Origin of the sequence: Nonlabens sp. SCSIO 43208, from assembly GCF_050703575.1 — a bacterium.
Taxonomy (GTDB): domain Bacteria; phylum Bacteroidota; class Bacteroidia; order Flavobacteriales; family Flavobacteriaceae; genus Nonlabens; species Nonlabens tegetincola.
Genome location: NZ_CP065365.1, coordinates 57672 through 519044, shown reverse-complemented (window position 1 = coordinate 519044; position 461373 = coordinate 57672). Strand labels below are relative to the sequence as shown.

448 protein-coding genes, 8 tRNA genes, 3 rRNA genes, 5 pseudogenes and 1 riboswitch (2 of these 465 running past the window's edge) are annotated in these 461373 nt (G+C 35.6%); of the genes and pseudogenes, 246 read left to right on the top strand and 218 right to left on the bottom strand.

Going from position 1 to position 461373, the window contains the following annotated elements; translation table 11 throughout:
• The 3 genes in view from I5168_RS02600 to I5168_RS02590 are tightly spaced (at most 28 nt apart) and all read right to left on the bottom strand, a layout consistent with a single transcriptional unit that may run on beyond the window.
• Positions 1-669, bottom strand: partial view of an efflux RND transporter periplasmic adaptor subunit gene (locus I5168_RS02600; RefSeq protein WP_105018561.1) — the 5' portion only. Its footprint begins 483 nt before the window's first position; only the first 669 of its 1152 coding nucleotides appear in the window; its start codon is at positions 667-669; the stop codon falls past the left edge of the window.
• A 28-nt stretch (positions 670-697) separates the two neighbouring features.
• Positions 698-2053 carry a TolC family protein gene (locus I5168_RS02595; protein WP_060523307.1) on the bottom strand — a complete coding sequence of 452 codons (1356 nt, stop codon included), beginning with the start codon at positions 2051-2053 and terminating at the stop codon, positions 698-700.
• A complete protein-coding gene (locus I5168_RS02590) occupies positions 2054-2671 on the bottom strand; it encodes a TetR/AcrR family transcriptional regulator (protein WP_431472350.1) in 618 nt (205 codons plus the stop codon). It abuts the gene before it with no gap.
• A 138-nt stretch (positions 2672-2809) separates the two neighbouring features.
• Here I5168_RS02590 and I5168_RS02585 point away from each other — a divergent pair, with 138 nt between their 5' ends.
• A complete protein-coding gene (locus I5168_RS02585; RefSeq protein WP_105018173.1) occupies positions 2810-3793 on the top strand; it encodes a polyprenyl synthetase family protein in 984 nt (327 codons plus the stop codon).
• Here I5168_RS02585 and I5168_RS02580 read toward each other — a convergent pair.
• The 4 genes from I5168_RS02580 to I5168_RS02565 all read right to left on the bottom strand — a co-directional run bounded on the left by I5168_RS02580 (position 3790) and on the right by I5168_RS02565 (position 8163).
• Entirely contained in the window at positions 3790-5418 is a 1629-nt protein-coding gene (locus I5168_RS02580) for an ATP-dependent DNA ligase (protein WP_105018174.1), read from the bottom strand. The two genes, I5168_RS02585 and I5168_RS02580, sit on opposite strands and share 4 nt — an antisense overlap.
• Positions 5415-6449 carry a ligase-associated DNA damage response exonuclease gene (locus I5168_RS02575; RefSeq protein ID WP_105018175.1) on the bottom strand — a complete coding sequence of 345 codons (1035 nt, stop codon included), beginning with the start codon at positions 6447-6449 and terminating at the stop codon, positions 5415-5417. The genes I5168_RS02580 and I5168_RS02575 overlap by 4 nt, the downstream gene beginning before the upstream one ends.
• A 36-nt stretch (positions 6450-6485) precedes the next feature.
• On the bottom strand, positions 6486-7028 hold the full coding sequence (locus I5168_RS02570; protein ID WP_105018176.1) for a hypothetical protein: 543 nt from the start codon (positions 7026-7028) through the stop codon (positions 6486-6488).
• Between the two features lie 79 nt (positions 7029-7107).
• On the bottom strand, positions 7108-8163 hold the full coding sequence (locus tag I5168_RS02565; RefSeq protein ID WP_431472349.1) for a hypothetical protein: 1056 nt from the start codon (positions 8161-8163) through the stop codon (positions 7108-7110).
• A gap of 288 nt (positions 8164-8451) precedes the next feature.
• On the opposite strand from I5168_RS02565, the gene I5168_RS02560 reads away from it, so the two are divergent.
• Both I5168_RS02560 and I5168_RS02555 read left to right on the top strand, forming a co-directional pair.
• Positions 8452-9405: an NAD-dependent epimerase/dehydratase family protein gene (locus I5168_RS02560; RefSeq protein WP_042276231.1), complete on the top strand. Its 954-nt coding sequence runs from the start codon at positions 8452-8454 to the stop codon at positions 9403-9405.
• A gap of 40 nt (positions 9406-9445) precedes the next feature.
• Entirely contained in the window at positions 9446-9874 is a 429-nt protein-coding gene (locus I5168_RS02555; protein ID WP_431472348.1) for a TerB family tellurite resistance protein, read from the top strand.
• 1 nt (position 9875) lies between these two features.
• On the opposite strand, the gene I5168_RS02550 is transcribed toward I5168_RS02555, so the two are convergent.
• From I5168_RS02550 to fbp, 5 genes are read right to left on the bottom strand one after another with little or no spacing between them, the layout of a single operon-like run.
• Positions 9876-11363, bottom strand: coding sequence for a hybrid sensor histidine kinase/response regulator (locus I5168_RS02550; RefSeq protein WP_431472347.1), 1488 nt, complete (start codon positions 11361-11363; stop codon positions 9876-9878).
• On the bottom strand, positions 11360-11842 hold the full coding sequence (locus I5168_RS02545) for a Rab family GTPase (protein WP_042276225.1): 483 nt from the start codon (positions 11840-11842) through the stop codon (positions 11360-11362). Before I5168_RS02545 ends, I5168_RS02550 begins: the two co-directional genes overlap by 4 nt.
• 1 nt (position 11843) lies before the next feature.
• A complete protein-coding gene (locus I5168_RS02540) occupies positions 11844-12668 on the bottom strand; it encodes a cell envelope biogenesis protein OmpA (RefSeq protein WP_085775610.1) in 825 nt (274 codons plus the stop codon).
• An 11-nt stretch (positions 12669-12679) separates the two neighbouring features.
• Positions 12680-13033, bottom strand: a complete 354-nt coding sequence (locus I5168_RS02535; RefSeq protein ID WP_042276221.1) for a hypothetical protein — start codon at positions 13031-13033, stop codon at positions 12680-12682.
• 43 nt (positions 13034-13076) lie between these two features.
• Positions 13077-14084: a class 1 fructose-bisphosphatase gene (fbp, locus tag I5168_RS02530; protein WP_085775611.1), complete on the bottom strand. Its 1008-nt coding sequence runs from the start codon at positions 14082-14084 to the stop codon at positions 13077-13079.
• Between the two features lie 108 nt (positions 14085-14192).
• Between fbp and I5168_RS02525 the strand changes: the two genes are divergently transcribed.
• The 3 genes from I5168_RS02525 to I5168_RS02515 are packed head-to-tail and all read left to right on the top strand — an operon-like array spanning position 14193 to position 17842.
• A complete protein-coding gene (locus I5168_RS02525; protein WP_431472346.1) occupies positions 14193-14669 on the top strand; it encodes an N-acetyltransferase family protein in 477 nt (158 codons plus the stop codon).
• Positions 14669-15952: an aspartate kinase gene (locus I5168_RS02520; protein WP_431472345.1), complete on the top strand. Its 1284-nt coding sequence runs from the start codon at positions 14669-14671 to the stop codon at positions 15950-15952. Before I5168_RS02525 ends, I5168_RS02520 begins: the two co-directional genes overlap by 1 nt.
• Positions 15953-16012: 60 nt before the next feature.
• Entirely contained in the window at positions 16013-17842 is a 1830-nt protein-coding gene (locus tag I5168_RS02515) for a GNAT family N-acyltransferase (RefSeq protein WP_060523295.1), read from the top strand.
• 52 nt (positions 17843-17894) lie between these two features.
• Here I5168_RS02515 and I5168_RS02510 read toward each other — a convergent pair whose 3' ends face one another.
• The 3 genes from I5168_RS02510 to I5168_RS02500 are packed head-to-tail and all read right to left on the bottom strand — an operon-like array spanning position 17895 to position 19673.
• Positions 17895-18311: a TM2 domain-containing protein gene (locus I5168_RS02510; RefSeq protein WP_431472344.1), complete on the bottom strand. Its 417-nt coding sequence runs from the start codon at positions 18309-18311 to the stop codon at positions 17895-17897.
• Positions 18312-18346: 35 nt separating this feature from the next.
• Entirely contained in the window at positions 18347-18742 is a 396-nt protein-coding gene (locus I5168_RS02505; protein WP_308736853.1) for a VOC family protein, read from the bottom strand.
• Positions 18735-19673 carry a 2-hydroxyacid dehydrogenase gene (locus I5168_RS02500; RefSeq protein WP_431472343.1) on the bottom strand — a complete coding sequence of 313 codons (939 nt, stop codon included), beginning with the start codon at positions 19671-19673 and terminating at the stop codon, positions 18735-18737. The genes I5168_RS02505 and I5168_RS02500 overlap by 8 nt, the downstream gene beginning before the upstream one ends.
• A 101-nt stretch (positions 19674-19774) precedes the next feature.
• On the opposite strand from I5168_RS02500, the gene I5168_RS02495 reads away from it, so the two are divergent.
• Positions 19775-20470, top strand: a complete 696-nt coding sequence (locus tag I5168_RS02495; RefSeq protein WP_042276208.1) for a zinc metallopeptidase — start codon at positions 19775-19777, stop codon at positions 20468-20470.
• A 65-nt stretch (positions 20471-20535) separates the two neighbouring features.
• Here the strand turns inward: I5168_RS02495 and tyrS are convergent, their stop codons facing one another.
• On the bottom strand, positions 20536-21834 hold the full coding sequence (gene tyrS, locus I5168_RS02490; protein ID WP_431472342.1) for a tyrosine--tRNA ligase: 1299 nt from the start codon (positions 21832-21834) through the stop codon (positions 20536-20538).
• Positions 21835-21918: 84 nt separating this feature from the next.
• On the opposite strand from tyrS, the gene I5168_RS02485 reads away from it, so the two are divergent.
• Positions 21919-22917, top strand: coding sequence for an NAD-dependent epimerase/dehydratase family protein (locus tag I5168_RS02485; RefSeq protein ID WP_431472341.1), 999 nt, complete (start codon positions 21919-21921; stop codon positions 22915-22917).
• Here the strand turns inward: I5168_RS02485 and I5168_RS02480 are convergent.
• The 3 genes from I5168_RS02480 to I5168_RS02470 are packed head-to-tail and all read right to left on the bottom strand — an operon-like array spanning position 22914 to position 25404.
• Positions 22914-23339 (bottom strand): DUF4296 domain-containing protein, encoded by a 426-nt coding sequence (locus I5168_RS02480; RefSeq protein ID WP_105018185.1) that lies wholly within the window; start codon positions 23337-23339, stop codon positions 22914-22916. The two genes, I5168_RS02485 and I5168_RS02480, sit on opposite strands and share 4 nt — an antisense overlap.
• Positions 23336-24676, bottom strand: a complete 1341-nt coding sequence (locus I5168_RS02475; RefSeq protein WP_167342942.1) for a dihydroorotase — start codon at positions 24674-24676, stop codon at positions 23336-23338. Before I5168_RS02475 ends, I5168_RS02480 begins: the two co-directional genes overlap by 4 nt.
• Positions 24673-25404, bottom strand: a complete 732-nt coding sequence (locus I5168_RS02470) for a polyprenol monophosphomannose synthase (RefSeq protein WP_431472340.1) — start codon at positions 25402-25404, stop codon at positions 24673-24675. Before I5168_RS02470 ends, I5168_RS02475 begins: the two co-directional genes overlap by 4 nt.
• Positions 25405-25485: 81 nt before the next feature.
• On the opposite strand from I5168_RS02470, the gene I5168_RS02465 reads away from it, so the two are divergent.
• The gene (locus I5168_RS02465; RefSeq protein WP_042276197.1) at positions 25486-26118 is read left to right on the top strand and encodes a DUF4271 domain-containing protein; all 633 of its coding nucleotides are present in this window, start codon (positions 25486-25488) and stop codon (positions 26116-26118) included.
• A 12-nt stretch (positions 26119-26130) separates the two neighbouring features.
• Entirely contained in the window at positions 26131-26874 is a 744-nt protein-coding gene (locus tag I5168_RS02460) for a uroporphyrinogen-III synthase (RefSeq protein WP_042277252.1), read from the top strand.
• A gap of 82 nt (positions 26875-26956) precedes the next feature.
• On the opposite strand, the gene pckA is transcribed toward I5168_RS02460, so the two are convergent.
• Both pckA and I5168_RS02450 read right to left on the bottom strand, forming a co-directional pair.
• Positions 26957-28552 carry a phosphoenolpyruvate carboxykinase (ATP) gene (gene pckA, locus I5168_RS02455; protein WP_410505428.1) on the bottom strand — a complete coding sequence of 532 codons (1596 nt, stop codon included), beginning with the start codon at positions 28550-28552 and terminating at the stop codon, positions 26957-26959.
• 88 nt (positions 28553-28640) lie between these two features.
• Complete coding sequence (locus I5168_RS02450) at positions 28641-29027, bottom strand: DUF423 domain-containing protein (protein WP_431472339.1); 387 nt, start codon at positions 29025-29027, stop codon at positions 28641-28643.
• Between the two features lie 53 nt (positions 29028-29080).
• Between I5168_RS02450 and I5168_RS02445 the strand changes: the two genes are divergently transcribed.
• Positions 29081-30445: a saccharopine dehydrogenase family protein gene (locus I5168_RS02445; RefSeq protein ID WP_431472338.1), complete on the top strand. Its 1365-nt coding sequence runs from the start codon at positions 29081-29083 to the stop codon at positions 30443-30445.
• On the opposite strand, the gene I5168_RS02440 is transcribed toward I5168_RS02445, so the two are convergent.
• Both I5168_RS02440 and I5168_RS02435 read right to left on the bottom strand, forming a co-directional pair.
• Positions 30442-31419 (bottom strand): acyl transferase, encoded by a 978-nt coding sequence (locus I5168_RS02440; RefSeq protein ID WP_431472337.1) that lies wholly within the window; start codon positions 31417-31419, stop codon positions 30442-30444. The two genes, I5168_RS02445 and I5168_RS02440, sit on opposite strands and share 4 nt — an antisense overlap.
• Positions 31420-31485: 66 nt before the next feature.
• Positions 31486-33204, bottom strand: coding sequence for a T9SS type A sorting domain-containing protein (locus tag I5168_RS02435; RefSeq protein WP_167342946.1), 1719 nt, complete (start codon positions 33202-33204; stop codon positions 31486-31488).
• A gap of 232 nt (positions 33205-33436) precedes the next feature.
• Here I5168_RS02435 and I5168_RS02430 point away from each other — a divergent pair, with 232 nt between their 5' ends.
• Positions 33437-34123: a response regulator transcription factor gene (locus I5168_RS02430; protein ID WP_042276185.1), complete on the top strand. Its 687-nt coding sequence runs from the start codon at positions 33437-33439 to the stop codon at positions 34121-34123.
• The gene (locus tag I5168_RS02425) at positions 34113-35207 is read left to right on the top strand and encodes a sensor histidine kinase (RefSeq protein WP_105018193.1); all 1095 of its coding nucleotides are present in this window, start codon (positions 34113-34115) and stop codon (positions 35205-35207) included. The genes I5168_RS02430 and I5168_RS02425 overlap by 11 nt, the downstream gene beginning before the upstream one ends.
• Here the strand turns inward: I5168_RS02425 and I5168_RS02420 are convergent.
• Entirely contained in the window at positions 35111-36220 is a 1110-nt protein-coding gene (locus tag I5168_RS02420) for a glycosyltransferase (RefSeq protein ID WP_167342948.1), read from the bottom strand. The two genes, I5168_RS02425 and I5168_RS02420, sit on opposite strands and share 97 nt — an antisense overlap.
• Before the next feature lie 70 nt (positions 36221-36290).
• On the opposite strand from I5168_RS02420, the gene trmB reads away from it, so the two are divergent.
• The 3 genes from trmB to I5168_RS02405 are packed head-to-tail and all read left to right on the top strand — an operon-like array spanning position 36291 to position 37916.
• A complete protein-coding gene (trmB, locus tag I5168_RS02415; RefSeq protein ID WP_105018195.1) occupies positions 36291-36959 on the top strand; it encodes a tRNA (guanosine(46)-N7)-methyltransferase TrmB in 669 nt (222 codons plus the stop codon).
• A complete protein-coding gene (locus I5168_RS02410) occupies positions 36959-37591 on the top strand; it encodes a LysE family transporter (RefSeq protein WP_060523280.1) in 633 nt (210 codons plus the stop codon). Before trmB ends, I5168_RS02410 begins: the two co-directional genes overlap by 1 nt.
• A complete protein-coding gene (locus I5168_RS02405; RefSeq protein WP_431472336.1) occupies positions 37578-37916 on the top strand; it encodes an MGMT family protein in 339 nt (112 codons plus the stop codon). Before I5168_RS02410 ends, I5168_RS02405 begins: the two co-directional genes overlap by 14 nt.
• 28 nt (positions 37917-37944) lie before the next feature.
• Here I5168_RS02405 and I5168_RS02400 read toward each other — a convergent pair whose 3' ends face one another.
• A complete protein-coding gene (locus tag I5168_RS02400; RefSeq protein ID WP_105018197.1) occupies positions 37945-38718 on the bottom strand; it encodes a THC0290_0291 family protein in 774 nt (257 codons plus the stop codon).
• A 242-nt stretch (positions 38719-38960) separates the two neighbouring features.
• Between I5168_RS02400 and gdhA the strand changes: the two genes are divergently transcribed.
• The 6 genes from gdhA (at position 38961) to I5168_RS02370 (ending at position 47430) form a co-directional block, all read left to right on the top strand.
• Positions 38961-40304 (top strand): NADP-specific glutamate dehydrogenase, encoded by a 1344-nt coding sequence (gene gdhA / locus I5168_RS02395; RefSeq protein ID WP_167342951.1) that lies wholly within the window; start codon positions 38961-38963, stop codon positions 40302-40304.
• A 153-nt stretch (positions 40305-40457) separates the two neighbouring features.
• Positions 40458-42743, top strand: a complete 2286-nt coding sequence (locus I5168_RS02390) for a T9SS type A sorting domain-containing protein (protein ID WP_431472335.1) — start codon at positions 40458-40460, stop codon at positions 42741-42743.
• 5 nt (positions 42744-42748) lie between these two features.
• Positions 42749-43471 carry a DNA repair protein RecO gene (recO, locus tag I5168_RS02385; RefSeq protein ID WP_431472334.1) on the top strand — a complete coding sequence of 241 codons (723 nt, stop codon included), beginning with the start codon at positions 42749-42751 and terminating at the stop codon, positions 43469-43471.
• Complete coding sequence (locus I5168_RS02380; protein ID WP_431472333.1) at positions 43468-45870, top strand: TonB-dependent receptor; 2403 nt, start codon at positions 43468-43470, stop codon at positions 45868-45870. Before recO ends, I5168_RS02380 begins: the two co-directional genes overlap by 4 nt.
• A gap of 3 nt (positions 45871-45873) precedes the next feature.
• Positions 45874-46509, top strand: a complete 636-nt coding sequence (gene pdeM, locus I5168_RS02375) for a ligase-associated DNA damage response endonuclease PdeM (RefSeq protein WP_431472332.1) — start codon at positions 45874-45876, stop codon at positions 46507-46509.
• 51 nt (positions 46510-46560) lie between these two features.
• The gene (locus tag I5168_RS02370) at positions 46561-47430 is read left to right on the top strand and encodes a hypothetical protein (RefSeq protein ID WP_431472331.1); all 870 of its coding nucleotides are present in this window, start codon (positions 46561-46563) and stop codon (positions 47428-47430) included.
• Positions 47431-47434: 4 nt separating this feature from the next.
• Here the strand turns inward: I5168_RS02370 and I5168_RS02365 are convergent, their stop codons facing one another.
• Entirely contained in the window at positions 47435-48772 is a 1338-nt protein-coding gene (locus I5168_RS02365) for a dihydrolipoyl dehydrogenase family protein (RefSeq protein ID WP_431472330.1), read from the bottom strand.
• Between the two features lie 104 nt (positions 48773-48876).
• Here I5168_RS02365 and mfd point away from each other — a divergent pair, with 104 nt between their 5' ends.
• Positions 48877-52221 carry a transcription-repair coupling factor gene (gene mfd / locus I5168_RS02360; protein ID WP_431472329.1) on the top strand — a complete coding sequence of 1115 codons (3345 nt, stop codon included), beginning with the start codon at positions 48877-48879 and terminating at the stop codon, positions 52219-52221.
• Between the two features lie 24 nt (positions 52222-52245).
• Here the strand turns inward: mfd and I5168_RS02355 are convergent, their stop codons facing one another.
• The 12 genes from I5168_RS02355 to uvrC all read right to left on the bottom strand — a co-directional run bounded on the left by I5168_RS02355 (position 52246) and on the right by uvrC (position 70510).
• A complete protein-coding gene (locus tag I5168_RS02355) occupies positions 52246-54300 on the bottom strand; it encodes a YCF48-related protein (RefSeq protein WP_431472328.1) in 2055 nt (684 codons plus the stop codon).
• A gap of 184 nt (positions 54301-54484) precedes the next feature.
• Complete coding sequence (locus I5168_RS02350) at positions 54485-54922, bottom strand: hypothetical protein (protein WP_042276145.1); 438 nt, start codon at positions 54920-54922, stop codon at positions 54485-54487.
• 90 nt (positions 54923-55012) lie between these two features.
• Positions 55013-58324 carry a TonB-dependent receptor gene (locus tag I5168_RS02345; protein ID WP_431472327.1) on the bottom strand — a complete coding sequence of 1104 codons (3312 nt, stop codon included), beginning with the start codon at positions 58322-58324 and terminating at the stop codon, positions 55013-55015.
• Between the two features lie 123 nt (positions 58325-58447).
• Positions 58448-60076 (bottom strand): glucose-6-phosphate isomerase, encoded by a 1629-nt coding sequence (gene pgi / locus I5168_RS02340; RefSeq protein ID WP_431472326.1) that lies wholly within the window; start codon positions 60074-60076, stop codon positions 58448-58450.
• Positions 60077-60090: 14 nt separating this feature from the next.
• A complete protein-coding gene (locus tag I5168_RS02335) occupies positions 60091-61335 on the bottom strand; it encodes a peptidoglycan DD-metalloendopeptidase family protein (RefSeq protein ID WP_431472325.1) in 1245 nt (414 codons plus the stop codon).
• A 3-nt stretch (positions 61336-61338) separates the two neighbouring features.
• Positions 61339-62337 carry a tryptophan 2,3-dioxygenase family protein gene (locus I5168_RS02330; RefSeq protein WP_060523266.1) on the bottom strand — a complete coding sequence of 333 codons (999 nt, stop codon included), beginning with the start codon at positions 62335-62337 and terminating at the stop codon, positions 61339-61341.
• A gap of 90 nt (positions 62338-62427) precedes the next feature.
• A complete protein-coding gene (locus tag I5168_RS02325) occupies positions 62428-63222 on the bottom strand; it encodes a DUF3108 domain-containing protein (RefSeq protein WP_431472324.1) in 795 nt (264 codons plus the stop codon).
• Positions 63223-63275: 53 nt separating this feature from the next.
• Complete coding sequence (gene hppD / locus I5168_RS02320) at positions 63276-64439, bottom strand: 4-hydroxyphenylpyruvate dioxygenase (protein ID WP_431472323.1); 1164 nt, start codon at positions 64437-64439, stop codon at positions 63276-63278.
• A 93-nt stretch (positions 64440-64532) separates the two neighbouring features.
• Positions 64533-65147, bottom strand: coding sequence for a CCC motif membrane protein (locus I5168_RS02315; RefSeq protein ID WP_431472322.1), 615 nt, complete (start codon positions 65145-65147; stop codon positions 64533-64535).
• 38 nt (positions 65148-65185) lie between these two features.
• On the bottom strand, positions 65186-66343 hold the full coding sequence (locus tag I5168_RS02310; protein ID WP_431472321.1) for a homogentisate 1,2-dioxygenase: 1158 nt from the start codon (positions 66341-66343) through the stop codon (positions 65186-65188).
• A gap of 95 nt (positions 66344-66438) precedes the next feature.
• Positions 66439-68721: a patatin-like phospholipase family protein gene (locus tag I5168_RS02305; RefSeq protein WP_431472320.1), complete on the bottom strand. Its 2283-nt coding sequence runs from the start codon at positions 68719-68721 to the stop codon at positions 66439-66441.
• Entirely contained in the window at positions 68711-70510 is a 1800-nt protein-coding gene (uvrC, locus tag I5168_RS02300) for an excinuclease ABC subunit UvrC (RefSeq protein WP_431472319.1), read from the bottom strand. Before uvrC ends, I5168_RS02305 begins: the two co-directional genes overlap by 11 nt.
• 395 nt (positions 70511-70905) lie before the next feature.
• On the opposite strand from uvrC, the gene trxA reads away from it, so the two are divergent.
• The 3 genes from trxA to I5168_RS02285 all read left to right on the top strand — a co-directional run bounded on the left by trxA (position 70906) and on the right by I5168_RS02285 (position 73375).
• Positions 70906-71205, top strand: coding sequence for a thioredoxin (gene trxA, locus I5168_RS02295; RefSeq protein ID WP_431472318.1), 300 nt, complete (start codon positions 70906-70908; stop codon positions 71203-71205).
• 60 nt (positions 71206-71265) lie between these two features.
• Complete coding sequence (locus I5168_RS02290) at positions 71266-72654, top strand: alpha/beta hydrolase family protein (protein ID WP_431472317.1); 1389 nt, start codon at positions 71266-71268, stop codon at positions 72652-72654.
• Between the two features lie 64 nt (positions 72655-72718).
• Positions 72719-73375 carry an O-methyltransferase gene (locus I5168_RS02285; RefSeq protein ID WP_431472316.1) on the top strand — a complete coding sequence of 219 codons (657 nt, stop codon included), beginning with the start codon at positions 72719-72721 and terminating at the stop codon, positions 73373-73375.
• Here the strand turns inward: I5168_RS02285 and I5168_RS02280 are convergent.
• The 7 genes from I5168_RS02280 to I5168_RS02250 all read right to left on the bottom strand — a co-directional run bounded on the left by I5168_RS02280 (position 73325) and on the right by I5168_RS02250 (position 79593).
• The gene (locus tag I5168_RS02280; RefSeq protein WP_431472315.1) at positions 73325-73906 is read right to left on the bottom strand and encodes a phosphatase PAP2 family protein; all 582 of its coding nucleotides are present in this window, start codon (positions 73904-73906) and stop codon (positions 73325-73327) included. The two genes, I5168_RS02285 and I5168_RS02280, sit on opposite strands and share 51 nt — an antisense overlap.
• Positions 73906-74181 (bottom strand): Sec-independent protein translocase subunit TatA/TatB, encoded by a 276-nt coding sequence (locus tag I5168_RS02275; protein WP_042276117.1) that lies wholly within the window; start codon positions 74179-74181, stop codon positions 73906-73908. The genes I5168_RS02280 and I5168_RS02275 overlap by 1 nt, the downstream gene beginning before the upstream one ends.
• 84 nt (positions 74182-74265) lie before the next feature.
• Positions 74266-75075 (bottom strand): hypothetical protein, encoded by an 810-nt coding sequence (locus tag I5168_RS02270; protein WP_431472314.1) that lies wholly within the window; start codon positions 75073-75075, stop codon positions 74266-74268.
• 116 nt (positions 75076-75191) lie between these two features.
• Complete coding sequence (locus I5168_RS02265; RefSeq protein WP_431472313.1) at positions 75192-77498, bottom strand: M1 family metallopeptidase; 2307 nt, start codon at positions 77496-77498, stop codon at positions 75192-75194.
• Positions 77499-77556: 58 nt separating this feature from the next.
• The gene (locus I5168_RS02260) at positions 77557-78075 is read right to left on the bottom strand and encodes a DUF6702 family protein (protein WP_431472312.1); all 519 of its coding nucleotides are present in this window, start codon (positions 78073-78075) and stop codon (positions 77557-77559) included.
• A gap of 50 nt (positions 78076-78125) precedes the next feature.
• Positions 78126-78671 carry a hypothetical protein gene (locus tag I5168_RS02255; protein ID WP_431472311.1) on the bottom strand — a complete coding sequence of 182 codons (546 nt, stop codon included), beginning with the start codon at positions 78669-78671 and terminating at the stop codon, positions 78126-78128.
• Position 78672: 1 nt separating this feature from the next.
• A complete protein-coding gene (locus I5168_RS02250; protein ID WP_431472310.1) occupies positions 78673-79593 on the bottom strand; it encodes a carboxypeptidase-like regulatory domain-containing protein in 921 nt (306 codons plus the stop codon).
• Between the two features lie 179 nt (positions 79594-79772).
• Here I5168_RS02250 and pepE point away from each other — a divergent pair, with 179 nt between their 5' ends.
• The 8 genes from pepE to I5168_RS02210 all read left to right on the top strand — a co-directional run bounded on the left by pepE (position 79773) and on the right by I5168_RS02210 (position 89693).
• The gene (pepE, locus tag I5168_RS02245) at positions 79773-80486 is read left to right on the top strand and encodes a dipeptidase PepE (RefSeq protein ID WP_431472309.1); all 714 of its coding nucleotides are present in this window, start codon (positions 79773-79775) and stop codon (positions 80484-80486) included.
• 11 nt (positions 80487-80497) lie between these two features.
• Positions 80498-80782 carry a GNAT family N-acetyltransferase gene (locus I5168_RS02240; protein ID WP_258150476.1) on the top strand — a complete coding sequence of 95 codons (285 nt, stop codon included), beginning with the start codon at positions 80498-80500 and terminating at the stop codon, positions 80780-80782.
• The gene (locus I5168_RS02235; RefSeq protein ID WP_431472308.1) at positions 80761-81321 is read left to right on the top strand and encodes a GNAT family N-acetyltransferase; all 561 of its coding nucleotides are present in this window, start codon (positions 80761-80763) and stop codon (positions 81319-81321) included. The genes I5168_RS02240 and I5168_RS02235 overlap by 22 nt, the downstream gene beginning before the upstream one ends.
• A 76-nt stretch (positions 81322-81397) precedes the next feature.
• A complete protein-coding gene (locus I5168_RS02230) occupies positions 81398-83572 on the top strand; it encodes a DUF5686 family protein (protein WP_431472307.1) in 2175 nt (724 codons plus the stop codon).
• Positions 83573-83650: 78 nt separating this feature from the next.
• Positions 83651-86038: an efflux RND transporter permease subunit gene (locus I5168_RS02225; protein WP_105018229.1), complete on the top strand. Its 2388-nt coding sequence runs from the start codon at positions 83651-83653 to the stop codon at positions 86036-86038.
• Between the two features lie 88 nt (positions 86039-86126).
• Positions 86127-87563 (top strand): asparagine--tRNA ligase, encoded by a 1437-nt coding sequence (gene asnS, locus I5168_RS02220; RefSeq protein ID WP_431472306.1) that lies wholly within the window; start codon positions 86127-86129, stop codon positions 87561-87563.
• A 79-nt stretch (positions 87564-87642) separates the two neighbouring features.
• Positions 87643-89097, top strand: coding sequence for an RNA polymerase factor sigma-54 (gene rpoN, locus I5168_RS02215; protein WP_042276098.1), 1455 nt, complete (start codon positions 87643-87645; stop codon positions 89095-89097).
• A complete protein-coding gene (locus I5168_RS02210) occupies positions 89097-89693 on the top strand; it encodes a hypothetical protein (protein ID WP_431472305.1) in 597 nt (198 codons plus the stop codon). Before rpoN ends, I5168_RS02210 begins: the two co-directional genes overlap by 1 nt.
• Before the next feature lie 6 nt (positions 89694-89699).
• Here I5168_RS02210 and I5168_RS02205 read toward each other — a convergent pair whose 3' ends face one another.
• From I5168_RS02205 to I5168_RS02175, 7 genes are all read right to left on the bottom strand, one after another.
• Positions 89700-90422, bottom strand: a complete 723-nt coding sequence (locus I5168_RS02205; RefSeq protein ID WP_431472304.1) for a porin family protein — start codon at positions 90420-90422, stop codon at positions 89700-89702.
• 134 nt (positions 90423-90556) lie between these two features.
• Positions 90557-91177: an ExbD/TolR family protein gene (locus I5168_RS02200; protein WP_105018564.1), complete on the bottom strand. Its 621-nt coding sequence runs from the start codon at positions 91175-91177 to the stop codon at positions 90557-90559.
• A gap of 195 nt (positions 91178-91372) precedes the next feature.
• On the bottom strand, positions 91373-91858 hold the full coding sequence (locus tag I5168_RS02195) for an ExbD/TolR family protein (RefSeq protein WP_042276095.1): 486 nt from the start codon (positions 91856-91858) through the stop codon (positions 91373-91375).
• Between the two features lie 2 nt (positions 91859-91860).
• A complete protein-coding gene (locus tag I5168_RS02190; RefSeq protein WP_042276092.1) occupies positions 91861-92493 on the bottom strand; it encodes an ExbD/TolR family protein in 633 nt (210 codons plus the stop codon).
• Between the two features lie 3 nt (positions 92494-92496).
• Entirely contained in the window at positions 92497-92970 is a 474-nt protein-coding gene (locus I5168_RS02185) for a hypothetical protein (protein WP_042276090.1), read from the bottom strand.
• A gap of 26 nt (positions 92971-92996) precedes the next feature.
• Positions 92997-93776: a MotA/TolQ/ExbB proton channel family protein gene (locus I5168_RS02180; protein ID WP_042277240.1), complete on the bottom strand. Its 780-nt coding sequence runs from the start codon at positions 93774-93776 to the stop codon at positions 92997-92999.
• A 207-nt stretch (positions 93777-93983) separates the two neighbouring features.
• A tRNA-Leu gene (locus tag I5168_RS02175) sits at positions 93984-94065 on the bottom strand.
• A 129-nt stretch (positions 94066-94194) separates the two neighbouring features.
• Here I5168_RS02175 and I5168_RS02170 point away from each other — a divergent pair.
• From I5168_RS02170 to I5168_RS02125, 10 genes are all read left to right on the top strand, one after another.
• Entirely contained in the window at positions 94195-95136 is a 942-nt protein-coding gene (locus I5168_RS02170; RefSeq protein ID WP_042277238.1) for a ribose-phosphate pyrophosphokinase, read from the top strand.
• Positions 95137-95156: 20 nt separating this feature from the next.
• Positions 95157-95789, top strand: coding sequence for a 50S ribosomal protein L25/general stress protein Ctc (locus I5168_RS02165; RefSeq protein ID WP_042276087.1), 633 nt, complete (start codon positions 95157-95159; stop codon positions 95787-95789).
• Between the two features lie 109 nt (positions 95790-95898).
• Positions 95899-96522, top strand: a complete 624-nt coding sequence (pth, locus tag I5168_RS02160) for an aminoacyl-tRNA hydrolase (RefSeq protein ID WP_042276086.1) — start codon at positions 95899-95901, stop codon at positions 96520-96522.
• 101 nt (positions 96523-96623) lie between these two features.
• Complete coding sequence (locus I5168_RS02155; protein ID WP_431472303.1) at positions 96624-97559, top strand: bifunctional riboflavin kinase/FAD synthetase; 936 nt, start codon at positions 96624-96626, stop codon at positions 97557-97559.
• Positions 97540-98877 carry an HTTM domain-containing protein gene (locus I5168_RS02150; protein ID WP_431472302.1) on the top strand — a complete coding sequence of 446 codons (1338 nt, stop codon included), beginning with the start codon at positions 97540-97542 and terminating at the stop codon, positions 98875-98877. The genes I5168_RS02155 and I5168_RS02150 overlap by 20 nt, the downstream gene beginning before the upstream one ends.
• A 62-nt stretch (positions 98878-98939) precedes the next feature.
• Complete coding sequence (gene serS, locus I5168_RS02145) at positions 98940-100211, top strand: serine--tRNA ligase (protein ID WP_042276081.1); 1272 nt, start codon at positions 98940-98942, stop codon at positions 100209-100211.
• 3 nt (positions 100212-100214) lie between these two features.
• Positions 100215-102011, top strand: a complete 1797-nt coding sequence (locus I5168_RS02140; RefSeq protein ID WP_431472301.1) for a tetratricopeptide repeat protein — start codon at positions 100215-100217, stop codon at positions 102009-102011.
• A 2-nt stretch (positions 102012-102013) separates the two neighbouring features.
• Positions 102014-102352: a DUF4286 family protein gene (locus I5168_RS02135; protein ID WP_042276080.1), complete on the top strand. Its 339-nt coding sequence runs from the start codon at positions 102014-102016 to the stop codon at positions 102350-102352.
• Between the two features lie 77 nt (positions 102353-102429).
• Positions 102430-102810: a DUF2237 family protein gene (locus I5168_RS02130; RefSeq protein ID WP_105018238.1), complete on the top strand. Its 381-nt coding sequence runs from the start codon at positions 102430-102432 to the stop codon at positions 102808-102810.
• Positions 102811-102912: 102 nt separating this feature from the next.
• Positions 102913-103755, top strand: coding sequence for a universal stress protein (locus I5168_RS02125; RefSeq protein ID WP_105018239.1), 843 nt, complete (start codon positions 102913-102915; stop codon positions 103753-103755).
• A 279-nt stretch (positions 103756-104034) separates the two neighbouring features.
• Here I5168_RS02125 and I5168_RS02120 read toward each other — a convergent pair.
• From I5168_RS02120 to I5168_RS02105, 4 genes are all read right to left on the bottom strand, one after another.
• Positions 104035-104122, bottom strand: a tRNA-Ser gene (locus I5168_RS02120).
• A gap of 53 nt (positions 104123-104175) precedes the next feature.
• The gene (locus tag I5168_RS02115) at positions 104176-105240 is read right to left on the bottom strand and encodes an asparaginase (protein WP_105018240.1); all 1065 of its coding nucleotides are present in this window, start codon (positions 105238-105240) and stop codon (positions 104176-104178) included.
• Complete coding sequence (locus tag I5168_RS02110) at positions 105240-106361, bottom strand: 1-acyl-sn-glycerol-3-phosphate acyltransferase (protein ID WP_431472300.1); 1122 nt, start codon at positions 106359-106361, stop codon at positions 105240-105242. Before I5168_RS02110 ends, I5168_RS02115 begins: the two co-directional genes overlap by 1 nt.
• A gap of 17 nt (positions 106362-106378) precedes the next feature.
• Positions 106379-107146, bottom strand: coding sequence for a TatD family hydrolase (locus I5168_RS02105; RefSeq protein ID WP_431472299.1), 768 nt, complete (start codon positions 107144-107146; stop codon positions 106379-106381).
• A 73-nt stretch (positions 107147-107219) separates the two neighbouring features.
• Between I5168_RS02105 and I5168_RS02100 the strand changes: the two genes are divergently transcribed.
• The gene (locus I5168_RS02100) at positions 107220-107657 is read left to right on the top strand and encodes a retropepsin-like aspartic protease (RefSeq protein ID WP_042276039.1); all 438 of its coding nucleotides are present in this window, start codon (positions 107220-107222) and stop codon (positions 107655-107657) included.
• A gap of 72 nt (positions 107658-107729) precedes the next feature.
• Here the strand turns inward: I5168_RS02100 and I5168_RS02095 are convergent, their stop codons facing one another.
• Positions 107730-108536: a DUF6252 family protein gene (locus tag I5168_RS02095; protein WP_105018243.1), complete on the bottom strand. Its 807-nt coding sequence runs from the start codon at positions 108534-108536 to the stop codon at positions 107730-107732.
• A gap of 141 nt (positions 108537-108677) precedes the next feature.
• Between I5168_RS02095 and I5168_RS02090 the strand changes: the two genes are divergently transcribed.
• The 8 genes and pseudogenes from I5168_RS02090 to I5168_RS02055 all read left to right on the top strand — a co-directional run bounded on the left by I5168_RS02090 (position 108678) and on the right by I5168_RS02055 (position 114801).
• A complete protein-coding gene (locus tag I5168_RS02090; RefSeq protein ID WP_431472298.1) occupies positions 108678-109184 on the top strand; it encodes a 30S ribosomal protein S16 in 507 nt (168 codons plus the stop codon).
• Between the two features lie 11 nt (positions 109185-109195).
• A complete protein-coding gene (gene rimM / locus I5168_RS02085) occupies positions 109196-109723 on the top strand; it encodes a ribosome maturation factor RimM (protein ID WP_167342990.1) in 528 nt (175 codons plus the stop codon).
• The gene (locus I5168_RS02080; protein WP_431472297.1) at positions 109723-110463 is read left to right on the top strand and encodes a tRNA1(Val) (adenine(37)-N6)-methyltransferase; all 741 of its coding nucleotides are present in this window, start codon (positions 109723-109725) and stop codon (positions 110461-110463) included. The genes rimM and I5168_RS02080 overlap by 1 nt, the downstream gene beginning before the upstream one ends.
• 111 nt (positions 110464-110574) lie before the next feature.
• A pseudogene (locus tag I5168_RS02075) lies at positions 110575-111761 on the top strand (acyl-CoA dehydrogenase family protein).
• A 72-nt stretch (positions 111762-111833) separates the two neighbouring features.
• Positions 111834-112611: pseudogene (locus I5168_RS02070) on the top strand (DUF3050 domain-containing protein).
• 213 nt (positions 112612-112824) lie between these two features.
• Positions 112825-113202 (top strand): hypothetical protein, encoded by a 378-nt coding sequence (locus I5168_RS02065; RefSeq protein ID WP_431472296.1) that lies wholly within the window; start codon positions 112825-112827, stop codon positions 113200-113202.
• 344 nt (positions 113203-113546) lie between these two features.
• On the top strand, positions 113547-114038 hold the full coding sequence (locus I5168_RS02060; protein ID WP_431472295.1) for a hypothetical protein: 492 nt from the start codon (positions 113547-113549) through the stop codon (positions 114036-114038).
• Between the two features lie 4 nt (positions 114039-114042).
• Positions 114043-114801 (top strand): hypothetical protein, encoded by a 759-nt coding sequence (locus tag I5168_RS02055; protein ID WP_042276025.1) that lies wholly within the window; start codon positions 114043-114045, stop codon positions 114799-114801.
• 77 nt (positions 114802-114878) lie between these two features.
• Here I5168_RS02055 and I5168_RS02050 read toward each other — a convergent pair whose 3' ends face one another.
• From I5168_RS02050 to pyrH, 4 genes are all read right to left on the bottom strand, one after another.
• Positions 114879-115154 (bottom strand): NifU family protein, encoded by a 276-nt coding sequence (locus I5168_RS02050; protein WP_042276023.1) that lies wholly within the window; start codon positions 115152-115154, stop codon positions 114879-114881.
• Entirely contained in the window at positions 115154-116302 is a 1149-nt protein-coding gene (locus I5168_RS02045) for an Mrp/NBP35 family ATP-binding protein (protein WP_042276021.1), read from the bottom strand. Before I5168_RS02045 ends, I5168_RS02050 begins: the two co-directional genes overlap by 1 nt.
• A gap of 157 nt (positions 116303-116459) precedes the next feature.
• Complete coding sequence (gene frr / locus I5168_RS02040; RefSeq protein WP_085774069.1) at positions 116460-117014, bottom strand: ribosome recycling factor; 555 nt, start codon at positions 117012-117014, stop codon at positions 116460-116462.
• A 46-nt stretch (positions 117015-117060) separates the two neighbouring features.
• Complete coding sequence (gene pyrH / locus I5168_RS02035) at positions 117061-117765, bottom strand: UMP kinase (RefSeq protein ID WP_042276018.1); 705 nt, start codon at positions 117763-117765, stop codon at positions 117061-117063.
• 140 nt (positions 117766-117905) lie between these two features.
• Between pyrH and I5168_RS02030 the strand changes: the two genes are divergently transcribed.
• Positions 117906-118472: a DUF3109 family protein gene (locus I5168_RS02030; RefSeq protein ID WP_042276016.1), complete on the top strand. Its 567-nt coding sequence runs from the start codon at positions 117906-117908 to the stop codon at positions 118470-118472.
• 167 nt (positions 118473-118639) lie between these two features.
• Positions 118640-119086, top strand: a complete 447-nt coding sequence (locus tag I5168_RS02025) for a ferritin-like domain-containing protein (protein WP_431472294.1) — start codon at positions 118640-118642, stop codon at positions 119084-119086.
• A gap of 78 nt (positions 119087-119164) precedes the next feature.
• On the opposite strand, the gene I5168_RS02020 is transcribed toward I5168_RS02025, so the two are convergent.
• A complete protein-coding gene (locus I5168_RS02020; RefSeq protein WP_105018248.1) occupies positions 119165-120310 on the bottom strand; it encodes a 5-(carboxyamino)imidazole ribonucleotide synthase in 1146 nt (381 codons plus the stop codon).
• A gap of 72 nt (positions 120311-120382) precedes the next feature.
• Between I5168_RS02020 and I5168_RS02015 the strand changes: the two genes are divergently transcribed.
• The 3 genes from I5168_RS02015 to I5168_RS02005 are packed head-to-tail and all read left to right on the top strand — an operon-like array spanning position 120383 to position 123286.
• Positions 120383-121483: an adenylate kinase gene (locus I5168_RS02015; RefSeq protein WP_105018249.1), complete on the top strand. Its 1101-nt coding sequence runs from the start codon at positions 120383-120385 to the stop codon at positions 121481-121483.
• Positions 121484-121541: 58 nt separating this feature from the next.
• A complete protein-coding gene (gene obgE / locus I5168_RS02010) occupies positions 121542-122558 on the top strand; it encodes a GTPase ObgE (RefSeq protein WP_431472293.1) in 1017 nt (338 codons plus the stop codon).
• A complete protein-coding gene (locus tag I5168_RS02005) occupies positions 122528-123286 on the top strand; it encodes a hypothetical protein (protein WP_431472292.1) in 759 nt (252 codons plus the stop codon). The genes obgE and I5168_RS02005 overlap by 31 nt, the downstream gene beginning before the upstream one ends.
• A 5-nt stretch (positions 123287-123291) precedes the next feature.
• Here I5168_RS02005 and I5168_RS02000 read toward each other — a convergent pair whose 3' ends face one another.
• Positions 123292-123735, bottom strand: coding sequence for a DUF1569 domain-containing protein (locus tag I5168_RS02000; RefSeq protein WP_431472291.1), 444 nt, complete (start codon positions 123733-123735; stop codon positions 123292-123294).
• A gap of 11 nt (positions 123736-123746) precedes the next feature.
• Positions 123747-125015 carry an exo-beta-N-acetylmuramidase NamZ family protein gene (locus I5168_RS01995; RefSeq protein WP_431472290.1) on the bottom strand — a complete coding sequence of 423 codons (1269 nt, stop codon included), beginning with the start codon at positions 125013-125015 and terminating at the stop codon, positions 123747-123749.
• Here I5168_RS01995 and I5168_RS01990 point away from each other — a divergent pair.
• Positions 124996-126231, top strand: coding sequence for an ABC transporter permease (locus I5168_RS01990; RefSeq protein WP_431472751.1), 1236 nt, complete (start codon positions 124996-124998; stop codon positions 126229-126231). The genes I5168_RS01995 and I5168_RS01990 overlap by 20 nt on opposite strands.
• Positions 126232-126250: 19 nt before the next feature.
• Complete coding sequence (locus tag I5168_RS01985; RefSeq protein ID WP_431472289.1) at positions 126251-127279, top strand: App1 family protein; 1029 nt, start codon at positions 126251-126253, stop codon at positions 127277-127279.
• A gap of 116 nt (positions 127280-127395) precedes the next feature.
• Here I5168_RS01985 and I5168_RS01980 read toward each other — a convergent pair.
• The 4 genes and pseudogenes from I5168_RS01980 to I5168_RS01965 form a co-directional block, all read right to left on the bottom strand.
• Positions 127396-128497 (bottom strand): annotated as a pseudogene (locus tag I5168_RS01980) (DUF4407 domain-containing protein).
• A gap of 109 nt (positions 128498-128606) precedes the next feature.
• Positions 128607-129701 (bottom strand): hypothetical protein, encoded by a 1095-nt coding sequence (locus I5168_RS01975; protein WP_431472288.1) that lies wholly within the window; start codon positions 129699-129701, stop codon positions 128607-128609.
• A complete protein-coding gene (locus tag I5168_RS01970) occupies positions 129682-130305 on the bottom strand; it encodes a M56 family metallopeptidase (protein ID WP_431472287.1) in 624 nt (207 codons plus the stop codon). The genes I5168_RS01975 and I5168_RS01970 overlap by 20 nt, the downstream gene beginning before the upstream one ends.
• Before the next feature lie 3 nt (positions 130306-130308).
• A pseudogene (locus I5168_RS01965) lies at positions 130309-130678 on the bottom strand (BlaI/MecI/CopY family transcriptional regulator).
• Positions 130679-131107: 429 nt separating this feature from the next.
• Between I5168_RS01965 and I5168_RS01960 the strand changes: the two are divergent.
• Together I5168_RS01960 and I5168_RS01955 are read left to right on the top strand one after the other, a co-directional pair.
• Entirely contained in the window at positions 131108-131581 is a 474-nt protein-coding gene (locus tag I5168_RS01960) for a hypothetical protein (protein ID WP_431472286.1), read from the top strand.
• 294 nt (positions 131582-131875) lie between these two features.
• Positions 131876-132529: a hypothetical protein gene (locus I5168_RS01955; protein ID WP_431472285.1), complete on the top strand. Its 654-nt coding sequence runs from the start codon at positions 131876-131878 to the stop codon at positions 132527-132529.
• Between the two features lie 91 nt (positions 132530-132620).
• Here the strand turns inward: I5168_RS01955 and I5168_RS01950 are convergent.
• Positions 132621-134010 (bottom strand): annotated as a pseudogene (locus tag I5168_RS01950) (dipeptidase).
• Positions 134011-134121: 111 nt separating this feature from the next.
• Between I5168_RS01950 and I5168_RS01945 the strand changes: the two are divergent.
• A tRNA-Leu gene (locus I5168_RS01945) sits at positions 134122-134203 on the top strand.
• Between the two features lie 279 nt (positions 134204-134482).
• Entirely contained in the window at positions 134483-135190 is a 708-nt protein-coding gene (gene folE, locus I5168_RS01940; protein ID WP_105018259.1) for a GTP cyclohydrolase I FolE, read from the top strand.
• A gap of 51 nt (positions 135191-135241) precedes the next feature.
• Here the strand turns inward: folE and I5168_RS01935 are convergent, their stop codons facing one another.
• Complete coding sequence (locus I5168_RS01935; RefSeq protein WP_431472284.1) at positions 135242-136327, bottom strand: heparan-alpha-glucosaminide N-acetyltransferase domain-containing protein; 1086 nt, start codon at positions 136325-136327, stop codon at positions 135242-135244.
• Positions 136328-136577: 250 nt separating this feature from the next.
• Positions 136578-136651 (bottom strand) — tRNA-Asp (locus tag I5168_RS01930).
• 170 nt (positions 136652-136821) lie between these two features.
• Here I5168_RS01930 and I5168_RS01925 point away from each other — a divergent pair.
• A complete protein-coding gene (locus tag I5168_RS01925) occupies positions 136822-137634 on the top strand; it encodes a Cof-type HAD-IIB family hydrolase (protein WP_431472283.1) in 813 nt (270 codons plus the stop codon).
• A 59-nt stretch (positions 137635-137693) separates the two neighbouring features.
• Here I5168_RS01925 and I5168_RS01920 read toward each other — a convergent pair whose 3' ends face one another.
• Positions 137694-138218: a hypothetical protein gene (locus I5168_RS01920; protein WP_042275986.1), complete on the bottom strand. Its 525-nt coding sequence runs from the start codon at positions 138216-138218 to the stop codon at positions 137694-137696.
• A gap of 41 nt (positions 138219-138259) precedes the next feature.
• Here I5168_RS01920 and I5168_RS01915 point away from each other — a divergent pair, with 41 nt between their 5' ends.
• Positions 138260-139390 carry a tetratricopeptide repeat protein gene (locus I5168_RS01915; RefSeq protein ID WP_431472282.1) on the top strand — a complete coding sequence of 377 codons (1131 nt, stop codon included), beginning with the start codon at positions 138260-138262 and terminating at the stop codon, positions 139388-139390.
• Between the two features lie 23 nt (positions 139391-139413).
• Positions 139414-139896, top strand: a complete 483-nt coding sequence (locus I5168_RS01910; protein WP_431472281.1) for a hypothetical protein — start codon at positions 139414-139416, stop codon at positions 139894-139896.
• Here the strand turns inward: I5168_RS01910 and I5168_RS01905 are convergent.
• Both I5168_RS01905 and I5168_RS01900 read right to left on the bottom strand, forming a co-directional pair.
• Positions 139877-141019, bottom strand: coding sequence for a glycosyltransferase (locus I5168_RS01905; RefSeq protein ID WP_431472280.1), 1143 nt, complete (start codon positions 141017-141019; stop codon positions 139877-139879). The two genes, I5168_RS01910 and I5168_RS01905, sit on opposite strands and share 20 nt — an antisense overlap.
• Positions 141016-141924 carry a lysylphosphatidylglycerol synthase domain-containing protein gene (locus I5168_RS01900; protein ID WP_042275974.1) on the bottom strand — a complete coding sequence of 303 codons (909 nt, stop codon included), beginning with the start codon at positions 141922-141924 and terminating at the stop codon, positions 141016-141018. The genes I5168_RS01905 and I5168_RS01900 overlap by 4 nt, the downstream gene beginning before the upstream one ends.
• Between I5168_RS01900 and ruvC the strand changes: the two genes are divergently transcribed.
• On the top strand, positions 141923-142492 hold the full coding sequence (ruvC, locus tag I5168_RS01895; RefSeq protein WP_060523217.1) for a crossover junction endodeoxyribonuclease RuvC: 570 nt from the start codon (positions 141923-141925) through the stop codon (positions 142490-142492). The genes I5168_RS01900 and ruvC overlap by 2 nt on opposite strands.
• Positions 142489-142971, top strand: a complete 483-nt coding sequence (locus I5168_RS01890; protein ID WP_431472279.1) for a rhodanese-like domain-containing protein — start codon at positions 142489-142491, stop codon at positions 142969-142971. The genes ruvC and I5168_RS01890 overlap by 4 nt, the downstream gene beginning before the upstream one ends.
• On the opposite strand, the gene I5168_RS01885 is transcribed toward I5168_RS01890, so the two are convergent.
• From I5168_RS01885 to I5168_RS01815, 15 genes are all read right to left on the bottom strand, one after another.
• Complete coding sequence (locus tag I5168_RS01885; protein WP_431472278.1) at positions 142968-143873, bottom strand: hypothetical protein; 906 nt, start codon at positions 143871-143873, stop codon at positions 142968-142970. The genes I5168_RS01890 and I5168_RS01885 overlap by 4 nt on opposite strands.
• 78 nt (positions 143874-143951) lie before the next feature.
• Positions 143952-144914, bottom strand: coding sequence for a translation elongation factor Ts (tsf, locus tag I5168_RS01880; RefSeq protein WP_105018269.1), 963 nt, complete (start codon positions 144912-144914; stop codon positions 143952-143954).
• Between the two features lie 20 nt (positions 144915-144934).
• Complete coding sequence (rpsB, locus tag I5168_RS01875; protein ID WP_042275960.1) at positions 144935-145696, bottom strand: 30S ribosomal protein S2; 762 nt, start codon at positions 145694-145696, stop codon at positions 144935-144937.
• Positions 145697-145877: 181 nt separating this feature from the next.
• A complete protein-coding gene (rpsI, locus tag I5168_RS01870; RefSeq protein ID WP_042275957.1) occupies positions 145878-146264 on the bottom strand; it encodes a 30S ribosomal protein S9 in 387 nt (128 codons plus the stop codon).
• Position 146265: 1 nt separating this feature from the next.
• Positions 146266-146721, bottom strand: a complete 456-nt coding sequence (gene rplM / locus I5168_RS01865; RefSeq protein WP_042275954.1) for a 50S ribosomal protein L13 — start codon at positions 146719-146721, stop codon at positions 146266-146268.
• A 213-nt stretch (positions 146722-146934) separates the two neighbouring features.
• Positions 146935-147216, bottom strand: coding sequence for a DUF427 domain-containing protein (locus I5168_RS01860; protein WP_172792945.1), 282 nt, complete (start codon positions 147214-147216; stop codon positions 146935-146937).
• Positions 147217-147219: 3 nt separating this feature from the next.
• Positions 147220-148182 (bottom strand): L-histidine N(alpha)-methyltransferase, encoded by a 963-nt coding sequence (locus I5168_RS01855; RefSeq protein ID WP_431472277.1) that lies wholly within the window; start codon positions 148180-148182, stop codon positions 147220-147222.
• Complete coding sequence (gene egtB, locus I5168_RS01850) at positions 148179-149336, bottom strand: ergothioneine biosynthesis protein EgtB (RefSeq protein WP_431472276.1); 1158 nt, start codon at positions 149334-149336, stop codon at positions 148179-148181. The genes I5168_RS01855 and egtB overlap by 4 nt, the downstream gene beginning before the upstream one ends.
• Before the next feature lie 81 nt (positions 149337-149417).
• Entirely contained in the window at positions 149418-150017 is a 600-nt protein-coding gene (locus I5168_RS01845) for a hypothetical protein (protein ID WP_431472275.1), read from the bottom strand.
• On the bottom strand, positions 150001-150825 hold the full coding sequence (locus I5168_RS01840) for a thymidylate synthase (protein WP_431472274.1): 825 nt from the start codon (positions 150823-150825) through the stop codon (positions 150001-150003). Before I5168_RS01840 ends, I5168_RS01845 begins: the two co-directional genes overlap by 17 nt.
• 102 nt (positions 150826-150927) lie before the next feature.
• Positions 150928-151329 (bottom strand): STAS/SEC14 domain-containing protein, encoded by a 402-nt coding sequence (locus tag I5168_RS01835; protein WP_085774096.1) that lies wholly within the window; start codon positions 151327-151329, stop codon positions 150928-150930.
• Between the two features lie 72 nt (positions 151330-151401).
• Positions 151402-152829, bottom strand: a complete 1428-nt coding sequence (locus I5168_RS01830) for a NupC/NupG family nucleoside CNT transporter (RefSeq protein WP_431472273.1) — start codon at positions 152827-152829, stop codon at positions 151402-151404.
• A gap of 12 nt (positions 152830-152841) precedes the next feature.
• Positions 152842-153453, bottom strand: a complete 612-nt coding sequence (locus I5168_RS01825; protein WP_042275936.1) for a bifunctional nuclease family protein — start codon at positions 153451-153453, stop codon at positions 152842-152844.
• 98 nt (positions 153454-153551) lie between these two features.
• The gene (locus I5168_RS01820; RefSeq protein ID WP_431472272.1) at positions 153552-154520 is read right to left on the bottom strand and encodes an electron transfer flavoprotein subunit alpha/FixB family protein; all 969 of its coding nucleotides are present in this window, start codon (positions 154518-154520) and stop codon (positions 153552-153554) included.
• Positions 154521-154592: 72 nt separating this feature from the next.
• Positions 154593-155339, bottom strand: a complete 747-nt coding sequence (locus tag I5168_RS01815) for an electron transfer flavoprotein subunit beta/FixA family protein (RefSeq protein WP_042275932.1) — start codon at positions 155337-155339, stop codon at positions 154593-154595.
• A gap of 259 nt (positions 155340-155598) precedes the next feature.
• Here I5168_RS01815 and I5168_RS01810 point away from each other — a divergent pair, with 259 nt between their 5' ends.
• Positions 155599-156579: a pyruvate dehydrogenase complex E1 component subunit beta gene (locus I5168_RS01810; RefSeq protein ID WP_105018277.1), complete on the top strand. Its 981-nt coding sequence runs from the start codon at positions 155599-155601 to the stop codon at positions 156577-156579.
• Positions 156580-156626: 47 nt separating this feature from the next.
• On the opposite strand, the gene I5168_RS01805 is transcribed toward I5168_RS01810, so the two are convergent.
• Positions 156627-157478, bottom strand: a complete 852-nt coding sequence (locus I5168_RS01805; protein ID WP_105018278.1) for a hypothetical protein — start codon at positions 157476-157478, stop codon at positions 156627-156629.
• 137 nt (positions 157479-157615) lie between these two features.
• Here I5168_RS01805 and I5168_RS01800 point away from each other — a divergent pair, with 137 nt between their 5' ends.
• Positions 157616-160129, top strand: a complete 2514-nt coding sequence (locus I5168_RS01800; RefSeq protein ID WP_431472271.1) for a DUF5686 family protein — start codon at positions 157616-157618, stop codon at positions 160127-160129.
• A gap of 126 nt (positions 160130-160255) precedes the next feature.
• On the opposite strand, the gene I5168_RS01795 is transcribed toward I5168_RS01800, so the two are convergent.
• Positions 160256-161098: a bacteriorhodopsin gene (locus tag I5168_RS01795; RefSeq protein ID WP_042277224.1), complete on the bottom strand. Its 843-nt coding sequence runs from the start codon at positions 161096-161098 to the stop codon at positions 160256-160258.
• A 229-nt stretch (positions 161099-161327) separates the two neighbouring features.
• Between I5168_RS01795 and I5168_RS01790 the strand changes: the two genes are divergently transcribed.
• Complete coding sequence (locus I5168_RS01790; protein WP_084692470.1) at positions 161328-163628, top strand: sodium-translocating pyrophosphatase; 2301 nt, start codon at positions 161328-161330, stop codon at positions 163626-163628.
• A 68-nt stretch (positions 163629-163696) separates the two neighbouring features.
• Here I5168_RS01790 and metK read toward each other — a convergent pair whose 3' ends face one another.
• On the bottom strand, positions 163697-164953 hold the full coding sequence (gene metK, locus I5168_RS01785; protein WP_431472270.1) for a methionine adenosyltransferase: 1257 nt from the start codon (positions 164951-164953) through the stop codon (positions 163697-163699).
• A gap of 377 nt (positions 164954-165330) precedes the next feature.
• Positions 165331-165437: riboswitch (SAM riboswitch) on the top strand.
• Positions 165438-165559: 122 nt separating this feature from the next.
• Here metK and I5168_RS01780 point away from each other — a divergent pair.
• From I5168_RS01780 to I5168_RS01755, 6 genes are all read left to right on the top strand, one after another.
• Positions 165560-166849, top strand: coding sequence for an O-acetylhomoserine aminocarboxypropyltransferase/cysteine synthase family protein (locus tag I5168_RS01780; protein WP_431472269.1), 1290 nt, complete (start codon positions 165560-165562; stop codon positions 166847-166849).
• Position 166850: 1 nt separating this feature from the next.
• A complete protein-coding gene (locus tag I5168_RS01775) occupies positions 166851-167834 on the top strand; it encodes an alpha/beta fold hydrolase (protein WP_431472268.1) in 984 nt (327 codons plus the stop codon).
• Between the two features lie 13 nt (positions 167835-167847).
• Positions 167848-168930 (top strand): aspartate kinase, encoded by a 1083-nt coding sequence (locus tag I5168_RS01770; protein WP_105018282.1) that lies wholly within the window; start codon positions 167848-167850, stop codon positions 168928-168930.
• Positions 168931-168970: 40 nt separating this feature from the next.
• A complete protein-coding gene (locus tag I5168_RS01765) occupies positions 168971-169381 on the top strand; it encodes an RrF2 family transcriptional regulator (RefSeq protein WP_105018283.1) in 411 nt (136 codons plus the stop codon).
• Between the two features lie 272 nt (positions 169382-169653).
• Complete coding sequence (locus tag I5168_RS01760; protein WP_167343299.1) at positions 169654-170724, top strand: NAD(P)/FAD-dependent oxidoreductase; 1071 nt, start codon at positions 169654-169656, stop codon at positions 170722-170724.
• 6 nt (positions 170725-170730) lie between these two features.
• A complete protein-coding gene (locus tag I5168_RS01755) occupies positions 170731-171054 on the top strand; it encodes a 2Fe-2S iron-sulfur cluster-binding protein (protein ID WP_042275921.1) in 324 nt (107 codons plus the stop codon).
• Between the two features lie 69 nt (positions 171055-171123).
• Here I5168_RS01755 and I5168_RS01750 read toward each other — a convergent pair whose 3' ends face one another.
• Genes I5168_RS01750 through I5168_RS01740 form a run of 3 tightly spaced genes read right to left on the bottom strand, consistent with a single transcriptional unit; the run spans position 171124 to position 173250 of the window.
• Positions 171124-171708: a DUF2911 domain-containing protein gene (locus I5168_RS01750; protein ID WP_042275919.1), complete on the bottom strand. Its 585-nt coding sequence runs from the start codon at positions 171706-171708 to the stop codon at positions 171124-171126.
• 51 nt (positions 171709-171759) lie between these two features.
• Positions 171760-172575, bottom strand: coding sequence for a tRNA pseudouridine synthase A (locus I5168_RS01745; protein ID WP_060523201.1), 816 nt, complete (start codon positions 172573-172575; stop codon positions 171760-171762).
• Positions 172576-172593: 18 nt separating this feature from the next.
• Entirely contained in the window at positions 172594-173250 is a 657-nt protein-coding gene (locus tag I5168_RS01740) for an HD domain-containing protein (protein ID WP_431472267.1), read from the bottom strand.
• A 102-nt stretch (positions 173251-173352) separates the two neighbouring features.
• Between I5168_RS01740 and I5168_RS01735 the strand changes: the two genes are divergently transcribed.
• The 4 genes from I5168_RS01735 to I5168_RS01720 are packed head-to-tail and all read left to right on the top strand — an operon-like array spanning position 173353 to position 175563.
• Complete coding sequence (locus I5168_RS01735; protein ID WP_167343028.1) at positions 173353-173859, top strand: GbsR/MarR family transcriptional regulator; 507 nt, start codon at positions 173353-173355, stop codon at positions 173857-173859.
• 50 nt (positions 173860-173909) lie between these two features.
• Complete coding sequence (locus tag I5168_RS01730) at positions 173910-174251, top strand: hypothetical protein (RefSeq protein ID WP_431472266.1); 342 nt, start codon at positions 173910-173912, stop codon at positions 174249-174251.
• 1 nt (position 174252) lies between these two features.
• The gene (locus I5168_RS01725; protein WP_060523197.1) at positions 174253-174660 is read left to right on the top strand and encodes a hypothetical protein; all 408 of its coding nucleotides are present in this window, start codon (positions 174253-174255) and stop codon (positions 174658-174660) included.
• Positions 174661-174672: 12 nt separating this feature from the next.
• Positions 174673-175563, top strand: coding sequence for a TIGR01777 family oxidoreductase (locus I5168_RS01720; RefSeq protein ID WP_431472265.1), 891 nt, complete (start codon positions 174673-174675; stop codon positions 175561-175563).
• Here I5168_RS01720 and I5168_RS01715 read toward each other — a convergent pair.
• Both I5168_RS01715 and I5168_RS01710 read right to left on the bottom strand, forming a co-directional pair.
• Positions 175560-177212: a M1 family metallopeptidase gene (locus I5168_RS01715; protein ID WP_431472264.1), complete on the bottom strand. Its 1653-nt coding sequence runs from the start codon at positions 177210-177212 to the stop codon at positions 175560-175562. The two genes, I5168_RS01720 and I5168_RS01715, sit on opposite strands and share 4 nt — an antisense overlap.
• A gap of 47 nt (positions 177213-177259) precedes the next feature.
• The gene (locus tag I5168_RS01710; RefSeq protein ID WP_431472263.1) at positions 177260-178264 is read right to left on the bottom strand and encodes a glycoside hydrolase family 113; all 1005 of its coding nucleotides are present in this window, start codon (positions 178262-178264) and stop codon (positions 177260-177262) included.
• 249 nt (positions 178265-178513) lie between these two features.
• On the opposite strand from I5168_RS01710, the gene I5168_RS01705 reads away from it, so the two are divergent.
• Together I5168_RS01705 and I5168_RS01700 are read left to right on the top strand one after the other, a co-directional pair.
• The gene (locus tag I5168_RS01705; RefSeq protein ID WP_431472262.1) at positions 178514-179806 is read left to right on the top strand and encodes an NAD(P)/FAD-dependent oxidoreductase; all 1293 of its coding nucleotides are present in this window, start codon (positions 178514-178516) and stop codon (positions 179804-179806) included.
• A 4-nt stretch (positions 179807-179810) separates the two neighbouring features.
• A complete protein-coding gene (locus I5168_RS01700; RefSeq protein WP_431472261.1) occupies positions 179811-181391 on the top strand; it encodes a 4Fe-4S binding protein in 1581 nt (526 codons plus the stop codon).
• An 82-nt stretch (positions 181392-181473) separates the two neighbouring features.
• On the opposite strand, the gene accD is transcribed toward I5168_RS01700, so the two are convergent.
• From accD to I5168_RS01685, 3 genes are all read right to left on the bottom strand, one after another.
• Positions 181474-182331, bottom strand: coding sequence for an acetyl-CoA carboxylase, carboxyltransferase subunit beta (accD, locus tag I5168_RS01695; protein ID WP_042275894.1), 858 nt, complete (start codon positions 182329-182331; stop codon positions 181474-181476).
• Positions 182332-182431: 100 nt separating this feature from the next.
• Positions 182432-183499 (bottom strand): class II fructose-bisphosphate aldolase, encoded by a 1068-nt coding sequence (gene fbaA / locus I5168_RS01690; RefSeq protein WP_431472260.1) that lies wholly within the window; start codon positions 183497-183499, stop codon positions 182432-182434.
• A gap of 103 nt (positions 183500-183602) precedes the next feature.
• Positions 183603-186161 (bottom strand): BamA/TamA family outer membrane protein, encoded by a 2559-nt coding sequence (locus I5168_RS01685; protein ID WP_431472259.1) that lies wholly within the window; start codon positions 186159-186161, stop codon positions 183603-183605.
• A 24-nt stretch (positions 186162-186185) separates the two neighbouring features.
• Between I5168_RS01685 and I5168_RS01680 the strand changes: the two genes are divergently transcribed.
• Positions 186186-186923: a TrmH family RNA methyltransferase gene (locus I5168_RS01680; protein ID WP_431472258.1), complete on the top strand. Its 738-nt coding sequence runs from the start codon at positions 186186-186188 to the stop codon at positions 186921-186923.
• On the opposite strand, the gene I5168_RS01675 is transcribed toward I5168_RS01680, so the two are convergent.
• Together I5168_RS01675 and ubiE are read right to left on the bottom strand one after the other, a co-directional pair.
• A complete protein-coding gene (locus tag I5168_RS01675) occupies positions 186910-187611 on the bottom strand; it encodes a porin family protein (protein ID WP_167343037.1) in 702 nt (233 codons plus the stop codon). The two genes, I5168_RS01680 and I5168_RS01675, sit on opposite strands and share 14 nt — an antisense overlap.
• Position 187612: 1 nt before the next feature.
• On the bottom strand, positions 187613-188347 hold the full coding sequence (gene ubiE, locus I5168_RS01670) for a bifunctional demethylmenaquinone methyltransferase/2-methoxy-6-polyprenyl-1,4-benzoquinol methylase UbiE (RefSeq protein WP_167343038.1): 735 nt from the start codon (positions 188345-188347) through the stop codon (positions 187613-187615).
• Positions 188348-188546: 199 nt separating this feature from the next.
• Here ubiE and trkA point away from each other — a divergent pair, with 199 nt between their 5' ends.
• Complete coding sequence (trkA, locus tag I5168_RS01665) at positions 188547-189896, top strand: Trk system potassium transporter TrkA (RefSeq protein WP_042275885.1); 1350 nt, start codon at positions 188547-188549, stop codon at positions 189894-189896.
• Positions 189896-191392: a TrkH family potassium uptake protein gene (locus I5168_RS01660; protein ID WP_105018297.1), complete on the top strand. Its 1497-nt coding sequence runs from the start codon at positions 189896-189898 to the stop codon at positions 191390-191392. The genes trkA and I5168_RS01660 overlap by 1 nt, the downstream gene beginning before the upstream one ends.
• Before the next feature lie 46 nt (positions 191393-191438).
• Here the strand turns inward: I5168_RS01660 and I5168_RS01655 are convergent, their stop codons facing one another.
• The gene (locus tag I5168_RS01655; RefSeq protein ID WP_431472257.1) at positions 191439-192626 is read right to left on the bottom strand and encodes a pyridoxal phosphate-dependent aminotransferase; all 1188 of its coding nucleotides are present in this window, start codon (positions 192624-192626) and stop codon (positions 191439-191441) included.
• Positions 192627-192721: 95 nt separating this feature from the next.
• Here I5168_RS01655 and rsmG point away from each other — a divergent pair, with 95 nt between their 5' ends.
• Positions 192722-193363 carry a 16S rRNA (guanine(527)-N(7))-methyltransferase RsmG gene (gene rsmG / locus I5168_RS01650; RefSeq protein ID WP_431472256.1) on the top strand — a complete coding sequence of 214 codons (642 nt, stop codon included), beginning with the start codon at positions 192722-192724 and terminating at the stop codon, positions 193361-193363.
• Positions 193364-193421: 58 nt separating this feature from the next.
• Here the strand turns inward: rsmG and I5168_RS01645 are convergent, their stop codons facing one another.
• Both I5168_RS01645 and I5168_RS01640 read right to left on the bottom strand, forming a co-directional pair.
• Positions 193422-195062: a DUF6029 family protein gene (locus I5168_RS01645; RefSeq protein WP_431472255.1), complete on the bottom strand. Its 1641-nt coding sequence runs from the start codon at positions 195060-195062 to the stop codon at positions 193422-193424.
• A gap of 21 nt (positions 195063-195083) precedes the next feature.
• Entirely contained in the window at positions 195084-195560 is a 477-nt protein-coding gene (locus I5168_RS01640) for a TlpA family protein disulfide reductase (protein WP_105018300.1), read from the bottom strand.
• A 163-nt stretch (positions 195561-195723) separates the two neighbouring features.
• On the opposite strand from I5168_RS01640, the gene I5168_RS01635 reads away from it, so the two are divergent.
• Positions 195724-196755 carry an Omp28-related outer membrane protein gene (locus tag I5168_RS01635; protein WP_105018301.1) on the top strand — a complete coding sequence of 344 codons (1032 nt, stop codon included), beginning with the start codon at positions 195724-195726 and terminating at the stop codon, positions 196753-196755.
• Positions 196756-196824: 69 nt separating this feature from the next.
• Here the strand turns inward: I5168_RS01635 and pruA are convergent, their stop codons facing one another.
• From pruA to I5168_RS01615, 4 genes are all read right to left on the bottom strand, one after another.
• Positions 196825-198453 carry an L-glutamate gamma-semialdehyde dehydrogenase gene (gene pruA / locus I5168_RS01630; RefSeq protein WP_167343043.1) on the bottom strand — a complete coding sequence of 543 codons (1629 nt, stop codon included), beginning with the start codon at positions 198451-198453 and terminating at the stop codon, positions 196825-196827.
• 144 nt (positions 198454-198597) lie between these two features.
• Positions 198598-198984: a Co2+/Mg2+ efflux protein ApaG gene (gene apaG, locus I5168_RS01625; protein WP_042275874.1), complete on the bottom strand. Its 387-nt coding sequence runs from the start codon at positions 198982-198984 to the stop codon at positions 198598-198600.
• On the bottom strand, positions 198981-200159 hold the full coding sequence (locus I5168_RS01620; protein WP_431472254.1) for a DUF3667 domain-containing protein: 1179 nt from the start codon (positions 200157-200159) through the stop codon (positions 198981-198983). The genes apaG and I5168_RS01620 overlap by 4 nt, the downstream gene beginning before the upstream one ends.
• Positions 200160-200182: 23 nt before the next feature.
• A complete protein-coding gene (locus tag I5168_RS01615; protein WP_431472253.1) occupies positions 200183-201442 on the bottom strand; it encodes a DUF5103 domain-containing protein in 1260 nt (419 codons plus the stop codon).
• Between the two features lie 182 nt (positions 201443-201624).
• Between I5168_RS01615 and I5168_RS01610 the strand changes: the two genes are divergently transcribed.
• The 6 genes from I5168_RS01610 to nqrF are packed head-to-tail and all read left to right on the top strand — an operon-like array spanning position 201625 to position 207572.
• Entirely contained in the window at positions 201625-202965 is a 1341-nt protein-coding gene (locus I5168_RS01610; protein WP_042275871.1) for a Na(+)-translocating NADH-quinone reductase subunit A, read from the top strand.
• 3 nt (positions 202966-202968) lie between these two features.
• A complete protein-coding gene (locus tag I5168_RS01605) occupies positions 202969-204144 on the top strand; it encodes an NADH:ubiquinone reductase (Na(+)-transporting) subunit B (protein WP_431472252.1) in 1176 nt (391 codons plus the stop codon).
• 2 nt (positions 204145-204146) lie between these two features.
• Positions 204147-204872: a Na(+)-translocating NADH-quinone reductase subunit C gene (locus I5168_RS01600; RefSeq protein ID WP_167343046.1), complete on the top strand. Its 726-nt coding sequence runs from the start codon at positions 204147-204149 to the stop codon at positions 204870-204872.
• A 53-nt stretch (positions 204873-204925) separates the two neighbouring features.
• Positions 204926-205621, top strand: coding sequence for an NADH:ubiquinone reductase (Na(+)-transporting) subunit D (locus I5168_RS01595; protein ID WP_431472251.1), 696 nt, complete (start codon positions 204926-204928; stop codon positions 205619-205621).
• Between the two features lie 20 nt (positions 205622-205641).
• Complete coding sequence (gene nqrE, locus I5168_RS01590; RefSeq protein WP_431472250.1) at positions 205642-206256, top strand: NADH:ubiquinone reductase (Na(+)-transporting) subunit E; 615 nt, start codon at positions 205642-205644, stop codon at positions 206254-206256.
• Between the two features lie 29 nt (positions 206257-206285).
• Complete coding sequence (gene nqrF, locus I5168_RS01585) at positions 206286-207572, top strand: NADH:ubiquinone reductase (Na(+)-transporting) subunit F (protein WP_105018569.1); 1287 nt, start codon at positions 206286-206288, stop codon at positions 207570-207572.
• Between the two features lie 78 nt (positions 207573-207650).
• On the opposite strand, the gene I5168_RS01580 is transcribed toward nqrF, so the two are convergent.
• The 4 genes from I5168_RS01580 to I5168_RS01565 are packed head-to-tail and all read right to left on the bottom strand — an operon-like array spanning position 207651 to position 211437.
• On the bottom strand, positions 207651-208064 hold the full coding sequence (locus I5168_RS01580) for a RidA family protein (RefSeq protein ID WP_431472249.1): 414 nt from the start codon (positions 208062-208064) through the stop codon (positions 207651-207653).
• A gap of 2 nt (positions 208065-208066) precedes the next feature.
• Entirely contained in the window at positions 208067-209464 is a 1398-nt protein-coding gene (locus I5168_RS01575; RefSeq protein ID WP_431472248.1) for an FAD-dependent oxidoreductase, read from the bottom strand.
• Between the two features lie 19 nt (positions 209465-209483).
• A complete protein-coding gene (gene kynU / locus I5168_RS01570) occupies positions 209484-210746 on the bottom strand; it encodes a kynureninase (RefSeq protein ID WP_431472247.1) in 1263 nt (420 codons plus the stop codon).
• Positions 210739-211437: a selenophosphate synthetase gene (locus I5168_RS01565; RefSeq protein ID WP_431472246.1), complete on the bottom strand. Its 699-nt coding sequence runs from the start codon at positions 211435-211437 to the stop codon at positions 210739-210741. Before I5168_RS01565 ends, kynU begins: the two co-directional genes overlap by 8 nt.
• A gap of 108 nt (positions 211438-211545) precedes the next feature.
• Between I5168_RS01565 and I5168_RS01560 the strand changes: the two genes are divergently transcribed.
• The 3 genes from I5168_RS01560 to I5168_RS01550 all read left to right on the top strand — a co-directional run bounded on the left by I5168_RS01560 (position 211546) and on the right by I5168_RS01550 (position 214842).
• Positions 211546-212829, top strand: a complete 1284-nt coding sequence (locus tag I5168_RS01560) for a multidrug effflux MFS transporter (RefSeq protein ID WP_105018313.1) — start codon at positions 211546-211548, stop codon at positions 212827-212829.
• Between the two features lie 117 nt (positions 212830-212946).
• A complete protein-coding gene (locus I5168_RS01555) occupies positions 212947-213897 on the top strand; it encodes an aspartyl protease family protein (RefSeq protein WP_431472245.1) in 951 nt (316 codons plus the stop codon).
• A 48-nt stretch (positions 213898-213945) separates the two neighbouring features.
• The gene (locus I5168_RS01550; protein ID WP_431472244.1) at positions 213946-214842 is read left to right on the top strand and encodes a hypothetical protein; all 897 of its coding nucleotides are present in this window, start codon (positions 213946-213948) and stop codon (positions 214840-214842) included.
• An 84-nt stretch (positions 214843-214926) separates the two neighbouring features.
• On the opposite strand, the gene I5168_RS01545 is transcribed toward I5168_RS01550, so the two are convergent.
• Positions 214927-215823: a hypothetical protein gene (locus I5168_RS01545; protein ID WP_431472243.1), complete on the bottom strand. Its 897-nt coding sequence runs from the start codon at positions 215821-215823 to the stop codon at positions 214927-214929.
• 123 nt (positions 215824-215946) lie between these two features.
• Between I5168_RS01545 and I5168_RS01540 the strand changes: the two genes are divergently transcribed.
• The 9 genes from I5168_RS01540 (at position 215947) to I5168_RS01500 (ending at position 227143) form a co-directional block, all read left to right on the top strand.
• On the top strand, positions 215947-216648 hold the full coding sequence (locus I5168_RS01540; protein WP_431472242.1) for a response regulator: 702 nt from the start codon (positions 215947-215949) through the stop codon (positions 216646-216648).
• The gene (locus I5168_RS01535; RefSeq protein WP_431472241.1) at positions 216648-218147 is read left to right on the top strand and encodes a sensor histidine kinase; all 1500 of its coding nucleotides are present in this window, start codon (positions 216648-216650) and stop codon (positions 218145-218147) included. Before I5168_RS01540 ends, I5168_RS01535 begins: the two co-directional genes overlap by 1 nt.
• A gap of 448 nt (positions 218148-218595) precedes the next feature.
• A 16S ribosomal RNA gene (locus I5168_RS01530) occupies positions 218596-220121 on the top strand.
• A gap of 116 nt (positions 220122-220237) precedes the next feature.
• Positions 220238-220311, top strand: a tRNA-Ile gene (locus tag I5168_RS01525).
• 133 nt (positions 220312-220444) lie between these two features.
• A tRNA-Ala gene (locus tag I5168_RS01520) sits at positions 220445-220518 on the top strand.
• Positions 220519-220658: 140 nt separating this feature from the next.
• A 23S ribosomal RNA gene (locus I5168_RS01515) occupies positions 220659-223472 on the top strand.
• Positions 223473-223552: 80 nt separating this feature from the next.
• Positions 223553-223660 (top strand): 5S ribosomal RNA (rrf, locus tag I5168_RS01510).
• Together the 16S, 23S and 5S rRNA genes with 2 tRNA genes alongside form the textbook arrangement of a ribosomal RNA operon.
• A 112-nt stretch (positions 223661-223772) precedes the next feature.
• A complete protein-coding gene (locus I5168_RS01505; protein WP_431472240.1) occupies positions 223773-226265 on the top strand; it encodes a zinc-dependent metalloprotease in 2493 nt (830 codons plus the stop codon).
• A 167-nt stretch (positions 226266-226432) separates the two neighbouring features.
• Entirely contained in the window at positions 226433-227143 is a 711-nt protein-coding gene (locus I5168_RS01500) for a hypothetical protein (RefSeq protein ID WP_431472239.1), read from the top strand.
• On the opposite strand, the gene I5168_RS01495 is transcribed toward I5168_RS01500, so the two are convergent.
• Complete coding sequence (locus tag I5168_RS01495) at positions 227129-227569, bottom strand: exosortase F system-associated membrane protein (protein ID WP_181072546.1); 441 nt, start codon at positions 227567-227569, stop codon at positions 227129-227131. The two genes, I5168_RS01500 and I5168_RS01495, sit on opposite strands and share 15 nt — an antisense overlap.
• On the bottom strand, positions 227553-228104 hold the full coding sequence (gene xrtF / locus I5168_RS01490; RefSeq protein WP_431472238.1) for an exosortase family protein XrtF: 552 nt from the start codon (positions 228102-228104) through the stop codon (positions 227553-227555). The genes I5168_RS01495 and xrtF overlap by 17 nt, the downstream gene beginning before the upstream one ends.
• Before the next feature lie 72 nt (positions 228105-228176).
• On the opposite strand from xrtF, the gene I5168_RS01485 reads away from it, so the two are divergent.
• Positions 228177-228632: a GAF domain-containing protein gene (locus tag I5168_RS01485; protein ID WP_060523166.1), complete on the top strand. Its 456-nt coding sequence runs from the start codon at positions 228177-228179 to the stop codon at positions 228630-228632.
• On the opposite strand, the gene galE is transcribed toward I5168_RS01485, so the two are convergent.
• Positions 228629-229645, bottom strand: coding sequence for a UDP-glucose 4-epimerase GalE (gene galE, locus I5168_RS01480; RefSeq protein ID WP_431472237.1), 1017 nt, complete (start codon positions 229643-229645; stop codon positions 228629-228631). The genes I5168_RS01485 and galE overlap by 4 nt on opposite strands.
• 99 nt (positions 229646-229744) lie before the next feature.
• Positions 229745-230887, bottom strand: coding sequence for an acyl-CoA dehydrogenase (locus I5168_RS01475; protein ID WP_060523164.1), 1143 nt, complete (start codon positions 230885-230887; stop codon positions 229745-229747).
• A 78-nt stretch (positions 230888-230965) separates the two neighbouring features.
• Between I5168_RS01475 and I5168_RS01470 the strand changes: the two genes are divergently transcribed.
• From I5168_RS01470 to I5168_RS01435, 8 genes are all read left to right on the top strand, one after another.
• Complete coding sequence (locus tag I5168_RS01470) at positions 230966-232018, top strand: anhydro-N-acetylmuramic acid kinase (protein ID WP_105018324.1); 1053 nt, start codon at positions 230966-230968, stop codon at positions 232016-232018.
• Positions 232019-232083: 65 nt separating this feature from the next.
• Positions 232084-233310: a Glu/Leu/Phe/Val dehydrogenase dimerization domain-containing protein gene (locus I5168_RS01465; protein ID WP_042280030.1), complete on the top strand. Its 1227-nt coding sequence runs from the start codon at positions 232084-232086 to the stop codon at positions 233308-233310.
• A 2-nt stretch (positions 233311-233312) separates the two neighbouring features.
• Entirely contained in the window at positions 233313-234800 is a 1488-nt protein-coding gene (nhaB, locus tag I5168_RS01460) for a sodium/proton antiporter NhaB (RefSeq protein WP_105018325.1), read from the top strand.
• An 89-nt stretch (positions 234801-234889) separates the two neighbouring features.
• Entirely contained in the window at positions 234890-235582 is a 693-nt protein-coding gene (locus I5168_RS01455) for a MotA/TolQ/ExbB proton channel family protein (RefSeq protein WP_105018570.1), read from the top strand.
• 2 nt (positions 235583-235584) lie between these two features.
• Positions 235585-235974: an ExbD/TolR family protein gene (locus tag I5168_RS01450; protein ID WP_105018326.1), complete on the top strand. Its 390-nt coding sequence runs from the start codon at positions 235585-235587 to the stop codon at positions 235972-235974.
• 3 nt (positions 235975-235977) lie between these two features.
• Positions 235978-236799, top strand: a complete 822-nt coding sequence (locus I5168_RS01445; protein WP_431472236.1) for a hypothetical protein — start codon at positions 235978-235980, stop codon at positions 236797-236799.
• Between the two features lie 43 nt (positions 236800-236842).
• Positions 236843-238015 (top strand): bifunctional folylpolyglutamate synthase/dihydrofolate synthase, encoded by a 1173-nt coding sequence (locus tag I5168_RS01440; RefSeq protein WP_431472235.1) that lies wholly within the window; start codon positions 236843-236845, stop codon positions 238013-238015.
• 61 nt (positions 238016-238076) lie between these two features.
• A tRNA-Val gene (locus tag I5168_RS01435) sits at positions 238077-238151 on the top strand.
• Between the two features lie 89 nt (positions 238152-238240).
• Here I5168_RS01435 and I5168_RS01430 read toward each other — a convergent pair.
• The 5 genes from I5168_RS01430 to I5168_RS01410 form a co-directional block, all read right to left on the bottom strand.
• Entirely contained in the window at positions 238241-238633 is a 393-nt protein-coding gene (locus tag I5168_RS01430) for a DUF4870 domain-containing protein (RefSeq protein ID WP_042279958.1), read from the bottom strand.
• Positions 238634-238696: 63 nt separating this feature from the next.
• Positions 238697-240145: a TolC family protein gene (locus I5168_RS01425; RefSeq protein ID WP_105018329.1), complete on the bottom strand. Its 1449-nt coding sequence runs from the start codon at positions 240143-240145 to the stop codon at positions 238697-238699.
• Positions 240146-240148: 3 nt separating this feature from the next.
• Entirely contained in the window at positions 240149-241504 is a 1356-nt protein-coding gene (locus tag I5168_RS01420; RefSeq protein ID WP_042280063.1) for an HlyD family secretion protein, read from the bottom strand.
• A complete protein-coding gene (locus I5168_RS01415; RefSeq protein ID WP_105018330.1) occupies positions 241497-243176 on the bottom strand; it encodes a peptidase domain-containing ABC transporter in 1680 nt (559 codons plus the stop codon). Before I5168_RS01415 ends, I5168_RS01420 begins: the two co-directional genes overlap by 8 nt.
• Positions 243177-243182: 6 nt before the next feature.
• Positions 243183-243857 carry a TetR/AcrR family transcriptional regulator gene (locus tag I5168_RS01410; protein WP_060523158.1) on the bottom strand — a complete coding sequence of 225 codons (675 nt, stop codon included), beginning with the start codon at positions 243855-243857 and terminating at the stop codon, positions 243183-243185.
• 250 nt (positions 243858-244107) lie between these two features.
• Between I5168_RS01410 and I5168_RS01405 the strand changes: the two genes are divergently transcribed.
• The 4 genes from I5168_RS01405 to I5168_RS01390 all read left to right on the top strand — a co-directional run bounded on the left by I5168_RS01405 (position 244108) and on the right by I5168_RS01390 (position 249793).
• Positions 244108-247350: a S41 family peptidase gene (locus I5168_RS01405; protein WP_431472234.1), complete on the top strand. Its 3243-nt coding sequence runs from the start codon at positions 244108-244110 to the stop codon at positions 247348-247350.
• Positions 247351-248361 carry a metal-dependent hydrolase gene (locus I5168_RS01400; RefSeq protein ID WP_431472233.1) on the top strand — a complete coding sequence of 337 codons (1011 nt, stop codon included), beginning with the start codon at positions 247351-247353 and terminating at the stop codon, positions 248359-248361.
• A gap of 11 nt (positions 248362-248372) precedes the next feature.
• The gene (locus I5168_RS01395; protein ID WP_431472232.1) at positions 248373-248840 is read left to right on the top strand and encodes a nuclear transport factor 2 family protein; all 468 of its coding nucleotides are present in this window, start codon (positions 248373-248375) and stop codon (positions 248838-248840) included.
• A gap of 125 nt (positions 248841-248965) precedes the next feature.
• On the top strand, positions 248966-249793 hold the full coding sequence (locus I5168_RS01390) for a helix-turn-helix domain-containing protein (RefSeq protein WP_431472231.1): 828 nt from the start codon (positions 248966-248968) through the stop codon (positions 249791-249793).
• 36 nt (positions 249794-249829) lie between these two features.
• Here I5168_RS01390 and I5168_RS01385 read toward each other — a convergent pair whose 3' ends face one another.
• Complete coding sequence (locus I5168_RS01385; RefSeq protein WP_431472230.1) at positions 249830-250762, bottom strand: mechanosensitive ion channel family protein; 933 nt, start codon at positions 250760-250762, stop codon at positions 249830-249832.
• Positions 250763-250916: 154 nt separating this feature from the next.
• On the opposite strand from I5168_RS01385, the gene I5168_RS01380 reads away from it, so the two are divergent.
• Complete coding sequence (locus tag I5168_RS01380; RefSeq protein ID WP_431472229.1) at positions 250917-251567, top strand: hypothetical protein; 651 nt, start codon at positions 250917-250919, stop codon at positions 251565-251567.
• Positions 251568-251582: 15 nt separating this feature from the next.
• Positions 251583-252470, top strand: a complete 888-nt coding sequence (gene era, locus I5168_RS01375) for a GTPase Era (RefSeq protein ID WP_431472228.1) — start codon at positions 251583-251585, stop codon at positions 252468-252470.
• Positions 252471-252472: 2 nt separating this feature from the next.
• Here the strand turns inward: era and I5168_RS01370 are convergent, their stop codons facing one another.
• Positions 252473-253243 carry an anti-sigma factor domain-containing protein gene (locus tag I5168_RS01370; RefSeq protein WP_431472227.1) on the bottom strand — a complete coding sequence of 257 codons (771 nt, stop codon included), beginning with the start codon at positions 253241-253243 and terminating at the stop codon, positions 252473-252475.
• On the bottom strand, positions 253244-253813 hold the full coding sequence (locus I5168_RS01365) for an RNA polymerase sigma factor (protein ID WP_240919358.1): 570 nt from the start codon (positions 253811-253813) through the stop codon (positions 253244-253246).
• Positions 253814-253916: 103 nt separating this feature from the next.
• Between I5168_RS01365 and I5168_RS01360 the strand changes: the two genes are divergently transcribed.
• From I5168_RS01360 to dnaG, 6 genes are all read left to right on the top strand, one after another.
• Complete coding sequence (locus tag I5168_RS01360) at positions 253917-254513, top strand: fasciclin domain-containing protein (protein ID WP_431472226.1); 597 nt, start codon at positions 253917-253919, stop codon at positions 254511-254513.
• A 179-nt stretch (positions 254514-254692) separates the two neighbouring features.
• A complete protein-coding gene (locus I5168_RS01355) occupies positions 254693-255253 on the top strand; it encodes an RNA polymerase sigma factor (protein WP_431472225.1) in 561 nt (186 codons plus the stop codon).
• Positions 255243-256019, top strand: a complete 777-nt coding sequence (locus I5168_RS01350) for a hypothetical protein (RefSeq protein ID WP_431472224.1) — start codon at positions 255243-255245, stop codon at positions 256017-256019. The genes I5168_RS01355 and I5168_RS01350 overlap by 11 nt, the downstream gene beginning before the upstream one ends.
• Positions 256020-256057: 38 nt before the next feature.
• Positions 256058-257143 (top strand): hypothetical protein, encoded by a 1086-nt coding sequence (locus I5168_RS01345; protein ID WP_431472223.1) that lies wholly within the window; start codon positions 256058-256060, stop codon positions 257141-257143.
• A gap of 124 nt (positions 257144-257267) precedes the next feature.
• Positions 257268-258035, top strand: a complete 768-nt coding sequence (locus I5168_RS01340) for a hypothetical protein (RefSeq protein ID WP_167343079.1) — start codon at positions 257268-257270, stop codon at positions 258033-258035.
• Positions 258036-258229: 194 nt separating this feature from the next.
• Positions 258230-260212: a DNA primase gene (gene dnaG, locus I5168_RS01335; RefSeq protein WP_431472222.1), complete on the top strand. Its 1983-nt coding sequence runs from the start codon at positions 258230-258232 to the stop codon at positions 260210-260212.
• Here the strand turns inward: dnaG and I5168_RS01330 are convergent.
• Positions 260209-260832: a response regulator gene (locus tag I5168_RS01330; protein ID WP_105018344.1), complete on the bottom strand. Its 624-nt coding sequence runs from the start codon at positions 260830-260832 to the stop codon at positions 260209-260211. The genes dnaG and I5168_RS01330 overlap by 4 nt on opposite strands.
• 101 nt (positions 260833-260933) lie before the next feature.
• Complete coding sequence (nadE, locus tag I5168_RS01325; RefSeq protein ID WP_431472221.1) at positions 260934-261725, bottom strand: NAD(+) synthase; 792 nt, start codon at positions 261723-261725, stop codon at positions 260934-260936.
• A 54-nt stretch (positions 261726-261779) separates the two neighbouring features.
• On the opposite strand from nadE, the gene I5168_RS01320 reads away from it, so the two are divergent.
• The 3 genes from I5168_RS01320 to I5168_RS01310 are packed head-to-tail and all read left to right on the top strand — an operon-like array spanning position 261780 to position 263345.
• The gene (locus I5168_RS01320; RefSeq protein ID WP_431472220.1) at positions 261780-262757 is read left to right on the top strand and encodes a gliding motility lipoprotein GldB; all 978 of its coding nucleotides are present in this window, start codon (positions 261780-261782) and stop codon (positions 262755-262757) included.
• 2 nt (positions 262758-262759) lie between these two features.
• Entirely contained in the window at positions 262760-263095 is a 336-nt protein-coding gene (gene gldC / locus I5168_RS01315) for a gliding motility protein GldC (protein ID WP_042279927.1), read from the top strand.
• 31 nt (positions 263096-263126) lie between these two features.
• Positions 263127-263345 carry a DUF3820 family protein gene (locus I5168_RS01310; RefSeq protein WP_431472219.1) on the top strand — a complete coding sequence of 73 codons (219 nt, stop codon included), beginning with the start codon at positions 263127-263129 and terminating at the stop codon, positions 263343-263345.
• 31 nt (positions 263346-263376) lie between these two features.
• Here the strand turns inward: I5168_RS01310 and yihA are convergent, their stop codons facing one another.
• The gene (gene yihA, locus I5168_RS01305; RefSeq protein ID WP_042279923.1) at positions 263377-263976 is read right to left on the bottom strand and encodes a ribosome biogenesis GTP-binding protein YihA/YsxC; all 600 of its coding nucleotides are present in this window, start codon (positions 263974-263976) and stop codon (positions 263377-263379) included.
• Between the two features lie 47 nt (positions 263977-264023).
• Positions 264024-264788, bottom strand: coding sequence for an alpha/beta fold hydrolase (locus I5168_RS01300; protein WP_042279921.1), 765 nt, complete (start codon positions 264786-264788; stop codon positions 264024-264026).
• 298 nt (positions 264789-265086) lie between these two features.
• On the opposite strand from I5168_RS01300, the gene mraZ reads away from it, so the two are divergent.
• From mraZ to I5168_RS01190, 22 genes are all read left to right on the top strand, one after another.
• Positions 265087-265554, top strand: a complete 468-nt coding sequence (mraZ, locus tag I5168_RS01295) for a division/cell wall cluster transcriptional repressor MraZ (protein ID WP_060524998.1) — start codon at positions 265087-265089, stop codon at positions 265552-265554.
• Positions 265532-266446 carry a 16S rRNA (cytosine(1402)-N(4))-methyltransferase RsmH gene (gene rsmH, locus I5168_RS01290; protein ID WP_105018347.1) on the top strand — a complete coding sequence of 305 codons (915 nt, stop codon included), beginning with the start codon at positions 265532-265534 and terminating at the stop codon, positions 266444-266446. Before mraZ ends, rsmH begins: the two co-directional genes overlap by 23 nt.
• A gap of 2 nt (positions 266447-266448) precedes the next feature.
• On the top strand, positions 266449-266781 hold the full coding sequence (locus I5168_RS01285; protein WP_042279917.1) for an FtsL-like putative cell division protein: 333 nt from the start codon (positions 266449-266451) through the stop codon (positions 266779-266781).
• Complete coding sequence (locus I5168_RS01280; protein WP_431472218.1) at positions 266765-268744, top strand: penicillin-binding protein; 1980 nt, start codon at positions 266765-266767, stop codon at positions 268742-268744. Before I5168_RS01285 ends, I5168_RS01280 begins: the two co-directional genes overlap by 17 nt.
• Positions 268741-270207, top strand: coding sequence for a UDP-N-acetylmuramoyl-L-alanyl-D-glutamate--2,6-diaminopimelate ligase (locus tag I5168_RS01275; protein ID WP_431472217.1), 1467 nt, complete (start codon positions 268741-268743; stop codon positions 270205-270207). Before I5168_RS01280 ends, I5168_RS01275 begins: the two co-directional genes overlap by 4 nt.
• A gap of 1 nt (position 270208) precedes the next feature.
• On the top strand, positions 270209-271441 hold the full coding sequence (gene mraY, locus I5168_RS01270; protein WP_042279912.1) for a phospho-N-acetylmuramoyl-pentapeptide-transferase: 1233 nt from the start codon (positions 270209-270211) through the stop codon (positions 271439-271441).
• On the top strand, positions 271441-272799 hold the full coding sequence (murD, locus tag I5168_RS01265) for a UDP-N-acetylmuramoyl-L-alanine--D-glutamate ligase (RefSeq protein WP_431472216.1): 1359 nt from the start codon (positions 271441-271443) through the stop codon (positions 272797-272799). The genes mraY and murD overlap by 1 nt, the downstream gene beginning before the upstream one ends.
• On the top strand, positions 272799-274004 hold the full coding sequence (locus I5168_RS01260) for an FtsW/RodA/SpoVE family cell cycle protein (protein ID WP_431472773.1): 1206 nt from the start codon (positions 272799-272801) through the stop codon (positions 274002-274004). The genes murD and I5168_RS01260 overlap by 1 nt, the downstream gene beginning before the upstream one ends.
• Positions 273991-275079, top strand: coding sequence for an undecaprenyldiphospho-muramoylpentapeptide beta-N-acetylglucosaminyltransferase (gene murG, locus I5168_RS01255; RefSeq protein ID WP_431472215.1), 1089 nt, complete (start codon positions 273991-273993; stop codon positions 275077-275079). The genes I5168_RS01260 and murG overlap by 14 nt, the downstream gene beginning before the upstream one ends.
• On the top strand, positions 275072-276424 hold the full coding sequence (gene murC, locus I5168_RS01250) for a UDP-N-acetylmuramate--L-alanine ligase (RefSeq protein ID WP_431472214.1): 1353 nt from the start codon (positions 275072-275074) through the stop codon (positions 276422-276424). The genes murG and murC overlap by 8 nt, the downstream gene beginning before the upstream one ends.
• Entirely contained in the window at positions 276412-277131 is a 720-nt protein-coding gene (locus I5168_RS01245; protein ID WP_431472213.1) for a cell division protein FtsQ/DivIB, read from the top strand. The genes murC and I5168_RS01245 overlap by 13 nt, the downstream gene beginning before the upstream one ends.
• Positions 277132-277144: 13 nt before the next feature.
• On the top strand, positions 277145-278500 hold the full coding sequence (ftsA, locus tag I5168_RS01240) for a cell division protein FtsA (protein ID WP_431472212.1): 1356 nt from the start codon (positions 277145-277147) through the stop codon (positions 278498-278500).
• Between the two features lie 31 nt (positions 278501-278531).
• Complete coding sequence (ftsZ, locus tag I5168_RS01235; protein ID WP_431472211.1) at positions 278532-280559, top strand: cell division protein FtsZ; 2028 nt, start codon at positions 278532-278534, stop codon at positions 280557-280559.
• Positions 280560-280686: 127 nt separating this feature from the next.
• Positions 280687-281133 carry a GatB/YqeY domain-containing protein gene (locus tag I5168_RS01230; protein WP_060523132.1) on the top strand — a complete coding sequence of 149 codons (447 nt, stop codon included), beginning with the start codon at positions 280687-280689 and terminating at the stop codon, positions 281131-281133.
• Between the two features lie 24 nt (positions 281134-281157).
• A tRNA-Arg gene (locus I5168_RS01225) sits at positions 281158-281231 on the top strand.
• A gap of 499 nt (positions 281232-281730) precedes the next feature.
• Positions 281731-282129, top strand: a complete 399-nt coding sequence (locus tag I5168_RS01220) for a DUF983 domain-containing protein (RefSeq protein ID WP_235784008.1) — start codon at positions 281731-281733, stop codon at positions 282127-282129.
• Complete coding sequence (locus I5168_RS01215) at positions 282113-282739, top strand: Crp/Fnr family transcriptional regulator (RefSeq protein WP_431472210.1); 627 nt, start codon at positions 282113-282115, stop codon at positions 282737-282739. Before I5168_RS01220 ends, I5168_RS01215 begins: the two co-directional genes overlap by 17 nt.
• Positions 282740-282837: 98 nt before the next feature.
• On the top strand, positions 282838-283638 hold the full coding sequence (locus I5168_RS01210; protein WP_431472209.1) for a sulfite exporter TauE/SafE family protein: 801 nt from the start codon (positions 282838-282840) through the stop codon (positions 283636-283638).
• Between the two features lie 130 nt (positions 283639-283768).
• Complete coding sequence (locus I5168_RS01205) at positions 283769-285181, top strand: MBL fold metallo-hydrolase (protein ID WP_431472208.1); 1413 nt, start codon at positions 283769-283771, stop codon at positions 285179-285181.
• 142 nt (positions 285182-285323) lie between these two features.
• Positions 285324-288266: a histidine kinase gene (locus I5168_RS01200; protein WP_431472207.1), complete on the top strand. Its 2943-nt coding sequence runs from the start codon at positions 285324-285326 to the stop codon at positions 288264-288266.
• Positions 288267-288271: 5 nt separating this feature from the next.
• A complete protein-coding gene (locus I5168_RS01195; RefSeq protein ID WP_431472206.1) occupies positions 288272-289027 on the top strand; it encodes a LytR/AlgR family response regulator transcription factor in 756 nt (251 codons plus the stop codon).
• Between the two features lie 99 nt (positions 289028-289126).
• Complete coding sequence (locus tag I5168_RS01190) at positions 289127-291658, top strand: T9SS type A sorting domain-containing protein (protein ID WP_431472205.1); 2532 nt, start codon at positions 289127-289129, stop codon at positions 291656-291658.
• Positions 291659-291771: 113 nt separating this feature from the next.
• Here I5168_RS01190 and I5168_RS01185 read toward each other — a convergent pair whose 3' ends face one another.
• Both I5168_RS01185 and I5168_RS01180 read right to left on the bottom strand, forming a co-directional pair.
• A complete protein-coding gene (locus I5168_RS01185) occupies positions 291772-292641 on the bottom strand; it encodes a DUF4437 domain-containing protein (RefSeq protein ID WP_431472204.1) in 870 nt (289 codons plus the stop codon).
• Positions 292638-293441, bottom strand: a complete 804-nt coding sequence (locus I5168_RS01180) for an SDR family NAD(P)-dependent oxidoreductase (protein ID WP_431472203.1) — start codon at positions 293439-293441, stop codon at positions 292638-292640. Before I5168_RS01180 ends, I5168_RS01185 begins: the two co-directional genes overlap by 4 nt.
• A gap of 90 nt (positions 293442-293531) precedes the next feature.
• Between I5168_RS01180 and I5168_RS01175 the strand changes: the two genes are divergently transcribed.
• Positions 293532-293885 (top strand): winged helix-turn-helix transcriptional regulator, encoded by a 354-nt coding sequence (locus I5168_RS01175; RefSeq protein ID WP_042279878.1) that lies wholly within the window; start codon positions 293532-293534, stop codon positions 293883-293885.
• A gap of 174 nt (positions 293886-294059) precedes the next feature.
• On the opposite strand, the gene I5168_RS01170 is transcribed toward I5168_RS01175, so the two are convergent.
• Together I5168_RS01170 and I5168_RS01165 are read right to left on the bottom strand one after the other, a co-directional pair.
• Complete coding sequence (locus I5168_RS01170) at positions 294060-294803, bottom strand: SDR family oxidoreductase (protein ID WP_167343118.1); 744 nt, start codon at positions 294801-294803, stop codon at positions 294060-294062.
• A 48-nt stretch (positions 294804-294851) separates the two neighbouring features.
• The gene (locus I5168_RS01165; RefSeq protein ID WP_105018365.1) at positions 294852-296315 is read right to left on the bottom strand and encodes an aldehyde dehydrogenase family protein; all 1464 of its coding nucleotides are present in this window, start codon (positions 296313-296315) and stop codon (positions 294852-294854) included.
• A 348-nt stretch (positions 296316-296663) separates the two neighbouring features.
• Between I5168_RS01165 and I5168_RS01160 the strand changes: the two genes are divergently transcribed.
• The 10 genes from I5168_RS01160 (at position 296664) to I5168_RS01115 (ending at position 304388) form a co-directional block, all read left to right on the top strand.
• Entirely contained in the window at positions 296664-296996 is a 333-nt protein-coding gene (locus I5168_RS01160; RefSeq protein WP_105018366.1) for an ArsR/SmtB family transcription factor, read from the top strand.
• 43 nt (positions 296997-297039) lie between these two features.
• Positions 297040-297507: a DUF6428 family protein gene (locus tag I5168_RS01155; RefSeq protein ID WP_167343119.1), complete on the top strand. Its 468-nt coding sequence runs from the start codon at positions 297040-297042 to the stop codon at positions 297505-297507.
• A gap of 16 nt (positions 297508-297523) precedes the next feature.
• Entirely contained in the window at positions 297524-298138 is a 615-nt protein-coding gene (locus I5168_RS01150) for a protein-tyrosine-phosphatase (protein WP_431472202.1), read from the top strand.
• A 58-nt stretch (positions 298139-298196) separates the two neighbouring features.
• The gene (gene arsB, locus I5168_RS01145) at positions 298197-299237 is read left to right on the top strand and encodes an ACR3 family arsenite efflux transporter (protein WP_431472201.1); all 1041 of its coding nucleotides are present in this window, start codon (positions 298197-298199) and stop codon (positions 299235-299237) included.
• A gap of 25 nt (positions 299238-299262) precedes the next feature.
• Positions 299263-299772, top strand: coding sequence for a DUF3124 domain-containing protein (locus tag I5168_RS01140; protein ID WP_431472200.1), 510 nt, complete (start codon positions 299263-299265; stop codon positions 299770-299772).
• Between the two features lie 16 nt (positions 299773-299788).
• Positions 299789-300196 carry a group III truncated hemoglobin gene (locus I5168_RS01135; protein ID WP_431472199.1) on the top strand — a complete coding sequence of 136 codons (408 nt, stop codon included), beginning with the start codon at positions 299789-299791 and terminating at the stop codon, positions 300194-300196.
• Positions 300197-300275: 79 nt separating this feature from the next.
• The gene (locus I5168_RS01130) at positions 300276-300848 is read left to right on the top strand and encodes a Crp/Fnr family transcriptional regulator (protein ID WP_105018372.1); all 573 of its coding nucleotides are present in this window, start codon (positions 300276-300278) and stop codon (positions 300846-300848) included.
• A 44-nt stretch (positions 300849-300892) separates the two neighbouring features.
• Entirely contained in the window at positions 300893-301495 is a 603-nt protein-coding gene (locus I5168_RS01125) for an NAD(P)H-dependent oxidoreductase (protein WP_042279860.1), read from the top strand.
• Positions 301492-303372, top strand: coding sequence for a monovalent cation:proton antiporter-2 (CPA2) family protein (locus tag I5168_RS01120; protein ID WP_431472198.1), 1881 nt, complete (start codon positions 301492-301494; stop codon positions 303370-303372). The genes I5168_RS01125 and I5168_RS01120 overlap by 4 nt, the downstream gene beginning before the upstream one ends.
• Before the next feature lie 263 nt (positions 303373-303635).
• Positions 303636-304388: a type 1 glutamine amidotransferase domain-containing protein gene (locus I5168_RS01115; protein ID WP_105018373.1), complete on the top strand. Its 753-nt coding sequence runs from the start codon at positions 303636-303638 to the stop codon at positions 304386-304388.
• Between the two features lie 169 nt (positions 304389-304557).
• Here the strand turns inward: I5168_RS01115 and I5168_RS01110 are convergent, their stop codons facing one another.
• The 3 genes from I5168_RS01110 to I5168_RS01100 all read right to left on the bottom strand — a co-directional run bounded on the left by I5168_RS01110 (position 304558) and on the right by I5168_RS01100 (position 307019).
• Positions 304558-305688, bottom strand: coding sequence for an MBL fold metallo-hydrolase (locus I5168_RS01110; protein WP_431472197.1), 1131 nt, complete (start codon positions 305686-305688; stop codon positions 304558-304560).
• A gap of 170 nt (positions 305689-305858) precedes the next feature.
• Positions 305859-306491 (bottom strand): transglutaminase-like domain-containing protein, encoded by a 633-nt coding sequence (locus I5168_RS01105; protein WP_431472196.1) that lies wholly within the window; start codon positions 306489-306491, stop codon positions 305859-305861.
• 9 nt (positions 306492-306500) lie between these two features.
• A complete protein-coding gene (locus I5168_RS01100) occupies positions 306501-307019 on the bottom strand; it encodes a redoxin domain-containing protein (protein WP_431472195.1) in 519 nt (172 codons plus the stop codon).
• Positions 307020-307172: 153 nt separating this feature from the next.
• On the opposite strand from I5168_RS01100, the gene I5168_RS01095 reads away from it, so the two are divergent.
• The 6 genes from I5168_RS01095 (at position 307173) to I5168_RS01070 (ending at position 311879) form a co-directional block, all read left to right on the top strand.
• Positions 307173-307331, top strand: a complete 159-nt coding sequence (locus I5168_RS01095) for a hypothetical protein (protein WP_181072550.1) — start codon at positions 307173-307175, stop codon at positions 307329-307331.
• A 78-nt stretch (positions 307332-307409) separates the two neighbouring features.
• Complete coding sequence (locus tag I5168_RS01090) at positions 307410-307976, top strand: YeeE/YedE family protein (RefSeq protein ID WP_431472194.1); 567 nt, start codon at positions 307410-307412, stop codon at positions 307974-307976.
• A gap of 1 nt (position 307977) precedes the next feature.
• Positions 307978-308394: a DUF6691 family protein gene (locus tag I5168_RS01085; RefSeq protein WP_431472193.1), complete on the top strand. Its 417-nt coding sequence runs from the start codon at positions 307978-307980 to the stop codon at positions 308392-308394.
• Between the two features lie 127 nt (positions 308395-308521).
• Entirely contained in the window at positions 308522-308911 is a 390-nt protein-coding gene (locus I5168_RS01080) for a hypothetical protein (RefSeq protein ID WP_431472192.1), read from the top strand.
• Positions 308912-309036: 125 nt separating this feature from the next.
• Entirely contained in the window at positions 309037-311403 is a 2367-nt protein-coding gene (locus I5168_RS01075; protein ID WP_431472191.1) for a TonB-dependent receptor, read from the top strand.
• A 2-nt stretch (positions 311404-311405) separates the two neighbouring features.
• Positions 311406-311879: a thioredoxin family protein gene (locus I5168_RS01070; RefSeq protein WP_431472190.1), complete on the top strand. Its 474-nt coding sequence runs from the start codon at positions 311406-311408 to the stop codon at positions 311877-311879.
• Positions 311880-311932: 53 nt separating this feature from the next.
• Here I5168_RS01070 and I5168_RS01065 read toward each other — a convergent pair whose 3' ends face one another.
• Both I5168_RS01065 and I5168_RS01060 read right to left on the bottom strand, forming a co-directional pair.
• Positions 311933-312754 (bottom strand): hypothetical protein, encoded by an 822-nt coding sequence (locus tag I5168_RS01065; RefSeq protein ID WP_431472189.1) that lies wholly within the window; start codon positions 312752-312754, stop codon positions 311933-311935.
• A 63-nt stretch (positions 312755-312817) separates the two neighbouring features.
• On the bottom strand, positions 312818-313384 hold the full coding sequence (locus tag I5168_RS01060) for a TetR/AcrR family transcriptional regulator (RefSeq protein ID WP_042279839.1): 567 nt from the start codon (positions 313382-313384) through the stop codon (positions 312818-312820).
• 95 nt (positions 313385-313479) lie between these two features.
• Between I5168_RS01060 and I5168_RS01055 the strand changes: the two genes are divergently transcribed.
• On the top strand, positions 313480-315156 hold the full coding sequence (locus tag I5168_RS01055; protein WP_431472188.1) for an aromatic amino acid hydroxylase: 1677 nt from the start codon (positions 313480-313482) through the stop codon (positions 315154-315156).
• Here the strand turns inward: I5168_RS01055 and I5168_RS01050 are convergent.
• Complete coding sequence (locus I5168_RS01050; protein WP_431472187.1) at positions 315153-315797, bottom strand: hypothetical protein; 645 nt, start codon at positions 315795-315797, stop codon at positions 315153-315155. The genes I5168_RS01055 and I5168_RS01050 overlap by 4 nt on opposite strands.
• A gap of 52 nt (positions 315798-315849) precedes the next feature.
• On the opposite strand from I5168_RS01050, the gene I5168_RS01045 reads away from it, so the two are divergent.
• Entirely contained in the window at positions 315850-316155 is a 306-nt protein-coding gene (locus tag I5168_RS01045; protein WP_105018384.1) for a rhodanese-like domain-containing protein, read from the top strand.
• 25 nt (positions 316156-316180) lie between these two features.
• Positions 316181-317014, top strand: coding sequence for a helix-turn-helix domain-containing protein (locus I5168_RS01040; protein ID WP_431472186.1), 834 nt, complete (start codon positions 316181-316183; stop codon positions 317012-317014).
• Here the strand turns inward: I5168_RS01040 and I5168_RS01035 are convergent.
• On the bottom strand, positions 317011-317478 hold the full coding sequence (locus I5168_RS01035; RefSeq protein ID WP_431472185.1) for a 2-dehydro-3-deoxyphosphooctonate aldolase: 468 nt from the start codon (positions 317476-317478) through the stop codon (positions 317011-317013). The genes I5168_RS01040 and I5168_RS01035 overlap by 4 nt on opposite strands.
• 107 nt (positions 317479-317585) lie before the next feature.
• Complete coding sequence (locus I5168_RS01030; RefSeq protein ID WP_085774190.1) at positions 317586-318134, bottom strand: carboxymuconolactone decarboxylase family protein; 549 nt, start codon at positions 318132-318134, stop codon at positions 317586-317588.
• 156 nt (positions 318135-318290) lie between these two features.
• On the opposite strand from I5168_RS01030, the gene I5168_RS01025 reads away from it, so the two are divergent.
• The 6 genes from I5168_RS01025 (at position 318291) to I5168_RS01000 (ending at position 326330) form a co-directional block, all read left to right on the top strand.
• Entirely contained in the window at positions 318291-321413 is a 3123-nt protein-coding gene (locus I5168_RS01025; RefSeq protein WP_431472184.1) for a VPS10 domain-containing protein, read from the top strand.
• A gap of 409 nt (positions 321414-321822) precedes the next feature.
• Complete coding sequence (locus I5168_RS01020; RefSeq protein WP_431472183.1) at positions 321823-323283, top strand: arginine decarboxylase; 1461 nt, start codon at positions 321823-321825, stop codon at positions 323281-323283.
• A gap of 14 nt (positions 323284-323297) precedes the next feature.
• Positions 323298-324239: an agmatinase gene (gene speB / locus I5168_RS01015; RefSeq protein ID WP_105018389.1), complete on the top strand. Its 942-nt coding sequence runs from the start codon at positions 323298-323300 to the stop codon at positions 324237-324239.
• Positions 324229-325206 (top strand): deoxyhypusine synthase family protein, encoded by a 978-nt coding sequence (locus I5168_RS01010; protein WP_042279825.1) that lies wholly within the window; start codon positions 324229-324231, stop codon positions 325204-325206. Before speB ends, I5168_RS01010 begins: the two co-directional genes overlap by 11 nt.
• A 2-nt stretch (positions 325207-325208) precedes the next feature.
• Complete coding sequence (locus tag I5168_RS01005; RefSeq protein WP_042279823.1) at positions 325209-325547, top strand: hypothetical protein; 339 nt, start codon at positions 325209-325211, stop codon at positions 325545-325547.
• Positions 325548-325553: 6 nt separating this feature from the next.
• Positions 325554-326330 (top strand): RMD1 family protein, encoded by a 777-nt coding sequence (locus I5168_RS01000; RefSeq protein WP_431472182.1) that lies wholly within the window; start codon positions 325554-325556, stop codon positions 326328-326330.
• A gap of 179 nt (positions 326331-326509) precedes the next feature.
• On the opposite strand, the gene I5168_RS00995 is transcribed toward I5168_RS01000, so the two are convergent.
• The 6 genes from I5168_RS00995 to I5168_RS00970 form a co-directional block, all read right to left on the bottom strand.
• The gene (locus I5168_RS00995; protein WP_431472181.1) at positions 326510-328540 is read right to left on the bottom strand and encodes a TonB-dependent receptor family protein; all 2031 of its coding nucleotides are present in this window, start codon (positions 328538-328540) and stop codon (positions 326510-326512) included.
• Between the two features lie 50 nt (positions 328541-328590).
• A complete protein-coding gene (locus tag I5168_RS00990; protein ID WP_431472180.1) occupies positions 328591-329301 on the bottom strand; it encodes a heavy-metal-associated domain-containing protein in 711 nt (236 codons plus the stop codon).
• Positions 329301-330137: an NHL repeat-containing protein gene (locus I5168_RS00985; protein WP_338350804.1), complete on the bottom strand. Its 837-nt coding sequence runs from the start codon at positions 330135-330137 to the stop codon at positions 329301-329303. The genes I5168_RS00990 and I5168_RS00985 overlap by 1 nt, the downstream gene beginning before the upstream one ends.
• A complete protein-coding gene (locus I5168_RS00980) occupies positions 330137-330766 on the bottom strand; it encodes a heavy-metal-associated domain-containing protein (RefSeq protein WP_431472179.1) in 630 nt (209 codons plus the stop codon). Before I5168_RS00980 ends, I5168_RS00985 begins: the two co-directional genes overlap by 1 nt.
• Positions 330767-330775: 9 nt before the next feature.
• Entirely contained in the window at positions 330776-331540 is a 765-nt protein-coding gene (locus I5168_RS00975; RefSeq protein ID WP_060523092.1) for a hypothetical protein, read from the bottom strand.
• Positions 331541-331601: 61 nt separating this feature from the next.
• Positions 331602-331991 carry an HYC_CC_PP family protein gene (locus I5168_RS00970; RefSeq protein WP_431472178.1) on the bottom strand — a complete coding sequence of 130 codons (390 nt, stop codon included), beginning with the start codon at positions 331989-331991 and terminating at the stop codon, positions 331602-331604.
• A 104-nt stretch (positions 331992-332095) separates the two neighbouring features.
• Between I5168_RS00970 and I5168_RS00965 the strand changes: the two genes are divergently transcribed.
• The 4 genes from I5168_RS00965 to I5168_RS00950 all read left to right on the top strand — a co-directional run bounded on the left by I5168_RS00965 (position 332096) and on the right by I5168_RS00950 (position 336299).
• Positions 332096-332593, top strand: a complete 498-nt coding sequence (locus I5168_RS00965; protein WP_431472177.1) for a GTP-binding protein — start codon at positions 332096-332098, stop codon at positions 332591-332593.
• A gap of 73 nt (positions 332594-332666) precedes the next feature.
• Positions 332667-333059, top strand: a complete 393-nt coding sequence (locus I5168_RS00960; RefSeq protein WP_085774203.1) for a hypothetical protein — start codon at positions 332667-332669, stop codon at positions 333057-333059.
• Positions 333060-333665: 606 nt separating this feature from the next.
• Positions 333666-334319, top strand: a complete 654-nt coding sequence (locus I5168_RS00955; RefSeq protein ID WP_105018399.1) for a response regulator — start codon at positions 333666-333668, stop codon at positions 334317-334319.
• 3 nt (positions 334320-334322) lie between these two features.
• A complete protein-coding gene (locus tag I5168_RS00950) occupies positions 334323-336299 on the top strand; it encodes a tetratricopeptide repeat-containing sensor histidine kinase (protein WP_431472176.1) in 1977 nt (658 codons plus the stop codon).
• 366 nt (positions 336300-336665) lie between these two features.
• On the opposite strand, the gene I5168_RS00945 is transcribed toward I5168_RS00950, so the two are convergent.
• From I5168_RS00945 to I5168_RS00885, 13 genes are all read right to left on the bottom strand, one after another.
• A complete protein-coding gene (locus I5168_RS00945; protein ID WP_431472175.1) occupies positions 336666-337391 on the bottom strand; it encodes a DUF5131 family protein in 726 nt (241 codons plus the stop codon).
• Positions 337391-338506: a three-Cys-motif partner protein TcmP gene (gene tcmP, locus I5168_RS00940; RefSeq protein ID WP_431472174.1), complete on the bottom strand. Its 1116-nt coding sequence runs from the start codon at positions 338504-338506 to the stop codon at positions 337391-337393. Before tcmP ends, I5168_RS00945 begins: the two co-directional genes overlap by 1 nt.
• Before the next feature lie 271 nt (positions 338507-338777).
• Positions 338778-339272 carry a hypothetical protein gene (locus I5168_RS00935; RefSeq protein WP_431472173.1) on the bottom strand — a complete coding sequence of 165 codons (495 nt, stop codon included), beginning with the start codon at positions 339270-339272 and terminating at the stop codon, positions 338778-338780.
• A gap of 410 nt (positions 339273-339682) precedes the next feature.
• Positions 339683-340177 carry a hypothetical protein gene (locus I5168_RS00930; RefSeq protein ID WP_431472172.1) on the bottom strand — a complete coding sequence of 165 codons (495 nt, stop codon included), beginning with the start codon at positions 340175-340177 and terminating at the stop codon, positions 339683-339685.
• 512 nt (positions 340178-340689) lie between these two features.
• Positions 340690-341223, bottom strand: a complete 534-nt coding sequence (locus tag I5168_RS00925; RefSeq protein WP_431472171.1) for a hypothetical protein — start codon at positions 341221-341223, stop codon at positions 340690-340692.
• Between the two features lie 89 nt (positions 341224-341312).
• Positions 341313-341759 (bottom strand): DUF6389 family protein, encoded by a 447-nt coding sequence (locus I5168_RS00920; protein ID WP_105019094.1) that lies wholly within the window; start codon positions 341757-341759, stop codon positions 341313-341315.
• A 20-nt stretch (positions 341760-341779) separates the two neighbouring features.
• Entirely contained in the window at positions 341780-342151 is a 372-nt protein-coding gene (locus tag I5168_RS00915; RefSeq protein ID WP_431472170.1) for a hypothetical protein, read from the bottom strand.
• Between the two features lie 453 nt (positions 342152-342604).
• Entirely contained in the window at positions 342605-343021 is a 417-nt protein-coding gene (locus tag I5168_RS00910; protein WP_431472169.1) for a hypothetical protein, read from the bottom strand.
• Between the two features lie 127 nt (positions 343022-343148).
• Positions 343149-343505 carry a hypothetical protein gene (locus I5168_RS00905; RefSeq protein WP_431472168.1) on the bottom strand — a complete coding sequence of 119 codons (357 nt, stop codon included), beginning with the start codon at positions 343503-343505 and terminating at the stop codon, positions 343149-343151.
• A 168-nt stretch (positions 343506-343673) separates the two neighbouring features.
• Positions 343674-344444, bottom strand: coding sequence for a hypothetical protein (locus I5168_RS00900; RefSeq protein WP_431472167.1), 771 nt, complete (start codon positions 344442-344444; stop codon positions 343674-343676).
• 487 nt (positions 344445-344931) lie between these two features.
• Complete coding sequence (locus I5168_RS00895) at positions 344932-345633, bottom strand: DKNYY domain-containing protein (protein ID WP_431472166.1); 702 nt, start codon at positions 345631-345633, stop codon at positions 344932-344934.
• Between the two features lie 272 nt (positions 345634-345905).
• Positions 345906-346301, bottom strand: a complete 396-nt coding sequence (locus tag I5168_RS00890) for a hypothetical protein (protein WP_431472165.1) — start codon at positions 346299-346301, stop codon at positions 345906-345908.
• 125 nt (positions 346302-346426) lie between these two features.
• The gene (locus I5168_RS00885; protein ID WP_431472164.1) at positions 346427-347020 is read right to left on the bottom strand and encodes a hypothetical protein; all 594 of its coding nucleotides are present in this window, start codon (positions 347018-347020) and stop codon (positions 346427-346429) included.
• Positions 347021-347493: 473 nt separating this feature from the next.
• On the opposite strand from I5168_RS00885, the gene I5168_RS00880 reads away from it, so the two are divergent.
• The 6 genes from I5168_RS00880 to I5168_RS00855 all read left to right on the top strand — a co-directional run bounded on the left by I5168_RS00880 (position 347494) and on the right by I5168_RS00855 (position 355134).
• On the top strand, positions 347494-348885 hold the full coding sequence (locus I5168_RS00880) for a hypothetical protein (protein WP_431472163.1): 1392 nt from the start codon (positions 347494-347496) through the stop codon (positions 348883-348885).
• Positions 348886-348922: 37 nt separating this feature from the next.
• On the top strand, positions 348923-349933 hold the full coding sequence (locus I5168_RS00875; RefSeq protein WP_431472162.1) for a hypothetical protein: 1011 nt from the start codon (positions 348923-348925) through the stop codon (positions 349931-349933).
• A 33-nt stretch (positions 349934-349966) separates the two neighbouring features.
• Positions 349967-350932 carry a hypothetical protein gene (locus tag I5168_RS00870; RefSeq protein WP_431472161.1) on the top strand — a complete coding sequence of 322 codons (966 nt, stop codon included), beginning with the start codon at positions 349967-349969 and terminating at the stop codon, positions 350930-350932.
• 12 nt (positions 350933-350944) lie between these two features.
• A complete protein-coding gene (locus tag I5168_RS00865) occupies positions 350945-351952 on the top strand; it encodes a hypothetical protein (RefSeq protein WP_431472160.1) in 1008 nt (335 codons plus the stop codon).
• A 72-nt stretch (positions 351953-352024) separates the two neighbouring features.
• Positions 352025-353068 carry a hypothetical protein gene (locus I5168_RS00860; protein ID WP_431472159.1) on the top strand — a complete coding sequence of 348 codons (1044 nt, stop codon included), beginning with the start codon at positions 352025-352027 and terminating at the stop codon, positions 353066-353068.
• Between the two features lie 137 nt (positions 353069-353205).
• Positions 353206-355134 carry an MORN repeat-containing protein gene (locus tag I5168_RS00855; protein WP_431472158.1) on the top strand — a complete coding sequence of 643 codons (1929 nt, stop codon included), beginning with the start codon at positions 353206-353208 and terminating at the stop codon, positions 355132-355134.
• Positions 355135-355233: 99 nt separating this feature from the next.
• On the opposite strand, the gene hisIE is transcribed toward I5168_RS00855, so the two are convergent.
• The 28 genes from hisIE to I5168_RS00715 form a co-directional block, all read right to left on the bottom strand.
• A complete protein-coding gene (gene hisIE / locus I5168_RS00850) occupies positions 355234-355839 on the bottom strand; it encodes a bifunctional phosphoribosyl-AMP cyclohydrolase/phosphoribosyl-ATP diphosphatase HisIE (RefSeq protein WP_431472157.1) in 606 nt (201 codons plus the stop codon).
• A 10-nt stretch (positions 355840-355849) separates the two neighbouring features.
• Entirely contained in the window at positions 355850-356623 is a 774-nt protein-coding gene (gene hisF, locus I5168_RS00845) for an imidazole glycerol phosphate synthase subunit HisF (protein ID WP_105018576.1), read from the bottom strand.
• 45 nt (positions 356624-356668) lie between these two features.
• Entirely contained in the window at positions 356669-357412 is a 744-nt protein-coding gene (gene hisA, locus I5168_RS00840; protein WP_431472772.1) for a 1-(5-phosphoribosyl)-5-[(5-phosphoribosylamino)methylideneamino]imidazole-4-carboxamide isomerase, read from the bottom strand.
• Between the two features lie 42 nt (positions 357413-357454).
• Positions 357455-358054: an imidazole glycerol phosphate synthase subunit HisH gene (hisH, locus tag I5168_RS00835; protein WP_431472156.1), complete on the bottom strand. Its 600-nt coding sequence runs from the start codon at positions 358052-358054 to the stop codon at positions 357455-357457.
• A complete protein-coding gene (hisB, locus tag I5168_RS00830) occupies positions 358051-359163 on the bottom strand; it encodes a bifunctional histidinol-phosphatase/imidazoleglycerol-phosphate dehydratase HisB (RefSeq protein WP_431472155.1) in 1113 nt (370 codons plus the stop codon). Before hisB ends, hisH begins: the two co-directional genes overlap by 4 nt.
• 41 nt (positions 359164-359204) lie before the next feature.
• The gene (locus tag I5168_RS00825; protein ID WP_431472154.1) at positions 359205-360368 is read right to left on the bottom strand and encodes a pyridoxal phosphate-dependent aminotransferase; all 1164 of its coding nucleotides are present in this window, start codon (positions 360366-360368) and stop codon (positions 359205-359207) included.
• Between the two features lie 22 nt (positions 360369-360390).
• A complete protein-coding gene (gene hisD / locus I5168_RS00820) occupies positions 360391-361692 on the bottom strand; it encodes a histidinol dehydrogenase (protein WP_431472153.1) in 1302 nt (433 codons plus the stop codon).
• Complete coding sequence (gene hisG, locus I5168_RS00815; protein ID WP_258150485.1) at positions 361692-362588, bottom strand: ATP phosphoribosyltransferase; 897 nt, start codon at positions 362586-362588, stop codon at positions 361692-361694. Before hisG ends, hisD begins: the two co-directional genes overlap by 1 nt.
• A 250-nt stretch (positions 362589-362838) precedes the next feature.
• Positions 362839-364749, bottom strand: a complete 1911-nt coding sequence (gene acs, locus I5168_RS00810) for an acetate--CoA ligase (protein ID WP_431472152.1) — start codon at positions 364747-364749, stop codon at positions 362839-362841.
• Between the two features lie 24 nt (positions 364750-364773).
• A complete protein-coding gene (locus I5168_RS00805; RefSeq protein ID WP_042278803.1) occupies positions 364774-365139 on the bottom strand; it encodes a response regulator transcription factor in 366 nt (121 codons plus the stop codon).
• Complete coding sequence (locus tag I5168_RS00800) at positions 365136-367820, bottom strand: ATP-binding protein (protein WP_431472151.1); 2685 nt, start codon at positions 367818-367820, stop codon at positions 365136-365138. The genes I5168_RS00805 and I5168_RS00800 overlap by 4 nt, the downstream gene beginning before the upstream one ends.
• Positions 367813-368004, bottom strand: coding sequence for a hypothetical protein (locus I5168_RS00795; protein WP_431472150.1), 192 nt, complete (start codon positions 368002-368004; stop codon positions 367813-367815). Before I5168_RS00795 ends, I5168_RS00800 begins: the two co-directional genes overlap by 8 nt.
• A gap of 167 nt (positions 368005-368171) precedes the next feature.
• Positions 368172-369959, bottom strand: a complete 1788-nt coding sequence (locus I5168_RS00790; protein WP_105018428.1) for a sodium:solute symporter family protein — start codon at positions 369957-369959, stop codon at positions 368172-368174.
• Positions 369960-370070: 111 nt separating this feature from the next.
• Positions 370071-370334, bottom strand: a complete 264-nt coding sequence (locus I5168_RS00785) for a DUF4212 domain-containing protein (protein WP_085774239.1) — start codon at positions 370332-370334, stop codon at positions 370071-370073.
• Between the two features lie 17 nt (positions 370335-370351).
• The gene (locus tag I5168_RS00780; protein ID WP_431472149.1) at positions 370352-371602 is read right to left on the bottom strand and encodes a hypothetical protein; all 1251 of its coding nucleotides are present in this window, start codon (positions 371600-371602) and stop codon (positions 370352-370354) included.
• A gap of 114 nt (positions 371603-371716) precedes the next feature.
• Positions 371717-372130 carry an IS1/IS1595 family N-terminal zinc-binding domain-containing protein gene (locus I5168_RS00775; protein WP_042278811.1) on the bottom strand — a complete coding sequence of 138 codons (414 nt, stop codon included), beginning with the start codon at positions 372128-372130 and terminating at the stop codon, positions 371717-371719.
• A 162-nt stretch (positions 372131-372292) separates the two neighbouring features.
• Entirely contained in the window at positions 372293-373069 is a 777-nt protein-coding gene (gene trpA / locus I5168_RS00770) for a tryptophan synthase subunit alpha (RefSeq protein ID WP_431472148.1), read from the bottom strand.
• Position 373070: 1 nt separating this feature from the next.
• Complete coding sequence (gene trpB, locus I5168_RS00765) at positions 373071-374243, bottom strand: tryptophan synthase subunit beta (RefSeq protein WP_431472147.1); 1173 nt, start codon at positions 374241-374243, stop codon at positions 373071-373073.
• Positions 374236-374877 carry a phosphoribosylanthranilate isomerase gene (locus I5168_RS00760; RefSeq protein ID WP_431472146.1) on the bottom strand — a complete coding sequence of 214 codons (642 nt, stop codon included), beginning with the start codon at positions 374875-374877 and terminating at the stop codon, positions 374236-374238. Before I5168_RS00760 ends, trpB begins: the two co-directional genes overlap by 8 nt.
• Positions 374874-375677, bottom strand: a complete 804-nt coding sequence (gene trpC, locus I5168_RS00755; RefSeq protein ID WP_431472145.1) for an indole-3-glycerol phosphate synthase TrpC — start codon at positions 375675-375677, stop codon at positions 374874-374876. The genes I5168_RS00760 and trpC overlap by 4 nt, the downstream gene beginning before the upstream one ends.
• Positions 375678-375687: 10 nt before the next feature.
• Positions 375688-376686 carry an anthranilate phosphoribosyltransferase gene (gene trpD / locus I5168_RS00750; RefSeq protein ID WP_431472144.1) on the bottom strand — a complete coding sequence of 333 codons (999 nt, stop codon included), beginning with the start codon at positions 376684-376686 and terminating at the stop codon, positions 375688-375690.
• A complete protein-coding gene (locus tag I5168_RS00745) occupies positions 376687-377253 on the bottom strand; it encodes an anthranilate synthase component II (protein ID WP_105018435.1) in 567 nt (188 codons plus the stop codon).
• A 1-nt stretch (position 377254) separates the two neighbouring features.
• Positions 377255-377653, bottom strand: coding sequence for a hypothetical protein (locus tag I5168_RS00740; protein WP_157539221.1), 399 nt, complete (start codon positions 377651-377653; stop codon positions 377255-377257).
• Positions 377654-377720: 67 nt separating this feature from the next.
• On the bottom strand, positions 377721-379127 hold the full coding sequence (locus tag I5168_RS00735; RefSeq protein WP_431472143.1) for a chorismate-binding protein: 1407 nt from the start codon (positions 379125-379127) through the stop codon (positions 377721-377723).
• A gap of 174 nt (positions 379128-379301) precedes the next feature.
• A complete protein-coding gene (gene asnB, locus I5168_RS00730) occupies positions 379302-380963 on the bottom strand; it encodes an asparagine synthase B (RefSeq protein WP_042278823.1) in 1662 nt (553 codons plus the stop codon).
• Between the two features lie 201 nt (positions 380964-381164).
• Entirely contained in the window at positions 381165-381809 is a 645-nt protein-coding gene (msrA, locus tag I5168_RS00725; protein ID WP_431472142.1) for a peptide-methionine (S)-S-oxide reductase MsrA, read from the bottom strand.
• 149 nt (positions 381810-381958) lie between these two features.
• Entirely contained in the window at positions 381959-382741 is a 783-nt protein-coding gene (locus tag I5168_RS00720) for a zinc ribbon domain-containing protein (RefSeq protein WP_060523034.1), read from the bottom strand.
• A gap of 3 nt (positions 382742-382744) precedes the next feature.
• Positions 382745-383839 carry a Nif3-like dinuclear metal center hexameric protein gene (locus I5168_RS00715; protein ID WP_431472141.1) on the bottom strand — a complete coding sequence of 365 codons (1095 nt, stop codon included), beginning with the start codon at positions 383837-383839 and terminating at the stop codon, positions 382745-382747.
• A gap of 43 nt (positions 383840-383882) precedes the next feature.
• Between I5168_RS00715 and lpxK the strand changes: the two genes are divergently transcribed.
• Positions 383883-384866, top strand: coding sequence for a tetraacyldisaccharide 4'-kinase (gene lpxK, locus I5168_RS00710; RefSeq protein WP_431472140.1), 984 nt, complete (start codon positions 383883-383885; stop codon positions 384864-384866).
• Here the strand turns inward: lpxK and I5168_RS00705 are convergent.
• The 7 genes from I5168_RS00705 to I5168_RS00675 all read right to left on the bottom strand — a co-directional run bounded on the left by I5168_RS00705 (position 384846) and on the right by I5168_RS00675 (position 392770).
• The gene (locus I5168_RS00705) at positions 384846-387074 is read right to left on the bottom strand and encodes an ATP-binding protein (RefSeq protein ID WP_431472139.1); all 2229 of its coding nucleotides are present in this window, start codon (positions 387072-387074) and stop codon (positions 384846-384848) included. The genes lpxK and I5168_RS00705 overlap by 21 nt on opposite strands.
• Positions 387075-387224: 150 nt before the next feature.
• A complete protein-coding gene (gap, locus tag I5168_RS00700; protein WP_105018442.1) occupies positions 387225-388211 on the bottom strand; it encodes a type I glyceraldehyde-3-phosphate dehydrogenase in 987 nt (328 codons plus the stop codon).
• A 9-nt stretch (positions 388212-388220) separates the two neighbouring features.
• A complete protein-coding gene (gene lipA / locus I5168_RS00695; protein WP_042278834.1) occupies positions 388221-389096 on the bottom strand; it encodes a lipoyl synthase in 876 nt (291 codons plus the stop codon).
• A gap of 45 nt (positions 389097-389141) precedes the next feature.
• Positions 389142-390251, bottom strand: coding sequence for a glycosyltransferase (locus tag I5168_RS00690; RefSeq protein WP_338351055.1), 1110 nt, complete (start codon positions 390249-390251; stop codon positions 389142-389144).
• A gap of 11 nt (positions 390252-390262) precedes the next feature.
• Positions 390263-390466, bottom strand: a complete 204-nt coding sequence (locus I5168_RS00685; protein WP_431472138.1) for a membrane or secreted protein — start codon at positions 390464-390466, stop codon at positions 390263-390265.
• An 85-nt stretch (positions 390467-390551) separates the two neighbouring features.
• Positions 390552-391583: a UDP-N-acetylmuramate dehydrogenase gene (gene murB, locus I5168_RS00680; RefSeq protein WP_431472137.1), complete on the bottom strand. Its 1032-nt coding sequence runs from the start codon at positions 391581-391583 to the stop codon at positions 390552-390554.
• Positions 391580-392770: a pyridoxal phosphate-dependent aminotransferase gene (locus tag I5168_RS00675; RefSeq protein WP_060523027.1), complete on the bottom strand. Its 1191-nt coding sequence runs from the start codon at positions 392768-392770 to the stop codon at positions 391580-391582. Before I5168_RS00675 ends, murB begins: the two co-directional genes overlap by 4 nt.
• 80 nt (positions 392771-392850) lie before the next feature.
• Here I5168_RS00675 and I5168_RS00670 point away from each other — a divergent pair, with 80 nt between their 5' ends.
• On the top strand, positions 392851-394167 hold the full coding sequence (locus I5168_RS00670; RefSeq protein ID WP_167343196.1) for an aspartyl protease family protein: 1317 nt from the start codon (positions 392851-392853) through the stop codon (positions 394165-394167).
• Positions 394168-394179: 12 nt separating this feature from the next.
• Here I5168_RS00670 and I5168_RS00665 read toward each other — a convergent pair whose 3' ends face one another.
• Entirely contained in the window at positions 394180-394569 is a 390-nt protein-coding gene (locus I5168_RS00665) for a DUF1573 domain-containing protein (RefSeq protein WP_167343197.1), read from the bottom strand.
• Positions 394570-394685: 116 nt separating this feature from the next.
• Here I5168_RS00665 and I5168_RS00660 point away from each other — a divergent pair, with 116 nt between their 5' ends.
• Positions 394686-397316, top strand: a complete 2631-nt coding sequence (locus I5168_RS00660; RefSeq protein WP_431472136.1) for a valine--tRNA ligase — start codon at positions 394686-394688, stop codon at positions 397314-397316.
• A 229-nt stretch (positions 397317-397545) separates the two neighbouring features.
• Here I5168_RS00660 and I5168_RS00655 read toward each other — a convergent pair whose 3' ends face one another.
• From I5168_RS00655 to rsfS, 6 genes are all read right to left on the bottom strand, one after another.
• Entirely contained in the window at positions 397546-397851 is a 306-nt protein-coding gene (locus I5168_RS00655) for an acyl-CoA-binding protein (RefSeq protein WP_105018448.1), read from the bottom strand.
• The gene (locus I5168_RS00650) at positions 397820-398473 is read right to left on the bottom strand and encodes a phosphatidylserine decarboxylase family protein (protein WP_105018449.1); all 654 of its coding nucleotides are present in this window, start codon (positions 398471-398473) and stop codon (positions 397820-397822) included. Before I5168_RS00650 ends, I5168_RS00655 begins: the two co-directional genes overlap by 32 nt.
• Entirely contained in the window at positions 398463-399305 is an 843-nt protein-coding gene (locus tag I5168_RS00645) for a phosphatidate cytidylyltransferase (protein WP_105018450.1), read from the bottom strand. The genes I5168_RS00650 and I5168_RS00645 overlap by 11 nt, the downstream gene beginning before the upstream one ends.
• Entirely contained in the window at positions 399305-399922 is a 618-nt protein-coding gene (locus tag I5168_RS00640) for an LUD domain-containing protein (protein WP_105018451.1), read from the bottom strand. The genes I5168_RS00645 and I5168_RS00640 overlap by 1 nt, the downstream gene beginning before the upstream one ends.
• 61 nt (positions 399923-399983) lie before the next feature.
• Positions 399984-402002: an ATP-dependent zinc metalloprotease FtsH gene (gene ftsH, locus I5168_RS00635; RefSeq protein ID WP_060523023.1), complete on the bottom strand. Its 2019-nt coding sequence runs from the start codon at positions 402000-402002 to the stop codon at positions 399984-399986.
• A gap of 18 nt (positions 402003-402020) precedes the next feature.
• Positions 402021-402392 carry a ribosome silencing factor gene (gene rsfS / locus I5168_RS00630; protein ID WP_042278853.1) on the bottom strand — a complete coding sequence of 124 codons (372 nt, stop codon included), beginning with the start codon at positions 402390-402392 and terminating at the stop codon, positions 402021-402023.
• Positions 402393-402477: 85 nt separating this feature from the next.
• On the opposite strand from rsfS, the gene I5168_RS00625 reads away from it, so the two are divergent.
• The gene (locus I5168_RS00625) at positions 402478-403188 is read left to right on the top strand and encodes a biotin--[acetyl-CoA-carboxylase] ligase (protein WP_431472135.1); all 711 of its coding nucleotides are present in this window, start codon (positions 402478-402480) and stop codon (positions 403186-403188) included.
• Here I5168_RS00625 and I5168_RS00620 read toward each other — a convergent pair.
• Positions 403185-403571 (bottom strand): hypothetical protein, encoded by a 387-nt coding sequence (locus I5168_RS00620; protein ID WP_060523021.1) that lies wholly within the window; start codon positions 403569-403571, stop codon positions 403185-403187. The two genes, I5168_RS00625 and I5168_RS00620, sit on opposite strands and share 4 nt — an antisense overlap.
• A gap of 3 nt (positions 403572-403574) precedes the next feature.
• Positions 403575-404216 carry an orotate phosphoribosyltransferase gene (gene pyrE / locus I5168_RS00615; RefSeq protein ID WP_167343203.1) on the bottom strand — a complete coding sequence of 214 codons (642 nt, stop codon included), beginning with the start codon at positions 404214-404216 and terminating at the stop codon, positions 403575-403577.
• Here pyrE and I5168_RS00610 point away from each other — a divergent pair.
• The gene (locus I5168_RS00610) at positions 404215-404835 is read left to right on the top strand and encodes an NUDIX hydrolase (protein ID WP_317168776.1); all 621 of its coding nucleotides are present in this window, start codon (positions 404215-404217) and stop codon (positions 404833-404835) included. The genes pyrE and I5168_RS00610 overlap by 2 nt on opposite strands.
• On the opposite strand, the gene I5168_RS00605 is transcribed toward I5168_RS00610, so the two are convergent.
• Genes I5168_RS00605 through I5168_RS00590 form a run of 4 tightly spaced genes read right to left on the bottom strand, consistent with a single transcriptional unit; the run spans position 404832 to position 408820 of the window.
• On the bottom strand, positions 404832-405665 hold the full coding sequence (locus I5168_RS00605) for a hypothetical protein (RefSeq protein WP_431472134.1): 834 nt from the start codon (positions 405663-405665) through the stop codon (positions 404832-404834). The two genes, I5168_RS00610 and I5168_RS00605, sit on opposite strands and share 4 nt — an antisense overlap.
• The gene (locus I5168_RS00600) at positions 405662-407395 is read right to left on the bottom strand and encodes a M14 family metallopeptidase (RefSeq protein ID WP_431472133.1); all 1734 of its coding nucleotides are present in this window, start codon (positions 407393-407395) and stop codon (positions 405662-405664) included. Before I5168_RS00600 ends, I5168_RS00605 begins: the two co-directional genes overlap by 4 nt.
• Entirely contained in the window at positions 407392-407844 is a 453-nt protein-coding gene (gene coaD / locus I5168_RS00595; RefSeq protein WP_042278861.1) for a pantetheine-phosphate adenylyltransferase, read from the bottom strand. The genes I5168_RS00600 and coaD overlap by 4 nt, the downstream gene beginning before the upstream one ends.
• Before the next feature lie 4 nt (positions 407845-407848).
• On the bottom strand, positions 407849-408820 hold the full coding sequence (locus I5168_RS00590; protein ID WP_105018458.1) for a D-alanine--D-alanine ligase: 972 nt from the start codon (positions 408818-408820) through the stop codon (positions 407849-407851).
• 108 nt (positions 408821-408928) lie between these two features.
• On the opposite strand from I5168_RS00590, the gene I5168_RS00585 reads away from it, so the two are divergent.
• From I5168_RS00585 to I5168_RS00560, 6 genes are all read left to right on the top strand, one after another.
• Positions 408929-409507, top strand: a complete 579-nt coding sequence (locus I5168_RS00585) for a PASTA domain-containing protein (protein WP_060523017.1) — start codon at positions 408929-408931, stop codon at positions 409505-409507.
• A 5-nt stretch (positions 409508-409512) separates the two neighbouring features.
• Entirely contained in the window at positions 409513-410535 is a 1023-nt protein-coding gene (locus I5168_RS00580) for an RluA family pseudouridine synthase (RefSeq protein WP_431472132.1), read from the top strand.
• Positions 410536-410693: 158 nt separating this feature from the next.
• Positions 410694-411455, top strand: coding sequence for a peroxide stress protein YaaA (gene yaaA, locus I5168_RS00575; RefSeq protein ID WP_167343208.1), 762 nt, complete (start codon positions 410694-410696; stop codon positions 411453-411455).
• A 15-nt stretch (positions 411456-411470) separates the two neighbouring features.
• On the top strand, positions 411471-412169 hold the full coding sequence (gene radC / locus I5168_RS00570; RefSeq protein ID WP_431472131.1) for a RadC family protein: 699 nt from the start codon (positions 411471-411473) through the stop codon (positions 412167-412169).
• Positions 412166-413455, top strand: a complete 1290-nt coding sequence (locus I5168_RS00565) for a DUF7033 domain-containing protein (protein ID WP_431472130.1) — start codon at positions 412166-412168, stop codon at positions 413453-413455. Before radC ends, I5168_RS00565 begins: the two co-directional genes overlap by 4 nt.
• On the top strand, positions 413445-414140 hold the full coding sequence (locus tag I5168_RS00560; protein ID WP_167343211.1) for a YjjG family noncanonical pyrimidine nucleotidase: 696 nt from the start codon (positions 413445-413447) through the stop codon (positions 414138-414140). The genes I5168_RS00565 and I5168_RS00560 overlap by 11 nt, the downstream gene beginning before the upstream one ends.
• Here the strand turns inward: I5168_RS00560 and I5168_RS00555 are convergent.
• On the bottom strand, positions 414125-415411 hold the full coding sequence (locus I5168_RS00555; RefSeq protein WP_167343310.1) for a replication-associated recombination protein A: 1287 nt from the start codon (positions 415409-415411) through the stop codon (positions 414125-414127). The two genes, I5168_RS00560 and I5168_RS00555, sit on opposite strands and share 16 nt — an antisense overlap.
• Positions 415412-415471: 60 nt before the next feature.
• Between I5168_RS00555 and I5168_RS00550 the strand changes: the two genes are divergently transcribed.
• Positions 415472-416152 (top strand): rhomboid family intramembrane serine protease, encoded by a 681-nt coding sequence (locus tag I5168_RS00550; protein WP_431472129.1) that lies wholly within the window; start codon positions 415472-415474, stop codon positions 416150-416152.
• A 3-nt stretch (positions 416153-416155) separates the two neighbouring features.
• On the opposite strand, the gene rlmB is transcribed toward I5168_RS00550, so the two are convergent.
• The 5 genes from rlmB to I5168_RS00525 all read right to left on the bottom strand — a co-directional run bounded on the left by rlmB (position 416156) and on the right by I5168_RS00525 (position 424107).
• A complete protein-coding gene (gene rlmB / locus I5168_RS00545) occupies positions 416156-416890 on the bottom strand; it encodes a 23S rRNA (guanosine(2251)-2'-O)-methyltransferase RlmB (RefSeq protein ID WP_105018466.1) in 735 nt (244 codons plus the stop codon).
• Positions 416891-416979: 89 nt separating this feature from the next.
• Positions 416980-417795: a hypothetical protein gene (locus I5168_RS00540; protein WP_105018467.1), complete on the bottom strand. Its 816-nt coding sequence runs from the start codon at positions 417793-417795 to the stop codon at positions 416980-416982.
• Positions 417796-417813: 18 nt separating this feature from the next.
• Positions 417814-419319 (bottom strand): RagB/SusD family nutrient uptake outer membrane protein, encoded by a 1506-nt coding sequence (locus I5168_RS00535; protein ID WP_105018468.1) that lies wholly within the window; start codon positions 419317-419319, stop codon positions 417814-417816.
• A gap of 11 nt (positions 419320-419330) precedes the next feature.
• Positions 419331-422378 carry a SusC/RagA family TonB-linked outer membrane protein gene (locus tag I5168_RS00530; RefSeq protein ID WP_167343215.1) on the bottom strand — a complete coding sequence of 1016 codons (3048 nt, stop codon included), beginning with the start codon at positions 422376-422378 and terminating at the stop codon, positions 419331-419333.
• Positions 422379-422496: 118 nt separating this feature from the next.
• A complete protein-coding gene (locus I5168_RS00525; RefSeq protein ID WP_431472128.1) occupies positions 422497-424107 on the bottom strand; it encodes a BamA/TamA family outer membrane protein in 1611 nt (536 codons plus the stop codon).
• A 213-nt stretch (positions 424108-424320) separates the two neighbouring features.
• Between I5168_RS00525 and rpsL the strand changes: the two genes are divergently transcribed.
• From rpsL to ctlX, 38 genes are all read left to right on the top strand, one after another.
• Entirely contained in the window at positions 424321-424695 is a 375-nt protein-coding gene (gene rpsL, locus I5168_RS00520) for a 30S ribosomal protein S12 (RefSeq protein WP_015361172.1), read from the top strand.
• A gap of 27 nt (positions 424696-424722) precedes the next feature.
• The gene (rpsG, locus tag I5168_RS00515; RefSeq protein WP_042278884.1) at positions 424723-425199 is read left to right on the top strand and encodes a 30S ribosomal protein S7; all 477 of its coding nucleotides are present in this window, start codon (positions 424723-424725) and stop codon (positions 425197-425199) included.
• 3 nt (positions 425200-425202) lie between these two features.
• Complete coding sequence (gene fusA, locus I5168_RS00510; protein ID WP_042278886.1) at positions 425203-427329, top strand: elongation factor G; 2127 nt, start codon at positions 425203-425205, stop codon at positions 427327-427329.
• Positions 427330-427341: 12 nt separating this feature from the next.
• Positions 427342-427647 (top strand): 30S ribosomal protein S10, encoded by a 306-nt coding sequence (gene rpsJ, locus I5168_RS00505; RefSeq protein WP_008992279.1) that lies wholly within the window; start codon positions 427342-427344, stop codon positions 427645-427647.
• An 89-nt stretch (positions 427648-427736) separates the two neighbouring features.
• The gene (gene rplC, locus I5168_RS00500) at positions 427737-428354 is read left to right on the top strand and encodes a 50S ribosomal protein L3 (RefSeq protein ID WP_060523007.1); all 618 of its coding nucleotides are present in this window, start codon (positions 427737-427739) and stop codon (positions 428352-428354) included.
• On the top strand, positions 428354-428983 hold the full coding sequence (gene rplD, locus I5168_RS00495) for a 50S ribosomal protein L4 (RefSeq protein WP_042278891.1): 630 nt from the start codon (positions 428354-428356) through the stop codon (positions 428981-428983). The genes rplC and rplD overlap by 1 nt, the downstream gene beginning before the upstream one ends.
• Positions 428984-428985: 2 nt before the next feature.
• Positions 428986-429276, top strand: a complete 291-nt coding sequence (rplW, locus tag I5168_RS00490; protein WP_042278893.1) for a 50S ribosomal protein L23 — start codon at positions 428986-428988, stop codon at positions 429274-429276.
• Positions 429277-429288: 12 nt separating this feature from the next.
• Positions 429289-430113, top strand: a complete 825-nt coding sequence (gene rplB / locus I5168_RS00485) for a 50S ribosomal protein L2 (protein WP_042278895.1) — start codon at positions 429289-429291, stop codon at positions 430111-430113.
• Between the two features lie 3 nt (positions 430114-430116).
• Positions 430117-430395, top strand: a complete 279-nt coding sequence (rpsS, locus tag I5168_RS00480; protein ID WP_042278897.1) for a 30S ribosomal protein S19 — start codon at positions 430117-430119, stop codon at positions 430393-430395.
• An 8-nt stretch (positions 430396-430403) separates the two neighbouring features.
• The gene (rplV, locus tag I5168_RS00475) at positions 430404-430814 is read left to right on the top strand and encodes a 50S ribosomal protein L22 (protein WP_105018473.1); all 411 of its coding nucleotides are present in this window, start codon (positions 430404-430406) and stop codon (positions 430812-430814) included.
• An 8-nt stretch (positions 430815-430822) separates the two neighbouring features.
• On the top strand, positions 430823-431539 hold the full coding sequence (gene rpsC / locus I5168_RS00470) for a 30S ribosomal protein S3 (protein ID WP_042278900.1): 717 nt from the start codon (positions 430823-430825) through the stop codon (positions 431537-431539).
• 12 nt (positions 431540-431551) lie between these two features.
• Positions 431552-431971 (top strand): 50S ribosomal protein L16, encoded by a 420-nt coding sequence (gene rplP / locus I5168_RS00465; RefSeq protein WP_042278902.1) that lies wholly within the window; start codon positions 431552-431554, stop codon positions 431969-431971.
• Positions 431972-431977: 6 nt separating this feature from the next.
• Entirely contained in the window at positions 431978-432160 is a 183-nt protein-coding gene (rpmC, locus tag I5168_RS00460; RefSeq protein ID WP_042278904.1) for a 50S ribosomal protein L29, read from the top strand.
• Between the two features lie 5 nt (positions 432161-432165).
• Positions 432166-432423 (top strand): 30S ribosomal protein S17, encoded by a 258-nt coding sequence (rpsQ, locus tag I5168_RS00455; RefSeq protein ID WP_042278905.1) that lies wholly within the window; start codon positions 432166-432168, stop codon positions 432421-432423.
• The gene (rplN, locus tag I5168_RS00450) at positions 432423-432791 is read left to right on the top strand and encodes a 50S ribosomal protein L14 (RefSeq protein WP_042278906.1); all 369 of its coding nucleotides are present in this window, start codon (positions 432423-432425) and stop codon (positions 432789-432791) included. Before rpsQ ends, rplN begins: the two co-directional genes overlap by 1 nt.
• Positions 432792-432800: 9 nt before the next feature.
• Entirely contained in the window at positions 432801-433112 is a 312-nt protein-coding gene (rplX, locus tag I5168_RS00445; protein ID WP_105018474.1) for a 50S ribosomal protein L24, read from the top strand.
• A gap of 2 nt (positions 433113-433114) precedes the next feature.
• The gene (rplE, locus tag I5168_RS00440; protein ID WP_042278909.1) at positions 433115-433666 is read left to right on the top strand and encodes a 50S ribosomal protein L5; all 552 of its coding nucleotides are present in this window, start codon (positions 433115-433117) and stop codon (positions 433664-433666) included.
• Between the two features lies 1 nt (position 433667).
• Positions 433668-433937, top strand: coding sequence for a 30S ribosomal protein S14 (rpsN, locus tag I5168_RS00435; protein WP_042278911.1), 270 nt, complete (start codon positions 433668-433670; stop codon positions 433935-433937).
• Positions 433938-433957: 20 nt separating this feature from the next.
• Positions 433958-434356, top strand: a complete 399-nt coding sequence (gene rpsH / locus I5168_RS00430) for a 30S ribosomal protein S8 (protein WP_042278913.1) — start codon at positions 433958-433960, stop codon at positions 434354-434356.
• A gap of 9 nt (positions 434357-434365) precedes the next feature.
• The gene (gene rplF / locus I5168_RS00425) at positions 434366-434908 is read left to right on the top strand and encodes a 50S ribosomal protein L6 (RefSeq protein WP_042278915.1); all 543 of its coding nucleotides are present in this window, start codon (positions 434366-434368) and stop codon (positions 434906-434908) included.
• 12 nt (positions 434909-434920) lie between these two features.
• Positions 434921-435268: a 50S ribosomal protein L18 gene (gene rplR, locus I5168_RS00420; RefSeq protein ID WP_105018475.1), complete on the top strand. Its 348-nt coding sequence runs from the start codon at positions 434921-434923 to the stop codon at positions 435266-435268.
• A gap of 19 nt (positions 435269-435287) precedes the next feature.
• Positions 435288-435812 carry a 30S ribosomal protein S5 gene (rpsE, locus tag I5168_RS00415; RefSeq protein ID WP_042278919.1) on the top strand — a complete coding sequence of 175 codons (525 nt, stop codon included), beginning with the start codon at positions 435288-435290 and terminating at the stop codon, positions 435810-435812.
• 11 nt (positions 435813-435823) lie between these two features.
• The gene (gene rpmD / locus I5168_RS00410; RefSeq protein ID WP_042278921.1) at positions 435824-436003 is read left to right on the top strand and encodes a 50S ribosomal protein L30; all 180 of its coding nucleotides are present in this window, start codon (positions 435824-435826) and stop codon (positions 436001-436003) included.
• 10 nt (positions 436004-436013) lie between these two features.
• On the top strand, positions 436014-436466 hold the full coding sequence (gene rplO, locus I5168_RS00405; protein ID WP_431472127.1) for a 50S ribosomal protein L15: 453 nt from the start codon (positions 436014-436016) through the stop codon (positions 436464-436466).
• Between the two features lie 9 nt (positions 436467-436475).
• Positions 436476-437807 carry a preprotein translocase subunit SecY gene (gene secY, locus I5168_RS00400; RefSeq protein WP_060523006.1) on the top strand — a complete coding sequence of 444 codons (1332 nt, stop codon included), beginning with the start codon at positions 436476-436478 and terminating at the stop codon, positions 437805-437807.
• A complete protein-coding gene (gene infA, locus I5168_RS00395) occupies positions 437807-438022 on the top strand; it encodes a translation initiation factor IF-1 (RefSeq protein ID WP_011710675.1) in 216 nt (71 codons plus the stop codon). Before secY ends, infA begins: the two co-directional genes overlap by 1 nt.
• Positions 438023-438024: 2 nt before the next feature.
• The gene (gene ykgO, locus I5168_RS00390) at positions 438025-438141 is read left to right on the top strand and encodes a type B 50S ribosomal protein L36 (protein ID WP_042278928.1); all 117 of its coding nucleotides are present in this window, start codon (positions 438025-438027) and stop codon (positions 438139-438141) included.
• A gap of 3 nt (positions 438142-438144) precedes the next feature.
• On the top strand, positions 438145-438519 hold the full coding sequence (gene rpsM / locus I5168_RS00385; protein WP_042278930.1) for a 30S ribosomal protein S13: 375 nt from the start codon (positions 438145-438147) through the stop codon (positions 438517-438519).
• A gap of 12 nt (positions 438520-438531) precedes the next feature.
• On the top strand, positions 438532-438921 hold the full coding sequence (gene rpsK, locus I5168_RS00380; protein ID WP_042278932.1) for a 30S ribosomal protein S11: 390 nt from the start codon (positions 438532-438534) through the stop codon (positions 438919-438921).
• Positions 438922-438992: 71 nt separating this feature from the next.
• The gene (rpsD, locus tag I5168_RS00375; protein WP_042278934.1) at positions 438993-439598 is read left to right on the top strand and encodes a 30S ribosomal protein S4; all 606 of its coding nucleotides are present in this window, start codon (positions 438993-438995) and stop codon (positions 439596-439598) included.
• A 22-nt stretch (positions 439599-439620) separates the two neighbouring features.
• Positions 439621-440613 (top strand): DNA-directed RNA polymerase subunit alpha, encoded by a 993-nt coding sequence (locus tag I5168_RS00370; protein WP_060523005.1) that lies wholly within the window; start codon positions 439621-439623, stop codon positions 440611-440613.
• Between the two features lie 28 nt (positions 440614-440641).
• Positions 440642-441103 (top strand): 50S ribosomal protein L17, encoded by a 462-nt coding sequence (gene rplQ, locus I5168_RS00365; protein ID WP_431472126.1) that lies wholly within the window; start codon positions 440642-440644, stop codon positions 441101-441103.
• 87 nt (positions 441104-441190) lie between these two features.
• Positions 441191-442309 carry a glutamine-hydrolyzing carbamoyl-phosphate synthase small subunit gene (carA, locus tag I5168_RS00360; protein WP_431472125.1) on the top strand — a complete coding sequence of 373 codons (1119 nt, stop codon included), beginning with the start codon at positions 441191-441193 and terminating at the stop codon, positions 442307-442309.
• A complete protein-coding gene (gene eno / locus I5168_RS00355; protein ID WP_105018479.1) occupies positions 442306-443592 on the top strand; it encodes a phosphopyruvate hydratase in 1287 nt (428 codons plus the stop codon). Before carA ends, eno begins: the two co-directional genes overlap by 4 nt.
• A 177-nt stretch (positions 443593-443769) precedes the next feature.
• The gene (locus I5168_RS00350; RefSeq protein ID WP_431472124.1) at positions 443770-449013 is read left to right on the top strand and encodes a reprolysin-like metallopeptidase; all 5244 of its coding nucleotides are present in this window, start codon (positions 443770-443772) and stop codon (positions 449011-449013) included.
• 195 nt (positions 449014-449208) lie between these two features.
• A complete protein-coding gene (locus I5168_RS00345; RefSeq protein ID WP_431472123.1) occupies positions 449209-450495 on the top strand; it encodes a citrate synthase in 1287 nt (428 codons plus the stop codon).
• A 190-nt stretch (positions 450496-450685) separates the two neighbouring features.
• The gene (locus tag I5168_RS00340; RefSeq protein ID WP_338350276.1) at positions 450686-451606 is read left to right on the top strand and encodes a dimethylarginine dimethylaminohydrolase family protein; all 921 of its coding nucleotides are present in this window, start codon (positions 450686-450688) and stop codon (positions 451604-451606) included.
• 62 nt (positions 451607-451668) lie between these two features.
• Positions 451669-452595 carry a citrulline utilization hydrolase CtlX gene (gene ctlX, locus I5168_RS00335; RefSeq protein WP_431472122.1) on the top strand — a complete coding sequence of 309 codons (927 nt, stop codon included), beginning with the start codon at positions 451669-451671 and terminating at the stop codon, positions 452593-452595.
• A gap of 121 nt (positions 452596-452716) precedes the next feature.
• Here the strand turns inward: ctlX and I5168_RS00330 are convergent, their stop codons facing one another.
• Both I5168_RS00330 and I5168_RS00325 read right to left on the bottom strand, forming a co-directional pair.
• The gene (locus I5168_RS00330) at positions 452717-454144 is read right to left on the bottom strand and encodes an SDR family oxidoreductase (RefSeq protein ID WP_105018484.1); all 1428 of its coding nucleotides are present in this window, start codon (positions 454142-454144) and stop codon (positions 452717-452719) included.
• 78 nt (positions 454145-454222) lie between these two features.
• Positions 454223-454981 (bottom strand): SAM-dependent methyltransferase, encoded by a 759-nt coding sequence (locus I5168_RS00325; RefSeq protein ID WP_431472121.1) that lies wholly within the window; start codon positions 454979-454981, stop codon positions 454223-454225.
• Between the two features lie 44 nt (positions 454982-455025).
• Here I5168_RS00325 and I5168_RS00320 point away from each other — a divergent pair, with 44 nt between their 5' ends.
• The 7 genes from I5168_RS00320 to I5168_RS00290 all read left to right on the top strand — a co-directional run bounded on the left by I5168_RS00320 (position 455026) and on the right by I5168_RS00290 (position 460945).
• On the top strand, positions 455026-456177 hold the full coding sequence (locus I5168_RS00320) for a THUMP domain-containing class I SAM-dependent RNA methyltransferase (RefSeq protein ID WP_042278952.1): 1152 nt from the start codon (positions 455026-455028) through the stop codon (positions 456175-456177).
• Between the two features lie 72 nt (positions 456178-456249).
• Positions 456250-457344: a BT_3928 family protein gene (locus tag I5168_RS00315; RefSeq protein ID WP_431472120.1), complete on the top strand. Its 1095-nt coding sequence runs from the start codon at positions 456250-456252 to the stop codon at positions 457342-457344.
• A complete protein-coding gene (locus tag I5168_RS00310; RefSeq protein ID WP_431472119.1) occupies positions 457341-458417 on the top strand; it encodes an ABC transporter permease in 1077 nt (358 codons plus the stop codon). Before I5168_RS00315 ends, I5168_RS00310 begins: the two co-directional genes overlap by 4 nt.
• Before the next feature lie 25 nt (positions 458418-458442).
• The gene (gene tpiA, locus I5168_RS00305; RefSeq protein WP_431472118.1) at positions 458443-459195 is read left to right on the top strand and encodes a triose-phosphate isomerase; all 753 of its coding nucleotides are present in this window, start codon (positions 458443-458445) and stop codon (positions 459193-459195) included.
• Positions 459185-459769 carry a DUF1287 domain-containing protein gene (locus I5168_RS00300; RefSeq protein ID WP_431472117.1) on the top strand — a complete coding sequence of 195 codons (585 nt, stop codon included), beginning with the start codon at positions 459185-459187 and terminating at the stop codon, positions 459767-459769. The genes tpiA and I5168_RS00300 overlap by 11 nt, the downstream gene beginning before the upstream one ends.
• Positions 459759-460607 carry a 50S ribosomal protein L11 methyltransferase gene (prmA, locus tag I5168_RS00295; RefSeq protein WP_431472116.1) on the top strand — a complete coding sequence of 283 codons (849 nt, stop codon included), beginning with the start codon at positions 459759-459761 and terminating at the stop codon, positions 460605-460607. Before I5168_RS00300 ends, prmA begins: the two co-directional genes overlap by 11 nt.
• Positions 460608-460669: 62 nt before the next feature.
• The gene (locus I5168_RS00290; RefSeq protein ID WP_060524983.1) at positions 460670-460945 is read left to right on the top strand and encodes an ATP-dependent Clp protease adaptor ClpS; all 276 of its coding nucleotides are present in this window, start codon (positions 460670-460672) and stop codon (positions 460943-460945) included.
• Positions 460946-461022: 77 nt separating this feature from the next.
• On the opposite strand, the gene I5168_RS00285 is transcribed toward I5168_RS00290, so the two are convergent.
• Positions 461023-461373, bottom strand: partial view of a M24 family metallopeptidase gene (locus I5168_RS00285; RefSeq protein WP_431472115.1) — the 3' portion only. The gene runs 324 nt beyond the window's last position; 351 of the gene's 675 nt are visible here — the last part of the coding sequence; its start codon lies off the right edge, out of view; the stop codon is at positions 461023-461025.

Genomic DNA, 461373 nt, shown 5'->3' with positions numbered 1-461373 from the left:
ACTTACTAATCGGAATAGAGGCATTCCTGGACTCACCACATTTCCTTGTTCTGTAATGACGTCGTCAATAGTTCCTGAAAAAGGTGCTGTAACCACTGTTTTGGCAAGTTGTTGTTGCATTGCGTTTATTGAGCGCTCTTGAGCTTCATAATTAGCTTTTGATTGCAGATATTGAATCTCTGAACCTATGTTTTGTTCCCAAAGGCGTTTTTGACGCTCATAGGTAGTTTTAGCCAGTTGAGCTTGTACCTTCATTTGTTCTAGGTTTTGAGCGGCACCACCATCGTCAATACTAGCTAGTCGTTGACCTTTTGACACTCGCTGTCCTTCTTTTACATAAACTTGGGTAAGTAATCCAGCTGTCTCAGGCATTACAGTGATGTTCTGTTTAGTATCTACACTACCTTGCAGTTCTACATAATGATTAAATAGGGTGTCTTTTAACACCATAGTACTTACTTGTGCTTTAATTGCCTCGCCCTTACTCTTTTTTTCATAGGCTTCAATTTTAGCAATCGTTTTTTCTATAGTCTCTTTTTGTTTTTTCAATTCAGATTTTTTTGTTGCAAGAGCTTGTTTGTCTCCAGCAGCAATTAATTCTTCAGCGGTTTTTTCTCCACCACAAGAAATCAGAAATAAAGCAACTGCTATGGTTAAAATATGTTTCATGATAGGATAATTATTAGGATGGGTGTTTTTATTTAAATTTAGGTGTATTAAGTAGTGTTTCAATATTTACTTTTTCTTGAATAACACGGTACATGCTATTAAGGTATTCTGACTGAGTACTGTACAACTGTGTTTGTGCTTGTCTTAATTCAAAGCTAGTAGCAATACCTTCTTTGAACTTCACCGAGTTTTTATTCTCTATACGCTCAGCAAGGGATAAATTATCTTTTGTAGTTTGATATGTGTCAATTGCTAGTTGATAGTTGTTTACCGCTGTTTGATAATTGAGGTTTAATTCCTGCTCAGTTCGTTCAAGATCGGTAAGTGCTTGTTCCCACGCAATTTTTGTTCTGTCTTGAGCAGCTTTACGACCAAAGGAACTGAAAATAGGGACTTGAATGCTTACTCCAGCCACACTCTGTTGAAACCAAGGCTGATCGCTATTAAAGAACACGAATTCATCATCAAAAGTTTGAGTACCGTAGTTAACAAATCCTGAAACCGTAGGAAGTGATTTTGCTCGTTCTAGTTTCCATTCCAATCGACGCTGTTCAGAAAAATTTAATGCAATTTGATAATCGACGTTTTCTTCTAGAGTTAGGGAAGATTGTGTGATACTAGGATCTAAGTGTTGTTTTGTTAAGGACTCTAGGTCATCGGTCAGGCTTATTTGTTCAGATAAATCAATCCCTAAAGACAATTTAAGCATGTCCATTGCAATATCTGCTTGACGTCTAGCATTTGCTAGCTGATTCTCAATTTGTGCCAGTGTGATTTGTAGTTGTTCAACACTTTCTTCCTCGGTAAGGCCATTTTTAAAAATCTCTTGCGTTTCTTTTAAGTTACTATCTAGATTGTCTCTATTACGAGTTAGGATGGCAACGTTTTCTTGTGCCAGTAAAACACCACCATAGGCGTTTATAATACCTTTACGTACCTCTAGTTTAGTCTTGTTGTCTGCATTTTTTGAGTAATCCAAAAATGTTTTAGAAGCCTCGAGCGCCACAAGGTAACTTCCATCAAATATTAATTGTGATAAAGTGGCTGTTAAGTTCATAGATTGTTTTGGCGCAAACACAACCGGTACAAAAGTTCCTGGCTGTCCACCTACAACCTCACCAGGTAATGGAGTTACAGGTTGTTTTAATTGATTGGTGTAATCAACTGATCCGTTAATTTGTGGTAGTCCCGTAGCTGTGGTTTCCCATTTTTGCTTCAATGCTTTGGCAACCTCTCGTTGTGCATTAATTGCTTGGTAATTGTTTTCTAAACCATAGTCTATCGCTTCTTGTAGACTGAAGGTGTCTGGAACGGTTTGTTGTGAGTACGCTTTCGCGAAAGCGAGACCCATAAAAGCCATTATATATAGAACAGATTTATTCATTTAATCGTGATTAGAATTTATGATTTGGTTTAATATTTGTCTTCCTTTAGGAGTTAGGATTCCTCGTAAGTGGTATTCTAGATAATCGTCATATAAATCATTTACCGGAAATTCGTTTGTTGGAAATATGGAAATGTCTTTTATCCCTTGCATTCCAATAAAATAGATGCGAGCGATGAAGTCAGGATTTACATTATTTCTATACACTCCTAGTTTGATACCGTTATTCACATTTTTTTTAATACAAGAATCCATGTAGTGAAATTTGATATCGTGCACCGGTTTGTAAGCCTCAGGATAGTATCGCTGTAATTGATGAATTGAGCTAGTTTGATCTCCTTTCATTTCTTCCATTACAAAACGTTTTACAGCATACAGCTCCTCGATAGGTTTGTCTTTATATTGCTCTATAATATGATCCACACCATCACAAATAGTATTACACATATGAAGTGATGCGTGAGCTACAAGTTCTTGTTTGTTTTTAAAATGGGTATAAAGAGTTTTTTTACTCATACCCAATTTTGCTGCGATGTCATCCATAGTTACACTCTTAAAACCTAGTGTAAGGAACATCTCTAGCGATTTTTTAATAATTTGATCTTTCAATTGCGACATTTTCCTGCTTCTGTTTCAGCGTGCAAATATACCCATAGGAAACTTTGAAAACAAAAATAGTTTCCTAAGTTTTACATTTGTTTAACATGTAGGAAACATTTTTATCGACTACTTGCCGGTCTGTCTTATTTTTACAGCATGAAATCACTAGAACAGTTAAGAGAAGTTTTTCTAAAACATTTAAAATCAACCATAAATCATAACGAGCCTAAAGGATTGTACGATCCTGTTCACTACATTCTAGATTTAGGAGGAAAGCGATTAAGACCATTGCTCACCTTATTAAGTGCACAAATGTATGGTGAGAGTATTGAGAAGGCTCTTAATGCGGCACTGGCTGTTGAGGTGTTTCATAATTTTACCTTGTTACACGATGATATAATGGATCAGGCAGATTTAAGACGTGGTAATCCTACTGTTCATAAAAAATGGGATGAAAACACAGGTATTTTAAGTGGTGATGCCATGTTAATTATAGCTTATCAACTATTTGATGAGTACGATGCAGGTACTTTTAAGCAACTCACTACATTATTCTCTCAAACCGCACTAGAGGTTTGTGAAGGTCAACAATTTGATGTGGATTTTGAGAGTAGGGATGATGTTACGATTGCCGAATACATGAACATGATTAAGTTAAAAACATCAGTTCTAGTAGGATGTGCGTTACAAATGGGAGCTATTATCGCTGGCAAAAATGAAGAGGAACAACAAAAGGTTTACAACTATGGAATAAACCTAGGATTAGCTTTTCAATTAATGGATGATTATCTAGACGCATTTGGTGATCCAGCAACTTTTGGGAAAGAAGTTGGTGGTGATATACGTGAGAATAAAAAGACGTATCTATACTTAAAAAGTATAGAGAACCTAGAGCATACTCACGATTTAAAAACATGGTTTGCTGTTAATCATCTAGACATGACCATGGATGAGATCGATGATAAAAAAGAACAAGTTAAGGTTCATTTTGAAAAAAGTGGTGGAGCGCAAGCCACTCTAGAGGCTATAAAATCCTACACTGAAAAGGCTTTACAAGATATTAAAGGTCTTGATATTCCAGAACAAGCAAAAGAGGAACTCACCAATTTCAGTCTAAAACTTATGGGTAGAGTAAGTTAAATCAAATCTCCTTCTTTTGGGATAAGAGCTTTGAGGTCTTCGATCGTGTTTGCTTGGTCAATGGTTTTGTCATGTCGCCATCGTAAAATCCTAGGAAACCTTGTAGCTACACCCGATTTATGTCTTTTACTAGGAGCGATTCCTTCAAAAGCAATTTCAAAAACATGATGCGGCGTTACACTGCGCACTGGACCAAATCGTTCTAATGTGTTTTTCTTAATCCAAGCGTCTACCTTTCTAAACTCGGCATCCGTAAGGCCAGAGTAGGCCTTGGCAAAAGTGACTAATTCACCATTATCCCAAAGAGCAAAGGTGTAGTCTGTAAACAGGTTTGCACGCCTACCATGTCCTCGCATCGCATATGTGAGAACAGCGTCAATACTATAAGGGTCAGTTTTCCATTTCCACCAATCACCTTTTTTTCGGCCTACTTGATAAGGACTTTTTTTATGTTTAATCATAAGACCTTCACTTTTTCGCTTTCGCGAAAGCGCACGCTCTTCACCCATTTCATCCCAAGTTGAAAAGCTCATAGTTTCAGAAAGTAATAAAGGAAAATCAGAATCAGGTTCCTGTATACTAGCCTTTGTTCTAGTGTCTAAAACAAGTTGGTCTAAAAGGGCGCGACGTTCCTCAAATGGAAGATTTCTAATGTCTTTACCTTGCCATTCTAGTAGGTCATAGGCAACTATGACAACGGGAACATCTTGTAACAATTTTTTACCTATAGTTTTACGTCCAATCCTTGTTTGCAGGTCGTTAAAGTTTAGTATTTCTCCATTTTTATAAGGTAAAATCTCACCATCGATAACTGTCCCGTTGGGAATGTATTTTAGGAAGGATTGAAATTCGGGATATTTATCCGTCACTAATTCTTCACCTCGTGACCAAATAAAAATTTCGTTGCTACGTAAAATGGTTTGGGATCTTATTCCATCCCATTTATGCTCGGCACTCCATTGGGAAACATCTCCTAGGTCCTCAATATTACCTTCAATTGCATAAGCTAGATAGAAAGGATAAGGTTTTCCTCTTCTAGCTACTTCATTGTCCTCAAAAATCAATTCATTGTAGGTGGTATTTTCTCCTGTCCAACTGCCCATTAATTTATGAGCAAGAATATCCTTGTCAATATTTGTGGCATTTGAAAGAGCTCTTGTCATCAATTTTTGTGAGACTCCGATTCTAAAACCACCGGTCATTATCTTGTTAAAAACAAATCGTTCATAATAATTAAGGCCTAGCCAGTTTTCTTTTAAATAAGCTTTTTTTTCATCATCGGTTTTTTTTCTCAATTCGATTAGTTCTTCGATTACAGTAGATAAGCTTTTGTCAGTGCTATTGTTTGAACTAGGTAAAATGAGGGCGATGGTTTCGGCTAGGTCACCTACGATGTGGTAGGACTCTTCAAATAACCAGCTAGGGATACCGCTTATTTCTGTAGCCCATTCTCTTAACTGAGTTGTGTTTACCGGTCTTTTAGGTCTTCTGTGAGAAAGAATAGCAATAGTCCATAGTTTATCTTGCTCTGGAGCATTTTTAAAATATTCGGTGAGCGCTTGAACTTTAAGATTAGTCTTATTAGTTCCGTCTATGGTTCTTATGAGTTCGGCAAACTGTTTCATGTGTTACTCGTATTAGTGGATAAATCCTCTTGTTCATTAAGGTTTTCTCCTTCATACTGAGTGCGTTCTGAAATTGCGTTCAACCCTTTTTCTTCTCTTAAGTATCTAGCAAAAATCTCTTGATAACCGTGCGTTGTTATTACATTTTCACACCTAGTAGCTTCAATAGAGGATAGCAATCCATCCCAATCACAATGATCAGAAAGTACAAAACCTTTATCTATAGCTCTTCTTCTTCTCGCTCCTCTGAATGTCATCCATCCACTAGCACTTGCAGTTGCATACGGGACTAATTTTCTCATCCATGATGACCCATGAGCACTAGGTGGAGCAATGACAATATTTCCTATAAGTTCCTCTTTTTTTGTTTCTCTGGTAATTAGATTGAAATCAGGAAAGTTGATTAACTCTTTAAGAACTTCTGTCATTTTGAAAACAGCACCATGACAATAAATTTTCATTTGAGAAGTGTCTAGATGCTTAATGAGTCTTTGAGCTTTGCCTAAAGAATAAGCAAATAGAACTGATGTTTTACCTTCTTCGTTATTTTGAGAACACCAAATATTGATGTCATGCATAACATCTTTTTGATCACGCCATTTAAATGCTGGTAATCCAAAGGTGCATTCCGTTATAAAAGTGTTGCAACGAATGGGCTCATATGGCACGGAAATACCATCATTTTCTGTTTTATAATCACCAGTAAAAACCCATACTTCGCCTTTGTGTTCAACTCTTATTTGGGATGAGCCAGGAATATGGCCAGCAGGATGAAAGGAAAAGGTAACACCATTTATATTAAATGACTCGTCGTAATTAACACCACTTGCATTAATTTCTCCCAAGCGATGTTTGATAATCGGTAAGTTATCTAAATGAGTAATATACTTTTTATTTCCCCATCTTGAATGATCTGCATGACCATGTGTGATTAAAGCCTTGTCAACAGGTTTCCATGGGTCTAGATACACATTTGCCGCAGAGCAATATATGCCGCGTTCTGTAAATTTTAATAAAGGTTCCCTGCTCATGTTATTTTCATTTAAAGCCGGGCTGGTAGATGTTATTTATCCTGGTAGATTATTGTCAAGTGAATCTGTTCCCGGTTGTTTTGCTTGATTTATGATTTTCAAGTCTTCTAGCGTTTCTTGTTTTATTTTATCATAAATGTTTATTTTTTCATTTATGATTATGGTTAACATATCCCATGATTCAATTAGGTCAGCGTGTTTTTTAACTAGAATATTATCATCCACGTTGGAATAGTTTATATAACTATTGTAAATACCTGCACGAGTAATAACTAGTTTAATTCTGCTAACTACTTCCTGACTGTTTAACTCTTCTGGTATATCTTTTGAAAGGTCCTGGGCTGCATCATATAAATTTTGAGCTGCTACAGGTGTATGGTCTAGATTTTCTAATAGATTTTTAAATCTTTCATAATTAGACCAAGCGATAACTTCTTGTTGTGCTTTACCAATAAGTTGCATTTTACTTTGCGCAAAAGTCAAAGTGTTAGGGTCTGTTTTGGTAACTGCGACTGCTTGTTCTTCCTTTTTACAAGAAAATAGAACAAAAAATATTAGTAGTATAGGAAAGCCTTTCATTATTACAAAGATGCTAATATTGCTAGAATAAAAAAACCGCACAATAAAGTGCGGTTTTACATTGCTTCCCACTAATTAATTAGTCATTCATTTCTTCATTATACTCTTCACGAGCTTCTTTCAACCTTTGTGACATAGGTTCATCAGTGTCGTTCAATTCCTCTAGGTATTCTTCAATAGCATCTCTACGATTCTCGTCATACTTTTTACGAGCTTTCAACATTTCTTTGTTTAAGTCATAAAGAGCCTCATCGATTTCTTCTAAATTTTCAAGATTTTCATCTAAAGTAGATGTGGCTTTTTCATCTTGATATTCTTTCATTTCTTTTTGAACATCTTCTACAGCATCCATTACATCATCTACTTTTAAGTACTCAGGCATGTTGTTAAGCATAGAATTAAAATCCGTAACTAGTGTTTGAGCATAAGTAATTTTTTGGTCTTCTTGTGCATTCATCATATTCATACGGTCCGTTTTCACAGTCTCGTAATCATTAAAATCTACAATCGTTATTATACCTTCATCATCATAGTTTACATTACTCACAAAGTCTGCATAGTTTGCAAGTTCTTCATCCTCATAACCGTCAAATCTTAATCTGGCATCTACAATTTCATCATTTAAATCCTCTACAGCTTCTTGAATATCCTCGATGTGATCTTTAATTGTACTTTCTTTTGTTGATTCATCCTCAAGATCTGCAACTAATTTTTTCATTGCTTTCTCGACGTCATCAACTTCTTTCATGATAACATTAGTTTTCAAGTAAGCTGGCATTTCTTCTACAAAGGTTTGAAATGCTTGATATGCATTTTCACTATTCATTTCATCACGTACATTAGGTGATGTTGATAGGTTTTTTACCTGATTTTGTAATTCTCCATAGGCTGTAAAATTTGAAATATTCACGCTCCCATCGTCCATAACTTGGACATTTGTTTTCATGTCTTGGGCCATGCTTTCTGCCTCATTCTCTGTATAGCTTACGTATTCTCTTGATACATCTCCTATATCATTGTAAGCTTGTTGCATTTCATTACCAGCATCTTCTACTAGTTCTTCCGTGTTTTTCTTTTCATTATTACAAGCAACCATGGCAGCAGCTACTATTAAACTTATTCCAATCTTTTTCATAATATTATTTTTTGTTTGAAATAAAAGTACAGTCTCATCTCAATTATTTTATATAATGAAATAATAATGCATTTCGGTTTTTAATTAAATTGTGTTAATAGTTAACATAGTTTGTATTTCTGTTTGGTTATTATTAGATGTTTTGTTAAAAAATAGAGCTTTTTCTACTTCGCTTTCGCGAAAGCGGAATTAATTCTTACATAAGATTGATAATTTCTTATTTATTTACCTATTCGTTAAGTAATCTGATAAGCTGGTGCAATTATATTTGCGCAAACGTTATAATTCATGGCAACAAAGATTTTAGTAATAGGAGCCTGTGGTCAAATAGGTAGTGAGTTAACGGCAAAACTACGTGAACTGCACGGTGCTGAAGCGGTAATAGCAAGCGATATAAGAGAAGGAGATAAAGAAATGATGGAGGCAGGTCCTTTTGAAGTTCTTGATGCTACCGATGCTGATGCGGTAGAGGATATTTGTGCACATTATGAAGTAACAGATGTCTATTTAATGGCCGCAATGTTAAGTGCAACTGCCGAAAAATACCCTTCTAAAGCCTGGAATCTAAATATGGATAGTTTATTTAATGTCCTAGATCTAGGTAAAGAAGGTAAAATAGAGAAAATCTTTTGGCCTAGTAGTATAGCTGTTTTTGGACCTACTACACCAAAGGACAATACACCGCAAAAAACAGTAATGGAACCTAGTACTGTATATGGTATAAGTAAACAAACTGGGGAACGCTGGTGCGAATACTATCACAACAAATATGGTGTAGATGTTAGATCCATACGTTACCCAGGATTAATATCCTGGAAGACAATGCCTGGTGGAGGAACTACCGATTATGCCATTGAAATTTTTCATGATGCCATCAACAAAGGAGAATATACGTGCTTTTTAAAAGAAGATACTGCACTACCTATGATGTATATGGATGACGCTATCAAAGCGACAGTTGATATAATGCATGTGCCTGGTGATAAAATTAAGGACCGTTCAAGTTACAATTTGAGCGCAATGAGTTTTACTCCACAACAAATTGCTCAAGAAATTAAGAAACATATTTCAGAATTTGAAATAGCGTACGAACCTGATTTCAGACAATCCATTGCTGATAGCTGGCCAGCATCAATAAATGATAAAGAGGCGCGTGAAGATTGGGGCTGGGAACACCATTTTGATTTAGAAAATATGGTTAAGGAAATGATAGCTCATCTTCCTAAAAAATCTTATTTCTAGAGTTTAAGATATAAGTATATTTGTAGCCTAAATTTAATCTATGTCATTTTCAAGTTTATTTGAATCAGGAGAATCTACTAGAAATAAAAGCCATTTAGCTTCATTAGTAAATATTGCAATTACAAACGGTGTAATCTCTGATGAGGAATTAGTTATACTGGGACGTATTAAAACTAAATTGAGTATAGCAGATTCTGATTTTGAGGCTATTATAAAAAATCCGTCTAAATACCCAATTAATCCGCCTACTACAAATGAGGAGCGTATTCAATGGTTACACGATCTTTTTAAAGTTGTCTTTGCCGATCATAGTATGGACGAGGATGAGCACAGATTACTAAAAAGATATGCAACAGCCATAGGATACAATGATGCCGATGCTGAATATCTAGTAAAGCGCAGTATCGAAATTTTCTCAGGACATCTAGCTCTTGAAGATTATCGATACCTTTTAAATAAAGACAAGTAGTCTAAATAAATTTTTTGATCTTCAAGTTGCTGTATACGGATTCTAATAATTCGTCGTCAGTATATGGTTTTTGAACCACTTGTTTGAATCCAGATTTCTTAAATTCCGATATTCGCTTTTTGTCAGATTCTGTCGTAAGAGCGATTACCGGGATTTTTTTATTGTGATCATTTGCAAACTCTTTAATCATGTTAAGGAGTTCAATCGCGTCCACTTGAGATAGACTTGATGACATTAAAATAAGGTCATAGTCCTTGTTTTCAACTGCGTTTAATAAATCTCTAGGATCAGAAAATACTATTGTATTAAAGTTCTTTTCATTTACAAGAACTTTAATGGCTGTGTATTGTGTAATTCCGTTGTCCTCTGCAATAATAATTTTTGCTTTTTCAGAAAACATGGGCTTTGTTGGAGATTCAGTTGGAGCTGCTTTAGGAATATCAACATTCAAAGGAACTTTCACTCTCAAATTTGCTACTTGTACACTATTGCCTGATTCGTCTTTTTCGATATATAGACTTCCACTGTAAACATCTAGAAGTTCTTTGGCTATTGAGAATCCTAAACCTTTAATCTGAATGTCACTAGAGAGTTCAGGAAGATTATTAGACGCTACTGTTTCTGGAATAACACCTTCTCCAGAAATTTTAAATCGCAGACTTGCTTTACTAGCACGTCGTTGATTTTCTTTAACGGTTAAAACTATGTTTTCTCCATTATTAAAATAGATCGCGTTTTCTATAAGGTTTATCAATATTTGATCTAACCTACGCTTATCTATTTCAATGTATTCAGGTACTTGAGAACCTATTTTTAAGGAAAATGAAAATCCTAAATTAGATGCTTTGGTTGTGTATTTAAACTTAAAATTCTCAAGATATTCTATAAAATTGATTGTTTCTGGATTGAGCTCAATCTGATTTCTTTTAAGAAAAGACAACTCAATAATATCTTCAAGAATCTTCTTTAAGTTTTCACTTTGTTCATAGATAGCTTCTACAAGCTTATTTTGCTCTAGCGGCAAATCACTTTTCACTAGCATAGATGAGAACGCACTTATTAGTGTAAGCGGTGACTTCATCTCGTGAGAAAAGTTTGAAATAAATTTGTTTTTGAAGGAGGCAGCCTCCTCTAACATATCATTTTTAAGTTCTAGAACTTCATTGAATATGTAAGACTCATTTCTTTTTTGAGCAATTTCTTGTAGTCTAGAATAAAATACGCTGTTATCTACAAGCTGAATCGTTCTATTTGAAGCATTCTTACTGAAGCTTATGTCTAAGAGCTTGTCATGTATTTCAACACAGTTTAGTTTTTTTTCCTCTGATTCAAAGTACAAATCAACCTGTGTAAAAAAAGGATGGAATTGCTCTATGCTACTTCCTTCCTTTAGATTAAAAATAATATCGTTTGATGAAATTACTTGAAAGTTCTCATCAAGGACAATTATTTGAGAATTTTGGGGATTGATGTCTAGGTGCGGTGTCATGTAAGCATCATTTTTGTGATTCTTTCAAACATGCGCTGCACATTATTACCTTCTTTGGCACTTACCAATATATCTAAAAAATCAAATTCATCTTTCTTTTCGGCCATCATACCTTTAGGGATTAGGTCAGACTTATTTCCGACCTTTAAGATAGGGGTTTTTTGATATTTATTTTGAAGAAAGTTTAAATGTTCATCAACTTTACTAAAAGTTTTTGGTCTACTAATATCTGCTACATATATAAACCCATGAGTTCCAAGCAGGTATGCAGGTCTCACTTCTTCAATATCATCTGTTCCTTCTGTATCCCAAATGATAAGATTAACATCATTATCATTTAAATTAAGTTGTTTTTTCATGATATGGACACCTATAGTAACTTTATAGTCCTCAGAAAACTGATCTTCTACAAACCTTCTTATCAGGGATGTTTTACCAACTCCAAAACTTCCTACTATTACAATCTTTTTTGATACCATATTAATTTCCTAATTCAAATTGGGAATATTGCTTTATGAGAAATTGCTGTAATTCTTCTCTTTTTGAAATAAGTTTATTTTTATTAATGTTTTGACTGACCTTTAAATTATGGTCTTCTAATTTATTTTGCAAGTTTTCAGTAAATGTACCGCTTATCGCACTTGCTATGTAGTATTGGTGAAAACTATGTAGATGAATTTCATATAAATCATATTCTATAGACTGTAAATTACGGGTGGATGTTTTAAAAGCATCTTCTACAAATGCTTTAATTGCTGTTAACATACCACTAATCATATCTTCATCCAGGGTTGCTTTAATTTGATAACTTCCTAATAATATTCCGGAGCCTTTTTCAATTATAAAAACTTGTTCTAATTCTGCCTCGGCAAGATCGCTTATGATAAGTTCTTCTTCCTTGACACCTGTGAACATACTCTTTATTTTTCTTTTAATGGTTTGAACTGAAAATACGTCCTGAGTAGTTTGTTCTATACGCTCAGATAAAATTTTAATTTCTTGTGCGATATATTTTTTTATCATTTGCCCCATAATTGGGTATAGGGCTTCAACTACTTGATCTTTTGATTCGGCGATTTGAGTTTTTAAAGTCTCGGTAATAATTGGTCCTAATTCTTGAGGAATACGTTCGGTAAATTCTAGTAATTCGTCTTGTATTATTGGAGATACCTTTTCTGAAAGTTTAGCACGTTCACGCAAAGTTTCTTCCAGCTTACTGATTTTTACAGAAATGCTCTGTGCATATTCACGTTCGTCAGTAAGTAAGAGAGATTTTAGTAGTTCTAATTTCTCATCGGTATTCATCAAGGAACCTTTTACTGGGCTTTAATTTTCTCCCCAAGTTCTATTAATGAATCTCCAAGCATTTTTCGACTTGTTTTAGCATCATCTAGCTCGTCTAGTCGGTCTTCCATCTTGCTTTCAAGATCAGTAAGACGAATGTTTAAATCAGTTGACAAACTATCAATACTTTTTGATAGCTCTTCTCTAGCATCGTCGATTAAATCTTGAAGTTCCTGCTTTTTTTTCTGAAGATCTTTTTTAAGTAGTTCAAATTCAGAATCATATTGTTGTATATTTTCTCCAAAAATGAGGTTTTTTATAGCCTCTAATTTTGAATTACTATCAACAACAGCTTCATTAGGGGTGTTTTTTTCAGGTTGGGCCATCTCAATACATTTTCAAATAGCTAAAATACCATTTTTTATTAAATTATGGTATTCTTTGAATAAACTGCTCAGCCTTTTCAACCATGTTTTTGCTTCCGCAAATAAATGGTACCCTTTGATGAAGTTCTTCTGGTTTAAGATCTAAGATTCTTGTGTGGCCATCGCTGGCTTTTCCTCCAGCTTGTTCGGCAATAAATGCCATGGGATTGCACTCATAGAGAAGGCGTAGTTTTCCATTACTTGCCTTGCTGCTTTTAGGGTACATATAAATACCGCCTTTTATCATGTTACGATGAATATCACTTACAAGACTTCCTATATATCTACTAGTGTAAGGTCGATCTCCTTCTTCCTTTTGGCAGTATTTTATGTAATCTTTAATCCCTTGTGGAAAATGCACATAATTACCTTCATTGACACTGTAAATTCTTCCATCTTCTGGAAATTGCATGTTAGGGTGTGAAAGGTAATAGGTTCCCAGCGCTGGGTTTAGAGTAAATCCATTTACACCATGACCTGTAGTGTAAACTAGCATTGTAGATGTTCCGTATATAATGTATCCAGCTGCAACTTGTTGATTACCTGGTTGAAGAAAATCTTCCAGTTGTACTGGTGTTCCTGGTGGTGTTACTCTTCTGTAGATGGAAAAGATAGTTCCTACTGACACATTTACGTCGATGTTTGAACTACCATCAAGTGGATCCATAAGTACCACATATTTACTTGCGTGGTTACCATCGTTACCTTCAATAGTTATAAAGTCGTCATTTTCTTCACTTGCGATACCACAAACGATTTGCCTGTTAGTCAATGTCCTTATAAAAGTATCGTTTGCAAAAACATCTAATTTTTGTTGGTCTTCACCTTGGGTATTGATTTCACCTATACTACCAGTAATGTCTACCAGACCAGCCTTGTTAACCTCGTGGTTAACCATCTTTGCTGCTAGTCTTATCGAGTTGATAAGTCTACTTAATTCACCGCTACTATAAGGAAATGCAGCTTGATGTTCTATGATAAATTCTCCTAGGGATTGGTTTTTGGTAGCCATATTTTATATCGTTGCTGCAAATATCTTAATAAATGCAGGTAACTACAACGATGTAGTGCTAACTTTTTTGAATTATACTCTACTAGACTTTAATTTAGCAAAAAAACCATGATAAACATTCGACAGGCCACCCAACAAGATTTTTCTAGAGTTCTTGAATTAATTAATGAATTAGCCCTTTTTGAAAAGGAGCCCGATGCAGTTGAAATTTCAATAGAAGATTTAATTCAAAACGGGACAGGAAATAATCCTCTTTTTACTTGCTTTGTAGGTGAATATAAAGGTAATATTGAAGGAATGGCATTGTGCTACCCCAGATTTTCGACATGGAAAGGTGTTACCATTCATCTAGAAGATTTAATTGTTACTCAAAAAATGAGAGGAGTTGGTCTAGGAAAAGCCTTATATAACGAAGTTCTTAAACACGCGTTAAAAAAGGGTGTAAGGCGAGTAGAATGGGTAGTGCTGGATTGGAATACACACGCTATTGATTTTTACAAGAATACTGGAGCAACCGTATTTGACGAGTGGCGAGTTGTTCAAATGGATCACGGTTCTTTAACGGCTTATATTGACAAACAGTAATGAGGATATTCAAATTTGGTGGAGCATCGGTTAAAGATGCAAATGGTGTAAGAAATGTAGTTAACGTATTGCGTATTACTGGATTTCGTGATTTAGGAGTGGTAGTTTCAGCAATGGGTAAAACAACAAACGCTCTTGAAGAAATACTTGCACAATATCAAAAAAATGATAATTCTTATCTAAAATTGATTGATAAACTCTACGAGCAACATAATGAAGTTATTGTAGAGTTAGAAGAGGTTACAGATTTCATAAATGAGGATGAGGTATTACGCTTTCGCGAAAGCGGAATAAAAAATATACTTAAAGGAATTATTGAAGCTTTAAAGGGCGAGTTGTTACGTAATAAAACAAAGAACTACACTTTTTTATACGATCAAGTCGTAAGTCATGGAGAACTTATTTCAACTAAAATTGTTGCAGCTTTTTTAAACGCCTGTAACATTCCTGTGCAATGGGTGGATGCAAGAGAATTAATTAAAACTGATACTAAGTACCGGGATGCTGGAGTGCAATGGCAGGAAACAGAAAATGCTATTAAAAATATAAGTGGCTCCTCGTTCCTTACTCAAGGATTTATAGGAAGCGATGACAATGGTTTTACAACCACGCTAGGTAGAGAAGGAAGCGATTATACAGCTGCTATCCTTGCATATTGTCTGGATGCCGAAAGTGTCACTATATGGAAAGATGTTCCTGGTGTTCTAAACGCAGATCCTAGAGTGTTTCATGACACTGTTTTGCTAGAAAAAATCCCATACAATGAGGCAATTGAATTAGCATTTTATGGAGCGAGTGTCATCCATCCTAAAACTTTACAGCCTTTACAAAGAAAGAGTATACCACTACATGTGAAGTCCTTTTTAAATCCTAAAGAAAACGGGTCAACGATTACTCACTCAAATACCTTATTACCTGAAATTCCTTGCTATATCGTTCGTAAGAATTTGATTTTTTTAAGAGTTTCTTCTAGAGATTTTAGCTTTATAGGTGAAGGAAATATTTCGGAAATATTTCACGAGTTGAGCGAGGCTAAAATGCAGGTAGGTTTATTACAAAATTCGGCAATAAGTTTTTCAATTTGTGTTGAAGATAAATATAGTCTAATTAATGTTCTATTGTCTAGATTACAAGAACGTTACGACGTAAGTGTGGTAAAGAATGTTGCTTTACATACGATTAGACATTATAATGGTGAAAAAGTAGCTAGTATTGAAAATGAGCAGCAGGTATTACTAAAACAACGCACACAAGAAACCTTGCAGGTTGTCGTTAAACAATAGTGACTTAACATTTATAGTATATTTGTGAGTCAATCTATTAATTGACCAGGACTTTATTTTATGGGACTTGTAACTGCCAAAGAGGTCGCAAAAGCGATAAATATTGATAAATACGGTGCATTAGGTACTTTAGGCGGTTGGTCGTTGATGAAAATCTTGAGACTTTCTGCTTTAAATAGAAAGTATGATAAATTTAAACATCTGCAAGGTTCAGAATTTTTGAATGCCTTACTGGATGATTTACAAATTTCCTTTGAGATTCCAGAAGAGGATTTAAGACGTATACCAAAAACAGGACCGTTTATAACTATTTCCAATCATCCCTTGGGTGGAATTGACGGTATATTATTACTAAAATTACTTCTAGATAGAAGACCCGATTTTAAAATTGTTGCAAACTTTTTATTACATCGTATAGAGCCCTTAAAGCCCTATGTAATGCCTGTAAATCCTTTTGAAAATCATAAGGATGCAAAAAGCAGCACAGCAGGTTTTATGCAAGCCATCAGGCATTTAAAAGCAGATCAACCTCTAGGGATTTTTCCTGCTGGTGAGGTTTCAACTTATAGAGATGGTAAATTGGTGGTAGATAAAGAATGGGAAGAGGCGGCAATGAAACTCATACATCGTGCTCAAGTACCTGTTATTCCAATCTATTTTCATGCAAAGAACAGCAGGTTATTCTATAGACTTGCAAAGATTTCAGACACATTGCGTACGGCAAAGCTTCCTAGTGAATTATTAACTCAGAAAAAGAGAGTTATTAAAGTGCGAGTAGGAAACGCAATCCACGTAAAACATCAGCAAGAGTATACCGATCTAGGAGAGTTTACTGATTTTCTTAGAAAAAAGACATACATGCTTTCTAGAGCATACGATGAATCAGGTAAAAAGTTTACTGATTTACCTAAAAGCATAAAACTTCCTAAAGCTCCTGAGCGTATCGTAGGTCACGTTAAGCCTGAAGATATGGAAAAGGAAATCGAATACCTAAGAGAGAACGACAAGAGGTTATTGATCTCTAAAAACTATGAGGTATTTCTAGCTGAAAGTAAATCTATTCCAAAGATTTTACATGAAATTGGTAGGCTGCGTGAAATTACTTTTAGAAAAATAGGTGAAGGAACGAATAAATCTATTGATTTAGACAAATACGATTCCTATTATCATCAAATGTTTCTCTGGGACAAGGATGCAAAATGTATCGCTGGTGCTTATCGTATGGGAATGGGGCAACAGATCTACAAGAAATATGGTATCGAAGGTTTTTACTTAAATGAGCTCTTCAGGTTTGACAACGAGTTACATAAAATGATGAGCGAGAGTATAGAGATGGGACGAGCATTCATTACATCGGACTATCAACAAAAGCCTATGCCACTGTTTTTATTATGGAAAGGAATTGTGCATTGTACACTACGTTTCCCGTCGCACAAGTACCTAATTGGCGGAGTGAGTATTAGCAATAAATTCTCAAATTTTTCAAAATCATTAATGATTGAATTTATGAGAAGTAATTATTACGATCCTTATATCGCACAATATATAAAGCCTAAAAAAGAATTTAAAGTTAAGCTGGCCGATGCTGATAAGGATTTCATTTTTGACGAATCTCAGGCTGATTTAAATAAATTTGATAAGCTTATTGATGAGCTAGAGCCTAATGAATTAAGGTTGCCAGTACTCATTAAAAAATATGTAAAGCAAAATGCTAAGGTCGTAGCTTTTAATGTAGATCCTTTATTTAATGACGCTATTGACGGTCTTATGTATATACGAATTGCTGATTTGCCAGAAAGCACAGTTAAACCTGTGATGGAGGAATTTCAAGCAGAAATGGAGTCTAAATATTTTAAAAACGGAGATTCAAAATCTACCTATTCTGAATAAAAAAAACCGCCATCTTTAAAATGGCGGTTTTTTATTGAAATGATTCTATTTGTTAGAACCAAGGTTTTCTGCCTGCTTGATAAGTGTTGTAGAACTCTTCATCTGACTTGGTCAGGTAAATAATACCTTCTATTAAACCTACTGCATAAGTAGCTATAACTATGAATATACCAAAAAACAGACAGGTCGTAATCCATCCTATCACGGTAAGTCCAGCAAGAATGAACCCTTCTTTTTGATAACCTAGAATAAACTTGTGTACCCCAAAACTACCTAAGAAAATTCCTAGAAGTCCTGCAAGTAATTTTTTATTATCTCCATTGTTTACCGTGTCATTTAAGCCACGTTGAAAGTCTCGTGCACTTTCTTTTGCAGCATCAGCGGCTTCATTAAATGTTTCTTTTGTGCTGTCATAGGCATCCGATGCAGATTCTTTTGCCTTGTCAAAGGGGTTGTTTTCCTCGCTCATAATTATTGGTTATTAAGGTTGTTAATGTTACAATATTACTGTTTTTCAAATAATTCTTCTTGCTTAGGTTCCCACAATTCGACTTTCCTACCATCACAATCTATGATCCAAGCAAATTTACCGTAATCAAATTCCTGCATATCTCCTTCTTGTTGAATGCCAGAATTTTGTAAGTCTGCTAATAATTCTATAAGATTATCAACACGATAATTAATCATGAATTTTTGCTCTTTTGGGTAGTAAGTAGTATCTGCAGGAAAAGGACTCCACTGTTGACTAGCTTTGGGTTCTCTTTTTACTTCTTCTGACATAAAAAAAGTACATCCATATTGATCAGTATTTAATCCCAAATGTTTTTGATACCATTGTTTTGTTCTTTCAGGATCGTTACAAACAAAAAATATTCCTCCTAATCCAGTTACTTTAGCCATGATTCTTAATGATTTTATCGGCAATAACTTCTGCCAATTTATACTTTGATTCAATCGTCCATCCAGCCACGTGAGGACTCAATATCACATTTTTCATACTTATAAGCTCTTTAAACTCTTGTGGCATGGTATCATTTTCAAATAACGATGTAAAACTACTCTTTTCAAATTCTAGTACGTCTAATCCAGCTCCTAATATCTTTTTATTCCTCAAGGCCGTGACTAAATCCTTAGTGACAACCGCCTTTCCTCTTGCAGTGTTAATTAGATAGAACGCTTTCGCGAAAGCGTTAATAAAATCTTCATTCACCATTCCTATCGTTAGATCAGTTTGTGGTGTGTGCAATGAGAGAACATCTGCCTGTTGCTGTAATTCCTCAAGGGTTACCTGGCTGGCATTTTCATCTTGTAAACCTGACTTTAAATCATGAAAAATCACCTTGCAGTCAAACCCTTTAAGTTTTTTGGCAAATGCTTTACCCATATTCCCGTAACCTATTAATCCAATGGTTTTTCCATCTACCTCGATGCCGCGATTTTCTTCCCTTTGCCAAAGGCCGTTGCGCACCTCATGATCTGCTGTATGTAGTTTATTAAAAAGGGCAAGTAACATTCCTAGTGAGTGCTCGCCTACTGCATTGCGGTTGCCTTCAGGTGCGTTATAGCATACTATTCCCAACTTGCTTGCGGTTTCTAGATCTATATTTTCTAATCCAGCACCTATTCTTCCTATAAACTTTAGATTCTTGGCCTTCTTTAGAAAGGTTTGATCAATAGGGAATCTACTACGTACGATTAATCCATCGTACTGTTCAACTGTTTTTTCAACTTCTTCTTTTGAAGAGTTAAAATCACATTCATTTTGAAATCCAAAATCAGACAGCTTCTGAATCAAAATAGGGTGGTTCTCGTCTAGATGTAAAACCTTCATAGGGCAAATTATAGGGTAAAAATAATCATTTCATAATGGTGCGGTTCTTGTAATTAAGAATAAAAAACTACTTTTATTTAATAATTTAAAACATAAAAAGAATGGGTTTAATGGGGTACTACATTATCGGAGGATTGGTAATGCTGGTAAGTATGTATGTAAGTAATAAATTGAAATCTAAATTCAAGCACTATTCAAAAATTCATTTACGTAATGGAATGTCTGGGGCAGAAATAGCTCAAAAAATGCTAGACGATAATGGCATAACGGATGTAAAAATAATTTCTGTAAAAGGTCAATTAACAGATCACTACAATCCGGCGAATAAAACTGTTAATTTAAGTGACGTAGTGTACTCTCAACGTAACGCTGCTGCTGCTGCTGTTGCGGCTCATGAAGTAGGCCATGCGATACAACATGCTACAGCTTACTCGTGGTTAGGAATGAGGTCAAAACTAGTGCCTGTAGTAAGCATCGCATCACGATTTTCACAATGGGTTATTATCGGTGGGATCACACTTGCCGCGACTACTCAATTTGGAAATACTCTACTATTAATAGGTATTCTAATGTATGCTACAGGAACTTTATTTTCTTTTATCACCTTGCCAGTTGAGTATGATGCTAGTAATCGTGCTCTAGCTTGGTTAGAAGGTAACAATATGCTTACTAGAGAAGAACATGAAGGCGCCAAGGATGCCTTAAAATGGGCAGCACGTACCTATCTGGTTGCTGCTGTAGGTTCACTCGCCACACTTTTATACTTCTTGTCTATATATTTAGGAAGAAGAGATTAAAAATTCTCAAATAAAAAAAGCCTCTGATATTTCAGAGGCTTTTTTTGATTGGGTTAAAGAAGTTTTTATTTTAAAATAACTAGAAACTTATTACGCTTACCTCGCTGTAAAAGCATTAAGTCACCAGCAATAATATCGTCTTCATTTATAGCTCTTTCCTCGGTTATCTTATTTTTATTTATGGATAAACTATTTTCTTTAAGAGCTCTTCTTACTTCACTATTAGATTTTAGGAATCCAGTAGTCTCTGCAAAGAATTGAACTAGGTCTATCCCATTTTCAACCACTTTGCGATCTACTTCTACTTGTGGAACACCTTCAAAAATCTCGAGTAAAGTAGCTTTGTCAAATTTGTTCCATTGCTCTGGTGTCACCGTTTTACTAAATAGAATTTGTGAAGCTTCTACAGCTGTTTCATAAGCTTCTTTACCATGGACCATAACGGTTACTTCTTCAGCTAGGCGTTTTTGAAGAGATCTTCGGCCTGCATCCTGATTGTGTTCTTCGATTAATTGTTCACATGTTTCCTTGTCTAGAAAAGTGAAAATTTTAATCCAGTTTTCAGCATCGGCATCCGTAGCATTAAACCAGAATTGGTAAAATTGATAAACACTTGTTTTGTCTGCATCTAACCATATATTTCCCGATTCTGTTTTACCGAATTTCGTACCATCAGCCTTAGTAACTAAAGGAGTAGTAAGTGCATAAGCTTTTCCACCAGTCTTACGTCGTATTAACTCTGTACCGGTGGTGATATTTCCCCATTGGTCACTACCACCTATTTGCAGTTTACAACCCATTGTTTCATAGAGATGTAAGAAATCATATCCCTGAAACAGCTGGTAGGTAAATTCTGTAAAGCTCATGCCATCCACTTCACCCGTAAAGCGTTTTTTCACGCTATCCTTGGCCATCATGTAGTTTACAGTAATGTGTTTACCAATATCTCTAGCAAAATCGATCAGGCTAAATTCTTTCATCCAGTCGTAATTATTCACTAGAACAGCCCGAGTACTTTCATCACCAGATTCAAAATCAACAAATCTAGATATTACGTTTTTGACACCTTTTATATTTTTATCTAGAATCTCTTGGGTAAGTAAGTTACGCTCACTGCTTTTACCACTTGGATCTCCTATCATACCAGTGGCTCCACCTACAAGTGCAACCGGTCTGTGACCAGATCGTTGTAGGTGCATGAGTAAAATGATTTGTACTAGACTTCCTATGTGAAGAGAATCTGCAGTAGGGTCAAAGCCTATATAACCAGTAACAGTTTCCTTGTTAAGTAGTTCTTCAGTATCGGGCATGATATCATGTATCATTCCTCTCCATCTCAATTCATTTACAAAATCGTAGGACATAAGCTTGTGTTTTGACCTGCAAATATATGGGGTTTTGGCAGTTTTGTAGCACTGTGATCGTGATGTATTCATTACTTTTACAACATGATTCTTATCACAGGAGCAACTGGATTATTAGGAGGACATTTGTTATATCGCTTTCGCGAAAGCGCAACACAAATAATCGCCATTTTTAGAACAGAGAGTAGCAAGGATAAAGTACGCCGCATTTTTGAATCATACGACAAAGAAAGTGGACATCTTATTGAGAATTTTAATTGGGTAAAGGCTGATATTTTAGACGTGCCTAGTTTAAACCTTGTCTTTAACAATGTGAAACAAGTATATCACTGTGCAGCGGCTATTGAAGCAAATAATTTTGAAGAACTTGAAAAAATAAATGTCACTGGAACTGCTAATGTTATTAATACAGCATTGCACCACAAAGTAGAAAAATTTTGTCACGTAAGTAGTATAGCCGCTTTAGGAGATGCTCCAGCAGGAAAACCAACTAGCGAGGAAGACTTCTTTAATTTGGATGGAATTAATAGTGATTATGGCATTACAAAATATGGTGCCGAAATGGAGGCCTGGCGTGCTACTCAAGAAGGTATTAAGGTTATAATTGTCAATCCTGGAGTTATTCTAGGCGAAGGTGATTTTAATTCAGGATCGGGTAAGTTAATATCTAGAACAGCTGGCGGGAATAAATTTTATACTACGGGTAGTAGTGGTTTTATAGATGTACGTGATGTTGTGCATTACATGGTTAATCTAATGGAAAGTGATGTGGAAAATGAACGTTTTATCCTAGTGTCTAACAATCTTAATTACAAAACTGTTCTTGATCAAATAGCAGGTCATTTAAAGGTAAAAAAGCCTAATATCAAATTAAGCGCATGGTTTTTACAGTTTCTATCTATACTATCTCAGCCTATAGGCTGGTTAGGAGGTTCAAGTTTAACTAGTGCCACAATTAAGAGTCTCACTAGTGAAACGTATTATAGTAACGATAAAATAAAAGCTGTCTTCCCGAATTATGAGACCAAGCATTTTGATCAAACCCTACAAAGGGTTACAACTTTTTATAAGAATCTAAATTAATTTTCTTCTTTTAAATTATTGATACTATCCCTTTCTAATAGTGTGTTTAAGGGTGTTTTTAATTCACCTAATTTATTTTCACGTTGTTGACGTGCTGCAATGCTATCCTTGATGGTGTTTAATTTAGATTGAGTGAGCTCAATCATTTCCATATATTCATCAGGTCTTTGGTTGTAGTATTCCAAATTCTCTTTAAATACAAGACTGTCGATTTGATGTTTCTTATAAATATAGGCTGTAGGAAGAGTGCCCGTTTTCATAAAATTATCACGATTTGTTCCTATCGCACCTTCAATCAAATACAAGTCGGCAAAAACATCAGACATCTTCTCAATATCAAGAAAGGATTCTGGACGTTCCACTTTATTGATGTTAACACAACCTACAATTGTGATAAAGAGTATGAAAATTATTTTTTTCATCGATTGAAACTTAATTCTTGGGCATTTCTTTCTGCACTTACTTTAAAGTTGTGATAGGCTATGTGACCATTAACGATAGTATGTGAAATTCTACTTTTAAAGGTAACACCTTCAAAAGGAGACCATCCACAGCTCGCAAGAATGTTATCTTTGGTGACAGTCCATGGGTTATTGGTGTCTACAATAACTAGATCTGCTTTATATCCTTTTCTTATATAGCCACGTTTTTCGATGTCAAATAATCTCGCTGGATTGTGACACATTTTTTCAACCACTTTCTCAATAGAGATTTTTCCTTCATGTACAAATTGTAACATGGCTGGTAAAGCGTGTTGGACTAAAGGACCACCACTAGGGCAGTTTGTATAAGTGTTTGATTTTTCTTCAATAGTATGTGGCGCATGGTCTGTAGCTATTACGTCAATCCTATCATCCAATAGCGCTTCCCATAATTGATCTCTATCACTTTTTGTTTTTACCGCAGGATTCCATTTTATAAACGCTCCTTTTTCTTTGTAATCCTCGTCACTAAACCACAAGTGATGTATACAAACCTCGGCAGTGATTTGTTTTTGCTCTATAGGTAATTTATTATCAAAAAGCTCGGTTTCCTTACCGGTTGACAAATGAAAAACGTGAATTCTCCCACCAGTTTGTTTAGCAAGCTCAACGGCCTTTGAGCTACTTTTATAACAGGCTTCTGCACTGCGTATTTTTGGATGTTCGGTTATTGGAATTTCTTCACCATATGTATTTAGAGCCTCTTGTAAGTTTGCTTTTATGGTGTCTTCATCTTCACAGTGTAGCGATATTCTAAGCTTTACTTTAGAAAAAATTTCTTTAAGAACTTCCTCGTCATTCACCAGCATATTCCCTGTTGATGATCCTAAGAACAATTTAATACCAGGTACTCTATTAATGTCCACTTTGAGTATTTCATCAAGGTTGTTATTAGTACCACCAAACATAAAACCATAATTAGCATGACTAGTTGCTGCTGCAATAGCCATTTTATTTTCCCACTCTGGAATAGTGGTGGTTTGTGGTTTTGTATTAGGTTGTTCCATAAAGGTGGTTATACCACCAGCTACAGCAGCAGCACTTTCTGAAGCGATGTTACCTTTATGAGTAAGACCTGGTTCTCTAAAATGTACTTGATCATCAATTACACCTGGTAGAACATATTTTCCTTCGGCATCAATAATAATGGTGTTAGGATCTTTAGCACTTATTGATTCATCGATTTCAAGAATAGTATCACCTTCAATGAATATGTCTCCTTCAAAAACGGTTCCTTCATTGACAATTTTAGCATTCTTAATTAAAGTCTTTTTCATATTTCTAATTTCCCTAGTACACTCTTTATTTTCATAGCTATTACACCAATAATAGCCTCGCTTATTATTCCCTTCGACATTTTAGATTCACCTTTTGAGCGGTCAGTGAAAATGACTGGTATTTCAACAATTTTTGCTTTCAATAAGTAGGCTTTGAACTTAAGTTCAATTTGGAAAGCATAGCCCACAAATTTAATCTTATCTAAATTAATTTTCCTTAATAAAATTGATTTATAACATTTGAATCCTGCTGTCGTGTCATGGATATCCATACCAGTTATGAATCTCACATATTTTGATGCAAAATAAGATAGTAATATGCGACTCATAGGCCAGTTAACCACGTTGACACCTTTGACATAACGGCTACCAATGGCAAGGTCTGCGCCATGTGTAGCACATGCTTCATAAAGAATAGGAAGATCAGCTGGATTATGACTAAAATCAGCATCCATTTCAAATATAAAGTCATATTCTCTTTTTAAAGCCCATTTAAACCCATGGATATAGGCCGTTCCCAGACCAGCTTTATTTTTTCTAATTTCTAAATGCAGTCTATTGTCAAAGTTTTTCTGGATCTGTTTTACTTCATTTGCAGTGCCGTCTGGTGAATTATCGTCTACGACTAATAAATGAATGTCATCATTTAAAAGTAATACTGCATTACAAATGGATGAGATATTTTCAATCTCATTATAAGTAGGTATTATGACTAATGTCTTTTTCATATAGCAGGCGCAAAAATACTCAAATATTCTACCCTATTTTAAACGACTAGTTGAATAGCTTATTTTTGTGTTCACTTGCTTATGAGTCCACTCGCACAAAATTTTGATTGGTTTTTTATAGTACTTACTACATTACTCGTTTTTGTGGTGATTGCGCGTTACATGTCTAGTATTCAAATTACCGATTACTTATCTGTTTTTATAAATGACAAAATAATAAAAGTAACCTTGGACGAGCCTAAAACTTACAGGTGGATTCATGCAGCCTTAATCATTTGCTATTTTGTTGCTCTTACAACCATAGCCCAACTGGTTTGGGGTGATAACCACCTTATAAGTAAGGAATGGGTAATGAAACTGCTTTTAATCATCTTGTTTTATAGTTTTCAATACTTTGTGTCAAAAATTTGTTCTGTAATAACAAAGACAGAGGATGTTGTTTATTTAGGCTGGCACTATAGGTGGTTTATGAGAAACGGGTTTGCTATTGTTGCCATTTTATTTGCTATTGTAGCAGCGTTTAAAAGTTTGCAGCACGATACCCTTGTTATAGCGGGAATTACAGCTGTATTCATGGAAATACTTATCAGTATTTTAATTATAGTTAAGTTAAAGAAGGTGCTTTTAAACAATTGGTTTTATTTTATTTTGTACCTTTGCGCCCTTGAAATCGCACCCTACTTACTTTTGTATAAGTATGTTAAGGGTGGATAATTGAAATTGCATATGGACAACAAAGTGAAAACAATTCTGGTTTCACAGCCACAACCAAAGGCTGAAACCTCACCTTATCAAAATCTTGTAGATCGTACTAAGGTGAAGATTGATTTTCGCTCTTTCATTCACGTGGAAGGCGCGAGTGCTAAGGAGGTAAGAGAACAAAAAATTGATCTTTCTAAGTTTAGTGCTATCATCCTTACTAGTAGAAATGCCGTTGATCATTTTTTCCGCGTTGCTGAAGAAATGCGTTTTAAAATTCCAGACTCTCTAAAGTATTTTTGTCAGTCAGAGGCTGTAGCTTATTACTTGCAAAAATATGTAGTCTATAGAAAGCGTAAAATTTATGTAGGTAAAAGGACTTTTGCAGAGCTTACTCCTCTTATCAAAAAGCATAAAAACGAATCTTTTTTAGTTCCTAGTTCTGATAAATTAAAGGATGATGTACCTAGAGAGCTTGATTCGCTAGGAGTGAATTGGAAGAGTGCTGTTTTCTTTAGAACAGTAATTAGTGATCTTTCTGACCTTGCAGATGTAAAATACGACGTTCTAGTATTTTTTAGTCCAAGTGGTATAGAGAGTTTGTTCAAGAATTTCCCTGACTTTGTACAGGATAAAACTCGTATTGCTGTTTTTGGTAACACTACGATGAAAGCAGCGCAAGAAAAAGGTCTTCGAATAGATATTCAGGCACCTACTCCAGAATCGCCGTCTATGTCAATGGCGATCGAGAATTATATTAAAGGAAAATAAAAGGTAGAGTTTTCGCTTTCGCGAAAGCGAAACTTAATAAAAACAAAAAAGGCTTCTCATTGAGAAGCCTTTTTTAATTGTGTTATTCACTAATTACTGGTGGACCACCAGCAAGGATTTCTTCACTAGCATAACTTTCAAATTTTTTGAAGTTATTCATAAAGTAATCTCTTAATTTATGTGCGGTCTTATAATAACCTTCATCATTGTTCCATGATTTTCTCGGGCTTAAAACTTCGTCAGGCACGTTAGGGCATGTTCTAGGTTGCGCCACGCCAAACATAGAGTGTATGTGATAATTGTCTTTATTTGCCTCTTCTAAACTTCCGTCAAGGGCTGCGGTAATCATCGCTCTTGTATATTTAAGCTTCATTCTGTGGCCAACTCCATAAGGACCACCAGTCCATCCAGTGTTCACTAGCCAAACATTGGTGCCAGTTTCCTTCATTTTGGCGCTCAACATTTCAGCATACTTAGTTGGATGTAAAGGCATAAAAGGAGCTCCAAAACAAGCTGAGAAACTAGGTTGTGGTTCATTTACTCCAGCTTCAGTACCAGCTACCTTTGCAGTATATCCACTAATAAAGTGGTATGCAGCTTGTCCTGGCGTAAGTTTTGAAATTGGAGGTAACACACCAAAAGCATCTGCTGTAAGGAAGAATATATTTTTAGGATTCTTTCCCTTTGATGGTTGCTTGATGTTTTCAATATGATAAATAGGGTAGCTTACTCTGGTGTTTTGAGTAATACTAGTATCTGCAAAATTAACGGTGCCATCCTCATTGAAAATCACGTTTTCTAAAATAGCTCCTGGTTTAATCGCATTATAAATCTCAGGTTCACCCTTTGGGTCTAGGTTTATGACCTTGGCATAACAACCACCTTCAAAGTTAAAAACTTCATTGTTTGAGGTCCAACCGTGCTCATCGTCACCGATAAGCGCTCTATTAGGATCGGTCGATAAAGTAGTTTTTCCTGTTCCACTTAAACCAAAGAATATTGCTGTATTTCCATCCTTACCTACATTGGCACTACAGTGCATAGGTAATGTATTTTTGTCTACCGGAAGAATGAAGTTTAAGGCACTGAAGATACCTTTCTTGATTTCACCTGTATATCCTGTTCCTCCAATCAAAGCAATTTTTCTTGAAAAATTCAAAATTGCAAAATTGTGTTGTCTGGTATGATCAACCTCAGGATTAGCCATAAATCCTGGAGCGTTAATTACCGTCCATTCTGGATCAAAGTTGTCTAATTCGCTTTCATCAGGTCTTAAAAACATATTGTGAGCAAACATGTTAGACCATGGATATTCATTAATCACTCGTAAATTAAGTCTATAGTCATCATGTGCACATGCATAAGCATCTCTCACAAAAAGCTCTTTTCCATTTAGGTATGCTGTAACTTTTTCTAATAAAGCATCAAAATGATCCGGTTCAAAAGGAATATTGATGTCACCCCACCAAATTTTGTCAGATGTTACATCGTCTTTAACGATAAAACGATCCTTTGGGGATCGTCCTGTAAATTCACCTGTGTTTACGGCTAGGGTACCGTTTTTAGTTTCCTTACCATTGAAACGCTCTACGGAGATTTCTTGCAGATCTTTTGGTGCAAGTTGGTAATGTAATTGAGAATCTGTGATTCCCCATTTTTCTAGTGAGATAGTTCTCATAGCTAGTGTATTTGAACCCATGTTGTGTGGTTTGGGAGTTAAAATTTGATGCAAAAGTAACGCACTATAACGTTGTAGTACAACCTTTTTAACGTTTTAATTTTAAAAAATTGTACACGTTTACAGCCCATCCTATGATTAAAAGCAGCCCACCAATTGGTGTAATTGGTCCTAGCAACTTTAAGGTAATTCCCAGTATTTCCTGTAAACTAAGTAAGTAAATACTCAATGAGAAGAAAATGGTTCCTACCGTGAATAAATAATAAACTGTTTTTTTGTGAGTAGCGGTTGCTTGATCGATTAAACTCATAATTAATAAAGCAAATCCGTGGTAGATTTGGTATCTAACTCCTGTTTCAAAACTTGCCAATTGTTCTGGTGTAAGTGCTTCTTTTAAAGCATGCGCACCTAATGCTCCTAGTATCACTCCGATAAGGATAAATACACTTCCTGTGACTAAAAAATTCTTTCTCACAAAATTTTCTTTTGATTATTATCTATGTACTTTGGTCTAAAATTACAACTCATATGCGTCATATCTTAGTAATCGGAGCAGGAAAATCAACAGGTGTCCTATTAGATTATTTAAAAGAAAAATCTGAAACTCATCAATTGTTTATCACTGTAGGTGATAAGGATATAGACCAGGCATTGAGGTTGACTCACGGGCATAAAAACTGTGAGGCGATAGCGCTAGATGTTTTTAATGCCGCAGATAGAAAGACGCAAATTGAAAAGGCTGATATCGTTGTGTCTATGTTGCCAGCTAGATTTCATATTGAAGTGGCAAAGGATTGTTTGAAGCTCGAGAAAAATATGGTTACCGCAAGTTATGTGAGTGAAGAAATGCAAGAACTTCACGATGATGTGGTGAAAAAGGGACTTGTGTTCATGAATGAGATTGGTGTTGACCCAGGAATTGATCATATGAGCGCCATGCAGGTTATCGATAAAATCAAAAAACAAGGTGGAAAAATGTTGCTTTTTGAATCGTTTACTGGTGGATTAGTTGCGCCAGAACATGATGATAATTTATGGAATTACAAGTTCACGTGGAATCCTAGAAATGTGGTCACTGCTGGTCAAGGTGGTGCTGCAAAATTTATACAAGAAGGAACTTACAAATACATACCCTATAACCGACTTTTTAGGAGAACCGAGTTTCTTGATGTAGAAGATTATGGAAGGTTTGAAGCTTATGCAAACCGCAATAGCTTGCATTATCGTGAAATTTATGGCTTAGACGACGTTCTTACTCTATATCGTGGTACAATGAGAAGAGTAGGGTTTAGTAGGGCTTGGAATATGTTTGTCCAACTGGGAATGACCGATGATACTTACGTCATGGAAGGTTCTGAAAACATGTCTTATCGAGATTTTGTAAATAGCTTTTTACCGTATTCACCAACTGATAGCGTAGAGCTCAAAATGCGCAATGAGCTTAAAATTGATCAAGATGATATAATGTGGGATAAACTATTAGAGCTAGATCTTTTTAGTTCTACTAAAATGATAAGTCTAAAAAATGCAACTCCTGCACAAATTCTTCAATATATTTTACAGGATTCTTGGACCTTGGAGGAAGGTGAAAAGGACATGATAGTTATGTATCACAAATTTGGATATGAACTTGATGGTGAGCGCAAACAAATAGATAGTACCACGGTTTGTCTGGGTGAAGGTGACTATAAAACAGCAATGGCCAAAACAGTGGGATTACCAGTTGCAATTGCTACGTTAAAAATACTTGATAAAGAAATTACAAATCCAGGTGTGCAAATTCCAATTTGCAGTTCTGTTTACGAACCAATTTTAAAAGAATTAGAGTCTTATGATATTCGCTTTCGCGAAAGCGAAACAAAATACCTAGGTTATAATCCTATTCATCGTTAGGTAGTAGCCATAAGGTTACAGCCTCTAATATCGCTGTGGTCAAACCTACCAAGAACTTCAAAGGTACCGTCCTGGTAAACCTTTCCTAGATCTTGGGTAGCAATAAAACTACAAGAATAATAATTAGCAAGGTCGATAATGTTTAAGCCACCTGTCTTGCCGTAATCTTGACTACTCAACGGATCATTGAGTTGCCTGGCAGATACACGCATCCAATTTGGAGTTTTAAATAGCCTACCATCAGATGAATATGCTTGTGACAGTAATTCTGTCATTCCATACTCACTGTGAATTTGAGCCTTTGAGAAAGAGTTCTTTAGTATGTCATGAAGTTCAGACTTAATAATTTCCTTTCTCATGCCTTTCATTCCTCCAGTTTCAATGATTATTGTATTAGGCAAATCCATCGGGCACATTTCAGCGAGTTGTAAAAGAGCAAACGTAACACCAATTAATATTACTTTTTTATCCTTTAATTCTTGAAGGATTATAATGAGGTCTTCCATGTTTCTTAAATAGAAGCCGCTTTTCTCATGTTTACTTTGTTGGATCCATCTGTTAACCATGTGTACTAGAGACGAGCCAGTGCGATCTAGATAATGCGGTAAGAGGCCAAGAACTACATAATCTTCAATATTGCCATATACTTCTTTGAAAGATAGATCTAGACTACTGTGATAATCTTCTATCGAATGTACTAGATGTCTTGAGACTGTGCTGCCTGTTGTACCAGAACTTGTAAATGTTTGTTGTATTTGTTTTCCTGTAATTACCACATCATGAGTTTTGAAAAATTCAATAGGTAAAAACGGTATTTCCTCTATCTGGTGAACTTGTTTATTTCCTAAGAGGTAATTACAGTACCTTTTATAAACGGGATTGTTGTTGTACTGATAATTGAATTGATGAATACATTGTTCATTAAATTCCTTATGGTCTTTTATGGTAAAAGGATTTTTTCTTGTAGTATTCATATTAAAGGCAAAAATAAAAAAGCACTGCGTATCGCAGTGCTTTTTATTCTATAATGTGATCGTAGTTTACTTAACGATTAGTTTACGAGTTTGAGAAACTTCATCTTGAGAAATTCTTACGATATAAAGACCAGCATCAAGACTAGAAATGTTTAATTCTCTTGTAACATTCTGTACATTAATTATCTGTTGTCCTAATGTGCTGTATACAGTTACGTTAACTGGTTGTCCGTTTGAAGTATTGATAAATAATTTATCAGTACTGTTAGGATTAGGATAAATGTTGAAATCTACTGAGTCAATCGTATCGTTAGAAAGGATAGTGATATCAGTAAGATCTCTAGCTTGAATGTGGTAACCATTACTTCTTTGAGTAATAAAACCAATAAGGCTTGTAGGTTGTGTAGGGTATATTGATCCTATGTAATCTACATTGAAAAGAGCTCTATGAGAAAAACTGTCCATTCCAACAGAAATAGGTTGCTCGTCACCGTTTGAAAATGCTAGAGTACCATCTGCATTGTCAAAAGTAACATTATCAATTTGTACAATTTCAGATTCGTAGTCTTCTGGGTTTGCGTTTAATTGAGCAAGAGTAACTATTTCTGGAGCAACTGTGTTTCCTGTGCTCGTTGGAGCGCCAGTGTCTACAGTTGGAGTGAATTGAAGTAGTCCATTGAATTCACTAAGAGTACCTGTAACTCCTGTGATTCCATCACCTCTTACTAGAGCTGTTGTAATAATACCAGAATTATCATCAATTAAAACACCAGCAGTCGCGTCTTGTATCCATTTTTGGTTTCTAAAACCTTCAGTATGAGTAATTATTACTTCTCCGGCAACAGTAATAACATCAGAAGTAGGAAGGCTTATTGCTCTTAATGCAGCAAGGTCTTGAACTTGTTGAGCACCTGGAACTGTAAAGCTTACTGATTGAGAAACAGCAGGATTTAAAGGAGCACCTACATTATCTACTAGTTGAATTGTTACGGTATAAGTAGCAGGACTTAAACTTGTAAATGAAATATCTGTAGTGTCGAATTTATCAACAAAGCCGTTGTTGTCTAATTCATATTGAACATAACCATCACCACCAGCTGATGCTACGTTAAAATTGGTTACCACAAATGAAACATCTACATTGCTAGTTACTGTACTTCCATTTGCAGGAGCAGTAATACTCAATGTTGGGTTAGTATTTGCAGTAGTGGTATAAGACCCTACATTGATGATAGATTCAAAAGTTGTTGTACCACACTGATTATCTAGAGTGTTAGGGGCAGTAGTATTCCAGTTTGCTTGATTAAAAGTAGCATCTGGACCAGTGCCATCAACTCTTTTTGCATAAGAGTCTAGATATTCCCAAGTTTCTCCGGTACCATCAACCATAGTACCGTATGTGTCTACCACATTTGTACTTACAGTTTCAATAATACGAATAGCATCATCTCCATTGTTGTTTGCAGCACTGGCGCTAGCATAATCAGTTGCAGGAATATTTGGAAATTCCAAATTTAAGGTAGCCTCGGTACCTGAGTACACGTAGACAAATGAATCTGTTCTAGTTCCAAAAACGCTTAGGTCAAAAGGAGAACCGAAAGCACCACCATTTGCAGATTTTTCTAAAGTATACTGTGTGAAATCAACTGTTCCATCAGCATAGATCTCAATTAATTTAGGAGTACCACCTGAACAGGTACCGTCCATTATTGATGTAATAATAGGTTGTTGAGCAAAAGAAAAAGAAGCAGCAAATAAGGCTACTAAAAAGTAAATTTGTTTCATAATTGATATAAATTTTGTGCAAAGATACCACGATTAATTAAGGTATCTGTTTGATAATCTAGGATTTAATATTAAGATAACATTTGAAAGAAATTCTTTCCAAACTTCCTCATTTCAAGTCTGCTATAATAATTGTAATTTTCCACGTGGTTTAAATTAACCTAAACCTAACACAACCTTAAAACGCTTTTAAACCATTCGATATAATTTCGAACTTTACTTACAATTCAACATGAAAGACTTAAAAGAGAAGATTTTAATAGTAGATGATGAACCAGATATCCTAGAAATTGTTGGTTATAATCTTAAGAATGAAGGATATCAGGTTTACACAGCAGAGAACGGCGATGAAGGTGTTAAAAAAGCCAAGAAAAAGAAGCCGGATCTTATCATACTAGACGTTATGATGCCTATTATGGATGGGATTGAAGCTTGTGAAAAAATGAGAAAAATTCCTGAATTGGATAATTCTATCATTACCTTTTTCACTGCTCGAGGCGAGGACTTCTCTATGATAGCTGGATTTGATGCAGGTGCCGATGATTATATTACAAAACCCGTTAAACCTAGATTACTTATAAGTAAGGTAAAGTCATTACTTAGAAGAAAAATAAAGGAAGTTGAGTCTGATGAAAATGTGGTAAAACTTGGTGATTTAGTAATCGATAAAGATCAATACAAAATCTTTTACAAGAAGGAAGAAATGATTCTACCTAGAAAGGAGTTTGAATTATTGTCTTTGCTTACAAGTAATCCGGGTAAAGTGTTTAAAAGAGAAGAAATTCTTGATGTCGTTTGGGGAAATGAGGTTGTAGTTGGAGGACGCACTATAGATGTTCACATTAGGAAATTAAGAGAAAAACTAGGAGAGAAGAGCTTTAAAACCGTAAAAGGAGTAGGCTATAAATATGTCAAATAACAATCCAATTTCTCAAAATAGAAAGAGTTATAGGTTTGCTTTTAGATCATCTTTATTTATAAGCAGTATTGCAGCTATTCTTATTATTTTATACGAGATTCTCTTTCATCCAGAATTACCTCTTGTATTTTGTATTGTATTTCCATTTTTACTTTTTGTTATTTCTTTTTTGGTCGTTCAATACAGGGCCCAGCAATACATTTACAAGAGTATTCAAAAAATATATGATGAGATAAGTATTTTAGAATCCACTTCTCTTATCGAGCAACCGGTGACTACCGATATGAGGACCTTGAAAAATCAAGTTGAAAAATTTGCTCGTAAGAAAAAAATAGAAATCGAAACTTTAAAGGTGCGTGAGAATTATCGTAAAGAGTTTCTAGGTAATATCTCTCATGAGCTTAAAACTCCGTTATTTACTATTCAAGGCTATATTGACACCCTTTTGGATGGCGCTCATAAAGACAAGGTTATTAGGAAAAAATACCTGCAACGAGCTCAAAAAGGAGTAGAGCGTCTTACTTATATTATTAATGACATGGATATGATCACTCGACTAGAGGTAGGTGATATGTCGTTGGATAAAAAAGAATTTGATATTGTTGCCTTGATAAAACAAGTCTTTGATCAGTTCGAAATGAAGGCAGGTAAAAAAAATATTACGCTTGCACTAGATATGAATTACGATTCACCAATAATGGTAAGAGCCGATCAAGAACGTATTCAGCAAGTAATTGCTAATTTGATTGTAAACAGCATCAAGTATGGGAGAAACAATGGAACTACTGAGATTGCTATAGAAGATCTAGTAAATAACAAGGTGATTATTAGAGTGACTGATAATGGTGAAGGTATTGACAAGGAGTTTGTTCCTAGGTTATTTGAGCGCTTCTTTAGGGTTGACCGAACGGGTTCTCGTAAAGAAGGAGGCTCTGGTTTAGGACTTGCTATTGTTAAACATATTATCGACGCTCATCGAGAAAGCATCTACGTTGACAGTGAATTAGGAATCGGTTCTGAGTTTTCATTTACTCTAGAAAAAGCTTCGTCTAGGCTAGAAGATATTGAAGTAGTTGAAGAATAACTCTCAACTAGTCCTTTATATTCATCTACCATTTTAAGCATATTGATGTCAAACTCATCCTGATTGCAATAAGGAGCAAATCCAGCTTTTTGTAAATGTTCTGCGAGGTATTCTTGCTCAAATTGACCTGGTGTTGGGATGAAAAAAGCCTTCTTTTTTAATTTTTGTAAATCCATTACGGTGGTATAACCACTACGTGATAAAATTAATTTACTTCTGTCAAAGGCCTTCTGTAATCCCTGTGTATCTAGGTAGTTGCAATAAGTAATGTGTCCACTTTTAACAATAGTCTGTTCTTTTTCTACCTTACCAGAAATAAAAAGGACCTTACCATTAAACTTTTCACACTCTTTTTTTAAACGACGTTCTAGAATTGATTTCTGTGGTTCTGGCCCAGATAGTAAGACCATTAAGTCATAGGTGTGACTTTGAACGTTGTTTGGTACAAAACGAGATAGTGGACCCAAATAGATTTTCTTTAAATCACTATCCTCATTATAGCTTAATTTCCCACTTAAGTTAGGATAAGATTTAACATCAGGAATCCAGCATTGATCAAACTTCTTAATATAGTGTAAGTGCAGTTGTGTACTTAACCAAGTGGTTCCTCCAGATAAAACCTGCAATTGATGAGTGATAAATACAGTAGGAATTAGATTAGTATAAAGCCCTAATCTATTGTCTGAAATTATTCCGTCTAGTTTATACTTGATAATCAGGTGCTGCAATGCTTTATGTTCAGATCTTATAGCTTGCCATATTCTAGGAGAATCCTTGATCAATTTCAACTTAAGAGATCCTCGCTCGTTTTGATAGGATATCTCATAGGATGGCAACTCGATAAACGTTAAAGTTGGAAATTCCTTTTTCAGCAGGTTAAGTGCGTCGCCATCACTTGCTATAATTGGTCTGTCCCCATTATCAATAATCGCATTGATAATAGGTATACATCTAGTGGCATGACCTAATCCCCAATTAAGTGGAGCAACAAGTATGTTTTTGTAATTTCGCACGAATCAAAGATACCTAACAGTTGGAATCTGATATCTTTGTAGGCATTAAGTAACCTTTAAATTATTGTATTTGGGAAGTAAAAATAAGCTTAAGAGATTTAAAGAAAATGAGACCTTTGACAATGTAATTCAGCCTACTAGGGATGAAATGTTAAACAATTTTACTCTTAAAGGAAGGTGGAATGAACACTTCGGTAATGATAAACCCATAACTCTTGAATTAGGTTGTGGTAAAGGTGAATACACTCTTGCACTAGCAAGAAAATATCCAGATCGTAATTTTATTGGTATCGATATAAAAGGAGCTAGATTTTGGCGTGGTGCAAAGACTGCTCTGGAAGAAGGATTAGATAACGTAGCTTTTTTACGTACTCAAATTGAATTAGTAGATTGCGCTTTCGCGAAAGCGGAAATAGCAGAAATCTGGATTACATTTCCAGATCCTCAAATTAAATACAAACGAACTAAGCACCGCATGACAAATGATGCTTTTCTAGCCAAGTACAAGCATGTTTTACAGGAAGACGGTGTGATGCACTTGAAAACGGATTCAGAGTTTATGCATGGCTACACCATAGGATTGTTACATGGTCGTGGTGATGAAATTCTTTATGCTCATCATGATATTTACTCAAATACTGAGGCTCCTGAAGAGGTAGTATCTACACAAACCTTTTATGAAAAACAATACTTAGAAGTAGGAAAGCCTATTACTTATTTGAAATTTAAGATTAAGTAATGGATTCGTTTTGGCACTTTGTTTTTGGTTTTTCAGTTGGATTTATAGGTGTTATTCCACCAGGATTATTAAATCTGACTGCAGCAAAAATTAGTGTTAATCAAGGTCGTAGAGCTGCGGTTTTATTTTGTGTAGGAGCTTCACTAGTTGTTGTGGCCCAGGTCTATGTAGGTGTGTTTTTTTCAAAGCTTCTTACGGATAATCAACAAGTGCTAATTGCTCTAGAACGGTTTGCTATTATTGCATTCTTTGCTTTATCTATTTTCTTTTTTATTAAAGCTAGATTAGATACAGCTACTGAAGTAAAGGCAGTTGAAAAATCTGGCTATAAGTTATTAGGTCATGGTATTATTCTTTCTACACTTAATGTATTTCCTATTCCTTTTTATATAGGGTTTAGTTCTTTTTTGGCTGATAGAGATTTATTCAAATTTGAATCACCTACTGCTCATTTTTTCATATTTGGAGCTTGTCTAGGGACTTTTTTAATGTTGTTGGCCTATGTGAAGTATGTCAAGAAGTTCGGGTTTGATAGTGTGAATTTTGCGAGAAATATCAATTATTTGTTAAGTGGATTGACATTTTTGATAGCACTGGTTTCACTTATTAAAATGAGAGATGACATCTTCTAAAGACGATTTTTTTAATAAGGTGTACGATGTGGTAAGGCAAATACCAGTAGGTAGGGTTACTAGTTATGGTGCTATTGCTAGATTTTTAGGAGCGCCTCGCAGTAGTAGGGTAGTTGGATACGCAATGAATAGCAGTCACACACAAGATGATGTGCCAGCGCAACGAGTGGTGAATCGTAACGGTGTTCTTACAGGTAAACACCATTTTCCTGGTACAAACCTTATGCAACAATTATTAGAAAATGAAGGGCTAGATATTATTGATGATCAAGTCCAAAACCTTGATGCGGTGTTTTGGGATCCTAATATTGAATTAGAGCGTTAATCGTTTTTAGATTACAGGTTTTCTAAAATTATAGATACAAAATATATCCTACATTAAACCACCATATCCAATCATTGGCACGGTTGTTCTCGTTTAAAGGACTTAGACCGTCAACGTAGTTATCATTAACATAATAATGCCATTTTGAAGAGATTAATAAGTCACTTAATGGTCCAAGTTTATATCTCATTCCTATATCACCTACTAGCGCAATAGCACTACCTTGCGATGTATCTATACGATCTAAAAAAGTTGGATACGTTGTAATAGGATTGTTTAAGGGTCCTAGGGAACTTGTAGCTTCTGGTCTATAACTTACATAATGTGCGCCGAAACCTAAATATGGAGCCACCTTTGGGCTTCCAGATTGAAAATCTCTTATACTCCAAGGAAACCATTCTAAATGGGCTCCTATTTCAAACACTCTAGCTTTACCTTCCATTGAGCGCAATTGTAAACCAGCTATTGATGGTCTGTCAGCTAGCTCACTTAAATGGTTAAGAGTGGTAACGTGATAACTAGCCTCACTTCTTATTTTAAAATGATCATTCCAGTATGTGTCGCGACTATAACAATTACAGTCTGCTCGATATGCAAAATTTATGTAATGTACCAGTCCTACACCTATACCTACATTACCTGAGTTAGTGTCAAAATCATATCGTTCTCCATAATCACTTTGAAAAGCAACAGGTCCAGTTATAAAACCTAGTTCGTGAGAGAATCCCAATTGAGCATTTATACTTTGCAATGATGTTACAAATAGAAGAAGGACTAGAATTTTCTTAATACTTGGTGTCATGTAGGAAGACTTTGTAAAGCGTCAAATATATAAAAATATATACCACTTTATGAGTTAATTAGGCTTTCACAGCGCAAATATCAATCAAACATAACCTATCCCATAGACGAACTACAATCCTTATTACTTTTTATTATGCTCGCATACCTAAAAATAACCTAAAAATGCATTCACGTAAATGGACTATCCTATATTTGCATCGTTAACGAAAACGTTTTCTTAAACGTATTTATATATCAATAATGGAAAAAAAAGTTCAAGAATTTGTTGACCTTATAGAGAGTAAAAATCCTAATGAGCCAGAATTCATTCAAGCTGTGACTGAAGTTGCAGAGGCTGTAATCCCATTCATCGAAAAAAACCCAAAGTACCAAGTAGATAATTTACTTGAACGTATGGCAGAGCCAGAGCGTGTAACCATGTTTAGAGTGCCGTGGACCGATGACCAAGGTAATGTACATGTAAACCGTGGTTACCGTATTCAAATGAATAGTGCTATTGGACCATACAAAGGTGGATTAAGATTTCACCCATCAGTAAATCTTAGTATACTTAAGTTTCTTGCTTTTGAACAAGTATTTAAAAATAGCCTTACAACATTACCTATGGGTGGTGGTAAAGGTGGTTCTGATTTTAACCCAAAAGGAAAATCAGACCGTGAGGTAATGCGTTTTTGTCAAAGCTTTATGGTAGAACTACAACGCGTTATAGGAGCAGATACTGACGTGCCTGCTGGAGATATTGGAGTAGGAGCAAGAGAAATCGGTTACCTATTTGGATACTATAAGAAATTACGTAACGAGTTTACAGGTGTTCTTACTGGTAAAGGTTTGTCTTATGGTGGATCGCTTATGCGCCCAGAAGCTACAGGATACGGTAACGTATATTTTACTCAAAACATGCTAGCTACTCAAAATGATAAAATCGAAGGAAAAACTGTAGTGATTTCTGGTTCTGGAAATGTAGCACAGTTTGCTGCCGAGAAGATTCTAGAATTAGGTGGTAAGGTAGTAGCTATGTCAGATTCAGGTGGATATATTTACGATGAAGACGGTATAGATACAGAAAAGCTAGAATTCATTATGGACCTTAAAAATAACAAGAGAGGTCGTATAAAAGAATATACTGATAAGTACACAAATGCTACCTTCCATGAAGGAGATCGTCCATGGAGTGTTAAGTGTGATATCGCCTTACCATGTGCTACTCAAAACGAGTTAAACGGTGACGAGGCAAAAACACTTGTTGAGAATGGATGTAAAGCAGTAGGTGAAGGTGCAAACATGCCTTGTACTCCAGAAGCTATTGAAGTATTTCTTGATAATAAAATCCTTTTTTCACCAGGAAAAGCAAGTAACGCCGGTGGTGTTGCAACTTCAGGACTAGAAATGTCTCAAAATTCAATGAGATACAACTGGACTAAAGAAGAGGTAGACAACAAGCTGAAAGACATCATGAACAGTATTCACGAACAATGTGTTGAATACGGTAAAGATGAAAACGGTTTTGTAGACTATGTAAAAGGAGCAAACATCGCAGGTTTTGTAAAAGTTGCTGATGCAATGCTAGCACAAGGCGTGGTTTAATAACATCGCTTTTAGTGATTACGCTTTCGCGAAAGCGTTATTCAAATCATAAATTTTAAAACCCTTTACCAGCAATGGTTCAGGGTTTTTTTCTTATACCTATTTTTGTATAAATAAATACGCAAGGTTTAAAAATAGCGTTATCCTTTCTATATGAAATATTTCTTTTTTAGTTTACTGATTGTATTGTCTATTAGGCTTCAGGCTCAAAACTTCGAAAATTCATGGGAAGGTTTTTTCTCATTTAATGAAATTATAGATCTAGAACGTACTGATGAAGTCATCTATGCAGCTGCTTCCAATTCAATTTTTACGTACAATATAGCTTCAGGGGAAATCTCAACTATCACTACTATCAATGGTTTGAGTGGTGAACGAATTAGTCAAATATTTTATAGTGAGGATAAGGATGTGCTAGTGATCGCATTTGAAAATGGATTGTTACAGATTGTAGAGTCTACTGGAGATATCACTACCGAGGTAGCTATAAGAGACAAAGCAATAATCTCTCAAGAAAATAAAAGAGTCAATGAATTTCTTGAGCGAGGTGATTTGCTTTACATCGCGACAAACTTTGGTATTGCAATTTATAATCTTGAAGACCTAGAGTTTGATGACACATACTTTATAGGAGATAATGGAAGTCAAATACAGGTAAATTCTATAGCAGTATCAAATAACACGCTTTTTGCAGCTACACAGGATGGAGGATTTAGAATTGCCGATATCACAAATCCTTTTTTAATTGATTTTGCAAATTGGACCCAGACAAACGGTGATGTTTGGGTTGAGGTTTTTCCGTTTGATAGTGAAATTTACGCCGTGACTGAAGGTAGATTCATATTTAGATATAACGGATCTTCATTAGTATCTACAGGAATTAGAGTGCCTCAACCGGTTAAAGATGTCGATACTATAGATTCTACTATTTTATTTGTAGGGAATAATAGATCGTTTCTTTATGATACTAACTTGAATATAGTAAGTACTATTGATCTGGTAAATGGAGAATCTTTTAATTACAATGCAGGTGTGATTGATGCTTCTCAATTTTATTTAGGAACGCAAAATAACGGTATGTTGATTTTTGACCAATCAAATATTATAACTGCACAACAAGTTCTTGCTGATGGACCATCAAGAAATTCTGCTTTCTCGATAAGTGCTGTTCCTAATGAATTATGGGTAGCCTATGGCGACTATGATATTTTTTATAATCCGTTTCCACTAGAATCATTTGGTGTCTCTCACCTAGTGAATGAGTCTTGGATTAATCATGAATTTGACGATGTTTTAAACGCTCGTTCTATCGCAAGTATTACAATAAACCCGTCAAATACAAATCAAGTCTATTTGAATTCAATGATTGACGGCCTTATTGAATTTACAGATGATGTTGCGGTACAACAATTTACTGAGAGTAATACATCAATGACTCAAATTGGAGGAAACCCAAATAACGGTACAAGAATTCCTAGCAGTGTATTTGATAGTTCTGGTGATTTATGGGTTCTTAATTCTATTACCAATACTACTATTAATAGAAAATCTCCTACAGATAATTGGACTGCCGTTGATTTTTCGGTGCCTTATCCTGGAGAATTAGAATTAACCAGCGCTACAAAAATAGATGTGTCTAGTACAGGTAATTTGTTTTTTGGTACCACAGGAGCCGGATTATATGCTTATAATCCAACTGATGGAACCTTTGGGAATTTAAATGAGAATATTCAAGAAGGTAACTTGGTAAATAATTATGTAAGTGCTGTACGACTGGATCAAAATAATGCACTTTGGATAGGCTCAAATCTAGGTTTAAGAGTATTGTTTAATGCTAATAGTATTTTTGAAGATCAAGTGACTGATGCTAGACCAATAGTTATAGAGGATTCAAACAATATTCCTAGAGAGTTGTTAGATGGTGTGACCATTTTGGACATAGAAATAGATGGAAACAATAGAAAGTGGATAGCTACCGCAGGATCAGGTGCTTTCCTGTTTTCTCCTAGTGGGAGGGAAACAATTTTTCAATTTACAAAGGAAAACTCTCCATTACCTAGTGATGTGATTAATGATATTGCAATAGATGGTGCTACAGGTAAAGTATATTTTGCAACGAACAACGGTATTGTAGCTTTTCAAGGTGATCGTTCTAGTGAACCTAGAGAAAATTTAGAAAATGTTTTCGTTTTCCCTAATCCGGTTAGACCAGGATTCAATGGTAATGTCACTATTGATGGATTGACAGATCGTGCACGGGTAAAAATTACCGATGTAGAAGGTAATCTAGTATACGAGGAAGTTTCACAAGGTGGAAGCATTACCTGGGATCAACGCAATTTTGGTGGAGTAAAAGTTGCTAGTGGCGTTTATTTACTTCTCATTTCAACCGATGATAACATAGAAACGACGGTTGCTAAATTGATGATTATTAGATAACCAGTATGCTAGTAAACACTGCTGTACTCGTGCTTTCTACGGTCAAATATGGTGAAAGCGATATCATAGCAAAATTATTCACTCGTGAATTAGGAGTTCAATCCTATATGATAAAAGGAGTGCGCAAATCGCGCAAAGGCAAGTTGCGTATTTCATTCTTTCAACCACTTACACAATTAGAGATTCAAACCAATCATAAAGGAAAGGGTAATTTAGAGTATATTAAAGAAGCTCGAGTAAGAGTACCGTATTCAAATATTCACACTGATATTGTTAAAGGTAGTATTGCTTTGTTTTTCAGCGAGGTGCTCAGTCAGTTATTGATAAATGATCAACCAGATGAATCCCTCTTTGATTATTTAAACTACGCTTTTGAATTTTTGGACGTGACCGATCATGTCGCAAATTTTTCTATCAAAGTTCTTCTGGATACAAGTGTTATAATGGGATTTGGTATTGATCAGGCTTCAAACGATCAACCCTACCTTAATTTGCTTACTGGTGTTTTTGATGATAATGGATTACAACCTCATCACACTACTCAAAGTGAGGCAAGTCTCATAAAGCAATTTATGGGCATAAAATTTGATGAGCTAGGTACTATAAAAATGAATAGATCTAGTCGTAATTCCTTACTTAGTTTGGTGATCGACTATTTTCAAATACATTTGCAAGTCTTTAAAAAACCATCGTCCTTGGCGATATTAAAACAGCTGTTTGATTCTTGATTAGAATAATATTTTTACTAGTTTTTTTAAGTGCATTTAATGCTTTTTCTCAAACAGTTACTGTTGTTAATAGTGAGACCGGTGAACCTGCAGTAAACGTTGCCATCTATAATAAATCAAAGAAGTTAAGCACCTATACTAATATTGATGGTAAAGCTAGACTGGATAAATTTGATCTAGATGAAAATTTATATTTTCAAGCTATTTCTTACTTGACTATACGATTGACAAAAAATCAAATTATTGCAAATGATAATTTAGTAGGACTTACACCTAGATCAGAGACTATAGATCCTATTGTTATTTCTGCTTCAAAATTTGAACAGCGAGAGAGAGACATACCTCAAAAAATAATAGCTATTCCAGGTTTAAAAGTTCAAGAGTATCAACCACAAACCACAGCAGATTTTTTGGAGCAAACAGGACAAGTATTTGTGCAAAAATCTCAACAAGGTGGTGGTAGTCCTATGATACGAGGCTTTTCAACTAATAGATTATTAATTACTGTTGATGGAGTGCGCATGAACAATGCGATTTTTAGAGGAGGAAACCTTCAAAACATCATATCAATAGACCCATTAAGCATTGATCGCAGCGAGGTGATTCTAGGTCCAGGCAGCGTGGTGTATGGTAGTGATGCTATAGGTGGTGTAATGAATTTTTATACAGCACAACCTAAATTTGCTCAAGATTCTTCCATGGTAAGTGGTCGTGTAATGGGAAGATATTCGTCGGCAAATAATGAAAATACCGTTCATGCTAGGTTTAATTATCACGGTGATCAATGGGCCACTGCTACTAGTATAAGCTTAAATTATTTTGATGATCTACGCATGGGAGAACACGGTCCAGACGATTATTTAAGATTACAATATCAAACTAGAGCAAATCAGCAGGATGTAGTAGTTGATAATCCAGACTCCAGAGTACAAATTTCTAGTGGTTATGATCAAATCAATTTATTACAAAAAGTAAGTTATGAGCCTAGTTTAAAATGGCGATTAGATGCCAGTCTTATTTACACAGCTACTAGTGACTATTCTAGGTATGATGCATTGACACGCTTTCGCGAAAGCGGAGAACCCAGAAATGCGGCATGGTATTATGGGCCACAAAAATGGTTGCTCGCACATGGAGTTGCTACGCACAGAGGTAATGGGAAATGGTATGATAAATTGGTTATCAGCCAGTCCTTTCAAAAAGCTGAAGAAAGTCGTAATACTAGATCGTTCCAAAGTAATTCGTTATTCCGAAATAAAGAACAGGTAAATATTTGGAGCACCAGTGTAGATGCAGAGCGACGAGATAGAGAAAATAATGTTCTTTTCTATGGTGTCGAGTTTATTCACAACCGCGTAAATTCTAAGGGTAGTGAAGTTAATATAGAAACTAATGAGGTCCAGGCTGCGGCCTCTAGATATCCTGATGGTGCCTCATGGCGCTCACTCGCTGCGTATTTTAACTATCAATGGAGCATCAAAAAAAATCTAACATTGCAATCTGGATTGCGTTATAATCACATCTGGCTTAATGCAGATTTTGATCGAAGGTTTTTTGATTTCCCTTTTCAAAGCGCAACAGTTAACACAGGAGCACTTACCGGTGCAGCTGGATTAACATACTTACCTAATCCATCATGGGAACTCCGAGCAAATTTTAGTACGGCATTTAGAGCTCCAAACGTAGATGATGTTGGAAAAATATTTGACCCAGATCCGGGAACTCTTATTGTACCAAATCCTGACGTAGAATCTGAATACTCCTATAATACCGAACTGGGTGTAAAAAGAAAATGGAAAAACGTACAGTTCGAGATAGCAGGCTATCATACCTTCTTGAAAGACGCTTTGGTACCTAGACCTTTCTCTTTTAATGGTCAAGACCAAATTGATTATCAAGGGGAAACTAGAAACGTATTTGCTATCCAAAATGGGCAAGAGGCTAGTATTTGGGGAATCGAAGTTGCAGGTAAATGGAATTTAGAGAATAACTGGTCCATTAAAGGAACTTATACTCATGTAAATGGTGAGCAAACAGAAGAGGATGGTAGTAAAGAGAACGTGAGGCATGTTGCACCAGATTTTGGAAGACTTGAAATTGAGAAAACTGGCTCTAGATGGAATGCAGCTGCTTGGGTGATGTTCAATGGAGAGTTAGGATTTAACGATCTAGATCCTACACAACGCAATAGACCTTATTTGTACGCTCTAGATGAAGATGGTAATCCTTATTCACCTAGATGGTACACGTTTAATGTGCGAGGTAATTACCAGTTAAAGGACGATATAACGGCAACAGTAATTATTGAAAATATAACCGATCAACGTTATCGAACTTACTCTAGTGGTATTGCTGCTGCAGGTCGCAATTTGATTGTTGCACTTAGATTTGACTTTTAAGGATTGAGTACACGGGCTTCTATATATGGTCAGCGATTTGAATTAGATCCTACTGGAGCGGTTTATTGGGTAGAACAAGATGTGTTGCTAATTGCCGATGTCCATTTAGGTAAAAGTGCTCATTTTAGAAAAAACGGGATGGCAGTTCCTGCTACTGCCGATGATAAAGAATATGACAAGCTTACCAACCTTATTCATAAATACAAGGCGAGTAGGTTGTGGTTTTTAGGTGATTTATTTCACTCATATCAAAATGCTGAATGGCATTTTTTTGAACAATGGATGAGGTTTCAAACTGCTGATATAGCTCTTATTATGGGAAATCATGATGTGATTTCAAAAAAAGAATTCAACCGTATAGGATTAAAGACCTATGAGGCAATTAGAATGGATGCTGTTTTCTTAACACATCATCCAGAAATTAAACAAGGCTTTTTCAATATCGCTGGACATATTCACCCTAGTGTGAAATTACAAGGCACCGGAAAACAATCTATGAAATTACCTTGCTTTCATGTATGTGAGACGGGAATGATCCTGCCAGCATTTGGCGATTTCACTGGAACCTATACTATTCAGCCTAAAAAAGGAGATCGAGTATTTGTTGTTGCCGACAATGAAGTGATTGAAATGCGTTAAGCCTTTACAAAAGAAACTTCTTTATCGTTTTCTTGTTAGTACCTTAGTACTATGAGAAGAAAACTTTACGCAATACTCAATGCCATTATAGTAGTTGTTTTAATAGGCTGGAATGGATATGCAAATTCAGGTAATTTTAATGGAAAGAATGTAGGTGAGCTCAGTGCAGAATATAATAACCTGTTTACTCCTGCTAGTTATGCCTTTTCCATTTGGGGCCTTATTTTTTTATCCCTATTGATATTTTGCGCTTATGGTCTTTATTATGCTTTTAATGATAAACATAGAGATTTACTTAGGAGGTTATGTAGTTCTGATTTGATAAGCAACAATCAGAAAAAGTTTGAAAACCGAACTGACTTCATTCTAACCACCGCTCCATTTTTCTTTATAGCAAACGTCTTGTGTTCCTTATGGGTAGCATTTTGGCTAGAAGAAATGATTTTAGTATCCGTTCTCATAATGTTTGGACTATTAAGTAGTCTACTTATATGCATAAAACGTTTGGATCTTGAAATTTGGGATGCTCCTATTCACATTATTGCTTTTGTATGGTGGCCGCTATGTTTGTACGCGGGATGGATAAGTGTTGCAACTATTGCAAATGTGGCATCCTATCTTGTAAGTGTGACTGATTTTACTATTGATGAACAAATTACAATAACCATTGTAATGGTTGCTGTAGCAGTTGTTATCAATCTATTTATGATTGTAAAACGTAATATGCGCGAGTTTGCATTAGTTGGAGTATGGGCATTAATAGCTATTGCAGTTAGACACTTTGAAGAGGTGACATTGATTGCTTATACTTCTTTGCTAGGAGCAGTTGTTCTATTTATTGCGGCTGGAATTCATGGTTCTAGAAATAAAGAAACAAGTCCAATAATGAAGTACAAGGAATATAAATCTCTAAGAAAGTAATAAGTTAAAAACTGCGTATATCATTACCCCAACTTGGATACGTGAAAATGGTGTTTTTTAAATTTTCAAATGTCATTCCGGCATTCATGGCAACTGCAAACATGTTTATTTGTTCTGATGCCTCTGGACCTATAATATGAGCTCCTACAATCTCATTGTTACTTTTATCTAGTAATATTTTGTATGCATATTTAATTCCTTGTAAGCGTCTGTTATTAAACCAGGAGGAAGCATCGTTTTCAATAACCTCATAGTTTAGCCCGTTTTCATTAGCTTGTTTTTCTGTAAGGCCTATTCCAGCAATTGTAGGAATCATAAAAACAGCGCTAGGAATTGCTGGTACTTTTAATTCTTTATTATTCCCTAGTATGTTTTGACTTACAACTTGTGCTTCAATACCACTTAAAGGAGTTAAGGGTAGGGTTTTAATACTTACATCACCACAAGCGTAAAAGTTTTCTTGACTCTCACTTTGTAATTTAGAGTTTACGACGATACCATTACGGTTTGTCACTACACCAGTATTTTCCAATTGTAAATCGTCAATGGATGGCACTCTACCCGATGTGTTAAAAACCACATCGACCGTTTTTTGATGTTGAACACCATCTTGATGATAATAAACAATATGTTTATCATCTATCTTTTCAATAGAGCTGGCTTGAGAATTAAGTTGTATTGAAATTCCTAATTCTATACTTAACTGTTGAGCATGATGTACCGTATATTCTTCAAATGGATTTAGAATGCGTTCACTTCTTTGCAGTACGGTTACTTCGCACCCTAATCTGTGAAGAATGTGACTAAATTCCATTCCTATATATCCACCACCTATAAAAAGAACTTTCTTTGGAAGTTGCTTCATTGAAAAAAAGTCGCCACTGGACAACGTATATTCAGCACCAGGAATATCTAGAGGTCTAGTTTTCATTCCAGTTGCTATCACAAACTTTTTAGAGTATATCTTCTCTCCTTCAATATCTAGTGTATTTTTATCTACAAAAGAGGAATTACCGTGGTAACAATCTATCCCTGCTTCTTTAAATTTATTTTCGGTACGCTGCGGTATGTTGTCACGATAAGATTCAACTTGATTCAGCATTTGCTCCCAAGAAGCTGTAGCAGTTCTAGATATCCCATTTCCCTTTAAGTCACCGCTTAAATTTTGAGCTTCAATTGCTGCAAGAAGAATTTTTTTGGGATCACAGCCACGTTGGGCGCATGTTCCTCCATATTCTCTTATATCGATAACTCCTACTTTTTTTCCAGAGTTGGCACATTGAGTAGCTACTAACTGTCCTGCAGTTCCAGTTCCTATTACAAATACATCATATGTTTTCATAGTAAGCAAGTTAAACCTAGATACTGTTAAATGCTCTTAAACTCAATCCAAAGCTTTTCTAAAACTCAGGGAGCGACCTATCTTTGCGACTCAATACAAGGATTTTGAGTTATACTTCTATATTAGAGCGTTTTAAAAGCTTATCACAAACCAACGTTTTAAATGACCTAGTTCAAGATGCAAAGGGCTATCATACTATTAGTGGATTAAACGGTAGTAGTTATTCCATGTTGATAAAGGTTCTTTTTGATCAGGCAGAAAAACCGTTTTTACTTATATGTGATGATAAGGAACAAGCAGCGTATTTTTTAAATGATTTGGAACAAAGTATAGGAGAAGATCACGTGCTATTTTATCCAGGTAGTTATCGCAGGCCTTATCAAATTGAGAAGACTGACAACGCCAATGTATTGCTACGAGCTGAGGTCCTCAATAGGATAAACTCTAGAAAAAAACCAGCGGTAATCGTTACTTATCCAGATGCTTTGTTTGAAAAGGTTGTGACTCGGAAAGAACTTGAAAAAAACACCCTTAAAATTTCGGTTGGCGATCAAATCACCGTTGATTTTGCTAACGAAGTTTTATTCGAGTACGAGTTTAAAAGAGTTGATTTTGTGACTGAGCCAGGAGAATTTTCCCTGAGAGGAGGAATATTAGATGTGTTCTCTTTTAGTAACGACGAGCCCTATCGAATTGAGTTTTTTGGAAATGAAATCGATTCCATTCGAGTTTTTAATGTTGAAACCCAATTAAGTAAGGAACAGGTTAGAAAAATCTCAATTATTCCAAATGTTGAACACAAAAAACTTGAAGAAACTAGAGAGAGTTTCCTTAAATACCTGTCTAATAAGACCAGTATTTTTGCTTTTCACTTAGAACTACTCTACGGTCGATTAGACTCGCTTTTCGCGAAAGCGGAACAAGAATATAACAATTTGCAAGGCGAAATACGTCAATTAACTCCACAGGAAATTTTTGCAAATTCTGAGCTTATCAAAAAGCAGCTTAAAGAATATAATCATTTTGAATTTGTTGCCAATCAAGGAGAAATAGCATTTAAGACACAGCCACAACCATCTTTTAACAAGCAGTTTGAGTTATTGATTGAAAATCTTGAAACTAACAAAGCAGATGGTATCAAGAACTATATCTTTTGTGGTACCGCACAACAAGCAAAACGTTTTCATGACATTTTTGACGACATGAATGCTACCGTCGAGTATGAAACCGTAGTAGCTCCTTTATATCGTGGATTTATAAGTTATGATTTGCGTATTGCATGTTATACTGATCATCAAATATTTGAACGATATCATAAGTTTCATCTCAAAAATGGATACGCAAAAAAACAAGCGATTACCTTAAAGGAACTTAACTCGCTCGAGATTGGAGATTATGTTACTCATATAGATCATGGAATAGGGAAATTTGGTGGATTACAGAAGGTCGATCAAAATGGTAAACAACAAGAGGCCATTAAACTAATTTATGGTGAACGAGATATCTTGTATGTATCAATTCATTCCCTACATAAAATTACCCGATTTTCAAGTAAAGATGGTAAACCACCAAAAATTTACAAATTAGGTAGTCCAGCCTGGAAGAAACTGAAACAAAAAACTAAGAAAAAGGTAAAGGAAATTGCTTTTGATCTTATCAAACTGTACGCAAAACGTAAATCGAAAAAAGGATTTCAGTATGCGCCAGATGGTTATTTACAAAATGAACTCGAGGCTAGTTTTATCTATGAAGATACTCCGGATCAAAGTGCAGCCACCGCCGATGTAAAGGCCGACATGGAAAGCGATAAACCAATGGATAGATTGGTTTGTGGTGATGTAGGTTTTGGTAAGACAGAGGTAGCTATAAGAGCTGCCTTTAAAGCAGCGGTTAATGGAAAACAAGTCGCTGTTCTTGTGCCTACAACTATTCTAGCTTTTCAGCATGCTAAATCTTTTAAAGAACGATTGTCAGATTTACCTGTGAAGGTAGATTACTTAAACCGTTTCAGAACAGCAAAAGAACGTCGGGCGGTTCTTGATGGACTAGCCGATGGAAGTATCGATATAGTAATAGGAACCCATCAACTTGTAAATAAATCTGTTCGTTTTAAGGATCTCGGACTTTTGATTATTGATGAGGAGCAAAAATTTGGAGTTGCAATAAAGGATAAATTAAAAACCCTTAAAGAAAATATCGATACGCTCACGTTAACAGCGACACCTATTCCTAGAACACTTCAGTTTTCATTAATGGCCGCTCGTGATTTAAGTGTTATTAAAACACCACCGCCTAATAGACATCCTGTCGAAACAAAGGTGGTTCGTTTTAGTGAAGAGGTAATTCGTGATGCTGTGAGTTATGAAATATCAAGAGGCGGACAAGTGTTTTTTGTCCATAATCGAATCGAGAATATAAAGGAAGTAGCAGGAATGATTCAAAGATCAGTACCCGATGCAAAAATTGGTATAGGTCATGGTCAAATGGATGGTAAAAAATTAGAGGAACTCATGCTTTCATTTATGAACGGTGAGTTTGATGTACTCGTTTCAACAACCATAATTGAAAGTGGTCTGGATGTCCCAAATGCTAATACGATTTTTATAAATAACGCTAATAATTTTGGCTTGTCTGATCTACATCAAATGAGAGGTAGAGTAGGGCGTAGTAATAAAAAAGCCTTCTGTTACTTCATAACGCCACCCTATGAGGTTATGACTGATGACGCACGTAAACGTATTCAAGCAATTGAAACATTTTCTGATTTAGGAAGTGGTTTCAATATCGCTATGAAAGACCTTGAAATACGTGGAGCTGGAGACATTTTAGGTGGTGAACAAAGCGGTTTTATGAATGAAATTGGTTTTGATACCTATCAAAAAATCCTTGCCGAAGCTATTTCTGAATTAAAAGAAAATGAATTCAAGGATCTTTATATTGAGGATGAAGTAGATAAAAAACCTGTTACTGATGTCAATATAGATACTGATTTTGAATTATTGTTTCCAGATGATTATATCAACTCCATTACAGAAAGATTATCGCTTTATTCAAAATTGAATGAGGTTGAAAACGAGGATGAGTTACAAAATTATCGAAAAGAATTAGTAGATCGTTTTGGAGAATTACCAGATGAAGCAGAAGACTTACTTACAAGTATTCGTATAAAGTGGATTGCTGCTAATATGGGGCTTGAAAAAATTGTTATGAAAAACGGAAAGTTCGTAGGCTACTTTGTAAGTGATCAACAAAGTGATTTTTATCAATCACCAGCATTTGGAAAGGTGTTACAGGCAGTTCAATCTCATCCTAGACAATTTAAGATGAAGGAGAAACAAACAAGAGCTGGATTACGTTTATTACTCACTATACCAGATATTAAAACAGTTGATAAAGCATTTGAAGCTTTAAATAAAATATTACCATTGCCGGTCCATGAAAAAGCTTAATAAAAGCAGAAGCTTTAGCCCAAATTATTTCTTTATCAATTTGTGTATTTCAATTACCTGTTGATCGTTTAATAATCTGAAAAAATAAACGCCTTTTGCTAAGTCTTGAATGGATATGTTGTTCAATTGATCTGTACCAAGCTTGCAATTTTTCACAGGCTTACCTTGTAGGTTGTAGATTTCTAGTCTGTTTATAGTGTTATTTAAACACGCTATATTAATCTGGTCACTTGCGGGATTTGGGTAAAGTTTGATTTGAGATCGCGTGTTTGGTGCATTTTCATAGTTTAATAAACCGCTTATATCTAATGTGACAATGTCGCTATTGGATCCAAAACCATAAATCGTTTCTTCTGTGATAAAGTAATTTCCAGCACCATCCTCAATCGTATTCAGTAACAGTTGCCAGGTGGTACCTGAGTCTGTTGTGAGATATAAATCTCCAGTTGAGGTTGTAATTCCTATTCCGTAAGATGGAGTAAAGAATTTGAAGGTACCTATAAATCCTGGGAAATTATTGTACTGAAAGGTTTGTCCGCCATCATAAGAAACCTGTTGACCTATATAAAATGTGTTTGCATCAATCAATTGTATTCCTTCAAAATTCCCACCTGTGTAATTGATAGGATTCCAGGATGCACCACCATCAATTGTCTTAAAAGCTTGATTACTGGTATTAGTCGCAATACCTATCAAATCATCGAGGAAAACGATGTATTCAGTATTACCTGTAGTAGTGATATGGCTCCATCCAGAACCAGTTTGGTAACGATAAATTCCATCGCTTGCAAAGAAGTTACCACCTACCACAAAAAAGTCATCTCTAGATTTTAACCAAACGTCTTTTGCAATAAACTGTTGGGTAATATTAGGTCCCGTTATGTTAATCCAGGTGTCACCATGATCATCAGAATAACTTACTCGACTTATATTTCCACGTGTAGTAAGTGCTTCACCATTAGGCTTTAGGTGAACGGCATTATAGCCGCCAGAAACTGTCTTGCGGTCCCATGTTACGCCATAATCTGTAGTACGATACATAACATCCCTAAATACCGCACTACCATTATTACCTAGACCTACTACTAATCCTGTAGCATTATTACCAAATGAGGCTTGTTCTAGTGAGCTCGGTATAAAATCATTTAAAAGACTGTTCCATGTAGTTCCATCTATAGATTCTAGTGCAGCTCCTTCTAATCCAATATATAATTTAGTTGCGCTGGCATCAATGCTTAAAAGATCATCTCGTCCTATATCTTGTAGGCTCCATGAAAGGCCCTGATCATTTGAACTTAATATATTACCATCGTTGCCCACAACGTAATAGGTATTATTATGAAAAACCAGGTCATTAAGTCGCTCGTTAGTTCCTGATGTAGCTTGGTTCCAGGTTAATCCTGCATCGTTAGTATAAAAAATAAAACCGCCTGATGCGATAACTATCCCATTGAGAGAATCTCTAAAATCAATTTTAGTTATAGTCCAAAAATTTTGAATAGGTAATGCTATACTAGTCCATGTGGTACCGCCATCGTCGGTTCTATAGAATGTGATGTCGTCGCCCACTACAAATCCGGTATTACTATCAATAAAGTGAATGTCTCTTATTGCTTCAGTTGTTCCTACATTAAGAATAGTCCAATTACTACCACCATCGATAGTTTTGATAAGTTTACCATTACCACCAGCAACATAGCCTTCATTCTCATTGAGAAAATATAAAGTAGAAAATCCGCTGCTGGGTAGATTATAATTGATAGTACTTCTAAATTTATCATTTGATTTTATAACTCGATTTCTATTTACTATGTAAGCGAGATCATTACGCAGGACCTGTAGATCAAAACCTTGTCCATTACCTTCTAGTCTATAAGAATTACCATCGTTTTCACTTATATACATACGATTAAGAAGATTGACTTCATCAAACAAGAATATACTACCATCTGGCGATACTTCAACTTCCGTAATTTCAGAAATGTTTTTTATAGGAGTTCTAAATATCCAATCTGGTTGTTGAGCTCGAAATGTTGTTGTAGTCAATAAAACAATAAATGATAAAAGCGCTGTTCTCATAGCAACAAAGATATTACAAAGAGTCTATTCAAAGGGTTATTGTTTGAACTTAAGGTAATTAGATGATTGAGGTAGCGAGTGATTTTCAGTTTGATTATGATATTTAATTTTACGCTTTCGCGAAAGCGTAGAAACAAAAAAAGCCAGATCAAAAAGACCTGGCTTATATTATAGAGGTTATCTTCTAGGCTAACCATTGACTCCATGGAAGACGACTAAGAACAACAACAAACGCCAAGGTGTAAAATATACCTAGCATTTTGAACTTGCCACTGCTTATAACTTTTTTCTTGTGTTTTGAATAACCGATGGTTAAAAGTGTAACACCAATTATCATCATTAAAGGATGTTCTAGGGCTAGTAATCGTAGTCCACTGTTGCCCATCACTTCACTTGTGTTATTAAAAAGCATGCTGGAATATGGAGAAACTATCCAAAGAACAATCCCTAGAAGTAATTGAATATGAGTTACAATTAACCCTACTAATGCCAGACTGAAATCTTTATTTCCAAATTCTTTTTTTCCTAACCAACCGATTAGTGAATTGATCGTTGCGATACCTAATACTAAAAGTAATAGATAAGCCCAACCGGAATGTGCATGTTGAATAATATTGTACATAGATCTCTTAATTTGAAATCAAAAATAAGGCAAAAAAATAACCCTATCTCTCTAGATAGGGTTATTGTAAAACAATTTATTTAATAGTTCTTAGTTAAAGATGTATCTAAGTCCTATTTGAGCTTGCCATCTTGAAGAACGTATACCAGCATCATCAATTTGCTCAAATCCTTCTGCAAAATCAGGATCAAATGAGAATTCTGGGTCTGGTCCACCTCTTTCAGTTTCTACGATTTCAACTTCACCAAAGCTTCCTGTGATTCTCTTTTGAACACCCCAGTCTTTGTTTAAGAAGTTGAAGAAGTTGAAGATGTCTAATGAAGCTTGGAACGTGTGCTTTTTACCACCAAAGTCTAATTTAAAGTCTTGAAGAACTTTTAAGTCTACAATGTGGTTCCATGGTCCACGGTCACCATTACGCTCTGCATATTGTCCTCTTCTTTCTCTTAGGTAATCATTACCTTCAATGAACGCATCAAGAGCAGCCCATTGATCTGCAGCCGAAACACCATTTGCATCTACTAGGTTAATCTCGCTCTGGTTTCTAGGAATGTAGAATAAAGCATTATCACGAGAGTCGTCATTTAAAAGATCAGCTCCTTCATCATAGATGTAACTTAAAGTACCACCTTGTTGTCCGTTATAGAATAAACTTACTGTAGTAGCAAAGTTTTCACTCCATTCCATTTGGTAAGAAGCGTTTGCAGTAATTCTGTGACCTAATGCAAACTGTGAGTTTCCAATAGTTGCACGGTTTTTACCATTTACAGTAACTACGTTTCTCCATTGAGAACTGTTTTGTGAAGAAGTACCTTCAAAGATAGATTTACCTTGTCCGTATGTATAAGCGATCTGTCCAGAGAATCCATTGTCAAATGGCTTTGTTAATACGAATGATGCGTTGTATGACCAACCTTCATTTGTATTTGTTCCCAAGATAATACGAGAATACTCACTATCTATACGCTGACTGTCATTCCAAAGTGGACGAGTATCTGCACCGTTAAGGGTACCTACTGGTTCACCAATGTTTAAGTTTTGGTAAAGTACATTGTTGATTGTTTCATTGTAAAGGAAGTCTGCACTAGCAATTAATCCCCATACACCTAATTTTTGGTCAACACCTAGACTGTATTTTGCTACCTGAGGTAATTTAAAGTCTGGTGCAAATAAATCGATTTGTCCACCGATTGTACCACTACCTGGTGCTGGACCATTTCCAATAGGTTGATTAAATGGATCTGCTTCAAAGAATAATGTTCCTGAATCAAAGTCGTTCTCATTAACTCCACCTACAGAGATACCATTGTTGTTGTAAGCACCACCTGGCCATACTAATGGGATACGTGAAGTAAAGATTCCTAATCCACCACGTACTTGAGTTGTTTTGTCACCAAAAGCATCCCAGTTAAATCCTAAACGTGGAGAAACATGAATCTGGCTTTTTATTTTCTTACCAACTCTAGCACCTTGAAGATCTTTACCAGCAGCTTCTAATAAAGCAACTGTTCTTGTGTTGAAGTCATCGTTTGCAGTACCTTCTTCAAAGAATGGTACATCAACTCTTACACCGTACGATAATTTAAAGTCTTTAGTTAATTTCCACTCATCCTGAGCATAAAGACCCAACTGAGAGTAGTTGAATTTTGCAGCCGCTGCTGTCGCATCGTCTCCTGTTGTTCCTGCTGGATCTAGTAAAGAATAAGAGTAGTCGTAATCAGTAGGAGCAACGTCGTTTGAAGGATCATTGTCAAAATAAGATTCAAAATCAGATAAAGAATTAAATCTATACTGTCCAAAATTTTGACGAATGAATACATTACGTATATCATAAGATTCAAAGTTACCACCTAAAGTAATGTTGTGAGCACCAGCAGCAATTTGGAAGTTATTTGTGATAGTGAATACGTCTTGATCAAGAATGTTTCCTGTAGAGAAAGCCTCAGAACCAAATGTTATGCTACCAGCACCGTCATTGATTGTTACTCTAGGGAATGCACCACCTATTGGGTCCCGGTCATCTCTTACAGTAGTATAACTAGCAATTAAATTGTTAGATAATTTATTGTTGATTTGACTGTTCCATTCCAGAGTAGTGAAATTAGTTTCAGAAGGGAAGAAAATACCTGCGTTAGCAAAGTTAATAGAAGTAGCGCTACTTGTACTTGGTGAAGTAGACTCACCACGTACATAGTTGTGCTTAAGTACAAGAGTGTTCTTATCATTAACGTTGTAATCTAAACGAATAGTAAATCTATCAGTATCTAATGTTCTGTTCGTGTTTTCATAACCACCAGGATTGTAACCGAATAAGTTTATTAGGTTATCTCTTAAGTTGTTAATCCTTGTTGGGTCTGCTGGTAAGTTAGTGTCACCTGCAGCATTTCTTGCATCACCTACATATTGGTTAAAATCAAAAGGTCTAGGAGTTTCTTCTCTTTCAATTTCTGCATTAACAAACATGAAAAGTTTGTTCTTGATAATAGGACCACCTACTCTAAAACCGTAAAGGTTAGTAGAGAATTCATCTAATCTTTCTCTATCTGGAGCTGGGTCACTACCGTTTCTATCGTCTATTTCATCGATAACCGCTTGAGGTGTTTTACCTGCAAGTTTTTCATTTCTATTAAACCAGTAAGCACTACCTTCCCAGTTGTTAGTACCAGAACGAGTAATTGCGTTTATAGCACCACCAGTAAAACCTGATTGTCTTACATCAAAAGGAGCAATGTTAACTTGGAATGATTCAATAGCATCTAGAGAAATTGGATTGATACCAATTTGTCCACCATTAGTACCTGTACCTGCAAGACCAAAAACGTCGTTGTTAACGGCACCATCAATAAAGATTGAGTTGTAACGATTGTTTTGACCAGCAATTGAGATAGCGCCACCTTCACCAACTTGAGCCTGTGGAGTTTTTCTCAAAATGTCATCAATACCACGAGTTACTGTAGGTAACGTGTTGATTTCACGAGTAGAGATGTTTGTCTCTGGACCTGTATTGTTTGAATCAAAAATACCATCACGTGTTGCTTTAATAACAACTTCGTCTAGGGCATTAGCCTCATCAGATAAGGTTACATTAAAAGTTTCTGATTCACCTAACTGTAGGAAAATATTTTCAAAAACTTCATCCTTCTTTCCAACGTAAGAGAAAGTAATGGTGTAAGGACCACCTACACGCATGTTTGTTATACGGTAGTAACCATTGATGTCTGTAGCAGAACCGTAGTTTGTACCTGTAGGTCCGTGCACAGCAACGATTGTAGCGCCTAAAAGTGGTTCGTCACCAGCTTCTAGAACTCGACCATTAATACTCGAGGTTGTAACCTGAGCAGTGGCCACTAGAGCAACAAAAAACATTGCTAGCGTTGCTAAAAATTGTAATTGTTTCTTCATTTGGGTATGAATTAGCTTGAGTTAAAATTTTTGCAAATGTCCGTACTAAATCCCTTTCCAATATTAAGCTAACATTAAATTACACTTTTTAACACTTATTTTTTCTGGTTCTAATTAATAATGTTATTGAAATTGGTAAAATCTACTCAAGATTTGTTGTGTGCTAGCATCGTGCTGGCCAGTCGAGCCGTTCTCTATGTCTTTTAAAACAGCATCAGCTAGAACTTTTCCTAATTCTACACCCCATTGGTCATAGCTATAAATGTTCCATATAACACCTTCTGTAAAGATTTTGTGTTCATACATCGCTATTAATTTCCCTAGGCTAGCTGGTGTAAGCTCATCTATAAGTAGGGTAGTAGTAGGTTTGTTTCCTTCAAAAACTTTGTATGGTAATAGAAATTCTATCTCGTCTTGGTTTTTTCCTGCAGTTTTTAGATCGTCAAAGGCTTCTTCTTTTGTCTTACCATTCATTAATGCTTCTGTTTGAGCAATAAAGTTTGCCATAAGCTTGTTGTGATGATCTTTATGTTGGTATTTCGCTTTCGCGAAAGCGATAAAATGAGCAGGAATCAGTTTTGATCCTTGATGAATTAGTTGGAAAAAGGCATGTTGGGAATTTGTTCCAGGTTCTCCCCAAACGATATTTCCAGTTTCATAATTCACTCTAGAACCGTTACGATCTATAGTTTTACCATTACTTTCCATTATAGCCTGTTGTAGGTAGGCTGGTAATCGATGTAAATATTGAGTGTATGGAATTACTGCCTCGCTTTGAGCCTTATAAAAGTTGTTGTACCAAATAGTTAATAAAGCTAATTGAACAGGTATGTTATTTTCAAATGAAGCTGTTTTAAAATGTTCATCCATTTGTGACGCTCCATCAAGTAGTTGTTGGAAGTTGTGAGTGCCCACACTCAATGCTATACTCATTCCTACCGTGCTCCACAAAGAAAATCTACCACCTACCCAATCAAACATTGGAAAAATATTTTCTTCCTCTATGCCAAAATCTACAGCTCTGTTTACATTACTGCTTACTGCTATAAAATGTGTTCCTACAGCATCTTGATTCACTTGTTGTGTAAACCAATTACGTATAGTAGTTGCATTGGATAAGGTTTCTTGAGTTCCAAAGGATTTTGAAACTATTACAAAGAGTGTGGTACTAGGATTAATCGTTTTTAAAACTTCTTCTACGTGATCACCTTCAACATTAGAAACAAAATGAAGATTGAGGTGATTCTTATAGGCTTGTAAAGCCTCAGTAATCATTACTGGCCCTAGATCGCTACCACCTATTCCTATATTCACAACAGTATCAAAAGCTGCTCCACTAGCAGTTTTAAATTCGCCGCTTATTACTTTGTCTACAAATTCAAACATTTTCTGTTTGCTTGTAACAGCAGCGTCAACGAACTGTTGTGCTCCTTCATGAGCTTGTTGTGCTCGTAGAGCAGTGTGAAGGACCGACCTTCCTTCAGTTGCGTTAATAGGCTTACCAGAAAAATACGCTTCTATGGCTGCATCTAGATGAGTTTCACGAGCAAGTTGAACTAATAGATCTTTTGTAGTTGAATCCCATAAGTTTTTTGAAAAGTCAACATAGAAATCTTCAAAAATAGTGGTGAATTCTTGAGCTCTATTGCTATTGTCTTTAAAAGCCTGTTTCAGGTTTAAACCTTGGTTGTTATTATAATGTTCTTCTAGCTTTTTCCAAGCTTCAGTTTGAGTAGGATTGATGTTTTTCATAATAATGGCGGCTGTTATAAAATGTCGTCATTTTTAAAAGCTAGCTGATCTATTTCCTCCTTTAATGGGGCGATGAACTCTAGGTAGTTATTAATTTTTTCTTTTGGCAATGGGTCAGCAGCAGGTAGTTTTTGTTTGTAAGGGTCAACCTGTACGCCGTTTACCCAAAAACGATAACATACGTGTGGACCTGTTGCAAGACCGGTACTACCTACAGTACCTATTACCTGACCTTGTTTAACTCGTTGACCTACCTTTACCTTGCGCTTAGTCATGTGTAGGTATTGAGTTGAGTAGGTGCCATTGTGCTTAATTTTTACGTAATTACCATTACCTCGTGTGTAGCTGGATTTAGTAACGACACCATTTGCGGTTGCAACGATAGGTGTTCCTCGCGGTGCTGCATAATCTGTTCCCTTGTGTGCTTTCCATCGCTTTTGTACTGGATGAAATCTACGTTTTGTGAATCTACTAGAAATTCGGGTGTAATTTACTGGTGCCTTTAAGAAGAAACTGCGCAATGTTTTACCAGTCTCGTCGTAATAATCATGAACGTTTGCTATGGAATCAGTTTGGTAATCAAAAGCATAGTAAGGATTACCATCAGTTTCAAACACTGCTGCTTCTATAGATTCAATACCTGCAAAAATGCTGTCGTTTATATAACGTTCGTTATAAATCATTTTAAAACGATCGCCTTTTTGTAATCTAAAGAAATCGATGGACCATCTATAGATATCAGATAATTCATAGATCGCACTCAATCCTAAACCTTCTTCTTCCATTGCTTCTGAAAGTGTAGAGGTTATTACTCCACTAGCGGTTTTACGTTTGAATGAAATAGGGTGTTTGTCTCGATAAGCATTAAGACTGTCTGTTAATTCTACAACCACATAGTCTAGCCTGGTAGGCTCGTATACAAAGGCGGCAGGAGTTCCTATACTGTCTTTTTTTCTTAAAATTTTAAATGGTTTGCCGGTTTGTATACGACGCACGTCAAATACTTCATTAAATTCTTGGGCTGCTTTAAAGGTACTTTGACCTTCAACCAAATAATCGTCTAATAGATCACCAAAGGTGTCACCTGACTTTACAGTGTCTTCCACTACTTCAAAATCAGTAAGGTTAAACCCATATTTCATTATCGGTTTTGGCGCTACTGGTGTTATTTGATTAACAGGTATTTGCTTCTGTTTTTTCTTGTCACAAGAAATAAATAGTAATAAAACAGATAAACAACCTATAAGATACTTTTTCATGTATTATTTTGTATTAAGTGCGTGTGTAACCCATTGCTTACCCCATTCGTCGTGTTCTTGCTGTGTCCATAACGATGGGAAGAAACTAATTTTCTGAAAACTAGGCGGTAAGAACTGTTTCCAGTTTGTACCACCAGTTGCTTGAACAGCTTGTCCTTCTTTGCGTAAATACCTATGCGCTGCACCCATGTGCATGAGTAACCAGTTGATATTTGCATTTTGATCTAGCATGCGCAAGGCCTCTATAAGGTCCTCTGTTTTTTCTTCATCTGGTAATTGTAAAAATTGCTGGTTTAAATTAGTGTTTTGAACTTCACCTGCGATTCTTAAAAAACGTGGGGTATATCTTTTTTCAAACTGTTTTAAGGTAAGTGTTTTTTCACCGGTATGCATGTCAATACCGCCTTTTTTCCAGTAGATGTTTTCGTATAGTTCTTGATTTGTTACTGATTCTGCTTTCGCGAAAGCGTAATCCTGCACATTATCTTTATTGCGATAGTTATCACGCACGGTAGGATGGACCAGGTTGATAAGATCAGTACTGTAAAATTCAATCATTCTAAATTGAGCGCTTTGGAAACCGCTTGCAGGAAGTAGTGACATACGGAATTTTAAAAACTGCTCGCGTTCCATTCCTCGTACCATCACATCAAATGAATTGATCAAGACTGTGAAGTAACGATTAATTCGCTTTGCCTTTTCAGCAAAAAAAGCACCTGTCAACTGCTCATTTTCTATAATTTGTTTCTGCTCGTGAATGATAAGCTTAAAATACAGTTCAGTTATTTGATGATAACCGATAAATATCATTTCATCGGGAAAATGTGTAGCGGGAACTTGTAGGCTCAAAAGTGTGTCTAGTCTTATGTAATCCCAGTAAGTAATGTACTGGTCGTATAACAAACCATCGAGGTAGGATAACATATCCTGTCCAGAATTTTTGAACTTCTCCTGAAGAAGTTCGATACGCTTTGCGATTTCTGGACTAATTTCTTGTGACATAGATTGAATCTTGGTGGATTTACAAAAATAACAAAGCCGTATAAACTGTTCAATGTTTATACGGCTTAAGTGTTAATTAGTTTTAACTAATTATGGGATAATTTTAAAACTGTGTTTTAATCCTTTGAAAGCTTCTAAATCTGCGGTTAGTGAACCTACAGCCAACTTTGCTTTAATGCGTAGTGGGATTTTATTTTCATCATCAGATATCCATACGGTAAGGCTTTCTTGTTCTTTAAAAACACGACCAGATTGAACGTAAGGTTTGAATTTTAACGCAGGAACTTTACCAAATTTAGTTTTTACTGTAGTGCGTTTTAAAAACTTCAGTTTAAAGTCATAATTCTCCTTGTCAAAGAACATGGGTAAAATAAATTCGTCGCCTTTTTTAAGAGTTTTAGTGTCTATTTGATCTCGTAAATGATAGAAGGCGCTCACCATATCCTGTGTACCAGGTTTTATTTTTTCGGTACTTTTTGTGTTACGTTTTTTATCGTGAACTAGTGCTTCATTTTTTTCGTGATCAAAATCTATTACAATGTCCTTTTTATAACCACCTTCATTGATGTCTCTTATGAATCTATAGGGTTTAACCTCGTTTTTGTCAATATAAGATTCGTAATGATCGTCTACCGTAAAAAAGAGATCTAGTAGTCCTGTTGATCTACCATGTCCTTTAATATGGTATACATCCTTACCTTCAAGTTGACTGTCGATGACCTCTAGTTCTGCATAACTTGCATTGAAAATACCGTAGTGAATTCTAAACTTAAACCATTCTCCTTCTTGAAATGTTTGTTGTAGAGAATTTTTATAGGTAGCACTAGTAAAAGCGGTACTCAAAAACAAAACAACTACTAATGATAAAGAAAGAATATGTCTCATGATTTATGGATTAATCGTTTCACATGATGTATTACAAAGGTTATACCATTTTGTTATAAGGTTCCTCTTCTTGCTTGTTCTCTTTCTATAGCTTCAAATAAGGCTTTAAAATTACCAACTCCGAAAGACTGTGCACCCTTACGTTGTATTACTTCTATAAACATGGTTGGTCTATCTACAACTGTTTTTGTAAATAGTTGTAAAAGGTAACCTTCTTCATCTCGATCAATAAGAATTCCATGTTTTTTAAGGAGTTCTACATCTTCATCTATATCACCTACTCTTTCTAAAATATCATCATAGTACGTGTCTGGGACGTAAAGGAACTCTACTCCACGATCTCTCATAGCGCTTACAGTTGCTACAATATCATCGGTTGCGACTGCAATGTGCTGCACACCTGGACCGTTATAGAAGTCTAGATACTCCTCAATTTGAGATTTTTTCTTTCCTTCTGCTGGTTCATTGATTGGGAACTTTATACGACCATTACCATTGCTCATAACTTTACTCATGAGAGCAGTGAACTCGGTAGAGATATCATCATCGGCAAAAGATATGATTTGAGCAAAGCCCATTACTTCTCCGTAAAATTTGCACCATGTATTCATTTGGTCCCAACCTACGTTACCGACCATGTGATCTATAAATTTAAGTCCAACTGGTTCTGGATTGTAATGTGATTCCCACTTTTCAAATCCTGGTAAGAAAACACCATTGTAATTTTTACGTTCGACGAATATATGAACGGTCTCACCATAAGTATAGATTCCAGACCTCACGACCTCACCATATTCGTCGCTTTCAACAGTAGGTTCTAGGTAGGGTTTTGCACCTCTTTTGGTTGTTTCTTCAAAAGCTTTACGAGCATCTTCTACCCATAACGCAACCACTTTAACACCATCACCGTGTAAGTTTACGTGGTCGTTGATTGGTCCGTCTTTCTGTAGTGGTGATGTAAGAACTAGTCGTATTTTATCTTGCTTAAGTACATATGAAACACGGTCTTTTAAACCTGTTTCAAGTCCTGCATAGGCTTCTGATTGAAAACCAAAGGCTGTTTTATAGAAGTGTGCACTTTGTTTTGCATTACCTACGTATAGTTCTACATAGTCTGTCCCTAATAGAGGTAGAAAATCTTCGGCTTCTTTAAATAATTTTTTGAGCGAGTATTCTGTGTTTTTTAAGTCTTTTAGATTTTTTATTTCTGCTGGCATGATGTTGTTTTTTGATAATTAATTTTTAATTGTGGCTGTTATAAAAATAACTACCACATGGCTCTCATGTGTGCAGCACATTCTAATTTACTGTTATTGATCTTGCTCATTTTCTTCTTCAATTAACTCTTCTATCTCAATTATTCCTTCTGTATTTAAAGAGTCTACTTTTTGATCTAATGTGTCAATATCTTCCTCATAATAATACCAATCATCTTCTATAGTTTCTTCCTTTTCATATTCATACTCTTGTCCAAAATTGCTAAAATCTCCATCGGCAAGTTCACTTAAAGAAAGACCTATAATAGCAACAAATAAGATGATGATAAGAGTGGTTATTCCAGATATTGCAATGGTAATTATATTAATTATTTTCCCTGCATTAACTGATTTATATGATGATTGTGAATAGGACCTAGGATCCGACTTATAGGCTCTTACTCCTTTATTGGCTATCACTAAACCTATGATTCCACCTATTAAGGATAATGGTGCTCCTATACCGTATAAGCAACATGAAATAAAGAAAAAGACAATAGAAATTATTCCAATAACAAGTGCTGCAGGATCACCAGGGACAGATTGTTGTATCCTATTATCAAATCCTCCATCAGAATAGGATTGTTGATGTTGTGTAGGTGTACTTTCGTAACCAGATGATGATTGTTGATTTCCAAAAGGATTCTGCGAGTCGTTATTATTTTCCAATGTAAAGGTTTATTTAAATTATAGACAAATATAGTCGGTTATTCTAACCAACTTTTGTGATAACTCTCATCTGCAACTTTCATTGCTTCCTTAGTTACTTGCAATGGTGCAAAGGTGTCTACCATAACTGCGAGTTCTTCTGTAACCGTTTGCCCTATACTACGCTCGGCAGCACCTGGATGTGGTCCGTGTGGAATTCCAGCAGGATGCAAGCTTATGTGTCCAGGAGCAATATCGTTCCTACTCATAAAATCACCATCTACATAATATAGTACCTCGTCACTATCGATGTTACTGTGATTATATGGTGCAGGAATACTTTGCGGGTGATAATCGTATAATCTAGGAACAAAGCTGCATACAACAAATGCATCAGTTTCAAAGGTTTGATGAACTGGTGGTGGTTGATGAATACGTCCAGTGATCGGTTCAAAATCATGTATTGAAAAGGCGTACGGATAATTATAGCCATCGTATCCTACAACATCAAATGGGTGCGATGCATACACCATATCAAAAATCTCATCTTGCTTGCGCACTTTTATTAAAAACTCACCTTTTTCATCATGAGTTTCTAGCTCTTGTGGTTGTCTAAGGTCTCTTTCACAAAAAGGAGAATGTTCTAATAATTGTCCAAACCAATTTCTATATCGTTTTGGGGTATAAATAGGTCTTCGACTTTCAACAATAAACAACCTGTTGTCATTGGTATCAAAATCAATTTTGTAAATAATCCCTCTTGGGATTAGCAAGTAATCACCGTATTTAAAATCCAAATTTCCTAAATGAGTACGCAATTTCCCGGATCCCTTATGAATAAATAGGAGTTCATCAGCATCGGTATTTTTATAAAAATAGTCCTGAGTTTTGTTTTGCGGTGAAGCAAGAGTAATGTTACAATCACTATTTGTTAATACAATCTTCCTAGAATCTAAATAGTCTAACTCGGGAGCCACTTCAAATCCTCTAAAACGATAGCTTTTCATATTATTGGGAATTGCTATTTCTGGCTTTACAGAATATTGATCCGAAATTTCCTTCACCATTGTCGGGCGGTAAACGTGATATGAATTTGTTGACATTCCATCAAATCCAATAGTTCCAAACAATTGTTCGTAATATAATTCACCATTTTCTTTCCTAAAAATAGTATGTCTTTTAGGTGGAATTTTTCCTAGTTTGTGATAAAAGGGCATGCGTTTAACTTTTCTGCCCTAAATTTCGGAAATTCTTCAGACCATTCCATAGATATATGGATCTTTTTTGAATCTGAATGTTTTTCTAGAATTATTTAGAAACGATAACCTAAAGAAACAAAAAATTGATCGTCATCAAGTTGCGGAGAGAAGCTATACTTGATTTCGATTGGTCCCAGAAAGGTTTCTATTCCATAGCCAATTGCATAACCAGTATATCTTGCTTGACTAAACCAGTCATCTTGTTCAAAAAGTTCATCATCTACATTGGCATAATTAGCGGTGAAATTAATGTGGTTTTTTTTGAATATTTCATAGTCTGCCGTGATCCCAAATTTAATCATGGTATCACCACTTATACTGACAAAGTCATATCCGTAAAATGATACAAAATTATTTATGGGCCTCGATCCATAGCCGCCTAAAAAGAAATCAAGACTACTATTAGCTGGATTTCCTATTGCGATTCCCACCTGAGCATCTCCAATAAAACTTAATTTATCAAAGCTAAAAGCTCTTTGTACTTGTAATTGAGCAATGCTGAAACTACTAAAATCTTCTTGTTCAGAGTTTGCTAGATAAACATGAAAATCTCCGTTAATACGCCAACCTTCATTTGGAAAAAACATATTATCCATACTGTCTACCAGTATTTCTCCGTACAAGCTAGTGTACAAACTGTCATCAAAAGTAAGATCCTCATTCGTTCTGTTAGGATCTGAAATTGTATTCGTAAAAATATCAAGGTATTTAAATTCTAAACCAGCTGTTAAATACAGGTTTTTATTAAATCTAGAACGCATAAACACCTGATTGGTCCAATCTTTATATTTTACTTCAATACTGTTTACTCCTAAGTTAGTATTGTCCACATCTGCTACAAAATCGGCTTGAATGTCTTGATCAAATTGAACATAATTGCTATTAACACCAATTGACCAATAACGTCCTTTGTCAATGTAGTAATCTAAATTGTATCTAATATTGTCACCAACGATAACATCGGCACTTATGACATCGTTGCTCACTAGAACACCTTTTCTACTCAGATTAATCAAGGCACTACTGCGCAATAATTCATCGTAGTGGATTCCTAGTCTTAAATAATTACGTACATCAGATTCAACAACTTCAATCTCTAGGGCATAACCTAATAACTCAGGGATTAATGAGTAGTTTATCTTTTTAAAATTGTTAGTCGCTTGTAAGTTGTTAATCCCGTTAGAGATATCATCATAAGCTATCATTTCTGGAGCATTCAATTTGAATCGCCCACTTATAAAAGCTCTTGAATATTGTTTATTACCCTTTATTTCTATACGAGTTAAGTATAAACTATCACTTGCGATATTTTTTAGATCAGGTCTCCTATAACCTGTTGCGACTTTTATAAGGTCGTCAATTTTTTGTAAGGAGGCTTCTTTTCCTTTTGTAATTATGGCCTGACCTTCGTCAAAAGAAATGACGGTAAATTGTTCGATATCAGGTTGAATATAAATATCTGTCTTGGGACGTTTTATTTCCATATCACTAATCGTGCGGAAATTATTTATCTGTGATAATATGTCAAGTGCATTTTGTAATTCCTCTTCTTTCTTTTTATCATCTTGAACATCTACTCCTATGATTATGTCCATTCCCTTTTCCCTTAACTTTTCAATAGGATAATTATCGATTACACCTCCATCAATTAATAACATATTATCGATTTGTACAGGTGCAAACAAGCTAGGTAATGCACCACTTGCATTTACAGCCTTAGGCAGGCTACCTTTATCTAGAACTACTTCTTCACCGGTGACTACATTGGTGGCAATACAAAAGAATGGAATAGGAAGTTTTGAAAAGTCATCAATCTGATTCACTGGACCCATCAACTTGGATAAGAAATTGTATATGTTTTGACCTTTACTCAACGAGCTAGGAAGACTTACCTGAAAATCTTTAAAGGGTAAAGTCACAGCATATCTTTCCCGGTCCTTACGTTCGTAAAAAGTTTCTGCCCGTCTTGGGATATCGTCACTTATAATTTTATCAAAATCGGTAGCGTAAAAAATCGAGTCTAGTTGTTTACCTGAATATCCAGAAGCGTAAAGAGAACCTATAATAGCTCCCATAGATGTTCCTGCTATATAATCTATTTTAATACCTAAACTATCAATTACTTTAAGTGTACCGATGTGCGCCAATCCTTTAGCTCCACCACCAGAAAGGACTAGACCTATTTTGGGATTTTGTACTTTTTGCAGAATGCTATCAACTTTAGTTGGTTGAGTAGGTTTCAATAAAGAATCTGCAGGAATAGCATTTTGACCTTTGGTTAAAATGGGAGCTACGAGCAAAAGCAAGGAACATAAAAAAGTAACGCTAATCTTCATGTTTTTTGTAATAATCAATAATTTTTTGAGCTTTTGACAATCCTATTACTTCTTCTAATTCCTTTTTAGTAGCCTTTTTAACTCTTTTTGTACTTCTAAAATGTTTCAATAACTCAACCACAGTTTTTTCTCCTATTCCAGGAATGTTATCCAGTTCGGTTTCTATCGCACCTTTACTTCTTTTGTTACGGTGGTGAGTAATCCCAAAGCGGTGAGCTTCATTTCTCATTTGTTGAATCACTTTTAATGATTCAGATCTTTTATCTAGGTATAAAGGTACAGGATCGTTTGGGTAAAACAATTCTTCTAATCGTTTTGCAATTCCTATAATTGGTACTTTTCCTCTTAATCCTAATCTGTCCAAGGCTTTTACACCACTAGACAATTGACCTTTACCACCATCAACAATTACAAGTTGTGGTAGCGGTTCATCTTCTTCTAACAGTCGGCGATAGCGTCTATAAACCACTTCTTCCATACTAGCAAAATCATCAGGTCCTTCAACAGTTTTAATATTGAAGTGCCTGTAATCTTTCTTGCTAGGCTTCCCGTTTTTAAACACTACGCATGCGGCAACCGGATTAGTTCCTTGAATATTTGAATTGTCAAAACATTCCATATGACGTGGTTCTTCATCTAACCTTAAATCAGCCTTCATTTGAGCCATCAATCTTTTTACATGACGTTCTGGATCTACAATTTTAATGGTTTTAAATTGCTCCTGTCGATAGAACTTAGCATTACGTTGACTTAATTCAACTATTCGTTTCTTGTCTCCTAATTTTGGGATGGTTATTTTAAGTTCTTCTCCTACATCAATATTTAGGTGTGTATAGATTTCTCTAGATTGAGAATCAAATCGATTACGTATTTCAACAACAGCGAGCTCAAGTAATTCTTTATCGGTTTCATCTAACTGCTTTTTAAGCTCCATAGTATGTGAACGAGTAATGGCACCATGATTTATTTGTAGGTAATTTACATATCCAGCACTTTCATCACTAATAATGGTAAATACATCCACATTAGATATATTAGGGTTTACGATAGTAGATTTTGCTTGATATCTAGTTAGTACATTTAATTTTTCTTTAATACGCTGTGCTTCTTCAAACTCCATAGCCTCAGCGTATTCCATCATGAGTTCTTCAAAGTATTTTACAGCTTGTTTAAAATCACCTTTCACGATCTGTCTAATAGCCTCAATATTTCGGTTGTAGGCTACTTCTGACTGTAGACCTGTACAGGGTCCTTTACAATTACCTATGTGATATTCCAAGCATAATTTGAATTTGCCAGCATCTATCTTGTCTTGCTGCAAATCATAATTACAAGTGCGTATAGGATATAATGATTTAACTAGTTCAAGTAATGTTTTTACTGTGCGCACACTGGTAAAAGGTCCAAAGTATTCACTACCATCTTTAATCATTTTACGAGTAAGGAAAACTCTAGGAAACCTCTCTTTTTTAATACATAGCCACGGGTAAGTCTTGTCATCTCGTAGCATGATGTTGTATCGTGGATTACGAGATTTAATCAAACTATTTTCTAATAAGAGCGCATCTGTTTCAGTTTGAACAACAATGTGCTCGATACGAGCTATGTTTTTAACCAAAGTGCGTATGCGGTGGCTATCATGATTTTTTGTAAAATAAGATTGTACTCTTTTTTTAAGTTTTTTTGCCTTACCCACATAAAGCAGCTTATCTTTTTTATCGTAATAAAGATATACACCTGGTGATAGCGGTAATGTTTTAATCTGAACTTCTAAGGGAGCACTATTCATAGCTAGGTAAAGGTACTATCTTTTTAAAATTTCGCTTTCGCGAAAGCGAAATATATATCCATTTCTCACTCACTTTTATCATTTCTTTAAAACTCTCGCTACAAGAAGAAATTTAACTTAGTGAAAATTATGGTTGTGGAACATTCAAAATCACTTGAAATCCAAGAATGGGCAAGCACCAGTTTGATTGGTAATATTTTATTATATAAGCTGGGTAAGGATTATGGATGGGATTGGATATGGATTGTAGCTTTATTTATTTCAGCATTCTCCCTTTATCTAATGTTTTACTCTTTAAAGCAATATCGAAAAATTACCTTCTCATGGTTGTTTAAAACTGTTTTGGTAATTTGTTTTACCGCATATCTTTTTTTTAATCATTTAATAGACTAATTATGGCAAAATTTTCTGAACTCATTAATAAAGATACACCGGTACTTATAGATTTTTATGCCACTTGGTGTGGACCATGTCAAACCATGATGCCAGTGCTCGATCAACTTAAAATGGATCTAGGAGAGAAAGTTACAATCCTAAAGATTGATGTTGATAAAAATCAAGCCCTTGCCGCACAATTTCAAGTACGAGGAGTACCTGCCTTTATGATATTTAAAAATGGAACCCAGCAATGGCGCGGTAGTGGTGTGCAACCGTTACACGAGCTTAAAAGTCAATTGTCCAAACATATGAATTAAATTTATTGTAACTTTTTAATCTAAAAAGCTACCTATCAATGAACTAATCAACAACCTGCTATGAAAAATAAAGTACTTTTTTTAGGATTATTATCTATATTGATAGGGAACGCACAAGAGTTTGCGGGTAACTGGAATGGGCAACTAGGACCATTACCTCTTAACCTGAATTTTGAGCAGGTGGAGTTAGGATATGTAGGTAAATTACAAAGTCCTAAGCAATCTAAAAATTACGCTTCGTTAGATGAGGTCAAAATAAACGGTGATAGTATCTCATTCAAATTAAGTGCTTTTCAAATTGTGTATAAAGGAATAAAAAAAGGTGATTTAATCGAAGGTACCTTTACACAAGGTGGAATGTCAAACGCACTAAGCTTAAAAAAAGGATTGTATTTAAATCAAGCCTCAAGACCTCAAACACCCAAAGCACCCTTTGATTATAAGATTGAAGAAGTTTCTTTTAAAAATAAAACAGCAGGTGATATTAAATTATCAGGCACGCTTACATTACCCCAAAAAGTTAAAAATCCTCCTGTTGCAATTTTAATTTCAGGATCAGGTCCACAGGATCGCGATGAAACGTTGTTAGATCACAAACCATTTGCGGTTATTGCAGATTATTTTGCAAAAAATGGAATCGCGGTTTTACGTTATGACGATCGCGGCACGGCCAAATCTGAAGGTGATCACAGTACTGCCACTAGCGCCGATTTTGCCACAGATGTATACGCAGCAGTAGCATTTCTTAAGAAGAGAAAGGATATAAATACCTCACAAATAGGATTGATAGGTCACAGTGAAGGTGGTATGATAGCGCCTATGGTTATAGCCGATCATCCTAAAGACATTGCATTTTTCATATCGATGGCAGGAACAGGAACTACTGGTGTACAAGTTCTAAAAACACAAATACGTAAATCGGCGCTGTTACAAGGTCAACCTGAAGCAGCTGTTGAAGAAGGAATGAAAATAATGGATGCTGTCATTGATGAAATGGCTAAAGATGGAGTAAAGGATTTATCTATTGATCAAAGAAAGAAGATCATCCTTAAAACGATTGAGACTAAAAGGAGTCAGGTTGATCCTTTGATTGCCGCAGAATACTCTGATCAAACAGCACAATCTCTTGCCAATCAATTCAGCACTGATTGGTTTGTGTATTTCATGAATTATAATCCTGTTGACGACGTTGCAAAAATTAAGGTACCAACTTTAATAATGAATGGCTCGATAGATTTTCAAGTCATACCTGAAATTAATGTGCCGCCGGTTGAAAAAGCTTTAAAAGATTCTGGAAACAACGATGTTACAGTTAAAATTTTTCCTGGTTTAAATCATTTGTTCCAAAATGCTACTACCGGTGCAGGATCAGAATATTTTGAAATCGAGGAGACAATAGCGCCAGTAGTCTTAGAAACCATGGCGACTTGGATTAACAAACGATTTTAATGTTGCTACAAAACTCTTAAGCGTAATCGGTACTTTTGCGTGAATAAAATTCCAAAGTATTAGCATGTTTTTTTTACCTCAAGATCTAGATGATTATATAGTAGCTCATTCTCAAAATGAACCTCAAATTTTAAAAGATCTTAGTCGAGAAACTTATCAAAAAGTGCTTCAGCCCATTATGCTTTCTGGTCCTTATCAAGGTCGAGTGTTAAGTATGATTTCTAGTTTGATAAGCCCCAAACGTGTGCTAGAAGTTGGTACTTTCACAGGTTATTCTGCACTATGTCTTGCCGAAGGTATGCCAGAAAATAGCGATCTAGTTACTATAGATATCAATGAAGAGCTAGAACCCTTATGTAGCAGGTATTTTTTACGCTTTCGCGAAAGCGTAAAGAAAATTAATTTCATTCAAAAAATAGGTCCAGCGCTGGATATTATACCCGAATTAGAAGGCTATTTTGATTTAGTATTTATTGATGCTGATAAGCCAAACTATGTAAACTACTTTCATCAAATTATGAAGAAAGTGCGGCCTGGTTCTTTAATAATTTCTGATAATGTTTTGTGGCACGGTAAAGTGGTCGAAACTGTAAAGAAAAAAGATCTATCGACACCTGTGCTTCTCGAGTATAATAAGTTGTTGAAGGAAGATCCTAGGTTGCAAACTGTTCTATTGTCGGTGCGTGATGGTCTTACTCTTTCTCGTGTAATAAAGAGCTAGTTTATAACCTAGACAACCTAAAATACTACCTGCGATAGCACCTACAATAACATCGGCAGGATAATGTACACCAACCATTATTCTAGATAGTGCAAATAAAATAGGCCATAGAAACAAGAGTTTCAAAAAGTGATTTTTTGTAGGCCCAAACAGCATTAAATAAACAAAAAATGTGACAGCAAAACTCACTGCGCTGTGTCCTGACCAAAAGCTAAAGTTTTCTGGACGTTGACTTATTAAAATACTATCTAGTAAAACGGGTTCATTGCTTGGTCGCAATCTTTCCACAGCATTTTTTACCAAGTTAGTAATGAAAAGAGTTATTCCCGCTATCACTGGCAAACAAACGATGAGATAGTAACTCATAGGTTTGTTATATTGTTTGTACAACAAGAAGCTAAAAAAAAGAAAGATAGGTATAGATCGTTCTGGATGCGTTATGAACTCCCAAAATTCTGGTAGGTTGTTAAGAAAAGAATTATTGAGTAGTTTGAGTAATTCTCGATCAATTTCTAAAAGAGATTCCCACATTAAAGTTTACGTTTAATGGAACCGGTTTCTTCAATTTTGTCCTTTACTTCTTCGATTTGCTTTTTGAAATGTTCTACTTCTTTAGAACTAAAGTCATCAGTAGCAGTTTTAGTGATTTCATGTTTAATGTCATCAGTTGCATTGCGAACTGTTTTTATGGCTTTTCCCAGACCACGAGCTATTTCTGGAAGCTTGTCGCTTCCAAATACTAATAACACTACTAATCCTACTAAGAATAGTTCTGGTGTGCTTATAAAAAGTACATGATGAATCATGGGACAAAGATACATTTATAGTATATCGTGTGCAATTACATAATGTTAATGCAGTACGCTTCTTGAGTAATTAATTTTCTAATTTTATAAATAAGAGAATAGGTTATAACTAGTGCTAGAAATACCATTATTAGTGGTAGAAATTTCTCTACTCACTGGCATACCTTCAGAATTTAAGTTGTAGGTGTAAATCATTTCTTGAACGAGCTGTATTGAGCCAGTACTCGTATCGTACTTTTCTTGAGTTAAGGGTAGAAATCTTGATGAAGGTATAAAATCTTTAAAAACAAGTAACCTTATTATATCATTCATATCCTTAAAAGGATTATCATTTAATTCATAAGTAAAGTCGCTAAATCCTGTCGTGTTGTTATTTTCTAGATAGGTTATTCTTTCAATATTAAAGTTTGCATTGATATCAAACACCTCGCTATTTTCTTGTATCACTGAACCATTAGAGCTGGTTGTTATAGAAAGAATTTCATCTACACGATTAAAATTATCTATTTCAAATTGTTGTATTTGATTAGGGTTTGAAACATTGCTGCTTGTAATGATATTTTCATCGTATTCTATACTGTAAGTACTAGTACTTTGATTTTCAATCTTTGTATAATTGATTACTTGGTTGTTTGGTGCGTATTGAAATTGATATGTTTTTGATTGTTGACCAGAGAATACGATCTCAGATATAAGATTTTCATTATCGTATACTATATCAATGTTTGTTACAATATTGCTAGCTGTGTTTTCTGCTATTTGAATTGAACTAAGTCTTACTTTATCGTCAATAGTGGTAATATCGTTATCTCCTTGACTTTGATTATTGGACAATGTAGGATCCTCATCGCAAGAAACCAAAAGTAGAATTAATAGAGTATATAAATATTTCACGTAAAAGCGATTGAATTGGATTGATAATTTTACAACAGAGTAAAAGTACAATTTATGGTAAAACAAAAAGCCAGTTTCTATTGAAACTGGCTTTTTAAACGTTTATAAAACAGAGATTATTGCTTTCTCATTTCTTCAAACTTATCAACTTTAAGCTGTTGTGGCCAGCTGTTGTTTGACACATCAATGTCAGCTGTTTCTAGGTCCGGATCTATAGTAATACCTACGATTTCTTTATCGCTTGCTTTACTTAGACCAACTTCTTTATCATTGTATCTCCAAATTTCTGCTGGATGAGTGACACGTTCTTTAGTACCATCTGCAAACGTGTATTCAATGATAATAGGCATAACTAATCCTCCTGGTTTTTCAACAGTAATTTCATAGAAGTATTTAGGAGCTTTCATTCTAGCTCTTTCTTCGGCTGTGAAATTTTCTTTTAAGTAATCATCTATACCGCTTACTACTTCTCCTGGTTGCTTACCCTTCAAGGCAGCGTCAAAATCTTCGCTATCTTCTTTTACCATGTAAACGAGACCAGCTTCTTTAATACGTTCAACAGGAATGCCGTTTTCTTTAGCATAATCCTTCATAGCTTGGTTCATTTCATTTGAAACATAATATTTGCTTACCTCTTTAAGTCCCATATCATTGAAACGAGTAGTATAGAACCATCCTCTCCAGAACCAGTCTAGATCCATAGCACTTGCATCTTCCATAGAGCGGAAGAAATCCTCTGGTGTAGGGTGCTTGAACATCCATCTTTGAGAATAAGTACGGAATGCATAATCAAAAAGATCACGACCCATTACGGTTTCTCTTAAGATGTTAAGACCAGTAGCAGGCTTACTATAAGCGTTTGAACCAAATTGATACGTATTTAAACCTTTACTCATAATTGGAGCGATGTATCTTTGATCACCTGCCATATAAGGAACAATTTTCGCAGCAGGTCCACGACGAGATGGGTACGCATCTAAACCTTCAATAGCAGCTGGATAATTTTCACCAAAATCTTGTTCGGCAACGTATTGTACAAAAGTATTAAGACCTTCGTCCATCCATGTCCATTGACGCTCATCACTATTAACAATCATTGGGAAGAAGTTGTGTCCAACCTCGTGGATAATTACTGAGATCATACCAAATTTAGTACGATCTGTGTAGTTTCCTTCAGCATCTGGTCTACCGTAGTTCCAGCAAATCATTGGATATTCCATTCCTTGATTCTTTGCGTGAACCGATATTGCTTTGTGGTAAGGGTAGTCAAAAGTCATTCTACTGTAGGACTTTAAAGTTTGCGCTACTGCATATGTGGACCATTGCTCCCATAATGGATTACCTTCTGGCGGATATATAGAAACAGCCATAACATCTTTATCACCTACCTTAACAGCCATAGCATCTGCTACGTAACGACGAGATGAAGTCCATCCAAAGTCACGTACATAATCAGCCTTGAATTCCCAAGTTTTAGTTTTAGTAGCACCTGGCATCATTGCAAGTTTCTCAGCCTCTGGTTGAGTTCTTATTATAACAGGTTTGTCATAACTTTTTGTAGCCTGCTCATAACGCTTTAATTCTGTTTTAGAATAAACGTCTTTTCTGTTTTCTAACTTACCAGTTGCATCAACCCAGTGATCTTCTGGTACAGTAAGGTTTACTTCAAAAGTTCCGAATGGTAATGCAAACTCATCACGACCCCAGAATTGACTATTCTGCCATCCTTCAACGTCGTTATACACACACATGCGAGGATAAAACTGAGCGATTACATAGGCTCTATGTCCATCAGGAAATTGCTCATATCCACTACGTCCTCTACCATCAACGTGGTTGTTGATGTTGTAGTCCCATTCTATATCAAAACTAAATTTCTCACCTGTTTTTAGCGTTTTAGGTAATTCAACTCTCATCATAGTTTGATTAATCATGTATGGAAGAGCGTTACCTTTTGAATCTAATACTTTCTTTATATTGAAACCACCATCAAACGGTTCTTTCATATATTGAGATGCAAAATCAGACGGACGCATGAATGGATTAACGCCACCACCTTCAATAAGTGCAGACTTAGTATCCTTCTGTCTTACGTTTTGGTCTAACTGCACCCATAGATAGTCTAATGCATCTGGTGAGTTGTTAGTGTAAGTAATCGTTTCATAACCATAAATATGATGATTGGCATCATCTAATTTGATGTCCATCTTGTAGTCTGCTCGTTGCTGATAGTAGGCAGGACCAGGTGCTCCACTTGCACTGCGGTATTGGTTAGGAGTGGAAAATTCTTGGTACAGTTGACGGAACTTGTTGATGTTATAGTGTTCCTCTGCTTTTGGTTCTTCTTGTTGTTCTGTTTCCTGTGCTTGTAAACCGAAGGAAATCATTAACAAACTGAAAAACAAAAATTTAATAGTTTTCATGTTGCAAATTAGGTTTAAGGATTGCTAAAATAAGAAATATACGCACCTTTTATAAAGATTAAGAAAAAGTTAAGGTTTCTTGTGGGCGTTCTTTTGTCATTACCATGCTCTTTCTTTTGTCGTTGATTTTATAATGTACCATATTTTTTTGGTCATCAAACACCTCAAAAAGAGCAGTGAATTTCATTTTAATAGTTTCTGGCATTTTGGTAACCGGTAATTCTATGTAAAGCACAATTTGATCATCAATAAACTCTGCGCCCAATACGTTTACAGTTAGTTCCTTACCATCTACAGTGGCTTCAATTTTGCTTTGAAAATACTTTTCTAAATAAAAATTTAAAGTTTTTAAATCCTTAATTCCATCTAGCTTCACTTCCTTGCCAAAACGATCTTGTAAGGCATCTTCCATATCGTCTATAAAAAATCGACTGGTCATTTGAAGTGCGCTAGCCTTTTGTTTATAAGCGACATTGGAAACTGATAAATAGTATTTATGATCGTTTTGTTTAGTATGCTTTCGCGAAAGCGTAAACAGCATCAAACTACTGGTTACAATTAGAATAAGGTATTTCATACTTACTAGATAAATTTTGCACTTAAAAGTTACAAGTTATGTTCCAAAAATTATAATTGTGTTACGTTACCTAGAAAGATGCCGTGAAAGCGCTCATCAGTATTATAAACAGCATCTATTTCAATGTAGAATCCAGTGCTGTATGGACTTACTCGTATAAAACCTGATTCAAATGCGGTAATCGCATTGAGGTTGTTACCGGTATCATAATTCTCTGAAAAACCTGCATTCACATCACCAATTTCTTGTGTTGAGTTGATTTCATAAGTACCACTTTGTAATGGGGTATTTCGATTGCCAAAAAACTCAAGATCAATGGCAAAGCCTGTACCTGAAAGCGTACCAGAATTTTCTGTGATATTCTCGTCGGTTATCAATAATTGTGTGGAATAAGTGTCGCTAGAAATTTGTAAAAATTCTTCAAGATAAGCCGGTCTTACGCCTTGATTGTCTTGAAGATCGGGACCGTAACAAAAAACATTAAAGGTAATGGGTGGCAATTCTGGCAAATCATCATCATTGCTACAAGAGTTGATCCCTATAATTAAGAGTAAGGATAGCACTAACTTTATTGGGATTAAGTTTTTTGTAGTCATTTTATTGCTTTTTAATGGTTTCTTTCATTTTTAAAGAGTCTGTGGACATTGAGTCAACTTGAATATTAATTTCTTGTGTTGATTCAGTTGGATGATAGTCAGGTAGATTCTTTTTTCTTTTGAATTCTGTTGCGGTCATGTTAAGAAACTGAAGTAAATCTAACTCATTTTGTTTAGAAAACATCTCTTCATTTAATCCTCTGTCCTTGGCATAATACATGAATTCATAGAGGTATTTTTCTTCTAATTTCAAGAATTCAGTTAGGAACTTAGTTTGGTATTTATTTTTAATTAAAATCACGTCAAACTCTTTTTTTTCTTCTACTGGTCCCGAGTTTAAATCAAGAGCGCTCAAAGTACTGTTGAGAACAACTGCACCTAGTAGTCCTACTAGGTTAAACATATTAAACCTGGGCATACTTTGCGCCATGGCTTCGTGCCTTATAGCGTATTCTTCTGGTTGACGTTGACGATCAGAAAAGGTGTTGTCAATACGATCTACTGCTCTTGTACGTACATTAAATTCACTTACTTCGTCTATTTTGGGATCGACGTTGGCAACTTCTTTTACATCTATAAGCATCAAGCTTTCATTAATAACAACCTCATCTAGAACGTTTACTCCTTGCCTAAGCTGTATAGTAGCTTTTTTATCCTCAATAGTTTGCTCAGTAACCACTAAAGTAAGAGGTTCATATTGTACAGCTCTCAAGGTGAGTTTATCACCTGCTTTTACATTCAAATAAAAGATACCATCATCATTAGTGACAGTACCATCAATGCTGTTATTATTAAAAATGGTAATTCCAGATAGTGGTTCTTCTGTTGCGCTTAGAATTTTCCCTTCTATTTGAGTGCGATTATTTTGTGACCATAAAAGGACTGAAAATAATAGGAGACCGATATTAATAATTGCTTTCATAGCTTATTCTATTTAAAACAAAGTTACTCATACTTGTTGCTGTATGACACACTTAAATTAAGCTTTAAGTTAATGTTTGTAAAAAGACTTTACATTAAAGTTTACTTAATTTACAAATACAAGGAGAGATTAACTTGTAATTTTGATGATAATTGTTATTCTTAAAGTGGTAAAAATTTATGCGCAATCTTATTATTGCTAGTACATCTACGATACATGGATCTGGATATTTAGATTATATTAAAGAAGATGTTCTTACAGCCCTCAAAGAAGTTGGAGCTACAAGTCTACTCTTTATTCCATTCGCAAGACCTGGTGGAATTACGCATGAAGATTATACTAAAAAAGTGCAAGTAGCACTAGAAGACACCGGTATTAAGGTAGTTGGTTTGCATGAAGTGAAGGATCCTAAAAAGGCTATTCTTGAGGCCAAAGCAATTTTTACCGGTGGTGGAAATACCTTTGTATTACTTAATGAGCTTTACAAACGAGATGTTTTAACTGCTCTTAGAAAAGCGATATTTTCAGGAACCTTCTATCTAGGAACTAGTGCTGGGAGCAATTTGTGTGGTCTTACAGTTAATAATACTAATGATATGCCTATTATACATCCTCCAAGTCTCAAGGCATTAGGCGTAATAGGTTACAATATTAATCCGCATTATCTAGATCCGGTTTCAGGATCTACTCACATGGGTGAAACGAGAGAAACAAGAATCAACGAGTTTCACACGTACCATCACATACCGGTAGTTGGATTGCGAGAAGGTAGTTACATAAGAGTGTTAGGAGATAAAGAATTGCTCAAAGGTGAATTGACCGCACGAGTTTTTAATAAAGACAATAAACCGGTTGAGGTCTCACCAGATTTTGATTTTGCCACATTAACTTAAATCTTAAACCTATGAATATTGATATAAAACACAATCAAAACGATAGTAGAGGAATCTTCTTTTATAAAAAGGAGGAAAAAACGATGGCCGAACTTACATACTCTCATGAGGATAATGTTATGACCATTGATCATACCGAAGTAAATCCAGATTTAGAAGGTAATGGAATAGGAACTCAATTAGTTCATAAGGCGGTTGAGTATGCTCAAAAAAATAATATGAAGGTTCATCCTTTATGTCCATTTGCTGAAGTTTTATTTGATGAAAACGACCAATGGAGCGATCTAAGGGTTTGATGCCAATATTAGAAACTGAACGATTACTATTAAGGCCGTTTGAGATTTCTGATAAAGAATTTGTGTTTGACTTGCACAAGGATCCTCAGGTCATGCAGTTTACAGGAAAACAACCTATGACAACTGTTCTAGAGGCAAAACTCTTATTAGAAGAAATATTGCATCCAGAAAAAGGTCAATACGCTTCATACCAATTAGGAAGGTATGCCGTTATTGATAAATCTACAGGAAAAAAAATAGGCAGCGCAGGTTTAAATTATACTCAATCTAAAAACATTATTGAGATAGGATATAAATTTTTAAAGGAATTTTGGGGTCGAGGTTACGCAACAGAATCTTGTAAAGCTCTTCTAGATCATGGATTCAATACTAGAAATTTTGATTCAATAGCAGCACATATAGCAGAGGAAAATATAGGATCTCAAATTGTTGCAGAAAGGTTGGGAATGCAAATCCATCATAGGTTTTTATGGGAAGGCGTTATTCCCGGTAGGTTTTATACAATGAGTAAATCAACCTTTCAGGCAAACAATCTGTAGTGTTTAACAATAACAATAATTATAGGTGGATTACTCATACAGTTATTTACTTTTACACCGCGTCTATGCCATTGCTATGAGAAACAGTTTTTTGTTCTTCTTTTTCTTGCCATTCATAATGATGGCCCAAGAGTCTACACCTTTTATCATTCAAAAGGCAGCCGAAAGATTATCGCAAAACGAACTGCTTAATCAAGTAAATAGCTTTAGCTATGAGTCTTATGAGAATTTTAAAATAACTGGTGATCCAGAGGCTTTAACAGGTCCAGGTTATAAAAAAACCGAATTACGTAAGACTTTAAAAAAAACGCAAGTACTTTTTTCAGAGCGTACCATCCTGCATGTATACGATTCAATAAAAGGATATAAAGAGGTAGTAACAGCAGCTCAAATGCCAGGTTTTGAAAAACCTGTATATCCTGTATATACTATCATATTTCAATCCCAGTTTTTAAATCAAAAGGATTATATAATACTTGATCAACGATTTAAAAATCCATTGCATTCTTCAAGAACTCAATTCTACGATTATCAAATCGAAAAAGATTCCGTAATAGAGAACAGAACTGTCTATAAAGTAAATTTTAAACCACAACCTCTTGCAGAAATTCCTAATTTATTAGAAGGTACCGTTTACATAGATGCTGTTAATTATGATGTTGTTCTCTTTGAAATTGATACACCAGGAGAACTCAATATAGAGACTCTTCATAGCTTTACCTACAATACAAAAGCCGGAGTTTGGGTTCCTTTAAAAAGATCTTTGTATGTAAAAAAGCAGAAAACTAAAAAGGAATTGGAGCTTTTTGGTGGTAGGCTAGAGGTAGGTAACGAATCTCCTTCCGAGAATCAAACAGGACAAGATTTGTATATGATTCTAGAAGTGGATTACTTCAATTATGAATTAAATATACCTGTAGATTTTGGAAAGAAAGGTATTCTTACTGAAATCCCTGACGAGGCAATAGGTCGGCCAGAATCATATTGGGATGAATATCGAGATTCAAAAGAGGCCTATACAACAACACAACTAGCTCAATTTACAAACTTGGATAGTGTGGTTACCGCGACCAAGATTAATAGAAAACTAGAAACACTTGATAAGTTTAAGGTGGGCTATTATCCAGTAGGATTTTTTGATATTGATTTAAAGTATCTAGTAAAATACAATGATTACGAGGCGTTTAGATTGGGAGTTGGTGGTCAAACTAATGAGAAATTAAGTGAAAAATGGAGGTTAAGTGGTTACGTGGCCTACGGTACTAAGGATGATCGATTCAAGTATAAAATAAGCGCAGGTTTTAGAATTGACGAAGAAAAAAACACATGGCTCAACCTATATAAAAGTGAGGATATTGCTGAAATAGGTGCCGAAAAATTCTTGACTGATGCACGTGTTTATAGTCTTTTTGAACCTAGACTAATCAATATTCCAACCTTCTTTAAATACAATAGTGTAGGAGCCTCACTACAACAGCGATTATTCCCTTCGTTGATAAGTGAGATCTCGCTTTCGCGAAAGCGAATTACTCAAACAACATTTTATGAATTCAGGCCTAGGGATAATAGTTTTACTAACTATACCTTATCTGAAGTGGTTATAGGTGCGAGGTATAGTCCAGTAAGCACCTTTATGCTTACTCCTAGCGGTTATCAAGAAATAACCCGAGGTTATCCAATATTAAGTGCTCAATACACACAAGGAATAAAAGGATTGTATGGATCAAACTTTAATTACGGAAAGTTGTCTGCCAAAGCAGTATATTTTCAACCTTGGAAGGACAATTCTTTTACTGAATTGCAAGTAGAAGGTCACTACGGCCGTGGCGATATTCCTCTTACCCATCTTTATCATGCTTACCCTAACTCACCTACAAAAGATGAATTATTGCAAAGGTTTTCAGTTGCAGGTAGGCGCAGTTTTGAAACCATGTATTTCAATGAGTTCTTTTCTGATAGATTGATCACAGCACAAGTAAAGCATAGGTTCCCTGCACTTAACATTGCATCGTTTTTAAAGCCTGAGGTTGCCTTTATTACTAGGGCAGCCTTAGGTAGTATGAACAATACTGAAGAGCATATAGGAATTGGGTTTGACACTCTAGAACACGGTTATTTTGAAAGTGGTGTTGAATTAAATAAACTCCTTTTCGGATTTGGATTAAGCTTTTCTTACCGCTATGGGGCTTATCATTTGCCTGATATTGAGGACAATCTTGCGTTAAAATTTACCTTTTATTTAGAATTGTAGCCTTTAGAATAGTTTACACTTGAAATAAGGATTATCACGTGTATAAGATTTACCTTTGCAGCCCATCGGTAAAGACCTATGCATAAATTATTTAGTTTCAGCTTTTGGAATAGTTTAGCGCGATTAATACTGCGCAATCGTGAGGTGATTCTCGGACTTATTGTTCTTGCAACAATTGCCCTAGGAACTCAGTGGAAATACATGAAGTTTTCTCATACTGAGGCTAATTTGCTTCCTGATGATCATCCAGTGAATATTGAGTATGATGAGTTTATTAAACAATTTGGTGAAGAAGGGAATTTAATTATTCTTGGAGCTACCCAAGAGACTCTTAATACTTACGAGAAATTAAATGCTTGGAACCAACTGGCAGATAGTATTTCAAAATTTGAGGAAATCGACTTCGTTTTATCTACCAGTAACTTACCTGTTCTTGAATTAGATGAACCTAGTTCTAGTTTTAAAGTAAACGAATTACTGCCTACAAAATTAAAAAGCGAGGCAGACTATGCCACTTTTAAGAAAAAGCTATTTACCGATTTACCGTTTTACAAAAATTTAATTTATAGTGAAAAGGATAGTGTAATACGTACCGCTGTTTATTTAAAGAAAGACATTGTAAATACAATCACTCGAAAAGAGTTTGTTCTTAATGAATTAGTTCCTTTAATAGATTCTTATAGAAATAATGGACTAGATGTTAGAACATCAGGAATGCCTTACATACGTACCTTAAATGCACAAAATATTGTTGATGAAATAGGTATGTTTTTGTTAGCAGCATTGCTTATAACCTCTGGGTTATTCTTTTTCTTTTTCAGATCGTGGCGCGCAACTTTTATATCTATTGTCACCGTAATAATAGGAGTGATGTGGGCATTTGGATTTTTGGGTCTATTTCGATTTGAGATCACTGTACTCACAGCTATCATTCCTCCTTTAATTATTGTAATTGGGATACCTAATTGCATATTCTTAATCAATAAATACCAGCAGGAAATCAGGAAACACGGTAATCAAGCTCTCTCTTTACAACGAGTCATTACTAAGGTAGGTAATGCTACTTTAATGACTAACCTTACCACTGCAAGTGGATTTGCAACTTTTATTTTTACGCAAAGTAAATTGCTTAAAGAATTTGGTATTGTAGCAAGTATCTGTATCGTTACCATATTCGTTTTAAGCTTGATGATTATTCCTATCATTTATAGCTATTTACCGTTGCCTAAGGAAAAACATCTTAAGCATTTAGGAAAAACGTGGATCAACAGTTTTGCCAATTGGTTAGGTGTTATGGTGAAGAACTATAGAATCGCTATTTATATTACCAGCGTTGTTGTCCTTATTCTCAGCTTCATTGGGATGTATCAAATTAGAGTTTCTGGAAGTTTAATTGAGGATATGCCTAAAAGCATGGGCTTTTACAAGGATATTAAATTTTTTGAAGAAAGTTTTGATGGTGTCATGCCTGTTGAAATTGTCATCAATACCAAGAAAAAGAAAGGTGTTAATAAACCAAAAACGCTTAAAAAGATTGACAAGTTAGAAGAGCATATCATTGAAACACCCGAGTTGTCCAGACCAATGTCGGTAATTTCATTAATTAAGTTTGCAAAACAGGCTTTCTATCAAGGTGATCCCGAGTTCTTTGATCTGCCAACAAGCAATGAACGTTTATTTATGGCTAAATTTCTCAAGAATAGTAATGGAGAAGTAGGTTTGATGAAAAGTTATGTGGATAGTACAGGTCAATACGCACGCGTGACAACTTTCATGAAAGATATGCCTACTGAACGTCTTGAGTATGTAGAAGAAAATTTAAGAGCAAAACTTGAAACCCTTTTTCCTGTTGAAGATTATGAAATTACCTTAACGGGTAAAGCGCTTGTATTTCAAAAAGGAACCAATTACTTAATTAATAATTTGATTTTGTCATTATCCTTAGCCATTTTATTAATAGCGTTGTTTATCGCATTTATGTTTAAGTCGCTTAGGATGATTTTTGTTTCGATTGTACCTAACTTACTTCCTTTGTTAATGACTGCTGGATTAATGGGTTTCATAGGTGTGCCCATAAAAGCTTCAACAATCTTGGTTTTTTCAATAGCCTTTGGAATTTCTGTTGATGATACTATTCACTTCTTAGCTAAGTATAGGCAAGAGCTTATGGCAAATAATTGGAAAATTAAGAAGTCTGTTTATAGTGCCTTAAAAGAAACTGGAGTTAGTATGTTTTATACTAGTATCGTTTTGTTTTTTGGATTTTCTACATTTACCATATCAAGTTTTGGAGGCACAGTTGCACTAGGAGCTTTGGTAAGTGCAACCTTGTTATTTGCTATGTTGTCCAATCTTTTGTTGTTGCCTAGTATGTTGTTATCACTAGAACGCAGCATTGCAAATGAACGTACATTTAAAAAACCAGCCATTCCTATTATCGCACCAAAATCTGACGAAGAAGAATAGGACGCGTATCTCTAGTGTAATTCGTTGCAGCAATTATTGTTCATAGAGTGCATAAAATCTATATTTGCCATTCAAGTTATTCCTAGAAATGAAAAGAATAGTAGATATTTTAAAGGACGATCCTAGTATGGTTGAAATTACCGTTAAAGGATGGGTGCGCAGTTTTAGAAACGATAGATTTATAGCGATTAATGACGGTTCGACCATAAAGAATTTGCAAGCAGTAATAGATCCTGAAAAAATAGATCAAGCTGTAAGAGATCAAATTACAGTAGCATCTGCCGTGGCAGTTACAGGTAATTTAGTCGAAAGTGAAGGAAAAGGACAACGTGTAGAACTACAAGCTAATTCGGTAGAGATTCTTGCAACCGCAGATTCTGAAGAAGTAGCAAAAACAATTTTGTCTCCTAAAAGGCATAAATTGGATACACTAAGAGAACAAGCTCACTTACGCGTGCGTACTAATACCTTTGGAGCAGTAATGCGTGTAAGAGCGGCCTTATCTTTTGCTATCCATAAATATTTCCAAGAAAAAGGATTTTATCAAGCTCATACACCAATCATTACTGGTAGTGATGCTGAAGGAGCTGGAGAAATGTTTCGCATTTCTACCTTAGATACAAAAAATCCTCCGCTTACAAAAGAAGGGGAAATAGATTACTCAAAAGATTTTTTTGGTAAAGAAACCAACTTAACTGTTTCAGGACAGTTAGAAGCAGAAACTTATGCCATGGGATTAGGTCAAGTATATACCTTTGGACCTACCTTTAGAGCAGAAAATTCAAATACATCTCGACATTTAGCCGAATTTTGGATGATTGAACCTGAAGTAGCGTTTAATGATCTAGATGCAAACATGGATCTTGCCGAGGATTTTATTAAAGAAGTAATTAAGTATACCATTGAACAATGCGCCGATGATTTAGAATTTCTAGAGCAACGATTGGTTAATGAAGATAAGCTCAAGCCTCAAGCAGAACGTAGTCCTATGCCGTTACGTGAAAAGTTAGAGTTTGTTTTAAAAAACAACTTTAAACGAGTTTCTTATACCGAGGCGATAGATATACTTAAAAACTCTAAGCCTAATAAGAAGAAAAAGTTCAACTATGTCATAGAAGAATGGGGAGCAGATCTTCAATCGGAACATGAACGTTATCTAGTTGAAAAACATTTTAAGTGTCCCGTGATTCTTTTTGATTATCCAGCAAAAATTAAAGCCTTTTATATGAGGTTAAATGATGATCATAAAACTGTGCGCGCCATGGATATCTTATTCCCTGGAATTGGTGAAATTGTTGGTGGTTCTCAACGTGAAGAGCGTTATGACGTTCTTAAACAAAAAATGGATGACATGGGAATTCCAGAAGAGGAACTTTGGTGGTATCTAGAGATGAGAAAATTCGGTAGTGTAGTACATAGCGGATTTGGATTAGGATTTGAACGATTGGTAATGTTTGTTACAGGAATGGGTAATGTACGTGACGTAATTCCTTATCCTCGCACACCAGGAAATGCTGAATTCTAACTAAATAATTCACAAAAATCAAACTTAAGCCTGTGATCACACAGGCTTTTTTTATTTTTACAAGTAAGAATATTTGTAAATGCTTAAGCAAACACTCAATTTTAAACTTTCTCAAAAGCTGTCTCCGCAGCAAATTCAACTCATGAAATTGATTCAACTGCCTACACAGGCATTTGAACAACGAGTTAAATCTGAACTTGAGGAAAATCCAGCGCTTGATAGTGGTAAGGAAAAATCAGAAGATGAGTATGACTCACTTACTAACGATGATTTTGATCAAGATAATGAAACCATCGAGGCAGATATCAATGTTGATGAATATTTAAGCGACGACGAGATACCAGAATATCGTACGCAATCTAATAACTATAGTGCGGATGAGGACGAGAAAAGTGTTCCTTATGCAGCAGGAAAATCATTTACTCAAACCCTTCTTGATCAGCTTAATACCAGGCGATTATCCGATCAAGAAGCTAGTATCGCGCAATTTTTAGTAGGTAGCATAGATGGTAGCGGTTACATACGTAGGTCATTGGAGGATATTGCAGATGACCTAGCCTTTACCATGAACGTTTACACCGATGTGGATGAGGTAGAAAAAGTGTTGCGTATCGTACAACAGCTAGATCCTGCTGGAGTAGGAGCACGTAGTTTGCAGGAGTGTTTATTGATTCAGCTTTCGCGAAAGCGTAATTCCCCAGATACTGAGCTTGCAATTAAATTGATTAGAGACAGTTTTGACGCTTTCAGTAAGAAGCATTATAAAAAATTACTTTCTAAATACAACGTAAGTGAGGAAGAATTGCGTGATGCTATTGAAGAAATAGAGCATTTAAACCCAAAACCTGGAGGCTCATACGCTGGTGGCAGTACAAAAATCGTAGAGCAAGTTGTTCCAGATTTTACAATTAGAATTAAAGACGGCGAGTTAGAACTTACTCTAAATGGTCGTAATGCTCCAGAGCTACACGTGTCTAGAGACTACTCTAACATGCTTAAAGGTTATAAAGAGGCAAAGGAGAAGACTAAGTCTCAAAAGGACGCTGTGATGTTCATAAAACAAAAGCTTGATAGTGCAAAGTGGTTCATTGAGGCAATAAAGCAACGACAAGAAACACTGTTTGTAACGATGTCTAGCATTATGCATTATCAAAAAGAATATTTCCTTACAGGTGATGAACGTAACTTACGTCCTATGATTTTAAAGGACATCGCCGATGAAATTGGTATGGACGTTTCTACCGTGAGCCGTGTAGCAAATTCAAAGTATGTGGACACACCTTATGGAACAAAGTTGATCAAGGAATTTTTCTCGGAATCCATGACTAATACAGACGGAGAAGAGGTTTCTACTAGGGAAATAAAGAAAATACTAGAAACTGTAATTAATGAAGAGGATAAGAAAAAACCTCTTACAGATCAAAAACTAGCTGAGATTCTTAAGGAAAAAGGTTATCCTATAGCCAGAAGAACGGTAGCTAAGTATCGTGAGCAGCTAGATATTCCCGTAGCAAGATTGCGTAAAGAGATCTAATGCAGGAGCGCTTTTTTAAGATATGGAGCGTCGTGACAAATCCTATATGGATTCCTTTTGTTGTGTCGTTTTGGTTTCTTAGTTATAATACCTATGATAATGATCAGCAAGTTGATGTCAAGTTGTATTTGATAGGATTGCTTACCATTATTATCCCGTTGTTGATTTATGTAATATTAAAGATACTTGGTATAGTTCAATCTATAGATTTAAAAACATCAAAGGAACGCACCTGGCCACTTATTTGTTATACGATATTGATTGTGATCGTAGCACGTGGCGGCTTTAGAGATGGATTTCACACACCCTTGTATTATTTCTTTATCGGGATTGTAGTTGCTTCATTTATCGCAGCAGTTCTCTCTTTTATGAGGTATAAAATAAGTTTGCATATGATGGGAATAGGCGGATTGCTAGGTTTTGTGTTTGTTCTTTTATTCACAATGAATCTACCGTTGTTGTATTTAATAGCTGGTATAAGTATAATAGCTGGGTTTACAGCGTCTGCACGATTATATTTAAAAGCACATTCTAATCACGAAATAATATTTGGCTTTTTGACCGGTTTGATTACTCAAATTTATATTGGGGTTTAATACGTATTATAGAATGTAAAATTCTATTCCAAATTTTATCGGTTGAAGATTGATAGAATCGTTATTTATTTGTGCGTTTTCATTAAATAATGGATTTAGGTTATACATCACAAAAGCGTTAAAACTTCCATTACCGATGCTTAAAGTTGCAGCAAATCTAAATTTTTCTAGTTCTGGAATGTCTTTTAAAACTCTTGTAACTCCATCGCCTTGAAAGTCGGATTTGTGATGAAAGATATACCCTAGTCTTACACCAGAGTAGATACGCCAAAAGGTATATTCTGTAGGAGTAGAAGTACGCCATCTAAATTGTATGGGCATCTCAATTAGATTGGTGTGTAAACGATTGCGATCTACATCAATGTCGTCATCAATAATCTGATAGGTTGTTTTACCGCTTTCATCGGTATTAATAAATAAGTTGGAATTATATCTATTTGTGCTGTATCCTAAACCTATACCTATGGCAATATTTCTTTTTTTATTAATTGGCATGTCTCTAATAAACCCTAAATGTAAACCACCTGAAAATCCATTTTGAGAAAACTCATCGGGTTCATTATTGATTAGATTAAAAGTTAGTCCTACATATATTTGATCTTCTCTATACAATGAATCATTTACGCTTTCTGGTATTTTCTCAAATTCTTGTGTTTGAACAGTGGTATCCTGTCCAAAAGAGATATAACTAACAAGAAAGATAATTAGTAAAAGCGAGTATGTTCTCATAAGGTTTTTTTTGCCGTAAGCAAGTTACTAATAGTAAAAGAAAATATGTGACTATAAAATTGTAATTATTTGACAATGCAAGATTATACAATATATTAAAGTCACATATTAGCCATATAGTTATTGATTTGAGATTATTCAATTTTTACAGGTTCAGCCTCCGATAGCTTTCCTGGAAAGAGATCTTCAACCAGTTCAATTTTTCTTTTCAATTCGAGAAATTCTGGTGAGTTTAAATCGTTTTGCGGCCAATTTTGACGTTCTAGCTTCAATGCTTTGTAGCTCGTGTTAAAAAGTCTTAGAGCCTCTCTGTCTCGTAAATGGTTATATGCTTTGATAAGTTGATCAGTAACTGTCAAATAGGTCTTGTAATCGGTTTGTCGGTCACTTACCAGTGAGATCACTGCCTTATCTGGATTGTCAGAGGATTCTGGATTTCGTTCTCCTTGACAATAATTACAGGTTTTATTTCCAGATCCACCACCATTGTCTAAAAAGGCAATAGCGCTTGTTGTGATGTCTTCTATCTCCATTGGCGATCCTTCAACCATTATTTGATTGTCCGATGTTACTATTACTTGATAAATGTTTCTTTCAGGAATACTAACCGCAGGTGTGTCGTTAGGTTTAGATAACTTTCTTAAGATTCCGGTGTCTGTTTCAATGGTTGTTGTTACTAGAAAGAAGATAAGTAACAGGAATGCTATATCTGCCATTGAGCCTGCATTCACTTCTGGTGCATTTCGTTTTGCCATTTTGATAAAATTTAAGGTTAACATTAATGAGAATTACGAAGCAATAAGTTGATAAAGCTTAGTTATAATTCGTAAGTACTCTCATAACCAAAATCAAAGGTCGTGCCACTGATTATCAGGCAATTGTATGAAATGCAATAAAACAAAAAAAGCCAGTCCCTAGGGACTGGCTTTTAACTTGTATTAAAGTGAAGTTTACTTCTTAATGTTTTTCATTGAATTACCTTCTTTAGAAGTGTAATTAACCTTGAGTGCATAGGCATCTCTAAGTTCTTGTTTAACATCAGTAAGAATACCAACTTTAGAGTTTCTATCTACTTTAAGTGAAACCAAAAATTCATCCTTTTCGTCTTCATTCATTTTATTTCTCTTAGTGTTAACGTAGTCTTGAACTTGTTTAACACTTGAGATTTTATCACCTAGTTGTACTACATCGTTAGTACCAAATTGCTTTTGCATTTTTTCGTTAGGTTTTCCAATGTAAATGAAAGCTACTTTGTTTTTGTCGGATAACTTTTCTACTTCACCTGCAAGTGGAAGATTATTTTCAACGCTTAATTCATTTTCACGCATTACCGTAGCAACCATGAAAAAGAATAAAAGCATAAATACGATATCTGGCAGGGAAGCCGTAGAAATCGCTGGTAAATCACCACTCTTTTTCTTTTTAAACTTTGACATAATTATCCTGCTTTTTGAGGTTCTGCTTCTGATAATTTACCAGGGAACAACTCTTCTACTTTTTCGATTTTCTCAACCAGTTTTTCATAGTCAGGATTATCTTCCTTTTCTGTTTCTGGCCAACCATCCTTTTCTGCTTTTAGCTCTTCGTAAGATACACCATATAGTCTATTAGCTTCACGATTTCTAAGTGTTGTGTAAGCCTTTACTAATTGATCCATTACAGTGATGTACATACTGTAGCTAGCTTGTCTATCATTTACAAGTGAAATCACAGCCTTATCTGGATTATCAGATGATGCTGGATCCTTTTTACCTTGACAGTATCCACAAGCAGTTCTAGGTGTGTCTCCACCACCATTATCTAGGAATTCTATAGCAGCTTTAGTTAAATCTTTAACTTCCATAGGTTTCTCTTCTACTAGTAGCTGGTCGTTTTTATTAACCAGTACTTGGAAGATATTTTTTTCCTTAATTGGTGGAGCTTCTTGCTCTTCTGGCGCAGGTGGCGGTAACTTACGTTTGATACCACTATCAACTTCAATAGTTGTTGTAACTAGGAAGAAGATAAGTAGCAAAAACGCTATATCAGCCATGGAACCTGCATTCACTTCTGGTGCTGATCTTCTAGCCATAATTTATCTTTTTAAAACTTTACTCACTCCAGACCAAACGATAGTACCTACAGCAACTATTGCTAGTATGTAGAATACATATAAAGATGTTCCGATCCATTGTGAGGTGCTCGCAGTTAACTGCTCACCGTCGTCTAACATGATAGCTTCTCCTTGTGCGTTTACTACTGAATTATCAGCAAATGCAAAATAAGAAATTAGAACTACTACTACGAGTAGACCTATTGAGATCAAACTCTTTTTAAGAGTTTCTGGACTTGTAAATAGTCCTTTAAGTACAAATACTACTACAGATAATATGATTATTCCTAAAATGATATAAGATAGATACATCATTGGTGTTACTGTAGAGCTTTGAACTCCGTTCTCATTAAGTTCAATAGCCTCATCACCCACAGCAAGGGTGTAGAAAAAGAATCCAAAAGCCACTAAACCTAGCAAGAGTACAAGATATTTTATTACTTTATGTAATGCCATGGTTTTAGTTTTTTAAGATTCTACTATTAAAGTTTACCGTTTTTGTAGTCAGACAAGATGTCTATCAATGTAATTGATGCATCTTCCATGTCATTTACAATACTATCGATTTTAGCAATGATGTAGTTGTAAAAGATTTGAAGAATAATAGCAACAATCAGACCAAATACAGTTGTAAGAAGTGCAACTTTAATACCTGTTGCAACTAGTGATGGCTCCATAGCACCTGCTTCTGCGATACTATCGAAAGATTTGATCATCCCGATTACTGTACCCATGAAACCAAGCATCGGTGCTAGTGCGATGAATAGAGATACCCAAGAAACATTTTTTTCTAATTGGCCCATTTGAACACCACCATAAGCAACTACAGCTTTTTCTGCAGCGTCTATACCTTCATCTACACGGTCTAAACCTTGGTAGTAGATAGAAGCAACTGGACCTTTTGTGTTTCTACAAACTTCCTTAGCAGCTTCAACACCACCACTTTTAAGCGCGTCTTCTACGTTTGCAGCTAGTTTCTTAGAGTTTGTTGTGGAAAGATTAAGATAAATAATTCTTTCAATAGCGATAGCTAGACCTAAGATAAGACAAAGTAATACAATCGCCATAAACACAGGACCACCTTCTATGAATCGCTTTTTAAGCTCTTGGTGAAAGCTTACCTTTTCTACAGGTTCAGCATTTTGCGTAACAATTGTAGTAATCGCAGCATTAGTAGTAGTTGTTGTAGCAGCAGTTGAAGTGTTTGCCATACCTAGCATCATCATAACCGCAACGAGTAAAATTGAAAGTGATCGTTTCATTTTTAGATATTGATTTATTTGAATTTTCAAGTTAAGGAGGTAAATATATAATATCTCAAACAGATTATACAAGCAAAGGGCTAACAATCGTAAAAAATGACATTAACTTAACATTTATACCTGTATAAGTGTTCCTTAATGTATAGTCAACTTTAAACACTAAAATTTATTGTAAAATAAAAGCCCAACCTTAAGGATGGGCTTTTGTACCTCAGGCCGGAATCGAACCGGCACGCCGTGAAGCATTGGATTTTGAATCCAACGTGTCTACCAATTCCACCACTGAGGCAATAAGTAGAGAGCGCAAAAGTAATAAAAGTAATCATTGTAGCGATATTATTATTAATAAATATGGACAACTCAATATATAATTGTACTTTTGCACGCTCAAAACCAACATCCTATAAAGACTAGAGAAATGAGCTACGCACTTAAGGACGCAAAATTATTCGGCTGTAGGCAAAGTATGGACCTTGCCAAAAGAATTGCTACGGCATATGGTGCCGAGTTAGGTCAGGTTAACTTCTCTACCTTTAGTGATGGTGAGTTTCAACCTAGCTTTGAAGAATCTATAAGAGGTCGTCGCATCTTTATAATAGGTTCCACACAGCCTAGTAGCGATAACCTTATGGAAATGTTATTGATGCTAGATGCTGCAAAAAGAGCAAGTGCAAGACACATCACAGCGGTAATTCCATATTTTGGATGGGCTAGACAAGATCGAAAGGATAAACCACGTGTTCCAATAGGAGCAAAAATGATTGCTAAAGTGCTTGAGACAGCAGGTGCAACAAGAATCATTACCATGGATTTACATGCTGATCAAATTCAAGGTTTCTTTGAAAAACCAGTAGATCATCTTTTTGCGAGCTCTTTATTTGTTCCTCATTTGAAGGAGTTAGCTTTAGAGGATCTTACTATCGCTTCACCTGATATGGGTGGTTCTAAAAGAGCTTATGCTTATGCCAAAACTCTAGAAAGTGATGTGGTAGTTTGTTATAAACAACGTCAAAAAGCCAATGTGATTTCTCACATGGAGTTAATTGGAGACGTGACAGGTAAGAATGTGGTACTAGTTGATGATATGGTAGATACTGCCGGGACATTAACTAAAGCTGCTGATGTAATGATGGAGCGCGGTGCAAAAAGTGTAAGAGCTATTTGTACTCATGCAATTCTTTCTGGTAAAGCCTATGAGAGAATTGAGAATTCTCAATTAGAAGAGTTAATTGTAACCGATTCTATTCCTTTAAGACAGGAGAGTTCTAAAATAAAAGTATTATCCTGTGCAGGACTGTTTGCGACTGTGATGAAAAGCGTGCAACAAAATGAGTCCATCAGCGATAATTTTATAATGTAAATTAATTTAAATTTAAATAAATGAAGTCAATCACGATCAACGGATCTAAAAGAGAAAGCGTGGGTAAAAAGGCAACTAAAGCCCTACGTAATGCTGGTATGGTTCCTTGTGTCATCTACGGAGGAGACGAGCCAGTACACTTTGCAGCGCACGAAAATGCGTTCAGAAACCTTGTTTATACTCCAGATGCTCACACTGTAGTGATAGATCTAGGAAAAGACGGTACTTACAATGCTATTGCTCAAGATTTACAATGGCACCCAGTAAAAGAATTATTATTACATGCTGATTTCTATCAAATCTTTGATGATAAAGCAGTGACTATGGAAATTCCTGTGAAACTTCACGGTAATTCACGTGGTGTGCTTAACGGAGGTGTACTTAAATTCCCTAACCGTAAGCTTAGAGTTAAAGCAGTACCTGCAAACTTACCTGACTACATTAATGTAGAAATATCAGACCTTAAAATTGGTATGAAGAGACAGGTTAAGGAATTGCGTTCTGATTCTTATGAAATTATGCACCCAGATACAATGGTTGTTGTAATGGTTAAAACATCTCGTAATGCTGTTGCAGATGACGATGATGATGATGATGAAGATGTGCCAGCTACTGAAACTAGCGATGTGGCAGCAGTTAAGGAAGATGCATAAATTTTCTTAAACCTAAATTACAAGCCTTGAGAGTTCTCAAGGCTTTTTTTGTGCCAGCATTTTATAAACTTATAACAAAAAGATCGTCTCGTTTTTATAGCTTTGAAAGATGTTTACATGGTTGCAAAAATTACTAGGTGATAAAGTAAAAACTCATGAAAGTGATATGAAAAAATTTCTAGTTGTAGGATTAGGAAATCCAGGTTCAAAATATACAGAAACACGACATAATATAGGTTTCAAGATACTAGACGAACTTGCTGCTATGAAAGATGTTACCTTTGAGACTCTAAAGTTAGGCGATGTAGCAACTACTACACATAAAGGAAAGAAAGTGGTGCTCCTTAAACCTAATACCTTTATGAATTTGAGTGGTAAGGCGGTGAAATATTACATGAAACAGGAAAAAATAGAAAAAGAGAATATCCTAATTATTACAGACGATCTTAATCTGGAGTTCGGGACAATACGCATGAAGGGAAAAGGTAGTGATGGTGGTCATAACGGTCTCAAGGATGTTCAAATTACGTTGAATACTCCTAATTACCCTAGGCTTCGATTCGGTATATCGGCCCAATTTGGTAAAGGTCGACAGGTTGATTATGTGTTGGGAGAATGGAATAAGGAAGAACAAGCAGCTTTACCAGAACGTATTGACAAAGCTTCAAATGCTGCTTTGGCTTTTATTCATGCAGGATTGTCTAATGCTATGAATGAATTTAATGGTAAGTAGTGAGTAGAGTTAGTACGCTTTCGCGAAAGCGTACAAAACTTAAATCATCAAGGTGAAAAAATAGTATACTAGACTTAATAAAGTAATCGACTAATTGCGAATTGAAAATATATAATAACATATCCGAATTTAAATCAGATAGAAAGAGTGTAGTTACCATAGGTACATTTGATGGTGTGCATCATGGACATCAAAAAATTTTACAACGTGTGGTTAATCGTGCTCAAGCAGACAATTTGACGAGTGTGCTTCTTACCTTTTTTCCTCATCCTAGAATGGTATTGCAACCAGACCATGATTTGAAATTAATTAATAGTATCGAGGAACGCACTGAACTTGTAAAAGATCAAGGAATTGAGAACATGGTTATTCACCCTTTCTCAATAGAGTTTTCAAGAACTACCGCACAGGAATATGTTAAGGAAATATTGGTTGATCAATTAAAGGCTAGTGTTGTCGTTATAGGTTATGATCATCGTTTTGGTCGTAATCGTAGTGCAAGCATTAATGAGCTTAAAGAATATGCTAGTGAGTACCACTTTGATATAATTGAAATCTCAAAGGAAGAAGTAGAAGAGGTTGCAGTAAGCAGTACTAAAGTGAGACAATCGCTAGAAAGCGGCGAGATAGAACGAGCAAATCGCTATTTGAATAGAACTTATAGTTTAAAAGGTCATGTAAGATCTGGTAAACAAATAGGCCGAACTATTGGTTACCCAACGGCAAACCTACATGTTCACCAAGAGTACAAATTAATTCCAGGAAATGGAGTTTATATAACATCTAGTTGTATTAACGGGAAACACTTTTTTGGTATGACTAACATAGGTGTTAACCCTACCATTGGGAATGGAAACTACCGTACCATTGAAACCTATTATTTAGATTTTGATGGTGATTTGTATGATACCTCAATGGAGCTGTTTTTTCATAAACGGTTAAGGGATGAAAAGAAGTTTGATACCATGCAGGAACTCGTAAGTGCTATGGATGATGATTTAAAGCGTACACAAGATTATGCGAGAGACGATAAATAAATGGTTTTTTACCCAAGTAGATAATTCTGCTCTTGTTGTTTTTAGAATGGTCTATGGACTCATTCTTACTTGCGAGGCTTTTGGAAGTATTGCCTTGGGTGCTGTTAAACGTTTATTTATAGATACTGAGTTTACGTTTACATTCATAGGTTTTGAGTTTTTAGAGCCATTGCCAGGATATGGCATGTACGTTCTATACAGTGCTATGGGAATAGCAGGCATCTTTATTATGTTAGGGTACAAGTATAGGATGGCAATGCTGTTTTATGCGATTACATGGACTTACGTTTATTTACTTCAAAAATCTAGTTACAATAATCATTGTTATTTGATTATGTTACTTAATTGGTTACTTGTTTTCTTACCTGCTCATAAAGCTGGATCTATTGATGCTAAAAAAAACAAAGAACTATTGAAAATTCATATGAGTCGATGGATTTATATTCTAATTATCGGGTTTGTATGGATCGTTTACAGCTACGCCAGTATAGCTAAGTTCTACCCAGACTGGTTGGATGGAAGTTTTGAGAAATTTTTAATGTCGACTCGTGGACGTGATTATAAGATTCTTCAACAAGATTGGGCTCATGTTGCTATTTTATACTATGGGCTACTTTTCGATTTAATTATTGTCCCGTTGTTATTGTGGAAACGAACTAGGTGGATTGCAATTATAGCAAGTGTATTCTTCCATTTATTCAACTCTATAGTCTTTAAGATTGGTGTTTTCCCTTATCTGGCACTATCGTTTTTATTGTTTTTTCTTACCACTGAAACCGTTCATAAAAGATTTTTGAGTAAAAAAACCTTTTATGCTGCACGAGAGGTAATTGTACCAAAACACGCAGGTATTATAAAAGTGTTTACTATAAGTTTTTTACTAATCATGCTAGTTCTTCCGTTGCGTCATTGGGTGATAGAGGATGATGTATTGTGGACTGAAGAAGGTCATCGATTAAGCTGGCGCATGATGTTGCGCAGTCGTTCTGGAAGAGCTGTTTATTATGTGGAGAATAAAGAAACTGGTAAACGTGAACGCGTGAATATCAAAGAAAGATTGTCTAGAAAACAATTTAATTCGGCAAATACGAAGCCTGATTTCATGTGGCAACTGGCTCAAAGGCTTAAAAAAGAGTATGCTGATAAAGGTGAAGATGTAGCTGTTTATATATCTTCAAGTGTTTCTATAAATGGTAGACCTAGATCAAAGTTTACAAATGATACTATTGACATCGCATCACAGCCATGGTCTCAATTTAAACATGCAACCTGGTTAATGCCGTCACCTTTACAAGATACGCCAACAAACCGACCTTGATTCTCGTTTAATACAAGGAGAATCAGTAATTTTATCGGCTTAAATAATTAAAACTTATTTCAATGCTACAAATTGCAGCAATCAGAGAAAACAAAGAGGCATTTGCTCAGGCACTTACCAAGCGTAATATTGATGCCATGCCTATGCTAGAACAAGCTATCGAAGTAGATGAGCGCAGAAGAAGTTTGCAGGCTCAACTAGATGAAACACTTTCTCAAAGTAATAAGTTGTCCAAACAAATAGGAGAATTATTTAAATCTGGTAAAGCACAAGAGGCTAATGAGCTAAAAGCACAAACTGGCGAGCTTAAGGAATCTTCAAAGAATCTTGCTGAGCAGTTACAAACTGCTCAAAATGACTTACAAGAGTTGTTGTACAACATTCCTAATGTGCCTCAAGAAAGTGTTCCAGCAGGTTCTACAGACGAGGATAATGAAGTTGTTGAGGAGCATGGTGTAGTGCCAGTGCTAGATGAACAAGCTCAGCCGCACTGGGAACTAGTTAAAAAGTACGATATTATTGACTTTGAACTAGGTAATAAAATTACCGGAGCAGGATTTCCTGTCTATAAAAATAAAGGAGCGCGACTTCAAAGAGCTTTGATAAACTACTTTTTAGATAAAAATACAGCAGCAGGTTATCAAGAAATGCAAGTACCACACCTTGTTAATGAGGCAAGTGGATATGGTACAGGTCAGTTGCCAGATAAAGAAGGTCAAATGTACCATGTAGGTAATGATGATTTGTATTTAATTCCTACTGCCGAGGTTCCCATTACTAATCTTTATAGAGGTGATCTATTAGAAGAAAAGGACCTTCCTATTGCAATGACTGGTTATACTCCTTGTTTTAGAAGGGAAGCAGGAAGTTATGGGGCACATGTACGAGGTCTTAATCGTTTACATCAATTTGATAAAGTAGAAATTTTAAGAATAGAGCATCCTGATAAAAGTGATCAGGCTCTCGATGATATGGTAAGCCACGTAAAGAATATTCTTGATGAATTAAAATTGCCTTATCGTATTCTTAGATTGTGCGGTGGTGATCTTGGGTTTACTTCAACACTTACTTATGATTTTGAAGTTTATAGTACGGCACAAGAAAAATGGTTAGAAGTAAGTAGTGTTTCTAATTTTAAAACCTTTCAAGCAAATCGTTTGAAATTAAGATTCCGTGCAGGTGAAAAACAAACAGAACTGTTACATACTCTTAACGGGAGCGCACTAGCATTACCTAGAATAATGGCAGGAATTTTGGAGAACTATCAAACAGCTGATGGTATTAAGATCCCTGAAGTTCTTGTACCTTACTGCGGTTTTGATATGATACAATAATTTATGAAATATGCTGTAACGCTTCTTTTTTTGTCTTTAGTGACGTGGTCAACGGCCCAAAGTTTGCAGTTGGCGCAAAACTACATGGACCAAGGCGAGTACAGTAAGGCAGCCAGCATATATGAAAAATTAGTCAACGATAAGAAAAATAGGAACTACAATACCGTATTTTCTTTAATTGATGCTTATCATCAATTAGAAGAATACGGTAAAGTAGATTCTTTAATTGATAAAAAGGTATCTACATCTTTTGCATACAAACAAACCCTACTAATAGAAAAAGGTTATAATCAAGTATTGCAAGGAAATGATTCGATAGCTAGTAGCTATTATCAACAAGCAATCGATCTAGTAAAAGAAAAGCCAGAGCTTACTTACAGTATCGCAAGTAGGTTTGAAAAACGTACAGAACTGGATGAGGCTGTACAAGTCTATGAAATAGGAACCCAGCTTAGGCCACAAGCAAATTATAGTTTTCAGTTAGCTAGATTGTATGGTGAACTAGGTGATATGGAGAAAATGTTTGAGGAAAACATTAAACTCATTGAAAAAAATGTCGCTTACAGGGCAAGAGCACAAGCTCTTTTTTCTCAATATATAACTGACTACGCATTGTCCGAGACTAATACGATATTGCGTAAAGTACTTCTTAAAAGATTACGTTCAAATCCAGATGTTTTATACAATCAATTGCTTTCATGGTTGTTTGTGCAGCAAAAGGATTTTAAAAATGCCTTTATTCAAGAAAAGGCAATTTACAATAGGGATAAAGAAAGTATGGACAACTTGCAGGACCTTGCCGAGGTCGCAGTCGAGGAAAATGATATTCCTGCTGCATTTGACATACTGGACTTTATGATTGAGAATGCTCAATCTCCCTTTACTAGATACAATGCTCAGGTACTCAAACTTAAATTACGCTCTAATGGAGCTTCAGTTGATGAATATTCTCAAATAAAGCAAGAATATGAACAGCTGCTTGAATTCTATGGTCGTGATCAGCGCAGTTTTAGGTTACAACTAGATTATGCTCAGTTCTTGGCGTTCAAAAATGACAATGCACCATTAGCCATTGATTTATTGGCAGATCTCAATAAAGCTAATTTTTCTCAATTTGATAAGGCTAGGGTAAAAATGTTACTGGCCGATGTCCTTGTTCTTCAAGAGCAATTTAATCGAGCTCTTATTTTATACAGTCAAATTCAAAATGATTTGCCCAATGATTTATTGGCTCAGGAATCTCAATATAGAGTAGCTCGTACCAGTTTTTATAAAGGAGATTTTCCTTGGGCACTTACTCAATTAAAAGTATTACGTAGCGCTAGCAGTAAGCTTATAGCAAATGATGCCATGCAATTGAGTCTAACGATTTCTGACCACTCTGGACAAGATACTACGTATGTTGCTTTGTCCGCTTTCGCGAAAGCGGAATTAAAACAATATCAAAACAAAAGAAAGCAGGCTATTGAAGCCTACAATAATGTGCTGCAAAACCATGCAGGTGACGACATTGAGGATGAGGCATTGTTAAGACAGGCAAAGCTATATCAGGTAGAAGGAGATACACAAAATGCTATCCAGAATTACACTAGGATTATCAAAAATCATGGTGATGGTATTTTGAGTGATGATGCGCTTTACGAGCTAGGAAAGTTATATGAAGAAGTACTTGATGATCCTGCAAAAGCACAAGAATATTTTGAACAAATAATTTTCTCACACGCAGATAGCATTTACTTCACAGACGCTAGACGTCGATACCGCAGATTGCGTGGTGATACTAATGAAAAAGCTTTTTAATTATGGTAATTTATAATGTAACCTGTAATGTAGATTCTAGTGTTCATGATCAATGGATAGTATGGATGCGTGAACATATACCACAAGTGCTGGGAACAGGGCTATTTATGGAAGCTAGGTTTACTAAAGTGCTTGTCAAAGAGCAAGACGGTTCCCATACCTACTCAATTCAATACAAAGCTTATAGCGCACAGGCCTTGCAGGAGTATAAAGACAAACATTCTGAAGCGTTACAAAAAGACGGTCTTGAAAAATGGGCAGATAAGGTTCTGAGTTTCCGTACAGAGCTTGAAGTGGTAGATGAATATACAGTGCGCCGCAAGGAAGAGTCTCAGAATTAAATGGGTCTTCTTTTTATAATAATAGGAATTTGACATAATTACGACTTACTAATTTTTAAACCAAATGTTTGGTAACTATGTCTCAAAATAACACGCGACCCAAAAACGTTCTAGGAACTGCTTTAGAGTCCTGTTGTACCAATCCGATTACAGGTTATTGGCGTGATGGATACTGCAGGACGTCGATACAAGATGTAGGTACCCATGTGGTATGTGCTGTTATGACGGAAGAATTTCTAGAGTTTACAAAGTCTAAAGGGAACGACCTTACATCACCCATACCTGCATATCAATTTCCAGGTCTTAAACCAGGTGATAAATGGTGTTTGTGTGTATTAAGATGGATCGAAGCAGAAAAAGCTGGATGTGCGCCCCATATTATTCTAAAAGGAACTGATAGTAACGCATTGAAATTTACAAATTTGGAAACATTGAAAGTTTATGCGATCGATGCCTAATCAGGTATAATAAAGCTTGAAATAAAGCTGTAGTTTATGCTAAACACCTTTTTTTTTTATTAAATTTATACCTATAGGTTTAATACGAAAACACCCGTTTTTATGGCAAAAAATATCCTCGTAGCAACAGATTTTTCTTCAAATTCATGGCACGCATTCACTTATGTTTCAACGCTTTTTAAAGATGAAACTTGTATGTTTCATTTATTGCATGCTTATGATACTGAATATCATAGCCGCAATGAATTAAAACAAGGCAACGATGCTTCATTCACTTATGAATCTCCAAAGGATAAAGGTGACGTTTTACTTAATAAAATGCTTGAAAAGATTGCATTAGAATGTGCTAATGAAAAGCATACCTATAAAACACACTTAATGCATGATGATGTAGCCACTGCGGTTACAAAAACCTTATCTACTGAAAATATCTCTTTGATAGTAATGGGTAGTAAAGGAATAACTAATTATGAAAAAAGTGTATTTGGTAGTAATACAATAGCGACCATGAAAGAGGCTGGTAGTTGTACTATTCTTACTGTTCCACAAGACTCAGAGGTAGAAGAAATAAAAGAAATAGTTTTTCCTACTGATTATAAAAGTGCCTATAGTAGTTTAAGATTGCAAAGCCTAATAGACCTTGCAACTATTCAAGATGCAGCTATCTGTGTCTTACATGTTGATACCAGTAGCGGCCTAGAAACAGTTCAAGAAGATAATAAACAAATTTTAGATGATGCGTTATCCAACAACAGGCATAGTTTTCATGTTTTAACGGGTAGCGATGTAAACCTAGCTGTAAAACATTTTGTAGAGAGTAGGGATAGTAGCATGGTGGCAATCGTAAATCGCAAACACAATCTATTTACAAGTTGGTTTTCTACTAATATGGTAATGGAAATCGGTAAAGTAAGTCAAGTGCCTTTACTTATTTTACCTGAGTAATGAACAAAAAAATAAAGTTTTTAAGTTTCTGCTTTTTTCCATAGTTCTTGCTTTGCTTGCGTATTTCAATGTGTTGTCGCTATCAATAAACATTTTAGGGAATGTAGAATTAGAATTGCTTTATGGGTCTTTAATATTGTGTATTCCGTTGATTGTTTTAACCATGTTGGAATACCTACTTGATTTTATAAAAAGAGAGGTTTCTAAGGGGAAGGATTGACAAAATTTTAATTTTAAAAAATAAAACCGTTGCTATCAAAGGGATAACAACGGTTCTAGCAGTGAGGAAGGGATTCGAACCCTCGAAACGGTTTTGCCGTTTACACACTTTCCAGGCGTGCGCCTTCGACCACTCGGCCACCTCACTATTTTTGTAAAACTGATCGCAAAAATACCGTAATACTTTATGTTTACCAATTTCTAATTAGTTATCTCACCTCTTAAACTTGTTTCAAAACAATCTTTAAACATCAAATCATCCTCGATGTAAGCAAGTAAATACATCATTTTGGCTAGAGCAGCTTCAGTAGTTAGATCTTTACCACTTATCATACCCATTTCCTTCAAAGCACGACTTGTTTCATACTTACCCATATCTACTGATCCACCACGACACTGTGTTACATTAACAATACGTATATCCTTTGACAAGCAATCTTTCATTGCATCAATGAACCATGATTTAGTAGGAGCGTTGCCACTTCCATAAGTTTCAAGGATAATACCTTTTAGATTTGGAATATTACATATGGCTTGTACGGTGGTCTCTGTAATTCCAGGAAATAATTTGAGTACAACGACATCGGCTATCATTTGTGGTCGATAATGCATTCTATCATCACTACGAGGTATGACTCTATGTACTTGAACCTCTCGGTTTTTGTATCCTTTCCATAAAAGATCTTCATCAACATTTAAATGCACACCACTTATAGCGAGAGGTGGAAAATTAGGCGAACTGAAGGCTTCAAAATGTTCTGCATTCATTTTTGCGGTACGATTTGCTCTGTATAGCTGATATTCAAAGTAAATGCAAACTTCCCTTATTAAGGGCTTCTTCTTCTTGCGTAACGTAGCTATCTGTATGCTTGTAATTAAGTTTTCTTTTGCATCAGTTCTTAAATCGCCTATAGGCAGTTGAGATCCTGTTAGGATAACAGGTTTTGTCAAGTTTTCAAACATAAAACTGAGTGCACTGCCTGTGAACGACATAGTGTCGCTGCCGTGTAAAACAACAAACCCATCATAATTGTCATAACGATCATAAATCATGTCTCCTATCAAGCGCCATTCTTCCGTATTCATATCAGAACTATCGATAGGTGTTTCAAAAGAAATGGTTTCTATTGTACAGTCTAGTTGTTTAAGCTCTGGAATGTGGTATAGAAGTTTGTCAAAATCAAATGCTTTTAAAGCACCTGTTTTAATGTCTTTCATCATTCCAATTGTTCCACCTGTGTAGATAAGCAGGATATTTGGTTTCATTATTCTGCGTTTAGGAGTTCTTTATTAGTTACAGGTTGGGCATACATTTTCAAAAAGCTAGTTACAGTCATTTGATCTTCTACATCAACACGTAGTCTCAATCGTCTCTCAAATTGAGCCATATCATGCTCACTATAATGTTTGCTGTATTTTCTAGAAACATGTAATAAATCGTGTGCAACATAATTAGTTGGCCACAAATGATAATTAAGTTGTATCGTGGTGTCTAATTGGTCAACAACACGTTGTAAAGTTTTGTTTGTTTTTTCACCATCTATTTTTACTATTTCCAATGGTTTTGAAGCGTGTATATGAATATGTTTCTTTTGTCCTAGTGCACCATACATGATACTGTTAAAATCTTCGTTTTCAGACTTTACGTATTCTTGATCTGCGGCTTTGGCAAGCAATTCAGGTACTTTTAAGGCGTCAGTAGGGTCGTACTCATAAGAAATAGAAACGGGTACTATTTTTAAATCGTTCAAATAGTTTGCAATGTCTTTTTTACCAGCAGCTAGTGCTATCATTTTAAGAACACCTTGCTCCGTATGATCATTTCCATCTTTCGTTCGACCTTGTCTTTGAGCGATCCATACACTGCGATTTTCTTCCATTAATAGGTGAAAGATGTAATCGCTAAGTTTAATACTGCTAAGTAATGTCTCTCTAGGTGATCCACCTCTTCTTACTATAAAATTACGAGTAAGTTTACTTAACATGTTTACAAACGGGCGCTGTACTAAATTATCACCTATAGCACTTGCTGTTCTTATTAAGTTCTTTTCAAATAAAATAAGATTGAGCAACGAGGTATCTAGTACGATGTCTCTATGATTTGATATATATAAATAGGATGTATTAGTATCTAGTTCGTCAAAACCACTACTAGTCATGCCAGCACTTGTGGTGTCGATTACACGCGTTACCGTTTTACTTATAACTTCTCTTTGAAACTCATTTATAGACGTGCATCTAGTTACGATATCCTTAATCTCATCGTCGGATTTGTCTGGAAATGTATATTGGAATAAGGTTTTAATCATAGGATGCCTTACTGCACTTTGTAAGACAGTTTGCACTTCATCATCCTTAAAAAATCGTATGTCGTCGTAAACTTCCATTCTAGTCGCAAATGTACTTATATCCCAAAAATTCTTTTACTATTATCCGTAGTGATTCTTGCGATTTCTTCCACACTAACATCGTAAATCAAAGAAAGTTTATCCGCAACAAGTTTAGTATAAGCACTTTCATTGCGCTTTCCTCTGTAAGGCACAGGAGCAAGGTAAGGAGCATCGGTTTCTAGCACGATGTGATGTAGGTCGATCTTATTTAAAAATTGATCAATTTTGCCATTTTTAAATGTAGCAACGCCACCTATTCCCAGGTGTAAATTTAGATCCACAGCTTGCTTTGCATGATCAATCGTTCCCGTAAAACAATGAAAAATTCCTTTTAAAGAAGTGTTTCTATAGTCCTCTAAAACTTCAAAAACTTCATCAAACGCATCTCTACAATGAATAGCAATGGGTAAGTCACGGTCCAATGACCATTTGATTTGAGTGTGAAATGCTTCTAGTTGTTCTTTTTTAAAGGACTTGTCCCAGTATAAATCAACACCTATTTCTCCAATAGCGACATACTCATGTTGTTCTAGCATTTGAGAAACATGCTTTAACTCATCTTTATAATTTTCCTTTACGTGCGTAGGGTGCAAACCACACATTAAAAACACTTCGCTAGGATAATTTGCTTTTAATTGTAACATGCGATCTGTATACTCAGAATCAATAGCTGGTACAAAAAATCGTTGAACTCCTGCTGCCTTGGCACGCGAGATCATTTCATCTCTATCTTTATCAAAGGCCTCGCTGTATAAATGAGTGTGCGTATCAGTTAAAATCATACTGCAAAAATAAGGCTTGTTGTAGGTATGCTTTCGCGAAAGCGGAATATCTTTAAACCCAGATTCAAAGAATATGAAATCATTAAAAAAATGGCTCGTCAGTCAAGGTTATACGGCACATCCAATACGATTGTCTAAAAAAAGCGGTCACATTGTAACCAAAGCTGTGTTAAATGGATATCAGGGCAGATTTATTATTGATACTGGAGCTAGCGCAACTTGTGTAAATCAAGATTTGTATAAAGAGTTTCAATTGAATACAGAGTTTATGGATAAAGCAATAGGTACCGCGAGTGGTTCCTTGCGTCCAAGAATAGCTCATCATAATGTACTAGAACTGGGTGATTGGGAAGATCAAGATGTGACGGTTTTATCAATGGATATGACCTTTATTAATACCGCGCTTAAAAGTGAACGCATGCATTCTATCCAGGGATTGTTAGGTGCAGACTTTTTGATAAGTTCACAGGCGATTATTGATTATAAAGGAAAATATATTTACATGAAGTGATAGATGAAAGTAAAGCGTATAAAAAAAGCTGCTCGTGGAGCAGCTTTTTTTTATGAGTGTTTCTAGTTAGTTTTAATATTGTACATCAAAACTTCCATTGTCAATTACAATTCCACCAGTAGTAGTGTAATTAAATGTACCTGTAATTGAATTGTTTGCTGTATCGTGAGTTAGAATTTCAATTGTCCCGCTTTGAGCAGTCTCACCAGAAGTACCTTGAGCATATAATCCTGTAGCATCCGTTGGGAATGAATAAACTCCTGGAACGATAGTATCAGGGAATGAAATAGATAAGCTTATGTTCTGGTTACTAGCAAATATTAGAATCGTACCAGATGATACATTAGGCGATATAAGTGATGGATTAAGAGCTTGTCCATCTACATCGGCAGCAAAAGAATTTGTTGTATTGCCATTTCCTGGGTTAATAGTTCCTCCTAATGGGACTTCAAAAATCACACCTTTTCTCATGTAAAGCGAGTCAGCAGCATTTGCAGTGTAGGTGACAAAATCGAAGGTTCCAGATACAAAACCTGAATTAGAACTAGAGGTGATCGTAACTTCACCACGGCCATCATTTGCGTTACTAGAAAAAGATTGAGAGTTGTTAAAAACATAAGTAGCCTCACTAGATGCACCTTGACCTAGAATGTAGGTTCCAGGGCTACTGTCGTCTAGAGAAATTGTTAGAGATTCTAATTGATTAGTTCCTTGAATAATCAGTCTTCCATCGATGTCGATTGAAGCAGCCATATCCTGCGCTTTGAAAAATTCTCCATTACGCACAGCCTGGATTGCAGGGCTGTTATCTTCATCTAGATTTTTTTCACATCCTACAATGGCAATCAAAGTAAGGACAGCTACAATTAGTTTTTTCATCGGTAATCTCATTAAGTTTGGGGTAAATGTAAGGATTTAATAAGAATTAAATCTGTATATATGATGCTCATTATTAAAATAATGGTACTTTTGCAGCCTTAAATTAATAAAAAGGGACGTGTTCCCGCAAACTTTAATGTTATGCCTGTAAAAATCAGATTACAAAGACACGGTAAAAAAGGAAAGCCTTTTTACTGGATCGTAGCAGCAGATGCTCGCGCAAAGAGAGATGGTAGATTCCTTGAAAAAATAGGAACTTACAATCCTAACACTAACCCTGCAACTATCAACCTAGATGTAGATGGTGCTGTACAATGGTTAGAGAATGGTGCGCAGCCTACTGATACAGCTCGTGCTCTTTTAAGCTACAAAGGTGCGTTACTTAAAAAGCACCTTAAAGGTGGTGTGAAAAAAGGTGCGATCACTGAAGAACAAGCTGAAGAAAAATTCCAAGCTTGGATTTCTGAAAAAGAAGCAAAAATTGCAAACAAAGCTGCTGGCCTTAAGGCTGATGCAGATAAAATTGCAGCTGAAGCTCTAGAAGCAGAAAAAGCAGTAAACGAAGCTCGTATCGCAGCAAATGCTCCAGAACCAGAAGTGGAAGAGCCAGCTGCAGCTAGCGAAGACGCAACAGGAGAAGAAGAGTAAATCGATATATCATGCGTAAAAAAGACTGTTTTTACGTAGGTACGATCGTAAACAAATTTAGTTTTAAAGGTGAAATCCTTGTCAAGTTAGACACTGATGAACCGGATCTTTTTCTTGAAATGGAATCAGTTTTTGTCGAAGTAGGCAAAAACTTGATTCCATTTTTTATTGAACGCAGTCAACTACACAAATCTGCTTTACTGCGTATCAAATTTGAAGATGTAGACGATGAACCTACGGCAGATTCCTTGCTTCAAAAGGATTTGTATTTGCCTCTTACTGCATTACCACCGCTTACAGGTAATAAATTTTACTACCATGAAATCATAGGTTTTACCATTGTTGATTCTAATTATGGCGAGGTGGGAATTGTAGATGGTGTTAACGATACAACCTCACAAGCTCTTTTTGAAATAAAGCAAGGTGAGAAAGAAATTCTTATACCAGTTCACGACGAGTTTATTTTAAATGTAGACCGTGACAACAAACAAATTTTAGTAGAAACACCACCAGGTTTAATTGAGTTGTATTTAGAGTAATGAGTACGTTCTCTTTTAAACAGTTTGACATCGTTCAAGATAAGGTTGCTCAAAAGGTAGGTACCGACGGTGTTCTTTTAGGAGCATGGTGTAGTCTTGATAAGCAACCACACAAAATATTAGATATAGGATCAGGAACAGGGCTCATCTCTATAATGTGCGCTCAACGGTTTCCACAAGCGTTTATTGAGGCTGTAGAGATCGATCACGATGCCTTTGAGCAAACTGCATCCAACTTTGAATCTAGCAAGTTTAAAGACCAGCTATATGCATATCATGCTAGCTTTCAAGAGTTTTATGATGAGGTTGATGAGCGCTATGATTTTATGGTGAGTAATCCGCCATTTTATAATGCTCAGTCAATTAAATCTGATGATCAAATAGAGAGTCGTAGGCAACAAGCAAGATTTGACGATGCTTTACCTTTTGAAGAGCTTTTCTATGGAGTTTATAAGCTTCTTGCTATCGATGGGACTTTTGCACTCGTATTTCCTGTAGATAGAGAAGAACGAGTTCTTGAAATTGCCGATTACTTCACCATGATGCCTACACGTAAAATGTACGTACGTGGAACTGTGGATAGTCCTGTTAAAAGAGTGTTTATGGAATTACGCTTTCGCGAAAGCGTAATAAAATCCAATCAAAAACTAGTTACCCAGCATATGGTAATTGAACATTCTAGGCATGAGTATACCGATGAGTATATCGCACTTACAAAGGACTTTTATTTAAAAATGTAATCCTTATCATTTTTCTGGGCAATAAGTGAGCATTCTCTTATTTTTACGACCAATTCAAAAACTATTGGAACTACACTCAAACGATGTAGTTACTCTATACAAATTATATCTATGAAACCAGATCTATTTGAAGCACCAGATTATTATAACCTAGATGAGTTACTTACCGAGGAACACAAGATGATACGTGATGCAGCTCGTTCTTGGGTTAAACGTGATGTTTCACCTATCATTGAACAAGCAGCACAGGATGCCAAGTTTCCTGAAAGTATTATACCAGGATTAGCATCAATAGGTGCTTTTGGTCCTTATATTCCAGAAGAATATGGTGGTGCAGGATTGGACCAAATCTCTTATGGTTTGATCATGCAAGAAATAGAACGAGGTGACAGTGGTGTGCGCAGTACAGCATCAGTCCAGTCATCGCTAGTTATGTATCCTATATGGAAATACGGTAGTGAAGAACATAGAAAAAAGTTTTTACCTAAACTAGCAAGTGGTGAATTTATGGGCTCATTCGGTCTTACTGAACCGGACCACGGTAGTAATCCAGGAGGAATGACTACTAATTTTAAAGATGCTGGAGATGGAGAAAATATTATTTTAAATGGAGCCAAGTTATGGATATCAAACAGCCCATTTTGTGATGTGGCAGTGGTTTGGGCAAAGAATGAAGAAGGTCGTATCCATGGAGTTATTGTAGAAAGAGGCATGGAAGGTTTCTCTACTCCAGAGACTCATAACAAATGGTCTTTGAGAGCAAGTGCTACAGGTGAGTTGATTTTTCAGGATGTAAAAGTTCCAAAAAGTAATATTTTACCAGGTCGCTCTGGTCTAGGTGCTCCTCTTAGTTGTCTAGATAGTGCTCGTTTTGGTATTGCATGGGGTGCTATAGGTGCTGCAATGGATTGCTACGATACAGCGCTTAGATATGCAAAAGAACGTATCCAATTTGGGAAACCAATTGCAGCTTTTCAATTACAGCAAAAGAAGCTTGCCGAAATGATTACTGAGATTACCAAGGCACAACTACTAGCATGGAGATTAGGAGTGTTGCGGGAAGAAGGAAAGGCAACAAGCGCTCAAATTTCTATGGCAAAGCGTAATAATGTTGAAATGGCTGTTAAGATTGCTCGCGAGGCTCGACAAATTTTGGGAGGAATGGGAATAACAGGTGAATATAGTATCATGAGACATATGATGAATCTAGAAAGTGTTATTACTTATGAAGGAACTCTCACGATATTCATTTGTTGATCACCGGACTTGATATTACTGGAGAAAATGCTTTTAAGTAGGTAATTCGTTAAATATATTATAGAGGCTGCCTACAACAATAGGCAGCCTTTTATTTTTGCACAAATTGAGCTATGAATACAACTATAATTGAATCTAGAATTAGTGACAATCGTAAAAGATTGTTGAGTCATCCTTTATACAATGCTATTTCTAATTTAGGAGATTTACAGGTTTTTACATCTCATCATGTTTTTGCTGTTTGGGATTTTATGTCTTTGCTCAAAGCTCTGCAAAGAGAACTTACCTGTACAACTTCTCCTTGGTTTCCTAAAGGTAGTAATGATACTAGATATTTAATTAATGAAATTGTTTCTAGCTGAAGAATCTGATCTAGATCAAGATGGCAATAGATTGAGTCATTTTGAAATGTATTTAAATGCCATGGAAGGACTAGATGTTAATACAGATTTGATAGTAAATCAAATTCTAACGATTTCTAACCATAATAATCCTATTGAACAAATTTCAAAAACGGACATACCAGATTTTGTCAAAAGATTTTTGACCTTCACATTTGAAATTATCGAGCGTAATCAACCTCACGAAATTGCTGCTGCATTTACTTATGGGCGTGAAGATTTAATTCCTGAAATGTTTACTGAAATTCTTAAAGGAATGCGAGTAGAAGAAGGAGTAGATCTTACTGCCTTGCGATATTATTTTGATAGACACATTGAGTTAGATGGTGATGAGCACGGCCCAATGGCGCATAAAATGGTGGCTCTTTTGTGTGGCGATGATAGTCTGAAATGGGAACAAGCAGCACATGTCGCAAATGATCCTTTACAAAAACGTATTGAGTTATTTGATGGTATTTATGCAGCTATTGGGGTTCCAGAATTAGTCTAGTTGCTTAACAATTAGCAGTATTTAACTTATAAAAATATAGAGTAATTAATGAAATAGATATTTTTGAAGAATTAATCAATCAAATTAACGATATGAAAAACTTTAAAAATTTTATTTCTGTCTTTACTAACAATTGCAACCATATCATGTGGTGATGATGACGGACCAGAAAATTTACCGGTAAATGCCGAGAATATTGCTGGAACTTATTCCTTGACTTTTTTTAGATCTCAAGAAACCTACAATGAAACGGTAAATGGTAGTACAGTAACAAGGGTATACCTAGAAGAAGGTACTGCCTTTAACAACGCCATTTTTGTATTTAATGCTAATGGTACTTACACGAGCTCTGGTACTTATACTTATGATTATGAAGAGCAAGTAAATGGTGTAGTAGTAGATACAGATACAGACATTGATTCCTTAACCAGTTCTGGGACTTATTCTGTAGTTGGAAATTCAATTTACTTGTCTGATGCAGATGAGACTTTTGAGGTGCAAACACTTACAAGTTCAAACATGACACTTTCACTTAATGAGGTGGACGGTGATTCCTCTTATGAGTTGGAAATACGCTTTACTAAGCAATAGAGAACATTCAAGTTGTTATATAAAAATGGCGCTTCATAACCATGAAGCGCCTTTTTTTGGTATTTTATAAAAAGTCATAAAGTATCTCGCGATTCTTCTTTTTCTGCGATTCCAGAAATATCTACTACTGTTTCTATCTGTGGTTTGAATAAATCATAATGTGGTTTAAGGTTAATTTACTTTTTAAGAGTGAATTTCAAGAGCAAACATAAGGCAAATTATTGCTGTTAAACTTTTGAAAATAAGGTGTTAAGGACTTTTTTAAATATACGAAAGTTATTTCTTTTTTTTTTGTAGATGATTTGCAAATCGAAATAAAACATTAATAATTTAAAATATTACAGATGAAAAAATTTAAATTTATACCGTTTTTATTCCTTGTTTTCTCTTTGACCTATATTTCATGTTCTGATGATGAAACAGTATCTGATGATTACAAAAATGATGTTTTGTTAAAGAGTGTTGAAAATGAGGATATTCCAGAAGTATGGGAGTTTAGTATAGTCGTTGATGGTGAAAAAATTAATGGTGAAATATTATTAGATTGGAATCATGAAAAAGAAGTTGCAAACTCAGTCATTGTTAGTAGCAACATATTAGACGCAATTGGGATATCACAATCAGAATTTGATTCTCAATTGCAAACTGAAGTGAATAGTGATGATGATGATGATCCAAATGACGGTTTATCTCCTCATGCGCAATGTATTGAAACGTGCAAAGATAAATACACTGACGAGAATGGAAATAAAATTAGAGGCAGAGGTGCTTGCAAAGCCAACTGTTGGGTAGATACAGCAATACGTTTAGTGGAAGCAATCGTGCCTGCTCTCTAATGATATGGTTACTCATAGAATAAATAAAAAGGTATATCGTTTGGGTTTACAGGCAATATGCCTTTTATCCTTTTTATTTTTCTTTTCCTGTAGTAAAGCTATTTTAAATTCAAAAGCTACTCATGCTAGAGAAATAAAAGTTTTTCAAAAAGGTGATCGGGAAATTCTTTATTTAGGCACTACACATATTGCCAAACCTAGCTTTTTTCAAGAAATGAAAATGCAAATCGATTCATTACGTGATGAAGGTTATGTTTTTTTTAAAGAAGGAGTTTATTTTGAGCAAAATACAGCCGCAGGACTAAAAGATACTTTGCAGAGAAAATTCAGACAATTAATGGGTTTGACAATTGGAGATTATACGGACAAGAATAATAAAACCTTACCTAAATTTTACTCTGATGGTGATTATTTAATGCAAACAGATAGCTTATTAGGATTAAATAAAACAGATAGGTTAGTTGATTTGAGTTATAACAAAATGATCAATTTACATGAAGAAAAGTATGGAGCGATCAGGTTGACAAAATGTGATTGGCAGACTGATTTGTATGATAAATATGAATGTAAAGATGGTAATGCGTTGAAAAAGAGTTTTTACGTAGTAGATATAGCACGTACTGAACATCTTTTTAATGAATTATTGAAATCTGAAAATAAAAAAATTGCGGTTGTATATGGTGCTGGACACTTTAAATGGTTGTATCCTGATATGCTTAAAGCTGGTTTTAATTACAAGAACAAAAGGCTTAGCTTTAAATAAATAATTTATAAAGGACTGTTTATTAAAAATGGCGCTTCATAACCATGAAGCGCCTTTTTTTTGGTATTTTATAAAAGTTATAAAGTATCTCGCGATTCTTCTTTTTCTGCGATTCCAGAAATATCTTCAACTTTCTCTATTTGTGGTGCGTGTTTTTTGATGGTAAGTTCAACACCAGATTTTAAAGTCATTTGATTTACGTGACAACCTACACAAGTTCCCAATAATCTAACAATAACATGTTTATCGTCTTTTATCTCAACCAGTTCAATATCTCCATTATCTCTTTGTAGAAATGGTCGGATTTCCTCTAATCCAGCTTCAACTGCTGCTTGTAATGCTGCTCCTGTCATTATTGCTTTTGTTTGTTCACCGGACTACATCCAGCCATAGTAGTTATTTTAATAGCTTGAGTAGGTGGTAAGTTTTCATTTCGTTTAACTGTTTCTTCAACTACATTACGAGTAATATCAATAAATGCTTGTTCAACTAGAGTATCTTCTTGCATGGCTGCAGGTCTACCTACATCGCCGGCTTCTCTTATCGTTTGCATTAATGGTAATTCTCCTAAAAATCTTACTTGTAAATCTTCTGCAAGATTACGTGCTCCATCCTTTCCAAAGATATGATATTTATTTTCAGGTAATTCAGGCGGAGTGAAATAAGCCATGTTTTCTATAATTCCTAGAACAGGAACGTTGATACTTTCTTGTTGGAACATAGCAACACCCTTGCGGGCATCTGCCAATGCTACATTTTGAGGAGTTGATACTACTACTGCACCTGTTAAGGGTAGTGATTGCATTATGCTTAAATGAATATCACCAGTACCTGGAGGAAGGTCAACTAGTAAAAAATCCAATTCTCCCCATGCAGCGTCAAAAATCATTTGATTAAGAGCCTTTGCTGCCATAGGGCCACGCCAAACTACTGCCTGGTCTGGTTGCGTAAAAAAGCCGATGGACAGTACCTTTACACCATAACTTTCCACTGGTTTCATTTTGGATTTTCCATCCACGTTAACAGAAAGTGGTTTTTCATTAATCACATCAAACATAATCGTAGCACTAGGACCGTAAATATCGGCATCTAATAATCCGACATTAAATCCCATTTTTGCCAATGAAACAGCAAGGTTTGCTGTTACAGTAGATTTTCCTACACCACCTTTACCACTTGCTACTGCTATGATATTATCAATTCCTGGTATAGGTTTTCCTTTAATTTGAGGAGCTTTATTTTCTTGAACTGGTGCTTCAACCTTTAAATTAACTTTCACTTGAGCTTTTTGATAAACCTCTTTGTGAATAGCTTGTAGGATGGAAACTTCAGTTTTCTTTTTTGCTTGTAAGCTAGGATTGTTTATAGTAACATCAACCACTACCTCTTCTCCAAATACTATAACGTTTTTAATGGCTCCACTTTCTACCATATTCTGTCCTTCACCAGGAACTGATATAGTTTCAAGAGCCTTGAGAACATCTTTTTTCTCTATTTTCATGGGTATCACTTAATCTGATTACAAAGATACAACCTAGTGACTTTAAAAAGGAGAAACTGTATAAAAGGATAGAGCGGTGTGATAAGATTTAATTATACCTAAAAATAAAAAGCGAGCCTTTCAAGGCTCGCTTTTTTAAATACTATAAAAGATATTTTTAAACAGTCATGATTTCTTTTTCTTTAACCACGATCATTTCATCAATTTTGGCAACATACTTATCAGTAAGAACCTGAACTTCTTGTTCTGCATTTTTAAGTTCATCTTCTGATAAATCAAGTTTTCTTAAATCATTAAGAGCATTTTTACGGTCATTACGCACACCTACTTTTGAATCTTCTCCTTCTGCCTTAGCTTGTTTTGCAAGTTGACGACGACGTTCTTCTGTCAAAGCAGGAACATTAATGATAATACTCTCACCATTATTCATGGGATTCAATCCTAAGTTTGCAATCATGATACCTTTCTCGATTTCAGGAATCATTGCTTTTTCCCATGGCTGTACACTTATAGTACGCGCATCGGGAGTACTTACATTTGCAACCTGGGTAAGTGGCGTTTGACTACCGTAATAGTCTACAGTCACGCTTCCTAACATAGCAGGACTAGCCTTACCAGCTCGTATGTTAAGTAATTCTTTTTCTAAGTGCTTGATAGCACCATCCATAGCTTCTTTAGCTGTATCTAAAATAAAAGTTGATTCTTCGTTCATGATGTCAATTTATTGAGCACTTGTACAAATATATTGCCGTTTTCAATTATTGTACTCTTGTTCCTATTTTTTCTCCATTTAAAAGCTTTACTAAATTACCGTTTGTATTCATATCAAATACAATTATTGGTAATTTATTTTCTTGACTTAAAGTAAACGCTGTGGTATCCATTACTTTCAGGCCTTTATTAAGAACCTCTTCAAAGCTTATTAAGTCAAATTTAGTGGCGCTAGTGTCTTTTTCTGGATCTGCAGTGTAAATTCCATCAACTCTTGTTCCTTTAAGGATTACATCGGCTTCAATTTCAATAGCTCGTAGTACGGCAGCACTATCTGTTGTGAAATAGGGATTACCAGTACCACCGCCAAAAATTACGACACGTCCTTTTTCTAAATGACGTATTGCCTTGCGACGTATAAAAGGTTCTGCCACCTCATTAATTTTAATTGCAGTTTGCAGTCTAGTAGGTATTCCTGCATCTTCACAAGCACTTTGTAAGGCCAGTCCGTTAATAACCGTTGCTAGCATTCCCATATGATCACCTTGTACGCGATCCATTCCTGCGCTAGCACCTGCTACACCTCTAAAAATATTACCGCCACCAATTACAATGGCTACCTCTACACCCATATCAGTGACTTTTTTAATTTCTTGGGCATATTCTGCAAGACGTTTTGGGTCTATACCGTACTGGCGATCTCCCATTAACGCTTCTCCTGATAGTTTGAGTAATATTCTCTTGTATTCCATGGGTGTTTTTTACAAAGTTGTGCAAATATAATTGAAAGTAAATAGGAATGGAATAGGTGTGAGTTCGCTTTCGCGAAAGCGTATCTAAAAAAATTACATCAATAGTACGACTGAAGTATCTTTGCAAAAAAGTAAGGAAGATGTTTCAGTTAGGGAAAACCATAGTGTCGGACGATCTATTAGAAAAGGAATTTGTTTGTAACATAAGCGCTTGTAAAGGAATATGCTGTGTTGCTGGTGAGGCAGGCGCACCGCTCGAGCAAAAGGAATTGGAAATTCTTGATAACGAGTATGAAAATATCAAACCCTTTTTAAATGATAAAGGTAGGGCTGCAATAGAGGAACAAGGTACCTGGATCGAGCGTGAGAATGGTGAACTGGAAACGCCCTTAGTAAATGGTGCCGAGTGTGCTTATACCATTTTTAATGAGGATGGAACTGCAAAATGTGGTATCGAGGCAGCCTATCATGCAGGTAAAACACCTTTTTACAAACCTATTTCTTGTCATTTGTATCCTGTGCGTATACAAGAATACACCGACTTTAGCGCAGTGAATTACCACAAATGGGAAATTTGTAATGATGCTTGTGAGTTGGGTAAAGAATTGTCGGTTCCAGTTTATAAATTTTTGAAGGATTCTTTGATACGAAAATTTGGTGCTCAATGGTATGAAGAGTTAGAGGACATCGCACAGAACTATAAGTAGGGTTATGTTAATGCTCTGGCATTTATTTTACAGCAGGTTTAACATAATTAGTAGGTTATTGATTCTATTTCAAAAAATGATTTTAATATCCTACTAAAGCTTTGTGAAGTGACCTGTATCTAACCTATGATCGTGCTAACTTGTAGGCAAATTAAAAAACAAAAGCTATGAGTTACACAGAAAAAGTTGCCAACAAGTTAAACGATTTATTAGAGAAAAACTACGACGCCGAAGCCGGTTACAAGGAAGCAAAAGACCAGGTAGATAGCAGTAGATTGAAAGATTTCTTTTCTCAACAAGCACAAGAACGATATGATTTTGGTCATGAGCTAAAATCTGAAATAAGAAGTTTTGGTCAAGAACCAGATAAAGGAACAAGTATCACTGGTGATGCCCATAGAGCATGGATGAATATAAAGTCTACCTTCTCATCTGATAAGGAAGAAACTATACTTGAAGAAGCCATACGTGGAGAAAAAGCGGCTGTAGAGGAGTACAATGAAGTTCTAGCCGAAACATCGCTGCCAGTTTCTACAAGAACAATTTTAACTAAACACCGAGACAACATTCAAACTGCACTTAATCGAGTGAATGCAATGGAGGATATTGCCTAAAATATTTTTTGTTTGGTTGATGAAAAGCCCCAATTACCATTTGTAATTGGGGCTTTCTTTCTTTAAAAATATAATTGGTTATTCTGCTGCAATAACTCTTATTTTCTTTTTAACCTCTTCGGCTATTTTACGTGCTTCGTTTATATCCTTATTAACTATGGTAACGTGCCCCATTTTTCTAAAAGGTCTAGTTTGTTTTTTACCATAAATATGAGGAGTTACTCCAGGCATAGATAGAATTTCTTCAATTCCATCATAAATAACATCGCCAGTATGATTTTCTTCACCTACAAGATTTACCATTACGCTACTTATAACACTTTCTGTATCACCTAATGGAAGGTTGCAAACACATCTTATATGTTGTTCAAACTGATCGGTCATAGAGCCTTCTATGGAATAGTGACCAGAATTATGAGGTCGTGGAGCTACTTCATTCACAAGTATTTCTCCATCCTTAGTCAAAAACATTTCTACTGCGAGTAAGCCTACATGATTAAAAGCCTCGCTCACCTTTAAAGCCACTTCACGTGCTTTATTAGAAATATCGTCACTAATCCTTGCCGGACACAACACGTATTCTACTTGATTAGCCTCTGGATGAAACTCCATTTCAACAACAGGATAGGTTTTCATTTCACCACTTGCATTACGTGCTACGATAACCGCAAGCTCTAGGTCAAAATCAATCATGTCCTCGTATAAACATGGTTGTTCAGGTAACTCTTTTAAATCATCTTGATTTCGAATTACTTTGACGCCTTTACCGTCATAACCGCCTTCGGCGCTTTTCCAAATAAACGGGAATTCACGACCGTGATCCATTTTTGGAGAGTCATAGGTTTCAAAAGGACTAGTAGGAATATTTTGTGAGCGGTAAAACTCTTTCTGTCTAGATTTATTACGTATTAAATTAAGTACGCTGGCACTAGGTGAAACTGCAATGCCCTTATCTTCTAAATCTTGAAGTGCTTGTACATTGACGTTTTCAATTTCAATAGTAAGAACATCCACTTGTTCTCCCATTTCCATCACAGCATCGTAATTCATTATATCGCCTACAAAGAAAACGGTACTTCCTTCAAACGCCGGAGCCGTTTCAACATCGTCCATTACATAGGTTTGAATGTCCCATTTGCGCGTTGTATAAAGCATCATCTTGCCCAATTGGCCACCGCCCAAAATCCCTAATCTAAAGTCTGAAGAAAAATAAGTTTGTTCCATGCTTCAAAAATAAGCACGTTCAATAGAAATTGGCTATTTTCATTATAACTATCTTTGCATAAAAGCTACGAGTTGATCAAACTACACGACCTTTATTTTAAACCCTTTATGAGCGCTAGGGAAATTGATAGCGCGGTTGATAATCTTGCCTATCAACTTAATCGTGATTTAGCAGATAAAAAGCCAATATTTCTCGGGATTCTGAATGGTAGTTTTATGGTCCTTGCAGATTTGGTGCGCAAATTTCAGCATCCTTGTGAAATAGCATTTATCAAGGCAAAAAGTTACGACGGAACACAAAGTACTGGCCAAGTAAAGTTAGAAGGATTGGATTTAGATTTATCCAATAGGACAGTCGTGGTAGTAGAAGATATAGTAGATACTGGGCTTACTGTGGTTACGCTTTCGCGAAAGCTAACACAACTAAATCCCAAAGAACTACTAGTAGCTACCTTGTTTTTAAAACCTGATGTTTACAAACAAGAACTTAAAATAGACTACGTAGGTCTTAATATTGAAAACAAATTTGTCGTGGGATACGGCATGGATTATAATAATTTGGGGAGAGAATTACCCCAGCTTTACGTACAAACTAATAAAATGAAAAACATCGTATTATTCGGTCCTCCTGGTGCTGGAAAAGGAACTCAAGCAGAACGTTTAAAGGAAAAATACAACCTCGTTCATATTTCTACAGGAGACGTTTTTAGATACAACATCAAAAATGCAACAGAACTAGGTACCCTTGCAAAATCTTATATAGATAAAGGAGATTTGGTTCCTGATGAGGTAACGATCAAAATGCTTAAAGCCGAAGTCGAAAAAAATCCTCAAGCCGAAGGTTTTATTTTTGATGGGTTTCCTAGAACAAACGCTCAAGCCGAGGCACTTGATAACTTATTGCAGTCCATGGATACTGAGGTAAGCGGTATGGTTGCACTAGAAGTAGAAGATGAAATTTTAGTAAAGCGTTTACTTGAAAGAGGAAAAACAAGCGGTCGTGCCGATGATGCTAATGAAGATGTTATTAGAGACCGAGTAAAAGTTTATTATAAGCAAACAGCACCACTTAAAGACTACTATGCTGCTCAAGACAAGTATTATGGAGTTGATGGAGTAGGAGCTATTGATGAAATTACACAGCGATTGAGTGTAGAGTTTGATAAGTTATAACATTGACCTCACTCTAAAAATGCGATAAGCATTATTAATTAAATAAGAAATTGAAAAAATGACCGAAGGAAATTTTGTAGACTATACTAAGATACACTTAGAATCTGGTCGAGGCGGAAAAGGTAGTACGCACTTGCACAGGGAAAAGTATGTAGAAAAAGGTGGTCCAGATGGTGGAGATGGTGGTCGTGGTGGTCATATTATTCTTAAGGGTAATAAAAATCTTTGGACCTTATATCACTTTAAATTCAAACGACATTTTAAAGCCGGCGCAGGAGGAAATGGTGCCAAGCAACGTCGTACTGGTGAGGATGGTCAGGATGTAACCATTGAACTTCCTATAGGAACAGTGGTTAAAAATGCTGAAACAGGCCAGGTCATTACCGAAATTCTAGATGATGGTCAGGAGTTTATCATCTGTGAAGGAGGAATGGGTGGTCGTGGTAACTGGCATTTTAAAAGTTCTACCAATCAAACTCCTAGATATGCGCAGCCTGGTACCGAAGGTGAGGAACTGGATGTGATTTTTGAACTTAAAGTTCTTGCAGATATTGGATTAGTAGGATTCCCTAATGCAGGTAAATCTACTTTATTATCAGTTCTAACATCGGCTAAACCTAAAATTGCCAATTATGAGTTTACTACTCTTAAGCCTAATTTAGGAATTGTAGAATATCGTGATTTCAAAACTTTTGTCATAGCCGATATTCCAGGTATTATTGAAGGCGCTGCAGAAGGTAAGGGAATAGGGCATAGATTCTTAAGACATATAGAGCGTAATTCAACCTTATTATTTCTAATTCCGGCTGATGCGGATGATATCAGTGCAGAATATGATGTACTAGTAAATGAGTTAAAAAAATACAATCCAGAACTCTTAGATAAAGAGCGCTTTATTTGTATATCAAAATCTGATATGCTAGATGATGAACTTATGACAGAAATGAGGGAATCACTAGATGATCAAGGAGCTTTTCAAGGAAGGCCTTATATGTTTATTTCTAGCGCTACACATTACAACCTAACCGAGTTAAAGGATCAACTATGGAACATGCTCAACAAATCTACCGAATAAGTTTTTGTTCATTATTTCTTATTCTTTTCTTTTCTATTGAGCTCACAGCTCAAGAATATTTAGGAGAGTGGAGCTTTAAGGAAGTTGATACGACAGCCATTCAAGGTGTAAAACCAACAGCTGTTGAACTTAATAGATTAGCTAGGATGTTTCAAGACCTATCTTTTAAATTGAATAAAGACAATAGCTCTGTCCTTAACTTTGCTGGAAAATCGTACAACTTAACCTATGAGATTGAAGAAAATGTAATAAGGTTTAGTGATAAAAGTGGAGTATTCTATTGGAACGGTGATGAAACAGGAGTGCTAGTTTCTGGAAATGCACATCTCATCATGCATAAAGGAAAGGTAGCTAATACTAAAGTGAATTACTCTTATATTAAAAAATTAGAGTATGCTACCATTGAAGTTGATACGGTCAAACTTCTTAAAAAATGGAAAACTGAAGAGGTAAGAATGCGCGATCAATCACCAGAGTCTTCTAGGGAAGAGCTTCTACTTCTTGATTTTTCATTACACTTTTTATCTCCTGAAATTGTTTCGACTAAAGTTTTGTTTATGGACGCTAAACTTAAATGGGAAACAACTGAAGATAAAGGAATTATATTGATAGAAAGTAAAAATCAATCTTTTAAAAAATGGGCTGTTTACCAACAAACTGATAACAGCTTACTAATTGAAGATTTAGAAAAAGGCCATATTTTCTATATGATAGAAGTAACTGAATAATTCCTTTAAACTCCAAACTGTTCAAAGTGATGATTAAGGTGTTTCCATTGTAAAATTCCCCATTGCTCATCTGTAAATGTACCAAAAACAGGATGAGGTGCCCTATTGGGATTATGTCTATCGTTATACAATTCTTGCATCCATTTCTTTAATTCTGCTTTTTGTTCTTCAAAATTAAAAGTAGCGGTTGATCGAAATGCAGGTGGAGTAGGAGCGTTTTTTTTAAAAGGTTTTGGGCTGTAAAGCATCTTCTTGAATAATAGTTTGACGACCCAATTTGATTTCAGATTTTTATCGTTATAGCCCAGTGCAATCTTTAAAGGCTCTTGACAATGATTCATCATTTGTGCCGTCGTCATTTTACCCCATAAAGGTGCGTCGTCAGGATTAATAGAATCCAGTCTTTCAAGTAATTGATGATAGGATTGAGAATTAAAAAATGATTCCATAGCGGTTATAGTTAAGGGTATAGTAAATAATTCTTACGGATTTTCAAGAATACATTAAGGTCATTTTGCCAACTGTCTCTAATTTCCTCAGGCGTTAAGCCAGCTTGAATCTGTTCTTGCAGCTTTTTTGTTCCAGCGAGCTTAGTGAAAAAGGAGTTGAAGAATTCACTTTGGTTGGGCGCTTTCGCGTAAGCGGTAACTAAATATTCAAGATCTAGATTGCTTAATGACTTGCTCTCTTGTAAATCCATACCATAACAAGTTTTATTTTCATGTTTTGGATATTGTGCTCCTGGATTTGATTGTGGAGTAAAGGAAAACTCGTAATCATTTTTATAATATGGAGCTCCAAAAATTTGAAATTGTTTATCCGTACCTCTACCTACACTAACCGTTGTTCCTTCAAAAAAGCAAAGGCTAGGATATAAATTGATGGATTTATCGTTGGGTAAATTTGGAGAAGGAGCTATGGGTATTGAATAATTACTGTCATGACTGTAATCACTCATTTTAATAATAGACAACGGACATTGCAACTTATAATCTAACCAACCTTCACCATTGATCATTTGAGCATATTCACCAATAGTCATTCCATGTACAACCGGAATTGGATGCATGCCGACGAAACTTTGATGTTCTTTTTCTAAAACAGGTCCATCGACATAATGTCCATTTGGATTAGGCCGATCTAGAACAAATAACTTTCGATCGTTTGCTGCACAAGCTTGCATTACATAATGTAAAGTACTTATGTAAGTATAAAATCTAGCACCTACATCTTGAATGTCAAAAATGACAAAATCCACATCGGTGATGTGTTCGTCTTTAGGTTGTTTGTTTTTTCCATAAAGCGATATAACTGGTATACCTGTTTTTGCATCAATTCCATCTTTTATGGTTGCGCCAGCATCAGCAGTACCTCTAAACCCATGTTCTGGAGCAAACACCCTTTTTACTTTGACTCCAAGCGATAGTAAAGTGTCTACAAGATGTACATAAGTGGTGTCCTGGCCTTTAATTTTTTGAACTACACTGGTTTGATTTCCTACTACAGCAACGGTTTTGTTTACAAAACCACGACCCCAAATTCCAATACGATCTGCAGCAGGTTTGGGATAGGTAGGACTTATCGATGAGTCAACAGTGGTTTCAATCGCAGCGTCATTTATGGCAACGACTTTTTCTACCTTAGGTTTACAGTTTGTAAACACTAGTAAAAGCAGTAAAACGCTATATTTGATTGCAGAAAAAGAAAGTTTGAATTTAGAATATTTCATAGCTAAAAGAATACAAAGTAGTACCGCTTATAAAAATAGTGTAAGTGCACCTATAATTAAAATTGCCATAGCAGCAATCGCAATAGGTGTAATCGTAATGTTAATTGCTATAGCCACTGGAGTTGGATTACAGCGAAAAATAAAGGAAAAAGTGAGTGCTTTTAATGGTCATGTTACCATTGCTTTATTTGACAGAAATAATTCCATCACAACAGTAAAACCTATAAGTATTTATCAAGACTTTTATCCTAAATTTAATGAAGCACCACAAGTTGAGCACATACAAGCTGTAGCCACTAAAGGTGCCATGATTCGTACTGAAAAGGATTTTGAAGGCATAATATTTAAAGGAATAGGGCTTGATTATAAATGGGAATACTTTAGTGATTTTATTATCTCGGGACAAGCTCCTGATTTAGATACTGATAAAGCATCCAAAGAAATATTGATTTCTGACGATATTGCTAGACGATTGCAACTTGAGGTAGGAGATAAAGCTCCTACATTCTTTATGAGGTCAGATAGATCTACTCCAATAGCTAAGGCGTTTGTGGTTTCAGGTATATATGACAGTGGACTAGAGGAATACGATTCTAAATTTGTTCTAGGAGATTTACGTCATATTCAAAAAATCAATAAATGGAACGAGGATGAGGTAGGTAATTTTGAAGTGTTTATTGCAGATTTTGATCAATTAGACGATGCAGGTAAACTCATACAATCTAAAACACCTTTTAATCTTAATGCAAGAACGCTCACACAGCAGTTCCCAAGTATGTTCCAGTGGTTGAGTTTATTAGATTCAAATATTTATGGGATTATAGGAATTATTCTAGTTGTAGGAATTATAAATATGATAACAGCGTTATTAGTGCTTATTTTGGATCGTACTCGTATGATAGGCGTTCTTAAATCTCTAGGCGCCAGCAATTGGACCGTGCGTAAAATTTTCTTATACAATGCTATGAACCTTGTTCTACAAGGATTGATAATAGGCAATATATTAGGAATAGGTTTAATAGCTGTTCAATATTTCTTCAGCCCGATAACTCTAGATCCACAAAATTACTATGTTACACAGGCACCTGTGTACATAAGTTGGTACCATGTTCTTTTACTAAATGCAGGAACATTTGTAGTTTGCCTGTTATCTTTATTGTTACCTAGTTACGTCGCTAGTAAGATATCACCGGTAAAAGCCATGAGATTTGAATAAGATTATCTAAATTCACACTATGGCGTTGTTCAAAAGAGATCCTTGGATTCTAGATGTTTACCGTACTTACGGCGGCGAGCATCACTTATACGTGCGTGGTAGGGCGCTTGAGGATCAACCTCTTAAACACTATGAACAACAAACCTTCTATCAAACCTTACGTAACACCTGGCGCACTTTTGCTACCGATGAAATTCGCAATGCTTTAGTAGTGTTAACCTTATCAAACGGTGATAAGTTTGAAACGCGAGCCGATCATGAAGGATACTTTTTATTCAATTTAGAGGTTGATTACAATTTGCTCGATCTGGTAGATGAGTCTGGTTACTTGCCTGTCGTGGTAAGTTTTCATGAGGATAATGCCGCTTTCGCGAAAGCAAAAACTCAAAAGCGTATTGCTATCAACCGATTTAGCGGTGAGATTTTAATCCCTAAAGAAACCTCGTCTTACGGAATTATAAGCGATATTGACGATACCATCATGCATACTGGTGTGACTAGTTTTTTAAAAATGCGTGTTGCTTTCAATACTTTTTTTAAAAATTATGATAGGCGTGTGCCTTTAAAGGGAGCTGCCAGTTTGTATCAATTGCTACATCGCGGTATGGGAGGAAATGATCACAATCCTATGTTTTATTTGAGCAATAGTCCGTGGAATCTATACAAGTATCTTGAAAAGTTTTTGGATTTTCATGGATTTCCAAAAGGGCCTATTTTATTAAGAGATTTTCCTACTCCTTGGGATCGCACGCCAAAGCTTAAACGGCCACATAAAGCCCATGAATTACTAAATATCTTAAAACATTATCCCGATCTCAAATTCATTTTGATAGGCGATAGCGGTGAGCATGATGCCGATTATTATAAAGAGGTTGCGCAACAGTTCCCAAATAGAATCTTGGCTATTTATTTAAGATCAGTTAAACACAGTAAGAAAATGGCGCGAGTAAAAGCCATTGCAAACTCCTTTACCATTTGTCCTATGATCCTAGTTGAAGAGTCAAATGAAGCAGTAAAACACGCTAGACAACATGGATGGATTGTATAAAATGATTTTTATTGCTTTATCTAGGAACTTTAATTCATACTAATCCCATTAATTTTCGGGTGAACAAGTGACTAAAATAGATATAATTCAACATCTGGTTTTATAATAATAAAGCCTTAACTAAGCACCTTTTTATTTTTCTTATAAAACGCATCTGCTTGTTGTTGCATGAGTTCTCGGGCTACACGTTTACGATGGTTGTATAGGGCGTCCTCCTCGGCAATATCTGCATAAACTCTATTGTTTACTTCGCGATCAGTTTGTAATAAGATTGCATGCTGTTGACGTTGTTGTGCTACCCAATTCTCCACTACTGCTAGTCGTTCTTCTAACTTTAAATCATATTCACCTCGTGGTGAGAGAAGTTTGGCTATAATAGGCGATGTTTCAATGGCTAGGAAAAGTAGAAAGATGAAAAATGACGTAATAAAAGGTAATTGATTTAATGCTTCAATTCGAGCCATAAGTCCGTCAAATTTGTCTATGATGGGTTGAGTGCTTGCGATTTGTGCTTTCTCTTGTTCTGCGAGTGTGGCCATTTGAGTTTCTAGGGCCTCAATTTTTTCTGCATTAGTGGCTTTTAGGTCTGTTAACTCTGCTAGAGCTGCATCGTGTTTTTCTCGTTTTTCCTTATAAACGGGACCTTTACCTAGCAAGTTGGTTCCTGCTCGTCCTTCCGCTTCGGCGATGTAAGTGTTGTAGAGTTCATTTACCTCACTTTCCTTATCTGTAATCTCTTGTTTTAGATCTTGGATCGCTTTCGCGAAAGCGGATTCCTCAACCTCATATAATGCAGCGACTTGCTCCTGATTTTCTAGCGTCATCGCGTTTTTTTCTTCTAGCAAGACTTGATCAATTTCTTTTTCAAAGATTTTAAGTTCAAGCGGTTTTGAAATCACCATTGCGATTATAATGGCCAATAATATACGCGGTGTTGCCTGCCATATTTCATTAATTTTTTTATCACTTTTCTTTAGGGTAGAAACAATGTATCTATCCAAATTGAAGATGAGCAAACCCCAAATAAAGCCAAAAAAACCTGCGATCCAATAGTTATCAAATACTGTAAAAAGGGCATAACTAGCAGCAAAAAATGCCATAAGTGCGGTAAAGAAAACGGTGGCACCTATACCGGGCGTATTTGTTACGTTCACCAGCTGTACACTGGTCTAGGAGATCGGCATCGGCGCCGCTGCAGAATATGAAAAAGGATTGCATAAAAAAAGCGTTTACAAGTTGAGGTTATCTTATAAACGCTTGAAATTGTGGAATGTTACATAGGAAGTTAAAATTGAAAATGTTCTAGCTGTTTGGCTGTTTATTGAATTTACATTTTATTATTCGTAGCAGGTGGCGGTGGTGGTAAGTTGGGCCATGGCTGGGCATTTGCTTTTTGAGCTTTGGTTAGTTTATTGTAGATAGCCTTATACTTTTCCACTTCCTTTAATTTAACAATTGGGTATTCAGCGTTACCGTTTTTAGTAGCTAGTTTATTTTTTGCATTGATTTCTTTTGCCCACAAATTATATTTTACCAAGTCTTCATACTCTGGCGCCGGTGGCGGTGGTGGCGGTAAATCCTTTGGATCTATTTGTTCAATTTTTTTGTTTTTAACGTCAATAATATTACCAGCTCTATCATATAATTTACCGTCATTATCTTTTGTGGTGTAGTAATGTATTTTATTATCTACTTTAATATAACCTGATTTAGTCAATGGCGGTGGTGGTGGCGGTGGTGGCAATAGCTTCTTATTATCATTCGTTTCCAAAATTTTTATGGACATGATTCCATTGCTGTCTGGACTTATTTCAACACCATTTTGACCTACTTTTTCAATAATGTAAATCGCATTATCTGCATCTATTTGATCATCTCTTAAGTAATAGTTAAGCTCTTCTTTATGTTGATTGATGTATTCAATCGCGCTTAGATTACCTAATTCCTCAATTACTTCTTTTTCTACCACTATTTCTTTAGATACTGTATATCCCTGTTTTTCAAAATCTTGCAGTTCTCCGAATTTGTTATAAATATCTATTTGATCATCATTGATTTTATAGAAATAATCATCACCTTGTATTTTTAAATAACCTTCTGTAGTGTTAGCATCTACAACAATTAGCTTTTGGTTTTGTTCAGGTATTTCTACTTCCTCAACTTCCTGGAATTTAGTTTCTTCTTTTCCACAGCTGATTATTAAAATTGCAAGTAAAGGAATTAATGCAAGTGATCTAATGATCAAGCTTGTGTTAGATGTTTTAGTTTTCATAATGCGGAATCTTTTTTTAATGATTGGGAAGTTAAAGGTGTTAGCTAGTGAGGTATAATGACTATGCTGGCTATAATTCAAAAGTGTTTCTTGGTATTCTGTGGTGTCTACACCTTGGTCCAATACAGCTTTATCCGGCAAGAAACTCATGATTTAATTTTATAGAATATCGTAAAAGGTATAAAACGGGATTGAACCATAGAAGAATTAATAACAGTTCAACCATCAAAACATCTATTGAATGACGTTGATCCAAATGTACTTTTTCATGTTCTAAAACGAGTTCAGGTATTTGATCGTTAGCATACTGATTTTTAGATACAAATATTCTATTGATAAAAGAATGTGGGACTGTAAATGCATTACGAAGTATTAATTGATAGTTATTGTAAGGTTTAATCTCATCTTCGTTTTCAACCCTAAATCTGATGATGTTTTTTACAAATCGCCATGACATGATGAGAATTCCAATTGCATAAACAGATAATAGAACTGCGGTCCAATCAAAGGTTTCAGTTGGTTGCTCATTATGTAAATCTGTTATTATTGGTTGCTCTACTAGAAAAGCAGATGCACGATCAACTGAAACAACGACTGTGTTTACAACTACAAATGGAATTAACAAAGAGAAAATTGTTGCTAAAAGCAAGTAATATCTTTTAACATGATGCCATGAACTGTTTTCAAGTGTCAGTTTGTAAAACAACCATAGTGCAAATAAAGAAGCAGTGCTATTGATAAGGTAATGTTCCATAAACTATTTCTTTTTAATTTGACTATCTATAATATCCCGTAATTCCTGTAATTCTTCCTGGCTTAGATTCGTCTCTTTTGTAAAAAAAGAGGCAAACTGTGAAGCACTGTCATTAAAGAAATTCTTGATCAATCCATTTACATGTTTAGAGAAATAATCACTTTTTTTAATTAGTGGGGTAATATTGACGACTACGACCAAAAAGGCTTAAAAACCTACAAAAACCTTTATCGGTCATTCGTTTTAATAAGGTAGCAACGGTTGTTGTTGCTGGTTTAGGCTCTGGATAGTTTTCTAATAAATCTTTCATATAGGCTTTGTCAAGTTCCCATAGATGATTCATTAGTTCTTCTTCACTTTTTGACAATTTCATGTTCTACATAATTAGAATTAACTCTACAAATGTAGAATAAAATTTTAATTCTACAAGTGTAGAAGTGTGTTTTATGAAATTAGTGGCAAATTTTACCAGGTTACGATCAAAATCGAATTTCATTGCCGATGTAATACCTATTCTACGAAGTCGATATAAAAAAATATATAATTCAGTAATAATTAACTATAGAGCTAGGCTTGCCTCAATATCAAGCTCTTGTCTTTATAGTATACCGTTCCTTTGAGAGCTAGAAGAGAAATTGTAACGCACTTATTATCGATAAACGACCTAATTTTTGTTAAAAAAGATTACCCATCGTTAAATTAATTATAATTTGAATTATTCTTGCGGTCGAATTCATTATTTTTTTAATTAACTCAAATTCAATTGTAATGAATAAAATTATTTTTTCTGTTTTTTCTACTGTTGGTTAGTATAGCTTACTCACAAGTAGGTATAAATACTAATTCTCCAGACCCTAGTGCGATGCTGGATATAGATTCAGTTGATAAAGGTCTTCTTACACCTAGAATGACTACTGCCCAACGGGATGCTATTACAAGTCCAGCAACGGGATTATTAGTTTTTGATACTGATTTAAATGCTTTCCAGTATTTTGACGGTACTGTTTGGGTTTCTTTAGGTTCAAAGCAATTAAGGGATAATTACAAATTGGTAAAAAGTATTGACGACCTGTCGGATGAATTGGTAGCTGGTGGTGGTACTAAGTATCTTCTCAATACTAATTTTCTTTACGAAATTAATGGTGCGATATTGGTTGACTTTCCTATTGATTTGAACGGAGCTTATGTAGAAGGAGTAGATTCATCTGAAGATATTTTGATTAATGTTTCTAGCGGTAGTCTATTTGAAGGTACTAAGGGTGGTGGATTGCGTTAATTTAACACTTTCAGGCTCTTTACCAGCTGGAACAAAAACACAAATATTTGATATCAATGCAACTGCTGGAGAATTATTACTTATTAACAATACAATTGTTGTCAATGCCAGTAAGGTTGGAACATTAACTGGTTTGAGCACCGGTATTTTTTAGCGTAACACAATATCTTGATAATGATGATGGATTTACTATCAATAATATTACTAACTTCTTTGTAAGTAATATTTTCTGGACACAATCCAATACAGGTACGTTCATGGAGCTTACAGGTTCTTTTAGCAATTTACAAATGAATGGTGGTCCGTATAGAGTCCAACGGAACTGAGATAGGAATTGATGTGAGCACAAATCCTACCATCGTAAACGATGCCACATTATCTCAACTAAGTTTTGTAGGTGATGGGCAATTTATTGATGGATATACTACAGGTTCTTATACGGGATTTAGCTTCACAAAAGACTGGAATGTAAATTGTTCTGGTATACCCTTTGAGTCCGATCAGGTAGCAGCTGGGAATATTTATTATAGTGGTACATTAACGACAGGTTACCCACAGACCATATCTAGTGGTGCTCCTGTACAAATTAAAAGCGCTACTGATTTTGTGGCTACCGACCTTTTTAGATTTAGAGCCGAGGATAATAATAATGACCTAATTTATGAGGGAAAAAAACGGAGGAATGTTCAGATAAATGTTTCACTTAGTATTCGTGTTACTGATGCTGTGAATGATTTTTACGCTTTTGCGATTGCAAAAAACGGTAGTCTCGTTTTAGAAACTAATAGTGTGGTTCAAATTGCTAGCAATACTCAAATTCAAAATGTTGCCTTGAACGGGATATTAACCCTTGAACCTGGTGATAGGATCGAGATTTTCGCTGATAGGTTAACCGGTTCAGGAACTGATGGATTGGTTGTTTTTTCAGAGAACGTAAGTGTACGATAAATAGTTTTAAATATTTCGCTTTCGCGAAAGCGTCAATAAAAAAAATCCCATTCAGTAAGTGAATGGGATTTTTAATGCAATCATAAGTGATTTATTTACTCATCGTTGCAAAGTGTTTATAAAAATGTGGAATTGTTTCAATCCCTTTTAAATAATTCCAAATACCAAAATGCTCATTAGGTGAGTGGATAGCATCACTGTCTAATCCAAATCCCATAAGAATAGATTTACTATTTAATTCTTTTTCAAATAAAGCTACGATAGGTATAGATCCACCACTGCGTTGTGGTATAGGAGTTTTACCAAAAGTATCCTCATAGGCTTTGCTAGCTGCTTGGTATCCTACACTATCAATTGGGGTAACATAGGCAGTACCACCGTGATGAGGTGAAACTTTAACTTTTACACTTTTAGGAGCAATACTTTCAAAGTGTTTTTGAAAAAGATCGGTAATTTCCTTCCAATCTTGATCTGGGACTAGTCGCATTGAAATTTTTGCATAGGCCTTGCTTGCAATGACAGTTTTTGCACCTTCACCAGTATAAGCCACCCCAAATACCATTCACATCTAGAGTAGGACGTATGCTATTACGTTCGTTTGTAGTGTATCCTTTTTCACCGTGTTCCTGTGCTATGTCTAGGGCTTTATTGTAGTCCTCTTGTGAAAAAGGAGCTTTGGCCATTTCGGAACGTTCTTCTTTACTTAATTCTTCGACCTTATCATAAAATCCAGGTATAGTAATGTGGTTGTTCTCATCATGTAATTGTGCTATCATATCGCACAAAATGTTGATAGGGTTTGCTACTGCACCACCATAAAGGCCAGAATGTAAATCACGATTAGGTCCCGTAACTTCTACTTCAACATAACTTAATCCTCTTAGACCTGTAGTGATACTAGGAACTTCTTTTGATATCATACCTGTGTCAGAGATTAAAATGACATCATTGGCTAGTTTTTCCCTGTTGTTTTCTAAAAACCAACCTAGAGATTCACTTCCTACTTCTTCTTCACCTTCAATCATAAATTTAACATTACAGGGCAACTCATTATTTGCAGTAAGATATTCAAGCGCCTTTACATGCATGTACATTTGTCCTTTATCATCGCAAGCACCACGAGCAAAAAATTGCTCCTTCTGGATGAAGCTCTGTTTTTTTAATTACCGGTTCAAATGGCGGACTGTCCCAAAGATTTAATAGGGTCTGGTGGTTGTACGTCATAATGACCGTAAATCAAAACAGTAGGAAGATCTGGATTTATTATTTTTTCTCCATAGACGATTGGGTATCCTGGGGTTTTCACAAATTTCTACTTGATCACAACCAGCATCCTCAAGCGACTTTTTGATATGTTCACTAGTTTTTATCACGTCATTCTTATAAGCAGGATCAGCACTAATGGACGGAATTTTAAGTAGTTCAATCAATTCATTTATGAATCTATCCTTGTGTTTTTCTATATAAGGTTTAGTGTTCATGTGTTGTTGTTTTAGGTAAAGATAAGGAAGAGGTAAAATATTTATCTGAAAGAATTTGTAATATGTGAAAAGTTAGTATATTTGCCGTCCCGTAAGGGTACTATCAGTAATGCGGATGTGGTGGAACTGGTAGACACGCTAGACTTAGGATCTAGTGCCGCAAGGTGTGCAGGTTCGATTCCTGTCATCCGCACAAAAGAAAAGCTCGCTTTAAGCGGGCTTTTTTTTATGTCAAATATCTGCTGTTGCAGTTTTAATTTCATCTAGTTTTCAATATATCTTATAGTAAATCACCAATTATTGGCTACTTAATAATTGGCTTGATTTATGTACATGTAAGTTTGTAAAATTCTTACTACTAATCTATGGAATTTTAAATTGTTTAATAATTAACATTATAAATTAAACAAAATACTATCTTTAGATAAAATTAATTGAACTGGAGTTATTAAACTCACTGGAATTAAAACGTATGAAAAACAAAGAACTTGAGGTTGATGAGTTGATTACTAATGATAATCTACTTAACAATTTAACCTTTGATGAAATAGGAGACGATCACTTATTTACTGGAATGGAAACACCTATGAAAGCTGATGCTTTTGTGATGAGTGATGATGAGAAAAAGGATAAGATTGCCAATTTATTTTCTCAAATCATGGATGTCATGGGTCTTGATCTTACAGATGATTCACTCAAAGGAACACCCAGAAGAGTGGCCAAAATGTATATAGACGAGATTTTTTCAGGTCTTAATCCTGCAAATAAACCCAAAATCGCATTATTCGATAATAAGTATCAATACAATCAAATGTTGGTTGAAAAGAATATTACTTTTTATTCCAACTGTGAACATCATTTTGTTCCAATTATAGGTAAAGCTCATGTGGCCTATATTTCATCTGGCAGGGTGATAGGTTTGTCAAAACTTAATCGAATTGTACAGTATTATGCAAAGCGCCCACAGGTCCAAGAGAGATTGACAAATCAAATAGGGACAGATCTACAAGAGATTCTGAATACAGAAGATGTTGCAGTTGTGATAGACGCTAAACATTTGTGTGTTTCTTCTCGAGGAGTAAAGGATGATACGTCGTCTACCGTGACTGCTTTTTATGGAGGCAAATTTAATGATGATGAAAAAATAAGACAGCTTCAAAATTACATTTACAATCAATAAAATAATTGAGTCGTCAATAATATAAACTTCCCTTTACCGAGGGAAGTTTTTTTATGACTCTGTTTTAAAGTATTCTCTAGCTTTTGAATATAAAAATTTATTGGTGCGAGCACCGTATAATGCCAGAGCACAAACGATAAGTATAAAGGTAAACGCTCCAATAATAGCAGTGTACGGATTCAATGTTTTACCTATCAATTGATGCAGTCCAAAACCAGTAAAAGACCCGTAAATAATTATAAAATGGATAACGTATATAGAAAGAGTCTTTTGCCCAATTATTAAAAGCTTAGAATCTTTAAAGAACCTTTCGAGCGCATAAAAAGTACCGAAAAGGATAAAAACATTTCCTAATCTAGTAATAAGGTAATTGTAGTAGGCGACCGATTTAAATAGCTCAATGTCAGTAGTGCGGTATAATATCATTAAAAACCAGCTAGAGTGATAAATCAATAAAATACCAACCACAAAAAATCCGATAATTAATAAGGACTTGAACTTTTCTTTCAAATGATATTTATAAAAAATGGAGGCAATAAAACTACCTATGGACATATATCCTAACCAAGGCAAAATAGTAAAGATGCTACCATTATTTTTTGATAAATAATTGGCTATAAAAACAGGCAGCTGGCTGGTATCTAATTCTCTATAATACGGTTCTAGTAGAAAGATGCTTGCACCCAGAATAAATTGAATTAGGGAAAAAACAAGAGAATTTTTAAGAACTAGATAATAACATCCTACAGTAATAATAAGTGATAGACCTATACACTGTAAAACATCTACCCGTAAAAAATTGGTACCTAGTCTTCCATCTAGCCAGGTAAATAAAGAGATGCGTAAAGAGTAGCCAATTCCTATTAAAAGTAATCCTCTATAAAACCCTTTTTTTATGCGTTCATTCGCTATTCCTTGTTTTTTAGATTTTAACAAAAGGAATGAAAATATTAATCCTGAGATAGTGAAAAAGGTAGGCGCAGTTATTCCTCTAAAATAATTCCATATCTCGTAAAAAAAGTTGCCTTGTACATGAAATTCTGGCGCCAGTAAGGTAGAGATAAAATGCCCTTGTAACATCATTAAAATAGCAAATGCTCTTACCGCATCAATAAAGAATATTCTTTTAGGATTCACCGATTAGTTTAATAGTTGATGTATAGCAAAATTAATGATAAACATTAACTCAAAAGTACTGTCTAGAATATTCAATGTTTTAAAGGTGTTGTAATCGGTGGAATAAAATGTAGAAATGGATTCAATTCAAAATAGCTGTAAAACAAAAAAGCCTCTCCTTTTGGAAAAGCTTCTCACAAAGTGTTTTCACACTTTCTGTCTTCAAATTGAAGACCACACAACTTGATTTGTTTTCTTTTAAAAAGAAAAGCGGTCTGGACGGGATTCGAACCCGCGACCCCATGCGTGACAGGCATGTATTCTAACCAGCTGAACTACCAGACCGTGTTCTAAAGAACTTTGCTATCGCAGCTTTTTGCTTTAGCGGTTGCAAATATATACTCATTTTTAGTTTTGCACAAACAATTTTTTACTTTTTTCAATTAATTTATTTTTTAACCTTAAGATAGCATTCTAAACAGCTTTGTTTAAAGGTGATTAGATACTTTTACGCTATGATAAAATTATTAGCTACCGATATAGATGGGACTCTTTTAAATGATAATCGAGAGATTTCATCTTCAACTATAAAGGCATTTAAAGATCTTCATATTCCTAAAATTTTGATATCTGCACGCATGCCTCAAGCCATGACGCACTTACAAGAAGATTTAAAAATTACAGATCATCCCATGATTTGTTACAATGGAGCGCTTGTAATCTCAAAGGATCAGTCAATTGTGGATATAACGATACCTTTTAATACCATTTCTGATTTTGTCGAAATTGCCAGAACACATGATTTACATTGTAGTATTTATAGAGGTAAGGAGTGGTTTGTTCCTGAGTTGGATTTCTGGGCAAATAGAGAAATCAATAATACTAAGGTAGAGCCAGTTGTTCAGGATTACGGGCGTACTTTAGAATATTTCAATCAGACTAGACATAAAGGTGGTGCTCATAAAATAATGTTGATGGGTGACGAGGAGTTTATGGATCTCGCTTTCGCGAAAGCGGAATCTAAAAAATTACCCGTACACTTATACAGATCAAAAAACACGTATACCGAAATAACACCAAATGGAATTTCCAAAATAGAAGCATTGAAGGAGCTTTTAAAGCACGATTTTTCCAACATAACTGTTGAGCAGGTTGTTGCTTTTGGAGATAATTACAACGACGTTACCATGATTAAAGAAGTTGGTTATGGGATAGCGGTTGATAACGCAAGAGACAAGGTGAAAGAGGTTGCTGTCGAAGTTACTGACCATCATAAACAAGATGGTGTTGCAAATTGGTTAATAAAAAATTCTCGTTTGTTCCAATAAAAAAAGCGGCCTCACACATGGTGAAGACCGCCTTTTCATATAGGTTGTGCAATCAATTACTATTCGATTACTATAATATCATTAGTAGATAATTGTGCTGCGCTCATTACTTCTTGATAATTGGTTACATCAACAGTACCAGCTAATTCCACAGGTAAAATTACAATCCTGAATGTCTGATTTTGTAAGTCTGCAGGAGCAAGCTGCGACAAATCGGTCGTTGCAGGAGCGTCAATAAACAACTCTACGTCACCGTTTGTTGCATCATAATTATATTGAAACTCACCAAAATCAGTATACAATACTTGTGGTAGTAATCGCCATACATCAACTGTGCCGCCGTTATTTCCTGGAACTTCATCCCACAATAAATACGTAAGTACCATGTCATCTGGGAAAGTTTGAATGTTATTTGGGAAAGGAATTAGTTGTGCATAGTCTGGTGCAAAAAAGTCAGTTGTAACTTCGAATGACTGGGCTGTAATATTAACTCCATCTAATCCATCAAAACCCGGTGGACCTTGTGGTCCTTCACATGCTGCAAATGTTACTGCTGCAATTACTAAAAGTATTATTTTTTTCATGGTAAAAGTTTCTTATCTTTCTTCAATAAGCGTGCCTAAAAATGAAAAATCTAATATTTCTTTTACTTGTTTGTGTTTTTAATATCAATTTTTCCATCTCACAAAGTGAAGCTGACAGCTTGTACGAGGCAGGTGAATTTAAAAAAGCAATATCCTTATACCAGGTAAAAGAAGATGCTGATTCTGCTTATAAATTGGGACGCATATACCAGCAACTAGGAAATAGAGAGCAAGCTGTTTTTTACCTTTCTCAGTCTATTTTAAGAGACTCTAAACACGTTCAAGCGCAATTTCAATTGGGGAAAATTGAATTGTCAAATAATCCAGCAAGAGCCTTCACTCTTTTTTTAAACTTGACAGAACGTTTTCCGGAAAATGCTACTTATTTCTATTACCTAGGAAAAGCGCAACAAGAATTAGGTGTCGAGGAAAAAGCTACCGAATCATTTAAAACGTCTATTGCTTTAAATGAAGATTATCTAAATAGTTACTATGCACTTATAGCCTCTTATATTAAAACACGTAATGAAATGTATGCCATTAAATATGCTCGAGAGGTATTAAAAAAACATCCTGAGAATAATAAAGCAAGGTTATATCTAGCTCAGGCTTTTTACAATAGTAAGCTGTATGATAATGCAGTTGATGAACTTGAATTATTAATTCAAAATGGTAAGGTTACAGACTATACGACACGAACTATTGGTATTGCTTATTTTGAATCGCAACAATATGAAAAATCAATAGAGTGGCTCAAAAAATATATCGAAATGTTTGAAAAGGAAAGTGCTTTATCTTACTTCTATTTATCTAAGGCATATTCTAGAATGGAAAACTGGGAAATGGCCCTTGAAATGATAGATAGATCCATTGAAATTCGTAGACCGGCCTTGTCAAATGAATTTTTACAAAAGGCTACCATTTACAGAGGTCAGCGCAATGAAAAAGAGGCTTTTAATTTTATAAAGAAGGCTTATCAAGAAAATAAAAACGATGATCTTGTACATTACCAATTAGTCATCGCCGCAGATGAATATTTCAAAGAAAAAAAAACAATTATCAAATACTACGAGAACTTCATAAAAGCACACCCAAAAAGCTCATTTAAAGAAATGGCACAAGCCAGATTGAGCGATTTGAGAAAGATAGATTTTATGGAGGCTAAGGAATAGTAAACTAATTGTAAATTAGCACTATGATTTACAGGTTGTCCTTACTTGTGTTATTGATAGTTCTTTCAAGTTCTTGTATGAATGAGCATGAAAGGCAACAACGTGCTTCAAAAATTGCACAACAACAGTTTGAAAAAGTAGATCTTTCAAAACTTGATCAATATCCTTTATTTCCTAATTGTGATGAAATGTTAGATAATAAAGAATGTTTTTCTCGTGAACTGCATTCCCTTATTTATAAAAAGCTTGCGTCGTCAACAAACAAGATCGAGCTTATTAAACAGGATAGTATATCAATTTCTATAACGGTAACGAAAGAAGGTAATATCAAATATGATAGTCTAGTTACACATGCTCATCATGTAAATAGTGATCAAATCACCTTATTTCTATCAGAAGCATTAACCGAATTACCTCGTATCAATAGCGCCTTAAAAAAAGATATTCCAGTTTCATCAAGTTTTATTGTGCCAGTAGTGTTTGAACCTATTGAGGTTGAGTATTAAGAGATCGTCCTCGCCATGTAATTTTAAATAAACTCTTATAGGTTATCAATAATACCAAAAACGGATAGGTAAGGTACACAGGTAGTAGCCACTTCCATTCTTTATGACCTTTAAAATGATGATCGTAGATAAAGTTTGAGATGTAATCAGCTATTAGTTTCAGAAAATATATCGTTAGGAAAAGCTCTATTGAGATTAATTGCATCCATAAGAGAAATGGGGCTAATATAAACAACACACTCATGAACAATACTTGTACAGCAACAAGTTTATTCAGTATACTGCTGGTATGAGTTCCTTTTTGTGCCCATCTTGCACGTTGATTAATAGTGTTGTGAAAGGTCTGTACTGGTTCTGTGAAGACTAAGGCATCTTTATCTCTAATAAAATAACATCTTGCACTATCAACTTCACAACATTTCTCTAGTAAGAATATATCATCGCCACTAGAAATATGGTTATTTCCAGCATATCCATTTACTTGATAAAAAACTTCCTTGGTAAAGCTCATATTAGCTCCATTTGCAAGGAAAGGTTTTTTCCATCCATACGCACCTATTCCTGTTAATTGAAGGGCTTTCATTTCTAGTCTTTGCAACTGTTCATTCAGCGTATTTTTAGATCTGATTTCAACTGGGCCACTTACAAAATGAGCCTCAGCATAATTGTCGTAGAACTGTTTGTAAGATTGTAACCAATTTTTATGAGGAGTACAGTCTGCATCAATCGTTATTATATGTGAGAATTTACTTTTTGCTATTCCTTGTTCAATACAGTCCTTTTTACCGCTTGCTGATTGTTTTACGCGATTTAAATTAATCATATTTAATCGGGAAGAGAATTTATTGATAATAGACTCACTATGATCTGTGGATTCATCATTAATCAAAATAAATTCTACGTCTAGATGATCTTTATTTAAATCAACTAAGGCGTTAAGGAGTTTCAATAGATTTCCAGCTTCGTTACGGTAACAAATTAGCACACTAAAGCCAGTAGCTGGATTTAACTTTAATTTTTTAAGATTGAAATGCCTTTCTGGCCGATAGGAGTGTGCCTCGAGAGAAAGACTTGTTATTATAAAAAAGTATCCTAAAACTACGACCAAGATTAGAACGATCATGCTTGTGCTAGTTTAAATGATTTAAAAGGTAATAAGGCACAACCGAGTAAAGTAGGTATAGCCGTATTAGTAAACCAAACTATAGTACTAGCGATTAATATTACCTCTTCTTGTTGTAATGTAGATTCAAAAACGATACTCGCAACCGTATACCTTACAGGAAGATCTAATAATTGTAAAACGGGAACAACAGAGACTAGTAGGTAGTAAAGGCCTATTTTTAACATTACATCAATGAGTTCAAAATCATAATTAAGCGCCCATAATACTATTATCCAATTACTTGCAAAAACTAAATATCTTAACAAGGAATAGCCTATAGTGATTACCAGCTGTGTTTGAGGAATGGTGCTAATTTGCAATTTTTTATCTATAAATCTTACAGAGAATAATCCTATTATGAGTATGCTTAAGACGAGTAAAATGAAATAAATATCTTGCTTGTCATTTATGCTTGATAGGGTAATTATTGATGCAATTCCAAACGTAGAGGTGACAACCATTTGACTAAAATTGGCCCAAAACACTTTGCTAACCACGTTTTTTCTATGTGCTTTGGAAAAAAAAAGTGATTTGAGTGCAAACTCTCCCAACCTAAAAGGAGTGATAAAACTTGCTGCTTGACTGGTTAAGTTTTGTAGTACGCTTTCGCGAAAGCGTAATTCATAAAACTCTTTTACAAGGTATTGCCACTTGCGACTCTCGATAAGCCAACTAATTAAGCTTATTGCAATCATAAGAATAATCCAACTTATCATTTCCAGACTTATGGAGTCTATAAACCATTTAAAATTCATGGAACGGTCCTTCCATGTAAAGTAGATCCATACAATACTTATTAAAAAGACAGCCGTTTTTAAAAGGATGCTTAGTAATTGTTTAGTTTTGTAGGATAAGGAGATCATGATCGCAAATTACGACAAAACTGAGAGGATAATATTAGGGATTGACCCAGGAACTGCTATTATGGGTTTTGGAGTGATAAAGGTGGTGGGAAACAAGATGAGTTTTGTTCAAATGAACGAGCTTGATATGCGGAAAATAAAGGATCCTTATATCAAGCTAAGAAAAATATTTGAGCGCACGATCGAACTTATTGATACCTTCAATCCAGATGAAATAGCGCTAGAAGCACCATTCTTTGGTAAAAACGTTCAATCAATGCTCAAACTAGGTAGAGCTCAAGGCGTAGCTATGGCTGCAGGTTTATCTAGAGATATTCCTGTTGTAGAATATGCTCCATTACGTATTAAACAGGCTATTACAGGAAGAGGTCAGGCTAGTAAAGAACAAGTGGCTCGCATGTTACAAAGTCTTCTGGGATTAAAGGAACTTCCTAAGAATTTAGACAGTACTGATGGACTGGCAGCAGCTGTTTGTCATTTCTATAATAGTGGTAAACCCCAGGTGAGCAAGAGTTATTCTGGTTGGGCTTCATTTGTGAAGCAAAATGAAAAACGCATCAAGAAATGAGATACCTAACAGCTTTTTTTTTCTTAATTTCTACAATTGCACTAGCTCAGAATGATCAAATTCAGGATGCATTAAAGAAATACAATGATGACACTGTGCCCTATATTACAGTTGACACATTATCCAACAATTTGAGCGATTATATCCTTTTAGATACGAGAACACGTGCGGAATTTGAAGTGAGTCACTTACCAAATGCGATTTGGGTAGGTCAATTTTTTAAATCTTCACGAATTGAGAATTTAGATAAATCTCAAAAGGTGGTAGTTTATTGTTCAATAGGGGTAAGGTCAGAGAATTACGGTGAAAAACTCCTAGAGCAAGGGTTTAAGACCGTCTATAATTTGCAAGGAGGCTTGTTTACGTGGTTTGATGCTGGTTACAAAGTTGTGGATTTAAATGGGAACACTACCCATAAAGTTCATACGTACAGCAAGAAATGGTCGGAATATATTAAGAATGGGGATAAGGTGTATTAGTCTCTTTTTACTTTCAATTTATATAATTCACCAGGACTATTTGCTTCTTCATCTCCTAGTTTGATACTTACCGCTTCACTTGTAAGATAGTAAATGTCGTATTTCTCATTAGAGTCGTAATAGGTTATAGCTTCAACTTGTGCTCCTTCTAAAGGTAGGTTGTATCTATCCAAAATTGTATAGCCTTTTTGATCTGTTTTAATGAATGTAACAAACGCCTCTAAATTTGAATTATAACCGCAAAGGGTAATTGTGCCTTGATTGTTGGTAGTAGCACCCGTAATAAGACCATTGATAGCTAAAGTATGAGTTGCTTTTAGTGATGACGAGGTAACCTCAAGCGATACGTTGTAAACGTTTGTGGTGAAGTTTTTCCAATCTTTGGAAAACAAAAGCAATTTGTCTTGAACATATACGATTGCTTCTGCATCAAAAGGATGCTGTTGATTTCTTATGCTAAAATCGTTTTGATCTATATATTCAATGTGTAGATTATCAGAAACAGCTTCGCTATTTTCTATATCAGATATGTTTATCTGATAAATGGTAAGGTCTTTTCTGTTACCAGCATTGTTACCTATGTCTGCAATATATACGTGTTTTTCAGAGTTAGAAATGTCTTCCCAATCATAATTGTTTATGTTTTGGTAGGTGGTTTTATTGAGAATTCGACCAGTAGTGTCAATTTTAAAAAGTGACGGTGTATCACCCGAATCGTTATGGGTATACAGTTGTTTATTATGAGCTATTATACCTGAACTTTCATTGATGGATGAAGGTAAAGTTCCTATAGTAGTAAATATATACCTTGTGCCATTCTCATGAGAGTAAGAGCTGGAAGTATGTACTTTTGAGCAATTACAAATCAGTGTGAGAGTAATAATTAGGAATAATTTCTTCATGATATAAAGATAATTGTAAAGCACAAAAAAAACCGCTTAGATTACTAAGCGGTTTTGATTGTATAAAGATCTTTTTAATTAAGAAAGAGAAACTCTTTTAAATCCTACTACTTCAGCACCTTTAGATTCTACATACTGAGCAACAGTCTTTTTGTCATCCATGATAAAATCTTGGTCTAGAAGAGCTTGCTCCTTGTCAAGAGTTGAATTGTCTGAAATGTAACGATCGATCTTTCCAGGAATAATTCTATCCCAAATAGCCTCAGGCTTGCCTTCTGCAGCAAGTTCGTCTTCAAAACGTTTCTTAGCAGCAGCGATAGCATCGTCAGTAAGTTGTGCTCTAGAAATAAATTCTGGAACATTTTTTTGTGGCTTACCTAAACGACCTAATTCAATATTATCTTTTTCTATAGCAGCAATACGAGCTTCAGTTTCTGCCTTTACAAACTCAGGATCAAAATCCTTGTAAGATAAAGTAGTAGCACCCATTGAAGCTACCTGCATTGATACGTTTTTAGCAACTTCTTCTTTGTTATCGCTATTTGTAGAAAGACCAGTTACAGCACCAATTTTCCCACCATGAACATAAGAACCGATAAATGGAGCTTCAAAAACTTCAAAGCTACCTATTTCGATTTTTTCACCGATTACACCAGTTTGTTCTATAAGCTTTTCTTCAACAGTCATTCCATCAAAATCTGCTTTAAGAAACTCCTCTTTAGAGTTGTGATTTAAAGCGATATCAACGAATTGATTAGCTAGTTCTTTGTATGAATCGTTCTTTGCAACAAAGTCAGTTTCACAGTTTAAAGAAATAAGAACAGCTCTATTGTTATCATCATTAACTTTAGCAACAACAAGTCCTTCAGAAGAATCACGGTCTGCACGCTTTGCAGCTACTTTTTGACCTTTTTTTCTAAGGATTTCAATTGCTTTATCAAAGTCACCTTCGGCTTCAACAAGGGCCTTTTTACAGTCCATCATTCCAGCTCCGGTAGCTTTTCTTAACTTACCTACGTCTGCAGCACTAATTTTAGACATGATTGTGTGTTTTTAAATGTTTATTCTTCTTCTTCGTTTGAAGCTTCTTTTTTAGCAGCTTTTGGAGAAGGTTGCTCTGCGTTCTTCTCCTTTTTGCGATCTTCTAAACCAGCTTTGATAGCATCGGCAGCAGCTTTTACAACAATATCTACAGATTTTGATGCGTCATCATTTGCAGGAATAACGTAATCGATATTACGTGGATTTGCATTAGTATCAACCATTGCAAAAATTGGAATTCCTAATTTAAGAGCTTCTTTTACTGCGATGTGTTCACGTACTGTGTCAACAATAAATAAAGCAGCAGGCATACGAGTCATGTCTACAATAGAACCTAAGTTCTTTTCTAGCTTATCACGCATACGGTCTACTTGTAAACGCTCTTTTTTAGATAATGTCTCATAGCGACCATCTTTTTTCATGCGGTCTACAAGAGCCATTTTCTTAACGGCTTTTCTAATAGTTACAAAGTTTGTAAGCATTCCACCTGGCCATCTTTCTGTGATGTAAGGCATGTTTGCTTCACCAGCATGCTTTGCAACGATATCTTTAGCTTGCTTTTTAGTAGCAACAAAAAGAACTTTACGACCAGATGCAGCGATCTTACGCAATGCTTCACATGCTTCATCTAGCTTTGCAGCTGTTTTGTAAAGGTTAATGATGTGGATACCATTACGCTCCATGTAGATGTACGGAGCCATGTTTGGGTCCCACTTACGGGTAAGGTGTCCAAAGTGTACACCAGCGTCAAGTAACGACTTGACTTCAACTTGATTTGCCATATTAATTTAGTTTACGTTCTGTCAGATAGCAATGAACTAGTGGTCTTGAAAATGAATCAATCGCCTATTTCATTTAGATGCTAAACTACGCTCTGGTGGCAACCAGGCTTGACAGCAAATTATTGAAAATAAAAAAAGAACAAATCCCACTTGAAAAACAAGTGGGATGAGTATTTGTTGATTAACGTTTAGAGAACTGGAATTTCTTTCTTGCTTTCTTCTGACCGAATTTCTTACGTTCTACCATTCTTGGGTCACGAGTAAGAAGTCCTTCAGGTTTAAGCGCAGTTCTATTTTCTGCATCTATTTCTACAAGTGCTCTTGAAATAGCTAGACGAACAGCTTCTGCTTGTCCAGTGATTCCACCACCATTTACATTTACGTTTACATCGTATTTGTCAACGTTCTCTGTAAGAGAAAATGGTTGCTTTACCTTGTACTGTAAAGGTGCAGTGGTAAAGTATGCATTTAATTCTTTGTTGTTAACAGTGATGTTACCAGAACCTTCATTAAGGTATACTCTCGCAACAGCTGTTTTTCTTCTACCTATTTTGTGTAACGTATCCATATTACTTTACCTCGTTAAGATTAATAGTTTTAGGTTGCTGAGCTTCATGACCGTGCTCTGCACCAGAATATACTTTAAGGTTGCGGAAAATCGCACTACCTAATTTATTTTTAGGTAACATACCTTTTATCGCCTTTTCTACTACACGACTTGGATCTTTATCATAAAGTTCCTGTGCAGTTAAAGAGCGTTGTCCACCTGGATATCCAGTGTGTCTAATGTAAGTCTTCTGGCTCCATTTGTTACCGCTTAACTTTACTTTGTCTGCGTTTATGATAATCACGTTATCACCGCAATCTACGTGAGGAGTAAAGTCTGTCTTGTATTTTCCTCTTAAAAACTTTGCAGCAATTGACGACATACGTCCTAATGGCTGGTCTGCCGCATCTATAAGTACCCATTCTTTATTGACTGTAGCACTGTTTGCTGATATCGTTTTGTAACTTAAAGTATTCACTATGAAACTGTTTTAATTCTCTATTACGATTTTTTCTAACTAAAATCGGAGTGCAAAAGTAATATTTATATTTAGATTGACAAGCAGCTCTTTAAAATATTTTTACTAATTCTTATCTTTTATTGCACTTTGCCTTTGAGCTAAATTATTTTTTTGAAGGTTACTCTAGTAATTTTTGGTGATTACGCTTTCGCGAAAGCGTTGTAAACACTATTACTCGACAACTTCTACGCCTTTCCAAAATGCCACGTAGCCTTCTATATCTTTAGCAGCGTGTTTTGTTTCAGGGTAATACCAGGCAGCATCGTTATTTTGTTTTCCATCCACGTCAATGCTGTAATAACTTGCAACACCTTTCCAAGGGCAATTTGTTTGTGTGTTACTTTCTTTAAAAAATTCCTTTTTAATTGAATTAGGAGGAAAGTAATGATTGTTTTCTATAACTAGAGTTTGATCACTCTCAGCAATAACAGTGTTGTTCCAAATAGCTTTCATGATTTAATTTTTTATAAATAAATAGTTTTTGAACAATTGGTCGTTATCTTCATAAATTTCTTTAATCTTTAGACCTGCTTGCTGCGCTAGCCACTCTACCGTTCGATCATCGTATTTTTGTGAAATCTCTGTGTGAATGGTTTCCCATTTATCAAAATTGATATCTAATTCTATAGCGTTTATCTTTACCGTACAAGGTTGTGTGGCTAATAAGAAGCTTTTAGCAGTCCCTGTTTCTGGATCATAGGATTCCCAGTGTTCAAAAGTGTCTACAGGGAAATTTGCATCCATTTCCTTGTTGATTCTATGAAGTAGGTTTCTGTTGAATTCTTGGGTGACTCCTGTTTCATCTGAGTACGCATTTTGAATGGTAAGAGGATCTTTCTTTTGGTCAAACCCCATGAATAGATAGTCCTTATCACTCATACTGTTCTGGATTTGCTCTAGAAATTTAATAGCTTCTGGATGTTCCAGATTTCCAATATTAGAACCTAAAACGATGATTAACTTTGGTCTGTTATTGTAGGAAGCGAGTTTGTCTAATACGCTAAAATACCTTCCTTGCTCTCCTTGCACATCCATATCTGGCCATAAATCTTTAATACTGCTGGTGAGTTCGTCTATGGAGTGTTGCGATATATCAATAGGTATGTAAGTGAAATTTGCCTTACGGTCATTTAGGTGCTTAAGTAAAACCTTAGTCTTTTTACCGTCACCAGCTCCTAATTCAATAAGGTCTATTCCCTTCTCATCTATAGCGATTTGTGCAAGAGCATCTTTATGCTGGTCTATTATATTGTATTCGGCCTGAGTTAAATAATACTCCGGTAGGGCCATGATTTTTTGAAAAAGTACATCTCCTTTTTCATCATAAATGTATCTCGAGCTTAAGTATTTGGGGTAAGCTGTTAATCCTTCTTTTACGTGTTCTTGAAATTCTTTTTGAAAACGTTCTTGTTTTGTCATATCGATTGGGCCAGTCTAAGGCCAGTAAATTGCCATCTAAGTGGTGCGTGAAAAAAATTACGGTAAGTTAAACGGGCATGATGATCAGGTGTAGCGATAGAATAACCGCGTAGCACTTTTTGATTCACCATGAATTTACCGTTGTACTCACCAATTGCTCCTGGTGGTTTTTGATAATTGGGATAGGGAAGATAGGCGCTTTCAGTCCATTCCCATCTTTTGCCAAAATTGAAGTTAGGTGCTGCAATTTCCCATTCAAATTCCGTAGGTACTCTTTTTTTGCACCATTGAGCAAATGCAAATGCTTCAAAGTAACTTATGTGCGTTACTATAGCTTTAGGATCAATGTTTTGAACACCATTAAGCGTGTAATGTTTCCACTGGTTGTTTTCATTGAACCAATACTGTGGTGCACAAATGTTGTTTTTTTGAACCCAATCCCAGCCTTCGGTGTGCCAAAGTAAGACTTGATTATACCCATTGTCATTTATAAATTCGAGCCATTCGCCATTCGTAACTAATTTGTTAGAAATTGAATAGGGCTCAACATAAACTTTATGTTGTGGTTTTTCATTGTCGTATGAAAAACCTTCATTGGAATGGCCTATCTTATAAATACCTTCTGGGACTTCAATCCATTCCTGGTTTTGAGGCTCTACAAGCGCATCTATAGCATCAATATCATAAACAGGAAGTAAAGGGTTATTACCTAATATGTATTTGATATCGGTAAGTAATAATTCCTGATGTTGTTTTTCATGATGAATTCCTATCTCTACGATCTCTGTGTGCTCCTTAGTTAAGGTTTGATTTAAAAACTCATTCATATGAGTAGTCACATAGAAGCGGTATTTATAAATATCTTCAACACATGGTCTAGATAGGTTTCCTCTATCCGTACGAACTACTCTTTTACCTACGCTTTCGTAATAACTATTAAATACGTAAGCATAGTGATCATGAAACCTTTTGTATCCCTTATAAAATTTAGACAATACAAATTCTTCAAAAAACCAAGTAGTATGTCCTAGATGCCATTTAGGTGGCGATACGTCAACAATAGGTTGAACCACATAGTCTTCAGTTTTTAAAGGCCTACATATGTTCTCGGTTTGTTGTCTAGTAGATAGAAATAGTTCTTTGAGTTCGGACATCGACTCAAATTTATAACCTTTTTTGAATTAAGATACTCAAGGTGCTTTTTTTATGAATACCTTATGAAGTAGGCTAGTACATTATTTTCCTGAATTTTTAAAAATCAGGACTACCACGGTAACAAAGATTGCTAAAATCAGAATATATAGCACCATTAAAAAAGATTGAGGTGTTAATCTTGAATTACGCTCTAGTTCCAGTTGAGCCTCTTTGGCTTCTCTTCTTTTGTCTATTTCCCTTTGTTCGGCTTCACGTTTTTTTATTTGGAGATATCTAGAGGTGTTCTTGGGTTCAAATTCTCGTTCCTTGGCTTCGTTTAAATTGATGCTTAAGGGTGTTCCAGACAATTTTCCAGTTATTGGATAAACTACAAAATGTCCTGAAGCTGGCATGTAATTTTCCTTGGACCTGTGAATTTGTCTATAGATTAATTCTCCGCCTGGTTGGTCATACATCTCTATCATGTATTTATACAAATTAGGATGTGACCGCCATTCTAGAATAGCCAGCGTCGAGTCCTTGTGCGGCTTTATGTTAAGATCAAATACATATAAGGTCTTAGAATGTTTGTATTGTGTATTGTCAATACTTCTGTAGTTTTCAAAGGGATCGGTTAATGTGCCTTGAGCACTTATAAGTTGGCATAATCCTAAAAAGAATAGGCTATACAGAAACGACACCTTTAATGGCTGGGTGAGGATCGTAATTTTCAAGAGTAAAGTCTTCGTATTTGAAGTCAAAAATATCAGTAATTTCTGGATTTAACTTCATGACAGGTAATTTTCTAGGTTCTCTAGTAAGTTGTAATTTAACTTGATCCATTAGGTTGTGGTATATATGAACATCACCAAATGTGTGAACAAAATCACCGTATTCAAATCCACACACTTGTGCAACCATCATGGTAAGTAAGGCGTAACTAGCTATATTAAAGGGAACACCTAAGAAAACATCGGCGCTGCGTTGATAAAGTTGACAGCTCAACTTATTATCGGCTACATAAAATTGAAAAAAAGCATGACATGGTGGTAATGCGGCTTTTCCATTGGCTACATTTTCTGAAAAGCTTACGCTAGTGTCTGGCATAACGCTAGGATTCCAGGCGCTTACCATCATACGGCGACTGTTGGGATTTGTTTTTAAAGTATGGATAACATCCTTTATTTGATCAATGCCTTCACTATTCCAGTTGCGCCATTGATGACCATAAACGGGACCTAGGTCACCATTCTCATCGGCCCATTCATTCCAAATACGTACATTGTTGTCCTTTAGAAAGGCAATATTTGTGTCTCCAGAAAGTAACCACAGCAGTTCGTAAATTATTGATTTAAGATGTACTTTTTTGGTTGTTACTAACGGGAAGCCTTCTTGAAGATTAAATCGAAGCTGATGTCCAAAAATACTGCGAGTTCCAGTTCCGGTGCGATCTCCTTTATCTATACCTTGGTCTAAAATTAATTGCAGTAAGTCGTGATATTGCTTCATGTATGAAAATGTTATTGTGTAAAATTACTACTAGTTATATTTCGCTTTCGCGAAAGCGAAATGCCAACAATCAAATATAAAGACAACTAATTAATTGTGGTTTTAACCAGCAGAGGAATTTCTTAACTCTGGGAAAAAACTGTGAGCCCATGCAATTGCTTTATCTAAAGAATCAAAAAAACCAAAGGATCCTGAATATAGAGTTTGTTCAATTGTAGCCTGGATTTTTTGCTCTTTGGTGTGACCTACAATTGCAATACCAATTAACTTTTTCGGATTAACTAGTTTGTACACTTTTGGGTCAACGGAATAGCCGAATTTTCGGTTTGAGATGAAAATTACTTTTTTATCCTTATAAGACTCATTAACATCTGTAAGCATGCGCATCGCTAGCTCAGTATCTACGGTAGCGCCTTCATGAACTTTGCCAATGACGTAGTTGTCGTAGCAGAGCAACTCGGCATTAGGATATTCATATTTTTTGAAATAATTTGTAGACGTCATTGTTTTAAACTCGTCTGCAAATTTATACAAATTATTAAGGAAATGTTAAGGTGTAGCTAAAATTAGTGTTAATTAACCGTAAAGCATTCCGGCTATGGTAGCAGTAAGTAGTGCTGCGCAAGTTCCATCTATCAATGCTTTGATTCCGAATTTAGCTAAAGTTGCTCTTTGACTAGGAGCAAGTACGCCTATTCCACCTATTTGAATTCCAATCGAAGCAAAATTTGCAAATCCACATAATGCATAGGTAGCGATAATGATTGATTTAGGATGTGCGATTTTACCGGCTTCTTTGAGATCTTTTAATGAACCATATGCAATGAACTCATTAAGTATTGTTTTTTCACCAAGTAGTTGTCCTATCAATACAATATCGTCACTATGAACTCCAATTATCCATGCTACTGGGGCAAAAATGTTCCCTAATATATACTGCATTGATAAATTCTCGTATTGACCGTTAGTGTAATCATTAATTACCATATTAAGTCCTGTCCATTCACCTATTAAATCGCCTAATGTCCAGTTTACAACGGCGATAAGTGCTGTAAATACTAATAACATAGCACCTACATTAACAGCTAACTTTAAACCATCGGTAGTACCTCGGGAAATAGCATCTAATATATTAGTTCCTATTTTGTCTTTAGATACTTTTAATGATCGATCAATTTTTTCAGGATTAGTTTCAGGAAATAACATTTTGGCTATTACAATTGCTGCTGGGGCACTCATGATAGATGCTGTGAGTAATTGTTTTGTAAAAAATACTTCTTGTTCTGGATCTCCTTGTCCCAAAAATCCTATGAATGCTGCAAGTACACCACCGGCAATGGTTGCCATACCACCTACCATTAAACACAGTATTTCTGACTTAGTCATTTTTTCTAAGTACGGTTTAACGACAAGAGGAGCTTCGGTTTGTCCAATAAAAATATTTGCTGCGGCAGCAAGTGATTCTGCTCCACTTAGTCTCATTGTTTTACTCATTACCCATGCAAATACAAATACCACTTTTTGTAAAATACCTAGGTAGTACATGAGTGATGTAAAAGCTGAAAAGAATACTATGGTAGGTAGAACTTTAAATGCAAAAATGTAACCCCATGATTGCTTGTCGTCAACAAAACTCCCAAAAACAAACTCGGCACCAGCCTCACTAACGTTAAGAAATTTTACTACACCGGTAGATATTGCATCAAATATGATAGCTACTGTTTCAAAGTTAAGAACTGCAATGGCAAATAATATTTGCAAGGCAAGACCTATCCCTACTAGTTTCCAATCTATTTGTTTGCGATTGGAACTTAATAAAAAGCAGATTCCAATTATAAAAATCATTCCTATGAGTCCACGATAGAGACTTTCAAATGTTATCCCAAAAGCCTTAGTGGATTCAAATGCTGCGGTGGTACTTTCCGTTTGAGCAAGTCCAAAAACGGGTGTCAAAAACAATAAAATAGGTAAAACGTATTTAAGTTTTGCTGTTAGAGCTGTCATGTGGTGATTGGATTATCGTTTTGAGATCTCGTCTCTTATTTGTGCTGCCAATTCGTAGTCTTCTCTTGAAACAGCATCGCCTAGCATTTTATTAAGTTCTTTTAAGCTGTAATTGCTATAATCTTCTTTTGTATCTGTTGTAGAGCTCATCAATTCTTCAACAACCTCATCACTGTCTACAGGATCTTGAGATAATTCTTTGTCTGGTGTAATGTTTTGTTGAATCCCTGCTTCATCTAATATGTTCTCATAAGTAAAAACAGGAGCTTTAAAACGTACTGCAAGTGCTATGGCATCACTAGTTCTTGCATCAATTATTTCTTCTATCTTATCTCTTTCACAGATTAAACTACTGTAAAAAACACCATCGACTAGCTTGTGTATAATTACTTGTTTTACAACAATGCTATAACGTTCGGCAAAGTTTTTAAATAAATCATGAGTAAGTGGTCTGGGTGGACTTAATTCCTTTTCCAGTGCTATGGCAATACTTTGTGCTTCAAAAGCTCCTATGACAATAGGTAATTGTCTAGTGCCATCTACTTCCTTTAATACGAGTGCATAAGCGCCATTTTGTGTTTGGCTGTAAGATATTCCTCGTATGCTAAGTCGTTTTAGACTCATAAATTTATTTCATGAATTAAAAAAGCTGTGCAAAAATGAGGTTTTTCTCCTTTTGCACAGCCTTAAATCTAAGATTTTCTTAAGAAATAATCTAGAAATTATGAATTTGCTGCTTTAAAAGCCTTTAATTTCTCAATTAGAGCAGGTACAACTTCAAAAGCGTCACCTACAACACCATAATCAGCAGCTTTAAAGAAAGGTGCTTCTGGGTCTGTATTAATAACAACTTTAGTTTTTGAAGCGTTAATACCAGCTAGGTGTTGTATCGCACCAGAAATTCCAATTGCGATGTATAGGTTTGTAGCAACTGGCTTACCAGTTTGTCCTACGTGTTCACCATGAGGTCTCCATCCCATATCAGATACAGGTTTTGAACAAGCTGTAGCGGCTCCTAGAACTTCTGCAAGTTCTTCAATCATTCCCCAATTTTCTGGACCTTTAAGACCACGACCTGCGCTTACTACGATTTCTGCATCTGCGATACTTACTTTATCTGTAGCTTTATCTACAGACTGCACGTGCACCTTAAGATCTGATTCTTCAATTTGAGTAGCAAGTTCGTTTACTGTACACTCAACTGCATTCTCTTTAAGACCATAAGCATTTTGAGAAAGTCCTACCAGTTTAACATCGGTAGTGATTTCTGTATTGGCAAATGCTTTGTTTGTAAAAACACTACGCTTTACTGTAAATGGAGAGGTACTAGATGGTAATCCTACTACATTAGTAACGTATCCCGCTTCAAGAGCTACGCTTAATAGAGATCCTAGGTATTTTGAATTTGCGCTAGAGCTTATAACTACTACTTGAGCATTTTCTGCTTTAGCAGCCTGTGCAATAGCCTTGGCATAAGCGCCTGCATTAAATTTTTCTAGAGAGCTGTTTGTTGCATTGTGTAATCTATTCACTCCATAAGTTCCTAGATCACCAGCGCCGTTTGCATGAAATGCAACTGCAGCAACATCTGTACCTAGCATGTCTGCAATACCTTTTGCATAGCTAGCCACTTCGTATGCATTTTTCTTGAATGCACCGTTTTCTGATTCTGTATATACTAAAACTGACATATGTGTTGTGTTTAAAGTTTGTGGTAATTACGCTTTCGCGAAAGCGTAAACTCTACCACATTAATGTTTTATTTAAATAGCTTTTGCCTCGTTGTGTAAAAGGTCGATAAGCTGGTCTAGATTGTCTGCATCTACTAACTTTACATCACCTTTAGGAGCTGGTTTTTCAAATGAAACAGTTTTTGTTTCTTCTGAACCTTGAGCAGCTGGCTTTACATTTAAAGGCTTTTTACGAGCCATCATAATTCCTCTCATGTTAGGAATACGTAAGTCGCTTTCTTCTACTAATCCTTTCTGACCACCTATAACTAAAGGTAATGTAGTGGTTACTGTTTCTTTACCACCATCGATTTCACGTATTGCAGTAGCGTTATTACCATCGATTTCTAGAGAGATACAAGTATTTACAAAACTAGCACCTGTCATTGCAGCAACCATTCCAGGAACCATGCCACCGTTATAGTCGATCGATTCACGTCCTCCTATAACTAGATCATAACCACCTTCTTTAACTACCGCAGCAAGCTCTTGAGCTACAGAATAACCATCGGTTGCAGGAGCATCTACTCTAATTGCAGTATCGGCACCTATGGCAAGTGCTTTTCTTAAGGTAGGTTCTACCTCGGCACCACCTACTGTTACAACCTCAACACTTGCGCCTTGTTTTTCTTTAAACCACATGGCACGAGTAAGACCGAACTCATCGTTGGGATTAATTACAAATTGTACACCGTTAGTGTCAAATTTTGAATCGTTATCGGTAAAATTAATTTTTGAAGTCGTGTCTGGAACATGACTTATACAAACTAAAATCTTCATATTTATATGCTTTTATCGTCTTTTTCAAACGTTTGCGAAATTACGATAAAATCGGCAAAAAAACTATGCGTGCATAATAAATTTTTACAAAAAAACGGAATTTTAACTTGAATTGAAGGTAGTAGTGCTTCAAATATACGCTATTCTCAAACGTTGTAGTCTGTAAGGATCGAAAATATCAAATATTTTATAACGCTTTTTAGCATTTTTATTGATAGTAGTGCTTTATTTTTGTTGTCCTTATTGTTAAAACAGTTCTATGAAAACAATACAATTCCGTGAGGCCGTTTGTGAGGCCATGAGTGAAGAGATGAGACGTGATGAGTCTATCTATTTAATGGGTGAAGAAGTGGCAGAATATAACGGTGCTTATAAGGCATCAAAAGGAATGTTGGATGAGTTTGGTCCTAAACGTGTTATTGATACACCAATATCTGAGTTAGGTTTTGCAGGAGTAGGAGTAGGGTCTACCATGACGGGTAATCGTCCTATTATTGAGTTTATGACGTTCAATTTCTCTCTTGTAGGTATTGATCAAATTATAAACAATGCTGCAAAAATCCGTCAGATGTCAGGTGGACAAATTAAATGTCCAATCGTTTTTCGTGGACCTACAGCTAGTGCTGGGCAACTTGCCGCGACTCACTCACAAGCTTTTGAAAGCTGGTTTGCAAACTGTCCTGGGCTTAAAGTTGTTGTACCGTCAAATCCTTATGACGCCAAAGGTTTATTGAAGGCTGCAATTCGAGATGATGATCCAGTAATTTTCATGGAATCTGAGCAAATGTATGGTGATAAAGGTGAGGTGCCAGAGGATGAATATGTATTGCCACTAGGTGTTGCTGATATAAAAAGAGAAGGAACTGATGTTACGATAGTTTCATTTGGAAAAATTATTAAAGAAGCGTATACAGCAGCAGAAGAGCTTGAGAAGGATGGTATTTCTTGTGAAATCATAGATCTAAGAACAGTGAGACCATATGATAAAGAAGCGATTCTTGAATCGGTAAAGAAAACGAATAGATTGGTTATTCTTGAGGAAGCATGGCCATTTGGAAATGTATCTACAGAGATCTCGCACATGGTTCAAGCTGAAGCATTTGATTACTTAGATGCTCCTATTTATAAAATTAATACTCAAGACACTCCTGCACCCTATTCACCAGTACTTTTAAAGGAATGGTTACCTAATCACGAGGATGTGATAGAAGGTGTCAAAAAAGTGATGTATAGAAAATAGATTTCTATAACTTAAAGAGTTTATAACCCAGCTTTCTAGCTGGGTTTTTATTTGTCTATTAAGTAACCATTCATAATTCCTCCATTTCTTAACCTTATTATCTGACCTTCATCAACAAATAGAGGCATGGTGGAAGCTTCTGCACTGCCAAAATTACTATTATTTGTTCCTGTATTGGTAACAAAGGATCCGTCAATTTCAATTTCATTTATAGGGTTAGTGTTGGTTTGATTGGAAGTTAGATAAACGAATACCTTGTTTGCAGGAACAGTATACGACGTATTTGCATAGATAGGTACTATAGTGGCATCTACTAAAAAACCATTGATTACACAATTACCTAACGCGTAATCTTGTTGTCCTATGATAATAGGATTATTAAATGTCGGAAATCCGTAGGTAGCGCGAGTGTTGCTTATTAATGTATAAGATAAGGATAGTGAAAAATCAAATGCTTGTAAAGTAAGGGCGGCATTCCCGCGATAAACAGAGGTAATATATAAATTTTTTCCAGTAGGAACTGTAAAGCTTCCTAAGCTCAAGTTTACAGTAACTGGTTGTAGTTCGTTCATTCCATCTGGGAATTTGGGATTTAAATATGTTTTTAAGAAACCTTCATTTTCTCCTTGAATTAGCTTTCTCCAGCCACTACCATGATCGTAATACCAATAACCTTTTGTAACAGATCCGTTACCTGTTATGTATATCATCATGCCATCTTGGTTTGAAGTTACGGAAGTTGGAAATTCATCATTTTTCGGTAATAAAATACCGTTGTATTCAGCAGTTGTTCCTGCTGCAATTTCAAGATTTGCATTAGGACTTGTGGTGTTTATACCAACCTGACTTAGGCATACGGTATTAATAATTAAAAACAATGAAATTAGTAAGTTTTTCATGAGAATTGGTTTCTCGTTTATGGGTTTTTAAATTAAAAGGTTAACACTTCGTGATTAAAAAGTAATAGACTTATAACTTCACTTACTTATATTCGTTTCTTCTATTATTATATAATTTGACACCTATCCCACTTGTCATGGAAAAATCACCTACCTGTTTATTGAGAAGTCTACATTCATTACTGTTTTCCATTTTTATATGTTCTTATTATTCCATGGCTCAAACTAAAGTAGGTGGAGTAGTTTATGATGATCTAGGAGAAACAGTTGCTTTTGCAAATGTGGTGTTTCCAAATTCCAATGAAGGTACAATCACTAATGACAACGGAAGATTTTACCTACAATCTGATAATTCATTTGACAGTATAGAAGTATCCTTTATCGGTTATAAAACCCAAGTTATAAAACTTAATGCTAAAGTTTCCCTAGATTTAACTATCACTTTGGAAACTGAAACAGCTTCGTTAGATGAAGTGGTTGTATACACTGGTAAAACTTCAAAAAAGAATAATCCTGCCATAGATATTTTGAGAAAAGTATGGGAGAATAGACGTAAGAATGGTCTAGCTCAATTTAAGCAGTATCAATATGATAAATACGAGAAATTAGAATTTGACATGAACACTATCGATAGTGCTATGATTAATTCTAAGCTTTTTAGAGGGATGGAGTTTATTTTTGATTATGCAGATACAAGTAGGGTTACAGGTAAAACTTACTTGCCTATTTTTATTAATGAGTCACTGGCTAAGGTATACGGAGATAATCAATTAAATAAAAAAAAGGAAGATGTCAAGGCTAATAAAAACTCAGGTTTTTCAAACAATCAAACTATAATCGCATTTGTAAAAGATCTATATAATGATATAGATGTCTACGATAGATATTTAAAATTCTTTGATAAGAGCTTTGCTAGCCCAGTAGGTAAAGCAGGTATTGATACTTATAATTACGTCTTGAGAGATACCGCTTTAGTTGATGGTGTCGAATCTTATAATATTATCTACTATCCTCGACGTAAAAATGAACTTACTTTTAAAGGTGATTTTTGGGTGGCTGCAGAATCCTATGCTATCAAAGAAATAAATATGCAAGCCACTAAAAGTGCTAATATTAATTGGGTAAAAGAGATTTATATAGAGCAAGAATTTGACGTTCTCAATGACAGTTTATTCTTAATCACCAGAGATTATTTCATGAGTGATTTTGCACTCAATAAAAAAGAAAAATCCAAGGGTATTTACGGTAAGCGTACTACCCTTTATGATAATTATCAATTTGATATTGAAAAACCAGCAGACTTTTACAAGCGTAGGGTCAATGATTTTGATCCAGAAGTTTATAACCGTGACGAGGCGTATTGGGATCAAAATAGATTGGAAAAACTCAATAAAGACGAGAAACAAATTTATGTAATGCTGGACACGCTTAAAAAGAATAAGAAATTTAAGCGACTGTACAATTTAGGGACCATACTCGCATCTGGTTACTATGAAATGGATGGTTACGATATTGGACCTATATTTTCAATCTTTGGATTTAACGATGTTGAAGGATTAAGACTAAGAGCTGGTGGAAGAACTTTTTTTACTTCCAATGACCCGTGGCGTATTGAAGGATATACCGCCTATGGATTTAGAGACGACAAGTTTAAATATGGGATTTCTGGAAAAGCGTTATTAGACAAGCGTAGCAGGCTTACTGTATACGCAGGAAACAGAAGAGATGTAGAACAACTAGGAGCGAGTTTAACAAATACAAACGACGTACTAGGTCGCAGTCTAGCTTCAAGCGCACTGATAAGTGCAGGTAACAATAACAGATTATCCAACATTAACTTAAGTACCGTAGGTGTAAGTTTTGAACCGGTTTATAATTTTGAGGTTAGATTAAACGGTAGCTATAGGACCATAGAAACTGCCAATCCAGGAGTTTTCAGTTTGGATTATTTGGATCCTGACACTGGTGAGGTATCAGGTGAAGTAAAACAATCTGCAATAACATTAACCACCACTTACACGCCTGGTAGAAAAATGTCTAATTATGGAGTTGATAGAACATTGATAAATGAGGGCGCATATCCCATTCTCTATATGAACTATACCAAAGGGATTAAAGATCTTTTGAATAGTGACTTTAATTATGATAAGTTTTCTTTTTATTACTCTCACCCATTTCAAATAGGTGCTTTTGGACGATTGACCGCTCGGGTTGAAGCTGGTAAAACTTTTGGAACTGTGCCATTATCCTTACTTAATGTAGTTCCAGGAAATCAAACTTATTTTAATATACAAGGGACATTCAATACGATGGATTTCTACGAGTTTGTTACAGACCAATACGCCACTATACATTTAGATCATAATTTCAATGGTCGTTTGTTTTCTCGTATACCGGGATTAAGAGATTTACAGCTTAGAGAGCTGGTTGGTATAAAGGCAGTATATGGAACTATCAGTGATGAAAACAGGGCTATAAATCGCAGTGGTTTAATGTACCGCGCTCCAGAGGATGTTTACTGGGAATATAGCGCAGGTATAGGTAATATCTTTAAAATATTGCGCATTGATGTTAGTTTTAGAGGTAGTTATAACTTTTTACCCGATGCTAGGTCGATGGCAATTACCGGTAGTTTTGGTTTTAGTTTTTAATAGTAAATATAGGTGTGCGCTTTCGCGAAAGCGTGGCATTCTACTAACCCATACCTAGTAATTAATACTAAAAAGCCGATGCTTATTTTAAAGAACCGGCTTTTTCAATCAACAAACAACCAACTACTATTGAGCTGTCTCAATCATTTTCTTATTATGACTTAAGACTAAAGCTAAGTTACCTAGTAAAACACCATAAATAACTTTAGAACAAACATCTGCAATCGTATAAGTGATCTGTCTACCTACTACACCAGACTCGTTGTATAAGAAACCTTCTATCCCTGCTAGGTGAGGCATTAAATACGCTCCCGGATATAAAAACCATGAGATTAAAAATAATATCCAAATATTGGAAAGTATTTTTTGGCCTTTTTTTGGAATACCTTCTTTACCTTCTTTAATAACCTTATTCATTAACCATAATATATGGAAGAAAAATACCGTTGAGATAGCACCCCAAATGAAAAAGGCAGGAAGATTTGTTACCTCATAATATTGACCTATGTAACCGGTTATAATCATCATCGCTCCTGAAAACCAAAATTGATTTCTCACAGAGCTAACTTTAGATTTTGTTAATGTAACCACAAATAGAATTTGAAAAAGTAACATAGGAACATCTATTAACCAATTAAGGTACCTGTATCCATTGTTAAACAAGTCTCCATCTGGATTTAAAAAATACTTACCTGCTTCTGGATCAAAGGAAAAGCTAGAAGTCCAGTTACCTGCTTGTGCGTATAGCAATAATGCCGCAGAAACCATTACAACTGCCGATAGAATGTTAGACATTCTATATTTTTTATCGACGTTTTTAATGGTGAGGATAAAGTACAGAAGCCCTGCAAACATTACCGCATATCCTAAAGTAAGTACATGTGAGGTCATTTGGTAGGCCATTTCGGAGAAACCTTCTGTCGCTCCTACATAATTTTCAAAGTTGGAATTACCTAAATCTTGTATCATCTTTTTTTTATAAAAGTACTCACACATATCTTTTTGTTTAACTTGATTAGATAAAAATTAAACAAAAAATAAGAAAACTTTATGGAATCTCCTTTTTAGGTCGTTTGAAGCTTTAACATTTATTTCATTATTTCAATAATTAAGGCTATTAGATTTAAGTTACTCAATCGATTTCTTAACATTTATTTGTTACATTAGCAAGATTTTAAACCAAACAATTTTATTACTTATGGAATCATACATGATTTATTTGCCAGTTGCACTGGCGCTTTTAGGCCTTGTTTATATGGTCATCAAAAAATCTTGGGTTATGAAACAAGATGCTGGAGATGGAACGATGAAAGAAATTTCGGATCATATCTATGAAGGTGCACTCGCATTTTTAAAAGCAGAATACAAACTGCTTTCCATTTTTGTAATCATTGTCAGTGTTTTACTGGCGATTGTATCAGTAGTTGTCCCTACTACACACTGGATGATTGTTATTGCTTTTGTTTTCGGAGCCGTCTTCTCTGCTTATGCTGGTAATATTGGGATGAAGATAGCCACAAAAACTAACGTTAGAACTACGCAAGCTGCAAAAACGAGCTTACCTAAAGCTCTTGGAATTTCATTTGGTGGAGGAACTGTAATGGGTCTAGGAGTAGCTGGTCTAGCTGTATTAGGACTCACAGCATTCTTTATCTTGTTTTTCCAGTTATTTATGAATGGGGAGTGGGCTGCAACAGAATTTATGGGTGAAACAAGAACAGCAGGAGATCTTATGACTATTGTACTGGAAACACTAGCAGGTTTTTCACTTGGAGCAGAATCGATTGCACTGTTTGCTAGAGTAGGTGGTGGAATTTATACTAAAGCAGCCGACGTTGGAGCAGATCTAGTAGGTAAAGTTGAAGCTGGCATTCCCGAGGATGATCCTCGTAATCCAGCAACCATTGCAGATAATGTTGGGGATAATGTAGGTGATGTAGCAGGAATGGGTGCAGACCTCTTTGGGTCCTACGTGGCAACGGTTCTAGCAGCTATGGTTTTAGGAAATTATGTAATTAGAGATATGGGTGGTGATATAACTAGTGAAGGGTTTGGAGGAATAGGTCCTATCTTATTACCTATGGCAATTGCAGGTGTAGGAATCATCATATCTGTAATAGGTACAATGCTTGTTAAAATTAAAAGTAATGAGGCTAAAGAAGCTCAGGTAATGGGTGCTTTAAATATAGGAAACTGGACATCTATTGTTCTTGTAGCAATAGCCTGTTATGGCCTGTGTACCTGGATGTTGCCAGAAACGATGAAAATGGATTTCTTTGGTATAACAAACCCTGTTGAGGTGTCTTCTTTTAATGTTTTTCTAGCAACTCTTGTTGGATTAGTAGTAGGTGCAGTTATATCCTCGGTTACAGAATATTATACTGGTTTGGGAAAAAGACCTATTCTTAAGATTGTACAACAATCTTCAACAGGTGCAGGAACGAACATTATTGCAGGTCTAGCTACGGGAATGATTTCTACCTTTCCTTCAGTAATTTTATTTGCCGGAGCGATTTGGGCATCTTATGCTTTTGCTGGTTTCTATGGTGTTGCGCTTGCAGCAAGTGCAATGATGGCTACAACTGCAATGCAATTAGCAATTGATGCCTTTGGACCAATTTCTGATAATGCTGGTGGTATTGCCGAAATGAGTGAACAAGACCCTATCGTAAGAGAACGTACTGATATATTGGATTCAGTAGGTAATACTACGGCAGCAACCGGAAAAGGTTTTGCAATTGCATCGGCAGCATTAACCTCATTAGCCTTGTTTGCGGCCTATGTTACATTCACAGGAATAGACGGTATCAATATCTATAAGGCTCCTGTTCTTGCGATGTTATTTGTAGGAGGCATGGTGCCAGTTGTATTTAGCGCACTTGCCATGAATGCGGTAGGTAAGGCAGCTATGGAAATGGTATATGAGGTACGTCGTCAATTCAAGGAAATAGCTGGAATAATGGAAGGAACTGGAAAGCCAGAGTACGATAAATGTGTAGCTATATCAACTCAGGCATCTTTAAAACAAATGTTACTACCTGGTTTGTTAACCATAGGTTTTCCATTGATTATTGCATTTGTCCCTATGATATTTGGAATGGATCATCTTGCTATTGCCGAAATGCTAGGTGGTTATATGGCTGGTGTAACGGTAAGTGGTGTTCTTTGGGCAATTTTCCAAAACAATGCTGGTGGCGCTTGGGACAATGCTAAAAAGTCTTTTGAAGCAGGTGTTGAAATCAACGGTGAAATGACATACAAAGGGTCAGATGCTCATAAGGCTGCAGTAACTGGTGATACAGTAGGAGATCCATTTAAAGATACATCTGGTCCGTCCATGAATATTTTAATTAAATTGACTTGTTTAATTGGTTTAGTAGTGGCTCCTATATTAGGCGGTCATTCTGAAGATGCACAAGTTAATAACGAGGATCAGACTAAAAAGGAATTAATTGTTGAGCCTGTTAAAGAAGAGGTAGTTACCATCGAATACAGATAAAAAATTATATCTCAATAAAAAAAGGTAGCTTTTAAAAGCTACCTTTTTTTATTGAAACACTTTAAAGATTATAAATTAAAAGCTTCTTTAACTTGGTCTACATAGTCTAGTTTTTCCCAAGTGAAAAATTCAACTTCCTTTTCTACTCGACCTTTATAAGGGCTTTCAAAAACACGTTTTTCAACATAAGGTTCACGACCCATGTGACCATAAGCCGCTGTTTTTTCATAAATCGGGTTACGTAATTTCAACCTACTTTCTATTGCCGCAGGTCTCATGTCAAATATCTCGGCTACGATTTTAGAAATCTCACCATCAGTCAATTCAACATTTGCTGTTCCATAAGTGTCTACTAGGATTGAGGTAGGTTCTACCACACCTATTGCATAACTTACCTGTATAAGCACCTCGCTTGCAAGTCCTGCCGCAACTAAATTTTTTGCAACATGTCTAGCAGCATAGGCTGCACTGCGATCTACTTTAGAAGGATCTTTACCAGAAAACGCTCCGCCACCGTGAGCTCCTTTACCACCATAAGTGTCTACAATTATTTTACGTCCAGTAAGTCCAGTATCTCCATGAGGACCACCAATTACAAATTTTCCAGTCGGATTGATGTGATAGGTGATATCATCGTTAAACAGCTTTTGAGCATATTCTGGCAGCTGGGCGATAACTCTAGGAATTAAAATTTCTACAAGATCTTTTTTAATTTTCGATAACATCTCATTATCGTTATTAGAAAACGGATCGTGTTGTGTAGATATAACTATAGCATCTATACGTTGAGGTACATTATCATCACTGTATTCAATAGTTACTTGTGATTTTGCATCTGGTCTTAAATAATTAATATCCTTATTTTCTCTGCGTAAGGCTGCTAGTTCGATTAATATTTTGTGCGAGATATCCAGTGCTAGTGGCATGAAATTCTCAGTTTCATTCGTAGCATAACCAAACATCATTCCTTGGTCACCTGCTCCTTGTTCTTCTTTTGTAGCTCTATCTACACCTTGATTAATGTCTTGAGATTGTTCATGTATTAAAGAAATAACACCGCATGAATCTCCAGAAAATTGATATTCTCCTTTAGTATAACCTATACGGTTAATTACATCTCGCGCGATGTGTTGAACATCAATGTAAGAATCAGTTTTTACCTCGCCGGCAAGAACTACTTGACCAGTTGTGACAAGAGTTTCACAAGCAACTTTTGATTCTGGATCAAAAGCAAGAAAATTATCTAATAAAGCGTCGCTTATTTGATCTGCGACTTTATCTGGGTGACCTTCACTCACAGATTCACTTGTAAATAAATAGGGCATATTTTTATTACGCTTTCGCGAAAGCATACCTTAAGGCATACTACGCATTAATAATTAAGAACAAAATTGGGCTGTATAGTTAGATAGTCTTACTGTTTTAGCGTTTATGAATTAAGAAATCTCAATTCGAGGTCGCAATCAGCCAAATCTGTCCTCGTTTAATCGGCAACAAATGTAAGAGTTATTAAATTAATAGTTATTAAGAGTTCATATTAAATTAACAATTTGAGAGTTTAACTTTATTTTAATTAAGTGTAATATGTTTAAGAACAGCTATTTGTAAATCCTAGTAAATTAATAGGGATTAAATTTCATTAAAACTTTGGAATTGTAAAATTTCTTTTTGAATATTTGTACTCACGTTCATTACCATACTGAAATTATCAAGAAAGGACGAGGGAACAGACCCGATGACTCCTTAGCAACCCTTAATTCTAAATTAAGAAGGTGCTACTTTCTGCCTAGTTAATAGGAGAGATGATACGCAGGCCAGTAGGTAACTACTCCATTACGTTTCTTTTTTGATTTATCGATTCTTGCATAGAGCAAGTGGATATCTATTTCATACGGTTTTGGGCATTTAATTAATTTTTTAAAACAATTACAATGTCACAAAAATTTTCAACAACTTCATTACACGCAGGTCATGATTTTAAAGCAAATGCTGGTACAAGAGCAGTACCTTTGTATCAATCCACAAGCTATGTCTTTAACAACAGTGATCATGCTGCAAATTTATTTTCACTAGCTGAACCTGGTTTTATTTATACTAGGATTAACAACCCTACAGTAGATGTTCTTGAACAGCGATTAGCTGCCTTAGAAGGTGGTATTGCTGCTGTAGCCACAGCATCTGGTACCAGTGCGATATCAACTACCTTACTAACTTTATTGCGAGCTGGTGATCATATTATTGCGAGCAATTCTCTTTATGGTGGTACTTATAACCTACTATCAGTAACCTTACCAAGACTTGGGATTACTACCACTTTTGTAGATCCTAATGAGCCAGATTCTTTTATCAATGCGTTACAAGAAAACACTAGAGCTGTTTTTGTAGAGTCGCTTGGAAATCCCAAATTAGATGTGCTCGACCTTAAAAAAATAAGTTCACAAGCTCAACAAGCAAAGGTGCCGTTAATTGTTGATAATACTGTTGCAACACCCTTTTTACTCAACCCTATTGAACATGGTGCAAATATCGTTATCCACTCACTTACAAAATACATAAATGGGAATGGAACAGCGCTAGGAGGAATTATTATAGATGCGGGAACGTTTGATTGGACAAATGGTAAATTCCCTGAATTTACAGAGCCTTCACCGGGCTATCATGGCCTGGTGTATAGTGAGGTTTTAGAAGCGGCAGCATTTATTGCCAAGGTGCGAATTGAAGGTTTGAGAGATTTAGGTGCGGCAATTTCACCATTCAATGCTTGGCAAATCATACAAGGCCTAGAAACTCTAGAGTTACGAATCCAAAAGCATTCTGAGAATGCCCTTAAAATCGCAAATTGGTTAGAGTCAAGGGAAGAAGTTGCCTGGGTTAATTATCCTGGTTTATCATCGAGTAAGTATTATCAGCTTGCCCAAGAGTACTTGCCTAAAGGACAAAGTGGAATCGTCACCTTTGGAGTAAAGTCCGGTTTTGAAGGAGCAAAAACTATCGCCGATAAAACGGAGTTGTTTTCGCTTTTAGCTAATATAGGCGATACTAAATCTCTAATAATACATCCTACCAGTACCACACACCAACAATTGTCTGATGAACAGCAATTAAGTACAGGTGTTTCAAAAGATTTAATTCGACTTTCGGTAGGTCTAGAAAGCGTTGATGACTTAATAGCCGATCTAGAATCTGCTTTTGAAAAAGTATCACAAACTGTAAAAATTTAATATGTCACAGTTAAAAAAAGTGAGAATTCCAGACTTTAAAACAGTATCTGGTAAAATTCAAGATATTAGTGTTTCCTATCAGATTTTTGGGCGTGAACTACATACCGCGCCCATAATTCTGATTACTCATGCACTCACGGGCAATTCAAATGTTACTTCTTGGTGGCCACAATTGGTAGGTTTGGGAAAGGTCATCGACCTTGATCGTTATACCGTATTGACCTTTGATATACCGGGAAACGGATACTCAGAAGAAGTTGATGAGCTTATCTTTAATTATCAAGATTGGAATTTAAAAGATGTGGGATACGCTTTCGCGAAAGCGATCAACACCTTAAACATCTCAACCATTGACCTAGCTTTAGGAGGAAGTATAGGTGGAGCTGTACTATGGGAGTTAATTACGATTGCGCCGTCCCTAATTAAAAGTATTGTTCCTATTGCTGCAGACTGGAAGTCTACTTTATGGTTACAAGCGTGTTGTCATGTACAACAAACCATTTTAGAAAACAGTGATAAACCTATTGAAACAGCTAGACAACATGCGATGACGTTATATAGATCGCCAGCAGGCATTAATCAAAAATTTGAAAAAGATGCTGGAACTGTACAAGCATGGTTAAATTATCATGGTCTTGCATTACAAGAACGATTTACACTACCAGCATACAGACATTTAAATCATTTGTTAAGTCAATTTGACGTTACAAATGGAAGCAATGATATTGAGTCCATCGCTATTAAGTCTAAAGCTAGTATCGATATTATTTGTATAAATAGTGACGGTTTTTTCCTTGCTGAGGAAGATATAGCTACGTATGAAAGAATTAAAAACAAGGTTCCATCGTCATTGAATATTATACAATCTGTTCACGGTCACGATGCATTTCTCATTGAACACGATCAATTAATTAATATTTTAAAACGGATTGTAAAAAAACGCGTGAAACTTCATTTGGTTTCAGAAACAAAAGCACTTGCTTAAAAATACTAAAAGGATGAAACTAGTACACTTATATATTTTTGGAATAGGAAATGTGGGTAAAACTCTAATAGAACAGGTTCTTGAATCCCATACCTTCTTCAAAGAAAAACACGAATTAGATCTACGAATTGTAGGTTTGGCCAACAGCACACATACTGTTTTAAAGGAATCGGGTGTTGATGAGGACTGGCAAAATGAATTTAAATCTAAAGGTATGGATCGCAAGCCCGATGCTTTTTATGAATCGTTTGCCACTATTCCAGATTTTAAAATTGCCGTAGACGCTACCGCGAGTAAAGATTTAAGCCTTTATTACGTAGAGTTGTTATCAAAGGGTTTTCATATCGTGACAGCTAATAAAATTGCAAACACATTAAATTATACCTACTACAAAGAAATTCGTGAAATAGCGGCTTTTAAGGATTTACGGTTTGAATACGAGACTAATGTAGGTGCAGCTTTACCTATTGTAGAGTCGATAAAGCAATTGTATAAAAGCGGTGAAGAGATCGTGAAAATATCAGGAGTTTTTTCTGGTTCTCTAGGCTATATTTTTTCACGTTTTTCTCAAGAAGAGAAACAATTTTCACAGTTGTTACATGACGCACTTGTAGATGGTTATACCGAGCCTGATCCTAGAGATGATTTGTCTGGAATGGATGTTGCTAGAAAACTATTGATATTGGCACGTGAAGCAGGGTATGTGATTGAATTGGATGATATTGAGGTCGATAATCTAGTACCAGTTGAATTAAGGAATATTGGAAAGCAAGAATTCCTTGACCGTATCAACGAACTTGACACACCTTTTCAAAATTTAAAGAAGAATCTAGGTGAAAATAGCGTATTACGCCATCTAGGTATTCTTGATCTTAAAAAAGAAAGTCTTACAGTAAAGTTAGAAGTAGTAGATAAACAATCGCCTGCTGGTTTATTACGAGGCAGTGATGGTTTTTTTGAGGTTTACACAAAATCTTACGGAAAACAACCCTTAGTCATTCAAGGAGCTGGAGCTGGTAAACAGGTGACAGCTCGCGGTCTATTATCAGATATCATAAAGGTAGCAATGATCGCTGGACAACCGGTTTTAAGATAAAAGGTTTTTTATATTTACCGTTGCGTAAAATTAAGCAGTTATGTTATCCAGAAAAACAAAATACGGGATTAAAGCACTCACATATCTAGCAAAAAACGGCAATGAAAAGCCTATAGCTATATCGACGATTGCCAAAGCAGAAAACATCCCACATAAATTTCTAGAAAGCATCTTGCTTGAATTACGTAGGCAGGACATTCTTACAAGTCGTAAGGGAAAAGGTGGAGGATACTTGTTGTTAACTACACCTGATGAAATAAAAATGAGTAAGGTCCACCGAATATTGGAAGGGCCTATTGCTATGTTACCTTGTGTAAGTTTAAATTTTTATGAAAAGTGCGAAGACTGTAAAGACGAAGAAACCTGCAGTGTGAATAGACTTATGGCTCAAGTAAGGGATAATACACTCGCTATATTAGAAAATCAAACATTAGCAGATTTATTAAAGTAAAAAATAATACCCTACTATTTTGGTAGGGTATTACTTTATGAAGTATATTCGTGCCGTTAAGTTTTAACCGATAGTTTTGAAAGGTCATGTTAAGCGAGTGATCTGACGATATTAAGATGGGCTGTTTTCTTTTTATTACACTCGCTTCCTTGACTGTTTTCTTCTCAAAACTTTAAGATCATTTCTTTTTAACATTGTCTGCTTTTATTTGGATAGCAATACGTTGATAGCGACCTTTGTAGTATAATACAAATCAAATCATGAGTAAAGAAATGATTACAACCGATATTCTTATTATCGGTGCTGGTCCCACAGGATTATTTGCGGTTTTTGAAGCTGGATTACTTAAACTTAAATGTCATATAATTGATGCACTTGCGCAACCAGGTGGGCAGCTTACCGAACTATATCCTAAAAAACCCATTTATGATATTCCTGGCTTTCCAGATGTTCTTGCTGGTGATTTGATCGATAATCTAATGAAACAAATAGAGCCTTTTCAACCTGGTTTTACATTAGGAGAAAGAGCACAAACTATAGAGAAACAAGAAGATGGTTCCTTTATAGTTACTACAAATAAGGGAACGCAGCATCACACAAAAATAGTGGCGATTGCTGGTGGATTGGGATCCTTTGAACCGCGTAAACCAGCTATCGAAAATCTAGACAAGTATGAAGACAATGGTCTAGTCTACATGATTAAAAATCCAGAGGATTATCGCGATAAAAAAGTAGTAATTGCTGGTGGTGGCGATAGTGCTTTGGATTGGACTATTTATTTGGCCGATGTTGCTAGTGAAGTGACACTAGTTCATAGGAGAGAAGAATTTAGAGGTGCATTAGATAGCGTTGAAAAAGTTCAAGAACTAGTTGAGCAGGATAAAATTAGGTTAATTACTCCTGCAGAAGTGAAGGCAATAAATGGTGAGAGTCGAGTGGAGTCTGTTGAAATTCAACATAATGATAAAGCCAAAAGAATGGAGGTGATTGACTGTGATGCCTTCATTCCATTATTCGGGCTTGCACCAAAATTGGGTCCAATCGCCGATTGGGGATTAGAGATTGAAAAAAATGCTATTAAGGTTGACAACACTCTAGATTATCAAACTAACATACCAGGAATTTATGCCATTGGTGATGTTAATACATATCCAGGGAAATTGAAATTAATACTCTGTGGTTTTCATGAGGCAACTTTAATGTGTCAAAGTGCTTATCAACGTATATTTCCAGACAAAAGATATGTTATGAAATATACCACGGTAGGTGGTGTATCTGGTTTTGATGGATCGCATAAGGTTGCTGAAAAAGCTGTTGTAAAAAAAATAGGTCAAAAAGCTTAATGCAATATGGCAGTCGATGTAACTATTACCGTGATTGATAGAGAAGGAGAGAAGCATGAACTACTTGCTCCTACAGATATGAATATGAATGTAATGGAAATTTGTAAGTCATACGAACTTCCTGTACAGGCTACATGTGGTGGAATGGCAATGTGTGCCACTTGTCAATGTTATATAATCAGTGATCATGATCTAGGAGAACGCAATGATGACGAAGAAGCTATGTTATGGGAAGCAAGTTTTGTAAAAGATAACTCTAGATTAGGTTGTCAAATTCCAATTACCGAAGAGCTTGATGGTCTCGTTATTGAGTTAGCTCCTGAAGAATAATAATCGTTTAAATTACTAACAAAAAAAAGCTGACTTTTAAGTCAGCTTTTTTTGTTTATGTTACTTCAATTACATGAGTGTAATTGGCATTTCAGCACGGTAAGTTCCCCAACCCACTTTTAAATGAATTACATTGTCTTCATTAGGAGAGTATAATGCGATTGTAAGATGTTCTAGACTATTTTCAACATTCTTTACTGGAACTTTTACAGTTACAAGATCTAATTCTGGTTTATGTCCATAGTTTCCCCATCCATCGTTTTCTGAATTGATGTGGAACACCCAATAATCCTCATGTGGAGTTACCACAATCGTATATCTACCAGCGGCAATTTTTTTACCGCCTATCATTGCGTCTTGCATTAATAATAATTCGGTGCTCTCATTAGCTCCTAATCGCCATGCTTGACCATACATGGTGATACCTTTATCTTCTTTTTCTTTTTTAAATATTTCTCTTCCTTTTAATGCTGGCCTTGAATATAATACTCTAACCTTTGGAGCAGTTACGCCCTTTCTAAACGCTCTCTTAGCAGCTTCAGCTGGATAAAAAGTAGCATCCATAGGACTTTTATCAAGTTTGTCATCCAATTCTTGGGCAAATAAACTTCCGGCACCCATTAAAAATGCCATTAATAGAATTTTTGTTTTCATAATATCTGGTTTTAAAAGGTCTAAACTAAATGAATTGTTCTCACAGAAGTATCACTGCCTTGTTAAATCTGTCTTAAACAGTTGTAAACCACTAGGTGGAGCAACATGACTCAAATGAATTCTATTACTTCCTATTAACGTTTTTTTGAACTCATCAAGTGAAATCTTTTCATGCCCTATATCAAAGAGAATCCCCATCATAAGCCTAATTTGATACCTTTTAAAACCGCTGCCTCGTACTCGAAAAACATAACTGATTTCAGGAAAAAAGTTTGCTGTGTACAACTCATTCTCCTCAATCACTGCACTTTCGATGGTGCAAATTGTATTTGTAGTAGGTTTAGGTTTATAGGTGTAGGACCAGTAATCATGAGTTCCTACAAACATCTGGGCAGCTTGTTGCATGAGTTCTATATTGAGTTCATCCTTCATGTAAACCATTAATGGCGCACAAAAAGGATGAAACTTCTCTCCATGAGAGAATAAATAGATGTACTCTTTAATCTTAGGATGCTGGATAACATTAAAGTCTGCAGTGGTTTTTTTTATTTCTAAAGCTCTTATATCACTAGGTAAGTTTAAATTAAATTGTTCTAAAAAGTGCTCTTGATTTAAAGGTTCCTTTGCATCGAGAAAAAGTTCTACCCAAGTTTCATTAACAGATACCTTTGAATCTGTTCTACCAGCTGCAACTACTTTAAAATCATTATGGTCAAATACAAACCTAAGCGTTCTATTAATCATGCGTTCGACTGTAGGAATATCGTTAGGTTGTTGTTGCCATCCGTGAAACCTAAAACCTAAATATTGCAATTTGATCAGAAAGTACTGTCTGCTTAACTGTAAAAAGGGATCATTCTTTTTCATAAGATCTTTTACTTTTGACTATTGCTCTCCATTCCATTCTGCATAGAACTGTTCAAGATAGTTTTCCATAAAATTATGTCGTGATTGAGCCAGTCGCTTTCCAGTAGAGGTGTTCATAAGGTCTTTAAGTAGCAGTAGTTTTTCGTAAAAATGATTGAGAGTAGGGTTATTACCCTTTTTATACTCTTCTTTACTCATAGTAAGATTGGGAGGAATTTCTGGGTTGTAAAGAACATTGTTTTTATAACCGCCGTAGTTAAAGGTACGTGCAATTCCTATGGCACCCAATGCGTCTAACCTATCGGCGTCTTGAACTATTTGTAGCTCTATACTGTTAAAGGATCCGGTTGTATGTCCACCTTTATAGGATACATGACGTATTATTTGTACCACGTGGTCTATAATAGAATCGTCAACACGTAATCCTTTAAGAAAAGTTGTTGCTTTAATAGGACCAGCTTCCTCGTTGCCATCATGAAATTTTGAATCTGCAATATCATGAAGTAAGGCGCCCAGTTCTACTACTAGTTTATCGCAGTCATTTTCTTGAGCCGCAATAAGTTGGGCATTACGCCACACTCGCTCAATGTGAAACCAGTCGTGACCGCCTTCTGCGTCGTGTAATTCAGATTTGACAAAACTTATAGTTTGTTCAATGAAAGGTGTGTAGTTCATAAGGGATAAAGGTAGTGCGCTTTCGCGAAAGCGGAATAATCAAAATAAAATTAAACTTTCAGAAAATATTGAAAATATAAAAAATAAGTTTATATTTGAATTATGAAATTACAGGAAGCACAAGGTCAATTTATTCAAGCATGGGGCTCATTAGGCAGCTCATGGGGAATTTCTAAGAGTATGGCGCAAATTCACGCTTTACTACTGGCCTCGCCCAATGGTTTAAGTACTGATGACATCATGGGTCGTACACAGCTTTCTAGAGGAAATGTGAATACCAATGTACGTGAATTGATCAACTGGCGTCTTGTACGCAAGAAGACGGTACTAGGTGAGCGCAAAGAGTTTTTTGAGGCCATTCATGACATATATTCTATGGCACAACATATTATGGAGGAAAGAAAACGTAGGGAGATAGAACCTGTACTTTCTTTATTAAAAGATCTAAAGAAAACAGAATTAGAAGGTAAGGATGATGAGGTGAAACATTTTCAGGTATTGATAAAAGACCTAGAAGAATTTGTCGCGCAAATGGAAAATTTACTGAATCTTGCAAGCAGGATTAATAGCAATAGTTACCTGAAGAAAATGATAAAGGCTATTTCATAGTCTTTTTTATTTCGTTATAACTTTCAATAATTTCTGAAAATATAAAAATTATGAACTTAATTGCTTATGCCATTTATACCGTATTACTAGTGACAGTGATTTTACGCATTGGACATTTGTGTTACCGTCATGGACGAGTATACACCGATGCTTTTTTTCCTACAGATGCTGAGTTTTCAAAAAGCATCAACGATGTGTTATTAGTGGCTTATTATTTAATCAATCTAGGTTATGGAGTAACTGTCGTTGCGACCTGGGAAGACGTTCAAAATATCATAGGAGTTGTTCAATCCGTAACGAGTCACTTTTCAATGATTCTACTCATACTTGCTGTCTTACATTATAGCAACCTATTCATTATTAAACTTATCTATCAATTTAAATTCAAATAATATGGAAACTTCAAAAATTATCATCGGTTATTTTATTTATGTACCTATCATGCTGGGACTTACCTATTATGTATCGCGTACGCTTTTTAAAAATGCAAAGATTTTTATGCTCGATATTTTTCACGGTAAAAACGATATCGCAACCTCAACAAACAATCTTTTTCAAATAGGATTTTACCTGTTGAACTTGGGTTTTGGGTTATGGATTCTAGAAATATCAGATTATAAATGGCACAACACGTATCAGAATCTGATAGAGGTATTAAGCGCAAAGATTGGTGGATTCTCTATCTATTTAGGTGTCATGCTTTTCATCAATCTGTTTTTCTTTTTTAGAGGTCGCAGAAAAAGCAAACAATCCAAAACTGTCGTAAAAACACCCATTTATTTATCACCTGAATCTAAGTAAACATAAAGAATTATGAGTAAAATTTTGATACCAGGAGGAACAGGGTTTTTAGGTAAATCTTTATCAAGATATTTAAAAGCACAAGGTCATGAGGTGATTACGCTTTCGCGAAAGCGTGATTCTAAGTCACTCTACTGGGATGGTGAGAATCTGGGAGAATGGGAAAAGGAACTGGAAACTGTGGATGTTATCATAAATTTAGCAGGTAAGAGCGTAGACTGTAGGTACAATCCTGCTAATATGAAAGCAATTCTAATGTCCCGATTGTCTAGTACTGCTGTGTTAAACAAAGCAGTTGAAAAGTGCAGTAATCGTCCACGAGTTTGGTTAAATGCTAGTACCGCTACTATTTATAGACATTCTGAAACCAGGCCAAACACGGAGAAAGAAGGTGTGCTAGGTGACGACTTTTCTACCAATGTAGCTCAAGAATGGGAGCGTGTTTTCTTTAAAAAAGAATTGCCTGGTACTCGCAAGATTGCTATGCGTACTTCAATTGTTTTAGGAGCTACAGGTGGCGCTTTTCCTGTAATAAAACGTTTGACTAAATTGGGGTTAGGAGGAATGCAAGGTAAAGGACAACAAATGATTAGTTGGATACATGTAGATGATTTTTGCCGCGCTGTTGACTTTTTAATTCAATCAGAATTGGAAGGTGTGGTTAATGTTACGGCTCCTAAACCTGTGAGCAACAAAGATTTTATGTTTAACCTACAAAAGAGTTTAAGAATACCTATTGCCATATCACAACCTAGGTGGTTGCTAGAGCTAGGTGCTCTTTTCATGAAGACCGAAACTGAGCTAGTCCTAAAAAGTAGGTTTGTATTACCAGAGAAATTAGAAAATTCTGGTTTTAAATGGGACTACAATACCCATGATGCTGCTGTACAAGATTTGATTTAACTCTGTATATAATAATTGTCGTCTACGTTGACCTCGTTAAACTTAGACGACAATTTCATGGTTTGTTTTTTTGTAGTCGGTATGATACGTTGTTTATTGTTACCTATATAAACATCTACAGGCATGCTAAAATCATCGACCGTATTTTCCCAATAATAAACAAGTTTATTTCCTTTACTTTTAATAACTAATTTAGGGATACGAGTATCTCTTAAGTATTGATCAAAAACTTTTTGTAGCGCAATACCCGTTTTGTCAATTAAAAAATCCTCTATTTGTTTAGTCGTAACTGTTTGATGGTAAAAAGTTTTATTCATATCGCGCAGTATTGATCTCCATTTATCGTCATCATCTACTAGTGTGCGTATGGTATGTAATAAATTGGCTCCTTTGTAATACATGTCGCCACTACCTTCATGATTAACGTTATAATGCCCTATTAAAGGTCTGTCATTTTGAATAGTTCTGCGAGTACCTATGATATACTCTTGTGCAGCTTGCTTGCCATAATAATAGTCTAAAAATAAACTTTCACTGTATGCTGTAAAACTTTCATGAATCCACATGTCTGCAATGTCCTTATTGGTTATGCTGTTTGCAAACCACTCATGACCAGCTTCATGAATGATAATAAAATCAAACTTTAAACCCCAGCCAGTGCCCGATAAATCTCTGCCCAAATAGCCTTGTTTGAACTTATTTCCATAAGTGACAGAACTTTGATGTTCCATACCTAAATAGGGAACCTCAACTAGTTTAAAACTGTCTTCATAAAAAGGATAAGGTCCAAACCAGTGTTCAAAAGCTTTCATCATTTTTGGGGCATCGGTAAAATGGTTTTTTGCTTTTTCTAGATGATGTTCCAGAACATAATAATCCATATGTAGATCACCCTTTTCACCAGAGTAGACTTCACCGAAATGGGTGTAGTTACCTATATTGATATTGACTCCGTAATTATTTATAGGGTTTGTCACTTGCCAGGTATATGTTGTGGTGTTGTCAATGAGTTCTTTAACCTTAATTAATCTACCATTGGACACGTTCATTAAATTAGAAGGTACGTTTACAGATATTGTCATACCTTTTGCTTCTTCATACATATGATCTTTACATGGCCACCATACACTTGCTCCCAAACCTTGATTTGAAGTTGCGATGAAATGGTTCCCTTTTTCGTCTTTTTTCCATGAAAAGCCGCCGTCCCATGGAGCATTTTTTGCTTCTCTGGGATGTCCTTTAAAAAATACCGTAATAGTTTTTGTGGTAACTACCTGTTGCTTGTCTTGTAAAAGAATATTATAGACATTACCATCACGGGTGAACTTTAATTCCTTATCATTTTGAACTACTTTGGTAATGTGCATAGGCTCCTGTAGATCAATCTGCATTTTATTATTACTTGCAAGCACCTTATAGGTTATTTGGTTGCTGCCAGAAATAAATTTTTCATCAGGTTCTACCTTAACGTTTAGGTCGTAACGTTGTAATTCCCACCATGCACGTTCTGGAGTAATACTACCTCTCAAGCTATCTTGTCTTGTAAATTGTTTTTTATTTTGGAGTAACTGTGCTTGTGCTTGAATTCCAATTAAACAAAATATAATTAGAGTTATTACCTTGTATAACGACGTTTTATTTATCTTCATTAAAGATTGATTATAGATGCGATACCATCTGTTATATGAATGTTTTTTTAATGCTCAAGATATGCTTGAGTAATTGTTTTTTGAGCCATTTTTCCTTGTGGCGTAAAACGTTTTGCAAAACCTCGCCATCTACTATCTTCGGCATGGTATTTCCATAAAAAACCGCCTGCCATCCAGGATTCTCCCCAAACCTTATCGAATAAGCATTGATATAAAATATCTTGAGCTTTTTCATTTACTTCATGGTGATCTTGGGCATTTTTCCATGGTTCCTTTCCGGCATAATCTGCGCTTATATAACCATATTCTGTGAACAGGATTTGTTTTTTAAAGCTAGTCGAGAAAGATTTTAATTCTTTTTTCCATTTATCCCAACTTTGATTTATGTTATCAATATCGGGTGTTTTTTTATTACAAACAGGGAAATAAGCGTCTACTCCTATATAATCCAATTCATCCCAAAATGTAACTTGTTTATAGCTGTCCCAGTTACCAGCATAGGTGATTTTACCTTTATAAATAGTACGGATTTCTTTAATTAATTGTCTCCAGTAGTCTGGTCTAGCAGTTACAAAGGATTCAAGTTCTGTTCCTATACAAAATAGCCCTACTTTTTTTTCTTGTGCGATACGAGCAAATCTCAAAATATACTCACGATAGGAGTTTTCCAGAATTTGCCAATCTTCATTTGTTTTTAATTGAATGGTACCGGTGTAGGTTCCTTTATTTATCCAAATTTGAGGTTTGAGCATTACCTCAATATTTTGATCATTCATTAGGTCAATGGTTTGTGATACACCATGCGGTTTTTCGCCCCACCAACCGTGATCCTGGTCATATATAACTTGTGGACTATCAATTGAACGCATCCAGGCATAGGGTATAACAGCTACGTAATTAGCATTGTATTGAACTAGTGGTTGTACGTCATTTTTATCAATAGGATTACGGGTAGCAACAAATGAGATACCATTTATTTTATTAATTGTTTGAGGTAAGTTTGAATTCAAAAAGGCCGTCTGGTTTGACTGTGATGAGTTCAAACAGGACATTAATAAAAGAGAACAACCTATTATCAGAAAGTTTAATAAACTTTTATATGTAGCGACTTTATTCATTAACTAAGTTGTACGAAAAATTAAAGGTACATAAATCGTTCCTTTTTAGTTGCTTTTATCGATAGATTGAAAAATACATGGGTTCATTAAGCATTAAATAGGAAGTATGTGTAATGTGGTGGGAATAGTTTACGCTTTCGCGAAAGCGTAATTAATCGTACTTTGTAAACACAATCGCCATCTATGGAACATATTATAATAATAGGTAATGGGATTGCAGGTGTTACTGCAGCTAGACATATTAGAAAAAACTCGAATAAGCGCATTACAATTATCTCGGCCGAAACGGATTACTTTTTCTCTCGTACAGCACTTATGTATGTTTATATGGGACACATGAAGTTTGAGCACACACAACCTTATGAAAATTGGTTTTGGAAAGAGAATCGGATTGAATTAATGAATGCCTATGTCAACAAAATACTTCCTGATGAGAATAAGATAGAGTTTGAGGATGGTAGTCACTTAACCTACGACAAGTTAATTCTTGCTACGGGTAGTATTCCTAACAAATTTGGCTGGCCAGGACAAGATTTAAAAGGTGTTCAAGGCTTAGTAAGTAAACAAGATTTATTACAATTAGAACAAACAGCACCAAATAATAAAGTTTGTAAGCGAGCAGTAATTATCGGTGGTGGTTTAATAGGAGTAGAGCTTGCAGAAATGCTACACACTCGTGAAATACCAGTAACTTTTTTAGTTAGGGAAAAAGGATTTTGGAGAGGTGTGTTACCGCTGCCTAACGCTACAATGATTTCTAATCATATAAAAGAGCACCATATAGACTTGCGCGAAGAAGAAGAACTCAAAGAGATTTTATCGGATGATAATGGTCATGTAAGAGCTGTGATTACAAAAAAGGGTGAGGAAATTCCTTGCAACCTTGTAGGATTATGTGCCGGAGTAAGACCGCAAATTGAATTTTTAAAAGAAAGCGGTATTGAATATAATCGTGGTATTATGGTTAATCGTAATCTTCAAACCAATTTTTCAAATATATATGCCATAGGAGATTGTGCAGAACAGCGAGAACCTGTCGGTGAACGCAAAGCGGTTGAGGCTGTATGGTATACAGGAAGGATGATGGGTGAGGTAGTAGCTCAAAACATTTGTGGAAATCCTGTAAGATGGAATCCTGGTCACTGGTTTAATAGTGCTAAATTTTTTGAGATCGAATACCAAACCTATGGTTGGGTATGGAATAACCCTAAGGAAGGAAATGATCATTTTACATGGAAAGGTAATGATGGGCGTAGTATGATAACTATTGAGTATGAAATAGCCTCACGTAAATTCATCGGTATTAATACGTTTAATATACGCATGCGTCATGAGGTTTTTGATAAGTGGCTTAATGAAGAACAAACTATAGATCACGTTGTTTATAACTTAAGGGGTGCTTGCTTTAATCCAGAGTTTTTTAAAGAACCTTATCACGATATAAAAAGTCAATTTTCTAATCTATTAACAAACTAATATTATGAGTACGTATCAACGTAATATGGCTTTAACAGGTGAGCCGCCTAAAGCATTGAACACTGGTCAAAAAGTAGGATCTGCGATTGGTTTGTTTGGTTTGGGAATACTGGTATTATCAATATTCAATATCACTTTTCCTAATAAAGCTCTATGGCTTACTATTAGTCTCTCAATGATTGCAGGTGGGATAATCTGGTTTGCCCGTTCTCAATATAAAAACACGCAGCCAGGAATTAAAAATAATGGAGTCTGGTTTAAATCTATATCAAGTCGTGGTTTATTAGGATGGTTATCTGCGGTAGGCTTATGTGGTTTTTATATAGTCCTTTATTTCTATCCTCAATATTTAGGACAAGGTTCAGATGGGGCAGCAAATACAGGGCTAATTGGATTGTTTGATCCATTGTCTTATTTGTTAAAGGGTCAACCTGCAAGTCAATGGTTTGTTTATGGTGTTCTTTATACTATAGCTATAATATCTTTTGGGATAAAGTTTTTGATGAAATACCGTCACAATAGGTATGAACGATTACGTACCTATAGCGTTATGTTTTTTCAAACAGCATTTGCATTTTTAATACCTGAAATAATGGCTGGATTAAACGGTGACTTGCCGTACTATGATCTTAAAAATGTTTGGCCACTTAATTATTATCTGTTTGATCAATGGAATGTAAACGGATTGCTGGCAAATGGTAGTGTAGGTCTTACCTTGCTGTTATGGGGAATTGCTTCCATTTTTGTAATTACTCCTATTTTAACTTATAAATACGGTAAACGATGGTACTGCAGTTGGGTTTGCGGTTGCGGTGGACTTGCAGAAACCGCTGGTGATGCATTCAGACAACTATCGGATAAATCAAGGAAGGCTTGGAAAGTAGAACGTTGGTTGGTTCACACGGTGCTGGTTTTTGCCGTTATAAGCACAACGGGAGTAATACATTCGTATTTAGGCGATGGCTCAAAATATTGGTTGAGCGCTACAACCTTTTTAATAGGAGTAGCAGTTTTCTTGACGTTGTTGCTTGCGTTTATATGGATATTTAAAAGAGAAGAATTAAAAAAAGATGCAAAATTTGGAGCAGTTGGTTTTCTTGTGATTATACTGTCTTTTATAGCAATGCATTTCTTTTCTCAAACAGATGCTTTGTTTTTCTTCAAATCCCATGAAGTAAGATCTACGTATGGATTTTTAATTGGATCTATTTTTAGCGGAGTTGTAGGAACAGGTTTTTATCCAATTATGGGAAGTAGGGTATGGTGTAGATTCGGTTGTCCGATGGCAGCAATTTTAGGTTTACAGCAGCGATTGTTTTCTAAATTCAGAATCACTACAAATGGAGGTCAATGTATCTCATGTGGTAATTGTTCTACATACTGTGAAATGGGAATTGATGTTCGTGCCTATGCGCAAAAAGGTGAGAACATAGTAAGAGCAAGTTGTGTGGGCTGTGGAGTTTGTAGTGCTGTATGTCCACGTGGTGTTCTTAAACTAGAGAATGGCCCATTAGAAGGACGTATAAATCCACAGGATGTACTGTTAGGACAAGATGTAGACTTAATGGACCTGTTGAAAAAATAAGAGTAATTAGAAAACCTGTTTAAATAAAAAACGTTCTAGAATCAACTAGAACGTTTTTTTATGATAAGATGAGGTTGAAACCTTAAATAGCTATTGCCCTATTTAAAATTAATCCTAGATATAGATTAACTTTTTTCTTCAATTCACTTCTAGGAACGATAAAGTCTAGAAATCCTTTTTCTAATACAAACTCGGCTGTTTGAAAACCTTCAGGAAGTTCTTTACCAGTCGTGTCACGAACAACTCTAGGGCCAGCAAAACCTATAAGTGCACCAGGCTCTGCAATGTTGATATCACCTAGCATTGCAAATGAAGCGGTTGTACCACCGGTCGTTGGGTCTGTACACAATGAGATGTATGGTATACCAGCTTCAGCAAGTTGAGCAAGTTTTGCACTTGTTTTTGCAAGTTGCATTAAGGATAAAGCAGCTTCCATCATACGAGCACCACCAGATTTTGAAATGATCATAAATGGAATATTGTTCTTTAACGAATAGTCTGCAGCACGAGCTATTTTTTCACCTACGACACTACCCATTGAACCACCGATGAAAGAAAAGTCCATACAAGCAATGACAAGGTCGTGTCCATTTGATTTACCAACAGCAGTACGCACAGCATCATTAAGACCTGTCTTTTTCTTAGCTGCTTCTAGTCTGTCAGTGTACTTTTTAGTATCCTCAAAATTTAGAGGATCTTTAGAAAGAATATCTGGATTAAGTTCTTTGAACTCATTGTTGTCAAACATGATTTCAAAATATTCTTTACTTCCTACACGTACATGGTATCCATCCTCTGGACTTACGTAGAAGTTGTTTTTAAGTTGTTCTGCATCTACTATTTTTCCAGTAGGTGACTTGTACCACAATCCTTTAGGTGTGTCTTTTTTAGCTTCAGTAGGTGTGGTTATACCTTTTTTATCTCTTTTAAACCAAGCCATAATTAAGTTATGATTTTAGGGTTGTAAGGTGAGAAGTATTCTCTTCTCAAAACTACCGTTTTTTAGTTTAGTGTTGTCTATTAATCCTCAAAAAATCGGATTAAAGAGTGTTTATATTGTTTAGGTCTTCAAAAGCTTGTTTTAATCTCGCTTTGAAAGAATCTTCACCTACACGCAACCATTTACGTGGGTCATAATACTTTTTGTTAGGCGCATCGGCTCCAGTTGGATTTCCTATTTGTGACAGCAGGTAATCATTGTTAGTATCCATATACCCTTTGATACCAGTGGCAAAAGCCCATTGTAAATCGGTGTCAATATTCATTTTAATTACACCATATCCTATTGCTTCTCTTATTTCCTCTAATGTAGATCCAGAACCACCATGGAAAACAAAATCTATATGATTGTTTTCTACTCCATATTTGTTTGAGATGTACTCTTGAGAATTTTTAAGGATTTTTGGAGTAAGTTTTACGTTACCAGGTTTGTATACACCGTGAACGTTTCCAAATGCAGCAGCAATCGTAAAACGATTACTAACCTTGTTTAATTCTTCATAAGCATAAGCAACTTCTTCAGGTTGGGTATATAGTTTTGACTCATCCACATCGCTATTATCTACTCCATCTTCTTCACCGCCGGTAATTCCTAATTCGATTTCTAGTGTCATGTTCATTTTCTCCATGCGCTCTAGATACCTTTTACATATTTCTATGTTTTCTTCTAGAGGTTCCTCACTTAGGTCAATCATGTGAGAAGAGAATAGACTTTTTCCGCTTTCGCGAAAGCGAGCCTCACTAGCATCTAATAGTCCGTCGATCCAAGGTAATAGATTTTTTGCACAATGGTCAGTATGCAGAATAACCGTTGCGCCGTAAGCTTCGGCCAGTTGATGAACATGTTGAGCACCTGCTATACTACCTAATACGGCTGCACGCTGGTTCTCATTACTTAGACCTTTACCAGCATTGAATTGAGCTCCACCATTTGAATACTGAATGATGACAGGCGAATTCAATTCTGCAGCAGTTTCCAAAACGGCATTTACAGAATTTGATCCTACAACGTTTACTGCTGGTAAGGCATATCCGTTGGCTTTAGCATGGTTAAATATTTCTTGAACTTGGTCGCCAGTAGCAACTCCTGGTTTTATGTTGTGACTCATGTGTTTCAATTCTTAAGTTAACAAAAATAGGTAATTATAAGCAGCTATCCTTAATATACCAGTGAGTGTGTCAACTATTTGCAGTTTAATGTCCTACAACGTTTTAGAACGGGTAATTAATCCCTACGTTAAGAACAGCACGATTAAATTTCATTTCTTTGAACCATCTTTCACCTGGATCGGCAGCAGGATTGTATGTTTTAAAACCAGCATCTAATCTCATTACGAAAAATCCAAAGTCATAACGTAATCCAACACCAGTACCTATTGCAAGAGCACCTAGGTCAGAAAAATTATTGAATATAGCATCTGGATCGTCCTCACTATCTAGCACATTCCATATGTTACCGATGTCGGCAAAAACTGCACCTTTAAACGCACCGGTAATAGGAAATCGATATTCTGCATTTAAAGCAATTTTCATATTGGCTTCATTGAAATCGTTAATTCCACCAGTTCTTCCTGGACCTAATTCATAAGCTTGCCAAGCACGGTTGTCGTTGGGACCACCTGCAAAGAAAGATCTTATGAATGGAATGTTGTCCGAGTTTCCATAAGGTATTGCAATACCAGCAAAGGTTCTTATTGCTAACACATGACCGTTGTAATATTGCCAGTGTTTTACATAATCAAACTCTGTTTTTACATACTGTGAAAACTCAACTCCAAAAACCTCCTTTTGTCCATTGCTGTTTTCTTCAACCCCAGCTAAATCTGAAATTCCGGCAAGGACATTTCCTGCGAGTTCTACTCTAACGCTTATTCGTGAGAAATCATCATCATAGATTCCTTGCCTATTATTACGAATCCAGTTGTAACTAGAGCTTATTATAAGGTTGTTTTGAGATAAACGTTGTCTTCTTTCTCTTATATTACGTATTACTTGCTGCTGTTCTGCAGTTGTAGATAAAGTACCATTTAATCCATCTTGAATAAATTGAGAAGTTCCATCAGGTACAATTAGGTCGCCTTCATCATTTACATAGGTAGGACTGCTCAGGCTTAAATCATTTGCAATATCATTTAAACTACCATAGCTGCTGCGATAGACATTGAAAAAGTTGCCTGGATCTAAATTGCGCACGTACTGTGCATTCACTAATTCAAAAATGGTACTTTTTACTGGCGTTTGCTGCCAATTATACCTTAATGCACCTTGTAAACTTTGTTTGTCTAGACCGATGTTAGTTTGACTGGTAAATCCAATGGTAAAATCGGTAGATGGTGACATGTACTTAGGAATGAAACCATCTGTTTCAAAGGGTACAAATAACCTAGGGAATGATAATCGTGCATCAGCGCCAAATTCTTGTAGATCAAAAAATCTAGAATCTCCTGTTGCTGCATTTGAACTTGCTCCTATATTTCCTCTAAAGGAGATGTCTAACAACTCACTTCCTTTAAATAAGTTACGTATGAGTAATGAAGTGTTTAAACCAATACCTAATGTTTGAATGTTGCTGTGTGTAGCCTCTGGTGCGATTTTTACATTAAACTTTTTCTTTGAGGTAAGAAGAACATTGGCTATCAGGTCACGACCAGTTGAATCTGCAGGATCTGATACATAGCGTATTTGTGGATACAAAAAACTCTGTAGCTCAGTAATGCGCTTATAAGTTCGATCTCGATCTAGATCACGATATATATCGCCTTCATGAAAGAACACAGCGTCAGTTAATGTATTACTGCGGTATTTACGTTTTCCATATCTAATGATATTATAATCTTCATACCTAGTGGTATCTGCTGGAATACTATCTAGCTCATTTGTATAGTCTGGAATAATATTTACCTTACTTATTTTATGAACTCTAAATGGGGTTGTATAGGTAGAATCGCCTAACTGTTCTTCTCTGTCTTTGATAATAAGCGTGATGTTTGCTTTATGATCGGTATTAACAGTGTCGCCTTCAAATTTAATATATTCTTTTTCCATGTGATAGGCTCCATGGTTTCTAAAGTAGGTGTTTAGTCTATCGCGTTCATCAGTAAAATTTTGGGATAGATATTGTTCTCCAGCTACGACAAAACTTTTCCCTTTTGTAATTTGATATAATGAATCTATCGCTGTTGATTCTATTTTAGATGTAATTGAGTCAATTATATAAGGTTGGTTGCGCTCAACTTTATATAAAATTTCGGCTCTTTTTTTTCTGGACTTTTCTATGATTTCATGAGAAACCTCTGTGTTAAAATATCCTTGATTCCAGTACCAGGCTTTTAAACGCTCTTCAGATTTTGTAACGAGCTCTTTGTCTATTATTGCCGGTGATTCTCCAGTACGTTTTAACCACTTATTGAAATCGATTAATGAATTGTATAGTTTGTTAGTTTGCTTTCGCGAAAGCGTATTTTCCAAAAACTCATCAGTACCAGAATGACTATTCTTCCAGGCAGCGACAAGAGAGTCTTTATTGGGTCTTGCTAAGTTATAAATATGTAATCGTAGTGGGTAACCTATAAGTGGTAGTTTTGTATTAGGTTGTAGTGCTGGTAAAGTTTTTACTCTAGGATCGTCCGGCGCTAGACTGTCAACTAAAATTCTATTTTTAACAAGTAGATTTTTGTTTTGCGGCACTCTTTTTACCGCATTACAAGAAACGATAAGTAATAATAGAGTGCATATGGCTGCTATATGTAGAGTAAATCGTTTCTTTGTCATTCTAAAAATCAAAAGTATTAATAATTGCTTACTAGAAACTATATAAAACTCATAAAATCACTTTCTCGTAAAAAAGGAAGAGATACTCATGGATTGTTTGTAGTTGAAGGCTATAAATCTATTCAAGAGTTATACCAATCTGGTCTTGATTGCAAGAGTGTATTTGTAAATTCTGGAAATCACAAGCTTGATCATCTAGAGCTTACGGTTGTTACAGAAAAGGAGATGAAGACAATTTCAAATTTAACAACGCCTCCTGGATATTTAGCCGTTTTTGAAATACCTAAGCAATCTGCTATTCCACATGATGGTGGTATAATAGTGCTAGATGGTGTTAAGGATCCAGGGAACCTAGGCACTATAATAAGACTAGCAGATTGGTATGGCGTTTCTCATATAGTTTGCTCTCGTGATACTGTTGATTTATTTAATCCAAAATGTATCCAAGCAACGATGTCATCTATTGCAAGAGTACAAGTTTATTATAGGGATATTGAAGAATTCCTAAGTGAAACACAACGATCTGTATATATTGCTCATATGGATGGTGAGTCGTTATATTCTACCTCAATCCCTGAAAACGCTGCCATAGTTATGGGTAGCGAGTCTCATGGTGTAAGTGATTCAATTAAGCAATTAGGAACACCAATTAGTATCCCATCTCATAGTACACATGGTGCGACTGAAAGTTTAAACGTAGCTATCGCAGCCGCTATAATTACGGCTCACTGGAAAAAGAGTTTGTCTTTTACTGGAAAGTAAAATTGATAAAGATACCTCTAGACTGCATACTCGAAATATTTCCTGTCCATGGACTGTTTACATCCATGTCTGGAACCAATTCGTCCGTCATAGCAAATACACCTCGTATAGATGGAGAGAATTTAAAGTAGAATAGGTACAGGTCAACACCAATTCCTATTTCATAGTTAAATACATTAGTCATCTGTCTAAACTGTCCAGCAGAATTATCATCAGGATTTTCTTCATTACTGGATAAGTTAGACGACCATGAAAAGCCACCTACGACAAAGGGTTTCCAATTGTTTTTTCTTTTTGTCGAAAATTTGAGTAATAAGGGTACGTTGATGTAAGTAGATACCACCTCTCGTTCCTGTTGAGCAGGCGTCATTAAAGATGCATCTGGAAAAGTAAGTGTTCTATTTACAAAAACAATCCCAGGTTCAAGTCTTAAATTGAAATAGTCATTTAGTCTGACATCACCTACAAGACCTACATTAAAACCAACACTTGTTTCGGTATTAATTTCCTCGGTTAATTCATTATAATCAAATTTATAATCATAAGAGTTAAAGCCTAAATAGTAACCCCAAGTGTATCGTTGTTTGTCAAAATTTTCTCTATTTAAAATTTTTTCTTTAGAAAAAAGTTGAGCATTAGATAGTTGAGCGCTCAATAATAGCACTATAGTGATAATGAATATTCTCATATTATCCTTTTGTAGCTTTATAAATGGTGGAAGCACCGTAAAATTGTAAATAATTATCTACTTCATTAAACCCAACTTTCTTTAAAATATTGTTGAAAGCTTCCCCATGAGGAAATTGTGCGGCGCTTTTAGAAAGATATCCATATGCAGTTTTATCTTTAGAAAAAAGCTTTCCTAAAGTAGGAACAATTAAATTAGAATATAAATAGTACCCTTGCTTAAAAGGAAATTTGGTAGGAACACTGGTCTCTAGAACAACTAGAATACCACCAGGTTTTAAAACTCTTAGTATTTCTGATAACCCTTTCTCTAAATCTTCAAAGTTTCTTACGCCGTAACTTACGGTAATTGCATCAATTGAATTATCATCATACTTTAGGTTTTCTGAATCTCCAAGTACCATTTCAATACGGTCATCTAGTTCTTCTTTATTAACCTTAATTTTTCCTATTTCTAGCATACCGCTAGAGATATCCAGTCCTATTAATTTAGTAGCATTGGTCTTTTGAGCCATTTTAATAACCAGATCACCAGTCCCTGTAGCGATGTCCATTATTACATCTGGTTTTGATTGAGCTACAAGATCTACAACATTATCTCTCCATTTTTGATCTAATCCTAAAGAGATAACTCTATTCAAACCGTCGTATTCACCACTAATGTTGTCAAACATTTTTGTGACTTGTTGTTTTTTACCGGTCTGATTGTTTTTGTATGGTTTAACTTCGTTTGCCAATTGATACAGATTTATTATGCAAAGATAATAGGTATAAAAGAGCTTATTGTTATGATTATTAGGATTAACTGTTAAGCAAGATGTAAACTTTTGTTTTTTGTAACAATAGTTTTTATTCCTAAACAGGCTTTTAATTATGGTTATTTATGAGACTTATTCCTTGCATTCTCCTATCTTTGAGGTATAGAACATTGTTTTTATGAAAATCATTATTGCAGGTGCAGGTGAGGTAGGTTTTCATCTTGCTAAGTTGCTGTCCTTTGAATCACAGGACATTACACTTATCGATCCTGTTAAGGAGAATCTATATCATGCAGACTCACATCTAGATATAAGAACCTTAAGAGGTGATGCAACATCTATCAAAATTCTTCAAGATGCCAAAATTGATGCTGCAGATCTTGTTATAGCTGTAACAGCGAGTGAAACTACTAATATTACTATATCTGTTCTGGCTAAACAATTAGGAGCAAAACGTACCATAGCCAGAATTTCTAATACCGAATTTTTAGAACATCAAGACAATTTAGGTTTTAAAAATTTTGGTATTGATGAATTAATCAGTCCTGAAAGTTTAGCTAGTAAAGAAATTGAATTATTACTTAATCAAAGTGCTTTCAATGATTCTTATGAATTTGAGAATGGGGCATTGACTATGGTAGGTGTAAACCTTCCTAGAAATGCTCAAATGGTTGGAAAAACAGTACAACAAGCTGGTGAAATATTTCCTGAAGTTCATTTCATGCCGATTGCGATTCAAAGATTTGGTACACAATACACTTTGATACCTCGTGGTGATACTAAGTTTAAAGAAGGAGATCAGGTTTATTTTATTACCACTCCAGATGGTGTCGAAGAGCTTTACAAACTTTCGGGTAAAACCAAACATACTGTAAAGAACTTAATGATTTTAGGAGGAAGTAAAATAGGAATTCAAAGTGCCGAAAAACTTTCAAAAGCAGGAATAAATGTTAAGTTAATAGAAATAAATCCAGCCAAGGCCTTTGACCTAGCAGATCAGTTGCCAGATGTTCTCGTTCTTAATGGAGATGGAAGGAATGTTGAACTACTTCAAGAGGAGAGTATACATGAAATGGATGCTTTTATCTCTGTAACTGGTAATAGTGAGACAAACATTATTTCTAGCTTAATGGCTAAAAGTAAAAGTGTTAATAAGACAATAGCACTTGTTGAGAATATGGATTATTTTCAATTATCTCATAGTATAGGTATTGATACCTTAATTAATAAAAAGTTACTTGCAGCAAACAATATCTTTAGATATGTGAGAAAAGGCGAAGTGGTTGCGATGACCAAGCTGAATAACATGAATGCCGAGCTGCTGGAATTTATTGTAAAACCAGACAGTGACATCTGCAATAAAAACCTAGTTGAAGCAGGTTTGCCTAGAAGTGCAATCGTTGGTGGTGTAATAAGAAATGGGATCGGAAATATTGCTCTAGGAAATTTCAAAATTGAAGCAGGTGATAGAGTAGTGGTATGCTGTCTACCTAGATCCATTTCTAAGGTTGAAAAATTATTCTTGTAATGACTAGACTTAATTACAAAATAATTATTTACATCATGGGACTACTGTTATTGTTTAACGGTGGTTTTATGTTTTTGAGTGCTGCTGTAAGTGCTATTTATAGAGAGCCAGAAGGCATTGATATACTTATGGCTGGAGTAGTAGCTATAATTTTAGGTGCTATTTCTATGTATCTAACTCGTAAACATCAACGTGTTTTACATAAAAAAGAAGGCTATTTAATTGTTTCATTGGGATGGTTAATTATGGCTTTTGCGGGAACTATGCCTTATGTTTTTTCAGGTGCTTTGGATAATTATACCGATGCTTTTTTTGAAACAATGAGTGGTTTTACTACTACTGGTGCTAGCATAATGAATGATATAGAAATAATGCCAAAAGGTGTTTTATTCTGGCGTAGTCTCACACATTGGATTGGTGGAATGGGTATTATTGTACTAGCAGTTGCTATTTTACCTTTATTAGGAATTGGTGGTATGCAATTATTTGCCGCAGAAGCACCTGGTCCAAGTGCTGATAAATTACATCCTAGAATCACCGACACAGCAAAAAGATTATGGCTTATTTATGTAGGTTTTACAGGAATTGAAACAATACTACTTAGAATAGCAGGAATGAATTGGTTTGATGCTATTAACCACGCTTTAAGTACTTTATCTACAGGTGGATTCTCTACAAAAAATGCTAGTATGGCGTATTGGAATGATAATCCAGCGGTACAGTGGATCATCATTGTTTTCATGTTTATTGCAGGAACTAATTTTGTACTTAGTTATTTTGCTTTCAAGGGAAGATTCAGTAGGATATTAAAGGACACTGAATTTAAATGGTACGCAGGATTTGTTTTATTATTTACATTAATTTCTGCTGTTCTTATTTATTATCAAGCAGATTTAACTGCCTCAACAATTTCTCACCCATTAGTTGCAGGAAGAGCAGAAGGCTCATTAAGGCATGCGGTTTTTCAAGTTTTGGCAGTGATGACCACTACTGGATTTGTGACTGCAGATTATACGCTTTGGACTCCATTTTTAACTATAATGTTCTTTGGTCTCTTCTTTCTAGGCGGTAGTGCAGGATCTACATCTGGTGGAGTAAAAGTAGTTAGACACATCATCTTGATAAGGAATGGTATTATGGAATTTAAAAGGACCTTGCATCCTAGTGCTATAATTCCTGTTCGTTATAACGGAAGAGCGGTCCCTAGCAATAATGTATTTAGCGTTCTAGGTTTTTTTATTCTTTACATGCTATCCTTTATTATAGGTGCAGTAGTACTTGCTGCATTAGGGCTTGATTTTGATACAGCTATTGGAGGAGCGCTTAGTAGTTTGGGTAACGTTGGGCCTGCTTTTGGTGATCTTTCTCCTGTAGATAATTTTGCGGGTTTACCAGATTTAGGAAAATGGTGGTGTAGCTTCCTTATGCTTATTGGAAGGTTAGAGTTATTTACAGTACTTATCCTTTTCACGCCTTTCTTTTGGCGTAATCGATAATTAAGATTTGCTTATCATATAATTGAAAAAAACTGTACTTTCTAGATTAAGAAAGTACAGTTTTTATTCTTTGTAAAGCTTCTTTAATTTGATCTTCACTTGCAGCATAGGATATTCTAATACAGTTAGGAGCTCCAAACGCATCGCCAGAGACTGTTGCTACATTTGCTTCCTCCAGAATCATTAAAGAAAAATCTGTAGCATCTTTAATCACATGACCTTTCATAGTCTTTCCAAAAAATGAACTCACGTCTGGAAATACGTAAAACGCACCATCTGGAGTATCAGTTACAAAGCCTTCTATTTCAGAAAGTAAACTGAGAACTAGATCTCTGCGTTTAGAAAATGCATCTATCATGTACTGTATTTTGCTCACTGGAGCTTTTAATGCAGTAATTACAGCACGTTGTGCGATACAATTTGCACCACTAGTAATTTGGCCTTGCATTTTATTACACGCTCTAGCGATCCAGGAAGGAGCGCCTATATAACCAATTCTCCAACCAGTCATCGCAAAAGCCTTTGAAACACCATTCACCACAACAGTTCTTTCATACATTCCATCAATCTCAGCCATGCTAGTGTAAGTTCCTGTGTAATTAATATGTTCGTAAATTTCATCACTTACCACGATAATATTAGGGTAGTCTTTTAATACACCAGCGAGACCTTCTAGCTCTTCCTTACTGTAAACGGCACCACTAGGATTATTTGGCGATGAAAACAAAACCATTTTAGTTTTAGGTGTTATAGCATCTTTTAATTGTTGAGGAGTTATTTTGAAATTTTGTTCTACTCCAGCTCTTACCTCTACCGGGACTCCTTCTGCTAGTTGCACGATTGCCGCATAACTTACCCAATAAGGTGCAGGTAGAATACATTCATCACCTTCATTGAGCAAGACCATTGCTACATTAGCAATAGATTGTTTTGCTCCAGTAGAGACTACAATTTGATCGCGGTTATACGTAAGATTATTATCCCTTTTAAACTTTTCGATTACAGCATCCTTTAATTCAGTATATCCATCGACAGGTGTGTAGCTGTTATAATTTTCATTGATTGCCTGGATAGCAGCATCTTTAACAAAATCTGGTGTATTAAAATCAGGTTCACCTAGGCTTAATCCTATTATATCTTTCCCTTGTTCTCTTAATTCTCTAGCTTTTGCAGCCATTGCGAGAGTTGCACTTGTAGGTAAGTTGTTGATCCTGTTAGATAGATGCTCTTTCATTAGTAGTGATGTTTAAATACAAAAATAACCAAGGTGATAAGAATATACCTAACAGGCTAAGATAATGTTCTATTTTTGTACAAAAATTTTACACCTTGGCACAAATCATAAAAGATTATTTTCCTCACATTACTGATGAACAGTTTTCTCAATTTCAGGCGCTAGAATCCCTTTATAAGGAATGGAACAGTCAGATTAATGTAATTTCACGTAAAGATATAGACGAGCTCTACACAAGGCATGTTTTACACAGTTTAGGGATTGTTTCTGTGGTACGCTTTCGCGAAAGCTTACCCAATACTCCAGGAGGAACAAGGGTGCTTGATGTAGGAACTGGCGGAGGCTTTCCTGGAATACCGCTTGCAATTATGTTTCCAAAAACTAAATTTCATCTTATAGATGCGATTGGCAAAAAGATAAAGGTTGTTAACGCGGTAGTAGAGGCTTTGGGTTTACAAAATGTGACTACTGAACATGGAAGAGCAGAAAAAGTGAAAGGAAGGTTTGACTTTGTGGTAAGTCGTGCTGTAACAAATATGCCAGATTTTGTTAAATGGACTCGTAATAAAATTAGAAAGGATAGTTATCACAGCATTGAGAATGGAATTTTATATTTAAAAGGTGGAGACTTAACCAAGGAGCTGAAACCATTTCCAAATGCTTATCAGTATAATCTTGATGAGGTTTTTGAAGATGAATTTTTTGAAACGAAAAAAGTGGTTCATCTAGCTTTGTAAAGTATATAACATAAAAAAACCTGCTTTATGCAGGTTTTTTTATGTTTAAAATCTCGGATTAAAAATTAGTCGTGAGATTAAGTGTAAGGCCAGTATTTTCTGGAACAAACCTACAAACACCACCTACGCAAATCAGTCCACCACGCTGTCTTCCATAATTAAGGGCTACTCTCGTACGGCCTTTGGTATAAGAACCACCAACTGAATAGTAGTGAATCTCGGTATCATCATAGTTGTACAAGTCGGCCACATAAAGAGAAAGTGACGTGTTAAAAGCGTATTCCAATGTTGCTGCTGCCCAGTTACCTCTATCAGCATCTGCAGATAAATGTTGAGCGTCAAATCTAACTGATCTTCCCTTTCCTAAATCATAGAGAAGATCTGCAACAAATGCAGTACCATTAAGTTCTGACTGACCATCTAGTAAATTTCCACCTTCAATATTTTTAGCGTTGTAATAAGTTTGAGCGGCTGTAAACTTAGCAGAAAGCGCTTTGCTAAATTTGGTGTTTAATTGAAAGCTAAACTCTTCAAAGTATTTCTTACCTCTAGAAAACAAGCTTGCATCATAATCATTGTTCGGTACGTCAAATGATGAGTCTAAACCTGCCCAATTTGAGTAGTTTAAAGAGTAAGTAGTTCCATGTTTAAATCCGAATAGAGAACCAGGTTTTGCTGTGTGAACTACGTCTAACTGCCCTCCAATTTCTCCGGCTTCTTCTTCATCTGGATTTAAGAATACTTGTGGATTGTATACATAGATATTGCGTACCATGTAACTACTTTGCTTAGTGTACCCTGGTACAAAATTGATAGTTTGATTTAAAAAAGGGTTACCTGCTTGTTCTCTGTCAGAGAAAAAGCCCATATTTTCGGTAGCTCTTAAAGTTGTATTTATTCCTAAACCTTTGATAGAGTATCCTAGATTTAGTAATAACGCACGCCCGTCAAAGTAGTTACCTAATAAAGGTGTGCCACCAACAATAACTGCATCTGGTTCCTTGTAAACATACTCTGCTTGTAAGTTAAATTTGTCAAAGTAAAGATCTCCTCTCATACTATATGCATTGACGGTCGATGGGAAATCTGGATCTGCAGATGTGTTTACTTGATATCGTCCTACATAGCTAGCACCTATATTTATTCCAGTTTCCGTATCTAATAGTTCTCCTAAATCAAATTCTGAATTTATACCTTGTACTGTACCTTCAGATAATTCAAAGCCAGTTCTTTGATTCCCAATGAATCCTGTAGCTTCAAGATAATCATTAAAGGCATAGTTGACTCTTATTCCTCTTATCGAATTATCGATACCTAAGGTGTGATCTTCCCATGTTCTAAATATTAATCCGCTACCAAATTGATCATAGAAATTACCAGCTGTGATTTCCAGATCCTTATGTTTAAAAGTCGCAAAATAGGTCGCGATTCCATTTCCTTCAAATCCTTCAAAGTAACCTAATAAAGGAGAAGGTTGATACAATTCATATTGAGCGCCGACAGTAAATTTACCTTGAGTATATTGAAGCTTTAGATAGTTGTTTGAACGAAATTGATCTTGAGGAGCTACACCATTAAGTATCCCGTCATCATCTTGATACCATTGAGAATTGGATTCCAAACCACCAGAAAATGTCCCATCTTGAGCGTTTATATTAAAAGCGATTAAAAGTGCTGCCAATAGCAGATAATTTTTCATAAATCAGTGTTGGATTGAATTTTAAATGTGTTTTTTGTACTCTTCATAAAGTTCTTCCTCAGCTCCAGGTGTGAAGCTAGAGTGGCGGTATACAATTTTATTGTCCTTTACGATTAAGGTGAGAGGAATGTTAGGATTGCCTAGATACCTGATAATTTCATTTTTTTTATCTAACAAAACTGTATAGGGCCATGCTCTACCATTTACTTCTGTTTTTACCCTTGGTTTTGATCTAGCGTCGTCAGTTGCTATAGCATATAGTTCAAATCCGATCTCTTCTTGCAGCTCGTTATAATCTAATTTAATAGCATCTAGCTCTTTCATGCAAGGAGTACACCATGTTGCCCAAAATGAAAATACTACTGGTTTATCCTTGCTGAGCTCAGAGAGAGTTACTTTTTTGCCATTGAGATCCTTAAGAATGATTTCCGGAAGTTCGGTTTGAGAATAGCTTATTGATGAAAATATCAATAAAGCTAATAGAATAAGTTTTTTCATATAATTAAGTTTTGAAATACAATTATAACAGTTCTTTAATAAATAATGTGCCAAACTGCATTTTAGTTAAAACTTTTCATTATTAAAAATCAATGTATTAGGTTTTTAAAACATTGTTTTTATATTTGGTTATTCTTAAATAATCGTTAAAACAACTTAAATTATGAAAACAGCTAACTTTTTAAAGATCTTTTTGCTTTTAGTTGCGGTAACCTTAACCTCGTGTTCATCAGAATCTACAGATGATGGAGGAGGCAATGGTAATGGCAATGGTGAATTAGTGCTATCTGCAAATAAGACTAGAGTATATGAAAATACAGTCGTGACTTTCACAGTAATGAACGGTAGTACTAATGTAACTTCTCAATCCACGATTTCCTTGGATGGAACTCCTATCAGTGGCAATTCTGCTTTATTATCAACTGTCGGATCAAAGGTAGTTACTGCCGAATATGATGGTGCTAGTACTAATAATGTTGATGTTGAGGTAATTGTACCTTCGTACTCCACAAAAATGTTAATAGAGGATTATACCGGTGCTTGGTGTGGATGGTGCCCTAGAATCTCTCAAGGGATTGAAGATTTAACAGGATCAAACCCTAATGTTATTGCTGTTGCGATTCATAATGGTGATTCCATGGCCTTTCCATTGGAAGGTCAAATGAGACAACAATTTGGGGTAAACGGTTTTCCGACCGGAATACTTAATAGAGATCAAACATGGAGTTCAACATCGGGAAGTTCAATGAACTTAACCCAGCCAAATGTGTATTTAAATAGAGTACAGCCAGTTGGTTTAGCGATTAATTCTTCGATCAGTAATGATCTACTTTCTGCAACAGTAAAAGTAGGATTTGATTTAGACGAATCAGGATTATATCTTGTTGTTTATGCTTTAGAAAATGGAATCATAGCGAACCAAAGTAATTATACAAATAATTACGGAGGAGTAGATCCTATACAAGGATTTGTTCATGAGCATGTTTTATCAAAGAATCTTACTGATGTTTTTGGAGATCCTATACCAGCAGATCAACAGGCCGGAGGAAATGAGTATTCTGTAACGCTTACATCTAGTGTGGCTGGAGTTGCAAATCAAAATGATATGGAGATTGTTGCATTTGTGGTAGACGCTTCGGGTAAAGTAGTAAACGTGCAAAAGGCACAAGTTGGTACTAATGTTGACTTTGATTAATTAAATTTCAACACAAAAAAAGCCGATTCAATTTTATTGAATCGGCTTTTTTTACATCTAGTTTTATAACTATTCACCCAAGAAAGGGTATCTGTAATCCACAGGACTTACAAATGTTTCTTTAATCATTCTAGGAGAAACCCATCGCAAAAGATTTAATTTTGAACCTGCTTTGTCGTTGGTTCCAGAGGCTCTAGCTCCACCAAATGGTTGTTGACCTACAACAGCACCAGTAGGTTTATCGTTTAAATAGAAGTTTCCTGCACAGTTTTCTAATGCTTTTACGGCTGTGCCTAGTGCATATCTATCCTGTGAAAAAACAGCTCCGGTAAGAGCGTATTCACTTGTGCTATCAACTAACTTTAGGGTAGCTTCAAAATCTTCATCTTCATATACATACACTGTGATTACTGGACCAAACAACTCTGTTTCCATAGTTGGGTATTTTGGATCAGTTGTTACAATAACCGTAGGGTCAATAAAATATCCTTTTGATTTATCATAGTTACCACCAATTATTACTTCGGCATTAGAATCTTTTTTAGCTTGGTCTATGTAAGAAGTTATTTTATCAAATGAGCCTTCGTGTATAACTGCTGTAATGAAATTACTCATGTCTTCAGGACTACCCATTTTAAAACTGTCACAGTCCTGGCGTACTAATTTTTCAACCTCTGGCCACATGCTTTGTGGAATATAAGCCCTAGATGCAGCGCTACACTTCTGACCTTGAAATTCAAAAGCACCTCTTGATATAGCCGTAGCTACTTGTTGAGGTATAGCACTTTTATGTGCAACTATAAAGTCTTTTCCACCTGTTTCACCTACAATTCTAGGATAGGTTTTATAAGTGTTAATATTTGCACCTATTTGTCCCCAAATACTTTTGAATACTCCTGTTGATCCGGTAAAGTGTATTCCAGCAAAGTCTGGATGAGCAAGCACTTCTTCAGTCATCATAACTGGATCTGCATTTACCATATTTATTACTCCATCTGGAACACCTGCTTCTCTGAAAACGTCCATAACAACTTTTGCACTCAACATTTGATGGTCGCTAGGTTTCCATACAGTAACATTACCCATAAGGGCAGCACTCGCTGGTAAATTACCAGCAATTGCGGTAAAGTTGAAAGGAGTTACACAGTAAACAAAACCTTCTAACGGTCGGTATTCTAAACGATTCCATGCACCGCTTGTTGACTCAGGCTGCTCAGAATAGATCTCTGTCATGTATTCTACATTGAATCTCAAAAAGTCTATTAATTCACAAGCGCTATCAATTTCTGCTTGATAAATCGTTTTTGATTGATTGATCATGGTGGCAGCATTAATCTTGGCACGATAAGGTCCTGCAATTAGTTCTGCTGCTTTTAGGAAGATCCCGGCGCGGTTTTCCCAGCTCATTTGTGACCATTCTTTGCGCGCTTCAAGTGCTGCCGCAATAGCTTGCTGTACTTCATCCTTGCCTGCAATGTGGTAAGTACCTGCACTATGCTGGTGATCATGTGGTGGTCGTACCGTTCCTGTCGTGCCAGTTTTTATTTCTTTACCATTGATAAATAATGGTATTTCTGTATTGGCGTTAAACAATTCGCTATATGCAGCTAGAACTTCTTCTCTTTCTTTAGAGCCTGGTTCATAGCTTTTTATTGGTTCATTAACTGCAACTGGTACGTTGAAAAATCCTTTTCCCATGTTGTGAAATTTATACTTTTAATTATGGTGTGAAAATACAACTTTATTCAGGCTTGAATAAAAGCCTGATTATAAATTAATGTGAATGGATGGAAAGTTGATTGTGTGTAATCTAGCTTTCGCGAAAGCGTAATAAACACTAGACTAGTTTAACGCAAATGGAGCGCTAAGTTTGAAGGTAGGAATGACTACATTAAACTGTTTTGTAGTAGTGAAATTTACCATGGTGTAATGACCGCTCATATTACCGAATGGTGAGGTTAGTAAACAGCCGCTTTGATAACTGTGTCTTTCTCCTGGTTTAAGAACGGGTTTTTTTCCTATCACGCCTTCACCATCTACATGTTCTGTTTTTGATAGACTATCTTTAATGCGCCAGTGTCTATAGGTTAATTGTACACTGTCCTTACCTTGATTTTCAATGGTGATTTTATAACCAAAGGCATAGTGCATTTTATAATTCTTATAAAATGTACCTTCAAAACTCGTTTGAACAGAAATTTTTATACCTCTAGTGACTTGTTGTATCATAAATCTACTGATGCAAAGATACTAAAGATTAAAAATAAGCTACTGGCGATACTAAGAAGAAAGAAAAATGCAAAATTGATAAGAACAAATTTTATAATAGTTTTAATCCTACTTTGTCCATAAAACTTGCGTAACGACTTGTATAGATAAAAGGGACCAATCAGCAAGAAAAGGATACTGGAAACGATACTTGTATTAAAAATTAAGGTTTCTAATAGTACCAGGTAAAGGCATAAAAACACAAATGTGAGTAAATGAAAATTGAAAACCATATGTTCCATATAATTCCACGGTCCTCGTGCATAAATTAACCAAAAAAACAGACTAATAAATGGTGCAAAAAAGAATAGAAATATTGGAATTTTTGGGATTATGACACCTAGTATTTCTAATGGACTGTCAGAAATATTTTCAAATTTTCTAGAGTTGTTATAGCGTTTAATATTGAAAGCGTCGGTTCTATGTTCAAGTGCTGTCAATGCACTTACAGCACTTGCTTCGGGATGTTTTTTAGAATAATGGGAGTAATCATCCATTTGTTTAAAAAAGCCTGAAAAATAATTTATACTATCTAGTTTTGATTGAGTAGTATATTCCTTACTCAGTTTGATTTTAGTAGAATCCTTTTCAAGCGCTTTTATAGATTGGTCTATTGCAAAATTCTCAATCATGTTACGTGATCCATACAGGCTGTCCCTAGATTTTTTGATTTTATTAATTAAGTCTTGTTTGTTTACAACATTGCTATCGATTTCTATATTGAATAGGTTTTGATCCTCTTTTTTTACAGTGAATTTAAGTGGATCTTGGTCAGATTGATCTTTGTCAACATATGAGCTTGCTAGTATTAAAAGTTGTACGAGTAAGAAAAATACGATGGTAACAGATAAGAAAAACCTAAAAGGATTTGCATAGGATATTCTCTTGCCTGCGCAGTATTCTTTAGTAACGTGCCCTGGCTTGAATAAAAGATGTTTAATAGTTCGCCACAATCTAGAATCATACGAAAATACATTGGAGAAAAACTCTTGAAAGAAATCTTTAAGCGCAAGACGTTTCGTGGTATTTAATTGACCACACTGGTGACAATACTTGTCAATATTTTCAAGCGGAGTGCCGCAGTTCAAACATTCTTGACCTCTATATTTTATAAGTGATCGGTTGGTAGGTTTCATAAAATCAAATGTGGCTTAATGATTTAATTTGTAATGTTTCTGCTATTCGCAGACCCTTTTCCTATTAACCTATCATAACGGCCACCTATCTCTCTAAAATATGCCAAGACAGTGTACTCGTTTTCTGTTTGCCAATTATTTCCTGCTACGAATCCGTAATCTATGCGGCCATCAGGATGTACAACTGCATATTTATAATTGTAAAACCCTTGTTTCAAAGTCAGTGTGGTGCTGTAATAACTACCGTTCTCACTAGGAATCATCATGTTTTCATCACTTACTTGAAATCCATTATAATTACCCATAACATGTAAGGTAGATCCTCTAGGGATTTCTATATCCTTTGTGTCTAAGCTAAAGTGGATCTTTACATACTCTGCTTGTACAGCATTGTCTTCATTGTCAATTGTAGTTACTTTGAATCCACCATTTATATCAGGGAAAAAAGTGTAATCTCTGTTTTTTCTGGGTAAATCTACAAATAGAAAAGCCTCATAGAGATCTTTTTTAATGACGTAATCGATATTTACATTAGGTGCTCTAAAATCTCTATTTTCAAAATTTAGATATTCATTACCGGCCCAAAAGCTTGATTTCTCATCATATCGATATACTTGTTTGTTTCCTAAGTTAAATTGTGGCTTAAGTTGATCAATCGTATTTGTTAAGTCCAAGTTTTGAATTACAGTAACCTTTAATTGCTCATTAGGATTTATAAAATTTACTTCTTTACTATCTATGTTAAACTCAACTCGTTGTTGGGTGTTAACGTAATTTAAGTCTCGAGCTCTTCTCACGGCAACACCTACTTGAGCTATATCCTCTACGATCATAAATTTCCTTGAAAAAACAAGTTCCCTATCATCATTGTAGATATGAATCATGTAATTTCCACTCACTTTGAAACCTTGTGTAAATTGATTAGGTATCGTTAATGTATAGTGGGAATAAGGTTGTAATGTGGTAAAGGAATTGCGATAATTGAAGATGCGCATATCATCGATACCTTCTAGAAATTCATTTTTAAACAATCTACTAGATTTCCAGTCGTGGTCGTAGTGTTCAAATTGATAATAATAGTCTGCTTCGTCACCTATAATATCATCAAATTCTAGTTTGATGGTATCACCCATATTAAATATAGGTAGCATATTTTCGGCAGGAACATTAAATACTACAGTTTTTATGTAATCTGGATCATTAACAAGTTCATTCATCTCTTGCGATTGCAAGAAAAAAGCATTGAGAAAAACTGTAAAGAATAACAATAAATACGACTTCATAATGGTCAAATATGGGATAAATATAAGGTATGATGCTGTTTTTATTACGCTTTCGCGAAAGCAGTGCCAAAAACTTGCTTAAACAACAATTTAGAACCTTTCTAAATAAATAAGTTAGAGTTAAAAAAGACCTTTTATCCTTAAATTTGCAGACCTTAAAAATAAGACTAAAATAACGTCCTATGTCAAAAGACATTAGAGTAAGAAAAGGGCTTGATTTAAAGCTCAAAGGAGAAGCAGATAATGCGATCGTAGATGCTTCAAAGTCTTCTGTTTATGCAATCAAACCTGCTGATTTTCATGCGGTAGTACCAAAAATGGTGCTTAAGGAAGGTGCTTCAGTTAAAGCTGGAGAGGTCATCTTTTATTCAAAGTATGATGAAAAGGTAAAATTTGTGTCGCCAGTTTCTGGAACATTGACTAAAATTTTACGTGGTGCAAAACGCAGAATTCTAGAAGTTCAAATTACTCCTAACGGAAGTAATGATGTTGTTAAACATGATGTTGTGAATCCTTCACAAGCCAGTGCAGAACAGGTGCGTGAGATTTTACTTGAAAGCGGTTGTTGGCCGTTTATCATCCAGCGTCCTTACAGCATTGTTGCTAGTCCAGAAGATACACCAAAAGCAATTTTTATTTCGGCTTACACGACTGCGCCACTAGCCGGTGATGCAGATGTAATACTCGCAGATAAGAAAGAAGCTTTTCAAAATGGTGTAACTGCACTTAGCAAAATAGCTCCAGTTTATATTGGTGTAGGTAAAAACTCGCCTATTGCCACTGTTAAAGATGCTACTGTTTATAAAGTGAAAGGTAAGCATCCAGCAGGTAACGTAGGTGTGCAAATCCATAAGGTGCTACCAGTTAATGCTGGTGAACGCGTGTGGACAGTTGGTTTTGAAGATGTAGCTACTATTGGAGATGTTTTTACCACTGGAGTATTCTCAGCACAACGTACTGTAGCTCTTGTGGGTACTGATGCTGATAAGGATTCTAGAAAGTATTACAGAACTATTCTAGGAGCCCAAGTTGATAGTCTTACAGGTGGGAACGTAGATACCGAAAATACGAGAATCATATCTGGAGATGTTCTTACTGGTGATAAGTTAGAGAACGGACAATTTATTAACTACTATCATAACACACTTACTTTAATTCCTGAAGGAAATGAGTATGCGTTTATGGGTTGGTTGCCATTTACACGTAACAAAGTACCTTCAAATGCAGGAACTTCTTTATCCTGGTTGTTAGGTGGTAAAAGAAAAGTAGACACAAACCTTAACGGTGAGGAACGTGCTCTAGTTGTTACCGGTGAAATGGAAGATGTAATGCCTATGGATATTTATCCAATGCAATTGATCAAGGCTTGTATGTCAGGTGATATTGAAAAAATGGAAAATCTAGGTATTTACGAGGTTGCACCAGAGGATTTTGCACTTGTTGATTTTACTAATACTTCCAAACTTGAAGCGCAAGAAATAATACGCAACGGTTTGGACTTAATGATAACAGAAGTAGGATAAACTATGAAATGGATTAGACGTAAACTGGATCAGGCTAGAAAGCCTTTTGGACCAGGTCAGAAATTAGAGAAGTATGCACCTGCTATTAATGCATTTGATACTTTCTTATTTACCCCAAATCACACTACAAAGAAAGGTGCTCACGTACGTGACGTTGTGGATCTTAAGCGTACTATGATTACGGTTGTAATTGCGCTTATACCAGCCTTAATTTTTGGTATGTGGAATGCAGGAGCTCAATACCTTTATCAAGAAAGAAACCTTGGTAGTGTGACTGATGTTCCTTTTTGGGAAGCATTAACTGAAGGAGCAATATTAGTGTTTCCTCTTATTGCAGTTAGTTATATAGTTGGATTGACTATCGAATTTATTTTTGCGATTTATCGTGGTCACGAAGTGAATGAAGGTTACCTAGTAACTGGTTTGCTTATACCTATGATTTTTCCGGTAGATATTCCATTGTGGATGTTAGCTATATCGGTTGCTTTTGCCGTACTTATAGGTAAAGAAGCTTTTGGAGGTACAGGTATGAATATCTTAAACCCAGCATTAACAGCGCGTGCATTTGCGTTCTTTGCTTACCCATTATACATGTCAGGTAATCAAATATGGGTTCATGAAGGTAGTACCGATTCTATTTCTGGTGAAACGATTTTAGGATCACTAGCTGAAGGTAAAGAAGTGGCTTATAGTTTTTCTGATGCTTTCATAGGCTTTATACCAGGATCAGTGTCAGAGACATCTACTCTTATGATTTTAATAGGAGCTGCCATTTTAATCCTTACTAAGGTAGGAAGCTGGAGAATCATATTAAGTGGATTTATAGGAGCCGCTGTAATGGGATTGATTTTTAATGCCTTTGGTGCAAATGCTCTAATGTCATTTGATTGGTACATGCATTTAGTAGTTGGCGGATTGGCATTTGGACTAGTATTTATGGCAACAGATCCTGTGAGTGCTGCTCAAACTTTTAAAGGTAAATGGATTTATGGTTTCTTATGTGGATTCTTTGGGGTTATGATACGTGTATTCAATCCAGCGTATCCAGAAGGAATTATGCTTGCTATTTTATTAATGAATGTGTTTGCTCCAACCATTGATCATTACGTGGTTCAAGCAAATGTGAGTAAACGTAAAAAACGCCTGGCAAAAGCTAAGGCTAATCTTCAAACAGCTTAGTCATGGATAGAAATTCAAACGCTTATACTTTTTTGTTTGCTATTGCTCTTGTAGCAGTTGTTGCTAGTGCTCTAGCATTTGCAGCTACTAGTCTACAACCAGCACAAGCAAAAAACGTTAAAGAAGAAAAAATGCAAAACATCCTAGGTACAGTAGGAATTGAGACTTCTAGAGATAGTGCTCAGGTTTTGTTCAATAAATATATTGTAGATCAGGTTGCACTTTCTAGTGATGGTACTCCTAAGGCTGATGTAAATGCTTTTGAGGTAGATCTTAAAAAAGAACTTAAGAAGCCTGTAGAAGAACAAGCATTTCCACTTTACGTGGCAAATGTTGAAGGCTCAAAATATTATGTTGTTCCTTTAAGAGGTAAAGGTCTTTGGGATGCAATATGGGGTTACATAGCTCTTAAAGATGATGTGAACACCATTAAAGGTGCTGTATTTGATCACAAGGGTGAAACTCCTGGTCTAGGTGCCGAAATTACTCAAGGATGGTTCCGTAAAAGATTTGAAGAAGAAAAAATCTTTGATGGTGATGGTAATTTTATAGGTGTATCTGTTGCTAAAGGATATCAAGGTGGAGATAATAAGGACGATAACGCAGTAGATGCCATTTCGGGAGCTACCATTACAGGTGATGGTGTTACTGATATGATTTCAGAAAGACTTAAGAATTACCTTCCTTATTTCGAGAAAAATACTAACATAAAAGTGGCTATGAAGTAAGCCGGTGCTTACTGTTGTTACGCTTTCGCGAAAGCGAGATAAAAACAAATTTTATGTCAAAACAACTAAACAAAAAAGAAGAACTAATCCTTTTTCTATCTGATACGGATGAAAGAGAAGGATTGTTGGGAAAGAAAAATCGTAAACTTCTTTCTGATCCTCTTACCGATAACAACCCTATTACCGTACAGGTATTAGGTATTTGTAGTGCACTTGCAATTACAGTTCAATTGAAGCCTGCGATTGTAATGAGTCTTGCTGTAATGGCCGTAATGGCTTTCAGTAACATGATTATCTCATTACTTAGAAATTCTATTCCTTCAAGAATACGTATTATCGTTCAACTTGTTGTGGTTGCTGCACTTGTAATTCTTGTAGATCAAGTATTAAGAGCCTATGCTTATGATGTTTCAAAGGAATTATCGGTATTCGTAGGTTTAATTATTACCAATTGTATTGTAATGGGTCGTCTTGAAGCATTTGCATTAGGTAATGGTGTTTATAAATCATTTCTTGATGGTATAGGAAATGCAGCAGGATATGCTTTCATACTTATACTGGTAGCATTTTTCAGAGAGTTATTAGGTGCTGGGAAACTTTTTGGTTATCAAGTGATCCCAGATTCTTTCTATGAATTTGGATATTCCAATAATGGCTTGATGTTATTGTCGCCTATGGCACTTATAACGGTAGGAATCATAATTTGGGTGCAAAGAAGTAGAAACAGAGCATTAATAGAAGAAAACTAAACTAAGAAATAGTATATATCATGGATTTAATTAATCTTTTTGTAAGAAGCGTTTTCATAGAAAACATGGTTTTTGCCTATTTCTTAGGTATGTGTTCTTATCTAGCGGTATCTAAGTCGGTTAAGACTGCTGTTGGTCTAGGTGCCGCAGTTGTATTTGTACTTGGAATTACAGTTCCTATCAACTTTTTACTAGATACTTATCTACTAAAGCCAGGTGCTTTAACTTGGTTAGATGCTAGTTATGCAAACGTTGATTTAAGCTTTTTAAGTTTTATCATGTTTATTGCGGTTATCGCCAGCATGGTTCAATTAGTTGAAATGGTTGTAGAACGATTTGCTCCAGCTTTGTATGGTGCTCTAGGTATATTTTTACCTCTTATTGCGGTTAACTGTGCTATTTTGGGAGGTTCTTTATTTATGCAACAAAAAGACTTCAGTGGTATAACTGAGTCTGCTGTATATGGTTTAGGATCTGGAGTAGGATTTTTCCTTGCGATTCTAGCGATTTCTGCCATTCGTGAGAAAATTGCTTACTCAAATGTACCTGCACCGCTTAGAGGACTAGGTATTACATTTATAATAACAGGACTTATGGCTCTAGGGTTTATGAGTTTTATGGGAATTGAAATATAATTTTAGAAACAGCTATTATGGATTCTAATATGATTACATTAATTGCAGCAGTTGTTATTTTCTTAACACTTATTCTGTTGCTAGTATCTTTACTTTTAGGAGCAAAATCAAAGCTTTTACCGTCTGGTCCTGTGACCATTAATGTAAACGGTGAAAAAGATATCACTACTGATTCTGGAGGAACTTTATTAGGTACTTTGGGTAATAATAAATTATTCTTACCATCAGCTTGTGGTGGTGGTGGAACTTGTGTTCAGTGTAAATGTATTGTTACTGAAGGTGGTGGTGCTATCCTACCAACTGAGGTACCACATTTTACTCGTAAAGAGATTGCAAATGGATGGAGATTAGGTTGTCAGGTTAAGGTAAAACAAGACATGAAAATCGAAATTCCTGAAGAGGTATTTGGAATTAAAAAATGGGAGGCAGAAGTTGTGCGTAATTACAATGTAGCATCTTTTATTAAAGAGTTCGTAGTACGTCTTCCTGAAGATATGGATTATGAAGCCGGTGGATACATTCAAATCGAGGTTCCTAAATGTGAAGTTCGTTTTGAGGATATGGATATCACTGCTCACCCAGAGGAGCATGATACGCCAGACAAATTTCAGGCAGAATGGGATAAATTTAATTTATGGCCATTAGTAATGAAAAACCCTGAAACTGTAGAACGTGCTTACTCGATGGCTTCTTTCCCTGCTGAAGGTAGAGAAGTAATGCTTAACGTGCGTATTGCTACGCCACCATGGGATCGAGCTAAAAATGGTTGGATGGATGTAAACCCTGGTGTAGCTAGTTCTTACATTTTTAATCAGAAACCAGGTAATAAGGTAGTGATATCAGGACCTTATGGAGAGTTCTTTATTAATCACAGTGATGCAGAAATGCTTTACGTAGGTGGTGGAGCAGGAATGGCACCTATGAGATCTCACTTGTACCACTTATTCAAAACCTTGAAAACTGGTCGTACAGTTACTTATTGGTATGGTGGTCGTTCAAAGCGTGAATTATTCTACATTGAGCATTTCCGTGAGTTAGAAAGAGAATTTCCAAACTTTAAGTTCTTCATGGCTTTAAGTGAACCAATGGAAGAAGATAATTGGAAGCTTAAAGATGATATCCATAGTGAAGGTGATGGTTTCCAAGGTTTCATACACCAAGTGGTAATTGATCAATATCTATCTAAGCATGAAGCACCAGAGGATATTGAGCTATATTTCTGTGGTCCTCCATTGATGAATCAAGCGGTTCAAAAAATGGGTGAGGATTTTGGAATACCTGATGAAAATATCAGATTTGACGATTTTGGAGGTTAATACTTCTCATTTATATTAAAAAACCCAGCTTTTAAAGCTGGGTTTTTTATTTCATTAAAATGCGAATATGGAATTTATTTACTCTGGTTGTACAGGTAAATAAGCAACTGCTTTAATTTCTATCAACAAGTGCGGATGCGGTAATTGATGCACGGCTACGGTGGTTCGAGTAGGACCAGAATAATCAAAATATTGAGCATAAGTCTCGTTATAACCACCAAAGTCGTTCATGTTAACGAGAAACGTTGTTATATCAACTATGTTCTTCAAACTAGCTCCTTGAGTCTTTAAGATACTATCGATGTTTTCTAGAACTGCTTTGGTTTGCTCTTTAATATCGAGATTTGTGGTTCCCATTTCATCCACTTCAACACCTGCAAACGTGTTGTCTGATCGTCTACTGCTCGTTCCTGAAACGTATAAAAAGTCGCCAACTCTCTTTACATGTGGATATTTACCACGTGGCTTTGCTTTTCCTTCTATTACTCCCATAATTAATTTCTAAACCAGAGAATATCTTTAGTCTTACGAGATATTTCAAATAATAAATCGTTTTCATGATCCTCTGGACTGATTATATTTTCTTTTAATAAGTATAAAATAGCTCTGTCTTGCGCTCTTCCTTGAAGCATGGCTTCTCGGTATGAGATGCCTTCTACTGGAAATGTAACTAGTGAATATTTAGATTGATATTCTTCTTTGGCAAAATGAGACTCCAATAGCATTTCAATTTGACGTTTTTTCTTAAAGTCACTGTTTGCTACACTATCACGCATCTCAATAAAATTATCAAGAGCAAGATCTGCTATCGCGTCGGTATTAGGTTTTCTTGTTTCTGCGAAATCACTGAATGCTTTGCTCCAATATTTATTTCGGTCTAATGTCAAATCAAAATCAACTACATCCTCAAAACTGGCATTCATACCTTGTCCATAGAATGGTACGATGGCATGTGCAGCATCACCAATTAAAAGGCTTTTACCGTAAGCATCCCACGGATTACATTTGATAGTACCTAACGGTGGAGTAGGATTATTATTAAATTGCTCGACAAGATCTGGTATGTGTGGAACAACATCACTAAAATAGGTGTTGAAAAACTCAATAACACTGCGATCATTTTTTAAATCTTCAAACGAAGGACCTTCTTTACTTTTATAATCTAGGAATAAAGTAAGTGTAAAGCTTCCATCTAAATTAGGTAACGCAATAAGCATGAAACCACCTCTAGGCCAAATGTGTAAGGCATTTTTTTCTATACGCCAACTTCCATCTTCTGCAGGAGGAATACTTAATTCTTTATAACCATGAGGTAACCATTCAATACTATGAGAAAACAAAAAATCTCTTTGTTTGACCATAGCCTTACGAACGGCGCTCCCAGCACCATCAGCACCAAAAATTAAATCAGCCTTCCATGTTTTTTCTTCGTTTGACTCGATATCATGATATGTGATAGTAGTGTTCTCTAAATCTACATGTAAAACTTCATCATTGAAATCAATTTGCACATCGTCATATTTATCTGCTTCATCCAATAATAATTTATTGAGTTCTTCACGAGATATCGAATTGATGTACTCACCTTCTCGACCACTGTAATTTGAAGTAAATGTGCTACCATCTATATTATGTATTAACCTGCCGTGCATAGGAATACATAAATCCTTGACTTTTTCCTCAAGACCTACAAGTTTTAAACCTTTAAGGCCGCGATCAGAAAGAGCAAGATTTATAGATCTACCACCATCAACTTGTTGAGACCTCATGTCTGGTCGTTTTTCTAAAATGTCAACCTTGTATCCTCGTTGTGCTAGACGTAGCCCTAATAGTGAGCCACATAAACCAGCCCCAGAGATTAATATTTTTGTGTCTTTATTGTTTATTTCCATAAGCTTATGCCTACTGTTTTTACATTTCTTCTTTAAGAATATTTACAAATTTCCAGCAATCCTCATAGTTATTAAATAAGGGAACAGGTGCTATACGTATTACGTCGGGTTCTCTCCAGTCAGCTATCACACCGCGAGCACTTATAGACTCAAATAGTGATTTATCTGCATTCTTAACAGCTAGTGATAATTGACAACCTCTTTGACTGGATTGTGTAGGTGTTATAATGCTTATTCTATCTGAATTGATTTGTGTTAACAAGAATTCTAGATAATTGGTAAGTTGAATTGACTTATTTCTCAGATTATGGAAACCTGCTTCATTGAATAATTCTAAGCTCGCCTTTACCGCAGCCATACTTAATATAGGAGGATTTGAAAGTTGCCAGCCTTCGGCGCCGTAGATGGGATCAAAATCATCACGCATTTTGAATCTAGTTTCTTTATTGTGTCCCCACCATCCGGTAAATCTGGGCAGTTCATTATTTTGAGCATGTCTTTCATGTACAAAGCAACCTCCTAAACTTCCTGGTCCACTATTTAAATATTTGTAAGTACACCAAACAGCAAAATCGGCACCAGAATCGTGAAGTCGTAAATCAACATTACCGGCTCCATGTGCACAGTCAAAACCTACTAATGCTCCATGTTGATGTCCTAATTGAGTAATTTCCTTTAAATTAAAAAACTGTCCAGTGTAGTAGTTTACCGCACCTACCATTACAAGAGCGATTTCATCTTTATTTGTCTCTAGTAAATCTTTTAAATCTTCTAGATGAGGAGTATGCTCTCCCTTTCTAGATTTCCATTCAATTATAGCTAGGTTAGGATCGTATCCATGAAAGCTTGCTTGTGATGCCACAGCATATCGATCACTGGGAAAAGCATCGGCTTCAATAATTATTTTAAAACGTTTTGGCGTAGGTCGATAAAAGCTCACCATCATCAAATGTAAATTTGTGGTAAGTGTATTCATTATTACTACTTCATGTGGATGAGCACCCACAATAGTTGCCATATTCTTAGTTAAAAACTCATGATAAGGCATCCATGGATTTTTGGCATGGAAATGACCTTCAACTCCTAGACTTGCCCAATCTTCAAGTTCTTGATTTAACTGACCTTTTGTGGCTTTAGGTTGTAACCCTAGAGAATTTCCACAAAAATATATGCTGTTTGTGCCATCGATGTGTTTAGGTATGTGAAAGCTTTCGCGAAAGCGAGATAATTCATCTTGTTGATCTAGTTCTAGTGCGTAGGTTAGGCTGGTATCTTTATTCATTTGATTTGATTACCTTAATATCTGAAAAATAAATATTTGTGTCGCCATCTAAAGTGATATGGTTTGTGGCGATGTTTAATCCCTCATAACTTTGATAGTCTTCAAAAGTAGTTTGCATGGTTGGTAAACTATCATTTTCTTTTCTATAGGTCCACTCTCGAACGGTATTATTTTGGTCATAATACAGGTCATAGGCGTCACCTGGTGTGTAACCTACTTTATTATCATATAAAATGGTGATCATGTTCAGGCTATCCTTTGATATAGGAGCTTGTTTAATAATAGGAGTTGATAAGGTCGTTCCTTTATCCCAAACTAATTTGAATTGTGGTAATAGCCAATACACATCATTGATAAAGGCTTGATCAGCGTTTAGGGCTGTACTGTCCATTTTTTTATTTCTATAGTAAACGACTTCCTTTTGTTTGGATTTTAATTTGATGAGACCTGATTTAACATTCCATGTCCAATTTCTATCCATTATCTTTTCTCCAAAGCGACTTACATTGAATGTGAATTGTATTTCTTCAACATCATCCCAAACTGATAATCCGGTAGACTGTGCGATTTGCTGTGCAGGAGTTAAGCTGGTTTCTTCATTGTTAGTCTTCAATGTTTCATCCACGTTGCTGACATCATTTTTACAGCTTAATAAAAGACTTGCTACAAGAGCAAAAAATACAATTCTCATAGTATCTGTTTTGATTGTCTAAAAATACAAAGAACAATAGTTTATGAAATGGTAAAGCTTTATTAATTACCAAGAGTAAGCTATGTCAAAAAAGTACTTTTGTACTTTATGGCAAAGAGAGTTTATAAAGGACAATTATCTTCAGGTAGAAGACTGGGTATTATACTGGTGTTAGGTAGTTTAATCGCTATTGGACCTTTTTCTATAGATGCTTATTTACCTGCTTTTAAACAAATAGCTGGAGACTTTAAGGTAGATGTTAATGCTATAAGTCTTACCTTAACTACCTACTTTATAGGTATAGGTCTAGGGCAGCTCGCCTACGGTCCATTGATGGACCGTTTTGGTAGGCGTAAACCTCTCATTGTTGGACTTGTTTTGTATATAGGTACAAGTCTAGCTAGTGCTTTTGCCTATGACGTAATAGCTCTCGCAACATTGAGATTTTTTACAGCACTAGGTGCATGTGCAGGTATGGTAGCTAGTAAAGCGATAGTAAGAGATTTATTTGATGAAGAGGAAGTCGCTAGCGTGCTGTCCAATTTAATGTTAATCATGGGTATTGCACCTGTGATTGCCCCTGGAATAGGTGGATGGGTAGTGACTCATTTTCACTGGCAAATAATTTTTTATGGTCTAGCAGGTTTTGCAACACTTATGTTGTTTAATATTATCTTTTTTCTCCCAGATAGTGTAACTCCTAATCGTGCTACTAGTTTAAAACCGGTTCCTGTGCTTAGAGAATATTGGACTATTTATAAAAATAAAGCCTTTTTTCTCTTCAGTACCACACGTGGATTTATCATAGGAGCTCTACTTGGGTATGTGGCTGCAGCTCCTTTTATTTTTATGGAGTTTTTTGAAATGTCAAAGACTGAATTTGCATTTGCCTTTAGTAGCAATGCTGCAGGTCTAATTGCAGGTAGTCAAATAAATCGTTTATTTTTAAAACGATACACGACTTTTGAGATAACGTATGTGGTGAGTGTTTTACTCATTGTTTTTACAGGTGTATTGACAATACATTTGGCGACTATGACACCTGAATTTTGGATCGTATACCCATCTTTATTCTTAATGATGACGGCTATCGGATTTCAAAACCCCAATGCAACTGCTTTGGCTCTTCAGCCATTCACTGCAAAGGCTGGTAGTGCAAGCGCATTTGTAGGAGCCGTTAGTATGATTTACGGTTCACTGGCTAGTTGGTATGTGTCTAAATTTGTCAATGATGCTCTTTTGCCTCTTGCATTATTACTGTTGGGTTGTGCTGTTTTTGGTCACCTTGCTGTCGAAATTTTTAGAATTAAATATGCTCGAGGTTATCAATTTGCCAAAAACTACCTCAAACATCCTTACAAAGCAATCAAACGAGAAGATAATTATTCTTAAGTACGCTTTCGCGAAAGCGTACTATTAAACTAATCCCTAGCATAAATTCTAGGAATATGGAATAAAAATGTAACAATCGATAACAGCTCTAGTCTTTAAAGTACCAAAAGACTAGCTATGAAAATATTACCGTGGTTGTTGTTTATGACAACATGGATGTGTGTTTGTAAAGCATATTCCAATGATTTAATTGTTGAAGAAATTTCATTCCCAGAGGCAACGAAACTAAGTGATAACACCTTGCGCATGCCATTTAAATTTGCTGGAAGATTGATAACTGTACAAGCAAAGGTTAATGGAGAGTCGGGTCCTTTTATTATTGATACAGGATCCTATGGGCTGGTACTTAATAAACGAATTTATAATAAAATAGCTACGACAGGTAGGACAACGTATTCTATTGAACGAGAAATTCCCAATGTACAGGGAATTGCGGTATACAGTTTTAATATTGATGGTTTTAAAATTAATTCCAAAAATGCAGATGTAGTAGATTTAAGCCATATTGAAAAAGAAAAACATACCGCTATTAATGGTATAATTGGATACGATACATTTAGACGATTTGAACTATATATTGACTTTTATTTGGAACAGATTACCTTTTTTAAAATCGATAGAAAAGGCAATCGTATTGATGAGAAATATTTAACCGAACAAATAGTAGACACCTTAAGTTTTAAACGGCGCAAGCACTCGATTATTCTTGATTCCAATATTAATGAGATAGATGTTACCTTTGTTTTGGATACCGGAGCAGAAATAAATCAATTAAGCAACAAATTAGATTCATTAGTTTATAAAAATTTTCAACCTCTCAAAAGATTGGAGTTAATGGGGATGGATGGTGGTAAGAAAGAAGTGATTGCTGGAGTTTTCAAAAATCTAAAGTTTACTAATGCTGTACAGAATGAAGAAATGCCAACTGTATTATCAACTATGACCTATGCAGCAAATGCATACGGGACTCAAGTGGATGGTGTTTTAGGGTTTTGGTTTTTAAGAAATCGTAGAGTTTTAATTAATTATCGTAAAAAGAAATTGTTTTTTACAAAGTGGCCTGAATAAATGAAGCTGTTTATCACTCTTTTAATTTTTTTTATCAGTCTCATGATTATGGGACAAGATGATTATGGTTATAGAATTGATGGTGAGGATATCGTATTTAAATTTGATGTACGGGACTATTCGATGGTTACTATAAATGATACACAAGTTAAACTTGATCTTTCTGATATAAACATAAAGAAAGTAGCGGTAGCTGGAACCTTTAATAAATGGGCTAAGAACGACTGGAAACTCAAGAATATAAAAAACGGTGTTTATGAATTGAGGAAAAAGATTAAATATTTAAATACCGATAGTGGAGCTTCATTCAAATTCGTAATTAATGATAAGTTTTGGGTTGAGCCACCTGCCATTGCGCCCAATCGTGAGCAGCTTACCTTGGATGATATTTTTGTAAGTGTTTATAATTTAAAATTGAATGAGATTAAGGAGTCTGAAAATGGAAATCATACATTTTATTTACACGGTTATTCAAACGCTCAACGGGTAGTTGTCACAGGTACATTTAATAATTGGGATGAAAATGAACTTGAGTTGGAATGTAAAGACGGTTACTGGGAACTTACCTTAGATCTACCAATAGGAACGCATGAGTACCGATATATTGTAGATGGCCAGTGGATGAGAGATCCTCATAACCCTAAGAAGAAGCCCAATGAATACAATGAATTTAATAGTGTAATAACTAAAAGAAAATTACAAAAATTTAGATTGAAAAACGTTGATTTTAAAAAGGTATATTTAGCAGGTGATTTTACAGACTGGCAAAATAACAAGCTTCAAATGAATTTGATTAATGGGTTTTGGGAAATAGAAATACCATTAACACGAGGCGTTCATCATTATAAGTTTATAGTGGATGATATTTGGATAGTTGATCCTATGAATAACAGTGTTCAATATGATAAACATGATCATATTAACTCTGTAATTCTTATTAAGTAAAACTCTTCTTCTTTATATAACATCAAAAACGCCTTTCAACGGAGGTGTTGAAAGACGTTTTCTCACTAACCAACCAATAATTAATTATTCACGTACAACGCTCCCAGAAGGAAATGTTGCAGCAACATTGTTATTAAAGTTTTGTGCATTGGGTGCTGTCATAGAATTGGCAATTGCCGCAAGAGGTTTTAGAGTGAATGGAGCAGGGCTGTTGTCTGGAACAGGTTCTACAGTAATTACAACATTTCTTCCAACTACGCTAAATGGTAAAGACTCACCCATTGGTAAATTATTAAAAAAGTCTTCTCCTGGAACTGGTGGACCTGCATTGTTTTGAGTTCCTGAGAACGGGTTGCCTGAATCTCGGGTATCAAAATCGGTAAAGGTTCCTGTTGATATAGGACCGGCGTCGCCTACTACCCAACCTTCATAAATCCATCCATCTGGTAAAACGGGTAATGTAAAGTCGGCAGTTGGAGGCATTCCAGGTAGACCGAACCATACACCGCTTTCGTCATTACCGTTATTTCCCATTGTCTCATCGGTAGGAGTTCTCAGGAAGAAGGAACCACTAGCATTAGTAAAATCTCCAGGAGCTGGTCCAAAGTTAGTGTCCACAAGGGCTGTTGTCCCAGTGAATGCGCCAGCTATATATTTACTATCAGCAGGATCGGGACTTGGATCTGGATCAGGCTCAATGGTAAGGATAAAGGCAGTTGCAGCATCCAAATCATTTGAATCGATTTCGAATTCGTTTTGGCTTAAGTCTCCATTAGCATCAACATCAAATGTACCTGTACTTATAGGAGTACCATCTACCATAACCCAGCCTTCATATTTAAAATCGTTTCCTAAATCTTCTAATCCTTGAAGATTAATAGTTAATGTTTTTGTTTGAAGTTCAGCATTTGAATCATCGTCATTTGAACAGCCTACTATCGAGAGTAAGCCTAGGATAAGATATGAGAAGTTTTTATTCATGATTAAAAGTTTAATTTTACTCTACAAACTAATGATAATGTTATCTCAATCCTGTCACGTAAAATTCAACTTTCATATTTTTTATGTGATTCTTTTGTGATAAGGATAAGTTTAATTTGAATTATGGAGTATACAATTCTTATCGTAGAAGATGATATAGAGATTATAGATCTTCTTACTATTCACATGAAGGATCTACATGCAAATGTGCATGTCGCAGATAATGGTAGGCTTGGCTTGAAAAAGGCAATGGAGTTCGACTATGATTTAATTCTATTGGATTTGTCAATACCTGAATTAAGCGGGATAGAAGTTTGCAAGGAATTGAGAAAAACTAAAAACACTCCTATAATTATGGTTACTGCAAAATCCGAGGAGATTGATAAAGTCCTAGGTTTGGAAATTGGTGCAGATGATTATATAACCAAGCCATTTTCAGTAAGAGAATTGAAGGCTAGAGCAAAAGCTGTTATGAGAAGAACTGATATAAGTAATAAGAAAACAGAAAATGCCTCAAGTAATGAAATGGTTTTTGGTGATTTAATTTTAAATGTTGAAATGAGACGTGTAACCTTAAATGGGCATAAAGTGGAATTATCACCTAAGGAATTTGATCTCTTAATTTTATTAGCAAGTCATCCTGGTAGGTCTTACAGTCGATCAGAGTTACTGGATGTTGTTTGGGGTTATAACTTTTCTGGTTACGAACATACAGTAAATAGTCATGTCAATAGATTGAGAGCCAAAATTGAACCGGATATGTCAAATCCATTATATGTATTGACCACTTGGGGAATAGGTTATAGATTTAATGAAGAAGTGTAATGACTACTGGTAAACAATCTACATTAACTCCACGACTAGTATTTAAACTATGGATAGCACTTTCAGTGTTAATCATAGGAATGGCATTTTGTTTTATTGTGGTTACTAATTATTACTCAAATCAACATCATCAAGCTACGCAACAAAAGATTCACGCTCCATTAGCCCAGCATTTAATAGAAGAAAAGTTTGCCACAACTTCCGCTTTTAATCAGGATGGTTCTGTTAATAAGGAGGTCTTTGGGAGTTTAATGCACGATATGATGGCAGTGAATAGAAGTATTGAAGTTTACTTGCTGGGTCTAGATGGTGAAGTATTATATTCTGTGGTACTAGATCATAGTCCTGGAGAACCATCTAGGTATGTTGATGTTGCTCCGATTGAAAATTTTGTAAATACTAACGGTAAAAATTACTGTTTAGGGGATGACCCTAGAGCTATGGGAGAAAGAAAAATTTTCTCAGCAGCCAAATTAACCAACCAACTCAAAGATGGTTACATATATATTATACTATCAGGAGAGGCTTATCAATTGGCGAGCAACAATATTTTTCAGAAATACATAAAAAGTTTTGGATTGGGAGCTATAGGTTTGACAACTTTCTTCACTTTGTTGGTAGGTTTTGTTTCTATTTGGTTTTTAACTAAAAACTTAAGAAAAATCACCTCTGTAGTCCAACGATTTAAGGAAGGGGATTTTAATGCGAGAATAGAAAACGCAGATAAATCTGATATCAGTGTTTTGGCAAATACATTCAACACAATGGCTGACACGATTTGTCAAAATATTGAGGAAGTTAAAAAAGTTGATTCATTAAGAAGGCAGCTTATAGCGAATGTGTCACATGATTTAAGAACGCCATTAGCAATATTAAAAGGTTATTCAGAAACATTATTAGAAAAGAAACATTTGCTTTCAGAAGGAGAGAAACAGAAATATTTAGAAATTGTCAACTCTAATAGTGATAAGCTTTCTAGATTAGTGGAACAATTATTTGAGTATTCTAAATTAGAGGCTAAACAGGTGAAACCAGAAAAAGTAAAGTTTTCAATTACCGATTTGTGTCTAGACTTAGTATCTAAGTACCAATTAAAATCCAAAACGGAAAATATTGACTTAATATTTAATATTGAAAAAAAGGAAAATATTCTAGTGTACGCTGATATCGGATTAATTGAACGGGTTTTACAGAATCTAATAGACAATGCTTTTAAATTTACAAAGGCCGGTGGGGTAATTACTTTAGATTTGGATAAATCTAAGTCACAAAATAAAATAAAAATTTCTGTTGGCGATTCTGGCATAGGAATTAAAGAAAGTGATCAATTGATGATATTCGATCGATTTACGCAAAATGATTCTCAAAATAGATTCACAGGTGCAGGTATAGGATTGTCGATCGTTAAAAAAATTCTTGAACTACATGATTCAATTATTAGGGTCGACAGTAAGATTGGTAAAGGCACAAAGTTTACGTTTCATCTTCAAATGAATTAAATTATAAGAACGCTTTAAACAGTTTATTTACGGTAATATAAAAATTTTGATTTTTTTCATTTTGTAAATAAATGATTTGAAGGTGTTTAAGGGTTTGTTGTAATTTTTTTCAAATTTTTTTGTCATAAAAGTTTGTTTGGTAAGAAAAAGTGTGTGTATATTTGCACCCGCTTTGGGAAACAACGATGTTTAAATAAAGCGATAGTTCTTCAAAAAGGTTGGAAATATTTGTAGCGGATTGTGAGGATTTCGCATCAAATTTTCGGTCTAGATATTTTGAAGTAGTTCATTGAAAATAATGATTGACAGCACAGCGATACTGTTTTTGTATTGATTAATACAAAGGCAAGTATTGGTAAGAAAATAAAAATAGACACATGTACGCTAATTGAGGGTTCTTAAAAGAGGTTTTTGGAGTTATTCTAATAAATGATCTTTAAAAGATTCTACGATGAAGAGTTTGATCCTGGCTCAGGATGAACGCTAGCGGCAGGCCTAACACATGCAAGTCGAGGGGCAGCATAGATAGCTTGCTATCTGATGGCGACCGGCGCACGGGTGCGTAACGCGTATACAACCTACCTATTACTGAGGGATAGCCCGAAGAAATTTGGATTAATACCTCATAGTATTATAAGATGGCATCATTTAATAATTAAAGGTTACGGTAATAGATGGGTATGCGTCCTATTAGCTAGATGGTGAGGTAACGGCTCACCATGGCAACGATAGGTAGGGGTCCTGAGAGGGAGATCCCCCACACTGGTACTGAGACACGGACCAGACTCCTACGGGAGGCAGCAGTGAGGAATATTGGACAATGGAGGCAACTCTGATCCAGCCATGCCGCGTGTAGGAAGACGGCCCTATGGGTTGTAAACTACTTTTGTACGGGAAGAAATACAGTCACGTGTGATTGTTTGACGGTACCGTAAGAATAAGCACCGGCTAACTCCGTGCCAGCAGCCGCGGTAATACGGAGGGTGCAAGCGTTATCCGGAATCATTGGGTTTAAAGGGTCCGTAGGCGGGTAATTAAGTCAGTGGTGAAATGCAGGGGCTCAACTCCGGCACTGCCATTGATACTGGTTATCTTGAATTATTGTGAAGTGGTTAGAATATGTAGTGTAGCGGTGAAATGCTTAGATATTACATAGAATACCGATTGCGAAGGCAGATCACTAACAATATATTGACGCTGATGGACGAAAGCGTGGGGAGCGAACAGGATTAGATACCCTGGTAGTCCACGCCGTAAACGATGGTTACTAGCTGTTTGGATCGATTGAGATCTGAGTGGCCAAGCGAAAGTGATAAGTAACCCACCTGGGGAGTACGTTCGCAAGAATGAAACTCAAAGGAATTGACGGGGGCCCGCACAAGCGGTGGAGCATGTGGTTTAATTCGATGATACGCGAGGAACCTTACCAGGGCTTAAATGCAGTATGACAGATTTGGAAACAGATTTTTCTTCGGACATATTGCAAGGTGCTGCATGGTTGTCGTCAGCTCGTGCCGTGAGGTGTCAGGTTAAGTCCTATAACGAGCGCAACCCCTATTTCTAGTTGCCAGCACATAATGGTGGGGACTCTAGAGAGACTGCCGGTGCAAACCGTGAGGAAGGTGGGGATGACGTCAAATCATCACGGCCCTTACGTCCTGGGCTACACACGTGCTACAATGGTAGGGACAGAGAGCAGCCACTTCGCGAGAAGGAGCGAATCTACAAACCCTATCTCAGTTCGGATCGCAGTCTGCAACTCGACTGCGTGAAGCTGGAATCGCTAGTAATCGCATATCAGCCATGATGCGGTGAATACGTTCCCGGGCCTTGTACACACCGCCCGTCAAGCCATGGAAGCTGGGGGTGCCTGAAGTCGGTGACCGAAAGGAGCTGCCTAGGGTAAAACTAGTAACTGGGGCTAAGTCGTAACAAGGTAGCCGTACCGGAAGGTGCGGCTGGAACACCTCCTTTCTGGAGTTCCTGAAATAATGGAACGAAACAAGGGATAGTTTCAAGACCTTTAACACTCAATTAGTGTGTGTTTATTTTAAAAAGCAAGTCAATCAAGAAATAGTCGCAAGACACTCAGTCTCATAGCTCAGCTGGTTAGAGCGCTACACTGATAATGTAGAGGTCGGCAGTTCGAGTCTGCCTGAGACTACGATGTCTTAGGTAGTTATTGAGTAGATAATTATAGCTAAGAGATAAAGTTCATTTATAGAATTTTAATGGAAATTCTAGAGGTTGAGGATTCTAAATTCGATATTCTGAATTCAGTATTTAGGATTCGTCATGGGGAATTAGCTCAGCTGGCTAGAGCGCCTGCCTTGCACGCAGGAGGTCATCGGTTCGACTCCGATATTCTCCACGAATGATTAGTAGAGATTAATCATTAAACGTTCATTGACATTTTGAAAAGATCAAAACGAGCATTAGTTCTAATATTAATTAGGATTAATACAAGATAGAAAAAATAATATTACTATATATCGTTGTATAGTAATAGGTATCATAAGCAAATAAGGGCGTATGGGGGATGCCTAGGCTCTCAGAGGCGATGAAGGACGTGATAAGCTGCGATAAGCTGCGGGGATTGGCACATACGATGTGATCCGCAGATTTCCGAATGGGGCAACCCGGCATGTTGAAGACATGTCACCAGTAATGGAGCAAACCCGGTGAACTGAAACATCTAAGTAGCCGGAGGAAGAGAAAACAATAGTGATTCCGTCAGTAGTGGCGAGCGAACGCGGAAAAGCCCAAACCAATTAGGTTACGGCCTAATTGGGGTTGTAGGACTACAATATTTGATGCTAAAAGAATAAGAATCCTTTGGAAAGAGGAGCCAAAGAAGGTGATAGCCCTGTATTGGTAATTTTAGTTATTGATAGTAGTATCCTGAGTAGTGCGGGGCACGGGAAACCCTGTATGAATCTAGCGGGACCATCCGCTAAGGCTAAATACTCCTGAGAGACCGATAGTGAACCAGTACCGTGAGGGAAAGGTGAAAAGAACCCTGAATAAGGGAGTGAAAAAGAACCTGAAACCATACGCTTACAAGCGGTCGGAGCCTTCGGGTGACGGCGTGCCTTTTGCATAATGAGCCTACGAGTTACCGTTGCTAGCAAGGTTAAGTGTTTCAGACACGGAGCCGTAGCGAAAGCGAGTCTGAATAGGGCGCTATAGTTAGTAGTGGTAGACGCGAAACCGTGTGATCTACCCATGGGCAGGGTGAAGCTGTGGTAACACACAGTGGAGGCCCGAACCGGTTGACGTTGAAAAGTCTTCGGATGACCTGTGGGTAGGGGTGAAAGGCCAATCAAACTCGGAAATAGCTCGTACTCTCCGAAATGCATTTAGGTGCAGCGTTGATTTAGTTTTATAGAGGTAGAGCTACTGATTGGATGCGGGGGCTTCACCGCCTACCAATTCCTGACAAACTCCGAATGCTATAAAATGATGATCAGCAGTGAGGGCATGGGTGCTAAGGTCCATGTCCGAAAGGGAAAGAACCCAGACCATCAGCTAAGGTCCCAAAATGTATGTTAAGTTGAAAAAACGAGGTTGTACTGCTTAGACAGCTAGGATGTTGGCTTGGAAGCAGCCATTCATTTAAAGAGTGCGTAACAGCTCACTAGTCGAGCGGTACGGCATGGATGATAATCGGGCATAAACATACTACCGAAGCTATGGACTCCATTGAGAGTGGTAGGAGAGCATTCTAATTGTGTTGAAGGTGAACTGTGAGGTTTGCTGGAACGATTAGAAACGAAAATGTAGGCATAAGTAACGATAAAGGGGGCGAGAAACCCCCTCACCGAAAGACCAAGGTTTCCTCAGCTATGCTAATCAGCTGAGGGTTAGTCGGGTCCTAACGCGTACCCGAACGGGGAAGTGGATGGATAACAGGTTAATATTCCTGTACCTGCTCACAATAAAAGTGACGGAGGTGTGAATTTGGTGCGTACTGACGGAAATGTACGTTGAACCAACTGTTAAGGTTGGGATAGTACCACAAGGCTACGGCTACGTGGATAATCCAGAGGAGCAACTTCCAAGAAAAGCAAGTGAAGCAGCCCGTACCGTAAACCGACACAGGTGGTTGGGATGAGAATTCTAAGGTGCTCGAGTGATTCATGGCTAAGGAACTAGGCAAAATAGACCTGTAACTTCGGGAGAAAGGTCCCCTATTTAATAGGGCGCAGTGAAAAGATCCAAGCGACTGTTTATCAAAAACACAGGGCTCTGCAAAATCGAAAGATGAAGTATAGGGCCTGACACCTGCCCGGTGCTGGAAGGTTAAGAGGAGGGTTTAGCTTCGGCGAAGATCTGAATTGAAGCCCCAGTAAACGGCGGCCGTAACTATAACGGTCCTAAGGTAGCGAAATTCCTTGTCGGGTAAGTTCCGACCTGCACGAATGGTGTAACGATTTGGATACTGTCTCAGCCATGAGCTCGGTGAAATTGTAGTATCGGTGAAGATGCCGATTACCCGCTACGGGACGAAAAGACCCCGTGCACCTTTACTATAGCTTAGTATTGATTTTGGATAAGTAATGTGTAGGATAGGTGGGAGACTATGAAGTGACGTCGCCAGGCGTTGTGGAGTCATTGTTGAAATACCACCCTTTGCTTATTTGAAATCTAACCCAGAAATGGGGACATTGCTTGGTGGGTAGTTTGACTGGGGTGGTCGCCTCCAAAAGAGTAACGGAGGCTTCTAAAGGTTTCCTCAGCACGCTTGGTAACCGTGCGTAGAGTGCAATGGCATAAGGAAGCTTGACTGAGAGACATACAGGTCGATCAGGTTGGAAACAAGAGCATAGTGATCCGGTGGTTCCGCATGGAAGGGCCATCGCTCAAAGGATAAAAGGTACGCCGGGGATAACAGGCTGATCTCCCCCAAGAGCTCACATCGACGGGGGGGTTTGGCACCTCGATGTCGGCTCGTCACATCCTGGGGCTGGAGAAGGTCCCAAGGGTTGGGCTGTTCGCCCATTAAAGTGGCACGCGAGCTGGGTTCAGAACGTCGTGAGACAGTTCGGTCTCTATCTGTAGTGGGCGCTAGAAATTTGAGTGAATCTGACTTTAGTACGAGAGGACCGAGTTGGACTGACCGCTGGTCTACCAGTTGTTCCGCCAGGGGCATTGCTGGGTAGCTACGTCGGGAAGGGATAAGCGCTGAAAGCATATAAGCGCGAAACCCATCACAAGATGAGATTTCTTTAAAGGGTCGTGGGAGACTACCACGTTGATAGGTCATAGGTGTAAAGGCAGTAATGTCATAGCCGAGTGATACTAATTACCCGTAAGCTTAGATACCTCTATCTACTTGTATTGATTTTGAACTTTTCAAAATGTCAACATATACAGTTGGATTATTTTAATTTAACTGAAACCTTTAAGGTGGTTATAGCAATGGGGCTCACCTCTTACCATTCCGAACAGAGAAGTTAAGCCCATTAGCGCAGATGGTACTGCATTTGTGGGAGAGTATGTCGCCGCCTTCTTTTAAAACCCTTATCAATTTGATAAGGGTTTTTTGTTGTGGTAAACTTTGTTAACGATATCTTAGGAACTTCTTAAATATGTATGGTGTATTTTTCTTGAAATTTATAATTCATGAAAAAATATCTTTTTTTGAGTTTACTTTCCTTAGTATTGATTACTACCCAAGGCTGTAGTACTTCTTCGAAAGCAAAAGGCTCAAAATCTCAAGTTGTTGCTAGTTCTAAAAGCAAAAAGAAAGGAGGTATGCAACCTTACAACAAGGTAATTACCTCTAAAGCTCAAACCGACCCAGGTCTTTTCTCTGTACACTTTTTGGAGGATAAATACTATTATGAAATACCCGATTCTTTATTAAATAGAGAGATGTTGATGGTGACGCGGATTGCAAAAACTGCTTCTGGAATTGGTTTTGGTGGCGGTAAACAAAATACTCAAACCTTGAGATGGCAACGAAATAAAAATGATATCTTACTAAGAGTTGTTTCCCATCAAATTGTAGCTAACGATTCTTTACCAGTAAGTTTAGCGGTTGAAAATTCTAATTTTGAACCAATTCTTTACAGTTTTCCAATTAAGGCTATTAAAAAGGATAGTTTATCTAATAACCTAGTCATTGATGTTACTAATTTTTTCAATAAGGATGTTAAGGCGGTTGGATTTCCTCAAAACTCTAGAAAACGCTACAAAATAACTAGGTTAGATGATAGTCGTTCTTATATTGACACCTTAAGATCTTATCCACTCAATATAGAATCGAGGCATGTTAAAACATATTTTTCCTCTGATCCACCATCTAATTCAAGTGTTCAATCAATATCACTTGAAATTAGTAATTCAATGATTTTGTTACCTAAAACGCCTATGAAGCGTCGTTATTTTGATCAACGTGTAGGATGGTTTGCAAGAGGTCAACAAGATTATGGATTAGATGAACAAAAAACCAAAACTGTTCGCTATTTAGATAGATGGAGACTAGAGGTTAAAGAGGAAGACAAACAAAAATTCCTTAATGGAGAGTTGGTTATTCCTAAAAAGCAAATTGTTTATTATATAGATCCGGCCACTCCGCAGAAATGGAGACAATTTATCAAGCAAGGTATTGAAGACTGGCAAGTGGCATTTGAGGCAGCCGGGTTTAAAGAGGCAATTATCGCTAAAGACCCACCAAGTAAAGAAGAAGATCCAGATTGGAGTCCTGAGGACGTGCGTTTTTCAACAGTAAGATACCTAGCATCACCTATACCTAATGCAAATGGACCTCATGTAAGTGACCCTAGAAGTGGTGAGATTCTTGAAAGTGATATTAACTGGTATCATAATGTAATGACTCTTTTACATAATTGGTTCTTCATTCAAACTGCGGCAATTAATCCTGATGCCAGAATGAATAAATTTGATGATGAAGTTATGGGTAGGCTCATAAGATTCGTTAGTGCACATGAGGTTGGTCACACGTTAGGACTACCACATAATATGGGAAGTTCAATAGCTTATTCTGTTGAAAATTTAAGGGATGCAGAATTTACCAAAAAATATGGTACTGCACCATCTATAATGGATTACGCAAGATTTAATTATGTAGCTCAACCGGAAGATGGTGATGTTGCCCTAATGCCTAATATTGGTCCGTATGATAAATATTCAATCATGTGGGGTTATAAACCAATTTTAGATAAGACAGCCAAAGAAGAGAAGGAAATATTAGATTCCTGGATAAATGAAAAAGCAGGCGATCCTATGTACCGTTTCGGAAGACAGCAATTCGGTGTTGTTGATCACACTAGTCAAACGGAAGATCTTGGTGATGACTCTATGAGAGCTAGTGAATACGGTATCAAAAATTTACAGCGCATTGTTCCTAATCTAATCGAATGGACGGGTGAAGAAGGTGAAAATTATAGTGAATTAAAATCTATGTACGATCAGTTATTAGGACAGTATAATCGATACATGGGCCACGTAACTGCCAATATTGGTGGGGTAAAAGAAACATATAAAGCTTATGGTCAACAAGACGGAGCCGTATATGAGCATGCGAGTAGAGATAAGCAAACGAGAGCTATGAAGTTCTTAAACGAGCAATTATTTTCAACACCAGAGTGGTTAATTGATCAAAATATTTTCAATAAAATTGAATCTGACGGTGCAATAGAAAGAATTAGAGGTGTTCAAACTAGAACCCTTAATAATTTATTGGATTTTGGCAGAATGTCAAGATTAATGGAGAATGAAGAGGTTAATGGTTCAAACGGATATGGTTTATTAGAAATGATGAATGATCTTAGATCGGGATTGTTTAGTGAGTTGAAACGCGGACAAAAAATAGATCGATATAGACGTAACTTACAACGTGCTTATATAGAACGTTTAGAATTTATAATGAATAACGAACAACCTAAATTACCAGCTCGAGTAAGAGCGTTTGCTGGTCAAAGTAGTGTTGATGTTTCTCAAAGTGATATAAGACCAATTGTTAGAGCTCAACTTAAAACATTATTAAGAGATGTTACAAGAGCTTCTAATCGAACATCAGACGAGATGACTAAATACCATCTAAATGATTTAAAAGAACGAATAGATTATATTCTTAATCCAAATGATTAGTTTTAAGTTTTACTAGAAAAAAAGGTATGATGAAAATCATACCTTTTTTAATTTAACAATGTATTTATTTGTATTTAAGGCTTAACTTGTCCTATGGTCGTATTTTTTAAATGTAACTCATTCTTATAAATATTAAAATATTGAACAAAGTTCTTATCGCCTTTTTTTTGAGTATATTTTATTCCGCCTACGGCGCTTCTCAATCTTGTGTTTGTTTTAGAGAAAATATTGCTACAGATTACAAAAATGTTGATTTTATCGCTCATGTACGCATAAATGAAGTGTACTATAACTACCCTATTGAGAATCAAGATTACGTACGTTTTGATATTTTAGAAATATTAAAAGGTCCAAAAAACAACTCTATGATTATAAAACAAGAAGTTGGTAACAACATCAATAACGATAAATGTAGATTGTATCTAAAAGCAAATGATGAACTTTTGATATTCGGAAATTTGGATAACGGGCAACTAATTTCTAAGCCTTGTCTAAGAAATAAGTTTGCTATGGATTCAGGTTTTGTGACAGAATTGAATAAGTATCGTACGCTTCGTAAACATCATAAGCTGATTACAGATTCTAGGACTTTTTGTACTCAATTCAATGATAATATACAGTTTAGTACTACTCTACAAAATATCCTCATAAAATCTAATTCAAAATTGATTGGAATTTATGCAGTCGTTTTCAATGATGATCAAACTATCAATAAAACAGAAGTAGTTGAGTCTCTATCAAGGGAAATTGATGTAAAAATCCAAATAGCCCTTATAAAGTCATCTTGGGCGCAATGTGCGGTTAATAACAATAATAAATTCATTGTTGTTGTCCACAAAACATCTGATGAAAATGGAACTAGACTATTCTTGCACTAACTTTTTATTTGATAAAAAATAAAAGCCTGCCGTAAGCACAAAGAGTAATAATGGATGAATTAAAAAACGCCTGATATAAAATATTATCATCTTTGACGAGTCTGGAGATATGTGTAAAAGTGTAATAAAGGAAGTCATTAAAATAATATAGGCAAATACATAAACCCATAGCGCTGCCTTTATATAATCTAATTTTTTATACAAAAGCCCAATAATACCCAATGAAATAAGGGAATTAATGGCGTAACGAAGGGTCGTATAAAATCCTGTTGTAACTATATTAATAGATGGCAAGCTCATGTTTTGAAAATCTGATAGATAGAATTGTTTTAATTCATCTATAAATAATAAATCTTCAAAAACTCTTACACTTATTAATAACCCGATTAATAGAATAATTAATAAGTATCTATATAGTTGGTACATGTTTGGATTTTGGTTTTTTGAGCCAATACAACCACAATAAAACAGTGGTTCCATAGATTATAGCTGGAAAAATTATCTCATGGGACACATGAGTAAGGGTCGGATAATCGGCATAGATAATTCCTAATAACACCAATCGGGTAAGGTTGATAGCGTATATTATAACTACTCCAATTAATAGAAATAGTATAGTTTTTTTCCACGCTTTCGCGAAAGCGAGAATAAACGCGCAAAACAAGATCATAACACTTACTGCATTACATCCTTCAATAATTCTAAATAAGAGTTGTTCATTAGAGTAAACAGCTACAGATGGATGTCCTGCACTATTCATCGTTTGCGCATTATACCCTATTAAACTTAATAACTCTTGTGTCTGGAAACTTATTTGAGAAGTAATTGGATCAGGATAGTGATAACTGCCATAATCAAAACTCAAATAGAAATAATAGATGATTGAGAGCCCGATATACAGTCCTCCAAAAACGGCAACAAATTTAAACACAGGTATATAAGGTCTAAGTGATGAAAGCATTTGTATATTCTATGTTAAAACTGTTAAGTAATCAGCTGTGGATATTAGTTTTGTAGCTTCAAAAATACTACAATGAATATAAACGAATTGAAACCAGCTGTTCTTAAAATCATAGGAAGTTCTAATGGTACGGTAAAGGATAAAATGCAAGCGGTTTGTGAATTGCTTCAAGTTAACCTGGAAACTTACGATTGGGTTGGTTTTTATATGGCTCATGAGTCAGAACCTACATTGCATTTATGGGCACAAGCTGGAGAGCCTACTGACCATACGGTTATTCCATTTGGTAAAGGTATTTGTGGGCAAGTGGCTGTATCTAATCAAAATTTTGTAGTTGACGATGTTACTGCACAGGATAATTATATAGCTTGTAGCATATATGTAAAAAGTGAAGTGGTAATTCCAATGTTTAAAAATGGTAAGAACATAGGTCAAATTGATATTGATAGCAATACACCAAAAGCATTTGACGAAAAGGACGAACGTTTTTTAGAATGGGTAAACGAACAAATTGCAGCTATCATTTAAACCTTGCGAATAGCTTTTTCCCATTCCCAAGCACTGGATAATGCAGATTCCAAGGAATGCACGGCCTTCCAATTTAAAATATTATTAGCCTTGCTGGTATCTGCATAAGCTTCAATCACATCACCTGGTCTACGATTCACTATTTTATAGTTGAGTTCTAGACCAGTTGCTTTTTCAAAGGTTTTCACTACTTCTAGTACTGTATTACCAGTACCGGTACCTATATTAAAGGTTTCAAATTTAGATTGTGAATTTTTATTCAATAACCTTTCAAGTGCAGCTATATGAGCCTTGGCTAGGTCAACCACATGGATATAATCTCTGATTGCAGTTCCATCTCTAGTAGGATAATCTTGTCCAAAAATAGAAAGCTGCTCTCTTATTCCTATAGCAGTTTGAGTAATGTACGGAACAAGATTTTGAGGAATGCCATTTGGTAATTCGCCGATTAGGCAACTCTCATGAGCTCCGATTGGATTAAAATATCTTAGACTTATACATTTGAAAGTAGAACTTGTTTTACAAAGATCATTAATTATTTCTTCACCTATTTGCTTAGTATTACCATAGGGAGAAGCTGCTGGTTTTATAGGAGCTTCTTCTGTGATAGGCATAACATCTGCTTGTCCATATACGGTACAAGAAGAACTGAAAATAAAAGAGATTTCCTTGTCTTTAAGTTGTTGAAGTAAATTTACTAATGCATTAATATTGTTTTCGTAATAGAGTAAAGGGTTCTCTACACTTTCACCTACTGCTTTAGACGCTGCAAAATGAATTACTCCGTCTATATTTTTTTCTTTAGTAAACAGATTGTTAACTTGATTTTTGTCTCTTAAATCAATTTGATAAAAGGAAGGTTCTTTTTTAGATATTTTCTTGATTCTATCCAAAACATCTTTACTAGAATTAGATAAATTATCGATGATTACAACCTCATAATTTAATTCCAGTAGTTCTACAACAACGTGTGAACCTATATATCCTAAACCGCCTGTTACTAATATTTTCATAAAAGCAAATGTAAACGAACTTCTCTACATGAAGTAACCATAAACAAAAAATGCTGCTCACACAGGAACAGCATTTCTTATCAAAATATAAGGGGAAAATTAATCTCTAAGTAAAGCTCTTGAAATTACGATTTTCTGTATTTCACTTGTACCTTCATAGATTTGAGTGATTTTTGCATCTCTCATTAAACGCTCTACGTGATATTCCTTCACATAACCGTTACCACCATGAATTTGTACAGCCTCTACACTAGTTTCCATAGCAACCTGCGATGCAAATAATTTTGCTGCCGCACCACTTACATCATAGTTATTACCCATGTCCTTATCCCAAGCACTTTGCATTACCATGTGACGTGCTGCAGTAATATTGGTATACATATCAGCCAGTTTAAAGGCGATTGCTTGGTGGTTACAAATTTCTGTACCAAAAGCTTTCCTTACTTTAGAATAATCTCTAGCAAGTTCATAAGCTCCACTTGCTATACCCAAGGCTTGAGCAGCAATCCCTATACGACCACCAGATAAAGTTTTCATGGCAAATTTGAATCCAAATCCATCTTCACCTATCCTATTTTCTTTAGGAACTTTTACATCATTAAAAATTAATGAATGAGTATCACTACCTCTAATTCCTAATTTATCTTCTTTAACACCGATTTCAAAACCGTCCCAACCTTTTTCTACAATAAAAGCGTTGATTCCACGGTGTTTTTTCTCGCGATCGGTTTGTGCAATTACTAGGTAATAGTCTGCGGTACTTCCGTTAGTGATCCAGTTTTTAGTACCATTAAGTACATAATGGTCACCTTTGTCAATAGCAGTAGTTTTTTGTGAAGTTGCATCACTACCAGCTTCAGGCTCACTTAAACAAAATGCACCTATAGATTCACCTGTTGTAAGTTTAGTTAAGTATTTTTCTTTTTGAGCTTCGTTACCGTAAGTATCCAGTCCCCAACAAACTAGTGAGTTGTTAACCGATACGATCACAGATGCACTTGCGTCAATTTTTGAAAGCTCTTCCATCACAAGGACATAAGAAATTGTGTCCATTCCACCACCACCATACTTAGGGTCGGCCATCATACCTAGAAATCCTAGTTCACCCATTTTTTTTACCTGTTCTGCAGGGAATCTTTGGTGAGTATCCCTTTCTATAACACCAGGAAGTAATTCTGTACGTGCAAAATCTCTTGCCGCATCTCTAATCATTAAATGCTCTTCAGTAAGGCCAAAATCCATGATAGTTCTATATTGTTTGAGTTATTTTTAAGTTTGCAAATTTAACTTGTTTACACCTTTTTACCTCATAAAATACCTATGAATCATCAGTACTATAACGTTTTAGGAGTCATGTCAGGTACATCATTAGATGGTGTAGATATTGCACACGTTCAATTAGTACGTGAAAAACAGTGGACCTTTACAATTTGTAATGCAGTTTGTATTCCGTATTCCGCTCAATGGAAACGTAGATTGAGTCAGGCTGTACATAGTTCTTCTGTAGAAATTGAAAATCTCAATAAGGAATATACCTTATACTTAGGTCAACTTGTTAAAAAATACCTCGATCAAAATCCTATTGAAGACTTAATTGCCGTTTGTTCTCATGGTCATACTATATTTCACAAGCCAGAACAAGGATATACCCTTCAAATAGGAAATCTTCCAGAGATAGCGTCTATTATCGGTCATCGAGTTGTTTGCGATTTTAGAGTTCAGGATATTTTACTTGGTGGGCAAGGAGCACCATTGGTTCCTATAGGAGATCAGCTCCTATTCAATGATTATGATTACTGTTTAAATTTAGGCGGATTTGTAAATATTAGTCATGATTCTAGTGATGGTCGTATCGCTTACGATATTTGTCCAGTTAATACGGTACTCAATCATTTTTCGTTGCTGTTGGGTAAGGAGTATGATGAGGATGGCGCTTTCGCGAAAGCGGGAAAAGTACAAATACCTTTACTCGATAAATTGAATGATATACCTTATTATGGGATGAATCCACCGAAGTCACTAGGTATAGAATGGGTTAATCAATATGTATTTCCTTTATTACAGAATTACGATATAAAGGATGTTCTTGCCACTTTTGTAGAACATGTAGCGATACAAATAACAAAAGTTATCACGTCTAAAAAAAGAATTATTTGTACAGGAGGTGGTGCATTTAATACATATTTAATGGATAGAATTAGGTATCATTACGACGGTGATCTCGTTATTCCAGAATCAAAGATAGTAGAGTATAAAGAAGCATTAATCTTTGGGCTGTTAGGAGTACTTCGATTGCGTAATCAAGTAAATTGTTTAAGTAGTGTGACAGGTTCGCGACATGATCATTCAAGTGGTCAAATTTACCTTCCTTAAGAAATTGTAAAACCTGCTTTTTCTTCATCTAGCTAGATTATATTTGTACAAATTCTACTAACTATATGAAGGAATTGCTTAAACGCTACGAGGAAGCGCAGCCAGAAATAGTTTTTCACTGGAACGACCCAGAAACCGAGGCTGAAGGTTGGACAGTGATTAATAGTCTAAGAGGAGGCGCAGCTGGTGGTGGTACTCGTATGAGACAAGGTCTGGACAAGAATGAGGTGCTTTCGCTAGCAAAAACGATGGAAATCAAATTTACTGTTTCTGGACCAGCGATTGGTGGTGCAAAATCTGGGATCAACTTTGATCCACAAGATCCACGTAAAAAAGGGGTTTTGGAACGTTGGTACAAAGCAGTTTCCCCACTTCTTAAAAGCTATTATGGTACAGGTGGTGACTTAAATGTTGATGAAATACATGAAGTAATTCCTATTACTGAAGACAGCGGTGTATGGCATCCACAAGAAGGTGTTTTTAATGGACATTTTTCTCCAACAGAAGCTGATAAAATCAATAGAATTGGACAATTACGACATGGTGTAATCAAAGTAATTGAAAATCCAGAGTTTTCACCTGATGTTTCTCGTAAGTATACTGTTGCCGATATGATAACGGGTTACGGAGTAGCAGAGGCTGTTAAGCATTACTACAATATTTTTGGTGGTGATGTTAAAGGTAAGCGTGCTGTTGTACAAGGCTTTGGTAATGTAGGTAGCGCTGCGGCTTATTATTTGGCTCAAATGGGTGCCAAAGTCGTAGGGATTATAGATAGAGTAGGTGGTTTAATTAATGAAGATGGCTTTAGTTTTGAAGAGATAAGAGAATTATTCTTAAATAAAGACGGGAATACCTTAAGAGCATCTTCACTTATACCGTTTGAAGAGGTCAATGAAAAAATTTGGGAACTTAATACACAAATTTTTGCACCATGTGCAGCCTCTAGATTAATAAGTCAAAATCAAATTGATCAAATGATAGATAGTGGTCTTGAAGTGATTTCTTGTGGAGCAAATGTACCATTTGCTGATAAAGAAATTTTCTTTGGTCCTATCATGGAGCATACAGATGAGAAAGTGAGTCTTATTCCAGATTTTATTTCCAACTGTGGTATGGCAAGAGTGTTTGCCTATTTTATGGAGCGTCGTGTGCAAATGACTGACGATGCAATTTTTAACGATACTAGTATGACAATACGTAATGCAATTCAAAACATTTACGATCATAATAGTTCAAAACAACAAATCAGCTCAACCGCATTTGAGCTAGCTTTAAAACAATTAGTATAATTATGTTTAAAAACTTTTTAGGAAACAGTCCACATTGGTTTAAGTGGACTATGATAGCTTTTTTAGTTTTCAATACCATTGGTTACTTTATTTTACCTGGAACTGTAATGGGTTGGGTGTTTATTGCAGAGTTTATTTTCTGTCTGGCAATGGCCTTAAAATGTTATCCACTACAATCTGGTGGATTACTGGCTATTCAGGTACTGGCATTAGGACTCACCAGTCCTGGTCATCCAGGATCTGATCACGGTGTGTATGCAGAAGTTTCTCAAAACTTAGAAGTAATCCTACTTTTAGTCTTTATGGTAGCTGGTATTTACTTTATGAAACCGCTGCTTATGTACATTTTCGTTAAGGTTTTTACTAAAATTAAATCTAAGCTTTTATTATCCCTATTCTTCGTGTTTTTGAGTGCGGTCCTTAGTGCATTTCTTGATGCATTGACCGTGACGGCAGTTCTTATTAGTGTAGGGTTAGGGTTTTATAATGTTTACCACAAGATTCATTCTAGTGACCTAGATCTTGATGCTGATGATACTTTGGATAGGAAACAATTAAGTGGTGAAACTCTTGAGAAGTTTAGATCCTTTTTACGTAGTCTTGTAATGCATGGTGTGGTAGGTACCGCTCTTGGTGGTGTGTGTACCATAGTTGGAGAACCTCAAAACCTGCTTATAGGTGCCAAGATGGATTGGAACTTTATTGAATTCTTCCTAAAAATGTCACCGATTACTATTCCAGTATTTATCGCTGGTATATTAACAACCGTATTATTAGAAACTACCAAAACATTTGGATTTGGTGAAAAAATGCCACCAGTGGTAAGACAAATTATTGAAGGCTGGATGGAAAAACGTGATTCTGAACGTACCGAAAAAGAAAAGTACGCTTTGATCGTTCAAGCAGTGTCTGCGGTACTATTGATAACAGGGCTAGCTTTGCATATTGCGCCAGTAGGATTTATAGGTTTAGGTTTAATCGTAATTCAAACTGCATTTATGGGAATTACAGATGAGCACAGCCTAGGAAAAGCTTTTGAAGAGGCGTTACCTTTTACAGGTTTATTAGTTGTGTTTTTTGTGATTGTAGCAATGATACACGATCAACATTTGTTTGCTCCAATAATTGATTGGGCCTTACACCAAGATCCTAGCAGTCAACCTGCGATCTTCTATCTGGCTAATGGATTCTTAAGTATGATATCAGATAACGTATTTGTGGCCACTGTTTACATTAATGAAGTGGCAGCTGCTCATCAAAACGGTGTTATTGATAGAGAAACATATGAACATCTTGCCATTGCAATTAATACAGGAACTAATTTACCAAGTGTGGCTACACCTAATGGTCAGGCAGCGTTTTTATTTTTATTGACATCGGCATTAGCTCCGGTAATTAACTTATCATATGGTAAAATGGTAAAAATGGCATTACCTTACACAATAGTTTTAACGATAGTAGGTTTAACTTGTGTGATTCTTACTCTTTAAAACCTTGTAAATAACTAATTTTAGACTTTGTTTTAAGTAGGTGTATAATGTTTATGTTTATCCTACGTTATCAATCAAACAATATATTAATGAGTATGATTCAAGAATCAGCAGGAATTACTGACGCTGTAGAACCAGTAATAGAAGAGAAAACCCTATCTCTTTATGACCTTATTGTAAGCGGTGGAGTGGCAGGAACTATCGTAATTGCTATATTGATAGTGTTACTTTTTGTAGCACTTTATATATACTTTGAGCGTTTATTTAAGATCAAGGCTTCTAGTAAGATTGATAAAAACTTTATGCTTCAAATTAAAGATCAAGTTACTAATGGAAACTTAGATGCTGCAAAAATGCTATGTGCCAAAGAAGATTCTCCTGTAGCAAGGTTGACGGAGAAAGGTATAAGCCGCATAGGGTCACCGCTCGAGGATATCAATAGCGCTATAGAAAATGCTGGTAAATTAGAAGTATACAAATTAGAAAAGAATGTAAGTATTTTGGCTACTATTGCAGGAGCTGCTCCAATGATTGGATTTTTGGGAACTGTAATAGGTATGGTACTTGCTTTTCATACTCTTGCAAATAGTGGTGGACAAGCTGAAATGGGAACACTAGCAGAAGGTATTTATACTGCAATGACCACGACTGTAGCTGGTTTAATTGTTGGTATCATCGCTTACATAGGATATAATCATTTAGTTGTTAAAACAGATAAAGTGGTTCATCAAATGGAAGCAAACGCAGTTGATTTCCTTGATTTACTAAATGAACCAGCTTAATTATGAATTTAAGAGGAAGAAATAAAGTAAGTCCTGAATTCTCGATGTCATCGATGACTGATATCGTATTTCTATTGCTAGTATTTTTTCTACTTACTTCGCCATCCATCACACCAGAAGCTCTGGATTTAATTTTACCAAAGGCAAAAGGTAAATCCTCCAATGTTCAAAACGCCTCGGTGAGTATTTCTAAAGATGGTCTGTTTTTTGTAAACAGTAAACAAGTAGAGGAAAATGCGATTGAGCAAGAGCTACTTTCCATAATGGAAAATCAAGAAGATCCTACCATTATATTAAGAGCAGATAATGAAGTAGCTTTACAAAAAGCTGTCACGGTTATGGATATCGCAAATCGTAATAAGTACAAAATAATTTTAGCCGTAAAACCGTAAAAGATGGGATTTTTAGACACCAGAGAAAAACGTAAGTCTTTCATCATTACAAGTATTTTGATGAGTGTGCTGTTATTGGTGTTTACTTTTGTGACGGTTTTAAAAGAACTTGATCCACCGCCAGAAAGTGGAATCGCTGTAAACTTTGGAAACACAGCAGTAGGATCTGGACCAGTAGAACCTGCAAAACCTACTAAGGTTACCCCAGTTACTCAAACCTCACAACCGCAACCTGCGCAGTCTAGTGAGGAAAATATCGCTACTCAAGAAATTGAAGATGCGCCTGTTATTAATAGCAGTCCTGATGTAGAAACATCAACCAAACCTGTGAAAACAGATCCTAAACCACAAACTGAACCAGTAAAGGAAGACCCTAAACCTAGTTCTGATGTTCTTAATGCTATAGGTTCTGTAACTGGAGCCGATGAAATTGATGGTGAAAATAATAATGGCGAAGGACCAGGTGATGGTCCTGGGAACAAAGGTCAGTTGAATGGAGATCCATACGCAAATACCTATTATGGAGATCCTGGATTAGGTCAAGGTGGTAAGGGGTACGGTCTTAAAGGAAGAGGTAAAATACGTGGTCAAGGAGTACCGCCAGATTGTAATGAGAGCGGAAAGGTAATTGTCGAAATTGAAGTAAATAGATCTGGCGAAGTTGTAAAGGCAACAGCAGGAAAAAAAGGAACTTCAAACAGAGCACAGTGTTTGTTAGACGCTGCAACTAAAACAGCTAAAACCTGGAAGTTTACTGCCGCTCCAGACGCTACTAAAGAAATTCAAATAGGTTTCATAGAAGTCATCTTTAAATTAGGTGAGTAGTAAATATCAAAAGACGTTAAATTGGTTGTTCAGCCAATTACCGATGTATCAAAAGGTAGGTAAGGTCGCTTACAAGGCCGACTTATCTAATATCCAAAAACTAGATACACATTTAAAACATCCTCATCACTCATTTCCTAGTATTCACGTAGCAGGAACTAATGGTAAAGGAAGTACCTGCCACATTCTAGCTAGTGTGTTGCAAGAAGCTGGTTACAAAGTTGGTCTCTATACCTCACCTCATTTACGCGATTTTAGAGAACGTATTAAAATCAATGGTAAACCTTGTGAAAAGCAATTTGTTGTTGACTTTATTTCATTAAATAAAGATTTTTTTGAGTCCAATCAGTTGTCTTTTTTTGAGATGACAGTAGGTATGGCCTTTCAATATTTTAAGGAGAGACAAGTCGATATTGCGATAATTGAAGTTGGATTGGGTGGTAGATTAGATTCAACTAACATCATTACTCCATTGATTTCTGTCATTACTAGTATAGACAAGGACCACACCGCAATATTGGGTAATACTTTGTCTAAAATTGCTATGGAAAAAGCAGGGATTATCAAGCCTAATGTTCCTGTTGTTGTAGGTGAACGTAGAAGTCTATTAAGATCTCGCTTTCGCGAAAGCGCACAAAACATAAACGCTCCTTATCATCAAGTAAACCATAAATTAAAAGCTCCTGTAAGTGATCTTTCTGCCTGGTATCAAAAAGATAATTTACGTACAGCTTTAACTACACTCAAATTACTAGATACTCTTTACGCATTTAACATTGATGAGAATCACATAAAGAAAGGTTGTAATAAGGTTTCTATTAACACTAGTTTTTATGGTAGATACACTAAATTAAGCTCACATCCTTTAGTGATTGCCGATACTGCCCATAATGTAGCAGGAGTTAAGGCGTTGATGAAACAAATCAAGAAAGAGCAATTCGATAAACTATATATCGTAATGGGTATGGTAAGCGATAAAGATGCTTTAAAGGTTATAAAGTTATTACCATCTACTGCCTATTATATTCTTACACAAGCAACAGTAAGTAGAGCAATGCCGGTTGAGGTTCTTTCTAAATACTTTGAGGAGCTTAATAGAAGTTTTGAAGTAATAAATGATGTGAAAACAGCAAAAAAAGTAGCTATTGAAAAAGCGCAGGAGAGTGATGCTGTGATAGTTACAGGAAGCACTTTTGTGGTGGCAGAAATTTTTTAATTTTTTTCATTAAAAAATAGTTGGAGAAACAAAAAAGGGTTGTATATTTGCAACCGCTTTAGGGCGCGTAGCTCAGTTGGTTCAGAGCACTTGGTTTACACCCAAGGGGTCAGGGGTTCGAATCCCTTCGCGCCCACAGAGAAAAAAGGTCTTCAGAAATGAAGACCTTTTTTATTTATTTAAGTTTTATTTTTTAGTGAATAGTTATCTGCTTGCTTTGATTCATTAGGAAATAAAACGAATCGTCAATGGATATCTATATAATTCACCATTGCTGGCTTTTATTGCTCCTATAATAGTAAAAATAAAACTGCATATCATTACCAAGAAGATGGTAATAAATCCTATGATAAAGAACATAAGGAATATACTTATGATGCTATACAGAAAATAAGATATCATAAAATTAAGTATTTCTTTACCGTGTAAGTCCACCTTTTGACTGTAATCCTTATTTGTGGACCACATAATTATTGGAAAAATAATCCCACCAAAAGGAACAATCCATCCTGCAAATTGAGACAAGTGCATTAGTAAGCAAAATTGATTTTGTTCCATTCCCCACGGCTTATAGGAATGAGAGTGATATTCTGATGTAGTTTGATAAGGTTGATTCATGATTCTTTTTTTATTTATATGTAGTAAAAAAATGATTTTGTTACAGTCTAATAGACTCGTACCTTATTCGACTATACCTAGAGCGTTATATAAACTTGCTGTGGCGTTGTAGGATTTGATCAAAAGTTCATTGGCTTTTAAGGTTGCTTCAATTAGCTTTTGTTCTCTTGTATTGATTAGGAACACGCTACTTTCTCCTATTTGAAACATACGTAGCTCACCATTGAGCATTACTTGGTAATTGGATACAATCTCGTTGATAAGCCTATTCTGTTCGTCCAGAGAAGTGATTTCTACGCTTACAGCTTCTATTTTATTTCTAAGTTCTAACTGGGTAGCAGCTCTTTCTAATTCAGTATCTTGGATTTTGATAGAAGCTAATCTAAGGTCTCCACGTTCTTTTCTTAAAAAAAGAGGGAAGCTAGCGTTAAGACCGAACTTGTAATTACTGGTATTAAAACTGTTTAATTCGCCTCCGTCAGGTGTGAGAAAATTATACTCAAGATTTATCTTAGGTAATAGTTTGTTTTGTTTAAGCCTGCGATCAACTTGTAAACCATTTAATTTAGCATCAATACTGCGTATTTTAGGATGTTGGTCTAAACTATCGGTCGATACAGTAATACCTTCTAATTGCAAACTTGCAGCTATCATTTCTCGTTGCGGTACAACAGGTCTTAAATCTTCTCTAAGTTCTACTGGAACATTATCAATCCATAGAAAGTTACTTGCTTCTAGTCTAGCTTTTTGCTGTTTTAACTTTGCGGCCTCTAGTAAAAGAACGCGATTTTGAAAAGCTATTTTAGCCTCAACACTATCGATGGCGGCTTTGTCACCTACCTCAACTTGTCTTTTAATTCCTTGGAATCGAATTTCGGCATTTTCCAGAAAGTTCTCATAAATTAAACGTTCATTACTCGCTTGTAACCATCTGAAATAAGCTTTACTAGCTTCAAATATGAGATCGTTTAAAATTAGATCTCTTTCTGCTTTGGTTTGATTAATAAAGAATTTCGCTCTTCTTAAATCGGCCATGCGCTCATTGATTAAAAGACCTTGCGCTAGTGAAAAAGAAACGCCTGCTCCATAGAGTCCATCATCTGGAACGGTAAGACTAGGGTCTAAAAATGTACCTGTATTTTGTTCAAAAGTTCCTTTTAATTCAATTCCATACCAGGTTGGTATTTTAAATGCTGCATAGAACTCGTCGTAGTATTCGGTATTCTTAAACTTCTTGCGGTCCTTTATCGCTTCGATTTTGGGATCAAATGCTCCTCGTGCTTTCAATAAGTTAGCTTCACCCATATTTAGCTGCAAGTTTGCTTGCTTCATAACTGGATGATGTTGTTTTACAAAAGCTAGATACTCTTGAAAACTCATTAAATCAAGTGAATCCGCTGGTTGTACTTGCCATACGGGAGTGTAATTGCCGGCTTGATCTAGAAAGTTTTGAGAGTACGCTTTCGCGAAAGCGAGAATAACAAAAAACAATAGTGGTATATGACGTTTCATAAATTATTTCTTGTCTTTGGAGTCTGATTTATCGTCGGGCTGGTAGTAATTAGGAGGAAAGCCATTGAGCTGCCTCCAGATTTCATACCAAATAGGTACATCTTCTAACAATGCGATAGTATAAGCACCAGAACCAACTCTTAGGTTTTCTGGCCACTCGTGATCTTGAGGATCTGGAGCAATTAGAACTCTAAATTTCCCATTTTCTGGAGTGATAAAAGTTTCTACAGCCACTACTTTACCGCCATACGTTCCAAAAGATGCATTGGGCCAACCGCTAAAAAATATTGCTGGCCATCCATCGAATTGTACACGAACCTCTTCACCTAGATGAATAAGAGGCAAGTCCAAGGGCTCTACAAAGGTTTCTACGGCTAGATCATAATCTGCAGGCATGATCCCTACAAGTTTTTCACCTTCTTTAAAAGTTTCTCCTATACCACCTTTTATCGCTTTATTTATATAACCATTTTGTGGCGCTAGTACGTAGTACAAGCTATTTCTAATACGATAACTACTGGTTTGATTTTCAAGTTTTGCCACATCGGCCTGTGCTTGAAATAAGGAACCTTCAGCTGTTGCGCGATCACTTTGTGCTTTAGCTATTTTGTCTGCATAGCTTGCTCGCAGTCTATTTAGTTCAACTTGTGCGTTAATCAGGTCGTTTCTACTCGCAAGTAGTTTATTCTCTTGAGCGATGACTTTAGCCTGCATTTCTTGTTGTTTGGTTCTTTTATCTTCTACGTCTACACGTGATTTAAGACCATCTTGTATAAGTTCTACTACACGATCATATTGACGTTGTGCAATTTCAAAATTGTTGCGTATGGCAATGAGATCAGTGCTATCTGCTCTTACCTTGTACTTGCTTTGTTCAACCTTGTTGCGTCCTTGTTCTAGTTTGAGTTGAAGTTCTTGTTGTAGGGCGCTTATTTGATTAGTTAGTGCCTGAATTTTGGTTCTATAACTACCTGCGCTACCTTGTTTGGCATCTGCTTGTTGCTGCGTACGTTCTACTAATAACGGATCTTGGTATTCAGTTTTTATCTCAGATATACGCAAGATCGTATCGCCAGCGTTAACAAAATCACCTTCTCTTACGTACCATTTTTCAATTCGACCTGGGATTTGAGATTGTACGGTTTGTGGTCGTTGATCTGGGGTAAGTGTGGTAACAAAACCATTACCGGTTACATTTTGCGTCCAAGGCAGAAAAAGTATAATAACGGCTAGGATAGCAAATCCATATAGGAATTTATTAAAAGCTCTAAAATGTCTTTTGTGAAAAGCGATGTCGTGTGACTTATACTGTTCAAGACTCACTTTATCTGATAGGCTGTCTTTAGAAATATTAAGCATCGCGTTTGTTGTTTTTAATGGTTCCATTTTCAATATGTACAGTATGACTACACACTGTGTTCCATAAAGGATTTTTTGAACTTACTACTAGCGCCCATGGACGATCATGTGATGACAAGTAGGTTATAATTTCTTTTGCTTCAACAGGATCAAATTGATCTAGTGGATCTTTGAGTAATAGTAGTTTGGGCTCGTGTACAATGGCACGCGCAATTACAATCTTGCGAGCAATGGTATGTGGTATTTGTTTACCTTGTGAATAAATCAAAGTATTTAAACTCGCTGAGTTTTTCTTGACAAACGGCAACAATCCCAATTGTTCAATAACTTCATTAACCTTATCAATACTTATTGAGGAATCATTTAGAGTAATATTCTCTAATATGGTGCCTTCAAAGGTTTGGTTTTCTGGTAATACTTGGCCTACTCGCTTGCGGTATTTATTTAAAAATATTCCATTTGTGCAATTACCATTTACATATATGCTTCCTTCGGTTGGACTTTCAATGGTAGAGATTAACTTAAGCAATGTTGTCTTACCCGATCCTGATGGTCCATCAATGATCATGCGCTCTTTTTCATTAATAATTAAATTAATGTCTTTAAGAATTACTTGACCTTCAGGAGTTGTTATACCTAACTTTTCTAATTCTATATGAAGTGGTTTTTCCTTTTCAAAAGGATCTACACCTTCTTGATTTTCAATTTCTTTATCTACAACTTGTCCTATCTTTTCCAGTGAGGTAAGTACATCATAAAAGGTTTCTAATCCTAGGATCAACTTCTCCACTGAACTTATTACCAGTAATATGATAATTTCTGCTGCTACGAATTGACCTATATTCATTTGTTGATTAAGAACTAGTAAACCACCAATAACCAGTAGACCAGCCGTCACAAGTACTTTGAAACCGATCATTTGTAAAAATTGGATTATTAGAACTCTAAAGTGGCCTTCACGCGCTTTTAAGTATAAGGCTGTTAAATCATCATTGCGATTCATTGCAAGTGTAGTGTTGCCTGAAATTTTGAAACTAACAATAGAACGAGCAATTTCTTGAATCCAGTGAGCTACCTTGTACTTCAGTTTGCTTTCTTTTAAACTAGTCTCTAGTCCTTTACGAGCAGTAAATCTAAAAACGATTAAAACTAAAATTAATAGCAATAAACCGTAGATTATAAAAAACGGATGATAAAAAGATAAGAGAATGATACCAAAAACAATTTGCAGGATGGCTGCAGGGAAATCCAGTAATATTTTACTTAATCCCTTTTGTACGGTCAATACGTCAAAAAATCTGTTTGCCAATTCTGGCGGATAATAATTGCGTAATTCTTTCATCTTTATCTTAGGAAAGCGATACGCAAATTCAAAGGATGCACGGGCAAAGATTTTTTGCTGCACATTTTCAAGAATTCTTATTTGCATGAGTTGTAACGCTCCTTGAAAAGCAACACCTAGAGTAACCAGAACAACTAGGACTATCCACGAGGTAGAAATTTGAGCTCCTTGTATCAAATTTATAATTGCTTGAATTCCTAGCGGTAAACTCAAAGAAACGAGTCCAGCAAAAATCGCATAAAACAAAATTTGTTTTATATCTCTACGATCCAGCTGCAACATGCTTATAAATCGTTTCCAAGGAGTTTTTAAATCAGTGTTTTTTGCCATGATTCTTTAATTCTTTTTTGAAATTAAGTTGAACACCATATCTAGATAAAAATTTAAAATGGCATCTTCACCATCAATTGAATCTGTGACCGATGGTAAATGTTCTGCAAAATAGCGTTGGTTGTGAGCACCTTCAATAACCGATGAGACTAACATGTTAGGGTACTTATATTCTGGATTAACTTCTGTAACCATTTCACTCACTCGTTTTACGACTCTTTTATAAGTTTTATAAAAGCCTTTCTCGTTTTCCTCATCAATATCTTTATGCAAATAAGCCTTTGATGATTCAGCAATAATGATTCGATGCAGTAATACTTCATTAACAAATGAAAAGGCAGAATCCTCTTCAATTACCTGCGTGAGCATTTCAATAGCACGTCTTAATTTTTCCTCGGGATTTAAATTTAGTGTAGCAATGTACATGCGGTATTCAATCCACGACCAGTACCAGTTAAACAGGTATACAAGTAGTGCATGTTTACTGTCAAAATATCTATAAATACTACTTTCATTAGATCCTATTTCTTTTCCTAACTTTCTAAAAGTAAAACTTTCAAAACCTAGGTTTTCAATCATTTCAATGCTTTTTGAAACAATGCGTCTACCTAGATCGGTACCTTCGGGATTTTTCAAATACAAATTTGGATGTATTTGAATATTGATAGATAAATTTTTCATACTCCTCGCAAATCTAATAGCAAGACTATTAAATTATGATAGTTTAACTTTTAATTATATGTTAAGTTATGATTTGTTGATGATTACGCTTTCGCGAAAGCGTATAACCTAAACACATTTCTTAATGAGATTTTTATCCGACCTATACTTGTATGTAACATCCTATTCCATTTTACATCTATTAAATCCATGAATAGGTGGTTATCATTAGTAATTCTACACTATTTTTAGGCACCAATAAAAAATTAAAATGAAAAATATTCTTTTACCTCTTGTGGTTTTAGTTTCACTTTTAACTCAAGCCCAAGAAAACGCAAGTTGGATGCGTCACAGTAAAATATCTCCAGATGGTTCACAAATAGTTTTCACTTACAAAGGTGATCTTTATAAAGTATCTAGTGATGGAGGAACAGCCCAGCAATTGACCTTTCATAAAGCGCATGATTATCAGGCTATATGGAGCAAGGATGGAAGCAAAATAGCATTTGCATCAAATCGTTATGGCAATTTTGATGTGTTTGTTATGAACGCGACAGGTGGAACAGCCACTAGATTGACCTATCATTCAAGTAGCGAGACACCCTATAGTTTTAGTCATGACGACCAACAAATAATTTTTGGTGGACTTAGACAGGACACTGCAGAACACAGACAATTCCCAACTGGCTCTCAACATGAGGTTTATACCGTTCCAGTAAAAGGTGGCCGTATTGATCAATTATTTACCATTCCTGCCGAACTTGTTGAAACAAATAAGGATGGAAGTAAATTGTATTACCAGGATAAAAAAGGTGGAGAAAATTACTGGCGTAAACATCATACATCGAGTATTACTCGTGACATATGGGTATATGATGTAGCAAGTAATCAACACAAGCAATTGACTACACATAATGCAGAGGACCGCATGCCAGTGCTTTCTAGCGACGGTAAAAGCATGTATTACCTAAGTGAAAAGAGTGGCAGTTTTAATGTGCATAAATGGAATCTTGCAACTGGTGAATCTGCACAGATTACGGATTTTAAATTGCATCCAGTGCGATTTTTAAGTGTAGGTAATGGTGTAATAAGCTTTAGTTACGATGGAATGCTCTACACCATGAGAGAAGGTCAACAGCCTAAAATCCTAACTGTACAGGTAGTGACACAAGATATCGAGAATACAGATAAATTCGTAAGTGTAAACGGTGGAGTAGAAGAGATGGCAGTATCACCTAGTGGTAAGGAAATAGCATTTATTTCTAAAGGTGAAGTATTCGTAACATCTGTAGAAGAAAGTTTTACAAAGCGTATAACTAATACAGCACAAACAGAAAGTTTTGTGAGTTGGTCGCATGACGGAAAAGCTGTTATATATAGTAGTGAAAGAAATGGGAAGTGGAGCGTTTATAAAACCGAAAAGGTACGTGATGAAGAGCCTTTCTTTTTTGCCTCAACCTTGTTAAAAGAATCAGCTATTCTTGAAAATGAAAATGATAATTATCTAGCAGAATATTCTCCAGATGGCACAAAGCTAGCCTATGTGGAAAACCGCAGGAATATAGTGGTGAAGGACGTTAAATCAGGAAAGAAAACAACGTTGTTAAGTGAAGAAGAACTATTTCATATGCGTGACGGTGATAAGTATTACACCTGGAGTCCTGATAGTAAGTGGTTATTGGTAGATTGGTCTCTAAGTCTTAACAACAGCGATATACTTTTAATGGCCGCCGACGGTTCAAAGCGAATCAACCTTAATGAAAGCGGTTACTATGACTCTTCTCCTAAATGGACTAATGATGGTAAACAAATGTTATGGTTTTCAAATAGAGATGGGTTAAAATCATATGCTACTAGTGGTCGATCTCAAAGTGATGTTTACAGCATGTTCTTTACACAAGAAGCTTGGGATGAATTTAATTTGAGTAAAGAAGATTACGCTTTACTTAAAGAATTGAAGAAAACAAAGAAGAAAGACGGTGACGAGGATAAATCAGACAAGAAAAAGAAAGGTAAGGATAAGGATAAAGAAAAGGATGAAGAGAAAGAGGTTAAGCCGCTTACTTTTGACTGGGATGATATGAAGGAAAGAACAAAACGTCTCACTATACATTCTTCTAATCTTTCTGACGCTGTTTTATCCAAGGATGGCGATAAATTGTATTACCTAGCTAGGTTTGAAGATAAACTTAATCTTTGGTCAACAGACTTACGAACCAAAGAAACCAAAATGGCTATCAACTTAGGTGCTCGCAGTGGTAGTTTAGAATGGGATCCTAAAAGAGAAAATTTATACCTACTAAGTGGTGGTAGAATATCTAAACTTGATGTAAGTAAAAAGAAAAAAACAGCAGTTAAGATTACTGCAGAAATGCAGTATGATGAGGTAGCTGCTAGACAAGCAATGTTTGACCACGTATGGTTAAGAACAAATGCTGTTTTTTATCACAGTAATTTTCACGGTGTTGACTGGCCGCTTATGAGAAAAGAGTATGAAAAACATTTGCCTTATGTTTCAAATACCAATGAGCTGGCAGAGCTGCTTTCAGAAATGATAGGTGAGTTGAATGTATCCCACGCTGGTGCAAGAGCTGCAGGATATGACATGAGTAATCCAGATGCAACAGCATCATTAGGTGCATTTATCGATTACTCTTACCAAGGCGATGGTCTAAAAATTACCGAGGTTATAAAAGGAGGACCACTGGATAAGGCTCAATTTGATATAAAGCCAGGAATGATTATTGAAAAAATAGATGGTCAAACAATTTCAAGTGATAGAGATTATGCTTATTACCTGAACAGAAAAGCCAATAAATTTACGTTGCTAGAGCTGTCAAGTCCTGATAAAAAGGAGAACATGGTTATTACAATTAAACCTATTTCTACAGGAGCAGAACGAGGCTTACTTTATAAAAGATGGGTGAAACAAAACGAGAAAGAAGTAGATCAAAGGAGTAACGGACAATTAGGATACGTTCATATACCTGGAATGAGTGATGGGCCATATAGAAACATTTTTGAAAAAATGATGGGTAAATATCACAGTCGTAAAGGTGTGATTGTAGATACTCGATTTAATGGCGGTGGTGATCTAGTAGCCGATCTAGCTATGTTCTTTACTGGTACACCATTTATTACTTATGAGACAGAAGCCAAAGTTGTAGGTGGAGAACCTACTTCTAGATGGACTAAACCTACACTCGCTATGATTAATGAGGCCCAGTATAGTGACGGACACTGTTTTGCTTGCGGCTATACCGATCTTAAAATTGGTAAAACAGTAGGAATGCCAGTTCCTGGAACATGTAGTTTTGCAGGATGGGAACGACTTCCTGATGGAACAGTTTGGGGTGTAGTTCCTATTAGCGCCAAAGATATTAATGGCAATTGGATGGAAAACAATCAAACCGAGCCGTCCATAATGGTAAAAAATATGCCAGGAGTAATCGATAATGGTCGTGATCAACAACTAGAGCGCGCTATCGAAGAGTTGCTTAAAGACGTTGAATAGATGGATAGTCTCACACAGATCGTACTAGGTGCTGCTGTAGGAGAAACTGTTCTAGGCAACAAGGTCGGGAACAAGGCATTGTTATATGGTGCAATCGCTGGTACCATTCCCGATCTTGATGTACTAGCAAGATCATTTACCGATACGATAACAGCTACCGAGATCCATCGAGGATTCAGTCATAGTATCCTGTTTTGTGTGCTCTTTGCGCCTGTTTTCGGTTTTGTAGTAGATAGGATAGAATCCAGCAAACGTATAGGATGGAAATCATGGTCGTGGCTGTTTTTTTGGGGATTGATAACTCATCCCATATTGGACATGTTTACGACATGGGGTACACAGTTTTTTTGGCCGTTTGATAAGGCTGTCGCATGGAATACAATTTTTGTAATAGATCCGCTTTATACACTTCCTTTTTTAGTGTGCACACTTGTGGTTTTATTTTTAAAAAAGGGTTCGCTTTCGCGAAAGCGAACAAACCTCACCGGTATCTTCATTTCTACAAGTTATCTATTAATGACGGTATTGTTAAAGTGGAATGCAACCCAAGAGTTTAAAAAGGCCCTAGATGTAAATAAGTTTAATTACTCACAAATTTCAACACGTCCTGCGCCATTGACAACATTGCTATGGAACTGCAACGTAGATGCAGGCGATGCGTATTTATTGGCTGATTACTCATTCTTTGATTCTAAACCAATTTCATTCAAATCTTATCCCAAAAACCGAAACCTAGAGCCTACTTGGAAACACGAACAATCTGAGGAGAATTTGAGGCGACTTATAGATATTTCTAAAGGTTGGTATTTGATGGAGAAAAAGAACGGAAGTTGGTATTTTAATGATTTAAGATTTGGTACCATGCCCATTAATAAAGACGAAGAACAATTTGTTTTTAGTTATAAACTTAAAGAAGAAAATAAAACCCTAGTAGCAAAAGAGAATCCTAAGGAACCCATGGATGTTACCATTGTCATGGACAAGTTATGGAATCGAATATGGGGTAATTAAAAACTATTACTATGAAAAAATTAATTGTAATTTTTACAACTATCCTGATCATAAGTTGCAACAAACCAGAGTCCAAGGTGGAATATAACTCAGAACAAGCAATTGAAGCAGTTGAAGCGGTAGTTCAACAAGTTTTTGATAGTGTGTGGTCTGATAAGAAAGTAGATGCTATAAAAAAATATCAGACAAACGATTTTATTTTATTGGAGCATGGTGAATTATGGACTAATGATACCATTGCAAATTGGTGTAAAAGAGCAAGCAAAAGAGATCAAGGATTTACTAGGACAAATAAATTTGATAGAATAAAGGCTCATCAAGAAGGGAATCGAGTTTATCTAGCTTATTGGAATCACGGGACATTTGTTAAGGATACATTAGAATTTAAAAGAACCTGGTTAGAAAGTGTTGTGGCAGTTAAAAGCGACAGTGTTTGGAAATTAGAACTCATGCATTCTACTAGATTACCTAGAGAGTAATATTTTAAGTTTTACAGTATCTGTAAGGGATTGTCGGGTAAATGTCGGGTATTTTACCGAGCTTAATTTTGGTGGAGAATAGGTGTGTTTGGTAATCTTGTAATCGAATACAAAAATCAGTAATAATGAAACAACCGGAATTAGGAATTTACATTGCACAATTAAGAAAGGAAAAAGGTCTTACCCAAGAGGAATTGGTAGAACGATGTAATATTAATGTGCGCACCATTCAACGCATAGAGGCAGGCGAAGTTTCTCCACGTAGTTATACTATTAAGAATATTCTGGAAGTATTAGGAAAATCTTTTGATGAAGTTTACTCCGGCACTAAAGAAAGTCAAACCTCCAAAGAGGTTGAATCTTCTGCTATGAAATATTCATTTAATAATTCTCTTTTGTTGTTTTCAGGTATTGGTGGTGTTATTCTTTTTATCTGTTATTATTTGATGACGATTAATGATGTTTTTCATTCGTTTACCCAAGATAGTATTTTACCTGAATCCTCTTATACGGCTTTAGGTGTGGTAAGCATAATAACAGTAGTACTTTTTTATACAGGAATATATCATATAGCTCAAATCAAAAATAACTCTTTATTAAAGTTTTCTTCAATTCTTGCTATGATAATTAATGTTGTAAGTAGTATACTACTCATTACAGTTATTGATTATGATAGTAATCTCATAAGTCCTAGAGATATTTTGTTTGGCATCTTTGTTATTGTTGCTAGCGGTATAACATATTTGATGTTGGGAGCTGGCTACCTTTCTCAACGTAAAAATGAAGAAGGATTAGCAAAATATCTAGGGTTTGTAGGTTTAATAGCTGGTGGTTTTATGATTACAGTTCTGCTTGCTCCTATAGCTATTGTATTAATGTTAATATTTGATTTAGGTCAAATCATCCTTGTGTTTAGAAACTTGTCTCAAAGTAAAAAAAGCATCAACTCCTAGAGTTGATGCTTTTTTTACTTTTGTTAGAATTACCTATTAGGCTTCTTTGTTTGAAGATTGCTGCAAATTCAATTGGTTATTGAATTCTAGCGTTCTAATAGGGAATGGTATATTGATATCATTTTCATCAAATGCCTTTTTAATCACCATAATCGCCTTACTGGTAACCTCCAATTTTTTCTTTCCGTTTGTGATGTCGTAGTAAAATCTAAGCATAAAGTTTATGCTACTGTCTGCAAATTCGCGATAGAAAAACTCCACTTCGTCAATCGAATTTACCTGATCAAAGTTGTCCAAGATAGCTTGTTTTGCAATCTTTTCTACTGTTGGTAAATCACTTTCATATCCTACACCACAATGAATAATAACTCGCATAGTATCAGTTAATCCAAAATTTTTCAAAGGATTCTCCAGAATCATTTTGTTAGGTATGATTACGGTGTTGTTGTCGGCTTCTCTTAGTATAAATTTATTTAAATCAATAGCAACTATTTCTCCTTCATAACCGTTGGTCTGCACCCAATCTCCTATACGAACATTTTTTCTGAAACTCAAATGAATACCGCTCATCGTATTGGATAAAGTTCCTTGTAAAGCTAGTCCAATTACTAAACCCGAAACACCAGCACCAGCAATGATAGCTTGTACAGTTTCATTAAGATCAAGTACGTTTAATGCGATAAACATACCGCCTATAACAACTATTATAGCTGCAGTTCTACCTATTAATCTCAATACAGACTGTTGTTCAACTTTTGATTTGAGTAGGCGTTGTACACCACGATTTACAAATTTTGAAATGATGTAAGCTATAAGTAAGACAACAACTGCAACGGCAAGATTTGGTAAGTTGCGTAATATAGCTTCATACCAAGATGTTAATTGATCCCATATAAGCTCAGTTGAGTTTACATCTTCAATTTGTTTAGTTGTTTCTTGTACTTTTTGGGTTGTTTGTTCTTGAATCATAGTACGAAAATAGTGGGCTATTAACGTGATCCTTTTGCATTTAACATTTCTTAATCATTTTAATGTTAAAAAGTCTAAATTTAGACTGTACAAAGTTTAATGTATTTTTAAATAATCAATTTAAAGCAGTTTGAATGTGCTAAGTATTGCTTTAATGAAAATCAAGATTCAATTTAATATGAAGTATTATTTGTATTCACTGATAGGTCTAATGATGATGACTTCTTGTAAAAAAGAAAAGCAAGAAGTATTAGATGTTTTTGACAACATTAATAAAGAGACTGAATTTGAAAACTCAAAATATGACCGAGATTTCTTAGTCATGTTTAAGGACAGCGCCATAGCTCATCCAGAAACATACGCAGTGGCCCAAATAAATGCAGAAGAGTTTCATTATAAAACCACCCAATTAGTAGAACAGTTAGAGCATGTTAAGAATGAAATTGATAATTTTATTGGAGAAGTAGATAATTACGAGATGATGGATAAATTGGTTAATCCCGTTTTCTTTTCAAACGACAGCCTGAACTCAACGGGTATTTATCTTAAACAAATTATTAGTGATTATTACACCAGTGTTGAAGATCAAGTTTATTTTTTTGCCGATATTGAAAAAAAGTTGCAGTCTTCCTTTAATCTTGAACCTGTTATTGATGTTGAAGGAGAAAAAAAGGAATGGGTAGATTATCATTTTAAAGACTTTCCATCAATTGTAGCAAAAGTAAAAATCTCACAACTTCAAGAAACAGCATTGCAAATTGAGCGAGAATATTATGAAGCGCTTATGAAAAAACCTAAGTTCTAGTCCTACCTTTGCATTATGACACATAAAGCAGGTTTTGTAAATATTGTAGGTAATCCTAATGTAGGAAAAAGTACCTTAATGAATGCTCTAGTAGGTGAGCGATTGTCCATTATTACTTCTAAAGCACAGACGACTCGTCACAGAATTTTAGGAATAGTAAACGGTGAGGATTTTCAAATGGTTCTTAGTGACACACCTGGTATCATTAAACCTGCTTACAAACTTCAAGAAAGCATGATGGAGTTTGTTAAAAATGCTTTTGAAGATGCCGATTGTATTCTTTACATGGTGGAGCTAGGCGAAAAAGAGTTGAAAAACGAAGCTTTTGAAAAAAGATTGACATTTGCAGAAGTTCCAGTATTTGTACTTATCAATAAAATAGATAAAGGAACTCCTGAACAACTAGAAGAAGCTGTAGCGCATTGGAAAAATAGATTACCCAATGCTGAGGTATTTGCCATAAGCGCATTAGAAAACTTTGGTATTCCTCAATTAATGAATAGGGTAATAGAAACTTTACCAGAATCTCCAGCCTTTTATCCGAAAGATGCTTTAACTGATAAGCCAGAGCGCTTTTTTGTAAACGAAAGCATTAGAGAGAAAATCTTATTACATTACAAAAAAGAAATTCCTTATTCTGTAGAAATTGAAACAGAAGAGTTTCTTGAAGATGAAGATATTATAAGAATTAGAGCTGTTATTATGGTGGAACGCGATACTCAAAAGGGTATCATCATAGGTCATAAGGGTAGCGCCATAAAACGCGTGGGAATGGAAGCCAGAAAGGATCTTGAAAAGTTCTTTGGAAAGCAAGTTCACATTGAACTATTTGTAAAAGTCAACAAGAACTGGCGTAGCGATGACAGGCAACTGCGCAGATTTGGTTACCAGAACAAAAATTAAATCTAAATCGACAAACCTACTACCAGATTTTCTACAGTGGCGTGATCACTGCCACCGGCTTTTTCAATGGTGATGTTAAGGCTAGAAGCCTCATCAATAATTTTAGAATCTACCTCTAGGAAATCCTGATTGAGTACTGCCAAGGAAATCATTTCACCATTTACATCGGCCCATAATTGATAGTCGTGTTCTTTATCCAATTTTGGTAAAGAAGTAACGTCAACAACACTACGTTTGTTATTATGATAGGTGATAACATTTAAATTACCTAGCGAGGTGTCCTTTTTAAGAATATACTTTTGAGTTTTTGGGCTACGTAAAAATTGAATCTCTTCATCAAAGATTAAATTATCTGACTCTAAATTTTTTATTCGATTTTCTAGAGAATAAAATTCACCTTCTAGTTGCTTCAATCTTTGTGTTTTTTCATTTGCAATATTCATGTAATACAGCATACCCACAAATCCAACAGCAGCAATACATGCCACTGCTATTTGAAACCAAGATATAGAATCTTGTTTCTTTATTTCTTTATTGCTAGTGTGAATAGTTGAAAACAGTTCTTTTTTTAAGTCTTCGGGTGGATTCTCTTGCGTTTTAAAAGCTTGAGCCTGTAATTCAATTTGCATCATGTCATACGCAAATTTTATCTCATCAAAGGTAGCAATGTAGTGTTCAGCCTGTTGAATTTCAATTTCTGTGGCTTTACCCATAACATAGCGGTCCAGTACACCAGACTCTAAAAATTCTTGTATGTTTTTATTTTCGACCATTTATATATAAGACCACAATAATAAAGCAATTATACTATAAGTAGTTCGTAATTTTTTAAGAGCATTACGTATTCTAGTTTTAAATGTTCCCAATGGTATGTTCAAGTATTCACTAGCTTCCATATGAGTCATGCCTTTGTAGAACACACAATTAATGACATCTTGATATTGAGATTCAAGAGAAGTCACTTTTAAATTTAATTGCTCTTTAAATTCTTTGTATAGTAAACTACTATCCTCTTCTATTGATACGCTTGAATAATCGTTTTGGATTTCCTTTTGCTGTTTTCTTTGAGATTTTCTTAAAAAATCAAGAGCTTGATTCCTAGTTATTTGATATAGCCAGGTGAAAAGTCTCGCTTTATCAGCATCATAGGAATCAATATTTTGCCATGCTTTAATTAGGCTAGCTTGTAAAACCTCTTTGGCGTCATCAGGATCTTTAGTGAATTTCAAACATAAGCCAAATAGAGCACCGTTGTAATGGTCGTATAATAACGACATACCACGATCATTTCTGTCGCGTATTAATTCTATTATTTGATTTTCTAGAAAAAGGTCGTTTTTCACTTTAACGTTTTTTTATCAATCCTGTGAAATCCAAAAGGAATTTCCAAACGTAAAACCTAAAGATGCATCAAATTATACTTTTTAAACTTAAAAATCTAATAAAATGAAAAATTCAAGTATTTTACTTACTGCTGCAATGATGTTTACGGCAATATTTGCAACAGCTCAATGTAATAACCATCAAGCTTCAACCAGCAATAATGATCACGCTACGTCAAATGTAGTGTATGTTCAAAACTGGCACTATAATCAAACTCCAGATATCGTAGGTGTAGCCATGTCCGACAAAAATTTTGCTACACTAGTAGCTGCGGTAAAGGCAGCCGATTTGGTAAAAACCCTGCAAGGTGATGGTCCTTTTACTGTTTTTGCACCTACAAATGCAGCATTTGATAAGTTGCCAGAAGGAACAGTAGCAAATTTGCTAAAACCTGAAAACAAGGCAAAACTACAAGCCGTGCTCACCTACCATGTACTTGCAGGAAAAGTAACTGCTAGCGACATAATTGAATCTATCAAGAGAAATGGTGGTGGATTCATGACTAAAACTGTGCAAGGAGATCCTATCTATGCAAGTATTGTAGATGGTAAGGTCGTTCTTGAAGATGCACAAGGTCGTACCTCAACCATTACAGCTACAGATATTGAAGCAAGCAATGGTGTTGTGCACATAATAGATACTGTGGTTTTGCCAGAGTAATTTTTTTCAAGTTGGTTAATGACCTCTTTATCAGTTATTGCTGGTAAAGAGGTTTTTTTTATTACGCTTTCGCGAAAGCGTACTTACGAAAAAATAATTTTTCAAAAAAAAATGAGCATTCAGACAACCCTTTGAAAAAAGTCTCGTCTATGTTAATAGAAAGTCTGTAAATTGTGAAGGTGATTTCCTTATATACAAACGAGAAAAAGCTTATTCAAAAAGCTGCTAAAAACGACCGCAAGGCGCAAAAGCAGATTTTTGATAAACATGCGCCTAGAATGTTAAGTGTTTGTAGACAATATATTTCGCCAGTAGAAACAGCAGAAGAAATCATGTTAAATGGTTTTTTTAAAGCTTTTAAGAACATTAAAAAGTACAATCACAATGGGAGTTTTGAAGGATGGTTGCGTCGCATTATGGTAAACTCTTGTCTGGATCACTTGCGCAAGAAGAATCCTTTCAAATTTGCTACACCGATTGATGAAGTAAAAGATGAAACAGATGATGATGGAATAGATGATTGTAATCTAGAAATGCATGTATTGCAATCGGTCATCGATGCTTTACCTATAGGTTATAAAAGTGTGTTCTTAATGCATGTCGTCGATGGGTACAAACATCATGAGATAGCAGAAATACTGGATATAAGTGTAAATACTAGTAAGACGCAATTACGCAAAGCCAAACTACAGCTTCAGCAAGAAATTAATAGTTTAAAAAGACAACAATATGAAGCTTGATTCATATAAAAATAAGTTTAACGATCGCGAGATCAATCCATCTACTCAAGCTTGGTCTAAGTTAGAGGAGCGATTGGATGCAAGTGATAAAAAGGCGATTCCGCTTTGGTACTGGATCGCAGGAGTTGCAGCAGTGCTGTTACTCGCTGTAACCATTGTAAAGTTTTCACCTGTTCAAAGTAATCCAGTTGAAAATACAGAGTGGTCTGTAACAGAGGATCAGTCTAATGAGCAGCCATTGATAAATAAGGATCTCTTTATTGAAGAAGAGATTGAGAGTGAAAAGAGTTCATCTACTATGAATGAGGAATTGGTTAAAGCTAATCATAAAGATGAACCAGCTGGAATTAAGGCAACGGTATCAAAAGTTAAAATGCTTGATCCTAAATTTTCACAGCGAGATGAGGTTGTAGTAAGTGCTACCATTGATAACCAGCATAAGAAAGAGGTCGATGTGAATACTGTTGTGAAAGAACCAAAAATTAATGAACAACAAGTGTTGATTGCACAAGTCGAAAATTCAAATATTAAAAAAGAGTTATCAATTAAAACGGCCGATCAAGAAGTAGATGAACTACTAAGTGAATTGCTTAATGAGTCTGATATAAATAAAGAAGAAGCTGTTTATACTGTTAATCCAGAAAGCTTACTGAGAGAAGCAGAATGGGACATTCAAATTGAACAGGAAAATAAAATTCAAAACTGGATTGATAAAGGTTTTAATCAAGTTAAGAAAGAGGCAGTTGCCTTAGTTTCAAAGAAATAATTTTCATCAACATATAATTAATTTAAAATTTTCATGCTATGAGAACAGGATTACTATGGATAAGTTTTATCACTTACTTACTATGCACAGCAGCAGGATTTGCTCAGGAAAAAACTAATACCGTCGATAATTGGAAATATCAAGATAGTTTGTCAAATGACAAACAATATCCTAAATACTACCAGAAAAAAATAGATGATTTAAATAGTTTACATCAATTATATGAATCAGAATTAAGAACAGAACTTAAGGAGTATGTAGAAAAAGTAAATAAAGATCTGGAAAAAGGGAAAATAAGTGCTGATAAAGCTCAAGAGTTGAAAAGGGAGCGAGCAGCTCAAGTAGCAGCACTTATCACTTCTCATAAAAAGCGTATAGAAGCAGAAAAAGATTTTGTAGTGACCGAAGCAGAAAAAGGTGGCTCGTTATCTATATCTACAAAAGGAGTCGAGATTTCTCTTAATGGAGAAAATCTACAAAGAGAAAAGAAAAAATTTATCAAAACTCAAAGAGGTTTTAGCTTGTCACTAGGATATAACTTTTTGAATGGTGATAATCTAGGAATCAATGATTTTAGTTATCCAAATAATAACTACATAGCATTTGGGCCTAGTTGGTTAACTCAATTAGATGAAAAAAATCATATAAGAATTAGATATGGTATAGAATATCAATCCCATGGACTAGAATTGAATGGTAATAGAATTTTTACACCAAATACAGACGATACAATGGTCGCTCCTATAGGATTTAGTGTTGAGAAAGCTAAGTTCAGACAAGACCAATTAATGGTTCCTGTTCATTTTGAGTTTGGAGGAACAGAAAAAAGAGAATACGAGGATGGTCGTGTGAGGTTTACAAGTGATAATAGCTGGAAAGTAGGAATAGGAGGTTTTGCAGGTTTAAATTTAAGTTCTCGTTTAAAATTGAAGTATGAAGAAAATGGTAGAAATATAAAACAAACAACCATAAATGCTTTTGAAAATAATGTGTTCTTCTATGGACTAGATGCTTATATAGGAAAAGGTAATATTTCATTCTTTGGAAGAATGAATTTAAATGATGTTTTTAAAAGCGGATCAGTGGACGGGCAATATGTATCCTTTGGAATTAGATTTATTTAGCCATAAATAACTTAAAGTATAAGCATCCTTATAAATCGATTATAAGGATGCTTATCAATTAAATTAGAGTTAAAATAAAGATTATAAAGTGTTTAGGTATGTAACTTTATAAAAACCATATATTATGAAAAAACTATTATTAAGTTCTCTATTGCTTCTTCTGTTTACGGCAGTTCGAGCTCAAGATGATCAAGATGTAAAAAAAGCGCCTTTAGATTTTTTAGATTTGTTTGATTCAGAGAGAAGAGAGAAAGAAAATGTGCGCACTAATACTAATTTAGTTTGGGCTATAGGTTGGAATCAAGCACTAGGTGATGGTAACGGAATAGGTGATGACTATCGATTTTGGGGTAGTGGTGTTTTTGACATAGGACTTGAATTTAGTACTAGGTTGCAACCAAAAGATGACTTATTTAGGTTTAATTATGGTTTGGATTTAAGATTTCAATCTTTAAGAATTACTGATAATCGTCAGTTTGCAACCAACAACAATATTACAGATTTAGTACCTGTAGGAATCGATACAGATCGTTCTAGATTTTATCAATTCAGTGTAGTAGCTCCTTTACATATTGAAATAGGACGTCGGGATTTAAAAACCTATAAAAATGGAATTAAAAGGTACCACGATGATGATGCCTTTGTCGTAGGGCTAGGTGGTTATTTAGGCTATACAACTACCTCTACTCAAGAGCTCAAGTTTGAAAGAGAAGGTAGGGATGTGACTACAACGGTCACCAATGACTTTGAAATAAATAACTTTAACTATGGACTTAGTATGTATGCAGGTTGGTACGATTTTCAAATTTTTGCTAGATATGGTCTAAATGACATCTTAAAAGACTCACCGATTCAACAACAATATTTTAGTTTCGGGTTTAGATTTAGGTAAATGAAGAATTATTAGAAAACTCGTCTAGAAATAGACGGGTTTTTTTTTTAGGACAAAATTGAAAGCAACTTGAACAGAAGGTTATGCATTGATCAACTGAACAAATACAAACTTTTTAGTCATATCCCATAGGATAGGTGTATAGAAACGTAACTTTGCAATTCGTTATTTTTATGCTTTAAATTTATTCGAAGTTGATTGCAAGAACCACAGTAGATGCCGTATTTGACACCGCTAGAGTAGAAGAGGTGATTGGAGATTTTGTACAACTTAAAAAATCAGGCTCCAACTTTAAAGGACTAAGTCCATTTTCAGAGGAGCGCACACCTAGCTTTATGGTGTCGCCAGTTAAACAAATATGGAAAGATTTTAGTAGCGGTAAAGGTGGTAACGTGGTTACCTTTCTCATGGAGCATGAACACTTTACTTTTCCTGAAGCTATTAAATGGCTGGCCAAAAAATATGGAATTGAAATAGAAGAAACTCAACAAACTGATGAAGAAAAACAAGTTCAGGATGAAAAAGAATCCATGTTTCTTGTTTCAAAATTTGCGAGTGAATGGTTTGAAAAGCAACTTAAAACGGAAGATGGGCGTGCGATAGCATACAGTTATTTCAAAGAACGAGGTTTTACCGATGATACTATAAATTATTTTAAATTAGGCTACAATCCAGATGTTTGGAGTGCCTTTACCGATGCAGCTATTAAAGCAGGTTATAAACTTGAATTTTTAGAAAAAACCGGTTTGACCATAGTTAAGGAGTCGATTAACGGCGGTGAGCAAAAGAAATTTGATCGCTTTAAAGGTAGAGTCATGTTTCCTATACGCAGCATGTCTGGTCGCGTGTTGGGATTTGGTGGTAGAATTCTAGTGAATGATAAAAAAGCTGCCAAGTATTTAAATTCTCCTCAAAGCCCTATCTACGATAAATCCAAAGTGCTTTATGGAATCTATGAGGCTAAACAAACCATTGCCAAAGAAGATGTTTGTTACCTGGTTGAAGGGTATACCGATGTAATTCAATTGTATCAAGCTGGTATTAAAAATGTAGTTTCTAGTTCAGGAACTGCACTTACTAAGGAGCAAATTAGATTAATACAGCGATTAACCAAAAATATTACCGTCTTATATGATGGCGATGCAGCTGGATTAAGGGCAGCAATAAGAGGAACAGATCTCATTCTTGAAGCTGGTATGAATGTGCGAGTTTGCACTTTTCCAGAAGGAGAAGATCCGGACAGCTTCGCAAAAAAACATACTACTCAGGAAATTCAAGAGTTTTTAGATTCAAATGCCGTTGACTTTATAAGATTTAAATCTAACTTATTAAAAAAGGAAGCTGCAGGTGATCCTATAAAGAAGGCAGAAATGATTCGTGATATTGTTTCCAGTATTAGCAAAATTCCCGATGCAATATCAAGAGAAATTTATGTTAGAGAAAGTGCTGCAATTTTAGAAATTGGTGAAGATGTATTATTCTCTTCTTTAGCACAAAATCGAAATGCAAGTGTTAAAGAAGAACGTAAAAAACAAATAAGAGAACAACAGCAACAAACACTTCAAAAAGTCTCTGATAAACAAAGTCCTAGTCTTTCAGTCAATAGAAGAGAGATACTGGAACAAGCTCTTATAAAAGCTTTACTACTGTATGGTGATCGCACGGTGGTTTTTAACGATGAATATTTTCAAGAAAGTGAAGACGGTGAACTAGAAACTGAAAAAATCTCTGTTGAAAATGTGGTGTATGAAAAGGTATATATGGAGCTGCAGAGTGATGAAATGGAATTTTCAAATCCAGCGTTTAAACATCTTTATCCAAAACTAATTGATATTCTACTTTTAGAAGGTCGCATTGACGTTAATACCATTATGACCGAGTTGTCTGATGAAGAAGCTCAAATGGTAGCAGATCTTGTAATGGATGATGATAAGTACCAATTACATAAATGGGATGAACATCAAATTTTTGTAAAAACAAAAGAGGATACGATCGCGCCACACGTTCTTGATACCATACTTAATTTAAGAAGATTGATGATAGAAGAAAAAATCAAGGCGTTGTATAACTCCATCTCGCCAGACCCTACTTCCGATAACGCTTCAGCGCTTGAAGAGGTTATGGAATATAACAAGCTTCACAAGTATATAGGAAATCGTTTAAATCGTGTGATTTAATTAGCTAGTTGCATGATTCTAGCTTGGTGAATAAGATCGGCAATGCTGGTTGCTTTAAGCTTTTTAAGCAAACGATTTTTGTAGGTACTCACTGTTTTCTCATTTATGTTAAGCTCCTTGGCAACATCCTTATTTCTAAGTCCTTTAGAAAGTAAATTTAAAACTTCAATTTCTCTTTTAGAAAGTTTTTTGAATTTCATTACTCCATTTTTTCTTCCACTGTTTAATGAAGTAAGAATCTCTTCAGATAAGTATTGCTCGCCTCTAGCAACCTTGGCGATTGCCTTTTTTATTTCCTTACTTGATTTTACCTTAGAGATATAACCATTGGCTCCTGCTTTAATAGCACTTGCAGCGTACATTTCCTCGGGATGACAACTTACCACAAGTACTTTAATGTTTGGAAATTGTGCTCTTAAATCTCGAACCTCTCCTATACCTTTACTTTCTGGTAAATCAATTTCTAACAGTACAATATCAGCTTTGGCAGCTTTAACGTTTTCTAATAAATCTTTTCCGCTTTCCGCCTTTCCTTTAACGGTGTATTCTTTAACGTCTTTCATTAAAGACTTTAGTCCACGTCTAAATACAGGATGGTGATCAGCTAAAAATACGTTCATTCTTTGTAAGTTTTCAGAGGTTTTACAAAGATAAAATGTTTACTCAGTATAAACTGTGATTTATTTGTGAGTATGCCCTTACGTAAATTTCTTGTAATCTGTTATTCAAGTAGTTCGTCGGGAATGACGCACACTGGGATTGGATTCATCTTGTGTTGATTCCTACGATTAAAATCCAGATAAATTTGTAAGACTTCTTGCTCTCTTCCTGTAAAATCAGTGGTAGTTTTTCCTTCCTTAATTTGCTTCATTGCCCATTCCAGTTCATCATAACTAGCTCCTATTTGATCCTCATCAGTACGCTCTGCGCCATAAAGGCCATCACTAGGTGCGGCTTTCATGATGCTTTCTGGAACATTTACATATTTTCCTACGGCATAAACTTCGCTTTTAAGTAAATCGGCAATTGGACTCACGTCAACTCCACCATCACCATACTTGGTGTAAAATCCTACACCAAAGTCTTCAACCTTGTTACCCGTTCCTGCGACCAATAGTCCATTAACGCCACCATGATAATACAAAGTGGTCATGCGTAATCGGGCTCTGGTATTTCCTCTCGTTAAATCTACAAGTGCACTATCCTCTATATCTGGCATTTGATTAATGAATGTATCAAACACGGGTGTAAGATCACTACGCACATCACTTACATTAGAAAACCGATTCTTTAATTGCTCAATATGTTCCTGCGCTCTAGTAACGTGATCCATATGTTGATGAATAGGCATTTCTACACAAAGAACTTCTAGACCTGTCATGGCGCACAAGGTTGATGTGACTGCGCTATCAATGCCGCCACTCACTCCTACAACATACCCTTTAATTCCTGCATTAGTAGCATAATCCTTTAACCATTTTACTATGTGATCAGTCACTTTTTCTACATTCATAATCGTATTTTTGCGAGTCTAAAAATAATCAAATTGTTTCTCAGTTATAAGGGTATGAAATATCTATTTAAAATATTGGTAGTTCTCGCTTTCGCGAAAGCGTTATCCTCATGTAATTCTGAGTCGAAAATTGAGAAGGAAATTTCACAAATCCCTATAAATGTAGAGTTGAGGACTTTTCATAAAGAGTTTAAGAATGCTGATACTACGGATCTATCTCAATTAAAAGCAAAATATCCTTATCTATTTCCATCACATTTGCCAGACTCCATTTGGTATGAAAAAATGCAAGGTCGCGATACTATTTACTCAATACTTGAGGCAGAAGTGGAAAAAGCAAGTTTTGATTATAAGGAACTGAAGGAAGAGGTTGTTGATGTAATGAAACATGTGAAATATTATTTTCCAGAATATCAAGCTACGCCTATTACCACTATAATTTCTGAAGTAGACTACCGCATGCAAGTAGTTCCATTTCAAGAAGATTTACTTATTTCAATCGACACTTATCTAGGCAAGGATAACGAGTTGTATGCAGGGATGAACAGCTACCAAAGCCAACACTTTAATAAAGAAAATATAAAGGCCGATGTAGCCCACGCAATAGCAAAGTTGTTTGTTGAACCTGGTAACGATCGCCGTTTTTTAGAATCCATAATCTATCATGGTAAGTTGCATTACCTTCAAAGTTTATTTACGCCAGACCAACCGGATCACCTGATTCTTAAATACTCTAAGGAGGAATATGAATTTACTAAGGAAAATGAATTAGAAGTATGGCGTTACTTTATAGATCAAAATTTGTTATATAGTACTAATCCTGAACTTCAATCTAGATTCATACAACCAGCACCATTTTCAAAATTTTATTTAGATATAGACTCGAGTACACCTGGTGGAATCGCTAGATATATAGGATATAAAATAGTAGCAAGTTACATGGAAAATAATGAGATTGATCCTAGTACACTTGTATCATTGCCAGCCGAAACCATATTTAATAATTCACAGTATAAACCTGTACAACAATAATTATGTCAAAGAATCACAGATCACAAATAAGAATAGGAATTGAACTGGATGAAAATAGAGTTCCAGAAAAAATAAGATGGAGCGCACCAGATGGTGGTGTTGATGCTGCCGATGCTAAAGCCATGATGGTAAGCATGTGGGATAGTGCACAGCAGGAGAGTTTTAGAATCGATTTGTGGACTAAAGACATGCCTGTAGATGAAATGCGTGTGTTTTTTCATCAAACACTAGTAAGTATGGCCGATACTTATCATCGTGCTACAAATGATGAAAAAATGCGCGATACCATGCTAGACTTTTGCGATTATTTTGCCGAAAAATTAAATCTTAAAAAATAAAAACCTTTAATTTTTCAATAAAGAATTATTCTTGAATCCTGACAAAAAACAGCTTCTAGAGCTAGCTCATTATAAAATGCCGTTTGGTAAATTCAAAGGTAGCTTTTTGAGTGATTTGCCAGAGGCTTACTTTGTTTGGTTCAAACGAAATGGTTGGCCACAAGGTAAGCTAGGTGTTTATATGCAATCAGTTTATGAGCTTAAAATAAACGGTCTAGAAATCATCCTAAAACAGTTACGTAACAAGTAAGAACAGGCCACACAATTAGGAATAAGTATATTTATAGAGACTTATTTATTTCGTCAATATATCCCAAAAGTTCTTCCTTACCAATACCTTTTGAGGCACTAGTTATAAAATAAGGAGGCATTTCTTCCCAAGTAGTTTGCAATAAGGCTTCTTTGTAATCATTGACCTGTTTTTCAATTGCTTTGGGTTTGAGTTTATCTGCTTTGGTAAATACAATGGCAAATGGCACACCATTGCTACCTAGCCATTCCATGAATTCAGTATCTATAGGTTGTGGATCATGTCGAATATCTACCAGAACAAAACCGCAAATAAGTTGCTTGCGCTGTTCAAAATATCGGGTAATGAATTTTTGAAATTTAGCTTTTTGAGTTTTAGAAACACGAGCGTATCCGTAACCTGGTAAATCTACAAGGTACCATTCATTATTAATTAAAAAGTGATTTATAAGCTGTGTTTTCCCTGGTTTACCAGATGTTTTGGCAAGGTTCTTATGGTTGGTCAACATGTTAATTAATGAAGACTTACCTACATTAGACCTTCCAATAAAAGCGTATTCTGGAAAATGATTGGACGGGCATTTCTTCACATCTTGATTGGAAACAACAAACTTGGCACTGTTAATTTTCATAATGTAAAGCTAGGTATTAGTACTAGGATGATAAATTCAAATAAAGGTTAGTAACCTCTATCTTTTAACCATTTATCCAGTATGGTATTAAACTCCTCTGGGTGTTCCATCATGGCAGCGTGGCCACATTTATCAATCCAAAATAAGTCACTATCTGGCAGTTTTTCATGAAATTCATCTGCCACTTCAGGTGGTGTAACATTATCTTGTCTACCCCAAATGATACAAGTAGGAGTGTTCATTTTAGGTAAATCTTTGGCCATGTTATGTCTGATTGCACTTTTGGCAATGGCCAGTGTTTTAATCAACTTATTACGATCATTTACCGTAGCAAAAACCTCGTCCACAATTTCCTTTGTAGCTACTGCAGGATCATAGAATACATCTTCACTTTTCTTCTTAATGTATTCGTAATCACCACGTTTAGGGTAGCTTTCGCCCATGGCGCTTTCATATAATCCAGAACTACCAGTTATTATAAGTGCTTTAACTACTTCTGGATATAATTTTGTGGTAACAAGACCTATGTGACCACCTAGAGAATTTCCTAGAAGAATAACTTCCTTCCATCCCATGTGGTCTATGAATTTCTTGATGAACTTGGCAAAAGTTCCTACGCTAGTTTTAATTAGCGGCATTGTATATAGTGGTAAAGAAGGAACTACAACTTGATAGCCTTCCTTTGGAAAATGATCGATAACACCTTCAAAATTACTTAAACCACCCATCAGACCGTGAAGTATGATGATAGGTGTTCCTTCTCCTGCGCTGTAATATTCGAATTTTCCGTCCTTGATTGTCTTCCTCGTCATAAAAAACTGTCTGTCGCAAATATAACTTATAATCTTATAGTAAAAAGACAATTAAACAGCACAGCGATTTGAAGTCAAAAATGAATGGAATCTCCCACTTTTTTTATGAGGAATTCGCTTTCGCGAAAGCGCACTTCATAACACTCTATCATTAGCACTAAGTAGAATTTCAAATTGTTCATAAGTCCTCAAGTTATTCAAAAAAGAGCTTAGTTATCAACAATGTGGTAAAAAGTGGTAAAAAGTGGTAAAAAGATTTATATATTTGATTAGAATACCTCAAAATGAGGATGAACCATTGATAAATTTTATAGGGACATACGATTGTAAAGCCGACTCCAAAGGCCGTTTCATGATGCCAGCAGCTATCAAAAAGCAGCTTGCGCCTATCATGCAAGAAGGCTTTGTGATAAAGCGAGCTGTTTTTCAACCTTGTTTAGAGCTTTACCCTATGAAAGAATGGAATGAATTGATGGGTCGCATGAATAAGCTTAATCGTTTTAATAAAAAAAACAATGACTTTATACGTCGTTTTACGGCTGGTGTTAAAACGGTTGAGGTTGATTCTAACGGTCGTTTGTTAATACCGCGTGATTTGATTTCAGTAGCTGGGATTACAAAAGATGTAACCGTGTCTAGTGCGATTAATATTATAGAAATATGGGATAAGCAAAAGTATGAGGAAGCAATAGATGATGCTACTGATGATTTTGCAGATCTCGCAGAAGAAGTAATGGGAAGTGATGCAGGAGAATCAATATCATAAATCAGTTCTATTAGAAGAATCAATAGATGGACTCAATATTAAGCCAGATGGTATTTATGTTGATGTTACGTTTGGTGGTGGTGGTCACTCACGCGAGATCTTGAAACGATTGGGTGATGACGGACGCTTGTATGCATTTGATCAGGATTCCGATGCTATTCAAAATGAAATAGATGACCCGAGGTTTACTTTGATTCAGTCCAACTTTAGTTTTATGAAGCGTTTTTTAAAACTTCATGGTGTGTCGCAGGTAGATGGTGTTTTGGCAGATTTAGGAGTTAGCTCTCACCAGTTCGACGAGGCTGATCGTGGTTTTTCCATTCGATTTGACGCTCGTTTGGACATGCGAATGAATCAGGAGAGTGAAGTGGATGCTGTTCATGTAGTGAATCAATATGATGAGTCTGATTTGTTACGCATTTTTAAAGAGTACGGTGAATTGCGAATAGCTCCAAAATTAGTACGTCGAATAGTGCAAGAGCGTGCCCTGCAACCTATAGAAACAGTAGGAGATTTAAAACGTATTTGTAAGCCGCTAGTACCAGCGCGTATGGAAAACAAGTTGCTGGCTCAGGTTTTTCAGGCTATTAGGATAGAGGTTAATCGTGAGATGGAAGTGTTGTATGATTTTTTGATCCAGGCAAAAGAGGTGCTGAAAATTGGAGGACGATTAAGTGTGATCTCTTACCATTCCTTAGAAGATAGACCGGTTAAAAGATTTATGCGTAATGGCTTGTTTGAAGGAGAGCCAGAAAAAGATGTTTTTGGTCGTGCCGAGGTACCATTTAAAAAAGTTGGAAAACTAATAGTGCCTACTGCTGCTCAAATAGAAGAAAATAATCGTGCACGTAGTGCAAAATTGCGTATTGCAGAAAAAATCGCAAACGTGTAGTTATGGCGTCTAGATTTCATAAAATATTAAAAGGTGATTTTCTTACTCAAGAAGGAGCGGCAAAAAATTGGCGCTTCATATTGTTTATGGCATTACTGGCTTTAATTATGATATACACGGGTCATTCATTTGAGAAAAAAGTTCATCGATTAAGTAAGTTAAATGACGAGGTGAATGAATTGCGCAGTGAGTTTTATGATTTAGAGAATAAACTCATGTTTATGCAAATGGAAAGTGAAGTGGCAAAAAGGTTGAAAGAATCGGGTATTGCTCCAGCGCAAGAGCCACCACAAAAAATTAAAATAAAACTACCAGTAGATGGCAACAACGGATAAGGGTATTCTTAATAGAGCTTATATCGCTGCTGGTATTTTATTACTGGTAGGAATAGGGATTCTTGCTAAAATTCTTCATGTTCAAGTAGCTGAAGGGAGAAAATACCGTGCGCTTACTGAGAAGCGCATCTTTAAAAATGATACGATACCAGCAAATAGAGGTAATTTGTATGATTCAAATGGGCAATTACTAGCAACTTCTATCAGTAAGTTTGATATAAGATTTGATGCTGTTACTCCTAGTGAAAAAGATTTTAATGAGAACGTCGGTAAGTTGAGTGATTCGCTTTCGCGAAAGCTAAATAAGCCAAAAAGTTATTTCCTTAATAAGCTTAGAAAAGCTAGGGCAAATAAAAATAGATACATTCTTATAGCCAAGAATTTAGACTACGGAGATTATAAAGAAGTAATCAATTTTCCTTTATTTGAAAAAGGGCCGTATAAAGGTGGGGTGATTGTTGAGCAGCGCGTAGTGCGTGATCATCCTATAGGTAAAATGGCCGAACGTATTGTGGGTTATGATAAACCTGGTCGAGCTCCTGTAGGATTGGAAGGTGCTTTTGCTCCTTATTTAAGAGGTAGCGATGGTGTAAGATTAAAGCAAAAAATTGCAAAAAGTCAATGGAAGCCTGTAAATGGAGCTAACGAGGTAGAGCCAGTTGATGGATACGATGTCTATACTACTATTGATGTCAACATGCAGGATGTTGCACATCACGCTTTACTTGAGCAATTAGAATACTATGAAGCAGATCATGGTACTGCAGTAGTAATGGAAGTTGCAACTGGTGAAATTAAAGCGCTCACAAATTTAGGAAGGGCAAAAAGCGGTAAATATTATGAGAAAAGAAATTATGCCGTTTGGGAAGCGCATGAGCCTGGTTCTACATTCAAATTAATGAGTGTTATTGCCGCCCTGGAAGATAAAGTGGTTGATACAAGTACCGTTTTTGACACTAAAGGTGGTAAGATTTCTTACTATGGTAGAAATGTAAGAGATTCTAAGTATGGTGGATATGGAAAAATAAATGTAGCTAAAGCATTTGAGGTTTCTTCCAATACAGCGCTAGTTCAAATGATTTACGATAACTATAAATCTAATCCTAGTGATTATGTAGATAGACTTTATGAAATGAATTTAGGTAATAAGATTGGTTTACCTATAGTAGGTGAAGGGTCGCCATTAATTCCTCACCCAGATGATCAAGGATGGAACGGTCTTTCTTTACCATGGATGGGATTCGGTTATGGTGTGGAATTGACTCCATTGCAAACATTAACTTTTTACAACGCCGTTGCAAATGATGGAGTAATGGTTAAGCCTAGATTGATTAGAGAAGTTCGTTCTAAAGATCGACTTGTTGAAAAATTTGATAAGGAGATAATTAACCCGTCGATTTGTTCACAAGAAACCATTGATAAGGTAAAGGTGATGATGGAAAATGTAGTTAGACGTGGAACTGCAGATAATCTGTATTCACCTAATTTTTCCATGGCAGGTAAAACAGGAACCTGTCAAGCAGAATATTGGATAAAGCCAGGTAATTATATTGCATCGTTTGCTGGATATTTCCCGGCTGACGAGCCTAAATATAGCTGCATAGTTGTGATTCATAAACCCAACGTTAAGAAAGGTTATTATGGAAATATAGTTGCTGGTCCGGTTTTTAAAAAAATCGCTCATAAAATTTACGCAAACAGTCCTATTAAAGACGAGATTCAATTACCACAAATTGCATCAGAAGAAGTAGAAAAGTCTGATGAGGTGTTTTATTCCAAGTTACAATCTGTTCAAAAAAAGGTGCCTAACCTCAAAGGTATGGAAGTAATGGACGCTGTAGTGATTTTGGAAAATATGGGAGCCTATGTTGAAGTGAAGGGAGAAGCTGGAATTGTATCTAATCAAAGTAAGGCGCCAGGGCAAATTATTAAAAATGGAGAAAAAGTAGTACTAACGTTATGATGTTACTTAAAGAAATATTATACAAAGTAAATATTGAATCTGTCGTTGGTTCTACCGATAAAAAAGTGCAGTCTATTGTTTTCGATTCTAGGAAAGTGGAATTGAATTCTGTATTTGTGGCTGTTACAGGTGTTGCAATTGATGGACATAAATTTATTAAAAATGCCATTGAACTAGGTGCTACTGCTGTGGTAGTTGAAAAACTACCAGAAGATCAAATAGAAAATGTTACTTACATTCAAGTGCCTAACACCAAAAAGGCTTTGGCCTTTATGGCAGCAAATTTTTACGGTAATCCTTCTAAAGATCTAAAACTTGTAGGTATTACTGGAACTAATGGAAAGACAACATGTACTAGTTTATTATATCGCTTGTTTAAATCTTGCGGTTTTAAATCTGGATTGATATCAACTGTACATATACTCGTAGACACCACAGAATATAAGGCCACTCATACAACTCCTGATCCTTTGACTATCAATCATTATTTAGCAGAAATGAGAGATGCAGGAGTGGATTATTGTTTCATGGAGGTGAGTAGTCATGGTATACATCAAGAGCGCACTACTGGATTGCATTTTGCAGGTGGCATTTTCACAAATCTATCACATGATCATTTAGATTACCATAAAACATTTGCTGAATACCGAGATGTTAAAAAAAGATTCTTTGATGAATTGCCAGCATCTGCATTTGCTCTTACAAATAAAGATGACAAGAATGGTGATGTAATGCTTCAAAATACCAAGGCTGTAAAAAGAGGATACGCTTTAAAATCTTTTACAGACTATCGAGCGCACATTATAGAAAATCAATTTGGTGGCTTGTTGCTTAAAATTAACGACCAAGAAGTTTGGTGTAAAATGATAGGTCAATTTAATGCCTATAATATTGCAGCAATATATGGTTGTGCTGTTGAGCTAGGTCTAGAACCTATTGAGGCTCTGGAAAAAATTTCACAATTAGAAGGAGTTTCTGGAAGATTTCAGTATTTCACAACAGCTGAAGATAAAATCACTGCGATTGTGGATTACGCACACACCCCAGATGCACTTAAAAATGTAATTGAAACCATTAATGCGATCCGTACTAAAAATGAAACGCTTATAACAGTAGTTGGCTGCGGTGGAGATAGAGACGCTACTAAGAGACCTAAGATGGGAATGATTGCAGCATCATTAAGTGATAAAGTGATTTTTACTAGTGATAATCCTAGAACAGAAGATCCACAAGCTATTCTAGATGATATTGAAGCTGGTGTTGAACCTCAAGATTTTAAAAAAACCGTAACAGTTGTAGATCGTAAACAGGCTATTAAAACAGCTGCGGTCATGGCTCAACCTAATGACATTATTTTGATTGCAGGTAAAGGTCATGAAACATATCAAGAAATTAACGGAGTACGTAATGATTTTGATGATAGAGAAATTATTGCATCATTATTAAATAAACTCAATAAATAATATGCTTTACTATTTATTCAAATACCTGGAAGAACAATTTCAATTGCCTGGAGCATCGCTGTTTGAGTTTATCACATTTAGGGCGGCGATAGCATTCATGATGTCTCTAGGTTTCTCAACTATATATGGAAAGCGTATAATCAACTATTTACGTAATCAACAAGTAGGTGAAACAGTTCGCGATCTAGGCTTACAAGGTCAAGCGCAAAAGGCAGGTACACCTACCATGGGTGGAATAATCATAATATTAGCGACTCTGATCCCGGTTCTGTTATTGTGCCAACTTGATAACATCTATGTAGTTCTTTTAATCATTACCACGCTTTGGATGGGAATGATTGGATTTGCAGATGATTATATCAAGGTTTTCAAGAAAGACAAAGGTGGTTTAAAAGGTAAATTTAAAGTAGTCGGTCAAGTAGGGTTAGGAATTATTGTAGGTGCCATCATGTATTTTCATCCAGGGATAACCATAAAAGAAGAATTAAAGACTGAAAAGTATACCCAGCAAAGAGTGGAAGGTAATATTCCTATTCAATTTGAAGCAGCAAAAAAATCCACTAAAACAACGATACCTTTTACTAAAAACAATGAACTAGATTATAGTGAATTGATCACGTGGATTGATGATGACCTAGCCTCATGGGCGTGGCTCATTTTTATCCCTATAGTCGTTGTAATTGTAACCGCTGTGTCTAATGGTGCAAACCTTACTGACGGTATTGATGGATTAGCCGCAGGTACAAGTGCTATCGCCGTAATTACCCTAGCTTTATTTGCATGGATATCTGGGAATATTATATTTTCAGATTACTTAAATGTCATGTATATACCCAACTCTGGTGAGATGGTGGTATTTATAACTGCTTTTGCAGGTGCGCTTGTAGGATTTTTATGGTACAACACCTATCCAGCCCAAGTTTTTATGGGAGACACAGGTAGCTTAACTATAGGTGGAATCATAGCTGTTCTGGCTATTGCAACTCGTAAAGAATTGCTCATTCCTATTTTATGTGGTGTTTTTCTTATGGAAAATTTATCTGTAATGATGCAGGTAAGTTGGTTCAAATACACAAAGAAAAAATACGGAGAAGGTCGTAGAATATTTCTTATGTCACCATTGCACCATCATTATCAAAAAAGAGGAATTCATGAGAGTAAAATAGTAGTTAGGTTTTGGGTAGTAGGAATTTTACTAGCCATCATCAGTATTGTAACACTTAAGGTTCGTTAATGAATAGTGAAACTAACATATCAAAGAAAGTGGTAGTGCTTGGTGGTGGAGTCAGTGGTTTAGGAGCTGCTGTTCTTGCTGCTAGTCGTGGCTATGATGTGTTTTTAAGCGATAGAGCTGTTGTGAATGACGCTTTCGCGAAAGCGTTAAATGAATACGGCATATCTTATGAATCAGGTGCTCATACACTAGAAAAATTAATCGAGGCAGATGTGATAATTAAAAGTCCAGGAATACCTGATCACATTGACTTGATTAAACAATTAAAACAAGCAGGTATAGAAATCATTTCTGAAATTGAATTTGCTTTTAGAGAAGAACTAGAAGTTCCTGTAATTGCTATTACAGGTAGTAATGGAAAAACTACGACAACTTCCATAATGAGCTATTTGCTAGAAACTGCACAGGTAAATGCAACAACCGGTGGCAATATCGGTGAGAGCTATGCCTTGCAAGTTGCTCAAAAACCAGCTAATCATCGCTTGTTAGAGGTAAGTAGTTTCCAATTAGATGGTTGTTATGAGTTTGCACCACACATCGCCATACTACTCAATATTACACCTGATCATTTAGATCGTTACGATTACCAGTTTGAAAACTATATAGATAGTAAGATGAGAATTGCTCAATCACAAAAAGCTAGCGATTACTTCATCTACAACGCCGATGACCAAGCAATAACCCAGGCTTTAAAAAATAAAGATATAAAAGCACAGTTAGTGCCGTTCTCTATGACTCAGGAACTGAAGAATGGAGCTTTTATAAAAGATAATCAAATTATTATAACCCTTAACAACACCCTTTTCACCATGCCTATACAGGAACTAGCATTAAAAGGAAAACACAACACTGCCAATACTATGGCAGCTGCCACCGCGGCAACACTTTTGAAAATAAGAAAGGAGACTATACGTCAAAGCCTACAGTCTTTTAAAGGTGTAGAGCATCGATTAGAAAATGTTCTTAAAATCAATAAAGTTCAATATATCAATGATAGTAAAGCTACCAATGTAAATGCAACTTATTTTGCGTTAGACAGTATGGAGCATCCTACAGTTTGGATTGTAGGTGGAGTTGATAAAGGAAATAATTACAGCGATTTGTATGAGTTAGTAAATCGTAAAGTAAAGGCGATTGTTTGCTTAGGAATTGACAATGGCAAAATCATAGAAAACTTTGCAAAATGTGTTGATACAGTAGTTGAAACATCATCCATGGAAGATGCTGTTCGAGTAGCTTATAGATTGGCCAAAGCAGGTGATAATGTATTGTTAAGTCCAGCTTGTGCCAGCTTTGATTTATTTGAAAACTACGAGGACAGAGGAAGACAATTTAAAGCAGCAGTTAGAAACTTATAATATTGAAATTAAGTAGATACATATCAGGAGATCTGTTTCTTTGGTCGCTCATAGTGGCATTACTGGTGTTTTCTATTATTCCGGTCTATAGCGCTAGTGCAAATTTGGCCTATCTAGGAAAGGGAACTGGTGATACCAGTCGTTTCCTTATACGCCATCTTGGACATATCATAATGGGATTAATAGCCATGTGGGCAGTTCATAAAACTCCATATAGATTGTTTAATGGATTAAGTGTATTACTTATATATCCTGCTATAGTTTTATTAGTAATAACTGCATTACAAGGAACAACCATGGGTGGTGCAAATGCTTCTAGGTGGATTACAATTCCAGGTATTGGAATGCAGTTGCAAACTAGCACCTTGGTATTTGTTATTCTTATGGTATATGTTGCAAAGTACCTTTCAAACATAGCTCACAAGACTATTACATTTAAACAAAGTTTACTGCCATTGTGGTTACCAGTTGGACTCACTTTGTTGTTTGTGTTACCATCTAATTTCTCTACTACCGCACTTATATTCATTATGGTGCTGGCACTGTGTTTCATTGGAGGATATCCCTGGAAATACTTACTAGGTATTATAGGTGTGGGAATTGTGTCGCTTTCTCTTTTTATTCTAACCGCCAAAGCTTTTCCAGATCTTTTTCCAAACCGTGTAGACACTTGGATCTCGCGTATCGAGAATTTTAGTGGTTCTGGAACGGCCGATACTAATTACCAAACAGAACGTGCACTTGCAGCCATTTCTGAAGGTGGCATACCAGGAGTTGGTCCAGGGAAAAGTATGTTGAGACCTTTTTTACCTCAGTCAAGTAGTGATTTTATCTATGCAATTATTATCGAGGAATTCGGTTTTATTGGTGCTTTTGGTATTGTGATTATGTATTTATTAATTCTATTTAGGCTGGTTGTAATCACTAAAAAAGCAAAGGATATTTTTGGTCGATTGGTGGTGATAGGTGTTGGCTTTCCAATAATTTTTCAAGCCTGTATTAATATGGCCGTTGCCGTTAATTTGATGCCTGTAACAGGTCAAACTCTTCCGTTTATAAGTAGTGGTGGAACGTCAATATTAATGAGTTGCCTAGCTATGGGAATAGTATTGAGTGTGAGTGCAAGTAAAGATGTAAAAGAACCTCTTGAAGAAACCAAAGAGGAAGATATGAACCCTTTAGATGTATTAAGTGAAACCATATAGAATTATCATATCAGGCGGTGGTACCGGTGGTCATATTTATCCAGCTATATCTATTGCAAATGAATGCAAGAGAAGATGGCCAGATTGTGAAATACTTTTTGTAGGAGCACGTGATCGCATGGAAATGGAAAAAGTTCCAGCAGCCGGGTTTCCTATAAAAGGATTGTGGATAAGTGGATTGCAGCGCAGTCTAAGTCTTAAAAACATTGCATTCCCATTTAAGGTTGTAAAAAGCTTAATAGATGCTGGTCGCATCATAAATAATTTTAAACCAGATATCGCAATAGGTACAGGTGGTTATGCTAGTGGTCCCTTGTTGTTTAAGGCAAATCAAAAAGGAATTCCTACGCTAATTCAAGAACAAAATTCTTTTCCAGGAATAACCAATAAACTACTATCAAAAAAAGTTAAACGCATTTGTGTAGCGAGTAAAGGTCTAGAGCGTTTTTTTCCTAAAGATAAAATGGTTATGACTGGCAACCCAGTTAGACAAGATTTATTGGATATTACCAGTAAAAAACAACAAGCCATAGAGTTTTTTGGTTTAGATGAAAATAAAAAAACCTTATTAGTTTTAGGAGGTAGTCTTGGTGCTAGGCGTATAAATCAACTTATAGAAGAAAACAGCGCACAATTGCTCAAGGATGTTCAAATTATCTGGCAATGCGGTAAGTTTTATTATACAACCTACAAGGCTAAAGAGCAAAAACAACTGCAAGTAAAAGCATTCTTGGAAAGAATGGATCTTGCATATGCTGCGGCAGATTTTATTATTTCACGATCTGGAGCAGGCACCATATCAGAACTTTGTATAGTAGGTAAACCGGTCATTTTTATTCCTTCTCCGCACGTTGCTGAAGATCATCAAACGAAAAATGCACAAGCTATTGTTCAAGAAAATGCTGCTGTGATGATTAAGGAATCTGATCTGGAGCAAAATTTCATGACCCTTTGGAAAGGGCTTATACAGGATTTTCAAAAACAAGAAACCTTAAGTAAAAATATTAAGAAGCTAGCCTTGCCCCAAGCTACTAGTCATATTGTAAATGAAATCGAACAGTTGTTGAATGAGTAATCTAGATCACATATCACATTGTTATTTCATCGGTATTGGTGGTATAGGGATGAGTGCACTAGCGCGCTACCTTAAACAAGCAGGTAAAAATGTTGCTGGTTACGATAAAACGCCATCAGCGCTTACAGAGCAATTAGTCAGTGAAGGGATTAATATCCATTATCAAGATGACTATGATAGCATCCCAGCACAGTATAAGGATATCAATAATGCGCAAGTGATTTATACACCTGCGATACCAGTAGATTTTGGAGAATTAGTTCGCTTTCGCGAAAGCGGAATAACCATACTTAAACGAGCGCAACTACTCGGGCAAATATCTAAAACCATGACATGTCTAGCAGTAGCAGGGACTCATGGAAAAACTACAACAAGTGCAATTCTTACACACCTGCTTTATGAAAGTGGAGTTCCTATGACTGCTTTTTGTGGTGGCATAATTGAAAAGTATAATACTAATTATATCCACACTGGAAATGAGGTAATGGTCGTAGAGGCTGATGAATTTGACCGAAGCTTTATGAACTTGCAGCCTGAAATTGCTGGTGTTACAGCTATGGATGCAGATCATCTTGATATATATGGAGATGTTGAGGAGTTTGAAAAAACCTTTGAAGACTTTGCCGCATTAGTTCCACAAGGAAATTTATTGACTACTGAAGTGGTTTCGTTACCAGGTAAAAAAGTGGGATTCAACAATGGAGATTATCAAATCTTGAATTATAGAATTCAAGATGAATCTTATTATTTTGATTTCAAAACACCTAATCAACTTTTCAAGAATATAAAATGGAATTTACCTGGTAAGCACAACCTGTCAAATGCTACTCTTGCTATGTCAATGGCGTTAGAGTATGGAGTGCAACCAGAAAAATTAATAAAAGCGCTTGGCACTTTCCCTGGAGTTGACAGGCGCTTTACATACAGATTAAATAGTAATGAGCTAGTGTTAATAGATGATTATGCCCATCATCCTACAGAGATAAATGCTGTTTTTCAAGCGGTAAGTGAATTATATCCGGATGAGGAAAAACTAGTGGTTTTTCAACCGCATTTGTATTCTCGTACCAAAGACTTTATGGATGATTTTGCGCGCAGTTTGGCGCAGTTTGATCAGGTATACTTGTTGGATATTTATCCGGCAAGAGAACTTCCTATTCCCGGTATAACATCTCAATCTCTTCAAAACAGGATTGAGAAAATAACCTCTGGGATAACAAGTATGGTAACAAAGGATCAGTTAGAAAACGAGTTACATAGAAGTAATAAAAGAATAATCTGTATGCTAGGAGCAGGAGATATAGGAGTTGAAATCAAAAAAATAGCAGCAAAATGGGTAAAATAAAACCTTACATAAATGCGATCTTATTGGTTGTGGCTATTGTGCTGGTTTTCAGTTTATATGCTTTTGGGGCTGTGAGGCATAAAAATAGGGAGATAAAGGATGTAACCATCACATTTACAGATTATAGTAGCCCTTTAATTTCTGAAGAAAACGTTAATAAATTGTTGATACAAAATCAGGACAGTATAGATTATCTCACGATAGAAAAACTAGCTTTACAAGAGAGTGAAAAGCGTCTTGATAAAAACTCAATGATTAGAAAGGCTGAGGTTTCCATGTCAATTGATGGTGAAATAAACGCAGTAATTGAACAACGAGTGCCTATAGCGCGCATCATTGGAAAGAAGTCTGGATATCTAGACGAGGATAATAAATGGATGCCATTGTCTGATGAATATGCAGTACGTGTGCCTGTAATTTTTGGATATGAAAGTGACTTTCAAAATGATGTTTTTGAATTAGTTTCCTTTATAAGAAAAGATAAGTGGTTACAAAAGGTTATTGCAGCAATTGAACTAAATAAAGGAAATGTAAAGTTGAAACCTAGGGCAATGAAGCATAAAATAAACCTGGGTAAAATTGATAAACTAGAGCATAAGTTCATTAATTATAAAGCCTTTATAGCCAAGGCTGAAAAAGATAAAACGCTAGAAAGTATAAATACTGTTGACCTAAGATTTAATAATCAGGTGGTTGTTATAAAATAAAAAAGGGGAAGAAATGGAAGCACAAGAATATGCAGTAGGACTAGACATCGGTACCACAAAAATTGTGGCAATGATTGGTCGTAAAAATGAATATGGTAAGCTCGAGATTCTAGGTGTAGGAAAATCAAAAAGTTTAGGTGTACATCGTGGTGTTGTAAACAACATTACTCAAACAATTACATCTATACAGCAAGCAGTTCAACAAGCTGAAACCGTAAGCGGTATTAAAATTGAAAATGTAACAGTAGGAATAGCAGGTCAACATATACGCAGTTTACAACACAGCGATTATATTACTCGACAGGATAGTGAATCCGTAATAAATGAAACTGATATTACAAACCTTTGCAATCAAGTACACAAACTAGTGATGCTGCCTGGAGAAGAAATTATACATGTTCTACCACAAGAATATAAAATAGATGGTCAAAGCGATGTACAAGAACCATGCGGTATGTACGGTGGTAGATTAGAAGCCAATTTTCATGTAGTAGTAGGGCAAATTGCCTCAATAAGAAATATTGGTAGATGTATAAAAAGCGCTGGACTGGAACTTAAAAATCTAACTCTAGAACCACTCGCTAGTGCTGATGCTGTTCTGGGAAGTGATGAAAAGGAAGCTGGAGTAGCTTTAATCGATATAGGTGGTGGAACAACTGATCTGGCCATCTTTAAAGATGGAATCATTCGTCATACAGCAGTAATACCACAAGGAGGAAATATCATTACTGAAGACATAAAAGCTGGGTGCTCAATTATAGAAAAGCAGGCAGAATTACTTAAAACAAAATTTGGTAGCGCCTGGCCAGGAGAAAATAAAGACAATGAGATTGTTTCTATTCCTGGATTAAGAGGTAGAGAACCCAAGGAGATTACGCTTAAAAACCTAAGTAAAATAATTCACTCGCGAGTGGTTGAGATATTAGAATCCGTTTTTATGGAAATCAAAAACTACGGTTTTGACCAACCTAAAAAACAACTTATCGCAGGAATAGTACTTACAGGTGGTGGTAGTCAATTAAAGCATATAAAACAACTTACCGAGTATGTTACAGGAATGCCTACTCGTATAGGCTACCCTAATGAACATCTGGCAGGTGATAGCGATAAGGAAAACACAAGTCCGATTTTTGCCACAGCTGTTGGTCTGGTAATGAAAGGCCTTCAAGAGCTTGAGGTTATTGAAGAAGAGGAAGAGATAATAGAAGAAGTAGCACCAGTAGTACAACAGGTACAACCTGAATCGACTACAGAGGTTGAGGAAGAAGAAGTTCCACAACCTAAAGAAAAACCACAGAAAAAACCATCTAACAACTTCTTTTCAAACTGGGTAAAATCAGTAAAAGAGTTTATAGATAACGCAGAATAAAAGAGAAAGAACAAAATTTAAAGTAGCATAAATGAGTATGGAAGTAGGAAGCGATTTATCCTTTGACTTACCTAAGAACAAATCAAATGTAATTAAGGTAATAGGAGTAGGCGGCGGTGGAAGCAACGCCATTAAACACATGTTTCAACAAGGAATTAAAGGTGTAGATTTTGTCATTTGTAATACAGATGCTCAAGCGCTTGAGAACAGTCCTATCCCTAATAAAATACAATTAGGAGTATCCTTGACAGAAGGATTGGGTGCTGGTGCAAATCCAGAAATTGGAGAAAGAGCAGCGCAAGAATCTATTTCAGAAATTCAAAGATTGTTAGATACCAATACTAAAATGGTATTTATTACAGCGGGAATGGGTGGAGGAACAGGAACTGGTGCAGCACCTGTGATAGCTCAGGTAGCAAAGGAAATGGATATTCTTACTGTAGGTATCGTAACAACACCTTTCCAGTTTGAGGGAAGAATAAGAAACGAACAAGCCCAAAAAGGAATAGATAAACTTAGAAAGTCAGTTGATTCCCTGATTATTATAAACAATAACAAGCTACGAGACGTTTATGGTAATTTAGGATTTAAAGCCGGTTTTTCTAAGGCAGATGAAGTACTCGCTACTGCTTCAAGAGGTATTGCCGAGGTAATTACAAAGCACTACATCCAGAACATTGACTTGCGCGATGCAAAAACGGTACTAGTAAACTCTGGTACAGCAATAATGGGTAGTGCTCATGCTACCGGATCAAATCGTGCCCAAGAAGGAATAATTAAAGCATTGGACTCACCATTGCTTAATGATAATAAAATTACTGGTGCAAAACACGTGTTGCTACTTATCGTGTCTGGATCAGAAGAGATTACCCTTGATGAAATAAGTGAGATTAACGAGCACATACAGTCTGAAGCTGGTGGAAGCGCAAACATCATCATGGGTGTAGGTGAGGACGAAGAATTAGGAGATTCAATTGCTGTAACGGTTATCGCAACTGGCTTTAATGCTGAACAGCAAAACGAAATATCTAATACAGAAGCAAAACGCATCATTCACACCTTAGAGGAAGAGCAGCGCGCTTCACGTGTTTTAGATGAAGCTACTGATAAAGTGGTGCCAGGAAAACTGATTCTTGATTTAGAAGAAGATCATGAAGATGAAATACAGGCAGTTGATAATAACGCTTTCGCGAAAGCGGAACCAAAAAAAACAGTACAGCCATCACAACCTCAAGAACCTTTAATCATTAAACATGAATTAGGCGATGAGGATCCAGAAGACGCTATGCCAGTTATGCCAAAGTTGTTTGAAGATGAACCTAATCCTATTATCCCAACAACTGAAGTTCTTAAGAATATAGAGGTGGTGTACGAGGAAGTACTAGATGTAAAACCTCAATCACAATTAGATTTTGTTATAGAGGAAACTCCTGTTGTACAACAACCAGAAGTTGAATCAATAGATGAAGAACGCGATCAATTCTTTCTAGACTTTGACTTACCATTGTCTCAACAATTGGGTGTGGACGAGGAAAATGCGGAAGAAATTAATGCCCTAGAGGTTAATGATCCAGTGCACGTTATTCCAGTGACTGAAGTAAATGAAACGGGTGTTACTAAGTATTCACTAGACGACTACATGGAAAAAGAAGATGAGCTAGTCAATGCACAACCTGTTAAAAAAGTTGAGGAAACAAATACGGTGATAGAACCGGAACTAGAAATAGTTGCCAAAACAGTGCAAGCACCAGCTGAAGATGTGGAGTCAAGTATGGAAATTGACGAAGAAATTGATCCTACTGAATTACCAATAAATGAAATGTTGTTGCGTAATGCCGAAAAACGCAAACGCACCATGCATCACTTAAATTTTAAATTCAAGAGTTCGCACAGATTGGAAGAACTGGAAAAGCAACCAGCTTTTAAACGTCAAGGTGTAGAGTTAGAAGCTCCAAAAACTGACGATGGACGATCAAGAACAACCTTGAATATTGATGAAAATGATGAGTTACAGTTTAGATCAAGTAACAACTCGTTTTTACACGACGCGCCAGATTAAGATTTAGTTTAAAAAGTGTTTTTTACAGCGTTTGATACATCCCCAAGTATTGAGCGCTTTTTTTTGGTATTTATTAAAGGTAGTTCCCTTATCAATTTTATTATTTTTGATGCCTAAATGTAAAGTTATGAGTTTAGAGAAATCTGTAATGACGGCAATGAAAGATGCCATGAAATCAAAAGATCAAACAGCCCTTGCAGCCTTAAGAGCCGTTAAAAGTGAATTGTTACTAGCAAAAACTTCTGGCGGATCTGATACTCTTTCTGAAGAAGAAGAAATTAAGATCGTTCAAAAACTCGTTAAACAACGTAAAGACAGCGCAAGAATATTTGAAGAACAAGATCGTACAGATTTATCAGAACCAGAACTAGCGCAAGCAAAAGTACTTGAGCAATTTTTACCAGAACAACTAAGTGAAGATGAAATTGCAAAAATTGTACAGCAAGTAATTGATGAAACTGGGGCACAAGGAATGAAAGACATGGGTAAAGTAATGGGTAGATCTAACCAATTACTAGCCGGTAAAGCCGATGGCCGTACGATAAGCACAATAGTAAAAAGCAAACTAAGTTAAAGCGTTTAGCTAGACTTAAAAACTGGCCACGTAGCTCAGCTGAATAGAGCACTGGATTTCGGCTCCAGCGGTCGTAGGTTTGAATCCTACCGTGGTCACGAATAAACCAAAAAAGGTGAAAAGAAGTCGAGTTTACTCAAAATTTCTTTTCATCTTTTTCTATTTTCAACCCGGAGTTTTATCAGGATGAGCAGCAATCCTATTTAAAAGGTATTTATAGGTACTACGTCTTGATTTAAAAGACTGGATTTTCTCCTGTCAAGTTCACAATACTCCAATAACCGCGTCTAATAGGCGTGTTTTTTATGGAGTAACCTCGAGTAATTCAAGGTTTAAATAAAAGAAAATGCGGTAATCATTATAAGTGACTTATTTACAGTATAGTGCTGTTTTGATGTTAGTAATCCTATCGTAGTCAGGCTAAAGAAGACTATAACAAGATCCTAACAAGGATTATTATTTATTACTAATTCCTCAATTTGTAAGAATAGCTTTCTTGTTTAAACTCACTTAAATGAAGTATAATTATTAAAATTGTAACAAGAGTTACATAAGCAAAAGTGACCACATCTTATATTTGTTTAAAATCTGATCCAATTGAAAAAATCTGCCATATACAGTCTGTTATTCTTAAAATGTCCACGTTGTAGGCAAGGTGAATTTTTAGAGTCAAATCCCTATAAAATTTCAAATTATAATAAGGTACGAGAACATTGTCCAAAATGTAATCTTAAATATTCTATAGAGCCTAGTTTTTATTACGGTTCCATGTACGTTTCCTATGCAGTTGGGGTTGCGATAGCAGTGGCTATTTACGTTTTATTGTGGTTAGCAGGTTATGGATCTAGTCCATTAATTGCCTTTATTGCGATACTTGTAGGGTTAGTTCTTTTATTCCCATATATAGGAGCTGTTTCAAAATCTATCTGGGCACATTTTTTCTTTAAATATGATCGACAGATTGCCAAACAGGTAAAAAATGATTCAAGAACTTAATAAACATTATGGTTCTCAGTTTGAACTTGCTTTAATTGAAGAGATTAATCAAGTAGCTACCTTTATGGAGGTTGATGCAGGTGAGGACCTCATTAAACCTGGGCAATACATCAAGTCCATGCCATTATTACTAGATGGTAGCATAAAAATATTAAGACCAGATGAAGAAGGTGATGAATTATTGCTTTATCACCTTGAACGTGGTGACACTTGTGCAATGACAATGACTTGTTGTTTAGGAACCACCAAAAGTGAAATACATGCAGTTACCGAGACTTCTGTAAAACTGCTTATGATTCCAGTTGGTAAAATGGAAGAATGGTCTCGCAAGTATAGAACCTGGCGCAACTTTGTTATGAATAGTTACCATGAAAGGTTAATGGAGATGCTAGAAAGTATCGATAACATTGCCTTTAACAATATGGATGAGCGATTAGAAAACTATTTACTAGACAAGGTTAAAATACTCAATAGTAAACATATCCACATTACTCATAAAGAAATCGCGGCCGATTTACACACCAGTCGTGTTGTTATCTCTAGATTACTTAAAAAAACGGAGAATAATTCACAGATAAAACTTCATCGCAGCTTTATTGAAATGCTGTAAAAAAGAAAACTAAATTTTAATTAATTCTCACTCCTGTAACAAGGGTTACATAAATACATAATTACCCATTTTACTTTTGATTTCAAAATCAATACACTATGGAGTTAATGGATGTTTTAGGCTATGTAGGCGCATTATTAATTGGTCTAGTTTTAGGACTTATTGGTGGTGGTGGCTCCATTCTTACCGTTCCCATTTTAGTATATGCATTATCCCTTAATCCTGTAATTGCAACGGCCTATTCATTATTTGTCGTAGGTACCACTGCCCTTGTAGGTGCTGTAAGAAACATTTTTAAAGGAATGGTAGATTTTAAAACAGCGATAATATTTGCTATACCTGCATTTATTGCGGTCTACCTTACACGAGCTTATTTAATACCAGCTATTCCCGTACAGTTATTTAGTGTGGGAACATTTATCGTTTCTAAAAATCTTGCGATAATGCTGTTTTTTGCCATAATAATGCTGGTCGCTTCAATTTCAATGATACGTAACAAGCGCAATGAACATCACGGCGATAAAGAGGTTTCTTATAACTATCCTTTAATTGTGTTAGAAGGATCTGTTGTTGGAGTACTTACAGGAATTGTAGGCGCTGGTGGTGGATTTCTAATAATTCCAGCTTTGGTATTACTGGCCAGATTGCCTATGAAAAAAGCGGTAGCTACCTCATTATTAATTATTGCTATAAAGTCACTGATTGGTTTTATAGGAGATGTTCAAAACCTAGACATCAATTGGTTATTCTTACTCAGCTTTACTTCAGTTTCCGTAGTTGGAATATTTATTGGGATCTGGCTCAATAAATTCATTGATGGTAAACGATTAAAAACAGCTTTTGGGTGGTTTGTTCTAATCATGGGAATATATATTATTTATAAAGAGGTGTCTATGTAATAAATGTTACCGTAAATGATGAGATGCTTATTTAATTTTAAATCAAATAAGAAATAATTCCGCTTTCGCGAAAGCGTGCTCTTTCAACAAACTGGAATTAGTGTATTATAATTTAAGCAAAAAAAAGATTATGAAAATAGAACAGATTTATACCGGATGTCTAGCGCAAGGAGCCTATTATATTGAAAGTAATGGTGAGGTAGCTATTATTGATCCATTACGAGAGGTTCAACCCTATATAGATCGTGCAAAAAAGGATGGAGCAACAATAAAATATATTTTTGAAACCCATTTCCATGCCGATTTTGTGAGTGGTCATGTTACACTTTCTCAAAAAACAGGTGCTCCTATCGTTTATGGCCCAAATGCCAATCCAGATTTTGAGGCGATTATCGCCCAAGACAATCAGGAGTTTTCTTTAGGAGAAATAACTTTTGTCGTGTTGCATACTCCAGGACACACTATGGAAAGCACGACCTTTCTTCTAAGAGATAAAAATGGAAAAGATCATGCGATTTTTACCGGTGATACCTTGTTTCTAGGAGATGTCGGAAGACCAGATCTAGCACAAAAGGCAGCAAATATGACACAAGAGGAACTTGCTGGAACCTTATATGAAAGTTTGCGTAACAAGATCATGCCACTAGCCGATGATGTCATAGTTTATCCTGCTCATGGCGCAGGAAGTGCTTGTGGTAAAAATATGATGAAGGAAACTGTAGACTCACTAGGTAATCAAAAAGCAGTTAATTATGCTTTGAGATCAGATATGACCAAAGAGGAATTTATTAAAGAGGTGACTGATGGATTATTACCACCACCAGCTTATTTTCCTCTTAATGTAAAAATGAATAAAGAAGGTTATAAAAATATAGAAGAAATAATAGCTCAAGGTGAAACTGCGCTCACTCCTGATGAATTTGAAGCTGCTGCAAATGAATCAGGTGCTTTAATGCTCGATGTTCGACATCAAAGTGAATTTGCTGTTGGGCACGTTCCAGGATCAATATTCATAGGGCTTGATGGTAGTTTTGCTCCATGGGTGGGAGACCTTGTTAAAGATGTGCATCAACCTATACTTTTAATCGCCGATGAAGAACGAATTGAAGAAGCAATAACAAGACTATCTCGAGTAGGTTTTGATAACACAATTGGATATTTAAAAGGAAGTTTTGCTGCGTGGAAAAAGGCTAGCAAAGAATACGATACAGTAAGTTCCATACCTGCATCTCAATTTAAAGCTAAGCTTGAAAATGATAAACCTGAAATTTTTGATGTAAGGAAACCAGGTGAATATCAAAGTGAACATGTAATTGATGCACAACACACACCTCTAAGTGAATTAAATAATTATTTATCAGAATTTCCTGATGATAAAACATTTTATATCCATTGTGCAGGTGGATACCGCAGCATGATAGCTGCATCCATTTTAAAGAGTAGAGGAATTCATAATCTAATCGATATTCAAGGCGGCTATAAAGCTATTAAAGAAGCAGGAGTATCGACAACTAATTATGTGTGTCCATCTACTTTGAAATAGTTTATAATTTAGGTTGGTTAAGTTGATAAAGCGTCTGGAAACAGACGCTTTTTCTATTTAGAAATAAAGTCGCTTTGTTTAGCAAAAAAGGCTTCGCAACATATAGGTATTCTTTAGATTTGTAAATTATCGATTCTATATTTTGAAGATATACAACTTACTTTATGTTATTATAGCCTTGTCCAGTAATCTAATCTTTGGACAACAGGAAGTATATCATCACTTCTCTAGAAATGATCAATTACCCGATGCTACTTTTTACGATATTATTGAAGATGATCATTTTAATATATGGCTAGCTGCAGACAGTGGCTTGTATAAATATAACGGCAAGCAGTTTATTCTATATACACATCCAGACCAACATGGTGATGCAGTGTTTAATCTGACCCTGGATCACAAGGGACGTTTGTGGTTCAACAATATATACGGCCAATTTTTCTATGTTGAAAATGAACAAATGAAGCTTTTTCATGATGCACATGACATAGTAAACGGTCAGTTAGTCCCCTTCAGCGTAGATGAGGACAATGTAATAATCTATAATCGATCTGGTGGGATTTATCACATTTCTAAAAGCTCTAAAGAGAAAACCCTGCAACGCAAGGACAGAGTACTTACTACGACCTCAAGAGGAGAGGAAATATGGCATTTAGATATACCCATAGATGATTCTACCGACCAAATACATAAAATTATTATAGAGTCAAATAATGAGTCTACGGTGGTCGATGAATTTAATCGTGAAGATGTCGTTGCTCCATCTTTATTTGAAGCTAATAACAGCATTTTCCTGACCTACAAATTGAAAGGTGGCAACAAACTTTATACTATAGATAAGGATCAGCCTTTAAAAGAAATATCAATTCCTGAAACCATTCAGAAATTAAATATATACAACATAACAGGTCATCACAATGAATTATGGCTTTGTACCAGTGATGGTATTTGGGTCTGCAAAAAGAAGGGACAAACGTTAGAAATTTTTGATCAATTGCTCGAGTCCCAATCAATTTCAGAAGTAATTACAGATTTCAACAAAAATCAATGGGCGACCACCTTAGACAATGGAATTTTTGTAATCCCGAACAAAGAAGTTACACGAAAATCCTTACCTGAAGGTAAACAAAAAATTACTGCGGTTACAAAAGTAGGCGATGATCATTTCGCTTTGGGAACTGATGTTGGTACACTTTATTTATATAATACCGACCTTTCATTAAAACATAAATTAGATCTCAATGATAAGAACAACATAAGCTTCTTGTATCACGACACTACTGAGCATACCCTGCTCATCAGTATTTCAAGTAATTTATCCTACAAACTGGATCTCGACACCTTTAAGCTTACCGCTTTAAAATCTGTGTTCAACTCTGCAAAAAGCATTGAGCGTTTGAATGATCAGTTTCTGTTTTATGGAAACTTCAAAGAGGCCTTACTCTATGATTCCAGCTTAATTAAAGAAAATGCAATTCTCATCAGAAAAAATCGTGTGAAAGATGCTTTAGTCATAGATGAGAACAAGCTTTTGATATCATTTGTAGATGGATTGTATTTATATAACCTAGCCTCTTCAACATTGAGGGAAATTAAATATGGTAATGAATCCGTATTTGCTACTTCCTTAAGCAAGATTGATGATGAGATCTGGGTAGGCATTAAGGATAATAAAGTTTTGAAAAGTGTGATAATAGATGATGGATTACGCTTTCGCGAAAGCGTAAATCTAAATCTTTCAAAAAATAAAAATCAAACTTCAACCTCATTAACTAAACTGAGATCAGATCAGCAACATCTATGGATGCTCAATGAAGGAGTCATAACTCGCTATGATCTCACCGATGATTCTGTGCAAGAATTTAATGGTCAGATGGGGATGAATGAACTTATAAACGAGTACCTACTATATGATGATCTAATAATTTCTACTTCTATTCAAGCTTTATACCGCATTCCTAAGTATGCGTTCACACAAGCGCTCAAAACTGCACCTATCGAAATTACAGATGTAAAAATCAATAGTTTATCGCTTGAGTTAAAGGAAAACTACAATCTAAAGCACGATAGGAATAATATTTCCATTGCCTTCAATTCAAACGGTTTTCAATCTCGAGAGTATGTAGCCTATGAATACCAACTCGTTGAAAGCAACAAACAATGGATATCCATTCCCGTAGGAAACACTCAGGTTGATTTTGCAAGCCTTTCACCGGGAACCTACAACTTTAAGTTGAGGGGAAAAAACTGTAAATCAGATGTTTATAAATATGCTGGTCCGGTGACGTTTTCCATTGAACCACCCTTCTGGCAAACACCGTGGTTTTATTTTTTAATTGCAGTAGGGATCGCTGGAGCTACCTTTTTTATCTTGAAACAATTACAAAAGAGAAAAAATAAACAACGTAAAATAGAGATTGATCGATTGTTGCTGGAGAAGAAAATGGCAAGTCTCAAGCTTGAGAACATTAGGTCTCAAATGAATCCGCATTTTGTTTTTAACTCACTCAATTCCATCCAAGATTTTATAGTTTCTAATGAACGGGAACTAGCCAGTGATTATCTTGTTAAATTTAGTAGGCTTATAAGAAAGTACCTAGATTATAGTCAGCAAGATGAAATTACTTTAGGACAGGAGATAGCTGCGCTCAAACTCTATTTAGAATTAGAGAAAATGCGATTTGACGATGAGCTTGATTATTCTATTAAAATAGATGATACTTTAAATATTGAGCATATAATGATTCCATCATTACTGGTTCAACCTTATGTAGAAAACGCTTTGAAACATGGTCTTATGCATAAACCTAGTAATCGTAAGTTAATGATCGACTGCGGCGTTATTAAAAATGAGAAAATCTTAAGCATCAAAATTGAAGACAATGGTATAGGCAGGCAACAGTCTGCATTGCTTAATAAGAATAGAGGAAGGTCACATACATCGTTTTCTACCGCTGTAAATAACGAAAGAGCCTTACTTTACAAGGAGCAATTTAATAAACCGGTAGATATTGTAATTGAGGATTTAGTAAATGACGGACAAGCTTCAGGTACTAGAGTGACCATTACTTTACCTTTAAATTAGATTATATGCAAGCTATAATAATTGACGACGAAAAACGTGCTAGGCATTTATTGACTACGTTAATACGAGATCATATCAATGAGCTCCATGTCGTTGCCGAGGCCTCAAACCTTAAAGATGGAGTGACAGCTATAAAAGAATTGAAGCCAGATATTGTTTTTCTAGATATAGAAATGCCAGGCGAGACTGGTCTGGAAATCATGAATTATTTCAAAGACGATGAAATAGCCTTTCAAATCATTTTTGTTACTGCTTATAACCAGTATGCCGTTGATGCCTTTCGTATGAATGCGATAGATTATTTATTAAAACCTATAGCTGTTGATGAATTGAAGTCCGCTTTCGCGAAAGCGAAACAACAACAATCCTCACAACAAATAAGTGAGCAAATAGAACGTCTAAGACAGTCTGTTCAACAGTTGTCAATGGATAAAATTGTAATGGAAATCCCACGAGGATATCTTTTTACCTCTCATAACGATATCATCTATTTAGAGGCAGATGGCATGTATACTAATGTGTATATGATTAATGGTAAACGTAATGTTATTTGTAAGCCATTAAAGCATTTTGTTGAACAATTAGAAGGCAATAAATTGTTTTTTAAATGTCATAGGTCCTATATGATAAATTTAAAGCACATCAGTGAACTTGTCAAGCATGATGGGGATTACATAGTCATGGATGATAAAAAACAAATACCTATTTCTCGTTCAAAAAGAGACCAGTTTTTAACAGCGATACAAGAAACCTTTTTGTAGGAACCGTTTAGAAAAAAACTAAACGGTTACAGAAAAGTGGAGATGAACTAGCTGTTTTTACCTTGTTCATTTGCAGTATTAATAAATCAATCCTGCAAAATGAAAAAACAATTACTTGTACTACTTATTGGTGCGTTTTTAACAACGACCTATTTAAACGCTCAAAATGTCAATATTCCTGACGCAAATTTTAAAAATTACTTAGTTAACTCTGCAGCTATTAATACTGATGGTAATTCCGAAATATCTGTGGCAGAGGCCACAGCTTTTACTGGTGCCATATTGGTAAATGGATTGTCAATTTCAGACTTAACGGGTATAGAGGCTTTTGTAAACATCAATAGATTAGATTGTTACAATAACAATTTAACCACTATAGATGTTTCTAATAACCTGGCATTAACGCGTTTACACTGTAGTAATAATCAAATTACAACTTTAGATATCAGTGTAAATACATTGATTAATGATATTCAATGTCATAATAATGGTGTATTGGATCAATTAAATATTGCTAACGGTAATAACAGCAACTTTACTTATATGAAAGCCTATGGAAATAGTTTATCCTGTATTCAAATAGATCCTAATTTTACACCACCTAACGATGTTGGAAATTTCAGTCAAGGTTGGACAAAAGGTGCCACTGCAATTTATAGCGATGATTGTGTTGCTCTTAATCAAGTAGTAAATATTCCTGATGCTAATTTTAAAAACTTTTTAGTAAGTGATAACAATATCAATATAAATGGAGATACTGAAATAACGATGGCAGAAGCTCAAGCTACTACAGAGTTAATTATGAACGGTATAGGTATTGCAGACTTAACAGGAATTGAAGCTTTTACTAATTTGACACGTTTAGATGTGCCTAACAATAGTTTAACCACTATTGACGTGAGTAACAATTTATCTTTAACACGTTTGCACGTTGGTTTCAATAACTTAACAAGTTTAGATATTCGTTTAAATACAAGTATCAATGAATTGTTTTGTTATGATAACAGTTCATTAGATACTTTGTTGATTTCAAACGGAAATAATAGCAATTTTCTGTTTATGAAAGCGTATAATAATCCAAGTTTAACGTGCATACAGGTAGATGCTGGATATTCACCACCTGCAAATAGTGGTCAATTTACACAAGGCTGGACTAAGGATGGTCAGACAAGTTACAGTGAGAACTGTATACCAGTAGTTTATTATGTGAATGCTAATGCAACTGGAGCTAACGATGGTAGCTCATGGGCAGATGCTTTTACAAGTGTAACAGACGCTTTAGCTCTTACCAGTTTAAATGATGCGGTTTGGGTGGCACGAGGAACGTATACTCTAGCAGATAAAAATACTCCAATTGCAATTAGTACAAACGAGGTAGATATCATTGGTGGCTTTGCAGGTACAGAAACAACTGTAGCAGATAGGGACTTAACAGCCATTCACACTACAAATGCAACCATTTTTACTGGTGATATAAATGGTGATGATATCGCAGGTGATTTCTCATCAAACAAAAGCGATAATGCAGAACGATTGTTTGAATTAAGAACCAGTAATGTCACTTTTGATGGAATTATATTTGAGAACATTTACGACACCTCACAATCAGGTGGTGTGGAAGAGAATGGCGTAATATTTATACCGAATAATCTGAACTCTAATAACTTAAAAATTAAAAACGCGGTATTTAGAAACAACTATTCAAATGGTTATTTGCTAAAAATAAGAAAGTTTAATCAAGGATTACTTATTGAAAATACTCAGTTTATCAATAATACCATAGTTGACATGGGGTTAATATTTATTCAATCTGATAATACCAATCGTTACATTTTCACACGTTGGGCAAATGTTCTAGTAGCCGATAATGATGTCAATCTTGCAGCACTTAATATTAACCGTGAAGGTTTTAACAATGGTAATACTCTAGATGTTGTGATTAATAACAGCACGTTTATTAATAACGACTACAACAATACTTATGGTAATTCTATTACGGCCTCAGGTAATAGAGACGTAAATCTTAATATCAATAACTCTATTTTCTGGCAGAATACCATTAATGGTACAGCAGCAACCAGAGATATCTCTAACGGAGCGACTGCTACATACGATGTATTTATTAGAAATTCTATTGCAAAAGTATCATCAAACGCTGGAACCACTGGAACTTTTAATACAACAAACGTAACAACCTTAGATCCAGCAACAGATAACCTAAATTTAAGTACGGATTACAAACCTACATCTGCCTCTACTTTTATTATTGATCAGGGAGATAACACTTACTACGATGTCGCTTTATTTGGTAATTCAGATTTGTCAGGAAATGATCGCGTAGTTAATACTACCATAGATTTAGGGGCTTATGAATATAACTCAACATTAGGATTAAGTGATGAAACTAATGTGTTTGAATTGAAGTTATACCCTAATCCAGCTAATGATCATGTAACATTCTCTAGTTCGGATGACGTGCATGATGTAAAGCTTTACGATTTCAGTGGTAAACAAATAAATGTGCAAGTAGAAAATAATATAATTGACGTTTCTACTTTACCGTCTGGGATGTATATCGTCAAAGCTGTTATAAATGAACAAATCACTGCTGCAAAACTGATTGTTAGATAGTATTCGTTTTTCAATTTTTCTAAAGCTGCCTTGAGATCAAGGTAGCTTTTTTTGTATTGCTAAATTCAACCTGTTACTTTTTTGTGATTAAATTATTTGCTTACATTAAAATATCATTCAGATAATAGTTGATAGGCTCCTGTTGATTTTATATACAAAATGACGGGTTCACTAGATTCATTCATAATTATATGCGAGGCATTATCTGTTGAACCAAAGTAACTACCAGGATCCAGTTCTTTTGATTTGCTAGCTTTATAAGTTAAATTTCCACCTATCACGATAGCTCTAAACTCTTTGCCGCTAGCCTCAAAGGTTCCAGAAAAACCGCTAGGAAGCTTTATCAAAGCACCGCAAGAATCGTTACTATTAGGCTGTCCCCAAAGAAAGGCTATTTCTGGTTTATTCCTTGATTTATCGTTTGTATTCAGATTGGTCCATTGAAGATCAGAAGCTTCTATCCATACTAGGTTCGATTTATGAATGTTTATTGGTTTTTCTTCATTTTCAAAGGCTTGATCTTCTGGCTTAACTAAGTATGGTCCACTATCAATTTCTACATAAGCCATATTTTTACTAGCGTTTGCTGCTGTAATGTGACCTTCACCAGCTGGTTGTGTCCAAAAGGATCCTTGTGGCATCCACATGCTTTTGGCATTAGGGTCATCATTATGTAAGGAGCCTTTGATCACAATTCCTCGATAGGTTATATTATGAATGTGAGGTGGTGATGAAAACCCTTCTTTAAATTTAACCAGGAATCCAGAGGCTTGATTTTCCTTGCGATTTCCCCATAAATCACCAGCTTGTGGACTAGCATCACCTCGAGCAGCATTTAAAGGACTCCAGTTTACCTGCGAACTCAAAACAACTTCAGTATTTTGATTATTAGTAGTGCTCGTTACTTTTTCTTCTTTATTTTGGGTATTGCATCTCATAAGAATCAGAGCACAAGCTGCAAATATCATTGTTCTTTTTATCATAATTTATTTTTTAAAAGTTTTTGGGTAAGATTGTGTAGTTGGTTTAATTTTTCGTGGTTATAAGCGTCGTCATGAGCATGAGAAAAATCACCTTTATCGTTATCAAAATAGGATCCTGATGATTCATTGAAACGTTTTGATGTTGCAAGCTGAGTTAATATGCCAGCTCCTTTACTGGCATCGGACCAGTGATTACCAAAAGCTTCCTTAACCATTTTAGTATTTAATAAGGAACCTGGATTTACAGCGATTACATTAAGTTCAGGTCGCTCTTTGGCAAGCTGGAAACTCCACATCGTAAGAGCTAATTTGCTTTGTGCATAGGCACCGCTTTCCGAAACCGTTTCCTTTCCCAGAAAAAATTCAGGTGAAATACTAGATTGTGCGGCAGAACTTAAGTTTATAACCCTTGCAGAACCGGATTTCTCAAGCAAGGGCAATAGTTTAGTAGTTAATAAATAGGGAGCTAGATAATTAACAGCTATTCTAATATCGATTCCATTTTTAGTAGTTGCTACAGGTGAATTGTAAACACCTGCATTATTAATCAAAACATCTAATTTGATTGTTTTTGAAGCTACCTGATTAACAAAGTCGTCAATACTTTGTAATTGTGAAAGATCACAAATAAAGCCATAAATAGTTTTGCTCGTTGTTAATTTTGTAATTTCCTCTACAACTTTACTAACCTTTTCACGATTACGGCCATGAATAAAAATAGTATGTCCGTTCTTAGCCAAATCAATGGCGGCTAATTTTCCTATTCCATCTGTGCTACCGGTAATTAGAATGGTTTTCATAGTGTTTTTAATTAACTATACTTTTTATAGTCACAAAACTAAATATAGTTTTATACCTTTGCAATAACGGTCAATTTAGATAGTAACAAAATGACAAATGAGCAGCCTAAAAAATTAACATTCAATGGAAAGGAATATCCTTGTTGTGCTAGTTTAACAATGGGTGTAATAGGAGGAAAGTGGAAGACGGTCATTCTTTATCATTTAATGAATAATACGTTGAGGTATAGTGAGTTGCGTAAGATGATGCCACAAGTTACTGAGCGTACATTAAGCCTTCAGCTTAAAGCACTTGAAGAGGATGGAATTGTAAGTCGTAAGGTATTTACCACAAAACCACCTTTAAAAGTAGAATATACTTTAACGGATTTTGGTAAAACTTTAATACCTCTTGTTCAATCAATTGCAGATTGGGGTGACTATGCTGTTGCCCAAAAAAGCTGATTCATAATCTTATTTTGTTATCTCCTGAAATTAAGGTGCTAAGAGTTAATTAAGCTTGAAGTTTTTCGCTTTCGCGAAAGCGAAATTTTAAAATTCCTTGTCAAAAAAATTAAGATAAAAAAACTCGTTACAAACCGTTAGGGTTCATAACGAGTTTGATAAGACTCTACTACATTACTGTTTTTGTTGAGTAGGGTAAATATAAACATCGTTCACATTTACGTGATCTGGTGTAGCAGCAGCATAAGCAACTGCTTGGGCAATATCATTAGCTTGTAATGGTGTCATATCACTCATATTGCCTAATTGGTCTTTAATGTCCTCATCAGTAATAGTATCTTGTAATTCGGTACTTACAAAACCTGGTTCGATGAGAGTTACATTGATCCCATATTCTGGAGCAATTTCTTGTCGTAATCCTTCTGAAAACATGGTAACAGCCGCTTTGGTAGCACAATAAACCGCACCACCTGGGAAATATTTACGACCTGCACTGGATGAAACATTAATAATGTGTCCGCTTTTCTGTTCCTGCATGATAGGTAAAGTTGCTGCGACTCCGTTAAGAACTCCCTTAAGGTTTACGTCAACCATTTTTTCCCATTCATCAGTCTTTAACTTTTCTACATAGGATAGAGGCATTAGTCCTGCATTATTGAACAAAATATCTATCGAATTAAAATGCTCTTGAGTATTCTCAATCACGGTATTCCAATCTTCCTTATTAGTAACATCGGCAGTTACTACCAGAGCATTTCCTCCTGATTGAGTGATTTCATCTTTTAATTCCTCTAGTTTTTCAGTACGTCGTGCACATAGTACGACGTTAACTCCTTGTTCTGCTAGTTTTTTTGCGGTTGCTTCACCTATACCACTAGATGCACCGGTAATTATTGCTGTTTTTCCTTGTAAATCCATTTTGTTTTTTGTTTTTGATTTAAAATTTTAAATGTATGTTTTGATCGGTTATGCGAAAGGTGTATAATCCCTAGGCTCGTGCTGTACTGATATCCATTGAACTCTGGTGAACTCTTCAATTATAAAATCTCCATTAAACCTTCCAATACCGGATCCTTTTTCACCTCCAAAAGGGACATTAGATTCATCATTTACAGTTTGATCATTAATATGAATCATACCAGTAATTACTTTACTCGCAAATTGAAGTCCTTTTTCGACATCCTTAGTATGTACAGCTCCACTTAAACCAAAGTCTTGACTATTTGCAATAGTTAGTGCTTCATCGTTAGACTTAAATCTAATGATAGGAGCTACTGGACCAAATATTTCATTGGCAGCAATAGGCATATCATCGGTTACGTGGTCTAGGACAGTTGGATGCATGAGAGCACCATCGCTTTTACCTTCTAGAACAACCTTGGCACCTGCATCAATACTCTTTTGAAGATCTTCATTTATACGTTCCACTTGTTTGGAATCAATCAAAGGTCCTATGGTAACTTCCTTATCTTGAGGATTACCAACTTTTAATTTTTTAGTTCCTTCGACAAATTTCTCGACAAACTCATCGGCTATACTTTCGTGAACAACAATTCTGTTGATGGACATACAAATTTGTCCTTGGTGCATGAATTTACCATATAAAGCTGCTTTTACTGCTTGATCTACATCAGCGTCCTCCATAGCAACAAATACATTGTTACCACCTAATTCAAGCGCCATGCGTTTTAATTTTTGTCCGGCTAGTTTTCCTATGTTTCTACCTACTGGAGTAGAACCTGTAAAGGAGATAAGTTTTGGAATCTCGTGTTCTACAAAGTAATCGCCAATATCTGACCCTTTACCTACAACGGCATTACAAACACCTTTAGGTAAACCGGCAATTTCAAATAATTTAGCTATAGCAAGAGCTCCTGTAATGGGAGTTTGTGATGCTGGTTTCAATACTACTGTGTTTCCTAACGCTATTGCAGTCACCACTGAACGTATAGATAAATTGAGTGGAAAGTTCCAAGGACTAATAATTCCCATCACGCCCAATGGTCTGCGGTAAACTCTGTTTTCTTTGTGAGGTACTCTAGAATTAGTGATGTATCCATGCATACGGCTAGGAAATGAAGCAGCTTCCTTAATGATACCTAAGCTTATCTGGATTTCTGCTTCTGCTTTAACTCTTGAACTACCTGCCTCTTTAATTAACCACTCTATAAGTTCTTCCTTATTGTCAACGATAGCATCATGAAAGTTGTTTACTATTTCTGCACGTTTTTGGGGCAACTCTTTTCCCCATGACTCTGCCGCTTTCTCTGCCGTTTTATAAGCTTTATCTACATCTTCTTGAGAAGCTCCTTTAATGGATAGTAGTTTTTCTTGATTAAAAGGATTCTTGTCCTCTATAATTGTTTCGCTGCTTCCTTCTGTCCATTGACCGTTTATATATTGTTTGTCAACGCCTTCTAATATTGCCATAATCTTTACTTTTTCTTTCTTTTTCTTTTAAAATTACAGGCATTAGTAGCTTACTGCTCACAAAGAACTCCTAATCTTAAAACTCACAAAATCGCTTTTGTAACATGATCTTTAACATTTAAGGCACTCGTTAGATACAGCTATAACAGGATGTTAAACCTATAAGATGTTAAAATTTTGTCGTGTTTAAGACGACAAATGGTCTTAAAAAACACCATTAAAATTTAACTTATGTCTTTGATTATTAGTTGGTAAGGTTTAAAAGTTTCTTAAGGCAATGAAAATTATCTCTTAAGGTTTGGTGGTTTAACTTCTATTATCGTAATATTGCAATGTAACAATAAGGATATGGGTTTAGCTAAAACTGAAATATTTACCGATGAGCAAAATGCGATTTCCGCTTTCGCGAAAGCGTTCTCCCATCCAGCTCGTGTAGCTATCCTACAACACTTGTATAAAACTAATACTTGTGTTTGTGGAGATTTAGTGAATGAAATAGGTCTAGCACAGCCTACCATTTCACAACATCTAAAGGAACTTAAGCAATTGGGTTTGATTCAAGGTACGGTTGAAGGTACAAGTGTTTGCTATTGTATAAATGTTGAGAACTGGCAATCCATGAAGAATATCATGTTTCAATTCCTTAATCAAGATGTAGTAGAAAACTCATCTTGTTGTTAAAAAAATTTATGTCTATTTATCGTAATATCGCAATATTATAATTATGAAACTATCCACTATCAAAAAACATCTTGAAGAACTAGATGTTATAGCCTTTGAATTACCTAATGGTGATCTTGTACCCAATCATTTTCATGTAACTGAAGTAGGTAAAGTAACCAAAAACTTTATTGACTGCGGCGGTACCGTGCGTAATGAAGAGGTTGTTAACTTCCAGCTTTGGAGTGCAAATGATTATGATCACAGGTTACATCCAGAAAAACTCCTAGATATAATTACACTTTCTGAAAAAATATTAGGAATAGAAGATCTAGAAATCGAGGTAGAATATCAAGGAGATACTATAGGGAAATTTGGTTTGGAGTTTAACGGCAGTCATTTTTTACTTACTTCTAAACAGACGGATTGTCTTGCCAAGGATAATTGTGGCATCCCAGTTAAAAAAGAAAAGAAGTCTCTCTCTCAACTTACTGCTACCACTACCTGTGCGCCAGGAAGCGGTTGTTGTTAAACATTAAAAACTAGTCATGGTATTTACAGAAATTTCTGATTACTTGAAAAATATTCAAGTAAACTCTATAGATGAGCAACGCAAAGAAACACTACAACCTTTAATTGATTTTATCAAAGACCGAGTACAAGCAGATAAGGAAGTTAGAATTAACTTTATTTGTACTCATAACTCTAGACGTAGTCACCTATCTCAAATTTGGGCTCAAGCTGCTGCATCGTACTTAGGTTTCAATAAAGTCACAACCTATTCTGCCGGTACTGAGGCTACTGCACTCTTTCCTGTAGTTGCTCAAACCCTAGAATCGCAAGGATTTCAAATAGAAAAATTATCTGAAACCGATAATCCAGTTTACTCCATAAAATATGGTGAAAATGAACATCCTATCATAGGATTTTCCAAGGTGCTGAATAATAATTTTAACCCACAAGGAGAATTTGCCGCGGTGATGACTTGTGATTCTGCAAATGAAACCTGTCCTTTCATAGCAGGAGCGATTAAAAGAATTCCAATCACCTTTCTAGATCCTAAAATATCTGATGGCACACCACAACAGCAAGATGTTTATTTAGAACGCAGCCATCAAATCGCAACAGAAATGCTTTATGTGTTTCAACAAGCCCAAAAATAGTCTTTGTAATTATAAAGAGTGAGCACTCTAAAAAAGTGTTTTATAAAACAGTAGAGAAATGTTTTCAAAAAAATTAAACTTTCTTGATAGGAATTTAACGCTTTGGATTTTTATTGCCATGGCAATAGGAGTAGGGTTAGGTTATTTTATACCTTCTTTTCCGGATATTGTAAATTCATTTAGTAGTGGAAGTACCAATATTCCTATTGCGATTGGCTTGATATTGATGATGTATCCACCGCTAGCCAAGGTGAATTACTCATTACTTCCCAAAGTTTTTAAGAACGTAAAAATACTATCCACCTCATTGATTCTTAATTGGGTGATAGGTCCGGTTCTTATGTTCATACTAGCAATTCTATTTCTGCAAGATTATCCAGAGTACATGGTTGGACTCATTTTGATAGGACTAGCTCGCTGTATAGCCATGGTTCTTGTATGGAACGATCTTGCTGAAGGAAGTAGTGAATACGGTGCTGGTTTAGTTGCTCTCAATAGCATCTTTCAGGTTTTCGGTTATAGTTTTTATGCTTGGTTGTTTATCACCATTTTGCCACCATACTTTGGATTTGAAGGAGCGATAGTTGATATTTCCATAAGTACTATTGCAGAAAGCGTTGCTATTTATCTAGGAATACCTTTTTTAATGGGTATTCTAAGTCGATTTATTTTAATTCGAGTAAAAGGAGAACAATGGTATACTCAAACATTTATTCCAACTATATCTCCATTAACCTTGATAGCGCTGTTGTTTACTATAATAATCATGTTCTCATTAAAAGGTGAGCTTATTGTTGAAATCCCTATGGATGTGATTATAATAGCAGTCCCTTTAATGATTTACTTTACCTTAATGTTCATCATTGGATTTTTCTTTACCCGTGCGATGGGTGCAGAATATGATAAAACGGCATCGGTGGCATTTACCGCAGCAGGAAATAATTTTGAACTGGCAATCGCAGTCGCTATAGCGGTATTTGGACTTAACTCTGGACAAGCATTTGCAGGAGTAATTGGTCCATTGGTAGAAGTTCCAGCATTAATTTTATTAGTAAGAGTTTCTTTTTGGTTGAAAAAGAAGTATTATGATGCTTCTTAACCATGGGACACTTAACTTTACTGTTATGAAAAAGATCATCTTACTTATCGGTGTTTTTATGATGTTAGGTTGTTTTGAAAAGGAAACAGCCAAGTATCCAAGCAAGCAGCCTAGTTGGGAAACAAAGAAAGCAGATGTTGAGGATTTTTCCGCTTTCGCGAAAGCAAAAACATACCTGCCAGTATACTCGCACATCTATCACGTGCATGATGAACGTGCCTTTGACCTTACTGTAACAGCGAGTATAAGAAATATATCACCTACAGAACCTCTATATATAACGCAAGCAGATTATTATAACACCACAGGTGAAATAGTAAGATCGTATGTTAAGGATCCTATAGTGGTAAATCCTATGGAAACTCTAGAAATTATCATACGTGAAAAGGATTATGAAGGAGGATCTGGTGCTAATTTTCTGTTTGAATGGGCAATGAAAAATACAGATAATCCACCGCTGTTTGAGGCTGTGATGATATCTACTTATGGGTCTCAAGGATTGTCATTTACAACTCGAGGTGTTCCTGTTCAGTAACACGATGTATTGATTCATGAGTGGTCTTAATGCTATAGAGAACAGGCAGGACGTGGCAAGTCTCGTTCATTTGTTTTATTCCAAGGTGAGAAAAAACGAGGTCCTTGCACCTATTTTTTCAAAACATATTAAAGATCATGAATGGCAATTGCATAATAGTAAGTTGACTGATTTTTGGGAATCGAATTTATTCAAAAAGGCAAAATACAAGGGCAGTCCAGTATCCCATCACATTAAAGTTGATAAAGCGGAATCTTATAAAATCGAGCCCACACATTTTGGTATTTGGCTACAACTTTGGATTGAGTCGGTAGACGAACTTTTTCAAGGAGAAATTGCTACACAAGCAAAATTTATCGCAAGAAAAATGAGCACAGGACAATACATTGCAATGTGGAATCATAGACCAGATATATTTAAATAACTTATTATTACTAAGAGTACTTAAATCATTAACAAATTAAAAGGTTACTTGGAGTGCTCCTTTTAATTATTTTCGTAGTATGACTCACGATCTATCACCTTTGCGAAAACATATTGAAGAAATAGTAAGTTTAACCGATAGTGAATGGCAGTTTGTTGCATCTCATTTTGAGTATAGAAGTTTGAAAAAACATCAATTCGTGATACAAACAGGTCAAGTTGTAGATCATGAATTTTGGATTTTAAAGGGGCTTTTAAGGACTTATTCCCTAGATGAAAGCGGTAAGGAACACATCCTACAGTTTGCTTCAGAAAATTACTGGATAAGTGATTATCATGCTTATCAATATCAAATGCCTGCAACTCTATTTTTAGATTGTTTAGAGGACACACAGTTTTTAAGTCTAAGTTTTGAGAGTCGAGAATTGATATGTAAGGAAGTACCTGCTATGGCCAACTTTTTCAGGGTAAAATTAAATTACGGGTTTGTTCATTTGCAACAAAGAGTACTTTCTCATCTTACCCAAACGGTTGAACAGCGTTATGAACGATTAATTGACGAAATGCCGCATTTGATTCAACGAGTTCCAAAAAAACTTCTTGCTTCATACCTAGGTGTAAGTAGAGAATCATTAAGCAGATTGAAGGTATAAGTTACACATCGCCATTTACATCTGTGGTTTGATTAAATTTAAAAATGAAAAAAACATTAGTCTTATTTGCTCATCCTAGATTTGAAGATTCAAGAGCCAATGCTACTTTAATCGATCGATTATTCTCTAAAAGTCATATTACATTGCACGACCTGTATGAAACCTATCCAGATTTTCATATCAATGTAAGAAAGGAACAGAAATTATTAGAAGAACACGATATCATAATCTGGCACCATCCATTGTACTGGTACAGTAGTCCAGCAATTTTAAAACAATGGATGGACATGGTGTTAGAGTTTAATTGGGCTTACGGTCCTGAAGGTAACATGTTGCAAGGTAAAACTGTATTTAATGTTATAACCACTGGCGGCTCTCGAGAGGTATATTGTTCACAAGGGTATAACAGTTATACTATCAATGAGTTTTTAAGACCCTTTGAACAAACTGCAAATTTGTGCGGAATGCATTATTTACCACCATTTGCGGTAATGGGAACTCATAAATTATCCGAAGAGCAATTACTAGATTATGCAAATCAATATGAAAATCTCATTGATTTACTCAAAGGTGATTTTGATGCTACTGGATTATCTAATTGCTTCTTTTTAAACGATCTTGAATTGATTAAAAACCCAAATTCATGACAGGAACATTACTTTTTGAAGCAATTGTATTTCTAGCAGGAGCCTTAATTTGTGTTTCTATCGCTAAAAGACTAGGATTAAGTTCTGTGATAGGTTATTTAATCGCAGGAGTCATTATCGGACCTTATGTCTTAGGTTTAATAGGTGAAGAAGGAGATGATATTCTTCATTTTGCAGAATTTGGAGTTGTGGTAATGCTATTTCTTATAGGTCTAGAGATTGAACCCAAGAGCTTCTGGAACATGCGTAAGTCTATACTAGGTATGGGAGGAATACAAGTTACAGCGACGCTAGTATTGACTTACTTACTTTTTACAATATTAGGATATGAATGGCAAGTAGCACTCGTAATAGCCATGGCAGTGTCTTTGTCTTCCACTGCAATAGCCTTGCAAACCATTAAGGAAAAAGGCTTAATGGAAACCACCTTTGGGATAAGTTCCTTTTCAATATTGCTTTTTCAGGATATCATCGTGATAGTGATGTTAGGAGCCTTGCCCTTATTGTCTTCTCAAGACCCATCAAATGTAAGCTCAAATGGGCATGAAGCAACCTTAATTGAAAATTTACCCATTGGATTGCAAACATTGGCTATTCTTGCCTCTGTAGTGGTAATTGTGCTAGTAGGAAGATATTTAATAGTACCAATACTTCGAAAGGTTTCAAAAACCGGTGTGCGTGAATTACTTATCGCAGCAGCTTTCTTAATCGTATTTTCTATTTCGTATTTAATGGAGTTTGTAGGTTTAAGTCCTGCATTAGGAGCATTTTTAGGTGGAGTAGTGCTCTCAACAAGTGAATTTAAACATGAGTTAGAAAGTACACTAGAGCCTTTTAAAAATTTACTATTGGGTTTGTTTTTTATGGCAGTAGGTGCTTCCATAAACTTTATTGTAATAGCAGAAAGTCCTTTTACAATAGGTGGCTTACTGGTACTTATTATAACCTTAAAAGCCGCTGTTTTATACATTACGGGCCGAGTGTTTAAACTTAAACTTGATCAAAAACTACTCTTAACTTTGAGCCTTGCACAAGTAGGTGAATTTGCATTCGTTTTACTTTCATTTGCTTTTCAATTAGAAATTCTTGCACCAGAGCAAATGGATGTTATGCTAGTGATTACAGCACTTTCTATGTCGCTCACACCTATACTCAGTTTAATTAATGAACGAGTGATTTTACCTAAAGTTGGTACCAAAGAATCCATTAAACGACCTATGGATCATATCGCTAAATCTCAAAAGGTAATTTTGGTAGGCTTTGGACATTTTGGAAGTACCGTTGGGCGATTTATGAGATCTCATGGAGTTGAGGCTACCATACTAGACATAGATTCCAACCGTGTTGATTTTTTGAGGAAAATGGGCTTTGAGGTATACTATGGCGACGCTACTAGGCAAGATCTTCTTGAATCTGCTGGGATAGCTCAAGCAAAAATGTTAATCTGCGCGATTGATAATCCTGCGGTGAATAAGGAAGTTGCATTATTAGTTAAAGAAAAATATCCTCATGTTGAACTGCTCGTAAGAGCCAAAAATCGTTATGAGGCCTATGAATTACTTAATCTAGGTATTGAAAATATATACCGAGAAACCTTGGATACTTCTCTTTCTCTTGCCAGTGATGCCTTACACAAATTAGGTTTTAGGAAATATACCTTAAATAGACAAGTGCAAAATTTTATTACCTACGACGTTGAAAGTTTGAAACGATTAGCCAAAGAACCTAAGCGAGATGAAAGGTACATTTTTAAGGCTAGGCAAGAACTGGAACAGCAAGAAAAACTTCTAGAACGTGATTTTAAACGTGGTATAGTAACCTACGACAAGCACTGGGATGGTGAACACATTAGGAAATCCCTCGAACAAAACGATTAATCTTAATATTCCTTTTAGTTTGATTAGGGTTTTATTAAGTACGCTTTCGCGAAAGCGCAATCATTACAAGATTTTCTTAACATCATTAATCTTTTGGTATAACTAGCTTTATCCAATAATAAAAATTAACATGTGACATAGGTCACAAATTAACTGTGAGGAAAAGCACTTTAAAATGGTGAGTTCAGTCCTCGCAAACTTGCGTAAACTATTGGAACTTTGTACCTCTTTAACCCATTAAGGATTTAAAAAAAAGTTACAATATGAAAACAATAACAGCGGTAAGTGCTTTAGTGATTTTTTCACTTTTAACAGTTATCAATAAAAAAGAAAAAACAATGGATACACCAAAAATTTTAATGATTTTGTCTAGTCATAAAGAGCTAGGAGACACTGGGAAAACTACAGGATATTATTTAAGTGAAGTTACTCATGCTTATGAAGTGTTTAAAGAAGCAGGTTATGACATCACATTTGTAAGTCCAGAAGGTGGTTTGCCACCAGTTGATGGTTTTGATCTTGATGATGAGATTAATAAGAAATATTGGGAAGATGAGGATTTTCAAGCAAAATTGAAATCAACCTTAAAGCCATCTCAAGTTGAAGCGAGTCAATACCAAGTAATTTACTACGCTGGTGGTCATGGAACGATGTGGGATTTCCCTAATAATCAGGAGTTAGCAAATATAGCTAGTGAGATTTATGAGAATGATGGAATTGTAAGTGCTGTATGTCACGGTCCTTCGGGATTGATCAATATCAAATTATCAGATGGTAGCTATTTAGTAGATGGTAAAACATTAAGCGTATTTACAAACGAAGAAGAAGCAAATGTTGAACTTACTGAGGTTGTTCCATTTTTACTAGAGGATGAATTAAAGGAAAAAGGAGCCAAAATTGATAAAGCCGATATGTGGCAAGAAAAAGTAAGTGTAGATCAACGTGTTGTTACAGGACAAAATCCAGCATCAGCAGGATTAGTAGCTCGTAGTGTAGTGGATTTACTCACTAAGTAATGCTTAAAAGCAATGATTATAAATAGAGAAACGCAGGTTCAAAACCTGCGTTTTTTCTTTTTATATAGTACTAGAATCTTCTAATTGTAAGAATTAAAAGATTGGTTCATCACTAAATTGAAAATTTGCTTTTATCGTTTTAAGTGTCCTTACGGTTTTCAAATTATTATTATTTCCACCAATCATTACTAGCAGCTACCGGTTTTGAGATAAACACAGGTTCTCCTATTTGTGGGATTACCATAGGAACACTAAGTTCGGTAGCTTTCTTCTCCACACGCTCAATTGGATCAGTCCAAGAATGCTGCGCTAGTTTGAATGCACCCCAGTGAATAGGCATCATAGATTTTGTTTTGAGATCAATTGCCGCTTGGGCAGTTTCCTCAGGAAACATGTGTATTTCTGACCACAATTCATTGTATTGACCACATTCAATCATCGCAAAATCAAACGGGCCGTATTTTTCACCTATTTCTTTAAAATGAGCACCATAACCACTATCACCGCTAAAAAATAGCTGTTCAGTTGAAGATTTAATGATCCACGAGCACCATAATGTTTGATCTCGGTCGCTCAAACCTCGACCAGAGAAATGTTGAGCAGGTGTGCTAGTAAAGGTTAAACCATAAAATTGCGTGTTTTCCCACCAATCAAATTCAGTGATTTTTTCATTATCAATTCCCCAAGCTAATAAATGATTTCCTAATCCTAGAGGAGTATAAAAGACTTCTACCTTGTCTTTTAATTTTATAATGGATTCATAATCCAAATGGTCATAATGATCATGGGATAATAGGACCACATCTATTTTTGGAAGTTGTTCTATAGTAATCGGAGGTTTCTCATTAAAACGTTTTGAACCTAACCATGGATGAGGTGCAGGAACATCACTCAACATAGGGTCTATCAGAATGTTTTTTTCATTGATCTGAACTAAAAAAGTAGAATGACCGAACCATATGATCCTTGCTTCACCCTTATAATTTTCAATGGATACAGAGTCAATTTTTTGAACTTGTAGTGAGTGGTTAGGTCTGGCATTGGGGATTTTTTTAAACATACCAGCAGTAGCCTTCATCATGTCTTTAAAGCTCATTTCTGTTGAGATGTTTCCTGCATTCTTAAACTTACCGTCAGTATAGTTGTCGGATTTTGTATAAGACTGTTTTTTTTCATCACTAGCCTTGCCTCCAAATTGTGGACTAGTGTATAAGAATATTACACTTATGAGGAAAATCACTGCTATAACAATACTTAGACCTAAAAGCACCTTTTTTAATATTTTTAATATGAACTTCATTTTTGTTTACTCTATAACAAAGGTATTAGGTAACATATCTTAAAAGTTCAAACTAATTATTCTTCTTAGTTTATGATGAGATAAATCTTAGTTAATTAATAGTATTGATAATGCAATCGACCTTAGAACATATATTATGTTCTAAGGTCGCTTTAAAACAATGACTTAATTTAGATGACTATATGATCTTGATCTTTATATTTTTCATAAAAATCAGGATAATTAGATTTAAAAGTGTTTTTAATAAATTCTAGAGGAACGTCTTCAAAGTGGCCGTAATCTTCAAGGTACGACATGAATTTTGCATTTTCATTATTGTATTCCTGTAAAACAGAATCTTGGGTACCATCAAATTCTAGAACGTTTACTTGATAAATGTCGCACAACTCCTTGTTGAAGGCTGGTGAGCACTTTACCCATTGATTATTAAAATACACATCTACCAGACCATGAGGAGCTAGCTCATTAGTTCCAATTACCTTTTCTAGACGTTCAATAGCTATGTGATTAGAAACTTTAGCAAGATGCAATCGTGCAGGTATATTAAAGGCACGTAGACATGCTATATATAAAATGGCTTTGTCAATGCAATGACCATCTTTTTTTTGAGCAATATTGCTAGCTTTAAAATGTTCAGCAGTCAAACCTATATTAAAGGGAAGATAGCGCCATCCATCTCTTACTTTAATATATAATTTCTCTATTAATTCCTGTTTAGATTCCAGATGACTAAATTCTTTGAGAATGTCCTGTATTACAGGATTTTCATAGTCAAAGAAGTAGGTAGATTCTGTATATTGCATTTCACAAATTTACATCATTTCGCCTCGTGCAGGATACTCTTTATCTAGTATAAAGTCTATAGCTTTTAACATAGATGGTAAATGAGGTCTACCCCATGGATTACTATTAATCGCAGCGTAGTAGATATCGTTATGACTATCAACAAGGAACAATCCAGGTTCACTAAAAAGATCAGGTTCACCTTCTTTAATTCCTTTGCTCAAATAAAGTCCCCAATTTCTAGCCGACTCTTCCGATAAATTATATCCTAGAGATACTTTGTCGATGTCCCATTTTTGTTTAGAAAGTCTAGCTCTTTTTTCATCATCCATACTTACAGCCATTGCCTGAACACCTTTATCCTTAAAATCAGATAAGAGTTCATTGAGTTGTTCCAAGTATTTTTTACATAATGGACAATGCAGTCCTCTATAAAATATTACAAGTGTAAAATTTTCACTATCTGCTTTTTTAAGATCCCATACTTTATCTCCTAGTAAAGGAAATGATAGTTCTGGAGCTTGTTGTTGTGGAATAGGTTTTTTCATAAAATAAAAATAGAATCTTGTAGCTGGACAATTCTAAAATCATTCCTAAACTCGTGCTAATGCCTTTTTAAAACGAAACTATTAACTATTAAATGTTTAATAAATTAAAATAAAGATTAAACAAAATAAGTATCTTTATTGAAAATTGAAATTATGGCAGATAAAGAAAAAAATAGAGTTCCTATGGTTAACAGAACTCCAGCCGATATGCATGCTGATGGTGTTCACTTTGATCCAAAAATCAAGGAGGCTTTAAAGGCTGAAAGAGCAAGACGTGAAACAAAACACCAAAAGAATCTAGATAAAAAATAGAGATTTATGTAATACTGTAACTTTTGTTACTGTTACGCTTTCGCGAAAGCGTGATATTTGCATAAAAATTTAATATTGATGCATTGGATTTATGAACCGTGGCCGTGGTATGTTGCAGGGCCATTGATTGCGCTTGTAATGTTTTTATTATTGTTTTTAGGTAAGCAATTTGGAATCTCGGCAAATTTAAGAACGAAATGTGCGGCTTTCGGAGCTGGTAAGACATCAGATTTTTTTGATTTTGATTGGAAAGAAGAGCGATGGAACTTAATGATTGTGCTAGGTGCGATAATTGGAGGATTCCTAGGATCCACCTTTATGACAAATAATGGTGATAACAGTGTTTCTATCTCAAAAAATACTGTAGAAGAGCTTAAAAGTGAGTATCATTTTCTAAGTGCTGGTGAAAGTTATTTGCCAGAAGAGTTGTTTGCAATGGAAAGCTTAAACGACTTCACAACAATCGAAATATTGCTAGTTGGTGGTTTTCTTGTTGGATTTGGAGCGCGATACGCAGGTGGCTGTACATCGGGACATGCTATATCTGGATTGAGCAACTTACAGTTACCATCTCTCATAGCTGTTATAGGTTTTTTTATAGGTGGATTAATAATGATTCACGTTTTCTTCCCCTTAATATTCTAATATGAAAAAGTATACAGCTTATTTAGCCATAGGAGTATTTTTTGGTTTAGTAATGTATAAGTCTGAGGCCGCTTCTTGGTTTAGGATTTATGAAATGTTTCGTTTCGATAGTTTTCATATGTACGGAATTATTGGAAGTGCTCTTATTCTAGGAGTAGTAGGAATACAATTAATTAAGCGTAAAAATATCAAAGCCTTAGGTGGACGAGATATGCAATTAAATCAAAAACAACCTAGCTTTCCTAGGTATTTAGTTGGCGGAATTCTTTTTGGATTAGGTTGGGCGCTTGCAGGTGCATGCCCTGGACCTATGTATGTTTTGATAGGTGCTGGTTTTCCTTCTATTTTAATCGTAATTAGTGGTGCATTAATAGGCACTTACGTTTATGGCCTTTTACGAGCTAGGCTTCCTCATTAATGGTGAATATTCTTGTTAATTTGTTTTAAATACCGAAATTACTGATAAACAGAAAATTAACTACTATTATCATAATGTTTGGAATTTTGCATGGTTATAAAATTTAACTTTGGTCAAAATTTCTGCTATGGATAGAATTACGTATAAAGATTTCGGTTATGCAGAAGTATTTGTTTTTAAAAATTTTTTAATCACCCAAATAGCGGAAGGGATTGTAGTTGGTGAAGGTCATGTTCGTTATTTGAAAATGTTCATAGAAAAAACCTACGGATCAAATCCGATGGTATATTTGAGTAATAGGATTAACTCGTATAGCGTAAATCCACTCGTCTATCATCATTTTCCCGAGATTCCCAATCTTCTGGGTATTGGTGTGGTTGCATATTCACCTCTTACTATTCAAAATATCAGGATAGAAAAAAAATTTTCAAAAGTTCCTTTTCAAGCATTTGATAAAATTGAACAAGCGGTCATTTGGTCTGATTATTTGGTCACAGCTCATATTAAAAACACATAGTATAACATAAATACTTACTGTATTTAAAAAACCTCTAACTCATAAAAAAGTTAGAGGTTTTTTAAATTATTTGATATTATTTTTTTGCAGCTAATTAATTATTTAGATTTGTCTAAAAATAAGTTTTGACGCTTCGTAAATTAGAATTTTGTATAGTAATGGCTTTTGTAATGCCTATTATTTCACTCGCTCAATCACCTTCTTTAACTATAAAGGGTAAAGTTTTAAGTGATAAAGATCCTGTAGTTCTGGCTACTGTTGTAGTTGCAGAAACACACACACGAGCATTCACTAATATTGATGGTGAATTTTCTATAACCTTAGATGAGAAAGGTGAGTATACTCTTTATATTTCAGCATCCGGATATCGCAATTCAACCCAAACCATTAATCTATCTCAAGAAGAATACTCGTTTGAATTCACATTGACAAAAGATGCTTTAGGATTAGACCAAGTTGTAGTAAGCGCTACTCGTAATCGAGTAGAACGTAAAAAAGCACCGGTGGTAATATCTTCTATACGTACAAGATTGCTCAATGCAACCCAATCAACTACACTGGCCGATGGATTAGGTTATGCTCCTGGAGTAAGAGTAGAAAATAATTGTCAAAATTGTGGATTTACTCAAGTAAGATTAAATGGATTACAAGGAGCCTATACTCAGATTCTTTTGAATAGTAGACCAGTATTCACTTCTCTATTGGGCGTTTATGGTCTAGAGCAAATACCCGTTAATACCATTGATCGTATTGAAGTGGTGCGCAGTGGTGGTAGTGCTCTATATGGCTCAAATGCTATTGCAGGAACGGTAAACGTAATCACCAAAGATCCTGTTTTAAATACTTGGGAAATAGGTAGTGCCATATCAAGCATAAAAGGAGACGCACTGGATAGAAATTTAAATTTCAATTCATCTATAGTAGCTGATGATTTACAGACTGGAGTTACCTTGTACGGCTCATACCGCAATCGCGACGCCTATGATGCTAATGATGATGGCTTTACTGAATTAGTAGAAATTGATAACACTACTGTAGGGGCAAAAGCTTTCTTGAAACCTCATGAGCGCAGTAGGATCTCATTAAATTTAAATGCCATAAAGGAATATAGACGTGGTGGTGACCGACTGGATCTTGCACCTCAATTTACCGATATTACTGAAGAGCTTCAACATGATACATTCATAGGTGGTGCCGATTATGAATGGGAAAGCACCGATTACTCTCACAAGCTACAAGCTTATACAAGTACATCTTATACAAATCGAGACAGCTATTACGGTGGTTTAGGAGGATCAAGAACTAGGCAGGATAGTTTAATTGCCAATAATGCATTTGGTACTACTAAGGATTTGGCTTGGGTAACAGGAGTTCAACATACTAAATCGTTCACAAGAGATGTAATTACTTCAGGATTGGAATACGTAACAACCAATACAGAAGATGAAATTCCTGGTTATAATCGTTCTATTGATCAACAGGTAAATACTATTGGGTTTTATTCACAATACGAGTGGAAACCTACCGAAAAAGTTACTGCTTTATTAGGAGCAAGATTAGACCATGTAAACGTGGATGGGAAATATTCAGTAGGGACAGTTTTGCGAGAGGTATCAATTGATCAAACAGCTATTTCTCCCAGATTAACTATGAGTTATGACCTGACAAAACAAATTAAATTACGAGCAGGTTATGCTCGCGGTTTTAGAGCTCCACAAGCTTTTAATGAAGATTTACATATATCTAGTGTAGGAGGAGAACAGCTCTTTGTTATCTTATCTGAAGATTTAAAAACAGAATACTCTAATGCGTTTACCAGTTCTTTTAATTACTCTCTCTCAAAAAACTTACTTCAATTAGATTTTCTAGTAGAAGGATTTTATACAACTATTCAGGATCCATTTACTCAAGTGAGCACAGGTGCTACCTTGAATAATGGTTCTATATTAGAAGAGGTGCGCAATGGTTCTGGTGCAACTGTCTTTGGTAGTAATATTGAAATTGGTGTTTCGCCATCGTCCGATTGGAGGTTTCAAATAGGCGCTACTTATCAAGAATCTAGGTATGATGATGAACAATTACTCTTTGAAAGCGATGGTACTTTAGGAGAGGCTGATATCTTTATAGATGAGTTTGTACGTAATCCTAATTGGTATGGGTTTTTAAATGCTACCTGGTTACCGTCAGAAAAGTTTAATGTCGATCTTACCAGTACCTATACAGGTCGCATGAATGTTCCTAGAGTAATAAGTGACAGCGGATTTCTTCAAATAAATCGATCTAATCCTTTTTTAGACATGAATCTCAAAGTTGAAACTCATTTTGATTACAGTGATGATTTTATGATTACCATTTCTGGTGGTGTGCGCAATATCTTTGATAGTTTTCAAGATGATTTTGATACAGGCGCTACCAGAGATTCAGATTATGTTTATGGGCCTATGGCTCCTAGAACTGTATTTTTAGGAATCAAAATTGGTAAAATGCATTGATTATGAAACTGTATACTACACTCGTTTTTGTTATTGTGGCCTTTGTGGTATTACCATTAAACGCACAAGACAATTCAATAGAATGGACCACGATTGAGAATGTTGAGGACTCGCTTTCGCGAAAGCGTAAAAAAACAATCCTTTATTTTTATACGGATTGGTGTGTGTATTGTAAAAAAATGGAGCAATCTGCATTTAGAGATCTGCAGGTAATAGAGAAATTAAAAAAGGATTATTATACGATTAAATTAAACGCTGAAACGGCTAATACTATCCAAATAGGCAATGATCAATTTGTCAATAAAAATCTTAAAAAATCTAGAAACCCGACTCATGAGCTCGCCGAATTATTAGGAAGTCGAAAAGACAAACCTTTTGTAGCGCCTGTAATCGTACTATTTGATGAACAATTCAATGTTATCAAGCGTTCTTTTGAGTATTTATCACCAAAGGAATTGTATCAATGGATTCAATAAAAAAAGCCTTTTCGTAAAATGAAAAGGCTTTTCTTCTTTTTTGTTTAAAAATCTTATAAAGTAATATTGATAGTATTACCAGTTACTGTTGTATACACTGCTTGATTGTCACAAGCACCAGAGCCATAATCCAAGCTACCTTGTAGAACTGTGCCATTAAAATCAAGAACACCTTGAGTGATATTTGCACAAGTATAAGGTTTGAGTAAAGGTTGTGAGATCGTAATTGTAAGACTAGAACCATTTGGTCTACTTACCGTTCTATTACCCATGAATAATTCCACTACATCATCAGTTCTTGTTAATGTTCCAGCTCCTTGAATAAGTCGAGTGTCAACGTCGCTATTAAAGTTAAATACCGATCCGTTTAGACTAGTAAAACTTCCATTTGAAACATTTCGATTCCATTGAATACTGGTTGATGTTGACGTATTTGTATAAGTTACTAGACCAGATAAACCTCTTCCATTTATAGTGTAATTGCGTCTTTCTACAGTTGCTACTGCTCCTGGATCACGTAACATGTCAGTTAAAGTAATTTCGATTATCCCGGTTCGGGTAATACCTCTAGGAGATGTGCAGCCAGTCCCAAAATCTAGTGTATACGTTTTAGGAAAACCACCGTTTGTAGTTTGAGTGGTAACAACCACACAACCATTTTTAGAAATGCTATCCTCTTCTGTAAAATCTCTTGAGAAATTAAGATCCTCGACATCTAGAACTAGGTCAAAATCAAACGATTCTGCTACTTCAATAGCTGCGCTTTCCTTTGCTAGTTCTGTATCAGATTGGTTTGTGTTTTCTTCATCACTAGAACATGAGGTGCCTATTGAAAGTAATACTGTCATGAAAGGTAAAATCAATAATTTTCTCATAATAAATGGTTTTAATGTTTAACGATCATGAGACCCTTAAAATTGTAGAAAGTTTAAAAGGACCTATTTTTTAAGTCCAAGTAAAAGTAAATCTGGCAGTTCTACTTTAAGGGTTTCAATCTCACTGGGAGATTTCTTTGGAATCCATAAATAGATGGATCTAAGTGTGCTCAAAAGATTGAATAAGATAGTTTCAACACTCATGTTTTTGAACTCGCCTTTATCGATTCCTTCTAGTATGATTTGTTTAAAATCAGCCTCATAATTCTTACGCAATCGAATATATTCTTCATAGGAAACTCCTTCTAGATGCATCCAGTCGTTATTAAGAACAGCTAGTGAATCAGTAAGTGATAAAGCAATTTTTATATGTAAGGCGATAAGATTTTGAGCCTTTACAAAGGCAGTGCTATCGTCACTTTCAACTTGCTTCATTCCATTGGTAAATTCGTGAGCAACCTCAAGAATTAAAATCGTAAGTATTTCTTGTTTACCAGATATATGATTATACAAGCTTGCAGCCTTCATATCTAGCGCCGCAGCTAGATCTCGCATGGTAACGGCAGAATATCCACGTTCTTTAAAAAGTCGTGCTGCAGTAGTTAGAATTTGAGATTTACGCTGGGTCATGGGATTGCAAGTATACCTCTAAAACAAATTATTCACAAAAGTTTATACCATCCATGTGATAATTAGACTTTAGATTTGCGTGTAAATATGCAGACATGCTACAAAACATAGAATCTAATCCTTTAATTGACCGTTTACCACCTCATTTAAAACAATTCATAAAACCACAAAACTATGAATTGTACACAGCGCAAGATCAAGCTGTTTGGCGTCATGTCATGCAACGTAATGTTGAGTTTTTAAGTAAAGTCGCTCATGGATCGTACTTAAAAGGATTGGAAAAAACAGGTATTTCTATTGAAGAGATTCCTTCTATGTATGGAATGAATCGTATTTTAAAGGAAATAGGCTGGGCAGCAGTTGCGGTTGATGGATTTATTCCACCAGCTGCCTTTATGGAATTTCAAGCCTATAAAATATTGGTAATTGCTGCCGATATAAGAAAGCTTGAGAATATTGAATACACGCCTGCTCCAGATATTATCCACGAGGCTGCAGGACATGCTCCTATAATTGCCAGCCCAGACTACGCAGAATATTTAAGACGATTTGGAGAAATAGGTAGTAAAGCAATTTCAAGTGCACACGATCATCAAATGTACGAGGCTGTTAGGCAGCTTTCCATACTTAAAGAAACACGCACGGCTGTTCACGATGCACAACTAGATCAACAAATCTCCATTGCCGAGGAAGAAGTGGAACGTTTACAAAACAAAAAGGTGGAACCTAGCGAGATGTCTCTCATTCGCAATTTGCACTGGTGGACAGTAGAATACGGATTAGTAGGAACCCTAGACGACCCTAAGATTTATGGAGCAGGATTGCTTTCTAGTATAGGTGAAAGTAAAAGTTGCCTGGAGCCAGAAGTGGAAAAAAGACCCTATTCTATTGAGGCCGCTTATCAAGACTTTGATATAACTCGCAAACAACCGCATTTATATGTTACACCAGATTTTGCCCGATTGAGCGAGGTTCTTGAGGAGTTTGCCAATACTATGGCTGTACGTAAAGGTGGTCATCGAGGCTTACGTAAATTAATAGATTCTAAGAGTTTAGGGACTATAGAATTGAGCACCGGATTACAAGTATCAGGAGTATTTACTCGTATGATTACTAATGAGGATAATGAGGTTGTATTCTTTGAGACAACGGGTGAATCGGCACTAGCGTATAGGGAGAAGGAACTTATCGGGCATGGAATTTCTACACATAAAAAAGGCTTTTTGAGTCCGCTAGGAAAACTAAAAGGCATTTCACTAGCCATTGAGGATATGGGACCTCGTGATTTACAAGCTTATAATTTTTATGATAATGAACGTATAGAGTTTACCTATGAAAGTGGTATTCACGTAGAAGGTTTAAATGTAACTGGTATGCGTAATTTGAATGGTAAACTTATGCTTATTCAATTTGTGGACTGCACGGTTACTTACAAGGATGAGGTGCTTTTTACACCTCAAGATGGTATGCTGCATTTAGCAGTTGGAAAGGAAATAGTTAGTGCCTATGCTGGTCCGGCCGATTATCACAGTTTTGACCTGGTATACCACGAGAGTGATACAAAAACTGTGAAACCTGTTTACACTGAAAAACAACTTGTTGTTCATGGATGGTATGAAAAAGTACGACGCTTTCGCGAAAGCGTAAAAACAAATAACACTGTCCTAAAGGATGATCAAATCAATGAGCTTACAGGTATCTTGAATCAAGTGGAAAAAGAATTTCCTGATCAATGGTTGTTGATAGATGAGATTAATGAGTTACTTACTTAAAAAGTTATAAGTGGGAATGAAGTACGCACAATAGTTCCATTGCCAAGTGTGCTCGTTAATGTGGTAATACCGTTCAATTCATCAACTAACTGATGGAGCAATTTTAAGCCATCGGAATAGAAGAGTTCTTTTTTAGTAAAGCCTACGCCAGTGTCATGCGTAATTATCACAAGTTCTTTGTTTTCTATAGAAACAATATTTGTGATGTAAGTCGCTGCGGAGTGTTGAACTGCGTTGTGCAGTGCTTCGTTTGTTAGTATTAGTAATTTCCAGAAATGTATAGGTTCTAACTTTTGGTTTAAATAGGTCGGAAAACTGGTTTTAAAAGTCGTTTTACTGGAAGTTTTCTTGTAATGGTCCTGTAGATTTGTGATAAGCTTAGTAAGGTCATCGAGAGAAAATTCTATACTTTTAAGGGAGTAATCGGTAATAATATGGATAGCTTCGTTTTTAACTGAAGGTTCTTCTGTATGTTTAGCAGCAAGGGATTTTATTAAGTCGTGTTGTTTTTTTAAGCGAGTTCTATGTGCTGCTCTAGCTTTTACTGTAGCTTTTTTGGCGGCTTTTTCTTCTTGCTTAAAGAATTGAACAATAAGTATCCCAAGACCAAAACCTATAATTATATAGTTTATGTATTCCATACGACTAAGGTATAAAAGCTACATTTAGGACTTTAAAAATTAGTAAATAAATATGTTCGGACTATTTAAAAATAAAAAGAAACAAAGAATACAGGAATACCTTAATCAGGATGCATTGCTTCTTGATGTGCGCACATCATCAGAATTTAATGGTAATAATATCCCTGGATCATTAAACATACCATTGTCTTCTTTAGAGAGTCAATTGGATAAATTGGATAAGGAAAAACCCATAATCGCATATTGTAAAATGGGTGGTCGTAGTACTATGGCTACTGCAAAACTTAAGTCTAAGGGATTTAAAGTTATTGATGCTGGTGGAATAGGTTCCGTTAAAAAACATATCAAAAAGAATTAAAGTAGATTTTTCCTATTTTTACCCTATGAAATTGGATTATCATAACATCAAGGCCGAAGGTAAATTTACCATTACCAACTTTCAATGTGGTCCTTCCTTAAACTTGCTAAAGGAAGATGGTATGTATAAAATTATATGGTGTAATAAAGGAGAGCAAGAAATGATGGTTGATGGGTATGACTTATTGCTCAAACAAAATCAAGTACTGTTTTGTACGCCAAATAATATAGTTGAGGTTCCAAAGAACAATCAAGGTTTAATTGCCTTTGTGTTTAATCGCGAGTTTTATTGTATTCAACATAATGATGAAGAAGTAAGTTGTAATGGGCTGTTATTCTATGGCTCGTCTACCGCGCCGGTAATCTCATTGTCAGATAAACAATCTCGTAGTTTTGAGGCTATGCTTTTACTTTTTCAAGAAGAGTTTGAGACTAAGGATCGTATTCAAGGTGAAATGTTAAGAACGTTGCTTAAAAGAGTGTTGATTACCAGCACTCGATTACTCAAAGAAAATGGTTTGTCTGAGGAACTATCCATTAAACAGCTTGATTTATTTAGACAGTATAACATTTTAGTAGAGCAACATTTTAAGGAAAACCATCAAGTAAGTGATTATGCAGCCATGTTATACAAATCACCCAAAACCTTATCCAATTTGTTCAAAAAAAACAATTTAAAATCGCCCTTACAGATTATAAACGAGCGCATTGTTGTAGAAGCAAAACGCTTGTTGAGAAATTCTCAACATAGCGCTGAGGAAATAGCTTTTGAATTAGGATACAACGAGGCTAGTCATTTCTCTAAGTTTTTTAAAAAACATGTAGGAATATCACCCTTGCAGTATCGCAAAGATCACTAGAACTTTCTAGCTGTTAAACCACTAGGGATATATAACTGGCGACTGTCATACATATTGATATACACATCTAGAGTGTCTTTACTTCCTTTGTAATAAACGCGGTACTTATCTAATAAAGCGACACCTTTAAAACCATTTTTTGATTTCATAGGGCAACAGCTTCCAGCTCTGTAATATTCAAGCTCTTCTCCATTAGGACCAGCTAGTGCATTTAGAAAGCGTCGTTCATTAGTTGGACCTTCGTTAGAATTAACGCCACCTACCATGGCAGGCTTGTCAGGTGAATATCCATAATCCTTATCAGTTGCCTTGGCAGTTATAAGAAAGGCATAAGAGTTTTGAAGAATTTGAGTTTTCTCAACACCTGTATCTTCAGTTTTTGAATTACTTTTTTCAAGAGCAGTTTTAGTACTATTGCAGCTCGTCATCAAGATAAAAAGTGTAAATAAGGCTAGGTTTTTCATGTTGAAATTTTGGTTTATTAAAAATACAATCTTTAAAACAAAAACAGGCAGTTCTTTATGAACCTGCCTGTTTTCAATCAACCAACTAACTATGAAAAAAATACACTTTATACAGTAGCAGCTTCCAAAGCTTGTGCTTCTGGAAAATCTACCGGCACTTGTGTAGTATTGTGTAGGTAATTTGAAATGGTTTTATCACCTATTAAAACGATAGTATCAACTAGATTTTCTTGCGAATATCCAGCGTCAAAAAAAGCTTCTATTTTGTCATTATCTGCGCGACCTCTATTTTCAGTAATATTTTTGGCCAGCGCTGCAAGAGCATTGTAACTCTCATTGTTACTAGATTTTCCTGATCGGAACTCTAGGATTTCCTCGTCAGTAAATCCATTCATTTTTCCTATCGCAGTATGAGCGCTCAAGCAATATTGACATTCATTTACCTGGCTTACCGCAAGGTTTACGATTTCTTTTTCTTTATTATTTAAAGAAGTTTTGGCGCTTGAGAAATTCAAATAATTACTCAATGCATTATTGGAAAGCGCATAGGTCGCGTATAGATTAGGTACAAACCCTAATTGTTTCTCAAGGTTGTCAAAAATTCCTTGATTTGTATTGTTAACTTGATCTCTTGTTGGGACATTAAAAGTTGCCATATTGTATTTATTTAATTGTACTTGTTTGTTTTGTTGGTACAAATATCCGATGAGAAAAGACCTTTAGAAATGTGGTTATTTCCTTATACGTTATCAATAATTCCCGATACTTAAATTTTGTGCTCTTAGACTTATATTTAAGGAAAATTTGAATGCATGAAATGTTTAAAATTACTCTTGACTTTATTGGTTGTTTTAGCTTGCGCCAAAACAAATTCACAACAACTACCAGAACCACCAGAATCCCAAAAACTTTACGAATCTCAAAACTTTAGATTATTAGGTCCGTTTAGAGGTGGCCGTAGTGCCGCTGTTACGGGTGTTCCAGGTAAGCCTAATTTGTTTTATTTCGGAAGCACCGGTGGTGGAGTGTGGAAAACACAAGATGGTGGTAGAACCTGGAAGAATATCTCTGATGGATTTTTTGGAGGATCTATTGGTGCTGTAAGCGTTGCACCAAGTGATCATAATGTAATCTATGTTGGTGGTGGAGAAAAAACTGTGAGAGGAAATGTATCTAGCGGATATGGTGTGTATAAAAGTGAAGATGCAGGTAAAACATGGAAGTCTGCAGGATTACCTAATAGTAGACACGTACCTCGTATCGCTATCGATCCCAATGACCACAATATTGTTTACGCAGCTGTACTAGGTAATATTTACAAACCCACAACAGATCGCGGCGTCTATAAATCTACCGATGGTGGTAAAACATGGAGCAAAAAACTTTATGCCAATGATATGGCAGGAGCTGTTGATTTAATAATAGACCCTAACAATCCACGTGTTTTATATGCTAGTACTTGGAGACTTCAACGCACACCTTATAGTTTAAGCAGTGGTGGTGATGGCAGTGCTTTATGGAAAAGTACAGATTACGGTGAAACATGGAAGGAAATCTCTTCCAATGAAGGTTTCCCTCAAGGTACTTTAGGAATAATGGGTATTACCGTATCACCAGTAAGTAGTGACAGGTTATATGCCATAGTTGAACATAAAGACAAAGGTGGTGTTTATCGTAGTAATGACGCTGGCCTTACATGGCGACGCACCAATAGTGACCGTAGTTTAAGACAAAGAGCCTGGTATTACACACGTATTTATGCCGATACTGAAGACGTGGATAAACTCTACGTAGTAAACGTAAGCTACCATAAAAGCGTTGATGGTGGTAAAACCTTTGAAAGTGCCAGAGCGCCTCATGGTGATCATCACGATTTATGGATTGCACCAGAGGATTCAAATAGAATGATCATGGCCGATGACGGTGGCGCACAAGTAACCTACGATGGTGGTCAAACTTGGAGTACCTATCACAATCAACCTACTGCTCAATATTATAGAGTAACCACAGATGATAGCTTTCCTTATCGAATTTATGTGGCACAACAAGATAATGGAACTATTAGAATCCCTCATAGAACTACTGGTCGTAGTATAACAGATAAAGACTGGGAAGGAACTGCTGGTGGAGAAAGTGCTCACATTGCAGTGGATCCTAAAAATTACGATATCGTTTATGGTGGTAGCTATGGTGGTTATCTTACTAGGGTAAATCATCAAACTAAATCGGTACGTGCGGTAAACGTTTGGCCAGATAATCCAATGGGTCATGGTGCAGAAGGAATGAAATACCGTTTTCAATGGAACTTCCCTATTATGTTTTCAAAACATGAACCTAATAAATTATACGCGTTCTCAAATCACGTTCACGTAACTACTGACGAAGGTCAAAGTTGGGAACTACTAAGTAAAGATCTTACACGTAATGACCCTACAAAATTAGGTCCTAGTGGTGGACCTATTACAAAAGATAACACAGGTGTAGAATACTATTGTACCATTTTTGCCGCTGCCGAATCTCCTGTGAAAGCTGGTGAGTTATGGGTAGGAAGTGATGATGGACTAGTACACCTTACTCGTGATGGTGGGAAAAACTGGCAAAATATAACTCCTAAGGGACTTCCAGAATGGGCTCAAATAAATAGTATTGAACCTAGTCGTTACAACGCAGCCACATGCTACGTGGCAGCAACACGATACAAGCTAGGAGACTTTGAACCGTACCTATTTAAAACAGACGATTACGGGAAAACCTGGAAAAAAATAACCACCGGTATACCAGACGAGCATTTTACGCGTGTTATCCGTGAAGATGACAAAACTCAAGGTATGTTATACGCAGGAACCGAGACTGGATTGTACATCTCCTTCAACGATGGTAAAAATTGGGAGAGTTTTCAACTTAACCTCCCTATAGTTCCAGTAACAGATCTTGCTGTGAAGAATAGTAACCTAATCATCGCAACTCAGGGAAGAAGTTTGTGGATTCACGATGACTTAGATTTAGTTAGACAAGGAGTGCAGCACACGCTTTCGCGAAAGCAGAATGAAAACATTCTTTTCAAACCAAAAACTGCCTACAGGATGGCAGGAAATGGTAGGCCAGGATCTTTAACTGCAGGGACAAACCATCCAGCAGGTGTTCAAGTTCATTTTTATTTACCGAAATTAAATGAGAAGGACAGTGTGGCACTTAGCTTTTATGACGATAAAAATAAGTTGATTAAAAAGTATGCTACTTATGATAAAAAAAGTCCGCTCAAGGCAAAAACCGGTGCAAATCTATTTAATTGGAATACTCAATACGACGGTGCTGAACAGCTAAAAGGTATGATTCTATGGTGGGCAAACCTTTCTGGGCCCAAAGCTGTTCCTGGTAATTATAAGGTAGAATTAGAGATTAATGATGAGAAGTTAAGTCAACCTATTACCATTATCGCACCACCAAATAGTGAGGCAACTGTGGCAGACATGCAAAAACAGTTTGATTTTATAACCGAGGTAAACGCAACGGTTGACAAAGCGCATAAGAGTATTAAAAATATACGCGAGTTTAATAAGAAACTTACTTCATTTAAAAACCTTTATAAGGAGGATGAGAGAGAAGAAGTGAAAGAAATGGTGGAAATGGCCACTCAAATGCAAAAGAAATTCAATGAGGTAGAAAAAGCGCTGTATCAAACCCAAAACCGCAGTGGTCAGGATCCATTAAACTTCCCAATTCGTTTGACGAATAAGTTGGCTCATTTAAATAGCCTAACAGGAATGAGTGAATTTGCACCTACTGATCAAGCGATTCAAGTAAAAAATGAGTTAACTAGTGCGATTGAATTACAGCTTCAGGAGTTTGACAAGGTACTCCAATCAGATATTAAGCAGTTCAATAATAAGTTTAACGAGATTAAACTAGATTACTTAATGTTGGATAAAGAATAATTCTAGCACAATTTAGATCAAAATCCGCAGAAATAATCTCTGCGGATTTTTTATTTTAAGCATAATGTATTGATATTCAATATATAAAAAAAATAAAAAAAAGTTTTTTTATTTAAACTTTTGAATACATTTGACCCCATGATGAGCAGCAATCATTTTTTTTAAACTGCGCATCGCCTTTTAAAATGAAAATTGTTTTCAGATTCGGGCTGGAGGACATAAAGAAGTCTATCCTCACAGCTGCTCTAGGTATAGAGAACCGAATTTTATGGCTGACTTCTGAAATTCAATCTTATCTAACAGGTAGAATTAACTCTTATTTAATTGTTAATCAACCTTCTCTTCATTTTTTAAACTTTAATAGTTAGTAGCTTTAAGCTAACTAATAATCGACATATAGCTTTATATAATGAAGAACAAGTATATTGATCTTATTGATCAAACCTTCTATTTTCCTCAAGAGGAATTTGAATTAAAAAACAATTGGCTACAATTTCACGGTATTGACCTTAAACAATTAGTAGCTGATTATGGATCACCTTTAAAATTTACCTACTTACCTAAAATATCGCAAAATATAAAAGCGGCGCAAGGATGGTTTCAGGATGCAATAAAAGCACATGATTATAAAGGAGAGTACCATTATTGTTATTGTACAAAAAGCTCGCACTTTAAACATGTGCTAGATGAAGCTTTGAAGAATAATATTCATATTGAAACTTCAAGTGCTTTTGATTTGGACATAGTTCAACAGCTTAAAAGAAGCGGAAAAATAAAACCAGATACTTACATAGTGAGTAATGGTTTTAAACGTGACCAGTACATTGACAACATTGCACAATTAGTTAATCAAGGACATGATAACTCAATTAGTGTTATTGATAATTATGAAGAATTAGGGTTACTGCGTGGTGCAATTAACCGTCCGTTTAATGTGGGAATACGCATTGCTAGTGAAGAAGAACCTAAGTTTGAGTTCTATACTTCAAGACTAGGGATTGGGTATAAGGATATTGTTCCTTTCTACAAAAAACAAATACAAAACGATGAAAAAGTATCACTCAAAATGTTACACTTTTTCATTAATACAGGAATAAGAGATACTGCTTACTACTGGAACGAGCTCAATAAATGTTTAAATGTTTATGTACAGCTCAAAAAAATATGTCCAGAATTAGACAGTCTGAATATAGGTGGTGGATTTCCTATTAAAAACTCACTTGCATTTGAATACGACTATGCCTATATGATTCATGAGATTGTAGGTCAAATTAAACAGTATTGTGTTCAGGCAGGAGTAGATGAGCCTAATATTTTTACTGAGTTTGGAAGCTATACCGTGGGAGAAAGTGGTGGTGCTATTTTCCAAGTGCTGTATCAAAAACAACAAAATGATCGTGAAAAATGGAACATGATCAATAGTTCGTTTATCACAACATTACCAGATACTTGGGCCATAAATAAGCGATTCATTATGTTACCTCTTAACGGGTGGAATAATGAGTATGAGCGCGTATTACTAGGTGGTCTTACTTGTGATAGTGATGACTATTACAACAGTGAACAACACATGAATGCTATTTATTTGCCCAAATACAATAAGGATAGACCGTTGTTCCTAGGATTTTTTAATACAGGTGCTTATCAAGAAACCATTGGTGGTTTTGGTGGTTTACAACACTGCTTGATACCACAACCTAAACATATTCTTATAGATAGAGATGAAGAAGGCAATTTAACCACTTCACTTTTTTCTGAACAACAAAAATCTGAGCAGCTTTTGTCTCTTTTAGGTTACAGTGAGTCACCACTTACAGTAACAAGTGAAGAGGATGTCGAGTTGCCTGAAACAATCAATTACTCTATTTAATCCTTTCATAAAAAATGAAACTTTCATCGACTTATGCAGGAATTCCAGATGAATTCGGAAACCTGAATAACGCAAAAACAGTATTAATTCCAGTTCCTTACGATGGTACAAGTACCTGGGGAAAAGGAGCCGATAAAGGTCCTGATGCTTTTCTAGAAGCCTCAGAAAATATGGAGTTGTACGATATTGAAACAAATACTGAAGTTTACAAACAAGGTATTTATCTAGCACCAACTATTGATGAAAATTCAAGTCCAGATGCTATGGTAAATGCAGTTTACAATGCAGTCAAAGGTCACGTAAACCGTAACAAATTTGTTACCTTATTTGGTGGTGAACACAGCATTTCTATAGGCGCTATGCGTGCTATGAATGAGCAGTATCAAGATTTAAGTGTATTACAATTGGACGCTCATGCCGATTTGAGAAAAGAATACATGGGGTCGCCATACAATCATGCTTGCGCTATGTATGAAGCAAATGAAAATATGAACTTGGTTCAAGTAGGAATACGCAGTATGGATGTTGCAGAAACTACTGTAATGAATAAAGACCAAGTATATTTTGCACATGAAATGATTACCGATGATTATTGGATGGATAGCGCTATAGATGCACTTACAGATGATGTGTATATCACGTTTGATTTAGACGCATTTGATCCATCTATTTTACCAGCGACTGGAACTCCAGAACCTGGAGGACTTCAGTGGTACGAGACTCTAGAGTTTTTACGACGTGTTTTTGAGGAGCGTAATGTGGTAGGATTTGATATAGTAGAACTGTGTGCAACTGGCGATTACAAAGCATCGGCATTTGCTGCGGCAAAACTTTATTACAAAATGTTGAGCTACAAATTTGCTAGCGATGAGCAAGACCATGATGGTGATTACGCTTTCGCGAAAGCGGAAAAAAACAATGTAAAATCTGAAAAAATTGACGACGATGAATACTAAAGGAGCTATTTCTCAATTCATAGAAAACTATTACTTGCATTTTAACGCAGCTGCACTAGTTGATGCTGCAAAAGGTTATGAAGATCAACTGGCAGCAGGCAACAAAATGTTGGTATCACTAGCAGGAGCTATGAGTACTGCCGAATTAGGTAAAATTTTTGCTGAAATGATCAGGCAAGATAAAGTTCATATAATTTCTTGTACAGGTGCAAACCTAGAAGAAGATATCATGAATCTTGTAGCGCACAGTCATTATAAAAGAGTTCCTAATTATAGAGACCTAACACCGCAAGATGAATGGGATTTACTAGAAAAAGGCCTTAATCGCGTTACCGATACCTGCATTCCTGAAGAAGAGGCATTCAGACGGTTACAAAAGCATATCTACAAATTGTGGAAAGAAGCAGAGGATGCAGGCGAACGTTATTTCCCACATGAATTCATGTACAAAATGTTGTTATCTGGTGTTCTAGAAGAGTATTATGAAATCGATTTGAAAAATAGCTGGATGTATGCTGCGGCACAAGCTAATTTACCTATCGTGGTACCTGGATGGGAAGATAGCACCATGGGTAACATTTTTGCTAGTTATGTTATGAAAGGTGAATTAAAAGCAAGCACAGTTAAATCAGGTATTGAGTATATGACAATGCTAGCAGACTGGTACACCGAGAATACTAGTGATAATGGTATAGGATTCTTTCAAATAGGTGGTGGAATAGCTGGTGATTTCCCTATTTGTGTGGTTCCCATGCTTTATCAAGATATGGAAAGAACCAATACGCCATTCTGGAGTTATTTCTGTCAAATAAGTGATAGTACTACTAGTTATGGATCTTATTCCGGTGCCGTGCCTAATGAAAAAATTACTTGGGGTAAGCTAGATATTGATACTCCTAAATTTATAATAGAAAGTGATGCTACTATCGTAGCTCCTTTGATTTTTGCTTATTTACTTAACATGTAGTCATGAAACAAGACGCTATTTCTTTCAAACGAGTTATTATAGATTATAAAAAACTCAATGATCAAGTATTACAATTACTTGTAGATAGATATCCAGATGGGTATGATGATAGGGATATTATAAGTTTTAGAAATAAGGATTATGAATGGGTAGATTGTGTTGAGGTGCGCACGCACGATACCATTTATCTAGTTAAAATCAGTAAAAGGCTTCAAACAGCTATGGAAGCCTATGAGAGTGATGTTGAAGAGGAAGACATTACTAATGAACTTGATGACAGTGAGGACAGCATGCTTCCAGAAAATGAAGATGCTGATTTTCAACCAGAAGTTGACTTTTAATTTAAAATGAAAATTACTGCCTGTCATGTAGCAGATCAAATAGACTTAAAGGAATTAAGTCTTAGTTTAAGTGGTAGACAGCTCAATTCTGTAAAGGATGAGCTGTTTATAAAAACGGAATCTGGTGAATATTTACAAGTATTGAGTTATGGAGTAGTATGTTCAACCAGTGATTTTCATAGAATAACAGAACAATTACAATTAGTCAAAAAACAGGCTAGTAATTGGTATGGATACCAGGAAGAAAACAGTGATTCTTTTCAACTTGAGCTTTTTAAGGAGCGATTACAATTGCACTACAATCAGTTAGATTTAATTGACGATGATCCTCAAAAGATAAGAATGGTCATGTTACATTTGTCACAATCTGTAGCGCTTTCAACCTACGCCAGTAAGGCTGAGGATCTTTTAATGGAGACTAAAAAACACACGTCCTTACTAGAACGTGATGGAAGACTTCAAATAAAAGGGAAGAAGCTCAAGAAGTATATAGGTGGAGTTCTTAATATTAAAAATGATATCAGTGAGCACCTTTATATTTTTGATTCACCAGATGAGGTTTGGGACGATGAGAATTTAAACGACATCAATAATGCTCTTAAAAAAGCATTTGACGTACAAGAACGTTATAGAATCATCAAGCAACAGTTGGATATTGTCAAGGAAAACCTGGATCTATTTAAAGAGATAATGTTCCATAATGAAAGCAGTAGATTGGAGTGGATCATCATCATACTCATCGTTATAGAAGTAATAGATTTATTTATTCTGAAGTTTTTATAGAATAGTAAATTTTTAAGAACAAAGCCCATGATACTTATGTTTTATGGGCTTTTTTTAATACAGTATTTCGACAAGGCTGGACTTTGGATGGTATAGATAAGATTAAAGTAATAAATAAGGAAATCTTCAGGTCTGATTACTAAATGCTGCTTGTAACGAATACTAGATTCTTCACAAAATTAAAACCTAACTCTCAATCCTGCATAAGTATTAATGCCTGGAGCTGGTTCAAAGTACCGACCTCCAAAGGCGTTGATACGAATGTTATCGTTGTACTTTTGGTCAAATAAATTATTTATTCCTGCAAATGGAGTAAGACTTACTCCGGATAATTGAAACTTGTAAGATCCACGTAGTTGACCTATGATTACTTCTGGTTCTATAGTGCTGTTTGCATCGTCAGTAAACATTTGATCACGATATTGAGCGCTCATAGTAAGATTGAAACTGTTTTTGGTATAAGTAATCATGAGTTGAGCCAGATGTCTGGGAATGGCAGGTAAATTGTTTCCTGAAAAATCACCATTAGGTAGCTCATAGTTTTGATAGGTGAAGTAGGAGAAATTGTAAGTAAGTCCAGCACTCCAATTAGGATTAAAACGGTATTGTGCAGCAATTTCAGTTCCGAACCTTTCACTGCTACCGGCATTTCTAAAAAACGTTCTATCTGGAAAGTCCTGCAATTCAAAAGGAACAATATCATCGGTAGTAAAGGTGTAGAATAGAGTAGAAGTCAAATTTAATTTTTCGAATTTACCACGATAGCCTATTTCAAAATTTAATGCCTGTTGAGCCTCTAGATTTTGATTAAAGCCACCATCATCCTCTGGGTTTGCACTCAACTCACTTAATACTGGTGTTTCATAACTGTTGGATACAGTAGCATAGAATTGATTCTTGTCATTTAATTTATAAGCTGCACCTGCATTTAAACTGAATTGATTGATTGTAATGTCATCGTTATTGATTCCATCAGATTCAAATTCATCGCTCACGCTTAATTCATTTATGTCATAGCGCACGCCAGCATTTACCGTCCATTTTTTCCATTCATAATCTTGTAAATAGAAAAATCCTAAACCGCTAAATTTTTCGTTTTGATTAAGTGTTTCGGTGCCGCGTTCACCTTCCAGATTTTCAAAACGGCGTCGGGCATCATTTTGATAACCGTAGTCTATTCCTAATTGCTGTTTGAATGAAAGATGTTCCTTTTTGGAAACTCTAGTCGTATTAACTCCAACTCCAAAATAGTTTCTGTTTAAATCAATCGCTCCACCAAATTCAAAAGGCAATCTAGCTTCAAAGTCTCTATAGCTGTAAAACCCATAACCGTTGAAAGTCCAATTACCTGTTTGATGCTTCAAACTTGTCCCTAGTTTAACTTGCTGGACTGCTTCCTGAGTTTCAAATAATAGGTTACGATCACGTGCCTGCCTGCGGTCTGTTGAGATAGCTTCTGCATTAAGACTGCCCGAATCTTCTGCTTCGGGACTATTTGCATAGTTCAATTGAAAATTAAGCTGGGTATTTTTTGAAAGATCATGAAACGATCTATAGTTGAACAAGTAATTCTCAAAACCACTTTGATCCCGATATCCATCGGTTGTGATTTGATTAGCGTGTATTACATAACGTGAAGCTTCTGTTTTAAAACCAGCAGTAACTTGAGATTGTAGCATGTTATAGGATCCTGCCGTAAGTCCTATTTCTACAAAATCTTTTTTAAAGTCGTCGATCGTATTTACGCTTATAACTCCACCGCTAGCATTACCGTACAAGGCACTAGATGAACCTCTTAAAACAGCTATATTATCAATAATCCCTAGAGGTAAATTATCAATTTGCCCTTGTCCATCAGGAGTAGTTTCAGGGATACCATCAACTACCAATTTTATACCGCGTATTCCAAACGCACTTCTCGCGCCAAAGCCTCGTATGCTTATTCGTAAATCCTGCGCATAATTATTGGCGTTCAGACTAAAAACCCCATTTAATTGATTGAGATATTCTTGCAATGATAATTGCTGTTGATTTAGGGCGCTTTCGCGAAAGCGAACTCTAGAAAAACTAGCAGTTACTTGATCTGGATTTTTATCAATTCTAGTCACCTTAAGAGCGACCGTATCTAAAGGTTGAACCTGTGCTTGATTTACTTGAGCTATACTTATTAATACGCTAAAAAGTAATAGGATAAAAAGGATTTGTTTCATGTCTTATAGTGGGATAAAGGTACACATGAAACCTAGTATAGTCGTTAAGGCTATAATAAAAGCATTGCCGTTCCCATGACGATCATTATGGCGTTTTCAATAAAAGTAGCTTCAGTCATAGGTAGTTTTAAGGCAGTTCCCAAACAAGCACATTGAATTTTTCTTTTGTTGAGCAATGTTTGAACTACTCCACCTGTGGTTATAGACAAAATAACCAGGGTTATTAAAATAGCGATGTTTGTATTAAACCTTAATAAGAACATGAGACCGAGTGCGGTTTCAATAAAAGGATAAATCCAACCGTAAGCTGGAATTACTCGTGCAAGTGGATCGTACATGCTAAAACTAACTGGAAATCCTTTTAAATCTAGCAATTTAAAAAAGCTGAAAACTATTAGGAAAAGCCCCATGAAATCTAGCATGATTGCTTTTATATCCCAAGTTTCTTTATGCAACAGCAGGCTTGCGGTGGTGATATAAAAAAGAATGAGAAACAAGGGTTTTAATTGCTGTAGTTTGCTAGGTTCGTCGCTAGGCAATTCTTGAGCGATACGATCTGACTTTTTGCTTATCGTATATTTTTCAGTAAGGTGTTGTTGCAACTCCTCAATCTCGATGTAGTTTTCTACCTCAAGAGTACCTTCTTTTTCTGATAGTGATACGCTTGCTGTTTTTACAGCAGGGATTCCCTGCAATTGTTGTTCAACATCGCTGCGACAACCATTGCAGGTCATACCTTCAATATGAATGATTTGTTTCATTATTGTTTTCTTTTGATAGCTGTTTTTTTGTAAAAAACGAGTTCTCCCTTGCGATAATTAGCAATGATAAGTTCGTCATCGTTTTGAATTACATCAGTAGGTTTGTCAATACCTTTTTCAATAATCTGTTTTAGGTCACCCATTCTATCATAAATAAGGATTCTATCGTTTTCAAAGTCTGTTAAAAATAATTCAGTTGCGGTAACGTGAATACCCGTTGCTGCTTTTAGATTATCATTCATACCTATTTCCATTACCGGTTCCCCATTTTTAGTCCACACTTGGGCACGATCGTTATAAGCATCGGCGATGTACAGGTGGTTTTCCATTATTTGAACATCTGTAGGATAGTAGAATTGTCCTAGCTTTTTCCCTTCACTACCTAATGATTGCCACGTACCGTTTGAAAAGTACAATACGCGATGGTTGTAAAAATCGGCAATGGCAATTTCATCCTTAAACATACTTATGGATGCAGGTGCATCTAGGGAATCGGTAATAGAAAGGTAACTTTTATTTGTTCCTTCTATCACAGCAATAGAATCTTTCCCGTATTCTGGTATAAACAATCGTTGAGTTGATTTGTCTTTGACATAGTCCAAGTGCATGGGACGTTCAAACTCACCTATTGTTTGGGTAATTTCACCAGTATGGTCAACCTTAACCACTCGATTGTGGTCGCCATCACTCAATATGTATTGATCATCGTCGCTAACTAGTCCAATAGGGTTAATTCCATCTAGACTTATGCTTTTTTCATAAGTCCATTCCGTCTCTACAGGTTGTTGTGAACAGCCTAATAAAACTACCGAAAGTAAAACGTATATCAATTTCATTATTGAACTCTTTTATAATGACAACATCCAGGTAGTTGATCGTATACTTGATCACTGGCTTTGGTGTTTTTAGTATCATGACCTACTTGGGTTACTTTTTGTTCCACCTGATTGACGGTAGTACTACCATCGTGAGAATAAGTAAGTTGTTTACTGTCAACGTCCCAAGTAACGCTTGCTACGCCAGGTAGGTTAGACACTGCTTTTTCAATTCTGGCCTTACACATACCGCATTTTCCGTTTACCCACAATTTGCTTTCTTGTAATGATGTGCTGGCGACTTCATTATTGTTGCTTGCATTTGTTTCTACATCGCCATTTGCTCTTGTGATAGTGGCAAGATTGGGTGTGTAACCTGCTTTTTCAACTTGTTTGATCACGGCTTGCATGCTTAGTGATTTTTCTGCTGGATAAGTGAAACTAAAATCTCCCGTTTCAATATCGATGGCGACATCTTTTATCCCTTTGAATTCCTTGAACTTTTTCTCTAGGCCATAGGCACAGAAAGGACATCCCAGTCCGTCGACTTGAATTTCAAAAGTATCTCGTTCTTGGTTGTTTTGTGATTCCGCTTTCGCGAAAGCGAACAAACCAATTAAAATGCTAAGTATATAAATGCTATTTTTCATATTATTTTTTTAAAAAGTGTAACGTGTTCCTAAAAACACAGAGTAATTAAGGGCTCGATTATCATCAATTTCCTGAACCAAAGGCAGTTGTACAGCGAGGTCAAAAGTGATGTTCTTGCGAGCGTATTGAATACCTTGCGCATAGAGTAGCTGGTACCAATCGCGCTCGTGCAACCAATGGCTGCTGTATTCAAAATATAGATTGAGTTGTTTATTGGGATACTGTGGCTTTAATAAGGGCAAACCAAAACCTAGTTTTGCTCGCATTTCATCCAGAGTACCATCTGGCATCCAGTTGTAACCAACCTCAGTACTGATACCGTATTTTAAGGTCTCGATTCCAGAAACGATACCGTAATATCCAGCATATTTACCTGTGCTTATATCCATTACATCAATTTCCTTACCTGTAGGAAGCGTTTGCAATGTTTTGGCAACCATACGCCAAGTTTTACCAGTTCCATCTTTACGATAGAATTGATATTTCCCCATGATTTTTAAATCTGCTAGGCCATTGCCCGATTGATCTTGTAGATCATAAATGGTAAAGGGTACATGCAGCGCTACCAGTGAGTTTGCCGTAGGTAAATAATGCAACATGACTGGAGCGTATAGAACAGATCCACGCTCAGTTTGTCGGTATTCAATTAGTGTTTTTGTTGTAAAGCTTTTGCCGCCTAACATGATAGGTTTATCGGCAGTTATAGGTGGTCCTTGTGCTGTAGTTAGATAACTAGACAACAAGATAAAACCTCCTAAAATGATGTTTTTCATTGTATGATTAATTTAAAGTAATGAGCTGATTTTTAAAATTTTAGTTTTAAAAACCGGTACTTTAAATCAAAAATTGATCGTGTAGTATGATGAGGTCGTGCCGTTTCCATGGCGGTGATTCCTCTAGAAAACCTAGCGCTGTATTTTGTTCAACTAAGGGTGCTTGATAGATGAAGTCATAGGAATGTTCTAGACTAGGCAAGATAAATTGAAAGTCCAAGGATGCTGCCACTTGCAGCTGCAATTCATCCTGACCTTCAACTACGATTTGTTCGTTAGAACAACAACCTGACTTTTCCATGGAATCCATTCCACATGAGTCAGCCTGATGATTAACGGCAGTATCGACTAGAAAACTACCACAAAAATGTTGATCAATCACTAATCCTTGCGTAGAAGCAAGGACAAGTAAAGCTAAAAAAACAGCTTTTATTTGATAGATCAATTTCATGGTTACGAAGATACAAAAAGTATGCCTTTAGGCGGATAAATTCCATTTTGGGTTTTGATGATGTAAAATTGCGTAACTTAGTTAGGCTATTCAGTATCAATACAATGAAATTACAAAATGAGGTTGTTTTACGTCCCAGGTTTAAGCTTGTTGTTCCCATGCCTGTAACTGAAGTTATAGAGCGATTACAAACTACACCAGGAACAGCATCTACCATCTATACTTCAATTTTAGACGGTCATATCTTTATCAAGATCAATAAAGAAGAGAGACACTTTTGGTCACCGCATCTTCATATTGAATCAGAAGAAACTGACGATAATCAAACCTTGCTAAAGGGAACCTTTGGTCCCAATCCTACTGCTTGGACCTTTTTTATGTTCCTACATTTTGTACTAGCTGGTTGTTTTCTGGCTGCAGCTATATGGTGTTATACCAATGTCGTTGTCGGTGCCTCTACAAGACTTCCTGTGATAGGCATGGTTGTAATAGTGTTATTATGGATTGCCTTTTACGTATTGGGTAGGTTGGGTAAAAAAAAGGCCGAGCCTCAATCCAGAGTACTGTATGAATTTTTACAAGCTCGTGTGTCACATCGTTAAACTTGAATAGGTCAATTGCCTTATTGAATAATCACAGGTATTAAGTCAATTTTGATTCATTGAATTTGATATCATGAGAAATTTTATACTCGTTATTTTTTTAGTTGTACTCACTACTTCATGTGACTTGAACGGTTATGGTCCCAAGGTGCAAACCGGTGGAGTAGAAGTATACTACAAGCCCAATGAATTAGAGAATCAGGCTCAAAGCTTGTCGGTGTTGTTAGATAGCCTGGAGTATGGCAAGAATGGCACTGTGAGTTTTCAAGTTATAAAAGACAGTATCATTAATCTTAAAATGGTTACTGATCCCACTTATTATTCTGATACTTCCATGGATTATGCCTTGAATGCAATGAGTATTATTTCACAAATTGAAATATTTAAAGACGAGAGTGTGCAGTTCCATATTTGTGATGAAACTTTTAATGTAAAACGTTCTTTAGAAGTAATTAAAAACGAGTAGTTTGATATCTGTTTTAATCGTTTTGGGCCTGATAAGCTCGTTGTCTATTCCTGTATTTATTTATACAACGACCAGCCAGCCCAAGGATAAAGTATTGCTTTTAAGAACGATTAGTTTAGGTATGGTAATTTGGAGTGCAGTTATGGGTTATGTATGGTTGTTTTATCTAGCGTTAATAACCAGTATTCCTTTTCTAATTTTGGGATTCCTACTTTTAATCACATCGTATTTATACAAAGCGAAGTCAAAAGATAGGAGGAAGCAAAATAAGTATTTAGACAAGTTGGTTTGGTTCCTGTTAATCATTGCAATTGGAGTGAACTACCTAGGATATTCAACATTTATTTGATGCTATGATTGTAAAAATAGTTTTGATAGCCGGTAAAGCCAGGTACATTCCTATGAGTTTAATCTGTCTTGTTTGTTGCGTGAGCATCCTAGTAATCGCTTTGTTTTTATTGGAAAACGCATGGCGTAAATCCCTTTACAAACAATTGAAAGCAAAGTCTAAGTTGCTGGATCAAGCCAGGTTGCAAAATAATTTTTTAATTGCCTTATGTAAGGATGCGTATAACCGCTGGTAAAAATTAGTATATTTAAAGTGTAGTGAAAATAAGAACCGCCATAGTAGATGATAACAGCTTTTTAATTCACGCTGTAAAGGAAAAGCTTAGCTTTTTTGAAGACATACAGGTGCGGTTAACCGCGACAAACGGTAAGGATTTATTAGAAAAACTCGAACAAAATAGTCGGATAGACCTTATTCTTATGGATATAGAAATGCCCGTAATGGATGGCATTGAAGCTACACAACTCGTAAAACAGCGTTATCCTCACATAAAAATAGTAATGCTTACGGTCTTTGACAACGACAGCAATATATTCAATGCGATAAGAGCTGGCGCCGACGGTTACCTACTCAAGGATGTTGATCCCGATAAGTTACATGCAGGAATCCTACAAACCTTAAACGGTGGCGCAGCAATGAATCCAGCGATAGCCTTAAAAACCTTAAAACTATTACGTTCACCAGAACAACTTAATAATTTAAGTGAGCACAAGGAGGATTTCGCTTTAAGCGAAAGAGAACAACAAGTACTAGAACAATTAGCTAGCGGTTTATCCTATACTGTAATTGCAAAAAACCTGATTCTTTCACCCAGTACAGTGCGCAAGCATATTGAAAATATCTACAAAAAACTACAAGTACACAGTAAGTTAGAAGCAGTAAGTAAAGCTCGTAAACACAATATCATATAGCACATGAAAAGACTGCTCTATCTTTTTATAATCCTGTTGCTTACCAGTACCGGAGTAACCACCGCACAACAATCCAACCCGACTAAACTAGACAGCTTGTTGCAACTGGCAGCAGCAAAGCCCAACGATAGTTTAGCCATCATTCATTTGCACAAACAGTTTTTTGTGTACGTTTATAGAGAACCGCAAATTGCCAAGGCACTAGCCGATACTACTATCAATAGAACAGCACAACCACCGCATGATTACCTGCACGCTCAATCCTTAATGCGCAAGGGAATTTACTACGATGTGATCAGTAAAACAGACAGTGCGTTGCAACTCTATAACCAAGTGCTCAAAATCGCAAGTGTTAATAAAGATACGGTTTCACTGGCAGGAGCTTACAACAATATAGGATTAGTCAAATGGAACCGTACCGAGCTCGAGGCTGCTATGCAAGACTTTATTCAAAGTTCTACCTTGTTCAAACAATTAGGAAACACCTATGGATTGGCGAGCGCTCAAAACAACATAGGTTTAATTTTATACGACCTAGGCCGCTATGACGAGGCGCTAGAATACCACAAAAGCTCATTAAAATCTAGGATAGAACGTCAGGATTCCTATGGAATAGGAGCGAGTTATTCTAATATTGCTACGGCATTTTCAAAATTAAATCAGCCCGATAGCGTGCGCTATTACACCTATAAAGCCATTGATGCCAAACTTAAATCTGGTGACAAACGAGGACTAGCCATCGCCTATCAAAACCTAGCCATTGATTATAGAAGAAAAAATGTGCTAGATAGCGCCTTGCATTACTCCATTAAGGCCGATGAAATGTACAAAGCCTCTGGATTTAAAAGATTGTCCTCAAACAACTTGCAAGTCCTGGCCGAGTTGTATTTTCTGGACAAGCAATATAAGAAAGGCCTTGCTACCATCAACGAATCTATCGCTCTACAAGATTCAGCCGATTATAAAAACACAGCCGAAGCCTACAAAATCAAAGCACGTATTGAAGCCGGCTTAAAAGACTATAGAGCAAGCGCTCGTTCCTATGCACAAGTATTGCAAGCTAGAGACAGTTTTGATTACGAACGCAGGTCAGACCAAGCCCAAGACTATTTTGAAAAATACAAAACCGCCGAAAAAGAGCAAGAAATCACCTTGCAACGGGCCGTAATTGCCGAAAACCAATTGAAAATCCAAAAGCAAAATCAAATGCTGTACCTCAGTATCGCAGCCCTATTTATACTGGGATTAATAGGATTTGTGATTTACAGACAGCAACAACTTAAAAACCACCAATTAAAAAAAGAAAAAGAACTAGAACTAGCTCTTGCCAAAATAGAAACCCAAAACAAATTACAAACCCAGCGTTTACGTATCTCCAGAGATCTGCACGATAACATAGGTTCCCAGCTCACCTATATCATCAGCACCATAGACAATCTAGCCTATGCCCTTAAAAATACTCAACCCATCATACAAGATAAATTAAGCGGTTTAGGAACCTTTACCCGATCCACCATTGCCGAGCTTAGAGACACCATTTGGGCCATGAATTTAAACGACATTAGTCTGGATAAAATAAATGAACGCATTCATGCCGTTGTCGTAAATTTCAATTCCTTAGAGGAGCACGAGCCAGTCATTACCACACAATTAGTCAATAATACCAGTGTCACCTTTACCTCAGAGATGGGCATGCACGTATTCAGAATAATACAAGAAGCCCTAAACAATGCCGTAAAATACGCGCACACCGCTATTGAGATATACTCGGTGATTGAACAAGGTCAATTAATCTTTACCATCAAGGATCACGGACCAGGATTTCAAGTAGAAACAGTATCCAGCGGTAATGGAATATCCAATATGAAACATCGCGCCAGCAAGATAGGAGCCACCTTTACGATAGATACACAGGTAGAAACCGGTACGGTAATTACACTGCGCATTCCTTTGCACATTGCTCTTGATCAAACCGCTTAAAAATACAATCCTAAAACCCTTGTCTGCTTATTGTGTGAGCAAGTAAAGTGAGTATAGATCCGGCATTCAAATAACAAAACCTATTAATTCCTTTATATTCTTTTCGCTTTCGCGAAAACGTGGAAAAGTACCCACTAATTGGCACTACGAGCTACGCTAGGAACAGGAGAGCATTGAGCACTAGCGAAATAGCCTGAACGACCGTAGGTATCGTCCAGCAACGGTCATTTATGACCGTCAGTTTACGGGTTAAAGTACGCAAATTTTTCGGTTTAGCGCAGATGTTAGCAATTCCGATTGGATTCGGACGTAGTCGAATCCGCCGTAATTGCGGTTATACATTGTTACCTTCTGGCTTTTTTTCATTTATACGCTGTGCTGTAATTCAATTTCTGGCATCTCGTCATATGTTCTGCCATTCAATATTCTGCCATTTTTCTTTTTGTTTTTTCCACCCCATTGTTTAAAAAAGAATGCAACTTCTGACTTTTCGCATTGCTCTTGTATGTCAAGAACCCAATCCGCATCCATTGGTCTTGGATTATGTCCGCTTTCTCCACCAACAATAACCCAGTCAATTTTGTCTAAATTCATATTCGGAAGTGGACCAATTAATGGTTCTAACGAAAGGAATTTAACTCTTGCGTTGGTTTCTCTTAAAAAATCAATTCTATTTTCTACTTTTTGTTCCTCTACTGAAACTCCCATCCAAATATTATGAGTCCATTTTAATTCTTGATGAAGTTCTTTTAATCTTTCAGCTCTTTTGGTCAATACTTGAAAAACGTGTTGAGGATTTTCATTCATTACTTTGAAAACCTTTTTTATAAATTCTAAAGGAATATTTTCGTGAAATAAATCACTCATTGAGTTTACGAAAACAACTTTTGATTTTTTCCACGCATATGGTGTTTTCAAAGCGTCTTCGTGAGTTCTAACCTCAAAATTATCCTTATACTTTTCTACACCCATTGCTTGTAGTCTTTTGGACATTATTTCTGCATAGCAGAATTTACAGCCTTGAGAAACTTTGGTGCAACCAGTTGTCGGATTCCAAGTCATTTCAGTCCATTCTATACTTGATTGTGCCATTACTTAAGTTTTATAGTTAGTTTATTAAGATACTCTTTATATTCTTTATAATTTATATAAAAAGCACCTTTTCTAATTTTAGAATTATCTTCTTTTGATAAATCCAGTCTATTATCTGATTGTAGCTTTTTCAATATTTGAGTAGAATGCTTGGGCAAAAATCCTTGTCTTAATGTATATTCATAAATTTCTCCATTGGTTCTGCCTTCTTTTAAATAACCAAGTAATAAATCTTCAAGCCTATTAGTCTCTAAAACTGAAAAAAGGGTTGATTGATTACTGTTATATTTCCATCCTCGACCTTGTTCAGTGTCAATATCCCATTTAGTCTCCAACATTTTTTCATAACCTCGAATGTGTGAACTAAAAAAGAATAAACAGAAAACAGTGTTTTCTTCTTTTTTTAATGTAAAACTATCAACAAAATAGTTATTACCAATAAAATATTGAAATCCTTCCTTTAATGAGCGAATATATTCCCATTCGTTTTTCAGTTTATTCTTATCAATTCCCAATTGTGTGTTGAAATTTTCTAAAACATCTGGTGTTCCAGCTTTTGAGAAACGATACATAAATTGAATAGGTAACCATAGTAAAACTTCTGCATTGTTATTACAGTCGAGCAAGTTTAATATGTGTTCTGCTTTTATCTCTTTATAACCAAAAGGATCAATGAACACAAATGCTTTGGTATCTTTAAACTTTCTAAATTTATTTGGAAGTTCTTCTACAATTTTAAGATAGTCTTTGTTTACTAAATTTAAAGTCCCAAAATTTGGGTAGTGTAATTTATTTTCTTTTATGTGATCGTCAAGGGTTTTAATTCTATCTTGGTCAATATCGTTGAAATGACAATGAATTTTTGGTGATTTTACCACTCTTTTGTCAATGAATTGATAATAAGTTTGTTTTACTTTTTTCAATGCAATTACTGGACTTCCTTCTCCACCGTTTTCATAAACTCCAGGACCACAGAATAAGTCAACTATATGAATTGCTTTTGTGTATCCATCATTGCAAATTATATTTAGATACTTTTGAATATAGTCTCCGAAAAGTTTAACCTTTGCTTCTGAATGGTTTAGTAAATTTATTTGTGATTTCTTATTGCTCATTGGTTTGTTCAGCTTGCAGACAACACGCACAGGTTATGTCGAGTTCACGCAGAATGCGTAGTGTTCTAAAGTGTACGGTAGCTGTTGGTTTGGTTAGTATTTTCTTTTCTCAAATATATTGAATTCCATACTAATAAAGTAGCAGTGAAGACTAAGAAAATGAGCCTATTGGATTGTGAAATAGGAATTATGTCATGATCCAAATCATGCTAGAAACTAATCAAAAAAACACTTGGTTTTTAGCTAGGTTCATTGTTGGCTGACGTTAATGTTAATGTTGTTCAATCCAGAAGTCATAAGCAATTTCTTTGTCGTCTAACTTTACAACCAAAAAATTAGGATCAACTAAAGACCAACCAGCAGCATATAACATTAAAGTATCTGGTTGAGAATTTTCAGCGTACCAATTATTCCAATGGTCTAACATTTCTTCTCTAATTTCCTTTGATTTGCCAACTGTCGAAATAATGTCTAAAGAATCAGGAACTTTTATATTGGCAGGTAACCTAAATTCAATTCCGTCTTTATAAGGCTTTCCAAGTAGTTCTATAATTTCAGATTTTGTCATACCTTTTTCAAGATGATTTTCAATTAAATCATCAATCATACCTACTCTTGGATTTTGAGAAAGTCCATTTCCAACTTCGGAATTTTCCAACCATATTTTTTGGTCGAACTGAGAGGAATATTTATTTGATTTATCTGAACAAGACAGAAAGCACACAAGGAACACTAAAGTAAGTAAAATAAGAGTTTGTTTTTTCATAATTATTGCCAACACGCACAGGTTGTGGCGAGTTCACGTAGAATGCGCAGCATTCTAGAGTGTACGGTAGCCATTCTTGCATCCGACGAGTGCGCTTTTATGAAAGCGGCATGAGAGGAATGCACAAATTTGCTATAACCGTAGTTGTTGACGGTACCAGTAACGCTGGTTAGTGTTTAGTTATTTAGGTTATAAATATAGTTAGATAAAAGCAAATTACAGCGACTTGTCTCCGACGAGCAAACGCAGTTTGCGAGAGGAAGACACGCGTGGATCTAATTTATAAGTTCAGGAGAGAATTGAGCGCTAGCGAAATGGCCTGAACGACCGTAGGTATCGTCCAGCAACGGTCTATGCTATGGTTTCTTTACGGAATGGTACACGAGTATCATTCCGCCGTAACCATAAATTTAGCAAAAAGGCCTGAAATTCCGATTGTAATTTCGTCCAGTTTTTATTCCGCTTATTGTCAGCAAGATTATTAAAATCAGTTGAATGATTAATAAAATGTAAAAAGCATTATTCCATCCATTTCCAGCATTTTCCACAATTCCGCCACTCAAAGGTGGATATTCAGTTGAGCCAGGAATTTCTCGTATAGAATTTACCAACGAAATCAGAAATGTGAAAATCAAAATCAGAGTTATGTCCGAAATCATAAAAATCAGATTTGCGGTCAAGTTTTTAAAATTCCGACGTAACATTCGGATTAGGTAAACACCAAAGAAAATCAGCGTAACCATTGGAATAATAAGATGAATATTCGCAATTACATAGTAAGTGTCGTGAACATTAATATCGGTTACTGAATCAGATTTCAGTCCGCTTATTCCGAAAATCCAGAGTATTAAAATCAGCACGAAAACTATTGTTCCAATTAGCCAAAATGTTTCTTTTTTCTTCAAATTTTTAGTTCAGATTACGATTTTGGGACATTATGCACAACACGCACAGGTTATGGCGAGTTCACGCAGAATGCGTAGCATTCTAGAGTGTACGGTAGCCATTCTTGCATCCGACGAGTGCGCTTTTTTAAAGCGGCATGAGAGGAATGTACAAATTTGCTATAACCGAAGTTGTGGACGGTACCAGTAACGCTGATTAGTGTTTATTTGTTTAGGTTATAAATATAGTTAGATAAAAGCAAATTACAGCGACTTGTCTCCGACGAGCAAACTCAGTTTGCGAGAGGAAGACACGCGTGGATCTAACCTACAAGTTCAGGAGAGAATTGAGCGCTAGCAAAATGGCCTGAACGACCGTAGGTATCGTCCAGCAACGGTCTATGCTATGGTTTCTTTACGGAATGGTACACGAGTATCATTCCGCCGTAACCATAAATTTAGCAAAAAGGCCTGAAATTCCGATTAGGAATTTCAGCCGTAATGAACTATAGCCGGTGTTGTGCGTAGGTTTTTTATTCAGTTCTAGTTAGTTTTATTTCAGTCGGTTTTTCTGGAAATCCAATTAGTTTATTTTTTATAATATACATTTTAGTTTCTCCATCAGTCAATTTTATGCTATCACCTTTTCTTTCGTATTTGCCGAAATAAAGTCCAGTTGTCGAACCATTCGGTTTGTTTGTTAAATCCGATATAGAGAAGTAGTCAGATGTTTTTGATAAGCTCACTTCAAGTTTTCGTTTGTCAACACCAAAAGAGAAATCCTCGTAGTTTCTTTCATTCCAATATATAAACCATAAACTCCAAAATGCATAAAAAATCAACGGACAAATTATTGAATTGATAAGAAATAATTTTGACAAAGGTTTTTTTAAAAAATAGAATATTAGTCCGATTATGAGATTTAATCCAAATAGAAAAGGTAAGATTAGAACAATTCCGATTGAAGTGCTTGGGTCAGGTTTCATTTGATAAATCCATAACCCAAGAAGTATAATTTCAAGGATTAAAATTCCAATTCCATATTTCAATATTTCTTTCGAGTTCATTTTTTCAACTTACGCACAACGGTCTCGGCTAAAAAGCGTTGCCATCCCAAAGGAAGGCTATGATTTTTTAGCCATTGTTATGTGTATTTTTAATTTAGCTTGATTGGTAAATTCATTCCATAATCTTCATCCGCAATAATTGTCACCGGAAGATTAATATTTTCATTATTTGCCTTTTTCCAAACAGTTTTTAACCAATCCCCAACCACATCAGATAGAACATCATTGACTTCAAAGCTCGAATCAAATGGATCCATCAGAGGCACATTAGGTTTTAAACCTTCTGGAGTATGAATTACATTAATTAAGTCTGCAGAATCTTCAATTGCTTTATTTAGTACGTATAAGTCAGGACCTGATAAAGAAACTCGAACTCCAAAAGTTCCTTCTCCGTCTTGATCAGGAAAAATCATTAATTCAACGCCTTTAGTTTTCTCAGGTAGAGCTTGTAATGTCTTGTTTAAATTTACTAAGGCACTTGATGAGTTTTCATCTAGTACTTTTCTCAACTCAATTTTGTATTCGTTTTCTTCCATAAAAATTTGATTTCATATTCTTATGTGATTTTGTTTTTAGTCATTAATTCTATCAGATTTCCATCTATATCTTTTAATAAGATGTGTTGATGGTTTTCAGAATTCCATAAATTCTTGGTTATTTGAATATTTAACTGTCTAATACCTTCTAAATACCCTTCAATTTCATCAACAAAGAATCTTAATTCAACATTCTTTGTCACACTATCTCCAAGTTTCACCTCATGAATTTCAAAATGAAAGTCATCATAGATATAGGTAAATGTTTTTAATCCATTTTTAAGAATCGTTTTATTGAATAACATTCCGAGTTCTTCGTAAAATTCAACTTGGGCTTGATAATTTACCGAATTGAGAATTATTCTATTTGTTTTCGGTGGAGGATCGAACATTTATATTATTTGTTTCAGTTACACATAACACGCACAGGTTATGGCGAGTTCACGCAGAATGCGCAGCATTCTAGAGTGTACGGTAGCCATTAGCGTTAATTTGCTATAACCGAAGTTGTGGACGGTACCAGTAACGCTGGTTAGTGTTTAGTTATTTAGGTTATAAATATAGTTAGATAAAAGCAAATTACAGCGACTTGTCTCCGACGAGCAAACGCAGTTTGCGAGAGGAAGACACGCGTGAAACTAACCTATAAGTTCAGGAGAGAATTGAGCGCTAGCGAAATGGCCTGAACGACCGTAGGTATCGTCCAGCAACGGTTTAGGCTATGGTTTCGTTGCGGATAATTTCCAACGGAAATTTTCCGTATGAAATCCAGCCGCTTTTTTGTTTTAAATTTTCAAGTTAGTCAGAATATAGCAATGAATTATAGCCCTTGTTGTGAGCAGTTATTATTTTAATTCCTGAAATACAGTATCGAAGTCCAATTCCTCAGGCACATTTAATTCTTTCCGTTTATTTAGGTACTGCTCGTAAGTCAAGTCATTACTTTCTCCTGTTTCTGAAATTTTAATCAAATGATAAAAAGTAACTTTTTTATTAACTCCATTTGTCGAATCCTTCGGATGTCTTTTTGCAATTATAAAGTCCTTGTTATGTCCAACTTCGAATACTGTTTCTCCAACAATCAAATTTGATTTGTGATTACCTGGAAAATGCCAAATACTCATTTCGTCCAAATACCCATTAGCTAATAGCCAATAATCTCCAGTTATTTCCTGTTCAACTAATCCAGCACCAAATAAACAACCCTTGAGGAAAAAACAACAGAAAACAACAATTCCAATTTTTTTAAGTCCAGATTTCATGTTTTTTAATTGCTCACAACGGACTCGGCTATGAGTAGTTGCGTGGTTTAGAGATTAACTTTGCATGTACACACCAAACTGAAAATCCGCAGGATTTTCCGAGTAAGCAATGACCAAGCAATTATTTTTATACGATGTTGTGTGTAGGTTTTTTGTTATTTATTAATTTAGTGACTCTTTTCGCTTTTTCAAAATCCGCATCAACCAGCCATACTTTTAAATTCTGATTTTCTATTTCAAGATTTAAGTTTGCTTTATCCTTAAATTTTCCACCTACACCACCTCCAGTAAATAAATCCACAATTATGCTTAAAGTAGAAATCAACCAATTCGTTCTTTCTGCGTTCAATTCCGCTTTTTTAAGTTTTCCGAAAGAATATATTCCGCTGTTTTTCGGGTCAGAAACATCAACGATTTCAAATTCGTCTTTATTCAAAATTATTTTCAATTCAGGTTTATTCCTTAATTCAACAGTTTCTGTCATTTTTACGTTCTGATTTTAACTTACACACAACGGTCACGTACAACCGTCAGTTACGGGTTTATATGCGTTAATTTTCGGTTTAGCACTGACGTTAGCAATTCCGAGTGGATTCGGACGTAGTCGAATCCGCCGTAATTGCGGTTATACATTGTTGGCAACTGGCTTTTTTTATGGTCGAATAAAGTCATAATTTCCGTTTATTTCATCCACATTCCAAGTCAGTTTAGGCAACTCTATATTTTTATTAAAATCTATTATTGTCAAAGATTTTAGTTTGTCAAATTTATAATTCGTTTGAATTCGTGTGTTTGATAAAAAGTAACTTCCTTGTACAAATTCTCCTTTTTCCTTTATGATTTTTTCTAATTCTTTCGAGTTTGTTTTTACATAAAATTCTCTTGAATCTCCAAATCCCGGTTTTAGTTTTAATTCCACAATTCCGTTATTATTCAGGTTTGCGTCGACAAAAACAGTTCTCGAATAATCTTTGTCCATTCGGTCAATTGCTATAAAAGCAAAAAAGCCAAGAGCAAATAAAACAGAAGCTGTTTGAAATTTCGTCCTATTCTCCGTTTTGTCTGTTAAATAGATAATTGACAATGGAATTAAACTCAAAAATATTAAATAGGGAAGAAGCAGAACTAAAATCAAAATACTGTTATGAAAATCAAAAGTCAAATATTTTCCGACTTCGTTTGTTAGTAAAATGCTATATGAAATGGTAGTCAGTAAAGTCAATAAAATTCCGAATTTCTGTTTCGTGAATACTAAAATTAGAGAAACAAATAACATTGGATAAAGCAACAAATAAAAGTCTGTTGTTTTGTCAATTCCATATGCAAAAACTGTTACAGTTTGAGACAGAAAGCTAATCAGTCCGACAATTGTCAGAATGATTATTATTAATCGAATTTTTTTCTGTTTTTCCGTCTGTTTCATTTTTTTCAGCTTGTTGCCAACACGCACAGGTTATGGCGAGTTCACGCAGAATGCGTAGCATTCTAGAGTGTAGGGTAGCCATTTTTGCATCCGACGAATGCGCTTTTATGAAAGCGGCATGAGAGGAATGCACAAATTTGCTATAACCGTAGTTGTTGACGGTACCAGTAACGTTGGTTAGTGTTTAGTTATTTAGGTTATAAATATAGTTAGATAAAAGCAAATTACAGCGACTTGTCTCCGACGAGCAAACACAGTTTGCGAGAGGAAGACACGCGTGGATCTAACTTATAAGTTCAGGAGAGAATTGAACTCTAGCGAAATGGCCTGAACGACCGTAGGTATCGTCCAGCAACGGTCCTGGCTATGAGTAGTTGCGTGGGTTAGTACTAAATTTTGCAAGTACACACCAAACTGAAAATCCGCGAGGATTTTCAGAAGTAGGCGGGAACAAGCAATTACTTATAGCCAATGTAAGCACCAGTATTTATTGTTTTTTTATTTCGTTTATCGTATTTGGTGGAATGAATTCCCACTCCTTGTTTTTGTCTCCAATTATGAATTTGTGTTCATATTCACGAACGATATTTCTTTTATCATTCGAGTCATAATAAAATGTTTCTGAATCCGCTTCTTTGAAAATCCGATTGTGTTTAAATACATTATTCTTATCTACAGCGAAATAGAAAAATTTTGGTCCATTAATTATTTTAAAAGTCTCTCCGTCAGCATTTGGCATTAGTTCTCCTCTGAAATAAACATTTTTACCGTCTGTAGCATATTCTTTTCCAAGATATTTAAAATTTTTAGGGTCTGCACTTTCCATTATTATTTTACCGTAATAACAAACTCCGCAATCCTCGTAATCAATGCAAGGTTGTTCTAAAGGATAATAAACGTTTTTTTTGTCTTTTGCATAATTTGTTCCAGCCAGGACTTTAAATGTTTTGATATCAATTCCCTTTAAGGGTTCAACGTTACAAGCGATTTCTCCACCAAAAATCGAATCTCCAATTCTTGTGTATCCATCAACACTTTCTTTGTCTTTTAGAGAAATCCAAATTTTTCCATTTTTTGAATATTCCGCGGTTTTGTCAACGATTCCACTAGGTTCGAAATATTTATTCTGTCCTCTGCAACTTGTTAGAAGAAGTGTAAAATTCAGAATGATAATTAAGTGTTTCATCATTGGGTTTATATTGGTGCTAACACGCACAGGTTATGGCGAGTTCACGCAGAATGCGTAGTGTTCTATAATGTATGGTAGCTAGTGGTTTGGTTAGTAATTAGTTTTCTCAAATATATTGAATTCCATACTAATAAAGTAGGAGTGAGAATCGAGAAAATGAGCCTATTGAATTGTGAAATAGGAATTATGTCATGATCCAAATTATACTAGAAACTAATCAAAAAAACACTTGGTTTTTAGCTTAGTTCATTGTTGTGTGTAGTTTTTTTATTTCAGTCATATTCCGTTTTGTGGAATTCCAATAGTTTATCCGTTAAAATATTTATTTCTTTTTTCTCTTTTAGTTTAAAATCCGCAAACATAATCAGTCCGAAAACAACAAACACAATCGGCAAAATCCAATTTCCCTTAATCAGCGAAATTATTGAAATCAGAATTCCGAGTCCGAGTAAAATTTTCGCTAAAATATTCATCGGTGGCTTAAAGTCAAATTTCAAATCGTAATTATCTGTTTCATTCACAATTCCGATTAGTCTGTGATTGTTCGGGAAACGATTCCGCATTAATTCAAACTTTTCAGTTCCGATATATCCATTATAGAATCCGTTCACAATTAATTTGTTCAGAATTCTTAAGTTTTTATCACTTTTGGTTATCGTTTGTCTCATTTCTCAAATTACACACAACGGTTTTGTATATGATGCGTTGCTTGGTTTAGCACGTAATTTAGTAAATAAAAACCGAATAGAAAATCCGCGAGGATTTTCGTAAGTAGGCTTTCACTAGCAATGGATTATATACGTTGTTGCCCACAGTATTTTTCGAAGCGTAATGTTTTCAATGCTTTGATAAATTCCGCTTGAGTTTTTTCATTCAAATACCATCCGTAAAATCCAATTCCGATTTTATTATACTTTTCTTTACTACCAGTTAAACTATCAATATAAATTCCAGTTCCGCCATAACCTTTGTTTCTTGGTGTAATTATTTTCGCTTTGAAACAATCAATTGAATCTAATTCAGTTTGGTATTGCAAATATTCGCTAAAGTCAACATCTGTTTTAAATAAATCGTCTACAATTAGATGTTTAGTTTTAGGTAATAATTCTCGCTCTTTTTTTGTGAGTTCTGCTAATCCGATAGAATCATAAACCATTGGATAATCACTTTTACTCAAGTCAGCAGAATATCTTCCAAAATCAAAATTCAGCGAATCATTTTTATCCGTTATAATTCCGCCAACATAACTATCAATTCCTTTTCTCTCGTATTTATTCCAATTTTCAGGAACAGTAATCTCAAATTGTCCAAAGTCAATAACTTTATATTTCGGACTTGCGCAAGAGCAAATGAGAAGTATAATTATTATCGATAGCAGTTTTTTCATATTGTGGGCAACTAGTTTATATAAGCAATATATCAAAAATTGACATTTACTACCCATAACACAGGTATATAAATAGGTTTTTCTCATTGTTACTTTATTGTTGTATAAATGGTAGATACGCATGTTTATACACTATTACGATAAATGTAATACCTAAACAGACCTGGTAGTTAAGGGTTAAGTAAACCTAGAAAAGTTTATGTTCCATAAGAAGCTATATTTAACTCCTTCGTGACATAGTTAAGTCGTTTAAAAAGCAAACAATTCATCGTCTTTGCCGCATACACCGTTAATGATCTATCCGTTTTTCCTCATTATATAAAATCTTTCACACACGCTTCTACTAGAACAGTCTAGGGTTGGAAGGCACCATTTAGGACAATTGCCTTATTGCTTAAAAAACGCACCCATCGCAATTTTAAAATATCAAATTTATAATTATGCGATGCTCTTTTTTAGTGCTACTTGTGTTAGTGAGTAGCTTTCTTAATGCTCAGGAAAAAGTAGATCTATCCACTTACTCACCTCTCAATCCTAAACCTTTTATGGATCCTGCACCGTTGCCTCACAATGGCTATGGTGAGATTGTAGCTATAAGTCATTTATGGCAGCATGGTGACCTTAAATACACGCTCTATTACAATGAAAAGGGTGTGGTTGATAGTTTGTTTGATCCTCAAAAAGGCAAATTTGATATAAGTGATTACTCCTTTATAAAGGATAAAAAAAACCGAATTGTACAAGAAAAATGGACAGTCAATTCAGAAGATCCTAAACTGCACTCTTATTCTTATGACGATCGTGGTAACCTAGTTAAGTTTATTACATACCGTAGAAAGCAATTTCGCAAGGGTGTTTATAAAATGGTAGAGGACAAGGTAAAAGAATTCACTTATGACAATGACAACAGGTTGATTTCTGGTAATGGTTATGACTATAACTATTCCATAAAGAATAATACACTCACCATTACCTATGGTAGCAATGGTAGTCAAACTGTAAAAAAGTACGATAAATACGGCCGCTTAATTTACTACGATCACAAAAGTACTGCTGTACCATCAAATCCAACTACTTATACCTATGTTAAGGATCACAAGAACAACATTATTGCTCAATTAAATAATAAGGGTGACTATAATGCTATCAAGATCTTTCATTATTCTGATGGTTCTGCCAGTACTATTTCATTTGATAAGGTGCAAAAAAAATGGGCTGCGCCCAGCGAGAAGTTAGTCTGGAACGGTTATACAGCAGGTGATTTAGTAAGGTCTCAAGGACTTTATAAAAAAGGGGAATTACAAGGAATAGGATGGATACAAGGTTATGGTAAACGAGTTGAAGGTAATTTTAAAAACAACATGTTGCATGGACCAGGCTATATACGGGATTTTTTAACCAAGGATACTTATACAATAGGAGAGTTTAAAGCAGGGAAACTAGATGGCTATGGTATCAAAATAGTAAATGGAATTGCCGTAGAAGCAGGGATTTACAAGAACGGTAACATTCAAAACTCCTACGACCTTAATACAGTCAATGGCGACACAAAATTATGTTCTCAGGATGTTTGTGAAGACGGGTTTGTACAAAAGAAAACAACCAGTTATTACACCAAAAGTTATGGCTTTTATCAGAATGGAAAACCTATAGGACCTGCTGTAGAATTTGGTCGCGAAAAGATTGCAGTAGCCTTTTTTGATTCAAGCGGAGTAAATTTTTTCTTGGGTCCTAATCAAAATTATTATGTCATAGCTCACTATAAAGACAGTAAACTAGAAGGCATGGGTTACATCGCTACTAGCAACCAGTACCAAGTAGGAAAATATGAAAACAATCAACTGGTACAATCATACCGCGAGTAGGATACTAACTAGCTTTTTATAAATGAAATATTACACAATGAAACATAGAACCTATTATCTATTAACGCTTTTTATCGTACTGGTGAGTACCTTAAAAGCACAGGATCAAATAGTAAAAGATTGGTATAGAGCGCCTTTAAATCCGCTCACACCGCTAGAAGAATTACATTTTATTGCACAAGGTCCTATTAAAGGAAACATTCTCAAAATAAATGATCACTGGTATGATACGTCTGGGTTCTCGTTAAAATCCAATGTACTGGACAATCTAGAAATAGCTAAAAAATACAACGGTCGTTACCTTATAAAAAACGATAAAGGACAAATCATTGAAAGCAAGGAGTTTAATTCTGGGAAAGAAAACAGCACCACCTTTACTTATAACGAGCAAGGTTTACTTATAGAGCGCAATTATCAAACCGATGGAAAGGTCAAGACCTATTTTTATGATACTGATAACCGGCTCATCAAGGATGTTTTTACAAGCTCAACCTTTACCTATACCTCTGTTTACACCTATTCCAACAAGGGTAAATCATTGGTGATTAATGAGGTGACAACAAATAAAGATGGTGTTGTGGTTAATGAATACAACTATACCTACCGCGACGGATTGCTCAGACAACGAGAAGAGGTAGGTCAAGAATCAACTTCCTATACCTATGAATTTGATAGTAATTACAATTGGATTACTCAATACAAAGAAGGACAGGTCATTAATTCAAAAAGGGACTTGTTTTATCACGATCAATTAAAGGAGCCTAGAGTTTATAAAGCAATCGTTCAAAAAGGAACATACTCGCCATTCCTTGTAGTTACTGTAAACGACATGAAACTGCAAACACATAAAGGTAAAAACGTGCATTATGCTTTTGATCCCAGCAGTAATCGTTACTTAAAAATCCCAGTTTCATCTAGTGAAATCAATGCTGCTAATCTAGGTAAAACATACGATGTTCTGGAGCTTCCTATAGGCAACAACTTGTTAACCATTCCTTCCAACTATGGTAAGCCTCACATTTACTTACGAGGAGTACGCATGTACTAACCTTTTTTGATTCACAGTTACAATCTATAAAATATGAAGAGTTTAATAAGTATGTTTTTAGTGTTCGCTTTCGCGAAAGCGATAACAGCACAAGTTCATTCAAGTCTAGAACACTTAAAGTTACCTCAAATAACACAGACAGATAATACGGCCAAAAACGAAGTGTATAGAATACAAACGGCAACTTATAAGGCCGATAGTTTGGGTTATGAACCGGTTGTTCTACAGGTTCAAAATTTTAATGAAGCAGGGCTGAAATTTCAAGACTATCAACAAATTTTTGGTAAGTACAAGTCAGAGACCTTAGACAGTTTTTATTACACAGGAACCAGGTTAGATAGTATCGTTAAAAAAACGAGTTCAGGTGGATTTGATGCTACCATGATTTTTGAATGTGACAATCAAGGTCGTGTTACCAGTGAAAAGGCAACAGGTAAATACATCAATTATGTTACCCAGTATACTTATGAGAACAATCAACTGCAACATATTGAAATGAAGTTGAAAAGAGGTAATCGTAGAACAGCAACTTACTACTATAAAAAAGGAAACCTGGATTATGTAAAACAACATGAATACAAGGAAAACGGTGAACTTAAAAAGGAATTTACCGTGTATTATACAAGCGGTATTCCCATTGCTAGAGTTACTGCCGATGATCCATTAATCACCGTGGCCGATTTTACTGGGGTATACAAAATACGTACACAGTTATCTCAAGAACAAGCCATTGAAGAATTACAAAAAGCAGCTGCAATTTCAAGAACCGATTTGTTTAACAAAAGAAAGGAAATTACCCAGCAAGAAGTGATGCTAGAGCAATACAGTACATCAACCGAAAGTTCAACCGGCGAATGGACTAAACGACACATAACTCGCAAAATGTTCTCAAAACTTGAAGATAGATGGGTGTTTAGGAAATTATACTTTCCTGATAGTACAACCGTAGGTAGCACTCAATTTGATATTCTTTTTCAGCACAAAATAAAACGATACTAACAGCATGTAGCAATGGAAACAAATGTTTTATTTCAAGAAGCACCTTTATCACAACAAGATAAACGCACGCTCAGATTTGGTATCATAGGATTTGTAGTGGTGCCAATACTCTTTGGGGCTTTTATATTTTTTGGTTTCAGCTGGGTTCAGGGTAAGCCTTTATTTAGTCAAGAAATTGCGATGCCAGAATATATGGTTATTGCCTTTATGTCAATAATTATCCTCTTTTGTACCGTAATGCTATGGAAAAAAGTAATTGATTTTAGAGCAGGTATTAAACACGTCTATTCAGGTGTTTTACAAGATAAACGTAAATCGATTACAAGATCCCAGTCATCAGGTAGCGGAAGAAATGGTCGATCAAGTAGTAAAACAACCATCACCTATTATCTTAAATTAAATTATGCAGAGTTCCAGGTAAGTGCCGCTCAATATTCAAAGGGTCAGGTAGGTGATGTTATTCAGCTAGAACAGGTACCTACAAGTAAAGTAATTTTGAATGTAACGGTTATAGAACCTACTAAAACTAACGAAGAAGATAGTAGATTCTCAACTAAATACACGGCAGCTTTTATACCCAAAATAGTTTCTTTAACTGCTACAGATCAACAAGCATTAAGAACAGCCTGGTACACCAAATTACGCAAAGCAGTACTTATATCAATTGTACCCTTATTCATAATTATTAGTTTAATAAGTTCTGGTTTATCTGGATTACTCTTGTTTTTATTTCCATTACCCATTATTGTCGGATGGCAGTTGTTTTCTTTAATAAAGTGGTACAGCAAGTATCGCAGGGTTTTATCCAGTAATAATAAAACCGTTACAAGATCTCAAGTTATTGATAAGTTTTCCAGTAGTAGCAATGGATCGCGTACTACTCATTATATACAAATAAACGAGAAAAGCATTACTGTCCCAGTAGATGTATACCAACAGCTCAATGGTGGCGATAGTGTTGAGGTCCATCAAATCCCTTTATTAAATCTCGTAACTCAAACAGTGTTACTTCCTAAATAGTGATTTAGGCCAATTGACCTATTTCACAACCACGGTGCCTAGGGCATATTTGAACTATAAATACATATAACCATGAAAAACAATTTAGTATGCTTGTTATTGATGTGTGTTTTTAGTTTCACCGCTTTGCAAGCTCAATCCTTAGGAGAATTTAAAGCCAGTACTTCTGGATCATATGGAGTTAAAAAACTGAAGCAGGCAAACAAAAGAATTTACATCGCTCAATTTAAAACCAATTTTGAGGTTTTTAAGGACGCTGTGAGCTATAAAAGTGGTAGTTCATTTGGCGGTAGAAATTCGGCAACGGCTAAACTTGCCGTAGCACTAGATGGACTAGACGAGAATGAATTAAAACGAATTACCAATGAAGTTTATAACGACTTTGTGTCTGATTTAAAGGACGCTGGATTAGAAATCATCACAGCCGATGAAGCTGGTAAAACAGAGGTTTATAAAGATTACACGAGACGTGAAGGCGGAGAAATAATTCCTACTAAATTACCTGGCGTTGTTACAGTAACTCCAGAAAATTTTAGTTACTACGTTAAAGGTTTTGATAAAGAAGGAAATGAAAAAAAGGGCTGGAATCCTTTTTCAATGGACACAGATTTAAACAAGAACAAAAAATTAGCCAAGGAATTGGGTGATGTTCTAGTTGCCAAAGTGGATTTGAATATTTTGTTTATCGAAGTAAAAGAAGGCTGGAGTCCTGGAGCTGCAAAAGTTACTTTTAAAACTGATTTACGACTGGTGTCTAGTGACAACATCACCGCCGAAAAGAAAAAAGGTTTGAGATTCAAAGGTTCAAATGATGTGTTTCCAGTAAAAACAATGGTTCATATTACAGATGCTAAAGGGAATAATTACAACGGTACTTTGAAAAAGGCACTACCTATAGAAGGAGTGCTAGAAAAGCAAAAAATCAAAGCCGTGCAATCTAAAGGAATGTCAGAAACTGCTACTAGTTTTAATCCTATTGTTTACACCTACGACAAAACGACTAGAAAATTTCAATCAGTACCGGTAGATGGTGCGGCCTATATCAAGGGAGCAAAAATGGCGATGAGTAAATTTTTAAAACACCATCTCGCAGAACTTAAGGAGAAAATGAAATAAAGGGAGATTATTTATGTAATCTTTTAAGCCACAGGTTGTAGGGGACTTGTGGCTTTTTTAGTTTAAGAGAAATACGCTATTTGCCTGATTGAACTGGATAGATGGTTGCCATAAGTTTGATTGATTAAACTAACGTAATGAATAAGACTATAAAACTGAGCCTGCTATTTTTTTTACAATGTCTAGGGTTACATGCGCAATATGAACCAAACTTTGACATAGCGCCTTGCAATCCTGTTCCAGAATTTCACACACTGCATGCAGAACATGTTACAGGAGATGTTTATGCACTTGATGAGTACTTGTATGATAAGAATGGCAAACAAGTATTAACAGGTCTAGCAGGTAAAGTAACTGAGTTTTGTAAATACTCCAAGGAAGAAGCCAAAGCTTTGAGAAAATACTATTGCTTGCGAGATGAAAAAGACCGTTTAATTGAGCGAGGTAGTTATGATGCTGATGGAACATTAAATGCGACTCAATATTTTTATAAAAATGGACTTTTTATAAAGCAGGTGTCCAAGTGGAACACGCGTAATTTTGAGTACGATAACAAAGGAAGAATTATTTTGTCTACCACCATTCATCCAGCAAAGGATGACCAGCCTGAGGTAGAAACTTATACCAAATACAGGTACCAGGATATAGAAAACGGTGAGATCAAAGTAAACATGGAGTCTAAATACTACAACGGCGACATAACCCATACCACCTATCATTATAAAAATGGTTTAATCACCTATTCTGAAAGAAATAAGTACACCTACGAATATAAATTTGATGAAAAAGGCAATTGGGTTTATAATCGTTTTTCTCCTAAAGAGGATAGATTTTCAAAAAAGGTGCGCTCTATCATTTATTATTCAGATTTTAATAAGCCATCATTTCATTTTGCTCCAGACCCTAGAACGGAATACACTTCTTTAATCTATCCCTACTTAAACGATAAGATTTTTAGAGCAGCTCAACGCACTATAATAGGTAAGAAAAACAAAGCTTATGAGGTGTTTTATTTTCCATTAGTCAACTACTACGTTGTTCCCGATGTAAATCTATTACCTACACTTGACGGTAGAGTAACACGAGCAGAAGCTAAAGCCGTTTACAACACTCAAATGGCTTACTATCGCAATATTTCTACTAATAAATTTGTAGTTCTTGACAAGGGAGAACGAATGTCAGACTATTCGAAATTTGGTAAATGGGAATTTTTAGAAAATGGCGATCCAGTGATAACGGTAAACAAAATACCTACCTATATTCTTAAGGATTACTATCAAGCCAAAGACAAGGAGTTAAAACCTGTTTTACCCTATAACGGTGAACCCTTGAAATTAGCTTCGGTGGTTGCTAGCAATGATTCAAATCAAGAAAAAAAAGCGCCCACAACTACTACCTTAATTTGTAAAAAAGGAAACTGTATTGATGGATATGGAATAGCTACCAAAGGGACCATAGAATATAAAGGCGAATTTAAAAATGGACAACCACACGGTATTATCGTTGCTACACAAGAAAATGGAAATTACTATCGTGGTGAATATGCTTATGGCAAAAGAAATGGTAGCGGAACGTATTATTGGAAAGAAACAGACCAGTACTACATAGGTAGCTGGAAGAATAATGTACAGCACGGTTACGGTATCAACAAAAAGGGAAAGAAAATTCTTAACGCTGGTATTTTAGACAGCAATAAGTTTACCTTAAGCTTGGGAACTCAATATGTAAACAAGAAAATATACGGTAGTTGTAGAGGTAATTGCAGTAACGGTTTCGGCGGTTATCGATACCGTAATGGCGGTCAAAGTGTTGGATTTTGGAAAAATAGTAAATTAAGCAATTATTCGCTCACAGTATTTGGAAATGGAGATAGCTACGTAGGTAAATACGTCAACGGATTGCGCAGTGGTTTTGGTGAATATTTTTGGAAAAATGGAACTTCTTACACAGGAAACTGGCTCAATAATAAAGAACACGGATTCGGTATCCTGATCTACAGCAACGGCCAACAAAAAGTCGGGTATTGGGAAAATGGTAATTATTTAGGAACTTCTAAACGGTCGTAAAGTAATTACAAATTAACAGTTGCATTAATCTATCGTGCAATTGATAATGGACTTAGAATGAAAATCAGATGCCATTCTAAGTCCAATGCAATAAAGAAATTACTTCTTATGTCTTTTAGCTAGTTCATTCTCAATGTCTTTTAGAGAGTAACCTTTGGCCTTGAGCAATACCAAGTAATGATACATTAAATCACCAGCTTCATAAATGAAATCTTCTTCCTTACCATTTATAGCATCTATAACGGTTTCTACAGCTTCTTCACCTACCTTTTGGGCTACTTTATTGATGCCTTTTTGAACTAGAGAATACGTATAACTTCCTTCTATTTTTTCATCAATGCGCTGGTGTATGGTTTTCTCTAAATCATAAACCGTAAACGCTTGTGAATTAGAATCGTCATCATCAAAACAACTTACCTCACCTCGATGACAAGTAGGTCCATGAGCGTGTGCTTTAATTAAAATAGCGTCCTGATCGCAGTCCAATCTTATTTCTTCAATATCTAGAAAGTTATTGCTTGATTCTCCTTTAGTCCACAGTCGCTGCTTACTACGTGAATAGAATGTTACTCTGTTCTGCTTTCGCGAAAGCGTAAAAGCTTCTTCATTCATATATCCCAGCATCAACACTTTTGAGGTAGTGGCATCTTGAACAATTACGGGTAATAGTCCATCGCTAGCTTTATTCCAATTGGGTGTTTTCATTAGTATCTTTTTATATTCTTACAGCTACACCAGCTTCATTAAGTTGATTTTTTAAATCTGGAACCGGCAATTCACCAAAATGAAATATACTTGCCGCAAGTCCAGCACTTGCATGGGTTTTAGAAAACAGATCAACAAAGTGTTGCGTGTTACCGCCACCACCAGATGCTATAATCGGTATATTAAGTTCTCGTGAAAGAATATCGGTAATCTCAAGTGCAAATCCGTTCTTTGTTCCATCGTGATTCATGCTAGTAAGTAGAATTTCACCTGCGCCACGAGTTTCACATTCTTTACACCATGTAATGGTTTCCTTGTCTGTTTCAAATCGTCCACCACCTATAAAAACCTTATTTGTTGATTTGTCTGTGTTGTCAACTTCTATAAGTTTAGTGTCCACAGCTACAACAACACACTGACTACCTAACTCTTGTGCCAGTTCGTTAATAAGTTCAGGTCGTTTAACAGCAGCACTATTAACGGCTATTTTATCGGCACCTGCTTTAATGATTTCTTTAGCCAGCTTTACATCGTTAATTCCGCCTCCTACGGTAAAAGGGATATTAAGAACGCTTGCAATTTCCTTAACGAGCGGAACCAAGGTTTCTCTTTTTTCAATAGTTGCTGTGATGTCTAGAAAACACAGCTCATCGGCGCCTTGCAAGGCATATTGTTTAGCCAGCTCTACGGGATCACCAGCATCACGCAAACCTACAAAGTTAATTCCCTTTACAGTGCGACCATCCTTAATGTCTAAACAAGGTATAATTCTTTTTTTAAGCATATTAGTTTACATTATGAGATTTGAATATCTCAACCTGATTGATTTTTAATTAGAAAGTAAAAAGGAGCTCAACTGTTTTAATTCAATAGTTCCCTCATAGATTGCTTTACCAATTATGGCGCCTTCACAACCCATTTCATTTAATTTATACACGTCATCTATCGAGGTTACACCACCGCTAGCAATAAGTTTGGTTGTTGAATGGTTAGAAGGATCTACTTGTATATCCAAAATAGATTTATACAAGTCATAGCTAGGTCCAGAAAGCATCCCATCCTTGGCAATATCAGTACAAATAACGTACTCAATATTTTTTTTGCGCCATTCTTTGATAAATTCAATTACTTCGAGTTCGCTACTTTCTAGCCAACCGTGAGTGGCAATTTTACCTTCTTTAGCATCGGCACCCAAAATGATTTTCTCACTACCATACCTGGAAATCCATTTTTCTAACTGTTCAGGATTTTTAACGGCTATACTACCACCTGTAACCTGTTGTGCACCACTTTCAAAAACTATTTTTATATCTTCATCTGTCTTTACGCCACCTCCAAAATCTACCTGAAGATTTGTTTTATTACATAGGTCTTCTAGTACTTTCCAATTGACGACATGACTGTTTTTTGCCCCATCTAGATCAACTAGGTGCAAGTGTTTAATACCAAAGTCCTCAAACTCCTTGGCAACCTCTAGTGGATCTTCATTATAAATTGTTTTTTTGTTGTAATCACCTTGTGATAATCTTACACACTTACCTTCAATAATATCAATGGCCGGAATGATTCTCATGCGTGGTGTTTCAATATTGCTTGTTGACATGGATTGTTTTCTCTAGAGGTTAAGAAAGTTAGTTAATAGTTGCTCGCCTACTTGAGCACTTTTTTCTGGATGAAATTGGGTAGCATAAAAGTTACCCTTGTTCATCATGCTTGCAAATGGATTGATGTAATTACACACAGCAAGTGAATCTTCATTGGGCACAGCATAATAACTGTGAACGTAATAGACATCATCCTGTGAATCGATATTCTTTAATAATGGAGAACTAGATCCATTTGATGGCTCGCTCGCGATATTGTTCCATCCCATATGAGGTACTTTAAGCGTTGGGTTGTCTGGGAATTTTTTAACGATGGTGTCAAAAATCCCTAGACAATCTGTACTACCTTCTTCACTATACGTGCACATTAACTGCATTCCCAAACAAATACCTAGAACGGGCTGTGTAAGTTCTTTAATCACCTTATCCAGACCTCTTTCTTTCAAGTATTTCATGGCAGTACTTGCTTCTCCAACTCCTGGAAAAATAACCTTATCTGCAGCCTGTAATTCTTTAGGATCGTCAGTTACGATATTGTCTACACCTAGTCTGTTTAAAGCATTGGTAATGCTACCTATATTACCTGCGTTGTATTTTACTATAGCAATCATAATACTCCTTTTGTAGATGGTAGTTTACCATCGCCAGTTTGTTTTACAGCCATTTTGATAGCCTTGGCAAATGCCTTAAACAGACTTTCGATTTTATGGTGTTCGTTATCTCCTTCAACCTTCATATTCAAGTTACATTTAGCTGCATCACTAAAACTTTTGAAGAAGTGAAAGAATAATTCAGTAGGCATATCACCTACATATTCTCTTTTAAAATCGGCGTCCCAAACTATCCATGGTCGTCCACCAAAATCAATGGCAACCTGTGCAAGGCTATCGTCCATAGGTAGTAAAAAGCCGTATCTATTTATCCCTTTTTTAGTTGATAACGCTTTCGCGAAAGCGTCACCCAAAGCAATAGCTGTATCCTCAATGGTATGGTGTTCATCTATCTCAAGGTCGCCCTTAACTTTAATGTCCAAATCCAATGAGCCGTGACGTTGTAATTGCTCTAGCATGTGGTCGTAAAATTTCAAACCGGTATCGATAGTTCCATTTCCAGTTCCATCAAGATTTAAAGTGATATTGATGTCAGTTTCCTTGGTAGTTCTACTTACGTTCACTTTGCGAGGTTGGCCTCTTAGGAATTGGAAAATTTCTTTCCAGCTATCTGTTTTTAAGGCTACGATATCTTGATCTTCAAAATTACTATCATCTGTGATAGAAGGTAACTGAATTCCTTTACATCCTAGGTTTTTTGCTAATTGCATATCACTATTGCGATCACCTATTACAAAACTATTTGCAAGGTCATAATCACCCTTGATAAAATGAGTGAGCAGTGCTGTTCCAGGTTTTCTAGTAGGTGCATTATCTTCTGGAAAGGTTTTGTCTATAATCACCTCACTGAAGTTAACTCCTTCACCTTGTAATATGTCCATCATAAGGTTGTGTACCGGCCAAAAAGTATTTTCGGGAAAACTATCTGTTCCTAAACCATCTTGATTGGTAACCATGACTAGCTCATAATCTAACTCTCGTGCAATGCGGTGTAATTGTGTAATTGCTTGCGGTAAAAATTCTAATTTCTCGTAGCTATCTAATTGATAATCTACAGGTGGTTCTTTTACAATAGTACCGTCACGATCTATAAATAATACTTTTTTCATATTCTATAACCTTATAAAGGTTTGCTTAATTGGTTTAAAGTTTACTGGACTTGTTTTTGATAATTGTTTAATGCTAGGACCATTTCCTCGCATTCTTGCATAGTACCTACAGTGAAACGTAATGTGTTTTCAATTTGACTACTACGATTACGTATAATAATGCCTTGATCTCTCAAGTAGTTGTATACGTGGTTGGCATTTTTTACACTGGCAAGTATAAAATTAGCTTCGCTAGGGAACACCTTATTTATAAAATCAAATGTATCTAATTGTTCACTTAGCCATTTCCTATTCGCATTTAACGAAGTAATACTTTTTTGAGCTTGTTCAACGTTTCTTATAGCTGATAACGCTGCTTTTTGCGATAACTCATTTACATTGTAGGGTGGCTTAGTCTTATTAAAAAGTTCAATAATTTCTTTACTTGCAAAAGCAAATCCTACTCGAGCTGCAGCTAGTCCTTGTGCCTTTGACATAGTTTGTAGGACAACAAGATTAGGGTAATCCTGTAATCTATTAATAAAACTTATGTTTTCTGTAAAATCTTGATAAGCCTCATCAACTACAATAATCCCTTTAAAATTATTAAATAGCTTGTCCAACCTTACTTGATTTTCCTGCATTTCGTTTTCAAAAGTTGGATTAAATGGAAGGTCCATCATACCACCTTTAGTATAGTTTTGAGCTTGCCAATCGTGTTTAAGATCTGCTTTTAAAATGGCATTTCCAGTAGGATTATTAGGCGAGCAAATCCAAATAATTTTTAAGTTTTCGTTATTTGTAATTTGATTGTTGACCGCATCAAAATCAATCTCAAATACCGAATTAAGTGGTGCTTTTAAAACCTCAATATCATTAATACCAGCGCTTACCTCATACATACCATAAGTAGGAGGAAGGATTAAGGTTTTGTCCTTACCTGGATTACAGAATATTCGGTAAAGTAGGTCAATAGCCTCATCACTTCCATTTCCTACAAATATTTGATCTATGGATAATTTCTTTTGATAAGCTAGTTCTTTCTTTAATTCCAGTTGTAAAGGATCCGGATAACGATTTAATTGCCCTTGCGGATTTTCATTTGCGTCTAATAAGGTCAATTTGTTTTTACCGCTGTTGTACAGGTCAAATTCACTGCGTGCACTAGAATAAGGTTTCAGGTCCCAAATATTCCTACGTACGATATCTTTTAAGTTAAATGTCATGTTTTTTTACTGTTGAATGAAACTAGATACCTTGTGATTTTAAACTTTTCAATCTAACGCTCACCGCATTTTTGTGAGCATCTAATCCTTCTGCCGCCGCCATTAGTTCCACAGCTGGACCTAAATTTGTGATTCCTTGTGAGGTGGCTTTTTGATATGTTACCTTATTGACAAAGCTATCTACACTCACACCACTATAATTACGTGCATATCCATAAGTAGGTAATGTGTGATTTGTACCACTAGCGTAATCTCCTAAACTTTCACAAGTGTAAGCACCTATAAAAATGGAACCGGCAATATTTATTTGTGAAGACACATTCTCTGCGTTCTCAGTGTTTATGATAAGGTGTTCTGGAGCATAGAAATCGGACCAGTTCACACATTCTTGAATCGATTCTAAAACGATGATTTTACTATTTTGAAGTGCTGCGCGAGCTATGTCTTTCCTTTCTAATTCTACCAGTTGTTCTTGAACTGAATCTGTAACTCGGTTTGCAAGCTCACTAGATTCAGTAAGTAAAATTACTTGGCTGTCAGGTCCGTGTTCTGCTTGCGCTAGCAAATCGGCTGCAATAAAATCTGGATTAGCTGTTTTGTCAGCGATTACAAGAACTTCACTAGGTCCAGCAGGCATGTCAATCGCGACACCTTGCTGTTGAGCGAGTTCTTTGGCTCTAGTAACAAATGAATTACCAGGTCCAAATATTTTATCAACTGCAGGAATGGTGGTTGTGCCATAAGTCATAGCTGCTATTGCTCCTGCGCCGCCAGCCTTATATATTTCGGTAATGCCACATAATTGTGCAGTGTATAAAACTACTGGATTTATTGCACCATCACTATCTGTTGGGCTGCAAAGAATCACTTGTTTGTTACCTGCAATTTGAGCAGGAACACCTAGCATAAGTACAGTAGAAAATAAAGGAGCACTACCACCAGGAATGTACAAGCCTACTTTTTCAATAGGAAGTGATTTACGCCAGCAAGTGATTCCTAGCATGGTTTCAACAACTGGATATTCCTGGGTATAACAAGCCTTGTGAAACTTATAAATATTTTGGTAAGCTGTTTTTATCGCCTCTTTTAATTGGTTACTTACTTTATCTATGGCTGCAGTAACTTCTTGATTACTTACCTTTAAACTGCTTAAACTAGCATTGTCAAATCGTTGAGCAAACTCTATTAAGGCACTATCACCTTGTTGTTTAACTTGATTTAAAATTTCTTTTACCGCAGTATCTATGTTTGCTTTTTGCTGTTGAGGTCTTTGTAAAAGATCTGCTTGTTGTTCCCGAGTAGGGCTTTGAATAATTTGTAACATTATGCAATAAGTTTTTGAATATCGCTCACCAATATTCCTTCGGCACCAGCTTCTTTAAGTTGATCTATTACATTCCAAAAATCTTCTTCTTCGATAACGCTGTGTAAACTAGACCATCCTTCTTCTGCAAGTGGTAACACCGTAGGGCTTTTCATACCAGGAAGAAGTCGTGTAATTTCATCAATCTTTTCATTGGGAGCATTAAGCAGAATGTATTTATTCTTTTTAGCATTTTGTACTGCTTCAAGTCTAAAGAGTAGTTTATTTAAAAGAGCTGCCTTTTCACCGTCCAGTTGTTTGTTTGCAATCATCACGGCCTCACTATACATGATAGTTTCAACTTCTTTAAGACCATTCATGATCAGTGTTGATCCTGTAGAGACTATATCGCAAATACCATCTGCAAGTCCTATACCTGGAGCGATCTCTACACTACCACCTATTTCTTCGGTTGTGGCGTTTATCCCTTTACTAGCAAAGAATTTTTTGACAATGGTGGTATAACTACTAGCTATTTTTTTACCTTCAAACCAGTCTAGTCCTGTGTAATCCACATCTTTTTGAACGGCTAGACTTAAACGGCATCCTGCAAATCCTAGTTGTTTTATTACATCTACCGCTTGATCTTTTTCTTCTACTTCATTAAGTCCTAGAATCCCTAAATCTGCTACTCCATTTGCCACATATTGTGGAATATCATCATCTCTAAGAAATAAAATTTCTAGTGGAAAATTCTTAGCTTTAGTAGATAATTTACGAGAGCTATTGTCAAACTTGATCCCACAGTCTTTTAATAATTGTAAGCTCTTATCGCTTAATCTTCCGGATTTTTGAACTGCTATTTTCATGCTAATATTAGAGACTTTATCGTTTGTTTTGTTTTCTGTTGTATTCATTTTTCTTTTAAACTCTGTGTTATCTGTTATTTGATTTGCATAGAGTTTATGATTGTAAAAAACAAAAAACCCGTCTGCAAAACAGACGGGTTAATAATTATAGTTGACTTACATCAATACATCATTTGCACGCCTGTTGCGAGTAAATAAAATGATGATGATGTAGGTTTTGTTTTTTCATTACGGTGCAAACATAGTATAGGATTCGCTTTCGCGAAAGCGAAATTCTAAAAAATTAGATTATTTTAACTTATACCAGTTTATTGTCCATAATTTCTTGAACAGTTTCTGGGTTTAAAAGTGTACTGGTATCACCTAAATTGGCCGTATCGTTACTTGCTATTTTACGTAAAATTCTACGCATGATTTTACCACTACGGGTTTTTGGTAAACCGTTGGTAAATTGAATTTTATCCAATTTTGCGATAGGTCCTATACGGTCTGTAATAAGCTGATTGATTTCCTTGCGCAGGTTATCTTGATTGCGATCTTCACCTGTTTCCTTTAATGTGATGTAACCGTAAAGTGCATTTCCTTTAACATCATGAGGGAAGCCTACTATTGCACTTTCTGCGACTGCAGGATGTTCATTTATTGCATCTTCAATTGGTGCTGTACCTAAATTATGACCGCTCACAATTATAACATCGTCTACACGACCTGTAATACGATAATAACCTACAGCATCTCGTCGGGCACCATCACCTGTGAAATACATGTTTTTGTAAGCGCTAAAATAAGTATCTCGATAGCGGTCGTGGTTACCGTATATAGTACGTGCGATGGACGGCCATGGAAATTTGATACATAATCTACCTTCAACTTGATTTCCTTTAATTTCCTGCGCGTTTTCATCCATTAGGGCTGGTTGAATTCCTGGTAGCGGCAATGTAGCAAAGGTTGGGATTGTAGGAGTAGAGTAGGGAATAGGACTTATCATAATACCACCGGTTTCTGTTTGCCACCACGTATCTACTATCGGGCTGTTTTGTTTTCCTACATTATCGTTGTACCAGTGCCATGCTTCTTCATTAATAGGCTCTCCTACAGTTCCTAGAACTTTAAGTGAGCTCAAATCGTGTTTGTTTACAAAATCGATATGCTGTTTTGCCAAAGCTCGAATCGCAGTAGGAGCAGTATAAAATTGAGTTACTTTATGCTTTTCAACAATCTGCCAAAACCTACTAAAGTCTGGATAACTAGGCACACCTTCAAACATGACCGTAGTAGCACCGTTGCATAACGGCCCGTATACAATATAACTGTGTCCTGTAATCCATCCTATATCTGCAGTACACCAATAAATATCATTTTCTCTATACTGGAATACGTTTTTAAAACTGTAGGCTGCATATACCATGTATCCAGCAGTGGTATGCACCATACCTTTAGGTTTCCCAGTAGAACCTGAGGTATACAGAATAAACAAAGGATCCTCGGCATCCATCACAGTAGCTTTACAAACTGAATCGGCTGTATCTAATAAAGGTGCTAGCCATTTATCGCGACCATCTTTCATGGTAACTTCACCACCTGTTCTTTTTACTACTAAGCTGGTTGTTAAACCAGGACAGTCTTCTATTGCCTCGTCAACAATTCTCTTTAAATCAATGGTCTTGTTACCTCTATAACTTCCATCACTACATATTATTAATTTACAGTCACAATCGTTAATTCTTGTTGCAAGTGCCGTGGCGCTGAAACCTGCAAAAACTACTGAGTGAATGGCTCCTATCCTAGCACAAGCAAGCACAGCAATGGCAAGTTCCGGAATCATAGGAAGATAAATACATACTCGATCTCCTTTTTCTACTCCTTGAGATTTGAGAACATTTGCCATAGTAGAAACACGCTTGTGTAACTCCTTATAGGTTATGTGCTGGGTTTCTTCATTAGGGTCATTAGGTTCAAATAAAATGGCAGTTTTATCGGCCCTTGTTGCTAGGTGTCTGTCTAAACAATTTTCTGTGATATTAAGTTGAGCTCCTTCAAACCATTTTATCTCTGGTTTGGTAAAATCCCAAGAGAGAACGTTGTCCCATTTTTTGCGCCAGAGAAAATGTTCCTCTGCTATTTCTTCCCAAAAATTTTCAGGATTTCGTACTGATTTGCGGTATACTTGCCAGTATTCTTCAAGGTGTTTTATGTGGTAATTACTCATGTTAAGTTGTTTTTTTGAGGTTAATTATATGCGTATGAGGTCATTTACTGCTGTTATAAGTTTTTTGACTGAAAAGGGTTTTGTGAAGTAGAGGTCGGCGCCTAAGGAAAGACCCTTTTCAATGTCGGCGGCTTTATTTTTTGCAGATAGAAATATGATTTTCGCTTTCGCGAAAGCGGGATTATCTTTAATTCTAGCGATAGTTTCATACCCATCTACTTGTGGCATCATAATGTCTAGGATAACCAGATCAGGAATCTCTTGCTCCATTATTTTAAGGGCCTCGCTTCCATCCCTAGCGATAAAAACATTGTAGTTTTGTTTTTGAAATGCGTATTCCAAAGACATAACTATATTAGGTTCATCGTCTACTATTAGTAATTTTTTCATGCATTTTCTTTTTGTAATTCAATAATGAATCTAGCTCCTTTAAGGTAATTTTTATCTATTTCAATGATGCCGTTATGGCTTTCAATGATTTGACGACTGATGGCTAATCCCATACCACTACCTAAAGGTTTTTTAATATTTTGATTATTTGATTGATAGAATTTTTCAAATATGTATTTCATGTCTTCTTGAGGAATTCCCTTACCGTTATCCTCAAAGGTGAGCTTTACGCGATTTCCTAGATCTTTACCATTGATATTGATGTGGCCGTTATGTTCAGGAACAAATTTGATACTGTTACTCAATAAATTAGTAAAAACCTGAAGGATGCGGTCCTCATCGTAAACCAGCGTAACGTCTTCAACTTGCGATGCATCAATTTTAACGCCTTTTCTACTAGCCAATTGATAGATGCCGTCGACAGCCTTTTTAACTGTTGATTGTAGGTTATTGGTTCTTTTATGCATGATTTCTCTACCACTAGATAATTTCTCTAGATCTAGAATGTTGGTAATTAAAACACTCAAACGGTCAGCATCGGCAACGATGTTATTTAGGAATTTTTGCCTGAGTTCTTCTGGCATGTCATCATCATCTGCCAGAATTTCACTTGCTGCTCTTATTGAGGCTGTAGGTGTTTTGAGTTCATGAGCAACTGTGTCAAGAAATTCATCTTTTTGTTTGTCTTTCTCAATCAAAGCTTCGTTTGCCTGCTGCAAACTGTCGGTTAACCTTTGAAGGTCATAAGATTGTTGCTGTAGTTGCTTGTTTGCGCTTATAGTTTCTTTATTTTCTTCAAGTATTTTGAGAACTTCTGGTAGAGTGACAGGTTGTTCTTTTACAACGCTACCAATCATGAGCTTTGCACTAGCAGCACCTATGGAGCCCGTTAGTATTTTTTCAGAAAAATTGACTAGTCTTGCGTCGGCCTTTTCTTCATTGGGGTTTATGTTGTATTTACGGTAAAATAAGGTAAGAGCTCGATGGGTTTTTTTGGCTCCTAAAAATCTTATGAGGACCTGCTCTATATCGGTTTTATTTGCCTCGCCTTTCCATACATAGGCATTTTCACCCATTTTAAGACTGCTTGCATTAACCACCATTTCAGCGTAATTACGTTCTCGATAATTTCCTTTACGAATAACTGAAAAAACGAGATAGAACATAAGGTTGATCACCATTGACCAAAAGAAAGCGTGTGGTACAGGTGGCATAAAATCTAACCCGAATAGGGCATAAGGTTTTAAAAGTTCCCAACCAAAAGGTCCATCACTTGTAAATTTACTATTGGAAACAAAAACATCTGTAATAAAAGGTAGTGCGAGCGTATAAAAGGTAACAGTTGAACCTGCTAGTATGCCCATTTTTGCAGCTGTTGCACTACCTCTATTCCAAAATAAACCTATGAAAAATGCTGGGGCCAGTTGTGCGATTATGACAAATGCGATTAACCCAATACTAAAAAGTGATAACTCAATATTGAAGTTGACATAGAAAATATAAGCACCAATTATTAAACTGAAGATCGCAACTCGTCTAATGTTCTTAATGGTTTGAAAATTACTTTCAGAATTGTTTTTATTAAGTACCTTAAGAAAACCGTAGGGTATAATTAAATTGTTACTTACCATAGTGCTCAATGCTAGTGCGCTTACTACTACCATAGAGATTACGGAAGAAAGCCCACCTAGAAAAACCATTAATCCGATTAATTTGTGACCATGATGCAAGGGTAAAAACAAGGTGTAATAATCTGGATTAACCTGATTGCCTAATACTAATTTTCCTGCCCATGCAATAAAAATTACAAATACGTTGAATAACAACAAATACAATGGAAAAACCCAACTTGCTTTTTTTAAATGGTTGGTAGACGTGTTTTCCACAACGCTCGCTTGGAATTGTCTGGGAAGTAGAAATATGGCAAAAAAGGAAAGTGCGATCATAAAATACCAATTGATACTCGATTCCATATTTTCAAAGGTGGCCAGTTTGTCAAATTCTTCCAGAGCGCTTATTTGATTATAGATATCAATAGTTCCATCGAATAGATAGAACGTTGCATATATCCCTATAATTAAAAAGAATATGAGTTTTAAAACACTTTCAATAGCAACAGAGAACATGAGGCCACTGCGTTGTTGTGAAGCATCAGTAGTTTGTGTGCCAAAAAGAGCAGCAAACACTGCGAGTAAAATCGCTATGTAGAAAGTACTATCTGTAAGTAATGAATTGCTTTTATCACCTGTAGTCAAAATATCAAATGTTTCTGATACAGCTTTTAATTGCAATGCTATATAGGGAACAACAGCGATAACACAAATAACGGTTACTATAGCTCCAATGGATCGATTATTACCATATCGTAGCGATATAAAGTCTGCGATGCTCGATACTTGATGTTGCTTTGATACTAAAACAATGCGTTTCATTACTAAAATCCATAAGGGTAGCGCGATAACCGGACCTAGGTAAGTGGTTAAAAAACCTATACCATCAGTAGCGGCAATTCCTACACTACCATAGTAAGTCCAAGCACTACAATAAACAGCAAGTGAAAGTGAGTACACCCAAGGATTGTGAACCCATTTTGAATTAGATCTACGATCGGCCCAAATACCCATTCCAAATAGGAGAAGCAGGTAGCACACTATTACGATTATAAGAGCATAATTAGGCATAGCGTTTTACAATTAAATAAGTAATGAAAATACTTACCAACCACATAAAGAATATGTAGGCATATAAAATAGGCACTCCAAGGATGGAATCACTATAATTGAATATCCATAGGATTGGGACGTTCAAAAATATGACTAGAGCTATTGAAAGTATGACTAATTTTTGTTGGTGTCTTTTTTTCATGCTTAGTACTGAAATACTAGTTTAAATAATCTTTGATTCCTTAAATATCGGTTTTTTAAATTATTATAAGCTTTGCTATGTTCAGAAAAAATTGGTGTTAATACACAGTAAAACCAGATAACATACAAAGTTTAGGGAAACCTTGCATGTTACCAGGTTTGTAATTATTAATGTCCAGTAGCCTCACCAGCACCACTAGGAATACGAATGTTCTCCACAATTTCCTGGACGTCTTTTGGAGGAGCGCTAGTCAGGTGACATACCACAAGACTTACCACAAAGTTTACGAGCATAGCGATGCTACCAAACCCTTCTGGAGAGATACCAAACCACCATTCTTCTTTACTAGGTAAGGTGGCATCAAACCATCCTAATTTATATTTTATCATGTAAAGTAGCATACAAACGATACCTACTACCATACCAGCAATAGCACCTTCTTTATTCATACGCTTGTAGAAAATTCCCAGTATTATTGCAGGGAAAAATGATGCAGCAGCTAGTCCAAAGGCTAATGCTACAACAGCAGCCACAAATCCTGGCGGATTGATACCAAAATAACCAGCTACACACACAGCACCTACAGCACTTAAACGTGCAGCGATTAACTCACCTTTTTCTGAGATATTAGGATTTACTACCTTTTTGATTAAATCATGAGATACAGATGAAGAAATAACTAACAATAATCCTGCTGCTGTAGATAAAGCTGCAGCAAGACCACCGGCAGCAACCAGAGCGATTACCCAATCAGGTAAATTTGCAATTTCAGGATTTGCAAGAACCATAATGTCTCTATCTACATAAAGTTCGTTGGCTACAGCAGTATCTGCATTTGTGGTAATTCTATTACCGATTGCAGTTCTATTTTTTTCATCATACATGGGTTTGTTTTTATTACCTGCAAATGCATTTCCAGGCCCGTATTGAATTTTCCCATCTCCATTTTTATCTGCCCATGCAATCAATCCAATTTCTTCATAGTTCTTTAACCATTCTGGTTGATCGGCATAGGATTTACCAACTACACTGTCAATCATATTAGTTTTTGCAAATACTGCTACTGCAGGTGCCATGGTATAAAGAATTGCAATAAGTAACAAGGCCCATCCTGCACTTTTACGAGCATCTTTCACACGTTTCACCGTGAAAAAACGGACAATCACGTGAGGTAATCCTGCGGTACCTACCATTAAAGCAAGAGTAATTGCAAATACATCAATCATAGATTTTGAACCATCTGTATAGGCATTGAAACCTAGTTCTGTACTTAATCCATCTAGTTTATCCAGTAAATATCCAGATCCATCTACCATTTCACTACCCATTCCTAATTGTGGAACAGGGTTTCCTGTCATTTGGATAGAGATAAAAATTGCAGGAACCGTAAACGCAAATATTAAGACACAATATTGTGCTACCTGAGTATAGGTTATTCCTTTCATACCACCTAAAACCGCATAAAATAATACGATTATCATACCTATGATCACACCTGTGTTGATCTCAACTTCTAGGAAACGTGAAAACACAAGTCCTACGCCTCGCATTTGTCCAGCTACATAAGTAAAGGAAACTAGTAGAGCACAAAAAACTGCTACCAGTCGAGCAGTTTTAGAATAATAACGATCTCCTATGAAGTCTGGTACTGTAAATTTCCCAAACTTTCTCAGGTAAGGAGCTAGTAATAAGGCTAGTAGTACATATCCACCAGTCCAGCCCATGAGGTAAACCGAGCCGTCATATCCGGCAAAGGCAATAATTCCTGCCATAGAGATAAATGATGCGGCGCTCATCCAGTCTGCTGCGGTAGCCATACCATTAGCAAGTGGTGATACGCCACCACCGGCAACATAAAATTCTTTAGTAGAACCTGCTCGTGACCAGATAGCGATACCTATGTATAAGGCAAAAGTGACTCCTACTAGAATATAAGTCCAAATTTGAACATCCATAATTGAAAAGTTTTTTAGTGTTATTTGATATTGTAGTGTATGAGATTTTTGATAATCTCGCTTTCGCGAAAGCGTACTTAAACACTACCAATTGTATAATGATTTTAAATACTAGTCTTCGTCAAAACCGTATTTTTTGTCTAGCTTATTCATAATGCGTACATAAACGAAAATGAGTATGACGAAAACATAAATAGAACCTTGTTGGGCAAACCAAAATCCAAGTTTAAATCCACCTAACCTGAATTGATTAAGAGCATCTTTAAAAAGAATTCCGGCGCCGTATGAAACTAGAAACCATATGAGTAAGAGTCCTACAAGATATTTGATATTCTCTTTCCAATATGCTGTTGCATTTGATTTTTTATCAGACATAATTAATTGATTTTAGGTTACAGATATATCATTCCTTGAACAGTAAAAGTGCCTACTGCATCTAGATTACCATATTTTTGATTTGAATATTCAACGGACAACTTTGAATGATGGCCTGTGAAATATAGATTGCCACCGATCCCAAATCTAGTGGCGTTGTCATTTATAGCATCTATCCTGCGGTAGTTAAAGGAAGAATATGGCTGTATTTTTACTTTACGATCTGTCTCTCCTGGTAATAGATACCCTACATGCGTATAAAGCATACTACCTGTCTCATAGGTTTGACCTAACGTGAAATTTTCACCATAGTTGCTGTTTTGATATTGTAAATAGGCAGTAATTGAAGATCCATTGTCACCTAATGGTGCATCATAGAAAGCATCTAATGAGAAAATGGAAACATCTTCACCTATAAAATCATTAGTTTGAGCATCAAGAATTGTAGATCCATTAGGATGATAGAAGAAACCAGCTCCTATATTGAATACTCGTTTGCTACCCAAATAGGAACCTACTTTATAAGGTAAAAAATTACTCTCTTGATCAAGGAAGTTATAATCAAAATAACCAGCATAGTTCTTACTAGCCTCTGCACCACCCAAAATAGCACGACCATTGTAGGTTGCTGTGTTTATGGTAGGCGTACCATTGATGTCTAGACTGTTTGTGATAGCTTCATTTACTGAAACTCGGTATTGTAAATTACCAAATTTACCTTTTAAGTAAACGCCCATGTGTCTAGCAAATTGATCACTCAACCCTATCGTAGACCAACTTTGACGATTGTTGTCTAACGTGAGCATGTTTAAGGTACTTTGATTATTGGCTCTTGATATTCCATTCCAATAATGCAATCCACCACCTATTGAGTGATCTGTAGTTAACTGCCATTCACCCCATACGTCATGAAAGAAAAGTTGAGAGCTATCACTTTTACCAACAGGTCCCATGTTGTTGGCATTTTGACTGTTAAGACCAAAATGAGTAAGGATCAGGAATTTTTTAGTTAGTTGTGCATACATAAGAATGCGGGCACGTCTTATAGAAAAATTGAGATCGGCTTCTTCATTACCTGTGGAATTGAGCGTTGTATTATCAGTGTGTTGTGCCCAAAATTGAGCCCACGAGATAATTCTAAAATACTTGGAACCATCTTCATTTAATTTCACTTTCATTCCTCCGGTATATTCTGTAGCGCCTTGACTAAAGCCAAGAAAGGAAGCTGTAAATAGAAATAGAAGTAAAGGGATGTACTTGTTTTTCATAAGTTTATAATTAAGAGTTTGGTTATGCGATCATCAAATTAATCGCACTACTAACCTCTATAAAAACTTATGTTAAGGAAAATTTAATATAGTTAATTGGTAAGAGTATAGGTTTTAATCTCTAAATCGTTCCCATTTAATAAGCATGAATTTATCGCCAAGTTCTGTTACTACTACACCAGCGCCCTTTAATTCATTGATATTTGAGAAGTAGTTGGCTAGTTCTGTGTGATTTAATATTTTATAAGTTGGATGGTATTTATTATTGTAAGGTCTTTTGATTTTATATTTTTTCACCCAATTCATCACGCTTACATGTGATATACCTAAAATACGCTCTATTTCTCTGTAAGTGAGTCCTTCAAGATATAATTGAAGTGCTTTGTTAACGTAGTAATCATCAATCTTCTTACCCATTTTTTCAACGGTAAAATTATAGTTACAATCTTTACATTTGTAACGTTGTCTACCTTTAATCACACCGCTTTTTATCTGATTTTGAGAGGAACAGTTAGGGCAAATTTTCATAACTATATTAATTTTGCATAAATATAGTAAATTAGCAACAATATGATTTTTAACTTATTTTATTATCAAGTTAGTGGTTGCTTAAATCCATATTGATGAATTTTAATAAATAAAAAGGCCACACAATTGTGTGGCCTTTTTATTTGTTATGACCTTCAATAATTAGTCATTCTTGATACTTGAAACAAAGTCTTTAACGGTATCTTGTAAAGATGATTTCGGATTTGAAATCTGACGGATGAATTCACTACCTATGATTGCTCCATTCACGTGCTTGCATGCTGCTAGGTAGTTTTCTCTTGTTTTTATATTAAATCCAGTTAAAATCGGTGATTTAAGATTAAGTGATTTTAATTTGTTCAAATACTCACTAGCATCATCAAAATTGGATTTGGTACCTGTAGTGCTAGCACTACTTACTGCGTAAATGAAACCATTAGAAAATTCATCTATTTGTTTTATGCGGTTTGTTGAGGTTTGAGGCGTTACTAAAAATACATTGCATAAATCATATTTCTCAAACAAATGCTTGTATTGTGAAGTATAAACTTCTAATGGTAAATCAGGAATTATCAATCCATCCACACCGACTTCCTTACATCTTTTACAAAAATGTTCTATACCATATTGCATTACTGGATTAAAATAGCCCATAAGCAGTACTGGAACATCATGTTTTGAGGTTTCCAATTGATTGAACAGTACCTCGATACTCATACCATTTTCTAATGCTATTTTAGAACTTTCTTGAATAGTAGGGCCATCTGCTAGTGGATCGCTGAATGGAATTCCAATTTCAATAAGATCTACTCCAGATTTCTCTAATTCATTAAGAATAATCGTTGTATCCTCTAATTTAGGATAACCTGCGGTGAAAAATATATTGAGTAAATCAGTCGACTTACGGTTGAACAAGTGTGTGAGTTTATTTGAGATCATATTATTTGAGATTCAATTCATTCATATAAGTGTTCATGTCTTTATCACCACGACCAGAAAGATTAATGACTACCCTATCAGTTGATTTTAGGTCTAAGTCTTTAAGGACTGAAAAAGCATGAGCAGTTTCCAATGCAGGAATAATACCTTCTAATCGACTACATTCAACAGCAGCCTTGAGTGCATCTTCATCTGTGACAGCCATATATCGTGCTCGTTCACTTACTTTTAACCATGCGTGGGCTGGACCAATTCCTGGATAATCTAAACCAGCGCTTATGCTATGAGGTTCTATAACTTGTCCGTCCTTGTCTTGCATCATTATACTGCGACTTGCGTGGAGTACTCCTGGAGTTCCTAGGTTTAATGTAGCGGCTGTTTTGTCAGTATGTATTCCTAACCCAGCGGCTTCAACACCAACTAATTTTACCGATGGATCATCAAGAAAATGGTAAAATGCACCCATAGCATTTGATCCACCACCTACACATGCAATTACATAATCAGGCAAACCATCCATTTGATTTTTAATTTCTTGTGAAATAACAGATTGATACCTAGCTACCATATCTGGATAAGGATGAGGTCCTACAACAGAACCTATAATATAATGCGTGTCTTCAGGATTATTGATCCAGTCTCTCATAGCCTCATTAGTAGCATCCTTTAATGTTTTGGATCCGCTAGTAGCAGGTTTTACAGTAGCACCTAGCATTTTCATGCGCGCTACATTTGGTGCTTGGCGTTCAATGTCTTTTTCGCCCATATACACGATACAATCAAGACCCTTGAGAGCACATACAGTAGCAGTTGCTACACCATGTTGACCAGCACCAGTTTCTGCAATGATTCTTTTTTTACCTAATCGTTGAGCAAGTAAGATCTGACCAATGGTATTATTAACTTTGTGAGCGCCAGTGTGACATAAATCTTCACGTTTTAACCAAATTTCTGCACCATATTTCTCAGATAATCTTTGGGCTAGAAATAAAGGAGTAGGTCTACCAACGTAGTCCTTAAGTAACTGTTGGAATTCGTTTTGAAAACTTTCACTTTTTTCAATAGCGAGATAATTTTCCTTTAATTCTTCAATATTAGGGTACAATAACTCTGGTATAAAGGCACCACCGAATTCTCCATAAAAGCCTTGTTCATTCACTTGGTACTTACTCATTGCGTAGTTCTTTAATAAATTGCTTAATCGTTTCTATATTTTTTTCTCCAGGACTAATTTCAAACTGAGAGTTCAAATCAACTCCTAATAACATTTCATGGTTTAGGTTTTTAAGGTTTGTTGCATCCTTAGGACCTATCCCACCACTTAGTATAAAGGGCACATTTCCTATATAGTTTTCAAGTATTGACCAATTGAATTTTTTCCCAGATCCTCCATAATGTTTGGTTGCTGTATCAAAAAGGAAAAAAACCTTACCCGGATACTCTGTCGCTAGGGATTCCCAATTGCGTAAACTATCAAAATCATAGTCGGTACTTATTTGGAAAGCTTTAAAAATTTTGAGATCTAATTCTAGCAATGCTTTCGCGAAAGCGGGATCCTCATCACCATGTAATTGAACAACGTCTAACTGCAAAGGAATAATGTCATTAAGAATCTCTTGCATACTGGCGTTTACATAAACGCCAACAGTGCCTTTATTCATTGTAAGTTGCTCTATGGCTAGGGATTGATCTTGATCGACAAACCTTTTGCTTTTCGGGTATTTGATTATACCCATAAAGTCGATATCAAGCTGTTGGAGTGCTTCTATATTTTTGGGCTCACGCATGCCACAAACCTTTATAATCATACTGTGATTTCTTTAATAAAAGTAGAACAGCTTATACCAGGTTGATCGGTTTTCATAAAATTTTCACCGATTAAAAAGCCTTTAAAACCTATAGATTGAAGTTTTTTTACAGTTGCTGGATTTGAGATGCCGCTCTCACTTATTGCAATTACGTTCTCAGGAAAATGAGGCAGTAAATCAATACTGTTTTGAATGTCTGTTTTGAACCTTTTAAGATCTCTGTTATTAACTCCTATTATAAATTTTTCAGGATCTAAGTTTTCAGTAACCTTCTTAATGTTTTCTAACTCAGTTAAGTTGTGAACTTCAAATAGAATTTCTAATTCTAGATTGAGTGCTTCATTAGCCAAAGTAGTAAGTTGTTCATTAGATAGACAGGCTGCTATCAATAAGATAGCATCTGCGCCATAGGCTTTTGCTTCATGAATTTGATACATGTCCACGATAAAATCCTTTCTTAGTATAGGGATGTTTATCAGTTTTCTGGCTTGTTCAAGATCTTGTAAACTTCCGCCAAAGAATGGAGTGTCAGTTAAACAGCTTATTGCGCTTGCACCTGCCTTTTCATAACCCAACACCACCTCTTCAAGAGATGCAGGACAATTGAAGCTGCCCTTACTAGGGCTTTGACGTTTATGCTCTGCAATAATGCCGCTACCTTTTTTAATGGATTCATGAAGTGACAAGGTTTTACGAGAACAAAGAGGCATTTCTCTTAAATCTTGTATGCTTTTCAAGGATCGTCGTTGAACAACATCCTTAGTGGTTTGTATGGTGATTTTTTCTAAAATATCCGACATTATAATTCGTTTATGCGTGATGAATATTTAATAGGTTTTTGAAGCTACTTAATGCTTTACCACTCTCTAATGAATCTTTTGCAACAATTACCGCTTGTTTTAACGAGATGTTTCTTGCTATTGATATGGCTGTGGCAGCATTTGCAATTACCACGTTTTGCTGTTCGGAAGTTGCTTTGTTTTCAAGTACATTGGTAAAAATTTTTGCAGCCTCTTTTACCGTGTTACCGCCGTAAATTTGATCAGCTTTTAATTGATTTAGATTAAAATCTTGTGGAGATAGGTCTTTAACTCCTTCATGTGTTGCAACCCTTGTATTACTAGTTAGACTTACTTCATCGTATCCATCGTGCGCATGTAAAATGGCATATTTCTTATCAGATTCTGTTTGAAATAAGTACTCATAGTTACGAGCTAGTTGTAAATTAAAAACTCCTACGCTTTGTAATCTGGGTCTGGCAGGATTAACTAACGGTCCTAGCATGTTGAAGAATGTTTTTACTCCTAACTCTTTTCTTATAGGAGCAACTGCTTTCATAGCCGGATGAAATAAGGGCGCATGAAGAAAAGTGATGTTAGTCTTTTCAATTTGCTTGGTTATTAAATCTAGGTCGTTAGTAAATTTAAAGCCTAGATATTCCATGACATTACTAGATCCACTCACAGAACTTACACCATAGTTACCATGTTTTGCAACAGGAATCCCAGCACCTGCGGTTACAAAACTGGCCAGTGTGCTTATATTAAAAGTGTCCTTGCCATCACCACCAGTACCACAAAGATCGATTGGGTTATATTTTTGTAAGTCTACTAAAAGTGCCTGCTCTAGCATTGCATCTCTAAATCCTGCAAGCTCCTCGACAGTGATACTGCGCATTCCATATACCGTTAGGAAGGCTGCAATTTGACTAGCGTTTACCTCACCGCTTGTTATGGCAGTAAGGATTTCGTGAGCTCGCTTTCGCGAAAGCGTTCTATGTTCAAACAAGGCTGTTAAAACTTCTTTCATTTAAATGATATTTAGGAAGTTAGCTAGCATTTTTTTTCCATGTGGAGTCATGATACTTTCTGGATGAAACTGAACTCCATAAATTGGTAAGGTTGAATGTCTGAGAGCCATTATTTGATCGTTTTCATCTGTAGCTGTTATTTGTAATTCATCTGGAAAAGCCTCTTTTTTTGCTACCCAGCTGTGATACCTACCTGCATCAAATTGAGATGGGATGTCCTTAAATAATTCATCGTTCTTATGAGTCATTTTTGTGGATAAACCATGATAAACCTTTTCTAGATTGATGATTTCACCACCAAAAACTTCTGTAATAGCTTGGTGTCCTAGACAAATTCCTAAAAGTGGCTTTTTGTCTTTCAAATATTGAATGATTGGTAATAAATTTCCAGCCTCGCTAGGAATTCCTGGTCCTGGTGATAGTACAACAGCATCATACTTTTCACAATCCTCTGGTGAAATTTCATCGTTGCGCACAACCGTTACGTCTGCATTCAGATCTTCTAGATAATGCACTAGATTGTAAGTGAAGCTGTCGTAGTTGTCTATTAAAATTATTTTCTTCATGTTACTGTTGGATGAATTTACCGGACTCCTTGTCTATATAGTATTTGTCAACAAAACCATTACATTCTCTTTCAATGGATAAACTTTCTGTCAAAAAGCCATCACAATATTCTGTTCCTCCAGACTCAGCAAGTTTAAAAGAGTCTAACACGATGCCTTCATCATTAAATGTACGCATATGGATTTCCACAATATTGTTTTTATCCTTTCGATATTCTTTTTTAAGGATTAAAACATCAAAATTTTCATTAGGATAAATGATATTATTGAATTTCGTATCCATAGCATAAGCTAGAGCGATTTCATCCTCCGTTAGCAATCGTAATTCTTCACCTTCTGGAGTATAGAATTTATCGGCATTAGGTAACGCTAGACCATTTTGATCTTTTGAATAATCCACATAAAAAATTTTCTTATTTCCAGTCGTGCAACTCACTATTGCTATAAATGCTAAAAATGTCAAAAACTTATTTTTCATGATTTGCTAATTTTATTGCTTTTCTTAATGCGTTTGTTTTGTTATAAACCTCTTGTGTCTCATCTTCGATGTTGCTTTCAATTACAACACCTGCACCAGCTCTAAATTCCAATTGATTATTTCTTGATAAAATACTACGGATTATAATGGCGTGATTAAAATTTCCATCAAAACCTAAATAGCCTATCGCACCACCATAAAATTCACGATTACTTTTTTCGTATTTATCAATTAATTGCATGGCATTGTGTTTGGGAGCGCCGCTTAATGTTCCAGCTGGAAAGGTATCTCCCACAAGTTCTAATCGATCTTTTTCATCGAGAATTTTTCCTGTTACCTTACTTACCATGTGAATTACGTGCGAGTAAAAGTGAATACTTTGATAGTCCTGTACTTGAACATTTCTTGCATGTCTGCTTAAATCATTACGAGCTAGGTCCACTAACATAACATGTTCCGCAGTTTCCTTAGGATCGCTTTTAAGCTTTTGAGCAGCTTCATAGTCAGCTGTGTCATTGCCTGTTCTTTTGTAAGTACCTGCAATAGGTTGAATACTGGCATAATCATTTTTTACGATTAATTGAGCCTCTGGTGACGAGCCAAATATTCTGAAATTACCGTAGTCAAAATAAAATAAATAAGGACTAGGATTTATAGCTCGTAATTGACGGTATACTTGAAAGTCGTCTCCTTTAAAGGATTGCTTGAATTTTCTAGAAAGTACAATCTGAAAAACATCACCTCGTTTACAATGGGCTTTTCCTTGTTTTACTAATTCTTTAAAGGATTGATCACTCATCTCAGAGCTTTCTTCTCCTATGTTATAATAATTGTAAGTGGCAATATCACGATGGGTGATGATAGAACACACCTCTTCTAATCTACTTATATAATTTTCGTAGACGTGATCAAATACATATAATTGATTATGAAAATGATCAAACACAATTACATTTTGAAAAACTTGATAGTAGGCGAGTGGTATGTTTTCGCTTTCGCGAAAGCGGAATTCAATATTTTCAAAATGTTGAACGGCGTCATAACTTAAATAACCATATAGACCTTCAATGGGAAATGCGAATTCGTGATCTTGCTGCTCAAAATGATTTTTGAAATTCTCAAGACCAGAGGTTAGGCGATACTCCTTTTTTAGATCTACGACAGATTTTTTGCCATCAGGAAAAACCGAAATTTCTTCTTCATTTGTCAATTCAAATGATGCTATAGGGTTGCAGCAAATGAAAGAGTAGCTATTATTGCGCTGTCCGTATTCATTACTCTCCAGTAAGATGCTATTAGGATACTTGTCCCTTAATCTTAGATAAATACTTACAGGTGTAAGCGTATCTGCTAGAATTTCCCGGTGTGTTGTTTTTGCTTTAAATATTTTATTCATTTCATATCAAAAAAAAATGGTCTACCGTAAAGTAGACCATTTAAATTATTTAAACATACAGGTGACTTTACGGCTATTGAGCTGTATTATTCCACCACCAAGTATGAAGAGTTCTTGTAAACATGTGGTCAAAGTTACTACTGCATTTTGAAACAAACAAGAGTTAGCAAAATTTTAATATCCATCATCATGAATTCCACTAACTGCTCTTCCAGAAGGGTCATTCATATTTTTAAATGCTTCATCCCATTCAAGAGCTACAGGTGTGGAACATGCAACAGACTTTAAACTAGGTACACAACTGGCAGCAGCGTCACTAGGAAAATGTGTACTGAAAATATTGCGGTAGTAGTATTCTTCTTTGTTTTGTGGTGGATTAATTTTAAATTTATAAGGAGCTGCTTCCATCATTTCATCAGTAACTTCCTTTTCAACCATTTCTTTAAGAGTATCAATCCAGCTATAGCCTACACCATCACTAAATTGCTCTTTTTGTCGCCATGCTACACTTTTAGGAAGATAGTCTTCAAAGGCTTCTCTTAAAATATGCTTCTCCATTTTTCCATTACTGCACATCTTATCTTCTGGATTTAGTCTCATTGCAACATCCATAAATTCTTTATCTAGAAAAGGAACTCTTCCTTCGATTCCCCAAGCTGCAAGTGATTTATTTGCTCTTAAGTTATCATAAAGGTGTAAGGTATCTAGTTTGCGAACTGTTTCTTTATGAAATTCTTCTGCATTTGGTGCCTTATGAAAGTAAAGATAACCACCGAAAATCTCGTCACTTCCTTCACCTGATAAAACCATTTTTATACCCATAGACTTAATCACTCTAGCTAATAAATACATTGGTGTTGATGCTCTTACAGTTGTAACATCATATGTTTCTAAATAATAAATGACGTCTTTAATCGCATCTAACCCTTCTTGAATAGTGAAGTTTACCTCGTGGTGCACGGTTCCTATATGGTCTGCTACTACCTGTGCGGCTGCTAGATCTGGGCTACCTTTAAGTCCTATTGCAAAACTGTGTAGTTGAGGCCACCACGCATCGGCATGATCTCCCGTCTCTACTCTTCTAGATGCAAATTTCTTTGCGACTGCACTTACTAGAGAGCTATCTAAACCACCTGATAATAAAACACCATAAGGTACATCACTCATAAGATGACGTTTTACTGATTCTTCCATGGCCTTACGTAAGTCTGCAACTGAGCTTACATTTGATTTAACTGCATCATATTCTTTCCAATCTCTATCATACCATTTTGTGAAATCCTTATCTTCACTGTAATAGTAATGTCCTGGTGGGAAAGGTGAAATTTCGTTGCATGTTCCTTCCAAGGCTTTTAATTCACTAGCAACATAGAATTGACCTAGTTCGTCAGTTCCATAATATAAGGGTATTATTCCCTGATGATCTCTTGCACAAAGAAAAACATCTTTTTCACTGTCGTATAGTGCAAATCCATACATGCCTGTTAAATCATCTAAAAAGTCTACACCTTTTTCTTGGTATAAGGCTAGTATAACTTCACAGTCTGATTTTGTTTGAAACTCATAGTCATGGTATTGCTTTCTGATTTCTTGGTGGTTGTATATTTCACCGTTAACTGCAAGTACAACTTTCCCATCTGGACTATACAAGGGTTGTCCTCCCGATTGTGGATCAACAATAGTTAGTCTTTCGTGAGCAAGTATAGCTTTTTCACCACAATATATTCCAGACCAATCTGGACCACGATGTCTTAATTTTTTTGATAGTTCTAATACTGATTGACGTTGTTCTTTGCTGTCTTTTTTAAGTTCAAAGACTCCTACTATTCCGCACATAATTGTTGGTTTTTTTGGTTTAAATTTATTCAATAAAAAAAGGCCTACTATGAAGCAGGCCTTTTGTAATATTTATAAATACCAAGTCTACTTCATCGCTTTCGCAATAAATTATTATTAGAATTGATATTATTATTGTTTTTTAACATGTGTCAAAGATAGAATAAAATTTTTAAAATCAAAACTGAGTTTAAAAATCAATTAATGTGAGCCATTTTTTTTAATTACCTCAGGCATCTTAGCAGCAAAACGATTGAATCTAGGAATAGAGATGTTTTGTATGTAACTATTGTTAGGATGTAATCGTGCGTAATCTTGATGATAATCTTCGGCTACCCAAAATTTTTGAAAAGCTTTTACTTCTGCTGCAACTTTGTAACCTTCTTTTGTTAAAGCTTCAATTTTATTTTGAATAATCTGTTTTTGCTCGTCATTCTGATAAAAGATAATGCTACGATATGCTTTTCCAATATCAGGTCCTTGACCGTTAACTTGCTCAATATTTTGGGAAGCAAAATAAACGTCAACTAGCGTTTTAAAACTAACTTTATTTGGGTCATAGATGATTTCATTTGCCTCTGCATGGTTGCCATGATTACGATAGGTTGGATTCTGCATAGTACCGCCAGAATAACCAGAAATGGATTCACTAACACCTTGTACGTTTTCGTAGATCTCTTCTACACACCAAAAACATCCACTAGCAAAATAAGCTCTTTCCATCCCATCTTGCGCAGGGACTTCAACTGGAGTTGCATAGGTGATTTCTTGCTGTGAGATTTCTTTGGTTTCATTTCCACATGCTGTGTTTATTAAAACCAAAAGTGTATACATTAAAAGTTTCATATTATATTTTTTTCAAAACTAGATATTAGGTTAATCCAGCCATATTAAAGAGCCGTTAAAAGCTGTAACAGAACTATCACAAAAGGATATAATAAAAAAAAACCTCAACGTATAGTTGAGGTTTTTCAAGTAAGTTTTTTTAAGGATAATTATTTGACCTTAGAAAAAGTTTTTTGCATTTCTTCAGCTTGTTCTTCTGCAAGGGCTGCATCTACCAATATACGTCCAGAGTGCTCGTCAGTAATTATTTTTTTACGACTAGCAATTTCCACCTGTACTTGCGGTGGAATAGTAAAAAAGGAACCTTTTGAAGCGCCACGCTCTATAGGAACCACAGCTAGACCATTACGTACACTTTCTCTAATACGCTTGTATGCTTTAATTAAACGGTCTTCAATTTTAGTTGAGTAGTCGTTCGATAATTTAAGCAACGCATTTTCTTCCTTTTCAGTTTCCTTAAGGATCTCTTCAAGCTCAGATTTTTTATGCTTTAAGTGCTCTTCACGATCAGATAGTTTTTGTTTACTTTGGTCGATCACTTGTTTTTGCTGCTCGATTTGAGCTTTAAACTCCTTAATATGCTTCTCAGCTAGTTGGATTTCTAGCTCTTGAAATTCTATTTCTTTAGAAAGCGAGTTAAACTCACGATTGTTTCTAACATTTTTTTGTTGTTCAGTGTATTTCGAGATCAAGGCTTTAGCCTCTTCAATCAAGTTTTTTCTATCACTGATGTTACCTTGCAATTCTTCTAAATGTACATTTAGTTTCCCTATACGTGCATTTAAACCTGCTACTTCATCTTCTAGATCTTGAACCTCTAGAGGTAGTTCTCCTCGTACGTTACGTATCTCATCTATTCTAGAATCAATTAATTGTAGGTTGTAAAGTTCTCTTAACTTCTGTTCTACAGTAGCTTCGTTCTTTTTTGCCATCGTCTAATAATAGTTTACTGGGTTTGTTTGCGCTTGTGCACAAAGAATTGCAAAATTAGTAAATTTTTCAGTAAGATATTCAGTTAAAAGATTTTTTGTAAACTGCTCACTCTCATAATGTCCAATATCGCACAATAGAATATCTTGACCTTGAAAAAAATCGTGGTATTTTAAATCTGCCGTAACGTAAGCATCTGCACCATAGCTTTTTGCGTTTTGAATAGCAAAAGCCCCAGATCCTCCTAACACTGCAACTTTTTTTATAGTACGCTTTCGCGAAAGCGAAGTTCTTATCGCATTATGGTTAAAAGTAGACTTAAGTGTTGATATAAAATCTTCTATTTCTAACTCTTCAGGAAATTCTCCTACACAACCCATTCCAATTTTTTGGTATGAATTTTCCAATGTTACTATTTCATACGCAACTTCCTCATAGGGATGTGATTCTTTGAGTGTTTTGAGAATTTTTGATTCGAGATGTGGTAAATAGGTTATATGTAATTGTTTTTCTTTTTCTGTAGATCGAATTCCTGCCACTCCATATCGTGGATTGCTTAATTCATTACCCTTAAACGTTCCGTCACCATCAACACTGAAACCGCATTCCTTGTAATTACCTATGTGTCCAGCGCCGGATTGGAATAAAGTATTTTGTACTTGATCGAAATGCTCAATAGGTATGTAGGTGGTAAGTTTTTTAATGAGATTATTTTTAGGCGCAAGGGTTTTTAAATTTTGTAAACCTAGTTCTTGTGCCATTCTATAGCTTACACCACCGTGAGCAACGTCTAGTGCTGTGTGCGTCGCATAGATCGCAATGTCATTTTTGATAGCTTTAATTATAACTCGTTTCACATAATCATCTGGTCTTAAATTTTTAATTCCTTTAAAGATTATAGGGTGAAATGCTACAATTAAATTACAGGATTTGTCAATTGCTTCATCTACCACATTCTCTAAGCAGTCTAAGGTTACTAAAACGCCAGTGATTGGTGTTTCGTAAGATCCCACTAAAAGACCTACGTTGTCAAAGTCCTCGGCATAACGTAACGGTGCTAATTTTTCTATGTAATTGGTGATGTCTCTAATAACTGTCATAAACCAGATTTAATCTAATGTAAAATTAGTCTACTTTTGGGTTATGATAAAATGGCGGCTTATTTTATATCCATTTTCTGTCTTGTACGATGGGATTACAAGAGTCCGTAATTGGGCATTTGATAAAGGTTTACTTGTTTCCAAATCGTACGATATTCCAGTAATTGCTGTAGGTAATTTAAGTACTGGCGGAACGGGAAAAACACCTATGGTGGAGTATTTGATTGAATTACTTGCGAATAAACGTGTTGCAGTACTGAGCAGAGGTTATGGACGTAAAACAAGAGGTTTTAAATATGTCGGTACCGATTCACTTCCAAAGGAAGTTGGAGATGAACCTGCTCAAATCAAACAGAAATTTGGTAATTCTATTGTAAGTGCTGTATGTGAAAGTAGAGTTGAAGGTATTGATAGAATAATTTCCCAAAATACTGTAGATGTAATTATCCTAGACGACGCTTATCAACATAGATATGTAAAGGCAAGTGACTATATTTTACTTACTAGTTATGATAAGCTTTATAGTGATGATTTTGTATTACCTGCTGGTAATTTAAGAGAATCACGCAAAGGTGCTAGTAGGGCTACTTGTATCGTTGTTACAAAATGCCCAGTTAATCTAACTGATCAAAATAGACTGGAAATTAAAAAGAAACTACGAGTACTGCCTGAGCAAAAGTTATTTTTCAGCTATATTGATTATGAACAAAATGTAATTAGTGAAGGAGAATTATTGCCACTTAAATCACTAGACAATCAGACGATCGCTGCAGTAGCTGGAATAGCAAAACCTACCTTTTTTTTTAAACATTTAGAGGAAAATCTAAATAAGGTAGTTACTTATACTTATCAAGACCATTTCGATTATAATCATTCAATGGTTCAAAATTGGAGTGAAGATGTTATTATTACTACAGAAAAGGATTATGTTAAGCTTAAAAAATTCAAGCAGCTCAATCTTTTTTATTTACCGATAAAAAATAAGTTCTTAGGGAACAAACTTGAATTAAATGATTTGAATATTTGAGAAAGCTCTTTGAATCTTTCCAAAGAATTCATCCATTTTAAAAGGTTTTGGTATAATATCATCAAAACCTATTTCTATCAATTCATCTTGAGCATTTTCTAGTGTTACAGCGGTAAGTGCCAGTAGTGGAGTTTTAGAGTTGAATTTGCGTATTTCGACAGTCGCTCTTTTTCCATCCATGACGGGCATATGAATGTCCATAAGGATAAGGTCATACTCGTTTGCTCTAGCCATAGCAACAGCTTCTTCACCGTTATTTGCTACATCACATATAAATTCTTTTTGTTCAAGAATTTTCTTAGTAATCATTTGATTGATTTTGTTGTCCTCAACTATGAGAACTTTTTTCCCTTTTAATATTTCAAATTCTGGAGTTTCAGTTTTTAAAATAGGAGCTGTTTTGGCAGGTGTAGGAACTTCATCATGAGATCCGTAAACTGCGATTGGAGTAGGTGTTGGTGCCTTAGTATTATTACTATCTAATTGATCAACAAAAGAATTACTATCTGGATTATTAAAATCTATTGCAAAAGAAAAAACACTTCCTTTACCAACTTCGCTTTCGAGCTTTATTTCACTACCCATAAGAGTAACTAACTTCTTAACAATAGCAAGTCCTAAGCCTGTACCACCGTGTTCACGTGCAGTTTCTATATTTTCTTGGGTGAAATTTTCGAAAATTTGTTCTTGTCTATCCTTGGATATCCCTTTTCCAGTATCTTGAACCTCAAATAAAATCTTACTCTTTTCTTTAGATTTTTTAATTAGTTTAGTTTTTATAGTTATAGTACCATTACTTGTAAACTTGATACTATTTCCTAAGAGATTAATTAAAATTTGAGAAATCTTTACTGGATCTCCAACTAAAGAACTAGCAATAGCTTCATCATGAATAATCACAATTTTATTGTTTTTATCCTTGACCTGTTTGTCTAGAGTTTTAACTATATCTGCAATTCGTTTTCTTAAATCAAATTTTATTTCTTCTAACTCTACTTTGTTGGCTTCTAATTTATTAAAGTCAAGAATGTTGTCTATAAGAGATAAAAGATATTCACCTGATGACTTTAATGTTTCTAAATGTTCTTGTTGATCATCTCTAGGAGATGAACTTAAAAGTAAATGTGTAAGACCCGTAACAGCATACATAGGAGTTCGTAATTCGTGCGTAATGGTAGATAAAAAATCCGCTTTGATTTGTGCAGCATCTTGTGCTTTATTACGCTCATTTATAAGTGCCGATTTTTCATGAGCAAGTCGGCTGTTACGTTTTGCTTTGAGTATATTACGTCTGAACAATGCTAACGAAGTGATTGTTAAAAGAGTAATAAACATACAAAGTATGATGTAGTAATTCTCCTTGTTTTCTAATTCCTTGTCCTTTTGGGTAATTATTCCTTTTAATGACTCAATTTCACTATTTAAACTAGAAAGTTGTTTAGCATTTTCACCACCAATAAATCCATTGTCTTCAATAGTTTGAACATGCTTTTCTAGATATACTAAGCTATTTTGATAATCTTGGAGATCTCTGTAATGCTGCGCAAACAACTTATAGAGCTTAATTTCGAGAAGAGGAAATTGATTTTCTTTAATAAGTATTTGAGCTAGGCTATAATAAATATTCGCTTCTTCATAATTATTTTTAGAATGTGCAATTTCTCCTAAAGTAAGGTAAGCTTGAGTTTGTTCATATTCCAGACCTTTTTCTTCAAGTCTAGGGATAAGATCGTTAAGTACCGCAGTAGTAACCGTATAATTTTTTTCAAAAAAGTTAAGTTGAGCAGTATATAATTCCGATTTCAAAAATAATCTATGAGTGTCACCTAATTTTTTGGTAATCGAAAAGGTAGATGTAAATACGGAGTCAGCTTTAGAGAATTCTTTTTTCAAGAATGCTCTTCTACCTTTTAAATACTCCAAATAAATGAAAGCATTCTGTGATAATTCCTCGTCTTTAAATTGCACAAAAGGTGATGTAGGATTTTCACCTGAAGAGGATTCTAACTCTAGTTCTATGAAATAAAGATCGAGTAAACGATCACCATAGTCATCATTGATTAATGTTCTGGAATCAATGATCAATGATTTAGCTTCATCAAAATCTCGTGAGTCAATAAGTCCTTCTACTCGTTCTAGTAGAACTCGAGATGCAGTATTCAACCCTTGATTTGTTTCACTATTGGAAACTTGTCCAAAAGCAAACACGCAACATAATTGTGCGAATAATAGCGCTATGTTTCGTAAAAGATTAATACTGTATTTTTTAGCCTAACAAATATATCATTCTAATTTCTGAGTATGTTAAATAATATACGAATTACCTCTATATAATGCAGTTCGTCGATAAAATACCCTTTAAAGGGTACTGATTTTTGCTGACAAATCTGCAAGGCGATTGGAATATCCTGTCTCATTATCGTACCACCCAATTAGTTTGACCATCTTTCCTATTACTGATGTCATACTGGAATCAAACACGCACGAATAAGGAGATCCGGCGATGTCCTTTGAAACGTAGGGCAGATCTGTGTACTCCATGATAGTATTGTTTTTAGCAGCATATTCATAGAAGGCTTTATTCACTTGTTCTATACTTACAACTTCTTCAACATTAATTGTCATATCTGTTAAACTGCCGTTGGGAACTGGAACTCTTATGCCACAACCGCCTATAACATTACTCAAGTCTGGAAATACCTTGGTTAATGCTTTAGCAGCACCTGTGGTGGTAGGTATAATAGATTGCGCTGCTGCTCTTGCCCTTCGTAAATCTCGGTGAGGTTGATCATGCAAACTTTGGTCACTAGTATAGCTGTGAACTGTAGAAATGTAAGCATTTTCAATCCCGCACAAGTCCTTTACTACTTTAATTAAGGGAGCAGCATTGTTTGTTGTACAACTAGCATTGGATACAATCAAATCCGAAGTATCTAGAATTTCTTCATTAACACCTAGCACAATTGTCTTAATATCATCGTCAATAGGCGGTGCGCTTAAAATAACTTTACTGGCACCTGCATCTAAATGTTTAGAAAGTTGAGATTTATCTTTGAATTTACCAGTTGCTTCAATTACAATATCAACATTTCTCCAATTGAGATCGTCAAGACTGTATTGAGTGCTATAAGCTATTCTTGACCCGTTAATAATTAAATCTTGATTTTCAAAAGAAACCTCAGCATCAGTTCTACCATGAATACTATCATACTTAAACAAATGAGCCATCACCTCAATAGGGGCAATGTCATTTATGGCAACAACTTCAAGATCGTTACGAGACAATGTGGTTCTTAGAAAAGTACGACCTATACGTCCAAAGCCGTTTATAGCAACTCTAACCATAAATAGTAATTATAAAATGTGTTTATGAGCCTTGTAGGAGCTACGCACTAGTGCGCCACTTTCTACATGACGGAAACCCATTTCTAGACCAATGGTCTCATATTTTTTAAATTGCTCTGGCTTTATAAATTCTTTAACCGGTAAGTGTTTTTTACTAGGTTGTAAATACTGACCTATAGTCACAACGTCAACATTGTGATCTCTTAAATCACGCATGGTTTGAATTACCTCATCTTCTTGCTCTCCTAGACCTAGCATGATACCAGATTTAGTTCGATTAATTCCTTGCTCTTTTAAGTATTTAAGAACACCCAAACTTTGGTCATATTTTGCTTGAATTCTTACCTCACGAGTAAGGCGACGTACGGTTTCCATATTATGTGAAACAACCTCGGGATTAGCCTCGACGATACGGTCTAGGTTTCTTCTATTTCCTTGAAAATCTGGTATAAGAGTTTCTAGAGTTGTTTCTGGGTTCATTCTTCTAATGGCTGCTACAGTTTCTTGCCAAATGATAGATCCCATATCTTTAAGGTCGTCACGGTCTACACTCGTGATTACAGCATGTTTAATTCCCATGAGCTTGATGGAACGTGCTACTTTCTCAGGTTCTGCCCAATCGACATCATCTGGTCTACCCGTTTTTACTCCACAAAATCCACAAGATCTTGTACACGTATTACCTAGAATCATGAATGTAGCAGTTCCTTCTGTCCAGCATTCTCCCATGTTTGGACAACTACCACTTGTACAAATAGTATGTAGTTTATACTTATCTACAGTGCCACGCAGTTCTTTATACTTTTGACCTACAGGTAATTTTACCCTTAACCATTTTGGTTTACCTTTAGTTGGTGGTGCTACTGATTCTTGTACTGTATTCATACTACAAATTTAGTGAATGAGTCGGTAATAAACCTTAAAACTGTCTTAGTTCCACTGTGTCGGTTTCTGGATAGTGTTATGCATCCATAATCCTAGTTGTGAAAATATAAGTAGTAGTTCTAAAATCGGATAGATAATGATGATATCGCTTTCGCGAAAGCGAGATAAACTAGACCCAACAACTATCCAAGAGGTGATGTATCTAGTAATAACAATTGCGGTAACAAATTCCCAGGGCGAAAAGGAAAATGCTAATGCCATAGTGATGAAGAATCCAAACTGCGAAAGATAAAAAAGCCCTAATAAGAACTTATGGCTTGATTTATAATATTGAGCTGTGTTGATGTGTCTTCTTTTTTGACGCCACCAGGCTGCCCAGTTGTTTTTTGAATCGCTTGTTGTAAATGATTTAGGTGATGTGACTACACTGGTGTTTTTTTTGGTTGCTGCCTCGTTCACAAAAAGATCATCATCACCACCCATAATTTTCATGTGAGACATAAAGCCGCTAGTGTCGTAAAAAAGCTTACTTGTGTAGCCTAAATTACGTCCTACTCCCATATACGGATTACCCCACAAGGCATAACTAAAATACTGCATTGCAGTTATAGCTGTTTCAAAGCGAACTAATGCATTGAGCAAATTACCTTTTATCTTACTATAACCACCGTAGCCCAAAGCAAGTTGCTTATCCATGCCGTAGTGGGCACTCATTTCAGTAATCCAATATTCTGTCGCTGGCTTACAATCAGCATCAATAAATAATAATTTGTCGTGACGTGCTTTCTTTATTCCTAAAGTAAGTGCGTACTTCTTGTTGCCCCAAAAGCTTTCATTATTGACCACGTTAACTAGGTGAACTTTATCGTCCTGCTCCATAAATTGCTCTATGACATCAAGAGAGTCATCTATGGAAGCATCGTTTACAATAATGATCTCATAATTCGGGTGAATTTGATCTAGCAAAAAGGGAATATTCTTCTTTAGATGTTGGGCTGCGTTTTTTGCACATACAATCACGGATACAGGATCATCGCTGGATTGTGCTTGTGTACTATTTTTTTGAAAAATAAATTTACTGAAGAACACATAGTAAATAATATTTATCAAGGCAATAATGCCGAATAGAAATAAAGGCCAGTCAGCAATGCTCATTAATGAAAAGTTTAAGCTTGTGCTGTTTCGTTTTTACAATCCTGCTCTTCTGGTAATTTACCACATAGTGAACAGGCTTCTCCATCCTTGTTTAGATAAGGGTTTTGACTTGCACATGTTCCGGCAAATTTACCATCTTTTTTACCCCAAATTTTAATTGCGATACCAGCAACTGCAAGAGCTAATAGACCAAATGATATGAGAAATAATTTCATAGTGCAAAAATACAATTTACAATCTACTTAGATTGAACATTGCACTAATTTTATCTTAATGATAAGATAAACAGTTTCAATGGTATTACTGATTAATTAAGTTTACTTCAGGATGAATTTTTATTCCAAATTTTGAATAAACCTGGTTTTGTATAAATCGAGCTAAATTTATAATGTCAGATCCAGTAGCATTACCATGATTAACCAATACTAACGCTTGTTTATCATGAACAGCCGCATCGCCATCCCTGTATCCTTTAAGTCCACATTTATCAATGAGCCATCCTGCAGGTACTTTAACCTGATCATCGTTTACTGGATATGATGGGATGTCATCATTCAATTCTAGTAGTTTATGGTAAGCAGCCTTATCAATGATTGGATTTTTAAAGAAGCTACCACTGTTCCCTAATAGTTTAGGATCGGGTAATTTACTGCTTCTAATATTGATTACTGCCTGAGCTATTTGATCAATACTTTCTCCCTTATTTAGTTTATTAAGCTCTTTTTGGATAGCTCCATAGCTTGTTTTTACTTGATACTTGTCAGTAAGGTTTAAGTCAGAAAGCTCTAGCGTAACAGAGGTAATTACGTACTTACCTTTAGCTTCATTTTTAAATATGGAATCTCTGTACCCAAATTTACAATCGTCAAGGAATAATGTTTTCTCCTCTTGGGTCTTTAAATCCAGAACCGTACATGAATAGAAAACATCCTTTAATTCAACTCCATAAGCACCTATGTTTTGGATAGGAGAGGTCCCTATATTACCTGGGATAAGAGCTAGGTTTTCAACACCAGCATATCGTTTTGAAATGCAATACATCACAAACTCGTGCCAGTTTTCACCAGCCATTGCTTGTAATCTAACGGTAGTGTTTTCTCTATAGACTTCCTTAATTCCTTTTATTAAAACATGAATTACAGGGGTTTCAATATCCTGGGTAATCAACATATTACTACCGCCGCCAAGTAAAAAAATAGTTTCACGACGGTAGTAAGATAAAGTTTCCTTAAGTTGTTCAATAGAGTTTGTAGGTGAGTACGCTTTCGCGAAAGCGGAAATACCAAAAGTATTAAACTCCTTGAGAGAAAAATTGTGATTTACTTGAATCAAGAATTGTAGGCTTTAAGGGCTTGGTCTAATATATTAACTGCTTTTTTCAACGATTCTTTTTCAAGGACATAGGCAATTCGTATTTGATTTTTACCCATTCCTGGTGTTGAGTAAAAGCCTGCCGCCGGTGCAACCATTATTGTTTCACCATCAACGTCAAAGTTTTCTAGGATCCATTGTGCAAAAACATCGGTATCTTCTACAGGTAATTGAGCTACACAATAGAAAGCTCCGCCAGGGTTTGCTACGGTCACTCCTGGGATTTCTTTGAGTCCAGCGATAAGAATATCTCTACGCTCTATGTATTCATTTATTACTTGATCAAAATAGGTTTGTGGTGTGTCTAATGCAGCTTCGGCAGCTATTTGAGCAAATGTAGGTGGGCTCAATCTGGCTTGTGCAAATTTCATGGCGGTTGCCATTACCTCTTTATTTTTAGAAACCATGCAACCTATACGAGCACCGCACATACTGTAACGTTTTGAAACGGAATCAATCATTATAGCGTGATTGTCTAATTCTTTCATGCTTAATACTGAGAAATGCTCGCGACCGTCATAAGCAAATTCTCTATACACCTCATCGGCAACTAGAAATAAATCGTGTTTTATAACAAGATCAGCTAGTTGTTGCATTTCCTCTTTAGTATACAAGTAACCAGTTGGGTTTCCTGGATTACAAATAAGGATAGCTTTAGTTTTATCAGTAATTAACTTTTCAAATTCACTGATGGCTGGTAATGCAAAATTGTTCTCTATGCTAGTTTCAATAGGCTTTACAGTTACACCACTAGCAGTTGCAAATCCATTATAGTTTGCATAAAATGGTTCTGGAATAATGACCTCGTCACCATAGTCACAAATACTTCCCATAGTGAATAATAGCGCCTCGCTTCCTCCAGTAGAAACAATAATATTATCGTCTTCCAATCCAAATCCAAGTTTGTTGTAATGGGCGATCAATTTATCTCTATAGGATTGATTACCTGCACTGTGGCTGTAAGATAGTACTTCAATATTAGCGCTTTGAACAGCATCAATAGCTTGTTCTGGTGTTTTAATGTCTGGTTGACCTATATTAAGTTGGTAGATATGCTTTCCTTCTTTCTTTGCTTGTTCTGCAAATGGTACCAGTTTTCTCACTGGTGATGAAGGCATTGCTGTACCTTTTTGGGAAATCTGTGGCATCTTTTTCTTTTTTGAGATACAAAAGTAAGGTTTAAGGCTGTTATGTACTAAAACAATTCGATTGCTTATCTTTATAATATATGCTTAAGAAAATTTTGTTTTTTATAGTTTTCATCCAACCCTTGTTGATGATTGCTCAACAAGATTATTTTACTTTTAAAAACGACCAAAAGAAAATTTTTGTTGAATTTGATAATTCTGGTGGATTAATCATAGTTCCCATAGAATTAAATGGCACCAAGCTCAACTTTATGTTAGATACTGGAGCCTCCAAAAATATTATTTATAATCTTAATGGTATTGATTCCCTTGAAATAAAGAAAGGAAAACAATTTAAACTTAAGGGTTATGGAAATAGGAATGGAGTGAATGCGTATGTAAGTGATAATAATGTTTTAAAATTAGGAGATTATGTTAACGAGCAAGCAAGAATTTTTATACTAGCAGAAGAGCAACTATCCCTTTTCAATTTTATAGGAGTGGAAATTAATGGGGTAATAGGTGCTAGTTTTTTTAAAAATGCGGTAGTTAAAATAGATTACGAAAAAAACTATATAACATTAACTCAGGACATAAAGTATTTAAGAGGTTTAAGGCGTTATGATTCAATTCCCATACAACTCTCAAGTGGTAAACCTTATATAAAGAGTGAAATAGTTGAAGCTGATAATTCCTATAATGCCGATGTTTTAATAGATACCGGAAGTAACGACGCTTTATGGATTAATAAACGACCACAGCAATTTAAAATTCCAGAAAAGAATTTTTACGACTTTTTAGGTTTTGGTCTTAATGGGGAAATAAGTGGTTACAGGACTAAGTTAGATCAACTAAATTTCGGGAGCTTCAATTTGCAAAGAATTACTTCATCATTTCCAGATATTAAAGAGTCAAAATTATTGAATTCTAAAAACTTGCTGTCTAGTATTGGCGCAGAGGTGCTTAAGAGGTTTTTCTTAATTTTAGATTACAGAAACAATACAATTTACCTACAGAACACTAGGAAATATCGTGACGGATTCTATTACAATATGTCAGGTATTACAGCAAAATTAGGAAAACGTGAGATTTTCTATAGTTATGAAAGCAAGGCGGAAAATGGTTATGGTAATGAGGTGGATGCGCAGTTAATTCAATTAGATAAACCCGAATATGACATTGTTCAAATACCAGGTATTTACATTGATCAAATCAGAGTAAATAGCGAAGCAGAAAAGGCAGGCTTGCAAGTAGGAGATCAAATTGTCAAAATAAATGGAAGATCTTTCCCCTATTTAACTTTGAATGAGGTAAATGACTTTTTTTACACTAATCCACATTCAACTATTAGGATTACGATTAAAAGAAATGGCAAACAAAAAAGGTATAAGTTTAAACTTATACCTTTAATAGATTAGTTGATAAGCTAATTATTCAATCACGCGTCCCTTTAGTCGCAAAGCAACTTGTTTTTCTTTGATATTAGTAATTACGGTTAGCGTTTTTACGATAGGCCCAATTTTTTTGGTATCATACTTGACTTTAATTACACCAGTTTCTCCAGGTGCAATTGGCTTTTCGGGCTGTTCCAAAATATCGCATCTGCATGAGGAATAGATTTGATAAATTTTTAGAGGATGTTCGCCTGTGTTTTTAAACTTAAAAGTTCTCACACCATCACTGTCTTTTTTAATCTCACCATAGTCAATTGTAGTAGTTTCAAACTCCACAGTTGTCATAGGGTCTAGGGTAGAAGGTTTTTGAGCAACACCCATTTGGGTAAAGCTTAAAAATGCTACCAGTAGTATAAGATTTTTCATCATTTACTTTTTTAGATTTTAAAGGTAAACTAACTCATTTAAAATAGCAGTTAATGCCAGATATAATTTAAGTTAATAGTACTTTTGTCGAAGAAATTTCAAAAATCAAGCCAAACATGTCCCTTGCAACAAAATATGATTCTCAAAAAGCAGAGCAAAAGTGGTACGACTACTGGATGGAAAACGACTTCTTCAAATCTGTTCCAGATGATAGAGAAAGTTATACCATAGTAATTCCGCCGCCTAATGTTACTGGAGTTCTACATATGGGGCACATGCTTAATAATACGATTCAGGATGTTCTTATTAGAAGAGCTAGGTTAAAAGGATATAATGCCTGCTGGGTTCCAGGAACTGATCATGCTAGTATCGCAACCGAGGCAAAGGTGGTGAAGAAGCTTAAAGAGCAAGGTATTGATAAAAATGACCTTACACGAGAGGAATTCCTTGAACATGCTTGGGATTGGACTCATGAATATGGTGGGATAATCCTTGAACAGCTTAAAAAATTAGGAGCTAGTTGCGATTGGTCTCGCACAAAATTTACCATGGATGACGACATGTCAGCTAGTGTGATAAAAGTATTTGTGGACCTTTTTAATAAAGGTAAAATTTATCGTGGATATCGTATGGTAAATTGGGATCCGCAAGCTAAAACTACCTTAAGCGATGAAGAGGTTATTTATGAAGAAAGAAATGGACATCTCTATCATCTAGCTTATAACCTAAAGGATAGTGATGATAAGGTGATCATCGCAACAACCAGACCCGAAACAATCCTGGGTGATACGGCAATATGTGTTCATCCTGAAGATGAAAGGTATCAAAATTTGATAGGTAAAACAGTTATAGTTCCTATTGTTAATCGAGAAATACCAATTATTGCTGATGAGTATGTAGATATGGAGTTTGGTACAGGATGTTTAAAAATAACTCCTGCACACGATGAAAATGACTATAAGTTAGGGAAAAAACACGATCTAGAAATCATTGATATTTTCAATGAAGATGGTAGCCTTAATAGTTATGGTTTGCACTATCAAGGTAAGGATAGATTTGAAGTGCGCAAGTTGATTGCAAAAGAATTAGAAGAGAAAAATTACCTTGTCAAAAAGGAAAACCATATTCATAAGGTAGGTACTAGTGAACGAACCAAAGCAGTCATAGAACCTAGATTGTCTGATCAATGGTTCTTAAAAATGGAAGAACTAGCTCAACCTGCAATAAAGGCTGTAAAAGAAGATATTGTAGAGTTGTTACCAGCTAAGTTTAAGTCTACTTATTTCCACTGGATGGATAACGTTAGAGATTGGAATATATCTCGTCAGTTGATGTGGGGACAACGTATTCCTGCTTATTACTATGGAGATGGAAAAGAGGATTTTGTAGTAGCTGAAAGTATAGAGGATGCTCTTACGCTTTCGCGAAAGCGAACTAACAATAACAATCTACAAGAACAGGATTTAAGACAGGATAATGATGTTCTTGATACCTGGTTTTCCAGTTGGCTGTGGCCTATATCCGTTTTTAACGGGATTCTAGAACCTGAAAATAAAGAGATCAACTATTATTATCCTACGCGAGATCTTGTGACAGGTCCAGATATTCTTTTCTTTTGGGTGGCACGTATGATTGTAGCTGGATATGAGTATAAGGATGAGAAACCGTTTGATAAGGTTTATTTAACTGGACTTGTAAGGGATAAGCAACGACGTAAAATGTCTAAGTCATTAGGGAATTCACCTGATGCGCTTAAATTAATTGAAGAGTTTGGTGCTGATGGTGTAAGAGTAGGACTTTTATTAAGCAGTGCTGCAGGTAATGACCTTATGTTTGATGAAAGCTTATGCCAGCAAGGAAAAGGTTTCGTAAATAAAATGTGGAATGCATTTAGACTAATAAAAGGTTGGGAAATTGATACAAAAATAGAACAACCTTCTTATGCTAAACAAGGAATCCAGTGGTTCCAATCTAGGTTTGCGCAAGTATTAGATGAGGTTGAGGATCACTATTCAAAATATAGAATTAGTGATGTTTTAATGAGCTCCTACAAATTAATTTGGGATGATTTTTGTGGATGGCTGTTGGAAATTATTAAACCAGAATACGGTCAACCTATTGACGCTTTAACCTATAAGCAGGTTATAGAGTTGTTTGAAAATAATTTGCGATTAATTCATCCATTTACTCCTTTTATAAGTGAGGAGATCTGGCAAAGTATTACTGATCGCAAAGTCGAAGATGCATTGTGTATTAACACATGGCCTACGACTGTAAAACCAGATGATAAATTACTTGTGGATTTTGAGATGGTTAAAGACATCATATCTGGTATAAGAACGGTGCGTAAGGAAAAGCAAATTTCATTTAAAAATGAAATCTCTTTAAGTGTTATAAATAATGAAGGTTTATCTGCAGATTATAATGATCTCATCATGAAAATGGGTAATGTTGATTCAATTATGCAGGTAACTGATCAATTATCTGGAGCAGCTAGTTATAGAGTTAAATCAAATGAATACTTCATACCCTTATCAGGAAACGTTGATACGGCTGCAGAGTTAGAGAAATTAGAGGCTGAATTAAAGCGTGCGCAGGGATTCTTATTAGGTGTTCAAAAGAAATTGTCTAATGAACGATTCATTGCCGGAGCTCCTGAAAAAGTAGTCGAGCTTGAACGTAAAAAAGAAGCAGATGCTCTTGCAAAAATTGATACTATTAATGCTAGTATTGTAGCTCTAAAATAATGAGTACGGGTAATATATTTTTAATATTACTAGGCAGCCTGATAGTGGTAGCTTTATGTGTGCTGCTAACTATCTGGTTGCTTAAAAAATTATTGAAACGATGAATGTAATCTCTACCATTGCTATAATTTTTATCGCCATTGTAGTTTGTGTAGCTGCGCTGGCAATATATATTCTAAAGAAAAAATAGTAGTTATATAGTGATTCTTTGGTGTTGAATCACTTGTGTTTACCAAGGTTTAGGGTATAGATCTTCAACGATTTTTATATACCTTCTTTTAGCCTCGCTTTTAGATATATTTTGAACTTGAATTAAAGCATTCATTTTGAAGCCTTGTCGCAAATCATTTAATTCAAAGGATCGATTACTTACATAAGGCTCATCTATAGCTCTTTTGTAGTATGCATAAAGATGTAATTGAGTAGCAAGAGGAACTTCGGACTGTTCCTCAGAACTCGCTTTGTGAAAAGCTGATTCAAAGTACTTATCCAATTCCTTACCTTTAAGAGAATTTAGCCAATGTGGTAATTCCACCTTTTACTTTTTGATTAAGTGATACTTTAACTTCTGTGTCTATGGGTAGATATACGTCTACTCTAGAGCCAAATTTAATAAAACCGCTATCATCACCTTGAATAGCTTGTTCACCTTCTTTGGCGTAATTAACAATGCGTTTTGCAAGTGCACCTGCTATTTGTCTATACATTACTTGCAATTTATTTTTATGATTGATAACAACAGTTGTGCGTTCATTTTCCTCACTAGCTTTTGGGTGCCATGCCACCAAGTATTTTCCTGGATGGTATTTGCTATAAGCAATGGAGCCTCCAATTGGATACCGAGTTACATGAACATTGATAGGAGACATAAAAACGCTTATCATTAAACGTTCTTCCTTAAAATATTCATTCTCCTGTACTTTCTCGATTACAACTACTTTACCATCAACAGGTGATATTATATTGGTTTCGCTTATTGGTGTAGATCTCTTTGGGTTTCTAAAAAATTGCAGAATTAGAATTAAAAAAACAATCGATAATATCCCTACAGCTACTGTAATCCAATGTGGAGGATTGAAATAGGAAACACCTAAATTTAAGGCTCCTGTTATTAAAACAGATATCAGAATAATTTTTGATCCCTCTTTATGAAACATAATTAATAATTAAGAATGTAAGATAAGCAAATGGTGCTGCAAAGATAATACTATCCATGCGGTCAAAGATACCACCATGACCTGGCATGATACTACCACTGTCTTTTATTTGTGCCTGTCTTTTAAATTTAGATTGAATTAAATCACCCAGTGTTCCAAAAAACGCAACTACAAAAGCTATAATTATCCAATGGTATATGGTGTAATCTGTTATTCCTATATTTTGTAAATAAAAGAATAGACCAACACCTGTAAGCATTGCCATAACCAACCCACCTACAAATCCTTCCACGGTTTTTTTAGGTGAGATGCGTTGCATTAATTTATGCTTACCAAAGTTTTTACCAAATAAATAGGCAAAGCTGTCATTGGACCATATGATTGTAAATAGGCCAATTATTAATTCTGGTTTATAGCTTTCTAAAACATCTGGTATTAATGCTAAGAATAAACTTGATCCAATCAAATATAATAAAGCTATAAAGTGTTTTTTTGAATTGAAAAGGGGAATACGATCTGTAAGTATTAAGTCTCTAATAAGGTATAGATTTACTGCTAGTGTTCCAGCTAATAATGCATATATCACATAAAGATAATAATCGTCCAAAGGATCGGGCCACACATTATACCTTACCAGTAAAAGGTAAGCGGCAGGTAGTACGGGATATATTAACCATTGCTTTAGCCTTATCATTGGCATAAGCTCTATCAAGCAAAAAAAGGCAAACAAACAAAATAAACCTATAAACACATCTCGTGAATATAGGGCGCTTAATACCACTAGGGAAACGTATACAATTCCCGAAATAGAACGAACTAATAATTCTCTCATTATAAATCTTCTAATAATAAAAGATAGAGTCTTTTATTAGGTGCTCCATAAGTTTCAATATCCTTACTCTCTTTGCCATCGCCATCTTTAAAGTTTTTAAGAGTAGTAATGTTAGTAGGGATGTATGTTTTACTACGGTGTTTAATGCCTCTCAAACCTTCACCTATATTTTCTACGATCTGACTAGTGCTTGCTAGGACAACAAAGGTGTTAGGTAATTCAGGTAATTTACATTCCTTAATTTGATTTGAAGAAAATAATAAAGCTCCTTTGTCACTTATTAGATATTCACAAGTGGTCAAAAAGAAACTACTGGAGCGATTACTACCCTCAAAATTCAAGTTGAAATTAGGAAATCTTTGTTGTAATTGCTTATCGTGACAAAAAACATCCTTTTCAAAAAAATCATGTTCAACTAAAATATCTTCAAAGTTTGCTTGAATTTCTTCTTCACTTACCGAGTAGAGCAATCTTCCTCCTTGTTGGATAAAATGATGAAAAAATTGTTCGTCTAAAGGCAGTTTTTTTTCAGGCATGTATTTAGAGCGCTCATTATCAGTGCTCTTTGATTCATCGCTTTCTGTTGATTTTTTAAAAAACTTGCCGAATATGCCCATTCTATAAGCAAAAGGATTTAGGGTTGATGTAAATATACTTTTTTAACTAAAAGCATACAAACTATTCTTCTTCATCCTTGCTTGTAGCAGCATCAGTTTGAGTACCGCTTATAGCTGACTTTAATGCAATCGGTTTTTCCTTAATAAAAGGTCTTTTACCAAATATGCGTTCCAAGTCATCCTTGAAAATCACCTCTTTTTCTAAAAGTAATTCTGCCAGTTCGGTTAATTTATCTTGATTGTCTGTCAAGATTTGAATAGCACGTTGATACTGCTCCTCAATAATTTTTGATATTTCTTTATCAATAATTACAGCTGTTTCCTCACTATAAGGTTTGGTCATAGAATATTCTTGTTGACCACTGCTGTCATAATAGGTGATATTACCTATTTTATCATTAAGACCGTAAATAGTCACCATAGCCTTAGCTTGTTTAGTGACTTTTTCTAAATCACTTAAAGCTCCCGTTGAGATTTTATTGAAAATCACCTTTTCTGCTGCACGACCACCCATAGTTGCACACATCTCGTCAAGCATCTGTTCTGGCCTTACAATTTGTCTTTCTTCAGGTAAATACCATGCTGCTCCTAGAGATTGTCCACGAGGAACAATGGTAACCTTAACTAAAGGCGCTGCATGCTCAGTCATCCAACTTACAGTTGCGTGACCAGCTTCATGATAAGCAATTGTCTTTTTCTCGCTAGGTGTGATTAACTTATTCTTCTTTTCAAGTCCACCTACAATACGGTCTACCGCATCTAAAAAGTCTTGTCTGGTTACTGCCTTTTTACCTTTTCTCGCAGCTATAAGTGCTGCCTCGTTACAAACATTGGCAATATCGGCTCCAGAGAATCCAGGTGTTTGTTTTGCAAGAAATGAAGTGTCTAGTTCTTCATCTACTTTCTTAAGCGGTCTTAAGTGAACTTCAAAAATTTGTTCACGTTCTCTTACATCTGGTAGGTCTACATAAATTTGACGATCAAATCTACCTGCTCTCATCAATGCTTTATCAAGTATGTCACCACGGTTGGTTGCAGCAAGCACAATTACATTTGTATTGGTGCCAAAACCATCCATTTCTGTCAATAATTGATTAAGTGTATTTTCACGCTCGTCGTTTGATCCAGAAAAATTAGATTTACCTCTTGCACGACCGATAGCATCAATCTCATCAATAAAAATAATAGATGGTGATTTTTCTTTAGCTTGTTTAAAGAGATCACGTACTCTACTTGCACCTACACCTACAAACATTTCTACAAAGTCTGATCCACTTAATGAGAAGAAAGGAACTTTTGCTTCACCAGCTACCGCTTTAGCAAGTAATGTTTTACCTGTACCAGGCGATCCTATCAAAAGGGCTCCTTTAGGAATTTTACCACCTAGCGAAGTATATTTTTCTGGATTTTTAAGAAAATCTACGATTTCTTGAACTTCTTCTTTAGCACCTTCTAATCCTGCAACATCTTTAAAAGTTGTTTTAATATCAGTTTTTTGGTCAAAAAGCTTTGCTTTTGATTTACCTATATTAAAAATTTGACCACCAGCGCCACCACCAGCTCCAGCACTCATCCTACGCATGATAAAAATCCAAATCGCAAGAATTATAATAAAGGGTAGGAAGGTGCCTACGTAACTTAAAAATCCTTCCTCTTCTGGATCAAAAGTATATTCAGTATCTAGATTATTCTGTTCTTTTATCTCAGAAAACTTTTCTTCAAACTTTTCTTGTGAACCATAATTTGCGACATATTGTGGTATAGGAATATTTGATCCTACTTCACTACCTCGTTTAGCATCTTTATGCTGGTCTTCCTTTTTTGCTTCATCAGTAAGAAAAATGTTAGCTTTTCTTCTGTTTCCTACAATAACAACTTTTTTTACATCACCGTCTTTTAGGTAAGTATAGAAGTCTTGTATAGATATTTCTTTTGGTGAGTATAATTGGTCAGTAAATAGACTGTATCCAAAAAATAATAATCCCAAAGGAATAATAATCCACCAAATGCTGAATTTTGGTTTACCTGAATTCATTAAAGGTTTGCGTGGATCTTTATTAGGTGCTTTTTTATCAGACATGTTTTTTCTTCTTCAATTTTAGTAAGTACTTTCAATAACTGTGATTTTTGCATCACCCCATAATCCTTCTAGGTCGTAATATTCTCTAATAGGTTTCTGAAAAACGTGAACAACTACATCAACATAGTCAATAAGTACCCATTCACCTTGATCTGTACCTTCTACATGCCAGGCTTTTTCTTGCAATTCTTTACTTACTTTCTTCTGAATAGAGTTAACGATAGCGTTAACTTGAGTATTGGAGTTACCGTTGCAAATAATGAAGTAACTAGTTACGGTATTGTCTAAATCCCTTAGGTCCATTATAGTAATGTCATTTCCTTTGACATCTTCTATTCCGGCAATGATTTGGCTTATTAATGTATCTGTAGGTACTGCTGTTTTAGTCATTAAAAACTTTTTGTTAAGTACAAATTTATTTCTTTTTTGTTCTAGAATTGCACTTTATTCATTAAACTACAATTAAATTCTAGATTTGAACATTGTCAAATTATATGCCACTACCTCTACAAATGATGAATTGAGGTCTCGCTTTCGCGAAAGCGAACTCACTCACCTTACTACTGTTGTTGCTTACAAACAGTCGGCAGGCAAAGGGCAGCATGGAGCAAAATGGCACTCTGAGCCTGGTAAAAACCTAACTTTCAGTTTTTTACTTGATAATTCAAAGGTGCGTCTTACACCATTTCAAATTAATAAATGGATAACCGTAAGTTTAGTATCGTGGCTTAAAAACCATCTTGGCATAAAGGCAGATATTAAATGGCCAAACGACATTCTGGCAGTTAATCATAAACTAGCAGGAATTCTCATCGAAACTGTCTATTCAGGTAGTTCACTAAGCCATGCGATCGTTGGTATAGGTCTTAATGTTAACCAGGATGAGTTTCCCGATTCCCTGAAAGCGATCTCACTTAAATTAATAACGGGTAAACAGTTCAACCTAGATGAGTTACTATTTAGCTTTGTTCAATATTTGAATGTTTCAAATTATGAAATTAAGGAGTTTATAAATGACTACAACAGTCACTTATATAAACTGGGTAGGACTCTCAATTTTGAATACCTTGATAGGCCTATTACAGCAACCATTATCGGTGTAACTGAGAACGGTTTGTTGGAGTTAATGACTACTGATAGTCAATACCTCACAGCAGACTTAAAAGAACTTAAATGGTTTTACTAGAATTGTTCTAGTCCTTTGGCTAGTTGCTCCAAAAATTTCTTGATAGGGCCTTTAATCATCATAGCCATCATAGGATTAAAATCTCCTGTAAAAAATAATTGAGCCTCACTACCAGCTTCTTTATCTTCAATATCACAGATTAGACTAAAATCAAACTTATCACTTGCTGAGCCTAAAACAACTTTAGAGTAAGGGGTTTGCTCTTTAAGTTGAAGTTTTATTTCTGGCATTCCTTTAAGTCCAAAGAGAAAACTATCATCACCTCTTAATTCAAACTTTGTATCATCGGGCATGAGCTCCTTGAAATTAGCAACGTTTGTTAAAAACGTGTACAATTCTTCTGGATTCTTTTGAGTTGTTACTTTACGGCTTTCTAAATTCATAGCTTAATTATTCCACTGGCTAGGGTTCTCTCTCCAGCTTTTTAGTAATTCTTTTTCTTCATCATTAAACAATCCAGCACTTACTGCCTTTTCAATTAAATGATTATAATCACTTAAGGTGGTAAGTTCTAGATCGTGTTCTTTGAAATTTTCTACAGCAAAAGTAAAGCCATATGAAAAAAGAGCAAGCATGCCTTTGACATGTGCCCCAGATTCTTTTAAAGCTTTTACAGCATTTAAACTGCTTTTACCAGTACTTATAAGGTCTTCAATTACAACCACATTTTGACCAGCCTTTAATTGTCCTTCAATTTGGTTTTTTCTACCATGTTTTTTAGGCTCTGGTCGTACATAGATAAAAGGAACGTCTAGCGCGTGTGCCACTAACATACCGATACCTATGGCACCTGTAGCAACTCCGGCGATAACGTCTGGTGTACCATACATTTTCTTAACAAGATCTGATAATTGATCTTTTAAATAGTTTCTAACCTCTGGATATGAAAGAGTTATGCGGTTGTCGCAATAAATAGGTGATTTCCATCCACTGGCCCATGTAAAAGGTTCTTGTGGTTGCAATTTTATTGCTTTAATTTGCAATAATAATTCTGCTGTTTTTGCAGCAACATTTTTATCTCTGACCATGGAGCAAATGTATAAAGTTTTTGTCAAAGAAGTGCCTATTTTAGTCACTTCAAACAAAGACAATTTTCCAGATTACACAGTCTTTAAATTAAGAACTGTAAATCTTAAAAAAATCATCAAGCGTATTGAAGCTGGTGAGCTTACTAAAGTGTTGTTGTATAGCAAGAATCCCAACAAAATTGTCAAAAGGCTGCATAAAAAACTTCCTGTGGTAGTTGCCGGTGGTGGACTTGTTCTCAATTCGCTTAATCAATATTTATTTATTTATCGTAATGACAAATGGGATCTTCCTAAAGGTAAAATTGATAAAGGAGAAACCATTGAAGATTGTGCTATTCGAGAGGTTCAAGAAGAAACTAAAGTGAAAAATTTGAAACTCAATGATTATCTAGGTCGTACTTATCACATTTATTCTTGGAAATCAAAAATAAAGCTCAAGCTTACTCACTGGTACCTTATGCAAACAGACTCAGATAAAAAGCTTAAGCCTCAAAAAAAGGAAGGAATAGAAAAAGCGGTTTGGTTAGATAAAGAAATGGCACAAGTAGCTCTTATGAATTCCTATGCTAATATAAGAGAGCTTTTTCCTGATAACATGTTAGTGACTAAGCGTCACTAACCTTTTATTACCTTCTCAAAATTCATGTAATAGCTTAGTTGATCAACAGGTATTGTAATTAATACCTGATTATTAAGTTCTTTAAAAGTATCTGGTAAGTCAACTTTAAAAGTAGTTTGTAAGAAAACATTTTTATCTTGATCAACTTTGAATGCAACAGGTGCATTTTTAAGTTCTTCATCGGTAAAAGTAAAGGCCGTATTTCTAGCATAATCTCCATAGGTCGCCTGCATATCCTTTGGTAATCCTAAAATAAGATTTGCTGTTTCTTGTTGTAAATTAACTTGTAGAATAGTGCGCACATCAGGGAACTTTTTAGTGCTTACCATATCATTTAGTTTGATTTCTTTATAATTAGGTTTTGAAAAAGTGCGCAGTATTCTTCCAAATTCTCCTTCTCTCTTATAAACAATGCTGTAAGAAATAAAATCTGTATTTTCTGATACATGATCAATCTTTATCATACTTGTACCGCGATCTTTATTGAGACAAAGATTCATGCTACGCTCATTGGCAAAAATGTCAAAAACCTCTTCCATTGTGGCATCTTTTGGATAGGTAGTAGCACTCAAATCCTTGCCAATTAAATTGGAGATAGGTTGGTATAATGATTTAGTTTGAGTTCCTGAAAATTTTGGAATTTCAAATTTATAAACAGCTCCATCACAATCTACTTGATTACTCCATACGCCATCTGTATTGTTTTCAATTACTTGACCTCGTTCAAAATCACTGGGTATTGGGTCTAGATTTTCTGAATTGTTTTTCTTGTCGGAGTTACAACTTAAGACAATCAAACTGATTGTTGCTAGTGCTATAATTTTTTTCATAGAATTCTGTAAATTGGATAGGTTAGATGAGCTTTTTCGTAATTAGGACTGCGTTTATGTAACCAGGACAATTGCGCAGCTGCATTATTTTTAAAATTCGGATTGGCTTGTTTTAAACTATCAAATTCAATCCTAATCTTTGGATTTTGTTCCAATAGTTTTTCTGCGCTAGCGTCAAAAACATAGCTAGAAAAACCTTCCTTTTGTTGGAGTATGGTATCAAAGTAATTCCACTTAAAAAAGCTATCACTTGCTTGTGGTTCTAGAGTTTCGACAAGATATTTAATTCCTGGTTGATTAGTAGGTATGATGATATCGCTTTCGCGAAAGCGTACTTCATATTCTTTACTACTAACAGATACATTGCTATGAGGATAATGTCCTTCATAGGCACTGCGAGCGGTATTGTAGTTTTCAATTCGATATTCTTGAGCAAGAATTGTTGAATCCTTTTTTAAAGTAAAGTAATCAATTTGGTTGTGATCTAATTTTTCTATGATATTCCAATAGCCCGAAGGGATTACATAATACGACGGGATTATGATACTGTCGGTTCCTTTATAAGTATTGTAATAAGGAACCATTTTTTTAAAAGGTTTGTTTCGGTTATAGGTGAGTTGTTCCAGTCCAGTGACTTTACTAGTTATATATTCACCTTCATAGCCTAAAAACTCTATACTATCATTTTTAGTTCTATCTAGTTTGTAGGTGAGTGCGAATGAATCTCCTGCTTTTAAAGTAGCAAAAGCATCTTTTCTCAATTCTTTTACCTCAGTAGCTCCTGATTGTGCTATTTCTAGCACTTTTTCCATTAGTATTTTGGTTCCTTCAACTCGGTCCTTATAAGGTTTGAGCATGTGAGTTTCTACCATAAGTCCTACCGTGTTCCATAATGAAGTGTATCCGGTAGAATATCTAGGTTCATCCAGGAATTGAGAAAAACCTTTATCTGGAGTAGTGCCCCAAACGCTTACGTAGGGTGTAATGGGCCAGTTTTCTTCATTTAATTTTTGCTCAAGCTCTGGCCTAAACGAGTTTTCAATATAGTTGGCAAGGTTTGAGGTTGATCTATTGTATTGTGTGATTAAATGAGTAAGAACGTATTGATAGTCTGCACCATTACTCACGTGATTATCAATGAAGAAATCAGGATTTACAGTATGATAGATTTCTTGAAATGTGACTGCATTTCTTGTATCTGTTTTAATAAAATCTCTGTTTAAATCATAATTACGAGCGTTACCTCTAAATCCATAACTTTCTGGTCCATTTTGATTGGTTCTTGAACTCGTATTCCTATTTAAAGAACCACCTACATTATACACCGCTATTACATGCAGTTCAATTGGGTATTCAATGGACAATTTTTCGTTAGCTAGATCTCTTAATAGCATCATACTGGCGTCAATTCCATCACTTTCACCTGGATGAATACCATTATTTACTAGTATTTTTACTGGTTCCTCATTGGATTGAGTGTTCGACTTGAACGAGATAAGGTGTAAGGGTAAACCACTATCTGTTTTACCATATTCCTTTATAGAAATAGAGGAGTAGTGGTTTGCTAATTTTTCGTAATATGAAATAACTTCATGATAGGTAGCAGTTTGATTCCCATTACCTTTTTCAAATGGAGTTTCCCAATCTATTGGATCGTTGTTAGTGGTTTTTTTATTATCACATGATGTAACAACAAAGATGAAAGCAAAATAGATTAACAGGTTTCTCATATTCTTACAGTTGTAGGGACTAGTCCTGTGTAGTCTCCATTATTACGAATTACGTCGCGTACTATTGATGATGAAATATAACTTTTACCAGAAGAGGTAAGTAGGAATACGGTTTCTATTTCGGAAAGCTTGCGATTTGTATGGGCAATTGCTTTTTCAAATTCAAAGTCGGCTGGGTTACGTAATCCTCTAAGAATGAATTGAGCTTGTTGTTGTTTACAAAATTCAATGGTTAGTCCAGAATACGTCATTACCTTTATTTGTGGTTGATCCTTAAAGGCTTCCTCTATAAACCTTTTACGTTCTTCTAAACTGAACATGTACTTTTTATCTGCATTAACACCAATTGCGATTATGATTTCATCAAAAAGGCCTAAACCTCTTTCAATTATATCATAGTGTCCTAGGGTTATTGGGTCAAAACTACCCGGAAAAACGGCTCTTCTCATAGGGCTAATTTAAGGTTTCCTCAATGATATCGGTTAAAAAATCAGTTAAGGATTGATTAGAAGCTTCTACTTGTTTAGGAACTATACTTTCCTCACTCATACCGGGATTGGTATTTATTTCAATGAAATGAGGTGTTCCTTGATGAAATATAAAGTCGGCACGTGCTATACCTTTACAATTAAGTAATTCATAGATTCTTTTACTTAATTCTTGAACAGCAACTGTCATACGTTCACTAATTCTTGCAGGCGTAATTTCTTGGGATTTTCCTTGATATTTGGCTTCATAATCAAAAAAATCATTTTCACTTACAATTTCAGTAGGTGGTAAAGCGATGATAGTACCATCTTTTTTATAAACACCTACAGAAACTTCAATGCCATCTAGAAAGGACTCAATAATAATCTCGTTATCTACCGCAAATGCTACATCAAGTGCAGCTGGTAACTGTTCGATTTGATAAACTTTTGAAACACCATAACTACTACCACTGCGATTTGCTTTAACAAAACAAGGCAATCCCACTCGATCAACTATTAGATTTACATCGACCTCTTGAGACTGATTTAAATAAACACTTTGTGCAGTAGTTATTCCCCATGGTTTCAACACTGCAATGCAGTCCCTTTTATTAAAGGTAATTGCACTTTGGTAACTGTCACAAGAGGTTTGCGGCAAGCCTATTAATTCTAAGTAGGCTTGTAACAGTCCATTCTCACCAGGAGTACCGTGAATGGTATTGTAGCAACAATCAAATATTACTTTATTGTCATTAATGGTAATTGAAAAATCATTTTTATCAATCTCATGGACCTCACCATCTGCACTGGTGTAGCTCCATGACTGTTCTGATATTACAATTTCATAGACCTGGTAAAGATCTTTGTTTAAATATTTGGAAATTACCTTTCCACTCTTCATCGAGATGTCTTTCTCACTGGAATAGCCACCCATGAGTACGGCAATGTTTTTCATAGTTCTGTTTTCGCCCTGAGCGTAAACAACAAAGTTAAAAAAGATGTCGTTTAAATAAGGGAATCGATTATGTATCTTTGGTGCATAATACTACTTAATTTTTCAAGTATGAATTTTTTCAGGTTTATGTTTACTAAAACCTTCTGGATACAGGTTGTTCTGGCAGTTGTTCTTGTTTTTGTTTTATGTCTAGGATATTTGTATTGGCTAGATTGGTATACAAATCATGATCAACGTATTGAGGTGCCTAGCCTTGAAAAACTAACCTTGAGTCAGGCAAATACAGAGTTAGAAGAATTGGATTTAAGAAGTAAGGTTATAGATAGCTCTGGTTTCAATCCAGAGTTTCCTCCTAGAACAATCATTGAGCAAAATCCTAAAGCAGGAAAATTTGTTAAGGAAAATAGACAGATTTATCTCAAAGTGAATCCTAGTGGATATGGTATGGTTACCGTTCCTAATGTAATTTACAAGACTAAAAGACAAGCTATACCTACCTTACAAAGTTTAGGATTTGAAATTGGTGAAATTACTTATAAACCTAACTATGCAGAGGACACTGTGCTTGAAATGAGGTATAAAGGTGAGGTCCTAGAATCTGGAACACAATTACGTAAAACAAGTGTTATTGATCTAGTGCTGGCTGATGGAAAACGACCAGTCACCACACCTGAAGATTCTAAATAAGTACTATGACACAGGAATCTTCCCAAAATCTACATGAGCATCATTCATTTACCGCAAGCCCAGGGCAAGAACCTTTGCGAGTAGATAAATTCTTAATGAATCGTATTGAAAACGATTCTCGTAGTAAAATTCAACAATACATTAAAGAAGGTAGCGTATTTGTAAATGATCAAGTAGTAAAAGCTAACTATAAGGTAAAATCAGGTGATACTGTACGTGTGTTAATGCAGCATCCTACCTATGAACAATTACTGGTTGCTGAAGATATCGATCTCGATATAATTCATGAAGACGATGATGTCGTAGTGGTGAATAAACCAGCAGGAATGGTTGTACATCCAGGACATGGTAATTACTCTGGTACCTTGATAAATGCTTTGATTTATCATTTTGAAAACTTACCTAACAATTCTAGTGATCGTCCTGGCCTGGTTCATAGAATAGATAAGGATACTAGCGGATTGCTAGTAATTGCCAAAACGGAACATGCCATGGCACATCTATCTGCTCAATTTGCAAATAAAACGAGTGAACGAGAATACATTGCAATTACATGGGGCAGTTTTGAAGAAACAAGTGGAACAGTTGAAGGTAATATAGGTAGACATCCCAAGAATAGATTGCAGAATACAGTTTGGTCTGGAGAAGAATCCTATAAAGGTAAACCTGCCGTTACCCATTATAAAGTGATTGAGGATTTAGGATATGTAAGCGTTATAAGTTGCCGGTTAGAAACGGGACGTACCCATCAAATTCGCGTGCACATGAAACATATAGGGCACACCTTATTCAATGATGAACGCTACGGTGGTGATAAAATACTCAAGGGTACAAGTTTTACAAAATACAAACAGTTTGTAGATAATTGCTTTAAGGTCCTGCCTAGACAGGCCTTACATGCGCGCACTTTAGGATTTGAGCACCCAACAACTGGTCAGTGGCTTAGTTTTTCATGTCCGGTACCAGACGATATGCAAGCTTGTATTGAAAAATGGCGAGTATATGCTACACATGCTAGTAATGATTGATTAGTAGGTTTAAGTTTCGCTTTCGCGAAAGCGTAGTAACAAAATACTATCTGGTTATTCAGTATCAAAATTTCTTATTAAATCATCGATAGATTTAGGCACCGGTATCCAATAATTGAGAAGAAGGATATTTATTTTTGAAACATTAAAATATTGATATGAAAATTCTATTGTCTCCTGCAAAGTCTCTAAATTATGAAACAAAACCAGTTGTAACTGAGTTTACTACACCCTTGTTTAAAGATCAGGCTGTACAATTGAATAAAGGTTTAAAAAAACTATCAAGGAAAAAGCTGAGTGAGTTGATGAGTATTTCTGATAAACTTGCCGATTTGAACTACGATCGCAATCAAGAGTTTGCAATAGATTTTAATCAAGAAAACTCAAAGCAGGCTATCTATGCTTTTGATGGAGATGTTTATACCGGCCTAGATGCCTACACGCTATCAGAAAGTCAAATAAAAAAAGCCCAAAAATCCATTAGAATTTTATCTGGACTGTACGGTTACCTAAGGCCTTTAGATCTTATGCAGCCTTATCGATTAGAAATGGGTACCAAATGGTCAATAGGTGGTAACGACAATCTTTATCAATATTGGAAGGATGTTGTAACCCCAGCGCTTAATGAGGAAATGACCGAGGATGAATTAGTAGTAAACCTCGCAAGTAATGAGTATTTCAAGGTTATTAATAAAAAAGCCCTTACTGGTAAATTGATTTCACCTGTATTCAAGGATTATAAAAATGGTAAGCTTAAAGTAATCTCCTTTTTTGCAAAAAAAGCTCGAGGTGCTATGGCTAGACATTTAATTACTACTGAAAATAGGGGCAAAGAGGCTATTCTTTCCTTTGCCACAGATGGTTATTCATTTTCGGCAGAAGAAACAAAAAAAGAAAATGAACCTGTATTTGTAAGGTAATTTTTATATTGCTGCATGCAAGATGAAAAAGAGCATTTTTCAATTAAGGATTGGTCACTAGACGATCGTCCTCGTGAGAAACTTCTTAAAAGCGGCAGTTCATCACTTTCAATAGCAGAATTAATTGCCATTTTGATAGGTAGTGGTACTCGTAAAATGAGCGCTGTGGAATTAAGCCGTATCATGGTGAATGATTCGGGTAATTCGCTAGATACCTTAGGAAAGAAATCAATCAAAGAATTAATTAAGTATAAGGGTATAGGAGAAGCCAAAGCGATAACCATTGCTGCGGCAATGGAATTAGGAAGACGTCGTGCCATGGAAATGCCAGTTACTAAACCAAAAATAACCTCTAGTCTAGATGCTTTTAAAATTTTACAACCTAGATTGGGTGAGTTGCCTCATGAAGAATTTTGGGTATTGTATCTTAATAATAGTAATCAAGTGATTGAATCTTCTCAAATAAGTGTAGGTGGTATAACTGGGACGATGGTTGATACTAGGATTGTCTATAAAAAAGCTATAGAAAGTGGTTGTGTGGCTATGATTTTGGCGCACAATCATCCTAGCGGTAAACTACAGCCTAGCCAGCAGGACAAAAACATAACGACCAAACTTATTGAAGCTGGTAAAGTTTTAGATATTAAGGTCTTTGATCATTTAATTATTACTCAAAGCGCTTATTATAGCTTTGCAGATGAAGGGATTCTATGATCTTGATTTATTGTTCAAATATTACAAGTAGGAAAGAATACGTTTTTCGCCACGTGTTTAAAAGAATTCTAGAGGTAGAATATAAATTCACTACAGAGCTTAATGAATTTGTAGGGTATTCTGGACCTAAATTTAGCTATAATCAAAAGACCATTGGTCAGGAAATGAGTATCTATGCCGAAGGCTTGTTGGATGAAGTAGGTATTGATCTACATGAGGTTGAAATAAGTTATTGGGATGATTTACCAGTTTTTTTTCAATCACTAGATTATGAGTCGATAGTACCCTTTGATTTATTTAGTGCAGTATTTTATTTACTTTCTCGTTATGAAGAATATCTACCACAGATGAAGGATGAGTTGGGTAGATTTAAAGCACAAGACTCTGTTGCTTATCAAAATGATTTTTTAAAACTACCTATAATTGAATTATGGGTATTTAAATTTAAAACTGTTCTCGAAGAAAAATTTGATTTTACTATTGATTTGGCTAATGAATATAAGCAAGTAACAGTAATTGATACTCCTATTTATTTTAAATACCGCAGTCGTAGTTGGATTACAAAATGGGAGATGTTTATTTCATATGTTAAAAAGTTCAGTATCTACAAGCTCATATTGTTCTATTCAGTGCTACTTAGATTTAAAAAGGATCCCTTTGATAATCTAGATGATTTATTAAAAATTTTTACATCGACTAATCAAACTGAAAGTAAGTCGTTGTTTTTATTCAACCTAGGTAATATTACTCGTGATAATCCTGGAGTATCTTATAGAAACCATACTTATAAAATAGCGATAAAACATGCTGCAGATTATTCTGATATAGGTGTTCTCGCGAGAATTAATTCAAGCGAAGAACAGGCAATTTTACAAGCTACGAGGTTTGAAAAAAACACCCATCGTATCCTAAAATTCGTAAGGGTAAACAAGAGTAAATTGGAAGTGCCTCATTTTTATAGAAATATTTCTGGCTTAGGTAAGGTAAATGATTATAGTATGTGCTTTGAAAACGTTGTAGGTTTTAGAGCAGGTACATCATTACCCTTTTATTTTTATGATCTGGATTATGAAATTCAAACACCAGTCCTTGTTCATCCAGTTGCTATTCATTATTCGTCATTAGTAAATAAAATGTTAGCTAGTCAACGAATAGCGCTCAAACAAATAGTTCATCAAATTAAAGCTGTACATGGTCACTTAAATATTGTTATGAATTATGATCATTTCGACAGAGAATTAGGCAATCACAGTTATACATTTTTAAAAGATATCAATGGTATTTAAAGGTAAAAAGCACATTTTCTTTGATTTAGATCACACCTTATGGGATTTTAATTTGAATAGTAAACTAGCCTATCAACAAATATTTCAAGAAGAGAAAATTTCATTAGATCTTGATGTATTCATAAAGGTTTATGAACCGTTGAATCTTGAGTTTTGGCGAAAATTCAGAGAAAACCTAATTACTAAGGAAGAACTCAGATTTCAACGTCTTAAAACCGCTTTTGATGCTTGTAATTACCCGACGACTACCGAACAAATCAATAAATTTGCTGATATGTACATCGCTTATTTACCTAATAACAACCATTTATTTGCTGGATGTATTCAGTTATTAGATCAGTTAAAACCCAAGTTTAAATTACATTTAATTACTAATGGGTTCTTTGACGTACAGCATAATAAGATCAATAAATCCGGTTTGTCTAAATACTTTGATGTAATCTTAACAGCCGATGAAGCTGGAGTTAAAAAACCTGATCCCAAAATATTTGAAATAGCTCTTCAAAAATCAGGTGCTCGCGTTGAAGAAAGTGTAATGATAGGGGACAGCTTACTTGCCGATATAGAAGGAGCTCAAAATATAGGGATGGATAGTATTTGGTTTAAAACAACAAATGAGCAAACCGCGCACGATCAGCCCTATGTAGAGAGTTTATTAGATATATTCACTTATTTATCGGAATAAGGATAGTGATCCTTCCATCTTCTTTTTAAAAAGTCTCTTTGAGCTTGTTCTCTTGAATTGTTACCGGGTTCATAAAGTTTGGTAGCGCTTATTTCTTTAGGTAAAAAATCGTAAAATGCAAAATTACCAGGATAATCATGGGCATACTTATAATCGTCTCCATACCCTAAATCTTTCATCAACGTTGTTGGAGCGTTACGTAATCCTAAGGGTACAGGTAAATCACCGGTCTCCCGTACCAACTTTTGTGCATTACCTATTGCCAGGTAACTAGCATTACTTTTTAGCGAGGTTGCGAGATAGATTGCACATTGACTTAGTATAATTCTGGACTCTGGCATTCCTACAGTACTTACCGCTTGAAAAGTATTATTAGCCATGATTAAGGCAGTAGGATTTGCATTTCCTATATCTTCACTAGCAAGTATGATAAGTCGTCTAGCAATAAACTTAACGTCTTCTCCGCCTTCTATCATTCTGGCTAGCCAGTAGACTGCCGCATTAGGATCTGATCCTCTTATCGATTTTATAAACGCACTTATAATATCATAATGTTGCTCACCTGTTTTATCGTATCGTGCTGGATTTGACTTAACCTGCTCAAGGACCATTTCATTGGTAACCTTAATTACACCTTCGGGTTGGGATAGGACAACTAATTCAAATGTGTTTAACAATTTTCTTGCATCACCACCGCTTATCCTCATCAGTGCGTCACTTTCTATCAATTCAATGGATAAGTTTTTTAAAATGTCATCTTTTTGTATAGCGTGATGGAGTAGTTGGTGTAATTCCGCTTTTGCGAAAGCGTTTAAAACGTAAACCTGACATCTAGATAACAAGGCAGGTATAACCTCAAAGCTTGGATTTTCGGTCGTCGCACCTATAAGGGTTACCCATCCCTTTTCCACTGCACCGAGAAGAGAATCTTGTTGTGATTTACTGAAACGATGAATTTCATCAATGAACAAAATTGGATTCTTTTGTGTAAACAGTCCTCCTGATGTTTTGGCTTTATTAATTACTTCTCTTATATCTTTTACACCACTATTTATCGCACTTAAAGTGAAAAAAGGTCGCTTGCTTTCTTGAGCAATAATTTGAGCAAGTGTGGTTTTACCTGTTCCAGGTGGACCCCAAAAAATCAACGATGGTACTGTTCCGTTTTTAATATGACGGGTAAGACTTCCATGCTCGCCTACAAGATGATTTTGACTTATGTAATCATCCAGATTTTGCGGTCTTAGGCGTTCAGCTAGTGGCGTATTTATTGACATAAGTTATATTGACATGACAGCCCTTTGTGGCTTAAACATTGATATTTTATAAGTATGCAAGATAAGGAGTATTTTAAGTTTGATGGTATAACCTTCCTTCCTGCCGTACTTTTTGTTCTATTGATATGGTTAGTTTATTATGTAGAAGTAACTTTTCATATCCGATTTAACAAAATGGGTATATATCCTAAAAGTATAGCTGGTTTAAAGGGGATCTTTACAAGTCCTTTCATTCACGGTAGTTTACAACATTTGTGGAGTAATACAGTGCCTTCCTTCATACTTCTTGTTTTACTCAATTATTTCTATAGGAAACAGTTTTGGTTTGTTTTTATTATAGGCTTGTTAAGTACAGGAATATTAACCTGGTTAATTGCAAGCAATGGTTATCATATTGGTGCAAGTGGTATTATTTATCTGCTAGTAAGTTTTCTGTTTTTTAAAGGGCTATTAGTTAAACACTATCGATTGGTTTCCTTAAGTTTTTTAATTGCCTTTTTTTATGGGAGTTTAATATGGTATATGCTACCTATTAAGGAAGGAATGTCATGGGAAGGACATCTTAGTGGTTTCATAACCGGACTAGTCATTGCTTTGTTTACAAAAAACAAGATGCCGGAAAAAAGAAAGTTCCAATGGGAACTTAGAAATTATGATAGTTCAAAGGATCCTTTTATGCAGCAGTTTGATGATGAAGGTAATTTTTTTGAAATTCCTTGTGAGGAAGAGGAGTGACGACTACGACATTTTTTGCCTAGTTATTTCATAAAGTATAGCACCACAAGCTACTGATACATTAAGGGATGCGATATCTCCTAACATCGGTAATTTTAATTTGTAGTCTAGCATTTTTATGACCGATGGCTGTATACCTCGCTCTTCACTTCCCATAACTACCGCAATTGGTAGATTGAGATTTTCATTGTAGAGTACTTGATCAACTTTTTCTGTAGCTCCTGCCAGTTGAATACCGTAGGATTGGAACATAAACAACGCATCTTTCACGTGATTTACTTTACAGATAGGAATATTAAATAAGGCACCTGCGCTTGTCTTAATCGCATCTGCATTAATACTCGCACTACCTTTTGTAGGTATAATTATAGCCGCAATTCCTGTACATTCTGCAGTACGAGCAATAGCGCCGAAGTTACGTACATCTGTAATCCCATCTAAAACCAAGAAAGTTGGATTTGTATCTAAGTCAATTTTTTCTAATATTTCTTCTAAGTTGGAATAGGAGATAGCTGCTATTCTGGCAACTGCTCCCTGATGATTTCCTTTTGCAAGGTGGTCCAATTTCTCAATGGGCACATAGCTAGTTGAAATATTTTTAGTCCCAGCAACCTTTTTGAGCTGTTGAGCTAGAACGCCATCACCACCTTTTAAAAGGTATATTTTATCAATTTCTTTTCCTGATTCAATGGCTTCAATGATAGCTCGAATACCATATATAAAAGATGTCTTACTCATGCTGCAAAAATAGTTTTATTATTAAGATTTGACTAATAAAAAAATCCCGTCCTTAAGGACGGGATTTTTATAGGTTTAGTTATATACCCTTATGGGTTTTTAACCAATATAAATGATCCACCGAAAGTTCCGAATCCACCAGCTTGATTATCGTATTGAACTACAAATAAGCTATCATCATTTACATCGTATGATGTATTTCCGCTTGTTGAAGTTGTAATGATAATTGGACCTTGTGGTGTACCAGCTACAAATCCAGTGTCATTAGTACTCGCATATATTAATTCATTACAAACTAAGTTTAGAACTACAGATATATTATTACCTGACCATGTTGTATTAAAAGTACGTTGTGTTGCACTTGATCCTACCGTAATGTTAACATCTGCTGTGTCAAAATTCGATCCACTGAATACTGGTTGTAAATCCGATATTTCGTACGATCCAACCATATAGGTAGAAGGTATTGGACAAACTTGATAAACACTTATAATAGCATCTCCTCCGGATGCAAAATCAGCGCCTTCTTCTAATTGAATGATTAATGTTTCAGCATTTGTGTCAACACCCATAACATCAGTTCCTGAAATAGTTAAAATACCCTCGTATTCATTTGCAGGAATAGTTACAGAAGTCGGAACTGAATAACTACCAGTGATTGCAGTTGTTCCATCATTTACAACACTTACATTAAAAGTTCTATCAGTTGAAGCTAACGTTGATGATTGTACAGGAATATTTAATTCTCCTGTCGCATCAATTTCAATTTCTAAGTTATAAGTGGATCTTGAAAACTGAACTAAGGTTAAGTCTCCATTACCATCAAATATTTTAGGCTCATATTCACAACCAATTATTAAAAAAAGCGTCGCGATTGCTATAAAGCTATATTTTAAGTTTTTCATCTTACTAAATTTATTTTATTAATAACCGTCGTTTTGAGTAATTGTAGGATTACCTCTTACTTCTACAGCAGGAACCGGTAATGCTCTGGCTCTAAAGTCATTGAAGCTTATGTCACATTCAGGTGCAGGGTAAAGTGAACAGTCCGTGTCATTTCTATCATAACCTTGGTTTGCAAGTGCTCCTAATCTTTTAACATCAATGTAACGGTGCCCTTCAAAAGCTAACTCAATATAGCGTTCCGCCATGATATCTGCCCATGCTTCAGTAGCGCTAGAATAAGTCGGTGCGGCCTGTGGGCTAGTGTATCTAGCATCACGTACAATTTTCAATTGTGCTGCAGCACCAGGTAAATCTCCATTTTCAACAGCTGCTTCAGCAAGAATAAAATGCATTTCAGCTGTTCTAAACACTTTCTGATCATTAGTATATCCACCAACCAGACCTGGTAAAGAAGGGTCTCCTGGATATTTATCCACAACCAGAATGTCGTCTTCTCGAGGATTTGTTGCATTAGGGTAATCAGGAGAAATTAATGAAGATGGATCTACCCACACTTGTCTTCTGATATCACCGAAATTTGAACTATTACTTTCTAATTCATTAAAAAGTCTTCTTCCAACCTCATATAATGGTGAACCTGTTACGTCACTTGAATTAGTATTCCATATTTGTCCCATACTGCTCCCAACAGCAAGAGTATTATTAAATTTAAAAATAACCTCTTGTGAAGTAGCTGTACCATTTATGTCTTGCCAAACCTCTGTAAATTGAGCAGCGTTAGCGGTAGTAGGTAAAGTAAAATTACCTAACACTGCTTGTGCAAAATTGGATGCTCTTGGGTAGTCACCAACATATGCAGCAACACGAGCTCTCAATGCATTTACAAAATCAAGTGAAATAAAGTCTACGGTGTATGCAGTTCCAGCTTGTGTTAATAAATTATCAGCTGCATCTAAGTCATCATTAATAAATTGAACAACTTCTGCCACCGTATTACGTGGTAATCTGTCTTCTACACCAGGTACAAAATCATATACTGGTACTGCCAAACTAGAAGGATCAGATAAATCTTGAGCAAAGTAAGCAAGCAATTGAGAGTAGGCATATGCTCTTAAAGCATGTGCTTCACCCAAAGCTTCATCATATGTAGCTTGTTCTGCAGCATCAGCTGGAGTAACTAGAGCTGCTCCTTCAAAGAAAATATTTGCATTTCTTATGGCACTATTGTAGCCAGTCCATATACCTGATGCTTGCGCATTGTTTACATTAAGCTGAAGTCTGTGTGATTCGTTACCGTTGTTTCCAGCTTCACCTAATCCACATTCATCAGTGAAATATGATGTAAATGCGATACCCGTAGTTCTATTTGCATTTCCGTAGATTCCAAAAACAGCTGTTTTTACATCGTCCGCATTTTGGAACGCAGTATCAAATCCGAATTCACTCGGCTGAATTATTTCAGTTGCGTCTTCACAGCTAAACAAGGCAGCTGCGAGTCCTAAAGTTAAAAATATTTTTCTCATTGCTTTTAAAATTAAAATTGTAAATCAATACCTACACTAAAAATACGTGGTGTTGGGTATCTGTTGTATTCTGATAAACGTGTACTTTCTGGATCAGATCCTAACCACTTAGTCCAAGTAACTAAGTTTTCAGCATTTACATATATTCTAGCACTGTCAAGGAAAATTTTATCTAATGCTGTCTCATCAAAGTTGTAACCCAATTGCATGAAACGAACTCTTAAAAAGTCTGAGTCTATTAAGAATCTATCTGATAATGGTCCAGTAGCTATATTAGTAGCTGCTAAAGATGGCATATCTGTAACTCTATTTGTTGGCGTCCACGATCTTGTAAGGTCGCTAGATAATTGAGTTTGACCTAAATTATTGATGTCATAATAGTCACGTTGATTAAAGTCAAATCTTTGTAATCCAGTCATGAAACTAAATTGAGTTTCAAAAAAGAAGTTGTTGTAGTTCATTTCAAAACCAAATCCACCTTGGAAATCTGGCACAGTATCAGTTCCAGTTAATCTTCTATCATCTAGTGTTGGAGCTTCCGTTGGATTTCCATTAGCATCTAAGAATAACAAGTTACCGTTTGCTGGATTTACTCCTAGATAAGGCACTACAAAGTATTCATTTAATTGAGCTCCTTCTTGGATTACTGATGAACCATTATCGATGATTCCATCTGGAGCATCAATTGAAGTTACCTCATTTTCATTGTAACTTACGTTAGCAAATATGTCTAAATCAAATCCTTTATTTGATTTTGGAATGATTAAATCAAATCTAGCTCCTAATTCAATACCACGATTCACCAAGTCTCCAATGTTAGCTTGCTGTGTACCACTAGCAATTACTAAAGTAGAAACAGATCTCGGTGAAAATAAATCAGTAGTTTTTCTGTTATAGAAATCTAATGTACCTCTTAATCTTCGGTTAAATAATTCATAATCAATACCAAGGTTTGCCGTGTTTACCGACTCCCATCTCAAGTCTGCATTTCCTAGTTGAGATCTTACGAAGGTTTGATTATCAGCATATGATAATCCTGTAGTAAATAAAGTTCTTGTATTGTTAAGAGCTCCGTAATAAGTTGAAGCAATTCGGTCATTACCTACGCTACCATATGATGCTCTTAGTTTTAATGAATTAACCCAGTTTACATCTTTCATAAATGCTTCTTCCGAAATATTCCATCTACCTGCAACAGACCAAAAAGTACCCCATTTGTTGTCTCCGCTAAATCTTGATGAAGCATCTCTACGAATTGTTGCACCAAAACCATATTTGTCAGCATAATCATAATCAAATTCTGCAAAATATGAGAATAGACCAGTACTACCTTTTCCAGAGTTAACCGTTGGAACAAATTCGTCATTATCTTCATTGTCACCAATGAATGCCCCACCGTCATTTCCAGGACTAAATGTTCTTGGGTCTAAACCTGTCTGAGAAAAGCCGAAACTTTTAAAGTGAGCCTTTACATATTCTACATATCCGTTTGCTAATATTGTGTGACCATTACTTCCGTCTTCATTCGCACCAAAAGTTTTCTTATAACCTATGCTTGCAGTCGAATTAAATCTAAAGTCATTGAAAAATGATTCAGTTTGAAATCCTTCTACTTCTCCAGGTCCAATGAAACTTGCTCTTACTCTTGCTAGAGCAGAATTAGGATCGGCGTATCTTAAAAATGTTTGTTGACGATAATCCACACCAATGTTGTATCTCGCTGTCCAATTATCACTAATTTTATAAGATGAATTTGCACCAGCAATGATTTTCATTTCATCTTCTCTATTACCATTGAATAAAATGTTGTCTAAGGTAACATATGGAGACAAACGTGCCTGTAAACTACCAACCCATTCCTCTATTCTTGTATCATAATTGTTTGGATCAAAATAAGGTAAACCAAAATTAGAATTATAGATAGAATTAAAGTAAATAGCATTATTTCTTGTCTCAGGCTCTGACTGAGAATTGTTTTTAGAATATCCTACTTGAAGAGAGGTTGCCAAATTAAAGCGATCATTATCTGACTTTACATTTAAATTGTTTCTAACCGTAAATCTCTGTAAGTCTGATGCTTGTAAAGAACCTTCTTCGTATGTGTAGTTAACAGATGTGAATTGGTTCAAGTTTTTACCACCAGATCTTAGAGATAAATTGTGTAATTGACTAAACCCAGTTCTATAGAAAGTATCACTCCAGTCGGTGTTAACCGCATATGCATTTATTTCAGCGTCTGTTAAAGTTGCACCTAGACCGATTCCTCGTTCGTTTTCTAGCCTTAAGTAGTCACGTGAGTTGAACAGGTCATACTCTGTGTCTATTAATTCCGTAATTCTAGTCTGTCCCGTATAACTAACTTGAAGCTCTTGATTATAAGCACCACCTTTAGTTTTGATGATAATCACACCATTTGCACCTCTATTACCATAGATTGCAGTTGCTGCCGCATCTTTAAGTACAGTCTGACTTTCAATATCCAATGGGTTTATTGTTCTGAAGGCATCTTCATCAACAGGAATACCATCTATAATGATAAGTGGCTCTGTGTTACCATTAATAGAACTCACACCTCTTAATTGAATTGTAGAGTTTGCGCCTGGTTGACCAGAAGCCGTTTGAATAATAAGTCCAGGTACCTGACCTTGTAACCTTTGAATAGCACTTGCGTTAGGTCTGTCTTGGATTTGTTTAGCGGTAATAACATTTGCAGCAATGTTACTCCTTTTGGTAGATGAAGTACGATATGCCTGAACTACTACCTCTTCAAGAGCAGAACTAAGTGTTACATCGATAACTGTTCTATTACCAACGGTCTCTTCTTTAGCATCATATCCTACATAACTAAAGACAAGCACGTCTTCAGGGTTAGCTTGAATACTATATTCACCATCAAAATTAGTTGATGCGAAGGTATTCGAACCTTTAATAGACACTGTTGCACCTCCAACAGGTCCATCTGCATCTGATACCGTACCGGTAACAGTCTGCTGCGCAAAAGCTACTTGCGCAACTAACGCTAGTAATAGCGTCAAAATTCCTTTAAATTTTGTTTTCATGTTTAGATTTATTTGAATTAGCCAGCTGTAAAAATCAAAAAAAAGACTTAATAAAACAACTTTTAACTATTTATTTTATTAGGAAATTTAATATTGGCTTAACATTTGTATAACCTTTTTAGAACAAAACCTTATATTCTATATGGCCTATAAGGTTGGTTAGATTAAAGTTAGCGTCTTCAAAATTTCCTGAAGCGATATTTAAACTTAGTATTCCTGAATTTGTTAAAATTCCTACACCTACTCCAAATCCTGTTAAATATTCTGCTTTATCGTCAATAAAGCTTTGGAAAATACCAGCATCTGTAATACTGTTTATGTATAAAGTTGGAGATAAATTGTATCTATACTCTAAAAGTAGGGTTGCATATTGCGAGCTATCAATGCTATTTTGATTAAAGCCTCTTATGCTGTTGTTTCCACCTAATTGATACAACTCATTAAATTGAATTTTATCTGTTTTTAAAATTTGGCTTTTCAAAGAACTTAGAATCTTACTTCTATTTGATAGATGCCAAAGTTTTGTAATGGTTGCGTCAATATTCAAATAATTTTCTTTGTCCTCTGGTAATTCTCTTGTTCCTGTGCCTATCTTCAGTTGGAAGATTAGATTTTGACGGTGCAATAAATCTGTTGACCATTTTTCTAATCTATAACCAATGTTCAATCCAGAACGATCCGTTTCAAGATTATTTAATGAGAGTATCGTCCCGCTGTCCGTGGTATTTTGACTTTCGTAATTTAATGTGATAGTGTTATTCCAATCTATTTTATACGATGTTCCTATTTCAAAGTTGTTTCTTTGGTATGTGCTATCTCTTCGTACAATTTCCAAAGATGCGCCCAAACCAAAATTAGATTGTGCTACGTATGGAATTGTAAATGCTGAGTGTACCCTGGTTTGATCTTCTTGATCATTCCGATAGGTAAGTTGAAATCTTTCAGCAGCGTCAAAGTTGTTCTCTAAATACAGATCTAGATAACCATTTAATTCTAGTTTGCCATTGTTGTTATTGAAGCCTAACAAACCTTCAGCGGTGTTTATGTTTTTCTTTTTTAGATATAGATAGAGAGTAGTGGAGTTTTCTTGAAACAACAATTCCGAATTTCTTGTGGACTCGATGAATGGGATACTATTTATTTTTTTATTAATTACCGTCGATAATTTAGGGGTAAAGCTCTTGTTAATAATTTGTGACTTGATGATTTTCTTTGGAAATTTTTTATAACCCTTAACTTCTATGTTGTCTATTCGTCTTTTTTCTGAAGTAGATGATGTAAGGCGGGAGAAAAGTGTGTCCTGTGTTTCTTTTAAAAAGAGCAATTTGGTTTCAGTGAATACGAACCCTTGTTCGGAAAAAGAGTTCGTGATTAGATTTAGTAAACTGTCTTTATGTTTGAAAGGTATTTTTATTTCTCGCTTTCGCGGAAGCATACTTTTTAAAAACTCATATTTTGAATAATAATCTTTTGGTATACGAACATTTATTCCCTTTATCGGTTGATTCAAGAATATCGTTCGGCTATAGCGATTGGTTTTATTTTGGTTGATGGAGGTGTACTGTAAACGTATGTAACCAATATTTTGATAGAGTTTAATGATGCTGTCTGATTTTCTTTTTGACTCTTCAAAAGAGTTGCTAGATATGACTATTGTATCTGTGGTTTTTTGACTATTTGAATAGATGAAATTAAATATATCAAATTGTTGGCTATATAATAAGGACAAAGAAAAAAGGGTAAAAAGTACTCCTAGTATGTAATTTTTCTCATTAAATAAAACAGGGTTTTTGTATGTGTGCTTAACTTTTTTGATAGGGTAAAAACGTTTTTAAATAAACTTTATTGTAAATATTTGAAAGTGAGGTTTGAATAACAAAATAATATTTATACCTTTGCCGACCCTAAAAATAGGGATTTAACATATTTAGCGTAAAATAATATGCCAACAATTTCACAATTAGTACGAAAAGGAAGAGCCAAAATAACTAAGAAGAGTAAATCGGCTGCCTTAGATTCTTGTCCGCAACGTCGTGGAGTATGTACGCGTGTTTACACTACTACGCCTAAAAAGCCTAACTCGGCAATGAGAAAAGTTGCTCGTGTAAGACTTACAAATGGTAAGGAAGTAAACGCATACATTCCAGGAGAAGGTCACAATCTACAAGAGCACTCGATAGTATTAGTTAGAGGTGGAAGGGTAAAAGATTTACCAGGAGTTAGATATCACATTGTACGTGGTGCTTTGGACACAGCAGGTGTTGCAGACCGCACGCAACGTAGATCTAAGTATGGTGCAAAACGCCCTAAGAAGTAATTCAATTAACAATCTGAAACAACAGAAATGAGAAAAAGACAGGCAAAAAAACGTCCTATCCTTCCGGATCCACGTTTTAACGACCAGCTAGTGACTCGCTTTGTAAACATGATGATGTTGCATGGAAAGAAGTCGATAGCATTTAAACTTTTTTACGATGCAATGGATATCGTAGAAGAGAAAAATCAAGACGAAGAAAAAACAGCTTTGGAGCTTTGGAAAGATGCCTTATCTAATGTAATGCCTCACGTAGAGGTGCGCAGTAGACGTGTAGGTGGTGCTACTTTTCAAATCCCTATGCAGATTAGACCAGATCGCAAAATTTCTACAGCAATGAAATGGTTAATTGGATATGCTCGTAAGCGTAACGAAAAATCATTTTCTCAAAAATTAGCTGCTGAAATACTTGCTGCTGCAAAAGAAGAAGGTGCTGCTGTTAAAAAACGTGTGGATACGCACAAAATGGCAGAGGCTAATAAAGCATTCTCACACTTTAGATTCTAAGACATGGCTAGAGATTTAAAATACACAAGAAATATTGGTATTGCCGCTCACATTGATGCTGGTAAAACAACAACTACTGAGCGTATACTTTATTATACAGGAGTTTCACATAAAATTGGTGAGGTGCATGATGGTGCTGCAACAATGGACTGGATGGAGCAGGAGCAGGAGCGTGGTATTACAATTACTTCTGCTGCAACAACTTGTACATGGCAGTTTCCTATGGAAAATGCTCAAAGATTACCTGAAACTAAGGATTATCACTTTAATATTATCGATACTCCTGGTCACGTAGATTTTACTGTTGAAGTAAATAGATCTTTACGTGTACTTGATGGATTGGTATTCTTATTTAGTGCAGTTGATGGTGTTGAGCCTCAGTCAGAAACTAACTGGAGATTAGCAGATAATTATAAAGTCCCACGTATGGGATTTGTTAATAAAATGGACCGTCAAGGTTCTAATTTCCTTGCGGTTTGTAATCAGGTTAAGGAAATGTTAGGTTCTAATGCGGTGCCTATCGTTTTACCTATCGGTGATGAAGCTGACTTTAAAGGAATAGTTGATCTTGTTAAGAACCGAGCTATTGTATGGCACGATAATACACAAGGAGCTACATTTGACGTAATTGATATTCCAGAAGAATTAAAAGCAGAAGCTAGAGAATACAGAGCACTTTTAATAGAAGAAGTTGCTGCTTATGATGAAAGCTTGCTTGAAAAATTCATGGAAGATGAGGATTCTATTACTGAGGATGAAATTCACGCGGCATTACGTGCAGCTGTAATGGATATGTCTATCATTCCAATGGTTTGTGGTAGTGCATTTAAGAATAAAGGAGTTCAATTCCTACTTGATGCTGTTTGTCGTTATTTACCTTCTCCGGTAGATAAGGATGCGATTGTAGGAACAAATCCAGATACAGGAGAAGAAATTACACGTAAGCCTTCTGTAGATGAGCCTTTCGCGGCATTAGCATTTAAGATTGCTACAGATCCTTTCGTAGGTCGTCTAGCGTTCTTTAGAGCTTATTCAGGACGTTTAGATGCAGGTTCGTATATCTTAAACAATAGATCTGGTAAAAAAGAGCGTATTTCACGTATTTACCAAATGCATTCTAATAAACAAAATGCTATTGAATTCATCGAGGCTGGTGATATTGGAGCTGCAGTTGGTTTTAAAGATATTAAAACAGGTGATACCATGTCTGATGAAAAGAACCCAATTGTTCTTGAATCAATGGAATTCCCTGATCCAGTAATTGGTATTGCTGTAGAGCCTAAAACAAAGGCTGATGTAGATAAGTTAGGTATGGCTCTTGCTAAATTAGCAGAAGAAGATCCAACTTTTACAGCTCGTACTGATGAAGCTTCAGGACAAACTATTATATCTGGAATGGGTGAGCTTCACTTAGATATTATTGTAGACCGTCTTAAGCGTGAGTTTAAAGTAGAAGTAAATCAGGGACAGCCACAGGTTGAGTACAAAGAAGCTGTTACAGCACGTGCTGAACACAGAGAAGTTTACAAGAAACAATCTGGTGGTCGTGGTAAATTTGCTGATATCGTATTTGTAATGGAGCCTGCGGAAGAAGGTAAAGATGGTTTAACATTTGTATCTGAAATTAAGGGTGGTAACGTACCAAAGGAATTTATTCCTTCTGTTGAAAAAGGATTTAAAGAAGCTATGAAAAACGGACCTCTTGCAGGTTACGAAGTTGATAGCCTTAAAGTTACTTTAGTTGATGGTTCTTACCACGATGTTGACTCGGATCAGTTATCTTTCGAGCTTGCTGCAAAACTTGGTTTTAAAAATGCTGCCAAGGCTGCAAAGGCGGTTATTATGGAGCCTATCATGAAGTTAGAGGTACTTACTCCTGAAGAAAACATGGGTGATATCGTTGGTGACTTGAACCGTCGTAGAGGTCAGGTAAATGATATGGGTGACCGTTCAGGTTCTAAAGTGGTAAAAGCTAATGTTCCATTATCAGAGATGTTTGGTTATGTTACCTCATTGAGAACATTGTCTTCAGGTCGTGCTACGTCAACGATGGAATTTTCACACTATGCAGAAACTCCTTCTAATATAAGTGAAGAAGTGATTGCTGCAGCAAATGGTTCAAATAATTAATTTTTTCAAAAGATGAGTCAAAAAATCAGAATCAAGCTTAAATCTTACGATTACAATTTGGTAGATAAATCTGCTGAAAAAATTGTAAAGACAGTAAAGAGTACTGGTGCTGTAGTAACGGGTCCAATCCCACTTCCTACACACAAGAAGATTTTCACAGTGTTGAGATCTCCTCACGTTAATAAAAAGTCTCGTGAGCAATTTCAATTAAGCTCTTATAAGCGTCTGTTAGATATTTATAGTTCTTCTTCTAAAACTATTGATGCCCTAATGAAATTAGAGCTTCCTAGTGGTGTTGAAGTAGAGATTAAGGTCTAATTAGATTTAATAATCAAATATTTGAGTTACGCTTTCGCGAAAGCGTAACTCTTTTTTAAATAAGTAAAATCATTTTATAATAAATAAATATGTCTGGGTTAATAGGAAAAAAAATCGGAATGACCAGCATTTATGATGAGAACGGGAAAAATATCCCTTGTACGATCATACAAGCCGGTCCTTGTGTTGTTACCCAAGTCAGAACCGAAGAAACAGATGGGTATGAGGCCCTTCAATTAGGTTTCGATGACAAATCAGACAAGAATGCTTCTAAAGCTGCTATCGGGCACTTTAAAAAAGCAGGTACTGGTGTCAAAAGAAAAGTAGTTGAATTCCAAGGTTTTGATGCGGAGTACAAATTAGGTGATTCAATCACTGTTGAAATGTTTAATGAAGGTGACTTTATTGATGTTTCTGGAACTAGTAAAGGAAAAGGATTCCAAGGTGTTGTAAAACGTCATGGTTTCGGCGGTGTTGGACAACAAACTCATGGACAGCATAACAGATTAAGAGCTCCTGGTTCTATCGGTGCAGCATCTTATCCTGCTCGTGTATTTAAAGGTATGCGTATGGCTGGTCAAATGGGGAATGAAAAAGTAAAAGTTCAAAATTTAAGAGTGCTTAAAGTGGTAGCAGATAAAAACCTTTTAGTAGTTAAAGGTTGTGTTCCTGGTCACAAAAACTCTTATGTAATAGTTGAGAAGTAATGAAAGTAGCAGTTATAGACATTAAGGGTAAAGACACAGGTCGTCAAGTTGAGTTGGCTGATAATGTCTTTGGAATAGAGCCTAGTGAGCATGCTATATACTTAGATGTTAAGCAGTATTTAGCTGCACAACGTCAAGGTACTCATAAAGCTAAGCAACGAGCAGAAATTGCTGGAAGTACAAGAAAGATTAAGAAGCAAAAAGGAACAGGAACTGCTCGTGCAGGTTCTATTAAATCACCAGTTTTTAGAGGTGGTGGTAGAATTTTTGGTCCTGTACCACGTGACTATTCTTTTAAACTGAATAAGAATCAAAAAAGATTAGCTCGTAAAAGTGCCTTAAGTTTGAAGGCTTCTGAAGGTACTTTACATGTAGTTCAAGATTTCAATTTTGATGCTCCTAAAACAAAGAATTTTTTAGAAGTTTTAGAAGGTTTAGGTCTCTCTGATAAAAAATCTCTATTTGTATTGGGTGAATCAAATAATAATGTATATTTGTCATCGCGAAATTTGAAAGCAGCTAACGTTGTAACTACCTCAGGATTAAACACTTACAGTGTAATGAATGCTGATAATGTAGTGATTTTAGAGAGCTCTTTAGAGAAAATCGAAGAATTTTTAACTAAGTAACTATGAGTATTTTATTAAAACCGATCATAACAGAGAAGGCAACTAACGATAGTGAGTTGTTAAATCGCTATGGTTTTGTAGTGTCTCCTAGTGCAAACAAAGTTGAGATAAAAAAAGCTGTGGAAGCTGAATATGGTGTTACAGTTCTTAAGGTAAGAACTATGAATACTAGAATTGAGCGAAACGTGAAATATACAAAGTCAGGTATTCAAGTTGGTAAAACTGGTGCTATTAAAAAAGCATTTGTACAACTTAAAGATGGTGATACCATCGACCTTTATAGTAATTTATAATAATTAACTGAGATGTCAGTAAGAAAATTAAAACCTGTAACTCCTGGACAGCGATTTAGAGTTGTTAATGGCTACGACGCTATTACAACTGATAAGCCGGAGAAGAGTTTACTTGCTCCGAAAAAACGTTCAGGTGGTCGTAACGCTAGTGGTCGTATGACTATGCGTTATAAAGGTGGCGGTCATAAGAAGCGCTACCGTATAATCGATTTCAAAAGAGATCGTCATGGAATACCTGCAACGGTATCAACTATTGAGTATGATCCAAATAGATCAGCTTTTATTGCTCTTGTTAGCTATCAAGATGGTGAAAAAAGATATGTTATTGCTCAAAATGGTCTTAAGGTAGGACAAAACATCGTTAGCGGTGAGTCTGTTGCTCCTGAGGTTGGTAACGCTATGAAATTAGCTAATATTCCTCTGGGTACTGTTATTAGTTGTATTGAGTTGCATCCTGGTCAGGGAGCTGTTTTGGCTCGTAGTGCAGGTGCGTTTGCACAATTAATGGCGAGAGACGGTAAGTATGCTACCGTGAAGTTACCTTCTGGTGAGACTAGAATGATTTTACAGCAGTGTATGGCAACTGTTGGTGCTGTATCAAACAGTGATCATCAGTTAATCGTCGGTGGTAAGGCTGGTCGTAGTCGTTGGTTAGGAAGAAGGCCAAGAACTCGTCCTGTTGCCATGAATCCAGTTGATCACCCAATGGGTGGTGGTGAAGGTCGTGCTTCAGGAGGTCATCCTAGATCTCGTAATGGTATTCCTGCTAAAGGTTATCGTACTCGCGACAAGAATAAAGCTAGTAGTCAATTTATAATAGAACGCAGAAAGAAATAAGTTATGGCACGTTCATTAAAAAAAGGACCTTACGTTTTTCATAAACTAGAAAAGAAGGTTGCTCAAAATATTGAGTCAGGTAAGAAAGCTGTAGTAAAGACTTGGTCGCGTTCATCTATGATTACGCCAGACTTTGTAGGTCAAACAATTGCAGTTCATAATGGTCGTCAGTTTGTTCCTGTTTACGTAACAGAGAATATGGTAGGGCATAAGTTAGGTGAATTTTCACCAACTCGTTCATTCCGTGGACATGCTGGTGCTAAAAATAAAGGAAAAAAGTAATCTAGGTCATGGGAAGTCGTAAAAGAGAAATGGCTGCTAAGCTCAAGGAGCAAAAAAGCCAGATTGCTATAGCAAAATTAAATAATTGTCCTACATCTCCTCGTAAAATGAGATTAGTTGCTGATATCATTAGAGGTAAAAAGGTGGAGGATGCGTTAAATATACTTAAGTTTTCATCTAAGGAGGCTGCACGACGTTTGGATAAGTTGGTCTTGTCTGCTATCGCAAATTGGCAGTCTAAGAATGAGGATTCTGATGTTGCTGATGCAGGTTTGTTTATTAAGGAGATTCGTGTAGATGGTGGTACAATGTTAAAAAGACTAAGGCCAGCACCTCAAGGTAGAGCGCATAGAATAAGAAAGAGATCGAACCACGTAACTGTTGTGTTAGGTCAAAAAAATAATGAAGAGGTTAACTAATTTAGGATATGGGACAAAAAACTAATCCAATAGGAAATCGTTTAGGTATCATCAGAGGTTGGGAATCTAACTGGTATGGTGGAAACGATTATGGTGATAAACTAGCTGAGGATGATAAAATACGTAAGTATATTCATGCTCGTCTTTCAAAGGCTAGTGTATCTAGAGTTATTATTGAACGTACTCTTAAGTTAGTGACTATTACTATCACAACCGCTAGACCTGGAATTATTATTGGTAAAGGTGGTCAAGAGGTGGATAGGCTTAAAGAAGAGTTGAAGAAGATTACTGGTAAGGATGTTCAAATTAACATTCATGAAATAAAAAGACCAGAATTAGATGCTCATTTAGTTGGAGCTAGTATTGCTCGTCAGATTGAGAATCGTATCTCGTATAGACGTGCAATAAAGATGGCTATTGCTGCTGCCATGAGAATGAATGCTGAAGGAATTAAAATTCAAATTTCAGGTCGTCTTAATGGAGCGGAAATGGCTCGATCAGAATCTTACAAGGATGGACGTATTCCTTTGTCTACTTTTAGAGCAGATATCGACTATGCATTAGTTGAAGCTCATACTACCTACGGAAGATTAGGTATTAAAGTGTGGATTATGAAGGGAGAAGTTTATGGTAAGCGTGAGTTGTCTCCATTGGTAGGCTTATCTAAGAAGAGTGGTAAAGGTGGTGGATCTGGAAACAGAGGAAATCGTCGTCGTAGAAAATAAAATTAGATAGAGATGTTACAACCTAGAAAGACAAAATTTAGAAAGCAACAGAAGGGCCGTATGAAGGGTAACTCTGGTCGAGGAAACCAGCTAGCCTACGGTACATTTGGTATTAAATCTCTTGATTCTAATTTTATTAATTCAAGACAGATTGAAGCGGCTCGTATTGCTGCCACTAGATATATGAAGAGAGAAGGTTCTCTTTGGATCAAAATATTTCCGGATAAACCTATCACTAAAAAGCCTCTTGAGGTTCGTATGGGTAAAGGAAAGGGTAATGTTGAATATTGGGCTGCTGTTGTGAAACCAGGTCGTGTGCTTTTTGAGGTTGCAGGAGTTCCTCAAGCTATTGCTCAGGAGGCTTTAAGGTTAGCTGCTCAAAAATTGCCAGTTAAAACTAAATTCATCGTAGCAAGAGACTACCAAGAATAGAATATTATGAAAAACGCAGATATAGCAAAACTGTCAGAAACAGAATTACAAGCAAAACTTGCTGAGTTTAATTCTTCTTACTCAGAGTTGAGAAGAATGCATAGTATGTCTCCTTTAGATAATCCTTCAGAGATTACTAAAGCTAGGAAAACGATTGCTAGATTAAAAACAGCTTTAAATAGCAAATAGTTCACATGGAAACAAGAAATTTAAGAAAAGAACGTATCGGTGTAGTTACATCGAATAAGATGGACAAAAGCATCGTTGTTTCAGAGGTGAAACGTCAGAAGCATCCAATGTATGGAAAGTTCGTACTTAAGACTAAAAAGTATGTTGCTCACGATGAAACGAATGACTGTAACGAAGGTGATACAGTTCGTATAATGGAAACTAGACCTCTTAGTAAATCTAAAAACTGGAGATTAGTTGAAATAATTGAAAGAGCTAAATAATGGTACAACAAGAATCAAGATTAAAAGTAGCAGACAATACTGGAGCTAAAGAAGTTCTTTGTATTCGTGTATTAGGTGGGACTAAAAGGAGATATGCTTCTGTTGGTGATAAAATTGTTGTTTCTGTTAAAGAATCTACACCTAATGGTAATATTAAAAAAGGTGCTGTTTCAACTGCAGTAGTTGTGAGAACAAAGAAAGAGGTTAGAAGACCAGACGGATCGTATATTCGTTTCGATGATAACGCTTGTGTTCTTCTTAATCCTAATTCGGAAATGCGAGGAACTCGTGTTTTTGGGCCGGTTGCTCGTGAGCTTAGGGACAAGCAGTTTATGAAAATTGTTTCATTAGCACCTGAGGTGTTATAATAAGGAATTATGAGTAAGGTAAAAATTAAAACTGGAGATAAGGTTAGGGTTACCACAGGTGAACACAAAGGTTCTGAAGGTGTTGTAACCAAAATACTTAAAGATAAAAACCGCGTAATTGTGGAAGGTGTTAACATGGTTTCAAAGCATGAAAAACCAAGCGCTACAAATCCTCAAGGTGGTATAAAGGAATTGGAAGCTCCTCTTCACATCTCTAATGTGTCTTTAATCGACTCAGATGGTAAAGCAACTAAGGTTGGTTACAAGTCTGAAGATGGTAAAAAGGTTCGCTTCGCTAAAACTAATAATCAAGCTATATAGTCATGTCATACGTACCAAGACTTAAAGAAGAATACAACGAAAGGGTGTCTAAATCTCTTCAGGAAGAATTCGGTTACAAAAATGTAATGGAAATTCCTAAATTACAAAAGATAGTTTTAAGTAGAGGAGTAGGTGCTGCGGTAGCAGATAAGAAGCTTATTGATTATGCTGTGGAGGAGTTAACTACTATTACTGGTCAAAAAGCTGTTGCTACTTTATCTAAAAAGGATGTTGCTTCCTTTAAGTTAAGAAAAGGAATGCCTATTGGAGCCAAAGTTACGCTTAGAGGTGAGAGAATGTATGAATTTCTTGATCGTTTAATTACTGTAGCATTGCCTAGAGTTAGAGATTTTCAGGGAATTAAGGCAAATGGTTTTGATGGTAGAGGAAATTATAACTTGGGTATCACTGAGCAGATCATTTTCCCAGAGATAAATATCGATAAAGTAAACAAAATTTCTGGTATGGATATTACATTCGTTACCAGTGCAAATACTGATAAGGAGGCTAAGTCTCTTTTAGGAGAACTAGGTTTACCTTTCAAAAAGAATTAAGATGGCAAAAGAATCAATGAAAGCGCGTGAGCGCAAGCGTCAAGCTCTAGTAGATAAGTATGCTGAAAAGCGTCAGGCTTTGAAGGAAGCTGGTGATTATGAAGCTCTTCAAAAATTACCTAAGAATGCATCACCTGTTAGGTTACACAATAGATGTAAGTTAACCGGAAGGCCAAAAGGTTATATGCGTCAGTTTGGTATTTCAAGAGTCCTTTTTAGAGAAATGGCAAACAAAGGTTTGATTCCTGGTGTCAAAAAAGCAAGTTGGTAAAATAAAGATTTTTTGTAGTTATGAATACAGATCCAATAGCAGATTATCTTACACGTATTAGAAACGCGGTAAGAGCTAACCATAGAGTTGTTGAAATACCAGCTTCTAATGTTAAAAAAGAAATTACTAAAATTCTTTTCGATCAAGGTTATATTTTAAGTTATAAAATAATTGAGGCTCCTGCCCAGGATGTGATCAAGATAGCTTTGAAATATGACAAGTCAACTAATGAACCAGTTATAAAGGATTTACAAAGACTTAGTAAGCCAGGTCTTCGTAAGTATGCTGGTGCAAAAGAGTTGCCAAGAATTTTGAACGGTTTAGGCGTGGCTATCGTTTCAACATCTAAAGGTGTGATGACTGATAAGCAGGCTCGTTCAGAGAATGTCGGTGGGGAAGTGCTTTGTTACGTTTATTAATATATTAATATGTCAAGAATAGGAAAAAGTCCTGTAGCGATTCCTGCAGGTGTTACCGTAAGGGTTGAGGACGACTTCATTCATGTGGAAGGTAAATTGGGATCTTTATCTCAAAAATTTTCAGATGTTGAAGTTAAAATTGAAGAAAATCAAGTGTTGATTTCTCGTCCTTCTGATTCAAAGGATCACAGAGCTAAGCATGGTTTATATCGTGCTTTGGTTCAAAACATGGTTCAAGGAGTTAATGAGGGTTGGACTAAACAGCTAGAACTAGTAGGTGTTGGTTATAGAGCGAGTAATCAGGGACAAAAGCTAGATTTAGCTTTAGGTTTTTCTCATAATATTGTATTGGACATTGCTCCGGAAGTGAAAGTGGAAACAATTTCTGAAAAGGGTAAAAACCCAATAGTTAAACTTACTTCGCACGATAAGCAATTAGTTGGTCAGGTAGCAGCTAAAATCCGATCATTTAGAAAGCCTGAACCATATAAAGGTAAGGGTGTTAAGTTTGTTGGTGAGATTTTAAGAAGAAAAGCTGGTAAATCAGCATAATAAACAGATATAATGGCATTTTCAAAAGAACAACGTAGATTAAAAATACGTAAGAGAATAAGAAGAACAGTTTCTGGTACTGCCGAAAGACCTAGATTATCTGTTTATAGAAGTAATAAAGAAATTTATGCTCAAGTTATTAATGATGTAGATGGTATAACTATAGCTTCCGCTTCATCTAGAGAACTTGATGCAAAAGCTCCAAAAATGGACCTAGCGAAACAAGTTGGTGTTAAGCTTGCTGAGAAAGCAAAAGCTGCTGGTGTAAGTAAGGTTTCTTTTGATCGTGGAGGTTATTTATATCATGGTAGAGTACTTTCATTAGCAGAAGGAGCTAGAGAAGGAGGACTACAATTTTAATCACATATTACATTAAATTATGTATCAAAAATATAAAAACGTAGAAACTGTGAAACCAGGTGGACTTGAATTAAAGGATCGTTTGGTAGGTGTTCAACGTGTAACTAAAGTGACTAAAGGTGGTCGTGCATTTGGATTTTCTGCTATCGTTGTGGTAGGTGATGAAAATGGTGTAGTCGGTCATGGGTTAGGTAAGTCTAAAGAAGTTTCTGAAGCGATATCCAAAGCTGTTGAGGATGCTAAAAAGAATTTGGTAAGAATTCCACTGCAAAATGGTACTATTCCACATGAGCAAAAGGGTAAATTTGGTGGAGCGAGAGTTTTACTTATGCCTGCATCTACTGGTACTGGGGTGATTGCTGGTGGAGCTATTCGTGCAGTTCTTGAGTCAGTTGGAGTTCACGATGTTTTAAGTAAGAATCAGGGATCTTCTAATCCACATAACGTGGTAAAGGCAACTTTTGACGCTTTACTTCAATTAAGAAGTGCTGCAACAATTGCTAAGCAAAGAGGAGTTTCTTTAGATAAAGTGTTTAACGGATAATAGTTTTAGTGATGGCAAAGTTGAGAATTAAAAAGGTAAAAAGTGCGATTAATCGTACAGCGAACCAGAAAAAGACTTTAGAGGCACTTGGTTTAAGAAAGATGAATCAGGTTGTTGAACACGATGATAATTCGGTTATCCAAGGAATGATAAGAACTGTTTCTCATTTGATTACAGTCGAGAACATTTAAAAAAATTAGGATGAAATTACATAATATCAAACCTGCTGAAGGTGCAGCTAAAAAGGCTGGTAAAATTATAGGTCGTGGTCAGGGTACTGGTAAAGGTGGTACTTCTACTAGAGGTCATAAAGGAGCTAAATCACGTTCAGGTTATTCTAAGAAAATTGGTTTTGAAGGAGGACAAATGCCTTTACAACGCCGTGTTCCTAAATTTGGTTTTACTAACATAAATCGTAAGGAATATGTTGGAATTAATCTTGATACCATCCAAAATTATGTTGATGCTAATCGTTTTGGTTCGGATATTTCTTTAGAGGATTTCGTAAGCCAAGGTCTAGCAGGAAAGAATGACTTAATTAAGGTATTGGGTAGAGGAGAGCTTTCTGCTAAAGTTAAAGTTACCGCTCATAAATTCACTGCGTCGGCTCAAGAAGCTATTACTAAAGCTGGTGGTGAAGCAGTAACAATTTAATCTATCCACATGAAGTTTATAGATACTCTTAAAAATATTTGGAAAATAGAAGAGCTTAAAGATCGTATTCTTATGACTTTAAGCCTTCTTCTTGTTTATCGTTTTGGAGCTCAAGTAGTGCTTCCAGGTATTGATTCTACGAAACTTGGTGGTTTTGCTGATAATTTTGATACTGGAATAGGTGGTATTTTAAATGCCTTCACAGGAGGAGCATTTGCTAATGCCTCAGTTTTTGCCTTAGGGATTATGCCGTACATCTCAGCTAGCATTGTCGTTCAGCTTATGGGATTAGCTATTCCGTATCTTCAAAAATTACAGAAGGAAGGTGAGTCTGGGCGTAGAAAAATTAATCAGATAACACGATGGTTAACCATAGGTATTTGCGTAATTCAAGCACCTACATACTTGTTGACCTTAGAAACTTTGGGTGTTCCTCAAGATGCATTTATAGATGGTAGAGGTGCTGGTTTCATTACCATTAGTACAATTATCCTAGTTACTGGATGTATTTTTGCTATGTGGTTAGGTGAGAAAATAACTGATAAAGGTATAGGTAACGGTATATCGTTACTTATAATGGTTGGAATCATTGCTACATTACCACAGGCATTTATTCAGGAAATTACCTCAAGATATAATGGAACTGGTGGATTGTTTGTTATTATTATTGAAGTGGTGATTTGGTTGTTGGTAATTCTAGCATGTATTATGTTAGTGATGGCAGTAAGAAAAATACCGGTGCAATATGCAAGAAGATCCGCAACTGGTAGTTATGAAAAGGTAGTTGGTGGTGCAAGGGAATACATTCCGCTTAAGCTTAATGCTTCAGGTGTTATGCCTATTATTTTTGCTCAAGCTATTATGTTTGTTCCAGCAGCTATCGGTAATCTTGAAGCTGGTTGGGCCAAGGAAGTAGGTAATGCTTTTGGCGATATATTTGGTTTCTGGTATAATTTGGTCTTTGCATTGTTAATCATTATTTTCACTTATTTCTATACAGCAATTACGGTTAAAACCAATGAGATGGCGGATAATTTGAAAAGAAGTAACGGTTTTATTCCTGGAATTCGTCCTGGTACAGAAACAGCTGATTATTTAGATGAAATAATGTCTTTGATAACTCTTCCAGGTTCCGTATTTTTGGCGGCTGTTGCAATATTCCCTGCCATCGTTTCACTTTTTGGTGTTACTCAGGCATGGGCACTGTTTTATGGTGGAACGTCATTATTGATTATGGTCGGTGTAGCTATAGATACAATGCAGCAGATTAATGCTTATTTGTTGAATAAACATTACGATAGTTTAATTAAAACTGGTAAAAATAGAAAAGCAGTAGCATAATGGCTAAACAAGCAGCAATTGAACAAGATGGTACTATTATTGAAGCTTTATCGAATGCAATGTTTCGTGTTGAGCTAGAAAATGGTCATGTTGTTACAGCGCATATTTCAGGTAAAATGCGCATGCACTATATTAAATTATTACCTGGAGATAAAGTAAAACTTGAAATGAGTCCTTACGATTTAACGAAAGCAAGGATCACTTATAGATACTAATTATGAAAGTAAGAGCGTCACTTAAGAAAAGAAGTGCTGACTGCAAAATTGTACGTCGTAAAGGTCGTTTGTATGTCATCAACAAAAAAAATCCAAAATTTAAACAAAGACAAGGTTAAGCTATGGCTAGAATTGCAGGGGTAGATATACCTAAAAATAAACGTGGTGAAGTAGCATTAACTTACATATATGGTGTAGGTAGAAGTCGTGCTAAAGAAATTCTTATCTCAACAGGTGTTGGTTTAGATAAGAAAGTTAACGATTGGAATGATGATGAAATCAGTAAAATTCGTGCCGCTGTTGGAGAATTCACTATAGAAGGTGAACTTCGTTCCGAAACTCAGCTTAACATTAAGCGTCTAATGGATATTGGGTGTTATCGCGGTATTCGTCATCGTAGTGGTTTACCACTAAGAGGTCAGAGAACTAAGAATAACTCGAGAACTCGTAAAGGTAAGCGTAAGACCGTTGCAAATAAAAAGAAAGCAACTAAATAATAATTAAGTCAAATGGCAAAGTCTAAAACTGTAACAAAGAAACGTAAGGTAATTGTTGATAGTCACGGAGAAGCTCACATTTCTTCATCTTTCAATAATATTCTTATCTCTTTAACAAATAAAAAGGGTGAAGTTATTTCTTGGTCATCTGCTGGAAAAATGGGTTTCCGTGGATCGAAGAAAAACACTCCATATGCAGCGCAGTTAGCTGCTGAGGATGCGTCTAAAGTTGCTCACGAAGCTGGTTTACGTAAGGTAAAAGCTTATGTTAAAGGTCCAGGAAATGGAAGAGAAAGCGCAATTCGTAGTATCCATAATGCCGGTATAGAAGTAACTGAAATTATTGATGTTACGCCGTTACCACACAATGGTTGTCGTCCACCAAAACGTAGAAGAGTATAACAAGGGAATTATTAGCGCTATCGAAGGATATTGACCTGAATTCATAGCATCCCACATTAAATTTATATTAAATGGCAAGATATAGAGGTCCTAAGGCAAAAATTGCTAGAAGGTTTAGAGAACCAATTTTTGGCCCTAGTAAAGCCCTGGAAAAGAAAAATTATCCTCCAGGAATGCACGGTAATAATAGACGCCGTGGAAAAGAATCAGAGTATGCAGTTCAATTAAAGGAAAAGCAAAAAGCTAAATACACCTATGGGGTACTTGAAAAGCAGTTTCGTTTAATGTTTGAAAAGGCTGTAAGAAGTACTGGTATTACAGGTGAAGTTTTACTTCAACTTTGTGAATCTCGTTTAGATAACGTGGTTTATCGTATGGGTCTTGCAAGATCTAGACGTGGAGCTCGTCAGTTAGTTTCGCATAGACACATTACAGTTAACGGTAAGTTAGTTAATATACCATCTTATCAGTTAAAAGCTGGTGACGAAGTTGCTGTTCGTGAAAAGTCTAAATCATTACAATCTATTGATGATGCTCTTTCTTCTAATGAGCATGTATATGATTTCGTTACATTCAATAAAGCAACTATGTCTGGTTCTTTTGTTTCGGTTCCTGAGCGTATCCAGATTCCGGAAAACATAAAAGAACAATTAATCGTAGAGCTTTACTCTAAATAATAACCAACAATTCCTAACGACTATGGCAATTTTAAATTTTCAGAAGCCTGATAAAGTAATCATGATCGACTCTACTGATTTCGAGGGTAAATTCGAGTTCAGACCGTTGGAGCCAGGTTATGGATTGACTGTTGGTAATGCCTTGCGTAGAGTTTTGTTGTCTTCTTTAGAAGGTTTCGCAATTACTTCTATACGCATAGAAGGTGTAGATCATGAATTTTCTACTATAGAAGGTGTAGTTGAGGATGTTACCGAAATGGTGCTTAATTTCAAACAAGCCCGTTTTAGAAGACAAATCGACGAAGTAGATAGTGAGGTAGTAAATATTTCATTTGGTGGTAAAGAGCAATTTACTGCTGGTGATATGCAAAAGTACATCTCTGGTTTTCAAGTTTTAAATCCTGAATTGGTTATTTGTAACACAGACCCTTCAGTGAATTTAAATCTAGAAATCACTATTGAAAAAGGTAGAGGTTATGTTCCGGCTGAGGAGAATAAAAATCCTTCTGCACCTATAGGTACAATCGCAATTGATTCTATATTTACTCCTATCAAGAACGTTAAGTATAGTATTGAAAATTACCGTGTTGAACAAAAAACGGATTATGAAAAATTGGTTTTTGAAATTCAAACAGATGGTAGTATTCATCCTAAATTAGCCCTTACTGAGGCCGCTAAGACTTTAATCCATCACTTCATGTTATTCAGCGATGAAAGAATTACACTAGAAGCAGATGAAATAGCGCAAACAGAAACTTATGATGAAGAAAGTCTTCACATGAGACAACTTCTTAAAACTAAACTGGTTGATATGGAGTTATCTGTACGTGCATTAAATTGTCTTAAAGCTGCAGAAGTAGAAACTTTAGGTGATTTAGTTTCATATAACAAAAACGATTTAATGAAGTTTAGAAACTTTGGTAAAAAGTCTTTAACTGAATTAGAAGAGTTAGTTAATACTAAAGGTTTGAACTTTGGTATGGATTTAAGTAAATATAAATTAGACCGTGACTAGTAGTAACTGGTTATAGAATTACAATAAAATGAGACACGGAAACAAAATAAACAATCTTAGCAGAAAGACAGCTCACAGAAAAGCTATGCTTTCAAATATGGCTTGTTCATTGATCGAACATAAACGTATTAATACAACACTTGCTAAGGCAAAGGCTTTAAAACAATTTGTTGAGCCTATTATAACTAAGAGTAAAGAAGACACCACACATAATAGACGTCTTACATTTTCTAAATTACGTAGTAAGGAAGCAGTTACTCAACTTTTCAGAGAAGTTGCTATCAAAGTGGGTGATCGTCCAGGTGGTTACACTAGAATTATCAAACTTGGTAATCGTTTAGGTGATAATGCTGATATGGCAATGATCGAGTTAGTTGATTTCAACGAGGTTTACCAAACAGGTGCTTCTAAGAAAACAACCAGACGTAGTAGAAGAAGTCGCTCAAGTAAAGCAGCTGTTGATACAACAACTACTAATGAAGAAGAATAAATTCTTTTTTACGTAAATAACAATAAAGGACTGATGAATGTTTCATCAGTCCTTTTTTTATAATTAATTTTACCAAACTTTTAATTAATGGCTTACTTAGAGAAAAAGGACGCAGTTGTGGTTCTATCAGATGGGACTGTCTTTTATGGCAAAGCAATAGGTGACGGTGGTACTGCCACTGGTGAGATTTGCTTCAATACAGGTACAACAGGTTATCAAGAGATTTTTACAGATCCTTCCTACTTTGGACAGATAATGGTTACAACTAATGCTCATATAGGTAACTATGGTGTTGTGAATGATGATTCTGAATCAAACAGTATAAAAATTTCGGGCTTAGTTTGTAAAAATTTTTCTGCGATTCACAGTCGTCCTGCTGCAACTTCAGATTTACTTAAACATTTACAAGAACAAAATCTTGTTATTTTGTGTGATGTGGATACTCGAGCACTTGTATCCTATATAAGAGATAATGGTGCTCAAAATGCCATTATTTCAACCGCTGTTGATGATATAGAAGCCTTAAAGGAACAACTTTCCAAAGTTCCAAGTATGAAAGGGCTTGAGCTTGCTAGTAAAGTTTCTACAACTGAAGCTTATTACTACGGCAATCCTGATGCACAATACAAGGTAGCGGCATTAGATTTAGGAGTTAAAACTAACATTCTTAAAAATCTTGCCAGTCGTGACGTTTACATTAAAGTTTTTCCATTTAATACACCATTTGCAGAATTAAAGGCATTTAATCCTGATGGATATTTTATTTCAAATGGACCTGGTGACCCAGAACCACTTGAAACCGTAATTGCAACAGCTAGGGAAATATTGAACTCAAGTATGCCATTATTTGGTATTTGCTTAGGTCATCAAATAATCGCCTTGGCGCATAACATAGAGACTTATAAAATGCATAATGGTCATAGAGGAATAAATCATCCGATTAAGAACCTCTTAACTGGAAAAGGCGAAATAACTTCTCAGAATCACGGATTTGCAATCAATAAAGAACAAGCAGAGCGTCATGATGATATAGAAATTACCCACGTACATCTTAATGATGATACAGTTGCAGGTATGAGAATAAAATCAAAACCTTGCTTTAGTGTACAATATCATCCAGAAGCAGGACCAGGACCTAACGATGCAACCTATTTGTTTGATGAATTTATCCACCTTATAAAAACCAATAAAGAAAGAGTAGCATGAGTACAATAATTAATATACACGCAAGACAAATTTTTGATTCTAGAGGTAATCCTACAGTTGAAGTAGATGTTATTACTTCAAATGGAGTAATAGGAAGAGCTGCAGTTCCATCTGGTGCTTCAACTGGTGAACACGAGGCTGTTGAGCTTAGAGATGGAGGATCTTCTTATATGGGTAAAGGTGTAGGAAAAGCAGTTAATAACGTAAACACCGTTATATCAGAAGAGCTGCTTGGAGCTTCTGTTTTTGATCAGGCTTCTATTGATCAAGCTATGATAGATCTTGACGGAACTCCTAATAAAGCAAAGTTAGGTGCAAATGCAATTCTTGGTGTTTCATTAGCATGCGCCAAGGCTGCAGCAGCAGAACTTAATCAGCCTCTATATAAGTACATTGGAGGAATGAGTGCTTCAACTCTTCCTGTTCCTATGATGAATATAATAAATGGAGGTTCTCATAGTGATGCTCCTATTGCTTTTCAGGAATTTATGATCATGCCTGTGGTCGCAGAAAGTTTTTCACACGCACTACAAATGGGCACTGAGATTTTTCATCACCTTAAAAAAGTGTTACATGATAGAAATTTGAGTACAGCCGTAGGTGATGAAGGTGGTTTTGCTCCTGCTCTTGAAGGTACTGAAGATGCTCTAGAGACTATACTACTTGCAATCAAAAATGCGGGTTACACTCCTGGAGAACAAATAATGATAGCTTTGGATTGTGCAGCGGCAGAGTTTTATGTAGATGGAATGTATGATTATACTAAATTCGAAGGTGATAAAGGTGTTAAACGTTCAAGTGAAGAACAGGCTTCTTACCTCGCAGATCTTGCCAATAAGTATCCTATAATCTCGATAGAAGATGGTATGGATGAAAATGATTGGGATGGTTGGAAATCACTGACCGAGAAAGCAGGTGATAAAGTTCAATTAGTAGGTGATGATTTATTTGTAACAAACGTTGAAAGACTCTCTAGAGGTATTGAGAATCACATCGCAAATTCTATTTTAATCAAAGTAAATCAAATAGGTACTCTTACAGAGACAATTGCTGCGGTGAATATGGCTCACAAAGCTGGTTATACTTCTGTTATGTCTCACAGGTCGGGAGAAACTGAGGATAACACTATTGCTGATCTTGCAGTTGCTTTAACAACTGGTCAAATTAAGACAGGTTCTGCTTCGAGATCTGATCGTATGGCAAAATACAATCAGTTATTAAGAATTGAAGAGGAGTTAGCTGAAAATGCTTATTACCCAGGAAAGAAAGCTTTTCAAATTTAATTTGAGTTAGTACGCTTTCGCGAAAGCGAGATAATCATAACCATCCCACACGGGATGGTTTTTTTGTTTAACACTATCGATGAAATACATGTTTAGACTTCAAAAAGTCATTTTTTACGATTAAAAACGTGTTTTTAACGTTTTCTATTGTTTATTGCGGCATTCTAAATTATCAAAATGAAAAGACTATTATCCCTATTATGTTTACTTATTTCATTTACATTAAGTGCTCAAAGCTCCATGTGGCAATCAATTGACACTAGTGAATTGCCCGTAATAAGTGAACAAGACAGGCCTATAAAGCCGTTAAAGTTTGACTTAATTCAAGTAGATGCTTCCATTCTTTCTCAATATTTAACTGGTGCTCCAGATAGATTTGATGGCAGAAATGGAATAATTGTCGATTTACCAGTGTCAGAAGGTAAATTTGAAAGTTTCGAAGTTTTTAATTCAGGTTCTTTATCTAAAGGATTTTCCAACCAGTATCCCAATATTCAATCATTTATTGGAAAAGGCATTGATAACCCTAAAAATGTAATATACTTTACTATAACCTCTAAAGGTTTTCATGGTGTTATAAGAGGGGAAAAAATCACTTATATTGATCCTTACTCTAAATCGACTCCTAATATTGTTATGATTTATGATCGTAACAATCTAACTAGATCTGATCAGGAAGTTTTTGATTGTCATGTAGAAGATACCTTAAGCAAGGAAACTATTGATGCTTTTGAATCCTCTACCATTTCAAAAGCTTTTAGAGATAGAGTTTTTAGAACTTATAGAATTGCGATTGCTGCAACAGGTGAATATACTGCATACCATGATGATGGTAATGCTGGGAACGGTGATGCAGTTGCTGATGCTCTTGCTGGTATCGCGGTGACCTTGACAAGGGTGAACTCCGTTTTTGAACAAGAAATGTCTATCAGATTTACATTAGTAGCTAATAATTCTGCAATTGTTTTTACAAATGCTGGTACTGACCCATATGATAATTATAGTGGTGGTCAAATGATTGGAGCAAATACTAATGCGATTAATTCAAGAATCGGAAGTGCAGCTTATGATATAGGCCATGTATTCTCAACTGGTGGTGGTGGAATAGCAAGTGCTGTAAGATGTAGCGGAAGTAAAGCCCAAGGTGTAACGGGTATCGTTACTCCAGAATTTGACCCGTTTGATATTGATTATGTGAGCCATGAGATTGGACACCAATTTGGTGCTTCTCACACATTTTATAACGGGTGTTTCGGTGGTAGTCCATCTTCTGCACCTGTTGAAACGGGAAGTGCTTCCACTATTATGGGTTATGCTGGGATTTGTGCGCCTAATGTACAAGATAATTCAGATGCATATTTTCATTTGATTAGTTTATTTCAAATGCATAATGAATTAGTCTCTGATACTTGTGAATTGGAACAAGGTTTAAATGGATTAAACGCTAGCGCACCTAATTCAGTTTCTTTAACTAACAAAACAATACCTAGAAACACTCCTTTCAAATTAACCGGGATTTCTACACAAGCTCCAGATCCTGGAGAAACTTATACTTATAACTGGGAACAACTTGATAACGGATATAATGCAGGTGGTTATACGGGAGCTACACAACCACCACTTTCGTCTAACAATAGGGGACCTGTGTTTAGAACATTATTTCCAACTACAAGCCCAACTAGATATTTTCCTAATCTAAATGACTTAGTAAATAATGTTGATCCTACATGGGAAACACTACCAAATGTACAACGAGAGATGAGATTCTTTTGTACGATTAGGGATAATAACATTAATGGAGGTCAATCAGATTTTGCAGGTGTCACCATTACAGTTGGAGCCTCTGCAGCGTTTAGTGTTTCTTCACCAAACACGGGATCAGAATTGTGGTATGAAGGCGAAAATGTCAATATTACATGGAATGAAGCAGGTACAAATAATACAACTTATGCTACTCAAGTAAATATTCTCTTATCAACTGATGGTGGTTATACCTATCCTATAACATTAGCTTCTAATGTTAATAATGACGGTTCACAAATCGTGAACATTCCGACTGGTGTTAAAACCACCCAGGCAAGAATCATGATAGAAGCTGTTGATAATTATTTCTTTGATATATCTAATCAGAATTTTGAAATTAAAGAAGGTACTTTTGAATTGAACTTGGCAAATGATACAGTTTCCTCATGTTCTCCAAGTGATGCAGCTTTTTCATTTAATTACGTTCCTGCGCCAGGATTTATCGAAACTGCAACTTTTTCTACCAATAATTTGCCGGCAAATCTTAATGTTAACTTCACCCCAGCATCAACTAGTGCAACTGGAACTATTCAAGCTACAATATCTAATACCGCTGGTGTAGATGCAGGAAGGTATGAATTTGATCTAATTACTACTACGACTTCTGCTACAATAGTTCAACCGATGGTTCTTAAGATTTTTGATGGAAATGTTGGACAGGTAAATTTAACTTCTCCAATAAATGGTGCTGGTAATCAAGTTGCTAATCCTTTATTGATGTGGGACGATTTAGAAAGTGCATCGGGTTATTTAGTTGAAATTTCTGAACAATCTGATTTTTCTACGGTGGTAGAATCGGCAGCAGTATTTAATGTTACTCAATACCAACCGACTTTATTAGAAAGTAGTAAAATTTACTTTTGGAGGATAACACCATCTAATGATTGTACAACAGGTACAGCAAATTCTATTTCTGCATTTCAAACAGCTCAAGATGTTTGTAATACTTATGGAGGAACAGGAGGAATAGGTAGTGAGTATTATGAAAATAATGACAACATTTGGAATACAAATAGTAATAATGCTGTGAGTGCGCGAGTGCAAGTAACTGATGATATTGAGATAACTCAGGTTTCTTTTTATATGAATGCTACTCATAGTGATACGGGAGATTTAAAAATGCAGTTAAGTAGTCCTACAGGAAGATTCTCTGAAGTTTACAATAGAGAATGTGCGGCCGGAAGAAATTTTGACCTCACAGTAAGCGACTCGGGTACTGAAGCTTTTGGTTGTAATCCAGGATATACAGGTGCTATTACAGGAGTACGTACTCCTGGTCAAGCATTTTCAAGATTTAACGGTAGTAGTGCTCAAGGTGAATGGGTTTTACTAGCTACAGACCGAGAAGCAGATAGTCAAGGAGGTACTTTTAATGAATTCTCTGTTACTGTTTGTGGAAGATTGCAGTACGTAAATGATATTGATAATAATCGAAATAACTTACTTACTTTAGGTTATAACGCTACTTCGATTATTTCAAACACGTTATTGCGTACTCAAAAATCAGGTACTACTAATGCTAATATGACTTATGTAATAACTTCGATTCCAGAACATGGAAGAATATTGCGATTAGGATCTGCTTTAAATTTAGGAGATACGTTTACCCAGTCAGATATCAATCAGGATCGTATAAGTTATGAGCACACTTCAACGGAACTTGTTTATAATGATAGTTTTGGTTTCATAGCTCGTACTCCAGATCAAGCCGTACTTGAAGGGAAAGTATTTAATATTGAAATCAGTGAACCTACTTTAATATACTCTGGTGGAGCTTGGAGTCCTTTTCAACCTAATTTAGAAACCTTGTCTTTAAATGCCGTTGTTATAGATGGAAGTACAACTTTGAGCGCAGCAGGACAAATTAAAGACTTAACAGTACAATCAGGAGGAACTCTAGAATTAGCTGATAACCTATTAGTTTCTGGAGATGTGTTAATTGACGGTAATTTAACCGGTTTAACAAACGGAAATCTCGAAATGTCTTCTTCGAATTTACAAACTATAAGTGGCTCAGGTGATGTTAATTTATATGATATGACCGTACAAAACACTACAGGAGTTCTTTTGAATTCAAACGTGAATATTTATAACGTTTTGAATCCGAATAATTCCTCAATTACGACGAATGGTAACCTTACATTCAAGAATGATGCGACTAGGGTAGGACAGTTGGATAATGCAAATCAAGCTACTTTTACTGGTAACGTTACCGTGGAAAATTATTTTCCTGCAAGAAGAGCATATAGGTTTATGGCTAGTTCTGTAAATACTTCCAATGGAATTTACAATAATTACCAGAATGGTGGAGTGTCTGAAAGTAATATCGGTACGCATATTACAGGTAATACAAGTGGAGCCAATGGATTGGATGCAACATCTACCGGTAATAGTAATATGTTCTATTTTGATAATACGAATCAAGCTTGGGTAGCAGAAGATAACACCTTGAGCAACCAGTTAGAAATAGGTAAGGCATTCCGTTTATTAGTGCGCGGTGATCGTTCTGTAGATTTGTCTTCAAACACATCACCAGCAACGATAACGACTTTGGTAAGTGAAGGTCAACTACAAATAGGAGATTTTAATCAAGCTTTCCCTACTTCAAATGGAGAGTTTCTTATGATTGCAAATCCATATCAAGCTATCGTGGATGTTAGAGATCTTATAGCTGAAACAGGAACAACAGGTATTAATCCTAATTTCGTTTATGTTTGGGATACTAACCTAAATGCCCGAGGTGGATACTCGACTGTAGATGTTTCTGGTCCTTCAGATTTTGTGATCCCATCAAGTAATGCATCTAGTAAAATAAGACCAGGTCAATCTATTTTTATGCTAGCTACTGGTCCAAGTAATATAGCATTTAAAGAATCTCATAAAGCAGTCAATGAAGGTCTTTCTAACGTTTTTAGGTCTTCTTCAACTAGTTCGTTTGTAAGAATAGAGTTACTTAACTCTAATACACAGCAATTACTTGATGAGTCTATAATGCTGTTTGATTCAAGTTTTGATGACAACGTAACAGCCGAAGATGCAATCAAGTTTACTAATCAAGATGAAACCTTAGGAATTATAGTTGCTGGTCAATCATTGGCCATTGCTAAAAATAACAGTGCCCAAATTGGGAATGTATATCCATTGTCTTTCCTTAATCAAAGAGGAACTGATTATACTTTCTCAATTGAAATTCAGCAATTAGATCAGGTTCAACCAATATTAGTAGATAATTATTTAATGTCAAGAACTCCACTGCAATCTGGAATTAATAATGTTAACGTTAATATAGATAGCAATGTTCAATCTCAAAACCCTAATAGGTTCAATATTGAATTTGAAACTGTAACTTTAAGCAATGGAGATGTTTCGTTGGATGGAATGATATCCCTATATCCAAATCCAGTTAAAGACATTTTAAATATCGAATTAACTAGTATACTGAAACAAGAAAGTTTATCAATAAACGTGACTAATATGCTAGGGCAAGCTGTTTTATCTAAAGCTGGTTTAGGCAGGGATGTTTCAAGTATCAACTTAGGCTCATTAGCTTCTGGTACCTATATCCTGACAATCGATTCCCAACTAGGCTCCTATGCCACTAAGTTGGTGAAGGAATAAGTAGTTAACAAATTACAGTATTAAAGAGCGGTTATTAACCGCTCTTTTAATTTATGTTCATTTTTACTACATCGTTTTCAAGAACGTTTATGTTTTTACTTAAATTTTTTATAAACTCTATCAATCTCTTTTAAATTGAGTATTAAATATGAGTTTCCTGCCGTATTTTCGTAGGCATAAAATCACAATAAAACAATGTCAGATAAAGCAATATTAGAAATTGATGGTGAGAAGTATGAGTTTCCTATCATCACTGGTACAGAAAACGAGAGAGCAATTGATATTAAAGCCCTAAGAGGAGCTACTGGTGGAGTTACCACTATCGATCCTGGTTATAAGAATACTGGAAGCTGTGAAAGTGCTATTACTTTCTTAAATGGTGAAGAAGGTATACTTAGATACAGAGGTTATTCAATTGAAGATCTTGCTGAAAAGGCCGATTTCCTAGAAGTTGCATATCTACTTATTTTTGGTGAGTTACCAACTAAAGAACAGTTAGATAAGTTTTATGCTGATATTAAAGCAGAGTCTCATGTAGATGAAGACGTAAAGAAAATCCTTGACGGTTTTCCAAAGTCTGCTCACCCAATGGGTGTATTATCTTCATTAACAAGTGCATTAATAGCATTTAATCCTTCTTCAGTAAATGTAGATAGCGATGAAGATATGTATAAAGCTATTGTGAAGTTATTAGGTAAGTTTCCTGTACTGGTAGCTTGGGCTCTACGTAAGAAAAATGGACAGCCATTAGATTACGGTGATGATAACTTAGGGTATGTGGAAAACATCCTTAAAATGATGTTCAAAAAAGCTAGTTCAGATTATGAGCTTAATCCTACAGTTGTAAATGCACTTGATAAATTATTAATCCTACATGCAGATCATGAGCAAAACTGTTCTACAAGTACAGTTCGTATTGTAGGTTCATCTCATGCTGGTCTATTTGCAAGTATCTCAGCAGGTATTAGTGCTCTTTGGGGACCACTTCACGGTGGTGCAAATCAAGCAGTGCTTGAAATGCTAGAAGCTATCAAAGAAGATGGTGGAGATACTAAAAAGTACATGGCCAAAGCTAAGGATAAAGAAGATCCATTCCGTTTAATGGGATTCGGACATAGAGTTTATAAAAACTTTGATCCTCGTGCACGTATCATCAAAAAAGCAGCCGATGAGGTGTTGAGTGATTTAGGAGTAGAAGATCCTATTTTGGAAATAGCTAAAGGTCTTGAAAAAGAGGCTCTAGAAGATCCTTATTTCGTAGATAGAAAATTATATCCAAACGTAGATTTTTATTCAGGAATAATTTATCGTGCTATGGGTATACCTGTAGAAATGTTTACAGTGATGTTTGCCTTAGGTAGATTACCTGGATGGATCGCACAATGGAAAGAAATGAGAGCTCGTAAAGAACCGATCGGTAGACCACGTCAGGTTTATATAGGTGAAACAAAAAGAAATTTTGTCGATATTTCAAATCGCTAAAAAATCTTATAACAAGTAAAAGAACCCAGCTTACTAAGCTGGGTTTTTTCTTTTTACTCACTCATGTCTGTATAAAGCTAGGTAGTTTATAAATATCACTCATATAAGTTGGTAAAAAAGGATGTTAAGGATCTAAATTCTCAATAGTTTTAGTTCTCTATTTCCTAGTTTAAACCATTATTTTTGCCACATGGATAAATTGAACCTGTACATACCAAACGAGACATCAAGATTAAGGGCTGTAGTTTTAGGATCTGCATCTAGTAACGGTCCTGCTCCTACGATAGAAGAAGCTTATGACCCAAAGTCTAGAGAGCACCTAATCGCCGGTACATATCCAAAGAATGAGGATATGGAAAAAGAGATGGAAGCTGTTGCACAAGTCTTTGATAAATATGATGTTGAGGTTTATAGGCCTCATGTAATTGAAGATTACAATCAGATTTTTACTAGAGATATAGGTTTTGTTATTGATAATGTATTTATTAAAGCAAACATTCTACCAGATCGCGATCAAGAACTCAATGCTATTAAATATGTTTTAGACAAAATCAATCCTGAAAATATACTTACGCCACCAGAAGAATGTCATATTGAAGGTGGTGATGTTATGATTCATAACGACTATATATTCGTAGGAACTTATAGAGGAGCTGACTATTCAAGCTACATAACTGCTCGCACAAATACCGCTGCTGTTAATTGGTTGAAAGAGCAGTTTCCTAATAAAAAAGTAGTGAGTTTTAATCTTAGAAAACATAATACAGATCCTAAGGAAAACGCATTGCACCTAGATTGTTGTTTTCAGCCAGTCGGTGATGATAAATGCATCATTCACCGTAATGGGTTTCTAGAAGAATCAGAATACCAATTCCTAATAGATTTATTTGGGAAAAAGAATTGTTTTGAGATTGACAAGGAGGAAATGTACAATATGAATTCTAATATTTTTTCAATAGCACCTGATGTAGTCATTTCTGAACGAAATTTCACGAGACTAAACGCTTGGTTGCGCAGTCACGGTATAATTGTAGAAGAGGTTCCCTATGCCGAAATAGCAAAACAAGAAGGATTGTTAAGGTGTTCAACACTTCCTTTAATTAGAGATTAATTTTAATTAGTTCGCTTTCGCGAAAACTGCTACACCAGCAGTTTGAGACAATAAATAATAGAATGAAACAAATTACCGACACAGTTTTCATGATACGACCTGTTCAATTTAGACTAAATGAACAAACCGCTGTTAATAATTATTATCAAGATGATGAGGTCCAAGTAGAGAACCAAAATGAGAAAGCACAAAATGAATTTGACGGCTTTGTAGCATTGTTAAGATCAAAAGGTATTACAGTAATTGAAATAAGCGATGATCCTAAACACGATACTCCAGATTCTATTTTTCCAAATAACTGGATTTCAACACATGAAAATGGTGATATTGCACTGTACCCTATGTTTGCCGAAAATCGACGATTAGAACGACGACCAGAAGTTCTTAATCGTTTAGAAGAAAGTGGCTTTACAATAGAAAACGTTGTTGACTACACTGCTGCCGAAGAGGAAGATCTGTTTTTGGAAGGTACAGGTAGTTTGTTGTTAGATCGTGTAAATCGTAAAGCTTACTGTAGTATTTCACCTAGAGCAGATGAGGATTTGCTTATTGAATTCTGCGAGGATTTTGAATACACACCTGTCATTTTTACTGCATATCAAAGTGTAGACGGTAAACGATTGCCTATTTATCATACCAATGTAATGATGGCATTAGGAGAGAATTACTGTGTGATATGTTTGGATTGTATCGATGATAAAAAGGAGCGTAAGAATGTTCTTAAACATCTCAAAGAAGATGGGAAAGAGGTTATTACCATTTCAGAGCAGCAAGTAGAATCTTTTGCTGGTAATATGATGCAAGTTCATAATGCGAGTGGTGAAAGGTTTCTTGTTATGAGTGATCAAGCTTATTCATCACTTACTGAATCTCAAATTACAAAACTGCAATCGTATAATGAGATTTTACATCCTTCTATTGAAACTATAGAAACCTTAGGTGGTGGATCAGTACGTTGTATGATGGCCGAAGTTTTCTTACCTAAATAAATTAAATTTTTCCAGGTGGTTGTAAGTCTAATATTTATAACCACCTAGCAAAAATTCTAAACTGGTTATTACTTTAAGTCAGGAATTTTCTACCTGTTGAGTACTCGCTAGTTTGAAGTGATTATTTGCCAGTCGCTATATGCTTGATCATTCCTGCAAATATGAAATAATGAAAAGGTAGCATACTGTACCAGTAAAGTCTACCCCAAATACCTTTTGGTCTAAAGGTAGCTGTTTGATGCACTATGTTATTTTCATCAATTTCAAATTCCAACCAGGCTTCACCAGGAACTTTCATTTCAGCAAATAATAGGAGACGTTTTTCATCCTTGTCTGCGACAAGAACTCTCCAAAAGTCTAAGGAATCTCCAGGATAAATCTTATCTGGATTAGTACGTCCTCTACGTAACCCTACACCACCAAAAAGTTTGTCTACAAGTCCTCTAATTTTCCACAAGAAAGTAGCGTAGTAATAACCGTTTTTTCCACCTATACTCCATATACGTTCAAGAGCTTTAGTAGCGTCATCGGTTTTGTGAGTTTGTTCATCCTTCAAACAACCGTATTTAGGAACTTGCTTGTATTTATTTAAATTCTTTTTGAATCTTCCACTTACCATGCTGTCTTTCCAGCTACTAACTACCTGACTTTGTTCAATTTTAGCAAATGCCATGTCAAGTGCTTCTTTATAAGTAAATGGTTGAATGTTGAATTTTTCTGCTAGATTGTTCGGTCTTGCAACTACTTCAATTGTCATACTCTTGACTAAATTTTGAGCAAGTTTATAAGAGGTACTCGTTACAAAATAAAGCCAATAACTACTTAAAGTTGGTGTCATCACAGGCACTGTAAAAATGAATATTTTCAATTTGCGTTTTTGTGCATATTGTAACATCATTTCCTTATAGGTAAGAATATCTTTTCCTCCTATATCGTAACTATTGTTATAACATTCTACACACCCCAAAACACAGGTCAAATAACTCATTACATTTCTTATAGCAATAGGATGTGTTTTTGTATTTACCCATTTTGGTGTAATCATTACAGGTAATTTTTCACATAGATCTCTTATGATTTCAAAAGAAGAACTACCACTACCTACAATGATACCAGCTCTTAAAACAGTGACGGGTATGTTGCTAGTGTAAAGAATGTCTTCTACACGCTTTCGCGAAAGCAGATGTTTACTCAGTTTATCTTCATTAACAATACCTGATAAATAGATAATCTGTTGACAGTTTGTTGGGTGAATAGCCTCGAGAAAATTTTGAGCACTACTAGCTTCTAGGTCATCAAAATTTTCAGTGTTTGATGTCATAGAATGAATTAGATAGTAAGCTGCATCTATATCTTTTGGGATTGCATCACTTTTCTCAGGTTTGAGAAAATCTACTTCGATAATACGTATTTGTTCCTTGATTTCTTCAGGTACTGAAAGTCTATTTGCGCTACGCACAGCACAAACCACATCATGATCCTGTTTAAGAAGCTCATAGAGTAATCGCACTCCTATATAACCGTTTGCGCCTGTAAGTAACACTTTCATGTTGCTAAAGTTATATTACGCAAGGGAAATTCTCTCTAGTAAAGATGTTAAAGAGCAAGAATGACTAGAAATTAGGAGCTATTGTTTTCTCAAAATCATGATAAGTCTAGAACTGTTGAACTTATCATATTCATTGAGTTGATAATCACCATAAATGTCTATTAGTTCAAGACCAGCTTGATCAAAATATTTTTGAAAATCTGATAGCATCAATGCGCTCACCCTTTCTGTAAAATGGTACTTATTACCACCATCTGTAAACTCAATATCTTTATAGATAAACCCGTTTTCAAAACGTCGGTTCATATTAAATGTAATGCCTTGAATGGTTTTGGAATTTGAAATAACTAAATGCCTGAGTACATGAGGTACATTCATAAAGTCAATGACTGCATAGGCACCATCTTTCAAATTTTTCTTTATCGATTTAATGGTGTTTAAGTTATCTTGTTCTTCATCAAAATACCCAAAACTGGTAAATAAATTAAATACCGCATCAAATTTATCATGATAGGGCAAGGTCATATTGTGAACGTCAAACGTTATACGACTACTATCTACTGATGCATCTTGCTCTAATTGTTTGCGAGCAAAGTCAATACTGTTTTCACTTAAATCAACTCCAGTAACTTTGAATCCTAATTTGTTAAGGAACAAACTGTGACGACCACGACCACAGGCAAGATCCATAATGTGACTATCTGCTTGTAATGAAAGAGCAGTGACTAGGTTATTCATAAAAGCGCCTGCTTCTTTATAATCTCGATCACCATAAAGTATGTGATAATAGGGCGTGTTAAACCAGCTTGCGTACCACTCTTGTTTCTGTGCTCTCATAGGCGGCAAAAATAGCGTAATTTTGCAGGCTAAAATACCTAAGGATGTCCCAAAATTTTAAGATGATCGCCAAAACACTCTTTGGACTGGAAGAAGTTCTAGAGAAAGAATTACGCCAGCTGGGTGCAATGGATATTAAACGAGGTGTGCGCATGGTTCAATTCTCTGGTGATTTAGGATTTATGTACAAGGCAAACATGATGTTGCGTACTGCTATTCGTATTCTTAAACCTGTATACAGTTTCAAAGCTCGTAATGAGGTTGATTTGTATGACGGTATCTATCAACATGATTGGTCTCAATATATTAATGAAGATGATAGTATTTCTGTTCACGGCACAATAGCCTCCAGATATTTTAATCATAGCCAGTATGTAGCTTTAAAAACAAAAGATGCGATTGTAGATCAATTTCGTAGGAAAACTGGTACTAGGCCAAACGTGGATACCAAACATCCAGATTTAAGAGTATCCGTGCACATTAACGATCAACGGGTAGATGTTTCTATTGACTCCAGTGGTGAGCCCTTGTACAAACGTGGCTATCGAGATAAAACAAATATTGCACCTATTAATGAAGCTCTTGCAGCAGGAATTATTTTATTAAGTGATTGGGATCAACGATCTACTTTTATTGATCCTATGTGTGGTAGTGGTACCATTGCTATAGAAGCGGCAATGATAGCTGCAAATATTGCTCCTAATCTTAATCGAATGGAATTCGGTTTTGAAAAATGGAAGGATTATGACAATGCCCTTTTTGAAAAAATCCAAGATAGCTGCCTTAAAAAAATGCGTGAATTTGATGGTAAAATTATAGCTCGTGATGCCGACGGCTATACCCTTCAAAAAGCTAAGGACAATGTAAAAAATGCCAATCTTGAAGATTTCATATCACTGGAAAAAGGAGACTTTTTTAGAGATAATCAAACAGCCAAAGCTTTCTTACTTTTTAATCCACCCTATGATGAACGTATAGGTATTGAGATTGATACGTTTTATAAACAAATAGGTGACACGCTCAAACAACGTTACCAAGGTAGTACAGCCTGGATCATCACAGGAAATCTAGAGGCGATTAAACATGTTGGGTTGCGTCCTTCACGTAAAATCAAATTGTATAATGGTAAACTAGATGCCAGATTAGTTAAATATGAAATGTACCGTGGGACAAAAAAGATTCACAAGTTGCAATAATTTTATACTAAAATTAAACAAGATATTTTTTACCACAACTAGGCTAGTTATATTTGAAACAAACATTGTTTCATGAAAATAATAGCTAGAATATTTCAAATTTTTGTAGGAATATTATTCATCTTTAGTGGTCTTGTAAAATTGAACGATCCGTTAGGGTTCAGTTATAAATTAGATGAATACTTCAGTGCGGCGGTTCTAGGTCTTGAATTCTTGCAGCCACTTGCACTTCCTATAGCCATATTTGTGGTGATTTTTGAAGTGGTTCTTGGAGTAATGCTTCTTTTAGGTTTTCAAAAAAAGTTTACAGCATGGTCTTTACTTTTAATGATTGTGTTTTTTACGTTTCTCACGTTTTATAGTGCTTACTTCAATAAAGTGACAGATTGTGGTTGTTTTGGAGATGCTATTCCGTTAACACCATGGGAATCATTTACAAAGGACGTTATCTTACTCATTATGATAATAGTGTTGTTTGTGAAACAGGATTATTGGTATAGCGCTTTCGCGAAAGCGAAATCAAGCATAATCACTTTACTCGCTACAATTGGTTGTTTTGCTCTGGCTTACTACGTTTTAATGCACTTGCCGGTTCTAGATTTTAGAGCTTATAAAGTAGGTACTAATATGGTAGAAGCCATGAAGGAAGACCCTACAAGACCTGATGTTTATGAATATAAATGGTATTTTAATGTCGATGGTGCAGAGAAAGTTGTGACTACCAATGGTGATTATCCTAGTGGCTATGGAGAATTAGTTAGATATGAAACGGAACTGGTTGAAAAAGGTTACGAACCACCAATTCACGATTTTAAAATTGAGGATGAAAATGGTGAAGATTTTACTAGTGACTTTTTAACCAAACCTAAAGTTGCGATGATCATCACTTATAACCTAAACAAAGCAGAGGTTGAAGGATTAAATAAATTGAATAAATTTATAGATAGGGCAGAGACTGCTGGTTATGAGGTTATAGGTCTTACGGCATCTAGTATGGATGATGTGAAAACTGTGATGAATAAACATAAATTTTCAACTACATTTTATACTGCCGATGAAACTGCTTTAAAAACCATAGTACGATCAGTACCTGGTGTTATTCTTGTAGATAGAGGTATTATAACTGCAAAATCTCACTGGAATGATCTAGAGTCATTAGAATTATGATAAGTTACCTTTTAAAAAAACTAGGATATGCACTCTTTACGCTTTGGGGAGTTGTGACACTAGTTTTTTTTCTTTTTTATTTGATGCCAGGTGATCCTGCGCAAATGATGCTAGGTGAAAATCAAACTATGGAGCAGGTCGCTGCAGTACAGAAAAAGTACGGACTGGATCAAACTCTAGGAAAACAATACTTGTATTTCATAAACGACTTGAACCCAGTAAGTTTTCATAGTGATAATGCTGATGATTTTACTCATTGGGACGATAGATACAGCGGATCTTCTATCGTAAAATTAGGAGGATATCATATAGTTATAAAAACACCTTATTTAAGAGAATCGTTTCAAAAAACAGGCAAACAGGTCAGTGAGGTGATAGGTGACACTTTACCTAATACTATTGTGCTTGCGATTGCTTCCATCTTAATCGCTTTATTCATAGGTCTTGCCCTTGGAGTAATATCTGCATTATATAGAGATTCTTGGATTGATAAGGTTATTCAAGTAATAAGTACCATGGGTATGAGCATTCCCAGTTTCTTTAGTGCGATAATCGCAGCTTACCTGTTCGGGTATTTGTGGCACGAATATACAGGACTTCCTATGAGTGGTAGTTTGTACGAGATGGATGATTATGGAGAAGGAATTCATCTACAATTACGCAATCTTGTGCTACCAGCTTTGGTATTAGGAATACGTCCGCTTGCGGTAATCACTCAATTAATGCGTAATAGTTTACTAGAAGTTCTGTCTCAAGAATACATAACAACAGCCTACGCAAAAGGATTGACAACACTTCAGGTAATAAAGCGTCATGCTTTCAAAAATGCGCTCAATCCAGTAGTTACAGCAGTAAGTGGCTGGTTTGCGAGTTTACTAGCAGGAGCTGTTTTTGTCGAATACATTTTTGGATGGAACGGTCTGGGTAAAGAAATTGTAGATGCATTAAACACAAAAGACCTGCCCGTAATCACAGGAGCAGTTCTAGTCATTGCTAGCCTGTTTATATTGATTAATATTGCAGTAGATGTGATCTACATAAAACTGGATCCTAGAGTAAAACTAGACACTTAATAACAACTGACATAAAAACTTAACTATGAGAAAGCAAATTGTAGCCGGCAACTGGAAAATGAATTGTGATCTTCCAGATACACAAAAATTAATAACCGATCTTAAAACAGGTCTAGTAAAGGAGTTCAATTGTGAGCTTATGATTGCACCTTCAACACCATTTTTATATAATGCTTTTAATAGTACACTAGATTCAGATATTGAAGTGATTGCTCAAAATGTAAGTGAGCAAGAAAAAGGAGCATTTACAGGTGAAACTTCTGTAGATATGCTTCAAAGCATAGGTATTAAAACCATAATTATCGGTCATTCTGAACGTCGCGATATATATGGTGAAACTAATGAGCTTATCGCTCAAAAAGTTAAAGCCAGTGTCAATAAAGGTATGAGAGTGATATTTTGTTGCGGTGAACATTTAGAGATACGTAAGGAAGATAAACATTATGACCTTGTAGGTAATCAGGTTAAAATAGCTTTACAAGATTTAACCGAAGAGCAAATGTCACAAATAGTAATTGCTTATGAACCGGTTTGGGCTATTGGAACGGGTGAAACAGCAACCCCAGAGCAAGCACAAGAAATGCACGCACATTTAAGAAATGAATTGTCCACTTTATTCAAGGATTCAATTGCCCAAAATACAAGTATTTTATACGGTGGTAGCGTAAAACCGAATAACGCAGCAGAATTATTTGCTAAACCAGATGTTGATGGTGGACTTGTAGGTGGAGCTTCCTTAAATGCAGAAAGCTTTCTAAACATCGCAAATGCTATTTAAATTAAAACTTATTTTATTTTTTCTATCAGCCTTACCTGTTTGCCACTTACAACAAGATTTTTCATTTGATTTGGCCGTAGCAGCAGAGCAGCTTACAAAGGATGAGATGACTTATAATGGAAGCTATTTTTCAATCCCATATCCTAATGGAGATATCCCTGCACAATATGGAGTTTGTACCGATGTAGTAATACGAGCCTATCGTAAGGTAGGTATAGATTTACAACAGCTAGTCCATGAAGATATGAAGGAAAACTTCAAAGAATATCCGCAATTATGGGGATTAAAAAAACCAGATACCAATATTGATCATCGCAGAGTACCTAATCTGGGTAAATTTTTTGAAAGAAACGGGACCATTCTTCCCATTTCAAAAGATAAATCAAACTACCTGCCTGGAGATGTAGTAACATGGGTACTCACAAATAACATGACTCACATTGGAATAATATCCACAAAAAAAGATTCTAAGACTGGTAATCCACTTGTCGTTCATAACATAGGAGCAGGTCAGGTCTTGGAAGATTGTTTATTCAAATTTACAATAACAGGGCATTATAAATATGGCAAATAATATTACAAATCAAATTTACGTAGAATACGATTTCACAGTCACGCCTCGCGAACCTTGGAGCGATATTTTGTGTGCCCAATTAGGCGACGCAGGTTTTGAAAGTTTTATTGATACTCAATCTGGAGTAAAAGCTTACATTCTTAAAGATCTAGATAGTGATAATGTGTTGAGTACAGTAGATCTTATAAGCAGTGACTATTGTGATATCGCTTTCGCGAAAGCAGATATACCACCTACAAATTGGAATGCCGAATGGGAAAAAAACTTCACGCCGATTCTCGTGAACGACCAATGCTTAATTAGAGCGCCATTTCATGAAAGTAAAGAGGTCAAGTATGAAATTGTAATGGAACCTAAAATGAGTTTTGGGACAGGACATCATCAAACCACTTACATGATGATACAATTTTTACTAAAAGAGGAACTAGCTGGTAAAAAAGTACTAGATATGGGAAGTGGGACAGGAGTTCTTGCCATACTGGCCCAAATGAGAGGAGCAACACTTGTAGATGCCATTGATATTGATACCTGGTGTTTTGAAAACGCCCAAGAAAATACTGAACGCAATAATGCCGATAAAGTTAATGTCATATTGGGTGGTGCAGAGCAGCTGGCAGGTAAGCAATATGACTTTATAATAGCAAATATTAATAGAAACATACTATTGCAAGACATCCCCAAATATGCAGAAAGTTTAAAAAACGGTGGAAGCATTATTTTCAGTGGTTTCTATACACAGGACTTACCCTTAATCAATGAGGCTTGTAGTAAGGTTGGACTCACTTATGAGACTCATATAGAGAAAGATAATTGGGTAGGTTTAAAAGCTAATAAATAATTAAATTTGCATACTCATTAAAATAGCGCAAGAAAAAAAGGTATATTTGAGAGGTTATGAAAATGGATGTTAAAGAATTAATTCAACCTAAACAAAAGGTTGATGTTCTAGAAAAGGAAGAAAAGAAAATCGTACTTTACAACGACGATGTCAATACTTTTGATCACGTGATTGATATGTTAGTAGCAACATGTGATCACACTCCTGTGCAAGCAGAACAATGTTCCATTATTGTTCACTATAAAGGAAAGTGTTCAGTAAAAACAGGAGAATACGATGATTTAAAACCTCGCTGTTCGGCCTTGCTTGAAGCTGGCTTAACCGCAGAGATTGTCTAAGAATTTGCTTTCCCCTTTTATTCATATTAATGAATAAAATAATTAAGTCTGCCACTAGGCAGACTTTTTTATGATTACTATCCGGCTAGTTGTTCAAAGAATCCACCGATCTTTTTTGATTTATCTATTAGGTGTATTTCTATAATCCATTCTCTTTTTCTTCCAGCACGGTCAAGAGATGACATGGGTGTATGATTTTCTGGATGTATGTAGTTCGTTTTGTCCTCTTTATCTAATTGCTCATGAGGAAAATGTCCTATAAGGTGACCGGCAATGGGTCCACCGTACTGCCATCCAAAATCTTCTGCAAGGTCAACACAGTATTTGTACAACTGTGAACCGGTTACATCAAGATTTGATTTATAGAAATTATTGGCAATGTGCCACAACTTCTCTGTATCCTGAGCAAGTTGCTTTTTAATGGGATC

Coding starts and splice junctions, on each gene's coding strand:
- I5168_RS02595 (WP_060523307.1), bottom strand. CDS start 2,053: ATGAATAAATCTGTTCTATATATAATGGCTTTTATGGGTCTCGCTTTC.
- I5168_RS02590 (WP_431472350.1), bottom strand. CDS start 2,671: ATGTCGCAATTGAAAGATCAAATTATTAAAAAATCGCTAGAGATGTTC.
- I5168_RS02585 (WP_105018173.1), top strand. CDS start 2,810: ATGAAATCACTAGAACAGTTAAGAGAAGTTTTTCTAAAACATTTAAAA.
- I5168_RS02580 (WP_105018174.1), bottom strand. CDS start 5,418: ATGAAACAGTTTGCCGAACTCATAAGAACCATAGACGGAACTAATAAG.
- I5168_RS02575 (WP_105018175.1), bottom strand. CDS start 6,449: ATGAGCAGGGAACCTTTATTAAAATTTACAGAACGCGGCATATATTGC.
- I5168_RS02570 (WP_105018176.1), bottom strand. CDS start 7,028: ATGAAAGGCTTTCCTATACTACTAATATTTTTTGTTCTATTTTCTTGT.
- I5168_RS02565 (WP_431472349.1), bottom strand. CDS start 8,163: ATGAAAAAGATTGGAATAAGTTTAATAGTAGCTGCTGCCATGGTTGCT.
- I5168_RS02560 (WP_042276231.1), top strand. CDS start 8,452: ATGGCAACAAAGATTTTAGTAATAGGAGCCTGTGGTCAAATAGGTAGT.
- I5168_RS02555 (WP_431472348.1), top strand. CDS start 9,446: ATGTCATTTTCAAGTTTATTTGAATCAGGAGAATCTACTAGAAATAAA.
- I5168_RS02550 (WP_431472347.1), bottom strand. CDS start 11,363: ATGACACCGCACCTAGACATCAATCCCCAAAATTCTCAAATAATTGTC.
- I5168_RS02545 (WP_042276225.1), bottom strand. CDS start 11,842: ATGGTATCAAAAAAGATTGTAATAGTAGGAAGTTTTGGAGTTGGTAAA.
- I5168_RS02540 (WP_085775610.1), bottom strand. CDS start 12,668: ATGAATACCGATGAGAAATTAGAACTACTAAAATCTCTCTTACTTACT.
- I5168_RS02535 (WP_042276221.1), bottom strand. CDS start 13,033: ATGGCCCAACCTGAAAAAAACACCCCTAATGAAGCTGTTGTTGATAGT.
- fbp (WP_085775611.1), bottom strand. CDS start 14,084: ATGGCTACCAAAAACCAATCCCTAGGAGAATTTATCATAGAACATCAA.
- I5168_RS02525 (WP_431472346.1), top strand. CDS start 14,193: ATGATAAACATTCGACAGGCCACCCAACAAGATTTTTCTAGAGTTCTT.
- I5168_RS02520 (WP_431472345.1), top strand. CDS start 14,669: ATGAGGATATTCAAATTTGGTGGAGCATCGGTTAAAGATGCAAATGGT.
- I5168_RS02515 (WP_060523295.1), top strand. CDS start 16,013: ATGGGACTTGTAACTGCCAAAGAGGTCGCAAAAGCGATAAATATTGAT.
- I5168_RS02510 (WP_431472344.1), bottom strand. CDS start 18,311: ATGAGCGAGGAAAACAACCCCTTTGACAAGGCAAAAGAATCTGCATCG.
- I5168_RS02505 (WP_308736853.1), bottom strand. CDS start 18,742: ATGGCTAAAGTAACTGGATTAGGAGGAATATTTTTTGTTTGTAACGAT.
- I5168_RS02500 (WP_431472343.1), bottom strand. CDS start 19,673: ATGAAGGTTTTACATCTAGACGAGAACCACCCTATTTTGATTCAGAAG.
- I5168_RS02495 (WP_042276208.1), top strand. CDS start 19,775: ATGGGTTTAATGGGGTACTACATTATCGGAGGATTGGTAATGCTGGTA.
- tyrS (WP_431472342.1), bottom strand. CDS start 21,834: ATGTCCTACGATTTTGTAAATGAATTGAGATGGAGAGGAATGATACAT.
- I5168_RS02485 (WP_431472341.1), top strand. CDS start 21,919: ATGATTCTTATCACAGGAGCAACTGGATTATTAGGAGGACATTTGTTA.
- I5168_RS02480 (WP_105018185.1), bottom strand. CDS start 23,339: ATGAAAAAAATAATTTTCATACTCTTTATCACAATTGTAGGTTGTGTT.
- I5168_RS02475 (WP_167342942.1), bottom strand. CDS start 24,676: ATGAAAAAGACTTTAATTAAGAATGCTAAAATTGTCAATGAAGGAACC.
- I5168_RS02470 (WP_431472340.1), bottom strand. CDS start 25,404: ATGAAAAAGACATTAGTCATAATACCTACTTATAATGAGATTGAAAAT.
- I5168_RS02465 (WP_042276197.1), top strand. CDS start 25,486: ATGAGTCCACTCGCACAAAATTTTGATTGGTTTTTTATAGTACTTACT.
- I5168_RS02460 (WP_042277252.1), top strand. CDS start 26,131: ATGGACAACAAAGTGAAAACAATTCTGGTTTCACAGCCACAACCAAAG.
- pckA (WP_410505428.1), bottom strand. CDS start 28,552: ATGAGAACTATCTCACTAGAAAAATGGGGAATCACAGATTCTCAATTA.
- I5168_RS02445 (WP_431472338.1), top strand. CDS start 29,081: ATGCGTCATATCTTAGTAATCGGAGCAGGAAAATCAACAGGTGTCCTA.
- I5168_RS02440 (WP_431472337.1), bottom strand. CDS start 31,419: ATGAATACTACAAGAAAAAATCCTTTTACCATAAAAGACCATAAGGAA.
- I5168_RS02435 (WP_167342946.1), bottom strand. CDS start 33,204: ATGAAACAAATTTACTTTTTAGTAGCCTTATTTGCTGCTTCTTTTTCT.
- I5168_RS02430 (WP_042276185.1), top strand. CDS start 33,437: ATGAAAGACTTAAAAGAGAAGATTTTAATAGTAGATGATGAACCAGAT.
- I5168_RS02425 (WP_105018193.1), top strand. CDS start 34,113: ATGTCAAATAACAATCCAATTTCTCAAAATAGAAAGAGTTATAGGTTT.
- I5168_RS02410 (WP_060523280.1), top strand. CDS start 36,959: ATGGATTCGTTTTGGCACTTTGTTTTTGGTTTTTCAGTTGGATTTATA.
- I5168_RS02405 (WP_431472336.1), top strand. CDS start 37,578: ATGACATCTTCTAAAGACGATTTTTTTAATAAGGTGTACGATGTGGTA.
- I5168_RS02400 (WP_105018197.1), bottom strand. CDS start 38,718: ATGACACCAAGTATTAAGAAAATTCTAGTCCTTCTTCTATTTGTAACA.
- gdhA (WP_167342951.1), top strand. CDS start 38,961: ATGGAAAAAAAAGTTCAAGAATTTGTTGACCTTATAGAGAGTAAAAAT.
- I5168_RS02390 (WP_431472335.1), top strand. CDS start 40,458: ATGAAATATTTCTTTTTTAGTTTACTGATTGTATTGTCTATTAGGCTT.
- recO (WP_431472334.1), top strand. CDS start 42,749: ATGCTAGTAAACACTGCTGTACTCGTGCTTTCTACGGTCAAATATGGT.
- I5168_RS02370 (WP_431472331.1), top strand. CDS start 46,561: ATGAGAAGAAAACTTTACGCAATACTCAATGCCATTATAGTAGTTGTT.
- I5168_RS02365 (WP_431472330.1), bottom strand. CDS start 48,772: ATGAAAACATATGATGTATTTGTAATAGGAACTGGAACTGCAGGACAG.
- I5168_RS02355 (WP_431472328.1), bottom strand. CDS start 54,300: ATGAGAACAGCGCTTTTATCATTTATTGTTTTATTGACTACAACAACA.
- I5168_RS02350 (WP_042276145.1), bottom strand. CDS start 54,922: ATGTACAATATTATTCAACATGCACATTCCGGTTGGGCTTATCTATTA.
- I5168_RS02345 (WP_431472327.1), bottom strand. CDS start 58,324: ATGAAGAAACAATTACAATTTTTAGCAACGCTAGCAATGTTTTTTGTT.
- pgi (WP_431472326.1), bottom strand. CDS start 60,076: ATGAAAAACATCAATCCTACTCAAACTGAAGCTTGGAAAAAGCTAGAA.
- I5168_RS02335 (WP_431472325.1), bottom strand. CDS start 61,335: ATGAAAAAGTATCTTATAGGTTGTTTATCTGTTTTATTACTATTTATT.
- I5168_RS02330 (WP_060523266.1), bottom strand. CDS start 62,337: ATGTCACAAGAAATTAGTCCAGAAATCGCAAAGCGTATCGAACTTCTT.
- I5168_RS02325 (WP_431472324.1), bottom strand. CDS start 63,222: ATGAGACATATTCTTTCTTTATCATTAGTAGTTGTTTTGTTTTTGAGT.
- hppD (WP_431472323.1), bottom strand. CDS start 64,439: ATGCCAGCAGAAATAAAAAATCTAAAAGACTTAAAAAACACAGAATAC.
- I5168_RS02310 (WP_431472321.1), bottom strand. CDS start 66,343: ATGCCCTTTTATCACAAACTAGGAAAAATTCCACCTAAAAGACATACT.
- I5168_RS02305 (WP_431472320.1), bottom strand. CDS start 68,721: ATGAAGATTAGCGTTACTTTTTTATGTTCCTTGCTTTTGCTCGTAGCT.
- uvrC (WP_431472319.1), bottom strand. CDS start 70,510: ATGAATAGTGCTCCCTTAGAAGTTCAGATTAAAACATTACCGCTATCA.
- trxA (WP_431472318.1), top strand. CDS start 70,906: ATGGCAAAATTTTCTGAACTCATTAATAAAGATACACCGGTACTTATA.
- I5168_RS02290 (WP_431472317.1), top strand. CDS start 71,266: ATGAAAAATAAAGTACTTTTTTTAGGATTATTATCTATATTGATAGGG.
- I5168_RS02285 (WP_431472316.1), top strand. CDS start 72,719: ATGTTTTTTTTACCTCAAGATCTAGATGATTATATAGTAGCTCATTCT.
- I5168_RS02280 (WP_431472315.1), bottom strand. CDS start 73,906: ATGTGGGAATCTCTTTTAGAAATTGATCGAGAATTACTCAAACTACTC.
- I5168_RS02275 (WP_042276117.1), bottom strand. CDS start 74,181: ATGATTCATCATGTACTTTTTATAAGCACACCAGAACTATTCTTAGTA.
- I5168_RS02265 (WP_431472313.1), bottom strand. CDS start 77,498: ATGAAAACTATTAAATTTTTGTTTTTCAGTTTGTTAATGATTTCCTTC.
- I5168_RS02260 (WP_431472312.1), bottom strand. CDS start 78,075: ATGAAATACCTTATTCTAATTGTAACCAGTAGTTTGATGCTGTTTACG.
- I5168_RS02255 (WP_431472311.1), bottom strand. CDS start 78,671: ATGACTACAAAAAACTTAATCCCAATAAAGTTAGTGCTATCCTTACTC.
- I5168_RS02250 (WP_431472310.1), bottom strand. CDS start 79,593: ATGAAAGCAATTATTAATATCGGTCTCCTATTATTTTCAGTCCTTTTA.
- pepE (WP_431472309.1), top strand. CDS start 79,773: ATGCGCAATCTTATTATTGCTAGTACATCTACGATACATGGATCTGGA.
- I5168_RS02240 (WP_258150476.1), top strand. CDS start 80,498: ATGAATATTGATATAAAACACAATCAAAACGATAGTAGAGGAATCTTC.
- I5168_RS02235 (WP_431472308.1), top strand. CDS start 80,761: ATGGAGCGATCTAAGGGTTTGATGCCAATATTAGAAACTGAACGATTA.
- I5168_RS02230 (WP_431472307.1), top strand. CDS start 81,398: ATGAGAAACAGTTTTTTGTTCTTCTTTTTCTTGCCATTCATAATGATG.
- I5168_RS02225 (WP_105018229.1), top strand. CDS start 83,651: ATGCATAAATTATTTAGTTTCAGCTTTTGGAATAGTTTAGCGCGATTA.
- asnS (WP_431472306.1), top strand. CDS start 86,127: ATGAAAAGAATAGTAGATATTTTAAAGGACGATCCTAGTATGGTTGAA.
- rpoN (WP_042276098.1), top strand. CDS start 87,643: ATGCTTAAGCAAACACTCAATTTTAAACTTTCTCAAAAGCTGTCTCCG.
- I5168_RS02210 (WP_431472305.1), top strand. CDS start 89,097: ATGCAGGAGCGCTTTTTTAAGATATGGAGCGTCGTGACAAATCCTATA.
- I5168_RS02205 (WP_431472304.1), bottom strand. CDS start 90,422: ATGAGAACATACTCGCTTTTACTAATTATCTTTCTTGTTAGTTATATC.
- I5168_RS02200 (WP_105018564.1), bottom strand. CDS start 91,177: ATGGCAAAACGAAATGCACCAGAAGTGAATGCAGGCTCAATGGCAGAT.
- I5168_RS02195 (WP_042276095.1), bottom strand. CDS start 91,858: ATGTCAAAGTTTAAAAAGAAAAAGAGTGGTGATTTACCAGCGATTTCT.
- I5168_RS02190 (WP_042276092.1), bottom strand. CDS start 92,493: ATGGCTAGAAGATCAGCACCAGAAGTGAATGCAGGTTCCATGGCTGAT.
- I5168_RS02185 (WP_042276090.1), bottom strand. CDS start 92,970: ATGGCATTACATAAAGTAATAAAATATCTTGTACTCTTGCTAGGTTTA.
- I5168_RS02180 (WP_042277240.1), bottom strand. CDS start 93,776: ATGAAACGATCACTTTCAATTTTACTCGTTGCGGTTATGATGATGCTA.
- I5168_RS02170 (WP_042277238.1), top strand. CDS start 94,195: ATGAGCTACGCACTTAAGGACGCAAAATTATTCGGCTGTAGGCAAAGT.
- I5168_RS02165 (WP_042276087.1), top strand. CDS start 95,157: ATGAAGTCAATCACGATCAACGGATCTAAAAGAGAAAGCGTGGGTAAA.
- pth (WP_042276086.1), top strand. CDS start 95,899: ATGTTTACATGGTTGCAAAAATTACTAGGTGATAAAGTAAAAACTCAT.
- I5168_RS02150 (WP_431472302.1), top strand. CDS start 97,540: ATGCGAGAGACGATAAATAAATGGTTTTTTACCCAAGTAGATAATTCT.
- serS (WP_042276081.1), top strand. CDS start 98,940: ATGCTACAAATTGCAGCAATCAGAGAAAACAAAGAGGCATTTGCTCAG.
- I5168_RS02140 (WP_431472301.1), top strand. CDS start 100,215: ATGAAATATGCTGTAACGCTTCTTTTTTTGTCTTTAGTGACGTGGTCA.
- I5168_RS02135 (WP_042276080.1), top strand. CDS start 102,014: ATGGTAATTTATAATGTAACCTGTAATGTAGATTCTAGTGTTCATGAT.
- I5168_RS02130 (WP_105018238.1), top strand. CDS start 102,430: ATGTCTCAAAATAACACGCGACCCAAAAACGTTCTAGGAACTGCTTTA.
- I5168_RS02125 (WP_105018239.1), top strand. CDS start 102,913: ATGGCAAAAAATATCCTCGTAGCAACAGATTTTTCTTCAAATTCATGG.
- I5168_RS02115 (WP_105018240.1), bottom strand. CDS start 105,240: ATGAAACCAAATATCCTGCTTATCTACACAGGTGGAACAATTGGAATG.
- I5168_RS02110 (WP_431472300.1), bottom strand. CDS start 106,361: ATGGAAGTTTACGACGACATACGATTTTTTAAGGATGATGAAGTGCAA.
- I5168_RS02105 (WP_431472299.1), bottom strand. CDS start 107,146: ATGATTTTAACTGATACGCACACTCATTTATACAGCGAGGCCTTTGAT.
- I5168_RS02100 (WP_042276039.1), top strand. CDS start 107,220: ATGAAATCATTAAAAAAATGGCTCGTCAGTCAAGGTTATACGGCACAT.
- I5168_RS02095 (WP_105018243.1), bottom strand. CDS start 108,536: ATGAAAAAACTAATTGTAGCTGTCCTTACTTTGATTGCCATTGTAGGA.
- I5168_RS02090 (WP_431472298.1), top strand. CDS start 108,678: ATGCCTGTAAAAATCAGATTACAAAGACACGGTAAAAAAGGAAAGCCT.
- rimM (WP_167342990.1), top strand. CDS start 109,196: ATGCGTAAAAAAGACTGTTTTTACGTAGGTACGATCGTAAACAAATTT.
- I5168_RS02080 (WP_431472297.1), top strand. CDS start 109,723: ATGAGTACGTTCTCTTTTAAACAGTTTGACATCGTTCAAGATAAGGTT.
- I5168_RS02060 (WP_431472295.1), top strand. CDS start 113,547: ATGAAAAAATTTAAATTTATACCGTTTTTATTCCTTGTTTTCTCTTTG.
- I5168_RS02055 (WP_042276025.1), top strand. CDS start 114,043: ATGGTTACTCATAGAATAAATAAAAAGGTATATCGTTTGGGTTTACAG.
- I5168_RS02050 (WP_042276023.1), bottom strand. CDS start 115,154: ATGACAGGAGCAGCATTACAAGCAGCAGTTGAAGCTGGATTAGAGGAA.
- I5168_RS02045 (WP_042276021.1), bottom strand. CDS start 116,302: ATGAAAATAGAGAAAAAAGATGTTCTCAAGGCTCTTGAAACTATATCA.
- frr (WP_085774069.1), bottom strand. CDS start 117,014: ATGAACGAAGAATCAACTTTTATTTTAGATACAGCTAAAGAAGCTATG.
- pyrH (WP_042276018.1), bottom strand. CDS start 117,765: ATGGAATACAAGAGAATATTACTCAAACTATCAGGAGAAGCGTTAATG.
- I5168_RS02030 (WP_042276016.1), top strand. CDS start 117,906: ATGTTTCAGTTAGGGAAAACCATAGTGTCGGACGATCTATTAGAAAAG.
- I5168_RS02025 (WP_431472294.1), top strand. CDS start 118,640: ATGAGTTACACAGAAAAAGTTGCCAACAAGTTAAACGATTTATTAGAG.
- I5168_RS02020 (WP_105018248.1), bottom strand. CDS start 120,310: ATGGAACAAACTTATTTTTCTTCAGACTTTAGATTAGGGATTTTGGGC.
- obgE (WP_431472293.1), top strand. CDS start 121,542: ATGACCGAAGGAAATTTTGTAGACTATACTAAGATACACTTAGAATCT.
- I5168_RS02005 (WP_431472292.1), top strand. CDS start 122,528: ATGGAACATGCTCAACAAATCTACCGAATAAGTTTTTGTTCATTATTT.
- I5168_RS02000 (WP_431472291.1), bottom strand. CDS start 123,735: ATGGAATCATTTTTTAATTCTCAATCCTATCATCAATTACTTGAAAGA.
- I5168_RS01995 (WP_431472290.1), bottom strand. CDS start 125,015: ATGAAATATTCTAAATTCAAACTTTCTTTTTCTGCAATCAAATATAGC.
- I5168_RS01985 (WP_431472289.1), top strand. CDS start 126,251: ATGGCGTTGTTCAAAAGAGATCCTTGGATTCTAGATGTTTACCGTACT.
- I5168_RS01975 (WP_431472288.1), bottom strand. CDS start 129,701: ATGAGTTTCTTGCCGGATAAAGCTGTATTGGACCAAGGTGTAGACACC.
- I5168_RS01970 (WP_431472287.1), bottom strand. CDS start 130,305: ATGGAACATTACCTTATCAATAGCACTGCTTCTTTATTTGCACTATGG.
- I5168_RS01955 (WP_431472285.1), top strand. CDS start 131,876: ATGGTGGTCCGTATAGAGTCCAACGGAACTGAGATAGGAATTGATGTG.
- folE (WP_105018259.1), top strand. CDS start 134,483: ATGAAAAACAAAGAACTTGAGGTTGATGAGTTGATTACTAATGATAAT.
- I5168_RS01925 (WP_431472283.1), top strand. CDS start 136,822: ATGATAAAATTATTAGCTACCGATATAGATGGGACTCTTTTAAATGAT.
- I5168_RS01920 (WP_042275986.1), bottom strand. CDS start 138,218: ATGAAAAAAATAATACTTTTAGTAATTGCAGCAGTAACATTTGCAGCA.
- I5168_RS01915 (WP_431472282.1), top strand. CDS start 138,260: ATGAAAAATCTAATATTTCTTTTACTTGTTTGTGTTTTTAATATCAAT.
- I5168_RS01910 (WP_431472281.1), top strand. CDS start 139,414: ATGATTTACAGGTTGTCCTTACTTGTGTTATTGATAGTTCTTTCAAGT.
- I5168_RS01905 (WP_431472280.1), bottom strand. CDS start 141,019: ATGATCGTTCTAATCTTGGTCGTAGTTTTAGGATACTTTTTTATAATA.
- ruvC (WP_060523217.1), top strand. CDS start 141,923: ATGATCGCAAATTACGACAAAACTGAGAGGATAATATTAGGGATTGAC.
- I5168_RS01900 (WP_042275974.1), bottom strand. CDS start 141,924: ATGATCTCCTTATCCTACAAAACTAAACAATTACTAAGCATCCTTTTA.
- I5168_RS01890 (WP_431472279.1), top strand. CDS start 142,489: ATGAGATACCTAACAGCTTTTTTTTTCTTAATTTCTACAATTGCACTA.
- I5168_RS01885 (WP_431472278.1), bottom strand. CDS start 143,873: ATGAAGAAATTATTCCTAATTATTACTCTCACACTGATTTGTAATTGC.
- tsf (WP_105018269.1), bottom strand. CDS start 144,914: ATGTCTAAAATTAGTGCTGCAGACGTAGGTAAGTTAAGAAAAGCTACC.
- rpsB (WP_042275960.1), bottom strand. CDS start 145,696: ATGGCAAATCAAGTTGAAGTCAAGTCGTTACTTGACGCTGGTGTACAC.
- rpsI (WP_042275957.1), bottom strand. CDS start 146,264: ATGGATACGTTACACAAAATAGGTAGAAGAAAAACAGCTGTTGCGAGA.
- I5168_RS01860 (WP_172792945.1), bottom strand. CDS start 147,216: ATGAAAGCTATTTGGAACAACACTGTTATTGCTGAGAGTGATCAAACT.
- I5168_RS01855 (WP_431472277.1), bottom strand. CDS start 148,182: ATGACAAAACAAGAACGTTTTCAAAAAGAATTTCAAGAACACGTAAAA.
- egtB (WP_431472276.1), bottom strand. CDS start 149,336: ATGTCCGAACTCAAAGAACTATTTCTATCTACTAGACAACAAACCGAG.
- I5168_RS01840 (WP_431472274.1), bottom strand. CDS start 150,825: ATGAAGCAATATCACGACTTACTGCAATTAATTTTAGACCAAGGTATA.
- I5168_RS01835 (WP_085774096.1), bottom strand. CDS start 151,329: ATGACGTCTACAAATTATTTCAAAAAATATGAATATCCTAATGCCGAG.
- I5168_RS01830 (WP_431472273.1), bottom strand. CDS start 152,829: ATGACAGCTCTAACAGCAAAACTTAAATACGTTTTACCTATTTTATTG.
- I5168_RS01825 (WP_042275936.1), bottom strand. CDS start 153,453: ATGAGTCTAAAACGACTTAGCATACGAGGAATATCTTACAGCCAAACA.
- I5168_RS01820 (WP_431472272.1), bottom strand. CDS start 154,520: ATGTCAGTTTTAGTATATACAGAATCAGAAAACGGTGCATTCAAGAAA.
- I5168_RS01815 (WP_042275932.1), bottom strand. CDS start 155,339: ATGAAGATTTTAGTTTGTATAAGTCATGTTCCAGACACGACTTCAAAA.
- I5168_RS01810 (WP_105018277.1), top strand. CDS start 155,599: ATGAAAACAATACAATTCCGTGAGGCCGTTTGTGAGGCCATGAGTGAA.
- I5168_RS01805 (WP_105018278.1), bottom strand. CDS start 157,478: ATGAAAAACTTACTAATTTCATTGTTTTTAATTATTAATACCGTATGC.
- I5168_RS01800 (WP_431472271.1), top strand. CDS start 157,616: ATGGAAAAATCACCTACCTGTTTATTGAGAAGTCTACATTCATTACTG.
- I5168_RS01795 (WP_042277224.1), bottom strand. CDS start 161,098: ATGATACAAGATTTAGGTAATTCCAACTTTGAAAATTATGTAGGAGCG.
- I5168_RS01790 (WP_084692470.1), top strand. CDS start 161,328: ATGGAATCATACATGATTTATTTGCCAGTTGCACTGGCGCTTTTAGGC.
- metK (WP_431472270.1), bottom strand. CDS start 164,953: ATGCCCTATTTATTTACAAGTGAATCTGTGAGTGAAGGTCACCCAGAT.
- I5168_RS01780 (WP_431472269.1), top strand. CDS start 165,560: ATGTCACAAAAATTTTCAACAACTTCATTACACGCAGGTCATGATTTT.
- I5168_RS01775 (WP_431472268.1), top strand. CDS start 166,851: ATGTCACAGTTAAAAAAAGTGAGAATTCCAGACTTTAAAACAGTATCT.
- I5168_RS01770 (WP_105018282.1), top strand. CDS start 167,848: ATGAAACTAGTACACTTATATATTTTTGGAATAGGAAATGTGGGTAAA.
- I5168_RS01765 (WP_105018283.1), top strand. CDS start 168,971: ATGTTATCCAGAAAAACAAAATACGGGATTAAAGCACTCACATATCTA.
- I5168_RS01760 (WP_167343299.1), top strand. CDS start 169,654: ATGATTACAACCGATATTCTTATTATCGGTGCTGGTCCCACAGGATTA.
- I5168_RS01755 (WP_042275921.1), top strand. CDS start 170,731: ATGGCAGTCGATGTAACTATTACCGTGATTGATAGAGAAGGAGAGAAG.
- I5168_RS01750 (WP_042275919.1), bottom strand. CDS start 171,708: ATGAAAACAAAAATTCTATTAATGGCATTTTTAATGGGTGCCGGAAGT.
- I5168_RS01745 (WP_060523201.1), bottom strand. CDS start 172,575: ATGAAAAAGAATGATCCCTTTTTACAGTTAAGCAGACAGTACTTTCTG.
- I5168_RS01740 (WP_431472267.1), bottom strand. CDS start 173,250: ATGAACTACACACCTTTCATTGAACAAACTATAAGTTTTGTCAAATCT.
- I5168_RS01735 (WP_167343028.1), top strand. CDS start 173,353: ATGAAATTACAGGAAGCACAAGGTCAATTTATTCAAGCATGGGGCTCA.
- I5168_RS01730 (WP_431472266.1), top strand. CDS start 173,910: ATGAACTTAATTGCTTATGCCATTTATACCGTATTACTAGTGACAGTG.
- I5168_RS01725 (WP_060523197.1), top strand. CDS start 174,253: ATGGAAACTTCAAAAATTATCATCGGTTATTTTATTTATGTACCTATC.
- I5168_RS01720 (WP_431472265.1), top strand. CDS start 174,673: ATGAGTAAAATTTTGATACCAGGAGGAACAGGGTTTTTAGGTAAATCT.
- I5168_RS01715 (WP_431472264.1), bottom strand. CDS start 177,212: ATGAAGATAAATAAAACGTCGTTATACAAGGTAATAACTCTAATTATA.
- I5168_RS01710 (WP_431472263.1), bottom strand. CDS start 178,264: ATGTCCTGTTTGAACTCATCACAGTCAAACCAGACGGCCTTTTTGAAT.
- I5168_RS01705 (WP_431472262.1), top strand. CDS start 178,514: ATGGAACATATTATAATAATAGGTAATGGGATTGCAGGTGTTACTGCA.
- I5168_RS01700 (WP_431472261.1), top strand. CDS start 179,811: ATGAGTACGTATCAACGTAATATGGCTTTAACAGGTGAGCCGCCTAAA.
- accD (WP_042275894.1), bottom strand. CDS start 182,331: ATGGCTTGGTTTAAAAGAGATAAAAAAGGTATAACCACACCTACTGAA.
- fbaA (WP_431472260.1), bottom strand. CDS start 183,499: ATGAGTCACAACATAAAACCAGGAGTTGCTACTGGCGACCAAGTTCAA.
- I5168_RS01685 (WP_431472259.1), bottom strand. CDS start 186,161: ATGACAAAGAAACGATTTACTCTACATATAGCAGCCATATGCACTCTA.
- I5168_RS01675 (WP_167343037.1), bottom strand. CDS start 187,611: ATGAGAATATTCATTATCACTATAGTGCTATTATTGAGCGCTCAACTA.
- trkA (WP_042275885.1), top strand. CDS start 188,547: ATGAAAATCATTATTGCAGGTGCAGGTGAGGTAGGTTTTCATCTTGCT.
- I5168_RS01660 (WP_105018297.1), top strand. CDS start 189,896: ATGACTAGACTTAATTACAAAATAATTATTTACATCATGGGACTACTG.
- I5168_RS01655 (WP_431472257.1), bottom strand. CDS start 192,626: ATGAAAGAGCATCTATCTAACAGGATCAACAACTTACCTACAAGTGCA.
- I5168_RS01645 (WP_431472255.1), bottom strand. CDS start 195,062: ATGAAAAATTATCTGCTATTGGCAGCACTTTTAATCGCTTTTAATATA.
- I5168_RS01640 (WP_105018300.1), bottom strand. CDS start 195,560: ATGAAAAAACTTATTCTATTAGCTTTATTGATATTTTCATCAATAAGC.
- I5168_RS01635 (WP_105018301.1), top strand. CDS start 195,724: ATGAAAACAGCTAACTTTTTAAAGATCTTTTTGCTTTTAGTTGCGGTA.
- pruA (WP_167343043.1), bottom strand. CDS start 198,453: ATGGGAAAAGGATTTTTCAACGTACCAGTTGCAGTTAATGAACCAATA.
- apaG (WP_042275874.1), bottom strand. CDS start 198,984: ATGATACAACAAGTCACTAGAGGTATAAAAATTTCTGTTCAAACGAGT.
- I5168_RS01620 (WP_431472254.1), bottom strand. CDS start 200,159: ATGAAACCTACCAACCGATCACTTATAAAATATAGAGGTCAAGAATGT.
- I5168_RS01615 (WP_431472253.1), bottom strand. CDS start 201,442: ATGAAGTCGTATTTATTGTTATTCTTTACAGTTTTTCTCAATGCTTTT.
- I5168_RS01610 (WP_042275871.1), top strand. CDS start 201,625: ATGTCAAAAGACATTAGAGTAAGAAAAGGGCTTGATTTAAAGCTCAAA.
- I5168_RS01605 (WP_431472252.1), top strand. CDS start 202,969: ATGAAATGGATTAGACGTAAACTGGATCAGGCTAGAAAGCCTTTTGGA.
- I5168_RS01600 (WP_167343046.1), top strand. CDS start 204,147: ATGGATAGAAATTCAAACGCTTATACTTTTTTGTTTGCTATTGCTCTT.
- I5168_RS01595 (WP_431472251.1), top strand. CDS start 204,926: ATGTCAAAACAACTAAACAAAAAAGAAGAACTAATCCTTTTTCTATCT.
- nqrE (WP_431472250.1), top strand. CDS start 205,642: ATGGATTTAATTAATCTTTTTGTAAGAAGCGTTTTCATAGAAAACATG.
- nqrF (WP_105018569.1), top strand. CDS start 206,286: ATGATTACATTAATTGCAGCAGTTGTTATTTTCTTAACACTTATTCTG.
- I5168_RS01580 (WP_431472249.1), bottom strand. CDS start 208,064: ATGGGAGTAATAGAAGGAAAAGCAAAGCCACGTGGTAAATATCCACAT.
- I5168_RS01575 (WP_431472248.1), bottom strand. CDS start 209,464: ATGGAAATAAACAATAAAGACACAAAAATATTAATCTCTGGGGCTGGT.
- kynU (WP_431472247.1), bottom strand. CDS start 210,746: ATGAATAAAGATACCAGCCTAACCTACGCACTAGAACTAGATCAACAA.
- I5168_RS01565 (WP_431472246.1), bottom strand. CDS start 211,437: ATGAGAATTGTATTTTTTGCTCTTGTAGCAAGTCTTTTATTAAGCTGT.
- I5168_RS01560 (WP_105018313.1), top strand. CDS start 211,546: ATGGCAAAGAGAGTTTATAAAGGACAATTATCTTCAGGTAGAAGACTG.
- I5168_RS01555 (WP_431472245.1), top strand. CDS start 212,947: ATGAAAATATTACCGTGGTTGTTGTTTATGACAACATGGATGTGTGTT.
- I5168_RS01550 (WP_431472244.1), top strand. CDS start 213,946: ATGGGACAAGATGATTATGGTTATAGAATTGATGGTGAGGATATCGTA.
- I5168_RS01545 (WP_431472243.1), bottom strand. CDS start 215,823: ATGAATAAAAACTTCTCATATCTTATCCTAGGCTTACTCTCGATAGTA.
- I5168_RS01540 (WP_431472242.1), top strand. CDS start 215,947: ATGGAGTATACAATTCTTATCGTAGAAGATGATATAGAGATTATAGAT.
- I5168_RS01535 (WP_431472241.1), top strand. CDS start 216,648: ATGACTACTGGTAAACAATCTACATTAACTCCACGACTAGTATTTAAA.
- I5168_RS01505 (WP_431472240.1), top strand. CDS start 223,773: ATGAAAAAATATCTTTTTTTGAGTTTACTTTCCTTAGTATTGATTACT.
- I5168_RS01495 (WP_181072546.1), bottom strand. CDS start 227,569: ATGTACCAACTATATAGATACTTATTAATTATTCTATTAATCGGGTTA.
- xrtF (WP_431472238.1), bottom strand. CDS start 228,104: ATGCTTTCATCACTTAGACCTTATATACCTGTGTTTAAATTTGTTGCC.
- I5168_RS01485 (WP_060523166.1), top strand. CDS start 228,177: ATGAATATAAACGAATTGAAACCAGCTGTTCTTAAAATCATAGGAAGT.
- galE (WP_431472237.1), bottom strand. CDS start 229,645: ATGAAAATATTAGTAACAGGCGGTTTAGGATATATAGGTTCACACGTT.
- I5168_RS01475 (WP_060523164.1), bottom strand. CDS start 230,887: ATGGATTTTGGCCTTACTGAAGAGCATTTAATGATTAGAGATGCGGCA.
- I5168_RS01470 (WP_105018324.1), top strand. CDS start 230,966: ATGAATCATCAGTACTATAACGTTTTAGGAGTCATGTCAGGTACATCA.
- I5168_RS01465 (WP_042280030.1), top strand. CDS start 232,084: ATGAAGGAATTGCTTAAACGCTACGAGGAAGCGCAGCCAGAAATAGTT.
- nhaB (WP_105018325.1), top strand. CDS start 233,313: ATGTTTAAAAACTTTTTAGGAAACAGTCCACATTGGTTTAAGTGGACT.
- I5168_RS01455 (WP_105018570.1), top strand. CDS start 234,890: ATGAGTATGATTCAAGAATCAGCAGGAATTACTGACGCTGTAGAACCA.
- I5168_RS01450 (WP_105018326.1), top strand. CDS start 235,585: ATGAATTTAAGAGGAAGAAATAAAGTAAGTCCTGAATTCTCGATGTCA.
- I5168_RS01445 (WP_431472236.1), top strand. CDS start 235,978: ATGGGATTTTTAGACACCAGAGAAAAACGTAAGTCTTTCATCATTACA.
- I5168_RS01440 (WP_431472235.1), top strand. CDS start 236,843: ATGTATCAAAAGGTAGGTAAGGTCGCTTACAAGGCCGACTTATCTAAT.
- I5168_RS01430 (WP_042279958.1), bottom strand. CDS start 238,633: ATGAATCAACCTTATCAAACTACATCAGAATATCACTCTCATTCCTAT.
- I5168_RS01425 (WP_105018329.1), bottom strand. CDS start 240,145: ATGAAACGTCATATACCACTATTGTTTTTTGTTATTCTCGCTTTCGCG.
- I5168_RS01420 (WP_042280063.1), bottom strand. CDS start 241,504: ATGCTTAATATTTCTAAAGACAGCCTATCAGATAAAGTGAGTCTTGAA.
- I5168_RS01415 (WP_105018330.1), bottom strand. CDS start 243,176: ATGGCAAAAAACACTGATTTAAAAACTCCTTGGAAACGATTTATAAGC.
- I5168_RS01410 (WP_060523158.1), bottom strand. CDS start 243,857: ATGAAAAATTTATCTATCAATATTCAAATACATCCAAATTTGTATTTG.
- I5168_RS01405 (WP_431472234.1), top strand. CDS start 244,108: ATGAAAAATATTCTTTTACCTCTTGTGGTTTTAGTTTCACTTTTAACT.
- I5168_RS01400 (WP_431472233.1), top strand. CDS start 247,351: ATGGATAGTCTCACACAGATCGTACTAGGTGCTGCTGTAGGAGAAACT.
- I5168_RS01395 (WP_431472232.1), top strand. CDS start 248,373: ATGAAAAAATTAATTGTAATTTTTACAACTATCCTGATCATAAGTTGC.
- I5168_RS01390 (WP_431472231.1), top strand. CDS start 248,966: ATGAAACAACCGGAATTAGGAATTTACATTGCACAATTAAGAAAGGAA.
- I5168_RS01385 (WP_431472230.1), bottom strand. CDS start 250,762: ATGATTCAAGAACAAACAACCCAAAAAGTACAAGAAACAACTAAACAA.
- I5168_RS01380 (WP_431472229.1), top strand. CDS start 250,917: ATGAAAATCAAGATTCAATTTAATATGAAGTATTATTTGTATTCACTG.
- era (WP_431472228.1), top strand. CDS start 251,583: ATGACACATAAAGCAGGTTTTGTAAATATTGTAGGTAATCCTAATGTA.
- I5168_RS01370 (WP_431472227.1), bottom strand. CDS start 253,243: ATGGTCGAAAATAAAAACATACAAGAATTTTTAGAGTCTGGTGTACTG.
- I5168_RS01360 (WP_431472226.1), top strand. CDS start 253,917: ATGAAAAATTCAAGTATTTTACTTACTGCTGCAATGATGTTTACGGCA.
- I5168_RS01350 (WP_431472224.1), top strand. CDS start 255,243: ATGAAGCTTGATTCATATAAAAATAAGTTTAACGATCGCGAGATCAAT.
- I5168_RS01345 (WP_431472223.1), top strand. CDS start 256,058: ATGAGAACAGGATTACTATGGATAAGTTTTATCACTTACTTACTATGC.
- I5168_RS01340 (WP_167343079.1), top strand. CDS start 257,268: ATGAAAAAACTATTATTAAGTTCTCTATTGCTTCTTCTGTTTACGGCA.
- I5168_RS01330 (WP_105018344.1), bottom strand. CDS start 260,832: ATGAACGTATTTTTAGCTGATCACCATCCTGTATTTAGACGTGGACTA.
- nadE (WP_431472221.1), bottom strand. CDS start 261,725: ATGAATGTAGAAAAAGTGACTGATCACATAGTAAAATGGTTAAAGGAT.
- I5168_RS01320 (WP_431472220.1), top strand. CDS start 261,780: ATGAAATATCTATTTAAAATATTGGTAGTTCTCGCTTTCGCGAAAGCG.
- gldC (WP_042279927.1), top strand. CDS start 262,760: ATGTCAAAGAATCACAGATCACAAATAAGAATAGGAATTGAACTGGAT.
- yihA (WP_042279923.1), bottom strand. CDS start 263,976: ATGAAAATTAACAGTGCCAAGTTTGTTGTTTCCAATCAAGATGTGAAG.
- I5168_RS01300 (WP_042279921.1), bottom strand. CDS start 264,788: ATGACGAGGAAGACAATCAAGGACGGAAAATTCGAATATTACAGCGCA.
- rsmH (WP_105018347.1), top strand. CDS start 265,532: ATGCAGGAGAATCAATATCATAAATCAGTTCTATTAGAAGAATCAATA.
- I5168_RS01285 (WP_042279917.1), top strand. CDS start 266,449: ATGGCGTCTAGATTTCATAAAATATTAAAAGGTGATTTTCTTACTCAA.
- I5168_RS01280 (WP_431472218.1), top strand. CDS start 266,765: ATGGCAACAACGGATAAGGGTATTCTTAATAGAGCTTATATCGCTGCT.
- I5168_RS01275 (WP_431472217.1), top strand. CDS start 268,741: ATGATGTTACTTAAAGAAATATTATACAAAGTAAATATTGAATCTGTC.
- mraY (WP_042279912.1), top strand. CDS start 270,209: ATGCTTTACTATTTATTCAAATACCTGGAAGAACAATTTCAATTGCCT.
- murD (WP_431472216.1), top strand. CDS start 271,441: ATGAATAGTGAAACTAACATATCAAAGAAAGTGGTAGTGCTTGGTGGT.
- murC (WP_431472214.1), top strand. CDS start 275,072: ATGAGTAATCTAGATCACATATCACATTGTTATTTCATCGGTATTGGT.
- I5168_RS01245 (WP_431472213.1), top strand. CDS start 276,412: ATGGGTAAAATAAAACCTTACATAAATGCGATCTTATTGGTTGTGGCT.
- ftsA (WP_431472212.1), top strand. CDS start 277,145: ATGGAAGCACAAGAATATGCAGTAGGACTAGACATCGGTACCACAAAA.
- ftsZ (WP_431472211.1), top strand. CDS start 278,532: ATGAGTATGGAAGTAGGAAGCGATTTATCCTTTGACTTACCTAAGAAC.
- I5168_RS01230 (WP_060523132.1), top strand. CDS start 280,687: ATGAGTTTAGAGAAATCTGTAATGACGGCAATGAAAGATGCCATGAAA.
- I5168_RS01215 (WP_431472210.1), top strand. CDS start 282,113: ATGATTCAAGAACTTAATAAACATTATGGTTCTCAGTTTGAACTTGCT.
- I5168_RS01210 (WP_431472209.1), top strand. CDS start 282,838: ATGGAGTTAATGGATGTTTTAGGCTATGTAGGCGCATTATTAATTGGT.
- I5168_RS01205 (WP_431472208.1), top strand. CDS start 283,769: ATGAAAATAGAACAGATTTATACCGGATGTCTAGCGCAAGGAGCCTAT.
- I5168_RS01195 (WP_431472206.1), top strand. CDS start 288,272: ATGCAAGCTATAATAATTGACGACGAAAAACGTGCTAGGCATTTATTG.
- I5168_RS01190 (WP_431472205.1), top strand. CDS start 289,127: ATGAAAAAACAATTACTTGTACTACTTATTGGTGCGTTTTTAACAACG.
- I5168_RS01185 (WP_431472204.1), bottom strand. CDS start 292,641: ATGATAAAAAGAACAATGATATTTGCAGCTTGTGCTCTGATTCTTATG.
- I5168_RS01180 (WP_431472203.1), bottom strand. CDS start 293,441: ATGAAAACCATTCTAATTACCGGTAGCACAGATGGAATAGGAAAATTA.
- I5168_RS01175 (WP_042279878.1), top strand. CDS start 293,532: ATGACAAATGAGCAGCCTAAAAAATTAACATTCAATGGAAAGGAATAT.
- I5168_RS01170 (WP_167343118.1), bottom strand. CDS start 294,803: ATGGATTTACAAGGAAAAACAGCAATAATTACCGGTGCATCTAGTGGT.
- I5168_RS01165 (WP_105018365.1), bottom strand. CDS start 296,315: ATGGCAATATTAGAAGGCGTTGACAAACAATATATAAACGGTCAATGG.
- I5168_RS01160 (WP_105018366.1), top strand. CDS start 296,664: ATGGGTTTAGCTAAAACTGAAATATTTACCGATGAGCAAAATGCGATT.
- I5168_RS01155 (WP_167343119.1), top strand. CDS start 297,040: ATGAAACTATCCACTATCAAAAAACATCTTGAAGAACTAGATGTTATA.
- I5168_RS01150 (WP_431472202.1), top strand. CDS start 297,524: ATGGTATTTACAGAAATTTCTGATTACTTGAAAAATATTCAAGTAAAC.
- arsB (WP_431472201.1), top strand. CDS start 298,197: ATGTTTTCAAAAAAATTAAACTTTCTTGATAGGAATTTAACGCTTTGG.
- I5168_RS01140 (WP_431472200.1), top strand. CDS start 299,263: ATGAAAAAGATCATCTTACTTATCGGTGTTTTTATGATGTTAGGTTGT.
- I5168_RS01135 (WP_431472199.1), top strand. CDS start 299,789: ATGAGTGGTCTTAATGCTATAGAGAACAGGCAGGACGTGGCAAGTCTC.
- I5168_RS01130 (WP_105018372.1), top strand. CDS start 300,276: ATGACTCACGATCTATCACCTTTGCGAAAACATATTGAAGAAATAGTA.
- I5168_RS01125 (WP_042279860.1), top strand. CDS start 300,893: ATGAAAAAAACATTAGTCTTATTTGCTCATCCTAGATTTGAAGATTCA.
- I5168_RS01120 (WP_431472198.1), top strand. CDS start 301,492: ATGACAGGAACATTACTTTTTGAAGCAATTGTATTTCTAGCAGGAGCC.
- I5168_RS01115 (WP_105018373.1), top strand. CDS start 303,636: ATGAAAACAATAACAGCGGTAAGTGCTTTAGTGATTTTTTCACTTTTA.
- I5168_RS01110 (WP_431472197.1), bottom strand. CDS start 305,688: ATGAAGTTCATATTAAAAATATTAAAAAAGGTGCTTTTAGGTCTAAGT.
- I5168_RS01105 (WP_431472196.1), bottom strand. CDS start 306,491: ATGCAATATACAGAATCTACCTACTTCTTTGACTATGAAAATCCTGTA.
- I5168_RS01100 (WP_431472195.1), bottom strand. CDS start 307,019: ATGAAAAAACCTATTCCACAACAACAAGCTCCAGAACTATCATTTCCT.
- I5168_RS01095 (WP_181072550.1), top strand. CDS start 307,173: ATGGCAGATAAAGAAAAAAATAGAGTTCCTATGGTTAACAGAACTCCA.
- I5168_RS01090 (WP_431472194.1), top strand. CDS start 307,410: ATGCATTGGATTTATGAACCGTGGCCGTGGTATGTTGCAGGGCCATTG.
- I5168_RS01085 (WP_431472193.1), top strand. CDS start 307,978: ATGAAAAAGTATACAGCTTATTTAGCCATAGGAGTATTTTTTGGTTTA.
- I5168_RS01080 (WP_431472192.1), top strand. CDS start 308,522: ATGGATAGAATTACGTATAAAGATTTCGGTTATGCAGAAGTATTTGTT.
- I5168_RS01070 (WP_431472190.1), top strand. CDS start 311,406: ATGAAACTGTATACTACACTCGTTTTTGTTATTGTGGCCTTTGTGGTA.
- I5168_RS01065 (WP_431472189.1), bottom strand. CDS start 312,754: ATGAGAAAATTATTGATTTTACCTTTCATGACAGTATTACTTTCAATA.
- I5168_RS01060 (WP_042279839.1), bottom strand. CDS start 313,384: ATGACCCAGCGTAAATCTCAAATTCTAACTACTGCAGCACGACTTTTT.
- I5168_RS01055 (WP_431472188.1), top strand. CDS start 313,480: ATGCTACAAAACATAGAATCTAATCCTTTAATTGACCGTTTACCACCT.
- I5168_RS01050 (WP_431472187.1), bottom strand. CDS start 315,797: ATGGAATACATAAACTATATAATTATAGGTTTTGGTCTTGGGATACTT.
- I5168_RS01045 (WP_105018384.1), top strand. CDS start 315,850: ATGTTCGGACTATTTAAAAATAAAAAGAAACAAAGAATACAGGAATAC.
- I5168_RS01040 (WP_431472186.1), top strand. CDS start 316,181: ATGAAATTGGATTATCATAACATCAAGGCCGAAGGTAAATTTACCATT.
- I5168_RS01035 (WP_431472185.1), bottom strand. CDS start 317,478: ATGAAAAACCTAGCCTTATTTACACTTTTTATCTTGATGACGAGCTGC.
- I5168_RS01030 (WP_085774190.1), bottom strand. CDS start 318,134: ATGGCAACTTTTAATGTCCCAACAAGAGATCAAGTTAACAATACAAAT.
- I5168_RS01025 (WP_431472184.1), top strand. CDS start 318,291: ATGAAATGTTTAAAATTACTCTTGACTTTATTGGTTGTTTTAGCTTGC.
- I5168_RS01020 (WP_431472183.1), top strand. CDS start 321,823: ATGAAGAACAAGTATATTGATCTTATTGATCAAACCTTCTATTTTCCT.
- speB (WP_105018389.1), top strand. CDS start 323,298: ATGAAACTTTCATCGACTTATGCAGGAATTCCAGATGAATTCGGAAAC.
- I5168_RS01010 (WP_042279825.1), top strand. CDS start 324,229: ATGAATACTAAAGGAGCTATTTCTCAATTCATAGAAAACTATTACTTG.
- I5168_RS01005 (WP_042279823.1), top strand. CDS start 325,209: ATGAAACAAGACGCTATTTCTTTCAAACGAGTTATTATAGATTATAAA.
- I5168_RS01000 (WP_431472182.1), top strand. CDS start 325,554: ATGAAAATTACTGCCTGTCATGTAGCAGATCAAATAGACTTAAAGGAA.
- I5168_RS00995 (WP_431472181.1), bottom strand. CDS start 328,540: ATGAAACAAATCCTTTTTATCCTATTACTTTTTAGCGTATTAATAAGT.
- I5168_RS00990 (WP_431472180.1), bottom strand. CDS start 329,301: ATGAAACAAATCATTCATATTGAAGGTATGACCTGCAATGGTTGTCGC.
- I5168_RS00985 (WP_338350804.1), bottom strand. CDS start 330,137: ATGAAATTGATATACGTTTTACTTTCGGTAGTTTTATTAGGCTGTTCA.
- I5168_RS00980 (WP_431472179.1), bottom strand. CDS start 330,766: ATGAAAAATAGCATTTATATACTTAGCATTTTAATTGGTTTGTTCGCT.
- I5168_RS00975 (WP_060523092.1), bottom strand. CDS start 331,540: ATGAAAAACATCATTTTAGGAGGTTTTATCTTGTTGTCTAGTTATCTA.
- I5168_RS00970 (WP_431472178.1), bottom strand. CDS start 331,991: ATGAAATTGATCTATCAAATAAAAGCTGTTTTTTTAGCTTTACTTGTC.
- I5168_RS00965 (WP_431472177.1), top strand. CDS start 332,096: ATGAAATTACAAAATGAGGTTGTTTTACGTCCCAGGTTTAAGCTTGTT.
- I5168_RS00960 (WP_085774203.1), top strand. CDS start 332,667: ATGAGAAATTTTATACTCGTTATTTTTTTAGTTGTACTCACTACTTCA.
- I5168_RS00950 (WP_431472176.1), top strand. CDS start 334,323: ATGAAAAGACTGCTCTATCTTTTTATAATCCTGTTGCTTACCAGTACC.
- I5168_RS00945 (WP_431472175.1), bottom strand. CDS start 337,391: ATGGCACAATCAAGTATAGAATGGACTGAAATGACTTGGAATCCGACA.
- tcmP (WP_431472174.1), bottom strand. CDS start 338,506: ATGAGCAATAAGAAATCACAAATAAATTTACTAAACCATTCAGAAGCA.
- I5168_RS00935 (WP_431472173.1), bottom strand. CDS start 339,272: ATGAAAAAACAAACTCTTATTTTACTTACTTTAGTGTTCCTTGTGTGC.
- I5168_RS00925 (WP_431472171.1), bottom strand. CDS start 341,223: ATGAACTCGAAAGAAATATTGAAATATGGAATTGGAATTTTAATCCTT.
- I5168_RS00920 (WP_105019094.1), bottom strand. CDS start 341,759: ATGGAAGAAAACGAATACAAAATTGAGTTGAGAAAAGTACTAGATGAA.
- I5168_RS00915 (WP_431472170.1), bottom strand. CDS start 342,151: ATGTTCGATCCTCCACCGAAAACAAATAGAATAATTCTCAATTCGGTA.
- I5168_RS00910 (WP_431472169.1), bottom strand. CDS start 343,021: ATGAAATCTGGACTTAAAAAAATTGGAATTGTTGTTTTCTGTTGTTTT.
- I5168_RS00905 (WP_431472168.1), bottom strand. CDS start 343,505: ATGACAGAAACTGTTGAATTAAGGAATAAACCTGAATTGAAAATAATT.
- I5168_RS00900 (WP_431472167.1), bottom strand. CDS start 344,444: ATGAAACAGACGGAAAAACAGAAAAAAATTCGATTAATAATAATCATT.
- I5168_RS00895 (WP_431472166.1), bottom strand. CDS start 345,633: ATGATGAAACACTTAATTATCATTCTGAATTTTACACTTCTTCTAACA.
- I5168_RS00890 (WP_431472165.1), bottom strand. CDS start 346,301: ATGAGACAAACGATAACCAAAAGTGATAAAAACTTAAGAATTCTGAAC.
- I5168_RS00885 (WP_431472164.1), bottom strand. CDS start 347,020: ATGAAAAAACTGCTATCGATAATAATTATACTTCTCATTTGCTCTTGC.
- I5168_RS00875 (WP_431472162.1), top strand. CDS start 348,923: ATGAAACATAGAACCTATTATCTATTAACGCTTTTTATCGTACTGGTG.
- I5168_RS00870 (WP_431472161.1), top strand. CDS start 349,967: ATGAAGAGTTTAATAAGTATGTTTTTAGTGTTCGCTTTCGCGAAAGCG.
- I5168_RS00865 (WP_431472160.1), top strand. CDS start 350,945: ATGGAAACAAATGTTTTATTTCAAGAAGCACCTTTATCACAACAAGAT.
- I5168_RS00860 (WP_431472159.1), top strand. CDS start 352,025: ATGAAAAACAATTTAGTATGCTTGTTATTGATGTGTGTTTTTAGTTTC.
- I5168_RS00855 (WP_431472158.1), top strand. CDS start 353,206: ATGAATAAGACTATAAAACTGAGCCTGCTATTTTTTTTACAATGTCTA.
- hisIE (WP_431472157.1), bottom strand. CDS start 355,839: ATGAAAACACCCAATTGGAATAAAGCTAGCGATGGACTATTACCCGTA.
- hisF (WP_105018576.1), bottom strand. CDS start 356,623: ATGCTTAAAAAAAGAATTATACCTTGTTTAGACATTAAGGATGGTCGC.
- hisA (WP_431472772.1), bottom strand. CDS start 357,412: ATGAGAATCATTCCGGCCATTGATATTATTGAAGGTAAGTGTGTAAGA.
- hisH (WP_431472156.1), bottom strand. CDS start 358,054: ATGATTGCTATAGTAAAATACAACGCAGGTAATATAGGTAGCATTACC.
- hisB (WP_431472155.1), bottom strand. CDS start 359,163: ATGAAAAAAGTATTATTTATAGATCGTGACGGTACTATTGTAAAAGAA.
- I5168_RS00825 (WP_431472154.1), bottom strand. CDS start 360,368: ATGACATTTAACTTAAAAGATATCGTACGTAGGAATATTTGGGACCTG.
- hisD (WP_431472153.1), bottom strand. CDS start 361,692: ATGTTACAAATTATTCAAAGCCCTACTCGGGAACAACAAGCAGATCTT.
- hisG (WP_258150485.1), bottom strand. CDS start 362,588: ATGAATACAACAGAAAACAAAACAAACGATAAAGTCTCTAATATTAGC.
- acs (WP_431472152.1), bottom strand. CDS start 364,749: ATGAGTAATTACCACATAAAACACCTTGAAGAATACTGGCAAGTATAC.
- I5168_RS00805 (WP_042278803.1), bottom strand. CDS start 365,139: ATGAAAAAATTACTAATAGTAGACGATGAACCTAATATAGTTATGTCT.
- I5168_RS00800 (WP_431472151.1), bottom strand. CDS start 367,820: ATGCCTAATTATGCTCTTATAATCGTAATAGTGTGCTACCTGCTTCTC.
- I5168_RS00795 (WP_431472150.1), bottom strand. CDS start 368,004: ATGAAAAAAAGACACCAACAAAAATTAGTCATACTTTCAATAGCTCTA.
- I5168_RS00790 (WP_105018428.1), bottom strand. CDS start 369,959: ATGGATGTTCAAATTTGGACTTATATTCTAGTAGGAGTCACTTTTGCC.
- I5168_RS00785 (WP_085774239.1), bottom strand. CDS start 370,334: ATGTCTGATAAAAAATCAAATGCAACAGCATATTGGAAAGAGAATATC.
- I5168_RS00780 (WP_431472149.1), bottom strand. CDS start 371,602: ATGAAAAACAAGTACATCCCTTTACTTCTATTTCTATTTACAGCTTCC.
- I5168_RS00775 (WP_042278811.1), bottom strand. CDS start 372,130: ATGAAAATTTGCCCTAACTGTTCCTCTCAAAATCAGATAAAAAGCGGT.
- trpA (WP_431472148.1), bottom strand. CDS start 373,069: ATGATCTCAAATAAACTCACACACTTGTTCAACCGTAAGTCGACTGAT.
- trpB (WP_431472147.1), bottom strand. CDS start 374,243: ATGAGTAAGTACCAAGTGAATGAACAAGGCTTTTATGGAGAATTCGGT.
- I5168_RS00760 (WP_431472146.1), bottom strand. CDS start 374,877: ATGATTATAAAGGTTTGTGGCATGCGTGAGCCCAAAAATATAGAAGCA.
- trpC (WP_431472145.1), bottom strand. CDS start 375,677: ATGTCGGATATTTTAGAAAAAATCACCATACAAACCACTAAGGATGTT.
- trpD (WP_431472144.1), bottom strand. CDS start 376,686: ATGAAAGAAGTTTTAACAGCCTTGTTTGAACATAGAACGCTTTCGCGA.
- I5168_RS00745 (WP_105018435.1), bottom strand. CDS start 377,253: ATGAAGAAAATAATTTTAATAGACAACTACGACAGCTTCACTTACAAT.
- I5168_RS00735 (WP_431472143.1), bottom strand. CDS start 379,127: ATGAATAAAATATTTAAAGCAAAAACAACACACCGGGAAATTCTAGCA.
- asnB (WP_042278823.1), bottom strand. CDS start 380,963: ATGTGCGGAATAGTAGGAGTCTTTGAACTTAAAAAAGACAGCAAAGAA.
- msrA (WP_431472142.1), bottom strand. CDS start 381,809: ATGAAACTTTTAATGTATACACTTTTGGTTTTAATAAACACAGCATGT.
- I5168_RS00720 (WP_060523034.1), bottom strand. CDS start 382,741: ATGGCAAAAAAGAACGAAGCTACTGTAGAACAGAAGTTAAGAGAACTT.
- I5168_RS00715 (WP_431472141.1), bottom strand. CDS start 383,839: ATGACAGTTATTAGAGACATCACCAATTACATAGAAAAATTAGCACCG.
- lpxK (WP_431472140.1), top strand. CDS start 383,883: ATGATAAAATGGCGGCTTATTTTATATCCATTTTCTGTCTTGTACGAT.
- gap (WP_105018442.1), bottom strand. CDS start 388,211: ATGGTTAGAGTTGCTATAAACGGCTTTGGACGTATAGGTCGTACTTTT.
- lipA (WP_042278834.1), bottom strand. CDS start 389,096: ATGAATACAGTACAAGAATCAGTAGCACCACCAACTAAAGGTAAACCA.
- I5168_RS00690 (WP_338351055.1), bottom strand. CDS start 390,251: ATGAGCATTGCTGACTGGCCTTTATTTCTATTCGGCATTATTGCCTTG.
- I5168_RS00685 (WP_431472138.1), bottom strand. CDS start 390,466: ATGAAATTATTTCTCATATCATTTGGTCTATTAGCTCTTGCAGTTGCT.
- I5168_RS00675 (WP_060523027.1), bottom strand. CDS start 392,770: ATGCCACAGATTTCCCAAAAAGGTACAGCAATGCCTTCATCACCAGTG.
- I5168_RS00670 (WP_167343196.1), top strand. CDS start 392,851: ATGCTTAAGAAAATTTTGTTTTTTATAGTTTTCATCCAACCCTTGTTG.
- I5168_RS00665 (WP_167343197.1), bottom strand. CDS start 394,569: ATGAAAAATCTTATACTACTGGTAGCATTTTTAAGCTTTACCCAAATG.
- I5168_RS00660 (WP_431472136.1), top strand. CDS start 394,686: ATGTCCCTTGCAACAAAATATGATTCTCAAAAAGCAGAGCAAAAGTGG.
- I5168_RS00650 (WP_105018449.1), bottom strand. CDS start 398,473: ATGTTTCATAAAGAGGGATCAAAAATTATTCTGATATCTGTTTTAATA.
- I5168_RS00645 (WP_105018450.1), bottom strand. CDS start 399,305: ATGAGAGAATTATTAGTTCGTTCTATTTCGGGAATTGTATACGTTTCC.
- I5168_RS00640 (WP_105018451.1), bottom strand. CDS start 399,922: ATGGGCATATTCGGCAAGTTTTTTAAAAAATCAACAGAAAGCGATGAA.
- ftsH (WP_060523023.1), bottom strand. CDS start 402,002: ATGTCTGATAAAAAAGCACCTAATAAAGATCCACGCAAACCTTTAATG.
- rsfS (WP_042278853.1), bottom strand. CDS start 402,392: ATGACTAAAACAGCAGTACCTACAGATACATTAATAAGCCAAATCATT.
- I5168_RS00620 (WP_060523021.1), bottom strand. CDS start 403,571: ATGAATTTAGAAAGCCGTAAAGTAACAACTCAAAAGAATCCAGAAGAA.
- I5168_RS00610 (WP_317168776.1), top strand. CDS start 404,215: ATGGAGCAAATGTATAAAGTTTTTGTCAAAGAAGTGCCTATTTTAGTC.
- pyrE (WP_167343203.1), bottom strand. CDS start 404,216: ATGGTCAGAGATAAAAATGTTGCTGCAAAAACAGCAGAATTATTATTG.
- I5168_RS00605 (WP_431472134.1), bottom strand. CDS start 405,665: ATGAAAAAAATTATAGCACTAGCAACAATCAGTTTGATTGTCTTAAGT.
- I5168_RS00600 (WP_431472133.1), bottom strand. CDS start 407,395: ATGAGAAACCTGTTAATCTATTTTGCTTTCATCTTTGTTGTTACATCA.
- coaD (WP_042278861.1), bottom strand. CDS start 407,844: ATGAGAAGAGCCGTTTTTCCGGGTAGTTTTGACCCAATAACCCTAGGA.
- I5168_RS00590 (WP_105018458.1), bottom strand. CDS start 408,820: ATGAAAAACATTGCCGTACTCATGGGTGGCTATTCCAGTGAGAAAGAC.
- I5168_RS00585 (WP_060523017.1), top strand. CDS start 408,929: ATGAATTTTTTCAGGTTTATGTTTACTAAAACCTTCTGGATACAGGTT.
- I5168_RS00580 (WP_431472132.1), top strand. CDS start 409,513: ATGACACAGGAATCTTCCCAAAATCTACATGAGCATCATTCATTTACC.
- yaaA (WP_167343208.1), top strand. CDS start 410,694: ATGAAAATTCTATTGTCTCCTGCAAAGTCTCTAAATTATGAAACAAAA.
- radC (WP_431472131.1), top strand. CDS start 411,471: ATGCAAGATGAAAAAGAGCATTTTTCAATTAAGGATTGGTCACTAGAC.
- I5168_RS00565 (WP_431472130.1), top strand. CDS start 412,166: ATGATCTTGATTTATTGTTCAAATATTACAAGTAGGAAAGAATACGTT.
- I5168_RS00560 (WP_167343211.1), top strand. CDS start 413,445: ATGGTATTTAAAGGTAAAAAGCACATTTTCTTTGATTTAGATCACACC.
- I5168_RS00550 (WP_431472129.1), top strand. CDS start 415,472: ATGCAAGATAAGGAGTATTTTAAGTTTGATGGTATAACCTTCCTTCCT.
- rlmB (WP_105018466.1), bottom strand. CDS start 416,890: ATGAGTAAGACATCTTTTATATATGGTATTCGAGCTATCATTGAAGCC.
- I5168_RS00540 (WP_105018467.1), bottom strand. CDS start 417,795: ATGAAAAACTTAAAATATAGCTTTATAGCAATCGCGACGCTTTTTTTA.
- I5168_RS00535 (WP_105018468.1), bottom strand. CDS start 419,319: ATGAGAAAAATATTTTTAACTTTAGGACTCGCAGCTGCCTTGTTTAGC.
- I5168_RS00530 (WP_167343215.1), bottom strand. CDS start 422,378: ATGAAAACAAAATTTAAAGGAATTTTGACGCTATTACTAGCGTTAGTT.
- rpsL (WP_015361172.1), top strand. CDS start 424,321: ATGCCAACAATTTCACAATTAGTACGAAAAGGAAGAGCCAAAATAACT.
- rpsG (WP_042278884.1), top strand. CDS start 424,723: ATGAGAAAAAGACAGGCAAAAAAACGTCCTATCCTTCCGGATCCACGT.
- fusA (WP_042278886.1), top strand. CDS start 425,203: ATGGCTAGAGATTTAAAATACACAAGAAATATTGGTATTGCCGCTCAC.
- rpsJ (WP_008992279.1), top strand. CDS start 427,342: ATGAGTCAAAAAATCAGAATCAAGCTTAAATCTTACGATTACAATTTG.
- rplC (WP_060523007.1), top strand. CDS start 427,737: ATGTCTGGGTTAATAGGAAAAAAAATCGGAATGACCAGCATTTATGAT.
- rplD (WP_042278891.1), top strand. CDS start 428,354: ATGAAAGTAGCAGTTATAGACATTAAGGGTAAAGACACAGGTCGTCAA.
- rplW (WP_042278893.1), top strand. CDS start 428,986: ATGAGTATTTTATTAAAACCGATCATAACAGAGAAGGCAACTAACGAT.
- rplB (WP_042278895.1), top strand. CDS start 429,289: ATGTCAGTAAGAAAATTAAAACCTGTAACTCCTGGACAGCGATTTAGA.
- rpsS (WP_042278897.1), top strand. CDS start 430,117: ATGGCACGTTCATTAAAAAAAGGACCTTACGTTTTTCATAAACTAGAA.
- rplV (WP_105018473.1), top strand. CDS start 430,404: ATGGGAAGTCGTAAAAGAGAAATGGCTGCTAAGCTCAAGGAGCAAAAA.
- rpsC (WP_042278900.1), top strand. CDS start 430,823: ATGGGACAAAAAACTAATCCAATAGGAAATCGTTTAGGTATCATCAGA.
- rplP (WP_042278902.1), top strand. CDS start 431,552: ATGTTACAACCTAGAAAGACAAAATTTAGAAAGCAACAGAAGGGCCGT.
- rpmC (WP_042278904.1), top strand. CDS start 431,978: ATGAAAAACGCAGATATAGCAAAACTGTCAGAAACAGAATTACAAGCA.
- rpsQ (WP_042278905.1), top strand. CDS start 432,166: ATGGAAACAAGAAATTTAAGAAAAGAACGTATCGGTGTAGTTACATCG.
- rplN (WP_042278906.1), top strand. CDS start 432,423: ATGGTACAACAAGAATCAAGATTAAAAGTAGCAGACAATACTGGAGCT.
- rplX (WP_105018474.1), top strand. CDS start 432,801: ATGAGTAAGGTAAAAATTAAAACTGGAGATAAGGTTAGGGTTACCACA.
- rplE (WP_042278909.1), top strand. CDS start 433,115: ATGTCATACGTACCAAGACTTAAAGAAGAATACAACGAAAGGGTGTCT.
- rpsN (WP_042278911.1), top strand. CDS start 433,668: ATGGCAAAAGAATCAATGAAAGCGCGTGAGCGCAAGCGTCAAGCTCTA.
- rpsH (WP_042278913.1), top strand. CDS start 433,958: ATGAATACAGATCCAATAGCAGATTATCTTACACGTATTAGAAACGCG.
- rplF (WP_042278915.1), top strand. CDS start 434,366: ATGTCAAGAATAGGAAAAAGTCCTGTAGCGATTCCTGCAGGTGTTACC.
- rplR (WP_105018475.1), top strand. CDS start 434,921: ATGGCATTTTCAAAAGAACAACGTAGATTAAAAATACGTAAGAGAATA.
- rpsE (WP_042278919.1), top strand. CDS start 435,288: ATGTATCAAAAATATAAAAACGTAGAAACTGTGAAACCAGGTGGACTT.
- rpmD (WP_042278921.1), top strand. CDS start 435,824: ATGGCAAAGTTGAGAATTAAAAAGGTAAAAAGTGCGATTAATCGTACA.
- rplO (WP_431472127.1), top strand. CDS start 436,014: ATGAAATTACATAATATCAAACCTGCTGAAGGTGCAGCTAAAAAGGCT.
- secY (WP_060523006.1), top strand. CDS start 436,476: ATGAAGTTTATAGATACTCTTAAAAATATTTGGAAAATAGAAGAGCTT.
- infA (WP_011710675.1), top strand. CDS start 437,807: ATGGCTAAACAAGCAGCAATTGAACAAGATGGTACTATTATTGAAGCT.
- ykgO (WP_042278928.1), top strand. CDS start 438,025: ATGAAAGTAAGAGCGTCACTTAAGAAAAGAAGTGCTGACTGCAAAATT.
- rpsM (WP_042278930.1), top strand. CDS start 438,145: ATGGCTAGAATTGCAGGGGTAGATATACCTAAAAATAAACGTGGTGAA.
- rpsK (WP_042278932.1), top strand. CDS start 438,532: ATGGCAAAGTCTAAAACTGTAACAAAGAAACGTAAGGTAATTGTTGAT.
- rpsD (WP_042278934.1), top strand. CDS start 438,993: ATGGCAAGATATAGAGGTCCTAAGGCAAAAATTGCTAGAAGGTTTAGA.
- I5168_RS00370 (WP_060523005.1), top strand. CDS start 439,621: ATGGCAATTTTAAATTTTCAGAAGCCTGATAAAGTAATCATGATCGAC.
- rplQ (WP_431472126.1), top strand. CDS start 440,642: ATGAGACACGGAAACAAAATAAACAATCTTAGCAGAAAGACAGCTCAC.
- carA (WP_431472125.1), top strand. CDS start 441,191: ATGGCTTACTTAGAGAAAAAGGACGCAGTTGTGGTTCTATCAGATGGG.
- eno (WP_105018479.1), top strand. CDS start 442,306: ATGAGTACAATAATTAATATACACGCAAGACAAATTTTTGATTCTAGA.
- I5168_RS00350 (WP_431472124.1), top strand. CDS start 443,770: ATGAAAAGACTATTATCCCTATTATGTTTACTTATTTCATTTACATTA.
- I5168_RS00345 (WP_431472123.1), top strand. CDS start 449,209: ATGTCAGATAAAGCAATATTAGAAATTGATGGTGAGAAGTATGAGTTT.
- I5168_RS00340 (WP_338350276.1), top strand. CDS start 450,686: ATGGATAAATTGAACCTGTACATACCAAACGAGACATCAAGATTAAGG.
- ctlX (WP_431472122.1), top strand. CDS start 451,669: ATGAAACAAATTACCGACACAGTTTTCATGATACGACCTGTTCAATTT.
- I5168_RS00330 (WP_105018484.1), bottom strand. CDS start 454,144: ATGAAAGTGTTACTTACAGGCGCAAACGGTTATATAGGAGTGCGATTA.
- I5168_RS00325 (WP_431472121.1), bottom strand. CDS start 454,981: ATGAGAGCACAGAAACAAGAGTGGTACGCAAGCTGGTTTAACACGCCC.
- I5168_RS00320 (WP_042278952.1), top strand. CDS start 455,026: ATGTCCCAAAATTTTAAGATGATCGCCAAAACACTCTTTGGACTGGAA.
- I5168_RS00315 (WP_431472120.1), top strand. CDS start 456,250: ATGAAAATAATAGCTAGAATATTTCAAATTTTTGTAGGAATATTATTC.
- I5168_RS00310 (WP_431472119.1), top strand. CDS start 457,341: ATGATAAGTTACCTTTTAAAAAAACTAGGATATGCACTCTTTACGCTT.
- tpiA (WP_431472118.1), top strand. CDS start 458,443: ATGAGAAAGCAAATTGTAGCCGGCAACTGGAAAATGAATTGTGATCTT.
- I5168_RS00300 (WP_431472117.1), top strand. CDS start 459,185: ATGCTATTTAAATTAAAACTTATTTTATTTTTTCTATCAGCCTTACCT.
- prmA (WP_431472116.1), top strand. CDS start 459,759: ATGGCAAATAATATTACAAATCAAATTTACGTAGAATACGATTTCACA.
- I5168_RS00290 (WP_060524983.1), top strand. CDS start 460,670: ATGGATGTTAAAGAATTAATTCAACCTAAACAAAAGGTTGATGTTCTA.